Source organism: Luteibacter sp. SG786 (assembly GCF_011759605.1).
GTDB lineage: Bacteria > Pseudomonadota > Gammaproteobacteria > Xanthomonadales > Rhodanobacteraceae > Luteibacter.
The window spans coordinates 236107-688513 of sequence record NZ_JAAOYX010000003.1 but is presented as its reverse complement, the minus strand read 5'-3'; the positions used below and the strand labels follow the sequence as shown (position 1 = coordinate 688513).

Genomic DNA, 452407 nt, shown 5'->3' with positions numbered 1-452407 from the left:
CCAGCTGCTCCAGGTGCGCGACCGACTCACCGCACTCGACTGCGGCGCCCTCCGCCGCGCGGCGCCAGGCCTGTTCCGCGCACACACGCGCGACGAGGTGGAAGCACGGTTGCTCGACGTCGTGGCCAAGCAGGATGGCTGCTCCTGACGTAGCGCTTCCCGAAAACAAAAAGATGGTTCTTCACGCATTTCCGGGGCAGCCCAGGCTTCGAATGGACTGGTCTTGACAGACTGCCCGTGGCGTTCGCTTACCGGGAATCGCCGAAGCTCTTTGCACCGGAGCGTCGACGCATGGGCCCTTGGTGCCCACCCTCGCTGCTCAGACAGGTCCTCCGCGTTCGAAAAGGAAGGCCGCTGCCGCGGCTCATGTACTAATTGGCCTGCGGCCGCTCTCTTGTGCGGAACTCGCCTCGAGGGTGGACACCAAGGACCCTTCCGAGCGGTGAGATAGCGTGATGGGAGAGCAGCGGCATTCGATGGTGATGCCTGCGCAAACGATGCTTGGTATGTGAAACGATGCCCCAACAAGCAGCGTCCGAAGTCGCGACTGGCTGACCGTGCAGTGGGCGAGGCGATGCTATCCCGCCCGCAGCGGTTGCCTTCGGCTGTGCCGGCTCTCCGGACAGGCCGCCTCAAAGACGGGGAGAGTCTTCGGTGTCCATCCTCGAGGCGAGTTCCGCACAAGAGAGCGCCGTAGGCCACATAGATTGCGCATTCCGGTCAGGCTGAACATCGATTCCGGCGAACGCTGAGCACTCCGCTGGTGCTGACCGAGGGTGGCTGACAAGCTACTGTCACGCGCTCTGGCTCGTATCCGCGAAGGGGCAGCTTCCGACCCAAAGCGGACATCTGAACTTCTACCTGAGCAAGCTTGCGGTGGTCACTGATATCTGCACTGCATCTCGTTATACGCCGGCTTGCTAGCCGGACTCAGCAGCCCTAAGATCCAGCTGTGTCAAGGGGATAGCACCATACGGTGCGCTGTGGATAATTCGTATAGCCGGGCCAGGGATCCGGATATTAAGCAGTTGGATTTACGATGACAGATTGGTCGTATCTGCAATTTGCTTCACCCATCTATGCGTTACGGTTCCTCGGGCTGTTCGGCCTTTCACTGCTGCCTCTCCAGGCCTTGCTCGCATTGTGGCGTGACGCATTTCTCTGGCGCTCGTCCGTCCTCGGCAAGACTTCTCTCATCCTGGTGGGTGCTGCGGCCATTGCTTTTACAGCTATTGGCAGTCCTCAGATTGCTAGAGCATTTCGTTGCCTTACCGAGATGCATCGTGGCGCTAATTGTGCCGGCGGCTGGCTCTTCCTTGCCGTCTTTGTCGCCTGCTATCTTGCATTTGAGCTGGTGTCCGTCATTGTTCCGGCGATTGTACGGAAGGTTAACGTTGTAACCTAACAATTCATTCAAGCCGAACGCGCCTCGCGGGTAGGTTTGATTCCAGAGTCATATTTTCCAGGGGGATCACATGGCACGTCCAAGAGTTTTTGTCTCATCCACGTACTACGACTTGAAGCATTTGCGGTCATCAATCGAGAACTTCATCGAGAGTTTGGGTTACGACGCAGTTCTCTCTGAGAAGGACAGTATTGCGTACATCCCGGATGCGCCACTCGACGAGTCCTGCTACAGAGAAGCTAAGAGCTGTGATGTCTTTGTCTTGATCATCGGAGGTCGATACGGCTCAGAGAGCAGCGCCACCTCAGGCGACGGCTCTAAGACAAAGGCCTTCTTCGATCGATACGAATCAATCACAAAGCATGAATACGAAAGCGCATTGGAGCGTGGAATTCCAACGTACATCGCGATTGATGCGGCGGTCGATGCGGAATATCAAACTTACTTAAGAAACAAGGACAACCAGATAATAAATTACGCTCACGTTGACTCCGTCAACGTTTTCGGGCTTATCGAGGAAATCCGACAGAGAAAGCAGAACAACCCGATAAAGCTATTCACCCGCTACTCGGAGATAGAAGACTGGCTGCGCGATCAATGGGCTGGTTTTTTTCGCGAGCTTATCCACCGCCTGACAACTTCACAGCAAATCCAAGATATCGACCTTAAGGTTGAAGAGCTTTCGGAAACAGCTGAAACACTTAAGAGATATCTTGAAGAGGTAGTTGGTCAGGTTTCAAAGCAAAAAGTTGAAGCTGACAAAATAATTCGCCAAGAGAACGAGAGGCTAAAGGAAGCCAAGAGAGACGCTGAATTTTTAAGTATTGGATATGTTCGTCATCTGCATCGAAGTCATGACCTCGCAATTTCCCGAATCAGGAAAGCCCTTCAAGAATCTGAGACCTACCCAGCGTTCGTCAGGTCACTGTTGCCGGGACATTCAGAAGGTTGCCACGCCTCGCTTCGAGCGTTCCAAGAAACAAATGAAGCACGTGATTTCATTGGATTGCCCCCATTCGACCCAAACGAGTTCGAAGCTCACAGAATAGCGCACCGGGGCTCTCAGCTAGAGAAAAGGCGCAGAGAGAGTTCAATACCCCCAAATGAATCGCCAGAGCCAAAGAAGCGCACCACGCGTAAAACGAGAAAGACATAACGAGTTGTTCAAGCCGACGCCGCTTCGCGGCGCGGATTAACTCAGGCATTGAACGCCCACTGCTGGCCGATTTCGGCGATGACCTCTCACTGTTGATGACGGCGGCGCGCAGAACATGATCGAGTCCCGCAACTCGGTACCTTGATCAGTATCACCGCGATGGTCACCGTTACCGGAATCCGCACATAGATACACGGGCCGCGCCAGCGGCCCCTCCTTTCCGATGTCTGAGCAGCGAGGGTGGACACCGAAGGCTCTGGCCTCACCGTCAGAACCGACGGCGGCGCCAGCCGCTGGGCACATGTATTCGCCTGGCGAATGAACCTTTGCATGCAGCATGCATCCGCGGACTTCCGCGAAGAACCTAAAAAAAGGGCCGCGATTGCTCGCGGCCCTTTCTCTCACTTCCCCGCTGATTACGCCGCGCGAATCGACTTCATCGTCTCGGCGTTGCGCACGACGTTCGCACGCAGCTCCTCGCTGTCGAAATCGTCCACCGAGATGAACTCGGCCACGCCGTCGCGTACGCGCTGCAGGAGCTCGCGCTCGGCGGCCGTGATGGCACCGAGCTTCTCGGCTTCCGCCAGCTGCTCGTTGTACGTGTGCGAGCGCAGCTGGCCACCCTTGAACGCCTTGAGGAACTTGCGCTCCACCGGCTCCGCCGCGATCACGTCGGGCAGGATCTGATTCATGCGGCCCACGGTGTTGTTCGCCGTCGGCGTGAGGTAGGTCCACGAGGTGAGGCGGTCGCGGGCCTCGCTCGGTGCCGTGATGAGTGCGGCGACGCGGCGGCCGAGGCGATCCGACGGCGGAACCTCGCGGCGGCCGAACGGGAAGACCAGGGCGCGCAGCAGCCAGGCCACCGGACGCACCGGGAAGTTGCGGATGACGCCGTCCAGCGCCATCTGCATCTTCCACACGCATTCGTGGAACGCCCAGGCCAGCAACGGACGATCCGCTTCCGGACGGCCGGTATCTTCATAACGCTTCAGCATGGCGCTGGCGATGTAGAGATACGACAACGTATCGCCGAGGCGGGCCGACAGTTTCTCCTTGAACTTCAGCTTGCCGCCGAGCACACCCATCGACACGTCGGCGCAAAGCGCCAGCGCGGCAGAGTAGCGATTGAGCTTGCGGTAGTAGCGACGGGTGTACGCATCGCCCGCCGTGTCGCCGATCTTCGACGCGGTGATGCCCAGCACGAAGCTGCGCACCGCATTGGAGAAGCCGAAACCGATGTGACCGAACAGCGCGTCGTCGAAGGTCTTCAGGCGCTCGCGGTAATCCGCGATGTTCAGTGCCTGCATTTCCTTCAGGACATAAGGATGGCAACGGATCGCGCCCTGGCCGAAGATCATGAGGCTGCGCGTCATGATGTTCGCGCCCTCCACCGTGATGGCGATAGGCACGCTCTGCCAGCCACGGCCCATGTAGTTCTTCGGGCCGAGGATCACGCCCTTGCCGCCGTGGATATCCATGGCGTCGGACGCGATCTGGCGGCACCACTCGGTGGCGTGGTACTTCGCGATCGCCGACGGAACCGCGGGCTTCTCGCCGCGGTCGACCGCCGCGGCCGTCGCCCGGGACAGCGCCTGCGTGGCATAGGTGAGGCCGCCGATACGGGCCAGCGCTTCTTCCACGCCCTCGAAGCGGCCGATCGCGAGGCCGAACTGCTTGCGCATGCGTGCATACGCACCGGTGGCAGCCACCGCCATGCGCGACGCGCCCGTGGCGTTCGACGGCAGCGAGATGGCGCGGCCCACGGAGAGGCATTCGACCAGCATGCGCCAGCCCTGCCCGGCCATGTGCGGGCCGCCGATCAACACGGAGAGGGGAACGAACATGTCCTTGGCGTGGACGGGACCATTCTGGAACGGCGTGTTCAGCGGGAAGTGTCGGCGGCCGATTTCCATCCCCGGGGTTTCGCGCGGCAGCAGCGCCAGCGTGATGCCGAGGTCTTCCTTGTCGCCCAGCAACTTGTCCGGGTCGTACATGCGGAAGGCGAGGCCGACGATGGTCGCCACCGGCGCCAGGGTGATGTAACGCTTGTCGAAGGTGAGGCGGATGCCGACGGTTTCCTCGCCGTTCCACATACCCTTGGTGACGATGCCGAAATCCGGGATCGACGTGGCGTCGGAGCCGGCATAGGGACCCGTCAACGCGAAACACGGGATCTCGCGGCCGTCGGCGAGCCGCGGCAGGTAATGGTTCTTCTGTTCCTCGCTGCCGTAGTGCATCAGCAACTCGCCTGGGCCAAGCGAGTTCGGCACGGCGACGGTGGAGGCCAGCGTCTGCGACATGCTGGAGAGCTTCTGCAGCACCGCCGAATGCGCCAGCGCCGAGAAGCCGAGGCCGCCGTAGCTCTTCGGAATGATCATGCCGAAGAACTTGTTCTTCTTGATGAACTCCCAGACGTTCGGCGGCAGGTCGGCCAGCTCGTGCGTGATCTGCCAGTCGTCGATCATGCCGCAGAGTTCTTCGACGGGGCCGTCGAGGAAGGCCTGTTCCTCGATCGAGAGCTCCGGCTTCGGCTGACGAAGCAGCTGCGACCAATCGGGCTTGCCCGAGAAAAGCTGGCCTTCGAAGCCGACGGTGCCCGCTTCCAGCGCGGTCTGTTCGGTGTCGGACAGCTTCGGCGTGACCTTCGCGAACATCGAGAGCAACGGGGCGCTGATCTTCTTGCGGCGGAAGTCCACCATCAGCAGCGGTACGGCCACCAGGCCGAGCAGAACGAGCAGCACGACGGTGGTCACCGGCGCGCCGGCAAGGAGACCGACGACGAGGATCGTCGCCGCCGTCGCGACGGCCCACGTCTTCAGGGACGTGCGGTGGTAGGCACAGGCACCGGAGGCGATGAGCGCCGCCAGTACAACCAGGATCGCAGACATCGGTATCACCTCGTCACAGTCGGATTGCTAAGGGTATGCATGAAACTCGCGACTTCGCGCGTGAACGCGTCGTTCGCGTCGCCGGCCACCATGTGCGTGGCGTCGGGCAGCACCACGTGACGCGCATGCGGCACGAGGCGAAGGAATTCTTCGACGGTATGGCTGGACACCACGTCGCTACGGGCGCCGGAGAGAAGCAGCACCGGCACCGTCACCCGGGCCGCCGCCTCGAACAGGCGAGGCTGGTAGCGCTCGCTTTCCTGCACCACGCTGTCGAGCAACGCCGGGTCCCAATGCCAGCGGAGCCGCCCGTCGCCATCCTGGCGAAGCAGCGGCTTCAGCTGAGACTCCGTCTTGCGCTCACGGCGATGCGGGAGGTACGCCTCGATGGCCGAGGCGGCCTCTTCGTAGCTTGCGAAGCCTCGCGGATGGGCGCGCATGAATCCGAGGATACGTTCCACTCCCGCCGTTTCCCAGCGAGGGGTGATGTCCACCAGGACCAATGCGGAAAAAGGCGGTGCGGCGTCTTCGGCCACCTCGCCGGCGGCCACCAGGCCAAGCAGCCCGCCCATGGAGGCGCCCACGAGCACCGGAGGGCTTCCGTCGGCCGAGGCGGCTTCACGCGCCACGGCCAGGAGGTCGCCGACGAACTGCTCCATGTGGTAATCGCCACGCGGCATGCGCTCGCTTTCCCCGTGGCCACGCGCGTCGAACGTGGTGGCATCGAATCCATCCGCCGCCAGTGTCCGGGCGGCGCCCTGCCATGCATGGCGGGTCTGGCCAAAGCCATGCGCGAATACCAGCGACGGCGAGCGTTCGCCGCGCCAGCGTTCGGTAGCGATGGCGAGACCGTCGAACGAGACGAGGCTCGCACGGGCGCTGGAAACATGAATGGAGTCGACAACCATACGGCCGAGTATGTAACGGTCGAAAGGGTGCGTCAATACGCCCGCGTACGGTCAGGTAAGGGCAGCCAAGTCAAGGTCTTATGCAACATCGCCCAGCGGCGACCGATTGCAAACGCGGCCGTCTCGGCTACCATGCGTCGATGAACGATGGTGCGAAGAACGAACGAGTCCGCCTTTCCGCCGAAGATTGGGAAGACGGTGCCCTGGCTCTCATCGCCGAGCAAGGCGTCGGCGCGGTCGCGGTCGAGGCCCTGGCCAGGCGTCTCGGCGTCACCAAGGGCAGCTTTTACTGGCACTTCCGAACCCGCGAGGCGCTGCTGCAGGCCGCACTGGAACGCTGGGAGGAATACGGCGAACGCGAAGTGCTGGCGGAGATCGAACGCATTCCGGACCCGCGCAAGCGCCTGCCGGAACTGTTCCGCCGCGTGGCCCACGAGATGCAGCCCCATCGCGTATACGCCGCGCTCCTCAAGGCACTCGACCATCCGCAGGTCATTCCGGTGATGTCGCGCGTGTCCCAGCGGCGTATCGACTTCCTTACCCGCATGTACACGGAAGCCGGACTGGAACCGGTGGTGGCCCTTCATCGGGCCCGGCTCACTTATGCCGCGTACGTGGGTTTCCTGCAGCTGAACTTCACGCTCGGCCTCCCGCGGATTTCGCACGACGAGTTCGATGCCTACGTCGAGCACATGATCGCCACGCTCACGCCCGCGAAATCGAACGACTGATCCTGAACGGCCCCGGCGTTTTGCTGCGCCGTACCTTGCCAATACCAGGACTCGCAAACTACTGTCTCCGCTTGCGTTTAACTGGAGACCACCAAGGATGCGTTCGCACGGCAGTTCACTGGAAGCATTGAATAGATGGGTCGACGACGTCGCTCGGCTCACGGAACCCGCGGCCATCCACTGGTGCGACGGCTCCGACGCGGAGTACGCCGAACTCGTCACGACGATGCTGGCCAGCGGGGACCTTCTTCCGCTGAATGCCGAGAAGCATCCGCGTAGCTACCTGCATCGCTCGCATCCTTCCGACGTGGCGCGCGTCGAACACCTCACCTTCGTGTGCACGCCGGAAGAAGAGGACGCCGGTCCCAACAATCACTGGATGGCGCCCGCGGAAGCCCACGCGAAGATCGACGCGCTGTTCGCCGGCGCCATGCGCGGCCGCACGATGTATGTCATCCCCTACTGCATGGGCCCGATCGACTCACCGATCGCGCGGTGCGGCGTGGAGATCACCGACAGCCCCTATGTGGTGGCCAACATGCGCATCATGACTCGCATGGGTCAGCCGGCCCTGGCTCGCATCGAACGCGACGGCAGCTTCGTGAAGGGGCTGCATTCCACGGGCGACCTCAACCCGGAGCGCCGCTTCATCATGCATTTCCCCGAGGAACTGTCGATCAAGTCGATCGGCTCGGGCTACGGTGGCAACGCCCTCCTGGGCAAGAAGTGCCATGCGCTGCGCATCGCCAGCCACCAGGCCCGTCGCGAAGGCTGGCTCGCGGAACATATGCTCATCGTGGGCATCGAAAATCCGCAGGGCGAAAAGCACTACATCGCCGCCGCCTTCCCGTCCGCTTGCGGCAAGACCAACCTCGCCATGCTCATTCCGACCGAGGGCTATCGCAAGGCGGGATGGAAGGTCTGGACCGTCGGCGACGACATCTGCTGGATGACGCCGGGCGAAGACGGCCGCCTGTGGGCGATCAATCCGGAGGCCGGCTATTTCGGCGTCGCGCCGGGGACCAGTGCCAAGACCAATCCCTCGGCCCTCACCACGCTCGGCCAGGATGCAATCTTCACCAACGTGGCCGTGACAGCCGACAACGCCGCATGGTGGGAAGGCCTGGGCGAAGGCGAGCCGGTCACCGACTGGCAGGGCCGCCCGTACGATCCCGCCAACGGCCCGGCCGCACATCCCAACGCGCGCTTCACGGTAAGTGCGAAGCAGTGCCCCAGCTGGGCCCCGGAGTCCGAAGCGCCCACCGGCGTGCCGATCTCCGCGATCGTCTTCGGCGGCCGCCGTCCGTCGCTGGTGCCGCTGGTGTTCGAGGCAAAGGACTGGGCGCATGGTGTTCTCGTCGGCGCTGCGATGGGCTCGGAAACCACGGCCGCCGCCACGGGTGCCGTGGGCGTGCTCCGCCGCGACTCGATGGCGATGAAGCCGTTCTGCGGCTACAACTTCGCCGACTACTTCGCCCACTGGCTGTCGTTCGACAAGCCGGGCGCCAGGTTGCCCCGCATCTTCCACGTCAACTGGTTCCGCAAGGACCGCGACGGTCAGTTCATGTGGCCGGGCTATGGCGACAACCTGCGCGTTCTCGACTGGATGATCCAGCGCGTGGAAGGTTCGGCCAAGGGCGTCGACACGCCGATCGGCATCCTGCCCGCGAAGCACGAACTGAACCTCGACGGCCTGGATATCCCTCCGGGTGTCGTCGACGAGCTGCTGCGCGTGGACGTGGAAGGCTGGCAGGAAGAACTGAGCGCCATTGCCCTGTACCTGGACGGCTTCGGGGCACGCATGCCGGAGCGGCTGAAGGCCGAGCGCCTGAAGGTCAGCAAGGCCCTGGATGCCGCCGTGATCCGCCCAAAGGCCAGCGTGGCCTGATCGTCGAACTACTGTGGGAGCCGCTTCAGCGGCGATGGGTGCTCGCGGCAAGCTTGCCCGCTGCCGCGGGACCGCCGGCATAGCCGGCTCCCACAGGAGTCCTCACCAAGCACAGAGGTTTCTTCACAGGCCTGCGAGCTTTGTGTGGGAGCCGCTTCAGCGGCGATGGGGGCGCAATCGTTGCTTAAACCGTTTATCCCCCGCCGGCATCCAAGCTGGCAAGATGAACGCCCTATGCCTCACCGCCACGTCCTTCATGCAGCCTGAGCTGCCCGCCGCATCGTCGGACGACGACATCGTGCGCGCGGCCGTGGCCGGTGACCGCAAGGCCTTCGAAACGCTCTATCGCCGGCATGCCGACCGCGTTTACGGCGCCGTGCTGCGCCTCGCGGCGTTCGACCACGCCCGTGCCGAAGATCTCACCCAGGAAGCGTTCGTGCGCGCCTGGCAAAAGCTCGAGGGGTTTCGCTTCGAAAGCGCCTTCGGCACCTGGGTGTACCGGCTCGCGGTGAACGTGGCGCTCATGTCCATACGCGCCCGCAACGCCGACCCGGTCAGCATTGTGGCCGACGACCACCTTCCGGACATGATGGACACCGACAATCCCGTTCGCGCATTCGAGCGCGAGGAATTGGAACAGGCCATCGCGGCGTTACCGCCGCGGGCCCGCGCCGTCCTCGTGTTGCATGACGTGGAAGGATGGAAACACGAGGAAATCGCCGTCGAACTGTCGATGGCGGTGGGCTCCTCGAAAGCACAGTTGCATCGCGCGCGCGGCCTGCTCCGGCGCGCGCTGGGAGACAAGCCATGAACGAACTCGACTACCTGCGCCAGATGCGCTCCCTTCATCGTCCCGTCACCCCGCACCGCGACCTGTGGGCGGGGATCGAGGCACGGCTCGACGACGCCGGGGCGGCGCCTCGCCGCCAGTATCGTGCGCGGCCCTGGTTGATGGCCGCAGCCATCGCTGGCGTGGCGGTACTGGGTGGTGGACTGGGCCTGCATCTGGTCGCGCCGCCCGGCACACACGCCGTCGCCAGCACGGCGCCATGGAAACCTTCCGATCCGCGCCTCACCGGCGCGGCGGTGGAACTCGACGCCGCGCGCATGGAACTCACCCAGGCCATGCAGGACTCCCCCGATTCGGCCGCACTGCAACGCCTGTTGCTGCGCACCGAGCGCCAGCGCAATCGTCTGCGTAATCTCGACAAGCAAGCCAGCTAACGCGAACAGCCAGGACATTCCCCATGAAAACGCTCTACTTCACTCCCCTGCTGCTGGCGCTGTCGATCGGCGAGGCCTTTGCCTCGACGCCGATCAACCTCTCGAAAGACATCCGGCCCAACGCCCGCGTCAGCATCCAGAACGTCAAGGGCGAGGTCACCGTCACCGCCTGGGACAAGAACCAGGTGCAGGTGTCCGGCACCCTGGGCGACGGCGCCCGGCCGCTGGAGATCGAAGGCGACGAGCGCAACGTCGACATCCGTGTCGAAGGCGATGAGAAGAAGGGAAGTTGGTTCAGTTGGGGCAACGACTCCAGCATGCAGCCCACCATCCTCAATGTGCGGGTGCCCCGGTCTGTGGCAGTGGACATCAACGTGGTCAGCGCGCCGGTCAGCATCGACGGCCTCGACGGCGGCAAGATCGACGTGGAATCCGTCAGCGGACGCATCCGCGCCAACCTGCGCTCTCCCGAAGTCAGCATGCAGACGGTCAGCGGCACGATCGACCTCGCGGGCCGCGCCGGCCGCGTCGACCTGCAGACGGTCTCCGGTGACATCACGGCCCCCAGCGTGAGCGACAAGGTCGACGCGCAGACGGTGTCCGGCCGCATGACCATCGGCGGCGGCCCCTGGAAGGAGGCGAACTTCAGCACGGTGTCGGGCGACACGCAGATCAACGGCAGCGTGGTCGAGGGCGGCAAGATCGACGTGGATTCGATGAGCGGCGACGTGCAGATCCAGTTGCCCCCGGGCACGTCCGCCCATCTCGAAGCCTCCACCTTCAGCGGCGATCTGCGCAGCGACTGGGGCAGCCCCTCGAAAGGCGAAGACGGTCCGGGCAAGGAATTGAAGACGACGATCGGCGGCGGCGCCGGCAACATCCACGTCGAGTCGTTCAGCGGCGACGTGCGCGTGCGCAACACAGGCCGCTGAGGCCGCGCGGGCGCTTCTCTGTGGGAGCCGCTTCAGCGGCGATGGTACTCACAGCGAGCTTGCCCGCTGCCGCGGGATCGCCGGCATAGCCGGCTCCCACACCGGGGGCTACAGATCCTGGTGATACTGCACGTACGGCGTGCGCGACTGGTCGGGCTCGGGGCCTGCCGGGCTGCTGGGCGCATTGCCCGACGACCATACGTTCTGCGCACCCACCGAGAGTTCGCCCCGCCATGGCAGGCGCCAGGTGACACCGAGATCGATGGCGCTCCAACGGCGATCCGGGTTCAGGCCGTTCACGGCGGTGGCTTCGGGCTGCATGGTGCGGCCCGTGATCGAGCCGGAGAGCGGGCCGCGATCGACACCGAAGCTCAGCGCCTTCTGATCGACGGAACCGATGCCGAGGAGGTTGCCCGGCAGGAGCCGGATGCGGCCGATGCTCGCGCCGAGATCGATGCCGCTGCGTGCGCCGAGGTCGACGCGGCCGTGCGCATTGAGTTCGGTACTGGACGACAACGCCCCGAAAGGAAGGCCGGAAGCCGTGCCAAGGCCGGGCAGCACACGCGGCAATGCGGCGCCCGTACCGGTCGGCCGGCTGGAACCGACACCGACACCGACGCTGTAACCCGTGCCGCGGTAGGTGGCACCGACTTCGCTTCCGACGATGCGGGGCGGCGCGCCGGGCGAGCTGCAACGATCGGTCTTCACTGCCGAAGCGCCACACGACTCGGACGAATTGATCCAGCCCTGGCCACTGACGTTGGCATGGGCCTGCACGCGGGGGCCGAGGTCATACTGGAGGCCGCTGGAAAGGAACGGACCAGCCCCGACGGGGTTGAGCGCCAGCGGTCGGGCCTGGTCCGGCCGGTCGCTGGCCGAAAGGCTGAGCCCGCGCCCCTGCTCGTCCCGCCCCGGCAGGAGGCCGGAAGCGTCCTGCTGGCTGTCCGCGCTGGCGCCCAGAAGGGGCGGCGCCGCGTCCGAAATCACCGGCGCAGCCTGTCCTGCCGTGGCGAACGGCATCAGCAGGAGCATGGTGAGTAAGGATCTGCGCATGGATAGTCTGTCGGCAGCGGCTGATATTCCCCGAGGCCCGGCTTCAGCCAGGCCGGGACGGGATCGAGTGTATCCCATTTTACTTTTTACTAACACCCCTGGAAGCCCGCTTCAGGAAACGTATCGGCTGCCGTTGACCACGATTAAGGGACGGTCCGCCGATTAGGGGCATGGGTCGGGGGATAGAGCCACGACCGCCCCATCGCGCGGCTGCGACAACGCATATAGACTGAACGAAACACAACCGGAACCCCGTCAGGCGATGATCTTCGCTCCATCCCAAAGCCCGACTATGCAGGCGCCTGGTTCCGGCGACGTCGAGCCGTTGCAGGACGCCCTGGAGCGGCTGCTCCGTGCCGCGGATGCCGAAGCGGTGCGCACCGAATGCGAGGCCTTCGTCCACTGCCTCATTGCGGGGGCGCGGGTGGACTGGCGTGCGGACGCCGAAGCGATTCCCGCCCACCCGGGGCTGCTTGAACTGGCGGTCGATCCGCAAAACGAGCGCAGCCTGGAGATCGTGGCACCGGAAGCGGATCTGGCCGCCTGGGCCGACATGCTGTCCTGGCTCGGCCGCCTTTCGTCCGCCCGCCTGCGCCAGCTCGCCGAGACCGCGAACCTCTACGAGGCCATTTCGCGGCTCGCCCTCGCCGAGCGTCTACAGCGCGCGCTCTACGCCATCGCCGAGCAGGCGGGCGCCGAGCACAACATGAAGGACATGATGAGCGCGCTCCACGGCATCGTGGGCAGCCTCATGTATGCCGAGAATTTCTTCATCGTTCTGTACGACGCACAGAACCGCACCGTCCGTTTCCCGTATTTCGTGGACACCGAGGACCAGGACATTCCCGATCCGGAAGGCATCCGTCCCATCGAGGCCATCGAGAACACACTGACGTGGCACGTGCTGCTCAGTGGCCGCTCCATGATGGGCGCCAGCAGCGATCTGGAAAAGAACCTGCCGGGTCCGCGGGTGAACATCGGCCCGCCCAGCGACGACTGGCTCGGCGTGCCCATGAAGCGCGGCGAGGACGTCGTGGGTGCGCTCGTGGTGCAGAGCTACCGCGACGATACGCGCTACACGGAGAACGACCGCGATCTTCTCACCTATGTCGCGCAGCACGTGCAGACGGCGCTGGAACGACGCCAGGCCCATGAAGAACTGGAACGCCGGGTCACCACGCGCACGGCCGCGCTGCGCGAGGCCAACCGCGTGCTCCGCCAGCAGGTTCTGCAGCGTCAGCGCGGCGAGCGCCTGCAGGCGGCTCTCTTCCGCATCGCGGAACTGGCCAACACCTCGGACAGCATCGAGAACTTCTACGCAGCGGTGCACCGGGTCATCGGCGGTCTTCTCTACGCGCGCAATTTCTATATCGCCTTATTGTCGGAAGACCAGAACAAGCTCACCTTCCCCTATTCGGTGGACGAACTCGATGGCGTGCGCGAGCCGCGCGAACTCGGCCGCGGGCTCACCGAGTACGTGCTGCGCAATGGCAAAGCCCTGCTGGCCGACCGCGACGAGATCGACCGCCTCAACCGCGACCAGGTGCTTTCCACCAGCGGCGCGCGTTCGCTGCACTGGCTGGGCGTGCCGCTCATCTGGAACGAGAAGTCGATGGGCGTGCTGGCGGTGCAGAGTTACACGCCTGAACACACCTACAGCGCCCGCGATCAGGAACTGCTGACCTTCGTCAGTTATCACATCGCGAACGCGCTGCAGCGCAAATACACGACCGAATCCCTGAAGCAGGCATACGCCAGCCTGGAGCGCCGCGTCACGGAGCGCACGCGCGCACTCGCGCTCGCCAATCGCGACCTGCGCGAGCAGATCGCGGAGCGCGAGCGCGTCGAGCGCCGGCTCAAGTATGAAACCCTGCACGACTCACTCACCGGCCTGCCGAATCGCACCCTTCTGCTGCAGCGTCTCGAGCAGGCGCTGAACCACTACCGCGAGAATCCCGGCGAGCTCTTCGCCGTGCTCTTCATCGATCTCGACCGTTTCAAGGTGATCAACGATTCCGTGGGACATCTCGTGGGCGACGACCTGCTCTTCCAGGTTGGCGGCCGTATCCGCGCCTGCCTCAAGACGCGCGACGTGGTCGCCCGTCTGGGCGGCGACGAGTTCGCGGTCCTGGTCGAGGGCATCGTCGACCCCCAGGCCGCCACGCACATCGCGGAGCGCATCATCGCCCAGTTGCAGACACCCTTCCGCCTGGGTGCGAAGGAAATCTTCACTTCGGCATCCATCGGTATCGCGCTGCCCTCTCCCGATTACACACGGCCGGAAGAACTACTGCGCGACGCCGATTCGGCCATGTACCGCGCGAAGGACGAAGGGCGCCACCGCGCCGCCATCTTCGACGATCGCCTGCGCCGCGAAGCGCTTTCCCTCCTAGAACTGGAAGGCGACCTGCGCCGGGCGCTCACCCGCAACGAGTTCGTGCCCTTCTACCAGCCCATCGTGGAACTGGAGAGCAGCCGCGTCGTCGGTTACGAGGCACTGTTGCGCTGGCGCCATCCCGAACGCGGCCTGCTGCCCCCGGGAGACTTCCTCGCCGTGGCCGAAGACACGGGCTGCTCCGAAGCCATCGACTGGCAGATCTTCGAACAGGTGGCGCGGCAGGCGCGTGCGCTGGTGGGCGACGAGGGTTTCCTCAGCATCAACGTGTCGGGCAGCCATTTCCGTTCCCCGGACCTCGATCAACGCCTGCTCGACCTGTTGGCGGAGCACAAGGTGCCGGCCCGCTCCATCCGCGTGGAAGTCACCGAGCGCGCGCTGCTGGAGAACCCCGCCCAGGTCAAACGCATCCTGGAAAACCTGCGCGATCACGGCGTGGGCATTGCGCTGGACGACTTCGGCACGGGCTACTCCTCGCTCAGCTACCTGCACCAGTACCCGATTGAAACACTGAAGATCGACCGTTCCTTCGTGACCGAACTTCCGTCCGAAGACAACGAAGCCCACAGCACGGCTGTGGTGCGTGCCATTCAGGCGCTGGCCGATTCGCTGCGCATGCACGTGATCGCCGAGGGCATCGAAACCGAATCGCAGATGCGCGTCCTGCGCCGCATCGGCTGCCGATTCGGCCAGGGCTTCCTGTTTGCGCAGCCAGCGCCGGCCAGCAAGTGGCTCGGCTCGCCGCTGTCGCTGGACGCGTAGTAGGAGCGCGCCCTGCGCGCGACATGTTTTGAGGCCTTGACCCGGAGCTGGCGCGCCAGCTTGAAAACCGAGGCGAAAAACTGTCGTACCCGACGCGGGCATAAACGCGCAGGGCGAGCGCCTACTGCAGGGTGGAGGGCGACGGCGGCGTTTCCACCTGCGTGAGCAGCCGCTCCGCGTCCACGCGATCGAAGATGTAGCGCGTGGCGCAGAACTCGCAGATCACTTCGATCTCGCCCTGCCTGTCATGAAGCGTGGCCTCCACCTCGTCGCGGCCCAGCGCGCGCAGCATGCCCTCCACGCGCTCCTGCGAGCAGGTGCAACCGAAGGCCAGCGGCTTCGGTTCGTACAGCCGCACGGTCTCTTCGTGGTAGAGGCGATAGAGAAGCTCTTCCGGACGCGTGGCCAGCATTTCGGTGGCACTCAGCGTGGCGGTGAGGTGACCGACCCGGGCCCAGGCGTCGTCGTCCTGTTCCGCCGCCGCATAACCGCCTTCGCCCGGCACCGGCTGGAGCATGAGCCCGACCGCGTGCTTTCCGTCTGCCGCCAGCAGAATGCGGGCCGGCAACTGCTCGGAGCGTTCGAAGTAGTTTTCGAGCGCCTCGCCGATCGTACCGGTGTCGTCGAGCTGGACTACGCCCTGATACCGGCCGCGGTCCGCGTGACCGATGGTGATGGCCAGCATGGCGTCGGGCAGGCTGGCCAGTTCGACCTGCGACGGCAGTGCCTGGGCGTCATACCGTGCCAGACCGCGAACGCGGCCCTTGTCCGTGCATTCGGTGAACAGCAGGCGCAACGCGCCCTGGCTCTTGAATTCCAGCGACAGCGCGCCCTCGAACTTGATATTTCCCGTCAGCAGGGCGCTGGCGGCCACGGCCTGACCGAGGGTATCGCGCAGCGCGCTGGGATAGTCCGCGCGCGAGGCGATCTCGTGCCAGCTGGCGCCCAGTCGCACCAGCACGCCACGCACGCCCGCCTTCTCGAGCATGAAGCGGTGCAGCACGTCTTCCGAGGCAAGGTTTTCGACGATGGAATCGGTCACGGCGGTCTCCTGGTGATCCGACGGAAGATGGGGACGCTCGCGGGCACCGACAAGCCTGCGGCGGACTTGCCCCTTATACTGCGCCATCCTTCGTCACAGCGCCGCCATGAGTCCCACGCCTCGTTCGCCGATACGCCGGATTCTCCGCCTGCTGGCCCTGCTGCTGCTCGCGTGGGTGGCGCTCTCCTGTCTGGCCGTCATCGTGCTGCGCTTCGTGCCCCCCTGGACCAGCGCCATGATGATGGAACGCAGGGTGGAGGCGCTCGTGCACGGTGAGGAGGATTTCCGATTCCGCCACCGCTGGGTGCCGTGGGACCGTATCTCGCCACAAGTAGGCATTGCCATGGTGGCCGGCGAGGACCAGAAATTCCCCTACCACCACGGGTTCGACGTGGATGCGATCCAGGACGCCATCGATGCCGCCGACGAAGGCAAGCGCCTGCGTGGGGCCAGCACCATCAGCCAGCAGGTGGCCAAGAACCTGTTCCTGTGGAACGGACGCAGCTTCGTGCGCAAGGGGCTGGAAGCCTGGTTCACCGTGCTCATCGAAACCTTCTGGCCGAAGCAACGCATCCTCGAGGTGTACATGAACGTCGTGGAACTCGGCGACGGCGTTTACGGTGTGGGCGCGGCCAGCGATGCGTTCTTCCACACCACGCCCGACCGGCTCGGTATCGCCCAGGCGGCAAGGCTTGCCGCGGTGCTGCCCAATCCCCGTCGCTTCCACGCCGACGCACCCAGTGCCTACGTGCAGCGCCGCGCGGAGTGGATCGCCCGGCAGGCGGCGCAGCTCGGCGGGCCGGCTTACCTCACGCGACCGGCGCCCGTGTCCGGGCGCGTCCGCTGAGGAGAATCCCATGTCGTTTTCCCTCGCCGTCGTCGTTCCCGCTTACAACGAAGCCCAGGTCATCGGGACTTTCCACGCCCGGCTGGCTGGCGTGCTCGACGGGATCGATGCCGCGTGCCGCGTCATCTACGTGGACGACGGCAGCAGCGACGACACCTGGCCCATGATCGTGGCGCTGGCCGAAGAAGACCCGCGTGTCGAGGCGCTGCGACTCTCGCGCAATTTCGGCAAAGAGGCGGCCATGACGGCGGGCCTGGATGCTGCCGACGCCGATGCCGTCGTGGTCATCGACGCCGACCTCCAGGACCCTCCCGAGCTCATTCCCGAACTGATCGCGCGGTGGCTGGACGGATACGACGTGGTGTACGCCACGCGCGGAGAACGAGACGGCGAGACGCGCACGAAAAAAATCACGTCCGCCGCGTTCTACCGGGTCATGGAAAAGCTGTCCGACACCCCTCTTCCCCGCGACACAGGCGACTTCCGCCTGCTTTCGCGCCGCGCCGTGGAGGCCATGCGGGGGCTGCGCGAGCGGCAGCGCTTCATGAAGGGGCTGTTCGCCTGGATCGGCTATCCGCAGACGTCGGTCACCTACCATCGCGACGCCCGCCACGCAGGCAACACCAAGTGGAACTACTGGCGCCTGACCAATCTGGCGATCGAGGGCATCACCTCGTTCTCCACGGCGCCGCTGCGGATGGCCACCTGGCTGGGCGTGTCCGCCGCCGGCTTCGCCTTCGTGTACGGGCTCTGGGTGATGCTCAAGGTGCTGCTGTGGGGCGACCCTGTGCGGGGCTATCCCACGCTGATGGTGGTGATCCTCTTCCTCGGCGGAGCGCAGCTTCTCGCGCTGGGCGTGATAGGCGAATACATCGGGCGGACCTACGCGGAAGCCAAACGCCGCCCGCTCTACTACATCGAATCGCGCCGTGGCGGCCTATGGCCTTCGGCGGATCGCGGACCGCCCCCACCCCAGCGATAAAATAGGCCCATGGCGGCGCACTGCGCGCCAGCCCTTCATCTTGCCGTGACTCCGGCAAGGCGGGCCGGGAGTAAACTGCGGGAACCGCGGCGGCGGCCGCGCCCAACCCGGGAGTCGAGCATGCAGCAGGTCAAGCATCTTCTTGCAGCCAAGGGAAACGCCGTTTACGCGGTGGCACCCGATGCCTCGGTGTACGAAGCCCTCCAGCAGATGGCCGACAAGAACATCGGCGCCCTGGCGGTCATCCGCGGGGACGAGCTGGTGGGCATCGTTTCCGAGCGCGATTACGCGCGCAAGGTCGTTCTCAAGGATCGCTCGTCGCGAGAGACGCCGATTGCGGAAATCATGACACCCGGCGTGGTCACCGTCGGCCCCGATGCCTCCGTGGACGACTGCATGCGGCTGTGCACCGATAACCGGTTGCGCCACCTGCCGGTGCTGGAGGGCGGCCGTGTCGTGGGCATGGTGTCGATCGGCGACCTGGTGAAGGCGACGATCTCCGAGCAGCGGGAAACCATCAACCAGCTGGAAAGCTACATCGTCGGCTGATCCGCCTTCGTGGCCTCGCTCGATTCCGGCTCGAGATCGGGCGAGGTAGCGGCACGTCTGGCCACTTCCGTCGCCACGGCGGCAAGCCCGGCGCAAACGACGCCGATGCCCGCGATACCGATGCCGATGGCGTGCAGCCCCTGAAGACCGCCGGTGACCAACAGGTCGCCGAGGCGCCATACCGTGGTCTCGATGAAGTTCTTGCCCTTGTAGCGCAGTTCGGGCGGCACGCGCGTGTAGAGCGCGTCTGCCGCGGGTTTGGCCATCCCGTACGTCAGGCCGCGCGTTCCCACCTGCACGATGGCGATCAAGGGCACCGCGAAACCGAACAGGAGCGCATTGCCTGCCCCGTGCATGGCCAGCCAGGCGAGCAATCCGAAGTTCACGATCGACGGCAGCACCAGTGCCCACGCCGTGCCGAGGCCGCGCATGAGCAGCGGCGTGAGGGTGAGTTGAAGGAGCGCGCCAAGGCCGTTGATCCACAGATCCAGCTCGGCGTAAAACGCGGTGCGGACGGCATTGTCCGTGAAGTGGGCCTTCGTGTAGTCGGCCATCAGGGCATAGGCCATGGTGGCGATGCCGTCGCTGAGCAACATGAGCAGGGCCATGTAGCGAAGGAACGGCTGCGACACGGCGGCCTTCGCCCCCTCGATGAACGAGCCTCCGAGCGGCGTGTCGTCGCCGGCATCGTCCTCTCCGTTTCGCGTGGAGAGGGCAAGCAGTGCACCGAGAGCCGCCAGGAGTGCGACCGCCGACACCACGAGCATCGCGGGCACATTCAGGCGCATGACGAGGAGACGGGTAAGCAACGGACCGGCCAACGCACCGGCCATGCCGCCGAAGGCGATGAACGGGAACACGAGGCGTGCCTGCCGGCTCCGGTACACGTCCGCCATGAAGCTCCAGAACAACGACACCACGAAAAGGTTGAAGACGCTCAGCCAGACGAAGAACACGCGGCCCAACGCCTCGGCCCCGATGCGGTCCTGCGCCACGAAGGCCGGCACGAAGGCCACCAGACACGCGACGAAGAAAAGGTAGCTGCCCAGGAGCACCCGCCGACGCGGAAAACGCGACACCAGCCAGCCGAAGACCGGCGTCAGGGCCAGCATCACCACGAAGACGATGGCGTAGAACATGGGCAACGACGACGATCCCGCCGCGCCCACCAGTTGGTCGCGCACTGGGCGCAGGATGTAGTAGGAGGTCAGTATCAGGAAAAAGGAGATGACCGATAGCGCGAGGGACTTGGCCTCGCCGCGGGCGGCATTCGGTCTCTGGTTCACGATGGCCCATGGTCCGGTGGAAGCGGCGCCCGAAGCCTACCATGCCCACGTGGCCCGTTCAGGGTCGTCAAGAGGCTATCCGTTGTCGCGGAGCGGGAAGTAAAAGACAATGCCAGGAGCCGGGGGTATCCGGTGTTCCCCATTCCGTGGCACCGCACGTGCCTCGATCCGCGAGAAAAGCATGTCGTTTCGTTCCGCGTCCCTGCTCGCCTGCGCGCTTGCCTGCGCCGCCTCTACGTCCATCGCGTTCGCCGCGACTCCGCAGAAACCACCGGTCGTCCACGTGGATCCCGCCGCGGCGAAGCTGCCGCCGGAGAGGGTCAAGGAAACAGTGGAGAATTACAAACGGTGGCTGGATGCCCTGGAAGCGCGCGACGTGGCGCCCGCCGTCGTCACTGCCGTCATCGTCGACGACAAGGTCGTCTACGAGCGGGCCATGGGCTATGCCAACGCGAAGACGAAGGAACCGGCCACCCCGGAGACCGTGTTCCGCCTGGCCTCCCTCTCGAAGGCCTTCGCGACGGGCGTCACCGCCGTGCTGGTGCGCGCGGGGTTCCTCAGCTGGGATACCAAGCTGATCGACACGATTCCCTATTTCAAGCTCAAGGACATGCAGGCGGCCCAGCAGGCTACCGTGCGCGACATCCTGGGACAGCGCCTGGGCCTGCCGCGCAACACCTACGACGCGATGCTGGAAGCCGACGCGCCCTACGAGGAACTCGTGCGCAAGCTCGACGAGGTCGACCTCTCCTGCAAGGTGGGCGAATGTTACGGCTACCAGAACGTGGCCTTCAGCATGATCGGCGACGTGATCTTCGCCCAGACCGGCGACTATTTCTTTCGCCAGGTGGAGCGGCGCATCTTCTCGCCGCTGGGCATGACTACCGCGAGTTACGGCCGCGACGCCCTGGAGTCCAGCAAGAGCTGGGCCCGTCCGCATCGCGGCACGCCACACCACTGGACACCTTACGAACCCAACGACAGCTACTACCGGGTGGCTCCCGCCGCCGGCGTGAACGCCAGCCTGCGCGACATGGAACAGTGGTTGATGGCCCAGATGGGCGCACGGCCCGACGTCCTGCCCACACCGTTGCTCGACGTGCTGCATGCACCGGAGGTAGCCACGCCTTCGGAGGAGCGCTCGCAACCCTGGCGACGCGCCCGTGTCACCGACGCTCATTACGCGCTGGGCTGGCGCGTCTTCAAATACGCCAACGAAGATCTCGTGTACCACGCAGGTGCAGTGTCGGGCTATCGCACGATGATCGGCTTCTTCCCGAAGTACCACGCGGGCGTCATCACGATGTGGAACGCCGCCGGCCCGGTTCCGGGCGGGCTCATGCCCATGGTGTTCGACAGTCTGCTGGGTTTGCCGCATGTCGATTGGGCAGGCGTCGACGGCCCGGTACGCGACGCTCCGGTCGCCAAGGCCGCGAAGGCCACCCCTGCGAAAGCCAACGCCAAGGCGACGACTTCTCCGAAGAAGAGCGCGGCGAAAAAGAAGACGGCAAAGAAGAAGCCTTGATTCCTTTTGGCGTCAACCGGCCCTGCCTCAGGTCAAGGAAAAAAAGGTTCTTCGCGGAAGTCCGGGGACGCATGCCGCATGCATCGGTTCATTCGCCAAGGCGAATGCATGTAGCCAGCGGCTGGCGCCGCCGTTGCTCGGACGGTAGGGCCAGAGCCTTCGGTGTCCACCCTCGCTGCTCAGACAGGTCCTCCGCGTTCGTGAAGGTGGGGCCGCTGGCGCGGCCCGTTTACCTATCTGGCCTGCGGCCGCTCACTTGTGCGGAACTCGCCTCGAGGGTGGACACCGAAGACTCTCCCAATACATGAGGTAGCGTGTCCGGAGAGCCGGCACGGCAGAAGACGGCAGCCGCTATTCGCGGAACAGCAATGCATCGCCTCGCCCCGCGGGCCCCGGTCAAGCACGTCGTGACGCCGGGCTGCCCCTTGTCGGGCATCTTTCGCCTGAAGCAGCGCTTGCAGGCCACCGCCTCGAACGCCCTCCGCTCTCCCATCACGCGCCCGCGCCGCTCGGGAGGGTCCTTGGTGTCCACCCTCGAGGCGAGTTCCGCACAAGTGAGCGGCCGCAGGCCGATAAGTACATGGGCCGCGGCAGCGGCCTTCCGCTACGAACGCGGAGGACCTGTCTGAGCAGCGAGGGTGGGCACCAAGGGCCCATGCGAAACGCTACGGTGCATAGCGCTTTGGCGATACCAGGTCAATGGACGCCGGGACGAGCCCGCGGAAACTACAGGCATCGACCGAACCATCTGTTGTCCCCGGTAATCCGTGAAGAACCAAAAAAAAGCCCCCGCTTGTCGCGAGGGCTTTTTCGTCTTACCGGCCGAGGTTGAACTGCAACCGTCGCCGGAGTGTTACCGCCATCGGTTCGCCGTTGCGTGTGGCCGGCTTGTATTCCCAACGGCTGACTGCGTCGATCGCCGAGCGATCGAAAACGTGCTTGGGCTGCGAGTCCACCACCGTGACGTTGCCCACGGTACCGTCGGTGCCCACGGTCAGTTCGACGTCGACCCAGCCCTCCTGGTTCGCGCGCATCGCTGCGGTCGGGTAGCGCGGAGTGACCTGGCGCACGAGTACCGCGTCGCTGATCGCGTCGGCCTCGGGTGCCGCCGGGCGCGGCGCCGGGGTGGCGGCGGGGCGACTGGCGGGTGCGGAGGTCTGCTGCTGGGCGGTACGGGCCGCCTGTTCGCGTGCCGCCGCCAGACGCTGTGCTTCCGCGGCCTGTTCGGCCTGCTGCTTTGCTGCCGCCGCTGCGTTCTGCTGAGCAAGCTGCTGAGCCTTCTGAGCATCCAGCGCCTGCTGCTGTTCGCGGTCGAGCGTCTTGCGCTGGGCATCGAGCTTGGAACGCAGGATCGTCAGCGTGTAGTTCTCGGGGTCCGCCTTGGCGAGCAGGTCGATCTCGCGCTGCGCTTCGGCGAAATCCCGCTGGTTGATCGTCTGTTCGGTGGCGGCGGCGCCGTAGGAAAAGGTCTCGCGCAACGCATCGGCAGCCACCGGATTGCCCGGCTGCTTTTGCAGCACTTTCATATAGAACTCGAAAGCGTTGTTACCCGCCGGGGCGACGAGCCTTTGCTCGTTCATGGCGGTGCGGGCTTCGGCCAGCAGCTGATCGACGCTGAGCGCATCCACGTTGGCGGGTGGGGCTTCGCGCGCCGCCGCCGTCTTCTGCGACGCGGTGGGTCCGGGAGACAGACCGGCCGATGCGTCGCGGTACGGTTTGATGATCAGGAACCACGCTGCGATGGCGAGAGCCACGACGATGACGACGACCGCAAGCGTGACGGGATTGACGGCACCGCGTACATGGCGGCGCGAGGAAAGGCGATGACGGGTATCCATGGCGATTCGGAACGGACTCCGCTGACGCGCGCCCCTCTATGGCTTGACGCGGAAGACCCCCCGTCCTCCGCAGCGCGATGTGGCGACAAGGTAACCGTAATGGCCGCGTGAATCCAGTTCGCCCGACTAGGAGCTTTTCGGGGCCTGAAAACGAACGACCCCGGCGAGGCCGGGGTCAAGTCTTCGAAGTGACTCCCCGCGCTGGGCACCGCGGGGAGCTAATTCGCTAACGTACTTTCTTATTGGAGATGACGCTTACTTGGCCTTCGCGGCCTTGGCGGTCTTGGTCGCGCGGACCACCTTGGCGGCGGCGACCTTCTTCGAAGCAGCCTTGCGCGGCGAAGCCTTGCGCGTGGCCTTCTTGGCGGTGGCCTTACGTACGGCCTTCTTCACCGCCTTCTTGGCGGCGACCTTACGGGTGGACGTCTTGCGAGCGCCCTTCTTCGCAGCGGCCTTCTTCGCCGGCGACTTGCGGGTAGCAGCCTTACGGGTCGCGACCTTGCGGGTCGAGGCCTTCTTCGCCGGCGACTTGCGGGCGGCGGTCTTCTTCACGGTCGACTTCTTGGTCGCCTTCTTGGCGGCCGATTTCTTGGCAGTGGATTTCTTGGCAGTGGCCATGGTTCGTCTCAGCTCCTCATCAGTTGGCAGTGGTTGCCCAGTAAAAGCGTGGAGGAACGCTTCGACCAGCAGGTCGCTGTTCGTAGCGTGCCTCAAATTGTTCACCTGGCGGCGAGTACGTTCATCGGAAAGCAGGCGGAGCACATGCAGCGGAATCGAGACTGTGATCTTGCGAACCGACCCCGCTTTCGAACCATGCTCCACATACGGTCTGATGAATTTTCCTGTTTCCATTCCGGGTTCCCCGTCGATTGACGCAAAAGCTATTCCTGAACATTTCCGCTGTCAATAAATTTTGGCACTAAATTGAAGACCTTGCGGCGGGATAGCAGCGACATCGAGTGCCCTCGGAAGGCTCGTTCGGTCGCTTAGCGGATCGCTTTCGTGTTGTCGGAACGCAAAAGACTAAACACACGCTCACGCCTATTCGGTTCAGCAAACATCATAAATAAAGGCATATTTCGTTCGTCGTGAGAAACGACGCGGGTTCTCGGCAGCGGTCTGTTTCTAATATGGGCGACGCCAGAACAACTCCGAACCGGCGCCGTTCCGGGGATGAACGAAGTGCAAATCGGGGGCAAAAAAAAATTTCCCCGGCACCCCCTCCGGGACAAAAAAAATGCCGGTCGAGGACGACCGGCATCGATTCGGGGTTGCCGAAGGGGATCAATGATCGTCGCTTTCGGCGACCTCGGCGTACTCGTCCGGCGTGAGCAGATCGTCGAGTTGCGACTTATCGCTGATCTTCAGTTTGAAGATCCAACCCTCGCCGTAGGCATCTTCGTTGATCGTTTCCGGCTTGTCGCTGAGAGCCGTGTTCACCGCGATGACTTCGCCCGACACAGGCGCATAGATATCGGAGGCTGCCTTCACCGACTCGACCACGGCCGTGCCTGCGCCAGCCTCGACCGAGCTGCCTACTTCCGGGAGCTCGACGTATACCAGGTCGCCGAGCGACTCCTGCGCATGGTCGGAGATGCCGACGGTCACGCTGCCGTCGTTTTCGACGCGAACCCACTCGTGGGACTTCGCAAACTTCAGATCGCCTGGGATTTCGCTCATGGGATAGGGCCTCGTTCGTCTCGGTACGGGTGCGGGAATGGGACACTCGATTGTACCGGTAAGTGGCTCGCGAGAAAGCCGTACCCGGCATGCTCCTAGCGCATGTCCGGCCCGGGGCTTACCGGCCTGGAGGATGTTTCCTCACAGCCAGCGGCGAACGCACCGACAGAACGCCGTGGGCGCACGGGTCTACCTTGTAGCCGCGGCCCGGTTCTGACGCCGCATCCCGATCGCCTCCCCCATCTGCGGCGATCCATTCCCTACGAACCCATCGCAGCATCCACCACGGAGCTTCCCCATGAAACGGATTCTCAAGACCACCCTGATCGCCACCGCCATGGCGCTGTCTCTCTCCTCGCCGCTGATGGCGGCCGAGGTCGCCAGCGTCGGCGAAGCCCGCCAGGAGGCCGCCCGTCATCTTGCGACACTCGTCAACGACGCTGCCTTCAACCATGCCTTGCAGGGCCAGCTGCACAAGAATCAGGCGGCGCTTGCCGATGTACTGCGCGATTACGAGCCCAAGGACGTCACCCGCGGGGAAGCTGCGAAGGAAGAGCTCCGCGACCTGGACAGGCAGGCCATTCGCTATCGCGGCCTGGACGGGGCGGTTCTAGGCCTGCTCGATCTACACGTATCCGGCACGGGCGGTCAGCCGCTTGCGAACACCCGTGGCGTCTGGACCGCGACGATCGTAAAGAACCCCGTCACCCGTCAGAAGGAACTGGTCGCCTACGACGAGCGCGGCACAGAGCGCCGCTATCCGGTCGACGCAGCACCCGACGTGCCGATGCTCGTCGTCGAATCGACCAATGCGGCAGCCCTGAGCGCGGGCATGCGGATCATGAACGAGTCGCTGCGCCAGGGGGGCTTGCAATCCGAAGCGCCACGAGCGACATCGCGGATACGTAGCTCGGCCGCATCCCAGGAAGATGTTTCCGTACTCACCGACATCTACCTGACCGATGACCGGGAACCCGACACGGCCGGCGACGCCGAAGTTTTCGCCATCGTCTCGGGGGTGAATCCCGATGGCAAACCGGAAATCGTCAATGTGGACATGCCATGGCTGGACCACGACAAGCGGTGGTACAAGCCGGGTCAGGATTTCATCACCTGGCGGAATTTCGGCGCCAATTATGTGAACGTGCAGCTCTTCGAAGACGACGGCGACTTTAACTATAAGGAGTTGACCAAAGCCGTCATCTCCGCTGTCGGTGACGTATCGCTCGTGGTCTCCCCGGGGGCGCCCTATGCGCTCATTTCCGCTGGCCTGGCCAAAATCGCCAACACGATCATCGATGTGATGCCGGGCAAATGGTTCGAGAACTCGGCGGACTACATCGACTCCTTCTATATGCTGGAGCGTGGCAGTCACTACACCCGGGACAATCCGAGAGTCGGCGCACGCGGATGGGCAAAGATCGGCCTGACACCGAGAGTGATCGTTGGTCCGGGGCTGAAGGCCTACGCGGACAAGTCCACGGAGACCGAAAAGCCGGGCAAGAACAGCCTCTGATCGAAACGCGAAAGGGCGGCTAGCGCCGCCCTTTCCTTTCCGCCACCCGGCTCTTTCAACCGGCGATGCCCGGCATGGGCTGGCCGTCGCGGACGAAGGGGAACTTCACCACCCGGACCGGCACTTCGCGGCCGCGGATATCCACGCGGACCGCGCCGAGTTCGCCGACCGGCACGCGCGCGAAGGCCACCGACTTGCCCAGGGTGGGTGCGAACCCGCCGGACAGGATCTCGCCTTCGCCGGCCGCCGTAAGCACCTTCTGCCCGTGGCGCAGCACGCCCTTGTCGTCCATGACCAGCCCGACCATCGTGCGCCGCACACCGTCGGCCTTCTGCTTCTCGAGCGCGGCGCGCCCGATGAAGTCGCGGCCCTCGTCGAGGGAGATCGTCCACGCGAGCGCGGCTTCCCACGGGGTGACCGACTCGTCCATGTCCTGGCCGTAGAGATTCATGCCGGCCTCAAGGCGCAGCGTGTCGCGCGCGCCGAGACCTGCCGGAGCGACGCCTGCTTCGCGCAAAAGGTTCCACAGTTCGACCACCCGTGCATTGGGCACGACGACTTCGAAGCCGTCTTCACCCGTGTAGCCGGTGCGCGCGAGGAACAGCGGCATGCCGTTCGGCCCCTCCACCTCGATGGCGGCGAACTTGCCCAGCTTGCGCGCCTTCTCGCGCACTTCCTCCGGCAGGAGGCCGATAAGCTTCTCGCGTGCGTTTGGGCCCTGCACGGCGATCATGCCGAACTCGGGGCGCTCGCGTACCGTGACGCCGAAGGGGGCCGCCTGCTTCTCGATCCACGCCAGGTCCTTGTCCCGGGTGGCGGCGTTCACCACGAGGCGGAAGAAGTCCTCGCGGAGGAAATAGACGATCAGGTCGTCCACGACGCCGCCGTTTTCGTCGAGCATGCAGGTGTAGAGCGCCTTGCCCGTCTTCGCCAGCTTGTCGACGTTGTTCGCCACCAGTTTGCGGAGGAACTCGCGCGTACGATCGCCGCCGAGGTCGACCACGGTCATGTGCGACACGTCGAACATGCCGGCGTCCTTGCGCACGGCGTGGTGCTCCTCGATCTGCGAGCCGTAGGCGATGGGCATGTCCCAGCCGCCGAAGTCGACCATGCGGGCGCCCAGCTCGCGATGGGTGGCGTTGAGTTCGGTCTTCTGGGTCATCGGCGTACCTTGCAGGGGATGGACGGCGGGAACAGCCTCCCATTATCCGGTCGCGAGCCGTCAAAGGCCAATGGCAACCAAGACAGGGGGCCGCCGACTCCTGCTAGCCTTGCCATCCATGGCGACGGCAACCTTCCCCGGCTCAGCAGTCCTTTCCCGCGACGCGGGCGGCGCGCGGCTGTCCCTGGCAGGCGACTGGACCCTTCCCCATTACCCGGCGCTGCAGCAAAGGGCCACCGAACTGGCCGGCTCGATCGATGCGGCAGTAACACTCGATATCTCCCGCCTGGGCGCCCTGGATACCTCCGGCGCCTTCGTCATCGCCGAACTGCTGGGCAGCGCGCGAACCCAGGCACTGGCACAAGACGAGGCGCTGCCTCCGGCGCGCCGTGCGCTGCTGAAGACCGTCGGCGACGCCATCGACACCTATTGCACCGGGGTGAAGCGTCGCCGCGACGCCGGTTTCGTGGTGACGTTGGAGCGCATCGGCCGGGCCATGCACGGCTTCTGGAGACAGACCGCCAAGCTCCTGGCCTTCATTGGCATCACCCTCCAGGGTTTCGCCGCCACGGTGTGGCGTCCGCACCGCTGGCGGGTGACCTCGCTGGTTTCGCACATCGAGCAGACCGGCCTCGACGCCGTGCCGATCCTCGCACTGCTGTCGTTCATGGTGGGCTGCGTGGTGGCCTTCCTCGGGTCTACCGCCCTGGCCAGCTACGGCGCCACCGTCTTCACGGTGGACCTCATCGGTTTCGCCTTCCTGCGCGAGTTCGGGGTGCTGCTCACGGCCATTCTGCTCGCCGGCCGCACGGCCAGCGCCTTCACCGCGCAGATCGGCTCGATGAAAGCCCGGGAGGAAATCGACGCCATACGAACGCTCGGCCTCGACCCGGTGGAACTGCTGGTGCTCCCCCGGGTGCTGGCCCTGCTGATCGCCCTCCCCATGCTCACCTTCATCGCGATGATCTCCGGTGTCGTCGGCGGTGCCGTGGTCTGCATGGCGGTGTTGAAGATGTCCCCGTCGATGTTCCTCACCATGTTCCAGGCGGACATGTCGCTCACGCAGTTCCTCGTCGGCATGGCGAAGGCGCCGGTGTTCGCGTTCATGATCGCCGTGATCGGCTGCATGGAGGGTTTCAAGGTCGCCGGTAGCGCGCAGTCGGTGGGCGAGCACACCACGTCCGCCGTGGTGCAGTCGATCTTCGTGGTGATCCTCCTGGACGCGCTGGCCGCACTCTTCTATATGGAGATGGACTGGTGACCGCCGAAACCGTCATCGAGGTGCGCGGGCTGGTGAACCGCTTCGGTACCCAGACGGTGCACGAGGACCTCAACCTCGACGTCTACCGCGGCGAGATCATCGGCATCGTGGGCGGGTCGGGTACCGGCAAGTCGGTGTTGCTGCGAACCATCGTTGGACTCGTGCGCCCCGTCGCGGGCGAGGTCAGGGTGTTCGGGGAAAACCTGCTCGCCTTGCCCGAAGACCGCCGCTCGCAGGTGGAACGCCGCTTCGGCGTGCTGTTCCAGAGCGGTGCGTTGTTCTCTTCGCTGACGGTGGCGGAGAACGTGGCCCTGCCCCTGGTGGAGCACGCGGGCCTTCCACGCATGGACGCACAGCGCCTCGCCGGAGTGAAACTGGCGCTTGCGGGCCTTCCCGTGGATGCCGGACGCAAGTACCCCTCGCAGCTGTCGGGGGGCATGATCAAGCGCGCGGCCCTCGCCCGGGCGCTTGCGCTTGACCCGGAAATCCTTTTCCTGGACGAGCCTACCGCGGGGCTGGACCCGATCAGCGCCGCGGCCTTCGACAACCTCATCGTCACCTTGCGCAACGCCCTCGGGCTTACGGTTTTCCTCGTCACCCACGACCTCGACACCCTGTACTCCACCTGCGATCGCGTCGCGGTACTGTCGCAGCGACGCGTGCTCGCTGCCGCCCCCATCGACGAGGTGGCGAAAACCGACGACGCATGGGTGCAGGCGTATTTCAACGGACCGCGCGGCCGCGCGGCCACATTCGCCGCCCATCGGGGCGGGGGCTAGGGACTCATATGGAAACCCGCGCGCACCACATCCTTATCGGACTGTTCACGGTACTCGTCGTGCTCTTCGGTCTCGGCTTCGGCGTATGGCTGGCCAAGGCGCATTCCGACCAGGAATGGAATTACTACGACGTGGTCTTCAACGAGGCCGTGACCGGGCTGTCGCGGGGCGGTGCCGTGCAGTACAACGGCATCCATCTGGGCGACGTAATGCAACTGCGCCTCGACCCGGAAGACCCACGGCGCGTGCTGGCGCGCATCCGCGTTGCCGGCGATACGCCACTGCGCCGGGACACGCATGCGAAGCTGGCCCTCACGGGCGTGACCGGCGTCGCGATCATCCAGTTGTCGGGTGGCTCGCCGGGCAGTCCGCTGCTCGTGGGGCACAACGGCGAGGTGCCCAGCATCGTGGCGGATCCCTCCCCGCTCTCGCGCATTCTCGCGAACGGCGAAGACCTCATTACCAATATCAACCAGGCGGCGGCGCGGGCGAGCCAGTTGCTGTCCAACGAGAATGTGCACGCCATCGAACGCACGCTCGACCATCTCGACAAGACCACGGGGGTCATTGCCGACGAGCGGGAGGACATCCGGGCCCTGATCGGCCAGCTGGCCACGGCGACGAAAGAGGCCAATGCGACGCTGGCCGAAAGTCGCGCCCTGGTGCACAACGCCAACGGCCTCGTGGAAGGCCAGGGCAAGGCCACGCTGGAAAGTGCCCAGCGCGCCATGGCATCCCTGGAACATTCGATGGCCACGATCGACCGCCTGCTCAACGACAACAACGATGCACTCAACGGTGGCGCCTCCAGCCTGGGACAACTCGGCCCCGCCCTGCACGAACTGCGCGACACGCTGGGTTCGCTGCGTTCCATCACCCGGCGCCTCGACGAAAATCCGAGCGGCTACCTGTTCGGTCGCGAGAACACCAAGGAGTTCACCCCATGAGCCGTGCCCGTCTCGCCGTCCCGCTTCTCTTTGCATGGCTCACGGCGTGCTCCATCCTGCCCAAGGCCGAGACGCCGCGCATCTATACGTTGCCGGCGGCGCCCGGCGCCAGGCCGGCCGCCGCGCAGCCGGTGAACTGGGCGCTACGCGTCGCCTCGCCGAATGCGCCCCGCGTCCTGGAGAATTCGCGCATCGCGGTGGTGCCGGAAGCCAACACCGTGACCGTCTATGCCGGGGCACGCTGGTCGGACCCGGTACCGAAACTCTTCCGCAATCGGCTGACGGATGGATTCCGCGACACCGGAAAGGTGCCGGCGCTGAGCACCGACGACAGCGACCTCGCCGCCGATGTCGAACTCGGTGGAGCCCTGAGCGCATTCCAGACCGAGTACACGGGTGGCAAACCCGAAGTGGTCGTGCGCTTCGACGCGGTACTGGCTGACACCCGCAAGCATCGCATCGTGGGAAGTCGCCGCTTCGAGGTTCGGGAGCCGGTGGACGGCAAGGAGGTGCCACAGGTGGTGGCGGCCTTCGGGCGGGCCATGGACAAGGTGACCCATGAGGTTGTGGACTGGACCTTGCAGACCGCGCCGGCGAAGTGATCAAACCACGCCCCTGTGGGAGCCGCTTTAGCGGCGATCCCGCGGCAGCGGGCAAGCTTGCTGCAAGCACCCTTCGCCGCTGAAGCGGCTCCCACACCCGCCATCTCTCGCCTCGATCTTCAGTTCTTTATCGAACGGAAGGTCAGGTTGATACGAGGCCCCTGCGCACGCTTCCGCGCCGGCAGCTCATGCTTGTAGAGGCGCTGCGTGGCGCCGGCCATGAGAAGCAGGCTGCCATGCGTCAGCTCGATCGCGACAGGCTCGCCGCCCGACTTCGCGCGGAAACGGAAGGTTCTCTCCGTACCGAGGCTCACCGACGCGATCACGGGCGCCGGGCCGAGTTCCGGCTCGTCGTCGCTGTGCCAGCCCATGCGATCGCTACCGTCCCTGTAAAGATTGGCGAGCACACTGTTGAACGCGACACCGCAGGCTTCCGAGGCGCGGTCACGCAGCGCCTGCAACACCGGCGGCCACGGATGAGGAACGAAACGCGTGCCGGAATAACGGTAAGTGGCGTCGGCATCGCCGATCCATGCGCTCAACCGTGGCGAGTCCACCACGCGGCCGAACATCCTTATCCGGTGTACCTCCCAGGGAAGCGATTCCCGCAGCACCACCAGCAGGCGGTCGGCCTCGGCAGCAGCCAGCCAATGCGGCGCGAACGTCACGTCGGCGCCGGGCAGGTCGATGCGGCGCGCGTCGAGGTTCAGGCGGGCTCCACCGGATAAGCCGGCTCGGCGTCCAGCGACGAGGCACACACGCCGGCAAGTTCGAGCAGGCGAAGGTCGGAGCCCCGCGCGCCCACCAGTTGCAAGCCGATCGGCATGCCGTTGGGCAACGTGCCCATCGGAATACTGACCGCCGGGCACCCGGCGAGACTGGCGAATCCGCAGAGGTCCGCCTGCGACGACGGCACAGGACCGTCCAGAGGAAAGGCCCCTTGCGGCGTGGTGGGCAGCACCAGGACATCCACCTGCGCGAAGAGGCGGCGCATCTTCAGGGTCGCGGCGTCCAGCACGAGGTCGGCGGCGGCATAGTCGGCAGCGGATTTCTTCGCCGCGAACCCCACCATGTCACGGAAGCTCGCCGAGACCGGATAGGCCTCATCCGCCAGTTCGGTGGCGAAGGTGTTGAGCATCTCCGCTTCCATGAGCAGGAGGCCGGCACGGCGGGTGCGTGCGAAATCCCAGTCGGAGAAGTCGACCGTACGGCGTTCGCCCAGCTCGCCCTGCAACTTCGCCAGTGCAGCCTCGAACACGTCGATGACATCTCTCTCCACACCGACCGCCGCGAGGTCGGGCAGGAATCCCGCGCGCAGGTTGCCCGGTTCCCAATCGGGTGGCGAGAAAGCGACGCGCCGGCGGCGCGAGCGCGCGTCGTCGGCGTCATAGCCTGCCAAAGTTTGCAACAGCACCGTGAGGTCGTCGACGCCGCGCGCGAGGAGGCCCACGGCGTCGAGCCTGCGCGCCGCGGGAACGAGGCCACGCGCGGAGATCTCGCCATGCGTGGGCTTCAGCGCGTAAACGCCGCAATAGCTGGCGGGGACGCGGATCGAACCAAGGGTGTCCGACCCGATGGCCGCCACGGCCATGCCGGCGGCCACGGCCGCGGCCGCGCCGCCCGACGAACCGCCCGCGGTGTAGCCGAGACGGTGCGGATTGTGCGTCGCGCCATGGAATGGGTTGTTGGTCGTGAGACCCAGCGCGCCCTCGTCCATGTTCGTCTTGCCTAGCAGCACGGCGCCGGATGCCCGCAGGCGGGCCACCGCGTGCGCATCTTCACCCGGCACGACCGTGCGACGGCGCATGCCGGCACGCGTCGGCACACCGGCCACGTCAAAATTGTCCTTGATGGCAAGCGGCAGACCGTCCAGGCGGCCGATCACCCCGTCGCGCCGACGACGGTCCGCCGCCAGGGCCTGCTCCTGGATCAGCGACACGCTGAAATCGACATACGCATTGAGGCGGGGGTTGAGGCGCTCGATCGCGCCCTGGTACACGTCGGAAAGAGCCTGCGGCTGGACCCGTCCTATGGCAAGCCAGTGCAGTATCTGTAGCAGGGTGGCGCGGCGCATGTCGTTATCGGCGACCGGCGGCATCGTATTCATGAACTCTCCTTGCGCATGGAAGGATTATGAACGCGATATGTGAAGATCATGCAACCCCGAGCGTTTGAAACGGCTTATTTGCCCGAATACCGGCGAAACCGGACAATACCGGGTTGATTCCGCAGCCAGCCGTTGAGTGAGCCAGCCATGAGCGAACGCGAAACCATGGAATACGACCTCGTCGTCGTCGGGGCAGGCCCCGCCGGCCTCGCGTTCGCAATCCGGACCAAGCAGCTCAACCCGGACGTGTCGGTCTGCGTGATCGAGAAGGCCTCCACGATCGGCGCACAGATTCTCTCCGGCGCGGTGATCGAGCCCGGTCCGCTGGACCGTCTGCTGCCCGAATGGCGCAAGTCACCGCCCCCGGTGTGTGTGCCGGTGACGCAGGACGAATTCTGGTTCCTCTCGGGCCCCGAGGCGGGCACGAAGAGTCCCGTCACCCCGCCGCAGATGAACAACCACGGCAACTTCATCGTGAGCCTGGGTGCCCTGTGCGCCTGGCTGGCACCCCAGGCCGAGGCGCTGGGCGTGGACGTGTTCCCGGGTTACGCCGCCGCCGAGGCGCTGATCGACGACAACGGCGCGGTGGCCGGCGTGCGCATCGGCGACATGGGCATCGCTCGCGACGGTTCGCACAAGCCCGGCTACACCGAGGGCATCGACATCCGGGCAAAGGTCACCGTGCTCTCCGAAGGCTGCCGCGGCCATATCAGCAAGGCGCTCATCAAGAAATTCGACCTCGACGCGAACAGCGACCCGCAAACGTACGGCATCGGTCTCAAGGAGCTCTGGCAACTGCCGCCGGGACGCGGCACGCCAGGCAAGGTGGTGCACACCGTGGGCTGGCCACTGCCCAGCGACGTGTACGGCGGCAGTTTCCTGTACCACCTGGACAACGATCGCGTGGCGGTCGGCTTCGTTGTCGGCCTGGACTACCCGGATCCGAACTTCTCCCCATTCGAAGCCTTCCAGCAGTTCAAGCACCACCCGAACGTGAAGGGCCTGCTCGAAGGCGGCAACATCGTGTCCGCCGGCTCGCGCGCCATCATCGAAGGCGGTTACCAGTCGCTGCCGAAAGTGGAGATGCCCGGCGCCATCCTCATCGGCGACGCGGCCGGGCTGGTCAACGTGCCGAAGATCAAGGGCACGCACCAGGCCATCGCCTCGGGCATGCTTGCCGCCGAACACCTCATGGCGACGCAATTCGATCCGGCCGGCTGGGACGCCAAACTGCGCACCTCGGCGATCATGAGCGAACTGAAGAAGGTGCGGAACATCCGCCCCGGCTTCGCCAAGGGCCTGTGGCGCGGCCTTGCCAACGCCGCGTGGGAAACGCTCACCGTCGGCCGTTCGCCGTGGACGCTGAAGAACCACGCCGACTGGTCGTCGCTCGTCAAGCTCGACAAATACGAGGCGCCGAAGAAGGACTACGTCGAGCGCACACTCGCGCCGCGCGATCGCCTCGCCAGCGTGTACTTCGCCGCCACCGAACACGACGAAGACCAGCCGGTGCACCTGAAGGTGGCCGACACGAACATCTGCATCGAACGTTGCACGGTGGAGTACGGCAATCCCTGCCAGCGCTTCTGCCCGGCGGGCGTCTACGAGATCGTGCAGGACGATGCCGGGCGCCGGTTGCAGATCAACGCGGCCAACTGCGTGCATTGCAAGACGTGCGATATCAAGGATCCGTACCAGATCATTACTTGGGTGACGCCTGAGGGTGGGTCTGGGCCGAATTATCAGAATCTCTGACCATGCGCGCGCGCCTGGGATGGCTTGCCTGGTTGATGCTCGTGGCTGCCTGTATCTGGCTGCCATGGCATGCGCTTTTCGAGGGTAACGGGCCGTTCGTCCGGCAGCTCTCTCGCTCGCTGGCATGGAAGAGTATTGCCGAATGCCTGCTTTTGCTGGGCACGGTGTATGGAAGCCTCCGACTGCGCAGGGGCGCCGTCGTGTTGGCCGCGCTCTGTACTGAGGTTTATGCGCGGCGGCATGGGGTGGATGTCACGCTAGCGCTGCTGGCGGCGTATCTGGCAGGCATGCATGCGCTGGGCCGTTGCACCGCGGGCATCCTGCGGATGTCGCCGGGTTCGACCCTCGACATTCGCCTTCGCGACACCGTGTTGGGGCTGGTCACGTGGTCGGCTGTCATCTGGACCGCGTCGTTTGCCGGTGCTGGTAGCCTTGGCGCCATCCGGGCGTTGGCTGTCGCCCTCCTGGGAGGCGCCCTGGCATTCTGGTTCTGGCGATGGCGCTCTGAGATCGCCGTGCCGCCACGTCCCGTAACACGGAGTGGCGCGCTCTTGGTGGCCAGCTCCGTAACGATCGTACTCATGCTCGTCGCCAAGTCTGCCTCAGCTGTGGATAGCGATGCGCTTTGGTACGGACTCAATGCCGACCGCACGCTTTTCGGTAACGGTGGACTGTTCCACGACCAGGGACTGGTCGCTCACGTGCATTTCTATCCGAAGCTGACCGAAGCACTGCAGGCGCCCTTCCTTGGCTTGGGTAGCGCCAGCCTCGTCACGGGCTTCAGCCTCGTCTGCTGGGCGCTTCTCGTGGTCACGTCTCGGGAAGTGCTGGGCGAACTTGGCGTCGACGGTATTCGCGCCTGGTTCGGTGCGCTGTTCGCCTGCGTCGTCCCTGCGGTCGCCGCATCGGCAGCTACACCCAAGGGCGAGGTACTTGCCGCGTGGCTATGCACTATCGGATTGCTTGCCGGCCTGCGCCTTCGCCACGGCGACAATCACCGGGACTGGTTGGGCGTCGGGATCGGTGCGGTGCTGCTCGCCCCGCTCGCACGGCTGACCACCCTTCCCTATTCGGCCACCATCTTCCTTTTCATCGCTACCGTCGCCGTGGTGCGGCGGACACGGCCGGCATGGCGTATCTGCGTTCCGATCGCGCTGGCCGCGATCGTCGGCTTCCTGGTCTGCCTCCGGACGTTTCAGCAGGCGGGCGTGGCGCTCGCTTCGCCCGATGTGCTGGTGAACCTGCAAGATCTTCTCGGTTGGCACCTGCATGACGACATCGGGCGCTACGAGCCCGTGTTCCGTACACCGTTCCCCGGCGGGTTGCTGGACTCGCTGTTCGGCCCCGCGGCATACATACATCAAGCATTGTTCTGGATGGGCAACGGCTGGATTCCGCTGCTGCTTGCCGGGTTCGCCTTGCGGGGCTGGCGCTGGTTGACGGCGCCTTCGGTCGCGTTCGCGCTGCTGGTTGGGCTGTCCATGTACGTGTTGCTGTACGCGTACAGATATGGCGGCGACGGTGCCGACGGCAATTATTTCATCGTGCCGATCGTGCTTCTGCACCTCGTGGGGTGGGCGGGCGTTTTCGTAGGGGGCCACCGCGAACCCGTACCACCGCCCTTTTCGGTCGGGGCCGTCGCGGTGGCTGCCTTTTGTCTGTTCATGGTGATAACCACGGCCAACTGGCTGCCGGGGACGGGGCGGCTCGATGCGCGATTCGACCGCACGCCGTTCGACGAATTGCGCGCCCTTGCCGGGAATCGGTTTCGGACAAGTAACCTGGGCCCGCTCGCGGCAGTCCTTTCCCATTGGCCCCCGGATAGCCGCATGCTAGGTGACATGTCGGTGGACGATGGTGGGTATTTCCCGGTGCGTTACGAATCCCTGGGCACGATCGCGTGGGCTCGCCCCCCGCTCCTTCAGGACAAGGTGGCAATCCTGAACCTGTTCCGCGGGCACGGCATTCGCCTCGTGGCGCTCGGGCGCGACCCCGTGGCCGCGGTGGGCGAACGCGTGCGGCCGGTGCTGGCGGATCTCGTGGCGCGCGGAGAAGCGCAGAAGCTGAACGTGCCGGGCAGCCCAGCGGACCTCTGGCTGCTGGAACCGGCGCAGTCGAAGAGCCAGCCCGGTAACATGGGTGGCCGGATCCGGAGGTAAGTGGACGTGTCGACCCCTTTTTCATGGCGCTACAGGCGCCTGCTGAGCATGGCGCGACGCGTGCGCGCCAGCATCGCGCTACGCGGGTGGCGGGGGACGATCGGACGGATATCCCAAGACTTCGCCCGCAGACCTGAGGTGGACGATTCGCTGAGACTGCTCCCTTTGGAGGAGGTATTTGTCGCGCTGTCGCTACCTACGTCCAGCGTGCCTCGCGTCTCGATCGTGATCCCTGTTCACGGGAAGATTGAATACACGCTTGCCTGCCTCAGATCTATTGCAAACCATCCCCCGACGGATCCATTCGAGGTCATCGTGGTGGATGACGCCTCGCAGGACAACACCGCAGCCACGCTGGCGGCAATACCTGGACTCCGGCTGCTCAGCAATGAACAGAACTTGGGCTTCGTAGGCAGTTGTAATGCTGGCGCCGCCGCAGCACGCGGCGCGTTCCTGGTCTTCCTTAATAACGACACCCAAGTAACCCGCGGTTGGACCGAGGCACTGCTTCGATGTTTCGACCGTCATCCTGATGCAGGCATAGCGGGCAGCCAGTTGGTTTACCCCGACGGGCGGCTTCAGGAAGCCGGGGCGTGGGTGTTCAGCGATGCGTCGGCGTGGAACATTGGCCGCTTTGACTCACGTAGAAATCCCGCGATGCGGTATTCCCGGAAGGTCGACTATGTATCTGGCGCATCGCTTGCCATTCCACGCGACCTTTTCGAAGAATTGGGCGGATTCGACCCAAGGTACGCCCCCGGATATTACGAAGATACGGACCTCGGATTCGCGGCAAGAGCGGCGAACCGTTCCGTGTGGTACGTGCCTGATAGCGTGGTGATCCATGCCGAAGGCATAAGTTCGGCGGGCATCGTCGAAAGCGGCATGAAACGGTTTCAGGAGATCAATCGGGGAAAGTTCGCCGAGAAGTGGCGGGATGCGTTGCTTAGCCAGCCCACGCCAGGAACTGGTCTGGCTGCGGTGGACCGTGCACACCATCGGGGCAACATCCTGGTGGTCGACACCATGACCCCGGACGCATCCCGCGATTCGGGCTCGCTCCGCATCATCAGCATGATGCGATTGCTCGTCGGAGAAGGTTGGCATGTCATGTTCGCGCCTGACGACGGGCACGCGGAAGAAGGAGCCATTCGAGACCTCGGGTCGCTGGGAATCGAACTACTGGTAAAGCCTTGGATGGCTAGCCTACCGGCGTGGCTTGCCGCCCAAGGCCACGACCTGCGCGCAGCTATCCTCTGCCGCCATACCGTCGCGGATCAATACGCAGGATTTGTGCGCCGCCATGCGCCCAAGGCGAAGCTCATTTTCGATACCGTCGATCTCCATTTCCTCCGCGAGGAGCGTGCAGCGGAACGAAGCGGCAACTCGGCGCTTGCACGACAGGCGGAAACCACGCGGCGTCATGAGCTTGCCCTCATCCAACGTGCGGATACGACTTTCGTTGTCAGCGAGTATGAACGCGACATGCTCGCGCGACTGGTCCCCAGCGCGCGCGTCGATCTCCTATCCAATATCCACGAAGTTCATGGCCGGCAAGCTGGCTATGCCGGCCGCCGCGACCTTCTCTTCATTGGTGGCTTCGGACACCCGCCGAATGCCGACGCGATGCGCTGGATGGCCTCTGAAATCCTTTCCGAGCTACGTCTCCTGGATCCGAAGGTACAAATCCTCATCGCAGGCGATGTGCCCGAAGGCGAGCGGCGTGCGCTCGAGGAGTCCGGGCTCGTCGTGCTTGGTCGTGTTCCGGATCTCGCGCCCCTCATGAACCGTGTGCTGGCATCTATCGCTCCGTTGCGTTTTGGCGCAGGAGTGAAAGGCAAGGTCAACATGTCGATGAGCCACGGACTCCCTGTGATCGGGACGACGGTGGCAGTAGAGGGCATGCGCTTGACTGACGGAGTGGACGTGCTGGTGGCGGATGACGCCACGGCCATGGCGAATGCTTACTCGCGGCTCGCCAATGACGAGGCGCTCTGGACCGGCATCTCAGACCTCGCCCTCGAGAACGTCCGCAAGCACTTTTCCGCCGATGCCGCACTCGCCGCGCTTAACCGCGCGATACTGTAATCATGTCGCCGAACCATTTTTTACGCAGCTTGATCTTCCGCGGCCTTAGGCTCGGCTTTCGCTTGACGCCGCTACCCACATCGTTGCGTGACAGGTTACGCCAGCGGTTCCTCGACCGACATGGCGACCTTATCCCGACCGGTCCAAAAGGCAAGCCCGCCGTACACACCGCCATCCGTGCGTACGATCACGCAGGCCATCGCACGCTTGGATTCATGTCGCGTCACGCGGGCCCATTGCCCGTCCCGATGCCGGCGACCCTCGTGGCGTTCTATCTTCCGCAGTTTCATCCGATTCCGGAAAACGATGCATGGTGGGGCCCTGGGTTCACCGAGTGGCGCAATGTGGGGCGTGCGTTACCGCAGTTCCAGGGCCACGCCCAGCCGAGGCTCCCGGGCGACCTGGGCTATTACGACCTTCGCGTGCCCGAAGTGATGCGCGAACAGATGAAGATGGCTCGCGAGTACGGCATCGGCGCTTTTTGCATGTATTTCTACTGGTTCGCCGGCCATACGCTGCTCGAAAGCCCGCTCCGGCAATGGCTGAACGATCCGACCCTAGATCTGCCGATCTGCCTCTGCTGGGCAAACGAGAACTGGTCGCGCCGCTGGGATGGCCGCGCCGACGACGTGTTGATCGGACAAGCGCATAGTGCCAACGACGACTTGGCCTTCATCGGCTACGTATCCACCTATCTCCGTGATCCCCGGTACCTGCGCGTAAATGGCAGGCCGATGCTCCTGGTTTATCGCCCCGGTCTCCTGCCCGAACCTCGCGCAACTGCCGAACGCTGGCGTCAGTGGTGCCGATCGAACGGGCTGGGAGAAATCCACCTGGCTTATGTGCAGAGCTTCGACAACGTCGACCCGTCGACCATCGGTTTTGACTCGGCAGTGGCGTTCCCTCCCAACAATGTAAGCCTGGAGCCGGTGACGGCGGAGTACCGCCTCCTCAATAGCGAGTTCACCGGGCAGATATACGACTGGAGGGAACTAGCCTCCTCTGCCATGGCGGCGGATGATCCGCCTTATCCCCTTTTCCCTGGTGTAAATCCAGGGTGGGATAACGAGGCCCGCCGCAGTGGTCGCGGCAGGAGCTTCGTGCGCAGCACACCACGGCTCTTTGCGGAATGGACGCGCTCGGCCGTAGCTACGGCGCGGCGGCGGGCCCCCGAATCGCCACTCGTCTTCGTGAACGCATGGAATGAATGGGCTGAAGGCGCTGTCCTCGAGCCCGATACTCGCCATGGCTACGCTTGGCTCGACGCCATAAGGCGGGCGTTGCAGCCACCCACGCCGCGGCAGGCTCGCCCCTGCGCAGTCATCCACGTGTGGTACCCCGATCTCCTGGAAGAAATAGTCTCCGCCCTTCGCGCAACGGGCCTGCCGTTTCGCACGATCCTCACCGTTCCCAGCGAGCGCGAGAAGGCAGTTCGGGCGGAAGTGGACAGACTCGGCCTGGAGGCCGAGTTGGTCGTTTCGCCCAATCGAGGGCGTGACATCCTTCCCTTCCTGCGACTCGCCGGACGATTGCTCGATGAAGGCGAAGATGTTGTCCTCAAGCTGCATACCAAGCGTTCGACGCACCGGCAAGATGGGGCGGCGTGGCGTTCCGAGTTGCTGGAAAGGCTCGCGGCGCCCGACCGGGCGGCGGCGATCGCGCGGGCGTTTGCACAGGATCCGATGCTTGGGCTCGTGGCGCCGGAAGGACACATCCAGCCACTTAGCTTCTACTGGGGTGCAAACGCCGAGACCGTGAAGTACATCTGCGCGCTTATAGGAATTCCTCAGCCGGAGACTGAAGCCGATACCTTCGTGGCCGGCAGCATGTTCTGGTGCAGGCTTTCGTCCCTCGCGCCACTGCTGGATGCCCCCTGGTCCGTCGCAGACTTCGAGCCGGAAGCCGGCCAGGTCGACGGGACGATGGCGCACGCCGTGGAACGCGTGGTGGCGCTGACCGCCCGATTCGGTAGTTTCCGGATGGCGTCCGCCGCTGCCATCGTTGGTGCACCGGATCCCAAACAGCCGTACCCGTACGCTCGTCGGAGTTGACCCGACGGCTGAGCCTCCACGCTTGGTGACTGCGGATTGCCGGTCGAACCGGTCCAAAAGGCGTCGCCGGATAGGGCCGGTAGGCTTCGCGGTCGCCATTTGAGGGGGCCGAGGCTACAATCGCCAGACTAAGCGCCCGACCGCGTGTGGGCGCTGCCCGCACATTAGGAACTCGCTTAATGAAGATTCTGGTCGGCTACAAGCGCGTCGTAGATTACAACGTCCGCATTCAGGTAAAGCCGGACGGCACTGGCGTAGTAACGGACGGCGTCAAGCTCTCCGCGAACCCGTTCGACGATATCGCCCTCGAGGAGGCTCTTCGGCTCCGCGAGAGGGGAGTGGCCGAGGAAGTGGTGGTTGTGGGCATCGGCCCAGCCGATCTGACCGCCCACCTGCGCAACGGTCTGGCGATGGGTGCCAACCGCGCCATCCACGTGCAGACCGCCGATGCCGTTTCGCCGCTGACCGCCGCTCGGACCTTTCTCAAACTGGTCGAGAAGGAACAGCCCGGCCTCGTGATCCTGGGCAAACAGGCCATCGACGACGATGCCAACCAGACGGGCCAGATGCTGGCCGCGCTCTGGGACCGCCCGCAAGCCACGTTCGCCAGCAAGGTGGAGATCGCCGACGGCAAGGCGACCGTTACCCGCGAGGTAGACGCTGGTCTCGAGACGATCGAAGCCGAGCTTCCGGTTGTGATCACGACCGACCTGCGCCTCAACGAACCGCGCTTCATCAAGTTGCCGGACATCATGAAGGCAAAGTCCAAGCCTATCGACGTTATCGAGCTGGGCTCTCTCGGCGTCGACGTGGCCGACCACATCAAGACCATCCATTACGCCGCTCCGCCCAAGCGCAGCAAGGGCGTAATGGTGAAGGACGCCGCCGAACTCGTCACGGCCCTTAAGCAGAAGGGCTTGCTGTAAGGCAGCCGACCGGAGAATCAACATGACCAAGATCCTCGTTATCGCCGAACACCTGGGCGGCAAGCTCAACGGCTCCACCGCCCGCGCCGTCAGCGCCGCCGCCGCCGTGAAACCCGACGCCATCGACGTCATTGTGCTGTCCGACGCCCCGGATGCCGTGGCCGCCGAGGCGGCCAAGATCGATGGCGTGAGCAAGGTTCTGACTATTGCCCGTGCCGAGAACGCGCATAGCCTCGCTGCGGTCTATGCACCGCAGATCGTCAAGGTGGCATCCGGCTATACCCACGTTTTCGTCCCTTCGACGACCTTCGGCAAGGACCTCGCTCCTCGCGTGGCCGCCCTGCTGGGCGTATCTCAGGTCAGCGACGTCATGAGCGTGGAAGGCCCGCATACATTCAAGCGCCCGATCTATGCGGGGAACGCCATCGTGACCGTCGAGGTGGACGCGACCTCGACGGTGGTCGCAACGATCCGCACAGCCTCTTGGGCAGCCGCTGCCTCGAATGGCTCCGCACCGGTGGAGCCCCTGAACGTCGAGCCCCTCCTGCCCTCGCATACCCGATTCGTGAATCTGCAGCAAGGCAAGAGCGATCGTCCCGATCTCCAGGGTGCCCCGAAGGTGGTGTCCGGTGGCCGCGGCGTGGGCTCGAAGGAGAACTTCGAGATTGTCTACAAATTCGCCGACAAGATCGGCGCGGCAGTCGGCGCTTCTCGCGCCGCCGTGGATGCAGGTTACGTTCCGAACGAGTTGCAGGTGGGCCAGACCGGCAAGATCATTGCGCCCGAACTCTACATTGCCGTCGGTATCTCCGGCGCGATCCAGCACCTGACCGGCATCAAGGACGCGGGGACGATCGTCGCGATCAATAAGGACGGCGAGGCGCCGATTTTCGAGATCGCCGATATCGGCCTGGTAGGCGATCTGTTCAAGATTCTGCCCGAGCTCGAAGCCGCGATCGGCTGAGACAGCTTCTATGTGGCGCCGCGCACATTACGCGCGGCCGCCGCAAAGGGCAAAGCCACGAGGAATACGATCAGATCGCCGCCGAAGGTGGCCAGGCGGAAGGCCGAAACGCACGTCAACGTGGCCTGCTCACCCAAAGCCGCGCCGAACAGCGCGAGGAAGACCGCCTCCCTCACCCCCACCCCTGCGGGGGCACCGACGACGACAAACCCGGCGATCCAGCTCGCAGCTACGCCCGCAAACATCGTCAGCCACCCGGTCGTGGCGAAAATCTCGGCGCCAGCGACGACGCGGAACGTGATACCCATCATACCGAAGAACGCGAGGTGCAAGGCGAAGGCCAACGCGAACCAGCGCGGCGAAACCTCGATGCCGCCACCTAGCGTTGGCGCATACCGATGCAGCAACCAGCCTGCGAACGTGAGGCCCGCTACGACGACAATCCAGATCATAGGTGCATTGACGGGCACGTAGTTCACTGCCAGGGGAGCGGCCCATATCAAAGCCGCGCTCACCAGTAGAGCAGCCTCCAGCAGTGCGCACAGGACAAGAAGGCGATGCGATAAGGCGTGCGCTCGCAACATCGCATGGCGCCCCAGATACTGAAGCACGCTACCGGGAAGGTACTTGCCGAATTGGGATACCGAATAGATGGTGAGCGTATGGGATGCAGGAACGCCGTTCGCCCCGAGAGCACGCAGTAGCGCATACCACGCGATGGCCAACAATACGGTTGAAAGCACGTACAGCAGCGCGCCTCCTGTTATCCGGAACCACCACTGTTGCGCATCCGGCGCCGTAGTCAGCTGTGCGACCACATGCGTACTGGCCATGCGGTGCAAGACCCACCCCACGCAGACCACGCACGTGATGCCGCCAGCTATGTTGGCGATCTTCTTAGCCCGCGACACGACACAGAACCATCGTCCACGGCAGCGGCGAACGAACGGCAATGATCTCGAAGCGACGGGACAACATGTCGACGAACGCTCTGCGCGACCAATGCTTTATGTGCCCAGGTGTATTGCCGAGATCGGTCAGATACCGTAGTCGCGCGACATTGAGAACGCGCCAGATAGGCTCACGCGGTACGCTGACCAACAGATAGCCGGTGGACAGGCGCGACAGTGCATCGAGAGCCGAGGACGTATCGTCGAGATGTTCCAGCACTTCGCAACAGACGACCAAGGGTGCCGCGCCCATCCACTGGCCCGACTCTTCTATGCCGCAGTGCTCGAACTGCACGGCGACACCTGCACGCGCCGCTCGCGCGCGCGCCTCGATAATGGCTTCCTCGGCTATATCACAACCGGTCACCTCGATGCCCTTGCGCGCAAGACGAATCGACAGCTCACCTTCACCGCAACCGATTTCGATTGCTCGATCACCAACTCCGGAGAGGAGCACAAGATCGTCGAAATCGTTCATGAAGCCGCGCATCATCCAGCGAACCAGAGGATTGCGCGCAGCATACTTATCGTAGTAATTGCCGGCCGGTTGGAATACAGGAGGCGGTGTCATGAAATACATGTCACTTGGTTAGTTCGCAGAATTGTAATATACCGTCATTTGTAAACTGAATATCAGGTCATGCGTTACTAGCCAGGGGTCGTGTGCCGCGACCTGGCGGGCAGGGGAGCTAAGCTATGCATATCTACACCGGCTGTCTCGCGAGAGAATCGCAAGGGGACGACTTTCGACCACGAAAGCTCATCATCCAGATTCCATGTCTGAACGAGGCGGCGACGCTGCCGATCGCTCTGGCAGCGTTACCTAGGCAGGTAGAAGGATTCGATATCGTCGAATGGCTGGTCATCGACGATGGATCAACGGACGATACGGTGGAAGTCGCGAGCAAGGCAGGTGTCGACCACATTGTTTCACATCCCTGCAACCGTGGGCTCGCGGCCGCTTTCATGACCGGTATCGAGGCCGCCATCGCCGCAGGCGCCGACGTCATCGTCAATACCGACGCCGACAACCAGTACCACGCCGACGACATTCCCCTGCTCACCGGGCCGATTTTGCGTCATGAAGCCGATATGGTGGTTGGTGCTCGCCCCATCGCGGATACTGAACACTTTTCCCTTCTGAAAAAAAAATTGCAGGCGCTCGGCAGCTGGGCCGTGCGTATGGCCAGCCGCACCGCAATTGCCGATGCACCTAGTGGTTTTCGCGCGATAACGAGAGAGGCCGCGCTTCGCCTCAATATCTTCGGAAATTACACTTATACGTTGGAAACGCTCATCCAGGCAGGGTTGAGCGAGCTTCGCGTCATTTCCGTTCCTGTGCGGACGAATCCCGACCTGCGTCCCTCGCGCCTAGTTCGCGGCATCTGGAACTACGTCTTTCGTTCGCTTGGCACGATTCTTCGCGTCTTCATCATCTACCGCCCGTTCGTGTTGTTCGCGGGCGCCGGCGCAATCTGTCTGGCGATCGGCCTGGGATTGGGCGTGCGCTTCCTCTTCTTCCTGTCGACCGGCGACGGCCAGGGACATATCCAGTCCGTCGTGCTTTCGGCCTTGTTGCTGATCCTCGGCGCGCTCGTATTCATGATGGCGCTGATCGCCGACCTTATCGCGGTCAACCGCAAACTCTCCGAGCAGATCCTCGTCCGTGTTCGTCGACTGGAGCAATTCGGCGTGACGACGGACACGTCGCAAGCAGCAGAAATCGACTCGGACGCCGTGCGTTGAGTGCGGCGTTCAAGCGTCACCTCGGCCACCTTGCCATCGGCGCCGGCCTCATCCTGGCAATCCTCGTCTACAACGCCATCCCCGGAAGGACGGTGCCGGGGCTGGGCCAGCCTTTGTGGGTTACCACGTTCGCCCAGTCGATCGCCAACCAGAACCTGCTGGCACTGACCTCCAACAATACGGGTGCGCCACTGCCGGCCCCCATGGCGTTCGGCCTGCCGGGTGCCTATTCACTGGCGCTCCTGTTACGTGTGGGCATGGCGGCGCCAACGGCATACGCGCTCATGTGCGCGGCATGGCTGGCTCTAGCGTATGTGGGTGCCATTCGCCTCGCCGTCCGGATCGGGCTCACACCGACGCGTGGTGCCTTGCTGGCCACGGTGTGGCTGTGCCTGCCGATGATCTGGGGCCACGCCGGTTATTCAATGCTCTCCATCGGATTCGCACTGCTGCCAGCGTATCTTGTTCCAGTATTCGATGCCGGACAGCCAAACACCAGACAGGGAATCAGGCGGCGGGCATTGATCGCTCTTCGCCTCTTGATCGTTGGCACGATCGCCGCATTCATGGATGGCTATACGTTCGTCATGTACGCGTTCGCTTCGATGGCCTGGCTGGCTTCGAGCATCTTCGCCGATTGGCGTGCACGTCGGACGAAGCAGTGGTGGAGCATCCTCGCCCAAGCAGGTGCGTTGATCGTGGCGGCTTCGCTTTATCGGCTATACATCGGTGGTGCCGGCTACTGGATTGCACCGCTTTCCGCGTTCAGAGGTTGGGGCATCGACCTGGCATTCCTGGTACAGCCGACGAGCGGCACCAGCTGGCTGGGCGACCTCCTTCATGTCGGCCAGCATCGCGATATCGACCTGTGGTTCGGAGATCGTTCGGTCTGGGATACCACCTTCGCGTTGCCACTGCTGCTTGCCAGCGTTATCGCTTGGCAAACGGCGGTCTCGCGAGAGGGCTGGCGAATGGCCGCCCTCGCGATGCTCGTGTTCGGCGTATACATGTCGCTAGGGCCATCGCTGAAGGCATGGTCTCGTCGCACCGACGCCACCGTCATGGCCGATGGGAACCCACGTTTCATGCCCGAGTCCGCCGCCCGCATGCCCACCGGATCCGGCTGGGCATCGGCGCACCTCCCTGCGCTGAACAGCATGCGTGCCCCTTATCGCTGGCTCGGATTGGGCATGCTTGGCATGTGGCTTGTCCTGGCGCTGAGTCAACGACAAGGCAAGAGCAGTCGAGCTGCGCACGTCGCGACATGGATCGTGCTCCTCGTCAGTCTGCCGCCGCCATCGGTCCGCTTCGCGGATGGCCGTGGATATCACGCGATGTGGCATCAGGTCGACCATGATGTCCTTAAGCCCTTTCGCAAAGAGGTACCGCCCGGCAGTCTGGTAGTCGGCCTTCCGTACAACAACGATTTTCTGCTTGGCTATCTTGCGGCAAAAAGTCGGGTGAGGACATACAACACGGGCGGCGACAAGAATATCGCCCTGGCGGCACCCCACTGGCCTGCGCCTATGCGCGAACTCGAGCCGGGCCAGTTTCCAGTTAACCTGCTGGATACAGCGGAACGCCTGTTCATAAGCGACGCCGCGACGGCATTGATGATTCCGCTCTACCAAGAACCGATCGCATCGCACGCGTGGCCTTGCTTACCAGTCGCCGAGATGGAGGTATCAGATGAAGACGATGCTCCCACGAACCGTTGCCCTGCAGCGATCGCCCAGAATGTGGAGCACCTGCTCGGTCCGTTCAATGGAATCCCGGGTTTCCGGATTGTCCACACTCCGTCGTTCATACTGATAAGTCCCGAGCCCGACTTTCGCGACCCACGCAAGCGCGATGAGAGGTTGGCTGCCCGGCTCACAGCCCCACCTGTATATCCACTCACCCCTGCAGACATGACACAAGGAGTCGCATCCCAAGCACTACTGGCCGGGTGGTCTCCGGTGGAAAGTGATCATGTCTGGTCATCCGACCAGGCAAAACTTCGCCTTCCTCTACCGCGCGACTGCCAGACGCGGACCTGCACGATCAAGCTTGTCTTTCATACCTATGCGGCCAGTCAACTGCATCCGAAAGATGTGACGCTGCGAGCGGACAACGCGACTGTCACCGAGAGTATCCGTGACGACAGCTTCCACGACATCACCATTCCGTTGAGCGGCCCAAGCAAGCTCGCCACCGTGGGTATCGAGGTTCACGGCGCGACGTCGCCGTACGCACAAGGCGAATCCGAAGATAGACGGGTGTTGGGCATCGCGCTTTTCCGGGTGGAAGTAGGCTTCGCCGCTGCGCCTCAGTGAATAGGTTCGCTCGGCGGAGACTCGGCATGAGTCTGTTCGCACCGCCAGGCCACGGTTTCCTGCAGGAGGCAGATCTTTACCCTTGCCGTGCCGGGCGGAAGTTCGGCGGGAATGTGGACGTCGACGCCGGCGGTGCTGCCTGGTGGCACGACAGCCTGGAAGTATCCACGACCCTCAGCTGGTAAACGATGACCACTGGCATCTTCCGCGAAGGCCCCGATCATCAGCGGCAGCGAACCGTCCGACGTCAGACTCACGGTCCCGTGATTGGCCACTCTCACCCGTACCTCGCAGCCGCCGCAGGGCGTGACTGAGGCTGGCCAGATGCCTACGTTCAGACTGTCGGCATCTACGGGAGAATCAAACCCCGGGAGTCCCTTTATAACGGTAGTCAGGATGTCGGTATCGTAGGCCAGGACGACGAATCCCGCCTCGGAATAGCGGTTGATCGGCTTGCCTACCGTCGATTCGATGCGCTCCAGTACCTCCGGCGTCGCCTCGGAAGCGTCGAGCACGATGGCCTGGCGCGATCCACTCGTCCCCTGATGGAAATATCTAGGCATGTGATGCGCGAACGGGCCGAAGCGGGGAGCTATCGACACCGGATATCCCTCGACGGAACCGCCGGAAAGTACCGTAATGACGTGCGAGTACCAATAGGTCGAAGCAAACGCACCGATATGCTCACGCTCTAGCAGAGCTGCAAGCGCGAGGCGCTCGCGATAGCTTCCACCGAGCCCCGTTGCATTCATGTCGCGCTCGATGGACCACTGCGCAGAAAGCGCTACGGCGAATAGCGCTGTCACGGTCGCAAGAGTACGCCTACGGGAACCTGGGGCAGACGACGGGAGCACAATGGCCACCACGGTCACCAGTGAGTTCATCATGGCAAATGTCAGGTAGCGTAACTCGCCGGTACCGAGGAACAACGAAGGTGCGAAGACCAGCGCTGCGATGGTCACGCCATACATGGCAATGGTTGCCCATGCGAATGCCACCACGCCTGGGGCGTACCGCCACGCGCGCAAGACGATAGCGACAGGGGAAGCCGCCATGGCCACGGCCAAGATCCACAGACAGGCTTGAACCAATCGCCGCCAGGGCGACAACATCGGCCACTCGACACCAACGCGCAGATAGTCGAACCATGCGTACGGAAGCATGATGAGGTGCTTCCACATGTCCGCCGGGGTGGACAGCCCCAGGCGAGCTGCTGCGTTGAAATTGTGGATATGCGGCATGATCGCATAGCGATTCACCACCAGGCCGAGCGCCGCCCCGCCCAGCATCGCGACCATGATCGGATGCAATGTGCCGCGCAGGCGATCGCCAATATTGCCCTCACCTCGCAGCAGGCTGAAGACAATCCAACCTCCGGCGACGGGGACCACGATGCTGATGACGCCGCGCGCCGGATTGCACATGGCACCCAGGAGGCCCATCGTCGCAGCCACGGCCAGCCACTTCCACGACTGCCTGTCGGCTCTCCCCAGACTCCGCGCGGCAACCGCCGCGGCCGCGCTCAGGAGTAGGGAAAGCGCGGCCCACATCGAATAGGCACCCTGAGCCACGGTGAACTCGAACGACGCAGCGCATAGCCCTGACGCAACTAGGGTGGCACTCAACCATGCACCACGCCAATGGCCGAGCACGGCCCTGGTGGCGACGAGGGTCGCAAGAACCAGGCTGATATATGCAAGCCAGTCCGCGAGGGCGTTGTTGAGGTAGGTCAAGCCGGTCGCCGGATAGAGCAGTTCCGAAAAGATCTGCGGTCCGATGAAGAAAAGGTCGCCGTTTGCGTACACCCACTCGCGCGGGATGACATGTCCTTCGGACCAAGCCTGACGAGCGAGGATGGTTTTCAAGGCACCATCGCTGTGGAACGTGTAGCGGTAGTCGCCGAAAAGGGTCATCGACACCATGGCGACCGCCGCCAGCGCGCATGCCACGTACAGGAAGACGGCCACGCGGGACGGCGTCGATAGCGGGGATGCCACGCCGGTGGTGCGCCGTGCGCGTGAATGATCGTTGGATGCGTCCATGGAAATCCGAAGGTGGAGCTGCTTATGCCGCCTTGGTACAGACCGTTACGGCAAGCGAATAAGGGATGTAAAGCATGTCGTGGCGAACTTCGGTCACATGACCCTGGAACCGGGCCGGCACCAGAGCCTCATATGCCTCCGGAGTACGCACGTGTTGCCCACGATCGCGTTTAATCAACTCCCGCGCGATCCGTGCCTGTCCTTCGACCAGGGTGGGATCGACCGTAATCAGGCGACCGCCTGGGGCAAGGCGGTCATGGAGGTTTTCCATCAGACGTCGTGCGCTTTCATCGTTGATGTGATGAAGGACGCCGAAGACGATGGCCAGGTCGCACGGGGGCATGGCGTCCGGCGCCATCTCGTTGAGATCCGCACAAAGAAAACTGGAGTTCGGCCGCCCCGCGTGCCGCTTCTTCGCGGCATCGATATAACTCTGCGACAGGTCGAAACCGAAGTAGTGCGACGATGCCGGAAGGAAAGTCAAGATATCGGCGGTACCGCATCCGACGTCGACTACGATGTCCGACGAGCCCCGGGATACGTACTGCTCACAGACCTTCCGTTTCGACGCAACTGCGCCGACGACCGTCTGGAACGTGTCGTAAACGATTGGGAGCGAAAGAACCCTACGAATGCCGGTGGTAATCTGATCCATCTGCTGACCTCTGAAAGTACGCTTGAGATACGTTGAACAATTGCTGCTTCGCGGTTACAGACTCAACGATCGCTACGCAGGATCCAGCGGGACAAGAGAAAAACGAACGGAATAGTGCCGCCTACCGAAACCACATACGCCAGCCAAGCCGGCCAACCCGCACCATCGACAAAGATACGCAGCAATACGAGACTGGCGAAAAACTGGACCAGGTAGACGAATGGATAAGCGAGTGCGGACCGCCAGGTGAAGCGCTGGCGAAAAACGAATCGTGCGTTGACTACATATGCGAGCGCAACTCCAAACACGTACGACCCTGCATAAGCGTTCTGGTAGGTGAATATGCGCAGCAGCAGCAGGAAACATGCGTAGCTGAGGACCGCGCACAATCCACGCACGACGACGAAGCGGACGAACTCGCTACCGGTCCAGGTGGACGGATGCAGCCAGCGGCGCACGACTGAGCGCCGCGTCACATCGACAGCGGTCATGCTGCCACCATCAGGCATGCCGATGGAGCGCCCGCCATGGCTCAGTGCCTCTCCTGCGGGGCTGTCAGATCGCTGACGACAAATACGGGCTTGCGATAGGTCGCCCCCATCAGACGACCGATGTATTCACCGATCAGACCGAGAATTGTGAGCTGGACTCCGCAGGCGAACAGGATGACCGACATTACCGAGGTGTAACCGGGCTGGTCGATGATTCCGGTGAGCCGACCCCACAGGAGATAGACGATGTAGAGAAAGCTCATCGCTGCCAGGACCATACCGCCGTACGTGGCGATGCGCAGCGGCACATGCGAAAAGGTAACGAAGATATTCAGGGCGTGGGCGACAAGCTTCTTGAACGTGTAGGCACTTTCGCCGTGCCGGCGCTCTCCGTGTTTTACCTCAACTGTGGCGACGCTGCTGGTGATCCAGGACAGCATGCCATCGATGTAAGGCCTGTTCAGACCGAAGCGCGCCAGTTCGAGCGCGATGGGACGGTGGATGGCGCGAAACGACGTGTAATCCGAGTTCATGTCGGGAAAGGCGCGAGTCAGGCTCCAGCGCATCAGTTCCGAGCTCAAGTTGCGGAAACGATTATGCGTGCGCACTGGAAAAACACCGTAGATCAACGGCTGCGCCGGCTTGCCTACAGCCAGCAAGGATGGAATTGCTTCAGGCGGATGCTCCAGATCGTCGTCCATGGTGACGATCCACTCGCCTGACGCATGCGTGATGCCGCAGATCGTCGCCGCGTGCTGTCCGAAGTTTCGGCTGAGCCGGACACCGCGGACATGGTCGTCATACGAGGCGATGTCGGAGATCACTGTCCAGGCATCGTCCGGCCCATGATCGTCGACAAGGATGACCTCATAGCTGAGTCCTGCCTCACGCATGACCGTGCCCACGCGGGCGCAGAGCTCAACGAGCGCGGCAGTGCCGCCGTAGACCGGCACCACGATGGAGACATTAGTAATGCTGTTCATGGGTATCTTCGTATGCCAGGCCGTCAGCATGGAGGGAGAGCAACGCTTGCGCAATACCTTGCGATAACCCGCCCCGGATACGTCTCACCGAGGTCGAGACCTAGCCGCCGGGCCACCTCGGCTGTATGCCGTGTATCCAGTGTCATAGGTTCTCCCTTGGCGACCAGTGTGAAGTTCGCCTTCCGACCGAGGCTCCTTTCTAGCAATCGAACGATCTCCGGCATCGGCGTCGAGCGCAGACCGGCCACGTTGACCACACGCGGCTGCTCCCGCGGGTCCCGAACCATCTCCGTGACAATGGCGACGACATCGTCGATATCGATCAGGTTGCGCTCCGCCTTCGACCAGACCTCGAACGGCGTACATTCCACGATGTGTTGCCGGAGGTAATTGATAAGCGTGTACGGATTGTCCGTGTAGCCGACGACCTGCGGAAGGCGAAACACGCGGCTCCGATCCCCCTGGAGCACGATCGCTTCCATGTCGCGCTTGTGTCTCATGTACTTCGAATGGGCGCTCTCGCCACTGGCGAGACCGCAACTGCTGAAATACACGAGATTCCCATGCGATGTATCCATCCACCGGCGCAGTAAAGTGGACTCACGCTCGAACGCCGCCGCTTCCACGGTGCTCGAATTCGACACCCCGGATGCGAAAACGACAGTCCCAGGCGCGAATCCGCGAGCCGCCGAGAATGCCCGACCCAACAGGCCCCTTCCGACCACCGTCACGTCATTGTCCACCGCAACATGTTCCTTCATGCGAATGCCCCTCATGAGGTCGACTGGGCCGTGCCAATGTCGATGTAGTCGAGCAACCAGCCTTCCGGACGTACGTCGTACTTAGCCATGCCGAGGAGGAAATGCTCAAGAAATCCCGGCGTACTCCGCCAATGGCCTTCAGCCAGGAACAGATCCCGGTAGCGCTCAGGGTGCTTCTTGTACAGCAATGCGTCCTTCTCGAAGAACTTGTTGCGCTCCGCGGAGGACTCCCGGGCGATATCCCGGCGATGCGCCGGGTGATATACCCGGACATCGTTTCGATACGGAACGTTTCCCAGGCTCTGCAGGCGCCAACCGAAATCGGTGTCCTCCCGGAAATGAGGCTCGTCGAAACGCAGATCGAAACCATCGAGGCACTGGAAGGCTTCGTTCGTCGCCATGAGATTGGCGGTCATAAAGCCGAGGCCCGTAAACGCGACGTTGCTTACCGGACGCCAATCCGGGTCGCCCAGATGATCGGACTCCACGCGTCCCTCAACTCCAACAAGAGTATGGTCGGCAATGAGTGGAACCGCCGCCGAGAGCCAGTCCGGAAAAGGCTCGCAATCGTCGTCGGTGAAGGCGATCATGCTGCCGGTCGCGATATCGCCGCCCGCGTTACGCGCCTTGACAGCCCCCCTCACAGGCGTATGTATATAGATGACTGGGAATGTACGCGGGCGTTCCGCGTCGCCCCAAGGCTCGGCGGACTGGTCGATCACGACAACTTCGAAGTCTTTCTCTATCTGGGCGTCGAGACAGGCGAACAACCGGCCCAGATGCTCCGGCCGCTCGTAGCTCGGGATGACGACGCTGAACTTCGGCCTTCCCTCGCGGTGTGCGCGAAGAGCTGCCTTCAGTATCCACCCGAGCTTTGGCGAGATCCGCTCCCAGGCGTAGATGTCCTCAACCAGGCGACGGGCGTTCGTCGCCATCTCGACGCGCTCTGCCTCGTTCTTAAGCAAGTCCCGCAAGGCCGTCAGGGTATGCGCCCGCGAAGCCACGCGAAACACCGGCTTACCCGTGCTTACGATCCCCCTGGCACCGGGCACCGTCGTCAGGACGGGCACCCGCGCGGCCATGAAATCGAACATCTTGATGCTGGTGCCGGAACCCTGTGCCAGCGGATTGAGCGCAACGTCCGCGATATCCAGCCACCGCGCCTTCTCTTCTTCCTCCAGCACACCTGTCAGCGACACATTGGCGGGTAACGGAAGATTCGCAAGATGGGCACCGCAACCACCGACGATCGCGAAGCGCACATCTGGCATGGCCATGGCGAGCTCGGTGGCGATGAATCGTGCGGCGTCGTTGTTCGGGCCGTAGTTGCTGCCAACGAAGATGCACGTCCGTGCTTCCTTTACACCGAGCGCCTCGCGCGCAGCTGCCACCTCGGCAGTCGAGGGACGCTGCCGCGCGAATGCGAAAATCCCGTTGGGGACGACGCGAAGCTTCGCCATAGGCAAACCGTAAAGCCGCGCGAACGTTTCCCTGTCGTCATGCGAACAGGCCAATACGAGGTCGGCACGGCGGCAAAGCGCGTACTCGTCGGCAACGACGTTACGAAGCACGTCGTCCGCGTTTGCAAGGTCGCCGTGCAGGTCGGTTCGCAGCACCGACTCGACGTTCTGCGAGTCATAGACGACAAGCTGCCCGGGGCGCAGTTTATCGGCCAGTGGCGGGTAAGCCCAAGGGTGAGAGAAGACGACGATATCCGCCTCCTCGATATACGTGGTAGCCGTCTGCAGGTATTCGGTCGACAGGTGCACCTGGCTCGAAAACAGGCAATCGATAACGACACGCCCGCCCATGGCTTCAGCAGCCGCGTGCGCCGCCGCGTGATGGGCATTGCTCAACGGAACCACGATCTCGCGCAGGCCAGGTGTCAGCTGATGATCGCGAAACGCCTCGCCAGCCCAATCGTAGCTGCCGATGTAGGTCGCCTGGATGTCGTCGCCCAGCGCGTGATAGAGCCCCAGCAGGCGTTGGCGCCCGCCACCCACGGCGGGCGTGATCGGCTGCATGTCGATGACCACGACTTTCTTCTGCCCTGTCACGCTGCCGTTACCTCCAAGCCCTTGTCACGAAAAATATTCCTCTTCATGCCACGAGAACACCGGATCTGTCGATCAGCTTCCTGGCGATATCGCGCCAGTCAAGGCCAATCACCCATGCTCGTCCCCTCTCGCCCATTTCCGCTCGCTTGCCGGGATGTTCATACATCTGGTCGATCGCAGCGGCGACCGATTCCGGCGTGGGCTCGCATACGATGCCTGCCTGCTGTTCGCGCACGATCAGGGCGGCTTCGCCCGAATCGTCACACGTGATCACCGGCTTTCCGCTCGCGAACGCCTCGAGGGTCACGAAACCATAATCCTCGCGCTTCGGCGTGAACGGAACGGCAAAACACCGCGCGTAGTGGTCGACAAGGTCGCGGTCGGACACGCGGCCGAGCAACTCGACCCTTGCATCCCCGGCCGCGAGCCTACGAATGTCGTCTTCGGCCTCGCCTGTGCCGGCCAGAAGCAGCCGTACCGGCGATTTCACGTGGCGCATCGCACGAACCACGAGATCGGTGCGCTTCCAGCTATGCAACCGGCCAGGAAGGAACAGGAAAGGCTCCGATGGCGCGCTACGGAAGGGGTTTTCCCAAAGCGGCGGGTGAAGCACCCCGGATTCCAGCCCGTTCCAGTGCCTCAGGCGCTGCGCAACTTCGTGGCCAATGGCGTCGATCGACTTGCACCTCGCGAGCGCCCCTGAGTCGAGCAGATGGATCAGTTCCCGCTGCTCCAGCAACCCGGCCGTCGGCTGCGGGAACAAATCATCGAACATGTCATAGAACGCGCGGATCGTGTGCATGAGAAAACAGACATGCCGTTCATGACGGACCATCCACGTTGGCGCCTTGGTCGACACGACCAGGTCGAAAGACGAGAGATCGAGGTCGTGGAAGTGGAGGTAGTTTTCCAGGATGCGTTCGTACGTCGATTCATCCGTATATAGGCAGACTTCCTCCGCTTCGTGCCCCAGGTCCAGGAACGACTGCACGAGTGCATCGAAGAGGCGTTCCGCCCCCCCCTGTTCGCCGGACGAGGCCCGAACCGTGACGACAGCCACCTTCATTCAGGAGCACCACCCAACCGACGCATGTCCGCGTCAACCATCATGGCAATCAGTTCGTTCAGGGACGTGTGCGGTTTCCAACCCAGTTTGCGCTCGGCCTTGCCCGGATTGCCCAGCAACACGTCAACTTCAGCCGGCCGGAAGAACTCCGGATCGATGACGACGTGATCCTTATAGTTCAGGCCGACATGGGAGAAAGCGATCTCGCACATGTCGCGAACGGTCGTCGTCACGCCCGTGGCAATGACGTAGTCGTCTGCCTGCTCCTGCTGAAGCATGGCCCACATGGCTTCGACGTAGTCGCCAGCGAAACCCCAATCGCGCTTCGCGTCGATATTGCCGAGGCGAAGTTCCTTTTGCAGGCCGAGCTTGATGCGCGCCACCGCGAGAGCCACCTTACGGGTCACGAACTCGGGACCGCGCAACGGCGATTCATGATTGAACAGAATGCCGCTGGACGCATGCAGGCCAAAGCTCTCGCGATAGTTGACCGTAGCCCAGTGCGCCATGAGCTTGGCGACACCATACGGGCTCCGCGGATAGAACGGCGTGGACTCATCCTGCCTCTCGGCCTGGATAAGACCGAACATCTCGCTGGTGGATGCCTGGTAGAAGCGCGCTTCCGGATTCACGATGCGCACAGCCTCAAGGACGTTCACCGCGCCGACGCCGGTGACCTGGGCGGTGAGGACCGGCTGTGTCCAGGAAGTCCCCACGAAGCTCTGCGCGCCGAGGTTGTAGACTTCGGAAGCTTTGGAGGTTTCCATGGCACGAATGAGTGACGTGACGTCCATGAGGTCGCCATCGATCAGCGACACCTCGTTCTCGACGCCGAGTTCGCGCAACCGCCAGAGACCGTCCGAGCCACGGCGGGCCATCAGGCCGTAGACGGTGTATCCCTTATCCAGCAGAAGCTTGGCAAGATAGGCACCATCCTGCCCCGTGATACCGGTAATCAGCGCATTCTTGTTCACAGCGAGTCCTTGGTACTGAAAGTGTCGAGAATCTGTTGCAGCGTCCGCTCGAGCGTCCATTGAGGCGCCCAACCGGTGTCCCCGGCAAGCTTGCCCGAGCTAGCGACCATGCGGCGCTGCTCGCTCGGCCTCAGCTTCGCCGCATCTTGTCGAATGTCCGGGGCGACGCCCGCCTGACGGCAAAGGATCATGAGGATGTCCCTGATCTTTACCTCGCGCCCCGAACACACATTATATATCTCGCCAGCGCGACCGGACCTCAGCAGCGCGGCGTACGCCCCCACGACGTCGCGAACATCGCTGAAATCGCGCGTCACGTCGATATCCCCCGCCAGGATCTCCGCCGGCTCCATGCCTGCTGCAATCCGGGCGACCTGGCGTGCGAGGGATGGGACGACAAAACGCACGTCCTGCCCCGGGCCGATGTGGTTGAATGGCCGTGCCACGACGATCTCGAAGTCGACGGAGAGCTGATATTGCCGGCACAGCAGTTCGGCGGCGACCTTGCTCACTGCATACGGGCTGCGCGGCATGGGCGGCTGCGCTTCCACAACGGGCAGGTCCGCCTCAGGCACGGCGCCGTAGACGTCCCCCGAACTCACATAGAGCATGCGCCCCCTGAAACCCGTCGACTTGAGGGCTTCCAGGAGATTGAGCGTGCCGATCAGGTTGGTGTCGATCGTATCGCGCGGCCGGACGAACGATTCCGGAACGAAACTCTGTGCGGCGAGATGCACTACCGTATCGGGGCGAATGGCATCGATGTCGGCCAGCACCGCCACCGCGTCACGTAGATCAAGGCCAGCGGATGCCGATGCCACGCCCGTGTCGCCAAAGACACCGCGCTGGGCCTCCGCAAGCACATGCTTGCCGACAAAGCCGCTAGCGCCGGTCAGATAAAGCGTCGACGTTGTCGTACGCCCACTCATGCCTTCCGTCCGATGGCGGCATAGTCGGGCGCCGCGTTGAAATAGGCCAGCAGGCGATTGAATCCTTCCGCGCCGGGCACATCGTCTGACCACGGGACGATGCCACTGGTCGCCCGGTTCTTGTCGAGACGCTTCAACTCCACGGCGTCGAATCCGCGGTTGGACAAGGTCCATCCAAGCAGCGCCGGCGGAATCGGATTTCGGTGGGTCGGATCCATATAGAACCAGCACGAACCGACCGTGATATTTTCCGGATTCGGTGTCTCCAGCACCAGGATGCCACCCGGCTTCAGCACCCGATGCGCTTCGTCGATCAGGCGGATCATGACATCGTGCGGCAGATGCTCCACCAGGTGCATTGAGGTGATCGCAGAAACCGAGGCATCCTCGAGGCTGGCAAGGTAGGCAACGGCATCGCCTTCCACGACGTCGAGACCAAGCTCACGGCATTCGTCGAGCATCGACGTATTCATGTCGACGCCCGTGACCGTGAATCCCTTTTCTGACAATAATTCCAGCCATTCGCCCCGGCCACAGCCCAGGTCGAGAATGCGCCCGCTGCCCGGCTCGATGGCCGCCTCGGCAAACGTCGACAGGTACTCCGCCGCACGCTCCTTGATGTCGTCGCGCGAACCGCGGAACGCCTTTTCGAACGATACGTATTCGGCATCGAATATGCTTTCCGCGCTCGCGGAGCCGCCCCCGACCGACTCGGCCTTGGCCGACGATGACGCCTGGACACTAGCCAGGGCTTTGCGCTGGAGATCGATGACACCCCGCCGCGTGGCGACTACCGCCTCGCGCAGGGAGGCCTCGTGCTCGTCCAGCATCACCAGACGTTGCTCGATGCTGCGAGCGAACTCTCGAATCTCGGCAACCTCCTTGTCTTTCGATGCGCGGGCGGACAGCATCTGCTCGATTCTGGATTCCAGCTGATCCACACGCGATTCAAGGAAGCGGAAGCTGGCGAGCGTGGCCCTGGTCGACATTTCCTCATCGACGACTTCCAGGCGCCGCTCGACCGCTTCGTCGATCCGATTGATCAGGCGCCCCATATCCTGGGCCGCCCGTGCCGACGAGCTCTCCATCGTCTGCAGGTAACGGGATAGCCGCGGCAGATTCTTCAGCGCGAGGGAGAACGCGAGAAACTTGCCCAGGATGGGAACACGTCGCAACCCATGCAGCTTGTAGGGAATAAGGAGCCCATCGACATGCACGTCAGCCTTGCGCCCCTCTTCCGAAAAGCGGATCTCTCCGAGTATTTCCACTTTGCTCAAATGGCCGTTGCGCAGCGCGACCAGGTAGTGAGTCATCCCCGCACTGTCCGGCGGACGACGGAGGAGAACACGATAGGCCGTCGCAACGAATTCCTCGTCGGCGAACTGCAGGAGTTCATCAAGACTGTAGGCGGGCTTCGCAGGCAGATTGCCCGACGCCGGGAGCCAGCGCGGCAACCTGTCGGCAGGGCCCTTTCCGGCCTCTTCTCCATCGTGCTCCGTCGCCTGCGCAGCACGGCGCCGGGCCACTTCGGCACGAACGCGCTCCATGAGCTCATCGAGAGAAAGGGTCCGGTCGATGGGGAAAAGATTTTTCGGTTCTTGCTGCTGCATTTACATGCGCCCCAGGCATTCGTAATTCGATGACATGCTCAGCCGTGCCCCGATACGAGGCAGGCATTATCGGTGCCGTCGCCGGATCGGGCTTCCGCGAGGAGGCGGCCGTTGCACCCGACGGTGATGACAGGAGGAAGCCATGCGTGACCGACAAAGGGCGTCTTCCCCATGTTCGCCACCGTGAAGACAAGCGCGAGATCGCGCCATTCGAAGTTGTCGGCGAGATGTGTCTCGGTGCTCGTCAAGGCCACGGAAACCGAATAGGTACCCACGCCGAGATTTACATCGAACCGCGAGCGCACCTCGACAAGATCGCCCGCAGAAACATTCGCCGCCACCTGGTTCGTATACGAGGTGTTCGTGCCATACATAACCTGTCCAAGGCGATCGCGGATCATATAGCCCACGACAAGGCAGGGGATGGCCTGACGGAGCCGCGCACGGATCACCAGTTCGACGGGATCACCCACGCCGACATAATCGACGACCTTCCGGTCCAGCGTTTCCAGATGAACGCTTTCGATCGTGGCCTCGCCTGTCCCGGAAAGCGTCGCGGCCTGCCCGCCGGCATCGACCTGCTTGATCGTGCCATTTTCCATATCGGCAATAAGAGCGTTGTACAGATCGAGCACCTGCTGCGGCGTGCCATCGGCGATCAGCCGGCCTTTTTCGATCAGGATCGCACGATCGCACAGCCCCTGGATCGCTGCCTTGTCGTGGGAAACGATGAGGAGCGTCGTGCCTTCGTCGCGAAACTGACGAATGCGTTTGAAACACTTGTGCACGAAATACGCATCCCCGACGGAAAGCGCTTCGTCGACGATAAGGACATCCGGGCGCGACGCCGTGGCCAGGCTAAAGGCAACGCGCATCTGCATGCCGCTCGAGTAGGTGCGGAGCGGCTCGTCGAAGTATTCGCCCACCTCGGCAAACGCCTCGATATCGGGCATCAATGAGTCGATCTGCGCGCGCGAGAAACCCATCAGGCCCGCACTGTGCACGACGTTCTCACGCCCGGTCAGGTCCGGGTTGAAACCCATGCCCAGCTCGAGGATTGCAGCGATACGACCGGATGCGGACACCCGGCCTTCGGTAGCGCCCAGCGTACCGGTAACGATCTTTAGCAGCGTGCTCTTTCCCGCGCCGTTTTGCCCAACGATGCCCAGCGCTTCGCCAGGCATGATGTTGAAACTTACGTTACGCAGCACCCAGTGCTCCTTGATGCGCTTGGAGTGCCAGCCGACCCATGTGCCGAAGCGGCGCCATTCGCTACCGTATTCACGATACGACTTGCCAATGTTTTCCAACCCAAGGACAGGAGTGCTCACAGGACATCCACCATATCGGTTGCCGCGCGGCGGAACAGCAGAAGACCTAGGATCAGAAGGACCAGTGCGGAGACGCCGATCGGCAGGAGCGACATCGGATCCGGTGCCCGTCCGTAGACGAGCAAGGCCTGATATTCGGTAACGATCCAATACATCGGATTGAGTCGCATGACATACATCAGCTGCGGCGGCACGATCGAAACCATGTAGACGATCGGAGTCAGCCAGAACCAGAGCTGGAGGACGACGACCATGACCTGATTGATGTCGCGCACGAAGACGTTGAGCACGCCGAGCAGCAAACCGAGTCCGAGACCCAGCGCGATCGTGCTGAGCATGAGTGCGGGCACCCACAGCAAGGCCAGTGTCGGAAGATGCCCCAGCAGGGCAAACACGACGATGGTCATGAGGAATAGCATCAGATTGTTGACCAACGCCGAGCCCACGACGGTGATCGGGAGGCATACCCGCGGAAAGACGATCTTTTTCAGCAGGCCGCCATTGTCCACGAACACGGTGATCGACCGGGACACGATCTCGCTGAACAGCGACCACGCCAACATGCCAGAGAGCAGATAGAGCGAATAGGCATACCGGTTATCGATACCGGGCAACTTCGCCGACATGATGCGAGAAAGGACCAGCGAGTAGATGGCTACCTGGGCAAGGGGCTGCAGGATCATCCAGACCGCGCCAAGCTTGCTTCGCGCAAAGCGCGAGCGCAGGTCGTTGCGGATCGACGAGACGATGAAATGCCGATAGCGCCAGACAGCTAGAAACATGTCTTTCATGGGTTGGCCCCAAGGTGATTGGCTGCATGGGGGATGTCGGCCACGACGGGGAACATCTGGCGAACGGCGCTCAGGCGCTCGACCGCGATCCGGCCGGCGACACTCATCGAGTGCCGCGACTTCATCTCTTCGGCTGCGCGCCGTCCAAGTTCGGCGGCACCCTGGCGGTCTGCTGCCAGTTCGCGCATGAGCGCGGCCGCGTGGTCGACGTCCGGCTCGGCCCATGCACATCCTTCTCCGTGCATGTATTCGCCCGGCCCGACAGCCACCATCTCGAAGCGGACCAGCCGGCTATTCCCGGCATCCATGAACTCGAGGTTTCCCGAATAGCCCGTACCTATCACGGCCTTGCCCAGGGCCATGGCCTCGGCCATGCCAAGGCCAAAGCCTTCCGAACGATGAAGCGAGACGTAGGCCTCGGCGGCATCGAGCAGATCAAGCATCTGCTCGCGCGGCACGTACCCATCGACGACCCGCACCCGCGGATCGCCTGCGGCCCGCGCGAGCAACGCATACAGCTGCTCCCGGAAGGCTTCGCCGTTGTTCGACTTGATCACCAGCCGTACGTTTTCGTCACCTCGAGGGAAGGCGCGGGTAAACGCATCGATCACGGCGGCGGGATTCTTCCGCGCGATATAGGAGTGGAAGTCGAAACTGAAAAGGAAACCGAACGGGGCGTCTTCGCCCTTGCCCCTCCCAGGCAGCACAGGCGGCTCCACCGGCACGCGCACCAAGGTCACCGGTTTGCGCGTTACGGACATGAAAGCATCGCGTACGAATGGCGAAGCGACCCAGATTTCGTCCACGTCGTCCAGCGCCGGCAACCAGTCCGCCGGAATCGCTTCAAGTTCCCAGAACCAGTAGCCGATCCGGTAAGCGTCCGGCCGGCGGGCCACGCTCGTGGCTTCCATCGCCGCGCCAAGCTGGTCCGGATTGATGCAAAAAATGTCGATCGGATAGGGAGCGCTGGACGACAGGGTCAGATCTCCCGCGCGATCGCTGTTTCGCACGGCGTCGAGAACCCCCGCGTCCACCAGGGATACAGCATAACCCTCCGCGAGAAGCGCACGTGCGAGCGCCCGGAAATTCTCGGACAGGCCCAGCGCCCCGTGCGCGAACCCGATGAGATTCACACCGCGACCGTTGTCCGGGACAGGCACTCGCAGCGGAAGAGCCTTGGGTGCCGCGGATCTGTCGCCTGCCAATGCGACCGCTCCATGAGTCGTGCCACTGGCAGCCGCTATGAGGCGCGCACGCAGCGCATCCTTCCAGCGAAGCGGAACAAGAGCATAGAGACGACGGACGACTGGATGACCCCCTGCATGAGTCAGGGAACGCAAAAGAGCCACCGCCCTGCTGCGTCCCTTGGCGCCACCGCTCATCGGATGTCGCGACGTGACCATTTCGAGCCTCACGCTAAGGCAGCCGCCAATTCCCGACGCAGGTCTTCCACGTGTTCCACACCTACCGACAGCCTGATCAGACCGTCGCTTATGCCCAACCGCTTACGGTTGGCCGCCGGGATCGAGGCGTGCGTCATCATCCCGGGATGCTCGATCAGGCTTTCGACACCACCCAGCGATTCGGCGAGCGCGAACAGTTCGCAGCGCTCGAGAACGCGCCGGGCTTTCCGCAGGCCTCCTGAGACTTCCACTGAGATGATTCCGCCGAATCCGTCCATCTGTCGCTGCGCCAACGCGTGCTGGGGATGCGACTTGAGTCCTGGGTAGATCACCCGGTTGACCGCGGGATGCTTGTCCAGCCACTTGGCGAGATCCATCGCATTGGCGCAATGGGCCTTCATGCGCAGGCTGAGAGTTTTGAGGCCGCGCAGGGCAAGGAAGGCATCGAATGGCCCTGCAATGGCACCGATCGAATTCTGGAGGAACGCCATGCGCTCCGAGAGCTCGGCCGTGGCCGTCACGACGATGCCGCCCACCATGTCCGAATGGCCGTTTAGGTACTTCGTGGCCGAGTGCAGCACGAGGTCGGCACCCTGCTCGATCGGCCGCTGCAGGATGGGCGACGAGAACGTGTTGTCGACCACCAGCAGCAAGCCATGCTTGCGCGCGAATGCGGCGAGCTTGCCAATATCCGCCAGCCTGAGCATGGGGTTGGTCGGCGTCTCGAGCCAGATCATCCGGCTGGTCGGCTTGAGGGCCACCTTGAGGGCGGCCAGGTCATTGAGGTCGACGAAGGTGAAATCGAGGCCGGCGGAGCGGCGGCGAACCCGCTCGAACAGACGATACGTGCCCCCGTAGAGATCATCCATGGCTATGACATGGTCACCGCTGTCCAACAGTTCCAGGACCGTGGCCGCTGCGGCCAGGCCGGAACCAAACGCGAATCCGGCATCCCCGCCCTCCAGATCGGCGACGCAACGCTCGTAGGCACCGCGCGTCGGGTTCTGGGTACGCGAGTACTCGTAGCCCTTATGGCGGCCAGGGCTTTCCTGAACATAGGTCGAGGTGGCGTAGATTGGCTGCATGATGGCTCCCGTCGAAGGGTCGGGAGCCTGCCCCGCATGGATGACACGCGTAGCGAGGTCGAGGTCGGTCGATCGCGTTTTCTTCTTCATGGGGCATCCAGCTTGAATTACCGCCCGGAGGGCCGGGCAAAGCCTGATATCTTACCGCTACAGCCAGCCCGAGGTGACCCATGGGCGCCAAACCATTCAGATTACCTGCCGCCGGGCGCTCACCGAACAGTGGCGATCAACTTTATCCCTTAATTATCATTCACTTAGCTAGATATAGCAACTCTTCTGCGGGGATATCCTAAAGCCGCCTGCCCTGCCTCCCAACTAGCCTTAAGGCGAAGTTTCGGGAAACGAGCGTTTAGGTAATGTGCTTGGTACGGGCGCTATTCCCGTGCATCATGATGGGCTAGCGTCGGCGCGGGCAGCGACACCGACAATCGTCAAGAGGAACATGCATGGATTCAACTGCGGCTCACACGCGTCTGCTGGTTACCGGCGGTGCTGGCTTCATCGGTGGCAACTTCGTCCTCCGCGCCGTCGCTGCCTCCCGCCGCGTGCTAAACGTCGACAAGCTGACCTATGCGGGCAACCCAGATACGCTGGCCTCGATCGCAGGACAGCGCCAGTATCGATTCGTGCAAGGGGACATCGGCGATCGCGCGTTGATGCTGACGCTTCTCCGCGAGGAACAGCCTACCGCGGTCATCAATTTCGCGGCCGAGTCGCACGTCGATCGTTCCATCGATGGACCGGCGGCGTTTATCGAAACCAATGTCGTCGGCACGCTCTCCCTGCTAGAGGCTTGCAGGGATTACTGGTTGTCCCTTGCGCCCGAGGCTCGGGCGCAGTTCCGTTTCCTGCACGTGTCGACCGACGAGGTCTACGGATCGCTGGGCGACAGCGGCAAGTTCACGGAGACGACGCCCTATGCGCCCAACAGTCCTTACTCGGCCTCGAAGGCCGCTTCGGACCACCTAGTGCGCGCGTTCCACCATACGTACGGCCTCCCCGTCCTGACGACAAATTGTTCCAACAATTACGGGCCGTTCCAGTTTCCGGAGAAGCTCATTCCGCTGACAATCAACCGGGCGCTGGCTGGCGATTCGCTACCGGTCTACGGTGACGGCAGCAACGTACGCGACTGGCTGCATGTCGGAGATCACTGCGAAGCGATCGAACGCGTGCTGGAAGCGGGAACACCCGGAGAGACCTACAACGTGGGTGGCGACTCCGAGCGCCGGAACATAGATGTCGTCAGGGCCATCTGCGCCGTGCTTGACGAGCTGACACCGCGCACGGACGGAATCGCCCGGGAGTCCCAGATCGAATTCGTCCGCGACCGGCCCGGCCACGACAAGCGGTACGCCATCGATGCTTCCAAGATCCAGCACGAGCTCGGCTGGCGTCCGGCCCATACCTTCGAGCAGGGCTTGAGAGATACCGTCAAGTGGTACCTTGATAACGGCGAATGGACCAAGCGCGTCCTCGACGGCTCTTACCGTATGGAGCGACTCGGCGCATGACTCGGGGCATCGTCCTCGCCGGCGGATCCGGCACCCGCCTCTATCCGATCACGCAAGGCGTGAGCAAGCAGCTCCTGCCTGTCTACGACAAGCCGATGATCTATTACCCGCTTGCAACGCTCATGTTGGCGGGCATCCGGGACATCCTGATCATCAATACGCCCCATGAGCAATCGATGTTCCAGCGCCTCCTGGGCGATGGCTCGCAGTGGGGCGTCAACATCAGTTATGCGATACAACCGTCGCCGGATGGCCTTGCCCAGGCATTCCTGATCGGCCGGGAATTTATCGGTGGACAGCCCAGTTGCCTGGTCCTCGGCGACAATATCTTCTACGGACACGGATTGACCGATCACCTCAGGCGCGCAGCGGCTCGCACCGAGGGTGCTACCGTTTTCGGCTATTGGGTGAGCGATCCGGAGCGTTACGGTGTCGCCGAATTCGACGCCGCAGGCAAGGTGGTTGGCCTGGAGGAAAAGCCCTCCACGCCGAAGTCCAACTTCGCGGTGACGGGTCTTTACTTCTACGATGGCCGGGCATCCGATATCGCGGCCGATCTGAAGCCGTCCGCTCGCGGTGAGCTTGAGATCACCGACCTCAACATGCGCTATCTCGCGGAGGGCAAGCTCCAGCTTGAACGCCTCGGACGCGGGTTCGCTTGGCTGGATACGGGAACGCACGATTCGCTCATGGAAGCGGGGATGTATATCCAAACCATCGAGAAGCGACAGGGCCTCAAGGTCTGCTGCATCGAAGAAATCGCCTTCCACAATGGATGGATCGATGCGGAACAGGTTCTCCGCATCGCGTCGACACTGGGCAAAACGGGCTACGGCGAATACCTTCGCAGGCTGGCCAAGATCGGTAACACATGATCAAAGTAACCAAGACATCGCTCGAAGGTGTCCTTGTCATCGATCCGGTCGTCCACGGCGATGACCGGGGATTTTTCTTCGAGAGCTTTCATCAAGCCAAGTTCGCCGACATCGGGATCGACGCTTCTTTCGTACAGACGAATATTTCGCGCTCCACTCGTGGCGTGTTACGAGGCCTGCACTACCAGCAGCCGCATCCGCAAGGGAAGCTCGTCACCGTTCTCGAGGGCGAAGTGTACGACGTCGCAGTTGACATCCGCCCAGCATCCGAAACCTTCGGAAAATGGGTCGCCGCCATGCTGTCGTCGGTGAACAAGCGCCATTTCTGGATCCCGCCTGGATATGCGCACGGTTTCTGCGTCGTTTCCGATGCGGCCACATTCATGTACCAGTGCACGACGCTATACGATCCGGCCGCCGACGCCGCCATTCGCTGGGACGACCCAGCGATTGGCATCGACTGGCCCATCAGCGAGCCGTTGCTGTCGCGTAAGGACATGGACGCTCCGTTACTGGCCGATATCCCGCGGGAGCGCCTCCCGAACGTGTCGACGTGACGGTCCTCGTCACAGGTGCGAATGGGCAGCTCGCGGCTGCGTTGAGGGCAATTCTGCCCCCGGAAACCCTTTTCTCGGGGCGCGCGGGAGACATACTTCCGCACCTGGACCTGAGCCGCCCGGATGAGATAGCACCAGCGCTCGACAAGATAGTGCCCAACATCATCGTCAACACAGCCGCCTACACGGCCGTCGACGCCGCCGAAAGCGACGAAGAGACCGCGTTGGCCGTCAATGCGCATTCCGTAGGCGAGATGGGGCGGTGGGCTTTCCAGCACGGAGCTTTTGTCCTGCATGTCTCGACGGACTACGTATTCGACGGAACGGCGTCCCGGCCTTACACGGAAGACACCCCTATCGCCCCGATCAACTCGTATGGCCGGAGCAAGGCCATCGGCGAACAACGACTGAGGGAAAGCGGCGCATCCCATGCCATCCTGCGAACGTCGTGGCTATACGGTCCCGCCGGCCGCAATTTCTTCGTCACCATGCTGAGACTGGCCAGGGAACGCGACGCGCTTCGTGTCGTGGATGACCAGATGGGCTCCCCAACGACGACTGCGGTAGTGGCCGGCGCCATCCACCACATGCTCAGGCGGCGGAAGACGCAGGACAAGTCCAGCGCTCCATCGCTCGAAGGTACCTTCCACGTGACCTGTCATGGCCAGACCACGTGGCATGGCTTTGCCAGGGCGATCTTCGAGGGAGCCGTCAGTCGCGGGCTGCTTGACCGGATGCCCCGTCTGGAACCAGTGAGCACGAGCGAATTCCCCACATCTGCCCGCCGGCCAGCCTATTCTGTCCTGGACCCGTCGAAGTTCGAGCGCACGTTCGACTATCGACTCGCCGATTGGCAGTATGCGCTGGACGCTGTACTTGATTCTCTTCACCCGTGATTGCGACGGAGCGACTCATGCTTATTCCCTTGATCCTCAGCGGCGGCAGTGGTACGCGCCTATGGCCGGTGTCCCGGCGTAATCTGCCAAAGCAGTTCCTCTCCCTTACCGGGGACCAGACCCTCTTCCAGCAGACGTTGCTTCGCGCATCCCGGCTGCCCGATACCGTGGCGCCCATTGTCGTCGCTGCCGACGATCATCGGTTCCTTGCCGCTGAGCAGTTGCAAGAACTCGGCCTGAACGATGCCAGCATCCTGCTTGAACCCATGGCCAAGAACACGGCTCCTGCGATCGCGGTGGGGGCGCTTCGCGCGCTGGAGAAATCGTCCGATGCGCTGATCCTGGTGCTCCCCGCGGACCACCTGATTGGTGACGACGGCTCGTTCTCGGAGGCTGTGGCAAAAGCCCTTCCGCTTGCCGATCAAGGCTGGCTAGTGACTTTTGGAATCCGCCCGGATCGTGCCGAAACGGGATTCGGTTATATCCAGCGCGGCGACGCGTTGGAGAACCAGAGCTATCGGGTCAGTCAGTTCGTCGAAAAGCCGAAGCTCGAGGTCGCCGAGTCGTACCTGGCAAGCGGCCAGTACGATTGGAACTCGGGCATGTTCCTGTTTCGCGCGGCGATCTACCTCGAAGAACTCGCACAACATGCACCGGAAATGTTGGCGGCCGCCAAGGAAGCCTATACGAAGGCCAACACCGACCTCGACTTCGTCCGCCTCGATGCCGAGGCTTTCGCGGCGGCTCCTGGCGATTCGATAGATTACGCGGTCATGGAGAAAACCTCGCGTGCTGCGGTCGTGCCGGTGAGCTGCGGCTGGAGCGACATCGGCTCATGGGATGCGCTCTGGCTCGCGGCGACCAAGGACAGCAACGGCAACCACACCGAGGGAGACGTCATCGCCATCGATACCAGGGGCTCGCTCATCCGGTCTCACAATCGCCACCTCGTGGCAACGCTCGGTCTCGAAGACGTCGTAGTGGTCACCACCCCGGATGCCACCCTCGTGGCCCGTCGCGATGCATCCCAGGACGTGAAGAAGATCGTCGACGAACTGAAATCGGCCGGTCGCAGCGAACATGACCTTCATCGTGTCGTCCGCCGCCCATGGGGCAGCTACGATTCGCTCGAATCGGGAGATCGCTTCCAGGTTAAGCGCATCGTCGTGAAACCCGGTGCCGCGCTCAGCCTGCAGATGCATCATCATCGTGCCGAGCATTGGATCGTGGTCAAGGGTGTCGCCGAAGTCACCTGCGACGATAAAGTGTTCCTGCTCGCAGAGAACCAGAGCACCTACCTGCCGCTTGGTAGCCGTCACCGCCTGCGCAATCCCGGAAAGGTGCCCGTCGAACTCATCGAAGTCCAGTCAGGAAGCTACCTCGGCGAAGACGACATCGTGCGCTTCGACGACGTCTACGGACGCGCCTGAGCCGTCCCGACCTGGCCGCCCTCGGTGCGGCCAGGTCCAGCCAGGCCCCTCGGCATGAGTCTTCGCTTCCCCTAGAGTTCGATGAACCGGCGGGTAAGGGATGAGACAAGGCCATGAAGGCCGCGTTGACGAGGATTTCCGTCGATATGGATCATGCCGGTGCGGCAATGGCCCTCATGCCATCCAGCTCATGGAGGCGACTGGACCCCATGGCACCATCGGCCGAGACCATTCAATAGCTACCCTGCGACGACGCAGCGATCAACGCCGAAATCTCACTCGTCTTTGCCTGCATCAGTTCCGCGTCGCCACGTGATTCAACGTTCAGTCGAAGCAACGGCTCGGTATTGGACGAACGCAGGTTGAATCGCCAACCCGGGAATACCGCGCTGACCCCATCCACATAGTCGAGTTCTGGCATCTCGTTCGCGTAAAACTCGAGCACCCGAGCCACGGTCGCATTGGCGTCTTGAACGACGAAGTTGATCTCGCCACTGCACGGATACGCCGCCATGCGCTCGGCAAGCATCTGAGTGAGACTACGGCCGCTAATCGATAACCGCTCTGCCACCAGCAACCATGGAATCATCCCCGAATCGCAATAAGCGAACTCGCGGAAGTAATGGTGAGCACTCATCTCTCCACCGTAGATGGCATCTTCGGCACGCATGCGCTCCTTGATGAAGGCATGGCCCGTTTTGCTTTCGACCGGAATGCCACCAGCGGCATTCACCATGTCGATGGTGTTCCAGGTCAGACGGGGGTCATGAATGATCTTCGCTCCGGGATGCTTCTCGAGAAGCTGTGCCGCCAGCAGGCCAACAATGTAGTAACCCTCGATGAACTCTCCCGCCGCATCAAAAAGGAAGCAGCGGTCGAAATCACCGTCCCAGGCGATACCGAAATCGGCACCGTGCTCGCGAACCGCGTTCGCGGTGACGTCGCGGTTCTCCGGCAGCAATGGATTTGGGATTCCGTTTGGAAAACTGCTGTCAGGCTCGTGGTTCACCCGAACAAATTCGAACGGGAGGTGTTCCTCGAGCAGGTCGACGACGACACCCGCTCCGCCGTTGCCGGCATTGACGACGATCTTGAGAGGCTTCAGTGAAGCCACATCGATATAACTCAACAGGTGACGGATATAAGCCGACTTATCGTGCTCCCTACTGATCGAACCACGAGAGACCGCGGGCTGGCCAAAATCGCCGCCCTCCACCATCCGCTCGATATCACGCAGGCCGGTGTCGCCACTGATCGGCCGCGCACCTTCGCGCACTAGCTTCATGCCGTTGTAATCAATGGGATTGTGGCTGGCGGTGACCATGATTCCGCCAGCGACATTGCGGTGGAACGTTTGGAAGTAGACTTCTTCCGTGCCGCAGAGGCCGATATCGACCACATCCCTACCTTCGTCGTTGAGCCCTCTCGCGATTGCGGCTGCGAAGCTGGCGCTATCACGACGGATATCGAAACCTACGACCACAACGCCTTTCCCAACCGTTCGCGCAAAGGCACGCCCCAGACGGTAGGCAATATCCTCATTCAGTTCGTCAGGCACACGGCCTCGAATATCGTAAGCTTTGAAGCATTTCATGGGGGCATTCCAGCACGGGACGGGGCATTTTCGTCCAGAAACCCCGCTCACTCAAGAAACCTCAGGGCTGTCGCTCCACTACTCCACCCCGCAACCAATAAAACACCGACTGGCCTTCCCTGGAACGGAACGTCCTAGATTCCGTCGCCGATATGCCGGAGGCCAGCAACACCTGCCGATACCGGCTCTCCTCAGCCAGGTTCCAGTAAACAAGACGGAACTCCGTAATGCCGTCCTTCTTGAGCTTGCCGATCGTATCGGGCTCGATATCCACGCCGTAGCGCACGCCATTTTCGGTGAGGAAAGCGAATGAGGTGAAGAACCCCCATTCCGGAAACAGATAAGCCACGTTAACCGGCGCGCCCCGAGCTTCAAGGGCCAGCGTCGTGAGCGCGTCACTGCTGTGGCCGCGACCTCCGGTCTTTACCAGCCATTCGTGGAAGCGGGCCTGCTGGACGAGGTTTCCGCCAATCATCGCCAGCGCAAGCACCGCGACAATCGCCAGTCGGACGGGACGAGAGGGAAGACGCACCAGCTCGGCGAGTTTCGCAAGCAGGAGAACCGGCAGCAGATAGACGAATGGCAAGAGCACACTGAAGTGGTGCGCCCAAAGTCGATGACCGAACAAGGACGCCAAGGCAACGAAGGAGATCGGCATCAGCGCCGGAAGAATCGATATCACCGCCCGCGGCTGATGCTTCAGTACATGGACGATACCGATCGCGACGAGGCCTGCGATAGCCACAACCAGCCACCAGACCTTCATTGTCCCCCATGCGCTGGGCAGCCCTTGGCCGAAGATCATGCCCTCGTTGGCGGCATCGCTGGTCGCCAGTCCGACCATGTCCCACGCATATTGAAGGTTGTTTCCGGAAGCGCCACTGGCGTCGAACGGTTTGAGCTGCCCGAGCATCCCGCGCACGAACTCGAGAGTCGGCTCGACGCCATGCTTCTTCGCCAGCAGAGAGAGGAACCCGAGCAGAAAGGGTGAAACACCGACAACGGCACCGGCCAACCAGCGTGCCCAATCGCGACGGGGTATCCAGCAGGCCACCAGGATGGCCATTGCCGGCGCGAAGAAGGCCAGCACGAAGTAACCATAACTGGCGAGGCCAAAAAAAACACCAGACCAGAACACCCGGCGCCGGACGAGCCACGATCCGCTCTCGGCCGGAAGCGCGAGCAGCATCGATACGACGAGCCACGCGGCACCGCCGAGCACGATGTAGAACTGGGTACGAAACGAGGCCGTGAAGGCGAGTTCCGTCGCAAGGCCGAGGCCGGCCACCAATGCCAGTGCGCGCGTTCCTGTGAGGCGACGGACAAGGTGGTAGAGCGCCGTCAGCAGGATCAGACCGAAGACTGCCTGCTCGAGGCGCAAGGAGGTGACGCTGAATCCCGTCACGGCGAAGAAGGGCAGGCCCAGGTAAGCGTTCTGCAGCCCGTGGTAGAAGCTTCCGAGGATGGGGAAAATCTTGGACGGGATGCCTGCGCCGGGGTTGTGCCCACGATGTAACCACTGGGCCGCGAGGAAGTCCGGATTGACGGCGTCCATATAGATCCCAGGAAGATCCGAATGGACGAGAACGAGGCCAAGGAACGCGCCAAGCGGCAGCATCCACGCCAGGCGGGCGGCCCAGGCTTCCTTCCAGTACATCAAGGACGTCTCCTCTTCGGTCGCAGCCCGTGCACCGGCGCTGGTTCGCAGATTATACAATCGAGGCAGACATGCCGATCCACCAGGGGAACGAACGCCTCATGCATACAGCCACTCCGTCCCACGGTCAGGACGTCGCCGTGCTGATTCCCTGCTTCAATGAGGAACTGGCCATAGCGAGCGTGGTCCGGGATTTTCGCGCCGCCCTGCCGCATGCCCGTATCCACGTCTTCGACAATGCATCCACGGACAGGACCGCTGAGATCGCGAGGGACGCCGGGGCCATCGTGCGCACCGTCGGCCTGCGCGGCAAGGGCAACGTGGTCCGCCGCATGTTCGCCGATGTCGACGCTGACGTGTATGTGCTTGTCGATGGCGATGCCACCTACGACGCGACCAGCGCCCCGGCGATGATTATGCGGCTGCTGCACGACGGGTCGGACATGCTGGTGGGCGTACGCAAGGACGACAACCTGGCGGGGGCTTACCGCAGCGGCCATCGCCTTGGCAACCGCATGCTGACCAGTTGCGTGGCCATGATCTTCGGTGGCGCGTTCACCGACATGCTGTCCGGCTACCGCGTGTTTACCCGCCGCTACGTGAAGTCGTTTCCCGCACTCTCCGTCGGTTTCGAAACGGAAACCGAATTGACCGTGCATGCGCTCGAACTGCGCATGCCCTGGAGCGAAATGGATACGCCCTACTCCACAAGGCCCGAGGGATCGGAAAGCAAACTCTCCACTTACAAAGACGGGCTACGGATACTGCGAATGATCCTTCGTCTGTTCGTGGCCGAACGCCCCCTGCAATTCTTTGGCCTGGTAGGCGCACTGTCGCTATCGATTGGCGTGGCGATCGCCGTACCGCTATTGACGACCTATCTCGCCACCCACGAAGTGCCGCGATTGCCGACGGCCATGCTATCCACCGGCCTCGCGCTGATCGCTGCCATCTCGGTGGTATGCGGTGTCATCATGGATGCGGTAACCCGGGCCCGCAGGGAGATGAAGCGCCTGTTCTACCTAGGCATCCCGGGGCCTTCCATCGCCAGGGATCCTTAGGGATCGGCATATCCGACGATGCGTGCGGGATTGCCCACGACGATTGCCCGTTCGGGAACGTCCTGGGTCACGACGGCACCGGCACCGATCATGGCGTGTCGGCCAATCTCGATCCCGGGCAAAATCGTCGCGCCGCCGCCGATCGACGCCCCCTGACGCACGAGAGTGCGAGGAAACTCGCCCGTGTAGACGCGGGACCTGGGAAACCTGTCATTGGTGAAGGTCACATTCGGCCCGACGAAAACGTCATCCTCCAGCCGCAAGCCATCCCACAACTGCACCCCGCTCTTCACCGTCACCCGATCGCCCACGAGCACGTCGTTCTCGACAAAGCAGTGCGAGCAGATGTTGCAGTCCTCGCCAATGGTGGCGCCCGGAAGGATCACCACGAACTGCCAGACCCGCGTGCGGGCACCGATGCGCAGGGTCTGCACATCGGCGAGGGCATGAACGAACGGCTCGTCGCTCACTCGACAGTGACCGATTTCGCCAGGTTACGCGGCTGGTCGACATCCGTGCCACGCTGCACCGCCACGTGGTAAGCCAGCAGTTGCATCGGCACGGTGAACACGGCCGGGGCGATCAGGTCGCCGCCGCCGTCCACGCGGACCATGGCGACGTGCTCGGTGCCGTCTTCCATTTCCGCCCGCTCGTCGGCGAACACGATCAGCTCGCCGCCGCGCGCGCGCACTTCCTGCAGGTTGGACTTCAGCTTGTCCAGCAGCGGGCCGTTCGGCGCGACCGCCACGATGGGCATGTTCTCGTCCACGAGCGCCAGGGGGCCGTGCTTCAACTCGCCCGCCGGGTAGGCTTCGGCGTGGATGTAGGAGATCTCCTTGAGCTTCAGCGAGCCTTCCAAGGCCACCGGAAACTGCGCGCCGCGCCCGAGGAACAGGGCGTGCTGCTTGTTGATGAAGTGATCGGCGATCTTCAGCACGGCAGGTTCGGTCTGCAAGGCGTTCTCGAGGTAACGCGGTAGCGACTGCAACTCCTTGCAGTGCTCGAGGTAGCGCGCATTGTCCAGACCGCGCCGGCGGCCCAGGTCGAGCGCCAGCAACGCAAACGCCGCCAATTGGGTGGTGAAGGCCTTCGTCGAGGCCACGCCGATCTCCGGGCCGGCCCGGGTCATGAGGCGCAGATCGGACTCGCGCACGACAGAGGACTCGGGGACGTTGCAGATGGCGAACGTGGCGAGATAGCCACGGCGGCGCGATTCGCGCATGGCCGCGAGCGTGTCGGCGGTTTCGCCCGACTGCGACACCGCCACGAACAGGGTGTCCTCGGGAACCACGACATCGCGGTAGCGGTATTCGCTGGCCACCTCGACCACGACCGGAATGCGCGCCAGCTGCTCGATCCAATACTTCGCCACCATGCCGGCGTGGTAGCTGGTACCGCAGGCCACGATATGAATGCCGCGGGTCTTGTCGAGGATCGGGTCTGCATCGATACCGAAGATATTCGGCAGCACGCCGTGCGGACCGATGCGGCCTTCGAGCGTGTCGGCCACCGCGCGCGGCTGCTCGAAGATTTCCTTCTGCATGTAGTGCCGGTATTCGCCGCGCTCGACGGAATCGGCGCTGATTTCGCTCTCGTGGGCCGTGCGGTCGACGGGGCTGCCGTCGAGCCCGAAGACAGCGACGCTGTCGCGAGTGATCTCGACGACGTCGTCCTCTTCCAGGTACATCATGCGGTTGGTGACCTTGATGAGGGCCTGCGCATCGGAACCGAGGAAGTGTTCTCCGATGCCGATGCCCACCAGCAGGGGGCACCCGCGTCGGGCGCCGACGATGCGCTCGGGCTCGTCAAGGCTCATCACAGCGATGGCATAAGCCCCTTCCAGCTCGCGCACGGCAGCCGTCACCGCCTGGCGCAGGGACTTGCCGGCCTGCACGTGCTCGTCGATGACGGCGCCCATGACTTCCGTATCGGTCTCGGAAAGAAAGCTGCGCCCCTTTGCCTTGAGCGACTCGCGCAAGGTGGCATGGTTTTCGATGATGCCGTTGTGCACGATGGCGATGCGGCCCTGCACGTGCGGATGCGCGTTCTTTTCGCTAGGCACGCCGTGCGTGGCCCAACGGGTATGCGCGATGCCGGTGCCGCCGGGCACCGGGTCCGCGTCGTAGAGGGCTTCCATCTCGCGAACCTTGCCCTTGGCGCGCACACGGCGAATTTCGCCGCCATCGGCGATGGCCATGCCCGCGGAATCGTATCCGCGGTACTCGAGGGCTTTCAGACCCGCGATGAGGATGGGTGCTATATCACGCTGCGCGACAGCGGCGACGATTCCACACATGACGCTTCCCCTGTTCCTTAATTCACTTTGCGACGCAGGTAGTTCAAGAGATCGATGCGAGTGATCAACCCGAGGAACTGCTCCCCGTCGACCACGATGGCGACGTGGCCCTTCTCGAACACGGGTAACAGCGCTTCGATGGGTGCCGTGACCTGGAGCATTTCCGGCGATGCGATCATGGCGGTGGACACCGGATCGCGAAACTTCGCACTGTCGGCATGCACGTGCAGCAGCACGTCCGACTCGTCGAGGATGCCGACGAGTCGGTCGTCTTCCATGACCGGCAACTGCGATACGTCGTACAGCTTCATGCGGTTGTAGGCGGTGATCAGCAGATCCTGCGGCTTGACCACGACCGTGTCGCGCTGCGCATACGGCCGCAGGATCAGGTCGCGCAGGTCGCCATGCTGCTCGCGTTCGAGGAAGCCGTTGTCCAGCATCCAGTAATCGTTGTACATCTTCGACAGGTACTTGTTGCCGGTGTCGCAGACGAGCGTGACGACGCGCTTGGGCGTGGTCTGCTCGCGGCAATACTTCAGCGCCGCGGCCAGCAACGTTCCGGTGGAGGACCCACCGAGCACGCCTTCCTTGGCCAGGAGTTCGCGGGCCGCGAGGAAGCTTTCCTTGTCGCTGATGGCGTAGGCCTTCTTCACCATCGAGAAGTCGCTGATCGAGGGAAGGAAATCCTCGCCGATGCCCTCGACCATCCAGCTGCCCGACTTCTCCGACAGGGTGCCCTCGTTGATATATTGCGCGAGGATCGAACCGACGGGGTCGGCCAGGACGATTTCCGTGTTCGGCGAATGCTCGCGAAGATAGGCCGTAAGCCCGCTCATGGTGCCGGACGAGCCGCAGCCGACCACGATGGCATCCACCTTTCCGTCGAGCTGCTCGAGGATTTCGGGGCCGGTGGTCTGGACATGTGCCAGCGGGTTGTCGGGATTGCCGAACTGGTTGATGAAATACGCCCCGGGGGTTTCGCGCGCGATGCGCTCGGCCATGTCCTGGTAGTACTCCGGGTGCCCCTTGGCCACATCGGAGCGCGTGAGCACGACCTCCGCGCCCATGGCCTTCAGGTTGAAGATCTTCTCCCGGCTCATCTTGTCCGGCACCACGAGAACGAGACGATACCCCTTCTGCTGTGCGACAAGGGCGAGGCCCAGGCCCGTATTGCCCGCCGTGCCCTCGACCAGGGTGTCGCCCGGCTTGATCTTGCCTGCGCGCTCGGCGCCTTCGATCATCGAACGACCGATCCGATCCTTCACCGAACCGCCGGGATTGGCACTTTCCAGCTTCAGGAACAGTTCGCAACAGCCCGCATCCAGATGTTGGGCGCGCACCATCGGGGTGCGACCGATCAATTCGAGGATGCTGTCGTGAACACTCATTGGAACTCCGTGGTTGATCCGGCACGATCCGGTGACCGCGCCTGCTGGCCCACATGATAAAGGGTGCGCCACTGAACCGATGCCCGGCTTCTCGGCCGAGCCAAAACGGTGTATGGACCGCCCCGGAACGGGTCGGTTCCTTTCGCCGGCACCGTTTTTTACCGCGCCCCATAAAAAACGGGCGCCAGAAGCGCCCGTTTTCCTCATGTTCGGCCCGGCTGGGCGTCAGTGCGGCGACTGTCGCCACCGATCCCACATTCGCTCCAGTTGGACCTTGGCCTGCAGCTTCTCCCGCTTCATCTGGGTGAGGGCCTCGTCGCCCAGCGCCAGGCAGCCCCTGCCGGCGTCTTCGAGCTTGGAATCGAGTTCCTTGTGGCGGAAATAGAGACGGCGAGTCTCGGCATCGGCATGGATGAACTTCTCGACGTCGTCACGCTGCTGGTTTTCGAACATATCGATCTCCTCGCGGTGGGATCGGCCCGTAGTGGGGCCGGTCGTGAGGGGAGCCATGCGGGCACGATCCGCGCATCGGCGGTCGGGGAAAACAGCGATGCTATGTGCCTGGGTAGACGTACGCATGCTCCGGCAGGGCCGCCACGTGTTTTTTCCGTGACGGGGGATCGAAGCTACTCCGCTCGCGGAGGACCCGCAAGAGCGATTTTCCTCAAAAAACCGCTAAAAAATAGTTGCTGGCGCAACGGTTTACGCAGCAGGTGCCGCAGCGCGGCGCAGTGACATGCTGTAGGAGCGCGCCTGCGCGCGACATGTTTTCGCGGCTGCGCCCAGGCTGGCTCGCCAGCTTCGGGGCTTGGCCTCAAAACATGTCGTGCGCAGGGCGCGCTCCTACGGAGGCGGCCTTACTGGCCGCCCTTCTTCGACTTCTTGGGCGAGGTCGTGGCCGGCGTCGACGCCGGAGCCCCGCCATCGGACGAGTTCATGTCGCGCATCGCGCGAGCGGCGGCTTCGGCAAGGGCTGCCTGCTTCTTGGCGGCGTTGGCCACACGGGCCTGGGCGGCGGCGACCTGCCGGGCCTTTTCGCCCTCGGCCTTGGCCTGCTCCAGCGCCTGGGAGTACTCCACGCCCTGCTGCTGCAGGCGCGCGGCCTCTTCCTGGATCATCTGGTTCTGCAAGCGCTGCTGTTCGAGCTGGCGGCGCGCCATCTCGGCATCGAGCCGGCTGGCCTCGAGCAGGATGGCGTCGTGCTCGCGGTCCAGCTGGGCGCTCTTCACCTGGGCGTCCTGGTACTGGGCCATGGCCTTGGCGATGTCCACACGCCGCTCGGCGATGTAGAGGTAATGCCCGTGGAGCTTGTCCTTGGGCTTGTACTGGGCCATCTGGCTGATCGCCTCGCGCGCGCGGGCCTGTTCGGCCTGCGCATACCCGCCCAGGGCCGGATCGGCGGAGAGCTGGTCGAGGCTGGATGTGAGCCGACGGACGTCGAGGTCTTCGGTAGCGGCCAGCGCCGTTCCCGCGGAAACGGCAAGAACCAGGGCCGAAAGGAGGGTGGTGGAGCGCTTCATCACTGGCCTCCCTGATTGTTCAGCGGCAGGGTTTCGCCGCCGGCGGGCGGAGGCGTGTTGTCGACGGGCTCGGGCAGGACGGTTTCCGACTCCTGCACGTTGCTCGGAATAGGCACCGTGTCGTTGGCGTGGTTGTCGATCATGTCCACGCGCATTTTGGAATTTTCCTTGCTCTTGGCCGTGTTCTGGGCCCGGGCCGCGCCCAGGCGGGCCTTGGCACGGGCCAATTCGCTGTCGGCCCTGGACTCGTCTGCCAGCAGGGCGGCCTCTTCGTATTTACGGCTGGCCATGGCGGCCTGGGCCTGGCGGAACTTACCCTGGGCGTAGTCCAGGTCCACCGGCGCATAATCGGCGGCGCCCGCATCCCGAGCGGCCTGCAGCTGGGCCAGCGCCTGATTCATGGCGCCATCCGGCGGCGGCACGCTGGCGCAGCCAGCGAGGGTGGCGATAGCCAGGGCCAGGGAAGCCAGCCCGAGAAGCCGACGGCCCCTGGACAGGGCCTTCGGCGGCAAGATGTGCACCATCACTCGTTCCTCGTACAGATTTGCGAGATATTGTCGATATACAGGTCAGTGAGACCGTCTTCTCGATTGTAATGCGAACGCCCGGGGGTTTAGGTGGATATCGGTTATTTCCTGAAACTGATGGTGGACAAGGGCGCGTCGGACATGTTCCTGACGACCGGCGCCCCCGTGAACATCAAGGTGGAGGGCAAGCTCTACCCGCTCGGTAATACCGGCCTGCCCAGCGGCATGGTCAAGAAAATCGCCTATTCGCTCATGGACGAGGGCCAGGTGCCCCAGTTCGAGCGGGATCTCGAACTGAACATGGCGCTGGCGGTGAAAGAAGCCGGACGCTTCCGTATCAACGTGTTCAAGCAGCGCGGCGAGATCGGCATGGTCATCCGTGCCATCAAGAGCGAGATCCCCTCGCTCGAGGAATTGCGCCTGCCGGCCATCTTCCGCGACCTGATCATGGAGCCCCGCGGCCTCATCCTCGTGGTGGGCGCCACCGGCTCGGGCAAGTCCACGACGCTCGCGGCCATGCTCGATCACCGCAACAACAACAGCTCGGGACACATCCTCACCATCGAGGACCCGATCGAGTACCTGCACCGGCACAAGCGCTCCATCGTGAACCAGCGCGAAGTGGGCCTCGACACCCACAGCTACCACGAGGCCCTGAAGAACGCGATGCGCGAGGCTCCCGACGTGATCATGATCGGCGAGATCCGCGATACCGACACCATGGAAGCCGCCATCTCCTTCTCCGAGACCGGCCACCTTTGCCTGGCCACGCTGCACTCGAACAACGCCGACCAGACGCTGGAGCGCATCCTCAACTTCTTCCCGGAATCGGCGCACAAGAACGTCCTGATGAACCTGGCCCTCAACCTGCGCGCGGTGATCAGCCAGCGCCTGGTCATCGGCAAGGACGGGCGCCGCATGCCGGCCACGGAAGTCCTGCTCAACACCCCGCTCATCCGCGACATGATCCGCCGCGGCCAGATCCACGAGGTGAAGGACGCCATGGATCGCAGCCTCCAGGAGGGCATGCAGACGTTCGATCAGTCCCTGTATCGCCTCTACAAGGAAGGCCAGATCACCCTCGAGGAGTGCTTGAACAAGGCGGACTCGCGCGACGGCCTGGCACTCAAGATCCGCCTGTCGGAAGGCGCCTCGGGAAGCGAGTTCGCTTCGAGCGATCCGTACGGCATCGGAGTCTGACGGCGACCTTTAAGGGCCCGACAGACTGTGGGGGCCTGAAAGACTTGTGGGAGCCGCTTCAGCGGCGATCCCGCGGCAGCGGGCCAGATCGCCGCTGAAGCGGCTCCCACACAAGGCCCGCTATGGGGCGTCGGGCTGGGCGTCCGGCGCCGCCTTACGGAACGCCTCCAACGCCTGGCAGGCCTCCACCACGCGCCGGATGGTCGGGTACGGCGCCAGATCCACGCCCCAACGCAAGGCGTTGTAATGCTGCGGCACGAGGCATGCGTCGGCCAGGCTCGGTGTGTTCCCAAAGCTGAAGCGCCCGGCCGTGCCGTCGGCCATGAGTTTCTCCAGGCCATCGAAGCCGTGCCGGATCCAGCGTCTCGACCAGGCCTCCTTTGCCGCTTGGTCGGCCCCGAACTCGCTCTCGAGCGCCTTCAGCACGCGCAGGTTGCCCAGGGGATGGATGTCCGTGCCCACCGCCTGCATGAGCTCTCGGACTTTCGCCCTGCCCTTGGCGTCGCGCGGCATCAGCGCCGGCTCCGGATGCGTCTCTTCGAGGTATTCCATGATCGCCATCGACTGTCGGACCACCGTGTCGCCGTCGACGAGCGCGGGAAGCTGCGCCTGCGGCGACACGCGACGGTACTCGTCCTTCAGATGCTGTCCGCCGTCATTGACCAGGTGCACCGGCCGCGCTTCGTAGTCCAGCCCCTTGAGGTTCAGCACGATACGAACGCGGTATGCGGCGCTGGAGCGCCAATAGGTGTACAGGGCGAGGGACATGCGGGGCCTTCCTGAAGAGCGACGGGGAATTCTAGCGGCGCATGCGTGGAAAGCCTTGCCGCGCTGCCGCGCGAGACCGATTTGCGCCCATCCGGTCCTGCCACGGACAATAGCGGCCTTCCGTCCATGAGCTGGAGCCCAACGTGTCCGTCATCCGCATGCAAGACCTCGACCTGCGCGGCAAGCGCGTGCTGATCCGCGAAGACCTGAACGTTCCCGTCGAGGACGGAAAGATCACCTCCACCCAGCGACTGGACGCCTCGCTGCCCACGATCGTGGCGGCCCGCGACGCCGGTGCGAAGGTCATGGTTATCTCGCACCTCGGGCGGCCGAAGGAAGGCCAGTTCGACGAAGCGTCTTCGCTGAAGCCTGTTGCCGATTGGCTGGGCGACAAGCTCGGCAAGCCGGTGCGCCTCGTGCGCGATTATCTCGACGGCGTGGATGTCGCCGATGGCGAGGTGGTAGTGCTGGAAAATTGCCGGATGAACGTCGGCGAAGGCAAGGACGACGAAGGCCTGTCGAAGAAGTACGCGGCACTTTGCGACGTTTTCGTCATGGACGCCTTCGGCACCGCCCATCGCGCGCAGGCATCCACGCACGGCGTGATCCGCTTCGCACCCATCGCGGCGGCCGGCCCCCTGCTCGCGAAAGAACTGGACGCCCTCGGAAAGGCGCTGGAAAACCCCGACCATCCGCTGCTCGCCATCGTTGCCGGCTCCAAGGTCTCGACCAAGCTTGAATTGCTGCAGAACCTCGTCGATCGCGTGGACCAGCTCATCGTGGGCGGCGGCATCGCCAATACCTTCATCCTCGCGGCGGGCCACAAGGTGGGCAAGTCGCTGGTAGAAGCCGACCTGCTCGATACGGCGAAGAAAATCATGGCCGATGCCAAGGCGCGCGGCGCCGACGTCCCGGTGCCGACCGACGTCGTGGTCGCCACCGAATTTGCAGCCACCGCGAAGGCCACGGTGAAGCCGGTCGACCAGGTCGGCGACGACGAAATGATCCTCGACATCGGCCCGGACACGGCGAAGCGCTACGCCGAGTTGATCGCGAAGGCGGGCACCGTGGTGTGGAACGGCCCCGTGGGCGTGTTCGAGTTCGACGCCTTCGGCAAGGGCACGGAAACGCTGGCTCGCGCCATCGCATCGTCCAAGGCGTTCTCGATCGCCGGTGGTGGCGACACCCTGGCTGCGGTGGACAAGTACGGCATCGAAGACGGCGTCTCCTATATCTCCACGGGCGGCGGCGCATTCCTCGAATTCCTCGAAGGCAAGGAACTGCCGGCCGTTGCCGCGCTGAAAGCGCGGGCGGAAGCGAAGTAATGCTCATCCTGTTCGATCTCGATGGCACGCTCATCGATTCGGAACTCGGCATCGTCGCCGGCGTGCGCCATTCGTTGGCCAGCGTCGGCGCGGAAGCTCCGGACGACAGCGTGCTACGGTCGTGGATCGGCCCACCCCTGCGGGTGAGCTTCGGTGCCGTGCTGGACGGTGACAGCGAACGCGTGGAGGCCGCGGTAGAGGCCTACTCGCAGCGTTTCCGCGAGATCGGCTGGTCCGAACACACCGTTTACGAAGGCGTCGGCGACATGGTCTCCGCGCTCGCGGACGCCGGGCATCGCCTCGCGATCGTCACCAGCAAGACACGTTCGCACGCCGAACCGATCATCGCCCACCTGCCCTTCGGCCACCTCTTCGAACGCATCTACGCGCCGCCGCCGAGCACGGCGCATAGCGAGAAAGCGGAAATGATCGCCGCTGCCCTGGCGGACTTCGACCACCCCGCCGAAGACACGCTCATGGTCGGCGACCGGCTCTTCGACATGGAGGGAGCCGTCGCCAACGACGTACGCGGCCTCGGCGTGCTCTGGGGCTTCGGCGACCGGGAGGAACTGGAAAGCGCCGGCGCATGGAAGGTGGTGCAGACGCCGGCGGAGATCGTGCTGCTGGCGGGGGAAGTGATTACGGGATAGCGCTCGTCCTACGCAAGCGATTGCCTTTGGTACTGCACGGCTGACTTACGCGCTCGATCGGCGCCGGCTGATGTTCCGGCTGCGCAACGTCGCCTAACTTCGTTGACTGCGCGTCCGCGCCACTCAGTGAAACGTCATACGACAGGAGAACGCATGGTTCCGCTTCCCACTGCGACAACAGCCCTGAGATCCATTCTCGGCGCCCTCTTTGTGGTGATTTCTCTCGACGCCACTGGAACGACAAGCGAGGACTCGCACCCAAGGTGGGAATCGCCTCTCGCGCGCGATGTTTCCAAGGTTAACCGCGAACGTCACGTCACCACTTCGCCCTCTCCCATCGCTCCGAATGCACAGCAGCCAGGCCGCCTTGCACAGACACTGACCAACGTGGCGATTTTCGCGCTGGGCGCTACGGGCAAGGTTTCAGGTGTTGGGCGCGATACAACGGGCGACATTGGAAAGCCTCTTCTTGGCGCCCGGGAAGACCGCGTCCGACCAGGGGTGCAGGGCGCGATCAAATAGGCACCCTAAGCTTCACCCGTCTGGCTGGTCGAACTCGACAGGCCGGGCGAGCATCGGCAACGGAGGAGACAGGGACGGCGCCCCGTTGGACGGCACCACCGCCTGACGCATCGACGCGGTGAAGCTTGGAAGCAACACTTGGTTCCCATAAGCACTGATATGGTCACCGTCGAAAAACAGCGGTTTGCCGTCGATAAGACCTTCGCAGGTTTGACCACCCGGGCAAAGGGACTTCACAGGGTCGAAAATGCCTATCCCGTGGTCGTCGCCAGCGAGGGACTCGAGTGCAGCGAGCATGGGATCCCGAAGTGCCAGGAACTCGCTGCGATCGATTCGCGTGCCCGCAGCGCAGATTTCATTAGAGGCCGTCCACCAATCGGCACAGCGGAAGGGCGGAGCCTTCAGTACAGGTCCGGGCGCCTGCAACATGACGCTGGCGCCCGTAGCGCGGAGCTTCGCCAGTACCGCGCGAGCGTCGCGCATCGTACTCTCTGCATGCTCTGACGTCCGAGGTGCAGCGGCTAACGAATTGACCTGCTCGCCGGGATATATGACCCATTGATCGACGAATCTGGGTAACCGAAGCGATGGGAGAAACACCACGCTTCCTGGCTGCAGGTTCGGCAGGAGGTCAGTCAACGCGTTCGATGAACTCTCACGACAGCGTGGATTGTCCTCCCGCCAAGGTTGCAAGCTCAGAAACGGGCATCCACCGTTGTTGTAAACGGTGACCACTGCGCCAGTTTGCAAGGCATACGACGCAAAGGCCGGACCGTAGGCCAACGCATGTGAATCACCGACGGCGAATACGTCCGGCGCTGTCGAATTGCCCTGGCATCCGTTACGCCGATATGTCACTCGCCACCCTACCGCAAGATCTGTGCGGCTTGGAGAGACCTTGCACCCCTTTTCGTCGGTCAACCTCTGTCCCTTCGATGGGTACCAGAGCTCGGGCGACCTGGCGACCGTGCTGAACGAGAACTTCGCTTGGTGCCTATCCATGGCGTGGGCGATCCCTGAACCGATGCAAATGGCCATAAACGCCACGACCACGGTTCGACCCGGAGTAACGTTCGCGAAAACATGTTCTGACCTGAACGGCCGTTCCACGAAACGCCATGACAATCTTGCTAGAAGAAATGAAAGCGCAAGGGCAGTAGCACTTTGCCAAGGTTTCGAAAAACCGACCGTCCATTTGAAAAGAACGATTACTGGCCAGTGCCAAAGGTAGAGCGAATACGACATTTGACCCACACTTGTGAGCCATGAGTGCCAATTTCGCGCTCGGCGTACCTCGACCACGCGCCCGGCATCGAACGCGGCAATAAGGAGCGCTGCCGCCGCCACGGGAACGAGCGTCGCATATCCCGGCGATTTTCCTGGCTCGGAGCAAAGAAGCGACCAACACAGACATGCCGCCCCGACCGCCAAAAGCAATGTACGAATCCTTCGATAATCTCTCCGCGCGGAAATCGACTTATATAGCGTTGAAGACCATCCCAGGTAGAGCAACACCCCCGCCGCCATTTCCCAGAACCTGGCGATGAAGAGGTAGTAACCCTTGGAATTGCCCGCTCCTATCATGTCTACGGCAAGAAGGAAGGACATCGCGGCACCCCCCATGAACAAGGCGAGCGCAACGACGCGGCATCTTCCACCTCGCAACCACATGGCAAAAAGGAAGGGAAATACCAGATAGAACTGCTCTTCGACGCCCAGGGACCATGTGTGCGTGAAGGGATTGAACTCCGCCAGCGGTGAAAAATATTGGTTATCCGACCGCGCGAGGACGATGTTGCCCAATCCGAAGAATGCATATCTTCCTGTTCTTGGAACGTTGTCACTCAACCAGGACGGCGGAATCCACAAAGCAGACATGAACGCCGTCACCAGCAGACATACACCCAGCGCCGGCACGATCCGCCGAACGCGCCTGGCAAAGAAGTCGACCACGAATGCACGTGATGATGACGGCCCGCGCGAGGAAGCGGCCATGCTCACAACGAAGCCGGAGATAACGAAGAACACGTCGACACCGGCAAAGCCGCCGGGCAGTAGTCGTCCGTCCAGGTGATACGCAACAACGGCAAGGACTGCCAATGCGCGCAATGCGTCGATGTGCGGCAGATACCGCGCGCGCGGGATATTCATCGTCATGATGGTTGTTGCTCCTTTGGTAGCGAATGTTACCAATTACCGTTGCCAAATGGGGTAGGAAATGGCCCTACCCACCTCGGACCAGGACCACTCGACCTCCCTTGCGCCGGTGACGTCGTGGATCAGGCATCGCCGTTATCCCGCCGCCAGACGAACCCCTAACGTGTGAAACCCACCAAGACGGTGGTGATGCCAAGGGACTCGGAATTGATGACTATGAAAGGTCGCTCGATAAAGCTCGTGCTCTGTGCCGGGCTGGTGTTCGTGTCTAGCGGAGCGAGCCAGGCGCGCATCCTTCAGCCGGGAGAAGGATTGCGAACGGGTGAAACCATGCTCTCAGAAGAAGGGAAATACATCGGAGTCATGCAGCACGACGGCAACTTCGTCGTATACAGCAACGACGGCCAGCTTCGGCCGATATGGTCGACGAACACGACCGGCAGGGGCGCAGTCGTCGCGAACATGCAACGCGACGGCAATTTCGTGCTTTACGATGCCGCAGGGCGCCCAGTCTGGTGGACAGCGAGCAACGGCCGGGATCGAACGTTCGCGATCACCGAGCATGGACAGGCTATGGTTGTCGCTCCCGGGCGAGCTGGCAATCGCATGCGGGGTCCGGGTACCTCCGTCTTGCGCAGGCTCGGCGTTAAGCCGGTCTGGGCAGCGAAAGAGTATGACCGTCGGTCGATGCCGGCTCGCTCGGGACCCTATTGCGTTGGCGATCCGCATGCGTGCGGCAAGAAGCTACACGGCGTGCTTCACCACGGTCCCTGACACGAAGAGGCCCCCTTTCGGGGGCCTCTGACCATCACGTGCCGAATGTCTTACTTGATCACACTCTTCACCGCATCCACCACCGCCGTGGTCGTGATGCCGAAGTGCTCGTAAAGCTTGTCGATCGGCGCTGAGGCGCCGAAGGTGGTCATGCCCACCGCCTTGCCGTCGAGGCCGATGTACTTCGCCCAGAAGTCCTCGCTGGCCGCTTCCACGGCGACGCGCGCGCGGCACCAGGAAGGAAGCACGCCTTCACGGTATTCCAGGGGCTGCGCATCGAATTCCTCGGTGCAGGGCATGGAAACCACGCGCACGGAAATACCCTGGTCGCCCAGCGCATGTGCGGCCTCCACGGCAATGCCCACTTCCGAGCCCGTCGCGATGATGATGGCCTTGAATTTCTCGCTCGGCTCGAAGAGGACGTAGCCGCCCTTTTCGATGTCTGCCACCTGCTGTTCGGTGCGCGGGTTGTGCTTGAGGTTCTGGCGGGAGAACACGAGGCAGGAAGGGTTGCCGGCGCGTTCGATGGCCTTCTTCCACGACACTGCGGATTCCACGGCATCCGCCGGGCGCCAAACACGATTGTTCGGAATGAGGCGCAGCGAGCCCAGGTGTTCGACAGGCTGATGGGTGGGGCCGTCCTCGCCAAGGCCGATCGAATCGTGCGTGTACACGTGGATGGCGTGCGCGGGAATGAGCGCCGACATGCGCACGGCATTGCGCGCATAGTCGGAGAACACCAGGAACGTGGCGTCGTACGGAATGAATCCGCCGTGCAGGGCGAGGCCGTTGGAGATGGCGCTCATGCCGAACTCGCGCACACCGTAGTGAATGTAGTTGCCTTCGGCGCCCGCGGTAGCGACGTTCTTCGAGCCCTTCCAGATCGTGAGGTTCGACGGCGCGAGGTCGGCGGAACCGCCGATCAGCTCGGGCAGCAGCGGACCGAACGCGTCGAGCGCCATTTGCGAGGCCTTGCGCGAAGCGACCACCGGGCCTTCGGCCTGCATCTTCTTGATGTAGGCGTCGGCGCCGTCCTTCCAGCTTGCCGGCAGCTCGCCGCTGAGGCGGCGCTTCAGTTCGGCGGCAAGTTCGGGGTGTGCCTTCGCATAGGCATCGAACTTGTCGTTCCACGCCTTTTCCGCCTTCGCACCGCTTTCCTTGGCACTCCAGGAGTCGTACATCTCCTGCGGAATCTCGAACGGGCCATACTTCCAGCCCAGCTTCTCGCGCGCGGCCTTCACTTCGTCGGCGCCGAGCGGCGCGCCGTGCGACGACTCCTTGCCTTCCTTGTTGGGCGCACCGAAGCCGATCACCGTCTTGCAGATCACCAGCGAGGGCTTTTCGCTCTGCGACGTGGCCGCCGCGATCGCCTTCTTGATGGCGTCCGCGTCGTGGCCGTCGACCGGCTTGCCGTCGTCGCCCAGCACCACGTTCCAGCCGTAGGCGCGGAAGCGCGCCGGCGTGTCATCGGTGAACCAGTCGTGCACCTCGCCGTCGATCGAGATGCCGTTGTCGTCGTAGATGGCGACAAGCTTGCCGAGCTTGAGCGTGCCGGCCAGCGAGGCCACTTCGTGCGAGATGCCTTCCATCAGGCAACCGTCGCCCACGAACACATAGGTGTGGTGATCGACGATGTCGTGGCCCGGGCGGTTGAAGCGCGCCGCGAGCACCTGCTCGGCGAGAGCGAAGCCCACGGCATTCGCAAGACCCTGGCCGAGCGGACCGGTGGTGGTCTCCACGCCGGGCGTGTGGTGATACTCCGGATGGCCCGCGGTGCGGTAGCCGAGCTGACGGAAGTGCTTGAGGTCCTCGATGCCGAGGTCGTAGCCGGTGAGGTGCAACAGCGCGTACTGCAGCATCGAACCGTGACCATTCGAGAGAACGAAGCGGTCGCGGTTCGGCCAATGCGGATTCGAGGGGTTGTGATGCAGGAAGTCGCCCCAGAGAACCTCGGCGATGTCGGCCATGCCCATCGGCATGCCAGGGTGGCCTGACTTGGCGGCTTCCACACCATCCATGGCCAGGGCGCGGATCGCATTGGCGCGTTCGCGGCGTGTCGTCATCGGCGTTCTCCAATAAGGGGCGGCGGAAAAAACGCGATTGTCGCGCATTGTCTGCCTGCTTGTCGTGGACGAACCAACCGCGGCCTGGAAGTTAACCCCGCCTTAATCTTTTGACTCCGTTTTTTGAATTTCTTCAGGTTGCGGGGGCTCTAATCGAACCTGGCCACCGACCTCCCCCTCCCCTTCAACGGTAGGTGGCCGCCCCGACAAAAAGAGGAATATTCCCATGAAGAAGGCAATTCTTGCCCTTGCAGTTTCTTGCATCTCGTTTTCGGCCATTCCGGCTTTCGCACAGGACAGCAACCCCGCCGTGAGCGGCAATTACCAGCCCAGCCAGGCCGTCGGTAGCGGCAACTGGTTCATCGGCGCCAATGTCGGCCGCACCAACGGCAGCGACACCGGCGGCTTCGGCAGCGACACCAGTGGATTCAACTTCCTGCACGGCGAGAAGGGCCGCCGTACGGGTTACGGCCTGCTCGGCGGCTATCGTTGGAAGGTCGGTCCCGATCTGGGCCTCGGTGTCGAGGCCGGCTATGCGGACCTCGGCAATTACCGCGTGAAGAACGTTTTCGAGTCCGACCAGGACGTGAACCAGAAGTCCACGCGCAACGCGCTGCGCGGCTGGATGGTTGGCGTGAACGGCAAGATCAATCTCGTGCCGCAGTGGTACATCAGCGCGCACGGCGGTTACTTCCGCGCCAACGACAACAACCAGAACTACAACAACAGTGTGGGCCAGGATCTCGGCTTCTCCAGCGGCGGCCGCCCCGATCGCGGCAGCTGGTATGCCGGCCTCGGCACCGGTTGGGACGTGAACGAGCACTTCGGCGTGGGCGTGTCGTACGACTACTTCCACGCGGATGCCGGCAAGGTGCGCAACAACGCCACCGGCGAGGTGTCGCGCGGTCTGAAGCGCTCCACCGGTATCGTTTCGCTGGCGGGCGAATACCGCTTCTAAGTCGTTAAACAAAACGGTTGAGCCACGGCGCGACGCGTGCCGTGGCTTAATCGTTTCTTAATACTGAACTACTCGGTATTGAATCTTTTAGAGGCTGCCCAATCTATGCCTCACGCACGGCACCCCCGCTCGTGCGCCAGCGTGTACCGGCATCCCCCCATGGCCGGACGCGCCGCGAAGAACAATAAGCAGGAGAGATCCACCATGAAGAAGACCCTTATCGCCCTCGCCCTTGTCGCTGCCGGCGCCGTTGCTGCGCCCGCGTTCGCGCAGGACGCCAATGGCGCGGGTGGCTGGTTCGTCAATGGCAATGTCGGTCGCACCTCGGTCGACAAGGGCCGCTACGACGGGCACGACACCGGGTACGCCCTCAACGGCGGTTATCGCTGGACGGTCAGCCCCTGGGCCGCGCTCGGCGTCGAAGCCGGTTACAACGACCTGGGTAACATCAACGCGAAGAACTTCTTCAACGGCGACCGCGTGGTCGACCGCAGGAAGTCTGAACTGCACGGCTGGACCGCCGGTGTGAACGGCCACTTCAACATCGATCCGCAGTGGTACATCAGCGGTCGCGCCGGCATCTACGGCTGGAAGGGCCACGGCACCAGCAACAACGACGTCGATCGCCACGATCTCGACAAGACCAGCTGGTACGCCGGTGCGGGCGTGGGCTACGACTTCAGCAACAACTGGAGCCTGGGCATCAACTACGACCACTACGACGCGAAGAAGAACGGTCTCGACCTGTCGACCAACATGACGTCGGTCTCGGCGGAATACCGCTTCTAAGCTTCATCGGCCCCAAGAAGAAACGCCGGCTTTCGCCGGCGTTTTTTTATCAACGCTTCTTCCACTGGCCCAGCGCCGCGGCGCCGTTTTCCTGCGCACGTGCGTAAACCGCCTTCTGCGCTTCGGCCACGTTCTTCTGCTGGTCCTTCGACCAGATCTTCAGCGCCTCGGCCACCAGTGCGCGGCCGTACGAGAAGCTGACCGGCCACGGGTGCGGGCCCATCTGGTTGATGAGGTTCAGGTGCTCGGTGGCCTGCTCGTCGCTCTGGCCGCCGGAGAGGAACACGATGCCCGGCAGCGTGGCGGGCACGCACGACTTGAGCACGCGCACGGTGGCCTCGGCGACGTCTTCCGGCTCGACCTGCGCGTCCTTCGGTGCGTATTTGCCCGGCATGACCATGCTCACCTTCAGGATGGTGCCTTCGAGCATCACGTTCTGTTCGTAGAGCGCGTTGAACAGGCTGCGCAGCACCGCTTCGTGCACTTCATAGCTCACGTCGATGTCGTGCTTGCTCTCGGCATCGTCCATGAGTACTTCCGGCTCCACCATCGGTACCAGGCCGGCTTCCTGGCACAGCGCCGCGTAGCGCGCCAGGGCATGCATGTTGGCCTCGATGGCCGTCGAACTGGGGTTGTCTTCGGTGATCTTGATCACCGCGCGCCACTTGGCGAACTGGGCGCCGAGCTGGGCGTATTCCTTCAGGCGGTCGCGCAGGCCGTCGAGGCCTTCGGTGACCACGTCGCCCGGGAAGCCGGCGAGCGGCACCGGGCCCTTGTCCACCTTGATGCCCGGGATGATGCCGGCCTTCTTCATGGCCTCGACCAGCGGCACGCCGTCCTTGGTCTTCTGGCGGATCGTCTCGTCGAACAGGATGGCGCCCGAGATGTGCTCGCCGAGGTTCGGGGTGGTGAGCAGCAGTTCGCGATAGGCGCGACGGTTTTCCTCGGTGTTCTCGACGCCGGCGGCTTCGAAGCGCTTCTTGATCGTGCCGGTCGATTCGTCGACGGCGATGATGCCCTTGCCCGTGGCCACCATCGCCTGCGCGATCTGTTCGAGGTTTTCGATGCTCATGACAACTCCGTGGAAGTAGTGGTATGCCCCATAAGGCAACGTGGTGCGAATGCAAAAACCGGCGGAGTATAGGGGAATACTCCGCGAAACCCGTTGTGCGGCGCGATCAAGTGGTCTTGTAACCGGGCAGTTCGCACTGCTTCATGATGGCGGCCTTGCGCGCGGGATCTTCCGGAAGATTGAAGCCCACCACGTAGTAAGTGTTGACGGGCTCACCAGCGCGGTTGACGCCCGAAGGGGCGTAACGGAAGTCCTTGACCGCACTGACGCCGACCTGGGCGAGGTCGCCCTCGGGCACCGTCTTCGCCGCCACGACGTTCTGCGGCAGGCCGTTGGAGCCGATCATGTAGGTGACGGCAACACAGCCGGGCTGGTTGAGGTTCTTCCCCGTATTCGGGACATCGGCGCTGACGGAAGTGTTGGTCAGGGTCCAATAGTTCGGCAGGCGGGCCGGGTCGACACGGCGGACATTCTGGGCCGCGGCGCTGCCGACGGCGAGCAGGAGGATGGCGGCAACGGCGACGGAGCGGAGGCTGATGCGGATCATGACGCCCTCAGGGATGGTTGAGGGCATCGAGTTTACTCCGCCAGGGGGATGCGGCGCGTGTGAAATCCTGCGGTGGCTGTGGGAGCCGCTTCAGCGGCGATGGGCACTCGCGGCAGCTTGCCCGCTGCCGCGGGATCGCCGGCGCAGCCGGCTCCCACAGGGCATCGGTTCCGCCTCAAAGATCCCGCAAGCTCTCGGCGATGCCGTCCTCGCCGATCATCAGAAGCTTCAGCGTGTTGGTGCCACCGCCCCGGCCGATGTGATCGCCGTGCGTGAGGATCACGCGGTCGCCCTTGGTGAGCTTGCCCAGCGCGAACAGGTGCTGGAGCGCGGCGCGGGCCGTATGCGCCGGGTCGAGGTTGCTCTGCTCGAAATCCACGGGCTGCACGTCGCGCAGTACGAGCATGCGGCGGCGGGCCATGCCCGACGGCGACATCGCGTAGATGGGCACCGCGAAGCGATAGCGCGAAAGCCACTGCGCCGTGGCGCCGGATTCGGTCAGCGCGACGATGGCGCGGACGCCCACCTGGGCCGCGAGCAGCATGGCGGCCAGGGCGATCGCCTGGTCCGAGCGGTCGAGCGAATGCGTGTTGGGACGAAGGTCGTCGCGCGGCTCGAACTGGCGCTCCGCGCCCAGGCAGATGCGGCGCATGGCCGCCACCGCTTTGTCAGGGTGCGCACCTGCCGCGGTTTCCTGGGAGAGCATCACCGCGTCCGTGCCGTCGATCACGGCGTTCGCCACATCCAGCACTTCGGCTCGGGTGGGAATCGGCGCGGACACCATGGACTGGAGCATCTGCGTGGCGGTGATCACCGAGCGGTTGCGCATGACCGACTCACGGATGATCTTCTTCTGCAGGCCCGGCAGCTCGGCATCGCCGATTTCCACGCCCAGGTCGCCACGGGCGACCATCACGACGTCGGAAGCGTCGATGATCTCGCCCAGCACGGGGATCGCGTCGGCGCGCTCGATCTTGGAGACGATGGCGGCGTCGCCGCCGGCCTCGCGCAGCAGGCGCCGTGCTTCATTGAGGTCGTCGGCCGACCGCACGAACGATACGGCCAGGAAATCGGCGCCCATTTCGGCGGCCAGCTTGATGTCGTTCCGATCCTTGTCGGAGAGCGCGGACACGCTCAGGCCGCCACCCTGGCGGTTGAGTCCCTTGCGGTCGGAAAGGCGGCCGCCGATGGCGACGCGACAGCGGATCTCGCTGCCCACCACTTCCACCACGGACAGCGCCACAAGGCCGTCGTCGAGGAGAAGGATGTCGCCCGCCGACACGTCCTTGGGCAGGTCGTAATAGCTCACGCCTACGCGTGTCTGGTTGCCCGGAGGCGCGTCGGGGCGGCAGTCGAGCACGAAGCTGTCCCCGGTCATGAGGTCGACCGGACCGCCGGCGAATTTCTCGATGCGGATCTTCGGCCCCTGCAGATCGGCCAGGATGCCCACCTCGCGGCCCACGGCATCGGCAGCAGCGCGCACCGCGGCGGCGCGGGCGCGGTGATCGTCGGGCTGACCGTGCGAAAGGTTCAGGCGAACGATGTCCACCCCCTCTTCGAGGATCTTCTCGAGCATGCCCGGCGCGTCGGTGGCGGGCCCGAGGGTGGCGACGATCTTGGTGCGGCGTACCTGGATATCGGTCATCGATGTCTACCTTGTATGGAATGCGGCGAATCAGTCCAGCGTGGAATTGAGCAGATCGGCGAGGCGCTTGCCGGCCTCCCGCAGGCGCGTTTCCGCGACGGGGAGGTTCTTCGCCACATAGGCATGGTCGATGCGGTGCCCGTCCGGATAGAACCCGCGGCCGGCCACGATCTTGCAGGATTCCTCGGCCCACTGCGCGTACGGGTTGTCGAACGGGGCGATGGGACGCGGCAGTGTCACCTTCCCCTCTGCGGCCAGACGGTCGGCGTAGGCCGGCCATTTCAGGTCGCGGGTGTAGAGCATCTGCGAGTCCCACACGCGGTGAAGGTTGGTGCCCTTGCCGTCGAACTGGACCTGGTATTCGTTGCCGCCCTTGTCGTCGCGATTCCCGGCGTGCAGCGGCTGGTGCACGTCGCCCACGAAATGCACCACGAACTTCAGTGCCTCGGCGCGCTCCGCGTCGGAGTTGTGGCGGTCGCGCAGGATGGCGACATATTTCTCCAGGCCACCGATGACGCAGCGGCCATCCGCGCAGTCGCGCGGCGGCACGTAATGGCATTTGCCATCGCGGAAGTTGACGTAATGGAGCGGCCCGGTGGCCTTGCCCAGCGCCTCCTTGCCCGGCATGTCGCGCAGGTGGTCGGGCCAGCTCGCGATGTCGGGAAGGGAGTCGGAACCATCTACCCGCAGCAGCCGCGTCACCTCGGCCTTCGCCGCCGGATCGAGTTGTCGCCAGGCCAGGTCGGCCACGATCCGGTGGCCGATGTCACCCCAGGCCTGGACGGTGCTGGCAAAGGCGGGAACGGCCAGGGCGAGCAAGACGGCGATGCTGCGGCGCTTCAAAACGGATTTCATGGGACAGTAAACGTTTCCGGTCGATGGAACGCTCAAGTGTGCCACAGCCGGGCTGAGACACGGATGACACGTCGCGGCGGCGCAGCAAGCCGGGCCCCGCGAGCTTCGGCTACCATGGACGTTTGAGACACCCGTCCCCATTTCGTCAGCACATCCCTTCCGGAGGCTTTCCATGACCATCAAGGTCGCCATCAACGGTTACGGTCGCATCGGTCGCAACATCCTGCGCTCGCTCTACGAAGCGAAGAAGAACGGACAGGACATCCAGATCGTCGCGGTGAACGACCTCGGCAATGCCGAGACCAACGCCCACCTGACCCAGTACGACACGGCGCATGGCCGGTTCCCGGGCGAGGTCTCGGTGGACGGCGGCGACCTGATCGTCAACGGCGACCGCATCAAGGTGTTCGCCGAGCGCGACCCGTCGAAGCTCCCCTGGGGCGACCATGGCGTGGACGTGGTGATGGAGTCCACCGGCTTCTTCACCTCGAAGGCGAAGGCCAGCGCGCACATTGCCGGCGGTGCCAAGAAGGTCATCATTTCGGCCCCGGGCGACAAGGATGTGGACGGCACCTTCGTCATGGGCGTGAACCACGACAAGCTGACCTCGGCGCACCAGGTGATCTCGAACGCCTCGTGCACCACGAACTGCCTGGCGCCGCTGGCAAAGGTGCTGCACGAGAAGATCGGCATCGTGCACGGCCTGATGACCACCATCCACGCCTACACCAACGACCAGGTACTCACCGACGTCTACCACTCTGACCTGCGCCGCGCCCGAAGCGCCACGCACAGCCAGATTCCGACGAAGACGGGTGCCGCCGCGGCCGTGGGTCTGGTGCTGCCGGAACTCAACGGCAAGCTCGACGGCTTCGCCATGCGCGTGCCGACGATCAACGTTTCCGTGGTGGACCTGACCTTCACGGCCGCGCGCGCGACCACGAAGGAAGAGATCGACGCCGCCATCAACGAAGCCGCGAACGGCGCGCTCAAGGGCATCCTGTCGGTCAACACGCAGCCGCTGGTGTCCATCGACTTCAACCACAATCCGCATTCGTCCATCTACGACGCCACGCAGACGCGCGTCATGGAAGGCACGCTGGTGAAGGTGCTGTCCTGGTACGACAACGAGTGGGGCTTCTCCAACCGCATGCTGGACATGGCCAAGGCGCTCATGACGGCCAAGTAAGCCGTCGCGACAACCGAATAGGCACGGCCACCGGGGGGCCCGCAGCGATGCGGGCCCCTTTTTTTGCTTTCTCGGAGTGAGCGAATGCTTCGTCGAACCATCCTCGTTGCCTGCACGGTCTGGCCGGTGGCCATCGCGGCGGCGGCCCATTGCATGACATCCGGCGTGACGCAGGTCGATGTCGTCCAGCAGGGACTCCTGAATCCATCCGTGCCTGTCGAACGGCGGCAGAGGCTTGCCGACACGCTGCTGTGCACGGCGCTTGCGGGACATGCGGCGAGCCAGGAGTTGGCTGGCACGCTTTATCTGCAGGGGCGCTCTCGCCGGGGCAATGTGCTGCCGCGCGACATTCCCCGGGCGCGGCGCCTCCTGACCGCTGCTGCGGATCGCGGACGGCGTCAGGCCATGCGTGCTCTAGCGGAGTTGGAACTGGCGGACGGGCACGCCCGGGAGGCCGCGCTCTGGTCCCGCGTGGAGCAGGACCTGTTCGGGGGTGTTCGGGTGGCCTCGTCGGATGCGCATCCGGGCATCGGCAGGACGACTGGCAGAGACATCCAGTTCGACGCGGAAGTGAATCTCAAGGTTCAAGCCATTTGCGCGCGGTTGGGCGCGGACTCGCCGGCTGGGCACTGAGTGCCCGGCGAATCGATCAGGCCTTTGCGATCGTCTGCTCGATGGCGCCGAAGATCGATCGGCCATGCGCATCGGTGACGTCGATGCGCACGGTGTCGCCGAACGAAAGAAACGGCGTGGACGGCTTGCCGTCGCGCAGCGTCTCCACCGTGCGCTGCTCGGCCAGGCACGACGCGCCCTTCCCCGTGTCTTCGTTGGCGATGGTGCCGGAACCCACCAGGGTGCCGGCCGTGAGCGGACGGGTCTTCGCCACGTGGGCCACCAGCTGCGAGAAGTCGAACTGCATGTCGACCCCGCATTCCGCCTCGCCGAACCATGCCCCGTTGATCCACGTGCGCATGGGCAGGTGCAACTTCTCATCGCGCCATGCATCGCCCAGCTCGTCGGGGGTGACGAACACCGGCGACAAGGCGGAACGGGGCTTGGACTGGAGGAAGCCGAATCCCTTGGCCAGTTCGGCCGGGATCAGGGCACGCAGGGAAACGTCGTTGACCAGACCCACGAGCTGAATATGGCCGGCGGCCTGCGCGGGCGTGACACCCATCGGCACATCGTCGGTCACCACCAGCACCTCGGCCTCGAGATCGATGCCGAACTCCTCGCTGGGCACCAGCACGGGATCGCGCGGCCCGAGGAAACCTGCGCTAGTGGCCTGGTACATCAACGGGTCGGTGTAGAACGACGCCGGCACCTCGGCCCCGCGCGCCCTGCGCACTCGCTCCACATGGGGAAGGTAGGCGCTGCCGTCGACGAACTCATAGGCGCGCGGCAGGGGCGCCGCGAGTTTCGCTACGTCGAGATCGAACGCACCGACCGCGCTGCCGGCGTTCAACGCTTCCGACAACGCATTGAGGCGCGGTGCCACCGCATGCCAGTCGTCGAGCGCGGCCTGCAGCGTCGGCGCGATGCCGGTGGCCTTCGCAGCGCGGGCGAGATCGCGGCTGACGACGACGAGCGTGCCGTCGCGGCCGCCTTCCTTGAGTGACGCGAGTTTCATGCGGTTCCTTGGTCTTTCAGTGGGCCGACGGATCGAAATGCTTTTTCAATCCGCGCCAGCATTCGTAGTAGTCGCCTTGCAACGCCTTCGAATCGAGGGCCTGCCGGCTGGGGCGGATGACCTTGCGGGTTTCGAACATGAAGGCCATGGTGCCGACAATGTGGTCCGGACGCGAGGTATCCGCGCCCGACGCTTTCTCGAAGCTGGCGGCATCGGGCCCGTGGCCGCTCATGCAATTGTGCAGGCTCGAGCCGCCGGGCACGAACCCTCCCTCCTTGGCATCGTAGGCGCCGTCGATCAGCCCCATGAACTCGCTCGCCACGTTGCGATGAAAATAGGGCGGCCGGAACGTATGCTCGGCCACGAGCCAGCGTGGCGGGAAGATCACGAAATCCATGTTCGCCACCCCCGGCGTGTCGCTGGCCGAGGTAAGTACGGTGAAGATCGACGGATCGGGGTGATCGACGGCGATCGAACCGATGGTGTTGAAACGGCGCAGGTCGTACTTGTACGGCGCGTAGTTGCCGTGCCAGGCCACGACGTCGAGCGGCGAGTGATCGATGCGCGCGCTCCAGAGCGCGCCCTGGAACTTGGCCACAAGCGCGAAGTCGCCATCCACATCCTCATAGGCCGCCACCGGCGTGAGGAAGTCGCGGGGATGCGCCAGCCCGTTCGCGCCGATCGGACCGAGGTCCGGCAAGTGCAGCGGCGCGCCGAAGTTCTCGGCCACGTAACCGCGTGCCTCGCCGTCGGGCAGTTCCACCAGGAAGCGGATGCCCCGGGGAACCACCGCGATTTCCAGCGGGGCCACATCCAGCACGCCCAGTTCGGTGCGGATGCGCAGCCTGCCCTGCTGGGGAACGATCAGCAGTTCGCCGTCGGCGTCGTAGAAATAACGCCCCTCCATCGAACGGTTCGCCACATACAGGTGGATGCCCACGCCGGCCTGCTCGGCGGCGCCGCCGTTGCCACCCATGGTGAGCAGCCCGTCGAGGAAGTCGCACGGTTCAGACGGTATGGGCAGCGGATTCCAGCGAAGCTGGTTCGGCGTGGCCGGGGCCTCGTCGAAGCGGTTATGGAACGTGCCATGGTCCATGGCCGCGAAGGGCGAATGCTGGGCAGCCGGACGAATGCGGTACAACCAGCTGCGCCGGTTGCGATGGCGCGGCGCGGTGAACGCGCTGCCCGACAGCTGCTCGGCGTAAAGGCCCCTCGCCACGCGCTGCGGCGAGTTCTGCCCGACGGGCAGCACGCCTTCCACGGCTTCGGTGGCGAACTCGTTGCCGAAGCCGGTCTGGTACCCGCGGGTATCGTCGGTGTGGCTCATCATGGCGGTCCCGATATCAGAGTACGCCGCGGCGCATCTGGTCGCGCTCGATCGACTCGAACAACGCCTTGAAGTTGCCGTTGCCGAAGCCCTCGTTACCCTTGCGCTGGATGATCTCGAAGAAGATCGGGCCGATGTTGTTCTGCGTGAAGATCTGCAGCAGCAGCTTCTTCTTGGTTTCGTCGTCGGCGTCGATGAGGATCTTGCTGGCCTGCAGGCGTGGCACGTCTTCGCCATGATCGGGCACGCGCGCGTCGATCACTTCGTAATAGGTGTCCGGCGTGTCGAGGAAGGCGACGTCCTGCGCGCGCATGGCTTCCACCGATTCGTAGATGTTGTCGGTGAACAGCGCGATGTGCTGGATGCCCTCGCCGTTGTATTCGCGCAGGTATTCGTTGATCTGCGACTTCTCGTCGGACGATTCGTTGAGCGGAATGCGCACCAGGCCGTCCGGCGCGGTCATGGCCTTGGACACCAGGCCCGTCTTCGCGCCCTTGATGTCGAAGTAGCGGATCTCGCGGAAGTTGAACAGGCGCTCGTAGTAATCCGACCACTTCTCCATGTTGCCGAAGTGCAGGTTATGGGTCAGGTGGTCGATGAAGGTGAGGCCGAAACCCTTCGGATGACGATCGACGCCCGGCAGCCATTCGAACTCGGCATCGTAAACGTCGCCCTTGGCGCCGTAGGTGTCGATCAGGTAAAGCGCCGCGCCACCGATGCCTTCGATGGTCGGAACGTCGAGCGCGAGCGTCTCGGGCTTGAAGGCGACCTTCTGCGCGCCGTTCGAGAGCGCGGTGGCCTGCACGTCGGCAGCCGGACGGTTGAAGCGGATGGCAAAGCCGCAGGCACAGGGACCGTGCTTGGCGACGAAGTCGGCCGCGAACGAACCCGGCTCTTCGTTCACCAGGAAATTGCAGTCGCCCTGGCGGTAGAGCGTGATCTTCTTCGTCTTGTGCTTCGCCACCGCGGTAAAGCCCAGCCTCGGAAACAGCGTGTGGAGCATCGCCGGATCGGGCGCGGCGAACTCCACGAACTCGAAACCGTCGACTCCCTGTGGATTTTCGAAGGTGGTGACCTGCATACCGATATTGGGCTGGGCGCTCATGGGCGATACTCCTGACGACGGGGGCGGCTTCACGCCGTATAGTCCCGATTTATAGTTTCACCTGTAACCATTTGCAAGGACCAGTGCAGCATGACCTCCGACGCCGTCCCCGCCCATGCGCCCCTTGAGCTGGAAAACTTCCTCCCCTACCGACTCTCGATCCTGTCGAACACGGTAAGCCAGTCGATCGCGGAGGAATACACCGGCCGCTTCCAGCTCAGCATGACGGAATGGCGTGTCATGGCCGTGCTGGCCCGCTTCGCCGATCTTTCGGCCCGCGAAGTGGCCGAGCGCACCCGTATGGATAAAGTGGCGGTGAGCCGGGCCCTTGCCCGGCTAGTGGAGGCCGGCCGGGTGGACCGCAGCATCCACGACGGCGACAAGCGCCGGTCGGTGCTCAAGCTGTCCGAGGCCGGCTGGGCCATCCACGACGAAGTGGCCCCGTTGGCCCGCGAACACGAGCGCGAACTTCTGGCACGGCTGGACGTGGCCGAGCGGGAGCAGCTGAACCGCATTCTGGACAAGCTCATGTCCCCGTGAGGCCGCCGCGGGGAGCCACTTGTGGGAGCCCTTGTGGGAGCCCTTGTGGGAGCCCTTGTGGGAGCCCTTGTGGGAGCCCTTGTGGGAGCCCTTGTGGGAGCCCTTGTGGGAGCCGCTTCAGCGGCGATCCCGCGGCAGCGGGCAATCTTGTCGCGAGCACCCATCGCCGCTGAAGCGGCTCCCACACAAGGCAAGCGTCTGGACTGAAACTCCTACTTCACCCCGTGCATCAGCCGGTTGATCAGCGGAGCGATCAGGAACAGCACGATGCCCGCACCCACCAGCAGTTCGAAGCTGAAGGTGAACCCGGACAGCGCCGAGCCAACCGTCATGCCGGTCTCGCCGCTGATGTGGCCTGCGAGCAGACCCGACAGGTTGTTGCCGATGGCGGTCGAAAGGAACCAGCCGCCCATGGCCAGGCCTACCACGCGAATGGGCGCCAGCTTGGTGACCATCGACAGGCCGATGGGCGACAGGCACAGCTCGCCGATGGTCTGCATCACGTAGCACGCCGCCAACGGCCAGAACGGAATCAGCCCCTGCCCGTCCACGAGGCTCTTCAGCGCATACATCAGCACGAGGAAGCCCAACGCGTTGAAGATGAGGCCGAGACCGAACTTGCGCGGAATCGAGGGTTCCTTGCGGAAGCGGGCGGACCAACTCCACGCGAGCGCCACCACCGGCGCGAAGATGAGGATCGCTGCCGAATTCACCGACTGGAACCAGCCGGTGGGGAATTCCCAGCCGAACATCTGCCGATCGACGATGTTCTGCGCCAGGAAGTTGAACGAACTGCCGGCCTGCTCGAAGAACATCCAGAACAGCACGTTGAAGGCGAAGAGCACCAGCATGGCGATCACGCGATGGATCTGGATGCGGTCGTGCCGCACGGCTTCGACGACCAGCATCACCGCCACGCCGATGAACAGCACGCCCAGCAACCATGCGATGAATACTGCGCCGGCCTGAGCCATCAGCAGGTACACGAGCGGAATGGCCACGAGGACACCGACGATCACCGCGACGAGGTTCTTGCCTTCGTGTCGCTCCGGCGGCGGCACGCCCACGCCGAGCAACTGCTTCTTGCCGAGCAGGAACCAGATGAAGCAGATGGCCATGCCGATGCCGGTGGCAGCGAACACCACCTTGTAGTTCTGCTGCAGCGGCGTATCGGTGATGACCGAGGCGAGCCAGCCGGTCACCAGCGGCGCGAGGAATCCGCCTAAGTTGATGCCCATGTAGAAGATGGTGAAACCGCGGTCGCGACGGTCGTCGCCTACCGGATAGATTTGCCCCACCAGGGACGAGATGTTCGGCTTGAAGAGCCCATTGCCCACGATGACCGTGGCGAGGCCGGCGAGGAACACCTGCTGATTGGGCAGCATCACCATGAAGAGGCCGGAGCCCATGACCAGCGCGCCGAGCAGGATGGAGCGCTGGTAACCGAGGATGCGATCGGCCACCCACCCGCCGAAGATGGCCGAGGCATAGACCAGGGCGAGATAGGCGCCGTAGGTACGGCTGGCGTAACCCTGGCCCGATGCGTCGCCCTGGAAAAACTCGGCGACGATGTACAGCGTGAGGGCCCAGCGCATGCCGTAAAAGGCGAAACGCTCCCAGAATTCGGTCATGAACAGCATCCACAAGGGACGCGGGTGACCCAGGGTTTGCGGGTAGTCGGGCACGGGCCGGGATGCGGCTGGGGCGGTCGGTGTCATGGCTTCCCTTGGGAACGAATCGTCCGAGGTGTTTAGCCGGATCAGCCCCGATGCGTCAAATCTGCGGTTCTGTAAGAGCGTTCTGTGGGAGCCGCTATAGCGGCGAGAAGCCCACGAAGCGGTGTAGCCGTAAGGCGGGTTCCCTCGCCGCTATAGCGGCTCCTACAAGGCCTGGCCTACGTCCCCAGAATCGTCCTCACCTCGATCAACTCGGGGAAGAAACTCTGTTCCAGCGCCTTGCGCAGGAAGGCCACGCCGGACGATCCGCCGGTGCCCTGGCGGAAGCCGATGATGCGTTCCACCGTCTTCATGTGACGGAAGCGCCAGAGCTGGAATGCTTCCTCGATATCCACCAGTTCCTCGCTCAGGTGGTATTCCGGCCAGTACTGCGTGGTGTCTTCGTAGATCCGCTTGAACACGGGCAGCAAGGCGGCCTGGCTGACCCAGGGCTGGGTCACGTCGCGCTCCATCAGGTCTGCCGGTACGGGATGGCCGCGCCGGGCCAGGTAACGCAGGAATTCGTCGTACAGCCCGGGCGCCTCGAACGTGGCCCGCAGGCGATCGTGGGCTGCGGGGTCGTGCTCGAACACGCGGAGCATGTCGGCGTGCTTGTTGCCGAGGATGAACTCCACCATGCGGTATTGCAGCGACTGGAATCCCGACGACGGCCCCAGCACGTCGCGGAATTGCAGGTACTCGGCCGGCGTCAGCGTTTCCAGGACGCCCCATTGTTCGTAAAGCTGGCGCTGCACTTGCTTGACACGGGCAAGGATCTTCAGCGTGCCATTCACGTCGTCGGCCCGCAGGCGAACCAGCGCGGCCTCCAGCTCGTGGATCATCAGCTTCAGCCACAGCTCGGAGGTCTGGTGCTGGATGATGAACAGCATCTCGTCGTGGTGCGCGGGCTCGCTGCGCGGATGCTGCGCGGAGAGCACCTGGTCGAGCTTCAGGTACTCCCCATAGGTGAGGCGCCCGTCGAGGTCGGTGCGGATGCCGGATTCCAGGTCGCGCTGCGGATTGGCCATGGGACGCTTTCACATTGAGGGGGTTGACAAGGCCGGAAAGCCGCGCCGGAAAGCCGTTGGCGTGGCAACGAAGGCCGCGATCATGCTGCGCCGTACCTTGCCGGGTGATAATACCCCTGATATCTAGTCCGGCTCGCAAGAACATCAAGCCGTGTCGCGCCCCGCTGGATGGGCCTGGCCGCTTCCCCCGTCGTGCGTGTCGTTTCTAACCATCCCCTGGGAGCGAGTCGTGTCCATCGCCGCCAAGTTCGAAATCGAATACCTGCAATACCTTGACCAGGACGGCAAGGAAACCGGTAAGGAACTCCCCGAATTCGCCAAGGACCTCGACCACATGGTCGAGCTCTACAAGCTCATGGTGTCCACCCGCGTGTTCGACGCCAAGTCGATCGCGCTGCAGCGCACCGGCAAGCTGGGCACCTACGCCTCCTGCCTGGGCCACGAAGCCGCGCACGTCGGTATCGGCAGCGCCATGCGCCGCGAGGACTCCCTGGCCGTCTCCTATCGCGAATACGGCGCGCAGCTGTATCGCGGCGTGAAGCCGCGCGAGGTGTACACGTACTGGGGCGGCGACGAGCGCGGCAACGACTTCGCCGACGCGCCCGCGCACGACTTCGCCTGGTGCGTGCCCATCGGCACGCAATGCCTGCACGCCGCCGGTTCGGCACTCGCGTTCAAGATCCGCAACGAACCGCGCGTGGCCGTTTGCACGATCGGCGACGGCGGTTCGTCCAAGGGCGACTTCTACGGCGCCATCAACGTGGCCGGCGCGCAGCAGCTGCCGCTGGTGGCCGTGATCGTGAACAACCAGTGGGCCATTTCGGTGCCGCGCCGCATCCAGAGCGGCTCCGGCACGCTGGCCCAGAAGGGCATCGCCGCCGGCCTGTACTGCATCCAGGTGGACGGCAACGACATCATCGCCGTGCGCAAGGCGATGGAAGATGCGCTGGAGCGCGCCCGCTCCGGCAACGGCGGCAGCGTGATCGAGGCCGTCACCTATCGCCTCGGCGACCACACCACCGCCGACGACGCCCGCCGCTACCGCGGCGAGCAGGAAGTGAAGGAAGCCTGGGAGCGCGACCCGGTGCCGCGCCTGCGCAAGTGGCTCGAAGCCAAGGGCAAGTGGGACGACGCGAAGGAAGAGGCCTGGAAGGCCGAATGCGACGACTGGATGGACAACGAGGTCAACGCGTACCTGGAAACGAAGAACCAGCCGGCGACGGCCATGTTCGATTACCTGTACGCCGAACTCCCCGCCGACCTCGAAAAGCAGCGTGAACTCGTTGCTTCCCTCGATCGCAAGTAAGGATTCCTTCCCATGGCACAAATCACTCTCATCGAAGCGGTGACCCAGGCCCTCGCCTACGAGATGCGCAACGACGACAGCGTCGTGGTGCTCGGCGAAGACGTCGGCGTGAACGGCGGCGTGTTCCGCGCCACGCAGGGTCTGCAGGAACAGTTCGGCGAAATGCGCGTCATCGACACGCCGCTGGACGAAGGCACCATCGCCGGCCTCACCGTCGGCCTCGCCGCGCAGGGCATGAAGCCCGTCGCGGAAGCGCAGTTCGAAGGCTTCATCTATCCGATGATGGAGCACATCGCCTGTCACGCCGCGCGCATGCGCAACCGCACCCGCGGCCGCATCACCGTGCCGGCCGTGTGGCGCGCCCCGTGGGGCGGCGGCATCCGTGCTCCCGAGCACCACTCGGAAGCGAACGAGCACCTCTTCACCAACATTCCCGGCCTGCGCGTGGTGATGCCGTCGTCGCCTGCCCGCGCCTACGGCCTGCTGCTTGCCGCCATCCGCGATCCGGATCCGGTGATCTTCTTCGAGCCGAAGCGCATCTACCGCCAGTACAAGGAAGAAGTGCCCGACGACGGCGAGGCCCTGCCGCTCGACGTCTGCTTCGTGCTGCGCGACGGCACCGACGTGACCCTGGTAACCTGGGGCGCACAGGTGAAGGAATGCCTGGAGGCCGCCGACGAGCTGGCCGAAAAGGGCATCAGCGCCGAAGTGATCGATGTGGCCACGCTCACGCCGCTCGACTTCGACACCATCGCCGAGTCGGTGACCAAGACCGGCCGCTGCGTCATCGTGCACGAAGCCCCGAAAACCGCCGGCTTCGGTGCCGAGATCGCCGCGCGCCTGTCCGAGGAGTGCCTCTACAGCCTGCTCGCGCCGGTGGAACGCGTCACCGGTTTCGATACGCACATTCCGCTGTTCCGCCTGGAAATGAAGTATCTGCCCAGCGTCGAACGCATCGTCGAAGCCGCCGAGCGCACGCTCGCCGCCTCCTGAGGAAACCTTAAGACATGGCCGACATCAAGACCTTTTACTTGCCGGACCTCGGCGAGGGCCTTCCCGACGCGACCGTCGTCGAGTGGCACGTCAAGGAAGGCGACACCATCAAGCTCGACGCCCCGCTGGTGTCGATGGAAACCGCGAAGGCCGTCGTCGATGTGCCCTCGCCCTACTCCGGCACCGTGAAGAAGCTGCACGGCGCCACCGGCGACATCATCGAGACCGGCGCCGCGCTGGCCGACTTCGAGATCGACCCGAACGCGCGCCAGCGTGCCGAGGCCGAATCCACCGGCCATCACCATGGCCCGAAGAAAGGCGTGGGCAGCCAGGCGCCCGACGATGCCAGCAAGGTCATCGCCTCGGACGACGGCGGCGAGATCGAGTCCGGCAACGGCGGCGACCGCGAAGACGAAGGCACCGTGGTCGGCGCCATGATCAGCGGCAACGCGGTGCACACCGAACAGGTGAGCAGCGCCGGCGGCGTGAAGGCCGTGCCGGCCGTACGTGCTGCCGCCAAGAAGCTGAAGGTCGACCTCACCCGCGTGCAACCCACCGGCGCAGGTGGCGTGATCACCATGGCCGACGTGAAGAACGCCGCCGCGAACGGCAGCGCCGCCCTCGGCGCCGCTCCTGCCCGCCCGGCGTCGGCCCAACACCTCGCCCCCACCCTGCCCGAGCCGGGTCCAGCGCCGCAGCGCACCGCCGTGTCGCAGGCCGGCAAGGCCGTTCGCACTGCGCCCCCCGGCAAGGACGCGATGGGCCAGCCGGAGCAGCTCAAGGGTGTCCGCCGCAACATGGCCCGTGTCATGGCCGAGGCACACGCCAACGTCGTGCCGACCACCATCGTCGACGACGCCGACCTGCATGCATGGATCGGCAAGCAGGACATCACGGCCCGCCTGATCCGCGCCATCGTCGTGGCATGCAAGGCCGTGCCCGCGCTCAATGCCTGGTTCGACGGCAAGAACTTGAGCCGCACGCTGCATCCGCACGTGGACATCGGCATCGCGGTGGACACTGAAGACGGCCTGTTCGTGCCGGCCCTGCGCAACGCCGACGTACTCGACGGTGCCGGCATCCGCGCCGCGATCAAGCGCCTGCGCAGCTCGGTGGAAGACCGCAGCATTCCGGCATCGGAACTCTCCGGCTACACCATCAGCCTGTCGAACTTCGGCATGTTCGCCGGCCGCTACGCCACCCCGGTGGTGGTGCCGCCGACCGTCGCCATCATTGGCGCCGGCAAGCTCAGCCATGACGTCGTAGCGGTGATGGGCGGCATCGAGGTGCACCGCCGCATGCCGCTGTCGCTCACCTTCGACCACCGCGCCGCCACGGGCGGGGAAGCCGCGCGCTTCCTGAAGGCGTTGATCGACGACCTGGGCCTGCCGAACTAAGAGCATCGCCGATAAATCGGCTCCCACACAGAGCGCCACTCGCTTTGTGTGGGAGCCGCTTCAGCGGCGACGGGTGCTCGCGTGTCGCCTACCACCGCGACCCGCTTCCCGCGAAACTCGCGGTATCCTTCCCGCCATGCTCAACAACGACACCCTCCGCAGCATCCGCTACATGCTCGACCTCGGCGACGTCCATGTCGTCGAGATCATGAAGCTCGCCGGCTTTCCCGCCACGCGCGAACAGGTGGAACCCTGGCTTCGCAAGGAAGACGAGCCGGGCTTCGTCGAGATGCCCGACGCCGCCATGGCGCACTTCCTCGACGGCCTCATCGTGCATCGCCGCGGCCGCGACGAGAGCCAGCCGCCCCGCCCCGTGGAAACCCGCGTCAACAACAACGTGGTGCTGAAGAAGCTCCGCGTGGCCTTCGAACTCAAGGAAGACGACATCCTGGCCATCATGACCGAGGCCGGCTTCCGCGTGTCGCGCGGCGAGATCAACGCGCTCTTCCGCCAACCCAAGCACAGCAACTTCCGCCTGTGCGGCGACCAGTTCCTGCGCAACTTCCTGAAGGGACTCACGCAGCGCCTGCGCGGCGCGTGAACCCCGTCGCCCCTGCGAAGGCAGGGGCCCAGTGACTCCACGCCCGATCGTGCCGCAAGGCGCTGGATTCCTGCTTTCGCAGGAATGACGAGGATTCGGGAATGTTGAGGCGTGGACCGTCGTCCCTGCCAGGGCCTAACCCATCTGCACGCAGCCCTCACGCGAGCGCCCCGCGGTCGGAGCTAGCATGCGCCGACCTTCACGGGAGGCCCCGCCATGCATCACAGCAGACTGTGCGCACTCGTTCTCGACTGCCAGGACGGCGACCTTGCCACCGCCGCCGAGTTCTGGAGCCAGGCGCTGGGCAAGCCCATCAAGAGCACGGACGAAGAAGGCGACGGCAAGTACGCCACGCTGGAGACCGCGCCGGACGAACTGCAGATCCTCCTCCAACGCGTGGACCACCCAAGCCGGGTGCACCTGGACATCGAGGCCGACGATCAGGACGCCGAGGCCGACCGGCTCGAGAAGCTCGGGGCGAAGCGTATCGGCTTCATCAAACGATGGTGGGTCATGGAGGCACCGACCGGCCATCGCTTCTGCATCGTGCGCAAACAAGCCGAGGAGTTCGGGCCGCACCTCAACCGGTGGGACTGAGTCAGAGGCCTTGTGTGGGAGCCGCTTCAGCGGCGATGGGTGCTCGCCGCAAGCGATCCCGCTACCGCGGGATCGCCGCTGAAGCGGCTCCCACAGTAGGGTCGTGCCGATTTACGGTGCGCGCTTCTTCCAGACCATCTGGCGAATGATGAGCGCCAGCACGAGCACGGCGACAAACGCCCCGTAGCCGTAAAGCGCCGGCACCACCTGCTGCCAGATCGCACCGCTTTTCGGGCCGAACTGGTCGGCGGCCGGCAGTTCGACGCCATCGTATGCGAGCAAGGCCGCCTGGAACGCGGCGACGGTCGCCGCGAGCAGGGCAAGCACGTCGAAACCACGACGCGTCGCGTTCTTCGGCAGCGACTTCGGATAAGCCAATACGCCCAGCCCAGCACGATCAGCCAGGGGGCGAGCAGCAGGATCGCGAGATAACGCATGTCAGGGCCTCTGCCCCGAAGCCTGCGCGGCCTTTGCGGCAGCCTCCTCGGCTGTGGCGGAAGCGAGCGCGTCGAGTGCCGCGCGCAGGCGGCCGAGCCCTGCGTCACGGGCGGCGGCATCGGGGTACGACTCGCTGTTCGCCACCACCTCCCCATCGACCCGCAACGCAAGATGATCGCCTTCGGGCGCGATGGTCGCCTGCGCGCCACTCAGCGTGGACAGGGCCTGACGCAAGGCACCGGCCGCCTTCGGATCGGCGAAAGGCACCGACAGCAGCAGTTCCTCGCCGTCCGCGCCGAACAGTCGGAAGCGGAAGCTGCCGTCGCTGTCGCGAAAGCTCGCGAAGCGTGGCGGCTTCGCCTTCGGCGCCACCGGCGGCGTGGCGCCGGCTTGATGCGCGACCGGCTTGTGACGCGCGCTACGCAGGCCCACGGCCTCGCGGAGCGTTTCCAGCAGCGGCCCGGCGATGGCACGTGCCTTGGCGGCACCGGCGAGCAGGATGTCTTCCATCTGCCCGGGGCTTGCCATCAATGCGTCGTAGCGTTCACGCATCGGCGCCACCTCGGCGTCCACTCGCTCGAAAAGCACCTGCTTGGCTTCGCCCCAGCCCAGGCCACCATGCAGCGACTCGGCGAACGTCGCGGTTTCCTCCGGCGATGCGAAGGCCTTGTAGATGGTGAAGAGCGCGGAATCCTCGGTGTCTTTCGGCTCGCCGGGGGCGCGCGAGTCGGTGACAATCTTCATGATCGCCTCGCGCAGCGCCTTCGGGCCCCCTTCGAACAGCGGGATGGTGTTGTCGTAGCTCTTGGACATCTTGCGCCCGTCGAGGCCAGGCAGGGTGGCCACCTGTTCCTCGATCAGCGCCTCGGGCATCACGAAGAACTCGCGGCCGTAGGTATGGTTGAAACGCTGCGCGATGTCGCGCGCCATTTCAATGTGCTGGATCTGGTCGCGCCCCACCGGCACCTTGTTCGCGTTGAACGCGAGAATGTCGGCCGCCATCAGCACGGGATACATGTAGAGACCGGCCGTGACACCCGCATCGGCGTCTTCCTGGTTCTCGATGTTGCGATCCACGGCCGCCTTGTAGGCATGGGCGCGGTTGAGCAGGCCCTTCGACGTGACGCAGGTGAGCAGCCACATCAGCTCGGGCACTTCCGGCACGTCGGACTGGCGGTAGAAAGTGGTGCGTTCCGGATCGAGCCCCGCGGCGAGCCAGCTGGCCGTGATCATGAGGCGTGAGGCTTCCACGCGGTCGGCATCGTCGCTCTTGATCAGGGCGTGGTAGTCGGCCATGAAGTAGAACGCGTCGACGTTCGGGTCCCGGCTGGCCTGGATGGCCGGCCGGATGGCGCCGACGTAATTGCCGAGGTGCGGCGTGCCGGTGGTGGTGATGCCGGTGAGGACGCGGGTGTGCATAGGGAAGCCTGATACTCGAACGGGCGGAAACCGGTCGAGTGTAGCCCGCGTGGCCGCCGGGCGGCGACCCTGCCGCGTGGCAGGTTGCCGCGCCCCGCCCTCAGCGCATCAGGGTGGACTTGCCGAACAGCGATTCCACGAGGTCCACCGCCAGCTTCGCGGTCTGGTTGCGCTTGTCGAAAGCGGGGTTCAACTCCACGATGTCCAGCGAACCCACGCGGCCGGTGTCCGCGATCATTTCCATGCAAAGCTGGGCCTCGCGATAGCTGGGACCGCCGCGCACGGTGGTGCCCACGCCCGGGGCGATCGACGGATCGAGGAAATCGACGTCGAAGCTGATGTGCAGGTGGGTGTCTTCATCGACCCCGGCGAGTGCCTCTTCCATCGCGGCTTTCATGCCGATCTCGTCGATGTAGCGCATGTCGTAGATATCGAGCCCCACCTCGTGCACGAAGCGCTTTTCGCCCTCGTCCACGGAGCGAATGCCTATCTGGCGGAACACATCCGGGGTGGTCGCCGGCACCGTGCCGCCGATATGCGTGAGCGCCTCGGGGCCGTAGCCGCAAAGACAGGCCACCGGCATGCCGTGGATGTTGCCCGAGGGCGTGATCTGGCTGGTGTTGAAGTCCGCATGGGCGTCGAGCCACAGCACGCGGAGCTTCTTCCCCGTTTCCCGGCAATGGCGGGCCACGGCGGAAATGGAACCGATGGCGAGGCAATGGTCGCCGCCCAGCATCACCGGCAAGTGGCCGTCCGCCAGTGCGGCGTGGATCGCCTCGTGCACGGCGGTGTTCCATGCCACGACGGCGTCCAGGTGGCGATAGCCGTCCGTCGGCGGCTGCCACGGGTTCAGCGGCCCGGAGAGGTTGCCGCGATCCACGACATGCATGCCGCGCTTCGCCAGACGCTCCGCCAGGCGCGCGACGCGGAGGGCTTCGGGGCCCATGGAACTGCCGCGGTGACCGGCACCGATATCAGTGGGGACGCCGACGAGGGCGACCGAACGGGTGATAGGACTCATGACGGGACGACTCAGGGAGATGGATGTTCTTGGACCAGCGGGCGGGCTTCGGCACGCCAGGCGTCGGCGCTGCCGTCGAGCAGCCGCACATTGGTGTATCCCAGCGACTGCAACGTGTCGCGGGCACGTGCCGCGCGCTTGCCGGACTTGCAATAGACCACGACTTCCCGATCGTGCGGAACGCCGAGCACGCCATGGCGCGCCGCAACGTCCTCCACGGGAATGTTCAGGGCGCCCGCGAGGTGGCCCTCGCCGTATTCTTTCGGGGTGCGTACGTCGAGGAGCAAGGGAGCGGCATGCGACGCCATGCGGCGGGCCAGCGCCTCCCGGGAAACGTCCTGCGCCCATGCGGCGGGACAAAGCAGCAGGGCGGCAAGCAGAAAAGGTGCGCGGAAGCCAGTCATCCCCGGAGTTTACACCGGGCCATGCAACGGACTGGTTGCAGTGCAGCAGCCGAGCCCGACTTTCCGCCACCCGTCTCCAGCAGGCACTATGGCTGCCCCGACAGCAAGCAGCGTTCGATGATCCGACTGGACGACGTAAACGCCTTCGTACAAACGGTTGACGCCGGCAGCTTCTCCGCGGCGGCGCGGCTGGCCGGCGGCACGCCGGCCATGGTGAGCAATGCCGTCCAGCGGCTGGAACGCGAACTGGGCGTACGGCTGTTCGTGCGCTCCACCCGGAGCATGCGCCTGTCCGACGATGGCGAGCGTTACCTGCCACACGCTCGCGCCATGCTGGATTCGCTGGCCAGTGGATCGCGCGTGCTGGCGGAAGGCCGCGGCGACATCTCCGGCCCCCTGCGCCTCGCCGTGCCGTCCGACCTCGGACGGAATGTGCTCCTGCCGTGGCTCGATGTCTTCCAGGCGGCGCATCCCGACGTGACATTGCAGCTGCGGATCAGCGATCGCATCACCGACCTGCATCGCCATCCGATCGACGCCGCCGTACGCTACGGCGTGCTGCGGGATTCCACCCTGGTGGCGCAACCGTTGCTGCCCGACAACCGCCGCGTGGTCTGCGCTTCCCCCGATTACGTGGCCAGGCACGGCGCCCCTTCCCACCCGGACGAACTGCGGGAACACAACTGCCTTTGCTTCGTCTGGGGCGATCAGGTGCACGACCGCTGGTTGTTCGACCTTCCGCGCGGGCTGCACACGGTGAAGGTATCCGGCAACCGCATCAGCGACGACGGCGAGGTGACGCATCGCTGGGGCCTTGCCGGCCACGGCATCATCTACAAGTCGCGAGCCGACATCGAGGCCGATCTGCGCTCGGGGCGTTTGGTCGACCTCCTGCCGAACCTTGGCGAGCACGCGCCGCTCAATCTGGTGACAGCGCATCGCTCGCAATTGACGCCTGCCGTGCAGCGGCTCAGGGACTTCCTGCGGGAAGAGTTCGCCCGCGTCGCCGCCTAGCCGCCTTCAGAACGAACCCTCGGTGCTCGCCCCCGCGGCCGGAGTCACTTCGTTGTTGTCGCCAGGCTCCCAGGTTGCCGTCGCCTTCAACGCGTCCGGCGTGCCCGTTTCGTCGCGAATCACGCATTTCCACGCGGTCGCGAAGGCAGGCGCCATGGAAACGGTGCCCTTCCACGTGGGATACGTCGCGGGCTCGAGTTTCACGGCGTCTTCCAGTTTCCAAAGACCCAGCTCTTTGCTGCCGCCGACGACATAGACACTTCGGCCCTTCGTCGTTTCGCCCTTGTCGCAGCGAAAATTCACATCCACCGGTGTCACCGCGCCGCTTTCCCATATCCGCACCTTTCCGCCATCGTCTTCCAGCGCCGGCACGAACGATTGGTCGCTGATGACCCGAGGCTCGGTAAGCCGCGAATCAAGAGCTACGACAACCGTCTGACGAGTCCCGGTCACCCGGGCCACGAGTCCGCCTTGATCGGTGTTGAAGGACACGTCCGAACCGGCACGCACGCCGGCATCGCGCCGGATCGTTATCAAACGGCGGAGATAATCGTGCAGTGGCGTCGGTGTCGCTCCCTCGTACATGTCCGGCCAGTACACCGTTGGCGTACCGGGCGTGGTGAGGATGAAGGCATACGCCATGCGGAGACGATCCGGACGCAACGCCCAGTGGTGCTGACCGCCATAGGAACCCGGCGAATACCCGGTGTCGTGATTGTCCACGAACGTGGTCGCCACCTCTCGCCAGCTTCGTTGCGGATTTCCGTTCAATCCGTATCGCCAGTCGGGCACCGATCCGTTCTGCATCCGTTCCTTCAGGGCAAAGTCGAACACGGTGCACTTCGCCTGGTCGGACCACGCCATGAGCAGGTCCTGCCACGACTTCGACCGGTTGGGATCGCCCTCGGGAAATTCGCTTGGACCCTTCCAGAATTCGCCCACGCAGAAACCGCTGTCGTCGCTGCCCTTCATCAGGTCGTCGACATGGCGTGCGGCGTAACCCCGAACGAAGTCGAAGCGGAAACCGCCCGCGCCGTAGGTGTCGTGCAGCAATTTCAGTTCCGCCGCGAACATCGCCTCGTTCTCGGCGTTGGCAAGATTGAGGTCGGAAGAGCCATCCATGAAAGGGTCACCGTCGTCGCACGGACGACCGTCGCAGCTATCGATGCGCAAGCGTCCCTTTCCCGCGGGAATACTCAACGTCGAACCTTCGGCCTTCGCGTCGCGATGGTTCGGCACGATGTCGAACACGGGTTTCACGTGCGCGCCGTTGAGCGCCGCCACCGCCGCGCGGAGGTCCGCGTCGGTGCCATACCCGCTGTTCTTATCGAAGTCCTTCCAGAAGTAACCCTCACCACCACCGCTGGTGCCTTTCGCGTCGTCCTTCCAACTCGATGTGTCGCGCCATGGCGGCGGCATCCACACCGCGGTGAATCCGTCGGCGGCGATCTGCGCCGCGCGACCCTTCAATTCCGCGTACCACCCACCGGGCTTCACGCGTGTCGAGTTCCAATGGAAGCCTTGCAGAAGGATCTCGTCGCCGCCGTGGTAGCGAACGCCACTGGCCGTCTTCCCGGCATCGTCGGCGTGCGCGGCAACCGCGCCCGCCAATAAGGCGACAACGATGAGTACCCCATGTCTGATCTTCATGACCCGCCTCCGTTCCATGGAGAGGAGCGCCCGCGCCGGACGCGACGATGGCATCGTGGGCCGATTCCGGGGGCGCGGCTATAGGCGGCTCATGAAAAAGCCACGCGAAACCGGCACGCGATTCCGAACGCCCTGAAATGGCGTGGAATGGTGCCGATGCGAGGGATGAGCGAGAGAGATGGTGCCGGCACCCGGATTCGAACTGGGGACCTACCGCTTACAAGGCGGTTGCTCTACCAACTGAGCTATGCCGGCGAAGGCGGGGAGTTTATCAGAAGCAGCCGGTGCTTCGCGCCGTTATCCCCGGGGTGCGGATGCTTCGGCGAATGTCGGCCCCGGCCTCGTCGGGCACGACCACGTCGAGCCACCAGACCGGCGTGGTTTCCGTGCGCTCGCTCATGCGGGCCGGGAAGCCGGCGGCGATCACTTCGTCGCGGCGCTTGCGGGCGTTCGCGGGGTCGTGGAACAGGCCCAGCGCCACCGAGTTCTGCAATTCGCCCGCTGCGGTGACGACGAAGTAATCCTTGATGCCCTTCGCTTCCAAGCGCCTTGCCTGCGCCAATGCCAGTTCACGCGTGGCCTGAGCCGGCAGGAAGACGCGCCATCCGCGCGATTCGCTGGTCTGTTCCTGGCGCTGCCTGCTGCGCACGGTGCGCGATGCGATGGCGGTACGTGCGGCGCGCAGGTCCACCTGGTTCGGGAACGGTCCGAGCGCGAGGCAGCGATAGCTGCGGCGGGGACTGGTCGGGGCGGTGGCTGCCGACACGGGGGTCGCTTCCACCGGAGCTTTCGGCTGCGGTGCGACGGGCTTGGGCGAGGGTGCCACCGCGGCGGGCGCGGCAGGCGCCGTCATGGCCGGGGACGGCGGCGCCGAAGCGCTAGCCCAAGGCGTTGCCGCGGACGCGGGGGCCGATGCACCGGCAACCGGCGGTTCCGGCAACTCGGCGAGCAGCTTCAGCCTGGGCACGTCGCCCTCGTTCGGGTCCGCCGCGCGCGTTCCCGAATCGCCCAGCAGCAGCCACGCGGCCACGGCGATGTTCAGGGCGATCAAGAGAACGAAGAGCAAACGCAGAAGCATGAGGGCCTTGGGTCATCCGGTAGGGCCTGCTCGCGTTCCCCTGTAAGAACCGGCAGCGCCCGGATTCTAGGCGATATCGCTCGCGGGAGCATGCGTCCTGGCCCACACCGCGAGCCCGCGCAGCACCGCGTCGGGAACCAGTTCCACTTTGCGCCCGAGCAGGGGCGCGAGGATGTCGGCATCGCCGCCACCCAGCGTGACCGACGGTGCGCCTCCCAGCTGTAGCGCCACCCGATCCACGAAGCGGTCCACCAGCGCGGCGCACGCCTGCCAGCACCCCGAGGCGAGCCCGTCGGCGGTGTTGTCGGCAAGGTCGCGCACCGCGCCCGGGCGATCCGGGCGCACCTGCGCCGTCGCGCCGAGGACAGACTGCTGCATCAGCAGCGGGCCTGGTGCGATCCAGCCGCCGAGGTGCCGGCCCTCGGCGTCCAGTGCATCGAGCGTGAGCGCGGTGCCCACACTGGCCAGCACGGACGGCGCGCGGCCAGCGGCGAACGCGTCCACCATGGCGAGGAAGCGGTCCACGCCCAGGCGATGCGGTTCGGCATAGGCATTCGTGACCCCACAGGCCTGGGCCGGCGTGCGTACCCACGTCGTATCGAGATCGAAGGCGCTGCCCACGGCCACGGCCACCGCCGTTTCACGCGCGGCATCCACCACCGATGCCCCTACGACACGCCGCGGCGCGGGCCAGCCGCTCCATAGCGTGGCGAGTTCGTGGGCGATGTCCGCATCCCAGCCAAACGCGCCGCGACGCACGAAAGTGTCGCCGTCGAGCAGCGCGAACTTGAGCCGGGTGTTGCCGAGGTCGAGCAGAAGGATCATGGTGCCGCCTTGCGAACGGAGACTTCCGCGCTGTCGACGATGGCCACTTCGCCATTCGCCCGGCGCACGCGTAGGGCACCGCGTTCGTCCACGCCCTCGCCCGTGGCATCGTACTCGCCGCGCGGATCGATGATGCGCAGCGGTTCGCCGCGAAGCAGGTCGTTCGCCGCGTAGTCGTCCGCGAACGCGGCGAAACCGTGGCGCTCGAAGGCGACAAGTCCTTCGGCGAGTTCCGTCATCACCGCCGAGGCAATGCGATTGCGGTTCGGCGGGTCGCCGCCCATGAGCGAGGCAAGGTCGGTGATGGGCTGGCCCGCCCGCTCGTGCAGGGTGTCCGGCAGGCGGATGTTGAGCCCTACGCCGATGACCGCCGCGCAAGGCCCCGAATACTCGCCCGACAGCTCCACGAGGACGCCTGCAAGCTTCGCATTGCCGGCCAGCACGTCGTTTGGCCATTTCAGGCCCGGGGTGCGGATGCCCAATTCGGCCAGCGCGCGCAACAGCATCACGCCCACCGCCAGTGAAAGCCCCGAGAGGGACGCGAAGCCGCCGTCGAAACGCTTCAGCACGGAAAGATAGAGGTTCATGCCCGGCGGCGAGAGCCAGGTGCGGCCCCGCCGGCCGCGGCCGGCCGATTGCGCCTCGCTCAGCACGAAGGAGAGGTCGTCGAGCACGGGGACGCGTCGCGCCAGCTCGCTCGACGTGGAATCGATGTCCCAATGCACCTCGAGCATGCCGATGCGCGCCGCGGTGCCTGGCGCCAGCCCCGCCTTGATGGCCTGGGCGTCGAGCAGCTCGGTGCGCCACGGCAGGCGGTAGCCACCGCCGACGCGGGCTTCCACAGGCACGCCCTTGAGGCGCAGGGCCTCGATCTGCTTCCAGACGGCCGCGCGTGTTACCCCGGCTCGGCGGGCCAGGGCCGCGCCGGACACGGCGTCGCCGCCGGCAAGGGCTTCGAGAAGATCGCGTGCGAGCATGGCTACCGTCCGGCCGTCAGGCGGCCGTTGTCGAGGTGGGGAAGGGCCGGGACATCCGGCGATTCTAGGGCAGTGGCGGGCTTTTCGCCCGTTCCGGCCACGCCGGCCTCCCCCGGGGACGTCCAGCACTGGCAGGCCCGTGAAATTTCTGCGAGGATCGGTCGTCCCCTTTACGTCCCGAAGGGGCCCAGGGTTTACCGATGAACGCCAGACCATACATCTTCGGATGTCTGTGCCTCGTCGGTGCCGCCGGCACCGCCGCCGCTTACGACATCGACCCCTCTGCCGGCCTGCTCGCTCCGAGCGCCGCCGGTACGTCGTCGTTCGAAGGCAGCTCGCGGTCGTCCCAGGGCGGTCGCGACAACGTTGGCGGCGACCCCCTGCCCTCGCGGCGTGAAAGTACGCGTCGGGGCACGGCCCCTCCGCCGGTCACCTCGCCGGTCGATGTCGACGACGGCACGCACGGCGATTCCCTGCCGATGCGCTCGGGTGCGCCAAGCTGGCAGTCGCTTCTTCCCGGCTCGATGCTCTAAAGCGTTCGCGGCCGTACTTCGTGGGTGTCTTCCAGTCGCTGATCGCGCGCTTCCGCGCTCCCGTCCCTCCCATCGACGACACGCTGTGGCAACACGCCGTGGCCCGCGTGCCGCTGGCTCGCGCGCTCGACGCGCCACGAGCGCATTACCTGCGCCAACTGGCCGCCACGTTTCTGCACACGAAACGGTTCCAGGCGCTGGGTGGCACCGAACTCGACGATTTCTGGCGCCTTGCCATCGCGATGCAGGCCAGCCTTCCCGCCTTGCCGCGTGGGCCAAGGGCGTTCAAGGGATGGACGAACGTGCTCGTGTATCCCGGTGAGTTCAATGTTCGCCGCAGCCACTACGATGCTCCGACCGGCGTCGTCACCGACAGCGACGACACGCTGATCGGCGAGGCATGGGACCGCGGGCCCATGGTCCTTTCCCTAGCCGACGTGGCGCTCGACCTCGAAGCGCCATGGGACGGATTCAACGTGGTCGTGCACGAGATGGCGCACAAGCTCGACATGCTGGCAGGGCCGGCGAACGGCGTGCCGCCCCTCCCTCCGTCGATGAATCGCAGGCAGTGGATCGACACCATGCAACGTGGGTTCGACAGGCTGTCGAAGGCCGTCGATCGTGGCCGTCGCACGGCCATCGATCCTTACGCCGCCGAAGCGCCGGAAGAATATTTCGCGGTGACAAGCGAACTGCATTTTTCGCAGCCCGCGCTGTTGCGCGAAGCGGAACCGAACGTGGCGGCGTTGCTGGAAGCGTTTTACGGGCCATCGCCGGCGTCCCACTCGTAGGAGCGCGCCTTGCGCGCGACATGTTTTGAGGCAGTCTCCGGAGCTGGCGCGCCAGGTCGGGGACTGGCGCGATAAGCCGTCGCGCGCAAGGCGCGCTCCTACAGGGTCACGGCTTCAGGGTGGCGGCAGCTTCACGCTGAAACGTGCGCCGCCCAACTCCTCGGAGCGGTCCACGTGCAGTTCGCCCTGGTACGCCTTGATGATGTCCTGGACGATGGAGAGGCCGATGCCGTGCCCTTGCACGCGCTCGTCGCCGCGCACGCCACGCTGAAGGATCTTCTCGATCTTGTCGTCGGGAATGCCAGGGCCGTCGTCTTCCACCACCAGCTCCAGGCCGCTGCGGCCGCGCATCTTTCCGAGCGAGCGCGCCGAGAGCAGCACACGATGCGACGCCCACTTGAAGGCGTTCTCCACCAGGTTACCCATGAGTTCGAGCAGGTCGCCCTGCTCGCCGGGGAACGTGACGCCTTCCTCGATCTCGAATTCGCACAGCACGTTCTTTGCCGCGTAGACCTTCTCGAGACTTTGCACCAGGTCTTCGGCGTGCCCGGCAATCGGTTCCAGCGAAGCGATGGTGCGGCGCCCCGATGTCGCGGCGCGCGACAGCTGGTAAGCCACGATCTCGTCCATCCGGCGCACCTGGTCGAGGATGTCACCGCGCAGTTTTTCGGCGTCGCCCCCCGATTCCAGCTGCGAGCGGACCACCGCCAGCGGCGTCTTCAGGCTGTGCGCAAGATCAGCCAGCGTGTCGCGGTAGCGTGTGCGCTGCTCGCGCTCGCTGTCGATGAAGGCATTGAGTCGCCGTGTCAGCACCGTCAGTTCGACCGGGTAAGGTCCGTCGAGGTGGTCGCGGGTGCCACGCTCGATGTGTGCAAGGTCGCTGGACACGCGGCGCAGCGGCAGCAAACTCCAACGCAGCAGGAACAGCTGCAGCAGCATGAGCATCATGCCGAGCATCGCCAGCCACAGGAACTGCGTGCGCCGATAGGTGGCCACCTGCCGCTCGAACTGGTCTTCGGTTTGCGCCACCGCGAAGGTCAGCGGCACGCTGCGTTTTTCCGTGCTGTCGAGCGACACGCCGTAACTGAAGACATACAGCTTACCGCTGCGTGTCTCCACCGGCTCGAACGCCGTTTCACCCGGCGACAGCATGCGTACGAAATCGAAGTCGCGGCCAAGTGCCGAAGAGGATTCCCAGCGAAAACCGTCGTTGCCGACAATGATGGCGTACAGGCCGGAACCCGGTCGCGAGAAATCGGGATTCGGCTGGCTGTCCGGCGTGGTGACCTTGCCGGCACGCGTGATGTCGGTACCGGTGATGTAGGCGATGGCGTAGTTATGCAGCCGGTCGTGCATCGCCGACAGCTCGGACGCGTAGTTCGCCTTGTTCTGCGCGAGGCCGGTCAGACCGAGAAAGGCGGCCAGCGCGAAGCCCGTCGCGAGGGCCGCACGCGCGGCCAGCGATAGGGGCCGGCGTCGGATCGATGAAGCGTTGTCCATGCTTCGAGCTTACCTCGGAGCGGCGCGCCCGAAGGCGACGCCGCCCGCGGGAATCAGTCTTCGTCCGCTTCGTTGCGCGGGATGGCGAAACGATAGCCACGGCCGCGCACGGTTTCGATGGGCTTCAAGGTGCTTTCCGGATCGAGCTTGCGGCGCAGGCGGCCGATGAAGACCTCCAGCACGTTCGAATCGCGGTCGAAGTCCTGCTGGTAGATGTGCTCCGTGAGGTCGGCCTTCGAGACCAGCTCACCCGCATGCAGCATCAGGTATTCCAGCACCTTGTACTCGTAGCTGGTGAGGTCGACCTGGCGGCCTTCCACGGTGACCGTCTGCGCCGTGGTGTCGAGCTTGATGGGGCCGCAGGCGAGCACCGGCTTCGACCAGCCGCTGGCACGACGCACCAGCGCATTGATGCGCGCCAGCAGTTCTTCGACGTGGAAGGGCTTCACCAGGTAGTCGTCGGCACCGTATTTCAGGCCCTCGACCTTGTCCTGCCAGCTGCCGCGGGCGGTCAGGATCAGGATGGGATAACGCTGGCCGTGCTCCCGCAGGGCCTTCACCAGATCCATGCCGGACAGCTTGGGCAGGCCCAGGTCGATGATCGCGAGGTCGAACGGCACCTCGCGCCCCAGGTACAGGCCTTCTTCGCCATCCTGGGCGGCATCGACGGCGAAACCGTCGCGCTTCAGGCGCGCGGCGAGGGTCTCGCGCAGCGGGGCCTCGTCCTCTACGAGCAGGATTCGCATCAATGTTTCTCCTTGTTGTCCCCGGAACTGGCGTCCAGGGGCTTGGCGGTTTCGGTACGAAGGGGCACCACCTTGACGTGACCGTCCAGGGTGAGGACCTTGACCCGGTATTCGGTGATGCGGCCGCGCTCGACGAGCCGCGTGTCCGCCGACAGCACTTTCCCCCCGGTGTCCTTCTGCACCTTGCTCACCGCCTGCTCGAGCGACATCGACTGGTAGGCCGGAGCCACCGCGGGCAGGGCGAGACAGAGCGCGGCGAAAAATAGCGGACGAAACGTGATTTTCATGTGGGGCGCGGGGAAGCCGGGCGGGCCGTTCCGGGGATCATGCCCAGCGACGCCCCGCCCGAAGCTGAACGAAACCCGGATCGGAGCCCGGCGGACACAGCGCCGGGGCTTCGGATGGCCTCGCTGGGAGGCCGGGCGCCTTCCGCCCCCGCATGTCGGGGGTGGCCGATCAGGGCATTCGCTCGAAGAGCGTCATCGGCTTGTCCCGATATGTCATCTGTTCGAACGGGCGATAGCCGAGCCGTTCGCCCAGGCGAACCGAGGGGACGTTCTCCGGATCGATGAGGCAGACGGTCCGCCCCGCCTCCCGGTTCCCGAAAAACCATTCGTGTGCGGCCGACAAGGCCTCCATGCCGTAGCCCTTGCCGTGCGCCGTGCTCGCCAGCGCCCAGGCACCCTCCGGGTAGTCGTCGAAGCGCGCACCGAGCCCACGGCGGAAGTGCGCCAGCCCGCCTTCACCCACGAAGCGCCCGCCTTCCTTTTCCCGCACCGTGAAAAGCCCATAGCCGAACGACGTCCAATGGCCCACGTTGCGCAGCAGCCGGATCCAGGTGTCTTCCTCCGAAGCGACGCCGCCGATGAAGTGCATGACCTTCGGGTCGGACCTCATCGCATGGCAGTCATCGAAGTCCGAGACGGCGCTCGGGGTGAGGATCAGGCGCTCGGTCACGATCATGCGGTGCTTGGCTCCTTGGAACGGGGTGGTCAGGCGGCATGGCGGAACGCGGACAACGCGCTCTCGATCAGGCGCCAGTCCGCGCCCGGCAGGTGCGCGCCTTCCGAGAGCTGGCGGCGGAAGCCACGCGCTCCGGGCTCGCCCTGATAAAGGCCGAGGATATGCCGGGTGATGTGCTTCAGTTGCGTGCCGCGGGCCAGCTCCGCGTCGATGTAGATGCGCATCCGCTCCAGCACGTCGGCGCGCTCGGGCAGCGGCGTGCCGTAAAGGTCGGCCTCGATACGCGCCAGCACGTAGGGATCGTGATACGCCGCCCTGCCCAGCATTACCCCGTCCACCTGGGCCAGGTGTTCGCGCACGGCGTCCACCGTGGTGATGCCGCCATTGATGACGATGGTGAGTTCGGGAAATTCGCGCTTCAGCCGGTGCACGCGCTGGTAATCGAGCGGTGGGATTTCGCGGTTTTCCTTCGGGCTCAAGCCCTCGAGCCACGCCTTGCGCGCGTGCACCACGAGAATGCGCACGCCGGCTTCCAGCATCGTGGTGGTGAACCGCTGCAGGTCGGCGTATTCGTCCTGGTCGTCCACGCCGATGCGGCATTTCACGGTCACCGGCACATCGACGGCATCCGCCATCGCGCGGACGCACTCGCCCACCAGGTCCGGCTCGCGCATGAGGCACGCACCGAACTTGCCCGACTGGACCCGATCCGAGGGGCAACCCACATTGAGGTTGATCTCGTCGTAACCGGCCTGCGCACCCAGCACGGCGGCCTTCGCCAGCTCGACGGGATCGCTGCCCCCCAGTTGGAGGGCCACCGGGTGCTCCTCGTGGCTATGCTCCAGCAGCCGCAACTGGTTCCCGCGCACCAGCGCCGCGCTGGTCACCATCTCGGTATAGAGCCGGGCATGGGGCGAAAGCAGCCGGTGGAAATACCGGCAGTGACGGTCCGTCCAGTCCATCATGGGGGCGACGGTGAGGCGGAAGGCTGAGGGGTGGGCCGGTTGCATACGGCCATTGTAGCCGACGACCGGACACCCTTCGGCTAGGGCTCGTTTGGTACCATTTCGGATCGCATTCCGACGACTTGCCAATAATGGCTTCCAGAAACGCCTACCTTCCCTATATCGATGGCCTCCGCGCGGTCGCTGTGCTTGCCGTGGTCATCTACCACCTCCATGCCGGCTGGCTTCCCGGAGGGTTTGCGGGCGTCGACGTCTTCTTCGTCATTTCCGGATTCATCGTCAGTGCCTCGGTCGGCAATCTCGACCGAATGGGCCTGCACCGGTTCCTCGCATTTTTCTATGCCCGCCGCATTCTGCGCATCGCGCCAGCCCTGCTGGTCATGCTCCTCGTGACGACGTACGCGGCGGCCCTGCTCATCCCGGAGGCTTGGCTTAGCCAGACCAACCAGAAGACGGGGATGTACGCTTTCTTCGGCCTGAGCAACCTCGTTCTGGCCCGAACCAGCAACGACTACTTTTCTCCCCTGGCGGATTTCAATCCATATACCCACACATGGTCGCTCGGCGTCGAAGAGCAGTTCTATCTGATCTTCCCCCTGCTTTTCTTCGTCTGGACTTTTGGGTCCCGTTTCCGCAAGGTCAGCATCGGCGCATTTTCGTGTGCCTTCGTCGCCTCGCTCGTCGTGGCCATCCTGCTTGGCCAAAGCGACAAGACCTCCGCCTACTACCTCATCACGACCCGTTTCTGGCAACTGGCGGCGGGTGTCCTGCTTTACCAGTACATGGCTGTGGCGGGACGACGTTTCGACATCGCCGACCAACCGTCTTCCATGTGGAGCAGCGGGGCTGCATGGCTGGCGGCTATCGCGCTGCTCTATGGGCTGGCAACGAGCCAACCCACGCAGTTCCCCTTCCCCGGCGCTTTGCCCGTGGTGATCGGCACACTGGGCCTGCTCGGATCACTCCACGGCAAAACAGCGGACCACCCCATCGTGAGGCTACTGACCTGGCGCCCGGTTCTCTATATCGGGCGCATGTCCTACTCGCTGTACCTTTGGCATTGGCCGATCTATGTAATGTTCCGCTGGACAGTCGGCATCGAGGCACCGTGGCAAGAGGCCCTAGCTGTCGCGTTGTCGTTTGGCTTCGCGGCCTTGTCGTATCGCTACGTTGAAACGCCCGTCCGGCAATTCCGAGGATTCAAGGCCTTGCCGCGCGTGGCCGTCGTGGCCGTAGGGCTACTCGTCATCGGCGGAACAGCCTGGGCAGCCAATGCCATCAATGAAGGCCAGCCGCATATTTCCCGCACCCGTGTTGCCCGCCATGCCAACGACTGGTATCCGAATGCCCCCGATACCGATCCATCGCTTCCTGGCTGCTCGGTTGTGACCGGTGGCGGCACTCTCGATCACGGCAACTACATCACTTACTCGCGCGTTGGCTGCGCGGGCGGCGCAACCGCACCCGACGTCTTTGCGATCGGCGATTCCCACGCGGTAGCATTTATCGCCCTTTTTAAGCGCTACACCATTCAAACCGCAGCGCACGTTTCGCTTTACACCAACGGCGGTTGCCCTTTCCTCAGCCTCAAAGCTGGCGAGAGTGATACCTGCAAGGCCAATGCGAAGAGCGCAATCGAAGACATGCTTAGCAAGGTGAAACCCGGCGACGTTCTCTTCCTGCCATCCCTTCGCTTGCCTCGCTTTGCGGACCAGTACGTACGCTACCCGGATAGACTGGTAGAAGAACAACTGTTCTCTCCCGCTGCGATTGCCGCCCGCGCGGCGGGCGTATCGGTCGGCAAGGACATCGTCGACCGGTTCACGGCCAAGGGGGTTCGCGTGGTGCTCGAAGCTCCGCTACCCATTTTCAAATCACCGACCTTTCGCTGTGCCGAGCGCTACAACCGCACCAACCCGATCTGCCACGATGGCAGCACCGTGGCACGCGATGAGTTGGAGCGATTGCGCGCGCCCGTCGTGAACAGCCTGGAGGAAATCGCGAGCGAGTCACCCGCCGCCAGCATTTGGGATCCTTTCCCCATTCTATGCCCACACAAGACGTGCTCCTCACTGGACGGCAAGATTCCGCTTTTCTTCGACGGAGACCACGTGAGCGGCTATGGAAGCTCGCTTCTCGTGCCATCTTTCACGCGTTTCGTCCGTGAGTTGACGAGCCAGCCAACAGCGGTTGCGACACCGCCCGTTGGTCTACCGGGCCAAATCCCCCAGGACCAGGCGTCGTCTCATCGAGCGCTTCCTTTGAAGCGCACCGGAGAATCCCATTCAGGGACGAATCCGGCCGTCGTAGTTCAGAAATTCTTCTAACTCGTGCAGTGAGGATGCAACGCGCGAGAGGTGGGCGAGCCTAAGTTCGCACGATAGAAGAACTATCTGTCGTAGTCAGCCTAATCCATCGTGGGGGGGCGACGGTAAGGCGGAAGGCGGCGGTGGCAGCAGTTGTGTATCCAGCCACGCATGCAATTCCATGCGTGGCATCGGCTGCGCGAACAGATAACCCTGGAAGTGGTCGCAGCCGAGGCCGATCAACAGTTCGCGCTGGTCGGGAGTCTCCACGCCTTCGGCCAGGGCACTCAAGCCCATCACCTGCGATATCTCGATGATCTTGCCGAGAAGCCGCTGTGCGGCCTCTTGCCTTGTCGCCTCGATCAGGAATTGCCGATCGATCTTCAGCTTGCGAACCGGAAGCGTGCGCAGCGTCGCCAGGGAGGAGTAGCCCGTTCCGAAGTCATCGAGCGCCCAGGAAACACCGGTGGATTCCAGCGCTTCCATCCGCTCGATCACCGTCGCGGTATCGATAGCCAGTGCGGACTCCGTGAGTTCGAATTCGAGCAAGGTCGGATCGATGCCTGTCTCACGGATGATCGAAGACACCGAAGATACCGTCGAATCATCCAGCAACTGCACCGGGCTGATGTTCACCGCCAGGCGCAGTGCCTGTGTCCGTGGGTCGGACGACCAGTGATTCAGGGTCTGACAGGCTTGGCGGAGAACCTCCAGCCCGATTTCGCAGATCAGGGCACTTTCCTCTGCCAGATCGATGAAGGCATCGGGCGACAACAGCTTGCCGGACGGATGGCGCCAGCGAATGAGCGCCTCCGCACCACTGACGATGCCGTTGTAACGCACCTGTGGCTGATAGTGGACTTCGATCTCACCGTTGCGAACGGCCCGCCCCAACTCGCGCTCCATCCGCAGGCGCTTTCCGCTATCGATGCGGTAGATGGCGAAGATCCCAGCCAGGAGGAGCATCGACGTCGCCGCGTTCAACCTCACGCCCCAGGCGCGCACCTCGAGCGGCGGCGAGGCATGGGGAGCGAACGGATCCAACGCACCCACCGCGAAGGCTGTAAAAGCGCCAAGGCATACCAGCGGGAAGATCAGCGATCCATAGCGCTCGCGCGGCTCGAACGTGAAAGCCGCACCCGCGGCGAGCGGCAGCAGGAACAGATGGACCGATCGTGGCACCCAGGCGATGGGTGCGTCGATCCACGCGATGGAACAGATGACAGCAAGAATCCCGTGCGCAACGAGAAGGAGCGACGAGCCGTTGCTTCGCTTGCTGCGATGAAGGGCGAGCACGCCTACAGCCATCAGCCCGACGAAGACCACCGACAGCTCGTAGCGACCGAAGTAGAGGTAGCAGAGCGTCCACGCCAGCCCCAAGCCTATGCAGGCCACGCCGGTCAGCTTCAGCATGACCGCCACCTTCTCTCTTCGCCGTCCACCCTGCGATCTCATCCGAAGCAAATGCGAACCTGCCGGTGTACCTGCTCGTCTCATCATCCGCGAAGCCCCCTGCCACGATTCGGATAGCTTGAGCTTTGCACGAGTGCAAAGCCACTTTCCATGGGGGCGCATTGTGCGCCTTCGCGACGGGGTGCAATCTGTTCGCCATGAAAATCGCCATCGTCGGGCCTGGGGCCATCGGCAGCACCTTCGCCTTCCAGCTATCCAAAGCAGGTCACCAGGTGTCCGTTGTTGCGAGAGGCGCTCGCCTGGCCCAGATATCTCTGGATCGAGCCATCGTTCTCGAGAGCGGTGAGCGCGCCACCGTCGAAGTCGCCACTGAACTCGATGCCACGATTGAGTACGACCTCGTTCTCGTCACGGCGCTGGCACCCCAGGTCGCGGCCATTCTTCCTTCGCTCACGCGCTCTCGGGCACACAAGGTGATGTTCATGTTCAACACCTTCGAGGTGATCGATCCGCTGCGCGAGGCCGTGGGTGCCGAGCGCTTCGCTTTTGGATTCCCCGCCGGCGTATTCACGCTGATCAAGGCGGGCCGTATCGCGCCACGGATTCGTCGCGGCACAACGGTCGGCGATGCGGCCTCGGCAACCCTGTTCACGGCCGCCGGCATTCCGTCGGTACTCGAGGACGACATGCAGAGTTGGCTTCGCACGCACGCTGCGATGGTTATGCCCCTCATGTCCATAGGGGTGCGATCATTCGCGCGTGGCAAAGGCATTTCCTGGCAAGAGGCCGGAGGACATGCCGATGCATTCGAAGCAGGCATGCGCATCGTACGTGCGCTGGGAAATGACCTGCGCCCGGCTTCGATCGCCCAACTGGCGAGATTCCCGCGCGTCGTCGTGACCGGGCTGCTCTGGGCGTTGAGCCGCACCCGGATGATCCGCGAGCTGGGAGAACTCGGTGCCGCAGAACCGCGCATGCTGGCGGACATGATGAATGCGGCTGCGCCAGAGCTTGCGGGGCCGATCAGGGCCGTTCGTCCGTAAGTCCCGTCCGATTGCGCGCCTCCGGCTCACGCGAGCGCGTGTCGAATTTCGGTTTCAAGCTCGCGCAGAACCACGCGGATGCGTGGCACGTTCTTCTGCTCCCGGTGGAATGCAAGGAACACGTCCACCGGCGGCGGGATCGTCTCGGTTTCGATACGCAACAGCCCAAGCGCGGCACCCTGCGCTTCGCCAAGGATGCCGAGCCCCATCCCTGCCACCAAGGCTTCTTCTATCGCCGTGGGCGACGTCGAGCGCACGGCGAAGCGCGTCGCCCCATAGGCGCTCATCCATTGCTGCGTGGGCAGGCGGTCGAGCGTGCGATCGAGAGCAATCCAGTCGTGCTGCGCAGCGAGGGCGCTGGCCAGCCGTGCGCCCGGCAATCGGCGTTCCACGTAACTGCGGGCTGCGAACACTGCCACCCTCGCCTGGCCCATGAATTTTTCGATGACCGCCGCCGAAGTGGTGCGCGCGATTCTGACGGCGATGTCGGCTTCGCGCCGCCCAAGATCCACCAGGCGAGACTCCGAGGTGAGCTCGAACGCCAGACCCGGATGCTGATCCTGTACCCGCGCGAGCATCCGAGTGAGCTGCCGACTGAAACCCTCGGGCGCCGATACGCGTACGGTCCCGGTAACGCGTTTGATGTCCGGCGCGCGACGCGACGCTTCCAGCTCCAACTCCATGTGCTCGGCCAAGGCGATCAGGCCGAGCGCATCCGCCTCTATCGTGGCGCCCATGCTCCTCCGCTGGACGAGCGGCCGGTCCAGCGCGCGCTCAAGCGCCTGGACCCGGCGCGCGACGGTGGAGGTTGCCATTTCCAGGGCCTTGCCTGCGGCGAAGAAACTCTTGCCGCGATGAACGGCAAGCAGGACGCGCAGGTCGTCCCAGAGTGGAGGATGGGAAGGCATGGGGACATTCAATCACAGAGAGCCCCTGGTAGCAGCGAACTCGTGCCACTCACCGGGGTTCCTGGCCAGGGTGTCGAACATGAGGTGGGCCATGTTGTGCTCGCCCTCGTCGGTCAGGTACGACGACTTCGAAACCTGGCGCTGCGCGCAGGCAGACGTTCGCGCTGCTAAGTCCGAGGGAGCGTCTGCGGAACTGTCTCGGCAATGATCGCCGCCAGCCGCGCCACGGCAGGTGCGGGCGGGTGGCCGCCATCGTGCAGACACAGACGGCGGGGCGCGTCGGGGAGCGCTGGCAAGCCGGACTCGACACCCAGCACACCCAACCCGCGCGGCAGGCCGGCCGCGGTGCGCAGCGTGACGCCTAGGCCCGCCTCCACCGCAGCCCACAGGCCATGGAGGCTTGGCGAAACGAATGCGATGCGCCAGCGCACGCCCGCTCGGTCGAGTGCGGCAATGGCGCTCTGCCGGAACATGCAAGGTGCCTCGAGCACTGCGAGAGGAACGGGCTCTTCCTCCGCCCAAGTGCAACTGCCGTCGCTGGCGCCGATCCACACATCCTGAAGCTGCGCCAGCACCCGGGCGTCGGCACGCGTCTCCGCGCCGAGTGCCAGCACTAGGTCGAAAGCTTGCTCGTCGAGCCGCTCGAGGAGACGGCCATTTCGATCCACAGCCACCTCGATGCGAACGCCGGGGTGCGCCCGCTTGAACTGTCCGAGCGCCCACGGCAGCCAGCCGTCGGCGAAATCACCGGGAAGACCGAAGCGCACGCTTCCTTCTAGGGCGCACCCTCGCACGGCGGCCACGGCTTCCTCGTTGAGGCTCAGCAGGCGGATCCCGTAAGCCAGCAGAACCTCGCCCGCCTCGGTAGGCACCAGTCCCCGGCCCTGCTTCCGGAAAAGCGGCACGCCCAGCTGTGCCTCGATCCGACGAATCTGCAGGCTGACCGCCGACTGCGAGCGGCCGACGAAGTCCGCCGCGCGGGCGAAACCGCCCAGGCGCTGCGCCGCCACGAGGGTTCGCAGAACGTCTAGATCCAGGCTTGGAAGCGCCATGATTCAGTTTCGCAAAAGTGTTTCGTGAGAATTACCACATTTTCTTATGCGGATTCACGCCGTAAAAAGGCGGGGACCACTGGGAGAACCTCATGAAATCATTATGGGCACTGATAGCCGGTACGCTCGCCTGCCACGCGGCGATCGCTGGAAACGCGCAGGCGCCGGGCCATGAACTCGTCTCGTTGGCGGGCACCTGGACGCTCCAGGCCGCGGACGTGATTCATACCGACGGCCGGAAGGAGCCCGATTACGGTGCCGCGCCGAAGGGGCTGCTGATGATCGACGCACAGGGCCGCTACTCGTTGCAGATCTTCCGCGCCGACAGGCAGCGCTTCGCTTCGAGCGACCGTGCGAAGGGAACGCCGGAAGAATATGCGGCCGCTGTGCTCGGCACGAGCACCCATATTGGCACGGTGAGCATCAACCCCACCGACCACACGCTCACCTTCCACATCGATGCCGCCTCTTTCCCGAACCAGGACGGCACCGTGCAGAAGCGCGCGTACGAACTCATGGGCGACATGCTGAGCTACAAGGTGGCACCCCGTCCCAACGGCGACGTGCCCGTTTCCGTCTGGCGGCGCCTGCCGGTTCAATGATGTTGCATAGCCGCCGACGTTCCGTCCGACCGTCGCCCCGACCTTCTATTTCGCCCGCTTCACGGAGGCCTTGCGTGGAGCCGCGTTGAGGTCCGCCGCAGCCCGGACCAGCGCTTTGAATGCCTTGGCGTCGATGGCTTCCCCTTCGCCGATATCGATGGCGCGGCGTACGTTGCCGTCCAGGCTGGCGTTGAACAGCTTCGCGGGGTCCTTCAACGAGGCGCCTTTCGCGAAGGTGAGCTTCACCTTGCCCTTATAGGTTTCGCCGGTGCAGATGATCCCGCCGTGCGACCACACGGGAGTGCCTCGCCACTTCAGTTCCTCGACCACGTCCGGAACGGCCTCGTGGATGAGTTCGCGCACCCTTGCCAGGGTGTCGCCACGCCAGTCGCCGAGGGCGGCGATGCGCTGGTCGATGTCGCTCACCTTGCTCATGTCTTCCTACTCCTCCCTGCTCTGGGCGATACCGGCCGGTCGCCGGCACTCGTGATAGTCACAATACGACCGCATCAGCGGCATCTGCCGGGTCTATCGTCAGCGTTTGGTACGACGTTTCTTAGCGCCGCCAGGAGGCACTCCGGCAGCCGACGCACCGCAGGAAGCGCCATACGGCCGAAGGTTTGACGATGCCGGATCGTGTTGCAAAGATTCGCGCCCTTTCGCCCACGGAACGGCATGATGAAAACGAAAAAATCTCCGAGGAAGGCGGTCCTCGCGCAGCTCGGCGTTTCCATCGCGATGCTTTGTTCGCAGGCCTCGGCTGAAACGGCGTACTTCTCGTTCGTTTCCACCTCCGGTGTCCGCGTGGCGCCGCACGAGTTCGTCTTTGCCGTCGACGATTCGGCGACGATCGCCAAGCTTCGCGACGTCGTGGTGAACGCCGGCGACATCCTCCCGCTCAACCAGCGGATCATCGGAAGGATCGCAACCGACCGTGTGGATTACAACGCCGAATGGCCATTCCACCTGATTCCCTCGACCGTGCGGCTCACCTTGGGAAACGATACCGAGACATGCGACGCCACTCCCTTCATGATCGAAGATAACCTCCAACTCGTCGGACATGACTTCCTGCCAAACGCCATCTGGTGCCCCTGGTCGATGCGGCTCGTGCGTGAGGTGGCCGCGCCACGTTGATCCCGATTGGTGCCGCGCCCGGATCTCACAGCGCGGCGCTTCCGCAACGCTGCGGCCAGTCTTCCTTGCCGTCGCGATGCCAGACGAAGAACTCGCCGGAGCGGGGTTCCCCCGTGTCGCGCGAGAAAAGCATCGACTTTCCCGACGGTGACATCACGGCGCCGATTTCCGAACCGTTGACGTTGATATCGGGCCCGAGTCTCGCGCGGGGCGACCAGCCGCTACCCGTGCGGTGCGACTCGAAATAACCGTGATCGGTCGCGATCACCATGATCGAGCCGTCGGGCGACGGCAGCGCTTCGTATTCGTTTCCAGCCGTATTCAACGCGGGCCCGGCATTCTCGACTGTCCACTGCCCCGACGCCTCCTGTCGCGCGCGCCAGATGTCGTTCTTTCCCGTACCTCCCCCACGATGGGAGCCGAAGTACAGCCAACCGTCGGGGGCCAGACGCGGAAACCATTCCGCTTCATCCGAATTCACCGGCGCCGGCAGACGCACGGGCACCCCCCATCGCCCGTTCATGTCGCGATCGATCCGCCAGATGTCCAGGTCCTTGCTCGTCATGCCGCCGGTGGCGCGGGTAGAGATGTAATAGAGGTGCTTGCCGTCCGGCGTGAACCATGGGTCCGCTTCCAGTCCCTTTGCGGCAAACGACGGCGCCCTGGGCGTCGACCAACGATCGCCCTCGCAGTGCGACACGAGAATGCGCCATCCGGCGAACGACTTGTCGCTGCGAACGAAGTACATGTCGTCGCCACGTGGATCGAAGGCGGCGTGCGATTCGAAGAGTTCGCTGGAAACGCCTGCCGGCGTCCAAGGCACCACGGCAGCCGTTCGAGCGGCTCCGAGGCCCCCCGCGAACGCAGCGACCGGGGTGGCGACGCTCAGCGCGGCGAGCATCCATTGTCGGGCCATGGACACTCCTCACCCCTTCGCGGGTACGAATGCCGCGGCGATGGCGGCCACCGGCCTGCGCAGGATCGTCTCGTTGAAGGTCAGCGGCAAACCGCCGTCGATCACGTCGCCCGTAATGACGCCGGCCCTCGCCAGGCGGTCCTTCAGGCCCGTGGCTATGCGGTCGTCAAGCTTCAGGAACGCGATATTGGTGCCGTTCGGCACGCGACGCACCTCGATGCCCGGAATGACCGCCAGTTGGTCGAGCAGTTGCTCGCCCGCGGCGCGCGCACGAGCGAAACGTTCGCCGAATCCGTCCAATGCGTCCTCTGCAATGGCAGCCGCCATCCAGCCGTGAAAGATCGTCCCACCGAATACATGGCGGGCCAGCCGGGCCTTCGCGACGAAGTCCTTGCGTCCCGCGAGCACCGCCCCAAACGGTGCACCCAGGTATTTGTAGAGGGATACATATACCGAGTCGAACGGCGCGCAGTACCGCCTTACATCGAAGTCCCTGCCGCCAGACATGAGGAGAAGCCGGGCGCCGTCGAGATGCATTCCCGCGCCTTTGGCCCGGGCGAGCGCGGCGATCTTTTCCACGATGCCCTGCGGCACCGCCGCGCCATCCAGCCGACGTACGGGGCTTTCGACAGACACTGCACCCACGTCGACCGGATAGGGTTTTTCCCCGCTCTGGGCAAAAGCGGCCGCCATACCTCCGAACAAGGCGTCCGATGCACCACCGTCCACGGGCACCGGGTTGAGGGAACTCATGACCGCTACCGCGTCTGCTTCATCGCGGTAGACGTGGCTTTCCTTTTGCAGGAGTACCCGCGAACGGTCGCCGCTCAGCAGGCGCAGCGCGATCTGGTTCGCCATCGTGCCCGTCGGCATGAACGCCGCGTCCTCCTTACCCAGCAATGCGGCGAACTTCGATTCGAGCGACGTCACCGCACCATCGACGAGATAGGAGTCGCCCATGCCATGCCCGTCGCCGACAATACGAGCGAGCCTGGCGGGATACTCGCCCGGTTCAGTAAAGACGCTGTCGCCCCGTAGCGATACGACATACCTGGCATCTTTCGCCGCGCGAGCGGGCAAAGCGGCCACCTGGGCCAAAGGCATTCCCGCGGTGGCCAATGTCAGTGCCCCGAGTGGCAACGCCTGCAAGAAGTCGCGACGACCGACCATCCCCATTCCTCCCGCCGCGGCCTGGCAGCCGCCGTCGGCCAAGCCTCGCACGGCCGGCGAGGCGGTGCCTATGCCAGAAGCCCTGCACGGCCGGCGCGCAGGCACTAGAATGCCCGCCCCGCCGCCGTCATGCCCTCAGGGCAACCCGTAATGCACATCGTCGTCAACGAAGAACTGAAGGCCTACATCGATCCGCTCACGCCGGACGAATACGAAGCGCTGGAGCGCAGCCTGCTCGCCGAAGGATGCCGCGATGCCCTGGTGCTCTGGGGCGACACGCTGGTGGACGGCCACAACCGTTACGGCATCTGCCGCAAGCACGACATCCCCTTCAAGACGGTGCAGAACGAGCGCTTCCAGTCGCTCGACGACGTGCACCTGTGGATGATCGAGCAGCATCTGGGCCGGCGCAGCGTCTCCGACTTCCAGCGCGGGGTGCTCGCGCTCCGCAAGCGCGAGATCCTCGCCGAGCGCCGCGCCCGCGCGGCGGCGGCCGAAGGCGGCGAGGCAGCGCCGGACGTGCCGTTCGACACCACGGGTGCCCAGCCGGCGCCGTCGAAGCCCGCGCGTCCGGCCGCGACGGAAACCCGCAAGGAAATCGCCCGCGAGGCACGGATCAGCAGCAACCAGGTCGGCATGATCGAAAAGATCCGGAAGGAAGCCGCCCCCGAGGTCGTGGCCGCCGTGAAGTCCGGCACCCTGTCCATCAGCGCCGCCGCCGCGGTCGCCAGCCTGCCGGAAGAGGAACAGAAGGCCGCGGCCAGCGCCGGCGACGCGGAGCTGAAGGAAGCGGCGAAGCGGGTCCGCGAGTCGAAGCGGAAGCCCCGCGAAAAGCCCACGGACGAGGTGAAGGCGCTGCGCGAGCAGGTGGCCGAGCTGGAGGCAGAGAATCGCAATCTCCGCCGCGAGATCGACGCCCTGCGCGCCCGGCTGGGCGAAACCTCGTCCGAAGAGGTAGAAGAAGCCCTGGCAGAGTAAGGTGACAAGCGGCCGGGAACTCGGCGGCTGTCCGATGATCCAAGGCCGGTACACCAGACGCGCCCTCGAGCGTTCGAAGGCCAGAACCCGGAGCGCCCCATGAAGACCTTGCTCGCCCTCGTCGCCACCTCCCTCGTCGCCACGGCCGCCGTCGCGCAGGAAAAACCCCTCAACCTGAACCTGCCGCCGAACTACGTTCCCGCTCCGGCCAGCACGGCGGCCCCCGCCCCCGCCGCCGGGGCCTCGACGCAGCAAGCCGCGCCCGTGGTCACCAAGAGCGGCGAGAGTGTCGCCGTCACGCCCGCCCGCCCGAAGGACCCGCCCGGCACCTACTACGGCGATACCAGCGGCCGCATGGAAAACGTGGAGGTGGCCGACGACACACCCCGGTGCGACGACGCCACCTATAACAAGCCGCAGGTGCACGGCAGCCTGACCACCGGCGTGGTCAGCGCCAGCCACGGCGGCAGCGGCAGTTACCAGGGTGGCGCGGTCAGCCTGAGCCAGGCCTTCGGGAGCTGCGACCACCCCACGGGCGGCGTCAGCATCTCGGTCGGCGGCACCCAGGGGCATTTCGGTCGCGGGCGCTGGTAGCGCCGCCGGCACGCATGTCGTGAAACCGGGAATCCTCGACAGGGTCTCGGTAAGGAGGAAAGGCGAGGGCTAGCATCGGGCTGACGTCCCGGTAGAGGCACCCCTTATGCCGCAGTCCTCCGCGCTTTCCCAAAGGGGCCAGTTCCGCCAAATGTACATGGGCCTGAAAGCCCAGCACCGGCTTGAGAGCACGCCCGTCATCCTGTGCGAAGGCGACTCGTGGTTTTCGACGCCGCTGGCAATGAACCTGCTCGACTGGATCGTGTCGCCCGCGCCGGAGGACGAGGAACGCGGCGTTCCACAGTTCGGCAATGGTGGCCTGTTCTTCCGCGTGGAACGCAGCGGCGACCAGGCCGCTCCGCAGACGGAACGCCCCGGGCGCTCGATGTTCACGAAAGACAACGTGGACGACCTGCTGGGCTGGTTCACGCGCTACGCGTTCGACGCGGTGCTGCTCAGCGCCGGGGGTAACGACTTCGTGGACACATGGTTGCGTCGCGCGCTGGCCGGCAAGACGGGTCTGAACGCCCGCCAGGCTTTCGACGCGATCGTGGCCACTGGCCGCTACGACGAGGTGCGCGCGGCCTATGCCTATTTCGTGGGCGCGTTCCACAAGGCACGGCCGGGCGTGCCGATCCTGGCGCACACCTACGACTATCCCCGGCTCATCGGCACCGAGGCCTCTTTGGGCCTCGGCAATCTCGGCGTGGCCGCCTTGCTGAAGAAGTCGATGGGACCCTGGATCGGACCGAACGTCGAGCATGCGATCGACGGCGGTATGGAGGCATGGCGGGAGTTCGCGCGCCTGCTCATCGACGGATTCGTCGAGCGTGTGCTGCACCCGCTGAAACAGGACGCGCGGTTCGGCGGCATGTTCGATTATGTAGACCTGCGCGGCACCCTCACCGCGGACGCACAATGGCACGACGAGATGCATCCGACCGAAGCGGGCTTCCATGAACTGGCCGTGATCTTCCGCACCGTGCTGCTCGCGAAACTACCGCCCGGCAAGCGCGGAGCGGAAAACGACGATGCGATCGGCCGCCGTGGGCAGGGGGTCGTCACTGCGTAACCAGTCCATCCGCGCGAAGGTGCGCGAGCATGGCCCCAGGCTGACGACGCGCACGGCGCGCCGCCGCGCTTCCTGCTCGATCTTCGCCGCCACATCGCGCAGGATCGTGCCGATGAAGGGCGTGAACAGGTAGAACACGGTGGCCGCCGACAGGTCGGCATCGCGCGCGTCGCCCTGAACGATCGACACGTCACCGAGTTCCAGTGCACGCACCGCGTCCATCGCGCTGTCGACGTAGGCGGGCTCACGCTCCACGCCCATGGCTTGGGCACCGCTGAGCACGTTCACGAGAATGGGAACGTGGCCGAGACCGGCGCCGAGATCGAGCACCACGTCATCTGCCGATATGCGCGCACGCCGCACACCGTCCACGATGTGCCGCGTGGGCGTCGGCTGGTAGAAGACCATCTCGGGCGGCGGCAGCGGACGCTCGACGTGCGGTTCGCGCAGATCGAGAACACCCGCCAGCAGGTGATCCAGCACGTCGTAGTGCTGTCCCGTGGGAACGCCCACATCCAGCCACGGTGCGAGCGCCTCGCGGCCTTCACCGCGCCGGATGGCGTCACGGATCGCAGCGAAGCCGTCGCGATCGAGGGCTTCCATCGCGTCGAGCAGATCGGCGGCTCGCGCATGCAGCGCCGCGTCATGCTCACCCAGCAGGAGCAGGTCGAGGCGATCGGCCGCGTCCGCGCGCCAGAGGAACGCGGAAGGCTGGCGCCAGCCCTCCTCCTGCTCGAGGAAGGACACGATCGAGGCGAGCGATTCCATGGGCGCGGATGGTACCGTGTCGGAACACCGTCGACAGGAACCTCGGATGAAACCCGCACGCCTTCCGCATGCTCCTTGCCGCCTCGTCGCCGCCCTGGCGATGTTCGTGAGCATCCCCGCCCTTGCCACGCCGCCTCTCGCCACCCTGGTATTCCGCGACGGCGGGCGTCCCGTGCTCAGCATCACCGACCCGCACGGGCTTTCCCTCGTGGATGAAACGCTCGGGCTGCGCACGACCGACGCCGATCTCACCCACGGGCTGAAGCTGGTCGCCACCAGCCAGCGCCAGCTCACCGAGCGCTACCGCATGACGGTGGGCAAGCGGCTCGACCGCAACGCCAATCTTTCCGAAACGCGCTACGCGCTGCAGAACGCCAAGGGCCAGAAGCTCGACATCGTGGTGCGCGTGGCCAACGACGGCGTAGCGTTCCGCTACGAATTGCCCGGTGTGTCGAGCGCCACCGTCACCGGCGAGGCCACCAGCTTCACCGTGCCGGCCGCAGCGAAGGCGTGGCTGCTTCCCTACAATCCGCAGTACGAGAAGGAGCGTATCGAAACCACCGCGGGAGCCGCCGCGGCGGGCGATTTTGGCTACCCATCGCTGTTTCGCGTGGGCGACAACTACGTGCTCGTGACCGAAGCCAATGCCGACGGCCGCTACGACGGCAGCCGGCTCACGCATACCGCGAACAGTGGAACGTACACGCTCACGCTCGCCGACTCGCGCGTGGAGAGCACGGGCGTCACACCTTGGCGCATGGTAATCACGGGCGACCTGGCCACGGTCACCGAGTCCACGCTCGTCGACGACCTGGCCGATCCTGCGACGTTCGCGGACACATCCTGGGTACGACCCGGCAAGGTGGCGTGGTCGTGGCTGAGCGAACACGAAAGTCCGTCGGATGCGGAACGGCAGAAGGCGTACGTCGATTTCGCGTCGCGCAACCGCATCCCTTATGTGCTCGTGGACGAAGGCTGGAGCGACAGCTGGGTACCCGACCTCGTGCGCTACGCCAACGCGAAGCACGTCGACATCCTGCTCTGGTTCCACTGGTCGAAACTCGACACGCCGGCCAAGCGCATGGCCGAACTCACGAAGGTGAAAGCCTGGGGCGTGAAGGGCGTGAAGATCGATTTCATGGAATCGGATTCGCAAGCCCGGTACCGCTGGTACGACGCCACCCTCGCGGACACGGCGCGGCTGCACCTCATGGTGAATTTCCACGGCGCCACCATTCCGCACGGGCTGGCCCGTACATGGCCGCACCTCATGACCATGGAAGGCGTGCGTGGCTCGGAGAACGATCCGCCTGCCGTCGGCAACACCATCCAGCCCTTCACGCGGAATGTGGTCGGCTCCATGGACTACACGCCGGTGGCCTTCGATGCCGGTCGCAAGGAAGCGTCCATCGCGCACGAAGTGGCTCTGCCCATTGTCTTCGAGTCCGGATGGACCCACCTCGCCGACCGCCCGGAAGCGTACGAGAAGCGCCCGCAGGCGCTCGCCTTCATCGACCAGGTGCCCACGGTGTGGGACGAGACGAAGTTGATCGCAGGCAACCCTGGCCAGGATGCCGTGTTCGCCCGGCGCAGCGGCGACCGCTGGTTCATCGGCGCCATCGCCGCGGGGGCTGCGCGCCGCCTCACCGTTCCGCTGGCCTCGCTGGGCGTGGGCCCGTGGCATGCCGACATCGTGCGCGATGGCCCAGGCCGCGGCGACGTTCTGCGCTCGGCGCAGAACGTGACCGCCGACGGGACCCTTTCCTTCGACGTGCCGGTGAACGGCGGGTTCGCGGCCATCCTTTGCCCGCTGGCAAAGGGGCAGTTCGCAAACGGGTGTTACCGCTGACGAAAGGCGTCGACCAGCCGGCGCCACCAGCGCCCGATGTGCGTGTGTCGGCCCGGAAACGCACGCTCGACGGGCAGGCGCGCCATCACCTCGGTGCCGCCCGCGCTGCGTGCGGCGATGGTGACAGTACCGCCCATCGCCGCGGCGCGCTCCCGCATGCCGCGCAGGCCCCAATGGCCGTCTCGGCCATCGCGCAGCGAGGCGTCGTCGATACCTCGGCCGTCGTCGCGAACGGCCAGCACCAGCTCGCAGCCATCCATGCGGAGATCGATGTCGATGCGCGTGGCATCGGCGTGGGCCATGGCATTGTGCACGGCCTCTCGCGCGATGCCGAACAGCTCGTCGCGCACCAGCGCGTCGAGGTCGCGCACGTCGATGTCCACATTCACCACCACCGGCATGGCATGCTCGGCCGCAAACGCAGCGGCAAGGGCTCGCAACGCCGTATCCAGGCGGGCGGATTCTCCCACGTGCGTGCGCAGGTCCCGCACGCGGTCACGTGCTTCGACCAGTGCTTCGTCCGCGCGGTCGAGCGCACGCTCCATGGCGTCACGCAGGGGGTCGCCCGGTGGCACCTTGTTGGCGATCGCCTGGAAGCGCATCGACAGGCCCTGGATGCTTTGCAACAAGGTGTCGTGCAACTCCCTGGCAATGCGCTCGCGCTCTGCGTGGCGTTCCTGAAGGCGCGCACGCATCTGCAACGCGATCCTGCGCAGGCGAAGGAGGAAGGCGACCCAGATCAGCACGGCCACCAGCGCGAGGCACACCAGGAAGAACCACGGCATCTGATAGAAAGCGCGCGCCACGACGACCGTGATAGACGCGCCGACATCATTGGCGACACCATCCTCGTTCGTCGCGGTCACGTGGAACACATAGCGTCCTGGCGGCGGATTCGTGTAGGTCGCCTCGCGATCCTCGCCGGCGTCGCGCCATCGCGTGTCCAGGCCTTCCATGCGGTAACGGAAACGCACGCGCTCTGGCATCGTCAGGCTGGTGGACGTGAACGCGATGCGCAGGCGTTCGGTGCCCGCGGGCAGGTGCATCGTGGCGGCGGCGGGCCAGGTTCCCACGTCGGTAGACACCGTGCGTATGGACACGTGCGGCGGCAACGGGTTGCGCGGCACATTCGCAGGATCGAGCGACACGATGCCACTGGTGGTCGCGAACCATAGACGGCCGTCGTCCGCCAATACGGCCGTGGGCAGCGGCCGGAACTGCGCCGGCGTGCCGGGCAGGCCATCGAGTGAGTCGAACCATTCCACCGGCGGGCGATACGAGGCGTCTTCCAGCGCGCGAGCCACGTCCTTCGCGCGAATGTGCGCGATGCCCTGGGCGGCGTTCGCCCAGACATCGCCACCCTGGTCGCGGACGAGGCCGGACACGCCACGCAGCGGTTCGCCGAGGGTGCCGATCATCTGCACCCGCCCTCCGATCACCACGCCGAGGCCCAACTCGCCGCCCACCCACATCGCTTCTCCATCCTCGAGCAATGCCGTGACATTGCCCACGGCCAAACCCTGGGCGGCATCGAGGCGGGTGTCCACGTCCCCCTGGCGAACCAGGATGGCGTTGCGTGCGAAGCCCATCCACAAGCGCCCGTGGCGATCGCGGGCAAGCACCAGCGGCGACGGATCGTTGGGGAACGCAGGGAGCGGATCGTGCTCCCAGCCACCCTCGGTGAAGTGGAACAGCCCGGGCCGGTTGATGGAAACCCATACGCCACCTGTGCCATCGCCGACGATGGCCTGCACGCCGGAGTAGTCGGCGTACGGCAACGTCGCGAACGGTTCCGGAACCCCGTTGTGCAAGCGCCACAGTCCATTCGGCCCGGCCAGCCACGTGCCTCCGCCGTCGCGACTTGCCGCGGTGATCGGCTCGCGCAGACTCGCCGGTGTCTCGCCGATGGCTTCCAGGCGCGTGAGCGCGCGGTTCTTCGTCCCCACCCACACGCCGTGGCCGGACGCCGCCACCATCGCGAAATCGGTGGCACCGGGCGACGTCAGGGCGGGCAGGAGGCGGCTCACGCGGAAGCGGTCGAGTCCCCTGCTCCCGCCGACCCAGATGTTGCCTTCCCGGTCCTGGATCACGACGCTGACGTAGTCGGAACTCAGCCCGTCGCGTTCCAGGAAACGCTCGGCCTCGTGCCCTTCCGCGCCGATCTCCCTGCCCGCGAAGCGATCCACGCGCGGAACGCGCCGGATACCGTCGCCGAGGGTCGGCATCCACAGTGAGCCATCCCGGTCGAACAAGAGCCCGGCGGAGGAGAGGCGCAATACCGGGCCGGCCGCGCCAGGGTCGCCCCTCCCCGTCCATGCCGGACGAACGCCGCCGTCCGCCTCGGCCACCCATATCGACCCGTCCGGCGCCTCGGCGATGCGGTTCACCCTGCCGACGGACCGGGTGGCGATCTCAAAGCGTTTTCCTTGCGGCGGCAGCCATGCAAGCGCGTCTTCGGTGGCGACCCACAGCCGGCCCTCGCGATCGACGGAAAGATTGCGCGCGCGAGTGCCTGGCAAGCCCATCGGCTGTTGTACGAGACGCCAACGTCCGTGCTCGAACTGCACCAGCCCGTTGAAGGTGGCGCCCCAGATCCGCCCGTCGGGCGTGCCGCCGATGGCATACACGGTTCCCGGTGGAAGTCCCGCCGCGGCGGCGTAGTGGATGGCGCGATCGCCCTCGATGAAGCTGGCCACGCCATAGCGAAAACCCACCCACAGCCCGCCCGACGGCGGTGCGTACAGCGAGGCGACGCTGGATGCAGGGAAGTCGCCGCCTTCGCGCGGCCGGTAGCGTTCGAAGCGCACGCCGTCGAAACGGTACAGGCCCGTCTGCGTGCCCAGCCACAGGTAGCCGTCCGACGTCTGCGCCAGCGCCGTGACCTGCCCGGGGGCGCCTTCGCGCACCGTCCAGGCGGTGTGGTAGAGCTGGCCCACGTTGCGGTCGCGGCCGTCCATCGCCTGCGCCACATGCGCGAACGCAAGCCATCCGGCCGCGAGCAGCCAGACAATCGCCCATACGGTCGGCGCACGGTTCGAAGGCACGTCGCGGTCCTCAGATCGGCTGGCAAAGATAGCGCGGGACGCCGCCGAAGTCCGCGAGTCAGCCCGATGTCGTCACGCGTCGGCCGCCGCGCCGGCCTGTTCGCGCTGCACGGTCACGAAGCGATGGATGGAACGGGTCAGGCTGTCCACCTCCGCCATGGCGGAGCGCATGTCGATGCCGGCCTCGACGATCACGGCAATGTCGTCGCACACGCGATGGCCGCCGGGGACACCCAGGTTGCCCAACACATTGCGCAGCGCATGCACGGCCTCGGCGGCGGCGGCGACATCCTGGGAAAGGATCGCACCGCGCAGGTTTTCCAGCTGGTTTGCCGCGCTGCGCGCGCACAGCTCCACGAACTCGCCGAACTCCTCCCGGCTGCTGAGCACGCGCATATCGTCCAGGGGCGACGACGTGTCCGTCGGATGTCCCGTTTCCACGATCGGCTGCCAGAGGCGAGCGGCATGGTCCATGCGGCGCTCCTCCACTACGGATTCGATCACGTCGAGCAGGCGCTGCGTGGGGATCGGCTTCGTGAGGTACGCACGGGCTCCGGCCTTGAAGGCGATACGCACGGCGTCGTGGCTCGAATCGGCGCTGAGCATCACGATCGGTGGCACGCGGCCTGAGCGGCGCGCGGCCTCGATGCGACCGAGCACGTCCCATCCGGAGCTGCCAGGCATGTGCAGATCCATGAAGATGAGGTCGAACGGTTCGCTGGCGAGGCGATCCAGCGCCTCGTCGCCGTCCACGCAGAAGACGGTGCGGTGGCCGGCGCGCTCGAGAATGCGACCGAGAATCTCGCGGTTCGCAGCGTTGTCGTCGACGACGAGGCAGCGCTGCGAAGGAACGCGGTCGCGATGATCGTCCAGCAGATCGGTGAGGGGCATCTCAGAGGCGCTGCGCGCGCCCGCGGCGGCACGTGGCAACGGAAATCGCCAGCTGAAGACCGAGCCGCCGATAGGGTTGTCCGCGACGTCGAGCTGGCCGCGCATCTGTTCCGACACGTTGCGCACGATGTAGAGACCCAGCCCGACGCCTTCCTGGCGGCGATTCTCCCCGGTGCTGAGCTGGTGGAAAGGATCGAAGATGCGCGGTTTGTCGACATCGGCGATGCCGATACCGGTATCGGTCACCGTGCAGACGATGGTCGGATCGCGGCCGGCCGTGCTTTCGACCAGTTCCACGCGAACTTCCACGGACCCGCCCGGCGGCGTGAACTTCAAGGCATTCGACGCGAGGTTCGACAGCACCTGCTCGATGCGCCCGGGATCGCCGGTGAAAACCCCTTCCACGGACGCGTCGCGCGCGAGGCTGAAGACGATACGTTTCTCCGCCGCGAACGGACGGCACACCGCCCCGACCGTCGCCAGCACTTCGTCGAAGGCGAATACCTGGTGCCGCAAGGTGAAGCTGCCGCCGGCGAACGAGGCCACGTCGAGCACCGCGTTCACCCGATGCAGCAGCGCGTTGGCGTTGGTGGACAGCAGTGCGACCAGTCCACGCTGGTCGTCGTTCATCACGGAGGTATCGATAAGCGAGGCCGCATGGATCACCGTGCCCAGCGGGGTCCGCATCTCGTGGCTCATCATGGAGATGAAGCGGTGCTGGGCCTCGCGCGAGGCGATGGCTTCCGCGGACACCTCGCGCAAGGCCTCGGTCATGCGGTAGAGCGTCATCGGCAGCACGATCACCAGGCCCAGCGCGTAGAGGGCGTACGCGGGACGGGCGAGCCAATACCCATCGGGCGCAACGACTGCGAGGATGAGCACCGATGCGGCCACGCCGGCGGCGAAGGCCTTGCGGCTGTAGCGCACGCCCAAGGCCACGGAAAGGAAGGGAAGCACCGCGGTGAGCGTGATCACCAGCATGAACGCGGTTTTCAGCAGGATGGCGACCATGACGAAGTTCGCCACGCTGCCGATCGCGTCGATGGCCGTGTTCTGCCGCAGGGAACCGGCGCGCGCGCAGAGCATCCACACGGTGCTGAGCACAAACAGCGCAACGGCCACGGGAACGGCCCGCTGCGCCTCGATCGCCATTTTATCCGGGCCATGCAGCCAGGCGGCGGTCCAGATGACGATGAAACCGAGGATCACCGTGCGCATGAGGGCCACGCGATATTCGCTGAAGCTCGCCACGATGCGATCGATACGGGGATTGCGCAGCCGCGCGGCGACCTCACCGAGCATCACCGGTTCGGCGCGCCTGCCGCTCCCGTCGTCGATTCTCATACCGCCTGGTCCGGCTTCCCCAATAGCGGCCTAGTCTAGTAAACCTGCTGGCGGTGGCAAGTGCGGGCTCAGGTTCCGCTAAGGCGCTGCCTTGGCGGCTTTCCTTCCCGCGGCCTTCTTCGCGGTGGACTTTTTCGCCGCTGCTTTCTTCACCGGCGAACGCCTGCGGGTGCCCGCGTCCACCTCGACCCAGACAGGCGCATGATCGCTGGCCTTGGGGCGGTCCCGCACCCAGCGGTCAACGTTCGCGTCCTTCAGCTTTCCGGCAAGCGCCGGCGCAAGCAGCAGGTGGTCGATGCGCAGGCCACGGTCGCGCGGCCAGTGCTGCCTGAAATAATCCCAGAACGTATAGATGCGCTCGTCCGGATGCCGTTCGCGCAGCGCGTCCGTCCATCCCTGGGCGAGAAGGCGCGCATAGGCGTCCCGGCTCTCCGGCTGCAGCAGGGCGTCGCGACGCCAGTGCTTCGGGTCGTAGATGTCCTCGTCGGTGGGCACCACGTTGTAATCGCCGGCCAATACGACGGGCTGCCCCGTGTCGAGCAGCCGTTGCGCGTGGCGCAGGAAGCGTTCGAACCAGGCGAGCTTATAGTCGAACTTCGGCCCCGGCCACGGGTTCCCATTCGGCAGATAGATGCAGCCGACAAGCACGCCGTGCGCCATCGCCTCGAGATAACGGCTTTGGGTGTCCTTCGCGTCGCCGGGAAGGCCCCGGCGGCTCTCGACCGGGTCCACGCCTTTCGCGAGGATGGCCACGCCATTCCAGGAAGACTGCCCCGCCCACACCGCCCCGTAACCGGCATCGTTGATCGCGCCGATGGGGAAGCCCCGATCGGCGGACTTCAACTCTTGCAGGCACGCGATGTCCGGCGCTTCCCGTTCCAGCCACTCCAACACGTTGGGTAAGCGGGATCGGATGCCGTTGACGTTGTAGGTGGCGATTTTCATCGGGCGACTTTCCGGCAGCTCCGGTCGAGGAAGGGTGAGGAGTGCCTGAAGTCTTGGCACGAGATTTGCCTCGATCCAAATGTCGACCGCAGGAACCTTCCGGGCGGGAGAACAATAGCCTTCGGGCAACAATTTTTTACGAAGTGCTGTGCCGAGAACTTGCACGTTTTCGGCAAGGCCGAGCCCCCCTTATTTCCCTCTAAATACCTGTACTTGCACTATTTCATGCTGCACCGCAGCAGGTCACGCTCGAACCCGTTAACCCGGGTGACCCACGATTTCATCCGCTGGACAAGCTGCCCGACCTGCTGTAAATCTTCGATTCATTCCATTTGGATCGAGGCAAATGGATAGCTAGCGACGGAGCGCGGGGAGGGTCATCGAGGGCCCGCAGTTCGTCGTACCGGGCGGGGGCCCGGAGCGCACTTCCCGCGTGATCCGTCATTTCGGGGCATCACTTTTCGGGGAAAGCATGAAAAAGCAGTTTCTCTCTCGCAGGAGCGCACTGGCACTGGCGGTCTGCGCCTGGCTGGGCGGCGTTTCGAGCGTCTACGCGCAGTCCACCACGGGTGCCATCAATGGCTCCGCCCCGGTGGCGGCCAATGAAACCGTCGTGGTTGAAAGCGGCGCCGGCTTCCGTCGCGAAGCGCAGGTGGACGAGCGCGGCCGCTACTCCCTCTCGCAGCTGCCCCTGGGCACCTACACGGTGACCCTGATGCGCGACGGCGCGGCCGTCGATTCCCGCAAGGACGTCACGCTGCGCGTCGGCGCCAGCACCGACGTGTCGTTCAACGCCGCGCCTGCCACCGCGGGTGCCGCCGAGAGCCTGGAAGGCGTGACGGTTACCGGCACGGCGCTGCCGAGCATCGACGTGACGGCGGTCGACTCGCGCACCGTCATCACGTCGGAACAGCTGTCGAAGATTCCGCTCGGCCGTTCGGCCGAAGAAATCGCCCGCCTCGCGCCGGGCGTGGTCAACAACGGCGGCGGCTTCACCAGCGACACCGGCCGCTCGGTCGCCAGCTTCGGCGGTGCCGCGGCGAACGAGAACGCTTACTACGTCAACGGCTTCAACACCACCGATCCGCTCAACGCGCTCGGCGGCCTGCAGCTTCCCTACGGCGCGATCGACCAGCAGGAGGTCTACACTGGCGGTTACAGCGCGCAGTACGGTCGTTCCGACGGCGGCGTGATCAGCCAGGTGGGCAAGCGCGGCACGAACCAGTGGCACTTCGGTGCGCAGGTGCTCTGGGAGCCGGCCTTTGCCCGCGCCTCGGGCCCGAACCTGCATTACGCCAACACGCCGGAATCGGCACCGGCCGGCGACCTGTATCAGCCCAAGAGCCAGAATGACAAATGGACCACCACGGTCAGCGCCTACGCCAGCGGTCCGCTCATCAAGGACAAGCTGTTCTTCTTCCTGGGTGGCGAGTTCGAACGCCAGGGCCTGCGCGAGGTCAACAACGTAGGCAACAACACGCCTGCCGACACCAAGAGCTATCGTAACCCGCGCTGGTACGGCAAGCTCGACTGGAACATCAACGACAGCAACATCCTCGAACTGACGAGCGCCGGCGACAAGCGCGAGGGCTCGGGCACGCGCTATCGCTACGACTACGCCAACCTGACGCGCACCGCGCGCATCGGCGACCTCAACGACACCAAGACCGGTGGCGACCTGTGGGTGGCGAAGTACACCGGCTACATCACGGACAACCTGACCGTGAGTGCCATGTACGGCAAGATGTCGAGCAAGAACTACGATCAGCCGACCGAGTACGATCCGAACCTGATCCGGGTCGACAACCCGGTGCGCCAGAACCCGGCGCTCAATGGCGGCACCCCGATCCAGAACAACCAGGTTAGCGATATCAGTTCGCCCGGCCGCGGCAACAAGTCCACCAACTTCCGCTTCGACGTTGCCTACGTGCTGGGCGATCACACGATCTCGGTCGGTATCGACAACGTGCGTTCGCGCGTGGAGGACTTCGGTACGCAGAGCCCGGGTCCGGGCTATGTCTGGAGCTATGGTCATTCCGACGACCCGCTGGAAGCCATCGACAACACCCCGGGCCGCAACTTCGTGCCCGCGCCGGGCCTGTTCCCGAACGGCGAGCAGGGGTACTGGGTGAGCCGCAACGTGGTGAATAACCTGGTGAACGTGCGCTCCGACCAGAAGGCGCAATACATCGAAGACAAGTGGCAGGTCAGCGACCGCTTGCTGCTCTCGATCGGTCTGCGCAACGACCAGTTCACCGACTACAACCAGTTCGGCGAGCCGTTCATCAAGCAGACGCGTCCGCAGTGGGCACCGCGCCTCGGCGCGTCGTGGGACGTGAACGGCGACGGCACCTTCAAGGTGTATGCCAACGCCGGCCGCTACTACCTCGGCCTGCCGCTGAACCCCGCCACGGGCGCGGCTGCAGGTTATACCGCCACCCAGCAGTACTTCACCTACTCGGGTATCGATCCGGTCACCGGCAATCCGACCGGCCTCACCCAGTTCAGCAACGTGGTCTCGGGCAACAACTCCTACGGCATTCCGCCTGACCCGCGCACCGTCGCCGCGAAGGACCTCAAGTCCGAAAACCAGGATGAGTTCATCGTGGGCTTCGACAAGACCTTCAACGAGAACTGGAACTACGGCGTCAAGCTGACCCAGCGCAAGCTCAACGCCGTCATCGACGACTTCTGCGACCTCGACGTGGTCACCAACAAGGCTGCGGCGCTCGGCTACACGGTCGGCTCGACGAACAGCTGCTATCTCGTCAACGGCGGCCACTCGAACAAGTTCACCCTGATCGACACCGCGGGCAACCCGTTCGTCGTGCCGCTCAGCCGCGAAGAAATGGGCATGCCGAAGACGAAGCGCCGTTACCTCAGCGCCGAGTTCTACGCGGAGCACCAGTTCGACGGCACCTGGTACGGCAAGTTCGATTACGTGTGGTCGCACTCCTACGGCAACACCGAAGGCCAGGCGCGTACCGATACCCGCCAGTCGGGTGCGGCGGGCAGCGTGGACTGGGATAACCACTGGGTGATGGACTACGCCAATGGTCCGCTCGGCAACGACCACACGCACGTGTTCAAGGCCTACGGTTACTGGCAGTTCGCTCCGGAATGGCAGCTCTCGGGCAACTTCCAGGCGATCTCCGGTGCACCGGAAGTCTGCCTCGGCTACTGGGGGCCGAACCAGGAAGACGTCGCCCACTACGGCAGTTCGTACCACTGGTGCGACGGCCAGCCCTCGCCTCCCGGTGACAAGGGCCGCCTGCCCTGGACCTTCCAGCTCGATCTGGGCTTGACCTACCGTCCGGAGTGGGCGGGGTCGAAGCTGGCGTTCTCCGCGAACGTCTTCAATGTGCTCAACCAGCAGCGCGCAACGTTCCGCTACCCGACCCAGTACGAGTCGCGCGGCACGCCGCATCCGATCTACCGCGTCCCGCTGATCACCCAGGACCCGCGTTACGCCCGCCTGGCCGTCAGCTACGACTTCTAAGGTTGCTTAAGAACAGCAAGATCCCTGTGTGACACTTGCGCCCCTCTGCGGGAACCGGCTCCTCCCCAGCCGCTTCCCGCAGACCGGGCGCTCTTTTTTTTTGTCAGCGCGCCTCGCCCGAGGCGGCCACCACCCTCTCGATGTAGCCGAGCACGTCGGCCAGGGGGAGGTCGAAGATGCCGGCGTCCCCGTTGTCATAGGCCTGGCGCCAGACGTCGTAGCCGTCGCGCCAGTTCTCTTCGGCGTCGGCCTGGCCGTCGGGTTCGAGCAGGCTGGCGTCCAGGCTCGCCCGGGACACGACCGCATGGTGCATGGCGGGTTGGATTCCGCCCGGGAGCCGGTGGTTGCGCAGCTTCACGCCCAGGATCGAAACGTGGAACACCTCCCCATCCTCCGGCTCGATGTCGATCCGGCGGATCGCCACACGGGACGCCTCCTCTCCCGGGCGGGTGCGGTAGGTCCAGGACTGGCCCACGACATAGTCGGGCTTGCTCACCGGCGATTCTCCTCGTGCCTGCGTTCGTTCGGCCCCGCATCTTAGTCCAGTCCAGCCTAGCTTCCGGGCGGCCAGGGCCGAGATGCCTTAAACTTGCGCCCCATGAGCGCGCACCCATTGGGGTGCGACGCGACGCGCGAGGCAGCGCGGCCCGCGAGGCCGCTTCCCCAGCCAGCCCGAAGGCTTTCCGCGCATCGCGCGATGGCCCGTCTGTTTACGTTTTCGAGGTTCAGCAAACCATGGTGGCATTGGCGACCGAGCACGTGATCGACGTGCATCACTGGAACGACAGCCTGTTCAGCTTCCGGACCACGCGCGACCCGGGATTCCGGTTCGAGAGCGGGCACTTCGTGATGATCGGCCTCGAGGTCGATGGGCGGCCGCTCATGCGGGCGTATTCCATCGCCAGCGCGCATTACGAGGAACACCTGGAGTTCTTCAGCATCAAGGTGCAGGACGGCCCGCTCACCTCGCGGTTGCAGCACCTGAAGCCCGGCGATCCGATCATCGTCAGCCGCAAGCCCACCGGCACCCTGGTTCTCAACGACCTGAAGCCCGGCAAGCGCCTGTACCTGCTCGGCACCGGCACAGGGCTGGCGCCCTTCCTCTCGATCATCCGCGATCCGGACACCTATGAGCGCTTCGACACCGTGGTGCTCGCGCACGGCGTGCGGCACGTGAACGATCTTGCCTACTCCGACTACATCGAGAACGAACTGCCCAAGCATGAGTACCTCGGCGATCTCATCCGCGAAAAGCTGGTGTATTACCCGACCGTCACTCGCGAAGCGTTCCGCAACCGGGGCCGCATCACCGACGCGATCGCCGACGGCGAGCTGGCTCGCGCCACGGGCCTTCCTCCGCTGAACCCGGCCGAGGATCGCGTGATGCTCTGCGGCAGCCCCTCGATGCTGGAAGACATCTGCGTCCTGCTAGACGGCAAGGGATTCCAGGCGTCGCCGCGGACGCGTGAGCCGGGCGACTACGTGATCGAGCGAGCGTTCGTCGAGAAGTAGCGCCGGCCGGTCAGGTCAGCGCCTGATGCGCCCCTGCCCTTCATTGTCCCAGTAGCCGAAGATGCGGCGGGCGACGAGTTTGTACAGGCGCTTGCCCGTTGCGCGCCAGAGTCGCGAATGCGCCGCGGGGCGCGCCAGCATGGCGCGCTGCCGCCGCGTCAGGGCGTCGGGGACATACGTGCGCTTGTGCTTCAGCAGATGGCGCAGGTCCTCGCGTGCGAGAAGGCGGAACAGCGGCCCCCGGCGGCCACGGGTCCAGGCGATCTGGAAATCCACGAGGCCAGGCGTGCCGTCTTCGCGCACGAGCCAGTTCGGTTCCTTGGCCAGGTCGTTGTGCACGATGCCACGACGGTGCAATGCCGCCAGCAGGCGCAACGCGGCGCGGTAGTACCCGGCGTCCATGGGCTTGCCTACCTGCATGGGTTCACCCGACATGTAGCTGCGCTCCAGTACCCGCCCGTTCCACGCGAGCAGGCGCGGCACGCCGTCCAGGCCGTCCAGACGGGCGAGCGCGCGGGCCTCGCGTGCAGCGGCGCGGCGGGCGAAACCGCGCGCCCACCAGCGGGCACTGCCGATGTCGCGCCGGATCAGCGTCACGCCGTCCCGCTCCACGCGTTCGATGCGGCCGAGTTCATCGGCCTTGAGCAGGGTGATGGATTCCGTGGTCGCGCTATGCACGCTTTTCCTTCATGACATTGACGCGCCGTGCCCATGACGGCAGCTACGCTAAGATGCGAACTTCGCAGGGAGAGAACGCACGATGTTGCTGCGACACATCCTGTCGCTGGCCGTGGCCGCGGCGGGTCTGACCGCTTGCCATGACGCCGACCATGAACGCGGAGGAGCTTCGCCACCGCCCGCGAGGGCCGGTGCGGACAAGGATACCCAATCGGCGAACGAAGGCCTCTACACCATGGAACTGAAGCTGCCCGATCTGCCGCGTGGCGCGCAGCCATTGCGCGAGGCGATCGACCGCTACGTGGAGCGGCAGAAGCGCGATTTCCTCGCCAGCCTGGATACGCCCGGCGCCCGCGCGCGGGCGCGGGAACTCCCCTGGGACCTCAATCTCGACATCGCGGTAGCCGCCCACTCCGACCGCTTCATCAATGTGCAGGTCGACGGCTCCGCTTTCACCGGGGGCGCCCATCCCGCGCCGATCGTGGACAGCTTCACGTTCGACCTCGAAGAGCGGCGGGTTGTGGGCATCGACGACCTCTTCGCCGATCCCCACGCGGCCGAGAGCGCGTTCGCGACCGAAGCACGGCGCCAGTTGCTTACCGCACTCGACGACCAGGACGATCCGCTCGCCTCGGACAGCGAACAGATCGAGCGAGGCACCGCGCCCGGCAAGGGACGCTACCGCGTGTTCAGCCTGCTCACAGGGCCGGATGGCAAGGTGCATGGGCTGACATTCATCTTCCCGCCGTACCAGGTGGCGTCGTACGTGGCGGGCCAGCAGGCGGTCGACGTGCCGAGCGAGGCCTTCGCCGCTTACCTGAAACCCGAATTCCGCGAGGCCTTCCGCTGATGGATGTCGCGCTTTACCTGCTCGCGGCGGCATTGGTCGTGGGCGGCGTCGCCGGCGCGGTGCTGCCGGTGCTCCCGGGTATTCCCATGATTTTCGGCGGTATCTGGCTGGCGGCCGCCGTGGACCAGTACCGGCACCTCGGCTGGGCATGGCTGGGGGCGATCGGCATCGTCGGCGCCGTCGGCGTCGCGCTCGATTTCGTCTCCGCGTCGCTGGGCGCGAAGCGCATCGGCGCGAGCCCGCGCGCCTTGTGGGGCGCGGGCGCGGGAACAGTGGTCGGCATGTTCTTCGGCATCCCCGGGCTCATCGTGGGGCCGTTCGCCGGCGCCATGGCCGGTGAGCTCTGGTCGGGCACCAGCGTGTTGCGCTCCGCCCACGTGGGTGTGGGCACGTGGGTGGGCATGCTCCTGGGCATGCTGGCCAAGGTCGTCATCTCGTTCCTCATGATCGGCATGGCTGGGGTCGCCCTGCTCTTCAGCTGACCGCCATTGGGCACATTGGCGCGCTCCGGCCGCAACGGCTAGTCTCGGCTGACTCAAACGGGGAGACACGCATGTTCCGACGACTCACGCTCGCTGCCGCCGTCACGCTGACGGTCGGCTGCCTGCACGCAGAACCCGCCACACAGCCAGCCTGGATCGCCCGCAGCAACGCCGACGCGCAGCCGCTGCTCGACGTCACGGCCCGCTTCAGCCCCGAATCGGCCACCGATATCGGCCTGAAGGGCTACGACGAAAAGACCGTCGATCTCGGCCCGGACGTGAACAAGCGCCAGCGTGCGGCCCTCGTCGAAGTACGTGACACAGTGAAGAAGCGGCTCGCCGAAGAAAAGGACCCCAACGTCAAGCAGGACCTTCAGATCCTTCTCAAGCAGATCGACGGCAGCATCAAGGGCATCGACCTGAACGACAAGTACCTGCTGCCCTGGTTCGACGCCGGACAGATCGTCTTCAGCGGCGAGTTCTCGCTGCTGAACGCCGAAAGCAAACCCGAGCAGAACAAGGCCGCGCTGGGTCGTCTGAAGTGCTACGTGGGCATGGCGCCGGGCTGCACGCCCCTGGTGGACCAGGCGAAAGCCCGTACCACCGAAAAGCTGGGCGACAAGTCGCTGCTGGGGCCCGTGAAAGCCGACGTCGAGCAGAAGCTGGGCAACACGCAGCGCTATGTCGACGGCATCCGCAAGCTGTTCGCAGAGAAGAAAATCGCCGGCACGGAAGAGGCCATGGCGAAGCTGGACCAGCAACTCAAGGATTACAACGCCTGGGTGAAGAAGACCGTGCTGCCGCACGCGCGCACCGACTTCCGCCTTCCCGAGCCGCTGTATGCGTACAACCTCGAGCAGGTGGGCCTGGACATCTCGCCCCGCGAACTGATCGAGCGGGCGCAGCTGGAATTCATGGAAACCACCTACGCGATGCAGATGCTCGCTCCCGTCGTGGCCAAGGCGGAAGGCCTGCCCGACGGCGACTATCGCGACGTGCTCAAGGCGCTGAAGAAAAAGCAGTTGGCAAAAGACAAGGTGGAACCCACCTATCACGCGGTGATCGGCAAGATCGAGGACATCATCCGCAGCCAGCGCATCGTCGAACTGCCGAAGCGGGAAATGGCGATGCGCCTGGCTTCGGAGGCGGAGAACGCCCGCACGCCGGCGCCGCACATGGATCCGCCGCCGTTCGTCGGCAACACCGGCCAGCGCGGCACCTTCGTGCTCACCACGGGCAATCCGCCGGCCGACGGCGACAAGACGCAGATGTACGACGATTTCACCTTCGAAGCTGCGGCATGGACGCTCACCGCGCACGAAGGCCGGCCCGGCCACGAGCTGCAGTTCGCGGCGATGGTGGAACAGGGCGTGTCGCTCACGCGTAGCCTGTTCGCCTTCAACAGCGTGAACGTGGAGGGCTGGGCGCTCTACGCGGAAGCGGAAATGCTGCCCTACGAGCCGCCCGCGGGACAGTTCATCGCCCTGCAGTTCCGCCTCTTGCGTGCGGCCCGCGCGTTCCTGGACCCGATGCTCAACCTCGGCATGGTCACGCGCGAACGGGCGCACGACATCCTCGTGCACGACGTCGGTCTCTCGGAACCCATGGCCCGCCAGGAACTGGACCGTTACACCCTGAACTCGCCCGGCCAGGCCACGGCGTATTTCTACGGCTACACGCGCATCCTTCAGCTGCGCGCGGAAACCCAGACCCGGCTAGGCGACAAGTTCGATCGCAAGGCCTTCAACGACTTCCTGATCGCCCAGGGACTGCTGCCGCCGGATCTGCTCGCAGAGGCGGTGCGCACGCGATTCATTCCGTCGCAGGAGAAAAAGAAATAGCAGGTGCCGCTCCTGTAGGAGCCGCTATAGCGGCGAGGTAGATTCTCGCCGCCATGGCGGCTCCTACATCACAATTCAGTGCCCCGACGCGTTCGGAATCACATAGAGCAGCACCGCCAGGTAATGCAGCACGCTGCCGGCGAGCACGAAGAAATGCCAGATGGCGTGGTGGTAAGGCAGTTTCCGCGCCATGTAGAAGGGCACGCCCGCCGTATAGGCCACGCCGCCGCCGAACAGCAGCGCGAGGCCGCCGGCGGGCACGTTGTCGCGCAACGGTTCGATGGCAATCACGGCCACCCAGCCCATCGCCACGTACATGGCCACCGCCGCCTTGCGGTAGCGCTTGAGCAAGCCAAGCTCCGCCGCGCTGCCGAGGATCGCCAGTAGCCAGATCGTGCCGAACAGCCCCCAGCCCCACGCGCCCGGAAGGGCCAGCAGGGTGAAGGGCGTGTAGGTGCCGGCAATGAGCAGGAAGATGGCGATATGGTCGAGCGTGCGCAGGACGCGCTTCGGCATGTCGCCGGGAATCGAGTGATAAAGCGTCGAGGCGGTATAGAGCAGGATCAGCGTGGTACCGAAGACGGAACTGGCCACCACCGCACGCGCGCCGCCGTACATGGCCGAAAACGCCACGAGCACGGCCAGTCCGGCGATGCTGAGCACGAGGCCGATGCCGTGGATCACGCTGCTGGCGACTTCCTCGCCCAAGGGATAGCGCGGCGTGCTGTCGAGAACCATGGTTGTTTTCTTCCTGTGGCCTGATCGCGAAGGTTAGCCCAAGGCGGTCGCCCATGGCGGCTTCGGGGGCGCAACGCGACCATTGACCGCCCCGTGCCCGGCGTTGTTCCATGGGCCATGCTTCTCGAACTCCTCGTGCATATCGGCCGCCTCCCGCCCCAGGGCGCGGGCCTGCGCGCCGCGCTGGCCATGGCCACACGGCTGGGCGCGCGCCTCGACGCGCTGTACGTGGTGGATCTGCCCGCAGCCGCCTATACCGTTCCCGAAGCGGTGCCCATGCAGCTGGACGCCGTGCGCCAACGGGCGAGCGACGCCAAGGCGGTGGCCGCCGACTGGGCCGCCCTGCTCGCGTCGCGGCACCTGGAAGGCAAGTGGCGGGTGGGCAATGGCGACACGGTGTCGCTGCTCGCGCATGCATCGGCGGGATACGACCTCGTGGTCATGGAACGCTCCTCGACGATGCGCGGCGACGCGCCTGTCGGTTTCGGCATCGTGTCGCGCACGGTGTTCGCGTCGAGCCGCGGCGTGCTGGTGGTGCCGGAAGCCGCCCCCGTCGAAACCCTGGGGGAACACGTGCTGGTGGCCTGGAGCGGCAGCAGGGAATCCGCGCTGGCGGTGCGCTCGTCGCTGCCATTGTTGCGTAAGGCAACGCGGGTCACGGTCATCGACGGCAGCCGCGACGAAGACGTCGGTACCTGCGCCCTGCCCGACTCCGACATCTGCGGCTGGCTCGACTCCCACGGCGTGAAGGCCGACGTTCGCCGTCTCGACGAGAAAGCACTTTCCGCACCCGGTCCCGCGCTGCTCGACACCGCGCATGCCGAGGGTGCAGATCTCATCGTCATGGGCGCCTGGGGGCGCTCGCGCCTCTCCGAGATGGTCCTGGGCGGCACCACACGCTTCCTCTTCATGCAATCCGACGTGCCCATGCTCGTGGCGCACTGAGCCGGGCGTCCGTTCCCGCCACACGGCGCTTGTGCGGAACATCCGCCCTCGCCTAACCTGACTCCGGACCCGAACACGATCCCCGCCGGTCCCCACCGGCCGTGTTCCCGACCGCGCATCACCTTCCCCCCACGTTGCAGGAGGTGGCCCATGTCGTTCGTTCGTCCGCAGCCCGTCGCCGGAGTCCATCCGGATACCGCCCGAATCGTCGCCTTGAGCGCGGCGATCGCCCTCAACGCCGCCGCGCTTCTTGCCGCGCTGCGCCCTGTCGCCGCCACGCTGTCGGTCGCCACGCCCTCGCCGCAGGCGTTGCGCCTGATCGACCATCCCGCCGAACCGAAGATCGTTCCGCCGCCGCCCGTCCTGCTCAAGCCCCTGCCTCCCCGGTCCGCGCGGGCAGCACCCGTGGTCAAGCCCGTGAGCGCGCCGCCACAGGTGGCCGTGGTGCCGACGGATGAGGGAACGGTAGCCCCCACGGTGCCGGTGCCTGTCGAGGCCGCGCCGCCGGCCGAGTCCTCCGCGCCCGTGGAGGCCACCCTGGCATACGTCGCCGCGCCACCGCCTACCTACCCGCGCGTGGCCATCTTGGCGCACATGGAAGGCACGGTGATGTTGCGCGTGCTGGTGGACGAAGCGGGCAAACCGCTGGAGGTCGTCGTCGAGGGTAGTAGCGGCCACGCCGTGCTCGACAAGGCCGCGCGGGAGCAGGTGCTGGCCCGCTGGCGATTCCAGCCGGCCACGGCGGGCGGGAAGCCGGTACGCGCGTGGGCGCGCATTCCGGTGAGTTTCGACCTGAGGAAGGGCTGATCGGCCCTGCGCAAAAGCGCGCTGGCGCGCGGACAGGGCCTCAAGGGATGCCCTTCCCGCGCCAGCGTGCTTCCCGCACGCCGCCTTTCAGCGAGGCATCACTACCACGTCGGGCTTCCGGTTGGCCCGGGCCACGGCCCAGACGATGAGGGCAAGGAGGCCCACCGGCAGGAGGACGGGAAGCAGCGCCAACGCGACCACCGGCGCCAGCGCCAGCATCACCACGCCACCGATCACGGCGCCGAGAATGCTGCCGACAAGGCTGAACAAGCCGCCGATGATGCCGAATACAAGCTTCAACACCATGCCGACAAAGGCGAAGACGAGCCAGAAGCCGACGGCGAGGACGACGAGCGAGGTAAGAAAGAACATGGCAGGGCACTCCGTGGTCGGAACGACCGCCCCCGGGGTGGCGGTCGCAGCTTCGATGCGGGGCTGTGCGAAAGGGTTTAAGGACCCGTTCGAACATCTTCCGAAAGACAGGAGTTACGACGGTTTAACGATCCGCATGATCCACTCCCCGCCAGTCGTATCAGCGGGCGCCCGCCATGGGTAAGCGTTTTTCCATCATCAGAACCTTGCGGGACATCGCGTTCGACCTGTCGGACGTGCCACATCCTGACCTCGCCTCCATGGGACGCGAGTTGGGCAGCGTCCTGCATGGCCGCAGCGCGGAGTTGGCGGACACCCTGGGCCCGCTGCGGGAGCGTCGGCGCGGCTTCGAGCGCTGGCTGCTCGCCGATCGGTCGCGCCCTCCGGTAAGCGTTCTGGTCCTGGCGTGGCCACCGGGCTATGCCACTCCCGTGCACGACCACGGCGGCCTCTGGGGTCTGGAAGCCACGATCTCGGGCGCGCTGGAGGTCGAGTCGTTCGACAAGGGCGAAACCGACCATTCGCTGCGCAGCGTGGGCCGCACCTGGCTGGGACCGGGCGACGCCACCTGGTTCGAAGCCACCGACCACCATGCCCATCGCTGCCGCAATTTGTCGCGGCACGACACAGCGCTCACCCTTCACGTGTACGGTGGCGATCTGGCACAGTACCTCGCGTATGAGCAGCCCGGTCCGTCCGGACACTGGATCGCACGACCGAGGCAATCGATTATCGCGGGACGCCTGACGGCCTGACGGTCTCACGGCCCTCCACCCCACCCATCGGGCGAAGGACCAAAGCAATGTTTCAGAAGGTCGCCATCATCGGCGGTGGCGCAGCGGCGGCGACGCTGGCAAGCGAGTTGCTCGAGCGGCGCACGCGACAGCCGCTCCACCTGGACTGGTACACCGGCGGCCCCGTGGCCGGCCGGGGCGTTGCATATGGCACGCCGTCGCAACGGCACCTGCTCAACGTACGCGCCGCTTCCATGGGCATGTTCGTCAGCAAGCCTGGCGGTTTCCTCGAATACGCCCAGTCCCTCGACCCCACGGTGAAGGGTTCGGATTTCCTGCCGCGGCGCATGTACGGCGACTTCCTGCAGTCGCGGGTGCAGCAAGCGGTGAAGAACGCCGGCTCGTTCGGCCACGACGTCAACATCATGCCGTTCGCGGCGGAATCGATCATTCCCTCCGATGACGGCATCGTCATCGGCTACGGCGACGAATCCTCGCGCGCGGACGCCGCCGTGCTGGCCATCGGCTCGCTGCCGCCGCGCCCCCTGCCGGGCGTGGAAGACGCGGCGATCGCCAGCGGAAGGTACGTCACCGACCCCTGGCCGTTCCTCGCCTCGGCCGAACCGGACGAGCGCCCGCTGCGCGTGCTGGTCATCGGGTTGGGGCTGACCGCCGTCGACGTCCTGCTGGAACTGTCGACCCGCTGGCCGAACGCCCACTTCGATGCGCTGTCGCGGCACGGCAAGCTGCCGGAACCGCACCTGGCCGCCGCCTCGGCCCCGCACGACGATGGCGGGGAGTTGATCGAATCGATGCGCGACGACCCGAACCTGCGCGTGTGGATGCGCCGGCTGCGCGACGTGACGGAACTCGCCGAGGACTGGCGCACGGTGGTGGACGGCATGCGCCCGCACACGCAATCGCTGTGGCGGGATCTGCCGATGCGCGAGCGTTCCCGCTTCCTGCGCCACGCGCGTTGGGCGTGGGAACGCGCGCGCCATCGCATGCCACCGCAGGTGGCCGCACAGGTCGCCGCGCTCGAGGCCGAAGGACGCTTCACCCGCTCGCGCGGACGCATGCGTTCGGTACGCCTGTCGCTCGAAGGCTCGCTGGAGGTCGTACACGCGCAGCCCGGTGGCGGCGACTCCACCGACGCCTACGACGTCGTGATCCAGACCGTGGGCCTCAACACAGACACGCAGCGCACGGAACACCCCCTCGTCCGCCAGATGGTGATCGACGGCATCGCCACGCCGGACCCCCTGGGCATGGGCTTCGCCGCCGTGCCGGACGGTCACCTGCTCGACGGCAACGGCCGGCCGCGAACGAACCTCTTCGCCATCGGCAGCCTCTTGCGCGGAGCCTTGTGGGAATCGACGGCAATGCCCGAGATACGCAAACAGGCCCAGGGTATCGCCGACATGCTCCTGGCGGAGGAAAACCCGCGGGCTGCCGCCAGGTAGGCGGCGTGGAGGCCGGGCGCGCATGATCGCAAGCCTGGTTGCCGTTGCGGCGCTTTGCCTTCATGTGGCGGGCGTATTCGCCGCCATGCACGCGGTCATGCACACCCGCACGGCACAGGGTGCCTTCGCCTGGGTGCTCGGGCTCGTGCTGCTGCCTTACGTGACGCTGGTGCCCTACCTGTTCCTGGGCGCCAGCCATTTCGGCGGCTATGTCGACCTGCACCGGCAACGGCAGGCCCGTTTCTTCATGCTGCATGAGGAAGCCATCCGACATGGTCGCCTCCGCCTCCTGTCACGATCCATGCCTGTCGCGGACCGGCGCTACGACGCAATCGGCAGGATGTTGCAGACGGCCATGCATGCGGGGAACGCCCTCCTTCTCCACGTGGACGGCGCGGCTACGTTCGACGCGATGTTCGCCGCCATCGCTCGTGCCGAGCGTTACGTGCTCGTGCAGTTTTTCATCATCCACGACGATGCCCTGGGGCGGCGCCTGCGCGACGCGCTGCTGGAGCGCGCCGCGGCAGGCGTGAAGGTTTGCCTGCTCTACGACAGCATAGGAAGCCATGCACTGCCCGACACGTACGTGGGCACGTTGCGCGAGGGCGGCGTGGAAGTCCACCGCTTCGCCACGCGCCGCTGGCGAAATCGCTTCCAGCTCAACTTTCGCAACCACCGCAAGGTGGTGGTCGTGGACGGCGTACGCGGCTTCGTCGGCGGCTTGAACGCGGGCGACGAATACCTTGGCGACAAGCCCCCTCTCGCGCCGTGGCGCGATACGCACATGGAGATCGAAGGCCCGGCCGTGGCCGATCTGCAACGCGTGTTCGCCGAGGACTGGTATTGGGTGACCGGACAACGGCCGCCGTCCTCGCCGCCGCCGGAGCGTTGCGGCCGGGCGGCGACCATGATCGTCGCGACGGGCCCCGCCGACCGCCAGGAAAGCTGTTCGCTGTTCTTCGTCCAGGCCATCCATGCCGCGCGGAAACGCCTGTGGATCACCACGCCCTATTTCGTTCCCGACCAGGCCGTGTTCGGCGCGCTTCGGCTCGCCGTGTTCCGTGGAGTGGACGTACGCATTCTCATACCGGACCGCCCCGACCATCGCACCGTGTTCATGGCGTCCACGCTCTACGCACACGAGGCCACGCTGGCGGGCATTCGCATGTTCCGCTTCCGCGAGGGCTTTCTGCACCAGAAGGTGATGCTCATCGACGACGACACGGCGGTGGTGGGCAGCATGAACCTCGACAACCGCAGTTTCCGCCTCAATTTCGAGATCTCGGCATTGAATGTCGACGAGGCATTCGCCGCGTCTGTCGAAGCCATGCTGGAGAACGACTTCGCGAACAGCGATGAAGTCAATCCCAACGACTATCGCCGGCTTTCCTATTTCCGTCGCGTGGCGCTCCATGTCGCCCGCCTTTTCGACCCGATCCTCTGAAGGAACCATGATGCTTCGAGCCCTTGCCGCCCTCACCATCGCATTCGCAGGCGCCGCGTCCGCCGGTCCCGCCCGCTTCGTCGAGCGCAGCGTCGAACTCCACGGCAAGACGTACCGCTACCAGGTATTCGTGCCGGCGGACACGGCCAAGTCGCCGGCGGTCGTCCTGTTCCTGCATGGCAGCGGCGAACGGGGTAGCGACAACCAGAAGCAGATGACGCAGGGTCTGCCGCCCTGGCTGAAGCAGCATATGGACTTCCCGGCGGTGGTCGTCATTCCGCAAGCGCCGGACAACACGGAATGGACGGATGCGGCGGATGCGGACATGGCCATGGCCGCGCTGGAAAAAAGCATCAAGGAGTTCCACGGCGACCGCAGCCGCCTGTACCTCACCGGATTGTCGATGGGCGGCTACGGCTCATGGCAACTGGCCGTCGACCATCCGAATACCTTCGCCGCCGCCGCCATCATTTGCGGTGGCGTCACTTCCGACGACGACGACCGCGACAGGCTCTATGTCCACGGCGTTCCGAAGGGTGCCGATCCGTTCGCGCGCGTAGCGGAAGGCATCGGCAAGCTCCCCGTCTGGATCTTCCACGGCGGCGACGACAACGTGGTACCCACCGAACAGTCGCGCCGGATGAATGCCGAGCTGGTTAAACGCGGCAAGGAAGTGAAGTACACCGAGTTCCCCGGCGTGAATCACGGTTCCTGGGAGAAGGCCTACGCCACCCCGGACCTTTGGGATTGGATGTTCGCCCACAAGCGCTGATCACTTGTGGGAGCCGCTTCAGCGGCGATGGGTGCTCGCCCGCGGGATCGCCGGCGTAGCCGGCTCCCACAGACAGACATCGCATCGATGGGTACACCGTGGCAGTGCCCAGGAAGTCAGGAACGCCGGACGCTGTCGAAGAGATTCTTCATTCCGCCCGAGAATATCGCCCACCCGATGCACACGCCCACCAGGGCGCCCACGAACTCGAAGAACACGCGCAGACCGATGGCGTCGGGGTCGTGCACCGCCGCCAGCTTCGCCCGCAGAAGCGTCAACGACTGCAGCGGCGCCATGTTGAAATAGAACAGGTCCCACAGGTCCTGTCCGGCCGACAGCGCCACCGAAAAGACATAGGCAATGGCCAGCTCCTTGCCGTGACTCCAGCCGCTTCCCCTTGCGAGCAGGTGAAGCAGGCCATAAACGACGATGCCCACCAGCAAGGCGATACCGCCTGTTTCCAGGGCACCCACGATGCCGTAACCCATCCAGGTGCGATCGTATGGCATGCGATATCTCGTAAAGGGCCGGATGCGCATTATGCCCGCCGAATGACGGCTCCGGCAGATGGCCCGACCCACGGACCTCCGCGGCGCGCACCCGCCTGGCCCGGCGGCACGACAAACCCATTCAATCAACCCCGGCATAACTTGGGCAAAGTCGTCGTGCTTTTCACGAGCGAACGACACGCTCGCGCGAGAAGTTGCGATGGTTGTCACGAATATCCGCCGATACACCCCACAGACTGAACATCGACGGAAGCATGAATCGCGCACGCTCTATACATGCCTTCATTCCCGCAATAACAACACTATGATGCAGCGGTTCCTGCATGGAATGATGTACTGCATTGCAACCATAAAAAACGAAAACGACTTACTCGAAATCATAAATTGCTTCAGGGAGAAGCCCCATGCGCCTTTCATCGCCCACGCGTTCCCTCGCTGCCGCCCTGCTCGCCTGCATCGCCTTCGGCACCGCCACCGCACATGCCGACGACAGCACCGACAGCAAATATCTGTTCGGTGACTGGAATGGCGAGCGCACGCGTCTCGCCGACAAAGGCATCACGTTCGACTTCGGTTATGGCTTCGAAGCCGGGCACAACTATTCCGGCGGCGACCGCCGCATCACGCGCTATACGGATCAGTGGAAATTCGGCAGCACGTTCGATCTCGACAAGCTCTGGGGATGGCGAGGCGCCACCTTCAAGATCATGGTGACCGATCGCAACGGACGCGACCTCGGCGCCGATGCGCACATCGGCAACAACCAGCTCATCCAGGAAGTGTATGGCCGCGGCCAGACCTGGCACCTGACCAAGTTCCAGCTGGAACAGAAGTTCTTCGACGACCGGCTCACCTGGAAGATTGGCCGCATGCCCGTCGGTGAGGAAGTCGCCAGCTTCACCTGCGACTTCATGAATCTCAGCTTCTGCGGTGCGCAGCCGGGCAACATCGTCGGCGATTACTGGGTGAACTGGCCCACCAGCATGTGGGCCACCACGTTGAAGTTCGACACCACGAAAGACACCTTCGTGCAGCTCTCGGCTTATCAGGTCAACCCGAAATACGTCGACGATTCCTACGCGCGCCGCCGCGGCCTCGACCTCGACTTCCCGGGCGGCACCACCGGAGCGCTCATTCCGCTGGAATTCGGCTGGACGCCGGTGCTCGGCGGCCTGCCGGGTTCGTACCGCGCGGGCGTCTGGTATAACACCTCGAAGGGCAACGATCTCTACCTCAACGAGGATCGCCAGCCGCTTGCCACCGCCGGAGGCGAGCCGCTCCAGCGCAGCTCGCGCAAGGGCGCGTGGATCACCTTCCAGCAGCAGGTGACCGGCGAGGCCGGCGGCCGGGGCACCACGGTGTTCCTGAACGTCACCTCGGCCGACCACGCCACCTCGGCGACCAACAACCAGATCGCCCTGGGCATGGAATACAAGGGCATCTTCGGCCGACCGAACGACTTCGTCGGCGCCGCCATCGCCGGTACGCACGCCAACGGTTACGCCGCCAGGAACCAGCGCCTGTTCAATGCCACGCACCCGGGCCAGGAAGGCATCGTCAACGACGGTTATGAGAAGGTGGCGGAAGTGTTCTACAGCTGGTCGCCCATTCCGTCGATCGCCATCCGTCCGAACCTGCAGTACATCAAGGATCCGGGTGGCAGCAAGCAGAATGACGACGCGTTCGTGCTCGGCCTGAAGACGAGCATTGCGTTCTAAGGCCATGCCCTGCCTGTAGGAGCGCGCCTTGCGCGCGACCGGTTTTCGCGCCAGTCTTTGCGATTCCGCTTAATGGCATCGCGCGCAAAGACGCGCTCCTACAGGATTCCCGCATCATGATCGACCTGGTCGGCTTCGACGGCGACGACACGCTCTGGCGCAGCCAGGAGTTCTACGACAGGGCCCAGGAAGCCTTCGAGGCTATCCTCGGCCGTTATGTCGACCTCGGCCGGCAGGGGCTTCACGATGCGCTGCTAGCCACCGAGCGAGGCAACATCGCCCTCTTCGGATACGGCGCCAAGGGCATGGCGCTTTCGATGATCGAATCCGCCATCGAACTGACCGACGGGCGTATCGAATCCCGCGACATCCATCGCATCGTGCGTCTGTGCAAGGACGTGCTCACGCATCCGGTCGAACTCCTGCCAGGCATCCGCGAAGCCGTGACCGCCGTGGCGGCCACGCATCGAGTGGTGCTCATTACCAAGGGCGATCTGTTCCACCAGGAATACAAGGTGGCACGAAGCGGCCTGGCGGACATCTTCCATCGCATCGAGATCGTGTCCGAGAAGGACACCACGGCGTATGCGCGCCTCTTCGCCGAGTTCGGCGTAGCGCCGGAGCGCTTCGCCATGGTCGGCAATTCGCTGAAGTCCGACATCGCGCCGGTGGTGGGACTCGGCGGCTGGGGCGTATACATGCCCTACCACAGCACCTGGGCCCATGAACTGGTAAGCGATTTCGCGATGGGCGATCGCGTGGCCGAAGTGACGGGAGCCGAGGGCATTCCGGCGGCGATAGCGCGGATGCACGCGACCTGATTCGACATTTCTTTCGCGTCCCGCCCGCGAAGCTGGCGCCAGACCCCTTAAGAGAGGTGCATGTCGTGCATTCGAAGCTGGCAATGGGCTGGCGGGTGGTCAAGACCACGGCCAGGGGCTTCAGCGACGACGAACTGATGACCCGCGCCGCGGCGCTGGCCTTTTACTCCGCCCTGTCATTCGCTCCGTTGCTGGTCCTCCTGCTGTGGATCGTGGCCTCGTTGCGGCCGGAATGGCAGGCCCAGCTCGTGGACAGCCTGAACGGCCTCGTGGGGCCCCGCGCATCGGAAGCGGTGCGCCTGGTCATCGAAAACGCCAGGCAACGACCCAGCGTGGGCAGCATGGCCGGCGTGATCGGTCTGGGCGTCACCCTCGTGGGTGCCTCGGCGGTGTTCGCCCAGCTGCAAGGTGCGCTCAACCGCGTCTGGAGCCTGCAACCCCGACCCGGGTCCACGAAGGGCGCCATCCTGAGTTGGCTGCGCGCGCGCATGCATGCGCTCGGCCTGCTGCTGTCCCTCGCCTTCCTGCTGGTCATCTCCTTCTCCGCCAGCGCGCTCATCGCGGTGTTCGTGCGCGGTGGTACCACCGGCTGGCAGGTGCTGGAGATCGCGATCTCGCTGTGCGTCTTCGTGCTGATCTTCGGCGCCATCTACAAGGTGCTTCCCGACGCGATCATCGAGTGGCGCGACGCGATGATCGGCGCCACGCTGACCGCCCTGCTCTTCGCCGTCGGAAAGTTCGCCATCGCCGTGTACCTCGACCGCAGCAACGTGGGCGGCCCCTACGGGCCGGCCGGCGGCGTGGTGGTGCTGCTCGTGTGGGTCTATTACTCGGCGCTGATCCTGCTGCTGGGCGCGGAGCTGACCGAGGCGGTGGCCGAGGCCCGGGGCACGCCGATTAAACCGCGGCCATACGCCATGTCCACCCGGCCCGCGCAGGACGCCCGGATTGACCCCTCCATCACGAAGCCGGAGGTATCCCTGAAGGCCACCGAAAAGGAGGATGCAACATGAAGACCCCACTGCTCGCCATTGCCGCGCTTGCGTTCGCCGGCACCGTCACTCTCGGCACGCCGCCGGCTGAAGCGCAGTCCCGGCGCAGCCAGCACCAGGTCTGCGAGAACGTGCGGGTGAAGCAGATCAACTCGAAGGACGACAACCGCCTGATCGGCACCGGCGTGGGCGCCGTGGCCGGCGGCCTCCTCGGCAACCAGGTGGGCGGCGGCAAGGGAAAGACCCTGGCCACCGTGGCCGGCGCCGTGGGCGGCGGCTATGCCGGTAACCAGATCCAGAAGAACCACCAGAACAAGAACGCCACCTACCACACGGAGCGTCGCTGCCATTGGGTGGACGATTGAGTAGACGCTGAAGCAGTCGCAAGCAGGAATGCCCTCGGAGACCGCGAGGGCATTCTCTTTTGGGCCATGGTCCCGCCGAACGTCAGCGTGGATTGGATCCGAGTTGGAATTCGTTTCCGATAAAGATGACGTTCCCGTTGTCGAAGACGGTAGGTCCGTTCACGCTTGAAGACTGGATAGGTCGCAGATAAAAGCCGCTTCCACCCGTATCTGGCATCGAGTAAAGGGCGTAGTTGTGATGTGCCTGGCCCGTAGGACGCACGTTCAGATTCCTTAAATTGACCTGGACCCAGTTTCCGTAAGTGCTGGCTAGAGTCGCCCCGGATTGTCCAACGGCATGGCGCGGCAGCAGGGCTTGAAACTGCGGGGGAACCTCACTCATGAGGGTATGAGGGGGCAAGGTGGTGAGCGGAAGGCCTCGTGCGTCGGTTCCAAAAAGACGCATCTGCGCCAACCTGATGTGGCCTGCCCCCCTTAATTGCGCTTGTGTGAGCCTTGGATCAGGAAGATAGAGGTAAGCGACCTCGGGCCACCTTTGAACGGCGACACGATAGTTCGGGGATACCCACCAAGAGGATGTATAGCCTGGCACCGAGGAGCCCGTTGTCGGCACACGTGCAGGTGCGCGGGTTACCGAAGCCGTAGAGGAGCTGGAACTCGCCGCCTGAGCCGAGAGTGCGCGATCGAACCACTCGGACGCCGTCATGGGCGAAGGGGCTCTCGGCTCAGTGGCACGGGCCATGGCCATGGCCTCGTGCCAGGCATTCAGCTGAGGCTGTAATAACGCGCTCGCCCCCGGATGCGGTCTCGCATCGATCTTTATGCGTAGCGTAGGGGCAAATTCCTCGAAGGGCAGACTTTGATACAGCCTCCCGATCAAGGTGAGGCGCTGGGATTCGGTGAGGGTGGCCACTTCCGTGGTGAGGTACGTACCCTCGCGTAACATGCTTTCTGCCTCCCTCAGCAATGTGAGGTCGAATAAATGTCGCCCGCCGTAGCCGCCGAGCAATCCGACGCGGTGAAAGCGCCACTGCCCGTTAGGAAGGCGTTCGATGGCGGGCCCCCAGGTAGAGGGGCCGGCGCCGGGCCGCATGAGGCGCCAGGTGTCCATGTTCCGATCAAAGCGGACCTGGTACAGGTTGCCGCCTTGTTGGATGTAACGGCTACCCTCCATGGTGTAGACCCCTGAAGCCGATGGCTCGCCGGTGGGAGCGTTCACGTTACGAGCGATGTAGCGCTTGTCGAACAACGTATCGGGAGTTGGCAGGGAGCGTTGGCTGGGTACAAAAGCGCGCGAACCGAACGCAGCGCGTACGCGGGCTCCGGCCATGACTGGTACCTGCGTGTAGATCGGCAAGACGGCCAATGCCGAGTTGTAACCTTCTACAAAAGCGAGGAAAGCTTCCATGCCTTCACCCGCCTTGACGTGGTCATAGAAGCGCCAGCTGGCCTGCGCTGTGTGGGGAATGCCTTGCACAGCGCCCACGACAAACTCTTTGGCCAGTTGGACGGGTACGTTCCAGCCCCACGACACATCCTTGAAACTGTCCCAGTCGGCCTGGGAGGTGGAGCGAGTCATGTCGCTGGCATTGCGTTTGGCCAGATCGATGGCGGTCTTGTCACCCGCATCGAGGAAGGAGCCGGAAACCTGGCGTTCCTGAAAGCGCTCCTCCAACGCCGCGCAACGTTGGCGTGCCGGGCACTCGTCGAAGCCGAAGACCCACGACCAGGTGCGGCCACCGTTGATTTTTGAATGAGCGAAGTGCCATTTGCCCCGGTCGTCAATGACGCTCAAAGAGGCGGGCAAGCGTGCCAGCAGGTAGGCCTCGAATTCCGGGTTGAGCAGTACCTCGCGATTCAATGCCTGGCGGTCGGGAAATTCACGGAAAGCCAGGCCATCGGGCGCGTTGGGGGTGTAGAGGACGACGTGGCTGACCGCCTGGGTCTGTTGTGGTGCGATCAGGAACACGTCAGCGAGCGGGAAGCCCTTGTAGGTGAGTTGGGAAACCACGATCTCGTGACCCTCTACCGTGTCACGAGGCCCCGGATTGGGCGAGTCCAGGACCGCCTGTATCCACTTGAAGGCTCGCTCTTGATTGGCACGGAAGACGCGCAGCCCCTTAAAGTCGTAGTAACTCAAGCGGGCCTCGGCCGCTTCGAAGCGCATGCGGGCCACCTGCAAGGCATGGCGTGAGGCGCGTCGCTTCGCCCCTGCCTCACTATGACTTAGCGTCTTATCCAGGTGCTGGGCATAGGCATGAGGCAGATCCAGGTCGCGGACGATGTCGCGTAGGACCTCTGCGGACACAGCCTTGTTCGGTGAATCATCGGCGCCAATGACTTCCAGCCCCTCGATGCGCAAACCGCTGATATTCCGGTAAGCCAGCGCCAGCAGGGAGAGCTCCTCCTGGGGGAAGCCAGAGATGCCCGTGGCGATAGGACCCTTGTCGGGCGCGCGCCGGGTGAGGCGTACCCGCAGCTGGCTTGCGGAGGCAGCGATACCCTTCTCGCGCAGGGCGGTATCCAGCTTCTGTTGGGCAAACTCGGCCAAGGAAGGTATCGTGTCGCTGACCTCCTTGCCCAGTCGCTGCGACACGTCGCGGTAATCCTGAGCCATGCTCAACCAGTGCTCGCGCACGTGGGTCGGTTGCTCGGCGAGGCGCTCCTTTTCCCATTGAGCGGCCAAAGCCAGATCACGCTGGCTCACGATGGCGTGAACGTCCAGGAGGACGCTCAGGTCTATGGCAGTGAAGAGATCGTCGCGCCACCGTTCGGGATTCGCGGCGTCGATGGGCCCGTCAAAGGCGGCAACTGCCCGTTCACGCAAGCGCGCGGACAGTCGCGTGACGAGAGTGCCAAATATGTCGTTGTCGATGTCTCGTGCGGAAAGGAAATGAGTGGACAACACGGGAAGAATATCGTCCGCGCCGATGCCAGGCAGCTCATCGCGACTGACGAGTTGCTGTCGCATCATCAGCTCGACATCCCGATAGAGCACCTCCAAGGAGTCGAAGACTCGCCATCCGGCCTCAACGGTGAACAGCAGAACACGCTGCGGATCGCGATCGTTACTCAAGATCAAGGCGCCGGCATAGGGCACGCTGCCGACCATGAGCTCCTGCGCATGAAGGTGGCTGGGCAAAAAGGTGCCCGGATAGTGGGCGACGCTGGCGACACCCTCGGCCGCGGCATCTGGGAGGGTGCCATCATTGCGACGCAGCGAGGCGTCGTCGCGCATGACGTGGGCCAGACGTAACGCCATGGCTTGCCGACGTGAAATCAGCGACTTGCCCGGGGCGGCCTCGACCGTTGCGTTCCAGAAGTCATCCAAACCGGTGAGGAAGCCAGGGCGCCCGTCGAGGCTGGCAGGCAGGTCGGGTAGATCGCCCTGCTGCTGGACGAGCCATGCTTGGGTATCGCGCAAGCGTTGGAGCGTATCGATGGCGGCCTGGTTGGCGGAAGCGATGTGTGCAGGCGGCGCCTGCGGCGGGAGCATGTCCAATGTCTGTTCTTGGGCGTGGGATTCGCCTTAGGTTAGATGCGCCCAACCCTGGCGGTCTGTCGTGGGCCGCGCCGACGATCTGTGAGATTTACGAAGGGGCCAATGTAGGCGCGCCACCCGTGTAAGGTCCCCAGCCCAGGCCCGGTCTTACGGGAAAGGGGCGTCCACCCGGGCGCCTTTTCCTTTCCGGAGGCAACATGCGTATCGATCCCGAACGTCGCCGGTTCCTCGGCGTATTGACCGCCACCGTCGCCGCGTCCGCTTCACTGCCCTTCCTGCTGCGGGCCACGCGTCCTGCCGTTGCGGCCGACGCGCCTGCGCCAAAGGGCGGCAATGTCACCCTGGACTGCTTCGCCGACGACAAGAGGCCGCTGGGCACCTGCGTCAAGCCGCGCGTGGTGCTCACCGACGAGCAATGGAAAGCGAAGCTGAGCACCAGGTCGTACTACGTCACCCGCCACGACGGCACGGAGCCGGCCTATACGGGCGATGGCTGGGACCGGCACGACAACGGCCTCTATCGCTGCATCGGCTGCGACACCGCGCTGTACGACTCGGCGACCAAGTTCGACTCGGGCACGGGCTGGCCGAGCTTCTGGCAGCCGATCTCCCGACGCAACATCACCCAGAAGACCGACCGCAGCCTGATCGAGGAACGCATTGCCGTGAATTGCGCCCGCTGCGACGCGCACCTTGGCCATGTGTTCGACGATGGCCCGCAACCCACGGGTCTCCGCTACTGCATGAACGCGGCAGCCATGCGCTTCGTGCCGGCGAAGGCCTAAAAAAAAGGTTCTTCACGGATTACCGGGGGCACAGATGTTTCGGGTCGACGGCTGTGGTTTCCGCGAGCTCGCCCCGGCGCCCACGAGTTCGGAGTCGCCAAAGCGCTATGCACCGTAGCGCTTCGCATGGGCCCTTGGTGCCCGAAGGCTCTGGCCCTACCGTCCGAGCTACGGCGGCGCCAGCCGCTGGCTACATGCATTCGCCTTGGCGAATGAACCGATGCATGCGGCATGCATCCCCGGACTTCCGCGATGAACCAAAAAAAACCCCGCCACTCGGCGGGGTTTTCGTATCAATGACCCGGAGGGGTCAGAGGTGTCAGTTCGAATTCCTTGGGCGGCGTTTCGCCCTTGAGGTAGCGAACGAAGTAGTCCCAGCGGCGGCGCGTCATGTACTGCGTGGCGGCACCGTAGCCGTGGTGGGCGTTGGGGATCATGACCAGGTCGAAATCCTTGTTGGCCTTGATGAGGGCATCGACCACCAGCAGGGTCTCGTACGGCGGCACGTTATCGTCCGAGGTGCCGTGCGCCAGCATCAGGTGCCCCTTCAGGCCCGACGCCCACTTCTGGTTCGCCTGGTCGTCGTAATTGGAGTTGCCGTCCTTGTCCTTGACCAGCAGGCCCTGCCACTTCTCGGCCCAGTCGTCCTCGTAGTTGCGGTTGTCGTGGTTGCCCGACTCCGAGATACCGACCTTGAAGACGTCCGCGTAGCGGAACATCGCCGTCGCCGTGGCGTTGCCGCCGCCGGAGTGGCCCCAGATACCCACGCGATCGCCGTCCAGCCACGAATACTTCTTCACCAGCTGCTTCACCGCCGCCACCTGGTCGGGCAGCGTGTTGTCGCCGATGTTCTGGAAGTACGCGTCGTGGAAGGCCTTGGAGCGCCACGGCGTGCCCATGCCGTCCACCGCCACCACGACGAAGCCCAGTTCGGCCAGCGCCTGGTTGTCGCCGTGCGAAGGGATGAAACTGCGGGTGCGCACGGAGCCGGTCTGCGGGCCCGGGTAGATGTAGACCACGAGCGGGTACTTCTTCGAAGGATCGAAATTCGTGGGCTTGAACATCTGGCCGTAGAGGTCGGTCTTGCCATCGCGCGCCTTCACAGTGAAGGCGGTGGGCGGTACCCAGCCCTTCGCCTTCAGGCGCGAGATGTCGGCGCGGGCGATTTCCTTCACCGTGGCGCCGGTATCGGAACGGCGCACGAGCGCGACGGGCGGCGTGTCGATCGTCGAGTACGAATCGAAGAAATACGTGCCGTCCTTCGACATGGACACGCTATGGTCGGCGTTTTCCGGCGTCAGCAGGGTCAGGCCCTTGCCGTCGAAGCCCACCTTGTAGAACTGCTGGTAATACGGATCGACGCCCTTCTCGCGACCCACGCCGCGGAACCAGATCGTCTTCGTCTTCGGATCGACGTGGAGCACCTGGGTGACGTTCCAGTCGCCGGAAGTGATCGAGTGCTCGAGCTTGCCGGTCTTCAGGCTGTACATGTACAGGTGGCCCCAGTTGCTCCGCTCGGAGAACCAGATCACCTCGTCGGTTTCGGGCACGTACTGCCAGTTGGCCTTGTCGTTGCCGCCTTCGAAATAGGTTTTCGCCTTTTCGTCGAACACGGTGCGCACTTCGCCGGTTTCCGGATTGGCGATGCGGAACCACTCATGCGTATGGTCGCGCGCGGTGGACACGAAGGCGATGCTCTTGCCGTCGGCCGCCCAGCGCACGTCGTCCCACACGCCCGGGCTGCACGAGACATCGTCGCAGATGGTGGAGCGATGCTGGTCGGCCGGCATCTTGAAGCGAACCACCTTCTTCGTCGGCACGTCGATCACGACACGCTCGATCATGGTCACGTCCTTGTCGCCCGGCAGCGGGTACTTCCAGGTATCCACCTTCGGGTGACCCACGTTGACGCTCACGAGCGTCATCTCGCCGGTCTTGCGCTGGTCCTGCTGGAAGGTGGCGATCTTCTTCGAGTCCGGCGACCACACGAGGATGGCCTCGTCGGTGTGCTTCCAGCCGGCGTTGTCGGTGGCGTAACCGTAATCCTTCACACCGTCGGTGGTGAGTTGCGTTTCCGCGCCCGTCGCCACATCCCGCACCCAGAGGTTCCAGTCGCGGATGAAGGCTTCCGATTTGCCGTCCGGCGATTTCAAGCCCGGTTCGCTGCCATATTCCTTGCCCTTGGCGTCCTTCTTCACCGCGGCGAGTTCGCACTTGCCGATGGCCTTGTCGCAAACGTAGTTCTTGCCACCCGAGGTGACGTCCAGTCCGTCGTCGGGGCGCACGACGAAACCGGTGATCGGGAGCTTGCCCGCGTCGACCTTCTTCCCGGTGGCCGCGGAGAGCGCGGCAGCCATCTTGTCGCGATCGAAGGCGCGGGTGGCTTCGCCCGTGGCGGCGTCCACCTTGATGAACTGGTCGCCGTCCTTGTCGTGATCTCGATACCAGAAGTGGCCGTCGTCGATCCAGGTGACGCGCTGCACCGAATGATCCACCAGCGGCATGGTGTTGTTGGCGAGGAACGAGTCCGCGCGGCGGTAGTCGTCGGTGGTCACCGCCGCGCTCGCGGCGGAGGCCCCGATCAGGGCAAGAAGAACGGCGCCGGAAAGCGCCGCATTACGTTTGGTCGACATCGATGGTCCCCATGGACGGCTGGGGCGGCGCGGGACGCACCGCAAACCGGATGAGGCTAGCCCCCCTGTGCCGGAAAGGGCCTATGCCAAAGGTCACGGGTAACGGATCACCCCCGCCTGGGCCCGGTGCGGAAGCGGCGGCCCTGCTTCGCGACCATCCTGAGCGCCAGCGCGTCGGGCAGCAGTTTGAACAGGCCCTTGATCGCGTTATTGACGCGGCCGTTGACGTAAACCGCCTTCCCCGCCTCCACGGCCTCCAGGCCCTGGCGAGCCACGGTAGGGGCATCCATCCACATGAAGTCCGGCATCTTGGAGACCAGCTCGCGCGACCCGGTAACGTCATGGAACTCGGAACGCGTGAAACCGGGACACACGGCGGTGACGTGCACCCCAGTGCCAGCGCATTCAAGCGCAAGGGATTGCGAGAACTTGATGAGGTACGCCTTCGACGCGGCGTACAGAGTGTGGCCCGCGGAGCCGGGAACATGACCGGCCAGCGAGGCGATGTTGAGGATGCGCCCATAACCGCGGGCCTTCATGGCGGGCAGCAGGCGATACGCCAGTTCGCTGGGCGCCGTCATCAGCACCTGGATGAAGGCCGCATGGGTCGACCAGGGCTGGTCCTCAAAATACCCCGGTACCCCATACCCCGCGTTGTTCACGAGCACGTCGATCGAAAGTCCTTGCGCCTCCAGGGCGGCGACGAGGGCTTCCGGGCCGTCTGCCCTGGCCAGGTCCAGCGGTGCGACGATCGCCTCGATGGCATGGCGCTCGCGCAGCTCCTTCGCCAGCGCCTCGAGCCGGTCGGCGCGCCGGGCGGTGAGCACCAGGTCGTGACCGCGACGCGCGAGTTCGCGGGCGAAGGCTTCGCCGATACCGGCGGATGCGCCCGTGACCAGGGCGCGGCGGTTGGATGCCATGGATGTCTCCGTTGTCGCCACGTGATCCGGAAGTATGCAACGAGCTCGCATGAATGAACGAGGAGGGTTTGTGCTCGCCGTCCAGACGCGGCGTTCACGACTCTATGCATGCCCCGGCCGCGAAGCTGGCACTCCCAAGACGACTCACCCAGAGTCCAAGGAGCCCACGACGATGACCAGCAGTACCGAACATGACATCAAGGTTCTCAACAACCTGATCGAGACCACCATCGACAGCGCCGAGGGCTACGGCGAAGCGGCAAAAGACGCCGAAAACACCCGTTACGCCGCCGTATTCCAGAGCCGGGCGGCCGAACGGCGCCAGGTGACGCAGCGCCTGCAGCAGCAGGTGCGCTCGCTGGGCGGCACGCCGGAAGACGACGGCACCGTCCTCGCCAAGGCCCACCGCATGTTCGTGGAACTGCGCGCGAAGATGAGCTCGAAGGACGACACCGCCATCGTGGACGAAGTCGAGCGCGGCGAAGACCACATCAAGGCGAAGTACGAAGACGCCCTGAAGGACAACGACGTCTCCGCCGGCACCCGTTCGGCCATCAACGAGGCCTATGTGTCTGTGAAGAGTGGGCATGACCAGATGCGCGACCTGAAGCACGCGTTGCACGCCAAGTCCTGATCCCAGGCAATGGTTCCGGAAGAAGCCCGCGGGTGTCCCGCGGGCTTCTTTCGTGCCTGAGATACCATGCCGGCGATGAAGAACATTCTTTTCGACATGGACGGCGTGCTGGTCGATTACCAACCCGCTGTCCGCGTCAGTCATATTGCCACGGTGCTTCAACGGAGCGCGGCTGAGGTTCATGCCGCGATCTATGCCTCGGGCGTGGAAGCGGATGCCGATGCCGGGCGCCTCAGTCCAGACGAGTACCTTGAAGCCATCGGCAAGATGTTGGGCGTGCGTTTGCCTGTCGATGTCTGGACGGAGGCTCGCCGACTTGCAACGCGCATACGCCCTGGACTCATAAGGCACATCTCGTCCCTGGCCTCGCGGGGCATCGGCATCGCTATCCTTACCAACAACGGACGCCTTCTCGCCGCACAGTGGGAACACATCGTGCCGGCGCTGTTCCCGCTCTTTCGCGGCCGGGCCCATGTGGCGGCCGAGTTCGGCGTGGCCAAGCCGGATCCTGGCGTCTATGTCGCCGTCCTCGAAAAACTAGGGTGGCGCGCAGGGGACACGTTGTTTATCGACGACGCGCAGGCGAATGTCGACGGCGCCGTGGCTGCAGGAATGGCAGCGCGACGCTGCGATAGCGAAGCCAGTGTCGGCGACGCCATCGCCGCCTTCATCGACGACTCCAGGATCGCCGACCGGACGTAGGCACCCGATTTTGCCGCAACGCAAAATGTGGCTTGGCCGACCATTACAGCCTAATGACGCCCATATAGCCAGATGTTGACGCACCGCAACATTAGCGCTTAGCCTCGAATCGTCGCAGCCCTGGGGAGGACCTGCTGCGACGCGCAGATCCAGCCAAGGAGCCTTATCTACTGACTGCCTGACCGGGGAAACCACCGATGACAAGACGACTCAAGCGGCGCCTGCCGGCGGCCGCGCTGCTACCTTTTTGCTTGACGCATGCCCTTGCCGCCTCGACGGCCTGGGCCGACGATACGCCCGCCGCCGACACGGCGACGCCCGACAAAGCCAAGCTGCTCCAGCAAGTCGTAGTCACCGGAACGCGCAGCACCGACCGCACCGCGTCCGAATCCCTCGCGCCCATCGACGTCTTGAGCCCCGCCGATCTCAACGCGACCGGCAGCACCGACCTGGCTAGCGCCCTGAGCACCCTGCTCCCGTCGCTGGACTTCCCCCGCCCCGCCATCAACGACGGTAACGACGCGATCCGGCCAGCGAGTCTGCGCGGCATGTCGCCAGACCAGGTGCTGGTGCTGGTGGACGGCAAGCGTTACCACACTACCAGCCTGGTCAATTACAACTCGTCGGTTGGCCGCGGCTCGGCACCGGTTGACCTCAATTCGATTCCGATCGCCGCGATCGATCATATCGAAGTGCTGCGCGACGGCGCCGCGGCACAGTACGGCTCCGACGCCATCGCCGGCGTGATCAACGTGGTGCTCAAGCGAGGCGGCGCCGCAGGCGGCAACGACATCACCGCCAGCGGCGGCATCATGGACAAGGGCGACGGCGCGCAGAACGGTGTGCAGGGCAGCCTGGGCGTGCCGCTCGGTGGTCCGGAAGGCAGCGCGCCCGGCTGGATGCGCGTAGCGTGGAACTACCAGAACACCATGAACACCAATCGCGCGGAGAACCGCGACAGGTCCACCACGCTCGCGGGCGCCCCAAACCCATCCGGCATACCGTACGAGCGCTATGGCGACCCGGCGGTGAAGACGTACCAGCTGCTGCTCAACTTCGGCTACGACATTGCGCATGGCGTCGAACTGTACGGCTACCTCAACGGCAGCAGACGCGACGTCACCTCCAACGGCTATTACCGCGCCTACGATTCGGCGCGCAATGTCCCCGAAATCTACCCGAACGGTTTCCTTCCGCAGATCGTCAATCACAGCAACGACATCGCGGCGGTGCTGGGCGTGCGCGGAACCACGGATGGTGGCTGGCACTGGGATTTCTCGGCAGACCACGGCGAGAACAACCTGGCGTTCGACATCGCCAACAGCGTCAATACCAACCTGTACTACACGCAAGGCTATTCGCCGACGTATTTCAATGCCGGCACGTTCCGCAACAAGCAAAGCGTGGCCAACCTGGACCTGAGCAAGGACGTGCACGTCGGCTTCCTACCCAATCCGGTCACGGTGGCGTTCGGCGCCGAATACCGCAAGGAAACCTATGACATCGAGTCCGGCGACCCGGACTCCTACTTCTTTGACCCCAACACGCTGATTCCCGGCACCGACACGCCGTACGCGGGAGGCTCGCAGGTGTTTCCGGGTCTGACACCCGAGGTGGCCGGCAGCTTCGGACGCCACAGCCAGGCGGCGTACGTGGATCTGGAAACGGACGTGACATCCAAGCTCTCCGCAGGCCTGGCCGGTCGTTACGAACACTACAGCGACGCCGGTTCCACGCGCTCGGGCAAGTTGTCGGCACGGTATCAGTTCACCGATACGTTCGCTCTGCGCGGCACGGCTTCCAACGGCTTCCGTGCCCCGTCGCTGGCACAGCAGAACTACGAATCGGTCGTGACGCTGATCCAGAACGGCGCGCTCGCGCAGATAGGTACATACCGCACGTCGGACCCGGCGGCGATCGCGCTCGGTGCCAAGCCCCTGAAGCCGGAGAAATCGACCAACTATGGCCTGGGCGCGGTGTGGCAGCCATGGAGCAATTTCAGCGCGACCCTCGACCTGTATCAGATCCGTGTGGCCCACGCGATCCTGTATTCGGATCAGATTGCGGTAAGCATCCCGAACAGCCAGGTCACCGGTGCGCAGTTCTTCGTCAACGGCGCCACCACGCGCACGCGCGGCGCCGACCTGATCGCCGACTACCGGATGGATCTGGCCGACTGGGGCAGGCTCAACCTCACGGCGAGCGGCAACTACAACAAGACCAAGGTGCTGGAAATCTCCACGCCGGCGTTCGGCCGCGCCAGCGAAGGCCTGCTCACCTCGTCCACGCCGCGCACCAAATACGTATTCGGCGGCGACTGGGAACTGAAGGGCTTCGGTCTGCATGCGAACCTCACGCGGTACGGCTCGGTGATCCGCCGCGGCGACGCCGACGACGGCAGCCAGGACCAGAAGTTCGCCGCGCGCTGGCTGCTCGATCTTTCCGGCAGATATGCCTGGGAGGCGTGGACCTTCACCTTGGGCGTGGACAACCTCACCAACCAGTACCCGACCAAGGCTTCGCTGGCCAACGTGTACGAGGACCGCGCGGATGGCCTGCAGTACTCCTCGCTGTCGCCCTTCGGTTTCAACGGCCGCTACTGGTACGGCAAGATCGCCTATCGCTTCTGACGACACCCCCTCCGCGCTTGCGCGCGCGGAGGGGCGATGAGCTGCCTTCGCGGCATTTACGTATTCAAGGTCAGAGGTATTCGATGCACGACGAGGTTTCTTCGCGCGCGGGCGATGTCCCGCGTAGCATGAGGCGGCGCGACCTGCTGCGCATGATCGGTGCTACCGCCGGAGGCGCAGCCATGTATCAGGCCATGAGCAGCCTGGGCCTGGCCGCCGAGTCGCCGTTTCGCGGCACGCCGCAGTTGCAAGGTGCACCGCGTGGCGCGTCGGTCCTCGTGCTTGGTGCCGGCATCGCGGGCATGGTGGCCGCCTACGAACTGCGCCAGGCCGGGTATCAGGTGCAGGTACTTGAGTACAACCGCCGTCCCGGTGGCCGCAACTGGTCGTTGCGCGGCGGCGATACCTTTACCGAAATGGGCGGATTCACCCAGCACTGCCAGTTCGATGACGGGCTGTATCTCAACCCCGGGCCGTGGCGCCTGCCTTATCACCATCACGGCATCCTGTCGTATTGCAAGAAGCTCGGCGTGGCGCTTGAGCCATTCGTGCAGGTCAACTACAACGCCTATCTGCACAGCTCGGACGCGTTCGGAGGTAAGCCGCGGCGCTACCGCGAAATCAATGCCGACTACCGCGGCCACGTCGCCGAACTGCTGGCCAAGAGCACGCAGCAGGGGCAGCTGGACCAGAGCGTGAGCAAGGAGGACCAGGAACGCTTGCTGGAATCGCTGCGCGAATGGGGCGCACTGGACAAGCACTTCGCCTACGCGCGCGGCGAAGCCAGCAGCAACCGGCGCGGCTACGATCGTGACGCAGGTGGTGGCCTGTCTGCCAAACCATCACCTTCCATGCCACTGCAACTGAAGGACGTGCTCGGTTCGCGCCTGTGGCAGCACCTCGTGGACGGCGAAATCTATGAGTTCCAAACCACGTTGTTCCAGCCGGTCGGCGGCATGGGCCGGATCGGCGAAGCATTTGGCCGCGAGTTGAAGGGCGTGATCCGCTACGGCGCCAAGGTCACTGCCATCCGACAGGACGAAGGCGGCGTCACCGTGGCATATGAAGACGCCGATACACCAGGCGCCACGCAGACAGCCAACGCACAGTGGTGTGTGTGCACCATCCCGCTGTCGATCCTAGGCCAGCTGCCGCTCAACGTGTCGCCCGCGATGGCCGAAGCCATCGCCGCCGTGCCCTATGCCGCTTCGGTCAAGGTGGGCCTGCAGTTCAAGCGGCGCTTCTGGGAAGAAGACGAGCAGATCTACGGCGGCATGACCTATACCGATCTGCCGATCGGCAACATCAGCTATCCCAGCACGGGTTTCCATGGCGGCAAGGGTGTGCTGCTGGGCGCTTATATGTGGGGCAAGGACGCCTATGAATTCACGGCGATGGCGCCGGAGGAACGCGTGCGCAAGGCGGTCGAATACGGCAGCCGCATCCATCCGCAGTACCGCGAGGAGTTCGAGAACGGCATCGCGGTGGGCTGGCACCGCTCACCTTTCACCCTGGGCTGTTTCGCTGCGTGGTCCGACGACATGCGCGAGCGTCATTACGACAACCTGTGCCGTCTGGACGGCCGCATCGTGCTCGCGGGCGAGCACGCCTCCTATCTGCCGGCCTGGCAGGAAGGTGCAGTGACGTCGGCGCTCGACGCGATCGAACGCCTGCATCGACGCGCAACGGGAGGCGTGGGATGAACCGACACGCAAGACGCATCGCGCTCGCGCTGGCCTGCGTCATTCTTCTGCTCGTCGCGGGCGTTGCAGGCGCGCAGTCCTCCGATAACGCCGGTCACGTCGGTGGACGCTTCGCCGCTGCGGATGGCGAGGCGGTCTATCGTGGCATCTGCCAGGGCTGCCATATGCCCGATGCCAGGGGCGCGCAAGGCGCCGGCGCCTACCCTGCGTTGGCCGGCAATCCCCGGCTGGTGTCGCCGCAGTACATGGCGGCCGTGATCCTCCACGGTCGGCGCGACATGCCTTCGTTCAAGCCCGCTGCGGCAGACGAGGGCCGCTTCCTGCTCGACGTCAGCCTCAGCGACGCACAGATCGCCGACGTGATCAATTATATCCGCACGCACTTCGGTAACCACTACACCGACAGCATCAGCGCCGACGACGTCGCCGCGATGCATCGGTGACCACTTCTCGTCAAAGGAGGTCCCATGCACTCGCGATTCCGCCATGCCTTACTGCTCGCCCTGCTGACTGCCGCCGCGACGGCGCAGGGCCAGGAAATAAAGCGCTACAAGATTCCGGACAGCGATTTCCCCATTTCCGCAGCGGTCGAAATACCGGCCGGCAAGGCGACCGTCTACGTCAGCGGCAATGTGCCGCCCGTGGTCGATGCAAAGGCAGCGAAGGATTCCGTAGCGGCCTACGGCGACACCAGGACGCAGACGGTGGGCGTGCTCACCGCCATCGACAAGCAGCTGAAAGGCATGGGCCTGGGGCTCGGCGACGTGGTGAAGATGCAAGTCTTCCTGGTCGGCGACGAAGCCCACGGCGGACGCATGGATTTCGCCGGCTTCATGGCCGGTTATCGCCAGTTCTTCGGGACGAAGGATCAGCCGAAGCTGCCGGCGCGTTCGGCATTTCAGGTCGCGGCGCTGGGTAACCCTGGTTACCGGGTGGAGATCGAGGTGATTGCGGTGCGGCCTTGAGTTGAGTTCCGGCTGCGCGAACGCCCTGTCTTCTAAAGCCCCCTTCGCCGAGATCCGGGAACGCTACCTGGATGCAGCGGTTCATTCGCCAAGGCGAATGCATGTGGCCAGCGGCTGGCGCCGCCGTTGTTCGGACGGTAGGGCCAGAGCCTTCGGTGTCCACCCTCGCTGCTCAGACAGGTCCTCCGCGTTCGGCAAGGAGGGGCCGCTGACGCGGCCCGTTTATCTATCTGGCCTTCGGCCGCTCTCTTGTGCGGAACTCGCCTCGAGGATGGACACCGAAGACTCTCCCCCTCGTTGAGGCGGCCTGTCAGGAGAGCCGGCACAGCCGAAGGCAGCCGCTGCGAGCGGGATTGCATCGCCTCACCACACCCCGCGAACCTCGGCCAGGTCTCTCGTGACTTCGGGAGAATTCCTTGTCGCGGCGCCATGCCTCGCCTCGAGCATCGCTCGCGCAGGCCACCGCCCAGAACGGCTGCGGCTCTCCCACCACGCTACCGCACCGCCCGGAAGGGTCCTTGGTGTCCACCCTCGAGGCGAGTTCCGCACAAGTGAGCGGCCGAAGGCCGATAAGCACGTGGGCCGCGGCAGCGGCCATCCTTTTCGAACGCGGAGGACCTGTCTGAGCAGCGAGGGTGGACACCAAGGGCCCATGCGAAACGCTTCGGTGCATAGCGCTTTGGCGATACCGGGCAAGCGAACGCCACGACGAGTCTATCGAAACCAGCGGCGTCGGCTCGAAGCCCGTGCTGTCCCAGTCACGCGCACCAGTTTTTCTATGCCTAGGCCCCGGACTTCCGCGAAGAACCAAGAAAAAACCCCCGACGCATCGGGGGTTTTGGATCGAAGCCGGAGAAGGTCGTGACTTAGAACGGAATATCGTCGTCGTCGAAGCCTTCGTTGACCGGCGGGGCCGAGCGCTGCGGTGCATTGCCGCCGCGCGGCTGGCCGTAGTCGTCGCCACCGCGCGAGCCGCCGGCGTAGCCGCTGCGCTGCTGGCCGCCACCGCTGTTCCAGTTGCCGCCACCAGCGCCACCGCCCTGGCCGCCGCGCGCCTGCTGCGGACGGCTACCACCCTGGCCGCCGGCGAAGCCGCCGCCTTCACCGCCGCCCTGCCCGCCGAGCATCTGCATCTCGTTGGCGATGATGTCGGTGGAGTAGCGTTCGATGCCGTCCTTGTCGGTGTACTTGTCGGTGCGCAGCGAGCCTTCGATGTAGACCTGGCGGCCCTTCTTCAGGTATTCGCCGGCGATTTCCGCGAGCTTGCCGAACAGCTTCACGCGATGCCACTCGGTGCGCTCCTGCTTTTCGCCGCTCTGCTTGTCCGTCCAGGCTTCGGACGTGGCGATGCGCAAGGACGTGATCGCCGTGCCGCTGCCGGTGTAGCGGGTTTCCGGGTCCGCGCCGAGGTTCCCGACGATGATGACCTTGTTGATGCCGCGTGCCATGGATTTACCTCGTATGCGTGTACTTGCCCATGATACCGGTGCGCAGGGTGCGCCGGCGGGCTGGACCGGGTAGTTTCGTCGATGGTCACGCGGCTGGCAAACCGCGCCTGCGGAGCCCGTCCAACGCGGCGCGTGGGCGTGGAGCGCTCATTCCCAGCGGATCTGGACCTGGGCCGTGGCGCCCGCGGTCCCTGGCTGCAATGGGCCTACCCTGACATAGCGCGCCTGGAAGCCCAATTCGGGCGGCCCGGCGGTCCAGGAGAATTCCACCGCCGTGCTGCCGTCCGGGAGCAGGGGCTGGCCGCCGGCGGACCGCATTTCGATGGCCACGCCCGCGGCCTCGCCCACGGGGGCGATGAGGCCCGGATGTCCGGGGTAAGGCGTGGCGCGCATCGTGACGACCGCACGCGTCGCGCCGATGCAGTCCCGGCCGGTGAAAGCCGCCCCGCGCCACGGGCTGGTGGCGCCTGCTCCGGCCAATTCGCCGGCCGCCACGGCGCCGAGGTCGATCCGGATGCGGTCGGCCACCAGGTCGCAGGACGGGGCGATGGAGCCGAGCACGTGAAAGTCCAGACGGTCATCGGCCCGAATGGCCGGCGTCCCCACGAAAAGCAGACCGGCTGCCAGGCAGCCGGCGATGGTCCTGTTCATTCGCACACTCCTGTGTAACGGGGACGCGCCGCGGCTGGGGCCGGCAGATGCAAGCGCAGCGTGCACTGGCCGGCCGCGTCGCCCGCCCAGCGCAGCATCCAGCGGCCGGCGGGGTCTTCGGTGCGCAGGAAGATCCTGCCACCCTGGCCCACCAACCCGACGGAACGCGACGCCGGATCCAGTACCTCGGCGCCGAACGGGACAGGCCGCCCGTCGGCGAAGCGGGCGGTAACGAGCCAGGTCGTGGTCACCTCGGTCTCGAAAGGCACGCGCACCACGGCGCCTGCCGTGGGCGCGACGCGGCGATGCGTGGACGCGAACCCGATGTCGAGGGACGTGCCGCCAGGATCGAGGTCGATGGGATTCCACCGGTAGGGCAGGAGATGCGGTGCCACGGCATAGCCGCGCCTGCCGATTCGCGTGCCCGCACCTGTCGCGACACCCGCACCCCTCGCGCCCCGTGCATGGACGAGCGCCACCGCGTCGCCGAGACGCTGCGCCGGAGTGACGCCACCCGCATGGACCACCAGGCCGCCGGACGCGGAGATCGACGCCGCCCGCACCGACGCCGAACGGCCAACCGCACCGGCCAGATCCCCCCACGGCAGGCGCCGCGAGAGCGATGCGTCGACGCCATGGTTTCCACTCGGATGTCGGGCGAGCGCGAGCCCGTATTGTGTGGTGCCTTCCACGCCGGCGATGCCGTGCAGGCCTATCCGTGGCGCCCCGGCGCGTGCGCCGCCGGGCACGCTGGCGTACACGGTGGCGCCCGAAGGCGAAAGGCCCAGCGGCATGGACAGGCTCAGCTGACCGGTCATTTCCGATGACCTTCCCGATGCGTCGTTGCGCCGCGATCGGCGGAGCGTGAGGTCAACGCTGAGCTGCCTCCAGTGGCGGGCCCAGGAGATCGCCTCGTCGTGCGTGCTGCTGCCGCTGCCGTCGCTGGCGTGGGACACGCTCGCGCCGAGAACGCCGCGCCCGGCAAGCTCGCGCTGCATCAGCACGTCGAAGCGCCGGATGGCGTGCTGCCGCGATACGAACGCGCTTCGGGAATGCGGTTGGCTCTCGTACCCACGCGCAACGCCCACGGATACCAGGGTATTCGTGCCCCAGAGGCGGCCGTGCCGCATACGCCACAGCGTGCCTCGGCCACCCGATGGCCATCGCGAATGCGTGACCTCCGCCGAGACGGTGCCCGCGCGCGTGGGCAGCGCGCTTCCCAGCAACAGGGACGCGCTGTCGCTGGACGCGCGACCACCTGCAAAGGTGGTGACACCGCGTGCGAATCCGTGCCGCCAGCTGGCTTGCACGATGGCCGGTGCCGCCCCGCGCGCCACCACCGCGCGGCCGGCACTGAACGCATAGGAAGTATGGCCTTCGCGCAGGAGTTCGGGTGCTGGGAAATACGGCACGCGAAAGGTCCGAAGCCGCCCTTGCTCCTCGATCTCGACGTCGATGTCGCCGCCGCGAGTGGCGGCATACAGGTCGTCGATATCGAACGGCCCGGGCGGGACGAGAAGTTCGCGCAAGACGACGCCGGCCTGCATCACCCTGACCCTGGCATGGGCGAGAGCCACGCCCTTCACACGTGGCGCGTAGCCGTCGGCCCCGTCGAGCGCCATGCGCATGTCACTTGCCATGGAGAGGCCGCGCAACCTGACGGGCGAAAGCAATTCGCCCGTCAGGGGCAGGTCGCCGACGCGCACGCGCGCCCGCCACACCGCGAGCGAGCGCTCCACGTACGTATGACGATAGCCGTACCGTCCACCAGTCCAGGAGCCGGCGTGGCGAAGGCGCCACGCCCCGACATTGATGCCTGCGTCGCCCGCGGCAAGGAGCGTCGTGTCGTTCCGGCGCGGGCCCGACGTGTGGCGGGCATTCACTCGCCACGACAGGAGCCCGGCAGCGATACCGTCATCCCATTGTTCCGGGGGCACCGTGCCGTTACGACGCCGCGCCATGGCCGCCTGAGGTACCTCGATATCGAGGCGTTGCTCGCCCACGTCGAATCGGGCCGTGGCCGAATCGAGGCGGCGCTCGATCGGAAGACAGGACGTATCGCCTTCCCGAGACGGAAGCACCGCCGGATCGACGCCGAAGGCAATCAGTTCGTCCCGAGCGATGCATGCGTGTGCATCCGCACGATCGCCCGCGGACTCGAATCGAACCGGCCGTCGTGCCTGCCATTCGCCGTTCATTCGGATGTCCACGTGGTAGGTGCCGGGCAGGACAGGATTGCCGCGAGAGAAGCGCGATACGTCGAGCGCAGCCCCCCCGTTCGTCGTGAGGAACGCGCCTTCGAACTCGACCTCGCCGGCATCCTGCGCACGCGCGATGCGAGCCACCGTGATGCAGGCACCGAAGAGCTGGCTCGCGAACATGCGCAAGCCGCGCCCCCGCCGGTCGACGGGCGATGCATCCGTGCCCCGCGCCATAAGTGCATCGCCCGCGTCATCGTTCAAGTGCCGTCGAGCCGGGGATGGCCGCGCCGAAGTCGTTGATGGTCACGAAGTCGACCTTGCCGCCCTGGGCGCCACGCGCCGTGGCGGGGAGCGGGAAACGCATGGTCGCGCCGGGCGCCACCATGCCGCCACCGAGCTTCGCCTGCGCGGAGGCGCCCTTGGCAGGCACCAGTGCCACGGAGTTGAACGACACGTGGTAAGGCGATGGGTTCTCGACCTTCAGCACATCGGTGTCGCCGTCGCGCTCCAGCTTCCAGCGGAGGGCCGCCGTCGTTCGCACCGTCGGCGGGGGCGTGGTCTCAGGCCGATGGAAGAGCTTGAGGCGATGACGGAACGCGAACTGGAGGACGTTCGCGCCATGGGCCGTGGTGGGCTTGGGCGGGATCTCCAGGACATTCAACCAGTAGAGTGCTTCCTTTTCTTTCGGAGCCGCCTCGCCGACGTGCACGATACGCAGGGTGTGTGCCTGCCCCGGATCGATCCGGAAAGCGGGCGGCGTGATGGCGAACGGTGCGCGCGCCGTGGACGGCGACGATGTCTCGTCGCCGTCGTCGATCCATACCTGCACCAACGCGGGCTCGGCGCCCTTGTTCTCCACTCTCAATGAAACGTCGCGCACCTGCCCTGGAAAGACGACGCGCGTGCCGCCGATGACCACGGCGCCGCGCGCCACTTCGGCAAGGAGGAGACAGGCCAGGATGGCCAGGACGAGTCGTAGCATGACGGTTCCTTTTGTCACGATGACGATGGCCGGACGACGATGCAGCCCGGCCGATGTGCCTTCCCTGCCCTATTCGTAGGCGATCTGGAAGCCGACGCGGGAGTTCGCTGCCCCGGGCGTGATGTCGCCCGAACGGTAGTACCGTGCGATCAGATCGATCTGCGCCCTGTTGCCAGCCACGATCACGCTCTTGGAGTCTTCCGTGAACACGTTGATGGGGGTGCCGTCGCCGTTGGCGATCTGGATCTGGACGCCGGCCGCCGCCGTGCTGCCGGCGTCGACGTTGAGCCGCCCGCTGAGGCGGTCGATGGCGGGGCTGGCCGGATCGAAACGCACCTTGACTTTCGTGTCGTTGGCGCATTCCGCGTTGCCGCCGACCTGGATGCTGAACCCCCTGTCACCGTACGTCTGGCCGACCTGGGCGAGCGCACCGGCGCTGATGGTGTCCAGAGGGACACTTTTCGTGACGCCGCCCGTGCCCGGCTGCTGACCCTCGACCTGGCATGTGGCCGACGTGATCGTGCCGGTGATGTCGATGGTGCCGTCGTTCGCGGCCAGCGCGGCCGATGCCGTGGCCAGGGCGGAAGCGAGCAGGGCCACTGCGATGGATGGTTTGTGCATGGCGTTTTCCTCTAAGACTGGAACACGCCTCGGATGGGCGTGCGCGGCCAGTCTGCCTACGGACGCCGCCGCGGTTCGATACGCAAATTCTGAAAAATCCAACGAGTACAGTCACTTTCGCGGACGACACCGCGAACCGGGGTCGGCGGTTGCCCCCCGGCCGCGTGAGTGACGCGTCGTGGCCATGTCTTGCCCCCAAGGAAGCCATGCACACCGATAACGACGGCTCCACCCCTATAATGCCCGCTGCCATGTCGCTTACGATCGGATCCATGTCCTCCATCGCCGCACGCTCCTCCTCCCTAGATTTCGCCGGCGTTCGCGCCATGGCGGCAGACGACATGACGGAGGTTGACGCTCTCATTCGCCACCGTCTGTCGTCGGACGTGGTGCTGATCAACCACATTGCCGACCACATCATTGCCGGTGGCGGCAAGCGCCTGCGGCCGATGCTGCACGTGCTCGCCGCACGGGCCGCGGGTTACGGCGGGAAGGAGCACGCGAAGCTTGCCGCCATCATCGAATTCATCCACACGTCGACCTTGCTGCACGACGACGTGGTGGACGATTCGGACATGCGCCGTGGCCGGAAGACGGCGAACGCGCTGTGGGGAAACGCGGCAAGCGTACTGGTCGGCGATTTCCTCTATTCGCGCTCGTTCCAGCTGATGGTGGAACTCGACGACATGCGCATCATGCGCATCCTGGCCGACACCACGAACACCATCGCCGAAGGCGAGGTGCTGCAACTCCTGAACATCGGCAACGCCGATGTCGACGAGAGCGCCTACCTCGCGGTGATCGAACGCAAGACGGCCGTGCTGTTCGCCGCCGCGACCGAACTGGGCGGCGTGCTTGGTGGCTTGCCCGAGGCGCAGGTTGCCGCGTTGCGCCGGTACGGCATGGAACTGGGTTACGCCTTCCAGATCGCCGACGACCTGCTCGATTATGTTTCCGATTCGGAAACCCTCGGCAAGAACATCGGCGACGATCTTGCCGAAGGCAAGCCCACCCTGCCGCTCATCTACGCCATGCAGGCCGCCAACGAGGAGCAGTTGAAATCGCTCCGGCATGCCATCGAACACGGCGGACTGGATTCCCTGGATCGTATCGTTGCCGCTATCCGCGATTCGGGAGCGCTGGAGCGCACCCACGAAAAAGCGGTGGCGCATGCGTCGGCCGCACGCGACGCCCTGGCGGATCTGGCGCCCTCGCCGTTCCGCGACGCGCTGGCGGCGCTCGCCGATTACTCGGTCGAACGCCGCTTCTAAGGGAAGGTCACTTCGCCGCGGCGAAGGCTTCCTTCAACCAGGCGTGCATCGCGGCATAGGCGCGACGCGCCACCTTCGCGTCGTAGCGGCAGTTGCCCGTGGCGGTGGTCGCTTCCTTCTCGGTGAAGCAATGCACCGCGCCGCCGAAGTCTTCCATGGCCCAGTCGACCTTCGCACGACGCATCTCGTCCTCGAAGGCCGCGCGCTGCTCCATCGGCACGTTTTCGTCATCGGCGCCGTTCAGGGCAAGCACGCTGGCGTGGATGTTCGACGGCAGTTTTTCATCCGTGGCGAGAAGGCCGTGGAAGGTCACCACGGCGGCAAGGTTCGCGCCCTCGCGCGCAAGATCGAGCACGGCGGATCCGCCAAAGCAGAAGCCAATGGCGCCCAGCTTCGACACATCGATCGGGGCCTGCCGCGCTTGCGCCTTCAGCTCGTCGAACGCCCGCGACACGCGCTGGCGCATGATCTTGCGGTCGGCGTATAGCGGTTTCACCGCCGCGCCGGCCTCTTCCGTGTTGCCCGGGCGCGTGTTGCCGCCATACATGTCGGTGAGGAGAATCACGTAGTCCTTGCCCGCAATTTCCTTGGCTTTGGCGACCGCCATGTCGTTCACACCGAACCAGTTCGGCACCATCACGAGGCCCGGTCGCTTCGCGGCCACGGCGTCGTCATAAACGAGAAAGCTCTTGTAGGTCACGCCGTGATCGGTCCATTGCACAGGCTTGGCGACCATGGCCGCCGCGGCGGCCCCCACGTGACCGAAAGCGATTAACGACAGGACAAGCAAGGAACGGCGCATGGCGAGACTCCCTTAGGAACGTTCGCCAAGCATAGGAGTCCGCGAACCGGCTGTCGCGTTGTTCCGCATCCGTGGCGCAGGGTACCGGCCCGTCCGGCCGGCATCGGCGGGTGCCGAGGGTTACAGACCCGCGGCGTGCCTTGCCAGTCTTCGCTTCAAGGGAGCGAGCATGTCGATGGCCCGCACCCCGACGCTGCGTGCCGCCACCAGCGGCGGCGCCTGCCAGGCATAGATGCGCGCGAGCGCGTCGAACGACCACGCGTCGAGGCCGTCCGCGCTGCGGCGGCGGCGGGCGTAACGGCGCAGCACGTGGGCGGCGGCGATGTCGCGACCCAGGTCCCGGGCATGCACCAGGGTGTCGCGCAGTTCCACCACGTCGCGCAGCCCCAGGTTCACGCCCTGCCCGGCCAGCGGATGCACCGCGTGCGCCGCGTCGCCCAGAAGTACCAGGCGCTCGGCGTCGTACCGGTCGGCGAGCCTGAGACGTAGCGGGAACGCGGCGCGCTTCGTCACTCCCGTAATGGGACCGAGGCGGAAATCGCTTGCCACCCCCAACGCGTCGCGGAAGCCCTCGTCGTCCAGTGCCAGCACGCGCGCCGCCTCGCCATCGGGCAGCGACCAGACAATGGAACTGCGCCCATCGGCCAATGGAAGCAAGGCCAGCGGCCCCGTCGGAAGAAACCGTTGCCAGGCAGTACGTTCGTGCGGGCGAGCCGTTTCCACGTGCCCTACGATGGCGCGTTGCGCGTAGTCCCGGCCGTGCGTGCCGATGCCGACCATCGCGCGCAACGGCGACGCCGCGCCGTCGGCAGCGACCACGAGGCGCGCCGATACGCCCTGGCCGTCGGCCAGCTCGAGTTGTGCGCGATCTTCCCGCTGCGTCAGGCCCACCACTTCGGCGGGAACGATCCGGCGCACGCCGGCCTCGTCGAGCGCATGCCACAGGCAGGCCTGAACAAGGGAGTTCTCGACGATGTATCCCAGGACGTCGCGCCCTTCGTCGGCGGCGTCGAAGCGGATCGTGGCGCCGCTTTCCGCATCCCAGACCACCATCCGCTCGTACGCGGACGCACGCGCGGAAGCAATGGCCTGCCAGACGCCCAGATCGTGCAACAGGGCGACGGACGATGGCGCGAGGCCGACCACGCGCAGGTCCACCTCGTTCGCCGCGGCCCACGGCGCGGGTTCGCGCGCGTCGACGAGGGCGGTCGAGAATCCGGCGCGGGCAAGCGCCAGCGCGGTCGCCGCGCCCACCATGCCGCCGCCGACCACCGCCACGTCGAGCACATGGCCGCGCCGGCGCGGCATCGGATCGTTCCAGGTGTCGCTCATGGCGTCTTCTCCAGCACGGCCAGCGGTGCGTTCGGGCGGAATCCCATGCCACGCCGGGCCAGGGCGTGCCGCAATGGGGGCAGCCGGTCGAGGGCCAGCATGGCCACCGACCGCAAGGGCCCCAGCAGCGGTTGGTCCATGCACGCGAGGCGCACGAGGCCGTGGCTCATCGCCATGGTGCCTTCGCGGTCGGGCGTGCGCCGACGGACGTATTCCGCCAGCACGGCCGCGTCGCCGGGATCGCGGGCCGACACCGCCAACTCGGCCAGGGTGAGGGCGTCGCGCAGTCCGAGGTTGAAACCTTGCGCACCGATCGGATGAATGGTCTGCGCCGCGTTACCCACGAGCACGGCGCGGGTCGACGTCAAGGAGGTCGCCGCCACCCGGCGAATGGGATAGGGCACACGCTTGCCCGGCCGGCTCAGTCGGCCCAGGCGCCAACCGAAACGTTCCTGCACCAGCGCCGCGTACGCGCCATCGTCGAGCGCGGCGACCTCGTCCGCCCGGTCGGTCGCGACGGTGAGGACCACACCGACCCGGCGGTCGGTGAGCGGCAGGACCGCGACGGGCCCCTCGTTGGTGAAGCGTTCGAAGGCCCTGCCCTGGGGATCGCGCTCCGGGGTCATCGTGGTGACGAAGAGGGCCTGTTCGTAATCGTGTTCGTGGACGCCGATGCCAAGCTGTGCGCGAACGACCGAGCCCGTTCCGTCCGCGCCGACCAGCAGGGACGTCGCCACGTCGCGCCTTTCGTTTCCACTGGACACGCTTACCGCCCAACCGTCCGCCGTGGGAACGATGGACTCCACGCGCGCGGGCGCCATGCGAATGAGATGCCGGCAGCTGTCGATGCGCCGCAGGAGCCCTGCGCCCAGCTCGCGCGCCGGCAAGGTCCAGCCAAGAGCGTCCACGCCCTCGGCGGCGGCGTCCATGCGCACGCTGCCGAAGTCGCCGGCGCGACTGGTATGGATGTGACGGATGGGCGTGGCGCGCTGTCTGACGTGGTCCCACACGCCAATGGCGTCGAGACCGTTCACGGTTGCCCGGGAAAGCGCGAGGTTGCGCTCGTCGTAGCTTGGCTGCTCACCGATACGGGGCGCCGACGCCTCGATAAGTACTGCCGGCAGGCCCGCCGTATCGAGCGCGATGGCGAGGCTGGCGCCAACCAGGCCCCCGCCGACAATGAGGATGGGTTCGGACTGGCTCATGCGCGAATCATACGCCCCTGCCGCCACAGACACCCTGCCTCGACCACCGTGGCGTCGGCGACAATTGGTCACAGTGTCCCTAGAATCCGCAGATGGGTAATCGACTTTCGAAGATCTACACACGCACCGGCGACGACGGCAGCACGGGCCTGGGCGACGGCAGCCGCACCGGCAAGGACTCCCTCCGCGTCGCGGCGTACGGCACGGTGGACGAACTGAACAGCGCCATCGGCATGGTGGTCGCGGCGGAGGGCCTGGGCGACGACATTCGCGAGGCGCTCTTCCAGATTCAGCACGAACTGTTCGACCTTGGCGGGGAACTCTGCATCCCCGGCATGGCGATGATCCAGGCGAAGGACATCGATCGCCTCGAAGCGGTATTGGACGGCTTCAACGCCGACCTCCCGGCGTTGAAAGACTTCATCCTCCCCGGCGGAGGCATGGCTTCCGCCACCTGTCACCTCGCCCGCACGATCTGCCGCCGCGCCGAACGCGAAGTGGTTGCGCTGGGCAGGGTGGAGGACATCCGCCCCGAGGCCCGTCGCTACCTGAACCGCCTTTCAGACTTGCTCTTCGTCATCGCCCGGGTGATCGCACGCCGCAGCGGCCAGGGCGAGGTGCTCTGGGAGCACGAACGCCGCCCGCGCGGGTAACGGTGGGAGCACTGCCGGGTGCCTCGCCGGTGTAAGCTCCCCGGGCCGGTGCGGCCATGCGGACCGCACCTTTCAGGGAATCATGCTCATGGGCGACGTGCCATCGTGCGGTGGGGCTGGCGATTCTGCTAAGTTGGCGGCCTTTCGACCGGATAAGACAGCACCCGTGACGTCACGCATCAGCATCCTGCCTAAACGCCGCCTGCTGGCGACCGCCGTCGCCTTCATCGTTTCCGGCTACGCCTTCGAGGCGCCCGCCCAGAGTGCGCCGACGCAGGGGGAAACACGCGCCGTGGCTCCCGCCGCCCCTGTGGCCGCGGAAACCTGCCCATTGGGCTCGTTCATCTGTCCGCCCCGCCCGGTCAGCTATGCGCTGTGCCGCCCGAACGCGATGCTCGATTTCTACGAGCCCTCGATCACCAAGGACAGCTCGTTGCGCGACACCGCGGTAACGGACATCCATTCAGGTATCGACGACGGCAATCTGGCCGGCGTGAAGGTCGAGAGCCCCGAGCCGAACGTCTATCACATGACCGGTGGCGTCCGCCTGGAGCGCGCCGACCAGGTGCTGCGCGCGCAGGACGTTACCTACAACTCGGACTCCACCGCGTACGATGCCCGTGGTGACGTGAAATACCAGGAAGCCGGCATGCTCGTGTCGGCCGACCGCATGACCGGCACCACCACGCCCAACCAGGGCGATGCGTATAACGTCCGCTACCAGCTGCTGCAATCGCGCGGCAACGGCGTGGCCGACCATGCGAAAGTGATGGACCCGCAACATGGCAGGTTCACCCTCGCCAGCTATTCCACGTGCGATGTGGGCAGCCGCATGTGGGAGTTCCGCGCGAAAACGATGAACCTCAACAAGGAAACGGGTGTCGGCGAGGCGCGCAGTGCCACCATGCGCTTCAAGGGCGTGCCGTTCATGTACCTGCCCTACTTCACGTTCCCGCTGGACGATCGGCGCAAGAGCGGTTTCCTCTACCCGACGTTCGGTTCGAGCAGCCGCTCCGGCCTGTTCCTCAACCTGCCGTATTACTTCAACCTGGCACCGAACTACGACGCGACCATCACGCCGGGCTACTACAGCGACCGCGGTTTCATGCTGGGCGCCGAGTTCCGCTACCTGCTGCCGCGCTCGAACGGTACGTTCGACGTGAGCTACATGGCTCGCGACAGGGGGCCCGACGATGACGAGAGCGGCACCAGCGACCGCGACGGTTCCAAGCAGCGCTACTTCGTCCATATCACCAACTCGACCAACCTCGGCAACGGCTTCAATTTCGGCGCGAACATCAATCGCGCATCCGACAACCAGTATTTCCGCGACTTCAGCAACGACCTCTACCAGTCGGCGATAGGCATCCTTTCGTCCAGCGCTTATGTCACGAAAGGAGGCAAATACTGGAACGCCGCCCTGGGCGCCGACGACTACCAGAATGTCGACGCCGGCCTGCCGAACTACGTCGTGCCGTATCGCCGCTGGCCGCGCGCCACGTTCAACCTGGATGCGCCGGTGAACGACTGGCTCGACGTCGGCGTCGACAGCGAGGCTGTTGCGTTCCGCAAGGTCGACCGTGCGCCGGTATCCGGAACCTTCCCAGGCCAGGTCGACGGTAACCGCCTGGACCTCGCCCCCTATCTAGCCGCGGATTTCTCCGGGGCGTCCTGGTTCGTCCGCCCGCGCGTCGAGTATCGCTACACCGATTACCGCCTGGATTCGGATTTCCGCAGCTTCAACTACACGAAGCAGAGCCCGTCGCGTTCGGTGCCCATCGGCAGCCTCGACGCCGGGCTGATCTTCGACAAGCACGTCAATCTGTTCGGCAGCGACTACACCCAGACGCTCGAGCCGCGCATCTATTACCTCTACGTGCCGTACCGGAACCAGAACGACCTTCCGACCTTCGACACCAACGTGATGTCGTTCGACTTCTGGCAGCTGTTCACCACGAACCGCTTCTCCGGCGCCGACCGGCAGATGGACGCGAACAACCTCACGGCGGCGCTGACCACCCGCCTGCTGGACGACAGCGGTGTGGAGCGGCTTTCCGCCAGCATCGGCCAGATCAAGTACTTCAGCGACCAGAAGGTGCAGATGCCGGGCGTGGCGCCCACCGACTTCTCCAAATCGGACTACGTGGCCCAGCTCGCTATCCAGCTCAACGACAAGTGGCGCTTCAACAGTTCGTACCAGTGGAATCCGAACAAGCAGCAGAGCCCGTACCTGAACGACCAGGGGCAGGTCTTCCAGCAGGGCCGCAATACGGACCTTGCCACGGTCCAGTTGCAAAGGCGCATCAAGGGCGACGGCATCGTCAATTTCTCGTACCGGTACCGCCGCAACGTGATGGAACAATTCGACACTTCGGTGGTCTTTCCTGTCTCGGAAAGGTGGCGCGCGCTGGCTCGCTGGGTCTTCGCCCGCCGCGACGTTCTCCCCGTGACCCTGAACAATGGAGCCACCTTCAGCGCCTTCACCTTCTCCCATCGCACGCTGGAGGCCGCGGCGGGCGTGGAATACGACAGCTGCTGCGTGGCCTTCCGCGTGCTCGGCCGGCACTACGTGCACGACTACCTGCGGAAGACCGACAACGCGGTGATGTTCGAGGTTGAATTCAAGGGCTTGGGCTCGCTCAACCCGCAATCGGGCGCCTACCTGCGCCGTGCTATCCTTGGCTATCAATAAATGGGGCAGGTGCCCCGGGCTCCCTATTCGATGAAGCAGATTCTTGCGTACTCCCTGCTCGCCGCCTCCTTCCTGGCGGCCGTGCCTCCCGCCCACGCCCAGCTGATGCCGTCGGCCCAGCCCACCCAGGGCAACATGAGCGTCGGCAACGGCTCACTCGACCGCATCGTGGCGGTCGTGGAAGAAGACGTCATCCTGCAGAGCGAGCTCGACGAGGCCATCAACGCCATCGTGCGCCAGTACGCTTCCAACCCCGGCCAGTTGCCGCCGAAGGACGTGCTGGCCCGCCAGGTGCTCGACCGCCTGATCCTCATGCGCCTGCAGGTCCAGCGCGCCAACGACCAGGGCATCCGCGTGTCCGACCAGGACATCGACCAGGCCGCCGGCAATGTGGCCCAGCAGAACAAGATGAGCCTCGACCAGCTGCGCGCCGCGGTGGAACAGGACGGCTTCAGCTACGCGGCGTTTCGCCAGCAGCTGTCCGACCAGATCATCGCCCAGAAGCTGCACGAGAGCGTGGTTCGCGACCAGGTCACCGTCACCGACGCCGAAGTGAACAACCTGCTCGCCAGCCCAACCTACAAGGCCGGCGAAGTCCATCTCGCGCACATCCAGATCAGCACCCCGGCGGGGGGCGGCGCCAACGACATCGCGCAGGCCCAGGCCAAGGCCGAGGAAGCCATCAAGGCCATCAAGGGCGGCATGGATTTCAATGCCGCGGCCATTCGCTTCTCCGACGCGCCCGATGCGCTCGACGGCGGCGACCTCGGCTGGCGCCGCCTCGACGAAGTGCCGCCGGCTTTCGCCGACGCCGTTGCCACCCTCAAGCCCGGCGAGACCACCCCCGCCCTGCGCGGCCCCACCGGTTTCCACATTCTCAAGCTGGTGGACACGCGCCAGCCGGGCCGGCAGATCGTCACCGAGTACCACGCCCGCCAGATCCTCATCAAACCCTCCGAAATCGTCACGCCCGAGCAGGCCGAGAAGAAGGCGCAGGATCTCTACACCCGCATCGTCGACAAGAAAGAAGACTTCGCGAAGCTGGCCAAGGACGAGTCCAAGGACACGACCACGGCCAACAACGGCGGCGACATGGGCTGGTTCGCGAAGGACGCCTGGGGCCAGGCCATCGGCACGCAGATCGACCAGCTGAAGGACAACGAGGTGTCGCACCCCATCCAGACCGACGCCGGCTGGATCGTGCTGCAGCGCCTCGGCACGCGGCAGAGCGATCTCACCGATCAGCTCCAGCGCGACCAGGCTCGTCAGGCCATCGGCAACCGCAAGGCCGACGAAGCCTACGAGAACTACCTCCGCGAACTGCGCTCGACCTCGTTCGTCGATATCCGCGTGCCGGAATTGAAGGACCCGGACGACAAGCAGGCTTCGGCCACGCCGTAAGCCCATGGACGCGACCACCCTGCCAAGGCTCGCCGTCACCGCCGGTGAGCCTGCCGGGGTGGGGCCCGAACTGGTCGCCCGCCTCGCTGCAAGCGATTGCGCCGCCGACCTCGTCGCCATTACCGACAAAGCACTCCTGCGGCGCGCCGCGGCCGCGTGCGGAGTCGTGCTCGACATCGTCGACGACGACGGCAAGCGCATCGCCTCGCGGCCGCCGGGTCGGATCAGGGTCCGCCACGTGCCGCTCGCCGTCACGGAATCCCCGGGCCGCCCCGATCCCCGCAACGCGAGGCACGTCCTCGACATGCTTTCCCTGGCCGCCGACGGCTGTCTGGCCGGCGACTTCGACGGTGTGGTTACCGGCCCCGTCCAGAAATCCAGTATCAACGACGCCGGCATCCCGTTCAGCGGCCACACGGAGTTCTTCGCGGAACGCGCTTCGGCCGAGGTCGTGATGATGCTCGCCGGGCCTCGTCTTCGTGTCACCCTGGCCACCACCCACCTTCCGCTCTCGGCCGTACCTTCCGCCGTGACGCCTGCCCTGCTCGAACGCACGCTTCGCATCGTCCGCACGGCACTGACCTCGCTGTTCGGCATTCCGCAGCCGCGCATCGCGGTGCTGGGACTCAATCCGCACGCCGGCGAAGGCGGGCACATGGGGCACGAAGAGATCGACACCATCGTGCCCGTGCTCGAGCGCCTACGCGCGGAAGGCATGGAACTGCTGGGCCCCCTGCCCGCGGATACCGCCTTCGTTCCCGCCATGCGCGATCGCTACGACGCCGTGCTGGCCATGTATCACGACCAGGCCCTGCCGGTACTGAAGAGCGAAGCCTTCGACAGCACGGTGAACGTGACCCTCGGCCTTCCCTTCATCCGCACCTCGGTGGACCATGGCACCGCGCTGGACCGTGCCGGCACCGGCACGGCGAACCCGGCCAGCCTGTTCTCGGCCACCCATCTGGCCATGGATCTCGCCCGGCAGCGCAGGCAGTCATGAACGCACGTCCCAAGAAAAGCTTCGGTCAGCACTTCCTCCATGAGAAGCGCTACATCGACCGCATCGTCTCGTCCATCTCGCCGAAGGACGGCGACACGCTCGTCGAAATCGGCCCCGGCGAGGGAGCGATGACGATGCCGCTCCTGGCCGTGGCCAGACGCATGACGGCCATCGAACTCGACACCGACCTCATTCCCGGTCTCCAGCAGCGCGCGGCAGCGATCGGCGAGCTGCGGATCGTCCACTCCGATGTCCTGAAGGTCGACTTCAGCGCACTCGCGGCCGAACTGGGGGCCGAGCGCCTGCGCATTGCCGGCAATCTGCCCTACTACATTTCCAGCCCCATCCTGTTCCATTGCGTGGAGCACGCGGCTGCCATCCAGGACATGCACTTCATGCTCCAGAAGGAAGTGGTGGACCGCATGGCGGCCGAGCCTGGCAGCAAGGTCTACGGGCGGCTCAGCGTGATGCTCCAGCTGGCCTGCCGGGTGACCCCGCTCTTCACGGTTCCGCCGGGGGCCTTCCGGCCACCGCCGAAGGTCGACTCCGCGGTGGTGCGGCTGGTGCCCTTGCCCGCGGACCAGCGTCCCGCGGGCGATCCGGCGAAAATTCACGCCGTCGTGAAGGCGGCGTTCGCGATGCGCCGCAAGACGCTCGCGAACACGCTGAAGGGGATGATCGACGAGGCCACGATTCGCGCTGTCGGCATCGACCCCAGGGCGCGGGCGGAAACGCTGGCGCCCACGGACTTCGTGAAGCTTGCGAACGTGATGTAAGCGCGGTTTCGGGGCACACTTGCCCACCCCCTCCCCGTCCCCGACAATCCCTACATGAACTCCAAAACCCCCTACACGATCGACGTGGAGGTCGAAACCCGCTTCGTTCCCGACCAATCGCAACCGACGGACAACCGTTACGTGTTCGCCTACACGATCACGTTGCGCAACGTCGGCCAGACCGGCGCCCAGCTGCTGACACGGCACTGGGTCATCACCGATGCCAACGGCAAGGTCGAGGAAGTTCGCGGCGACGGCGTCGTCGGCGAGCAGCCGTGGATGCGTCCGGGCGATTCGTTCGAATACACCTCCGGTGCCGTGCTGGAAACGGCGGTGGGCACCATGGAAGGCAGCTATCGCATGGTCGCGGACGACGGCACGCACTTCGATGCGCCGATTCCCACATTCGTGCTTTCGATACCGCGCACGCTCCACTAGGATCGGAACATGGACTGCGAGCACGCCGGGAACGGCCACAAGAGTACACCTCCGGAGCACACGGACTGATGGCCGTCTATGCGATCGGCGACGTCCAGGGCTGCTACCCGGAACTCCAGCGCCTGCTGGAAAAGCTCCGCTTCGATCCCTCCGCGGACAAGCTCTGGTTCTGTGGCGACCTGGTGAATCGCGGTGGCGAGTCCCTCGCCACGCTGCGGCTCATCCATTCGCTGCGCGATCAGACGGTCATCACGCTCGGCAATCACGACCTGTCACTCCTCGCGATCGGCCAGCGCCGTGAAGATGCACAGGCGAGGGTGAATGCCGAACTTCGCGAAGTGCTCTTCGCCGACGACGCCCCCGTGCTGCTGGAGTGGCTGCGCATGCAGAAGCTGCTGCATCACGACGAGGAACTTGGCTGGACCATGATCCACGCGGGCCTCGCACCGATGTGGACGCTGCGCCAGGCCCAGCGCGCCGCTCTCGAAGTCGAACGCGAACTCGGCGGTCCTCGCCACCAGCGCCTGCTCAAGAACCTGTTTGGTAACCGTCCGCCGGGCTGGAACAATCGCCTGCAAGGCGTGGAGCGCCATCGCGCCACGATCAACACGCTCACGCGCATGCGCTACTGCGACGTGAACGGGCGCATCGACTTCGAGGGCAAGGGTGTGCCCGGCACGCAAAAGCCTGGCCTCTACCCGTGGTTCGAGGTGCCCGGCGTGCGCCGCCGCGAAACGAAGATCGTCTGCGGCCACTGGTCCGCGCTCGGCCGCTTCGCGGGCCTCGGCGTCTACGCCATCGACACGGGATGCGTGTGGGGTGGCCAACTTACCGCCATGCGTCTCGACTCGCCCGAGCCGGCCTACATCACGGTGGATGCCGAGCCCTACCGGCAGAAGCCCAAGGGCGGCGGCGATTGATACCTATGAAAAACCCGCCTTTCGGCGGGTTTTTCATATCAGCTGAGTTGCCCGTGGCAGTGCTTGTATTTCTTGCCCGAACCGCAGGGGCACGGGTCGTTGCGACCGACCTTCGGTCCGTCGCTGAGCACCGGCACGGCGGGGACCGCAGTGGCGTTGCCGTCGCCCTGCCCGATGGCCTGCGCGTCGGCGTGCTGGAACTGCAGTCGCTGCGCTTCCGCCATGCGCTGCTGCTCCGCTTCCATCGCGAGCACTTCCTCCTCGCTGCGGATGCGGATGCGGGCCAGCATCTGCACCACTTCGCCCTTGATGCGGTCGAGCATTTCGGCGAACAGTTCGAACGACTCGCGCTTGAACTCCTGCTTCGGCTGCTTCTGCGCGTAACCACGCAGATAGATGCCCTGGCGCAGGTAATCCATGCTGGCGAGGTGTTCCTTCCAGGCGTTGTCGACGACCGATAGCATCACGTGCTTTTCGAGCGAACGCATCGTCTCGGCACCGACCTGGGCTTCCTTCTCGGCGAACATGGCGTCGACACCCTCGCGCACGTGCTCGAGGATCGCATCGGCGTCCGCGTCCTGCCGGCCTTCCAGCCAGTGGGCCACGTCCAGGCGAAGGTTCAGCTCGCTCGCCAGTTCGCGGTCGAGACCGGCGATGTCCCACTGGTCGTCGATGCTGTCGGCGGGCACGTACTTGCGCACCAGCGCGGTCACCACGTCCTGGCGGATGTCGACGATCATGTCGGAGATGTCGTCGGTTTCCAGCAGTTCGTCGCGCTGCGCGTAGATCACCTTGCGCTGGTCGTTGGCGACGTCGTCGAACTCCAGGAGGTTCTTGCGGATGTCGAAGTTGTGCTGCTCGACCTTGCGCTGCACCTTCTCGATCTGTCGCGTGATGAGGCGGTCTTCCAGTGCCTCGTCTTCCTTCATGCCGAACATCTGCATCCAGCGGCCGATGCGCTCGCCGCCGAAGATGCGCATGAGGTTGTCCTGCAGCGACAGGTAGAAACGGGACGAACCCGGATCGCCCTGGCGCCCGGAACGGCCGCGCAACTGGTTGTCGATACGGCGGGATTCGTGACGCTCGGTACCGATGATGTGCAGGCCACCAGCGGCCAGCACTTGTTCGTGGCGCTTCTTCCAGTCGTCGCGCACCTTCTGGCGCTCCGCGTCGGACGCGCCTTCCGGAAGAGTGGCCAGGGCTGCTTCGAGGCTGCCGCCCAGCACGATGTCGGTGCCGCGGCCAGCCATGTTCGTCGCGATGGTGACGGCGCCCGGCGCACCGGCCTGGGCGACGATGTGCGCCTCGCGCTCATGCTGCTTCGCGTTCAGCACCTCGTGGGGGATGCCTTCCTTGCGAAGCAGGCCCGAGACCAGTTCGGACACGTCGATCGACGCCGTGCCCACCAGCACGGGCTGGCCGCGCTCGTGGCATGCCTTGATGTCGGCGATGACGGCCTTGTACTTGGCCTCCGGACCGAGGAAGACGGAGTCCGGGTTGTCCACGCGGACCATCGGTTTGTGGGTAGGGATGACGACCACTTCCAGACCGTAGACCGTCTGGAACTCGTAGGCTTCCGTATCGGCCGTACCGGTCATGCCGGCCAGCTTCTTGTACATGCGGAACAGGTTCTGGAAGGTGACCGTGGCGAGCGTCTGGTTCTCGCGCTGGATGGGCACGCCTTCCTTCGCTTCCACCGCCTGGTGCAGGCCATCGGACCAGCGGCGGCCGGCCAGGGTGCGGCCGGTGAACTCGTCGACGATGATGACCTCGCCGTCGCGCACGATGTAGTCGACGTCGCGCTGGTAGATGGCGTTCGCACGCAGGGCCGCGTTCATGTGGTGGACGACGGCCAGGTTCTTGGAATCGTACAGGCCGCTGTCGGGGTCGATGACGCCCGCGTCGCGCAGCAGTTGCTCGGCGTGCTCCATGCCCTCTTCGGACATGTGCACCTGCTTCTGCTTCTCGTCGACGAAGTAGTCGCCGGGGCCGTCTTCCTTTTCCTGCCGGGTGAGGTGCGGCACGACCTTGTTCACCGCGATGTAGAGCTGCGGGGAATCTTCGGCCGGGCCGGAAATGATGAGTGGCGTGCGCGCCTCGTCGATCAGGATGGAATCGACCTCGTCGACGATGGCGTAGTGCAGGCCGCGCTGGTTGCGCTGCTCCTTGCTGAGCGCCATGTTGTCGCGCAGGTAGTCGAAGCCGAATTCGTTGTTCGTGCCGTACGTGATGTCCGCCTGGTAGGCGCTGCGCTTGTCGGCGTGGTCCATGCCTGGGTACACGACACCGACGGTGAGGCCGAGGAAGTTGTACAGCTTGCCCATCTGCGCCGAGTCGCGCCGTGCCAGGTAGTCGTTCACCGTGACCACGTGCACGCCCTTGCCTTCCAGCGCATTCAGGTACACCGGCAGGGTACCCACGAGGGTCTTGCCCTCGCCCGTGCGCATTTCCGCGATGCGGCCGGAATGCAGCACCATGCCGCCGATCAGCTGCACGTCGTAGTGACGCATGCCGAGCACGCGCTTGGCGGCTTCGCGGGTGACCGCGAAAGCCTCCGGCAGCAGCTTGTCGAGCGTCTCGCCGGCGGCGAGGCGCTGGCGGAATTCTTCGGTCTTGCCGCGCAGGGCGTCGTCGGAAAGTTTCTCGACCTCCGGCTCGAGGGCGTTGATGCGCTTGACCGTCTTGGACAGGTCGCGCAGTACACGCTCGTTACGGCTGCCGAAAATACTCGTCAGGGCACGATTGAACATCGATCATCCGGATCTGAAACGAAAAGGTTGCCGAACAGCCGATGGCCGGCCGGCACGAAGGGACGATCATACTACGGGCGTCCCGGGCTTTCCTCGGGGTGGCGGCTTCCGGGCCCGGATTCAAGCCCGGCCGAACCCCGTCAGCGATGGCTCCGGACGTATGCCAGGGGGTTCACCACCCGGTCGTGGTACCAGACCTCGAAATGGACGTGGGAGCCGGTGGAACGACCGGTGGAGCCCGCCTTGGCGATGGCGTCGCCCACCCGGACCCGCTGCCCCGGTCGCGCCAGAATGGCGCTGTTGTGGGCGTAACGGGTCATGTAGCCATTGCCGTGGTCGATTTCGACGACATTGCCATAACCGCTTCGCTGGCCCACGAAGGTGACCATGCCTTCGGCCACGGCCGTCACCGGCGTACCTTTCGGCGCGGCGATGTCGATACCGGTGTGTCGGGCCGCGTGGCCGCTGAACGGGTCGGGACGCCCCCCGAAATAGGACGAGATATAGCCATTGACCGGCATGCCGGTGGGCCGGAGGCTCGACTCGATGCTGCGGTCCATCAACATGTCGCGCAGGGCCTCGAGCTGCGCCTGCTGGGAGTCGAACTGCCCGGCCAGACGGTCGATGCTTTCGCTCAGCGAGGCCGGCAGCGTGTAGGCGGACGAATCCGTGGTCAGCTCGGGGCCGCCCTGGGGGGGCTCCTCGTCGAAGTCGAACTCGCCGTCGTCGAGCTTGCCGACCTGGGTCAGCCGCTCCCCCAGCGCGTTGAGACGAATGGACTGCGCCTGCAACTGGCCCAGCTTCACGGCGAGTGCGTCGAGATCGCGCTGGGCATCGCGCTTGATTTCCGCCACACGTGCGTCCTGGTCGCCGACCTGCTGCTTCAGGTGACCGATATCGCCAAGCGCCGCCGCCTTCGGGCCCGCTACGGTCAGGGCCACCCCCGCGCCGACACCGGCAATACCGAGGAAACCCGCCAGGGCGACCGCCACGACCTTGCAGCGCAGGCGCCGGCAGGTGAGGTCGATCGTTTTCGGCCCTTTCTGGCCGCGAGACACGAGTATGATCTGCATTACGTTCCACATCGAATAGTCAAAGCCGGCCCATGCCACTGCCGCCCAGTCCGTCCCGCCGCTCCACCAACGGATTGAAGTCCGTCGCGGAGTTCGGGCCCGTCGCATCGCTGGCCCAACGGGCTCGCGAACTCGACCGCCTGGACCGCCAGCTGCGCGCGACGCTGCCATCGCCGTTATGCGATCAGGTCCGCTTCGCGGACCTGCGCGACGGCAGGCTCGTCTTCCTTGCGCCCTCGTCGGCCTGGGCCTCGCGGGTGCGCCTTTACCAGGCGCAGATCCTCGAGGCCGCCCGCGCCATTGGCGCGAAGGCCCACTCGGTTGCTGTGAAAGTGGCCCCCCTGCCGCCCGTGGAAGTCATCCCCGACCGGCACAAACCGCTTTCCGCTTCGGCGGCCCGCCACCTGCGGGGCGCCGCTGCGTCACTCTCCGACCCCACGTTGCGGGATCTGTTCCTGTACCTGGCCTCCCAGGCCGAAAATTCAGATTAATCCTATACTTGGAATCGCCTCCGAGTTCCGTAAGCACATACGGACCTGCGAAGGTGGCGAACTTTATAGCACGCATCAAGCGCGTGAACACCGAAAATGTACATAAAGTTCACGGAGCGTGATCCGGTTCACGCGTGTTGCGGAAGCTCCGGCGACAAACGCAAAAAGGCCGCGACAAGTCGCGGCCTTTCGGTTTTTTACGGGGTACGGGGAGGCTTAGACAGCCTGAGCCGGATGGGCGTAGGAGATCGGGGCCTTCGCCGGATCCTTGAAGCTGACCTCTTCCCACGCCGTGGCGTCGGCCATCAGGCTGCGGAGCAGCTTGTTGTTGAGCTCGTGACCCGACTTGTGCGCGGAGTAGGCGCCGATCAGGCTGTGGCCCAGCATGTAGATGTCGCCGATGGCGTCGAGGATCTTGTGCTTGACGAACTCGTTGTCGTAACGGAGGCCGTCTTCGTTCAGCACACGGTAGTCGTCCAGCACCACGGCGTTGTCCATCGACCCGCCGAGGGTGAGGTTACGCTCGCGGAGCATTTCGATGTCGCGCATGAAACCGAAGGTGCGCGCGCGGCTGACTTCCTTGACGAACGACGTGGTCGAGAAGTCCATCTCGGCCTGCGAATTGCGCTTGTTGAACAGCGGGTGGTCGAACTCGACCGAGAAGCCTACCTTGAAGCCGTCGAACGGCTCGAGCTTCGCCCACTTGTCACCGTCCTGGACGATGACGGGCTTCTTGATGCGGATGAAACGCTTCGCGGCGTCCTGTTCCTCGATGCCCGCGGACTGGATGAGGAACACGAACGGACCGGCGCTGCCGTCCATGATCGGCACTTCCGGCGCCGACAGATCCACGTAGGCGTTGTCGATACCCAGACCGGCCATGGCCGAGAGCAGGTGCTCGACCGTGGAGACGCGAACGTCGCCGTTGATCAGCGTGGTGGAAAGACGCGTGTCACCGACGTTCTCCGGACGCGAATGCAGTTCGACGGGCGGATTGAGGTCGGTACGGCGGAATACGATGCCCGTATTCGGCGCCGCGGGACGAAGCGTCATGTACACCTTGTCGCCGGTATGGAGACCGACGCCCGTGGCGCGAATGATGTTCTTGAGCGTGCGCTGCTTGATCATGTTGGGCAGAACCTTGTGGCAGCAGCCTTAAGTGGCGCACATGCTAACACAGTCTTAACCTCGGAATAAACAAACCGGACGGTACAGTCTACCATTGGCTTCACTGTTCCTTCAGCAACTTTCGAGAGCCATTCTCATTTAGCCTGCGACTGATCTTCCGTCCTTTCAATTACTTGCAAGTATTTGATATCACATGCAGGTTTTCCGAAAGACCGCAAAGCACCCGCCGCCCGGACGGGTGGGCGGCGGGTGGCTCCGGGCAGACCGGCTTCATGTCGGACCGCCCTCACGTTTTCCTTAACGTGTCTTGCGTGGGTGCCGGTCAGTCGGCCTGACGGCGCAGGAACGCAGGAATGTCGAGGTAGTCGATGGCCGGCTCGGCGTTCTTCTGCGGCTGTGCCGGCTCCGAACGGACCGTCGGCGCCACGTCGGCGGCGTAATCCACCACCTCGTTGCCGGTGCCCGTACGCAGCACGACGGGGCGCGGACGCTGGCGCATTTCCACGTGCTGCTGCACCGGCTGGCGCACGGGCTGCTTGGCGGCCACGCCGCGGTTGAGGCCCGTGGCCACCACGGTGACGCGAACATCGTCCTGCATTTCCGGGTCGAGCGAGGTGCCGATCACCACCGTCGCGTCTTCCGATGCGAAGTCGTGGATGACCCGGCCGATTTCGTCGAACTCGCGCATGGTGAGGTTCGGCCCGGCGGTGACGTTCACCAGGATGCCGCAGGCACCGGACAGGTTCACGTCCTCGAGCAGCGGGTTGTTGATCGCCGCTTCGGCCGCCGCCTGGGCGCGGTCGTCGCCGCGGGCGGTACCCGAACCCATCATCGCCATGCCCATTTCGCTCATGACGGTGCGGACGTCGGCGAAGTCGACGTTGATGAGGCCCGGGGCCGTGATCAGGTCGGCAATGCCCTGCACCGCGCCCTGCAGGACGTCGTTGGCGGCCTTGAAGGCGTTCAGGAGGGTGACTTCGCGGCCGAGCACCGAGAGCAGTTTCTCGTTGGGCACGGTGATCAGGGAGTCCACGTGCTGGGACAGATCCTCGATACCCTTGAGCGCCACCTGCATGCGACGGCGGCCCTCGAACGGGAACGGCTTGGTCACCACCGCCACGGTGAGGATGCCCTTCTCCTTGGCGAGCTGCGCCACCACCGGTGCGGCGCCCGTGCCGGTGCCACCGCCCATGCCGGCGGTAATGAAGACCATGTCGGCGCCTTCGAGCATTTCCTCGATGCGCTCGCGGTCTTCCAGCGCGGCCTGGCGGCCGACTTCCGGATTCGCGCCGGCACCCAGGCCCTTGGTGACGTTGCCGCCGAGTTGGAGGTGCGTGCGCGAGGCGCAGCTCTTCATGGCCTGCGCGTCGGTGTTGGCGACGACGAACTCCACGCCCTCGATGTTGGAATTCACCATGTGAGCCACGGCGTTACCGCCGCCGCCACCCACGCCGATGACCTTGATGACCGCATTCGGTGCCAGTTTTTCGATCAGTTCAAACATTTCCCGTCCTCCGCAGAACTTTTGTTTTATTGGTTTATGTCCCATGGGCGACTCCTTGTCGGCCATGGGTTGCGGGCCTTCCTCTTGCCCCGGCGCCCCCATTCCATCGGGCACCGGCTATCCGGTAAATCAGAAATTCTTGGTGAACCAGCTTCGGAACTTCTCGACGACGCTGCCGACATGGCCGACGGCGGAGCCGGTGTGACGCGCAGCGCCGCTCGACCGCGATCCGTGCAGCAGCAGGCCGACGCCGGTCGAATGCAATTCGCTCGAAACGACATCGCCCAGCCCGGACACGTGCTGCGGTACGCCGACGCGAACCATCTTGTGGAAGATCTCCTCGGCCAGCTCCAGCGCGCCTTCCATGCGCGACGCACCGCCGGTAAGCACGATGCCCGCGGCGACGAGGCTTTCGTACCCGGAGCGGCGCAGTTCGTCCTGCACCATCTCGAAGATTTCCTCGTAGCGCGCCTGCACCGACTGGGCCAGCGCCTGACGGGCGAGCCGACGAGGTGGACGATCGCCGACACTCGGCACCTGGATGGTTTCTTCCGCATGCGCGAGTTGAGCGAGCGCGCACGCATATTTGATTTTGATCTCTTCCGCGTGAGCGGTCGGTGTGTGCACGCCGTATGCGATGTCGTTCGTCACCTGATCCCCGCCGACGGGCAGCGACTTGGTGTAGCGAATGGCGCCCTGCGTGTAGATGGCGATGTCGGTAGTGCCGGCACCGATGTCGACGAGGCATACGCCGAGTTCGAGCTCGTCTTCGGTGAGCACCGCCTTCGCGCTGGCCACCGCGGCCGGCACCAGTTCGTCGACCGAGAGGCCGCAGCGCTGGATGCACTTGGAGATGTTCTGCACGGCGCTGGCGGCACCCGTCACCAGATGCACGCTGGCCTCGAGGCGCACGCCGCTCATGCCGACCGGATGGCGAATGCCGTCCTGGCCGTCGATGCGATATTCCTGCGATTCCTTGTAAAGCACCTTGCGATCGGCCGGAATGGCGACGGCGCTGGCGGCTTCGAGCACCTGCTCCAGGTCGGCGGCCATCACCTCGCGGTCGCGAATCGCCGCGGTGCCGTGCGAGTTGCGCGTTTCCAGGTGGCTGCCGGAGATCGAGGCGTACACCGAGCGGATGTCGCAACCCGCCATCAGTTCGGCTTCCTCCACGGCGCGCTGGATGGAATGCACGGTGGATTCGATGTCGACCACCGAGCCGCGTTTCATGCCGCGCGACACGTGGGTGCCGATGCCGATGACTTCGATCGGTTCGCCGGGCTCGTACTCGCCGACGATCGCGACCACCTTCGAGGTGCCGATGTCGAGGCCGACGACGAGCTGTTTGTCGTTCTTGTTTCTCATGTTGGCTCAGCTTCCGACCTTGGGTGTGGCCGTGGTTTCCGGTTCCGGCCACCGGATGGCGAATCCGTTGGTGTAACGAAGGTCGGCATAGGCGAAACCGCCATGCCGACCGGCGACGAGTTGCGGGTAGACATCGAGGAAACGCGCGAGACGACGGTCGGCCTGGTCGCGATCGCCGATCACGATCTCGGCGCCGCTGTCGGTGGTGACACTCCAGCTGCCGCGTTCGCTGAGCGACACGCCCACGATGGAGAGCTGCGCCCTGCCCTCGAAGGCCTTGCGGGCCTGCGCATAGAAGCTCACCACCTCGGCCAGGCGCGAGTCCGGTCCGTTCAACCGCGGCAGGTCGCCCATCTGGTCCGCGCCGGGCGCGTCGAACACGAGGCCCTGCCGGCTGATCAGGCGGTTCTCGTTCCAGCGCGCGAAAGGCTGGCGCTCGTAGATGCGCAGGAGCAGCGTGTCGGGCCAGCGCTTGCGCACTTCCACCGACTCCACCCAGGGCAGCGCGCCGAGCGCACGGCGAACGTCTTCGAGGTCGGTCGCGAAGAAGCCCTTGCCGAGATGCGGCATGACGGCGCTGCGGATCTGCTCGGCACTCACGTGCGCGAACTCCGCCTCGACCTTCAGCTGCGTCACGGGCCAGCGGCCCGCGGCGAACCAGCCCTGCATCACGCCGACAACGGGCAGCACCACCAGCGTGATGGCGATACCCCAGGCGACGATCCGCGTGGCGGCGGCTCCCTTCATGCCTTCGCAACCTCCCGCTGCATCGAGGTTTCAAGGATGCGCCAGCACAGGGCCTGGTAATCCAGGCCCGCCGCGGCGGCGGCTTTCGGCACCAGCGAATGCGAGGTCATGCCCGGTGCCGTATTCACTTCCAGCAGCCAGTTCTTGCCGTGCCGGTCGCGCATGATGTCCACACGGCCCCAGCCGAAGCAGTCCAGCGCGTCGAATGCCTGCAGCGCCAGCGCGCGCATCTCGTCCTCGGCATTCGAGACAAGGCCAGGAACGAGGTACTGCGTGTCCTCGGCGATGTATTTCGCGTTGTAGTCGTAGTAGGCGCCGCTGGGCACGATCTTGATCGTCGGCAGCACTTCGCGCCCGAGGATGCCCACCGTGAATTCGCCGCCTTCCCGCGCATCGCCTTCGATCAGCGTTTCCATCAGCAGGTTGCCGGGGTAGCGACGGGCCAGTTCCACGGCCGCATCGAGGTCGGCTTCGTCGAAGACGCGCGTGATGCCCACGCTGGAACCTTCCCAGGCCGGCTTCACGATGAGGGGGAAGCCGATCTCCCGCGCCGCCGCATGCACGTCGGCACCACGCGGCAGAGCCTTGAACTTCGGCGTCGGCAAGCCGAGCGCGATCCACACCTGCTTGGCGCGCACCTTGTCCAGCGACAGCGCGGAGCCGAGCACGCCCGAGCCGGTGTAGGGAATGCCAAGCGATTGCAGTGCGCCCTGAAGCTCGCCGTTCTCGCCGCCGGCACCGTGCAGGATGTTGAACACGCGTGCGAAGTGGCCCGCGCGAACCGCGTCGAGCAGCGCCGGAATGCCGTCGATCGGATGCGCGTCCACGCCGCCGGCGCGCAGCGCCTCGAGCACGCCGCGGCCCGAGTTCAGGGATACCTCGCGTTCGGCCGACTGGCCGCCCATGACGACGGCCACACGCCCGAAATCGGCTGGGTCGGTCACGGTGCGGGGGAAGCGCGTACTGCTCATCACTTATGGGTCCTCAGGTGGCCGGCGCTCGCCAGCTCGATCGCCGCCGCGCCGATATCGCCGGCGCCGAGCAGCAGGATCAGGTCGCCGTCGCGCGCCAGCGCGGGCAGCGTGTCGCGCAGGTCGCGCGGGTGGTCGACGAGTACGGGGTCGGTCTTGCCGCGCGCGCGAATGGCACGCGCGAGCGCCTTGCCGTCGGCACCGGGAATGGGCGCTTCGCCGGCGGGATAGACCTCGGTCAGCACGAGCACGTCCACCTCCGCGAGCACATTCGCGAAGTCGTCCAGGAGGTCGCGCGTGCGGCTGTAGCGATGCGGCTGGAAGGCGACCACGAGGCGGCGGTCGGGCCAGCCGCCGCGGGCGGCGGCGAACACGGCAGCCAGTTCGCGCGGATGATGGCCGTAGTCGTCCACGAGAAGCGCGCTGCCCTGGTCGAGCGCGATCTCCCCGCGGCGATGAAAGCGCCGGCCAACGCCCTCGAAGCGGGCGAGCGCGTGGGCGATGGCTTCGGCATCGACACCGAGCTGCCAGCCCACGGCGGCCGCGGCGAGCGCATTCTGCACGTTGTGACGGCCCGGCAGGTTCAGGGTGACCGGCAGCACGTCGGGCCGCCCCGGGAGGCGAAGGTCGAAGTGCATCTCGAAACCCACCTGGCGCACGTTCGTCGCGGTGACGTCGGCGCCGGGCTGGTCGATGCCGTAGGTGAGCATGCGGCGCGAGGTGTCCTGCGCCAGCTTCGCGGTTTCCTCGTCGTCGATGCACAACACGGCCATGCCGTAGAACGGCAGGCGGTGCAGGAAGTCGCCGAACGCCTTCTTCACCAGGGCGAAGTCGCCGTGGTAGTTCTCCAGGTGGTCGGCGTCGATGTTGGTCACCACCGCGATCACCGGCGAGAGCATCAGGAACGAGCCGTCGGATTCGTCGGCTTCCGCGACCAGGTACTGACCGGTGCCGAGACGCGCATTCGCGCCGGCGGCGTTCAACTGCCCGCCGATCACGAACGTGGGATCGTAATCGGCCTCCGCCAGCACGCTGGCGACGAGGCTCGTGGTGGTCGTCTTGCCGTGCGTGCCGGCGATGGCGATGCCGCGGCGGAAGCGCATCAGCTCGCCCAGCATCTCGGCGCGCGGCACCACCGGAATGCGCGACGCCCGCGCAGCCAGCAGTTCCGGGTTGTCGCCGCGGATGGCACTCGACGTCACGATGACGTCGGCGCCGTCGATGTTCGCGGCTTCGTGACCGATGTGCACATCCACGCCGAGCGCGGCGAGGCGCTCGGTGGTCGGCGACGGCGCGCGATCGGAACCCGACACGTCGTAACCGAGGTTGCAGAGCACCTCGGCGATGCCGCTCATGCCGACGCCGCCCACACCGATGAAATGGACACGGCGGAACGAGGTCATGAAATCTTCGTGGGCGCGCAAACGACCGGGCGTCATGCGGAAACCTCCATGCAATGACGGGCAATCGTTGCTGCAGCGTCGGGCTTGGCCAGCGTGCGGGACGCATTGGCCGCGGAAAGGATCCGCGCGCGGTCGCCCAACATGTCATCGAGCATCTTCGCGAGCAGATCCGCGGAATCATTCTTTGCCAGCAAGGCGTCGGCGACGATGCGCGCGCCGCCGGCATCCACCATGGCGCGCGCATTGGCCGTCTGGTGATCGTCCACCGCATGCGGGAACGGCACCAGAAGCGCCTCGAGACCGGCAGCGCAAAGTTCGGCCACCGTCAGCGCACCTGCACGGCACACGACCACATCGGCCCACTCGTAAGCGCCTGCCATGTCCTCGATGAACGGCACGACGCTCGCGGCCACGCTGGCTTCGGTATACGCGTCGAGGGCCTCCTGCAGGCCACGCTCGCCCGTCTGGTGCACCACCTCGGGCATCGTCGTGCCGGCAGCGGCCATGCGCGACAAGGCGCGGGGCACCGCGAGGTTGAGCGTACGGGCGCCGAGGCTCCCGCCGAGCACGAGGAGGCGCGGCCGGCCGTCGCGCGCAGCGAAACGCTCCGCCGGCGGCGGCAAAGCGGCGATGCGCGCGCGCACCGGATTGCCGACCCACTCCGCATTCGGCAGGACGTTCGGAAAACCGGTGAGTACTTTCTTCGCGAACGAGGCGAGCTTGCGGTTGGTGAAACCCGCCACCGCGTTCTGTTCGTGCACCACGAGCGGGATGCCGGCCATGCGTGCGGCGACGCCCGCTGGGCCGGCCACATAACCGCCCATCGAGAGGACGCAGCGCGGACGCAGGCTGCGCAGCAGCTTGAGCGAGGCGAACAGGGCACGGGCGAGCATCACGGGTGCGAGCAGGCGCGTCTTCATGCCCTTGCCGCGCAGGCCACCCACGGCCACGGTGTGCAGGTCCAGGCCATGCGCGGGAACCACGCGGGTTTCCATGCCGCCTTCGGCACCGAGCCAGGCGACGGGCACGCCGCGCGAGCGCAGCTCGTCGGCCACGGCCAGGCCAGGGAAAATGTGGCCGCCGGTGCCGCCGGCCATGATCAGCACGGGGGCGCTCATGCCATGCCTCCCGCGTGGGCGGCTGAATCGGGCACGGCGTTCGCCGGCAGACGCACGGCCGTCTGGCGCGCATCTTCAGCGCGGTTGATCTCGAACGTGGCGCGCAACAGCACGCCCACCATCGCGCAGGTCATCAGGACCGACGAGCCACCCGAGCTGATCAGCGGGAGAGTGAGCCCCTTCGTCGGCAGCACCCCGAGGTTCACGCCGATCGACACCATCGCCTGGAAGCCGATCATCAAGGAGATGCCATAGGCCACGTAGCCGGAGAAACGGTGCCCGAGTTCCACGCCCTTGAGGCCGAGGTACAGGCCGCGGCCCACGAGCACGACGTAAAGGAAAATCACCAGCACGATGCCCGCCAGTCCCAGCTCTTCGGCCAGCACCGCCAGGATGAAGTCGGTATGCGCTTCCGGCAGGTAGAACAGCTTCTGCACGCTCGATCCGAGACCCACGCCGGTCCATTCGCCACGACCCACGGCGATCAGCGCCTGGGTGAGCTGGAAGCCGTCGTTGAACGGGTCCTTCCATGGGTCGAGGAAGGAGGTGAGACGCTTGATGCGGTAATCCTCCGCGGTGGCCGCGTAGATCAGCGCGGGCACGAGCGGCGTGCCGAGCAACAGAAGGTTGCGCATGCGGGCGCCGGCCAGCCAGACCATGCCCACCGTGGTGGCAACCACCAGGGCGGCCGAACCGAAATCGGGTTGCGCGAGAAGCAGCAGCACGATGAAGCCAGCGACGCCCACGGGTTTCACCACGCCGAACAGTTCGTACTCCACGCCTTCGCGATGGCGCACGAGATAGCTCGCGAGATAGGCCACGAGGATCAGCTTCACCGCCTCTACCGGCTGGAAGCTGGTCACGAGCAGGTTCACCCAGCGCCGCGCACCGTTGATGCGCATGCCGAACACGGGCAGGAACACCATCAGCAGCATGATGATGCCGATCAGCAGCAGCAGGAAGCTGTGCTTTTCCAGCGTCTTCAATTCCGTGCGCATGGCGGCGCCGGCAAGGCACGCGCCCAGCACGAGGAAGACGAGGTGGCGCTTCAGGTAGTAGAACGCGCCCTGGTGCGACCCGTCCGCCACGGCGATCGAGCTGGAGGTGACCATCACCACCCCCAGCGCGGCGAGCGCGAGCGCGGCCACGAGCAACGGGAGGTCGAAGCTCCCCCGCGGGCCCTGACGGCGTTTCGCCTGCTTGTTGCCGATGCCGAACATGCTTTCTCAACGCACCTTCAAGGTTGCCAGACCGATGAGCACCAGCACGACGCTGATGATCCAGAAACGAACGATGACCCGGGGCTCGGGCCAGCCTTTCAGTTCGAAGTGGTGGTGGATGGGCGCCATGCGGAAAATGCGTTTGCCGCGCAGCTTGAAGCTTCCGACCTGGAGCATCACCGAGGCGGTCTCCATCACGAACACGCCGCCCATGACCAGAAGCACGATTTCCTGGCGCACGATCAGCGCCACGCAACCGAGCGCGGCACCGATGGCGAGCGCGCCCACGTCGCCCATGAAGACCTGCGCCGGGTACGTGTTGAACCAGAGGAAGCCGAGTCCGGCGCCCGCCAGCGCGCTGCAGAAGATCGCCAGTTCGCCGGCGCCGGGAATGGACGGGATGCCCAGGTACTCGGAGAACACCTTGTTGCCCGCGAGGTAGGCGAAGATGCCCAGGGCACCGGACACCAGCACGCTCGGCATGATGGCCAGCCCGTCCAGGCCGTCGGTGAGGTTCACCGCGTTGGAGAACCCGACGATGATGAAATAGCCGACAACCACGAAAAGCACGCCGAGCGGAATCGCCACCTGTTTGAACAGCGGCACGTAAAGGGCGATCTCGGCGGGAAGCTGGTGGGTCTTGTAGAGGAACACCGCCGCCCCGAGGCCGAATACCGACTGCCAGAAGTACTTCCAGCGGCTGGCGAGCCCACGGCTGTCCTTCAGCACCAGCTTGCGGTAATCGTCGTAGAAGCCGATGACGCCGAACAGCATGGTGACCAGCAGCACCACCCACACGTAGCGGCTGCCGAGGTCGGCCCAGAGCAATGTGGCGATGGCCACGGCGAACAGGATCAGCAGCCCGCCCATGGTCGGCGTACCCGCCTTCGACAGGTGCGTTTGCGGGCCGTCGCTGCGCACCACCTGCCCCGCTTTCAGCGCGGCTAGCTTGCGGATCAGCACGGGCCCCAGCAGCAGCGATACGGCCAGCGCGGTGAGCGCGGCCATGATGGCGCGGAAGGTGATGTACTGGAACAGATGCAGCGACGCGAAGTGCCGTGCCATCCATTCCGCCAGTTCAAGCAGCATCGGAGGCTCCTTCGGCATACTTCTTCATCGCTGCGACCACCCGGTCCATGCCGGACGAGCGCGACCCCTTCACGAGGCAGGTAACGCCTTCGTGGATCTGTGCGCAGGCCGCTTCGATCAGGGCTTCCTGCGTGTCGAAATGCTGGGCGCCCGGGCCGAAGGCCTCCACCGCCGCGGCGCTCTTGACGCCCGTGGCGAGAAGGCGCTCGATGCCGCGCTCGCGCGCGTAGCGGCCGATGCCGGCGTGCAGCTTCAGCGCATCGGGACCAAGTTCGGCCATGTCGCCGAGCACGAGCCAGCGTTCACCACGGGCCAGCGCGAGGGTATCGATCGCTGCGGCGGTGGAACCGGGGTTGGCGTTGTAGCTGTCGTCGACGAGGGTCCAGCCGCCCGGCATCGGTTCAAGGTCGAGCCGTCCGGCAACGTGCGGCACGTGCTCAAGCCCTTCGACGATGACGTCGACCGGCACGTCCAGCGCCGTGGCGATCGCCGCGGCGGCAAGCGCGTTCGCCACGTTGTGGCGGCCCGGCAGCGGAAGATGCACGTCGCCGTCGCCATGCGGCGTGGACAGCACGAAATGGGTGCCATCGATGCGCTCCTCGACGATATCCGCACCAATGTCCGCACGGTGGCTGAGCGCATAGCGCAGGATGCGGCGCGACCCGGCGAGGTTGGCGAAGAAGCCCGCGAAGCGCTCGTCGTCGGCATTCACGATGGCCACGCCGTCCGGGGGAAGCGACCGGTACAGTGCGCCCTTGGTTTCGGCGACGCCTTCGATCGTGCCCATCCGCTCAAGGTGCGCCGCCGCGATGGAATTGACGAGACCGATATCGGGCCGTGCGATGGCGGCCAGGTAGTCGATGTCGCCGGGCTTGCCTGCGCCCATCTCGAGAACGGCGTAGCGCGTATCCCGCGGCATGGCCAGCAAGGTCAGCGGCATGCCGATCTCGTTGTTGAAGTTGCCGGCATTGACGTGGGTGCGGCCGTGGCGCGACAGGATCGACGCGGTGAGCGTCTTCACTGTGGTCTTGCCGTTCGAGCCCGTGATGCCGATGACGCGCACGTCGCTCTGGGCGCGCACCGCGCTCGCGAGGTCGCCCAGGGCAAGCTGGGTATCGTCGACAATCACCTGCGGAATGGCCACATCCACGGGACGGGTCACCAGCGCGCCGGCAGCGCCCCGTTCGCGCGCGACGGCGACGAAATCGTGCGCGTCGACGCGCTCACCCGGCAGGGCCACGAACAGGTCGTCGGGCTTCAGCGTGCGGGTATCGATGGAAAAGCCGGTGACCTCGACGTCGGCGCCCTGGAGGCGGCCTCGGGTCCAGAGGGCGACGGCGGACAGGCGCATCATGCGCGGGCTCCCTTCTTGCTCGATGCCATCGCCTCGGCGGCGACGGCGAGATCGTCGAAGGGACGCTTGCCCTCCGGGCCTTCCTGGTAGGTTTCGTGACCCTTGCCGGCGATCAGCACGACGTCGTCGGCCTTCGCATCGGCGATGGCCAGGGCGATGGCCTGGGCCCGATCGCGCTCGATCGTCACGACGTCGGGGTGGCTGAAGCCGGCGACGATCTGCGCGACGATGGCGTCGCCGTCTTCGGTGCGCGGATTGTCGTCTGTGACGATGACCACGTCGGCCAGGCGTTCGGCGATGGCAGCCATCAACGGACGCTTGCCCTGGTCGCGGTCGCCACCGGCGCCGAACACGCAGATGAGGCGACCTTTCGTGTGCGAACGCAGCGCCAGCAGCGCTTGCTTCAGCGAATCGGGCGTATGCGAGTAGTCGACCACCACGAGCGGCTTGCGGCCATCGCCGCCCAGCCGGCTCATGCGGCCATTCACCGGTTCCAGCGATTCGAGCGCGGCATGGATGCGGTCGAACGGCTCGCCCAGCGCCCCGAGGACGGCGGCCACGGCAAGCAGGTTGTGCACGTTGAAACGGCCGAGCAGCGCACTGCGAACGGTGCGCATGCCCCACGGCGTGATCAGGTTGAACGACAGGCCTTTCGCCGACGTCACGACGATGTCGGCGCGGATCTCCGCGTCTTTCTCCGTGCTGTCGGTCGCCATGGACGTGCGCAGCTTCGCCACGTGCTCGGAAAGTCCCTTGGCCAGCTTCAAGCCGAACGGATCGTCGACGTTCACGACGGCGGCGCGCAGGCCTTCGAACGCGAAGAGCTTCGCCTTGGCCGCGCCGTACGCTTCCATCGTGCCGTGATAGTCGAGGTGGTCGCGCGTGAGGTTGGTGAACACTGCTACGTCGAAGGCGACGCCGTTCACGCGCCCCTGCTCCAGCGCGTGCGAGGAGACTTCCATGGCCACGTGCGTGGCACCGGCGTCGCGGAACTCGCCGAGCAGCGCCTGCATGCTGATGGCATCCGGCGTGGTGCGCTCGCCCTCGGCGATCGCGCCATGCATGCCCGCACCGAGCGTGCCGATCGTGGCCGGCTTGCGACCGAGGAAGGCCAGCGCCTGCGCGACGAGCTGCACGGTGGAGGTCTTGCCGTTGGTGCCGGTGACGCCGACGATGTCGAGCGCGTCCGACGGATCGCCGAAAAAGCGCGCCGCCATCGGGCCTGCCTTCTCGCGCAACCCTTCCACCGTGATGACCGGCACGCCGGCGTCGCCCTCGGCGAACGGCGGCTCGGCCAGGATCGCGGCGGCACCCTGGGCAACGGCCTTGGCGGCGAAATCGATGCCATGGCCCTTCGTGCCCCGCAGCGCGACGAACGCGTTGCCGGACGCGATGTCGCGCGAGTCGAGGCTGAGGCCCGAAACGACGATATCGCCGGCGCTGGAAGCATCGGCGAATCCGTCGAGCAGGTCGGCGAGCCGCATGGTCATGGGACCACCTCTTCCGCCGCGCTGTCGTCCGCCTGTGGCGGTGGCGCGTTGCTCGTGCCGATCAGCCCACCCTGGCTCGGTCCACCCGCGTACCAGCGGCCGACGTTGTCCGGTGGGATGTCGAGCAGGCGCACGGCGCCGGTCATGACCTGGGCAAAGGCGGGGCCCGCGACCGAGCCGCCGTAGTAGCGGCCGCCTTTCGGATCGTTGATGACCACCACCGTGACGAGGCGCGGCGCACTCGCCGGGATCATGCCGACGAAAAGCGAGATGTAGTTGTTCGAGTAGTAGCCGCCGACCGAATTCTTGTGCGAGGTGCCGGTCTTGCCGGCCACGCTGTAGTTGGCGACGGAGGCGAAGCCGTAACCGGTGCCGCCCGGCGCCACCACCGTTTCGAGCATGCGTACGAGCTCGTGCGCCACTTCAGGAGTCACGACCTGGTTGGGCGGATTGTCGGCGCCCTTGATGAAGCTCGGCGCCCGCAGGGCACCGCCGTTGGCGATCGCCGCGTAGCCGCTGGCCAGCTGCAACGGCGTCAGGTTGAGGTTGTAGCCGTAGGCGAGGCGCGATTTCTCGATCGGCTTCCAGGTGCGTCCCACCGGCAGGTAGCCGGCGGCCTCGCCCGGGAAGCCGCTGCCCGTGCTGTTGCCGAGGCCGAAGGATTTGTACACGCCGTAGAGGAAGTCGGTGTCCAGGGTCATCGCGATCTTGGCCGCGCCGACGTTCGACGACTTCGTGATGACGCCGGTCGGCGTGAGCGTGCCCCAGTTGTGCGTATCGCGCACCGGATGGCCACCGATCATCCAGGTGCCGGGCGAGGTCTCGATCAGCGGCGCCGTGGGCGTGTATTTGCCGCTCGTGAGGGCCGCAGCCATCGTGAAGGCCTTCATCGTCGAACCCGGCTCGACCACGTCGGTGACCGCGCGGTTGCGCCGCTCGGACGGCGTGCTGCCGCGCACCGCGTTTGGGTTGAACGACGGCAGGTTCGCCATCGCCAGCACTTCGCCGGTATGCACGTCCATCATGACGATGGAACCCGAATCGGCCTTGTTCTTATCCAGCGTGTCCTTCAGTGCGCTGTACGCGAGGTACTGGATGCGGCGGTCGATCGACAGGGTGATGTCGCGGCCCGGCTGCGGCTCGCGCACCAGTTCCACGTCTTCGACCACATGGCCCATGCGATCGCGGATCACGCGCTTCGCACCGGGCTTGCCGGCCAGCCACTCGTCAAACGCCAGTTCCAGGCCCTCCTGGCCGTGGTCGTCGATGTTGGTGAAGCCGAGGATATGGCTGTTCACCGCGCCCGACGGGTAGTAACGGCGATATTCGCGTTGCGCCGCGATGCCCGGAATCTTCAGGTCGACGATGGCTTGCGCGTCTTCCGGCCGCATCTGGCGCGCGATGTACATGAATTCCTTATCGGCACGCTGGGCGATCTTCTGCTTCAGATCGTCGGCGTCGACGTGCAGGGCCTTTGCGAGTTCCGGGATGCGATCCTCGTTCTCGAGCACTTCCGGCGGATTCGCCCAGATCGACGCCACCGGCGTGGATACCGCCAGCGGCTCGCCGTTGCGGTCGAAGATGGTGCCGCGCGATACCGCGATGGGCATCTCACGCAGGAAACGCGCGTCGCCCTGGTCCTGGTAGAACTGCTTGCGCACCACCTGGAGGTCGAACGCGCGCACGACCAGACCGGACGCCGCCACGCAGAGGAGCGCGACCACCACCGTCATGCGCTTGCGCGGGCTGGGGCCCTGGCCGCGGCGGCGGCTGGGCACCACGGGTTTACCGTAGCGCGCCTTCATCGACGCACCAACTGGATGTCCTGCGGCTTCGGCGTGAACATGCCGAGCTTGCCGCGGGCTTCGGCATCGATGCGCGCGGGCTCGGCGTAGGTCGCCTGTTCCAGTTCGAGGCGGCCGTATTCCACGCCCAGATCGTCCTTCTGCGTCTGCAGGCGCGAGAGTTCGACGAACAGCACGCGGCTTTCGTGGCGCGTCCACACCACACCGATCGCGCTGGCAATGACCGCCAGCAGCAGGATCGAGAGGCAGATGGCGCCGAAGACCTTCATGCGACCTTCTCCGCGATGCGCAGCACGGCCGAGCGCGCGCGGGGATTCCGCGCCACTTCCGCATCGGAAGGAAAGATCGCCTTGCCGACCGGCTTGAGACGGGCGGCCTTGGCTTCCGCCGGCGGCGCGCGCCGGCTGCCTTGCACACGGCCTTCGTGACCGCGGATGAACTGCTTGACGGTGCGGTCTTCCAGCGAGTGGAAGCTGATCACGGCGAGGCGGCCGCCCACCTTGAGCAATTCCAGGGCGGCAGCGAGGCCGCGCTCCACGGATTCCAGTTCGGCGTTCACGCGGATGCGCAGGGCCTGGAAGGTGCGGGTGGCGGGATTCTTGCCCGGTTCGCGGCGGCCCACGCAACGGGCGACCAGCTCGGCGAGTTCGCCGGTACGCAGGATGGGCGCGGTGGCACGGCGCTCCACGATGGCCTTGGCAATGCGGCGGCTGAAGCGCTCTTCACCGAAGGTCCAGAGCACGTCGGCGATGTCCGCCTCGTCGGCCTCGGCGAGAAAATCGGCGGCACTGATGCCGCGCGTGGTGTCCATGCGCATATCGAGCGGCGCATCGGCCATGAAGCTGAAACCGCGGCTAGCGTCATCCAGCTGCGGCGAGGACACGCCCAGATCGAGCAGGATGCCGTCGAGGCCACCTTCGAGGGCGGCCCATTCGCCCATGGTGGCGAAGTTGTCGTGGCGCAGCGACACGCGCGGATCGGTGGCGAGGCCCGCTTCGGCGACGGCAATGGCCGTGGGATCGCGATCCATGAGGAACAGGCGACCTTCGGCTGAAAGGCGGGCAAGGATCGCCCGCGCATGCCCGCCGCGGCCGAAAGTCCCATCGAGGTAGCGCCCGTTCTCGCGCAAGGCGAGGCCCTCCAACACTTCGTCGAGCATCACAGGGATGTGCGCATCGCGCCCCGCCATCGCCACATCCCGCTCCCGTTCCACCGAAAACCTCTGAATTAGTTCGTCGTCACAACCGCAGTTCCGCCATGTCGTCGCTGATCTCGTCCTCGCCGATCGTCTGGCGGATCTTCGCGAGGTGGGCCTGTTCGCTCCAAAGCTCGAACTTGTTGCCCATACCCAGGAGGACGGCTTTCTTTTCTATCCCGGCAGCCGCGCGCTGACTGGCCGGCAGGAGGATGCGCGCGGCCCCGTCGGGTTCGACGATGGCCGCCGCGCCCACCAGCTTCATCTGCAAGGCACGGTGGACGGCCTTGACGCTCGGAAGCGCGTTGACCTGGTCGCGAACCTGTTCCCATTCCGCGTACGGAAAGATCCAGAGGCACCCGGTTTCGAAGGGGTTGTAGGTGACCACCAAACGGTTCTTGCAGGCGTCAGCCACGGCGTCCCGATACGAAGTCGGGATCGTCAGACGACCCTTGTCGTCGACCGTGATGGCTGTCTCGCCTTGGAACATGTCTGCTGGTTGCCCCACCAAATCCCACGATTTCTCACCGGGGCCCACGATAGTCTCGCGCCCTGAGACTGTCAAGGAAATTTTTCTTGTGAATCAAAGAGAAAGGACAGCTTGATCACTATTTCCAGCCATTTCTGAGGAACTGGTGGAAGGTGATTGAATCGTGGGGAGTTTTTGCGACGGACTTCGTGTTTTCAGCGGTACGAAAACGCCTGGGACTGAATCGGCATTCATTCGCAGGCGACTGCGGGAGCCGCCATGGCGGCGAGGAGCCGACGGAACGAGGAAGCCGCGAGGCAAGCAGCTCTGGCCGCCATGGCGGCTCCTACACAAAAGCCGCGGCGCCCCGGAAACGGGACGCCGCGGTGCTTTGCAGAAGAAAAAGGAGTCGGCCTGTAAGCCGGGTTCTGTGCGTCTTGCGACGTGACAGTCATTCTTCTCGGCCTGGCGTCGCCGCCAGGCTCTAGCAACCTACCCGGGAACGACGCGGGCCGCGTCATGGTTCCCTTATTTGGTCTTGCTCCGGGTGGGGTTTACCGTGCCGTGCGACGTTAGCCCCGCACGCGGTGCGCTCTTACCGCACCCTTTCACCCTTACCTGATCCCCTTTCGGGGCCATCGGCGGTCTGCTCTCTGTTGCACTGGCCGTCAGCTCACGCTGCCCAGGCGTTACCTGGCACCCTGCCCTGTGGAGCCCGGACTTTCCTCGACGCGCACGAGGCGCGACGCGACTGTCCGGCCGACTCCATGGGGAAGTATAGCCCCATCCCCTACAATCCCCACCCCCGCCCCGAAAATCCCCGACCCCATGCCCAACACCCGTCCCGGCATCCTCCATGTCGTCGCCACCCCCATCGGGCATCGCGACGACATCGGTGCGCGCGCCGTCGAGACCTTGCGGCGGGTGAAAGTAATCGCCGCGGAAGACACCCGGCATACGCGTCCTCTCCTCCAGCACCTTGGCATCGACACGCCACTGGTGGCGCTGCACGACCACAACGAGCGCACCGCGGTCGATGGCCTCGTGGAGCGCCTGCGCGGCGGCGACGACGTCGCGCTCGTATCCGATGCGGGCACTCCGCTGATCAGCGACCCCGGCTTCCGGCTCGTCCGGGCGGCGCGCGCCGCCGGCCTCCGGGTGAGTCCCGTGCCCGGTCCCAGCGCCGTGGTCGCGGCGCTCTCCGTCGCCGGCCTGCCCAGCGACCGGTTCGTCTTCGAAGGCTTCCTACCCGCGAAGCCCGGAGCGCGCCGGGCGCGGCTGGGCGAACTGGCGGGCGAAGCGCGCACGCTCATCTTCTACGAGTCGTCGCATCGCATCCTGGAATCGCTCCAGGACATGCGCGATACCTTCGGCGCCGATCGCGAGGCCGTCGTCGCACGGGAACTCACCAAGATGTTCGAGACCGTGCTCGATGGCACCCTCGAAGCGCTGGCCGGCACGGTGGCCGACGATCCCAACCAGCAGAAGGGCGAGTTCGTGGTGATGGTCGCCGGAAGGGAAGCCGGGGAAGACGAGCGCCTCGCCGAAGGGCTGCGCGTCTTTGCCATCCTCAAGGACGAACTGCCGCCCGCCAAAGCGGCGAAGCTCGCGGCGGCGATCACCGGGGCGCCACGCAAGGCGCTCTATGGCGCCTGAGACGGCCCGACTCATGTGGGAGCCGCTTCAGCGGCGATCCCGCGGCAGCGGGCAAGCCTGAGGCGAGCACTCATCGCCGCTGAAGCGGCTCCCACACAAAGCGGGTTCCGCCTCACGCCGGCCTCGCGAATCGATGGGCTATGATCCGGACGTTTCGGTGCCGAAAGGCGCCCGTGCAGCCAAGGAACATCACCCGATGCGATCGATCCGTGCGGCCACCCTCGGCCTCCTGCTTTCCGCCGGCCTTGCCGGCTGCGTAACCCAGGGCGGCGTGCAGCATGGCGCGCCGCCGTCCGGCGCCGCCACGCAGGCGGCCCAGGCCCTCTACACGAAAGGCCAGTTCGACCAGGCTGCCCAGGCCTACCTCGCCCTGGCCGACCAGGACGGCAGCCATCGCGATTACTACAAGCTGCTGGCCGCCGAGGCATACCGCCAGGAAGGCGCCCTCGATCGCGCCGCACCGGTCGTGGCCGACATTCGCCGTTCGCGCCTGGAGGGCGAAGACGCCCTGCGCTTCGACGCGCTGCGCGCCGAGATCGCCCTGAAGAACAACGACGCGAAAACGGCGCTGTCGCTCACCGGCAAGCCTGCCGCGCGCGTGTCGCCGCAGATCGACCAGCGGCTTGCCGAACTCCGGGCGCGTGCGCAAGCGGCGGCCGGCGATCCCTGGAGTGCCGCCCAGACCCGCATCGAACTCGACCGCCAGTTGCGCGGTGTCGACCGCGAGCAGAACCGCAAGGAAATCCTCGCCCTGCTCACCGGCCTCGGTGCGCAGCCCCTTGCCGAGCGCGGCAGTTCCCTGCCGGCGAACGATCCCATGAAGCCCTGGGTCGTCGAGGCGCAGGCCCAGCTCGGCAACGTGAACCGCGCACCCGCCGTGCTCGACCAGGCCGTGGGCACGGTCACTGGCGACAAGGGCGTCCGCGAGGGTTACAAGGTGCCTGGCAAGGTCGCCCTGCTGCTCCCGTTGTCCGGCCCCCTAGCCGGTGCGGGCGCCGCGATCCGCGACGGGTTCTTCGCGAACTACCTCGAAGCGGCGCACACGGGTGCACCGCGACCGGACATCGCCGTGTACGACTCCGGCAACGATGCGCAGCACGCCGTCGCCGCCTACGACAAGGCCGTGGCCGAGGGTGCCCGCTTTGTCGTCGGCCCGCTCAATCGCGACGGCGTTTCGGCCATCTTCGCGAAGGGCGCACTTCCCGCACCGATGCTCACGCTGAACTATCCGAACGACAACAGAAACCTGCCGCCGGCGGGTGCCAACGAGTTCGGCCTGCTTCCCGAAACCGAGGGCGCGCAGGCCGCCGACCATATGGCAGACCGCGGCTTGCGGACCGCCACGCTGATCGTTTCCACCGACGATTTCGCGCGCCGCGCGGGCAACGCATTCAAGGCCGAGTGGCAGGCGCGCGGCGGTACCCTGGCAAGCCAGGTCACGCTCGACGCGAACAGCATCGATTTCGCTTCGCAGCTGTCCGAACCGGTGGGCCAGGACCCGGCCACCAGCGGCGTCTTCATCAGCATGAAGCCGCAGCAGGCCCGCCTTCTCCTTCCGCAGTTGCGCCTCGCGAAGAACACCCTTCCGGTGTTCGCCACCTCGCACGTCTATGCGGGCGGCGACGACCCGACGGCCGACCGCGACCTCGAGGGCGTGGAATTCTGCGACGCACCGTGGCTGTTCGACGCGCAGTCGGGCCTGCCCCGCCGTGCCTCGCTTACCGACGCGCTGCCGGCAACGAAGGGCGTGAGCGGGCGCCTGTTCGCCTTCGGCATGGACGCCTGGGGCCTGGTTCCGTACATCGACTGGATGCGCGGCCATCCCGGCAGCTACCTGCCCGGCGCCACGGGCCAACTGGTCGCGGACGAATTCGGACGCGTGCGCCGCGTACTCATCTGGGCGCGTTTCGCCGACGGCGTGGCCCGTCCGGTCGCGGGTAGCCTCGAACTCGAAGCGCCCGCCACGGCCCCGAACGTCGAGAGCGGCGGCGGCTGATCCCGAGGGCGCGAACAGGGAGTGTTCGCATGGCCCCACCCACGAAGAAAACCACACCGCGCCGCGCCACCGGCAACCGGTTCGAGGCGCAGGCGCGGGAGTTCCTCGAGTCGCGCGGGCTACGGCTTGTGCGGGCCAATTTCCTCTGCCGCCATGGCGAGATCGACCTGGTGATGCGCGACGGCGAAACCCTCGTCTTCGTCGAGGTCCGCTATCGCCGCGACGGAGCCTTCGGCGGGCCGCTGGCCTCGGTGACCATGGCCAAGCGGCGCAAGCTGATCAGCGCGGCGCACCTGTGGATGGCGTGGCATCCGCACGACGCGCGGCGGCCCAGCCGCTTCGACGTGCTGGCATTCGAAGGCGACGACATGGAGTGGGTCCGCGGCGCCTTCGAGGCGTGAGGGAGTGACACTCCCCCGCTTTACCGCTCCGTTGGCTTCTCGCCGCTATAGCGGCTCCCACAGAGGAAATCCTCGCGGCGCATCCGCGCCAGTTCCGCCACGGCGCCCACCGTGATGTCCGGCGGGGTTTCTTCCAGGTCCTTGCCCGCGGCGGCGGCATAGTGGCCCTGGCGAACGAACACCGTGGTCACCTTGTCGCCCAGCAGCTTCTTCATCGCGACGAGGATGCGCGGCTTGTCGTCCACCATCACGTAGTGGTCCGCCGGGTAGCGCGCCCGGATGTCGTCGAGCATGTCTTCCTTGTGCACGTAGATGAGCACGTCCTCTTCGAACACCTCCCACAGTCCCGCCCGACGGATCTTCCGGGGCTGGAACACGGTGTCGCCGTCGGACAGGATGACTGGGCGCCCCATGCTGCGCAGGTGTGCGATCGTCTCGGGCACGCCCGGGAACCGGCGCTCGTCGAACGGGTAATCGAGCAGGAAGAACGACAGACGCAGGTAGGCCGGATCGCCGCCCTTGCCGCGCAAACGCTGCAGGGCGCCGAGGTAGTCCGCATACCCCACGTCGGCGCGGATCTGCGTGTCGACCGCCGCGTATCGGGCCGGGCCCTCCAGGCCTAGCTCCAACTCAAGCTGCGCGGCGAGGTCGGTGCTGAATCGATCATTGTCGATCAGTGTGTTGTCGACGTCGAAAAGGAAAACGATAGGGTCTTTGGCCGGCACGGATCAGGCCACCTTCGCTTCGCTGGCGAACGCCGCCAGGGCGGCCGCCAGCCGCTCGAGGCCTTCCGCGGTCTCCTCGTCGGAAATGGTCAGGGGCGGCACGATGCGCAGCACATCGGGCCCCGCCTGCAGGATGAGCAAGCCGTGCGCGGCGGCGAGGTCGAGAATCTCGCCAGCGCGCCCCTTGTACAGCGTGTCCAGCACCGCGCCGATCATGAGGCCGCGGCCGCGTACCTCGGAAAACAGGTGCAGTTCGTGGTTGATCTTCGCGAGGCCCGCACGAATGTCGTTGCCCTGCCGCTCCACGTTGAGCAGCACGGCCGGCGAGGCGATCTTCTCCAGGGCCACGCGCGCCACGGCGGCGGCCATCGGATTGCCGCCGAAGGTCGTTCCGTGCGCGCCGAACTGCATCACGTCGGCCACCTTCGGCCCGACCAGCATGGCGCCGATCGGGAAACCGGCGCCCAGGGCTTTGGCGAGGGTGACGATGTCCGGCGTGACGTGGTCATGCGTGTGCGCGAACAGCGTGCCGGTGCGGCCCATGCCGCACTGGATCTCGTCGAGCACCATCAGCGCGCCATGCGCGTCGCAGAGCTCCCGCACCTTCTTGAGGAAGCCCGGCTCGGCCGGCATCACGCCGCCCTCCCCCTGCACGGGCTCCAGCATGACGGCCGCCACGCCGCCCTGCGCGAATGCCTCTTCCAGCGCCGCGGGATCGTTGAAAGGCACGTAGCGGAAGCCGCCGGGCAACGGTTCGTAGCCCTCCTGGTACTTCGGCTGCGCCGTGGCGGTGACAGCGGCCAGAGTGCGGCCGTGGAAGGAACCGGTGAAGGTGACGATCACGCGCTGCTCGGGCGATCTGCCTTGCGAGGCGGCCCACTTGCGCACGAGCTTGATGGCGGCCTCGTTGGCCTCCGTACCCGAATTGCACAGGAAAACGCGCTCTGCGAACGGCGCGTGGTCCACGAGTTCGGCGGCAAGCCGTAACGGCGGCTCGGAGTAGAACACGTTGCTGGCATGCCAGAGCTTGTGCGCCTGTGCCACCAGGGCATCGACCAGGTCGGGGTCCTGATGGCCCAGCGCGTTCACGGCGATGCCCGCGCCGAAGTCGAGGTAATCGCGGCCTTCCGTATCCCACACCCGGGCGCCCTTGCCGTGGTCGAGCACGACGTCGCGCGGCCGGTAGACGGAAAGCCAGTAACGCTTGCCCAGGGCGATGAGATCGGACGGTTCGGCAGGGTGCGACGACGACATGACTTGCGACTCCGGTTAGGAGGGGCATCGTACTAAGGCGCGGGATGTGCCGACAACGCATGCGATGTACCGCGCCTGCAACGTCCTGTTACAGATCGCTACACGGGCTGAACGGCGCCGCCGGCAGCGGCACGGGGAAAATCCTTGCGAATCAAAGAAGCGCCCCGTGGCACGGCGCTTGCTCCCCCTGGGAACAAGGCCCTGTGAAGCCGCGTGGTTCGTTCGCCCGACGACCCTGCCAAGCCGGACGACGAATGGGAACTCCCGGTCCTCCCAGAGGACCGGGAGTTTTCTTTTCCGCGCATGCGTGGGAGGCGGCGCCTTATCGAAGCTGATCGAGGGCCAGTTGATGCTTCTTGCAGAGACGGTAGACCGTGACGCGGGACACGCGCAGGCGGCGGGCGCATTCGCTGATGTTGAACGCGCTCGCGCGCAGGCAGTCCACGATGGCCTCGCGTTCGGCAGACGTGCGCGCGCTTCCCAGGCTGTCCCGGTCGCCGCTGGGGCTGTCCGCGCTCAGCTCCAGGTCGTCGGGCGTGATGAGCGCGTCGTCCGCGATCACCGCCGCGCGCTGCACCCGGTTCATCAGTTCGCGCACGTTGCCCGGCCAGGAAAAAGCGTTGAGTGCCTTGCGCGCGCTGGTGCTGAAGGCGCGAGCCCGGGTGCCGTAGCTTTCCCGGAACACGTCGAGGAAATGCTGCGCCAGCAGTTCGATATCGCCCGTGCGCTCACGCAAGGGCGGCATGCGCAACCGCAACACATTCAGGCGATAGAACAGATCTTCGCGGAAGCGGCCTTGCGCCACGGCCTTCTCCAGGTCGACGTGAGTCGCGGCGAGCACGCGCACGTCCACTTTGATCGACTGGCAGCTCCCGATCCGCTCGATCGTCCCCTCTTGCAGCACACGCAGGAGATTCGTCTGCGCGTCCAACGGCAGGTCGCCGATCTCGTCGAGGAAGACGGTGCCGCCATCCGCCGATTCGAAATGGCCGATACGCCGTGCCGTTGCACCGGTGAACGCACCGCGCTCGTGCCCGAAGAGTTCGGATTGCACGAGGTTCGCGGGCAATGCGCCGCAGTTGATCGCCGCGAACGGCTTTCCATTTCTCGGCGACAGCTGGTGCAGCGCGCGCGCCGCCATCTCCTTTCCCGTACCGGTTTCGCCGGTGATCAGCAGCGGCAGTTCCACAGGCGCGAACTTGCGGATGTTCTGCGACAGCGCACGTATGGCGGGACTGTTCCCGGTCAGCAGGCTCGGCGCATCGTCGTCGTGGGCCATGGGGGCGTCGCCAGGCACGCGGGACAGCGCCTGACGCAGCGCACCGAGCGACGACGGGCCTTCGATGATTTCGAACGCGTGGGGCAACACGTTGCGTATGGACGGATCGGTCGCCTTCGTCTGCTCTCCGGTAAGACCGATCCAGGCCATGCCGGGATGGCTCTGACGAAGATCGTCGAGGATGCGCACGGCAGCCTGCGCCTTCGTGCGCAGGTCCACCACCGCGATGGCGTCGTCGCCGCACTCGGGAAGCTCGGCACCGTTTCTCGCGGGATCGGCGACGAACGTGCGCCATCCCGCACGGATCAGTCCGAAGTGTTCTTCAACGCTCGGTCTTCCAATCCAAACGACGCAACGACCCGTCGATTCCCCGCGCGACATGCCCGCTCCTCACCCAGTCTCGTGGCCTGCTGTCAGCTTCGCGGGTTCGGCTCCGGACCCGCCGCCGGCACCCCTGCAGGCCGGCAAGCCCCACTCGCCGTTCCTTGCTAGAAGGAACGACGGCGCCGACGTTATACCCCGACACAGCACGCGGCCATACACCAAACGGGCTAGCCCCCTTCACGCCGTTCATTACTTGCCGCGATAGCTATAAAAACAGGTCGGGAAGCAGCGGGTTGCCGGGAACGACGGCATAACGGTCGAAATCGCGCATTCCGCCTTCGCGCAGCACGTCTTCGTCGATGAAGAACCGGCCCGTCGTTTCGCGTGAGGGCTTCGTGAGGATGGCATGGGCCGCGTCGGCCACGATCTCCGGCTTGCGGCAGTTTTCAGCTTTCACCGTGTCGCCCAGCATGGCGATGGCGGCCGTGGCGATGACCGTTCTTGGCCACAGGGCATTGACGGCGATACCCAGCGGCGCGAATTCGGGCGCCATGCCGAGCACGCAGTGGCTCATGCCGAACTTGGCGATGGTGTACGCCACGTGCGGCGCGTACCAGCGCGGATCGATGCTCGGCGGCGGCGAGAGCATGAGCACGTGCGGATTCGCCGCCTGTTTCAGGAACGGCAGGCAGGCCTGGGTGGTGAGGAACGTGCCGCGCGTGTTCACTTCGTGCATGAGGTCGAAGCGTTTCATCGGCGTGCCCTCGACGCCGGCGAGCCAGATCGCGCTGGCGTTGTTCACGACGATGTCGATGCCGCCGAAGCGCTCCGCCGCGGTGGCCGCCGCCATGCGTACTTCGGACTCCTCGCGGATGTCGACCTTGAGCGGCAACGCGGTACCGCCCGCGGCTTCGATGTCGGCCGCGGCGCTGTGGATCGTGCCCGGGAGACGCGGGTTGGGCACGTTGCTCTTGGCGGCGATGACGATGTTCGCCCCGTCGCGTGCGGCGCGCAGCGCGATGGCGAGGCCGATGCCGCGCGACGCGCCGGTGATGAACAGGGTTTTGCCGGCGAGCGTGCTCATGGGTGGCTTTGCCTCAGGCGCGCTGGAAGCGCGGAAGGATGTCGCGCAACTCGGCGAGGCGCTGCAGCGGATCGTCGAGTTCGAGCATGTGCTGGCACTCGTTCGCGTCGAGCGGAAGCAGTTCGGACAGGCGGAAGCCGACCCAGCTGGCGTCGTCGGACCGCACCGCAACCTCGTGCCGCCACGGCGGCATCATCTGCTCGGCGAGACGCTCGAGGATCGTCGCCAGCAAGCCGAACTCGGCCGGTAGCGGCAGCGCATCCTCTTCCGGCCAGGTAACGATGTCGCCGCGGACTTGACCGTCCGAACGCACTCGCGTGCGCGTCACACGAAAGCGCAGGCCGCCTTCGGCGACGATGCCGAGCAGGCCATCCTCGCGCGTGTGGAAATCGGTGATGGTGGCGAGCGTACCCACGGCGGCGGGGACGGCGGGCTGCCCGGCCTCGCGGCCTTCGAGGATCATGCACACGCCGAAGGCTCGCCCGGTGCGCGCGCATTCGCGCACGAGGTCGATGTAGCGGGGCTCGAAGATACGCAGTTGCAGGTGACCGCCCGGAAAGAGGACGTTCGACAAAGGGAACAGCGGAAGGTCGAGGGCGGGCGTCGTCGCGGCCATGCCCGGCAGTCTAACCCGCGCCCAGCGCCGCGAAGAAGCTGCGGGGCGCGCCTTCGAATCCGCCGTTGGACATGAAGACCACGTGGTCTCCTTCCCGGGCCTCCGCCACCAGGGCGTGCACCAGCGCATCGACGCTGCCGGCCGTGATGCCGCGGCCTCGCAGGGCTGCCGTCACCTTGCCCGCATCCCAGGCCAGTTCGGGGCGATGCAGGAACACCGTGACGTCGGCATCGGCCAGCGAGGGCGCCAGGGCGTCGGCGTGCGCGCCGAGCCGCATCGAATTGGAACGCGGTTCGAGGGCCACGAGAATGCGCGCGTCGCCCACCTTCGCCCGCAACCCGGCCAGGGTGGTGGCAATGGCCGTAGGGTGGTGGGCGAAGTCGTCGTATACGGTCACGCCGCGCGCGGTGCCGAGAACCTCCATGCGCCGCTTCACGCTGGCGAAGCCGGCGAAGGCCGGCAGCAGGGCCACCGGATCGGCACCCGCCGCCGCGGCCGCCGCCAGCGCCGCCAGCGCGTTCATCACGTTGTGCCGGCCGAGCGACCCCCAATGGACGTCGCCCAGGGTCGTTCCGTTACGGCGCACCCGGAAATGGGAACCGTCCGCGGCGAGGAGTTCGGCGCGCCAGTCGCCGGCGTCGATGCCGAAGGTTTCCGCCGGCGTCCACGCTCCCATCGCGAGCACTTCCGCAAGGCGCGCGTCCTCCGCATTCACGATCAGGCGGCCATTGCCCGGCACCGTGCGCACGAGGTGGTGGAACTGCCGCTGGATCGCGGCGATATCGGGGAAGATGTCGGCGTGGTCGTATTCGAGGTTGTTGAGGATCGCGATGCGCGGCCGGTAGTGCACGAACTTCGAGCGCTTGTCGAAGAACGCCGAGTCGTACTCGTCGGCCTCGATGACGAAAGGCCTGCCCTCGCCCCGCCGCGCGGATACGTCGAAATTGCCGGGCACGCCACCAATGAGGAAGCCAGGCGCCTGCCCCGCCGATTCAAGGAGGTGGGCAAGCAGGCTGGTGGTGGTGGTCTTGCCATGCGTGCCGGCCACGGCCAGGACCTCGCGGCCGACGAGCAGGGTCTCGCCGAGCCACTGTGGCCCGGAGATGTAGCGCATTCCCTCATCGAGCATGTACTCCACGGCCGGGTTGCCGCGGACCATGGCGTTGCCGACCACGACAAGGTCGGGTGCCGGCGTGAGGTGAGCCGCCGTGTAACCCTGCATCAGGCCGATGCCGAGCGCCTCGAGCTGTGTGCTCATGGGCGGATACACATTGGCATCGGAGCCTTCGACCTGCAGGCCGAGTTCCTGCGCAAGGGCGGCGACGCCACCCATGAAGGTGCCGCTGATACCGAGGATATGGACGCGCATGGGTAGGCTCGTGGGGCGTGGCGTCGGAAGGCCCGCCGCAACCGGCGGGCCCCGCGATCAGGCGCTGGCGGCGGACGTGCTTTCGAGCGCGGCCTTGATCCGGGCGGTTACCTCGTCGAGCTCGCCGACGCCGTCCACGACCTTCAGCTTGCCGCGTTTCGCATAGAACTCCGCGACCGGGGCCGTCTGGTCGGCATAGATGGCCAGGCGCTTCTTCACGGTGTCCGGGTTGTCGTCCGGACGGCCTTCCTTGTTGAAGCGCACCACGCAGCGATCGACGATCGCCTCGTTGGGTACCTCGAGCTTGATCACCACGTCGAGCGGCTGGCCGATACGGGCAAGCACGCCGTCGAGCGCTTCGGCCTGGGCCAGGTTGCGCGGGTAGCCGTCGAGGATGAAGCCGGGCTTGGCATCCGGCTGGCCGAGGCGCTCTTCGATGATGCCGAGCATGATGTCGTCGGACAGCAGCTGGCCGGCATCCATGATGCTCTTGGCTTTCTTGCCCAACTCGCTCTCGGCCTTGATCTCCGCGCGCAGGAGATCGCCGGTGGAGATGTGCGGAATGCCCAGGTCCTGCTTCAGGCGGGAGGCCTGGGTGCCCTTGCCGGAACCGGGGGCGCCGAATAGCACGAGTCGCATTGATGCTCCATTTCGCCGGAGAAGCGGGAAAATCCGCTACCGGACACGAGAAAAATGGGTCCCAAGGTAACGGCAGGGGCGCCGCCACGTCAAACTCCCGACACCTTGGCGGTGTAGCGCCCCCCGCCCGCGGGCGCCTTCAAGGCGCGGCGACGCGCGGCGCGCTACGCTGGGCCTTTCGACCACCAGAAGGACCCGAAGCATGGCCGCCGGTAAAATCCTCTACGCCCAGTCGGGTGGCGTTTCCGCCGTCATCAACGCGACCGCCGCGGGCGTGATCGAGACCGCCCGCGACAAGGGCATCCCGGTCTATGCCGCCCGTAACGGCATCCTCGGCGCGCTGCGCGAGGAGCTGATCGACACGACCAAGGAGGCGAAGGCCAACATCGCCGCGCTGAAGCACACGCCCGGCGGCGCGTTCGGCTCCTGCCGCTACAAGCTGAAGTCCCTGGAAGAGAACCGCGCCGAGTACGAGCGGCTGATCGAGGTGTTCAAGACCCACGACATCCGCACCTTCCTCTACAACGGCGGCAACGACTCAGCCGACACGGCCAACAAGGTGTCGAAGATCGGCCAGGCCCTGGGCTACGAGGTGAACTGCATCGGCGTGCCCAAGACGATCGACAACGACTTGGTGGTCACGGACACCTGCCCCGGCTTCGGCTCGGTGGCGAAATACACCGCCATCGCCGTGCGCGAGGCCAGTCTCGACGTGGCGTCCATGATGGACACCTCGACGAAGGTCTTCATCATCGAGGTGATGGGCCGCCATGCCGGCTGGATTGCCGCGGCGGCGGGGCTGGCGGGTGCCGGTGCGGGCGATCCGCCTCACGTGATCCTGTTCCCCGAAAACGTGTTCGATCCCGAAGCCTTCCTCGCCAAGGTGAAGGCCACCGTGGAGAAGGTCGGTTACTGCACGGTCGTGGTCTCGGAAGGCGTGAAGGACAGCGAGGGCAAGTTCCTCGCCGAATCCGGTGCGCGCGACGCCTTCGGCCATGCGCAACTCGGCGGCGCCGCGCCGGTGCTTGCCGCGCTGGTGCGCGAGAAACTCGGGTACAAGTATCACTGGGCGCTGCCCGACTACCTGCAGCGCTCGGCGCGCCACGTTGCCTCCAAGACCGACCTCGACCAGGCCTATGCGGTGGGCAAGAAGGCGGTCGAATACGCCGCCGAGGGGTTGAACGCGGTGATGCCGGTGATCGTGCGCACTTCCGACGAACCGTACAAGTGGAAGATCGAGGCGGCGCCGCTCGACAAGATCGCCAACCACGAAAAGAAGATGCCGAAGAACTTCATCTCGAAGGACGGTTTCGGAATCACGGCGGCGGCACGCCGTTACCTCGCGCCGCTGATCCAGGGCGAAGCCCCGCCGCCCTACGGTCCCGACGGCCTGCCGGTGTACGTCACGCTGAAGAACGCGCCGGTGCCGAGGAAGCTGAAGAAGTTTGCGGTGGGGTGATACGGCTTTGTGTGGGAGCCGCTTCAGCGGCGATCGGTGCTCGCGACAAGCTTGCCCGCTGCCGCGGGATCGCCGGCAGAGCCGGCTCCCACAGGTTCATCGCAAGACAGCATGCATCAGCTTCAGGTCGTGCACGAAGTCGGCGAAGCCGGCTTCGCGCGCGTCGTGGTCGGGGAGGCGCAAGAGGTACGACGGGTGCACCGTCGCCATGGCCCTGCGCCCATCCGGCGTCTCGAGCCATTGCCCACGCTGGGCCATCAGACGGAACGACGAGCCGAACACACCCTGCGCTGCCATGGCGCCCATGCAGACGATGCCGGAGGGCCGGATCCGTTCGATCTCCGCGGCGAGCCAGGGCCGGCATGCGGCCTGCTCCTCGGCGTTCGCGCGCTTGTGCAGGCGCACCTTGCCGCGCGGCTCGAACTTGAAGTGCTTCACGGCGTTGGTGACATAAAGCGCCGACCGGTCGATTCCCGCCTCTTCCAGCGCCCGGTCGAACAGCTTGCCCGCGGGGCCGACGAACGGCTTGCCGGCGAGGTCTTCCTGGTCGCCCGGCTGCTCGCCGATCACCACGATCCGCGCGTCGGACGGGCCGGCACCGAAGACGGTCTGCGTCGCGGGCTTCCACAGGTCGCACGCGCGGCAATCGCGGGCCCGCCTGCGCAACGCGGCGATGCTGCCCTCGGGCGCATCCACCGCCGCCTTCTGCAGGGGCGTCACCTTTTTCTTCGGCACTGTCGGTTGCTTCTCGACCATGGCCTGCATCCTCGGCAGCGCATCGCGCACCAGTTCGGGGATGAGTCGCGCCTCCGGCAGGTTCTTCCAGTACTTCACCGGCATCTCGCGACGCATCGCGTCCACCTTCAGGCGGGCCGGATTGAAGATGCTGGCGTAATAGGTACGCCACAGATCCTCGAGCGCATCTTCCGTCGGCGCGTCCGCGCGATCGGCGCCCGGCCCGATTGCCAGCGTAGCGCCGTCCCAGTGCGCGCTGCGTGATGGCGTCAGCAACGACCAGTGCATGCCGGTGAACCGACGAACGAAGAACGGCGCCACGGCGGGTACGATGTCATGCTCGGGTTCGAACCACGCGACATACACCGTGTCTTCGCCAAGCCGCACTTCGCGAAAGCGCACGAAGGCCTTCATCTTGTGCATGTCGCGGCTCACCTGGCGCGCGCAGGCATGCGCCCATGCCACGTCCCCGTCGGTGGCGATGCGCAGCAGTTCCCTTTCACCGTGCGCGATGCGCCAGAGCATCCGATAGAGCGTGGCGTGGCGACGCGGATCGCGATGCGCGAGCACCGTGCCGGCCAGCCCCAGGAACGCGCGCGGCACGCCCGGAACCGTCGTCCGACGCGGAGGCGGCACGGCGTCGTCGCTTCCGAACAGCCCGCCGCCGGCACCGGCTCGCCATTCGACGTCGGCCGGATCGACGTCCGCAAGCAGTAGGGACCGGGCTTTCGCCCGCCATGCGTCGAGGTCCGACGGGTCGTCCAACGTAACGGCGAGCATCGTCAGCCGAAGAGGTCCGGCTGCGCGGGTTCGCGCAGGTCGCGGCGCAGCAACGGCGTGTCGCGGTCGCCACGAGGCCGGTGATCCACCGTTTCCACGAACGGCGCCACCTTCTTCACCGGCACTCTCAGGCGCACCAGATCGTCGTAACGGACGCGCCGATGCGCGCGCATCGCGATCAGCTTGTCGACCGTCTTCACGCCGAGCCCCGGCACGCGCAGGAGCATCTCCCGCGAGGCGCGGTTCACGTCCACGGGAAACCGTTCGCGGTGGCGCAGCGCCCAGGCCAGCTTCGGATCCATGTCCAGCGACAGCATGCCGTCGTCGCCCGGCGGGGCGATCTCGTCGGCATCGAAGCCGTAGAAGCGCATGAGCCAGTCAGCCTGATAGAGGCGATGTTCGCGCACCAGCGGCGGCGGCTTGAGCGGCAGTATCTTCGAGGCGTCCGGAATCGGACTGAAGGCCGAGTAGTAGACGCGGCGAAGGTGATAGTTGGTGTAGAGATTGGTGCTGGCGGTCAGCACGTCGCGATCGCTGGCGGCATCGGCGCCCACGATCATCTGCGTACTCTGGCCGGCCGGCGCGAATCGCGGCGCCTTCTTTTCCGCCTTCGCCTCATCAATGGACAAACGCAGACGACCCATGGCGCTGCGGATGTCGCCCAGGTCCTTTTCAGGCGCCAGCGACTTGAGGCCGCCTTCCGTGGGCATCTCCACATTGATGCTGAGACGGTCGGCCCATCTGCCCGCGGCGTCGATCAGTTCCGGTGCCGCATCGGGAATGGTCTTCAGGTGGATGTAGCCCGCGAACCGGTGCTCGGTGCGAAGCGTGCGCGCGACACGGACCAGCTGCTCCATCGTGTAATCGGGCGACTGGATGATGCCGGAGGAGAGGAACAGTCCCTCGATGTAGTTGCGGCGGTAGAACGCCAGCGTTAGGTCCACCACTTCCTCGACCGTGAAACGGGCACGGGGCACGTTGCTGCTGCGCCGGTTCACGCAGTACACGCAGTCGTACACGCAGAAGTTCGTCAGCAGGATCTTCAGGAGCGAGATGCAGCGCCCATCGGGTGCATAGGCGTGACAGATGCCCATGCCTTCGGTCGAGCCGATGCCACCGCTCTTCAGGGAGTTCCGGCCCTTTCCGCCGCTCGACGAGCACGACGCGTCGTACTTCGCGGCGTCGGCGAGGATGGCAAGTTTCTCTGTCACGTTCATGGGGACGGCCATGGTGCCAAAAGAGTCCCCGCAGCGCGTGAAGGCCCCTGCCGGGCGGTCTGCGCTTGCGACGACCTCGGTATCATGAGGACCTCGCCCCTGGAACCGCCTCATGGACCTCATCATTCGTCACGCCACGCTTCCCGATGGGCGTTCCGATGTGGATATCGGCATCGACGGCGGGAAGTTCGCCGCGATCCAGCCCGCCCTCCCTGCGAAGGGCGTGGAAGAGATCGACGCGGCCGGCCGTCTCGTCAGCCCGCCGTTCGTCGACACGCACTTCCACATGGACGCCACGTTGTCGCTCGGCCTGCCGCGGCTGAACGCGTCCGGCACGCTGCTGGAAGGCATCGCGCTATGGGGCGAACTGAAACCCCATCTCACCCAGCAGGCGCTGGTGGACCGTGCCATGGCTTATTGCGACATGGCCGTGGCCCAGGGGTTGCTGGCCATCCGCAGCCATGTCGACGTTTGCGACGATCGCCTGCTCGCGACGGAGGCACTGCTCGAAGTGAAGCGCCGCGTGGCGCCTTACCTCCACCTGGAACTGGTGGCATTCCCCCAGGACGGCCTGCTCCGCTCCGCCCGCGCACGCGAAAACCTCGTGCGTGCCCTGGACATGGGCGTCGATGTGGTCGGAGGCATTCCGCACTTCGAACGCACCATGGCGGACGGCGCGGCGTCGATCCGCTGGCTGTGCGAGCTGGCTGCCGAACGCGGACTGCGCGTGGACATGCACTGCGACGAGTCCGACGATCCGATGTCGCGGCACATCGAAACCCTGGCCGCCGAAACGGTGCGCACGGGTTTGCAGGACCGCGTGGCCGGTTCGCATCTCACCTCGATGCACTCGATGGACAACTACTACGTGTCCAAGCTGCTCCCGCTCATCGCGGAAGCCCGGGTACACGCCATCGCCAATCCGCTCATCAACATCACCTTGCAGGGGCGGCACGACACGTATCCGAAGCGACGCGGCATGACCCGCGTGCCGGAACTCATGGACGCCGGTGTCAATGTGGCCTTCGGGCACGACTGCGCCATGGACCCCTGGTACGGCATGGGCAGTGCGGACATGCTCGAGGTTGCCCACATGGGCTTGCACGTGGCCCAGATGACCTCCACGAGCGGCGTCGCCCGCTGCTTCGAGGCCGTCACGACCCACGCCGCACGGGTCCTGGGGTTGGAAGGCTATGGCATCGCGCCCGGACATCGCGCCGACTTCGTGCTGCTGCAGGCGGGCGACGTGCACGAGGCAATCCGACTGAGGGCGGCCCGCCTCCTGGTGGTGCGCGAAGGCCGCGTCCTGGCCCGCTCGCCGGAGCGGCACACCCGCCTGAGCCTGCCGGAACGCCCCTCGGAACTGACGCTGGAATTCCGGCCGGGCTCCATTTCCTGAACCGGCCGGTTCAATAGCTGTCGCAACAATGAACGCTTTCGTGGAGCTTTCGTTTCGTAGGACTTCACGTTCAGCCTTCCCTTCCTAGCATCCGAACTGCCGATCGGCCGCACGAAATCGCGGCACAGCGATCGCACTGGGAGACTGGGACATGAAAACGATGCTGCGTACCGCCTTTGCCGCCATTGCGCTGGTCGCCACCACGGCGGCTTTCGCGGACGACCGCCACGGTCACGGTCATGACCGCGGCCGGTACGACCACGACTACCGCCATGACAACGGCCGCTGGCGCCACGACAACGGCTGGCATGGGCATCGTCCGCCGCCGCCTCCGCCGCGTCACTACGAGCATGGGTACTACCATCGCCCGCCCCCGCACTACTACGGCCCGCCGCCGCGTTACTACCAGCGTTGGGGCCATTGGGAGCGCGGCCACCGTTATTACGGCCGCCCTGTGGTCGTCTACGACTACGGCAGCTACCGCCTGCGCCCACCGCCGCGCGGTTACCACTGGGTCCGCGACAACAGCGACTTCCTTCTTGTCGCCATCGCCACCGGCGTGATCCTCGACATCGCCACTCGTTAAAGGCATGTGCCACGGTAGTCGGTAGCGATACCGGTACCGACTACCGAATTGGCGCAATGACTTGCGCAGCGCACAACACCAATCCGTGCCTGCCCTGCCTATACTCGGACCGGGCCCCATGTTGGGCTCCTACAATCCGGGGAGGCTTCGATGCTGCAACAGTACGGTTTATGGATCGCGCTGGCATGTGCGGTCGTCGCGATTCTGTACGGCGCGTTTTCGGTCAGCTGGGTTCTGGCGAGATCGCCGGGCAACGAACGCATGCAGGAGATTGCCGCCGCCATCCAGGAAGGCGCCCGCGCTTACCTCAACCGCCAGTACGCCACCATCGGCGTGGTCGGCATCGTACTTTTCCTGCTCATCGGTATCTTCCTCGACTGGGGCACCGCCATCGGCTTCGCGCTGGGGGCGCTGTTGTCGGGAGCCGCCGGTTACATCGGCATGAACGTTTCGGTTCGTGCCAACGTTCGTACCGCGGAGGCCGCCAGGAGCGGCCTTTCTTCTGCCCTCGCCGTGGCCTTCAGAGGCGGTGCCATCACCGGCATGCTCGTAGTGGGCCTGGGCCTGCTCGGCGTCGCCGGCTACTACGGCGTGCTGACCCACATGGGCTACGAGCAGGGGCATGTGCTGCACGCCCTCGTGGGCCTGGCGTTCGGCTCGTCGCTCATCAGCATCTTCGCCCGTCTGGGCGGCGGCATCTTCACCAAGGGAGCCGATGTGGGAGCCGACCTGGTCGGCAAGGTGGAAGCGGGCATTCCCGAAGACGACCCGCGCAACCCGGCGGTGATCGCGGACAACGTGGGCGACAACGTCGGCGACTGCGCCGGCATGGCCGCCGACCTGTTCGAAACCTACGCCGTGACCCTCATCGCCACGATGCTGCTGGGCGGCGTGATGGCCACCGTGGTCGGACCGAACGGCGTTCTCTACCCGCTGGTGCTCGGCGGTGCCTCCATCGTGGCCTCCGTCATCGGCACCTTCTTCGTGAAGACCCGCGGCGGCAAGATCATGAATGCGTTGTATGCGGGCGTGGCGGTATCCGCCGTGCTGGCCGCCATCGCGTTCTGGCCGATCACCCAGGCGTTGATGGCGGATTCGGGATTCGGGGTCGGCCGCATCTATGGCTGCGCCCTGATCGGACTGGTGCTCACCGGCGCCATGGTGGTGATCACGGAGTACTACACGGCCACCGAGTACCACCCGGTACGCCACGTGGCGCAGTCGTCCACCACCGGCCATGCGACCAACATCATCGCCGGCCTCGGCGTCTCGATGAAGTCCACCGCCCTGCCGGTGCTGGCCGTGTGCGCGGCCATCTGGGGCGCGTTCGCCCTGGCCGGCCTCTACGGCATCGCCATCGCGGCCACGGCCATGCTCAGCATGACGGGCATGGTGGTGGCGCTTGACGCTTACGGCCCCATCACCGACAACGCGGGCGGCATCGCGGAGATGGCCGAGTTGCCGGCCGAGGTGCGTGGCGTCACCGATCCGCTCGACGCGGTGGGCAACACCACCAAGGCCGTGACCAAGGGCTATGCCATCGGCTCGGCGGGACTGGCCGCGCTGGTGCTGTTCGCCGACTACACCCACAACCTGAGCCTGCATTTCGGCGGTACGCCAGTGACCTTCGACCTGTCGAACCACTACGTGATCATCGGCCTGCTCATCGGCGGACTGATTCCGTACCTCTTCGCCGCCATGGCGATGGAGGCCGTGGGCCGCGCCGCCGGAGCGGTGGTGGAAGAAGTGCGGCGCCAGTTCCGGGAAATCGCGGGCATCATGCAGGGCACCACGCGGCCCGACTATTCGCGCGCGGTGGACATGCTCACGCGTTCCGCCATCCGCGAAATGCTGGTGCCCTCGCTCCTGCCCGTCCTGGTGCCGGTGGTGGTCATCTTCGGCTTCAAGTGGCTCGGCGGCCCTCAGGCCGGTGCACAGGCGCTCGGCGGCGTGCTGATCGGCACGATCGTCACCGGCCTGTTCGTGGCCATCTCCATGACCACCGGCGGCGGTGCGTGGGACAACGCCAAGAAGTACATCGAGGACGGCCACTTCGGCGGCAAGGGCTCCGATGCACACAAAGCGGCCGTGACCGGCGATACCGTCGGCGACCCGTACAAGGACACCGCCGGCCCGGCGGTGAATCCGCTGATCAAGATCATCAACATCGTCGCGCTGTTGCTGATCCCGCTGCTGTAAACGGCTGCCTCGGACTCCGCCCCGTAGGAGCCGCTATAGCGGCGAGGGAGTGTACCCTCGCCGCTATACCGCTTCGTGGGCTTCTCGCCGCCATGGCGGCTCCCACAGTTTCGTCACGACTCCCCAAGGCACTGAAACATGCATCGACGCTGGATTGCGCTGGCCTTCGCCCTTACCTTCTGTGGCATGACCCAGGCATACGACACCCCGAAGACCCCGCCCGCCGCCCCGGCGGACACGAATGACGAAAACCTCTGGCTCGAGGACATCGACGGCACCAAGCCCCTCGATTGGGTGAAGGCGGAGAATGCCCAGACGGTGTCCAAGTACGCCGAGAGCAAGGACTTCAAGACGCTGGACGCGCGCATCCTCGAGGTGCTCGATTCCGACGCGAAGATTCCCGTGGTCAGCAAGATCGGCGACCACTTCTACAATTTCTGGCGAGACAAGGAACACCCCAAGGGCCTCTGGCGGCGCACGACACTGGCCGAGTACCGCAAGGACAAGCCCGCCTGGGAAACGGTGATCGACCTCGACGCCCTCGCCGCTTCCGAAAAGGAAAACTGGGTGTGGCACGGCGCGCAGTGCCTCAAGCCCGACTATCGCCGCTGCCTCGTTTCGCTGTCGCGCGGCGGTGCCGACGCCGACGTGGTGCGCGAATTCGACCTGTCTAACAAGACTTTCGTCAAAGATGGCTTCACCCTGCCCGAGGCGAAAACCCTCGTCTCCTGGATCGACGACGACCACCTCTTCGTGGCCACCGATTTCGGCCCGGGCTCGATGACCGACTCGAGCTACGCGCGCATCGTGAAGGAGTGGAAGCGAGGCACACCCCTCTCCTCCGCCACGACGGTGTACGAAGGCAAGAAGACCGACATGTCGATCTGGGCGTTCCGCGACAGGACCCCGGGTTACGAACGCGACTTCGTCTCACGCGCGCTGGAGTTCTACAGCACCGAGACCTTTCTTCGCGGCAAGGACGGCAAGCTCACCAAGATCGACGTGCCCAACGATGCAGAGACCGACGTCGAGCGCGAATGGCTGCTGATCGAGCCCCGCACCGCGTGGACGGTCGGTGGCAAGACCTATCCGTCCGGTTCCCTGCTGGCCGCCAACTTCGACGACTTCATGGCGGGCAAGCGCGACATCACGGTGTTGTTCACCCCGGACGCGCATACCTCGATGGCCGGGCATTCGTGGACGCGGCACCACCTGATTCTCAACCTGATGCACGACGTCGTGAGCGAGGTACGCATTCTCACTCCGGCGGCCAAGGGCGACTGGAAGAGCGAGGTGCTGTCCGGCGCGCCCGCACTCAGCACCATGCAGGCCGTGGGCGTGGATGCCGACGACAGCGACGCCTATTTCCTCACCGTGACCGGCTACCTGCAGCCCACCACGCTCTACTACGGCGTGCTCGGCCAGGGCGACAGTGAAGCGTTGAAGCACAGCCCGTCGTTCTTCGACGCCTCGAAATTCGCGGTAAGCCAACATTTCGCCACCTCGAAGGACGGCACGAAGGTGCCCTATTTCGAGATCGCGCCGAAGGCGATGAAGGCGGACGGCACGAACCCGACGCTGGTCTACGGCTACGGCGGCTTTGAGATACCGCTGCAGCCGATGTACTCCGCCGGCGTCGGCCGCGCCTGGCTGGAGAAGGGCGGTGTCTACGTGGTGGCGAACATTCGCGGCGGCGGCGAATACGGACCGGCCTGGCACCAGGCGGCGCTGAAGGCGAACCGTCCGCGAGCCTACGAGGATTTCGCAGCCGTGTCGCAGGACCTGATCGACCGCAAGATCACGAGTCCGAAGCACATGGGCATGATGGGCGGTAGTAACGGCGGCCTCCTCGCCGGCAACATGCTGACGAAGTACCCTCAGCTCTACGGCGCCGTGGTGAGCCAAGTGGCCCTCCTGGACATGAAGCGCTATCCGCACATGTCCGCCGGTGCCTCCTGGATGGCCGAATACGGCGATCCGGACAAGCCGGAAGAGTGGAAGTACATCCAGACCTTCTCGCCGTACCACAACCTCCGCAAGGGCACCAAGTACCCGCCCGTGCTATTCACCACCTCGACCCGCGACGACCGCGTGGGCCCGGTACATGCCCGCAAAATGGCGGCCCGCATGCAAGCCATGGGTTTTGATGCCAGCTTCTACGAGAACATCGAGGGCGGCCACGGGGCGGCGGCGGACAACAAGCAGTCGGCGTTCATGAATGCCCTGGCGTATACGTACCTTTGGGAGCATCTGAAGTAGCGGCGTGAGTCGGCGCGGGGCGCGCGCCGCCTGGCGCCAGTGAGTCGGCGCGTAGCGCCTGTAAGTCGCGGCCTGCGGCCGCTGGGAACTGTAAGTAAAAGCCGCATGGCCTGCTTTGCCCGGCTTTTACTTACGGTTCACGCTTTCCAAGCCGCCTTGGCGGCTGACTTACTGGGGGGTCCCCGCTATCCTTTAGGGCTGCCAAAACCCCACCAAGGACCCCCCATGGGACTGCATCTCGTTTCCGCCGGCCGCAACGTGCCGGACGAAATCAACGTCGTCATCGAAATTCCGAAGGATGCCGAGCCGGTCAAGTATGAAGTCGAGAAGGAAAGCGGTGCGATCTTCGTCGACCGCATCCTCTCCACCCCGATGCGCTATCCGTGCAACTACGGCTACGTGCCCGGCACGCTCGGCGGCGACGGCGACCCGCTCGATGCCCTGGTGATCCTGCCCCTGTCGCTGGTGCCCGGCTCGGTCATCCGCTGCCATCCGGTCGGCATGTTGAAGATGACCGACGAAGCGGGCGCCGACGAGAAGCTGGTCGTCGTGCCGGTGGAAAAGGTGTTCGCCGGCTACGCCCACATCCGCGACATCAAGCAGGTGTCCGGCCATTGGCTGGAGCGCATCGGCCACTTCTTCGAGCACTACAAGGATCTCGAGAAGGGCAAGTGGGTGAAGGTCGAGGGCTGGTTCGGCGCCGAGGAAGCCAAGGCCGAAATCACGGCCGGCATCGGCCGCTACAAGACCGATAAGTAAGGTTGGTTGCTTTGTGTGGGAGCCGCTTCAGCGGCGATCCGCTGAAGCGGGCAGGCTTGCCGCAAGCGTGCATCGCCGCTGAAGCGGCTCCCACAAAAGGCTTTTATCCGCGGCCCAGCAGGGCCCGCAGATCGATGATCGCCGCATTCGCGCGCGACACATAGTTCGCCATTACCAGCGAGTGATTGGCGAAGAAACCGAACGGCGAACCGTTCAACACCACCGGGCTGCCCAGCGACTTCTGCGACTCCTCGAGTTCGCGGATCACCTGCTGCAGGCTTGCGTCGGCATTCTTGCTACGGAGGATGGGCGCGAAGTCGTGGCGGATCGCCTTGAGCTGCTCGAGCAGCGTCCACGTATATCCACGAGCCTCGTAGAAGTTGTCGTCGATCTTCGACCAGGGCGTCTTCACGTAGATCGCCTTCGCGGGCCCGGCGTTCGCGCCCACGGCGGCATCCGGTGCCGCGTCCACTTTCAACTGGCCCACGCTGGCCGAGAGCCGCTGCGACAGCGAGCCCAGACGCGCCGAAACCGTCTGCAGGTAATCGGCAAGATTGTCCGCCCTCGCATAGAAATGGGCATTGGCGTCGGCCGCATCGCTCAGCCGGCCGAGGTAGTTCTCGAGATCGTTGACGGCCTTGCCGTACTGCGATTCGGAGCTGGGCAGCAGCCAGCGATCGTTCGGGCTGTTGAGCAGGGGGTCGGCCTCGCCCAGGTCCTTGTCTTCGGTGGACTGCGTCTGCGAGCGGCTGAAATCGTTGCGCAGGGCACGGGCCAGGTCGCGCGACGCGGTCAGCGAGCCGAATTCCCAGTTGGGTATATTGTCCATGAACACACCCGGAGGCATCCGGTCGTTGCTGAGATAGCCGCCGCGCTTGTCCATCAGCGTGTCGACGGAACGGATCAGCGTGTACGTCGTGACGGCGCCGGTACTCATGGGCCGGCCGATGTCCTTCATGTGCGCGGTGGTGACCGCGACCGGGTCGAACTGCTCCGGCTCCTTGTCCCACCACCACATGAGTGCCAGCACGAGCAGGATCAACACGGCGATCGGCACGAGGATCGCCAGACCGAGGGGATGGCGCCGGCGTCGCGGCGGCACGGATTGGGCGGTCGCATTCATGGGGACTTCCTTCTTGTCGCGAACGTGAGCGTAGGGACGCTCTGAACAAGTTCAGAGCGTCCCTAGCTTAGCTCAGCGAAGCGGGGGCGCTGTCGGCTCGCCCTTCGCGCCGAGGTTCTCGAGCAAGGTGGCCATGTCCTCGGCATGTTCCTCCTCCTGCGCCAGGATGTCCTCCATGATGCGCCGTGTCGTCGGGTCGTCGTCGCCGATGTACTGCACGATGGCGCGATAGCTGTCGATCGCGATGCGCTCGGCGACCAGGTCTTCCTTGATCATGTCCACCAGGGTGGTGCCTTCCACGTAGTCGGCATGGCTGCGCGAAAGCAGGCCGTCCGGGTTGAAGTTCGGCGTGCCGTCGAGCTGGGTGATGCGCTCGGCGATGCGGTCGGCGTGTTCCTGCTCTTCCGTGGCGTGTTCGAGGAATTCCGCCTTCACGCTCTGCGAGTGGATGCCCGGTGCCATGTAGTAGTGGTACTTGTAGCGCAGCACGCAGACGAGCTCCGTGGCGAGGGCCTCGTTGAGGAGCTTGATCACCGTTTCGCGGTCGGCGCGGTACCCGGACGTAACCGCACCGTTGTCGATGTGCTCGCGTGCGCGCTTGCGGATGTTCTCAATGTCGCTGATGAAGGGCTTGGACTGGGACATGCCTGGTCTCCTTTAGAGGGACTGGGGGATGCCAAACGGTAGGCCGCGATGCGGGAAATCCTGGTGAAGAGGCGGCTTCTCACGCCAAGTCGCTGGGCCCCTGCCTTCGCAGGGGCGACGGTTTTCGCAGCCGAGCGACGGCCCCACTCGTCGCCCCTGCGAAGGCAGGGGCCCAGTGACTTCCCGCCACCCTACTCATGCCTTCCGGTACACCTCGCCGCCCTGCTCCCGGAACTCCAGCGCCTTGCCTTCCATCCCGTCCGCGAAGTCCCGCACTTCCTGCGTGATCTTCATGGAGCAGAACTTCGGTCCGCACATGGAGCAGAAGTGCGCCGACTTGTGCGCCTCCTTCGGCATCGTCTCGTCGTGGAATTCGCGGGCCTTGTCGGGGTCCAGGGCGAGGTTGAACTGGTCGTCCCAGCGGAATTCGAAACGGGCCTTCGACAGCGCGTTGTCCCGCACCTGTGCGCCGGGGTGGCCTTTCGCCAGATCGGCGGCATGCGCGGCGATCTTGTAAGCGACGATGCCATCGCGCACATCCTGGCGGTTGGGCAGGCCGAGGTGTTCCTTGGGCGTCACGTAGCAAAGCATGGCCGTGCCGAACCAGCCGATCATGGCCGCGCCGATGGCGCTGGTGATGTGGTCGTAGCCCGGGGCGATGTCGGTCGTGAGCGGCCCCAGTGTATAGAACGGCGCTTCATGGCACTTTTCCAGCTGCCGCTCCATGTTTTCCTTGATGAGATGCATGGGCACGTGGCCGGGCCCTTCGATCATGCATTGCACGTCGTGCTTCCACGCCACCTTCGTCAACTCCCCCAGGGTGTCGAGTTCGCCGAACTGGGCTGCATCGTTCGCATCGGCCACGCATCCGGGCCGCAGGCCGTCGCCCAGGCTGAAGGACACGTCGTAGGCTTTCATGATTTCGCAGATGTCCTCGAAGTGCGTGTAGAGGAAATTCTCGCGATGATGCGCAAGGCACCACTTCGCCATGATGGACCCGCCGCGCGATACGATGCCCGTGACGCGTTTTGCCGTGAGCGGCACGAAGCGAAGGAGCACGCCGGCGTGGATCGTGAAATAGTCCACCCCCTGCTCCGCCTGCTCCACCAGCGTGTCGCGGAATATCTCCCAGGTGAGTTCCTCGGCCACGCCGCCCACCTTTTCCAGCGCCTGGTAGATCGGCACGGTGCCGATCGGCACCGGGGAATTGCGCACGATCCATTCCCGTGTCTCGTGGATGTGCTTGCCGGTGGAAAGATCCATGACGGTATCGGCACCCCAGCGGATCGCCCACACGAGCTTTTCCACTTCTTCCGCGATGCCGGAGCTCACCGCGCTGTTCCCGATGTTGGCGTTCACCTTGGTAAGGAACCGCCGGCCGATGGCCATCGGCTCCGCTTCCGGGTGATTGATGTTGGCGGGGATGATCGCGCGGCCGCGCGCGACCTCGTCGCGCACGAACTCCGGCGTGATACGCGCCGGCAGCGCAGCGCCGAACGCTTCGCCCGGATGCTGCGCGCGGAGGACGGCATCGGCCAGCGCGTCGATCCGCTGGTTCTCGCGAATGGCCACGAACTCCATCTCCGGCGTGACGATGCCACGCCGCGCGTAGTGCATCTGGGTAACGTTCGCGCCGTTGCGTGCACGCAACGGCAGCCGCGTTCCAGCAAAACGGACGGCGTCGAGGCGCGCATCGTTCGCCCGGCCCCGTCCGAAGCTCGACGACAGGGCGTCGAGCCGCTCCACGTCGCCCCGCTCGGAGATCCATGCGGCACGCAGGGCAGGAAGCCCCGCCGCGAGGTCCACGGTATGGGAGGGATCGGTATAGGGCCCGGACGTGTCATACACCACGATCGACGGATTGGCCTCGCCACCGAACAGCGTGGGGGTGGCCGATTGCGCAATCTCGCGCATCGGCACGCGCAGGTCCGGGCGGCTGCCGGCAACGTACACCTTGCGCGAACCGGAGATGGGTGCGGTAACGGACTGGGACAGCTCGCGCGCGGCGCGGGCCAGATCGGAGGGCATGGCATTCATCGGCTTCTCGTTCCTCGGAGGAAGGGAGAAGCGGACGGCGCCGTCACGCGACACGCCGTGCGCATGCGCACGGCGATCCTGGACGAAGCTTCCTACGCCGGTACGGACCGGATCAGGTTCGAAGGGACTCTCTCAGCCCGCGCATCGCTTGGGCACCCCCGCTTCGTCGCCGATTAAAGCACGAAGCGGATGCGGATGGTCAGACGCTGACGTTGCGCGGGGAATACGCGCGCATGAACATGTCGACCGCGGCCAGCGCGTTGGCATTCACCTCTTCGGCAAACTGCACCGCACAGTCTTCGCAGCCGAAAAGGCGGCGGATCAGCAGGTCGCCCTTGAGCAGGGCAAGGAACTGCGTGGTGGCGCGCGACACGTCGGGGATGTCGAGTTGGCCGCGCGCGGCCGCGCCTTCGAGCAGGCGCTGCATGAGCTTGTGCATGCGCACGGGGCCTTCTTCCCAGACCAGACGCCCGAAGCGCGGATTGCCACCGTTGTGGCAGTCGGAAAGGATGGCCCGGAAGGTACCCACCGATTCGGTATTGGTCTCCATGGACGCATGGCGGCTGGCGATGTTGGTGAGCGTGGCACGGATGTCGGCGCCCTGGCTGAAATCGAACAGGTCGTCCGGCAGGCGCTCCTGCACGTGCGCGCGGATCACCTCGCGAAAGAGGTTGTCCTTGTCGCCGAAATGGCTGTACACCGTGAGCTTCGACACACCCGCGGAGGCCGCGACGGCATCCATGCTGGTGCCGGCAAAGCCGCCCTGCGTAAAGAGCGCCTTGGCGGCATCGAGGATGGCCGCTCGCTTTTCCATGTCCTTCGGACGCCCGGGTCCCTGGGTCTTGAGTTTCGGGCTGGCGTTCATGGCTGCACCTTCACAAACAGAGATTATGACTTTATTATACGCAGCGGTTCAGTTATTTCCAGCAGGCTGCTGACCGCTCCGGCTACCTTAGAATGGTAGATGGGGATGCAGCGGCGGTTACCCCAATGGGATCGGGGGTTTGCCGCCCGGGCCGTTCAGGTACCTGAGGGCGTCCGGCAGGGGGGCATGACTTCCGTCAGTCCCGTCCGGTGACTTCCGGCACTTCGCCCCGCCGCACAGGCACCGCAGCCTTTAGCTATTGGGAAACCGGGCGCTAAGCGCTTATCCTTCCGAATCTTTTTGCAGCTTTCGTACGGAATACAACCATGGCGATGAATTTCGAGCAGGCCCGGCAGAACATGGTCGAGAACCAGGTGCGTCCCTGGGAGGTTCTCGACGCCGACGTCCTCGAGACCCTGAAGAGCGTGCGCCGCGAGGACTTCGTCGCTCCCGAGCACCGCAATGTGGCGTTCGCCGACCTCACCCTGCCCCTGGGGCACGGCGAGGTGATGATGAAGCCGGTGATCGAGGGCCGCGTGCTCCAGGCCGTCGCGCTCAACAAGGTCGACGAGGTGCTGGAAATCGGCACCGGTTCCGGTTACCTCACGGCCTGCCTCGCCCGCCTCGCCGGCAAGGTCACCAGCATCGACATGCACGCCGACTTCGTCGAGGCAGCCCGCGCACGTCTCGCGGCCGCCGGCGTGGCGAACGTGTCGCTGGAAACCGCCGAGGCCGTCAACGGCTACACGCCCGCGGGCGTTTTCGATGCCGTCGTGGTCACGGGCGCCGTGCACGCCGTTCCCGAGAAGTTCGTGCGCTGGCTGAAGCCCGGCGGACGCATGTTTGTGGTACGCGGCGATTCCCCCGCGCAGACGGCTGTCCTGCTCACCCACGAGGGCGACGGGCGCTATCGCGAGGAATCGCTGTTCGAAACGGACCTTCCGTACCTGGCGCATGCCGCGCCGGTGAAGCGGTTCGTGCTCTGATCCACCCGCTATCCCTCACTTACAAGGCGAAACCATGCGCTTGAAGCTGCTCACTGTCGCGCTGGCATTGGCTGCGATGCCTTTCGCGAGCCATGCGGAAGACCTGCTCGACGCCTACCGCCAGGCCCGAGCCAACGACCCGGTGCTGTCGCAGGCCGACTCCACCCGTCTGGCCACGGGTGAGGGCGTGGTCCAGGCACGTGCCCTGCTGCTGCCGCAGATCAACGCACAGCTCAGCCTCAACCAGAGCGATCCGAACGGTCCGTCGCGCTCGATCGTCACCGACGCCGCCGGCAATCCGGTGGTCGACGGCAACGGCAACCCGGTGCTCACCGGCGATGCCGGTCACACCCGTACCCGCGACGTAAGCGCCTCGATCAGCCAGAGCGTGCTCGACCTCAGCCGCTATGCCGACCTGAAGGCGGCGAAGTCGTCGTCGCAGGCGCAGGACGCCACCTACGAGGCCGCCCTGCAGCAGCTCGCCACGCGCGTGGCGACGGCGTACTTCCAGGTGCTGACCAACGACGACGCGCTGACCTTCGCCAAGGCCAACGAGCAGGCGCTGGCCCGTCAGCTCGAGCAGGCCCAGCAGCGTTTCGACGTCGGCCTGGCCGCCATCACCGACGTGCAGGACGCCAAGGCGCAGCACGACACGGCCGTCGCCAACGTCATCACCGCCGAGAACAACCTGGCCGACTCGCGCGAAGCGCTCACACAGATCACCGGCAAGCCGGCCGACAACCTGAAGAAGCTACGCGAAGACCTGCCGATGGACGCACCGTCGCCGAACGACCCCAAGGCATGGGTCGCCGAAGCGGTGAAGAACAATCCGACGATCGTCGCCTCGCAGTTCAATGTCGATTCGGCCGAGCACAGCATTTCCTCGGCGCGCGCCGGCCACCTGCCGACCATCGATGCCACCCTCGGTTACAGCAAGACCACGGCGTGGACGCAGAATGCCGGCACCGCCTCCACCGCGGGCACGCTCGGCTCGAGCAGCAACGGCCGCGGCGGCACCACCGTGGGCCTCACGCTGAACGTGCCGATCTTCTCCGGTGGCGCCACGCAATCGCGCGTTCGCCAGTCGATCTACCAGCGCGACGCCGCGCAGGATTCCCTGGAGGCCACCCGCCGCCAGGTCGTCCGCGACACGCTGAACTTCTACCGTTCGGTCGTGGCCGGCATCAGCAAGGTGGAGGCCACCAAGGCCGCCGTCCAATCCTCTGAGAGCGCCCGCGACGCCACGCAGGCCGGTTTCGAGGTGGGCACGCGCACCATCGTCGACGTGCTGCTGGCACAGCAGAACCTCACCCAGGCACTCAGCGATTATTCGCAGGCCCGTCACCAGTTCATCCTCGACAAGCTGCTGCTCAAGCAGACGGCCGGCACAGTGGACGTGAAAGACCTGGAAGCCGTGAACGCGCTGTTGCAGTAACGCTTCCGCTCGACACGCACAGAAAAAACGGACCCTCGCGGTCCGTTTTTTTTAGGTTCTTGACGGAAGTCCGGGGACGCATGCCGCATGCAAAGGTTCATTCGCCAAGGCGAATGCATGTGTCCTAGCGGCTGGCGCCGCCGTCAGCTTTGACGGTGAGGCCAGAGCCTTCGGTGTCCACCCTCGCTGCTCAGACAGGTCCTCCGCGTTCGGCAAGGTGGGGCCGCTGGCGCGGCCCGTTTATCTATCTGGCCTTCGGCCGCTCTCTTGTGCGGAACTCGCCTCGAGGATGGACACCGAAGACTCTCCCAATCTTTGAGGCGGCCTGTCCGGAGAGCCGGCACAGCCCAAGCAAGACCCCGGTCCTACTCCTGCAACAGCCGGTCGACGAGTTCCATCACCTTTCCGACCGAGCCGCGCTCGCTGTCGAACACGTGGCGGGCTCGGCGCCCCATCGTTTCCCGGCGCTCGCGATCGCGCAGCAGGGACAGGACCTGTTCGCCGAGTTCGTTCTCGTCCTTCACCCGCTGGCCGCCGCCTTCGTCGAGCAGGGCCTGGGTGATCTCTTCGAAGTTGAAGGTGTGCGGCCCCACCAGCACGGGTTTGCAAAGGGCTGCGGGCTCCAGCACGTTATGGCCGCCGATGGGCACGAGGCTGCCGCCGACGAAGGCCACGTCCGCCGAGGCGAAGAAGCGCAACAGCTCGCCCATGGAATCGATGACGAAACACTGCGTGGCGTGGCCCGGCGCGCCGTCCGCACTGCGCGTGGCGACATTGAAACCGAGGCTCCGCACCGAGCCTTCCACCGCCTTGAACCGCTCCGGATGGCGCGGTGCGATGAGCAGCAAGGCATCGGGCAGGCGGCGCATCACGTTGAGGTGTGCCTCGAGCACGCACATCTCCTCCCCCTCGTGCGTACTGGCGGCGATCCAGACCGGGCGGCCGGTACCCCAGGCTTCGCGCATGGCCATGCCGGCCTCCAGCGCCGCCTGGGGCACCGGCATGTCGAACTTGAGATTGCCGCAGACGGTGAGCTGGCTGGGCTCGGCGCCGAGCAGGCGATAGCGCGCGGCGTCGGTGCGGGATTGCGCCGCGATGTGGCTCACGCAGCGCAGTGCGCGCTTCACCAGGGAGCTCATGCGGGCGTAACCCCGCAGCGAGCGCTCGGACAGGCGCGCATTGGCGATCAGCAGCGGAATGCCGTGCCGGCGGCAGGCGAAGTAGAGGTTCGGCCAGATTTCCGTTTCGACGATCACGGCCAGACGCGGACGCGTGTTGCGCAGGAAGCGCTTCACGGCGAACGGCAGGTCGTAGGGAAGATAGACGCTGTGCACGCTGTCGCCGAACAGCTGGCGAACGCGCTCGGAGCCGGTGGGCGTTACCGTGGTCACCAGCATCGGCGCCTGCGGATAGGCCTCCATCAGGGCCTTCACCAACGGCTCCGCCGCGTTCACCTCGCCCACGGACACGGCGTGCACCCACAGGCAGCCGGCAAGGCGCGGCTCGCGGAACTGGCCGAACCGCTCGCGCCAGCGCACGTGGTAGTCGCCGTAGCGCATGCCCCGCGCCATGAGGCGGAGCATCACCAGGGGCGTGAACAGGTACATGGCGAGGTTGTAGAGCAGGCGCAGGAGCACGCGGATCCCAGGATTTGCCAGTAGCCCGGCAGTATAGCCGCCCCCTTTCGCTACAATGGCCGGCCATGCCCGGTATGCCCCGCCCCCACCTCACCCGCGCCCTGCTCGCCCCCCGCCACTGGCCGGCGTGGCTGGGCGTCGCGTTCATCTGGCTGATCGCGCACCTGCCGTTCCGGCTCCTGATGCGCCTGGGCCGTCTTGCCGGCCGGCTGGCCCTGCACCTGAACCCCGAACGGCGCCGCATCGCGGCGACGAACATCGCGTTGTGCTTTCCCGAACTCGACGCGACGGCGCAGAAGGCGCTGGTACGGGCGAACCTGTGCGACGTGGGCATGATGCTGGCCGAGTTCGCCCTGGGGTGGATGGGCTCGGACCGCGCCATCGCCCGTGTGCCCGTTACCGTCGATGGCCTCGAGCATCTGGAGGCGGCGCGCAAGGCGGGTCGCGGCGTGCTGCTCGTCGGCGGCCATTTCTCGCACCTGGAACTTTGCGCACGGCTGGTATCGCAACGCATCCGCATCGCCGGCATGTACCGGCGCATGGATTCGGACGTATTCGAGTTCGCGGTGCTCCGCTCGCGCCTGCATTACGCCGACGCCATGTTCGAGAAGGACGACATCCGGGGCACGGTGAGGTACCTGAAATCCGGCGGCACGCTCTGGTACGCGCCCGACCAGGACATGCGTAGCAAGGACAACGTGTTCGTGCCCTTTTTCGGCGTGCAGGCAGCCACGATCACCGCCACGCATCACCTGGCCCGACTTTCCGGGGCTCTCGTCATTCCCTTTTACCACCGCCGGCTGCCCGGCGACGCGGGTTACGCCATGCGCCTGGGCGCGCCGATGGAAGACTTCCCCAGCAAGGACCCGAGCCTGGACACGGCACGCGTGAACGCGCAGATCGAGCAGATGGTGCGTGAGGCACCGGAGCAGTACCTCTGGGTGCACAAGCGCTTCAAGACGCGCCCGCCCGGCGAGCCGAAGGTTTACTAAACGCGGCAAGACGATCCCGGCACCGTTCGTGCGCCACCGTGCTTCCCACATGGCTTGGACGATGCCTTTCGGTGTGCGCGGATGCGCCCAGCTTTCCCCTACCTTTCGCCAAGCCTAACGCCGGCAGAACTGTAGGTGGGCGGCCTGTCACCATGAAAGCCTCGGGAAAAAAGACGTGCGTAGAACGTGCGTCGTCAACACGAAACGGATCTTCCCCATGCAATCGATCTTTCGCTTCGCGCGATCGCTGAGCGGCCGCGCCGGCTGGCACAGCTCACGCACGCACGGCATCGGCGCCGCGCTTACGTACATCGGCCGCTGCCTCGCCAACTGGCGTGAGCACGATGCCTGGCTGGCCTTCCTGGAAACCGCGCCCATGGTGGGCATCACGTCCATCGACCGCGTGTTGCCCGAGCGCTACCAGCACCGCTACATCAGCCTGTCGTGGAGCAGACGGCAGCGGCTCGATGCCCTGCGCCAGCACTATGCCTTCGCGCTGGCGCGATTTCCGCGCCCGCTCTTCCACACACTGTACCGCGAACGGCAGGTATTGCTCGGCAAGGTGACGCTGCGTGACGGTGGGTACCTCTCGCTTATCCTGAAGGCGCCGTTCCGGCGCAGCCGCGAGGGCGAGATGAGCCTTTCCCTCACCGATGAAAGCGGCCTGCAGATCTCCTATACGACCCTGGCCTTCATCGACGAGGGTCGCACGATCGTCATCGGCTGCCTGCAAGGCGCCGCCAACAATGCAGGACGCGACGTCGTGCGCGAACTCACCCGGCAGTGCCACGGCTTGCGGCCGAAGAATCTCCTGCTCTCGATGGTGCGCTCGCTCGCCGAGGCGTTCGAGGTCGAACGCGTGCTCGGCATAGGCAACGAAGCCCATGTCTTCGCCGGCATTCCCAACAAGGTGAAGGCCGATTACGACAGCTTCTGGATGGAGGCCGGCGCCGTGCCGGCCGAGCACGGCTTTTACGAGCTCCCGCCGCGCGAGCCCGCACGTTGCGCGTCGGAAGTCGAAAGCAAGCGCCGGGCCGAGTTTCGGCGCCGTGAAGCGCTGCGCGCCGAAGCCTGCGAATCAGTCCTCACCGCTTTCGGTTTCGAACGGAGGCCGGTGGCGCTCGCCGCTTGAACGGCGCAACTCGTACAGCTTGGCGTACTTGAGGAACGCGTAGAACGCGTGCACACGCGCGGCGACGAATCCCGCCCACCCACCGCGCCAGTGGCCGCGCCAGAGGTAATAACGAAGGAACGCCACGGTGGGATAAACCACCATGCGTGCACGGAGGAACTGCGGCACGCGCGCGTGGCGATCGCGCACCTGCAGCGACGAATACCGATTGGCCTTCTCCACCCGCCCCTCAATGTCGCGCTCGCCGTAATGATCGATCACGGCGTCCAGGCGCTGCACCGGTCCATCGACAACCACGCTCTCATGCACCTCGTGACCGCTCATGTGGGCACGGGTCCGGTCGAACAGGCGCACGTAGTGATTGAGGCGCGCGCGGTCGGGCTGCCAGCGCCAGAAAACCCACTCCCGACGGAGCAGCACATAGCCGGCAGCCTGTGGCGCCTGCAGCACGGCGCGGATGCGTGCGGCCGCCGCCGGGGTCAGCGCCTCGTCGGAATCGAGCAGGAGCACCCAACGGTATCTGGCGAGATCGATCGCGGCCTGCTTCTGTGCGCTGTAGCCGGCGAACGGCTGCACTTCCACACGCGCGCCCAGGCGCGCCGCGATGTCCCGCGTGGCATCCCGAGAGCCGGAGTCGAGAACGACCACGTCGTCCGCGAAAGCGACCGAACCAAGGCAGGTGCCGATCGTGTCGGCGTTGTCGAAGGCGGTGACGACCACCGACAGCGGTTCACGTTCCACGGCGAACCTCGATGTCGTCGGGCAGGTCCGCGAAGAGGGCGGCCGCCCAGACGGAGAGCAGCCATGCCGCCAGCAACCCCCACCAGGCCGAATAGAAGGCCATATGGGTGTTCAGGGGGAACAGGATCGCCACCAGCGCGACCGTTGCCGGGAAGGCGCGATCGCGTGCTGTCGGCCCCGCCCGGCGCCACGTGCGTATTGCGAAGACAACAGCGGCTAGCCATGCGAGCAGGCCGATCGTGCCGGTTTCCGTGGCAACCTCCAGCACGACCTGGTGCGCATGGCAGGCACCCTCGCCTTCCCCGCACTTCTCCATCGTGAGGAAGTGGTCGCCAGGCGATGCCACCGACGGATACGCGACCCGGAAGCCGCGGACGCCCACGCCGTTGACCGGATGCGCCGCATACAGGCGCAGCGCGGTGGTCCAGATATCGAGCCGCCCGGTCAGCGCGGTGTCGATGCCGGTGGTGGTGCCGGACAGTGCCGGCACGGTATGCGCCACGCGGTCGCGGAAGCGGGGCGACACCTGCCACGCCAGCACGGCCGCAACCGCGACCAGAAGGCCGGCGCCAAGGCACGCTACGGCGAAGCGCCGGGGCGAGCCGGCTTCGCGCCAGAGGAAGGCGACGCCGACCAGCGCATAGCAGAGCCAGGAGGCCCGCGAGCCGGACAGCAGCACCGGACCGAGCGCCAGCAGGAAGGCCAGCACGAGGCCCCGGCGCCCCCAGCGTTCGCGGGCCGCCCACAGGAAGAATGGTGCGAGCGCCGAAAGCGCAGGGCCCAGCTTCAGGTTCGTGGCCCCGAAGATACCCGAGAGACGTTCCGGATCGGACGCGCCGGCGAGGCCGTAGCCCGTCATGGCTTGTACCCAGGCGTCGGCGACCCACAGGGCCACCACCACCGCGGTGGCAACGTAGAGCGCACGAACCTTGCCGGGCCTGCGCATCGCGAAACAGGTGTACACACCGAGCGGCGCGAAGCGGAGGATGCCCGCCACCGTTCCCCAGGACTTCCCTGGCGCAACGGCATCCACCGCGGAGACGAGGGCCGCCCCGGCATAGGCGGCGAAAAGCCACAGGTACAGCGTTGCGCCCGGATGATGATGCAGAGCCCGCGGCTCGCGCACGAGGAGGAGCACGGAGCCCACCAGCGCGAGGAAGACACCCAGCTCGGCGCTGCGGCCGAACGGCAGCAGGGCGGGAACCAGCCAGACGGGCAACAAGGGCGAGGCGAGGCCCGCCCGGATCGTGGCGACGAGGCCGCTGCCGCTCACGCCGCGGGTTTGCCTTGCACCACCTCGGCGTAGAGCGCCAGCGTGGCCGACTGCATGTCGGCAAGCCGATAGCTGCGAGGGGGCGGGATGGGCGGGGCGAACCGAAGGAGTTCCGCCGCGCGCTCCACCAGTTTCTCGCGGTCGCCGAGCGGCACGCGGCCTGCAGGGTAGAGCTCGGCCAGCAGTTCGCCCACGCCGCCGTGCGCATAGCCCATGACCGGGCGACACAGCGCCAGTGCCTCGACCACGGTGCGGCCGAACGATTCGGGACGTTTCGACAGCTGCAGCACGAGCGCCGACATGGCGTAGATATCGCGAACATCGCTACGTTGCGGCGAAATCACCACCTTGCCTTCGAGCCCGCGCTGGCGCACCAGCGCGCGCAGTTCCTCGATATAGGCTTCCCGGCCGGGCTCGTCCGCGCCGAGCAGGAGCAGCCGGGCGTCGATGTCGCGCTGGGCCAGGTCGGCCATGAGTTCGATGGCGTCCGCATGGCCCTTCAGGCGCGTGCCGCGGCCAGGAAGGGTGAGGAGCGGCGCACCGGCCAGCTGCGGATACTGCTCGAAGAAGGCACGCTGCCAGGCGTCGTCCGGGCGATAACCGTAAGGAAAGGCTTCCGTGTCGATGCCGCGGGGAATGACTTCGATGCGGGCTGTGTCCACGTCATCGGGGTAATGGCGCAGCACGTAGTCGCGCAGCGTCTGGGAAACCACGATGACGCGCTCGCCGCGCATGAGGATGGCGCTGTAGCGCCCCGGGGTGTTCAGGCCATGCACGGTGGTGACGAAGTGCGGGCGCGGCTTCACGCCGCGCATGGCCCACCAGCCTATCCACGCCGGCAGCCGCGACCGGGCGTGCACGATGTCCGGCTGCACCTCGCGCAGCACCTTGCGCAGTTTTCCCACCGTGAACAGGGTGCTGAGGGACTTCTTGCCGATGGGAAGCGCGATGTGGCGGCTGCCCTCGGCTTCCAGCTGCGCCACCATGGGCCCGCCCGCCGAGACAACGATCGACCGATGACCGGCCTGAACCAGCGCCCGGCCGATTTCGAGGGTCGACCGCTCGGCACCGCCCGAATTCAGGGCGGGGATCAGTTGCACGACGGTCATCGTCCGATGCTCGAAGACGGTGGCCATGGGTGGGTCCGGTAAGAGAGGGGTACACGAGGCATGCAGGAAACATGCCCCGGGGGGTCGATCAGTCTTTCAGTACGTAGGTGGCGCCGCAATAGGAACATTTGGACGTGCCGCCATCGTCCTCGATGGGGAGGTAAACGCGCGGGTGCGAGTTCCACAGGTACATGCCGGGCATCGGGCAGGACAGCGGCAGGTCGGCGCGAGTGACTTCGTAGCGGTTTTCGGCGTTCGCCGGGATCAGCGGCGCGGCCGCGGGATTGGGGCGCATGGGGAAACTCCGGGCGATGCGGTCAAACAGGGAGCAGCGATGGTAGCAAAAAAGAAAACCCGCGCCGTCGCCGGCGCGGGTTCCAGGGCCGTTCCGTAGCGAACGATTACTTCTTTTCGGCCGAAGCGTCGTGGGCCTCGGTGGTGATGCGGACCTTGATCTCGTCCGACACGTTGGGCACGTACGCGCCAACGCCGAAATCGGAACGCTTGAGGGTGGTGGTGGCGTCGAAGCCGACCGTCTGCACCTTCATCATCGGATGCGGACCCACCTTGTTCAGGGTCACGTCCAGGGTCACCGGCTTGGTCACCCCATGCACGGTGAGGTCACCTACCACCTTCAGCTTGCCCTTGCCCGCCGGGGTCACCTTGGTGCTCTTGAAGGTCACATTCGGGTACTTGGCGGCATCGAGGAAGTCCGCGGACTTCAGGTGCTCGTCGAGCTTCGGCACGAACGAGTCGAGTCCGGACAGCGGAAGGGTCGCTTCCACGGTGGCCTTGGACGGGTCCTTCTCGTCGTACACGAGTGTGCCGTCCACCTGGCCGAGGTTGGCCGTGGGGTTGGAGAAGCCGAAGTGGTTCCAGCTGAACAGCACCATCGTGTGGCCCGGATCGAGCTTATAGGTGACCGGCGCGGCAACGGCGGTACCGGCGGTGGCGACGAGGCCGGCAAGGACGAGATAGCGAAGGGCGCGCATGGTGAATCTCCTGCAGTGAGTGGTTGCGGATGGTAGCGGGACCTTCGCGGTCACCGCGGAAGAAAGGGTCAGAGGATCTGGGCGGCTTCGTCGAACGACAGGCGCGGCGAACGCTCGAACAGGTTGGTGCCTGCGTCACCGTACCCGATGTTCACCAGGAAGTTCGATTTGATCTGCGTTCCCGCGAAGAACTCCGCATCCACGCCGGCCTGGTCGAAACCGGACATCGGGCCGCAGTCGAGACCCAGCGAGCGCGCGGCCATGATCAGGTACGCCCCCTGCAGGGAACCGTTGCGGTTGGCGGTGGATTCGATCAGCGCGTTGTTGCCGACGAACCAGCTGCGCGCGTCGGCGTGCGGAAACAGCTTGGGCAGCTGCTCGTAGAAGGCGAAGTCCGTGGCGACGATGGCCGTGACAGGCGCCTGCATCGTCTTATCGCGATTGCCCTCCGAGAGGTAAGGCTCGAGCCGCTTCTTGCCGTCCTGCGACTTCACGAACACCACGCGCATCGGCGACGAGTTGGCCGCGGTGGGCCCGAACTTCGCCAGGTCGTAGATCCGGCGGATCTGCTCGTCGGTCACGTCCTTCGGCAACCAGGCGTTGTAGGTACGCGCGGTGAGGAACAGCTGGTCGAGCGAGGCATCGTTCAGGGGAGAAGTCATGGATATCCTTGTACAGTGACGGTGCGCCGAAGGGTCGGCATCGAAACAGTGTAAGCGCCACGACGCAGTTCGTGGACGGGCAACCAGGGAACGAACTGTGCCGAAATCGACAACAATCGATCCGATCGGAGAGTTGCCGCCCGACTCCTGCTGGGTGCTGACCGACGGTGCGGCGGGCAACCGCCGCCAGGCGCTCGCGCTGGCGGAGGCCCTCACGCCGTCGATCCGGGAGATCGTGGTTTGCCTGCGTCCGCCTTGGTCGTGGTTCGCCCCGCGGGCGTTGCCGGGCGCGCGGCTTGCCCTCGGACGCGACCAGGAGACCCTGCTGCCGCCCTGGCCGAAGCTGGCCATCGGGTGCGGGCGCCAGGCCGCATGGGCCACGCGGCACATTCGCCGCTGGTCGGGCGGCGCCTGCCTCGCCGTGCAGATCCTGGATCCGCGCATCGACCCGAAACACTGGGACCTCGTGGTCGCACCGAAGCACGATGACCTGCATGGCGACAATGTGCTCACCCCCCTGGGCTCGCTGAACCCCATCGACGATGCCTGGCTGGCCGACGGACGCGATGCGTTCGCCCGCTTCGCCCTGTTCCCGGAACCGCGGCTCGGCGTGCTGGTCGGCGGCGCGCGGCATGGCTCGGCGTTCGACGTCCAGGCAAGCGAGGCCTTCCTCGCCGCCGTCCGGGCCCGGCATGCGAGGGAGGGCGGCTCGGTGCTCGTCGCCGTTTCGCGGCGAACGCCCGCGGCGATCCTGCCACGCATCCGCGAGGCCTTCGCCGGCGTGCCCGGCATCGTCTGGACCGGAAGCGCCGACGGACCCAATCCCTATCCCGGCATCCTCGGCTGGGCCGACCGCCTGGTGGTCACGCCCGACTCGGTGAACATGCTGTCGGAGGCCTGCGCCACGGGGCGTCCGGTATTCACCAAGCTGACCGGCCCCCTGCCCGAGAAGCTGGCGCGTTTCCATGCGGAGTTGCGAGCCGCCGGGCTGTTGCACGACGTCGACGGGGGCACGCCGGAGGCCCAACCGCCGCTACGGGAAACCGCGACGATCGCCGCAGAAGTGCGCAAACACCTGGGTCTTCCGTAGCGTTGTGGGAGCTGGCTGTGCCGGCGATCCCGCGGCAGCGGGCAAAGTTAACTGCGAGCACCCATCGCCGCTGAAGCGGCTCCCACACAGAGCAGCTACGGGCGGCGGGTGGCTTGCCGCGATTTCCTCGTCAAGCGTCCACGTAGCGGGCGGCGTCGCCAACCCAACGGGCGATCAGGCGCTCGCAGCGGTCCGGGTGGTCTTTCATCATCGCTTCGGCCACGCGCTGCACGTCTGGCATCAGGTGGGCATCGCGCGCGAGGTCGGCGATGCGGAACTGCAATTGGCCGGTCTGACGCGTGCCCAGGACTTCACCCGGGCCACGCAATTCCAGGTCTTTCTCGGCGATGCGGAAGCCGTCGTTCGTTTCCCGCATCACCTGCAGTCGTTCCTTCGCCAGCCGGGACAGCGGCGTCTGGTAGAGCAGCACGCAGTTGGAGGCGACGGAGCCGCGACCCACGCGCCCGCGCAGCTGGTGCAACTGGGCAAGGCCGAGCCGCTCGCTGTTCTCGATCACCATGAGGCTGGCATTGGGTACGTCGACGCCCACTTCGATCACCGTGGTGGCGACCAGCACCGCGAGCTCGCCGGCCTTGAACGCATCCATGATCGCCTGCTTTTCCTTCGGCTTCATGCGCCCGTGGATCAGCCCCACGGAAAGGTCGGGCAACGCCGCGGTGAGTTCCGCATGGGCCACCTCGGCGGCCTGTGCGTCGAGTTGTTCCGATTCTTCGATGAGGGTGCATACCCAATACACCTGGCGACCCTGCATGCAGGCGGCATGGATGCGTTCCATGACGTCATAGCGGCGTTCGTTCGAGATCGCCACCGTCTGCACCGGCGTGCGGCCCGGCGGCAGTTCGTCGATGGACGATACGTCGAGGTCGGCATAGGCACTCATCGCCAGCGTGCGCGGAATGGGCGTGGCGGTGAGCACGAGCTGGTGCGGAATGAGGTCGCCCTCGGCGCCCTTGTCGCGCAGGGCGAGGCGCTGGTGCACCCCGAAGCGGTGTTGCTCGTCCACGATCACGAGGCCCAGCCGCTGGAAAGCGACCCCTTCCTGCATGAGCGCATGCGTGCCCACGACGACGTGCGCCGTGCCTTCCGACGCGTGGGCGAGCGCGTTCTTGCGCGCCCTGCCCTGCACCTTGCCCGCCAACCATTCGACCGTCAGACCCAGCGGCTCGAGCCACGCGCGGAAATTGCGCAGGTGCTGTTCCGCCAGGAGTTCAGTCGGCGCCATGAGCGCCACCTGGTAACCCGCCTCCACTGCAGCGGCCGCCGCCAACGCGGCGACCACGGTCTTGCCGCTGCCCACGTCGCCCTGTACCAGGCGAAGCATGGGATGCGGACGCGCGAGGTCGCGCGCCACTTCCTTCGACACACGCGCTTGCGCGCCGGTCAGGGGAAACGGCAGGCCCGCCAGCAGGCGCTCGCGCAATGCGCCGGCACTTTTCAGCGCGGGCGCTTTCCGTTTCTTCACGGCGGCGCGCATGCGCCGCAGCGTGAGGTGCTGGGTGAGCAGTTCTTCAAACGCCAGGCGCTTCTGCGCGGGGTGGTGCCCCTCGCCCAATTGCCGCAGATCCACGTCCGGCGGCGGGCGATGCACGTACAGCAAGGCATCGCGCAGCGACGTCATCCCTGAAGGAAGCGGAAGATCGCCCGGAATCAGTTCGAGCCGGTCGTCCGCGGGCAGGTGCGCGAGCGCGCGGGAAACCACACCGGCGAGGCGCCGGGGCCCCAGACCCTCCGTCGTCGGATAGACGGGCGTGAGCCGCTCGTCCACCACCACGGGCTCGTCGGGGTCGATGCGCTGGTATTGCGGGTGCACCATTTCCAGGCCCTGCGGGCCCTGCCGCACCTCACCGAAGCAAAGAAGGCGAGTGCCCTTGCCGAGATGGTCCACCTGCGACTTGCGGAAGTGGAAGAAACGCAGCAGCAAGACCCCGCCCGATTCGTCACCGATGATCACTTTCAACTGCGGACGAAAACGGAAACCGCGCTCCACGAAGTCGACGATGCCCTCGACCTGGGCGCGGTCTCCCGGCCGCAGGTCGGCAAGCGGCATGACGCGGGTACGGTCCTCGTAACGCAGCGGCAAGTGAAACCAGAGATCCTGCACGGTGCGCAGACCCAGCCTGCCGAGGGTTTCGGCGAGGGCCGGGCCCACGCCACCCAGGGACGTCAGCGGCGCGCGGCCCTGGTCCGCCGAAACGGCGGATGTCGGCGTGGAGCGGGCGGCGGCCACGGGAATCGCTGTCGCCTCAGGGCAGCACGAGGATGGCGTCGACCTCGACCTGCGCGCCCTTCGGAAGCCCCGATACCTCGATCGTGGAACGCGCCGGATACGGCTGCTGGAAATACTCGGCCATGACGGCGTTCACCGCGGCGAAGTTGCCGAGGTCGGTCACATAGATACCCACGCGCACGATGTCCGAGAGCTTGCCGCCCGCGGCTTCGGCCACGGCCACCAGGTTGTCGAACACGCGGCGGGTCTGCGTCGTGATGTCGCCCTCGACGAGATTGCCGGTGGCGGGATCGAGCGGAATCTGCCCCGAGAAGTACACGGTGTTGCCGGCGCGAACGGCCTGCGAATAAGGGCCGATGGCAGACGGTGCCTTGTCGGTGGCGATAGTGCTGCGGGTCATGGGCGCTCCTCGATGATGTATCCCGAGAGTCTAGCGAGGAACCGCTCATTGTAGGAGCCGCTACAGCGGCTCCTACAACGGATGGCGATAGACGCCGCTGACCACGCCGGTGCGCCGCACTCGCCGCATGACGTCGGCGAGGTGTTTGCGGCCCTTCACCTCGATGGCGAACAGCAGCGTGGCAGCCGTGCTGTCGCGCTCGATGTATTCCACGTTCTCGATGTTCGATCCGGCGTCGGCGATGGCGGCGGCGACGGTCGCGAGCACGCCCGGACGGTTGAGCACCTCGATACGCAGCTCGGCGCGGTAGTCGCCCGACACGTCGCGGTCCCATTCGATGGCGACGATGCGCTCCGGCGTCTTGCGGAACTCGGCCACGTTCGGACATTCCACGCGGTGCACCACGATGCCCTTGCCCGAAGAAAGGAAGCCGACGATCTCGTCGCCCGGCAGCGGGTGGCAGCAATTGCCGAAACTGAGCACGCCACGCTCGGCGCCGCTGATGCGGATCTTCTCCGCCGAATGCTCCACCGGGGCCGGCGTCCGTTCCTCGTGCGGCCCGAGCAGCGACACCAGCTGCGCGGCCACCTGGTCGGCGAAACGGTTGCCGAGCGCGATCTCGGAGAGCAGTTCCTCCAGCCGTTTCAGCTTGGAGTCCTCGAGGAAGCGGTCGAGGGCAGCGGCAGGAACGGCATCGAGGCTCAGGCCACGCGCATCGAGCGCGCGATCGAGCATGCGATGGCCGAAATCCACGGCGTCCTCGTGTTGCAGGTGCTTGAGGTACTGGCGAATGGCCGTACGAGCCTTGCCCGTGACGACGGCCTCGAGCCACGCGGGATTCGGCACGGCGGAAGGCGCCGTGATGATTTCCACCTGCTGCCCGGACACGAGCCGCGTGCGCAATGGCACCAGTTTCTTGTCGACGCGCGCCGCCACGGCATGGTCGCCGACGTCGGTATGCACCGCGTAAGCGAAGTCGAGCGCGGTGGCATTGCGCGGCAACGAGAAGATGTCGCCACGCGGGGTGAACAGGTAGACCTCATCGGGGAAGAGGTCGATCTTGACGTTCTCGAGGAATTCCGAGGCGGACGGCGTGTTCGCCTGGCTGTCGGCGAGCGCCGAGAGCCATTCGCGCGCGCGCGCCTGCGCGCTGTTCGCGGGGCCGGAATCGCTCTTGTAGGCCCAGTGCGCGGCGACGCCGCGCTCCGCCACCGATTCCATCTCCGCCGTGCGGATCTGGATCTCGATGGGGGCGCCGAACGGACCCAGCAGCACCGTGTGCAGCGACTGGTAGCCGTTGCCCTTGGGAATGGCGATGAAATCCTTGAAACGGCCGTCCACCGGCTTGTAGAGACCGTGCACGGCACCGAGGGCCATGTAGCAGTGCATGGCCGAATCGGTGATGACGCGGAAGCCGTAGACGTCCATCAGCTGCGCGAACGACTTGTGCTCGTTCCGCATCTTCGAATAGATGCTCCACGCCGACTTGATGCGGCTGACGGCGCGGCCGGGAATTTTCTCCGCGGCAAGACGGCCCTCCAGGGCCATCTCGATCTTCGCCATGGCCTCGCGCCGGTTGCCGAGGGCCGCACGGATGCGCTCGCCGATGATCCGGTGACGGTCGGGATAAAGGGCCTTGAAGCCGAGATCCTGCAACTCGGCCTTGAACTTGTTCATGCCCAGGCGCTGCGCGATGGGGGCGTAGATTTCCAGCGTCTCGCGCGCGATGCGCCGGCGTGACGGGGCGTCCTTCGCACCCAGCGTACGCATGTTGTGCAGGCGGTCGGAGAGCTTGATGAGGATGACGCGCAGGTCGCGCGCCATCGCCAGCAGCATCTTGCGGAAGCTCTCGGCGTCCGCCTCGGCGCGGCTGGAGAAACGCATCTTGTCCAGCTTCGTGACGCCGTCGACCAGTTCGGCCACGGTTTCGCCGAACGCGCCGGCGAGTTCCTCGCGGCTCAGCTGGGTGTCTTCGAGCGTGTCGTGCAGGATGGCCGCGATGATGGTTTCGGCGTCGAGACCGAGGTCGGCAAGCACATGGGCGACCGCCACCGGATGCGTGATGTACGGCTCACCGGACTTGCGCGTTTGCCCTTCGTGCGCCGCGGCGCCTACGAGATAGGCACGGCGGATGCGCATCACCTGATCGTGCGGCAGGTACGCGCCCACGCGTTCTTCCAGCGCCTGCACATAAGGAGGCACCGGTTGGTCATCGACCACGTCGGTCAATTTTTTCGCAGGAATGACGTTCATGGGAGAACCTTCCGTCTTCAGCCGACGGGGCCTCCCGTGCGCGGCCTCAGGAGCCGCGCGTCAGCGAGCGCAGGATGCTGATGAATGCAGGGCCGACAGCGACCCGGCGTCATCAGTCATCTCCGCCCTTCGAGAGGTCGTCGTCCACTTCCGTGGCGGCCCACTCGAGGGCTTCGCGCTCGGCACGCTCACGCGCGGCGCGGTCGATCTCGTCGATCATCTCGTCATTGACGCGACGATCGGCGATTTCGCGCAACGCGAGCACGGTCGGCTTGTCGTTGCTCGGATCGAGGGTCGGCTCGGCGCCCTTGGAGAGCTGGCGGGCGCGCTTCGTCGCCATGAGCACGAGCTCAAAGCGGTTGTCGACTACCTCGAGGCAGTCTTCGACGGTAATACGGGCCATTTCAAATCCTTGACATCAAAGACACTTCTGACTGTGCAGTGTACCGGCCCCAGCCGTTGGCTGGCAATCGGGGGAGGGGTATGATGCGCGGTTCTGACCAGGACGGACGGCAGTGGTGCAAATAATAATACCGCGCGGTACAATAAAGAACCGCCCCACCCCCAAAGCCGCTTCAATGCACCCCAGAACCCTGTCCCGGATGGTACGCAACGCCCTCGGCGTCCTGTTCGTCGCCCTCCTGGCGGCCTGCCACGTGGCGCCGCCCCGTACCGACGACCCGAACGAGAAGTTCAACCGCAAGGTCTACGCGTTCAACGACAAGCTGGACAAGGCCGTGATCCGCCCTGTGGCCGTCGGCTACCGGAAGATCACCAACCCGCCCGTCCGCACGGCCATCAGCGATTTCTACACGAACATCCGCCTGCCGATCACCGTGGCCAACGACCTGCTCCAGGCCCGGCCGAAGCAGGCCCTGCAGTCCACCAGCCGGTTCGTGGTCAACCTCACCATCGGCTTCCTAGGCTTCAAGGACCCGGCCAGCCTGCTCGGCCTGCCGCTGGAAGAGAACGATTTCGGCGTCACCCTGGCCCGTTGGGGCGTGCCCGAAGGCGACTTCCTGATGCTGCCCTTCGTCGGCCCCACCACCGTGCGCGACGTCTGGCGCCTCCCCGTCGACAGCTACTTCTTCGACCCGATCAGCTATTACTCGCGCAACCACGACTTCAAGTATGGCCAGCAGTACGTGCCGCAGGTGCTCTATCTCGTGACGCTGCGCTCGCGCGGCATCGATGCCGAGAGCTTCCTCGCGTCGGCCTACGACCCGTACGTGTTCATGCGCGACGCCTATCGCCAGCAGCGGCTTTACAAGAACTACTACGGCAACCCGCCGCCGGAAGCCATCGAACAGATGCAGGGCCTGAACGACAACCAGGATTTCGACCCCGACAAACTCCTGGAAGAACAGCACAGCTGGGAACGGAAGAACGGCGAACAGCCGGACTGAAACCAGGAAAGGCCGCGATCAAAGAAGGGCGCCCTCCGAGGAGTGGCGCCCTTTTTTTAATGCTACATGCTGCCCTGTGGGAGCCGCTTCAGCGGCGATACGTACCTGCGGGAGTGCCCGCTGCCGCGGGATCGCCGGCATAGCCCGCTTCCACAAAAGTGGGCGTCAGGCCGTGCCGAGCAGGGATTCGACGCCGGATACGCGTGCGAGGGCCAGCAGGCCGGCGGGGGCACGAGTCACCGCGATGGCCCTGCCCTTGCCGCGCGCGTGGGCAAGGAGTGCCAGCACTGTGGCGAGCCCTGCGCTGTCGGTCTGGCTCACCCCGGAAAGATCGAGGGACACCTGCGTGCCGCGGTCCAGTTCGGCGCGTGCCGTGTCGAGCACGTCGCCCGCGGTAGCGAACGTAAGGGCGCCGGATACCGCAAGGGTATCCGGCGCCGGATGGCTCAGCTGGAAGTCGGACGACTTCACTGCCCCGCGCCACCGCGCTGGCCGGCGCTGCCACCGTCCTGCTTCAGCTGATCGATGGCGGCCGAACCCTTCTGCTCCAGGTCGACGATGAGTTGATCGAGGCCTTCCTTCTTGATCTCGGCATCGACCTGGTTGCGGTAGTTCGTGATGTACGAGATGCCCTCGATGATCACGTCGTACGCCTTCCAGTCGCCGCTCTTGGACTGACGGAACGCGTAGTCCACGGAAACCGACTTGCCGTCGTCGAGCATCACCTGCGTGCGGACCACGGTGCGCTTCTTGTTGAGGTCGCCGCTGAACGGCAGCACCTTCACGCGGCCGCGCGTGTAGTTGAGCAGGCCTTCCGCATAGCGGTGGGTGATCGAGTTGTAGAACGCCTTGGCGAAGCGCTCGCGCTGCTCGGGCGAGGCCTTGGCGGCGTTCTGGCCCAGGACGAGGATCGACGCGTAGTCGATGTCGAAGTGCGGCAGGAAGGTGTCATCGATGACAGCGATGAGTTTTTCCTTGTCGTTCTTCAGCTCGGCCTGGTGCCCTTCGATGGCCTTGGCCAGATCGTCGGAAATGGTGGTGACGATCTGCTGCGGGGACTGGTTGGCGGCCGTGGCCGCCGGAGCTGCCGCGTCCTGAGCGACGGCGGGCAAGGCCGTGGTCGCGGTGACGGCGAGGGCAATGGCTAGGGAAAGCTGACGCAACATGCGGTGTCTCCTGGGCCGGCCTTACTTCTTGCCGGCGTTGTCTGTAGCGGCGCCCTGGGCGCCGGGCTTGTTCTCGCTCGGCGATCCGTTCACCAGGAACTTGCCGATCAGGTCTTCCAGCTGAAGCGCGGACTGGGTAAGCACGAAGCTGTCGCCGTCCGCCAGGTATTCCGGCGACCCGCCGGGCTGGATCGCAACATACTGGCTGCCGATCAAACCGCTTGTGAACACCGCGGCCGAGGAGTCATCAGGTATCTGGGAGTAGCGCTTGTCGATCGCAAGGGTGACCGTGGCTTCCACGGCGCCGGGCTTGACCACCACCGATTCCACGCTGCCGATGGGCACGCCGGCCATCTTGACCGCGGCACCCGGCTGGAGGCCGCCGATATTGGTGAAGCTTCCGGTCACGTGGAAGGTGCCGCCCAGGCGATCCGGCGCGCTTCCGCCGCCGAAGAACTTGCCGAGCATCTCTTCCAGCTGCTGGGCAGGACGGGTCAGGCCGATTTCGCCCCCCTCCTTCACCGGCGTCTTGGACTGCCCGAACTGGATGCCCACGTACTGGTCGCCCAGCAGGCCGCTGGTGTAGATCGTGGCCACGGAATCCTCGGGGATGTCCTTGTGGCTCTCGTCGATGGCGAGAGTGACTTTCGCCTCTTCCTTGCCCGGCACCAGGTCGATCGCCTGCACCGAGCCGACGCGCACGCCGGCGACCTTCACCGGCGCGCGAACCTTCAACTGCCCGACGTTGGCGAAGCGCGTGTCGATGGTGTACGTGTCGCCACGGCTGGTGTTAGCCACCGAGGTGGTCTGGGTGGCGAGGTACGCCAGGGCGGCGAAGCCGAGCACGATGAACAGGCCGGTGCCGACGGCATAGGAACGTCTCTGGGTCACGGCACGATCCTCGGATGGGCGATGGGGGAATGGGTGGTCATGGCGGGTCTCCGGGACCTCAGATCAGGAACGAGGTGAGGACGAAGTCCAGCGCCAGGATGGCGATGGACGAGGCCACCACCGTACGCGTCGTGGCATACGCGACGCCTTCGCTGGTGGGCGGTGTGGTGTAGCCCTGGAACACCGCGATCAGGGAGACCACGATGCCGAAGGCGAAGGATTTGAGCAGCACGCCATTGACGATGTCCTTGTGGATATCGACGGTGGCGGTCATGTTCGACCAGAAGGTGCCGTTGTCGATGCCCAGCCAGGTGACACCGACAAGATGGCCGCCGAACACACCCATGGCGCAGAACACGAGGCCGAGCAACGGCAAGGCCACGACACCCGCAAGGAATCGAGGCGCGGCCACGTAGGCGATGGGATCGACGGCCATCATTTCCATGGCGTCGAGCTGGTCGGTGGCACGCATGAGGCCGATCTCGGCGGTGACGGACGTGCCCGCGCGGCCCGCGAACAGCAGCGCCGTAACGACCGGACCGAGTTCGCGGTAGATGGCGATGGCCACGACGGTGCCGGTGGCCGAGGTGCCGCCGAAGATGGACAGCACGTCGTACAGCTGCAGGCCCAGCACCATACCCACGAACAGGCCGCAGGTCATCACGATGGTGAGGCTCATGGCGCCGACGAACCAGATCTGCCGAACCGTCTCGCGGCCGTGCCGGAAGCTGCGCGGGATGGCCGCGAGGATGGTGAGGAGGAACAGCCCGCAGGCGCCTATCTGCGCCAGGCTGCGAACGACGACGTTGTCGTTCCTGCTGCTCATGCCTTGCCTCCGGGAAAACCGAGCGCGCTGGCGTAGTCGCCGGCGGGATACTGGAAGGGTACGGGGCCGTCGGCCTCGCCCCCGAAAAACTGCGCCGTCCACGGCGAACCGTCGTTGGCCAGCGTGGCGGGATCGCCTTGTGCCACGACCTTGCCGTTCGCGATGAGGTAAACGTGGTCGGCCACCTTCTGCACGGCCGCCAGTTCGTGCGCCACCAGCACGCTGGTGATGCCGAGGGTCTCGTTCAACGTGCGGATCAGCAGCAATACCTGGTTCAGCGCGATGGGGTCGAGACCGACGAAAGGTTCGTCGTACAGGATGAGCGCAGGATCGAAGACAATGGCCCGTGCCAATGCCACGCGCCGCGCCATGCCGCCGGACAGCTCGGTGGGCATGAGGCGCGCCGCGCCGCGCAGCCCCACGGCCTGCAACTTGTTGAGCACGATATTGCGGATCAGTTCCTCCGGCAGCTTCGTATGCTGACGGAGGGGAAAGGCCACGTTCTCGAACACGTCGAAGTCGGTCAGCAGCGCGGAGTTCTGGAAGAGGTAGCCGATCCGCTCGCGCAGTTCGAACAGTTTCTCGCGCGACAGCTCCGGCACGTTCAGGCCGTCGAGTTCCACGCTGCCGGCATCGCCGCGCATCTGCCCGGTGATGTGCTTCAGCAGGGTGGTCTTGCCGGTACCGCTGGGGCCCATGATGGCCGTGACCTTGCCCCGCGGGATGTCGAGATCCAGGCTGTCGAAGATGGTCTTGCCGTTGAGGACCGTGGTGAGTCCGCGTACGCGGACGATGGCGTCGTCGGTCATGGGGCGATCAGCTCCTCGATCAGCGATTCGTGCCGGCGCGCTGCCAGTGGCGCGCGTTGGCGCACCGCGCGCACGATGGACCGGAGGTCGCCCAGGGCGTCCTCGAAGCGGTCGTTCACGATGATGTAGTCGAACTCGTGCGCGTGGGCGATTTCCTCGCGCGAATTGAACAGCCGGCGCTCGATCACCTCCGGGCTGTCGGAGGCGCGGCCGCGCAGACGGCGCTCCAACTCCACGCGCGACGGCGGCAGGATGAACACGCTGACGCAGTCGGGCTTGCCGCTGCGCACCTGGCGCGCGCCCTGCCAGTCGATTTCCAGCAGTACGTCGCGGCCCGAGGCGAGGGTGCCCTCGACGACCTTGCGCGAGGTGCCGTAGAGATTGCCGTGGACTTCGGCATGCTCCAGGAAGATGCCGTCGGCGATCTCCCGCTCGAAATCCGGCCGCTCGACGAAAAAGTAATGCCGGCCATATTCCTCGCCCACACGCGGCGGGCGGGTGGTATGGGAGATCGAGAGCGAGATATCCGGCTCGCACTCGAGCAACGCGTTGACCAACGTGGATTTCCCCGCGCCGGAAGGCGCAGCCACCACGAACAGGGTGCCTTCGATCATCCGCGGTCGACTCGCTGGGGGTACATGGCTCGCTCCGATGGCACCGGCGTACCGAACGGTCGGTATCGGCACGCATCCTGTTGTGCAAAAGGGGATTGTACCGGGTTTCCGACCTGGGTCGGCGAGAAGCCCCGTCACCTGGCGGGTTCGCCGGCCCCGCCCGGTCGCTTGTACACCACCCCGCCTTTCATTACGAAGGTCACGTGCGCCAGCGTGCCGATGTCTTTCGTCGGGTCGCCCGGGACCGCGATGATGTCGGCGTCGAGGCCGTTGCGCAGCTGGCCGATACGGTCCTGCTGCCGCAGCACCTTCGCATCTACCGCGGTGGCGGCCAGCAACGCCTGCGCCGGCCGCATACCGTCGCGCACCATCCATTCCAGTTCCTTGTAATTGCTGCCGTGGGCGAACACGCCCACGTCGCTCCCGTTACCGATGGTCACCCCAGCCTCCAGCGCGCGCTTGAACGCCTGGGCCGAGGCACGCATCGACTCGGTGGGCGGCTGGCCCGGCTTCCATCCTCCGAAATACTCCGCGTAGGCGGCGCTCGCTTCCAGCGTCGGCATGTAGGCCACGCCATGTTTCTTCATGAGCGCAAAAACTTCCGGCGTGCCACCGTAGCCATGTTCGACGGTGTCCACGCCGGCGAGCACCGAACGGCGCATGCCTTCCGCCGTGCTCGCGTGCACCGCCACCGGCAGCCCCAGCGAATGGGCCATCTCGACTCCGGCCCTCAACTCATCCTCGGTGAATGTGGGCACGGAACCCTTGCTCTTGCCGCAATGGTAGTCGGCGTAGATCTTGATCCAGTCGGCACCGTGGGCCGCCTGGTCGCGCACGGCGTCGATCATCTGCGCCGTGCCGCTGACGGGAATACCACCTTGCGGCAGGTCGAGGTCGTCGCGAAAGCCGAGTGGACCGGGTCCGTAACAGTGCGCCGCGACAGTGGCGCGCGTGGCGACGAAGAGGTGCGGGCCCGGAACCAGGCCTTTCTCTATGGCCTGCTGCACATCCACGTCCGCGTAACCCGCGCCCTCGGTGCCCAGATCGCGCAATGCCGTGAAGCCGCTCATCAACGTGTCGCGTGCATGCTTCACGGCCTCGACCGTGCGGAAGGCCAGCGTTTCCTTGAGCACCTGGTCGTTCCACAAGGTTTCGTCGTACGGGTGCAGGAAGATGTGCGAATGGGCGTCGATGAGGCCGGGCAGCAGCGTCGTGCCGGGCAGTTCTATCGTCTGCGCACCCGGAGGAACGGGTACCTTGGCCGCGGGACCGACGTCGTCGATCTTGTCGCCCCGCACGAGCACCACCCACCCGTCATGCGTCTGCTCATCGCGCGCATCGAAGACACGATCCGCCTTGAGCAGCACCGCCGTGTCAGCCGCGGGTGCGGCGGCTTCGGCGGTGGCCCATGCCAGCAGCGACAGGGCCAGCACGCCCCACAGTTTCACGCCTCGGATCATTGCCATTCTCCCTTCAAATCCTTCAAGCGATTGGAAACCTTCGGACGCGACGAATCACTCTCCGGGGTGATACGTGCGCTCGGCATGCCCTTGCAGCTCTTCCGGCCAGAAGTACACCTTCCGCAGGTTCCCTGTCGTATAGCGCTCGGCTTCGTCGTTGAAGTGTTTCGACGCCGGGTCGCCGCTCTCGCCTCCGGCCGTGACGGCGCGGGCACGAACCTTGTCGCCGAATTCCACCACCGCCACGAAGCTGTTGCCGCTGGTGCCGTAGTAACGCTTCGTACCGGGCCAGCGATGCGCCCCGAACGAGGCGAGCGAGCCCCAGCGCGAAGACGTGAACGGCACGGGGAGGCTCGGCCTGGCGTCGTCGAAGCGCTGCCGGATGGCACCGTCCACGCGCTGGAAGCGATTGACCTCGCCCCATGGCACGCCCCAGCTCCCGAAGTCCTTCTCCAGGCGGTCGGCGGCTTCGGCAAGGGCGGCAAGGCGCATGGCGGGGCCGGCCTTCTCGGCCATCAGGTCGTAGACGGAGAGACCTTCGGCCGTGTCGAGGCCGCTTGCCTTGTCCCAGAGGATGTCGCCCCAGAACACTGCCAGCGACGTAGGCATGGACGCGATGCCCCAGCGGTAATCCCAGGTGCGCAATAGCGCGACGGGACCGGCCAGCTTCCGCTTCATCGGATCGCCGGCTGGGAGCGCGTCGTAGTCCGCGACGAGGATCGGCAGCTGCCGCGCGAACGCCGGGAGGTAAGGATCGAACGCGGCGTCGATAAGCGACGCCAGTGAGAAACCGTTCCGGCCCGTGAGCACGCGCGTGGCGTGCAGGCCGCGCGGGTTTTCGCCCACGGCGTCCATGTAGCGGGGAAAGTCGGCCTGCCGCGGGCTGTCGGGGCCAGCGGCCGAATACGGCCAGTCGTTGGTGTTGAATATCCACCCCGTCGGCGGGTTGAAGACCCGCGGTGCCTTGTCGAGCGGCAGCAGCCCTTTCCAGTCGGTGTCGGGATCGCTGCCGTCCACCGGCTTCGTGTAATCGAAGCGGTCGTCGCGCTTGGGAATGAACTGCGGATGCAGATAGGCGATGTTGCCCTTGTCGTCCGCATAGATGGTGTTGTTGGACGAGTTCGCCTTGAACTCGGCGACCTTCATGTAGGCCGCGAAGTCGTTCGCCTTCGTGCGCAGCCAGCTCTGCTGCAAGGCTTCCAACGGCTTGTTCATCAACGCCTCGGCAATCCAGCGGTTGCCGTCCGCGCGGACGATCGGGCCGTGGTGCGTGGCATAGGTGGTGAAACGCCGTTCGCCGAGGGTGCCGTCGCTTTTCCGCACCGGCACGACGATCTCGCGCACGGCCACCGGTCGAAGGGCTTTTCCGTACCGATAAAAAAGCTTGCCGCCTTGCCGTTCGATCGTCTCGGCGAACTCGTCCACGACATCCGCGCCGGTGGAGGTATGCATCCAGCCCAGATGCCTGTTGAAGCCCTGGTAGATGAAGAACTGCCCCCAGGTGACGGCCCCATACGCATCCAACCCCTCGTCGCTGGACACTTGGAGTTCGGAGCGGAAGAAGAACGAGGTGTGCGGGTTGATCAGCAGCAACGCGTGGCCGTCGGCCGTGAGTTTCGGCGCGATCGCGATGCCATTGGAGCCAGTGGGCTCCGCCCAGCTGGAAGGCGGCACGAACTGCGCAAGTGCCCCCTCCGGGTCGTTGCCGTAGAACGCCTGCAGCCAGGCCGGCTTCACGCGCTCGATGTCCCCGCCGATGCTGCCCTCGCTGAAGCTCAACGCCATCCAGGGTTCGAAGCGCCGGATGACACGAGGGTGCACATCGGGATGGGTGGCGAGGAAATAATTGAGACCGTCGGCCCATGCATCCATCAGGCTCTTCAGCCACGGCGGCGCGCGGCCGTACATGGCCTTCAGCTGCTTCTCGTCGACGAACAGACGCTGGCGCAGGTCCGTCCACAGCGCGGATTCTCCTTCCGCCTGCGCGAGCCAGCCGAGCGACGTGAGGTAGTTCGTCTCGATGCGATTGAAATCGTCTTCGGCTTGCGCATAAGCCATGCCGAACACGGCATCCGCGTCGCGCTTGCCGTGCACGTGTGCTATGCCCCAGTCGTCGCGGACGATCGTCGCCGCGGCGGCCTCACGCTTCCAGCGCGGCGCATCGCCGGTTTCCGAAGCCGCGAGGACGGAGGGGCTGGCGAGGACCGACGCGAAGAACAGGATGTACCGGCGAAGCCTCATCGGGACGGGCGCCATGCATGGGATCGCCGATCCTAGCTTCCCACCGGCCGGATCGGTCAAGTGCATGCATCCCCGCCGAGCCCGGCATGGTCCAAGGCGCCGGCCCGGCGGACCGCTGGAGCACCTTTCGCCGCGCGTCGCGAAAATCGTTACGCAGGCAACCATTATGTGCCATCAGTCATACGGTAAACACCGTAAAAACAGGCCTCCGAAAGCAATTCCATTACTCATGCTTAATGCGTCGGAGAGCACTCTCGTGCCATGCGCAGGGGGCAGTGCCCTACGCACGACCGGTCCATAGATTCACGCTCGCCTTCGCAAGGCCCTGCGCCGCCGGCGAGAATGCGAGACCCGGCTCGCCCATCCCTTTCCGCACGGGTTCGTGCACCGAGGCATGGCCATGTATGTCGCCCTTTCCATGAATGCGCTGAACTTCTACCCGCACACGCTGGCATTCGAAACCGTACGGCAAGTGGACGCCGTCCGCCGGCACAACTGGTCGCCTGGCTACTACGCGGGTGGCGACGATGTCTCGGTGGGCCATTTCCTCGACGAAATCGCCGCGAGCGAGACGCCTCAGCCGACCGGGTGCGCCAGCGCGTAGGCGATGGCGCATCCTTCCAGCCAAGGCATCGCACTTCACGAGCCGACAACAGGTCATCCGTACTATCGCCCGTGCAGGGGAACGAGGCTGGAAGATCAAGGAGAACGAGATGAGCAAGGAAGCAGCATCGCCTGGGCAATACGTACTGTCGCGGGCAGCGACTATCCGAACCTGGGAACGCCGCCGACAAGCAGGGGAGCCGGAAGCCCCGATGCTGGTCGATCCGAGTCAGGCCCCCGGCAACAACATCCTATATCCGGGTGCGGCGCCGGATTCGGGCGTTGTAATCCGTGTCCCGGTCTATGAAAACATGGCTGCCGGGCAACGGTTGATTCTCAACTGGGAAGGCGTCCTGCCGTTCTCCACCTCGAAGTTCGTGAGGGTGCCGGGCAATTTCTTGGACTTCAGCGTGCCGAAGGACGTTCTCCCGGACGCTGATTCGGGGCGCCCCGAATGCTATGTCTCCTATATCGTTCAGGAGCCGGGAAAGCCTGACAGAGCTTCGGGCACAACCATCATTCACGTGACACAAGAATTCCCGGCACCTCCGCCAGTGACGGTTCCGGCAGCGCCAGACGGCGAACTCGACTTCTCGACGATCGACAGAGAAATCGGACTGCCTGTGCAGTTCCCGGATGCCGTCATCGTAGGCGCGTCGTGGCTCGTTTATGCCCGAGACGGGCACCCAAAGGACCTAGTTGGCTTCAGGGCCATGCCCGGCGAGACGGTCAACCTTTGGCGCGAACTTCTCGATCAGGTCGAATCGGGAGACGAGGCTCGAATCTGGTACATGGGCGCAACCGACTTTATCAGTCCTTCGAAGATGGTTGCCATTCGCGCGCTCTGAACCCATACGAGGCATGCGATAACCATAGGGCCAGGGGCAATCCGCCCCTGGCAATTGGCAACCCTGGCCGCGTGCCGGCCGAATCGGTCAAGCGCCTGCGATCTAACCGAGCCCGGCGTGTGTCAGGGCATACCCTATGGCGGCGCGCACCGCCGCCACCTGCGCGTCGTTGCACTGCTGTGGCGTGGCGCGAGGGCTGTCCGGGTAAACCTCGGTCGTGGTCGTGTAGCGCGCGCCGGTGATGCCGGCGCAGAGGCCCAGTTCCTTCAGCGCGTATTCGATCACCCCGGGAGCCACCATCGGCGAACCGATGATCTCGCCGTTCGCATCGGCCGGCGCGATATGCGTCACCTTCGCCACGGCGGCGATCACTGCCTGCTGGAACGCGGGCTGCGGATTTTCCGAATCGTCGACGAGGTAGAAGCCGTCGGGAATCTCGCCCGGCTCGAACGGCTTGCCGTCGCGCGCCGCGAGCGCCGGACGAAATTCGGTTTCGTCCGAATCGGTGGTTTCGTGCAGGTCGATGTGCATGAGGACGCGCCCACGCAGCGGTGCCAGCAACTCGACCAGCGCAGCGGCCTCGCCGGAAGGACTGCCTTCGCGGAAGTTCCGGTTTGGATCGATCGCGTCCGGATTCCAGCGATGGATGCGCTCGTAAGCCCAGGGACTGACGCAGGGCACCACCAGGAGATTCGCCTGCCCTGCATAGTCGTTGCCATGCTCGCGCAGGAACTGCAAAGCCCCGTGCACACCGCTGGTTTCGTAACCGTGCACGCCGCCCGTCACCAGCATCACCGGACGATCGTCGCGCCAGCCGCGACCACGCACCGCCAGCAAAGGGAACCGCTCGCCGTCGTAATCTAGCGAACCGTATTCCGACACATCGAACCGATCGCGCAGCGCGTCGATGGCACGCAGGACGTCGTCACGGAAGTCGCGCTGCTTCGTCTGGCGCGAACGCCACATGGCGATCTCGGCGGGCCCCCAGGGCGTGCCGGGGATACCGATGGGATACGACATCTGCTGGTTCAAAGCCGCGCTCCGTTTTGAATGGCGGTCATTCTAACCGGCTCTACATCCGCTCAGGCACCCGAATCCCGAGCAGGTCGAGGGCCTCGGCCAGAACACCAAGCGTCAACGAAGACAGCGCCAGGCGCGATGCGCGCTCGTCGACATGGGAAGCCGCCAGCACCGGGCACACCGCGTAGAAACGGCTGAATGCCTGGGCGAGCTCATAGGCGAAGTCGGCGATTTCGTTCGGCGCATATCGCGCTGCCGACGACGCCACGACGTCGGGGAAGCGCGCGCAGAGCAGCACGAGGTCGCGTTCGGTCGGCTCGCGCACGTCGATGGCGCCCGCGACGACACCCTCGCGCCGGGCCTTTTCCAGGATGGAGGCGATGCGCACGCAGGCGTATTGCACATAGGGGCCGGTGCGTCCCTCGAAGGACACCATGCGCTCGGCGTCGAACACGTAGCCGGAGGTGCGGTAGGTGGAGAGGTCGGCGAACTTCACGGCGGCGATGCCGATGGTGGCGGCGAGCGCGGCGGCTTCCTCTTCGGGCAACGCGTCGTCTGACTGGCGCGCACGCGCCTTGTCGAGCGCATCCGCCAGGAGATCGCGCAACTGCGCCACGCCGCCGTCGCGCGTCTTGTAGGGCTTGCCGTCGCTGCCGTTGACGGTGCCGAAGCCGACGTGAACCAGCGTGATGCCCTCGGCGAATCCCGCCGCCCCGGCTGCGCGGAACACCTGGGCGAAGTGCAGCGACTGGCGCTGGTCGACCACGTACACGATGCGCGACGGATGGTGCCGCTGGCGGCGATCGAGGATCGTTGCGAGATCGGTCGTCGCATACAGGGCGGCGCCGTCCGATTTCTCGAGGAGCAGCGGCGGCATGGGCGATTCGTCGTCGTCACGGGCCACTTCGATGACGAGCGCGCCGTCGCTCCGCACGGCCACGCCCCGCGCGACGAGGTCGGCGATCATGCCGGGGATCAAGGGCTGCACGTGGCTTTCGCCGAGCAGTTCGTCGAAGTGCGCATCCAGCGTGGCGAAGTCGCGCACCTGCGCATCCAGCGACACGCGCCGGACGACTTCCCATATGCGCATGTGGCGCTCGCTGCCCGCCTGCAATTCCGCCGTGGCCGCGCGTGCCAACGCCATGCGGGCCGGATCGGCCTTGCAGGCCGCGGCCACGCGGGGATAGAGCTCCTGCAGGGTCTGCATATCGAACGGGGGGCGGTCGCGCCAGGGTCCGTCTTCGGCCATCTCGGGCCATAGGACCAAGGCCTCGGAAATCAGCATGCCCATCTGCAGGCCCCAGTCGCCCAGGTGCACGTCGCCGATCACGCGGTGGCCTTGCGCCGTGAGGATCCGACGCAGGCTTTCACCCAGCACGAGCGAACGAAGATGGCCCACATGCAGGGGCTTGGCGACGTTCGGGCCGCCGAAGTCGATGACGATCGTCTCGGCCGGCTGCTGCTGGATGCCGGCATGCGGCGCGGATGCCTGCGCCGCGGCGAACGTGGACAGCACACGGTTGGAAAGACGCAGGTTGATGAAGCCGGGCCCGGCCACGCTCACCTCGGTGAAATCCTCCAGCGGGGCGAGTCGGGCGACTACCTCGTCGGCCAGTTGCCTTGGCGGGCGGCGCAGGCGCCCGGCCAGGGCCATGACGGCGTTGCACTGGAGATCGCCAAGATCGGGGCGCTGCGCCGGCAGCGCGCGCACGCCGTCGGTATCCAGTCCACAGGCGGAGAACGCGTCGGCCAGCAGCCGGTCGACGTGCGCGAACAAGGTCGCTTCCATGTGAGAAGGCATCACGGGGTTCCAATTCGGAAGGGAGCAGATCAACGATGCAGAACATAACCGAGTCGAAGAAAGCTAGCCGAAAATCGACTGGATTAGGCTCCGAAGGCGACCCATCCCGATGCGGAGGAACATGATGCGAAGCCGGAGCCTCCTATTTGCGCTGCTGCTGGCGCCGTCGGTCTACGCGGCGGACTCCCCGAAAGACGTGCAGGCACTGATCGCCCGGGGCGACTACCCCGGCGCGGAAACGATGCTGCGCGAAGCCATTGCCGAGCATCCGCAAAGTGCCAAGGCGCACTATGTGCTGGCGGAAGTGCTTGCCCATGAAGGCAACGTGGGCGAGGCGAAGTCCGAGGCGGCGAAGGCAGCCACGCTGGACCCTGGAACCCACTTCACCGATCCCGCGAAGTTCCAGGCCTTCCGGCGCAAGCTGGATGCTGCGCTCGCGCCCTCTTCCGATCTTCGCGCGTCGACGCCGCAGCTGGGGGTCAGCGAGCGGGCGCCGCAACGCGGGACAGCCGGCCGATCGCACCTGCTGAATCTGCTCGCCATCGGCGCCGGCATCGCGCTGCTGGTGTTTCTCTGGATGCGCCGCCGGCGCACCGATGTGCCACCGGCAGGGTACCCGCCCGTGCCGCCGCCGGAGGGCGTGCCCCCGTATGGCGCGTATCCCGGCGGCGCCCCTTACGGCGTGCCGCCGCAGCCCCACTCGGGCGTAGGCACGGCGGTGGCGGCCGGTCTCGGCGGCGTGGCCGCCGGCATGCTGCTGGACGAGGCGCTGCGCGGGCGTCACGACGACGACGGGTTACGCGACACCGGCCCCGTTATCCGCGAGGACCGCGATCCCTCCGCGCAGGCCTATGACGATCTGCGCGACGAACCGATCGACATGGGCAACAACGACGGCTCATGGGACGACGCCGGTTCCGGTGACGGTACGTTCGACGACGACTCCTGGTAGCCGCGGAGCAGCCGACAAAAGGTTGGCAAAAGACTTCCCGGCCATTCTGGCGCCTGCCCCTTCGCGAGTTCGCTCTCCCCAACGCCCATGCATATCCTTCTTCTGGAAGACGACGTCGAACTGGGCGGGGCCATCAAGCATGCGTTGGAGCAGCAGTCGTATGCGGTGACGTGGCTCACCGACGGCCGCAGCGGTGCGAGCGCACTGCCCGATGCGTCGTTCGACCTCATCCTCCTGGACCTGGGCCTGCCCGGACGGGACGGTATCGATCTGCTCCTGCAGGCGCGCCGCAGCGGCATCAAGACGCCTGTCCTCATCATGACCGCCCGCGATGCACCGGAGGCGCGCATCAAGGGCCTGGACATGGGCGCGGACGATTACCTGGTCAAACCCTTCCACCTCGGCGAGCTGGCCGCCCGCATCCGCTCGCTGACCCGGCGCGCGCAGGGCCTGGTCGACAATCGCATCGAGGTCGCCGGCCTTGTCCTCGATCTGGCGACAACCGACGTGGCCTTCCGTGGGGAACGCATCACATTGACCCGCCGCGAATTCGCGGTGCTCCGCATCCTCATGGAGCGTGCCGGGCGCATCGTCCGGCGCGAGAGCCTGGAGAGTTCGGTATACGGGTTCGATACGGTGGTCGACCGCAACGCCATCGAAGTCCACGTTCACTGGCTGCGCCGCAAGCTCAGTCCGGAACTCATCCACACGGTGCGCGGCATCGGCTACATGATGCCCCGGGAACCCAAATGCCAGCCCTCAGCCTCCGCGCCCGGTTGACCTGGCTCATCATCGCCGTGCAGGTGGCGGTGCTGATTCCGCTGGGCGCCATCAGCTACCAGCGCGAGCGGGCCGAGATGGTGAAATTGCTGGACGGGCGGCTCGCCCAGGCCGGACGCACGCTCGGCACATTGATTGCGGACAGCCAGCGCGGTTACAGCGACGAGGATGCGCAACGCGCCGTCAAACTCGTCACCGACGCCCAACGCGGCACGGTCGTGGTGGCGGTCCACGCAAAGAATTACGAACCCGAGGTGGGTTTCCAGGCCTACGACCCGCACGGCAAGCTCATCGCCGCTACGGCGAACCTGGCGGACCTGCCGCCCCCCGCGCCGGGAGAGCGCGGATTCAGCGACATCGAACACGATGGGGCCGGCTGGCGGCTGTTCACTCTGACCAACCGCTTCAATCTCACGGTGCGCATCGGCGAACGGGCGGAGAACCGGGCCGACATCACACGGGAACTCGTTCTCGAACACTCGCTTCCCCTCATCATCGGCCTGCCCTTGTTGGCGTTGCTGGCGAGCCTGGCGGTCAAGCAGGGCTTGCGGCCGCTGGACAAGCTCACCCAGGTGCTCTCCGAGCGAGCCCCGCGCAGCCGCACACCCATCGCCATCGAGCGCTCCCCGGGCGAGATCAAGCCGCTGATCGCCACGCTCAACGAACAACTGGAACGGCTGGAGGACGTGATCGAACGCGAGCACCGGTTCGCCGGCGACGTGGCGCACGAGCTTCGCACCCCGCTCGCAGCGACGACCATTCACCTGGAGAGCGCGCTGATCGCCAACGATCCGGCCGAACTGGAGTTCACCCTGCACAGCGCCCGGCGCAGCCTGGGGAGGCTGGGGCGACGCATCGAGCAGATCCTGGCCATCGCTCGCCTCGAAGCCGGTGCGGCAGCCGAGCAGCGCATTCCGCTGGACCTGATCGTGCTGGCGACCGAAGTGGTGGAGGAGCTGGCACCGCTCATTGCCGAGAAGGACATCTCGCTCAGCCTCACGCATGAGGAGCCGGCGGTTCGGGTATCCGGCCACGAGGTTGCACTGACGGCCATGTTCCGCAACCTGGTGGAGAACGCGCTTCGCTATGCACCCGAAGGCGGCCGCGTGGACATCTCGGTTCACCGTGATGCCGGCATCGTCGTCATCGAAGTCTGCGACGACGGGCCGGGTATACCGCCCTACCGCCGTGCGCTGGCGTTCAAGCGCTTCGAGCGGAGCAGCGATACCAAGGAACCGGGCTACGGCCTGGGCCTGAGCATCGTGCAACGCGCGGTCGAGCTGCATGAAGGCTCGATCGAATTACTCGACGGTCCGTCGGCACGAGGCCTCCTGGTGCGGATCCACATCGAGGCGCTCGACGGCTGACCGGCCGGCGCGCGAAGCAAGGCAAAAGATTTCCACAAGGTTCGGACCGAACAATGGGCGTGGGCGATTCTGCCCGAGTCCCATCGAGTGGCCATGAACCTCACCGCGCCTTACCGATCCGCTGCCATGTCTGGAAGCGTCCGGCCGCCGCAACTGTCCAGCGCAGGTTCCGCGGCATGCTAGGGCTGGTGCGCATCGCGCTGTCGCGCCCCTACACCTTCATCGTCCTGGCCTTGCTCATCCTCATCGCGGGCCCGCTGGCCGCCGTCAGGACGCCCACGGACATCTTCCCGAACATCGGCATTCCGGTGATCAGCGTCGTCTGGACGTACAACGGCCTGCCGCCGGACCAGATGTCCGGACGCGTGATCTATTACTACGAGCGTCAGTTGACCACGTCGGTCAACGATATCGAGCACATCGAATCGCAGTCGCTACCCGGCGTGGGCATCGTCAAGATCTTCTTCCAGCCGGGCGTGGACATCCGTACCGCCACCGCACAGGTGACATCGATCTCGCAGACGGTGGTGAAGCAGATGCCACCGGGCATTACGCCGCCGCTCATCCTCAACTACAACGCGTCCACCGTGCCGGTGCTGCAGATGGCGCTGTCCAGCCCCATCCTGTCCGAGGCGACGATCCGCGACATCGCGCAGAACTTCATGCGCCCGACGCTCATTTCGGTGCCCGGCGTAGCCATTCCGACGCCTTACGGCGGCAAGCAGAAGCAGGTGACGCTCGACCTGAATCCCCAAGCGCTGGCGGCCAAGGGCCTCTCTGCACAGGATGTCGGCAACGCGTTGGCGACACAGAACCAGATCATCCCTGTGGGTACCGCGAAGATCGGCACCTACGAGTACCACGTGCAGCTCAACAACAGCCCGACGGCCATCGACGAGCTGAACAACCTGCCCATCAAGACCGTCAATGGCGCCACCATCACCATCGGCGACGTTGCCCATGTCCGCGACGGCGCACCGCCACAGAACAATGTGGTGCGCGTGGACGGCAAGCGGGCGGTGCTCATGCCGGCGCTGAAGAACGGCAACGCCTCCACGCTGGACGTGGTGGCAGGCATCAAGAAGCTGTTGCCGCTGATTGCCGAGACCCAGCCCAAGTCGCTGAAGATGAATCTGCTCGGCGACCAGTCCATCTTCGTGAAAGCCGCAGTGACCTCGGTTGCGCGCGAGGGCATCATTGCCGCCGTGCTGACCTCGGTCATGATCCTGCTGTTCCTGGGAAGCTGGCGTTCGACCGTGATCATCGCGCTGTCGATCCCACTCGCGATCCTGTCGGCCATCGCATTGCTGGCGGTCTTCGGGCAAACCCTGAACATCATGACCCTCGGCGGTCTCGCTCTGGCGGTGGGCATCCTCGTCGACGACGCCACGGTGACCATCGAGAACATCAACTGGCACCTCGAACAGGGCAAGGGCGTTGTCACCGCCATCATGGACGGCGCCAGGCAGATCGTGACGCCGGCTTTCGTTTCGCTGCTGTGCATCTGCATCGTCTTCGTGCCGATGTTCATGCTCAACGGCATCGCGGGCTTCCTGTTCCGACCGATGGCGCTGGCCGTGATCTTCGCGATGGTGTCCTCATTCATCCTTTCGCGAACCCTCGTGCCCACGCTGGCGATGTTCCTGCTCAAGCCGCATACGGTGGAGACGGGCCTGGGCAATCACCCCGAAGACCAGGTCATCAATCATCATGAAGGCGACCGGCATGCGCAGAAACGCCGCAATGCCTTTGTTCACGGCCTGATCGCGTTCCAGTTGGGCTTCGAGCAACGCTTCACCCGGGTTCGCGACACCTACTACGGGCTGCTGGGCGTGGCGCTGGCGAACCGCAAGCGCTTCGTGCTCGGTTTCCTGGCATTCGTGCTCGCGTCCTTCGCCCTGATACCGGCACTGGGGCGGGATTTCTTTCCCGAGGTGGACTCGGATTCGCTCTCGCTGCACGTGCGCGCCCCGATGGGTACGCGCGTCGAAGAAACCGCGGCGGAATTCGACCACGTCGAGCGTGCCATCCGGTCGGTCATTCCGCCGGACGAACTCGACACCATCATCGACAACATCGGCCTGCCGCTCTCCGGCGTGAACCTTGTCTACAGCAGCAGCGGCACCATCGGCTCGCAGGACGGCGACATCCAGATCGTGCTGAAGGAGGGCCACCGTCCGGCGGCCGAATTCATGAAGAAGCTGCGCGAGATCCTGCCGCGGCAGTTCCCCGGCACGCAATTCGCTTTCCTGCCTTCGGACATGACCAGCCAGATCCTGAACTTCGGCGCGCCGGCGCCGCTGGATGTATCGGTCGCCGGCCGCGATCGCAAGGCGAACGAGGCCTATGCCGAAGCGATCCTCAAGGAGATGCGCAAGATCGACGGCATCGTGGACGTGCGCCTGCAGCAGAGTTCCAGCTACCCGCAGCTCAACGTCAAGGTCGACCGCGTTCGCGCCGATGGCCTGGGCATCACCGAGCGTGACGTGACCAACAGCATGGTGGCGTCGCTCGCGGGCAGTTCGCAGGTCGCACCTGCGTTCTGGCTGAATCCGAAGAACGGCGTGTCGTACGCGATCGTGGCATCGACGCCGCAGTACCTGATGGACTCGATGTCCGACCTGAAGGCGCTACCGGTGACGTCCGCCGTCAATGGGTCCACGCAGATCCTCGGCGGCCTGGCCAGCTTCACGCGTGGGCCGAGCGACGCCGTGGTGTCGCACTTCAACATCATGCCCGCATACGACATCTACGCCTCGATCCAGGGACGCGACCTGGGCGGCGTCTCCGCCGACGTGCAGAAGGTGCTCGACCAGTTCGCGGCGAAGCGCCCGGCCGGCACGCTGGTGAGTCTGCACGGCCAGGTGGGCACCATGAACGAGGCCTTCAACGGCCTGCTTTTCGGCCTCATCGGGGCCGTGCTCCTGATCTATCTGCTGATCGTGGTGAACTTCCAGTCCTGGCTGGACCCGTTCGTGATCGTCACCGCGCTGCCGGCTGCACTGGCGGGCATCGTGTGGATGCTGTTCCTGACCCACACCAGCCTGTCGGTACCCGCTCTGACCGGCGCCATCATGTGCATGGGCGTGGCCACCGCCAACTCGATCCTCGTGGTGAGCTTCTGCCGCGAGCGGCTGGCCGAGCATGGCGATGCCTTCAAGGCCGCGCTGGAAGCGGGCTTCACCCGCTTCCGTCCCGTCTGCATGACGGCACTGGCCATGATCATCGGCATGTTGCCCATGGCGCTGGCTCATGAGCAGAACTCGCCGCTGGGACGCGCCGTCATCGGCGGCCTGCTCTTCGCCACGTTCGCCACCCTCCTCTTCGTGCCGGTCATCTTCGCCATCGTGCATGGCCGCGCCGCGCCGGTTCCTTCTGAAGACCGCCTGATCGGAAACCCCTCCCATGTCTCATGAAGCTCCCGCCCCCGTGTCGGGGCGTCCTCCCCGTGTTCGCCTGGCACTTGCCATCGGTGCGGTTATCGCCTCGGTGGGCGTCATCGCCGGGCTATCGCTCCGCGCCGTCGAATCGCGGGAACTGGACACCTGGACACAGGCACAACTGACGCCGTCGGTCCAGACGATTTCGGCGTCGGCCCTGAGCCATACGCAAGGCCTCACGTTGCCCGGCCACCTGGACGCGTGGATCGCTACGCCGATCCACGCGCGTGTCGGCGGTTACCTCAAGCAATGGAACGTGGACATCGGTGAGAAGGTGAAGGCCGGCCAGGTGCTCGCCCTCATCGACACACCGGAACTCGACCAGCAGTTCGAGCAGGCCAAGGCCGAACTGGTACGTGCGCAAGCCAATGTGCGGCTGGCCGACACCACAGCCAGGCGCTGGCAGAACCTCCTGCAATCGCGATCGGTCTCCAAGCAGGAAGCCGACGAGAAGGCGAGCGAGGCGGAAACCGCACGCGCCAATCAATTGGCAGCGAAGGCCGACGTGGACCGTCTGGCGGCGCTGGAGTCGTTCAAGAAGATCGTCGCTCCGTTCGACGGTACCGTCACGGCGCGCAACACCGATATCGGCGACCTCATCACCGCCAACAACGACGGCGGGCAGCCGCTCTTCTCCATTGCCGACACGAGCAAGATGCGCCTCTACACGCAGGTGCCGCAGGGTTACGCATCGAGCATCGTGCCCGGAATGAAGGTGAAGCTCCTGGTACTGGGCCATGGCGGCGAAACGGTCAATGGCACGCTCATCGGCACCTCACGCTCCATCAGCCGCACGTCCGGAACCCTGCTGGCCCAGTTCAAGGTGGAGAACCCGCGCCAGGATCTTCTGCCTGGCGACTTCGCCGAGGTGCAGATGGCCACGCACGCACCGGATGGCGCGGTCACCGTGCCGGCCACCACCCTGCTCTTCCGCGCGGCCGGGCCGCAGATCGCCGTGCTGGGCAAGAACGATCATGTGGTGTTGCGCGACGTGCACATCGCCATGGACCTGGGCGACAAGCTGATCATCGACCGGGGGCTGCGCCCGGACGATCGAATCATCGACCACCCCACCGATTCGCTGGCCCAGGGCGACCTGGTGCAGATCGCCCAACCTGCGCGCGATGAGCCGAGCCATGCCAAGAATGCATGATGTCGTTCGCCGGTCGCTGACCCTTGGCGTGTTCCTGGCGCTGGCCGGCTGCTCCCTGGCGCCCAAGTACGTCAAGCCTGCGGTCGCGCCCCTGCCCGAGGCCTTCAAGGGCGCCAGCCATCCCGAAGGCTGGACGGTGGCCTCACCGAAAGACGAGGCGGCGCGTGGCCCATGGTGGACCGCGTACAGCGATCCGGTGCTCGATCGTCTGGAAGACCGGCTCAACGCCGACAATCCCGACCTCGCCATCGCACTGGCACGGGTGGATGCCTCGCAGGCGTTCCTCGATGAACTGGGCGCCGCGCAACAGCCGCAAGCTGGCGTGAGCGCCAGCCCGACCCGTGACCGCCAATCCGATCGCCGTCCCCTGCGTGGTGCGAATCAGCCCAACGAATACGACACTCGCACGTTCGCGTTCTCCACGGGTTATGAACTCGATCTGTGGGGACGCATCCGTAACGAAGTCGCAGGCGGCCGCGCACAGACCCAGGCAGCGGAAGCGGACCTGGCCTCGGCGCGGCTGAGCTTGCAGGCGGAGCTGGCCGACCTCTACATCAAGCTTCGCGGTTACGACATCCAGGCGCAGATCGTCCAGGATTCGTTGAAGGCATTCGGCGAGGGCCAGAAGATCACGCAAAACCGCTTGGACGGCGGTGTTTCCTCGGGGCTGGATGTGGCACGCGCGAATGCCCAGCTGTCAGACGCGCAGGCACAAGCCACGGAACTGCGCGTGCAGCGTGCGCTCACGGAGCACGCCATCGCCGCGCTGATCGGCGAATCGGCCTCCACGTTCTCGCTGCCGCCCCAGAAAGCGGCGGTGCCCTTGCCCAAGATTCCCCTGGGCGTGCCCTCCACGCTGCTCGAACGCCGACCAGACATCGCGGCGGCCGAGCGCCGCGCGTTCGCGGCCAATGCGGCCATCGGCGTGGCACGCGCGGCGTTCTATCCGGACATCAGCCTCAGTGCCGCCTTCGGTTTCCAGGACGTCGGTCACGGCCGGCTGCTGAGTGCGACCAACCAGTTCTGGAGCCTGGGTCCACTCGCTGCCCTCAATCTTTTCGACGGAGGACTGCGACGGGGACGCGAAGCCGAAGCCAGGGCGGAGTTCGCTTCTGCATCGGCGCAGTACAGGCACGTGGTGCTCCACGCTTTCCAGCAGGTCGAAGACAACCTCACGCTGTTGCAGGAACTCGGCCGGGAAAGCGAACAGGAAGGCGCCGCCGCCGAAGCGGCCAAACAGTCGCAGACCCTGGCGACCAATCGCTACAACGAAGGCGTCGTCAGCTATCTGGAAGTGGTCACCGCGCAGACAGCCGCCCTCCAGGCGGAGCGCACGGCCGAACGGGTCCACACCCGCCAGTTGCAGGCCAGCGTCGACCTCATCCGCGCCCTCGGCGGCGGCTGGGACGGCGAACTTCGCCTTTCTCGCACGGACAGCCCTGCAACGCAGAAACCCGCCACGCCGAACGCGCCCTGAGCGCTACGTCCCACTCATCAGGAGATTCAAACCATGCCACACCGGAAGCCATGCATCGGCATCATGCTCTTGGTTGCCGCACTTTCCACGGGTTGCGCCGCCCACCTGCAAACCAGAACCGTGCAGGACGGCGATACCTATGACCTGTGGGCCGCCCGGATGGAACACATGCCGTTCGTATTCCACGAACCGGACGGACATGTCGACGTGTACGACGTCAGAGGTAATGCATGGACGGGGCCCACGAACGGCCTGAAGGACGGTAGCGCGGACCGCGTGGAAGTGTATGAGGGCCATTTTGCCGCGGCGACGGGCACGATGTGCATGCCGTCGGCGTCCGCACTCGCGGCCGGCAATGCCGCGGGCAGTGCGAATGTCGTGGCCGCCATCTGCGACCGCGGCCGCACGGTCGTGTCCTTCAGCGACAAGGTCCGCGCACGCGTGCTCGACACGAAGACCGAATATGTCCCGCGTGTCCGGCATCTTCTCCTGGAAGGCATCTGGGAAAGCGTGGCCCAGGAACCCGCGCCGCTGCACACGTGATATTGGCCACGTCAGGAATATCAATGGCGGCCGAGAAAGCGTGACATCGCCGCGCTGACTCTGCCCCAAGGGGGGCCGAGCTTCTCGAAGACGTTGACGAAACCGATGGCATGAACAGATCGCGCATGGCTTAGCCGCCGGAACCCTTCATAACCATGATAAGCACCCATGCCGCTAGGCCCCACACCGCCAAAGGGGAGATTTTCCTGCGCGATATGGAGGAGCGTGCCATTTAGCGTGACGCCTCCGGAAGTAGCGGTATCCAGCACGCGATCACGTGTTCGAGCATCGTTTGTGAACAGGTAGAGCGCGAGTGGTTTGTCGCGATCAGCCACGAAGCCGGATGCCTGGTCGATCGTATCGTATGGGATGATTGGCAGAACAGGACCGAAAATCTCCTCACGCATCAGCATACATTCGGACGGTGGATCGATGACGACGGTCGGAGCAATCTTGGCGGACTTAGCGGGCTGTTCATCGAACGTCAACACCTCGATACCGGCGTCGCGAACCTCAGCGATCGCAGCGTTGAGGCGATCGCGATGCCTTGCGGTGATAACGGCGCTATATTGTTCGTTGTCGGAGACGGTCGGATAACCGCGCTTTGCAGCCTCGAGCACGAGGCGCGCGAACACCTGCACTTGCCCATTCGGAACAAGCGCATAATCGGGCGCGATGCAGGTCTGCCCGGCATTAAGAAATTTGCCGAACGCGACCGAGCGCGCGGCTTTCTCCAGGGAATAATCAGGTGCCACGATCGCCGGTGATTTGCCGCCAAGTTCGAGCGTCACCGGCGTCAGGTTTTCCGCTGCAGCTCGCATGACCTTCCGCCCAACCGCCGTCGATCCGGTGAATACCAGGTGGTCGAATGGAAGTGCGGTGAACGCTTCAGCCACTGTAACGTCGCCGACAATAACGGCGATCTCGGAAGGATCGAAGGCGTCGGCAATCAGTTCGTGCAGCAGCGCGGAGAATGCCGGAGTCAGTTCCGACGGCTTGATCAATGCACGATTACCTGCCGCCAGCGCGTCGCAGAGCGGGCCGACCGACAGCAACAACGGATAGTTCCAAGGCGCCACGATGCCGACGACGCCGAGCGGTTCGAGCCGCACCCATGCCTTGGCTGGTTGGAAGATCAGGTCGATCGATCGCCGCTGCGGCTTCATCCACCGCGCGACATGACGGCGGGCATGGCGAATCGCGCGCAGTGCAGGAACGAACTCCAGAAGCTCGGTCTCAGCCCCCGCCCGACCGCCGAAGTCCGCATCGATTGCCGCCACCATGCGATCGATATTGGCGAGCAGCATATGTTCAAGACGGCTGAGCGCATCCTTACGAATCCGGGCGTCGGGCGCGCCCTGCGACCGAAATGCGGCCCGCTGCAGCGTCAGGAGATTCCCGGCATCGAAACCTGTCATCTCAGCACCCCAAAATAAGGTCCGCCGCCTTCTCGCCGATCATCGCGGAGGGAGCTTCGGTGTTCCCGCTGACCAGCGTTGGCATGATCGAAGCGTCCGCGACCCTCAATCCTTCGACGCCGCGCACACGCAAGGCGACGTCGACGACCGAACGATCGTCCGGCCCCATGCGGCATGTGCCGACCGGATGGTAAATGGTATCAGCATGCGCCCGGATCATCGCCTCAAGCTCTGCGTCGTCGGCATCGAAGCGACCGTAAAGCAAGCGTGGGCCAAACCGGGCGAGCGGAGCAGCCTGCCAGACGCGATGAGCGATCCGCGCGCCCTTCATCATCAGCTCGAGATCATCGGGATGCGACAGGAATGCGGGATCGATAAGAGGATCTTCGGCAATGTCAGGCCGTGCCAGCCTCACCGAGCCCCGGCTTTTCGGGCGAAGAGCGCAAACGTGAAGCGCCGCCCCGCTCGCGAAGTGGAAATGCCGGCCATGATCGTCGACGATGGCAATCGTGAAGTGAAACTGGAGATCAGGCCGGTCTTGCGACACATCGCTGCACACGAAGCCACCCGCCTCTGCGGCGTTGCTGGTCAGCGAGCCGCGCCCCCGGAAATAGGCAGGGAGCGTAAGCACCGCGCGTGCCATGGCGAGCGGATTGTAGGCGAAAAGACCAGGCCCTCTCATCCGCACGTTCGCTGTGTAGTCCAGGTGATCCTGAAGGTTGAGGCCAACCTCAGGCGCATCGACGATCGCCTCGATACCAAGATCATGGAGTTTTGCGGCATCGCCAATACCGGACAGCATCAAGAGCTGCGGCGAGGCGATAGCACCGCTGCTCAGGATGACCTCGCGGCGCGCCCGCACCTGGTTCAGGCCGTCCGCACCCCGTGTGGAAACCCCGACCGCACGGCGTCCGTCGAACAAAACGCGCTCGACCGTCGTGTTGCCGACAATCGTGAGGTTCGATCGTGCGACACCATCGTGCAGATAGGCGCGCCCGGCATCCAGGCGGCGCCCGTGACGCTGGAAAACCTGATAGAGCCCGACGCCTTCCTGCTCGGCACCGTTGAAATCATTATTCCGCCGATAGCCGACAGCCTCCGCAGCAGCGATAAAGTCGAGCGCAACCGGGCTCGGCGACGGCAGATCGCTGACGACAAGCGGTCCGTCTGCTCCGTGCCATTCACTCGCGCCGCGTGTGTTCGCCTCTGACCGCTTGAAGAGGGGCAGAACGTCGTCCCAACTCCAGCCGGCGCACCCCGCTGCAGCCCAGCCGTCATAGTCCTCGCGCTGACCTCGAATAAAGCACATGGCATTGATGAGACTCGACCCGCCGACGCCGCGGCCGCGCGGTACGAATCCCCTGCGACCGTTGAGTCCTGGTTGCGGAACCGTGCGAAAGCCATAGTTGTAGCGGTTGCGGCGGCCTACCAGCGGCCCAAGCCCGATCGGCATCGTCGATAGGAATGATGGCTTGGGCGGCCCTGCTTCCAGCAAAACGACCGATGGCCTCGCCGGCGCGTCCGCCAGTCGGCGCGCGAGCGCGCAACCCGCTGGCCCTGCCCCGACGATGACGTAGTCAGCTTCCACGGTGCTTCTGCCTCTCCCACGCCAGATTCACAAAAATTGAGAGTGCTGTTCATCCCGCACATCAATCCCAAGCGCAGCGCCCACCCCTTCGTCAAATAGACATCACTCGATATTTTGCACCTGCTCGCGCATCTGCTCGATCAGCACCTTCAGTTCCACGGCGGCATTGGTCGTGCGCGAGTCGACGGACTTCGAGCCCAGCGTGTTCGCCTCGCGATTGAATTCCTGCATGAGGAAGTCGAGGCGGCGGCCGACCGGTTCCTTCAGTGCGAGCACGCGGCGTGCCTCGGAAATGTGGGTGGCGAGGCGATCGAGTTCCTCGTCCACGTCCATGCGGGTGATCTGCAGCACCAGTTCCTGCTCCAGGCGACCCGGATCGGCCGGCTGGCGAATATCGGCGAGGCGCGCTTCGAGGCGCGCACGCAGCGCGGTGCGAATCTCCGGAAGCCAGCCGCGCACGTCGTTGACGATCTTTTCCACGGCGTCGAGGCGTTCGCGCAGCATCTCGGCCAGCTTGCCGCCTTCACGGGCGCGGGTGTCGCCCAGCGCGGCAAGGGCCTGGTCGAGCACGCCCAACAATGCCGCCTGCAACGCATCGGCGTCCGCCTCCGGCTGCTGGAGAACACCGGGGAACCGAAGCAGTTCGGTGAATTGCACCTGCATGCGCGGGAAGCGCTGCTCCAGGTCGAGGGCGAGTTCGGACAGGCGGGACAGCACCGGGCCGTTGATGCGCAGGCCTTCGCCGGAACCGGCTTCGGCCCGCAGGCGCACGGTGACGTCCACCTTGCCGCGAGACAGACGAGTGGCGATGCGCTCGCGCAGGGCGCTCTCGAAGCCGCGCATGTCGTCGGGCAGCCGCGGGCTGATTTCGAGGTAGCGGTGGTTGACGGTGCGCAGCTCGCAGGTGAGCGTGCCGGAAGGGCCGGCGCGTTCGGCGGAAGCGTAGGCGGTCATGCTGCGGATCATCGGTTGCCTCGCGGCATGCGCGTCGGATAGGGGGGCCAATGGTAAACTGACCCACCGCCCGTGCCCAAATCAGGCCCCACATGACATCCATCCGTCCTAGCGGACGCGCCGCCGACCAGTTGCGCGCCGTCAGCATCGAACGCCATTACACCCGCCACGCCGAGGGTTCCGTGCTGGTTTCCTTCGGCGACACCAAGGTGCTTTGCACCGCGTCGGTGGAGGAACGCGTGCCGCCGTGGCTTCGCGGCAAGGGCGAGGGCTGGGTTACCGCCGAGTACGGCATGCTGCCCCGCGCCACCACCGACCGCACCCAGCGTGAAGCCGCGCGTGGCGGCCAGGGTGGCCGCACCATGGAAATCCAGCGTCTCATCGGGCGCTCGCTGCGCGCCTGCGTGGACCGCGCCGCGCTCGGCGAGCGCGTCATCACGCTGGACTGCGATGTGATCCAGGCCGACGGTGGCACGCGCACGGCAGCCATCACGGGCGCCTATGTGGCGCTCGTGGACGCGGTGACGACGCTGACGAAGCGTAACGCGATCAAGCGCAACCCCATCCTCGGCGCCGTCGCCGCGGTGTCGGTCGGCGTCTACAACGGCCTGCCCGTGCTCGACCTCGATTACGCCGAGGATTCGAACTGCGACACAGACATGAACGTGGTGATGAACGACGGCGGCGGTTTCATCGAAGTGCAAGGCACGGCCGAAGGCCACGCCTTCCGTCGCGAGGAAATGGACGCCCTGCTCGATCTCGCCGGCAAGGGCATCGCGGAACTGGTGGCCGCGCAGCGCGCCGCATTGGAGACCACCGCATGAGCGGCGTCCGTGCCGCGACACCCGCCGATCTCGACGGTATCGCGGCCGTGCATCGCGCCGCGTTCGGCCGCGACGGCGAGGCCAATCTCGTCAGGCGGCTGGTCGGCGCCGGCCGCGATGCCATTTCCCTCGTGGCCGTGGACGACGACGAGAACGTGCTCGGCCACGTGCTGTTCTCGCCCGTCACCGTGGAGGAAGGCGACGACGGCAAGGCGCTCGGTCTCGCCCCCGTCGCCGTGCTGCCCGAGCACCAGCGCCAAGGCATCGGCCGCGCGCTGATCGAGGAAGGCATCGGCGCCTGCTTCGTGCGCGATGCGCGCGCCATCTTTGTCCTGGGATCGCCTGCCTATTATTCCGGCTTCGGTTTCGGCAAGGCGTCGGCGCACGGGTTGCACGACGCGTTCGAAGGCGGCAATGCGTTCCAGGTGCTGCCGCTGACGGTCAACGGCCTGGAGGGTTATCGCGGCCGGGTCGATTACGCGCCCGAATTTTCCGAGGGGCTCTAAAGCCATGCGCATCGTCCTTGCGTCCGGCAACGCCGGCAAACTGGCCGAACTGGAACAACTGCTCGGCGACAGCGGCATCGAACTGGTGGCGCAAAGCACGCTGGGCGTGCACGACGCGGATGAAACCGGCCTCACCTTCGTCGAGAACGCGCTGATCAAGGCGCGCCATGCCGCACGCGTCACCGGCCTGCCGTCGCTCGCCGACGATTCGGGCATCTGCGTCGATGCGCTGGGCGGCGCACCCGGTCTCTACGCCGCACGCTATGCCGGCACGCATGGCGACAACGCCGCGAACCGGGCGAAGCTGCTGCGCGAACTCGAAGGTGTGCCCATGGAGCGGCGCCGGGCGCACTTCATCGCCGTGCTGGTCCTCTTGCGGCACGCCGAGGATCCGGCGCCCCTGCTCGCTGAAGCGCGCTGGCACGGCCGCATCCTGGAGTCCGAGCGCGGCACGGGCGGCTTCGGTTACGACCCGCTCTTCCTTCCCGACGGGTACGACGCCTCGGCGGCGGAACTCGATCCCGTGCTCAAGAACGGGCTCAGCCATCGTGGCCAGGCCCTGGCGCTGCTGAAGGCCCGCCTGTCCGACCTCGCATGACCCTGTTGCCGCCCCCGCTGTCGCTGTATGTGCACATGCCCTGGTGCGTGCGCAAATGCCCATACTGCGATTTCAATTCGCACGGCGTGCGCGGCACCCCGGAATATGCGGCCTACGTAGACGCGCTGCTGGCGGACCTCGACGCCGACCTGCGCGACTTCGGTGCGGCGCTGCACGGGCGCACGGTGGAAACGGTGTTCTTCGGCGGCGGCACGCCCAGCCTGTTCTCGCCCGAACTCGTGGGCCGCTTTCTTGACGGCGCGCGCCAGCGGCTGTCCTTCGCAGGCGATGCCGAGGTCACGCTGGAGACGAACCCCGGCACGGTGGAGCATGGCCGTTTCGACGGTTACCTCGCCGCGGGCGTCAACCGCATTTCGTTCGGTGTGCAGAGCTTCGACGACGACAAGCTGCGCCGCCTCGGCCGCATCCATTCCTCGAACGACGCCGCGAGCGCGGTGCGCGAAGCGCAGGACGCCGGCATCGGCAACATCAACATCGACCTGATGTATGCCCTGCCCGAACAGGATCTGGCCGGCGCGCTCGACGACGTGGCGCGAGCCGTCGCTCTCGCGCCCACCCACATTTCGCATTACCAGCTCACCCTGGAACCCAACACCGCGTTCGCCGCGAACCCTCCGCCGCTGCCCGACGACGACGCGGCCTGGGCCATCCAGGAGGCCTGCGAGGCCCGGTTGGCCGACGCGGGTTACGGGCAGTACGAAGTGTCCGCCTATGCCCGCCCGGGGCGCCGCTGCGCGCACAACCTCAACTACTGGCGCTTCGGCGACTATCTGGGCATCGGTGCCGGCGCCCACGGCAAGATCAGCGACGCACAGGGCGTGCGCCGCCGCTGGAAGACCCGCCTGCCGGCCGCGTACCTGGCCAGCGCCGGCCAGCCCGCCCGCATCGGCGGGGATTCGACGGTAGCGGCCGCCGACCTCCCCTTCGAGTACATGCTCAACGCGCTGCGCCTGATCGACGGCGTGCCGGCGGCGGATTTCCAGGGCCGTACGGGGCTGCCGCGCGAAGCGATCGCGTCCTCGCTCGCCGAATGCGTGGCCCGCGGCTGGCTGCTGGACGATCCCGCGCTACTCAAGACCACGCCCCTGGGGCAGCGCTTCCTGAACGACGTCATCGAAGCATTCATGCCCTGACGGCCGGCGCAAGGCACCCCACATGCGACGCCTATTCCAATTGCCCTAAGCCATAAGCGAGCCGCTTGTACGCTGGCGTGGCCGCTGTACGGCCGCCTAAACTCGCCTGACAGGGTCGCGGAGGACCTGATCGCATGAGTGCAGGCACGCAGCCGCCGTACGGCCGGACGGGACCGCATCCCGTCGCCCTGTCGCCGCGTGCCCAACGCGAAGCGCAACAGGGGCTGTCGCTTTGCCTCACCTGGCTGGACATGCCACTGCGCGAAGCGCTGCGCGACGTGGACCGCCGCCTGTTCGCGGCGGCGGAAGCCAGCCGCAACCACCTGGAACAGCAGGCGTGTTTCGAAAGCCGCCTCATCGTCGAGCGCGAAGGGCCCGCCTTCCGCAACCGGTTCGCGGCGCACCTGTCCGATCGCTTCCGTCGCCTGGGCGATGTGCAGGAGGCCAAGCCGGGAAGTGCGAACACGGAGCACCTCACCTTGAGCCTGGTGGACCCCGAAGAGCAGGAGCAGGCCGATGCGCTCGCGAGCATGGCCGCGCGCGCCGAGGCGCGCAGCGCCAGCAGCCTGTTCGAACTGGGCTTCCGCCTTGCCGTACTGGCGGGCACCGCGCCGCTCGAGGGCGAAGCGCTGCCGGCGGGGCCCCGGGCCCTGGCCGCCGCGCTCGAGGCCGCGGTGGCGCCGATGCCGCTGTCGAATCCGCACCGCCTGCTGCTGTTCCAGGCCGTGGACACGCACGTTCTCGGCCACGGCGATGCCTTCTACGGCGCATTGAACGAGCACTACCGTACACGCGGCATCCTGCCCGGATTCCGCGTCTATCCCAACGTGCGTATTGCCGCATCGCCTACCGCCGAACGGCGCGGCAAGGCCGCCGAGGCGTCGGGCGAACCGGCGTCGGGCACCGCGCCGGCCACGACGGAAGGACACATCGGCGTGCTGGAAGGCCTGCGCGCGCTGCTGGCCAGCCGGATCGAGGCCGGCCGGGGCGCCGGGTTCTCGCCCGGGCGGCTGGCATCCGACGACGAACTGCAGACCGCGCTGCTCGCGCTGCAAGGCCACGTAAGCGACGTGGCGGACGCGGCGCAACGGGAAATACGCAGCGCGCAGGCCCTGCGCGACGAACTCATCCACCAGCTCAATCTCGGCCGCCCCGCCGGTTCGCCGCCGGCGGAACTCACGCTGGAACAGAACGACACGGTCGAGCTGACCGCGATGCTGTTCCAGAGCCTGGGGCAGCAGATCGCGGCCACGAGCCCCGGCCACGCCGTGCTCGGCGGCCTGCAATGGCCCATGCTGCGGGCGGCGGTGAACGACCGGGGCTTCTTCGATCAGGCCGAGCATCCCGCCCGCCAGCTCCTGGACACGGTGGGAGAAGCGGCACAGCACTGGCTCGACCCTGCGGAGGGCGAACCGGACGCGGCGCTGGTCGACCGCCTGGAGCGGCTCGTGGTCGAGGCCAGCCATGCGCAGGTCATCGACCCGACGTGGCGCGCGGACATCGAACAGCAGATCGCACTGCTTTCGCGCAAGGCGCACGTGGCCGAGCGCCGGCAGATCGAAGCGATGGAGGGGCGCGACCGCCTGGAGCGCGCACGCCAGCGCGCCACGGAAATCATGAACGAGCACATGGTGCGCGGCGCCGCGCCGCGTGGCGTGCTGCGCATCCTGCTGGAACGCACATGGGCGGACGTGCTCGCGCTGCACATCCTGCGCGGTGGCGAGACCGGCGAAGCCTTTCTCTATTGCCTCGGCGTCACCGACCAGTTGCTGGGCAGGCGCCCCATCGTCGATCCCCAGAAACTCCGCCAGGACGTGGAGCGCGGCCTCGAACACCTGGGCATGCATGCCGCCGAGGCGGCGCAGGTGGCGGCGGGTGTCTTCGAGCCCCCCGGCGAGCAGCACGACGAAGGCCTCACGCCCACCGACATCGCCTTGCGGCTGAAGCAGCGACCGCGCCTCGGCGAGGGCACGGCGCACGGCGAGCCCGTCGCGCCGGTGCAGCCCACGCCCCTGGATCCTGCGGCGCAGGCGATCTACGACGGGTTCGGTAGCCTGCGTTTCGGCACGTGGTTCGAATTCGTCCGGCCGGAAGGCGGCGTGACCCTGCGCAAGCTCGCGTGGTTCTCGCCCGGCACCGGACGCTGCCTGTTCGTGAACCAGCGCGGCAGCCGCAGCGAAGACATCGACCTTACCCGCCTCGCCCGGCTCATCGCCAGCGGCGAGGCGCGCGAATGGAAGGAACAGCGCATGTCCATCGTCGACCGCGCATGGCGCGCCGTCGCGCGTAACCTGCGGCGTGAAAACGCGCGCGAGCGCATGGCGGGGCACGCATGAACCGGGACTTCGAACAGCGGCGCGCGCCGCGCAAGCGCGCCACCTCGCCCATGCCCGTCACGGACGTGATGACCGACCGCGTGCTCGGGCAGCTCGGCAACCTTTCGGCGACCGGCATGTTGCTGCTCGGCCCCCACGCGCCGCTACACGGCGGCATTCACCAGGTGGCCTTCACGCTGCACGACGCACAACATCGCGAACATCGGGTCGAGATCGGCATCCAGGAGCAATGGCACGAACCGGCGGCGTCGGCGGGCCAGTACTGGTCCGGATACCGCATCGTCGCGGCAAGCGACGACGACGTACGTGCCATCGACGAATGGATCGGACCACCCGCGGACTGAACGGAAGCCCCATACCATGCTTTACGACGCACCCGGCGGAAGCCCACCATCTCTGCTCATGAGCGACGCCACCACCATCCTCGTCGACACCCAGCTCGAGCGCGACGACGCGGCGGCGGCGGCGACGGATCTTTACCGCCACCTGGTGGGCGACGGCACCATCGCCGCCCTCCCAAGCGCGGACGAGGAGGCACGATTCCGGGTGCTGGACGAACGCTTCGTCGCTGAAACCGGCATACGCGCCATCGGCCTGCATGCCAGCGGACATCGCTGGACGGAGGACGGTCACGGCGGTGCCCACCTCGTGGACGGCGGCCGGGAAAACGGCATCTTTTGCCGCTACGACGGTGGCTTCACTATCCGTTGTCCCGACTGCCAGGCCGCCCTTTCGTTGGGCGAGGAAGGAAGCGACGCGCTGGAGGAAGCGCTGGTGGTGTGGTGCGACGCACCCGACTCGGCCTATGTGGCGTGCCCCTCCTGCGCCACCTGGACGCCGCTGCACCACTGGCGTTCGCCGTCCCACGATTTCGCCGTGGGCCATTTCGCCATCACGCTTTACGGCGCGCACCTGAAGGGCCTGCTGGGCGGCAACGAGTATGCCGCCACGCTCCTGCGCCACCGCCTGGGCGACATCGCCGGCGATTACACCGTCGTCTTCGCCAAGGCATAGCGCGCCTCCTGTGGGAGCCGCTTCAGCGGCGATCCCGCGGCAGCGGGCCAGCGTACGCCGAGCACCCCATCGCCGCTGAAGCGGCTCCCACAGGTGCCGGGCTTGGCTCAGGCAGCACGGAGGCGCACCATTGCGGTTTGCCCCACGTCCCCGGAGATACCCATGAACGACGCGCTGGCCGCGCTCTACCCCCAGCACCTCGCCACCTTGCGCGAGCGCACGGACACCGCGCTGGCCCGCGGCGGATTCGACCACCTCGTGGTGCCGGCGGGCCGGCCCATCACGAAGTTCCTCGACGATCAGGACTATCCGTTCGTCGCGAATCCGCATTTCAAGCATTGGCTGCCGCTCGTCGACGCGCCGGGAAGCTGGCTCGTCTACACCCCGGGCGAGAAACCGAAGCTGGTGTTTCTGCAGCCGCGCGACTACTGGCACGTGGTGCCCGAGGCGCCGTCGGGATACTGGGTGGAATACTTCGACATCGTCGTGGTGCGCAAACCGGCCGATGCGATCGCCGAGCTGCCGGCCGCACTGTCCCGCTGCGCCATCATCGGCGACCAGTACTGCAACCTGCAGGAAGTCTGCGCAAACAATCCGCCGGCCGTGGTCGACCACCTGCACTACCACCGCGCTTACAAGACGCCGTACGAACTGGAACTGATGCGCGAGGCCAGCCGCCGCGGCACGCGCGGGCATCGCGCCGCGGAACGCGCGTTCCGCCAGGGCGAGAGCGAGCTGGGCATCCACCTCGCCTACCTCACGGCCGTGGGCCAGATCGACGCCGAGTTACCGTACGCGAGCATCGTCGGGCTCAACGAACACGGCGCGGTGCTGCATTACACGAACTTCGATCGCCGCGCTCCGGCGGAAAGCCGTTCGTTCCTCATCGACGCCGGCGCCAGCGCTTCGGGCTACGCCAGCGACATCACCCGCACGTACGCCGGCAGCCATGCGTCCGAATTCCAGGCACTGATCGACTCGGTCGATGCCGCGGAACGCTCCTTCGTGGCGAAGGTACGCGCTGGCCAGAACTACGCCGACCTGCACGTGCATGCCCACCACGTGCTCGCCGGCGTGCTGCGCGATCACGGGTTCATCCGGATGAGCCCGGAAAGCGCGGTGGAGTCGGGCGTGTCGTCGGCCTTTTTCCCGCACGGGCTGGGCCACGGCATTGGCCTGCAGGTGCACGACGTGGCGGGCTTCCAGGCGTCCGAGACCGGCGGCACCATCGCCAAGCCGGAAGGGCATCCGTACCTGCGTCTCACCCGCCCACTCGAAGCGGGCATGGTGGTGACGATCGAACCGGGTATCTACTTCATCGACATGCTGCTGGCCGAACTGAGGAACAAGCCGTTCTCGGGCGAGATCGACTGGGCGAAGGTGGACGCGTTCCGCCAGTACGGCGGCATTCGCATCGAGGACGACGTGGTCTGCACCGCGGGCGAGCCGGAGAACCTGACGCGCGATGCATTCGCGTTGCTGTAACCAGGTATCGGAGCATTGTGGGAGCCGGCTATGCCGGCGATCCCGCGGCAGCGGGCAAACTTTCCGCGAGCACCCATCGCCGCTGAAGCGGCTCCCACAACGCGCTCCTACCGCTCCAGGGCTTCCGGGGTCTTCGGCACCATCGCCGTCATGACCTCCGGCGCCCCATTCGTCACCGCCACATCGTCCTCGATGCGGATGCCGATGCCGCGCCACCGTTCGTCCACGCGCTTGTCGCCCGGCGGCACGTAGATGCCCGGCTCCACCGTCACCACCATGCCTTCCTCGAGCACCCGCGGTTCGCCGTCGATGCGGTAGTCGCCCACGTCGTGCACGTCCAGGCCCAGCCAGTGCCCGGTCTTGCTGGGGAAATACGCCTTGTAGCTTCCCTCCGCGATGACGCGGTCGGCGCCGCCGCGGAGGATGCCGACGGCGCACAGGCCCTCGGCGATGATCCGCACGGCGGCGTCGTGGGCGTCGCCGAAGGACCGCCCGGGGCGCACCGCGTCGATGGCCGCGAGCTGCGCCTCGTGCACGATCTCGTAAAGCGCCCGCTGCTCCTTCGTGAACCGCCCTCCCACCGGGAACGTGCGGGTGATGTCGGAGGCGTAGCAATGCACTTCCGCGCCGGCATCCACCAGCAGCAGATCGCCGTCCTTCAACATGGCCCGGTTGGCCTGGTAATGCATGATGCAGGCATTGCTGCCACCGGCCACCGTGGGCGGGAAGGCCGGCACGGCGCCCTGCCCCCGAATGCTGCGGAGGATCTCGCCCTCCACTTCGTACTCCGCCACGCCGGGTCGGGCAATGGCCATGGCGGCCAGGTGCGCGGCGCCGGCCACCTCGGCGGAGCGGCGCATGAGTGCCAGTTCGTCGCGCGACTTGAACAGACGGAGGTCGTGCAACAGGTGGCCCAGTGCCACCAGGTCTTTCGGCACCACTCCACCGCCCCGCGCGGTGCGCAAGCGGCGCATCCAGGCCAGCAGGCGCGCATCGAAATCGGGTTCCTGCCCGAAATGGCAGTACACCCGCGAACGGCCTTCGATCATGCCCGGAAGGATGTCGTCGATATCGTCGATGGGAAAGGCATCGTCGAGGCGCAGTTCGCGCGCTGCGCGATCGGTGCCCATCCGCTCGCCGTCCCAGCGTTCGCGATCGGCGTCGCGCTCGCGGCAGAACAGCACGCTTTCGCCGTGCGCACGGCCCGGCAGGAGGGCCAGTACGGCGTCCGGCTCGTCGAAGCCGGTGAGGTAGTGGAAATCCGAGTCCTGGCGGTAGGGCCAGGGGGCATCGGCGTTGCGCATGCGCTCCGGCGCGGCGGCAAGAATCAGCACCGCGTCCTCGCCGGCCATGCGCATCAGCTCCCGGCGGCGCCGGGCGTACTCGGTCGCGGGGATCAATGCAGCGTGTCGCTCGGCGGGTGGTTCCTGGGGCCGGCCTCGGCGTGGAGCAACAGCGCGCCGACGCGAACGAACTCCTCGATCTCCGTGAGCGATTCCTCGTCGCCCTCCACGTCCTCGTCGAGCTCGAACTCGCTGGCGGCGATCGTCGCCATGTCGCGGAGCACTTCGCGGGCGTCCTCGCTCAGGTCTTTCGCCTTCTCGGCCGTGCCGCCGAGGCCGAAACCGCCGAGGAAGCCCCGCGTCCATTCGGTCAGGCCCTCCGCCCGCTCGGCCAGCGGCGCATCTTCTTCGGGCAGCCAGGGCCCGAAGGTGAGGTCGGTATCGGCCAGCCAGGCCTCGGTCTGGTGCCGCAGCCGGGTCAGCATCGCTTCTTCGTCGGCGGTGGGTGCCGGGTCGGGTTCGAATTTCAGGTCGTCCAGCAGCGATCCGGCGCCGAAGCGCCCGCCCGCACTGATATACCCGACCAGCGAGCCATGGAATTCGCTGACCGAGGTGGCCAGCTTGCAGCGCCCGATGAGTTCGGCGATGTCTTCGGGGTCGACGGTCTGGTTGGCCGACATGGCGGAAACTCCTTCGGGCGTGGCAGCAAAGTCTAATGCAGACGGCGCGATCGACGGACTGCCGACAAGGCCGGCCCTCCTGTTATAGTCCGCGCATGACGAACCCGGATGCCTTCAAGACCGAACTGGAAGCCTTGAGCGCCACGCTCGACCGGCTCGTCGACACCGTGCGCCGGCTCTCCGAGGAAAACCGCAGCCTGCGGCACAGCCAGGAGCAGCTGGCGAACGAACGCGCAGGACTCATGGCACGCAACGAACAGGCGCGCAGCCGTGTGGAAGCGATGATCCAGCGCCTCAAGGCGCTCGAGAACACAGGCTGATCCGTCACATGAATGCAACCGCCAGTGAACCGGTATCCCTGCGCCTGCTCGACCGCGAGTTTCACATCGCCTGCGCCCCCGAGGAACGCCCCGGCCTGATCGCCGCCGCCCAGTTCCTCGACGGCAAGATGCGCGAGCTGAAATCCAATGCGAAGGTGCCCGGCTTCGACCGCATCGCCGTTCTCGCCGCCGTCAGCATCGCTCACGAATTGCTCACGTTGCGGAAGGAGCACGACTCCCAGGAACAGGTGCTGACCGACGGTCTGGCCTCGCTGCGCAGAAAGCTTGATGGTCTGCTCGACGCGTCGGTAAAATAGCCCCGGGCGTTCCCTGCGGTGTTCGCCAGCGCACTTTACATTTGCCTTGTTCCTACATACGACCCCGGGTCGGCTTTTCGCGACTGTTGTGCATGTCCGCCTCGTACGGAAAGCCTTGAAGTTGCGTAGCCCTCCCACCTGATCCTTTGGATCAAGGTCGTTTGGTGCGCAGCGGCATCGCGGAGAACGCCTCTCCATTTACAGCCGGCCGGTTCCCAAGGGGCCGGTCAGCGTCGTACCCGCGGCACCGGGTGCGGCGGCTCGACGGCGACCTTGCCTGTGCCGTTCAGCTGAACGACCCATGTCAAAGCTTCCCGAGAGACGTGAACTGCGAGCCGACCTCGTGCAGCGCCGCCGCCAGCTGAAACCGGCCGAGCGCGTCGCGGCAGCCCAGGGGTTGCGCCAATCGCTGGAACAATTGCCGGAATTCCTCACCGACACGCACGTGGCCGGCTATTGGGCCACGGGCGGCGAGCTGCCGCTCAACCTGGCCATCGCGCCCATGGCCGAACGCGGGCAGACCTTCTACCTCCCCGTCATCACGAAGTCGGGCGGCAAGCGCAGGCTCACCTTCGCGCCGTGGACCACCGGCGAGGACGTCGAAACCAACGAAATGGGCATTCCCGAGCCGAAGGCCGCCCAGCGTATCGTCGAGGCCAGCGCACTCGACCTGGTGCTGGTGCCGCTGCTCGGTTTCGACCGCCGTGGCAATCGCCTTGGCTTCGGCGGCGGCTACTACGACCGCAGCTTCGAGTTCCTGCGCGGGCAGAAACGCCCGGCCAAGCCGCTGCTGGTCGGCGTGGCCTACGACTTCCAGGAACTCGACGCCATCGAGACCGCCGAGTGGGACATCTCCCTCGACTACGTGGCGACGGACAAGGAACTCATCGACTGCACGGGCGGCGATGCATGAAGTACTGGCTCATGAAGTCCGAGCCGGACACCTTCTCCATCGACGACCTGAAACGTAAAGGCGTCGAAGCCTGGGACGGCGTGCGCAACTACCAGGCACGCAACTTCATGCGCGACGGCATGAAGGTCGGCGACAAGATCTTCTTCTACCACTCGAACACCGAGGTGCCCGGCATCGTGGGCATCGCGTCCGTGGCGTCGCCCGCCTATCCGGACGAGAGCCAGTTCAACCCCAAATCCAAGTACTACGACGAGAAAAGCACGCGCGAGGAACCGCGCTGGGTGCTGGTCGACGTGAAATTCGAGCGCAAGCTGGCACGCACCATCTCGCTCGAAGAACTGAAAGGCATCGACGAACTCGCCGACATGCCGCTGGTGCGCAAGGGCAATCGCCTTTCCGTGATGCCGGTGGCAAAGAGCGACTGGGATTTCATCCTGAAGCTGGAAAAGCCATGAGCCAGGACAACGAGAAGCGTCTCGCCGCCGAAACCGCCGCTTTCAAGTACGTGGGCAACGGCTCGTTCAAGGACGGCATCCTGGGCGTGGGCACCGGCTCCACGGTGAATTTCTTCATCGACGAACTGGCGCTGTACCGCGACCGCATCAAGGCGGCCGTGTCCAGCTCCGAGGCATCCACCGAACGGCTGCGCAAGCTCGGCATCGACGTGATCGACCTCAACGCCGCCGGCCGCCTGGATCTCTACGTGGACGGCGCGGACGAGTGCGATCCGCACAAATGCCTGATCAAGGGCGGCGGCGCCGCCCTCACCCGCGAAAAGATCGTGGCTGCCGCGTCCGATCTCTTCGTGTGCATCATCGACGCGAGCAAGCAGGTCGACGTGCTGGGCAAGTTTCCGCTGCCCATCGAAGTCATCCCCATGGCCCGCAGCCACGTAGCCCGTGAAATCGTGGCGCGCGGCGGCCAGCCCGTGTGGCGCGATGGCGTGGTCACCGACAACGGCAACTGGATCCTCGACGTGCACGGTTGGCGCATCACCAATCCCGTGGAACTCGAAGCCGACCTCAACCAGATCGTCGGCGTCGTGGCGGTGGGCCTCTTCGCGAAGCGCCCCGCCGACGTGGTCATCGTGGGCAATCGCGAGATCTGAGACCGGTAGAAGGGATGATCGCCGACTGTGGGAGCCGGCTGCGCCGGCGGTCCCGCGGCAGCGGGCAGGCTCGCCGCGAGCACCCATCGCCGCTGAAGCGGCTCCCACAGTCGGTTAATCTCGCTCCATGACGCCCGAAACCACTCTCCTCATTGTCCTGCTGCTGGCCGTGCTGGCCTGCCTCGGGGTGCTCATCGTCCTTCTCGCCCGTGGCCGGCAGGACGATGGCAGCGCCGCCCGCTTCGAGGCCTTGCGTGACGACACCCGCCGCCTCGAAACCCTCATTCGCGAAGAACAGCGTGCAGGAAGGGGCGAACTCGGCGAAAGCTTCGCGCAGTTCCGCGGCCATGTGCAGGAGCAGTTGCAGACGGCGGCCGAACGCCAGCACGAGCGCATCGAGGGCTTCGGGCGCCGGCTCGACCAGCTCACCGAGCGCACCGACAACGGCCTGCAATCGCTGCGCCTCGGCCTGGCCGACGATTCGCGCAAGACGCGCGAGGAATCCGCGCTCACGCTGAAGCACTTCGGCGAACTCATCGACCAGCGCTTCAGCGCACTCACCGCCGAGAACGAAAAACGCCTGGCCGAGGTCCGTGCCACGCTGGAGACGCGATTGGGCGCCATCCAACAGGACAACGCGGCCAAGCTCGAACAGATGCGCGCCACCGTGGACGAAAAGCTCCAGGCCACGCTGGAAACGCGCCTCGGGCAGTCGTTTCAGCTGGTGTCCGAGCGCCTGGAAGCCGTGCAGCGCGGTCTCGGCGAAATGCAGGTACTCGCCGCCGGCGTGGGCGACCTGAAACGCGTGCTGACCAACGTGAAGACGCGCGGCACCTTCGGCGAGGTGCAGCTCGGGGCCTTGCTCGAGCAGATCCTCATCGCCGAGCAATACGCGGCCAACGTCGCCACCGTGCCGGGTTCCGCCGAGCGGGTGGAGTTCGCCATCCGGCTGCCGGGCACCGACGACGGCGGCCCCGTCTGGCTGCCCATCGACGCCAAATACCCGGTGGAAGACTACCAGCGCCTGCTCGACGCGCAGGACGCCGCCGATGCGGAGGGCGCCCAGGCGGCGGGCAAGGCATTGGAACTGCGCGTGCGCGAGGAAGCCAAACGCATCCGCGCCAAGTACATCGCGCCGCCGCATACGACCGATTTCGCCATCCTCTTCCTGCCCAGCGAAGGGCTGTACGCGGAAGTGATCCGCCGGCCGGGCCTTTCCGATCAGTTGCAGCGCGAATGCAGGGTCACGGTGGCAGGCCCCACCACGCTCACTGCCCTGCTCAACAGCCTCCAGATGGGCTTCCGCACGCTGGCCATCGAGAAGCGCTCCTCCGAGGTCTGGCACGTGCTGGCGGCAGTGAAGAACGAATTCGGAAAGTTCGCCACGGTGCTGGAAAAAACCCGGAAGCAGTTGGACACGGTGCGCAACAGCATCGACACCGCCGGCGTCCGCACCCGCGCCATCGAGCGCAAGCTGCGCGGCGTGGAATCCCTGGGGTCGGAGGAAAGCCAGGATCTGCTCGACCTGGTCCCGGGCCTGGACGATGGGGATACCGACGGCACCGAAACCTCGGACTGAGGGGCAGGTTGTGGGAGCCGGCTATGCCGGCGATCCCGCGGCAGCGGGCCGCCTGCCGCGAGCACCCATCGCCGCTGAAGCGGCTCCCACAGGAGGCGGCTCCAGCGCGATGCAACAACGGTACAATGCCCGTTTGTACCCGCGAAGGAACCACCCCCGATGAGCGACGACGCCAAGCCCCGTCCGGTCAGCCGCGAACAGGCCGAAGAGGCCGTGCGCACGTTGCTGCTGTGGGCGGGCGAGGACCCGAAGCGCGAAGGCCTGCTCGACACGCCCAAGCGGGTGGTGAAGGCCTACTCGGACTGGTTCCGCGGCTATGACGAAGACCCGGCGGAGTATCTGCGCCGCACCTTCGAGGAAGTGGAAGGCTACGACGAGATGATCGTGCTGCGCGACATCGAGTTCGAGAGCCACTGCGAGCACCACATGGCCCCGATCATCGGCCGTGCCCACGTGGGCTACGTGCCCACCGACCGCGTGGTCGGCATCAGCAAGCTGGCCCGCGTCGTCGACGGCTTCGCGCGCCGCTTCCAGGTGCAGGAAAAGCTCACCGCGCAGATCGCGCACTGCATCGAGGACACCCTGCGGCCGCGCGGCGTGGGCGTGGTGATCGACGCCAGCCACGAGTGCATGACCACGCGCGGCGTGCACAAGCGCGGCGTGTCGATGGTCACCAGCCAGATGCTCGGCAGCTTCCGCGAAGATCCCCGCACACGCAGCGAGTTCCTCCGCTTCGTCGGCGTCGACCGCCGCTAGCCTTGAGCGGACCGGCCGACACTACCGTCCACGACGAACGCCTGCAGGATCTTTTCCGCGAAGGTGTCGTCGCGGAAGACCTGCCCATGGTCTTCCCGCTCCTGCGCGGGCGCGACCTGCTGCGCACGTTCTCCGCGCTGTTCCACGGCGCCGAGGCGCAGGTGCTGCTTCGCCTGCTGGTATTGCGCACGCTCGGCGGCCGCTCGCATGCCACGGAGTGGACGCCCCAGGAGATACGCGACCACCTCGCCTTCGTCGATCCGGTGAAGCTGGAAACCGTGGTGCAGCGCCTGAGGGATCACGACCTGCTCGTGTACGACGGCGAGACGATGCGTTACCGCGTCGGCCCGCTCGGCCGGAAAGCGCTCGCCGCGCTTGCCGCCATGCTGGAATTCGAGAACGACGATGACGACGGCCTCGGCTATCTCACGGCGCAGCTCGCGGCGGGACAGGCCGTGGGCCGCGTGTCTGTCGACGAACTCGGGCACCTGCTTTCCCGCCTCACCGAACTGAAGGAAGACTTCGACCGCGCCGTACTGTCCGGTTCGGAATATCGCATCCGACGCGCTGCCGAACGACTCGATTCCGTGTGGACCTGGGTGGAGAAAGGCACCGAGGTGGTCGCCGCCATCACGGAGAACGACAACCTCGAACCCGTGGCGCACCGCCTCGCGCAAGCCGTGGGCCGTGCGCAGAGCGCCCTGCTCCGCCAGGCCGGCACCTTCCAGCGCGAACTCAACAAGATCGACCAGCACCGCGTGCACCTCGGCCGCACGGGACTCTCGTCGTCGGACCTGGTGGGGTGGCTGCGAGCGCAGGATATCGACACCCTGGCTTCCTTCGAGGACGGCCAGTTGCTGCTGCCCCTGCCCGCGCCCTTCATTCACGACCAGATCGCGCTCGACGTCGCCGAATTCGAACTGCTCGAGCGCGAACGCCTCGCCGCGGAGAGCACCGCGCTCCCGGGCGCGGAAGAACCACCCGACACCGCCGACCTGCCGATGGACGAGGAAGACCTGCGCTTCCTCGAGGCATGGCATGCGGAACTGGCGCAGGTGGTGCAGCCGTTGGAACTGGAAGCCACGCTCGTAGGCGACGATTACGCCCTTTCCGCCTACCGGCTCTCGCTGCTCGGCCTGCTCGGCGACCCCGAGTCGGCGGCGCTGGAAGGCGGCACCGCCGACCTCGCCCGCTTGCCGCTCGCCCTCGAAATCGAGCCTCGCCTGATCGAGACAGACCTTCCCCAGATCGCGCTGGTCAGCGCCGGACGCCTGCGTCCCCGCGCCGCCGCGAAGGACAACGACGATGCATGACGACACCGCCAGCCTGGTCACCCGGCTGCTTGCGCAGCGCTGGCTGCCGCGCGACGACGCACAGGCGCGCAAGGCGTTGCTGGACGAAGCATTCCGCGAAGACCTCGACCGCCGCCTCGAAGCAGTGGGCCTCGAACTGCGCGAACACCCATACGCCGCGTACATCGGCCTGGCCGTCGCGAGGAAGAGCGAGCGCGCCGTCTTCGGTGGCAGCGACAGCTGGATCTCCAACACCCTGCAACTGGACCGCGACGGCGTGGCCCTGCTGGTGGTCATCTGGGCGCTCATCGTGCTGCCGAAGCGCCAGCGCCAGGTCGAGCGCCAGGCGGTCGAGGCCGCCGCATCGCAAAGCCAGATGTTCGCCGAAGAAAAGCCGATACCGCGCGATCCCTCGCTTTCGCCCGTGATCGCCGAGCGCACGCTGCTCGCGGACTTCGGCGAGAAGCTGGGCGGCAAGACCCGCGTGGGCTTCAATCTCGGCACGCTGAACCGCCTCGGTTTCATCGTGCGTCGCAAGGGCGAAGTGGCTGAAGGTCCGCTGCTCGACCTCGCCTTCGACTACGAGCGCACCGCGCGGCGCATTCTCGACGGCGCGCTGGGCGACCTGCTGGGAACCGCCTCGGCGCGGGCATTATCTGCCGCCGATGCGGCCTCCACCGAAGGCGACGACGACGATGTTTGATTTCCGCAGCCTCGAAGTCGTGCACTGGGACTACTGGCAGCGTTTCAGCCTGCCGCTGGATACGAACATCGTCACGGTGGTGGGTCCGAACGGGTCGGGCAAGACCACGCTGCTCGACGCCCTGCGCACGCTGCTCACGATCGACTGCGCGGGAAACCGCGACTACAAGAGCTATCTCCGCCACAACGGCAAGCCATTCGCATGGCTGCGGGCCCGCGTGGGTAACACGCCGGGGCCCAGTGGCGAACGTCCGTTCTTTCCGCTGATGGACCGCGAGGTCACCCTCGCCTGCCGCATCCAGAAGAAAGGCGGTGAATGGACGCGCCAGTACGCCGTGCTCGGCGGCGACGTGGGCATCGAAGAGATCGAACAACGCGGCGAGTTTCTCGGCCTGCGTGAATATCGCGTGCGGCTGGAAGGTGCCGGGCTGTCGCAGGCAATCCGCCGGGTGCTCACGCTCGAACAGGGCGCCACGGACAAGCTCTGCCAACTCCCGCCGAAGGCGTTGCTCGACCTCGTGTTCGACGTGTTCGGCGACAAGGCCGTGCTCGACGATTACCAGCGCGCACGCAACGAGCAGATGGAAGCCGACCGTGAGCAGCACGGGCTGGAGCACCAGCTGTCGCTGATCGGCGTGAGTCTCCAGGAAGCGGAAGCGCGCGCACGCTCGTTCCAGGAATTCAATGCGCTGAAGACCGAGCGCGTGGAGCTTGTGTCGGACATCCTGCCCCGCACGGAACTGGCCGATCTCGGAGCCGGCATCCGCGGGGCACGCCCCCAGCTCACCGGCGTGAAGCGGCGCGTGGCGGAACTCGAACGACGCGACAGCGAACTCACGCGCCAACTGGGCGAATGGGATGCCAATGGCGAGACATTGCGCGCCGAGCAGCACGAGGCCGACCTCGCTCGCCAGCAGACGCAGAAGAGCCTCGACGCCGCCCGCGCGGAGCTGGCGCAGAACGACCTGCTGATCAAACAGGAAGCGCGGTTGCGCGAAATGGTGGCCGCGCAGGGCGGTGCCGACCACGAGCGCCTTGCGGACGTCGCGCGCGACGCGCGCGCCCGGGTGAACCAGTTGCAGGGCGAGGAAGCGCGCTTGCGGCAGGATCTCGCCACCCTGACCAGCCAGTTGTCCGCCTGGCGGAGCGGCCGCCGCTACACGCCCGATTTCGAGGCCTCGTTCCGCCGTGCACTCGACGATGCGGGCATCCGCCACAGCATGCTCAGCGAGATCGTGGAGATCGTGGAGCCCCGCTGGCAGCCGGCGGTGGAAGCCGTGCTGGCCGGCTACCGCCACGTGGTGCTCCTTGATGATCCGCGCGATCGCGAAAGGGCATGGAAGCTCGGCGAACAGCACCGCTACAAGCACTTCGTGGTCGCCGACCGAGCACCCGCGGAAAGCGCCACGCGGGGTTCGTTGCTGGAAGTGGTGGCGTTCTCCGCCCCTGCGCCCGACTGGCTGCTGCGCAACCTCGACCGCATCCGTCGCGTCGACGACGTGGCGGAAGGCGCGAAGTTCGGGCGCGAGCAGGACTGGATCACCCCGCAGGGCTATTTCCGCGAACGTCGCGGTGGCCGCCACCTCGGCGTCGACGACATGTACTTCGGCGCAGCCGCGCGCGAGCGTCAGCTGCGCGATGGCGAGGCGAAGCTGCGCGACGTGGAGGCTCGCCTGCGCGACATCGCGGCCGAACGCAAGGAGGCGCTTGCGCGAGCGAGCGACGCCGAAGCGGTCCTGCGCGGTGCAAGTGCCAGCAGCCAGCTGGCCGACCGCACGGACGAATTCACCGAGGCACGCGAGCAGCAGGCCAGGTTGCGCGAAGACGTGCAACGCGCGGCCGACAGCCATGTCGCCGCGGAAGCCCACTACGAGGCGGTCAGGGAAAAACGCCTCAAGACATCGAACGCCCGCGACAACGCGGCACGGGAGCAGCGTGACGTGCAACGCCAGCTCGCCGACGCCGTGCGCCAGTACCACCAGCTGCGAAGCGAGCAGGTCGAGCGGCTGAAGGCCTTCCGGGCGAAGCGCGCGCACGTGCCCCCGCATGTCCGTGGCCGTGCTGCCACTGCCGCGTTGCGCGAGCGCTATGAGTCGCCGGCGGCGGTACGCCGCGAGATCGAGCGTGTGGAACGGCGGCTGGACGAAGGGCACTGGGAGCAGGATCCCACCGTCCTGGCGCTTCGCGAAAAGCTGCTCTCGGACCACGAGGGCCTGAAGCACGACCTGGAAAAGCGCCGTGTCCACCTCGAGCGTTCATCACGCATCACCCACGAGGCACGGGGTGCGTACATCCAGGTGCTGCGCAACACCGTGCGCCGCTATGCGAAGAACCTGAAGGTGCTTGCCGAACTCGCCGGCATCGGCGTGGAGGTAGACCTGCCCGAGCTGAGCAACGACGACCTCGCGCTCGCTTCCGCCGCCTTGCACGTACGTTTCGAGTTCGACAAGAAGGGCTGGATCGGCATGGACGACGGCGAAGCCTCCGGCGGACAGCAGGTGATGAAGTCGTTGCTGCTCCTGGTGGCGCTGATGCGCGACGAGGATCGCCCCGGCGGTTTCGTCTTCATCGATGAGCCCTTCGCCCACCTCGATATCTTCAACATCGACAAGGTGGGCGCGTTCCTGAAGAGCACGCGCGCGCAGTACATCCTGACCACGCCCGCGACGCACAACGTGAACGTGTTCCAGCCCTCGGAACTCACGCTGGTAACGAGCAAACGGCGCCCGGGTGCGACCTGGGCGCAACCGCTCGCCGTATTGCGGCGACGTTCCAATGCGGCGTGAACCGCCGCCCCTCTCTGCGCACGGGGGGGCCGGCGTTTCACCGCGACATCGTCAATAGAAACCCGACTCGCCCGGCACCGGATTGTCTTCCCCAGAGCCGTCCAGCGCATCGCCGCTGCTGTTCGTGGGGCGCTGGCGCGTGGGATCGTGTTCGTCGTAGTCGTCGTGGGTGTACCGCGCGCGGCGCGCCAGCACGTACGCCGTAACAAGCGCACCGATGCCGACGCCAACAGCCACGCTGATTGCGGGGTGCCGGCGCACGCCGCGCGTGGCGCCGCCAAACGCGTCGCTCGCCATCATGCCGGCCCGTCCGGCGTATTCGCGCGCCGCCCCGAAGGCCTCGTGCGGATGGCTTCCCATCGTGGCGCCGGCGATGCGATGGGCGCGGCCGAGCAATTCTTCGCCCACGCTCTTGCTACGGAAAAATGTCATGGCAGGTGGCCTCCTTCGTTCGAGGACCCCACGCTGACGCTTGGCGCGTGACGGCAGCGCAGTGTCGGCGTGGCGTCTCGATGACGGCCGCCGACACTTTGAGCCGGGCCATGCCGGCGATCCCGCGGCAGCGGGCACGCCCACGCAAGCCCCATCACCGCTGAAGCGGCTCCCACAAAAAGCCGTCTGCTCTGTGTGGGAGCCGGCTATGCCGGCGATCCCGCGGCAGCGGGCACGTCCACGCAAGCCCCCATCGCCGCCGAAGCGGCCCCGGTCAGGACAGACTGCTTAACCACGCCTCGTCGGTGCCTTCCTCCACCCCCTCGAACAGGAACGTCGAGAGGTAGCGCTCGCCGGTATCGGGAAGCATGGCCAGGATGACGCTGCCCTTTTCGGCGCTTTTGGCATATTCGAGTGCGGCGGCCACCGTGGCGCCCGCAGACACGCCCACGAACACACCTTCTTCGGATGCCAGCCGGCGGGCCGTGTCCCGCGCCACTACCTCGTCCACCGGGATATCCACGTCGAAGATCTTCCGGTTCAGGACGTCGGGCACGAAGTCCGGCGTCCAGCCCTGGATCTTGTGCGGCGACCAGGGCTTGTCCTGGAGCATCGAGGCCACGGCCGGCTCGGCCACCACGATCTTCACCTCCGGCCGAGCCACCTTGAGCACCTCCCCCACGCCGGTAAGCGTGCCGCCCGTGCCCCAGCCCGTGACGAAGGCATCCAGGCGGCGCCCCGCGAAATCCTGCTGAATCTCGGCGGCCGTGGTGTTGCGGTGGTACGCCGGATTGGCGGGGTTCTGGAACTGGCGGGGCAGGAACCAGCCGTGCTTCGCGGCAAGCTCCTCGGCCTTGCGGACCATGCCGCTGCCGCGCTCGGCCGCAGGCGTCAGGATCACCTTGGCGCCATAGGCGCGCATCAGTTTGCGTCGCTCCACGGAGAAACTGTCGGCCATGGTCGCCACGAACTTGTAGCCCTTGGCCGCGCAGACCATCGCGAGGGCAACGCCGGTATTGCCGGAGGTGGCTTCGATCACGGTATCGCCGGGCTTCAGCAGCCCCTTCTGCTCGGCGTCGAGGATCACGGCGATGGCCAGGCGGTCCTTCACGGACCCACCGGGATTGAACGATTCCACCTTCGCGTAGAGCGTGACGTGCGCGGGGGCGACGCGGTGCAGGCGCACGACCGGCGTGCGGCCGATGGTGTCGAGGATGCTGTCATGAATCATGGAAGCTTTCCTTGGATGGGGTCTGCCAAAGGCCAAAGGTACTCCTGCCCGGCACGGGGCGACAAACGCCCTGCATTCGCGCAGACTGCCGGCCCATGAATAGACGTCCCTTTGCCCTGCTTGCCGGTTTCGTCTTCCTCGCGCCTGCCTTCGCCCAGGACTTCCCCCGCACCCCGGCGGAATACCTGCGCCGCATGGATGCGGACGGCGACGGCCGCATCGACGAGACGGAATACGTGCGGTACATGAGCCAGGGTTTCCTGCGCATGGACGTCAACGGCGACGGCGTGCTGGACGCCAATGACGGCCCGATGCGCCCCGGGGCAAGACCCGTGCACCTGGACGAATTCCAGCGCAACCTCATCCAACAGTTCCACAAGCTGGACCGCAACCACGACGGCGTGTTGAACGCGAAGGAACTCGCCCAGCCTCCCCGGTAACGGCGAGGGCAAGCCCGCGGGTTTCGGCTATTCTCGGCACTCCCTGGGGAGGGCCAATGAATACGACCGAAATGTTCCTGATCGCCATGGCGATCATCCTTGCCGTGCCGTACCTCATCTGGCGCGTGGGGCGTACCGATTACTGGGCACCGCTTGTGGTGGTGCAGATCGTCACCGGCATCGTCCTTGGACCCGGTGTGCTGGGCAAGGCGTTTCCCGATTACTACGCCACCGTGTTCGCCCCGCCGGTGATCGGCGCGTTGAACGGCATCGCGTGGTGGGCGGTGATGGTGTTCGTCTGGCTCGCCGGCATCGAGCTCGACCTGCACGAGGTTTGGCGCCGCCGGCGCGAGTGCGGCACCACGGCCGGCCTGGCCCTCGCCGGCCCCCTGGTCGCAGGCTGCCTTGTCGCGGTGGGCATGCTGGCGTGGCGCGACGGCTGGATAGGGCCTGCTGCCGCTCCGTGGCAGTTCGTGCTGGGCATCGGCATGTCGTGCGCGGTCACCGCGTTGCCCATCCTTATCCTCTTCTTGGAGAAACTCAACGTCCTGCGCGAGCCGCTCGGCATGCGGGTACTGCGCTATGCCAGCCTCGACGACGTCGCCATCTGGGGCGTGCTCGCGATCATCCTGCTCGACTGGCAACGCGTGGGCCACCAGGTGGCCTTCCTCGCCGGTTTCGCCGTTGTCGCGTGGTTGTTTCGCCGGTTGATGGCGCGGCTCGAGGAAACCGACCGCTGGTATGTGGGCCTGGTCTGGCTGGCGGTGTGTGCATACGGGGCCGACTGGTCCGGCCTGCATTACATGGTGGGTGCCTTCCTCGCCGGCGCCGTCATGGATCGCGACTGGTTCACGCTGGAGAACGTGGACAAGCTGCGCCACAACGTGCTGTTGGTGATGATGCCCATCTTTTTCCTTTCCACAGGGCTGCGCACCAACTGGGCGATGGGCGGCACCGCGGTGTTCGTCGCGGCGAGCGTACTGCTGGTGGCTTCGGTCGCAGGAAAGCTGGCGGGTGTCGGCCTGGCCGGCAAGCTCCTCGGCTGGACACGCGGCGACGCGTGGATCATTGGCTGGCTGTTGCAGACCAAGGCGCTGATCATGATCATCTTCGTCAATATCCTGCTCGACAGGCAGGTGATCACCAGCGAAACCTTCACCGCACTGCTGCTGATGGCCGTGGCAAGCACCATGCTCACGATGCCCGTGGTGAAGCCGCGCCTCAAACAACTCGTGTAGACGGACCCCATGGAAGCGCATAGCCACACCCCCGTTCGCCGCGCCGCGGTGATCTTCATCTTCGTCACCGTGCTGATCGACATCCTGGCGTTCGGCATCATCATTCCGGTGCTGCCGCACCTGATCGAACAGATGACCGGCGGCACCGTGTCGAACGCGGCGTGGTGGGTGGGCGTGTTCGGCACAGTGTTCGCCATCGTGCAGTTCATTTTCTCGCCGATCCAGGGCGCCCTCTCCGACCGCTTCGGACGGCGCCCGGTGGTGCTGCTGTCGAACCTGGGGCTGGGCCTCGACTTCATCTTCATGGCGGTCGCGCCGTCCTTGTGGCTGCTGTTCGTCGGGCGGGTCATATCCGGCATGACCGCAGCCAGCTTCACCACCGCCAATGCCTACATCGCCGATGTGACGCCGCCGGAGAAACGCGCGGCAGCCTTCGGCATGCTCGGCGGCGCGTTCGGCATCGGCTTCATCATCGGGCCGGCCTTGGGCGGCTTCCTCGGTGGCATCGATCTTCGCCTGCCGTTCTGGGTCGCCGCGGGGCTCGCACTCACGAACTTCCTCTATGGATTCTTCATCCTTCCCGAGTCGCTGCCGCCCGAAAAACGGGCGGCCCGGTTCGAACCGCACACGGCCCATCCACTTGGCGCGATGAAGCTCCTGCGGCGGAATCCGCAGGTGTTCGGACTCTCGGTGGTGATGTTCACCTTCTATCTCGCGCACTACGTGCTGCAGACCGTCTTCGTCCTCTATGCCGACTACCGGTATGGCTGGGGACCGCAGCAGGTAGGCTACGTGCTGGCCCTGGTAGGCGCGTGCGACGGTACCGTGCAAGCCTTCCTCACCGGGCGCCTCGTCACCCGCTTCGGCGAGCGGCGCGTGATGCTGGCCGGACTGTTCTTCGGGGCCGCGGCGTTCGCCGTCATGGGGCTCGCGTCCGTCGGCTGGGCCTTCCTCATCGGCATTCCCCTCATGTCGCTCTGGGGACTGGCCGGCCCGCCCATCCAGTCGATCATGACCCGGCACGTGGCCCCCGACGAACACGGCCGCCTCCAGGGCGGGGTCACCAGCCTGGGCAGCTTCGCCGGGATCTTCGGCCCTTACCTGTTCGCGCAGATCTTCGCCTACTGGATCGACCCGGCCCGGACGTTCCATGTCTCGGGCATGCCGTTCCTCCTCGCGGCCGCCCTCGTGGCGGTGGGTATCGTGGTCGCGGCGCGCGCCACCCGGGGCGAGCGGGGGCCCGCGCTGAGCCCGGAAAACGTGAGCTAATTCGCAAACTTCATCGTATGATGTGATTCGAATCGGCAACTGACGCGAACGGTCGGAGCGTGCGTTTGGACAACCAGCTCTGGGAAAGCAAATACCACGAAGCCGTAGATCGCCTGACCCGTGAAGAAGGGCAATGGCGCACCGCGGAATCGCTTCTCCGCCAGTTGGTAGGTTGCCTGGGTCGGGTGGCGCACGGTGCCCACGACCAGGTCGATCCGCACATCGAACGACTGTCCGCCGCCCTCTCGGGGCCGATGGAGCCCATGGCCCTCGAGCCGTTGGTAGCCGACTTGGCCGAGGCGATCCAGGCGCTGGGCGACCAACCCGTCGCCGGCTACCAGGAACGCTCCATCTCCATCGGACGGCCCCCTCGCACGGAACACGGCTCGTCGGTGCAATCGTCGCTCAGCAGGCTGGTGGACCGCATCGTCGTGCTACCGCGCCTGGCCGACCGGGCCAACGACCTGCGCCACCAGGTGGCCGACGCGGGCGACCTCGTGGCCCTCGCCGCCTGCGGCGACCGCCTGGCCGACCTGATCAACGAGCAGCGCATCGGCCTGCAGCGCGAGATCGACGCCTTGCAGGTGGTGCTTCGCCACGTCACCGGCCGCCTCGACGAGATGAGCCAGTACATGTCCCGTGAGCTGGCCGACCAGTCCACGGGTGAATCCAACGGGCAGGCGCTCGACGCGTCCGTGGCGCACGAGATGCGCCTGCTCGGCGAGGCGGCGCTGGAGATCGACGACGCACACGAGCTTCGCGAGCGCGTGAACCGCAGCCTCGAAACGATCGCCCTCTGCTTCCGCGATTTCCGCGAACGCGAAGGCGCACGCCTCACCGCGTACCGCGAACGTGCGGAAAAGATGCGCCAGCGGATCGAACAGTTGGAGACCGAGCGCACTACCTTGCAGCGCTCGCTCGAACGCGAACACGAACTGGCGCAGACCGACACCATGATCGGCATGCCCAACCGACTGGCGTACGAGAAACGAATTGAAGCAGCCTTCGAGGGCTGGCAGGCCACGTCGCGGCCCCTGTGCGTCGCGGCCATCGACATCGACCACTTCAAGAGCATCAACGATACCTACGGCCATACCGCCGGCGATGCCGTGCTGCGTATCATCGGCCAGGCCCTGCTGAAACATGTGCGGCCTTGCGACTTCGTGGCGCGCTATGGCGGCGAGGAATTCATCGTGATCTTCGACGGCGCGGACGAAGCCGAATCGTTGCAGGTGTGCGAACGCCTGCGCGGCAAGATCCAGCACCTGGCCTTCCACGCCAGCCGGCAGCCGGTACGCGTCACCGCGTCGATCGGACTGGCGCAGTTCCAGCCCGGCGACACGCCGCAGTCCGTATTCGACCGCGCCGACCTCGCGCTTTACACGGCAAAGAACGGCGGCAGGAATCGCTGCGTGGCCGGCTGAATCGCAGAGGCGCCCCTTTGTGGAGCCGGGCTTTGCCGGCGATCCCGCGGCAGCGGTTCAGGTTGTCGCAAGCACCCATCGCCGCTGAAGCGGCTCCCACACAAAGCGTCCGCCCCTCACCAAAGCCCCGCCTTGTGGGAGCCGGCTTTGCCGGCGATCCCGCGGCAGCGGGCCTACTTGCCGCAGCGCTACGCCGCCACGCCGAACAGGCGTCCCACGGCCGCGGTGAGCGCCATTGCCGCCGCACCCCAGAACAGCACGCGAACCACGCCGCGAACCACGGGCGATCCGGCCATCGCGGCCGAGAGGCCGCCGAGGATCGCCAGCCCCAGCAGCGAGACGATCACAGTGACCGGCGCCGCGAGGTTCCGCGTCGAGAAAATCACCGCCAGAAGAGGCAGCAGCGCGCCGCTCGCGAAACTGATGGCCGAAGCGATGGCGGCCTGCAAGGGGCGAGCGGCCGTGGTGTCCGAAAGGCCCAGCTCGTCGCGCGCATGGGCTTCGAGCGCGTTGTGCGCCATCAGCTGCGTGGCGACCTGCGCCGCCAACGCCCGGTCGAGTCCGCGCTGCACGTAGATCTCGGCCAGCTCCTTGTGCTCCCCTTGCGGATCGTCGCGCAGTTCGCGCGATTCCAGCGCCAGTTCGGCGTTTTCGCTGTCCGCCTGGGAACTCACCGAGACATACTCCCCCGCGGCCATCGACATGGCTCCCGCCACGAGACCGGCCACACCGGCGATAAGGATGTCGGAGGGACGAGCCTGGGGTGCCGAGGCCACGCCGACGACAAGGCTGGCGGTGGAAAGGATGCCGTCGTTGGCGCCGAGCACGGCGGCGCGCAGCCAACCGATGCGGGAGAGTCGATGACGTTCGCTGTGCCGCGTTCGCATGATCATGCGGTTCCCTCTTCTTCCTTCTGTTCCACGCGCTCTTCCAGCCGCGAGACCGCCCAGCCGATGACGAGGGCGCATAGCGTGCCGAGCACGACCTCGCCCAGGCGCATCAGGGGCACCTCCCAACTCGGCCCCGCGCTGGGAACCAGCAGCACGATGGCCGCGGTGATTCCCGCTATGCGCGCCGCGGCCGCCGCATTGGCCATCCAGCAGACGATCGTCACCAGCCCGAGACCCAGCGCGAAGGCCAGGATATTGCCGCTACCACCGGCCCACAATCCGAGGAAGCCCGCGATGCCGCCGAGCACGGTGCCCAGGCAGCGGTCGCGACCCGCGCCCCGGGTATCGCCGAAATGGGGTTGCGTGACGGCCACCGCACTGATCGCCGCCCAGAAGGCCTGTTCGGTGTGCAGCGCCTGGCCGACCGCGTAGGCGACGCTGGCCGACAAGGCCACCTTGAAAGCCATGAAGGCGCCGATACGCAAGCGCCTTTCCAGGGGCATGCTGCGAAACAGGCGATCGAGCAGACGCTGGGCGCGACGGAGGCGACTGGCGCGCTGGACGGTCTCGGTACGTTCGGGGTGCGCGTCCATGGGGCTCATGCCGCCATGCTAACCGGGATCGCCGTCGACGCGCCGCCAACGGGGCCGCACAATATGCCGCCGCGGCCGACCGGCCGCCCATCACCAGAAGAGCCTACGACCCCATGTCCATCACCATGTACCAAGCCTGCGTGCCGGTGCTCGTCCGCGCGCTGACTAACCTGTCCGGCGTACTGACCAAGGGCGCCGCGCACGCCGCCGAAAAGAACATCGCGCCGGAAGTGCTGCTGCATACGCGCATCACGCCCGACATGTTTCCGCTGATTCGCCAGGTGCAGATCGCCACCGACATGGCGAAGGGCGCCGCCTTCCGCCTGGCCGGCAAGGACGTGCCCAAGATGGAGGACAACGAGACCACGTTCGAGGAACTGCAGAAGCGCATCGCGTACGTCATCGATCTGCTGAAGGGCTTCAAGCCCGAAGAGATCGACGGCAGCGAAGACCGCGAAGTGGTGCTGCAGACGCGCACGAACGAACTGCGTTTCCGCGGCCAGGATTACCTGCTGGGCTTCGTGCTGCCCAACATCTACTTCCACTGCACCACGGCGTACGCGATCCTGCGCGGCGCGGGCGTGGCGCTGGGCAAGATGGATTTCATCGGCAAGCCGTAAGGGCGCGGAAGTCGCTGGGCCCCTGCCTGCGCAGGGGCGACCCCGGCCAGGTTCGTCGTTTCTGCGAAGGCAGGAACCCAGCGACTCGTTCCCCACCACTGCCGCTCGGCACCCCGACCGGAAAAACGCTACGACTTCAGCTTCCACCCGGTGCGGAAGATCCACCAGACGATACCGAGGCACACCAGCAGGAACCCGACCGTGGCCGCCGCACTGACGACCACGTTCACGTCCGCCGTGCCGTAGAAGCTCCAGCGGAATCCGTTCACGAGGTACACCACCGGGTTGAACAGCGTGATCTTCTGCCATACCGGCGGCAGCATCGAGATGGAGTAGAAGCTTCCGCCGAGGAAAGTGAGCGGCGTGATCACCATCAGCGGCACGACCTGCAGCTTCTGGAAGTCGTCCGCCCAAAGCCCGATGATGAAACCGAACAGGCTGAAGGTGACGGCGGTCAGCAGCAGGAAGGCCACCATCCAGAAGGGATGCTGGATCTCATAGGCCACGAACAGGCGCGCCGTGACCAGGATCAGCAGACCCAGGATCACCGACTTTGTCGCGGCGGCACCGACGTAGCCGAGCACCACCTCCACGTACGACACGGGGGCCGACAGCAGTTCGTAGATCGTGCCCGCCCATTTCGGCATGTAGATGCCGAACGACGCGTTCGAGATGCTCTCGTTGAGCAGCGACAGCATGATGAGGCCGGGGATGATGAAGGCGCCATAGCTCACGCCACCCACCTCGCCCATGCGCGAACCGATGGCGGCGCCGAACACCACGAAGTAGAGCGACGTGGAAAGCACAGGCGACGCGATGCTCTGCATCAGCGTGCGGAACGTGCGGGCCATTTCGAACCGATAAATGGCGCGGATCGCGTAGAGGTTCATGCGCGGCTCCTCACCAGGCTGACGAAGATGTCCTCGAGCGAACTCTCGCTCGAATGCAGATCCTTGAAGTCGATGCCCAGGGCATTCAGCTTGCGCAGAAGCTCGGCGATGCCGGTGCGTTCGCCCTGTGCGTCGAAGGTGTAGGTGAGACAGCTGCCGTCGTCCGACAACTCCAGCGGCCATTCGCCGAGACCTTCTGGCACCGACTCGAGCGGTGTCTGCAATTGCAGCGACAATTGCTTCTTTCCGAGCTTCCGCATCAACGTGTGCTTGTCTTCCACCAGCACCAGCTCGCCGCGATTGATCACGCCGATGCGGTCGGCCATCTGCTCGGCTTCCTCGATGTAATGCGTGGTGAGGATGATGGTGACGCCCGACTCGCGCAGGCGATGCACCATCTGCCACATGTCGTGGCGAAGCTCCACGTCGACGCCCGCGGTCGGTTCGTCGAGGAACAGCACGCGAGGTTCGTGCGCCAGGGCCTTCGCGATCAGCACGCGCCGCTTCATGCCGCCGGAAAGCGTCATGATCTTCGAATCCTTCTTCTCCCACAGCGACAGCTCGCGCAGGATCTTTTCCAGGTACGCCGGGTCCGGCGCCTTGCCGAACAGCCCGCGGCTGAATTTCACCGTGGCCCAGACACTTTCGAAGGCGTCGGTGGAGAGTTCCTGCGGCACCAGGCCGATGAGGCCGCGCGCGGCGCGGTAGTCGCGCACGATGTCGTGACCGTCGACGATCACCGTGCCCTCGCTACCGTTGACGATGCCACAGACGATGCTGATCAGGGTGGTCTTGCCGGCACCGTTCGGTCCAAGCAGCGCGAAGATCTCGCCGCGGCGGATTTCCAGATCCACGCGCTTGAGCGCTTGGAACCCGGTCTTGTAGGTCTTGGAGAGGCCTTGCACCGAGACGATGGCGTCGGGCATGGAGATAGTGGCATCGAGTGGCGGCATGGGGACCCGCTTGTTCGGTGGGTAAGCGGGCGATGGTAGACCCGAACGCGCATGGGTGCGAGGCTTGGCGAATGACCCCGCCCAGGACCGAAGCCCTCGTACGTTGCCCCTGGGGCGACACCGATGCACTGCTGCGCGACTACCACGACCGGGAATGGGGCGTGCCCGAACGCGACAGCCGCAAGCTCTGGGAAAAGCTGGTGCTCGACGGCTTCCAGGCGGGGTTGTCCTGGCGCACGATCCTCGCCCGGCGCGACGGCTTCCGGCGTGCCTTCGACGGCTTCGATCCGGAGCGCGTGGCGGCGTACGGCCACGGCGATGTCGCGCGCCTGCTGGCCGACGCCGGCATCATCCGCTCGCGCAGCAAGATCGAGGCAAGCATCCGCAACGCCCGGGCCTATCTGGCGATGCGGGAGGCCGGCGAGGATTTCGCCACCTTCGCCTGGCAGTTCGTCGGGGGCCGGCCCATCGACTGGGAAGGCCCCGTGCCCCCGAACAGCCCGCTGTCGGAACAGGTATCGAAGGCCCTGCGGAAGCGCGGTTTCACCTTCGTCGGCCCGACCATCGTGTTCGCCTGGATGGAGGCCACAGGGCTCATCAACAGCCACGCGCCGGAGTGCTTCCGCCGCCATGAAGTGCGCTGTAACCCATTGGACAAACAGGCTTAACGGGTTTTTTAGCCCCCCGGGCGTAGCGTGGACCTCGAGGCCGCATCCAGCGGCCTCGATCGTCTGGTTCACCTGACTTCGTGAGGGTTCCATGGCTTCGAGCTCCGCCCAACTGTTCATTCCGTACAGCGAATCGACACAGGGACCGTGGATCGTGCGCCGTGCGGCATCCCTCCTGCTCGGTCCGTACGATTCCCAGGCGGCCGCCCTTGCCGCAGCCGAGAACATCGCCCCCGGCCTGTCCGCCGAACTGGGCCGGCCCGTGGAGATCCACGTGCAGCAGGCCGACGGCACCTGGACCGAACACAATTACGTGGTGGCCGGCCTCGTCGCCGGTGTGGGCACACCGCCGCCCGGGATGAACCGTCACGCCTGAGGTTCGTGGGCTTCAGACGGCGATAGGGTAACCTTGCAAGGCTACCCTTCCCGTACCCGCGCCCATCGATGCTCACCGACGACACCAAAGCCGCGATCCGCGCCGCCTATGCGCGGCTGAAGGATGGCCTGACGGGATTCCGCGGCCGCTCCTCGCAGCTGAAGATGATTGCCGAGGTGGCCAAGGCGCTGGCCGAGCCGGCCGGCGCGGCCGTCATCGAGGCGCCGACCGGCACAGGCAAGTCGATGGCCTATCTGATCGCCGGCCTGGAAGTTGCCCGGGCGCAGAAGAAGAAGCTCGTCATCGCGACCGCCACGGTGGCGCTGCAGGAACAACTCGTGCAGCGCGACATTCCGCAGTATTTGAGCCTGTGCGGTGTCGAGGCCAAGGTGGCGCTCGCCAAGGGCCGTGCCCGCTACCTCTGCCCGCGCAACCTGCGCATGGCCGGAGCGGAGCCTTCGGCGCAGGGCGGCTTCGATTTCGATGCGGAACTCGCGCTATGGTCGCGTCCGCCCGCCGAGCGCGACACCAAGGCCATCGAGAAGCTCGGCAAGGCATTCGAGTCGCGCGAGTGGAACGGCGACATCGACACTAGCCCCGAACCGCTTTCCGATCTCGTGCGCGGCATGGTCACCACCAGCGCTGGCGGATGCACCGGACGGAAATGCGGCGCCTTTGCCGTGTGTCCGTTCTTCGTGGCACGCCGCGCGATCGGCGATGCCGACATCGTCGTGGCGAACCAGGACCTTGTGCTGGCCGACCTCACGATGCCGCGCGACGAGGACACCTTCGGCGGCGTGATCCTGCCGAAGCCGGAAGAAACCCTCTATATCTTCGACGAAGCGCACCACGTGCCCGGCAAGGCCATCGACCGCGGTGCCGCCGACGTGCACCTCGCCACCGCTGTACGCCGCATCGGCCGCCTGCAGAACCAGATCCACGCGGCGTATTCGCTCACGGACAAGGAAAGCATCGGCAACCTCACGCTCGAGCAGGGCGACGAGAAGATGCTCGAGATGTCTAACGCGCTGGAAGAGATGGAGCGGGAGATCCGCCTGTCATGGACACCCTCGTCGAGCGAAACGGAGCCCGTGTTCCGCGCCTCGCTTGGCCAGCTTCCGGAAAACTGGAAGGCGCACGCGGACTACCTGCACCTCGTCACGAAGGACATCCAGCGCTGGCTGCGCACGGTGCGCCGCACGGTCGTGGAAATGGAGGCCGGCGGCCCCACGCAGGAGGCGCTGTCCCGCGAACTCGGCGTGGCGCTGGAACGCCTCGATCGCCAGGTGCGCACCTGGTACGCATGGTCGACCGACGACCGCGAGGACGGCCCGCCCCTCGCGCGCTGGGTGAGCATGACGCCCGAGCAGCAGCTGGTGTGCCACGCGTCGGCGGTGTCGGCTGGCGGACTGCTGCGCAGCGTGCTCTGGGACAACGCGTCCGCCGTGGTCATGACCTCGGCCACGCTCAGCGCCGGCGGCAACTTCCGCGGCTTCGCCGATTCGGTCGGCCTGCCCAACGATGCCGTGACGATCAGCCTGCCCTCGCCGTTCGACCTCGAACGCCAGGCCAGGCTCACGGTGCCGGCCCTCAGCTCGCTCCCCGACGACCGCGAGGGTCACGCACGGGAGGTATCGGACTGGCTGGCGAAGCACCTCGACTGGAACGCGGGCAATCTCGTGCTGTTTACCTCGCGCGCGAAGCTCGACCGCGTGCTGCAGATCCTGCCCATCGAATTCGTGCGCAAGGTACGGGCGCAGGGCTCGTTGTCGAAAGCCCAGTTGATCGCCGAGCACCGAGAGGACATCGAAGCCGGCAAGGGCAGCACGCTGTTCGGGCTGGCCTCATTCGGCGAAGGCCTCGACCTCCCTGGCAAGCTCTGCGAAACCGTGGTGGTCACCCAGCTGCCGTTCGCGGTGCCTACCGATCCGGTCGGCGCCACGTATGCCGAATGGCTGGAATCGCGCGGCCGCAATCCTTTCATCGAGGTGAGCGTGCCCGATGCCACGCGACTGCTCACGCAGTACTGCGGCCGCCTCATCCGCACGGAAACCGATACAGGTCGCATCGTGCTGCTCGACCGTCGTGTCGTCACCAAACGCTACGGCACGGGCATGCTGCGCGCCCTGCCGCCTTTCGCCCGCGATATCGAACGCGTCGCATGAAGATCGTCCGTTTCGACGAACTGAAAGCCGTGCCGTGGAAGAACGGCCTGGGCATCACGCGCGAGATCGCCGTCGAGCCGCCCGGCGCCTCGATGGACGACTTCCTATGGCGGGTGAGCATCGCGGACGTCGACACCGCGTCGCCCTTCTCGCGATTTCCCGGCATCGACCGGACCATCGTGCTGCTCCAGGGCGACGGCTTCACGATGACGCTCGACGGCGAGTGCGAGCACGCCCTGACGACACCCTTCAAGCCATTCGCCTTCCCGGGCGAAGCGCAGGTCGAGGTCACGCTTGCCGGCGGAGCGACGCGCGATTTCAATCTGATGGTTCGTCGTGGCGCGGTGCGGGGGGCGGTCGATGTCGTGCACGGGCCGGGACATGTCGAGGCGCACGGTGCCGAGCTGCTTCATCTTGCCCGTGGCACGGCGCTCTTCGGCGATGTCGCCTGCGCGACCGGCGATAGTGTCATCGCACCGCAGTCGGTCGAACTCGACGACGGTGCGGTTGCTCTGCTCGTCAGGATCGTCAACGCTCGCGACTGAGCGCCTCCGCGCCGCGGGGAATGCGGCTGGCGGCGCGATTCAAATGAGGTTCACCCCCAATGCGCATCGTAGGGGGTCGTCCTAACGGAATCCCGCCATGCCTCCCATCGCAACGGCACCCGTCATCGCCGTCAGTCACCTGGATCTGGAGCGCTACGCCGGCACCTGGCATGAGATTGCCCGGCTGCCGATGTATTTCCAGCGCAAGTGCGAGACCGGCGTGACGGCCACCTACACACCCCGTGCCGATGGAACCATCGGTGTACACAACCAATGCGTCACTGCCGAAGGCAAGACCATTGCCAGCGACGGCGTGGCCAGACGGCCGGAGCCGTTCTCCCAAGGCAAGCTGGAAGTACGTTTCGCCCCGGCCTGGCTGTCGTGGCTGCCCATGGTGTGGGCCGAATACTGGGTGATCGCGCTCGACGAGAACTATCGCTGGGCCATGGTCGGGCAACCGAGCCGGAAATACCTGTGGATTCTTTCCCGCACGCCGGCCATGGACCGAGCCACGTTCGAGTCGCTCAAGGCAAAGGCTGTCACCATGGGTTACGACCTCACGCCCCTGATCGTATCCGGCAAGGTGGACTGAACGCATCCTGGCGTTCCCACATCAGAACGACAATGACGAAATTCACCGTTCCCTCCGTCTGCCCGTGTAACGACAAGGCCGCTTATGCCGCCTGTTGCGGTCCGTGGCATGCCGGCTCGCCCGCGCCGACGGCCGAGGCCCTGATGCGCTCGCGCTACAGCGCGTATGTACTCGGGTTGGAGCACTATCTGCTCGCCACGTGGCACCGCGATACGCGGCCACCGTCCCTCGGTCTCTCAACGCAATCGCCCGCACCGACGTGGCTCGGCCTCTCCGTGAAGCGTCACGAGAACCCCACGCCGGATACCGCCATCGTCGAGTTCGTCGCGCGCCTTCGCATCGGCGGCGGCAAGGCCGAGCGCATGCATGAGGTCAGCCGCTTCGTTCGCGAGGACGGGAGGTGGTTCTACGTGGACGGTGAACTGTCGTGAGCCGCTTCGAGGACATCATCTGCGAGGCGATCCGCTCGATGCATCTTCTGACAGTCGAATACGGCGGCGAAGAGCGACTCGTGCAGCCTTACGTGTACGGCGACGACCATGCGGGCAATCGACTGCTGAGCGCCTATCAGGTGGCGGGTGGAAGCGCTTCCGGTGCGTCGGCGGGGTGGAAGTTCTTCCGCATGGACAAGGTGACGTCGGTCGCCTCGAGCGATCGCCGCTTCCATTCGCCGCGGCCGGAATTTCAGCGGGACGACGGGGCGTTTGCGCGCATCCTTTGCCAAGTGGGCGATTGAGCGACCAACCCGCGGCGGCGAGCACGCTTGACGCGAGCACCCATCGCCGCTGCAGCGGCTCCCACACAAAGCTCGCATGCTTGTGAGGAAACCTCGTGTTTGGGGAGGTATCTGTGGGAGCCGGCTATGCCGGCGATCCCGCGGCAGCGGGCACGCTTGTCGCGAGCACCCATCGCCGCTGAAGCGGCTCCCACACAAAGCTCGCATGCTTGCGTGGGAGCCGGCGGTGCGGTGGTCAGAGAATCAGACGAGCCACGCCGCCGTCCACGCGGAACGATGCGCCGGTGGTGCCGGAGGCTTGCTCGGAAGCGAGGAACACCGAGACGTTCGCGACTTCTTCCACGCTCAGCAGGCGCTGGATGAGCGAAGTGGGACGGTGCGTCTTGATGAATTCGGCTTCCACTTCTTCCTGCGTCTTGCCGCCGTTCTTCGCGATCTTGCCGAAGAACTCGCTCACGCCTTCAGAGAGCGTCGGGCCCGGCAGCACCGCGTTCACCGTAACGCCCGTACCCGTCAACACTTCCGCGAGGCCACGCGACACCGCAAGCTGCGCGGTCTTGGTCACGCCGTAATGCACCATCTCCGGCGGCGTCTGGATGCTCGATTCGCTGGAGATGAACTGCACACGACCCCAGCCGCGCTCGGCCATGCCCTTGGCATAGTGACGGGAGAGGCGCACGCCGGAAATAACGTTGACGTCGAAGAAGCGCGTCCATTCGGCGTCGTCGATCTCGAAGAAGTCGCGCGGTTCGAAGATACCGAGGTTGTTCACCAGGATGTCGATCTGGGGAACCGCCTTGATCAGCGCGTCGGCTCCTTCTTTCGTCCCGAGGTCGGCGGCCACGCCGCTCACCTTGGCGTTCGGCACGTCCTTCTTCACCGCGGCGATGGCTTCGTCCACCCGGGCCTGGGTGCGTCCGGTAATCACGACCGAGGCCCCGGCCTTGGCAAGACCGGTGGCGATGGCGAGGCCGATGCCGGCCGTTGAACCCGTGACGATGGCGGTGCGCTTGCTGAGGTCGATCTGCATGGGAAGCTCCGTAAGGGGAAAGTGATGCCCACAGCTTCGGGGCTTGCGAGTGCCGATTCAATTGTCGAAAAAGCAAAAGTCTTTGGACTGCGGGCGGGGAATGCCGCCGCCTACCCTGCCTTCAGAGGTCGAAACGGGTCTGACCGTCGGGCACGCCGTTCGGGCCGAAGCGGCGCTCCACGATGGTGGTTCGGTCATCGTTGTCCACCAGGACGACGGTGCTGGCGCGGGTGCCGTAGTGTTCGCCGACGATGAACGCGCTGGAGAGGAAGCGCTCGCGCTCGATGCCGATGCCGGTATCGGGCAGGACATCGTCCGGCCAGCGGCCCTGATCGGAAAGCATCTCAAAAAGCACGTCCACATCGTCGTCCCCACCCGTGGCAAGCCAGCCTTCCAGGCGGTGTACCAGGGCCTGGGTCTTGGGCCATGGCGCGTTGAAGTCCGCGTTGCTCAGCCCGTGCACACCAGGCGACACAGGTTGGGCGCGCGCATGAGGATGGTTGCCGAGGTAGTACGCGTCCTCGCGATCGAAGGTGAGCAGGTTGAAGGGCCGGTATTGCACGGCACTGCCCATGAGTTCGATGGCGTGCTCGCGCGCCGGCACCGTGGAACCGAGGTAATCGGCCACCAGCAGCCCGCGGGACATGCCGCTGTGATCGGCGGTGAGGTCGCGCACGTTGGTGATGACGCTGGCGCGACCGCGTGCGCCGACGCCGGCCCAGGTACCGCCGGCTTCGAGGTCACGGCCCGCGACGATCTGTGGTGCCTCGTCCCATGCCGCGAGCGGCGCGGTCGGACGGGCGTGAAATTCATCGCGGTTGCCGACGAGCACCAGGCGCCAGCGCGGATGCGCCTGCCAGGCGAAAGCGATCAGGCACATAAGGTAGTGGCCCGGGGGAGCATGGGGGCATTGTGGGCGCGTGTGGGCCTGAAGCCAAGGGCGAAAGCCAAGTCGCTGGGCCCCTGCCTTCGCAGGGGCGACGGCCCGGGTGGCGACAGCGCTTCTTGTTTTCCTTCCTTGCCAGACCTTGGCCCCTGCCTTCGCAGGGGCGGCGGGTCAGGCAGCGACGGTGTTTCTCGTTTCCTTCGTCGCGAGAAGTCTTGCGATGGAAGCGGCGGCTTCGCGGCCGTCGTAGACGGCGCGCACCACGAGGTCGGCACCGCGCACGTTGTCGCCGCCGGCGAACACGCGCGGATTGCTCGTCTGCAACGGCAGCCTGCCTTCGCCGCCGGCAATGATACGGCCATGGCGATCGCGCTCGATGCCGAAGGCGTCGCACCAGTCCGGCGGACTGGGCTGGAAGCCAAAGGCCTGGATCACGACGTCGGCGCGAAGGTCCGTTTCGCTGCCTGCCACGTTCTGCGGATACGGGCGGCCATTGCCGTCTTCGACGAGCTGTGTTTCCACCACGCGAACGGCCTTCACGCGACCGTCGTCACTGCCCACGAGGGCGACCGGCTGCCGCTGGAAAAGGAAGCGTACGCCTTCTTCGCGGCTATAACCCACTTCGCGCCGCGAGCCCGGCATGCTCGGTTCGTCGCGCCGATACACGCACGTGACGGAAGCTGCGCCGAGACGGATCGCCGTTCGATTGCAGTCCATGCCGGTGTCGCCACCGCCCAGCACCACCACGTGCTTGCCGGCGAGGTCGTACTCGGCTGCCGGCGCTTCCTCGCGCAGCAGCCGCTCGGTGTTGGCGATGAGGAAAGGCAAGGCATCGTGCACGCCGTGCAGATCGCGCCCGTCGAGCTGTCCGTCCACGTACGTGTAAGCACCGGTACCGACGAACACGGCGTCGTAATCGGTCAGCAGTTCGTCGAAGGCGATGTCGCGGCCGATCTCCACGCCGAGATGGAAGCGGACGCCCATGCCCTCCAGCACCATGCGCCGTGTGCGCACCACGGTCTTGTCGAGCTTGAACGGAGGAATGCCGAAGGTGAGCAGGCCGCCGATCTCATGCTGCCTGTCGAAGACATCGGCGGCGATGCCGGCGCGACGCAGGCGATCGGCGCACGCGAGTCCCGCAGGGCCTGCACCGACGACGGCCACGCGCGCACCCGTTTCGCGCACGCGCGAGAGGTCGGGACGCCAGCCCTGACGAATGGCCTCGTCGGTGACCCAGCGCTCCACGCTGCCGATGGTCACCGCACCGAAGTCGCCCTGCTCCAGCGTGCACGCGCCTTCGCAAAGCCTGTCCTGCGGACACACGCGGCCGCAGATTTCCGGCAGCGGGTTGGTCTCGTGCATGAGCGTGGCCGCCTCGAACAGGCGCCCGTCCTGCACCAGCTTCAGCCAGTTCGGAATGTAGTTGTGTACCGGGCACGCGTGCTCGCAATAAGGATTGCCACAGTCGATGCAGCGACCGGATTGCGAACTGGCCTCCGAGGGTGCGAAGTCGCCCGATATCTCGCCGTAACCCAGCACCCGCACCGCGACGGGCACCGTGCGCGGTGTTTGCCGGGGTATGTCGAGGAAACGGAAATCCTTCGCGCTCATGCGGCACTCCGCAGTTCTTCCGCCAGCGCGTCCAGGCTGGCGGCCTTCGGCTTCACCAGCCAGAAGCGCTGCAACAGGCCGCGGAAGTCGCCGAGCAGGTGGGCGCCCCAGGCGCTGCCCGTGAGTTCGGCGTGGCGTGCGATGAGGCGGCGCAGGTGTTGCATGTAGTGTTCCATGCCTTCGTGCGAGATGCGCACGATGTCGACGAGTTCATGGTTGTAGCAATCGACGAAGTTGCGATCGATGTCGAGCACATAGGCGAACCCGCCGGTCATGCCCGCGCCGAAATTGAGACCGGTGCGGCCGAGCACCGCGACGACACCGCCGGTCATGTATTCGCAGCAATGGTCGCCCGCGCCTTCCACCACGGCCAGCGCGCCGGAATTGCGCACGGCGAAACGTTCGCCCGCCTGCCCCGCTGCGAAAAGTTCGCCGCCCGTGGCGCCGTAGAGGCAGGTGTTGCCGATGATGGACGCGTCCTGACTCGCGAAGGGCGAGTCGGCCGGGGGGCGGATGACCAGGCGGCCGCCGGCCATACCCTTGCCCACGCCGTCGTTGGCTTCGCCGGTGAGGTCGATGTGCACGCCCGCCGCGTTCCAGGCGCCGAGGCTTTGCCCGGCCGCGCCGGTGAGGTGCAGGTTCACCGGCCGCTCCGCCATGCCCGCGTCGCCCCAACGCCGCGCCACGTCGCCGGACAGCCGGGCACCGATGGCCCGGTCCGTGTTGACGATGGGGTAATGGAAGGTGCCGCCGGAGCCTTCCGCCACGGCGAGGCGGCTGTCCGCCGCAATGCGGTTGGCGAGGGCGGCCGGATCACGCATAGGATTGCGCGCGAACGTGCAGGCGAAATCCACCTGCGTGCCGAGCCCGTCGGCACCGATGAGGGGCGACAGGTCGAGGCGCTCCTGCACCGGCGTGACACCGTCCCGCTGTTCGAGCCTGTCGCCCTGACCGATCAGTTCGGCCAGCGAGCGCACGCCCAGCCGCGCGAGATGGCGCCGCACGTCTTCCGCGATGAAGCGGAAGTAGTTCATCACCATATCCGGAAGCCCGAGGAAGTGCTTCTCGCGCAGTACGGGATGCTGGGTGGCGACGCCGGTGGCGCAGTTGTTGAGGTGGCAGATGCGAAGGTATTTGCAGCCGAGGGCGACCATGGGGCCCGTGCCGAAGCCGAAGCTTTCCGCGCCGAGCATCGCCGCCTTGATGACGTCGAGGCCTGTCTTCAGGCCGCCGTCGGTCTGCAGGCGCACGCGACCGCGCAGATCGTTCAGGCGCAGGGTCTGCTGCGTTTCGGCGAGGCCCAGCTCCCAAGGCGTACCCGCATACTTGATGGACGTGAGTGGGCTCGCGCCGGTGCCGCCGTCATGGCCGGACACGGTGATGAGGTCGGCGCCCGCCTTGACCACGCCGGCGGCGACGGTGCCGACACCCGCATGGGATACGAGCTTGACCGAGACCAACGCCTGCGGATTCACTTCCTTGAGGTCGTGGATGAGCTGCGCGAGGTCTTCGATCGAATAGATGTCGTGGTGGGGCGGCGGCGAGATGAGGCCGATACCCGGCTTCGCGTAACGCAGACGTGCGATCGTCGCGTCCACCTTGTGCCCGGGCAGCTGGCCGCCCTCGCCCGGCTTCGCGCCCTGAGCGATCTTGATCTGCAGTACCTCGGCATTGACGAGGTAAGCCGGCGTGACGCCGAAGCGGCCCGATGCCACCTGCTTGATCTTCGACGCACGGTCGGTGCCGTAGCGCGAGGGGTCTTCACCGCCTTCGCCGGAATTGCTGCGCGCCCCCAGGCGATTCATCGCGATGGCCAGCGCTTCGTGCGCTTCCGGCGACAAGGCGCCCAGCGACATGCCCGCGGAATCGAACCGCTTCAGGATGTCCTCGACCGGCTCCACCTCGTCCAACGGAATCGGCGTGGCGGCGCGCGGCACGAGCAGATCGCGCAGCGCCGAGGGCGGCCGCGTGTCGACGTACCGGGCGTACTTCTCGTAGTCGGCCCAGTCGCCCGTTCGTACCGCCACCTGCAGGCTGGCGATGACGTCCGGGTTGTACATGTGGAACTCGCCACCATGCACGTACTTGAAAAGGCCGCCGGCACGCAGTGCCTGCGCCTCGTCCCAGGCCTCGGCGGCCAGCAGCCGTTGCTCCTGCTCGAGATCGGCGAAGCCGGAGCCGCCGATACGCGACGGCGTGCCGGGGAAGCACAGCGCCACCACCTCGGGTGCCAGGCCCACGATCTCGAAAAGCTGTGCGCCGCGATAACCGGCGACGGTGGAGATACCCATCTTCGACAGGATCTTCAACAGGCCCTTCCGGATGCCGCGGCGGTAGTTGCGGCCGATCTCGCGAGGGGCACCCTCGCCGTTGCGAATATGGCCGGTGCGGCCCATGTCGAACAGGCTCTGGTAGGCGAGCCACGGATAGATGGCCGTGGCGCCGAAACCCAGCAGACACGCGAAATGGTGTGGATCGCGCGGCGTGGCCGTCTCCACCATGATGTTGCACTGGCAACGCAGGCCGGTGTCGACGAGGCGCGCGTGCACGGCACCGGTGGCGAGCAAGGCATGGATGGGCAGGAGGTCGCGCCGCGGGTAACGGTCGCTCAGGAACACCATCTGCACGCCGCGCCGCACGGCGGCCTCCACCTCGTCGCAAATGCGCCGCAGCGCCTGCTCGAGCGTTTCGTCCGCCCCGTACATCAGGTCGAAGCGAGGCGTGTCGGCATACGCGGGATTGGCGAGGATCTGGCGCAGCTTGCGTTGCGAGAGGATCGGCGAGTTCAGGAGGATCTGCTTCGCGTTCTCCGGCCCGAGGTCGAAGATGTTCCGTTCCTGGCCGATCTGCGTGACCAGCGACATCACCAGCCGCTCGCGCAGCGGATCGATAGGCGGGTTGGTCACCTGCGCGAAGCCCTGCCGGAAGCGGTCGAAGAGCGGACGGATCTGTCGGGACAGCACCGCCATGGGCGTGTCGTCGCCCATCGAGCCCGTGGCCTCGGCCTCGGTTTCCGCGAGCACCTTCAGTACGGACTCGCACTCCTCGCGCGACAGGCCGTAGAGCTTCTGGTAACGGCGCAGCTCGTCCGCCGGCAGCGGTTCCGCGGCCAGGCTCGGATCGATGAGGTCGGATTCGAGATAGGTGACGCCCTTGCGCAACCAGTCGCGGAAAGGAGCACGGGCGCGATTGATCGCGTCGATGTCGGCGTCGCGCAGCAGGCGATGCTCCTGGAAATCCACGGCGATCATTTCGCCGGGCGCAAGACGTCCCTTGGCGACGATGCGAGCCGACGGAACGTCCCAAAGGCCCGCTTCCGACGCGACGATGAGGTGGTTGTCGTCCGAAAGCGACCAGCGCGCGGGACGCAGGCCGTTCCGGTCGAGCGTGCACGCGGCGTAGCGTCCGTCGCACATCACGAGGCCGGCGGGGCCGTCCCACGGTTCGCTGTGCAGCGCGTAGTACTCGTAGAACGCCGCGAGGTCTTCGTCGATGTCCTCGCGCGCCGCGTAGGCCGGCGGCACCAGCACGCGCATGGCAGCGAGAAGGTCCATGCCGCCCATGAGCAGCACTTCCAGCGCGTTGTCGAGGCTTTCCGAATCCGATCCGCTCTGGCGCACCAGCGGCCCGATGTCGGAAAGATCGACCCGTTCCGACCGCAGCACCGATGTGCGCGCCTGCATCCAGCGGCGGTTCGCGCGAATGGTGTTGATCTCGCCGTTGTGGGCAAGCAACCGGAACGGCTGGGCCAGACGCCACTGCGGCGACGTGTTCGTGGAGAAGCGCTGGTGGAACACCACGGCGTCGGCGACGAGGGCGGGGTGCGCAAGGTCGGGATACACGTCGCGGAGTCGGCCGGGTGCCGCCATGGCCTTGTACCCGACCACCTCGCCGGAAAGCGACACGACATAGAAGTGCGGATCGTTCGCCAATGCGAGTTCGGCACGGCGGCGGGCCCGGAAGAGCTTCGCCTCGAACTGCGCGGAGGGCAGATCGCCCGGCGCATCGACGAATACCTGCCGAACGCGCGGCATCGACGAGGCAGCCAGGGGACCGCAGGCGGAAGCGTCCACCGCGACGTCGCGCCAGCCGGCCACCGAAAGGTTCACGCGGGCAAGCTCGGCTTCCAGCACCCGCGCCGCCGCGTCGTCACCCTGCGGATCGAGGAACACGAGGCCGCTGGCGAAATGCGTCGCAAGCCTGATGCCGGACTCACCGGCGAGCGCGCGCAGCCATTCCACCGGACGTCGCAGGAGCACGCCGCAACCGTCGCCGCTGATGCCGTCGGCATTGACGCCACCGCGGTGCGAAAGCTTCGCCAGTGCCGCGAATGCCGTGTCGACCAGCGCCGCGCTGGCGTGACCGTCTATCTGCGCAACGAGACCGAAGCCGCAGCTGTCGTGTTCGAACGCCTCGTCGTAGAGGCGCGGAGTGCCTTGCTTCACCATCCGCCTCCTCGTGGCATTGGTTTCGCTGGGGAGCGCGCACGTGGCCCCGCGGCCTGGAACGGCCGACCATCACGTACACGCAGGAGCATGCGGACCCATTCTTGACACAATTGACGCGTTGCGTCAAAACAATTGGACGTCTAAACGGAATTCTTACGAGGCCAGGACGAGACCACTAGGAAGAAAAGGGAGCGGGCGAGCCTCGGCGGCCATACCAGTTCCGGCTTTGTGTGGGAGCCGCTTCAGCGGCGATGGGAGCTCGCGGCAGGCTGGCCCGCTCATAGGGCGGCGGTCCCTGCGGGGCCCCGCCGGGCGCGCGGGATGGGCGATAATCCGGACCATGCGCCCATCCTCCCCCGTTCTCGCCCTCGTTCTCGCCCTTGCCAGTGTCGCCACCTCCCCGCCGGTCCGGGCCGCGCAGGACGCCAAGGCGCGCGCGGAACAGCAGGACGCCCGCCAGAAGCTGGAAGGGGTGCGCAAGGACATCGAATCCCTCACCCGCGAGCAGCGCGAGACCGCGAACGCACGCGACAGCGCCAACGCCGCCCTCGCGAAACAGGCGGAACAGGTGTCCGCGGCGGCGAAGGCGGTGCGCGAAACGGAAGCCGAACTGGAACAGCGGCGGCACGACCTCGACCAGCTGAGCGCCCAGCGCGCAGAGATGCAGGCCGGGCTCGACAAGCAGAAGGGCGCCCTCGGCGATCTGCTCCGGGCCACCTACACCCTGGGCCGCGGGTCGGACCTGCAGTTGCTTCTCGGCGACGAGGACGTCAACCGGATCTCGCGCGCCCTCGCCTATTCGCGCTATTTCCAGGAAAACAGGGTGGAGCGTATCCGCGGCCTCCTGGCGGATCTTTCCCGCCTGCAGGAGGTCGAAGCCGCCATCACCGCCGAACAGCAGAAGCTGGAAGCCACCCGTGCCGAACGCGAGAAGCGCGCCGCCGAACTGGAAAAACAGCGCGGCACCCAGCAGAAGCTGGTGGCCGAGGCCGACGCCCGATACAAGGACCAGGCCCAGCGCATGGCCGCCCTGAAGCAGAACGAGCAGGACATGAACGCCCTCGTCTCCCGGCTGCAGAAGGTGATCGACGAGGCCGCCAAGGCGGCGGAACCGGCGCCTGCCCCGAAGGGCACTCCGGCCGCGTCGCCGCTGTCCAACCTGCGCGGCAACCTGCCCTGGCCCACCAGCGGCCCGGTGCACGCTTACGGCAACGGCGTCATCATCGTGGCGCCGCGCGGCAGCGAGGTGAAGGCGGTGGCGCGGGGCCGCGTGGTGTTCGCCAGCTTCCTGCGCGGCTACGGCATGATGATCATCGTGAACCACGGCAATGGCTTCATGAGTATGTACGGCAACAACGAAACGCTGCTGCACGGCGTGGGCGACATGGTGGAGGCCGGCGAAGCCGTCGGCACCGCCGCGGCGCCCGCGGGCGACAACGGCGCCTATTTCGAGCTGCGCCAGGGCGGCAAACCCATCGACGCGCGCGGCTGGCTGAGCAAACGGCACTAAGGACACAGGTATGCGCCAGCACCCCCTTCGCCTCGCCCTCGCGGTCGCCCTCGGCGCGCTGGCGATCCCTGCCGCCCAGGCCCAGCAGAAGCCGCTGAAGCAACCCGACGCGCCGGCCGCGTCCTCGACCAGCGCCGCAGCGGTGGTGAAGGACGCCGACAACTCGGTAAGCCTCGAGGACATCCGCAATTTCACGCGGGTGTATCACATCGTCCAGCAGGCCTACGTCGAGAAGCTCGACAACAAGACCATCATGAACGCAGCGATCAGCGGCATGCTGCAGAACCTCGACCCCCACAGCGAGTACCTCGACAAGGAAGGCCTGGACGAACTCGACGAGGACACCACCGGGCAGTACGGCGGCCTGGGCATCGAGGTGCTGCAGGTGGACGGCATGCTGAAGATCGTCGCCCCCATCGACGACACGCCGGCCTCGCGCGCCGGCATCAAGCCCGGCGACACCATCCTCAAGGTGGACGGCATGGTGGTCGACAGCCAGAACATCGACGAGGCCTTCAAGAAACTGCGCGGCGATCCGGGCAGCAAGATCACGCTCACCATCCTGCATGAGAAATCGGACAAGCCGCTGGACGTGCCGATGGTGCGCGAGCGCATCAATGTCACCAGCGTGAAGCTGCGCCAGCTGGAGCCGGGGTACGTGTATATCCGCCTGAGCCAGTTCCAGGAAGACACGGCCAGCGACCTGGACAAGAAGCTCGGCAACTACATCGCGAAGTACGGTGCGCCTCGCGGCGCCGTGCTCGACCTGCGCTCGAACCCGGGCGGCCTGCTGACCACGGCGGTGGGCGTCGCGGACACCTTCCTCGACGGCGGCACCATCGTCACCACCAAGGGGCGGCTACCCGACGCCAATCTGCATTTCGACGCGCATCCGGGTGACATGCTGCATGGCGCGCCCATCGTCATCCTGGCCGACAACGGCACGGCCTCCGCTGCGGAGATCGTGTCGGGCGCCCTGAAGGACAACCACCGCGCGCTGATCATGGGGCGCCGCACGTTCGGAAAGGGCGTGGTGCAGACCGTGCTCCCGCTCGACGAAACGCATGCGGTGAAGATCACCACCGCGCGGTACTACACGCCGAACGGCACGTCGATCCAGGCCGAAGGCATCAAGCCGGACATCGCCCTCGCCGACCTCTCGGTCAACAAGGCCGACACCCCGCCGCAGCTGATCGGATCGGAAGCAGACCTGCCCAACCACCTGGTGAACGAGAAAGCTGCCGCCGACGACAAGGCTTCAGGCGACGACGACGGCAAGCTGGCCATCGAGGATTACGCGCTGTCGCAGGCGCTGAACGTACTGAAGGGCCTGGCGCTGAATCGGCCACGCTAGCTAGTTGGCTCTCCTACCGTCGCCCCTGCGAAAGCAGGGGCCCAGGGACTCTCCGCCCGATGATGCCGCAAGGCTCTGGATTCCTGCTTTCGCAGGAATGACGCTGCACCAGGACTGACGCTGTACCAGGAAAGACGAAGCTACCAGAATTTCCACCACGGCCGGGTAGCCTTGGCCACGGCCTTGCGCACCTTGCGCGGCAGGTCCGGGTCGGCCGGCGACGGTGCCACGACTTCCGCGGGTGTCCAGCCCTCGCAGAGCGCCGCACCGAAGGCCGACGCCGGCAAGTCCGCATGGAATGTCGTGACGCTTTGCGCCAGTTCGATCGGCAGCGAATAGTAATGGTCGACGTCGTCACCCTCGGCGTCCGCCGCGTCCTGCATGGACTCCATGCGCGCGTGGATCGCATCGAAGGCGGCGGGAAGGCTGCCGCTGGTGAACAGGTTGCGCGTGTCGTCCTGCTGGCCGTCGTGCTCCGCACGCCAGTTGCGCAGGCCGTTCACGTAACAGGTGGCCGAACTCACCATCACCTGGTCGTCGTACTCGCAGGTGACCACCACGCAGCCACGCGACAGGCGCCGCATCGCCTCTTCCGCGATCAGCGGGGCAGCGAAGCGGGTAACCACCGCGTACCAGCCATTGGGTAGGGCCAGCGAGAAACCGCGCCGGGGATGGCTCGCCGTCTGCTCGTTGCGCACCAGGTCGAGTTCGGCGAGTACGTCGTCGCCGCCCTTGCCCTTGACTGCGAGCCAGCCGATCGACGTTGCCAATGCCTTACTCCGGTGCGGCGGGCTTGAGCAGGAAGCGCACCGCCAGCAGGCCCAATTCGTAAAGCAGGCACATGGGCACCGCGAGCATGATCATGGAAAGCAGATCGGGCGGAGTGATGAAGGCCGCGATGGCGAAGGCGCCCACGATGGCGTAGCCGCGCCCCTTGCTCAGCTTCTCGGCATCCACGACGCCGACGGCGGCGAGGATCACCACCGCCACGGGCACTTCGAAGCAGAGTCCGAAGGCGAAGAACATGAGCATCACGAAATCGAGGTAATGCGTGATGTCCGTCATCATCGCCACACCGTCGGGCGTGACAGCGTTGAGGAACTTGAACGCCGCCGGCAACACGACGAAATAGGCGAACGCGCATCCGGAATAGAACAGCACCAGCGAGGCCACCAGCAGGGGACGCGCCAGGCGTTTCTCGTGCCGGTACAGGCCCGGGCTTACGAATGCCCACAGCTGGTAGAGGATCATCGGCATGCTGATGAACAGCGCGACGAAGAACGCGAGCTTCAACGGCGTGACGAACGGGCTGGCCACTTCGGTGGCGATCAGGTGCGCGCCCTGCGGCATGCGCTCCACCAGCGGCTTGGCCAGCTCGGCATAGAGGTGGTTCGCCACCGGCACCAACGCCAGCAGCACCAGCAGCAGCACCACGATGGCGCGCAGCAGGCGCGAGCGCAGTTCGATCAGGTGCGAGAAAAGGCCCTCTTCGACCACGTCGTCGGGCGACGGATCGCGCTCACGTGCGGTCATGCGAGTCGTTCTTCAGCGGAAGCATGTCGAGGGCGGGGTCCGGCTGGTGGGGCTCCGTGCGCGCAGGGGCCTGCGTGTCGGTGAAGGCGTCACGCACCTGCTCCCCGGTTTCGCGAATGCCGGCGCCGGCGGCGCGGATGTCCTCACGCACGCTGTCGTGGGTGGCACGGGCATTTTCCGCGGTCTCGCGCAGGGTGCGCTTGATTTCCTCGGCCTGGATTTCCCGTTCGACCTCTGCCCGCACGCTGTCCCAGCCGTTACGCATCCGCCGCAGCAGGGCGCCCGCCGTGCGGGCGGCATGCGGCAGGCGCTCCGGTCCGAGGACGATGAGCGCCACCACCGCGAGCAGCAGCAGTTTGGTGAGGCTGATGTCGATCATGGCGCCGCCGGATCAGGGCGCGCGGTCGCGCGGCTCGCTCGTCTCGCTATGGACCGGCGGGACCTGGGTGGACGCCGGCGGGTCGGCCCGCAGCTTTTCCTCGCGCTCGCGCTGCTGGCGGGCTTCTTCGTCGCCGTCCAGGCCCTTCTTGAAGTCCCGCATGGCACCGCCCAGGTCCGAGCCGATGTTACGCAGCTTCTTCGTACCGAAGATCAGTACGACGACGAGCAGCAGGAGGACGATATGGGTAATGCTCATGGAAACCTCTCGGGCCGCCTCGGGCGGCCAGTGGGACGGGGGTCAGCGGTTAGTGTACTCCTCCAGTTTATCCCTGAAATTCACCACTTCGCTTGGAACGTTCGTCACGCCACCTTCGAAAATGCGCCGCGGGGTGATGCCAGGGCCGTAGATCTGCTCGTTCGAGTCGTCGTCGATACTGAAATGGGCGCCGTCGAGGGCGATGCCGGCGTACAGGCCCTTGGCGCGGGCGTAGGTGTAGATCTCGGCATTCATCCGCCCGTCGGTGGCGGCGGTGGCCGAGCGGCCGACCGGCCCCGCGGCCGCGCCGGCGTTGGCGCCCATGGTCCATTTGCCGTCGATGATCTCGTTGACGCCGCGGTCGGTCATGAAGACCAGGATCACGTCGGCGGACTGGATGCCCGCCTGGAAGCCGAAGCCGGCGCCGGCGAGGGAGATGAAATTGGGATTCGACCACACGCCGTCGTGCTTGATGGAGATCAGGCCCTCGCCCTTGGTTCCGGAGAACACGAAGCCCCCCTTCACCATCTTGGGAATGACCGCGATGGCGTGGGCGTTCCGGAGCATGTCCGTGGGAAGGGACTTGTCCGGCGCATCGTCGATCATGTCCCTGAGCACGCGCACGGCCTCGGTGGCCTGCTTCCGCGGCGGATCCGCCGCCTGCGCCGCCATCGAAGGCAGCAGGGTGAGCAATCCCAGGGCAAACAGGGTGACGAGACGTGGGGACATCGGTGGCTCCTTTCTGGCGCGAGTGGGCATCGGCTGCGGCCGTGTCTTTGCGAGCCCCGCTACGCCGCCGTATGGCAGACTGCAACGATCCCCGCGAGCGCCGAACGCCAATGCCAGGTCATCCAGACTATACCGGCCCTGCCGGTCAATCCCACGACACCAGCCCGAAGGCAGGGGTCCTGCTGGTTAACCTCGGTACACCTGACGCGCCCACCGCGGCCGCCGTCAGGCCCTATCTCGCCCAGTTCCTCGGCGACCGGCGCGTCATCGACTACCCCCCGCTGCTCTGGAAGGCCATCCTGTACGGCGTGATCCTGCGGGTGCGGCCGAAGCGCTCGGCGCACGCGTATGCGCGCATCTGGACCCCCGAGGGTTCGCCGCTGCGCGTGTTCAGCGAAGCGCTGGCCAAGGGGCTGCAAGCCGAGCTTTCCGCCAGGGTGGGCGGTTCCGTGCGCGTGGCGCTGGCCATGCGCTACGGGCGTCCCGACGTCGCCGGCACCATCGCGGCCATGCAGCGCGAAGGCGTGCGGCGCCTCCTGGTGCTGCCGCTGTATCCGCAGTATTCGGCCACCTCCACCGGCAGCGTGTTCGACGCCGTGGCCGATACGATCAAGGGCCTGCGCTGGCCACCGGAACTGCGCCAGGTGAACGACTACCACGACGAGCCGGCCTACATCGCCGCGCTGGCGGACAGCGTGCGCGCACATTGGGCCACCCATGGCCGTGGCGAGAAGTTGCTCATGAGTTTCCACGGCATTCCCGAACGCTATGTCCGCGAAGGCGATCCGTACTTCGAGCAGTCGCAAGCCACCGCCCGGCTGCTTCGCGAGGCCCTGGGGCTCTCGGAGGCCGAGGCGCCACTCAGTTTCCAATCCCGTGTGGGCCGCGAACGCTGGTTGCAGCCCTATACCGACGAGACGGTGAAGGCGCTGGGTGCCAAGGGCGTCAAGCGCATCGATGCCATCAGCCCCGGATTCGCGGTGGACTGCCTGGAAACGCTCGAGGAAATCGCCATGCAGAACGCGGAGTTCTTCCGCGAGGCGGGTGGCGAGACCCTGCGTTACATTCCTTGCCTCAACGCCACGGCGGCGCATGCGAGCGCGCTGGCCGGGCTCGTGCTCCGACACGGCCAGGGCTGGACCGAATTCCCGCCCCGCAAGGCGCGTGACGATGCGTGAATTGAACGTTTCCATTCCCGGCCTGGAGCTGGCGGGCCTCGCCTGGGGCGAGCCCGACGCATCGCCCTTGCTGGTGCTGCATGGCTGGCTCGACAACGCGGCGAGCTTCGCCTCGCTCGCCCCGCTGCTCGCCAGCCGGTTCCACGTGATCGCGCTCGACCTGCCCGGGCACGGGCATTCGCAACACCTGCCGGAAAGCACGGTCTACCAGCATGTGGATTACGCACGTGCCGTCCTGGCTGCGGCCGATGCCCTCGCACTGCCTCGCTTCCATCTGCTCGGGCATTCGCTGGGCGCCGGCGTCGCCACGATGGTGGCGATCGCGGCACCGGAACGGGTACGCCGCCTCGCCCTTATCGAAGGCCTCGGGCCGCTCGGCGACGACGGCTCGCGCACGCTGGACCGCTTCCGCGAAGCCATGGCGTCCAAGGCCGGAGGCCACCGGCCACTGCGCGTCTTCCCGAGCATCGACGACGCGGCGGCGGCGCGAGCGCTCGTGGGCGGCCTGGATGCCGCCCTGGCACGGCCCATCGTGGAGCGAGGCTTGCGCGCGGTGGATGGCGGCTACAGCTGGCGAAGCGACCCACGGCTTTCGCGACCAACGGCCATTCGGCTTGCCGAAACGCAGGTGATGGCGTTGCTGCTCGGCCTGGCCGCGCCCACCTCCTTACTACTCGCGCGGCCACACGCACCCTACCTGGAGCCCGACGCGCTGCAGGTGCGCATCGACTGTGTGGCAGACATCCGCGTGACGCACATGGACGGCGGCCACCATCTGCACCTGGAGCACCCCGAAGCCGTCGCTACATGGGCCGCCCACGCCCTGTAGGAGCGCGCCATGCGCGTTTGGCGCGCGGGCACGACGACGCTCACGGTGTTGTACTTGTCCGCGGCCGAGGCCTGAGCGACGCCGACGATGTTCTGGTTGGGCCGACCAGGATATGCACGGTGTCGCCGTCCTCATAGCCGTCCCAGGGCCAGCCGAACGATGCTAGCGGTTCAGTCCATTTGCTATTTCACGTAGGCTTTACGCACCAAGCCCCTGTTGGATATTGGCTGTATCCAAGGGCGCAACGGACCTTGACTTGCTCGTGGTCGAAGAATGCATAGAGATCCTGGGGACCGTCCGTGCAACCCTCTTGTGTACACAGCCAATAATGCTTCGTCGCCCGCGACAGGTCATACAGCGCAAACATAGAATCCGAAATCTCAGGCAACACTGGACTTCCACTTTGTTGAGCCATCCACGTAAGTGCTTGCGAGACATGCGCGAGCGGACCTTCATTCATCAGCAACCGATACACCCGGGAAACCTTCACGGGATATGAAACCGTACGTTGGTCGGCATCCGTGATGCTGATCGTGGCGGTTCCGTTACTCAGTCCCGTCACCTTTCCGGTCTGCGTGACGGAGGCGATCGAAGGTTGGGACGATTTGTAGTTATAGGGAGGTTTGCCGCCGGAAGGTAGGCGCGTTTTCGTGTTCCCTGGCAGATCAACGCCGGTCGTTGGCCATCCGTCAATGATCACTCTAAGTCCATTTAGCGTCATCTCAGAAGGGTCCACGGTGAACGATTGAGTCACGGTGACGACCCAAGGCGTCGATACAGGATTGGCACCGTAGTTCGCCTTTGCGGTGAATGAATGTCTGGCCACGGCAAGGCCCGAGAGGGCTTTGGACCACGCGCCACTCCCATTCACCGGGGCGTTGCCCTTCGACGTCGCGCCGTCGAGGATTTCCACCTGCTGGTTGGGTTGGGCGGTGCCGCTCAGGGTGAGAGTTGTATCCTCGGTGGAACCTCCGTTGGCCACCGCGTTGCCGCTGGAATCGCGCACGCCGGTGATGCTCGGCGCGAGCACTTGCGTCACGTCGACGACCCAGGGCGCCGATACAGGGTTGGCGCCATAGTTCGCCTTGGCGGTGAATGAATGTCTGGCCACGGCAAGTCCCGAGACGGTCAGGGACCACGCGCCGCTTCCATTCACTGTGGCGGTGCCTTTCGATGTCGAGCCGTCGAGGATTTGTACTTGCTGGTTAGGTTGGGCGGTGCCGCTCAGGGTGAGAGTGGTATCCGTGGTGGACCCGCCGTCGGCCACCGCGTTGCCGCTGGAATCGCGCACGCCGGTGATGGCCGGCACGGCCTGTTCGGCGCCGACGTGCAAGGACAGCGGATCGGAGCGGCCCTTGCCCTCGACGGTGTATTCGACCTCGACGTCGGCGTCGACGTTGCCGTCGACGAAAGGTGTCTTGGGGACGAAGAAGCTGATGCGGCTGCCGTGGGCGGTGAGGGTTTCGGTATAGGGTGTGGTGTCTTTCGTGCCGATCCAGCTCACGGTGACACGATCGTTGGCGACGACGCCGTCGACATCGACGCGCACGCCGATCAGGGGATCGACCTTGGCCGGATCGAGTTGGCCGTTCTCGGCCTCGGGCACGCTGGGCGGCGGCAGATTGGCCGAGGAGCCCAGGATGCGGTAGGTGCGTTCGGGCGACGGAAGGGCGCCGTTGCCCTCCCGGCGTCGGCGCAGCCGTCGGCCGCCGTCCATGACGAAGGTATCCACGGTATAGGCGAAGGTGGCCGTACTGCCGGCGAGCAAGGCGATCTTCCCGGCCGGGATGAGGAAGCTCAAGGGGAAGGGCGTGTTGTCGCCGATGTCGCGGTAGTCCTGATGGCCGACGGGGACGTCGCCGGTGGTGGTGCCGTACATCTCGAGGGTGACACGGGTGTCGGGAGCGATCAGCGGGTTGGCCGGCACGCTGGCGTGGGCGCCGTTGGTGACGTGGGCCGGGTCGATGGTATCGCCGACCGCCTCGTCCACCGAGGGCGGCGCCAATTGGGCCGCCTCGCCGGTGACGGAGAGACGACGCAGGGACGAAGGAGGAAGGGAGGCTCCGCCGCGCACGACGGTATAGCCGACGGCGCACGCGCCTTGGATCAGGGGTGGAAACAAGCGGTTGGGCAGGACAAAGAGTAAGGGGCGCCCTGCGACGGTCACGGTCTGCGGAGGGGGGCTGTACTCGGTGGCCGAGCCCTCGGCGGTCGTGCCGAGGAACTTCACGGTGACCACATCGCCGACCTGGAGGAGGCTGTGGACCTCGGCGGTGGCATCGCCGCCAGCCAGGGCGCGGACGTCGATGACTTCGCCCGCATCGCCGACGGTCGGGTCGACCCAGGGAGGCGGCAGGGCATCGGGCGCTTCCACGTCCACGTTGGTGGGCGGTGCGAACAGCGACCAGTTACCGACCACGTCAAAGATCTGGTAAGTGACCTCCACCTTGCGGCCGGAGCCGCCCTTGTCGATCATCGCGCGGTCGACGGTAAAGGGGGGCACGGGCGCCTTCGGATCGATCACATCGTAGGTCATCTCATTGCCGGCCAGGCCCCAGCGGAGGATCAGCCGGTCACCTTCGTCGATGTTGTCCCAGGCCGGCACGGTGACGATCGCGGTGACGGTGTCGTTGTCGATGAGCATGGGCTCGACCGTGGGCGCCGCGAGGTTCTCGTTGCGATGGGTGGTGTCGGCCACCGGATCCAGACCGCCGGGCACGCTCAGCTTCAGGCGGACCGCTTCAGGGGGCGAGGACACCGGTATGCCGAGCTGATTGACGACCTGGGCCACCACCTCGTAGGTGCCGTCGGCCAGAAACGAGAAATTGCGGGCAGGCACGACGACCGTGACGGTCCCATACTTGTCGTCGGCCGACGCGGGCGCGGTGCCGAAGATGCGCTGGTCGGGGCCGACCAGCACACGGACGGTGTCGCCGTTTTCAAACCCGTCCCAGGGGCCGACATCCACGGAGAGGTTTCTGTCCGGAATGCGCAGGATGTCGTCGTAGCCAAGGCCGCCATCGTCGGCGTCGGGGATGCGGGGCTTGGGCAGCGGGGAGGCAAACCGGGAAACAACAGGCAGAAACACGTCGCTGCGGTCGTCCATGACAGGTCCTTGTCAGTTTCGTTCCATGGGCCAACTTACACGCCCTACCGCCCCTGCTCTATCCCACCTTCGTTGTAGGGGTTCCCCGGCGTATTCGGCACTTTTCAGGCCACAGGCTCGAAACGGAAACCGGTCTGGATCACCGGATCGACCAGCCAGTGGTCGGCCAGCAGGAAGGCGAACAGCACCATCAGGTACACGATGGAGTAGTTGAACGTCTTCATCGCGAACAGTTCGTCCGGCGGATTCAGCAGGCGGATCGCATACCAGAGGAAACCGGCGCCCAGCACCACCGCGCCGAACAGGTAAATGAGCCCGCTCATGCCGGTGAAGAACGGCAGCAGCGTCACCACGAACAGCAGGATCGTATAGAACAGGATGTGCCAGCGCGTGTAGGTGACGCCGTGGGTTACCGGCAGCATCGGCACCTGGGCACGCGAGTAGTCGTCCACGCGGAAGATCGCCAGCGCCCAGAAATGCGGCGGCGTCCACACGAAGATGATCAGCAGCAACTGCAACGCGTAGGGGTGCAGCGAGCCGGTGACGGCCGTCCAGCCGAGCATCGGCGGCGCCGCGCCGGCGATGCCGCCGATCACGATGTTCTGCGGCGTCGCCCGCTTCAGGTATGCGGTGTAGATCACGGCATAACCGATCAGCGAGAAGAAGGTGAGCACCGCCGTCAGCATGTTCACCAGGAACACCAGCACGAACATGGAGACGATGCCGAGCACCATGGCAAACACGAACACCTGCATGGGCGTGAGCTGGCCGGTGGCGAGCGGACGGTGCGAAGTGCGTGCCATCAGCTTGTCGATGCGCTGGTCGATCAGGTGATTGAACGCGGCGGCCGAGGCCGAGGCCAACCAGATACCCAGCGTGCCGAAGACGACGGCGTGCCACGTCGGCAGCACGCGCTGCCCGTTCGCGTCCACGGCAAGGAACATGCCGATGACGGCGCAGAACACCAGCAGCGCGACGACGCGCGGCTTGGTCAGTTCGAGGTATTGGCCAAGGACGCTCACGGGGACTCCGACACGGGCAGGCGCTGGGTGCTCGCCAGTGCCGCGAGCAAGGTGAACAGCAGCAGGGCGGCAACGCCATTGTGCGCCGTCGCCACGGGCAGCGGCAGTCCCAGGTGCACATTGCCGATGCCCAGCAGCACCTGCGCCACGAGCACCACGGCCACCGCGATGCCCACCTTGCGCAGGCCCGCGCGGGCAAGGCGATGCGACAGCCACGCGAGATAGCAGAACGTCACCAGCGCGCCGATGCGGTGGGCGATCTGGATCGCGCTGCGCGCGGCCATGTCGAGCACGCCGCCTTCATAGTTCACGCCCACGCCGCGCCAGAGCACGAAAGCCTGTCCGAAATCGGTCTGTGGCCACCACTGGCCGAGACACTTCGGGAAGTCGGTACCGCAGGCGAGCGCCGCGTAGTTCGAACTGGTCCAGCCGCCGAGTGCGATCTGGCAGACGAGCACCGCGATACCCAGCGCCACTGGCCCACGCAGGCGTGCGAAGCGGTCGTCCGGCGTGCCGACGCGCCACCAGCGCAACGCCGCCCACGCCAGCAGCGCGAACGTGGCGAGGCCGCCGAGGAGGTGCCCCATGACGACGATGGGTTTCAGCAGCAGCGTCACCGTCCACATGCCGAGCATGGCCTGGAAGATGATCACCGCGAGAACGGCGACACCGACCTTCCACGCGCCGGGACGATCCAGCTTCGCCGCGGCCAACAGGGGCAAGGCAATCGCCAGCGCCGAGAGACACGACGAGACGACATGTTCGCCGCGCATGTACATGACCACCCCGACGGCGGCGAACACGGCGGCGAGCAGCACCGCCGCCACGGCGAAGCGGCGACGCCACGCCGCCACGACGGCGATGGCCAGCACCATCACGCCCAGGCTGCCGGCAAGGAAGCGATGCACCTGCTCGCGCCACGCCTTGTGCGTTTCGTAGGGTCGATCCGGGAACGCTTCGTTGGCACGGGCGATGTCCTGCGCGTGGCCGGGCCAGGTGGCCTTGCCGTAGCACGTGGGCCAGTCGGGGCACGAAAGGCCGGCGTTGGAAAGGCGCACGAACGCGCCGAACATCACCACGCAGAAGGCGAACAGCGCCGCCAGCAGGGCCAGGGTGCGAAGGAATTTCACGGCACGCGGCGACATCAGCGGATCACCTTCTGCAAGTCTTTACGAAGCCCGTTCGGATCGAAGCCGGCCGGGTACCAGGCCAGCGCCGTGGCATTGGATTCGACGAGCACCGCGGCGACGGTGTCGGGCTCGGTGGGGCGGAACTCGGCGAAGGCGTCGGCGGCATCGGTCCCCGTCCTGTAGTCGCGCATCACCGCTTGGGCATCGGCCGCCGCGGGCGGCGCACCGATGTAAAGCAGGCGCAGGCGGTCGGCATTGCGATTGAGCACGATGCGCGCGTTGCGCATGAGCATGAGGGTGTGCGTGCAGCGCTCGGCACACCCCGGGCCCGGCAGCGCCACGAGGGTGAGGCGGGGCTCGCTGTCACGCCACGCCCATGGCTTGCCGTCGACATCGACTCTGACGTCGGCGAGGCTGCGCTGCGGCACGATCGGCTGGCCGTTGCCCTTCCCCTCCGGCTGCCAGCCGGACAGCGTGAGCAGGCCTGCGGCAACGATCGGCGCAAGGAACACGAGCATGATCAGCACCAGCTTCAGGCGGCCGCTGCGGGTCGGCGGGGTTTTGGCGTTCGGGTCGGTCATGGTTCTCGGGCGGCAGCTAGCGTCGCTTGCGATGCAGGAGGACGAAGATCACCACCGCCGCCAGGGCGAAGGTGAACCACTGGAAGGCATAGGCACGGTGCCGGGCCGGCGGCATGACCGCCGGGGTCCAGTCGCGCGTGTAGATGCTCGCGGGATCGGCGTCCAGCAACAGCACGCGAGGATACAGGGTGTGGCCCAGGTCGGCGCCTATCTCCCTGAGGTCTACGTAGACCATGGTCTTTTCGGCGCCATGCTGGCCCGGGAGGCTGTCGCCGCCCATGCGCATGCCCACCCCCGGTGATGGCACATAGAGTCCGCGCACACGGGTTTCGCCCGCCGGCAAGGGCGGCAGTCGGGGATTCGCGCCGCGTTCCTTGGGAAGGAAACCGAGGTCCACGAGCAGGTACGGGCTGGCACCGGCCGGCGAAAAAGGCACGTAGACGTGCACTCCCACCTGGCCTGCGTGGGTCTGGTCGTCGAGCAGGTAGTAGTGGCCGGACACGAAGCGGCCGCGCACGTCGAGACGAGGATAGCGGTCCAACGGCGGCGTGTCGGCCACCTTGCCGAAATCCTCCACGCCGGCGGCCGCCCCTGCGGCGAAGCGCCGCAGCAGTTCGTCCTTTTCGCTGGCTCGATCCAACTGCCACACGCCCAGCCGCACGAACAGCGCGATGCCGGCGATGGTGAGTGCGACAGCGAACCACGTCGGATGGCGCATGAAGGTCATGCAAGACCCCGCGTGGCCGCCGCTATACTCGGATTGTCACAATGGGGCGGAACGGTCACGTGGAAACCATCTATAAGTACGCGCTGGTGATCCTGCTGCTGGTGGTGTTGTTCAACCTCGGCCAGGCACTGTTCTTCATGATGACCGACAAGGGTCAGAGCAAGCGCACGGTTTGGGCCCTCACCCGCCGCATCGGCCTGTCCCTGCTGCTCATCGCCATGGTGGCGCTGGGCATCTTCATGGGCTGGCTGCACCCCCACGGCGTCGGCCAATTCTAGCGCGCACCCGGGGCCAGCCAAGGCGCGGTGCGGCAATCGGTGCACCGCACACGAATCCTGCACATCCGTGATCCCATCCTCGGCGCCACATCGAACCGGGAGGAAGTCCATATGCGTGCAGGTCTCATCGTCGTAGGCGTCATTCTTATCGGGCTTGGCCTGTGGGTCACGCTCGGCAACGGCAGCTACCAGAAAACCGATACCGTCGCGTCCATCGGGCCGGCCAAGATCGAGGCCACCCACGACAAGGCCATTCCCCAGTGGGTGGGCATCGCCGGCATCGTGATCGGTGGCATCGTGGCGGTGGCGGGAATAGCGCGGAAGCAGTGAAACCGTAAAGAGTGAACCGTGAGCTGCCGCCGCGGGGCCGGAGACAACGGCCCCAGCGGCTCACGACCCACGGTTCACTGTTCACGGTTCACTCTTCACAGGCCGCGAAGCGGCCGACTCACGCCGCTACAATAGGCAGATGGATGTCTCCCACCTGCTCGATTCCCTCAACGACGCCCAGCGCGAAGCGGTCAGTGCCCCACCCGGGCATTACCTGATCCTCGCCGGTGCCGGCTCCGGCAAGACCCGCGTGCTGACCAACCGCATCGGCTGGCTCACGCAGGTGGAGCGCGTGCCACCGTGGGCGATCCTCGCCGTCACCTTCACCAACAAGGCGGCGGGCGAAATGCGCTCCCGGCTGGACGGCCTGATTCCCGGCGGCACCCAGGGGCTCACGGTCGGCACCTTCCACGGCATCGCCCACCGGCTTCTGCGCCGGCACTGGCGCGAGGCAGGGCTGGTGGAGGGTTTCCAGATCCTCGATTCCGACGACCAGCAGCGTCTCATCAAACGGGTCGTCGCCGGCATGGGGCTCGACGAAGCCCGCTTCCCGCCGCGGCAGGCCGCCTGGCAGATCAACAACTGGAAGGACGAAGGCAAGCGGCCGGACGGCATCGAGCACCGGGACCACCCCGTCACCCGCACGTTCATCGAGATCTACAAGGCCTACGAGCAGCAGTGCCAGCGCGCCGGCCTGGTGGATTTCGCCGAACTGCTGCTGCGCGCGCACGAGCTCTGGCTCAAGGACCCGCAGGTACTGAAGCACTACCAGGAGCGGTGGCGCTACCTGCTGATCGACGAGTTCCAGGACACGAACACCTTGCAGTACGCCTGGATCCGCGTACTGGCGGGCGATACGGGCCAGGCCTTCGTGGTCGGCGACGACGACCAGGCCATCTATGGCTGGCGTGGCGCGAAGGTGGAGAACGTGCAGCAGTTCCTGCGCGACTTCCCCGGCGCGAAGACGATCCGCCTCGAACAGAACTACCGCTCCACCTCTACGATCCTCAACGCGGCGAACGCGGTGATCGCCCGCAACGGCGGCCGCCTGGGCAAACAGCTGTGGACGGATGGCGGCGAAGGCGAGCGTATCGCCCTCTATGCGGCGTACAACGAGCAGGACGAAGCGCGCTTCGTCATCGAGCGCATTCGCGAGTACATCGCCGAACACGGCAATGCACGCGACTGCGCCATCCTTTACCGTTCGAACGCCCAATCCCGCAACTTCGAGGAACAGCTGATCCAGCGCGACCTGCCCTACCGTGTGTACGGCGGCCTGCGCTTCTTCGAGCGCGCGGAAATCAAGGACGCCCTCGCCTATCTGCGGCTTGCCGCCAACCGCCACGACGATGCCGCCTTCGAGCGCGCCGTGAACACGCCGCCGCGCGGCATCGGCGACCGCACGCTCGACGAGCTGCGCCGCCGCGCGCGCGCCGACGGCAGCTCCATGTGGGAAGCGTCGCTCACCGAAGTGTCGATCGGCTCGATGGCCGGTCGGGCGAAGAACGCGGTGAAAGCCTTCATCGGCCTCATCGACAACCTTGCGCGCACGTTCGCGGGCCATGGCGAAGGTGACGACGGCGAAAGCGCCTCGGCGCTGGACCTTGCCGAACAGATCGAACACGCCATCGTCCACACCGGGCTGCGCGACTTCTACGAGAACGACAAGCGCGGCAACGGCGAGGCACGGGTGGAAAATCTCGACGAGCTGGTGAACGTGGCCAGCCGTTTCGAGATGACGCCCGAGGACATCGATGCGGGCCTGAACGAGCTTTCCGCCTTCCTGTCGCACGCCGCGCTGGAAGCCGGCGAAGGACAAGGCGAGGCCTGGGACGACTGCGTGCAGCTCATGACGCTGCATTCGGCCAAGGGCCTGGAATTCCCGGTGGTCTTCCTCGTCGGCATGGAAGAAGGGCTGTTCCCGAGCCAGCGCTCCACCGAGGAAGAGAACCGGCTGGAAGAAGAGCGCCGCCTCGCGTATGTCGGCATCACGCGGGCACGCGAACGGCTCTACCTCACCCACGCGGAATCGCGTCGCATGCACGGTACGGAGATGCTCGCGCGGCCGTCCCGGTTCCTCGGCGAGATTCCGCCGGAACTGATCGACGAGCTGCGTCCCCGCGTGCAGGTATCGCGTCCCGCCTACGCCGACCGCTTCGCCGCGGCGCCGTCGTTCCAGGAATCCTCGCCGATCCGCCTCGGGCAGCGCGTCACGCACCCGAAGTTCGGCGAGGGCACCATCGTGAGCGCGGAGGGCGCCGGTGCGCACATGCGGGTGCAGGTGAATTTCGAGGATGCCGGAAGCAAGTGGCTGGTTTACGCTTACGCGAATCTGACCGCGCTCTGATCCGCGGTTGTAGGAGCCGCTATAGCGGCGAGGAAACCCCGCGACACCGTGGCAAGATTCCCTCGCCGCTGTAGCGGCTCCTACAGTGCCCAGGTCATTGTGAGGGTTCCGGGGGCGGATAAGGACGAAGGGGAAACATGATCGTCGGCATCGATCTGGGTACCACCAACAGCCTCGTGGCCGCATGGCTCGACGGCGGGCCCAGGCTCATTCCCAATGCGCTGGGCAGCACGATCACGCCTTCGTGCGTCAGCATCGACGCCGACGGCAGCGTGCTCGTGGGCCAGGCCGCGCGCGAACGGTTGCAGACGCACCCCGGCGACACTGCGGCCTTGTTCAAGCGCCACATGGGCAGCGCACGCACGGTGAAGCTGGGCGGCCGCGACTATCGGCCGGAGGAGCTTTCCGCCCTCGTGCTGCGCTCGCTGAAGGCGGACGCCGAGGCGTTCCTCGGACGCCCGGTCACGGAGGCCATCGTGACCGTCCCCGCATATTTCTCGGACGCACAACGCAAGGCGACCCGCGTCGCCGGCGAACTGGCGGGCCTGAAGGTCGAGCGACTGCTGAACGAACCGACCGCCGCCGCGCTGGCCTATGGCCTGCACGATGCGAAAGGCGAAAAGCAGTTCCTCGTGTTCGACCTCGGCGGCGGCACCTTCGACGTATCCATCCTGGAAATGTTCGAGGGCGTGATGGAGGTGCGGGCGAGCGCCGGCGACAACATGCTTGGCGGCGAAGACTTCACCGACCTCATTGCCGAGCTCGCTTTCGCCCAGGGCATTCCCGCCGCGGCGCGCAACGACGCCCTGTTCATGCAGCGCCTTGCCGCGAAGGCCGAAGCCGCCAAGCGCGAACTCGGCAACGGTGGCCCGGCACGGTTCGACGTGCGCTACCAGGATGCCGCGGCGAGCGTGACGATCGATCCGCAGGCGTTCGAGAAACTCGCGCAGCCGCTGCTCAACCGCCTGTGGCGCCCCATCGAGCGCGCGTTACGCGACGCACGCATCCGCGCAGCCGATCTGGACAACGTGGTACTGGCCGGCGGCGCCACGCGCATGCCGATGATCCGTGCGCTGGCGACGCGAATGTTCGGCCGCTTCCCCGCCGTGGGCCACCACCCCGACGAGGTCGTGGCGCTCGGTGCCGCCGTGCAGGCGGGCCTGAAGATGAAGGACAAGGCGCTCGACGAGATGGTGATGACGGACGTGTGCCCGTACACGCTCGGCACTGATGTGGTCCGCGTCCTCGAAGGCGGCGCGCAGACGGGCGGCTTCTACGCGCCGATCATCGAGCGCAACACGGTGGTGCCGGTGAGCAGGGTGCAGCGATTCTCGCCTGTCTCGCCGCAGCAGACGCAGATCCGAATCGGCGTCTACCAGGGGGAATCGCGCCTGGTGCGCGACAACATCCCCCTAGGCGAGGTGGTCGTCCCGATCGTACCCGGCCCCGGTCACGCGGACGGTGCGGATGTGCGTTTCACCTACGACGTGAACGGGTTGCTCGAAGTGGAAGTGACGGTCGTCGCCACCGGGGTGAAAGAACGGCTCGTGATCGAAAGCGGCGGCAACCACCTTTCCGCCGAAGAGATCGCACAGCGGCTCGCGGCCTTGTCGGCGCTGAAGATCCATCCGCGCGACACGCTCGAGAACCGCACGCTCCTCGCACGCGCGGAGCGGCTCTACGAACAGTTGCTCGGCGCCATGCGCGATCAGGTGGGCCAGTTCATCCTGCGCTTCGAACAGGCGCTGGCCACACAGGACGCACGCGTCATCGCCCGCGAGGCCGGCGCGTTCCGCGAAGCGCTGGATGCGATCGAGCGCGACAGCCGGTTCGCGCCGGACGAGGTGGACTGACCATGCACTGGCACCTCGAAGCCCTCGGCCTTCCCGCGCATGCGGACCTCGTTGCGGTGCGCCGCGCTTATGCGGCCGCATTGCGTGGCATCGACCAGGCGGCGGATCCTGCCGGCTTCGCCCGCCTGCGTGAAGCCTACGAGGCAGCGCGCGCCTGGTGCGAGCAAGCCGGTGCCGCCGAGGAAACGGCTCCGGCGGAAGTGCCCGCCTCGGTGGAGGAGGGATCGGCGGACGACGGCGCTACGCCGGAGCAGCCGGAAGCGCAGCCCCTTGTCGATCCGACGGTCACGCTCGCCTGGCGTTTCGCTGCCGACGTGGGCGCCCGCCGGATCGAAGCGGTTCCGCAACTGCTTGAGGAAGCGCTGGTCTACCTGCGCACCCAGTACATCGACGCGCCAGGCCGCTTCGAGGAATACCTCATCGACCTGCTCGGCCTGCAACGCATCGGCCACCGCGCGGCCGTATTCGCCGCCGCGGAAGAGCAGTTCCACTGGCGCGAGGTGGGCCACCTCGCCTCCCTCGGACAACGCGGCCGATGGATCGAACTCGTGCTCGCGCAGCGCGAGGAATGGCTCGCGTTACCGGAAGATCGTCGCCGCGCGTGGATCGAGATGTTCACACAGGCGGAATCGTCCCTCGACCCTTCGCTCTTGCGGCGCTGGCCGGAGATGCAGCGGCTGAACGAACGGTTCCCGGCGTGGGTGAGCCTGCACGTGTCAGCCGATACGCTGCAGGCGTGGCAGACGGCATTCGACGCGCAGCCCGCGTCGATGCAGGACACTTACAGGCGCATGGCGCCACCGGCGTCGCTCTATTGGCCGCAGCGCCCTGCGCCCGTGCGAAGACGCTGGCGCGAACGTCTCACCATGTGGCCGGTGGCCGGCTTCTTCCTCTTCCTGCTGGGCAACAGCGCGCACTATCTTCTGAACGCCGAACGCATCGCACCGACGACGGCCTGGACGCCGCACGACACTGCGGAGCAATGCGCCGCGCTCTACCTGCGGATGGATAGGCCCGATGCATTCGCCGGCCTCGACGACGAGGAAATCGCCGCGCTGAAGGCGCGCGGCGCCAACTGCGCAAGCGAAGGGCACTGGCACCCGCCCAAGCGTGGAAGCAACTAAGGGCCTGTTTACACTAGGGCGACAGCCGCGGCACGCCGTGCTGGTCGCGCTCTTCCACCGCGGTGACGCGCGTGTCGATGCGCCGGGCGCGCAGTTCCTCGGGCAGCGGCTCGGCCGCTTCGCCCCGCGCGAGCGCCAGCGCGTTGCGGTAACAGCGCTGGGCAAGTTCGGGATGCCCTTCGCCGGCGTATACATCACCCAGCGCTTCCCATGCGGAGGCACTGGGTTCGATGGCCAGGGCACGTTCGAGATACGGCCTGGCCTTGCCCCACAGGCGCACGCGCACGCACATCCTGCCCACGGCGGTAAGAAGCGCGGCATCGTTCGGGTGCGTGTCCACCCAGGCCTCGGCGCGACGCAGGCGCTGCTCGATGTCTTCGGCGCCCATGCCGCCGTAGGTGGCGACGAGAGCAGGCGACCACTCTCGCCGCAACGCGGTTTCGATCTCGTCCATGGCCGCCATGGTCTGCCCGTACCGCGCCGCCTGGCGGGCATAGGCATCCACGGCGGCGGGCAGGCGCCGCTGCGCTTTCGGCAGCTGCGACCACAGCGTGGCGAGCGTCGCGCCGTCGCCGGCACTCAGAACGTAAGCGGCGACCACGCGTGCCTCGAGCTCGGCATAGCGTCGCGCGCCAAGTTCACCACTCTTCTGCAGGGGATCGAGGGCACGCAACGCGTTGCGCGCTTCGCCTGCGGCGAGGGAGCTTTCCGCGTATTCGAGCCATCCCGCCGGGGTAAGCGTGCCTGCACCGGCCTCGGGTGCCAGCAATGCGGCGGCCTCGGCGGGCTTGCCGCTCGTACGCAGGAAACGGGCTCGCAGCACGCGCGCGGCCCGCGGTGTTTCCTGCGCCGCCTGGTCGAGCGTTTCCAGCGCGCGCGCGGATTCGCCATGACGTTCCGCGGCTTCCGCGGCCGCCAGCAACGCGGGGCCGCGCACGGAGGGATAACGCGCGGCGCGGTTGAGATCGCGCTCGGCTTCGCCGTGCCGGCCTTCGACCAGCGAGACCATGCCGTCCGCCAGACGGCGACGGCTGAGCCGGCGATGCCTGCGCGTCATGGCACCGAACGGCCAGCGGATGACGGCGACGATCAGGGCGATGGCGGCCCACGCCAGCAGGAGCAGCGCCAGTGCCGTCACCACGGTCATCTGCACGCTGGTGCCGCGCAGGCGGATGAGCACGTAGCCCGGATCCTCCGCGACCCAGTGCCATGCGAACGCGGCAACGACCGCGACGAAGATGAGAGCGACGATCCAGCGCCACGGCTTCATGGCGTACTCCCGGCCGGCGCGCCGCTGCTGCCTGCATGCGCAGGGGCAGGTGCCGAGGCCGCGGGTGCGGGATGCGCCCCATCTGCCGAACCCTGCAGCGCATGCACGGAGCGCAGGTTGCGCAGTTCCGCCAGCGCCGCACCCAGCTTCGGCTCGCTGCCGCGGGCCGGGCTGCCCATGAGTGCGGCGATGCGCGAGCGGGCCGTTTTCACGGCCGGCGCGGTGGTATCGAAATACGCGGCGAGGGCGGCGTCCGCGCGCTTCAGCGCCGCGGTGCGGCCGGTGTCGTCGTACGCGAGCAGCGCCGCTTCCGCGTGCGCCACGTCGAGCGCGGCCAGTTCGCGGGCGATGCGTTCGTCGGCCAGGGCCACCGGCGAGCCGTCGTCGCGGCTGACCCGCACGATGCTGCCCAACGCGCTGCCGGCGCGCTGCCAGAAGCCCGGCGGCGTGCCGTCCTCGGACGTGCTGTCGTCGCGCTTCAGCGGCAGGGTCGGCAGTTGGGCACGCAGGTCGGCCAGCGTGGCGAGATCGTTGCCGCGCGCGGCGGGCGCAACGGCGGCCAGTGCCTCGCGCTCGGCCGTCACGTCCTGGCGCACCGCGGCGAACGCGCTGTCGTTCACGGCGGCAAGCGTCTTGTCGGCAAGGTCGTAGGCGGACAGGGCCCCGGCGGCGTCGCCGAACAGCGCGAAGCGTTCCTTCGCCATGCGCAGCAGCGACTCCGCTTCGTCGAGCAACATGGCGTCGTGGCCGCTCAGGCTGCGCTCGGAAAGGTTGGCGACGGCGTCTTCGAGGTTACGGGTGCGTTCCGACACACCGAGCACCTCTTCGCGCGCCGAGCGGTTGACCGCATCCGCGTCGTTGAGCCTGCGGCGCAGGTTGGCGTTTTCCTCGCGCATGCCGTCCACGCCGGCCTGCAAGGTGTCGACCTGTCCGCGCAGGCCATTGGCCTCGCTGAGGTTGGCCCGCATTTCCCAGACTGTCCACGCGGTGTAGCCCGCGGCGCCCAGGGCCGCGAGGGACAGGAGGATGGCAAGGGCGAGCGCCCCGCCACCGCGTCTGGGCGCGGCCGCGACGGGCGGACGCGACGTGGCGGGCGAGGGCGCGGCGGCCGGGGCCGGCGTAGCCGGCGCGGTATCGGTCGGGGGAGTCTCGGTCGTCATGGCCGCCATGCTAGCAGGCCATACGGCAACGCACGGTGCACGCGCGGCACGACGACGCGCCGGAGCCTCAGCGGCCCGTGAACGAGACCTCGGTGGCGGCCTTCAGAAGGTCGCCGGGCAGCGCGGAGCGAGCCACGGCCACGCGTTCGAAACCGGCCTCGATGGCGATGTCCCTCATTCGGTCGCTGCTCACCACGGCGACCGCCTGAACGAGTTTGCGCCAGGCGGGTGCGATCAGCGCCCGGCGCAGGTGGTCGAGGGCCTCGGCACTGGACAGGAGCACGGCGGAGCGCCGACCCAGCTTTAGCAGGGGGTCGATATGACGCCGATCGATACGCGGCGCCACGCGGTGATATACGTGGATCTCGTCGAGCACGGCGCCGCGCCGGACGAGTTGCTCGCGCAGCAGGCCCCGCCCGCCCGGCGCGCCGACCAGCGCCACGCGACGGCCAGCCAGGTCGGCCAGTTCGGGCATGGCCAGAACGCCCTCGCTGTCCTGCGACTTCTCCGGAAAACGGGCATCGGGAACGTTGGCGGTCTTCAGGGCACGCGCAGTGCCCCGCCCCACCGCGATGACCGTGGCCTGGGTGGCCAGGGGCAGCACGTCGGAGGCGAAGCGCACGGCGGCGGGGCTGGTGAACACCAGCACGTCGCCGCCCAGCGCACGGCGCAACGCCTCATCGACGGCGGAGGCGTCCTCGGTCGCGCGCAGGGACAGGCCCGGCACGCTGATGGGTATGCCTCCGAGCTTACGAACGCGCCGCGCCAGCGGGCCGGCGGTACCTGCGGGACGGGTGATGACGACCGCGACGTTACGAAGGGGGAGGGAGCGACTCACTACGTTCAGAGTCCTGTCTGGCATCCTGCGACTTGAGGTTCAGCTTAGGAACGTTAGGGCGATGTCGCCAATGCCGAAGGTTGGGTCTTCACATACGCGTGCGAACGGTTCACTTCGCGACTTAGACTTCGCCGCTTATGACCACGCCTCCCTCCCCTCTCCAAGACCTCGAACATTTCATCCGCGACGGCATTCCCCTCGCCCGTGCCATGGACCTGCGTATCGCGGAGTTCGACGGCGAGCGGCTGGTGATGACGGCGCCCCTGGCGCCGAACATCAACGACAAGGGTTGCGCCTTCGGTGGCAGCCTCGCGAGCCTCATGACCGTGGCCTGCTGGGCGCTAGTGGAAGCACGGCTGCGGCAGCGCGGCCTGGACTGCGACGTGTTCGTGGCCGACTCCACCATCCGCTACCTCGACACCGTCTGGGACGACCTGCGGGCGGAGGCCACGCTCGCGCCCGGCGCCTCGTGGGAGCCATTCTTCGCCACGCTGGAGACCCGCGGCCGCGCGCGTGCCGACTTCACCTGCGTCGTTCCCGGCACGGGGGGCAAGCCGGCGGCCAGCCTCGACGCGCGCTTCGTCGCCAAGCGCCGGGCATAATGCCCGCCGACGCCACGATGGAAGCCACCATGCGCCCGCTCGCCCTGCCCGCTCTAGCAATCGCCCTCATGGCCCTCGCAAGCTGCGCCACCGACAAGCGCAACCAGGCACTGAACAAGACCCTGATGAACTATGCCGCGGCCATCCGCTGGGGCGATTTCCCCGGCGCGCAGAGCTTCGTGGACAAGGACTACGCCGCCGAGCATCCGGTGAGCTCCATCGAGCAGGGACGGCTGCAGCAATTGCGCGTCACGGGTTACGACGAGGGCTCCGGTCCTCGGCCGGACGGCGACGACGACGTGGTCCAGGTGGTGCAGATCAACGTGGTGAACATCAACACCCAGGCCGAGCGCACCGTCATCGACCGGCAGCGCTGGCATTACGACCGCGAAAAGAACAAGTGGACCCTGATGACCGGGCTGCCCGACTTCTCGCCGCACTGAGCCTCCGCGGGCCTTGGGATATAATCGGTCGTTTGATCCCATCCCGGGACGCGGAAAGACCCGATGAACGACGTAATGCAGAAGCTGCCGGCTTTCGTGACGAACCATGCCCTGCTGGTGGCAGCGTTCGTGGTGATCCTCATCGCGCTGGTCGCGGGCGAGGTGAGCCGTCTGTTCCGCAAGTGGAAGTCGCTGACGCCGGCGGGACTCACCCAGCTGATCAACCGCGACACGCCGCTGATCGTCGATCTCTCCGCGAGCGCGGATTTCGAGAAGGCCCACATTCCGGGCGCCAAGAACGTGGCCATGAGCCAGTTCGATCCGGAGACGCAGAAGGACCTCTCGAAGGCCCGCGAGCTGCCCGTGGTGCTCGTCGACAAGGACGGCCGCGGCGTGGGTAAGGCCGCCAACCGCCTGATAAAGGCAGGCTTCACGCGCGTCTTCGTGCTCGACGGCGGCACCTATGCCTGGCAGACCGCTCAGCTGCCGGTGGCGAAAGGCAAGAAGTAAAGCTTTCCGTCGCAGGCATAGCCGCTTCCCTCAGGAAGCTGGCTCTGTGTGGGAGCCGCTTCAGCGGCGATGGAAGCTTGCGGCAAACCTGCCCGCTGCCGCGGGATCGCCGGCATAGCCGGCTCCCACAGTAGAAGTTTTTTCGCCCTACAGGCCGTGGATGCCTGCGCGACCCCGCAGGATCTCGGTGAGCACGTCGGGCGCCACGTCGAACGAATCGAAATACAGCCGGTCTTCCGGCAGTTTCGCGTCGATGAGGTACTGGCGGCCTGCGGCGATCATCGCCGGTGGGCCGCTCATGTAGAAGTCGAAGCCCGAGAGGTCCGGGTGGTCCTGCAGCAGCGCCTCGTGGACGAGTCCCTCGCGCATGCCGGCCGCACGCGCCGCCTCGGGGTCCGACAGCACCGGCGTGAAATGCACATTGGGCACGTCTTCGGACCACCGCGTGGCGAGGTCGAGCAGATACAGATCCGCCTTGTTACGCGCACCCCAGTACACATGCATCGGCCGCCGCGTGCCCAGGGCGAGGAAATGTTCCACGATGGCCTTCACCGGCGCGAAGCCCGTGCCGCCGGCCATGAAGAGCATCGGCCGTTCGGAGTCCTCGCGGGGCACGAACGTGCCGAGCGGCACCTCGATCGTGAGGTGATCGCCCACGCGCAGTGAGTCGTACACCCAGGTAGTGAAGCCGCCGCCCGGCACATGCCGCACGTGCAACTCGATGAGGCCGTCCGGGCGGGGGCCGCCGGCGATCGAGAACGGCCGGTGTTTGCCGTCTTCCAGCACCACGTCGAGGTATTGGCCCGGCAGCCAGTTCACACGGCTGCCGTCGAGCGGACGTAACCAGACGCCCACCACGTCCGGCGCGAGTGCGCGCCGCTCCACCACTTCCGTCTCCACCCGGCGATGTGGAATGTCTTCCACCGAGGCGATCTCCCGCGCCTGGATGGCGATGTCGCCACGCGGCACCGCCTGGCACAGGAGGATGGCATGGCGCGAGGGCGGAACCCCGGCGAGGGCCACGGGGGGATTGCGCGGATAGTCGCACTCGCCTGCCACGAGCGTGGCCTTGCAACTGCCGCACACGCCGCCGCGACATGAATACGGGAGGGCGATGCCCGCGCGCTGGGCGGCTTCGAGCACGGTCTCGCCGGCGGCGGCGTCGAAGCGCTTGCCGGACGCTGTAAGGGTTACGGTGGGCACCCTTGCATTGTAGGACAATGAGGGCTTGCCCCAAAGGAATCGCTCAGGCATGGCCATCTGGAAAGAACCCATCGATCTCGCCCGCGTCAACGGTTGGAGCCGCGGCACGATGATGGAAACCCTCGACATTCGCTTCACCGCCTTCGGCGACGACTGGCTGCGGGGCACCATGCCGGTAGACCACCGCACCCAGCAGCCGTTCGGGTTGCTCCATGGCGGCGCGTCGGTCGTGCTCGCCGAGACCCTGGGCAGCTCCGCATCGCTGCTGACGCTGGACACGGAGAAGGAAGTGGCGGTGGGCCTGGACATCAACGCCAATCACATCCGCGGCGTACGCAGCGGCATCGTCACCGGTACGGCGAAGGCCGTGCACCTTGGACGCACCACGCAGGTGTGGGAAATACGGATCGAGGAAGAACAGGGGCGGCTCGTCTGCCTTTCCCGCCTCACCATGGCGGTGATCCCGTCGCCGGGCGGTGCGCCGGGGAACCTGCGCGCGTGAGCGGCGCCGCGCCGTACGCCGCGCTTTCGCCGGATCTCGTGCTCGCCGCCGTCGACGCGGCGGGCCGCTGGAGCGACGGCCGCCTGCTCACGCTGAACAGCTACGAGAATCGCGTCTTCCAGGTCGGCCTCGACGAAGGCGGCTTCGTGGTCGTCAAGTTCTATCGTCCCGGCCGCTGGTCGGATGCCGCCATCGAGGAGGAACACGCCTTCGCGCTGGAACTGGCCGACGCGGAGCTGCCGGTCGTGGCGCCGCTCGTGGTACACGAGCGTACCTTGCTTCGCCACGAAGGCTTCCGCTACGCGGTCTATCCGCGCCGGGGCGGACGCGCGCCGTCGCTGGAATCGGCGGACCAGCTGGAATGGCTCGGACGGCTGCTCGGCCGCATGCACGCCGTCGGCTCGCGCGAGCGTTTCAAGGCGAGGGGCACGCTCGACAGGGCGACGATGATCGAGGCGCCGATGCGCGCCGCGCTCGGTTCCGACCTGCTGCCGGCCCACCTGTTCGATGCGTACCGGCATGCGGCGAGTCGCGTGGACACGGCCGTGGCGAACAGGTTCGAAGCCGTCGGCCCCCTCCGCCAGATCCGCCTGCACGGCGACTGCCATCCGGGCAACGTGCTGTGGACGGACGCGGGGCCGCACTTCGTCGATCTCGACGACGCCCGCATGGGCCCTGCCGTGCAGGACCTCTGGATGCTGGCGGGCGACGACGCCATGATGGACGCGCTGCTCGAGGGCTACGGCCAGTTCCGCGATTTCGATCCGGTGGAACTCGCCCTGGTGCCCGCGCTGCGGGCTATGCGCCAGGTGCATTACGCAGGCTGGATCGCCGAGCGCTGGCACGATCCCGCCTTCCCCGCCGCCTTCCCTTTCGCGGAAGAGGCCCGCTGGTGGGAACAACACATCGCGGACCTGCACGAGATCGCCGACGATCTGTGAACGGTTCCCACAGGCCATAATCGCCGCCTGCCATTACCGGGAGACCCCATGCATTCCTTCCTCACCCGCGTCATCGCCGTCTTCGAGATCGCCGGCGGGCTCTTCGGCCTTGTTCACCAGTTCGACCGCCTGCTCGGCGGGCGCTTTGGCGGCGTGGACGCGATCGTCGCGGTCCTGGGCGTGCTGCTGTTCGCCTTCATCCTCGTGGCGGGCGTGCTGCTGGCGAGCAACGACGGACGCGGCACCAGCATGTCGATCTGGGCGCAGTTCCTGCAGGCGCCGCTGGTGGCCACGCCCTTCTTCAGCTACGCCCTCTCCAGCGGTGCGTACGCGAACCTCTCGCTGACGCTGCAGCACTCGCCGCGCCTGGGTTTCGATTGGGCCGTCGCCGAGCACGGATGGCTGCTGGCCCTCGGCGGCCCCTCCGCCGCGCACATCGGCATCAACCTCCTCGCGCTGGCGTCGTGGCTCGTCCTGCGCTTCGGTCGCTGAGGGCCGGTATCATTCACCGATGAACGCTCCCGCACTCCCCGTCATTCGCCTGAAGTCCGACCGCACGCCGGGCCATCCCTGGATCTGGTCCGCCCAGGTCGTCAAACCCGCCGATCGCCTTCCGCCGGGCAGCGTGGTGGACGTGGAAGACGCCAAGGGCCGCTTCGTCGGTCGCGGTTTCTGGAATGGCCATGCCCGCGTGGCCCTGCGCCTCCTGACCACCCGTCCCGACGAACGCATCGATGACGGCTGGATCGCGGCCCGCCTCGCGCGCGCGGTGGAACTGCGCCGCGAGCTGCTGCGCCTGGACGAAGTGAGCGACGCCTGGCGCGTGGTGCACAGCGAAGGCGACGGGCTGTCCGGGCTCGTGGTCGACCGCTACGCGAACCACCTGGTGGTGGAATATTTCGCGGCGGGCATGTGGCGCTTCCGCGAGACCATCCACGCCGAACTGCTGCGTCACTTCCCCGGGGCCTCGCTGTACTGGTTCGCCGAGCAGCACGTGCAGCGCCAGGAGTCGTTCGACGTGCGCTCCAACGAAGCGCCCGCCGCCGTGGACGTGCACGAACATGGCCTCGCATTCCATGCAGCGCCGGGCCTCGGCCACAAGACCGGCTTCTTCGCCGACCAGCGCGAGAACCGCCGCCGCTTCGCCGCGCTCGCCCGTGGGCGCCGCGTGCTCGACCTCTGCTGCAACGCCGGCGGCTTCGCCGTCCATGCCATGAAGGCCGGCGCTCTGGAAGCCACCGGCGTGGATGCCGACGCGGCCATCCTCGAGGTGGCACGCGAGAACGCCCGCATGAACGGGGTGACGGCGCGTTTCGAGCAAGGCGACGTCTTCGAATGGCTGCGCGCCGCCATCGAGCGGGGGGAAACCTGGGACGCCGTGGTGCTCGATCCCCCGAAGCTCACGCGCGACCGGAACCAGGTGATCAACGCGTTAAAGAAGTACTTCGCGATGAACCGCACCGCGCTCGATGTGCTGGCCCCCGGCGGCATCCTGCTTACCTGCTCCTGCACGGGACTGGTCGGCGAAGCCGACTTCCTGGAAATGATCCGGCGCGTGGCACTGAACGCCGGTCGGGACATCCAGGTGCTGGACGTCGCCGGCGCGGGCCCCGACCATCCGGTGGCAAGCAACGTGCCCGAGAACCGGTACCTCAAGGCCGTGTTCTGCCGGGTTGCCTGACGGGGCATTCACCGTGCCTTGATCGCACGCCGGGACATAGTTCCGGCCATGTCCCGGAATCCGCCACCCGAAGCGCTCGCGCTGGTCAGTGAGGAACAGGCCCACGCGAAAGCGGCGGGCCTGGTCTACGTGTGCGACACCGACCCGGGTATCGCGCGCCGCAAACGGGGGCGTTCCTTCCAGTACGTCGACGCCGACGGCGGCCGGATCACCGACGAGGCCGTGCTCCAGCGCATCCGTTCGCTCGCGATCCCCCCGGCGTACACCCACGTTTGGATCTGCGCGAACGAGCGCGGCCATCTGCAGGCAACCGGACGGGACGCCCGATCGCGCAAGCAGTACCGCTACCACCCCCGCTGGCGCGACGTGCGCGACCGTGGAAAGTTCGAGCGGATCCTCGAGTTCGGTGAAGCGTTGCCGCGCCTTCGCCGCCGCCTGCGCAAGGACCTGGCCCTGCCCGGGCTGACGAGGGATAAGGTGCTTGCCCTCGTGGTGAGCCTGCTGGAAGAAACGATGATCCGCGTCGGCAACGACGTCTACGCCAAGCAGAACAACTCGTACGGGCTCACTACCCTGCGCTCCCGCCATGTCGCCGTGCGGAAGGGCCGCATCAGCTTCCACTTCCGCGGCAAGAGCGGCCTGTGGCGCGACGTGCAACTGGACGACCGCCGCTTGGTAAAGGCCGTGCGCCGCGTGCAGGAACTGCCGGGGCAGCGGCTGTTCCAGTACATCGACGATAACGGGCAGCCGCAGCCGGTGGACTCGGGCATGGTGAACGACTACCTGCGCGAGATCACCGGCGGCGAGTTCACTGCGAAGGATTTCCGAACCTGGGGCGGCACCGTCCAGGCCGTCGCCACGCTGGCCGCGCTCACGCTTCCCGAAGAAGGCGGGGAGCGCGCCGTGAAATCCGTGCTCGCCGGTGCGGTGAAGGAAGTGGCGTCCGTGCTCGGCAACACGCCGGCTGTGTGCCGTGCCTCGTACATCCACCCGGAGGTCTTCTCCGGCTGGACCGACGGCCACCTGCATCGCTGGGTTCCGCAGACCTGCCTTCGGTTTCCGCGGAAATTGGAAGCAGCGACCCTGACTTTTCTACGTCGGCGGCTTCGTGCGACGAAGCGCTCCCGTTGAGACGAATGGACGGCTATAGTGCGCGACCGGGGGATTGCGTTCGAATGACGTTGGGGCCGTGGTGAAGATGTTTCGCTGGAAGGTGATCCCCGTCGCGCTGTGCCTGCTGGCCGGCACGGGCACGCATGCGCAGGTTGCCGCCGCCGAGCCGCCACTGGCGGCGCCCGGCCCCGTGGAGCATCGCGGCGTGGTGGACGACACGTGGATCGTCGCGCCCAAGCGCCTGGGCGACGCGACCCTGGCAGCGGTGAAGAACTATGCCGACGAAGGCGACATCGCCGCCGGGGTGTCGTTGCGCTACCGGATCGACAACGCCGAGTGGATCGTGGCGGACGTGTTCATCTACCCGGCCGGCGAAGGCGACAGCGCCGCCATGCTGAAGCGGGCGATGGACGATTTCCGCGAATCGGTGGCGTTCGCGGAGCGCCAGCAGATCTACCGCAACGTGTGGTGGGGCGAAGAGAGTCCCTACACCGCCATGCTGGCCGATGGGAAAAAAGTGGAGGGCCGCTTCCTGCCCATCGTGTTCGATGCCCAGCAGGACATGCTCACGTCACGCGCCTACCTTTTCTACCGGAAGCTGTACTTCGTGAAGATCCGCCTCAGCACGGTGGTGGAAGCCGTGGACTCGCTGGCCGAAGACGCCGACCCGTTCATTCGCAACCTGCTCGGCGGCCTCGACATCGTGAGCACGGGCACATGCGGCAAGAAGATGGACATCATGGTGTCGACTCCCGGGCAGCCGCCGCCGTCGGGCCTGAAGGACGGTGTGAGCCCCGACGGCTACCGCCTGTTGCTGAAGCCGGGCCGCGCCGGCACGGTGGACCACGCGGCGGAGATGGCAAGGACGGCGACGTTGGCCGCGAAGCGGCAACAGGCAAGCGGTTGCACCAGCCTGGAATACGACCCGCCCCAGGAGGACGATGCCCACGCGGTGTTGCACTTGTCGTTTGGCCCCGACGATTGGGGCACCTCGCCGCAGAAGCGGCCTTGACACAAGAACGGCCGGGGCGCGTCCCACGCCCCGGCCGTTGCCGTTCACCGGCTGGCGTGTGGCACTCAAGTCCTTGAGCGAACTCCACCAACCCGCGGCGACCCGGCAATGATGCGGCACTTCGCCGGTCTTGCCCAATGGAACTAATCTGAAAATCGCGGACTTTGTTGTCCGTCCAGGCCTCTGCGCCACGCCCTGAGGCCCATTGCCGCCAGCACAATGAATCCGGTGTACAGCATCGCCGTCACTGGCAGCGACTTGTACACGTATTCCCCCACGTAGAAGACATCGACCACGATCCACAGCCACCACGCGGCCGCGTGGCGCCGCGCCTGCCACCATTGCGCGACGAGGCTGAAGGCGGTGAGCACCGCGTCCAGCCACGGTAGCGAGGCATCGGTGTAGCGATGCATGCCGTAACCCAGCGCGAGCGCCGCCGCCGTGCCTATCGCCAGATGCAGCGCCGCGTCGCGCGCCGGCAGCGTGGCGACGCGCACGTGGCCGCTGCCGTCGAGGTTGCGCAGCCAGCGATGCCATCCGTACAGGATCAGCACGGCGAAGATGGCCTGAAGCAAGGTGTCCGAATACAGCCGCGCATCGACGAAGATCCATGCGTACGCGAGCACCGACACCAGGCCCACCGGCCAGCACCACGGGCTGCGCCGCGCGGTAAGCCATACGCCCGCCGCGCTCACCAGCGCGGCGAACACCTCGAAGGGGGACAATTCAAAAGTCATACGTCATCGACAGGCGTGCGAGGCGAGGCATCCCCGGGAAAAGATAGCTGTCGCCGCCGGACGATCCCGTGTCGCGCCAGTAGAAATGGTTGAAGACGTTGTCGACATTGAGCCGGAAGGTGAGCGCGTGGCCGCTCACGCTCGTCGCATAGCGCAGGCCCGCATCGAACACGTGGTACGCCGGCACCCGGCGCTCGCCGTCCGGCGTAGCGACGTTCGAGCCGGCGTAGCGCCACCCGCCGAGCACGGCCAGGCCAGGCGCGAACGGCAGGCTGTAGTCGGCGTAGACCGCCGTGCGCCAGCGCGGCACGTTCACGACCTGGTGGTCTTCGTAAGCCGGAACGCCGGTATTTTCGGCGCGCGCACGGATGGCGTTGGCGCTGGCGGTAAGCCGCAGGTTCTCGGTGACGCGGCCCGCGAGGTTCAGCTCCAAGCCCGTGTGCACTTCCTGCCCCTGCTGCACGAAGGTGAAGCCTTCGGCCGTATCGTCAGGCCGCGCGAACTGGTAGGCCTGCCGGATGCGGAAGATGGCGGCCTGCACGTCGAACGCGTCGTTTACTGCATACTTCACGCCGGCCTCCACCTGTCGCGAATGCAGCGGCGCGAGCGTGGTGCCGCCGTTCGACGTCCAGTAAGGCGCCTCGCGCCCCAGCGACAACCCTTCTCCGTAGCTCAGGTACGTGGTCAGGGGCGCCGTGGGCTGCCAGAGCACGGCGGCCTGAGGCAACGACTTGCTCATGCGGGTGTTGCGTTCGAGCGCGCCGTCGCTGTCGTACGAACGCTCGTCGAGACGGACGAAACGCGCGCCCGCCAGCACCTGCCATGTCTCGCCCAGGTGCACGCGGTCGATGGCGAACAGGGTGCGCTGCCAGCTCGTGAGGCGACGCACCGATGGCCCCGGCTGGTTCGGCGAGGGGTCGAACACCGGCACCGCACGGTCGTCGATATTGGCGGTACCCACGTAGTCGTACACATAGGCGCGCTGGTCGACGGTGCGGCGGAACGACGTCGCACCGACGTTCAACTCGTGATCGACAGACCCCGTGGCGAAGCTGCCTGTTAGCACGCCACGCACCTCGTCGTTCCGCCGTGTGTCGTCCGGGCTGCGGAAGTCGTACACGTCGTAGTCGCCGTTGGGTGCGAAGAAATAGCCCGGAGTGGCCCCGGAAGCGCATGCCTCGGAGTAGAAGCAGCCGTACGCGAACGCCACGTTGTCGTCGATCACGGTGTGGCTGTGTCCCGCGGAAACCTGCGCGTTCCAGTTGTCGCTGAAACGGTAGTTGAAACGAAGCGACGTGTTGCTCGAATGGATGCCCACCGGACGCTGCCACGGCTGATAGCCGAGCAGCCGTGTGCGGCTCGGGTGTCGCGGCAGATCCGTGCCGCCCAGCAGCTGGTAGCCCGACGCCGAGCGCTGGCCGCTGGTCTGGTAGTCGGTGTCCAGCAGCAGCGTGGCCTTCTCGCCGATCTTCCAGTCCGCGGCCACGGAAACGAAGCTGCGACGGCCGTCGGCGTGCTCGATGTACGAATGGGTCTTCTCGTTGGCGGCGTTCACACGCATGCCGAAGTCCGGCGTGAACCAGGTGCCTAGGTCCAGGGCTTCGTAGTTCGAGCCGTGCGAGTCGGTGCCGAGTGTGGCGGTGTGCACGTTCGCTGCGCGCTTGCTCACGTAGTTCACCAGGCCGCCCGGTTCCACTACGCCGGCTTCCAGTCCGCCCAGGCCTTTCAGCACCTCCACGCGCTCCTTCCCTTCGAGCGCCAGCAGCTGTTCCGCCGACATGATCATGCCGTTGAAGCGGAAGCCGGTGGCGAGATCGAGCGGGAAGCCGCGGATGGACACGTCCTGGTAATACCCGGCGGGGGCATAGTTGTCGTTGATCGCGGCGTCGCCGCGCACGAGTTCGCTGAGCGTGCGCGGCTGGCGATCGTCGATCTGCGCCCGGGTCAACACCGTGATGGACGCGGGGGTGTCGTGCAGCGGCGCGCTGCCGAAGCTGCCGAAGGTATCCAGCTGCGAGTCCGTCGCGCGGTAGCTGTTCGCGGTGGTCGCGTGAACATCCACCGTGGGCAGGGTGCGTGCCTGCTGAGGGGTGGCCGGTTCGTCGGCCGCATGGGCGGAGGCGGCGAACAGCAGGGCGAGGAAAAGCGGAGTGCGGGAGAGGGTCATCGTCGTCTTCGGGTCCACGGACGAAGCGACGGCGAACCACTGGCGCGATCGGCCTTCAGTGATTCTGCAAGCTCCCTACGCCGGTACTAACCGGGTCAGGTTCCAAGGGACTCTCTCAGCCCGGCTTTGCCAGGCACCCCCGCTTCTAGAACGCGTATTGAACCACGAATCGTCAAGCGGCGCTGCGAATGGCCTCAAGCAGGGCCCGGCCGTGGGCGCCTTCGAACCACGCGGCGTGGCCGCGCAGGAAGGTGTGGTAGGCCACATCCGCGTGATCCCGGCGCTTCGTGATGCCCTCGAAGTACTCGACCTCGGACAGCGCGAAATCCAGGTGCACGAGCGGAAGAAGTTCCGCGAGCAGGTCTATCGCGGCGGCGTCGAACGGCCGGACGGACCGGTACCCCGCGACGATCGCCAGGGCGAGGTCGTGCCTCGCGATGTCTCCCCGGTTCACCTCCAGCCAGGCGATGGCATTGCGCTCGATGGCGGTGGCGAGGTCGAACATCGCGAAGGTGCGCGCGGCGAGGCCGACATCGAGCACGTCGGTGATGACCGCGTCGTCCTCCGGGCCGCTCCAGCACAGGTTCGAGACGTGCCAGTCGCCGTGGGTCCAGAGCGGCGGCTGGGCACGCAACCGGGCGGCGACGCGATCGTGCCAGGGAAGGATGGCGGCGCCGATCTCGCTGCGCCAGTCGCGCGCGGCAAGGTAGCGGGCCAGCCCGGGACGCGAGGGAAGCTGCGCGGCGATGGCCGCCAGCGGATCGCTCGATGCGAGGATGTCCGCACGCGCGACGAGGATGTGCGTATTCCGCTGCGGTGCCTCGTAGTGCTCGGCGGCCACATGCAGCCTTGCCAGCATCGCTCCCGCCGCGAGCGCGTGCTCCCTGCCTCCGATGGGCGACCAGGAGAATGCGTCGCGATAGATGTCGGCGCCGCGCGCGGGCTCGTGGACCTCGTAGACCCAGTCGTGGGTACCGAAGACGGTGGCGCCCTCGGCGTCGTGGAGAACGCGCGGCATGGGAACACCGCGTTCGCGAAGGTGGGCGGCGAACCGATGTTCCTCGCTCAGTGTGGCCTCGGTACGCACGCTGCGGTGATGCCGCTTGACGAATACACGACCGTTTGCCGTGGCCACGAGCGCGGCGGCGGAAAGCGGCCGCGGGCTTCGCCATTCGATGACACGTAGCGCACCCAGGCCGGGAATGCGCTCGACGACCGACGACACCTCGTTCGCCACGAGAGGCGGCCAGTCGGGCGTGAGTTGATCGCCGGCGAGGCCATGCGCGAGATGTGCATCGTCGATCATCGACGCAAACCGCGGATCATGCCCTCGGCTGTCCACGCGCCCAGGCAACCGCCGGCGATGCGGGCAGTCTGCTCCTCGTCGTGTGTGCGGCGCAGGCCGGCGCAGATTTCGCCGAAGCTGGCTCCTGCGAGTGCGAGATCCAGGCATGTGGCTTCGTCCGCGGTCATGCTGGCGAAACGGGGCGACAGACCCTGCCGCCACACGCGCGCACCGACGCCTGCGTCCACCAGAACGATCGGCGGTGGCGACACCTCGTCGGCCAGTGCGCGCCACAGTGCCACGGCGTTGCTGCGCATGAGGCGAAAGCGCAGCGTCGGCACGAAGTCGATTTCCACGCGGTCCCAGTCGTCGGCTGTCAGGTCGCGTACTTCCATGGGTTGCACGTCGGGGCCTGCGAAAGCGCGGCGAAGGTGCCAGTCCAGCCATGCCAGCTCGCCGACCTCCGCGTCCGCCGGATAGGCATGGTCGAGCCAGTCGGCGAATTCGCTGCCGTAATCGTCCAGCGTCCATGACGACGGCGCATGGCGGTCGATATAACGGCGGGCGTTGGCGTCGAAAGCGTCGTCGCCCAGCCAGAGCACGGTCTTGGCATAGGTGTCGCGCAGGCAGGCGAGGAGCTGGGCACGATAGTTGTTCGCATACACGGCCATGCCACGCGGATCGATGCCCTCGGGCACCGTGCCCGACGCGATCGCGGCGGCGAAGGCGCGTTGTTGCTCGGTGAGGTTCATGCGGCGCGTGCCCCGGCGCGAGCGGCCAGCTCGCGAGCGTGTGCAAGCTCCGCCAGCAGTTCGCGGAGGGGCGGGATACGGTCGTCGCGCTCGATCATGACCGCCACGTCGCCGAGCCGTTCGGCAAAGCGCGCGTACAGGTCCCACACCGGATCGCACACCGGAGCATCGTGCGTGTCGATCAGCATGTCGGTGCCCTGGCTGTGCCCCGCGAGATGGACCTGAAGCACCCGGTCGAGCGGCAGATGGCGCAGCCAGTCGTCCGGGTCGTGTCCGTGGTTCGTGGCGCTCACGTAGATGTTGTTGACATCGAGCAGCAGATAACATCCCGTGCGTGCGCACAACTCGGCGAGGAACGCGGCCTCGCCCATGGCGGCCTCGGGAAAGGCGAGATACGTGGAAGGATTCTCCAGCACCAGCGGGCGCCCCAGGGCGTCCTGCGCGGCGTGCACGTTCGAGACCACGAGATCGAGCGCTTCTTCCGAGTAAGGCAACGGAAGGAGGTCGTGCGAATTGAAGCCTTCCACACCTGTCCAGCAGAGGTGGTCGGATACCCATGACGGCTGCACGCGATCCGCAAGCCGGCGCAGGCGGCGCAGGTAGACGGGGTCCACGCCGTCGCTCGAACCGATGTTCATCGACACGCCGTGCATTACCACCGGGTAGCGCTCGCGGATACGGGTGAGCACATCGAGCGGCCTGCCGCCATCCACCATGAAGTTCTCGGAGATCACTTCGAGGAAGTCGACGGGCTGCTGTGCTCCGAGGAAGTCGTCGTAATGGGGAACCCGCAGGCCCAGTCCGAACCCGGATATCGCTGTCGGTGGGGAATGGGACATCGGATGCTCCACGCAAAGGCCCGGCCGCCGCGAGGCCGGCCGGGCCACCACGATTACTTGGCGGTTTCGCTGCCGCCCTGGGCCTTGCATTCCTTCACGGAAACTTCCTTGAAGCCCTGGCCCTTGCAGCTGTTCATGCCCTTGCAGTCGTTGTGGGCGGTCTTGCAGTCCGACGTGCCCTTGCAGCTGTTGATGCCGTAGCAATGCACCGTCTTGCCGGCGGCCTGTTCCCCGGCGTGGGCGGGCGCGGAGATCGCGGCGACCGAGACGGCGAAGACGGCGGCAGCGGCGGCGATGCTGTGGGTGGCGGTATTCATGATCTTTCTCCGTGACAGGAAGGTTTGCCGAAATGGCATTGTCGAATTCGTTCGACCCGGCCCGTCGGTTACAGAAGGATACCTTTTTCCCATCGGGGAGGACCGGACGTTCATGGAACGCTTGGGGCTTCAAGGCCTCGGCAGAACGAGCCGGTACTGCCCATCGCCACCCAGGGGAGGCGCCGCCTCGTCGATGCGCGCACAGAGGCGACCGTCGCCGCACGGAGCCACGTCCGCCCCGTTCACCGCCTTGAGGTACGCAACTTCTCCGAGAAGGCGCTCGTACTCCTGGCGGTAATGCCCATACAAGGCCTGATACACGAGTACGACGCCCGCAAGGGAAAGAAGGAGCATGCCGCCCATGCCGAGGTAGAGCCGTCTGCGCAGATGCGCGAGGTTGAGCGAATGCAGCTCGAAGCTGCGGGCGGCACGATTGATTCGCCCCACCATCTCGCTCACCTCGTGCCGCACCGCCGTCATCGTCTGCTGGGCGTCGGCGGCGAACGCCTGGCCCGACCGGTCCAGCCCGGCGCGCATCGTCGTGCGAAGATCGCGCATGCCTGTGTGGAGCTCCCTGCGCAGGGCAGCGATCGCTGCGGCTCCTTCCTCGTGTGCCCTGGGATCCGCTTCCGCGTGTGCCTTGCCTGTCATACCGCTGTGCCGTCCACTATCGAATGCGCGCGCAACCGAGAGTGGCCGGGCGTCGCATCCGTTAGTTTGCCGCTGCGCCGGGCGCCGAATGCGTGCGCGGCCCGCTTTTCAGATTTGTTCTAGGTGAGTTGTCAGCGAATCCCGAAGACCCGGTCCAGGGAAAACCGACCCGCTCCGCGGCCAAGCAGGTAAAGGAGAATGGCAGCCCAAGAGAGATGCGTCGGCCAGGCATCGGGATAGACGAAGATTTCGATGATGGTCGTCATGCCGAGCAGGACGAACGCCGAGAAGCGCGTGGCCAGGCCAAGCACCAGAAGAACGGGCACGAAGGTTTCGACGCCGGCCGAGAGATGCGCTGCGATTTCCGGTGGAATCAACGGCAACCGGTACTCACTGCTGAACAGCTCGTACGTGCTGTCGGTAACGGTAAGGAAGCCTTCCACTTTCGTGCGCCCGGACTGGAAGAAGATGGCGGCGATGGAAAAACGCCCCGCCAGCGCCAGCAGGTCGTGGCCGATCCATGCCTGGAGACGATCGGCGAAGGCATTCCAGCGGTCACGCAAGGTGGGGCGGCTCGATACGAGGATGTCGGATGTCATGGTGGATTCCTTCATGGGGTGGCGAATGCACCGGACCGCAGGAGCCCGGAAAGCGTGAGGTCGATACGGGCGTCGGGGTGCGTTGTTGCGGCGGCCAGGGTCGCCTCGCCCAACGTGGCGCCGGCCGCACATGCCTCCAGCAGATCGATCTCGAGCGGCCCCGCGGACAGCACGTGCACGCCCTGCGGCGTGCGAAGCACGAGCGCCTGTTCGGGCTGCCACGAGAGGTCTGCGTGCACCGCCTCGCCACGACGGCTCGCCTCCCAGATGGTTCGCGACGGCATAGCGGAGGAGAACCAGCGCGTGGCCGGATGTGGACGGACGCATGTCCTGGCCAACGCCCCGGGGCCAAGCGCCGCCAACCGATCCGCGCACAGCGTCGGTACGTCCTCGGCATGCAGGCTTTCCATATACAGGCGGTCGAGCCGGGCCACGTCGGCAAGGTAGGGAAGACTGCCCGCCGGCTCGAAGCCCGCGAGGAAGTCGGCGAACGATTCCCCGTACATGGCCAGCCGTGCGTCGCGCGGCGGAGAGGATGCGACATGAATGGCGGCGGCGGACCGGAACCAGTCGCGGCCCACCAGGCATGCCACGGCCGGAAAGTTCGCCTCCAGCGCGTCCAGGCATGCGCGCATCACGGTGTTGCGGTAGACGGCGAACGCCGGATGGCTCACGGGAGCGAACGAGGACGTGTCGGCGAAGAGCGCGGCGGCGAAGTCGCGCTGGAATGCGGCGAACCCGTTCATGCCGCCATCCGCCGTTCGCTCAGCAACGCGGCGGCCCGCTGGCATTCCGCATGCAGTTCGTCGAAGGCCGGCACATGACCGTCGCGCTCGATCAGCGTGGGGCGCGCGCCCGCGATCGCCAGCACGTGGCGATAAAGCTCCCATACCGGATCGGCGATGGGGCTGTCGTGGGAATCGACGAGCAATCCGCCGGCGAGTCCGTCGTCGACGGCATGCCCCGCCAGGTGAATTTCGGTAACGGCACGCAGGGGGAACGCGTCCAGATACGCGCGCGCGTCGAGGGCGAGATTGTGAGCGCTCACGTACACGTTGTTGACGTCGAGCAGCAGGCCGCAACCCGTGCGGCGTACGAGCTCGGCGAGGAAATCGGTTTCGCTCCAGTCGTGCCCGTCGATCGGCAGATAGTGCGACGGGTTTTCGAGCGACAGCGCGCGGCCAAGGGCGTCCTGGCTGCGCTGCACGTTCTCCACCACGCACGCGAGGGCTTCGTGCGTGCGCGGGAACGGCAGCAGGTCGGGAAGGTATGCGCCAGCCCATGACGACCACGCCAGATGCTCGGACACAAGTACCGGTTTCACGCGGTCGACGAGCCGGCGCAAGCGGCGCAGATGGTTCGTGTCGGGCGGTGCGGCAGATGCCAGCGAAAGGGACACGCCATGCAGCGAGATCGGATGCCTGTCCGCCACGGCGTCGAGCATTGCGGGGAGCGGACCGCCGCCAAGGTAGTTTTCCGGGTGCACTTCGAGCCACAGTCCCGGCGACGTGCATCGCAGTACGTCGTCGATGTGTTGCGGCTTGAAGCCGATACCGGCGGCAAGCGGCCCGCGCATGGCGTCAGCCGACCTTCGTCAGCGAGCCGTTGCCGTGCGGCGTCTTGATCGACGTGCACGTGCCGGCGGGAACCAGCTTCCACGCATTCTTCTGGTAGTCGGCCTTGGCCGTGCCCGCGCAGGTGGTACCCGGACCGGCGGCGCAGTCGTTCTGGCCGGCCTTGGAAACGCCCCAGCATTTCTCCATGGCGGGCTTCTTCGCGCCCTGCGTGTCGTCCGCGTGGGCGACACCGCCCACCAGGGCGGCAAGGGTAAGGGCGAGCGTGGCGGCGTGACGGTTCATGTGTATCTCCTCGGAAGACGGACGGGAATGTCCGGGTACCTGACGAGTTCGCTGGCACGGCCAACCCGGTTACAACGAAAAAGCTTGCGAAACATCTGTAACCGGGCGCCTCGTTCGGACGAATCAGGTACATGGCCACCGAGGTACTCCCATGGTTATTCCTGCAGCCCGCGCGCCCGGTCCCTTGCGATGTCCTACGCAACGCGGCTAAAACGCTGTCGATGAAAAGCCGGCAGGCCAGTGCGCAACCCCTCGAACCGCGACCGGCCGGATCCTCCGCGGCCGAGGCCGAACTGCGCGTCTGTCTCGTCGCCGGCCTGGCAGGCGACGCCGCGCGGTATCGACGCTTCCTCGACGGCCTGTCGGGTCACCTTCGCGCGTACCTTCGCCGCCGCCTGCCACGGGCGCGGGACGACGTGGAGGACATCCTTCAGGAAACCCTCCTGGCGGTACACAACGCGCGGCACACTTACCGTCCGGAACAACCCCTTACCGCCTGGGTCCATGCGATCGCCCGTTACAAGCTGATGGATTTCTTCCGAGCCCATTCGCGCCGGGAGGCGTTGCACGACCCCTTCGACGACGATGGGGGACTGTTCGTCGCGTCCGATGTGGAGCCCACCGACGCCCGCCGTGACGTGGCGGTGCTGCTCCAGGCCCTGCCCGACCGCCATCGGCTGCCCATTCAGCTGGTGAAGCTGGAGGGCCTGTCCGTCGCCGAGGCGGCGCAACGCTGCGGCATGTCCGAATCGGCCGTGAAGGTAGGCGTGCACCGGGGGCTGAAAGCCCTGGCGGCACGCATTCGGGGGAACACATGAAGACCGACGACTTCATCGCCCTGCTTGCCGCCCAGACGCCGCCGGTGGACCAGCACGCCCCCGCGCGGCGGTTCGCCCTCGCCTGGATCGCCGGTTTCGTGGTGGCGCTGCTGCTGATGGTGCTGCTGCTGGGCGTGCGGCCGGATATCGAAGATGCCGTGCGGGTACCCACCTTCTGGTTCCGGCTGTGCTATGCCGGCGCCATCGCGGCCGCCGCCCTCTGGGTCACGGCCCGCCTGGCACGGCCCGGAGTGCGGGTGGGCGGCGCATGGGCGGTGCTGGCCACGCCCGTGGCGCTGGGTTGGGTGGCCATGGGCTGGGTGCTGGCCCATGCCGCCCCAGGCACGCACCTGCCGCTGATCCTGGGGCACACCTGGCGGGTCTGCCCCATCCTCATCGCCACCCTCGCCATGCCGGCGTTCGTGGCCATGCTCTGGGCTGTGCGCGGCATGGCCCCGGTCAGGCCAAGGCTGGCCGGGGCCGCGGTGGGGCTGCTCGCCGGCGCGACGGGTACCGTGGCCTATTGCCTGCACTGCCCGGAAATGGCGCCACCCTTCTGGTCCACGTGGTACCTCCTGGGCATGTTGATCCCCGCCGCCCTGGGTACGCTTGTCGGTCCACGCGCCCTGCGCTGGTGAGTCCCGGCAAATCCGGGCGCTAATTCGGCAAATCGTCGAAAACGCCGTTCAGTCGATGGCGAAGGGGCCGCTATACCTTCAAACTAAGGCAACGGTCGGAATAACCCCTGGGTGTCGCCAGGGCCTTGGACCATCAGCGGTCAGTGGATGAAGCGCCTCGTCATCGGTTGGCCATACGTGTCAGGACGAGCGTCGGAGGGGCTTCAAACGTGGGCAGAACGAACAGGGATCCGTTGGTCTGGGGACGCTATCTCGCTGTAGCGGGCGCTTATGCCGCCGGCTATGAGTTGACGCGTTACTTTTCGTTCTCCCATTGGATGTTGCCCGCCGGTCTCAGGCTGGCCTGCCTCCTCCTCGTGCCCAGGCGCTTCTGGCCGGCGCTGGCCATAGGCGAAGCCCTTCCCATCGCTGAAATGGCCTTCCTGCATGCATCCATATTCGGCGTGGCCTGGGCGTTGGCCGCATCGATTCCACCGATCGTATTTTGCATGCCCATCGTCGCGTTCATGCGTAACCGTGCGGCGCTCGTATCAGACGATGGCCAGATCAATATGAACCTGATCGTTCTTGTCACGCTCGTGTGCGCGGCGGTCACCGCGGCCGAGAATTCGCTGGTGCTGACGACCTTGGTGATGAGCGATGGGTCGCCTGGCACCGCCGTGACGGTACCGCTCTTCCTGGTCTGGTTCCTTGGCGCCTATCTTGGCGCACTCGCACTGGTTCCCACGATCCTTGGCCTCCGGGAACGTGTGGCCGCGCAGCCACGCGGCATGTTCACGTGGCATGCCGTCAGGCGGAGCCCGTTGTTTCGCGACACCCTTTTCATCGCGGTCCCGTTGCTTGCGCTCTTGACGGCTCTCACCTCGTTCACCAGCGACGGCGCGCTGCAATGCGCCCGCATCGCCATGGGCCTGCCAGTCATCGCGATGTCGTTGCGACACGGTTGGCACGGCGGGTCCGTCAGCTCGCTGCTTGCGAGCATCGCCATCGCCTCGACGGCTTTCACGTTGAGGGATCCCGCGATGATTCAGGCGCAGACCATCCTGGCCTTTATCATCACGACATCGCTGCTGTTCGGCGTTCGAGTGGCCCGGCGGCAGGCCGCCCAGCATGTCCTCGCAACCCGGGAACTCCCCATGCACGGACGCCGCCGCTGAGGAGCCTGCCGCTCCTCAACGAGCGGTGTCCTGGCAAATTACCGGCCGGTGCACTCGGCAGGATCGCTCTTGCAGTCGGCAGGGACGGCCATGAGGCGCGCGGTGCCGTCCGGTTGCGGCGCGACGAACACCGCCACCGTTCCGTCGTCGTAGACCAGTTCGACCGCGGTGCTGACGGGAGCCGGTAACCGTTCGTCCGGCGTGGCAAGCGAGTCGTTACCGACAGGAAGGCCGGTCAACTTGTAGGGCGTGCGGGCAAAGGCACCACGCACGGCGCCGCTGGCATCATTGACCTGGATGTATCGCGTGCCGCCGCGCTCGAATACGTACACGTGGTAGCGCGGACTCGTGCTCATGTCGGCGGCATTGGGCCACGATTGACCCAGGCCGGACATGGCGGTTTGCGCGTGAGCGGCACCGATACCGAGAGCGAATGCGACAAGCGAAGCAAGCAGGGTGCGGGTTGTATTACGCATGGTAGGGTTCCTCGTGGTTGGTGAACCAGTCTGCGCTCGGACGGCGTCAGATCGTGCGACCCGACCGTTATGGCCAGACGATCGGGACAGGGCCACTTTCCCGCAGGAATCCTGCCAATACGGCGGCGGATGCCGAATACGCGTATAGATCGCCACGCAAGCCCCGCGGCGCTAACCCGGGGGGCTCGCCACCCTGCCCGGACGCAGCGACGACAACGCCCACCGGCCGAGCAGGATCGAGGACCCCAGGTTCAACATGGTCTCGGGAGGCCAGGTGATCGGATGGTCGGGATGAAACTGCTCGAACGCCGACCACAGCGCGAAGACGTTCACGAATGCACCGCACATGATCAATCCGAAGCACATGCGCACGATGCGTGTCTTCGAATGATCCGTGACCAGCCAGAGCGCGCTCAGAACAATGAGGCAGCATGCGCCAAGGTTCAAGAACAAGAGCGTGTGTATCACTTTCCCACTCCCTTTGTCAGGCGGCCCAGGAGCCGCTTCGCCACGATTTCTCCGTAGTCGGCGAGGATCTTCTGCCCGAGCACGGTGAGGTTGAGGCCGAAGCATCCGACGAGGAACGATACCGCCGCCTGTACGTCGAGATCGGTGTCTGTCATGTAACGTTTCTCTATCACTGGCGCCAGGAATACCGCGATGAGCGTCCCGCAAACCACCCTGACGACCGCCCGACCCTGTGACTTATCGGTGTACATCGCCACCGGCATGATCGCTCCGGCGACGGAGGCCAATAAGAGCCACAGGTCCGCGATGGCTGCCTTGTCCATGGACATGCTCCTCACCGATCGGTGCCACGCTCCAGCACACCCCACCACGGGACGAGATGACGGCGAAAGCTCATACGCAGCGAGTCCGTCGACGAGGGAGTCACCATCAGTTCGCCCGGATACAACCGGTCGCAGAACGCTCCGCCGTTCTGCGATACGTGGAATCGATACACCGACGTGCCGTTTTCCACATCGAGAAAATTGGCGTCGATGGTGCAGTTAACCGGCTCGCCGAAACGGAGCTGTACGGTTTCCGCATTCACGAACGCCGTAACGCGCGCACGCTTGCCGTTGTCCGATTTCATCACTCCGACCCAAGAAGACGCCTGTGCCGAGGTGGAATCGAACGCCGCGGCGAGGACGCCAGCGAACACCAGGACATACTTTGCCAAAGACATGCTCATGTTATTTCTCCTTCCTTGTTTGAACTGGTTAGTCCGGCCACAGCGGTGACGGACGTTCCGTTTTTTCCATTCACGTACACATGTGGCTCCCATGCATCGGCGCGACGGCAGACGATGCGAACACTGTGCACGACCCTGCGGTCCAGCCAGGGAAAGCGTGGCCGCCCTATCTTCAGACGCATGTCCGTTCGCTTCCGGCCTTCGTTCCAATGCGGGCTCATCCTGCATTGGAACTCGACGGCGATCTCGGCGAATGCGGCGCAATGCCGGCCTTCCCTCTGCCGTAATCCCGCCTCCGCTTTCAACGCCGTGGCGCGCACCGAATCGACCACCTCGCTCATGAGGGGTTGCTCATCGGCCTCTTTACGCATCGGCGATCCATCCGGGCTTCCGCGGAAACCCGACGTGGTAGGACAGCCACTGCAACACCACCTGGTGCTCGCCGATCTGCAGGATGGTGAAGCTTTTCTCCAGGCCGATGATCTTGCCCTTGGGCGACTCGGTGAGGCATCGGTTGAGGAGCGCCCTGGCCTGCTCGACCTGGGCCTCGGTACTCATCTGGGCCGGATCGTTGCTTCCCACCACGATGCGCTTTACGTATTTCACCTCGGTAAGGTCGAACATCTCGTCTCCATTCGTGGCCGGCCGCGGCATCCATTCCGCCACGGCCGGCTCTTTGTCACGGCATGGACCTCACGTGGCGCGGAGCCCCGCCCATGCCGGTCCATTCCTTACGGCGCGACGGGTGCCGGCGGATTGATCTGCCTCACCCGTGGCTCGCAGGCGGTCTGCAGAATGTCCATGACACGTGCGAGGCCTTCGGGCATGCCCTTGTCCTCGGCCTTCAGGTTCACCGTATAGCGCGCCGAATTGTCGGAGGTTCGCGTGTTCTCCGAGTGCGACGTGACCGACCCCGACACCTTGGCGCTCATCGAGAACGGACCGATTTTCAGACCGGTATTGACCTCGTACTCCATGGAGGAGTCTTTCGATGTCTTTTCGGCGAAGGAGGACTTCACTTCCATGTCGAAGGTGATGTCCACCGTGGATACCCCAAGGTTCGGCACCTTCACGATGGCCAGAAGCGGCACCGCCATCGAGACCTCTTCCTCGCCGGCGGTTCCGTCCGGGTTGATCACCGGGCGCTTGAAGTTGAAGTCGGCGGTACGCGTCTCAGAGCCGCCACCCTCCTTCTCCACGAAGCCGACGGTCCTGATGAAATCGGCCGTGGACTGCGCAAGCTTCACCTGTGCATCGCACGCCGCGCCGAGCGGCGCGCCGATCAGGTCGCCCATGGGCAAACCCTGGAACTGCTGGGACATGTTGACCAGTCCGGTCATGGCGTAGCTCCTTTACTTGTTACTGGATACACGGGGTGCACCACGCTCCCCGCGGTTCGGCACGACGAGGGATCACTCGTCGGTCCTGAACGTACGGAACACACCTTGCGTCTGTGCCAGATGGTTCATGAGTCTTGCCGCCCCCTCGCTGGGTTCGGCGGCCTCCACCCGGAGCACCACGTGCACGGCTCCGGATTTTCCCTTGCCCGATTTCACCGAGGTGTCCACCTGCAGCACCCTCGGCTTTCCCTCGCGCCATCGGCCCCATGGAGCCGACTTCGTTGCAGCGCTGTCCTCCTGCGCCGAATCGGGGCTTTCATCCATGAGACCACTGAGGTCCGCATCGAAACTGATTTCCACATCCTTGATGCGGAGGAAGTTCGTCGACACCAAGGGAAGTAAGGGCGCGCGATAGAGATCTTCGTGCTCTTCCGTCGCGTCCGGATGCATGGACGGCATGCGTATGACAATGCTCTTCGGTCGGTTGTCTTCGTCGAAGTACTCGCCGAGGTATGCCAGCTGACGTTTCTCAACACGTTCTTGCGCATCGATGACGGCGCCTGCCATCGCCTCGATCAAACCGGGAAGGGGTGTCTGTGTAGGCATCTATCGCTTACCTGCGGGAAACGGGCGGCTCGAACGAATCGACGCGGCGAAGCCACCCTTTTAGAAACCGCGCGAGCGGCGGCCGACGCTGAACCAGGTCGCGGTAGTAGTCGCGCCGTCCGTTCTGGAAAAGCACGTGCACATTGTTGGGATCCGCCGTGCGCAGGGCGCCGAGCGTCGCCTTGCCGATGCGCCCGTCGATACGAAGCCTCGGCTCGGCACCCAGCAGGTTCAACACACGCTGCAACAGACGGGAGGAGCTAGCCCCGGCATTCACCTGAAAGTCGCAAACGATGTTTGCAATGTGCTGCGAATGCATTTCGTCGCCGCGAATGGCATCCCAATACAGGGCCTTGTAGATCGTCGCGGCCTGCATCTCGGTGAGCTGGCGCAATGCTTCCGGGGTCGGTTCGATACCGAGAAGATCCTTCGCACACGACCTGAACGTCGCCATGGTAATGCCGCGATTCGTGGCGCCACCCGGATCGACCGGGTCGTTGACGTACCCGCCTTCGTGCTTGAACAGGATGGGTGCGAACCGATGAACATCTGCCATGGATGTCCCTCTCTTTCGTGACGCTGCGATACCTCGCCTTGGCCCACACTTTGCGAAATCCGGATCAATCCCGGTATCGGTCGCCGCCCGATTCGTACATGACCTCGCGGCGGATGCCTACATCGCCTAGTCGTCGATACGGACTAGTCCCGCGCGAATCGCGTAGCGCGTGAGATGGGCGATACTGCGCGCACCGATCTTTTCCATCACGTGTTCGCGATGGGTGCCGACCGTCTTCATGCTCAGGTTGAGGCGGCTCGCTATATCGCGCGTACCCAGGCCCTCGGCGTAGAGCCTCGCCACCTCACGTTCGCGTGCGGTCAGCGCGGGGACATCGGCCGCGGAGGTATCGTGGCGCCCCCTGAATCCTTCGACGAGCACGTGTGCGATGTCTGGACTCACGTAACATCCGCTTCGGAACACCCGATCGATGGCTTCCAACAGCGCAGCGAAGCCGCTGCGCTTCGCGACGTATCCGTGGACACCGGCATCGAACGCCTCTCGCACCGATCGTGCATCGTCGCGCGAGGAAAGGCACAACAAGCGCGTTCGCGGTTTCTGTGCCCCTATCCGTCGCACCGCTTCCGCGCCGTTCAGCCCGCTCATGGCGTTGTCGAAGATGAGGAGATCGGGTTCCTCGCGCAACACGAGCCGCACGCACTCGCGGCCATCGCCGGTGCTTCCGGTAACGCGAATCGTTTCCTTCGTATGCAGCAGGGCCGCGAGGCCTTCCCTCGCGATGGCGTGCTCGTCGCCGATCGCCACCCTCAGCAGGCCACCCGGACCGGATCCCGCCGGCAGCGACGGCGATGGAATGTTGGTGGACATATGGCTCCCGGACTTCTTATCTGGCATATAGGCACTCCCTTGTGAGGGAGCCAAGCCTCGTCGAGAAGACGTGCGATTGTCCTTTCGGAAACCTTACGGTCCATGTTTTTTTTGAGAAGCCAGGAGAATGGCGCCACTGTCGAGGGTGGCGTCGCGATGGAGCAACGCAGGATGTTCACCCCCGCTTTCATGCTCGGCCATTGGTTCGTCTACCCGCGGCACGGGTTCATCGAGAACGAAGAGAAGCGCGTCTTTCTCGAGCCAAAACTTCTCGATGTATTGGTTCTCCTCGTCGAAAACGCCGATGACGTGGTGAGCATAGATCTGCTGCTGGAGCGGTGCTGGCCGCGCGGCATCTATGGCGACAACCCGGTTCACAAGGCGATCGCCATGCTTCGCAAGGCCCTCGGCGACGACGCGAAGTCGCCTCGCTACATCGCCACCGTGCGCAAGCGCGGCTATCGCCTCGTGGCCGCTGTTGCGCTCGAGGCGACCTCGCACGACGAGCCGCCGAAGTTGCAGCAACGCCCCTTCCCTGCCGCCCTGTCGACGATGCTCGATCGCCAAGCGACGGGCGCGTCCGGACACGCATCGATCGCGCTGGAAATGAGCGCCGATTGCGAACGTTCTCATCGCGCACAGCAGGAGCGTCAGCCCAGGAGCCCTTGGGGACGACAACCAATGAGATTCCTCTACAGGTCGTTCAGCGGCTCTTTCAGGTAGCGGGTACCCTTGCTGCATCGTCTCCTGTCTCGATCTTCCGTATCGCTTTCAACCCGAACAACGGCCGGAGAAACCCGACGCGCCGGATCACGAACTCGTGCAGTACGTAGCACCCGGCGATCGTCCCGCCCAGCACCAGCGCAGGCTCCAGCCAGGGGCCAAGCGCCATCGGCTTCAGCCAGAACACCAGCAGAATGATCAGGCTCTGATGCAGCATGTACCAGGGGTACACCGCTTCCGTGCAATACGGCAGCCACGAGAACGGACGGTCGAGGATCACCTTGCCCCAGCCGAGGATCGCCAGCAGCGCGGTCCAGAGGTACAGCGATTGGGCGGCCTGCGAAAGCACGGTCCAGAATGGTTCCGGCACGCGATACACCCACGAGTCGCTGGCGACCAGCTGGCCGGTGAGCCGAAGCCCGAGGTAGAGCGCGATCGATGCGAGCGCGATGCCGAGGGTGCCCTTGCGCAATGCCGCGACGCGTGACCAGAACCCGGCCTCGCGGGCCAGCAGGTAGCCACCGAGGAAGATCGAGGCGTACTTCGCATGCTGGTACCAGTCACCGGCGTAGGCATTGGTACCAGGGAATATCGGCGCGAGGTACAGGATGTAGAAGAGAAGCAGTGCCGTCGGCGCCCCGACCAGCAGCCAGGCCGGTGCCCGGCAGAAAGCGGCGACTGCGGCATGGACGCGGCCATGGCCCAGGAGCGGCATCAGCGCGACGAGGCCAAGGGTGTAGGTCCACAGGTAGGGCAGGTACCAGAGGTGGTTCCAGGTGATCCCGAACTGCCAACCGGTGAAGCTGTCCTTCGGCCATGGGTGCACGTGCCAGTAGCTCAGCAGGAAATGGAGGAAACCGGGGGTGAGGTGGCCGCTCGCGACGCCCTCGCAGTACGGCTGGATAGGTACCACGACGAACATGCCGACGATGAGCGGCAGCATCAGCCGCCAGGTCCGCTCCCGCGCGAAGCGGAGCAGGCGGCCCTCGGGGGCCGCCAGGGCGATCGCCGCACCCGAGATCAGGAACAGCAAGCACATCCGCCAGCGGTTCACGAAGATCATCGGCCACTGCAGCCAGTCGGCGGTGTAGGCACTTTTGATATGGAAGTCCCAGTCCCTGACGTAGGCCATGGCCGTGTGATAGAGGATGAGGAGGGCGAAAGCGAACACGCGGAGCGCGTCGATGTCGTGGCGGCGGGTGCGGATCATGGCGAGGCGTCCTTGTTTTGAACCTGAGCCAGAATCGGCGTCGGACAAGGCCTGGGGCCAGCGCGAGGGGGCGGTTGGGTGGGTTTTGGGGACGAATGGAGGGCGGGATGGGATGAACCCACGAGGATCGCCACCCACGACGACGCTATGATCCCGGGCATGGATCCCTCGCCCATACCCCCCGGCCGCGAACTCGACCGGGCCCACCGTCGCCGCCGCATCCTGATGATCGCCTTCTGGGTGTTCACCTTCGTCGTCGCGGCCACCGGCAATACGCTGACCACCCGGATCGACGTGCAGCGCAACGGCCTCGTCTACCCCACGTGGCAGATCGCGACCAACGAATTCACCAGCATCTTCATCTCCCTGCTGATGCTACCGTTCCTCCTCCGCGCCTGTGATCGCTGGCCGCTCCATGCCGACACCTGGCGCCGGCGCCTGCCGCTCTATGTCCTTGGCAGCGTGGCCTGGTCCGCCGTCCACATCGTCGGCATGGACCTGCTTCGCTGGTTCTTCTACGGCGTGCGGGGTTCGCATTACGAGCCGGGGTCGTGGGTCGTGCAGGCGATCTACGAGTACCTGAAAGACGTACGGACTTTCTTCCTCATCGTCGCCGTCTGCCACATGGTCGAGTGGTTCGGCCGACGCACCCGGGGTGAAGCGAGCCTCCTCGATGCGCCCGATGAAGGCCCGGCGATCGAGTCGGTGGAGCGTCCGGAGCGATTCCTCGTCCGCAAGCTCGGCCGCGATTTCCTCGTTGCGACGGCGGACATCGAGTGGGCCCAATCGGCGGGCAACTACGTGAACCTTCGGGTGCGGGGTCGCGATTATCCGCTGCGCAGCACGCTGGCGGCACTGGAGACCAAGCTCGATCCCGCGGTGTTCGTGCGCGCCCACCGCAGCTATCTGGTGCAGATCGGCCAGGTCACGTCGATCGAGCCGCTCGATGCGGGCGATGCACGCCTGCACATGGCAGACGGTACCGTCCTGCCGTGCAGCCGTCGTTACAGGGAAAGCCTTCGCGCGGCCGCGGCGGGTGTCGAACCTGCGCTGGCCCGGGCCTGACGGATCGGGCCGGGAGCCGACTTGCGCTTTCATGGGATCTCCGGGCACGGTTGGAGCCCCACCGGATTGCGCCGCCATTCCGCGCCTGCCCATAACACCGCTGTCTAGACCATCTGGCCTACGCGACCGCGGGAGAATCGTCTACCCTGTAAGCGAAACGGTACAATTCAACGCTTTGCAGCAGGGCCGGGGGACATGTAGCGGTGAAGTGGGATGACAATAAGAAGCTCACGGTGGGAGCCAGTGCCATCTTGTTATGCGTGACGCTGTTCGAGATCGTTCTGGATTTGTCCCGCGCGCGAACCCGCCAGGCAGAGACAGCGCTGGTTCCACCCATCGTGCAGCCGGCCGAACATCCGACGAGTCTTGTATCGCAGGCCTTGAGGGCCCGCATGGTCGCCATGAAGTTCACCGGCTTCTACATCGCCAACACCGAAGAATACCCTACCATCTGCCGCGACGAGGGGGTGGACATAAGCGAGTACGCCGCCCTGTTCCGCAAGGAGCACGAGAGACTGTATCGCAAGGCTTCCGTCGCGTTCCAGGCCGATGGCCTGGAACGCGACGAATTCGCCAAGTTGGAACGCAGCAAACAAATGAAGTCCCGGGCCCTCGCTCGGGAATCCCTCAGGACCTTCGCGAGCGACACCAAGGATGCGTCCGTGAAGGATGGATGCCTCGCCATTGCAGCGCACCCGCAACGCGTCGCCGAGAAGGAGTTGTTCTCCAGCACCATCCTCGATTCCGTGGACCGATGACGGCCGTTTCCTCTCCCTGAGCGCAATATCCACTCACCCCCGGCACGGACCGGTGGGCCGACCAGAGGATGAAGGTCGACCGGAACGATGAACCGGAAGGAGAGTCCGGAGGACCGGTAATAACGTGGTGTGGGAGCCGCATGAATCATCCAAAGTTGATCCAAGCTTTGATCCAAGCTTTGATCCAACCTGAGCCCCTGAAAAGACAAAAGGCCCCGATTTTCTCGGAGGCTTTTGTGGTTTTGGCTGGGAGACTAGGATTCGATCGATGTAACACCCTAGCCCACCACCGAAGCCCCTGGTGCGGTTAGACATCTCGGAGGACGTGTCCTCGATAGTTGTCCAAGTTCGCGAAGGCTATCAGGTCGACTTCCAGGTGTGGATCTATTTCTGGCGGTTGTAGGGGGACTGGTTGGTTGGCTTCAACGAAATCCCTTCGCTGCTAGCCTTGCCGGCCACTGCTGCCGGCGTCCGTCCCAGTTTCAGGGCAGCAACCCGGGTCGGCGTGTTCTGGGCGGCCAGGGTCTTGAGTTCTTTGACGTTGGCAGGCGTCCACGGCTTGCCTGAGTTCGGAGGTGTCTTCGCCACGCTGCTTCTCCCACATAGGGCATGGATTCATGGCACCGCGCCAAAGACCCGCCCAAGTCTGATTCATCACTAAAGGCTATTCGGCCTGAATGTCAGTCCCCACCCCGGCGCCGACGTGGATCAAAAGCGACCACGACGCCAGAACTCGACGGAGGCTCGATCGAAGCCGGGGCTATCCGGCGGACCGGCATCTGCAGCACCTCCGCTGGGCCTTTCAAGTAGTTCTCGGGTAGCCCGGTCAGCATCTCCACATCCTGCTCGGACAAGCCGAAATGGCGGGCCACGCCTTCTGTGGTCATCACGCCCTCGGCCAGCAGCAGTTCGATGGTCCGACGCAGCAGCCGCGGCTGCTCTGGCGCCCAGCCGGCGTCACCTGGCTCGGATTTGACACCCCAACGGGCCGACCGACGTTTGAACAGGGCGACCTTATCCCCTTCCGAGATCAACTTGAGGGCTTCCAGCCGCATGACGATCGCTCCAACGGAGACACCCCAACGCTGCTTGTGGAGCAGGAGGCTATCCAGGGTGACCGGAAGCCGGACCTCCGCTGCGAAACTTTCCGCCGGCAACAGAAACGCGCCAGCGAACCGGTGGGCCTGCCGCTCCATCTCGTTGTAGCGCAGGCGATCGGTGGCCTTGGGAATAGACCGGTGGAGCACCAGGTGGCCCAGTTCGTGAGCGGCATCAAACCGGCTTCGGAACCCGTTCGACTTGTCTGAGGCCAAATGAACCAGCGGCCGGCCAAGCACGGAACTCCACGCAGATAGCCCCTCGATCTGGCCTACCCCGGTCTCCTCGCGGATGACGATCGCGCCAGCATTCTCCAGGGCCAGCACCACGTCCTGAACCGGACCGGTGCCCAGTCCCCACATCTCTCGGCATTCCTGGGCGACCGCTTCGATATCGGCTGACGTGATCTGGTCGGGGTCGGTGAACGAAGGAACTGGGAAGGACAGTGCCGGGAAATCGACGTAGTCCTGGAGGCTGGCAGCAATGTCTTGAACCCAAGCCATGCGGGCCCCGAGCATTTCCCGCGCCGCTTGGTGCGCTGAGGCATTGCTGCGGAACAGCGGCGCGCTAGTCGGATCCAGCGTGGGCCGAGTGAACCATTCGGGGGCCACATTGACCACGGAGGCCAGGCGATCCAACTTATCCGGCTCCGGCGCCTGGGCGCCCGAGCGCCACTTGCTGATGGTGGAGGGGGAGACGCCGACCATGGCGGCCAGCGTGACCTGAGAAAGACGACGGACCGCGAGCACTTCGAGCAGGCGGTCCGTCTGGAAACTGATTCGTTTAGACATAGTCACGACCCTGGAGGGGTGGCTTCGTTCTCTTTATTGATCTTGAGTGTCGGACGGGCCTTATCTTCCTGGACCGTCTTCTTGGTATACCGACGCACGAAGAGTTCGACAGGCTCTCGGAAGAGCCAGCCCCGCATCTCCTTGTCGGGCACTGCGATCTCGATGGAGATGGGGCGCTCACCGTCTCGGACGTGCGGGCTAAAGACCGCAGCGAAGAAAACCGTGATGGTGGCCGGTTCCACATACGGTTGGGGATCGAGGAGGTCTTGGATCACCAACGGCTCAATGGCTTTGTTGGCCTGTGCCAGCACCAATCGCTGCTTGCTCCGACGCGCGTTGTTCCAAGGGCCCTGATGAGTGTTGAAGCGAGCCAACTGGATCATCCCGACCCGCCCCACAACCAGGCGATTCCCTCGAACCTGCGTCGGGGCCCCGCCGTTTCCCTCAAGGGCGGCGTAGAACCCTTCATTCATACAGAAATGCCGCATCGTCCCAACCACATGAGGCAAATGCCCGTCCGAGGCGTCGATCGCCTTCTGATAAGCCCTGGCAGCGCCTGCCTCCAGCAACTCGTCTATCGTCAGGATCAGTTCCCGGGGAAGGGTGTCGGCAATCAGGGTCGCGATCGTTTCTGAGGACATTAGCCTAGGAAGAAGTTGCGTCGATACGGATTTGACCACCGAAATATTGCGACTGTCAATGCATATACCGTCCAGCCGTGCGTAACCCCCATCTCCGCGACGCTGCTCTGGATCTCGTCCGAACGGCGACGGATGCCAGCGGACGGCGGTGGACGCCCTGGGACTCAAAACTTGGTCAAGACCAGATTTGCCCAGCGTTACCGATAACAATCTGATTTGATTAGGGTTACCTAATCCGGCCCGGGCGGAGAAAGTTCCGGCCCGGGCCAGCAATCAAAACCCCATCAAAAAGTGTCCAACTTTTGGACATTCCCAAACGGAGACTCACCAAAGACTAGGCCCAGAATGGGACATAGCCGGCCCTGGGGTGGGCAGGGTCAGCGGACCGGATCAGTCCTTGCTTCAGGGCCTGCTTGATGACACCCGAAGTCTGAGCCGCATTTTGGGGGTCGATGCCCAGCCGCTCGCTAAGCGTGGCGTTCTTCATTCGCTGGCCACTCAGGTATTTCAGCGCGGCGTGCTGGTAGCAAGCCCGGACCCGCTCCTCAGCGGTCAGGTCGGCAAACTTACGGGGGGCGAAGAGCACGGCGCGCACAGCCTCCCCAGCCACCCGGAAATCCGGGGCCGGCAACTGATGGAGTTCTACCGCGACCAGGACCTTGTCGATACCGCTTCCCTGTTCCTCACATAGCCGCATCCTTCGCATGAGGGCGGCCAGAGCCTCATTTCTAGACCGCGGCGGGTAGTCCAGGAAGCGGTCGGGCTGGACCAACGGTTGGCCTGGATTCGTAATCTCGATCCGATCGCTGAACATCTCCACCAGGGGTGCGGTGCCGGTGATGGTCATGTCCTGGTGGATCAGGGCATTGGCAATCAGTTCGCGGATGGCAATCGAGGGAAAGAGGGGGCGCTCTTCGCGGAAGGCCTTGCCGATGTATTCGTTCCGAGGCATCAGGCCATCGATGTAATCCACCAACCCGGTGAAGCCCACCGCATAGCCCCGCTTGACGTCTTGGCGATGAGTCACTGGCGACGCTCGACCGGTGCCGTCATAGGCCACGAAACGGACCGCCTTGCGTGCGATGGAGGCAGGGAAGTCGGACAGTTGCTTGGCGAAGAGGACGGCGCCCAGATTGGTGATATCCCACCTGCCCCCCACGTCCTTCTGGATCAGGCGATCGGCCTCAAGCCGGTCAAAAATCCCCTTGCGGTTGTCCGGCAGGCGCTGACTCGTCAACTCAAAATAGGCCGCATAGTCCAACTTCGACAAGACCTCATCCGCCTCCAAAAAAGGCAAGGCAACATTGGCCTCCCAGGCGAATGTCTGGAGTTTCGCCCAGAGCGCGCGCTGACGGTCCGGGTAGTCGGACAACTTCGGCGTGGCACTGCCGATCCGGATATAGGCCACCCGGTCAAACTCCACCGGATTAACCACAGCGGCCGGGATTTCCAAAAGCACAATGCGCACGCCGCGGAAGGTCAGAGGCACGAACTTCACAGCGATGTCTGGGCGCAGCCGCTTGGCCAGCCAGAACTCCAGAGGCTCGCCCTGCTCCTTGGTCGAAGACGGATCGAAGGTGGTGCCAACCGGGTGGTGGTCGTCGTCCCTGATACCCCAAACCAGATACGCAAACGCCTTGTCGCAAAGCCGGGCAGCATTCGCCATGGCTGAAATCCGCTTACCGATCATCTGGCCGTCGGCGTAGTTCTCTTTGAACTCGACCCACTCAGTCTCTGCGGGCAGTTCCAACAGTTCTTGAACCAGCACCAGGGTCCGATCGTCGCTCATGGGGGTCCGTCCAAGTCGGCTAACGGATGATTATGGATCGCACTCGATCCGCTCCGCCACTCGCAGGCATACCGTCAGACGATGAGGCGCGGACGGCCAAATGTTTCGAACGTTGGTAAAGGATCAGAGGCCTTTTGGATCTGCGTCCGCGAGGTCAGCACATTGGACGGGTAGTGCCTATAGCAAACCATGTCATCCTCGGATGCCACCCAGTGGGTTGCTTCTGGGAGCAGCGACCGGGGCAACGGGTATTGGGCAAACGGGTTGTGGAACACTTCCAACTCAGCAGACCATGGCTCATAGCCTATTGGCCACATTGCCCGATAAGCCTCACTGGAAACATCCAGACAGAACGGGATGCCGTCGACGTGCTGTCCCGATGGGTCCTCAAGAAACCCACGCCGGATATACCGGAGATTGCTTGGGAGTGCTCCGCCGGAAATCGGCACACGGTTGAACTTCCCGAGCGTTGCCGCATTGCTGAAGATGATGGCAGACACGTCCTCCGCCCCTGGGGCGCAGAAGAGGCCGAGACGTGACCCTGATGTCCTCGCAGTGGCGGACGCTCGCCGCTGGACCGTCCAGTGGCCATCCTTGAACTGAACCGGTTCGCCCGTGGCGTATAGATAAGCCATCAACGCCGGCCTGCTCCACACCATAGAGGCCCCGGCTTGGAAGTCGGCTATAGCGATCGCAAAGGGATGACCCGCAACGTGCGGTAAAAGGTCGTAGCGCCGATCGCGTTTGGTTCGGATGGTCTTGCTGAAGCGCTCGGTCGCCACGTTGTCGATCCAGTCGGTGCCGGTTGGCGCCACGGTGATCGGTGCGTTGACATGCTCGTAAGGCGCCGGAGGGTTGGCCGTGACGGCTTCGATCCACGCCTGTTCTCCCTTCCGATTTGAGATATGGAAGTCAGGCGATAGTCGCGGCTGGCATGTGAGTAGCCCCTGCTCTCGGAAACAGGTGAGCAGGAGGGCCTCCCAAATGCGAGTATGAAAGTTGGCCGTCTGACAGTCGCTAGCCCAGTTCGCATCAGGATTGGGCAACGCCAGATAGGCTTGGTTGAGCATCCAGGCAGCGATGTGATGCGTGGAATGGCGCAGCATGTTGAAAATGCGCGACGGAGTCCTGTCCCCAACGTCGTATAGGAAGGGGCGCTTAGCAGTCCCGGGAGGGATGGCCTCTTTAGCACTTCCTTCAGCCATCGCATTTTCCATTGCCCCGATGGCTGCCTGCTTCTCTCCCAGGTGCTCGTCATCGAGCACAGAAACCCAGACATCGTCCCTACGCCGTCGAAGCACCCTCGCCCCGTGGACACCAGAGTGGACGTTCTTGGTCAGCACGCCCAAGCCACATTCATCGTTTGTGAGCCATGCGCCGACAGGCGGTTGATCACCGAAACCGAGGCCGCGCGGAAACGCCAGCGCATACACATCGAACTGCGACGCTGAAAGTTCGATCACAATCGCTCTCCCTTAGCCTTCGGGTCTAACAGCACCGGACTTGTCGAGCGCTACACAAGCCGCGGACAGGCTATGACTCCCTACTGCCCTGATTTATGTGGCACTCGTCGGATGAGCGTGGCCGCGGGTCGATGGCCCTTCTCTAGCCGCCGATCAAGTTCGGCAATGAACTGCGCCCAATCTCCGCCATAAGCGTGGACCAGATCACGCACGGTGAGCAGTTCCAATCCCCGGTCACCGGTCTCGAAATCGCTGATGCCCTTTTGGGTCAACCCGATCGCCAGCCCCGCTTGAGCCTGGGTCATCCCCGCCGCCAGGCGAAGTTCACGCAACAGCCCGGTCAACACCCCGTTTTCAGGGCGATGGGTGGAAGAGGTTTTATGTCGCGGCGGGGTCATCGGACGCCCAACCTATCCGCGTGATGCAGTTATCCCACTTTCACATATAAATCCCAAATAGGGACATTCTCGTGCTGCCGATGTGAAGGACCTCGGCGTCACCATCAGGGAATCCATGGATCCGAAGCCCGCGACCCACCCGCTCAGTCGCCTTGCCATGCTGCTTTTCGCCTTGGCCAAGGTCCCTCCCGCCTCTGCCGCCACCCGCTATCTAACCGTGATCAACGACGACGCGCGCACCGTCCAAATGGTCGAGGTGACTCCCGCAGGGTCTGGAGCCTTCGAGCCACTCGGCCTGCTTTCGCCCTTGATCGGTGGACGCGTGGGCCAGGGCACCGCTGAGGTGCCGCCGGGCCCCTGCGTTCGGGACCTCAAGGTGGTCTACCGGGACACCAGCGTGCTCACGGTCACGGCATGGAACACCTGCCGAAACGCCGTCCACCCATATGTCCAACCGCACGCGGGTCCAGAAAAGAAAAAAGCCCCGCTTTCGCGAGGCCTTTTGCTTGTTTGGCTGGGAGACTAGGATTCGAACCTAGATAAACGGAGTCAGAGTCCGTTGTCCTACCGTTAGACGATCTCCCAATAAACCGGGCTTTGGCGCGCTCTGACCGTGAAGCACCAAAGTTTGAAGCACTGCCCCCGAAGGGCCGCCCCACAAAGGGGTTTAGCGCTTCGAGAACTGCGTTGCGCGGCGGGCCTTGTGGAGACCGACCTTCTTACGCTCGACTTCGCGGGCGTCGCGGGTCATGAAACCGGCCTTGCGCAGCGGCGACTTCAGCGCTTCGTCGTATTCGACGAGGGCGCGGGCGATGCCGAGGCGGATGGCGCCGGCCTGGCCCGTGATGCCGCCACCGGCAACGGTGACCATGATGTCGAACTTCTCGCTGTTGTCGGTCAGCTCGAGCGGCTGGCGGACGATCATACGCGAGGTTTCACGACCGAAGAACTGGTCGAGCGGCTTGCCGTTGACCACGATGCCACCAGTGCCCTTGCGGAGGAACACGCGGGCGGCGGAGGTCTTGCGGCGGCCGGTACCGTAATTCTGCTGGATAGCCATGTCGATTCCTTAGATTTCCAGCGCCTGCGGCTGCTGTGCGGTATGCGGGTGCTCGGCGCCGCCGTACACCTTGAGCTTGCGGTACATGGCGCGACCCAGCGGGTTCTTCGGCAGCATGCCCTTCACGGCGATCTCGATCACGCGCTCCGGGTGCGTGGCGAGGAGGTCCTTCAGACTGGTGGTCTTCAGGTTGCCGACGTAGCCGGTGAAGCGGTGGTACATCTTGTCGTCCAGCTTCGCACCGGTGACCGCCACCTTGCCGGCGTTGATCACGACGATGTAATCGCCGGTATCGACGTGCGGGGTGAACTCGGGCTTGTGCTTACCGCGGAGACGGCGCGCGACCTCGGTCGACAGACGACCCAGGGTCTTGTTCGTGGCGTCGATCACGAACCAATCGCGCTTGACGCTCTCCGGCTTGGCGCTGAACGTTTTCATTTCGAAAATACCTGGTTTGCCGCCGTGGACGGCGGAACACGGAATCGGTGAAAGCAAAGGCGCGAGAGAATAGCGAACTTTTCCCTCATCGCGCAAGCCCACGGTGGTGGCGAGCTTCGGGCCGACAATCATAGCATGACGACCGGGAATCTTCACAAGCCCGTCGCATTCGGGGCGGGGCGCGGCAACGAGCCGCAGCGCCTTCACCCGGCGGGCGACGCGGCGCATTGTAACGTGTGTCGTCCCCCAACGCAGGAGTCCACGATGTCCGTTCGCACCCTGAGCCCCCTGGATCGCCTGCTCGAAGGCCTGGAACGGGCCATGGAAGCGGTCGCAGGCTCGCCGGAAGCCCACCGCCGCTCGCCCGGCGATGCCCTCCCCGATGCCGACCTGACCGAGGCGGAACGGCGGCACGCGGCAGGACTGATGCGGATCAACCACGTGGGCGAAGTCTGCGCCCAGGCCCTCTACGTGGGTCAGGCGGCGCTGGCCCGCAATGAAGAAACGCGCCAGCACCTGATGCACGCTGCGCAGGAGGAAACCGACCACCTGGCCTGGTGCGCGGAACGCCTTAAACAACTGGACAGCCGCCCGAGCCTGCTGAATCCCTTGTGGTACGCGGGCAGCTACGCCATCGGCGTGGCCGCGGCCGCCGTCGGCGACCCGGTGAGCCTGGGTTTCGTGGTGGAAACCGAGCGTCAGGTGGAAGCGCACCTGGCCGACCACCTTGAGCGGCTGCCGGCACAGGACGCGCGCTCTCGCGCCATCCTCACCCAGATGCAGACCGATGAGATCCGGCATGCCGAAGCAGCCCAGGCACGCGGCGGCATCGACCTTCCCTGGCCCATCCCACGCCTCATGCATGCCGCTTCGGCGGTGATGAAGGCCGTGGCTTACCGGTTCTAGGGAGCTAGCGGCAGAAGCCGAAGCCGCGCCCCTGCAAGTGGAAGTGGGTGCGGTGGGCGGCGTTGTAATCGGGGCCCAGGATGGCGCCGAAGTAGCGGCATCCGTCCGCTTCCAGACCATGGAGGAAATCCGCCTCGGTCTTGGCATCCCACCCTTTCTCCACGGTGATGCGCCGCCCATCGGCGAGCCGCCACCCGGTGATGTCGATGGCGTCGGCCAGGGCATGCCGGCTGAGCGGCGCCTGGTCCCGGTGGTAGACGTTCCGGCAGGTGTAGCTTCCCACATGGTCCACGATGCTGACCGGTGCCCCAAATGCCGCCTCGGCGCGGGGCTGGAGCACATGGCGGTGGAAGAGAACCATCGACGCCGCGAGCGGACAGGTAAGCGTGGCGGGAGAAGCGAGCCGCGCGGGGCCGATGGCCGACAGTCGCACGGCGTCGGTCCAGCCGCAGCCGTTCGGCTCCTTCCGGTCCGCCACGGGCGTGAAGACGGCTCCGGCGTCCCCGATCGCGGCCCTGCACATGGCCGGGTCGTCGCCCAGCCTGCCGAGCTTGAAGCGCAGGAACATGTCCGGTTCGGCCGCGAGGTCCAGGGGCGCCCACGGGTTGTAGCGGTCGGGCGGGCGCCAGCCCCGCGACCAGACGAGCGCGGCCAGGGCCAGCAGGAGAATGAACAGCAGCACAGCACGCATGAAGCCACGCTAGCGAACCGCTCGTGAAGCCCTCTTGTGGGAGCCGCTATAGCGGCGAGAAGCCAACGAAGCGGTGTAGCCGTGCGCCGGGCCCCTCGCGCCCGCAAGAAGGAAGCCCCGCTTTCGCGGGGCTCTTCGTCACATCAGGTTGCGGCCGTGGAAGAGTTCCTCGATCTCGCGCCGGAGCAGCGACTCGATGCGCTGGCGCTCCTTGAACGAGAGGTCGTCGGCCTGGGCCTCGAACAGGTAGGTGTCGAGGTCGAAATCCTTGATGTGCATCTTCGTGTGGAAGATGTTTTCCTGGTACACGTTCACGTCGAACATTTCGTACTTCTGGCGAATGTGCTTGGCCAGGTAGTCCTGCACGGAATTGATCTTGTGGTCCATGAAGTGCTTCTTGCCCTTCACGTCGCGGGTGAAACCGCGCACGCGGTAGTCGGCGATGACGATGTCGGACTCGAAGCTGTCGATGAGGTAGTTCAGGGCCTTCAGCGGCGAGATGACGCCGCAGGTGGCCACATCGATGTCGGCGCGGAACGTGGCGATGCCGTTATGCGGGTGCGTTTCCGGATAGGTATGGACGGTGATGTGGCTCTTGTCCATGTGTGCTACGACGGCGCCCGAGATGGTATCGCGGCCGAGCTTCTCCACCACCGGCTCCTCGGAAATGAGGATGGTGACGGACGCGCCCTGCGGATCGTAGTCCTGGCGCGCGATGTTCAGGATGTTCGCACCGATGATCTCCGCCACGTCCGTGAGGATCTGGGTGAGGCGGTCGGCATCGTACTGTTCGTCGATGTACTCGATGTAGTTCTGCCGCTGCTGTTCGGAAACGGCATAGCAGATATCGTAGATGTTGAAGCTCAGCGCCTTGGTGAGGTTGTTGAAACCCTGCAGGCGAAGGCGGGGAAGCGGTTTGACCACAGCGACTCTCCGAGGCCGGGGGAGGCGGCCAGCAGCAGAAACGGGTTAGCAGCAAGGGTCCCCGCAAGATGAAAGCACCGAACGCGGCATAGCCTGCCCGGTGCTTATGTACGGCGTGAGACACGGGTCTGGGCGCCGAGGGGGTGAAATTATGGGGCAAGATGGCGAGGATTTGAACAAGTCGGCACCCCATCCCCCGAAGTGGTGGATTTTGCCGGCCGGATGTCTGCAATAATCGGGAAGGGACATGGCGAGTCGGCGACGCATGACGGAAATCCGTCAGCAGACCGCCGAAGGGGACGCCATGCCATTGAGGCTCAACGGAATCTGCTGTGGCTCAACTCAAATACATGTTGCAACAGGCGTTCGAACGGTCGCAGGCTCCCTCGAGCTTCGCACCCGACCCGGCTTCGATGGGTCGCTTCCTGGACGCCTGTCACCGCCGCCGTTATCCGGGGAAAACGGCGATCATCCGGCCGGGGGATCCGGCCAACACGCTCTATTACGTGGTGGACGGGTCGCTTGCCGTCTGCACGGAGGATGAGGAAGGACGCGAACTGATCCTGGCCTACATCAATCGGGGCCAGTTCATCGGCGAAATGGGCCTGTTCGTGGAGCAGGCGCAGCGCGAGTCGCTGGTGCGTACCCGCACGGCCGTGGAAATGGCCGAAATCAGCTACGAGCGGCTTTTCCAGCTGCTCGAAGGGCCGCTGGCCGCGGAATGCCCCAAGCTGCTCTTCGCGATCGGCTCGCAGCTGACCCAGCGTCTTCTGCGCACCTCCCGGCAGGTCAGCCGCATGGCGTTCATGGATGTGACGAACCGGGTGTCGCGCACCCTGCTCGACCTCTGCCAGGAACCGGATGCCATGACCCACCCGGACGGCACGCAGATCCGTATCTCGCGCCAGGAAGTCAGCCGCATCGTGGGCTGCTCCCGCGAAATGGTGGGCCGCGTGCTCAAGCAGCTCGAGGAAGAGCGGATGATCGACGTCTCGGGCAAGACCATCGTGGTGCGCGGCACCCGCTGAGGGCCGCGCTCCGGATCAGCCGCCCCCGTAAACCATGTAGACGTCGGCCCGGTCGTAATGGGAGCCGGGGCGGATGGCGGCTTGCCGGACGAACCCCGCCCGCTCGTACATGGCCAGGGCGCGGTCCAGCCGGCTGTTGGACTCCAGGAAAAGCTCCCGGCCACCGCGCCGGCGGTATTCGGCGATCGCCGCGTCGAGCAGCGCCCGGCCGGCGCCCAACCCGCGGAAGTTCTCATCCACGCCCATCTTGGACAATTCGTAGACGCCCTCCCCCTCGTGGATGAGCGCGCAGGTGCCCACCACCTCGCCCGCATAAAGGGCGAAGAGGATGGCGCCACCGGGGGCGATGATCAGGCCTTCGGGGTCGTCGAACAGTTTCCTGTCCACCGCCTCGACACGGAAATGACGCTCGAGCCACTGCTGGTTCAAGCGGCGGAAGTGATCGCGCAGCCCCGGCTCGAACGGAACCACCTGCAAGGTCGCGCGGCTCAACGCTTCCCGCTGCTGCAGGATGGTTTGCACCAGCGGGCGTTCGCGCAGCGCCTGCTCGCAGTTTTCGATGGCTTCCAGCATGGCCATGCCACTGGGCCCCAGCGTTTCGTTCATGCCGCGCCGAATGGCGAGCCATACCGGACCGAGGTCGCCAAGGGCGCGATCGCCGGCCTCGGTGAGGGCAAGCACGCTGCGCCGCCCGTCGTGCGGGTCGCGCCGCCGCTCGACCATGCCGGCGTCCACGAGACGGTCGGCGAGCTGGCTGACGGCAGAGTGGGTCTGGCCGATGGCCAGGGCCATGTCGGTCACCGTGGTCGGCCCGACGTCGCGGAGGTAACGCAGCACCGGGAACCATCGCGATTCGATGGCCGCGCCGCATGCGCGATAGACCTCGTCGATAGCCGTGTAGAACTGGTCGCTCAAGGCCTTGAGCCGGCTCCCGAGGGCCAACTCGCGCAAGGAAGAGAGATACATCTGTGGTCTCGCAGGACGTGAAGGGTCAGGCTAGCTGCGGCAAGACGACGCGTGCAAGCGCCAGAAGTTGGTCTTCATGCCCTCGTCTCGCCGACCTCGTATATGGTGGTTACATGATCCACCGGACAAAACCATGGACTGGAATCAATTCCTGATCTTCGTCGGCGTGGGTTTGCTGGCCCAGCTCGTCGACGGCGCGCTGGGCATGGCCTATGGCATTGTCTCGAATGCCGTATTGCTGGCGCTCGGCTTGCCGCCGGCGGTCGCCAGCGCCACCGTGCATACCGCCGAAGTGTTCACCACGGGCGTGTCCGGCGGTGCGCACGCGCTGTTCGGGAACGTGGACTGGCGCGCGTTCCGCCGCCTGGCCATCCCCGGCGTGATCGGCGGGATCATCGGCGCGTGGTTCCTTGCCAGCGTGCCGGGCGACGCGCTGAAGCCCTTTGTCTATGTCTACCTGCTGATCCTCGGCGTGGTGGTGCTCGTGCGCGCCGCGGGGCGCGTGGTGTCCCACCATCGCGTGCGGCACAAGGGCATCCTCGGTTTCTTCGCCGGCCTGCTCGATGCGATCGGCGGCGGCGGCTGGGGGCCCATTGCCACCTCCACGCTGCTCGCGCGCGGCGGCCCCGTGCGGCAGACGATCGGCACAGTGAACGCGGCCGAGTTCGTCGTGACCATCGCCATTTCGTCGACCCTGGTCGCGCACATGGGTATCCAGCATTGGCCGATCGTGCTGGGCCTGCTCGCCGGAGGCGTGCTTGCCGCGCCGGTGGCCGCCTGGCTGGTGCGGCACCTGCCTCCGCGCTACGTGATGACCGCGGTGGGCTGCCTCATCGTCGGCATCAGCCTCTACCAGCTCGGCAGGTATCTCCTGGGGTAGCCGACGCTCCCCCCCGGCACGCTCTAGTACCAGTGCACTATTTCCAGCTTGTCGCCCAGCAGGCGTCCCGCCTTCTTCGCCGTCTTCGGCACAGGGTTGACCAGGCGCGCCGCGTCGGCGGCCTTCAGCATCGGCATGTCCGACAGGGAGTCGCCGTAGGCCACGGCCCAGGGCCGCGCGATACCCGCGCGATCGAGTGTGCGCACCTTGGCGTGGTGCACGTTGTGGCTGACGAAACGCATGCCGATGAGACCCATGCGAGCCTGCGAGGCCACGAGTTCGTAGCCTCCGAGATTCACCTCGTCGAGCATGGCCTCCACCATCTTCTGCTCGTTGCCCGTCACGATCACCACGCGGTCGCCGGCAGCGATGTGCCGGCGCAGTGCCGCCACCGCGTCCCGGCAAAAAACGCCCGGGCGTCGTGCGTATGCGCGCCCGAATGCGGCCATCGAGCGCCTGCATGCGGCCTCGCTGCGGCCGAAGGTGACGACGCGCAGGAAGACACGACCCAGGAAACGGTTGCCCGCGACGCTGCCGATGAGGAACGGCACGAGCGGCAACAAGGGCAGCGCCAGCAGGAGGCGCCAGCGGCCCATGCCGGAAAGGCGATGGCGATAGAACAATTCCAACGTCTGGTGGCGAACGATCACGCCATCGAAATCGAACAACACCACGCGTCCTGCCTCGGCGGCGGGCTCGTCGAACACCGCCGTTTCCATCGCCTGTTCCATGCGCTCGTTACTGCTTGTGGGTCGCTGGGTGGGGATGCGTGCCGAACAGCTTGTGCAACTCGGCACCCGGATCTGCTGCACGCATGAACGCCTCTCCCACCAGGAAGGTGTGGATACCCGCTTCGCGCAGCTTGCGCACGTCTTCCGCCGTGTGGATGCCCGACTCGGCCACGATGGCCGTTTCCGAGCCCACACGGTCCTTCAGGCGCAGCGAGGTGCCCAGGGATGTCTCGAAGGTGCGCAGGTTGCGGTTGTTCACGCCGATCAGTGGCGCAGGCGTGCCGAGGGCAATTTCCAGTTCTTCTTCGTTGTGCACTTCCATCAACACGTCGAGATCGAGCTCCGCGGCAAGCAGCGACAGCTCGGTGAGGCGCTCCTCGTCGTAGATACGGTCGCCGTCGGGCTCCTTCTGGGCGAACGCGGAGACGATCAGCAGGATGCAGTCGGCGCCAATCGTGCGGGCCTCATACACCTGGTATTCGTCGATGATGAAATCCTTGCGCAGGATCGGCAGGCTGCACGCCGCGCGTGCCTGGCCCACGAAATCCTCGTGGCCCTGGAAAAAGTCGGCATCGGTAAGCACGGAAAGACAGGTGGCCCCGCCCCGTTCGTAACTGCGCGCGATGGCGGCCGGATCGAAGTCCTCGCGGATGAGGCCCTTGCTCGGGCTGGCCTTCTTGATCTCCGCGATGACGGCCGGCTCGCCGTCGTGCAGGCGCTTGTCGATCTCGGCGACGAAGCCCCGCGTCGGCTCGAGGTCGGCGATGCGTGCCGCCAGGTCGTCAAGGCTGCGCTTGCGGCTGCGCTCGGCGATCTCTTCGAGCTTCCGGTCGAGGATGCGATGGAGGATGTCGGGCATCGGAGGGAGTTCCTTGGGTAGAGCCGGGGACTGGGGAGCCCCGACCATATCAGGCACCGAGCCGCTGCGTCTCGGCCACGAACGCGTCCATTTTTGCACGGGCCGCGCCACTTGCAATGGTGGCCCGTGCAAGGTCGATGCCCGCCTGTATCGAGGGTGTCACATCGGCCGTATAGAGCGCCGCGCCTGCGTTCAGGCAAACGATGTCCTGCGGCACGCCAGGCACGCCGCCGATGGCGTCCAGCAGCATGGCCTTCGAACCTTCGGCGTCGTCGACGCGGAGGTTCCGGCCGGAGGCCATGGAAAGGCCGAAATCCTCCGGCTCGATCTCGTATTCGCGCACGACGCCGTCGCGGAGTTCGCCCACCATGGTGGCCGCCCCCAGGGATATCTCATCCATGCCGTCCCGGCCCCAAACGACCATGGCGTGCCGCGCGCCCAGGGCCTGCAACGCACGGATCTGGATGCCGACGAGGTCGGGATGGAACACGCCCATGAGGATGTTGGGAGCGCCCGCGGGATTGGTCAGCGGCCCGAGGATGTTGAAGATGGTGCGGACGCCCATCTCCTTGCGCACGGGCGAAACCATCTTCATGGCGGGATGATGGTTGGGCGAGAACATGAAGCCGATATCCACGTTCGCCATGCACACGGCCACCTGGGCCGGAAGGAGATCGATGCGTGCGCCGAGCGCCTCCAGCACGTCGGCGCTGCCGGATTTCGACGATACGCTGCGCCCGCCGTGCTTCGCCACGCGCGCACCCGCGGCCGCGGCGACGAACATCGACGCCGTGGAGATATTGAACGTGGAAGCCCCGTCGCCGCCCGTGCCCACGATGTCCACGAAGTGCGGGTGCGGGCCGGCGTCCACCTTCGACGAGAGATCGCGCATCACGCGCGCGGCACCGGTAATCTCGCCGACCGTTTCCTTCTTCACGCGCAGGCCGGTGAGGATCGCCGCGGTCATCAGCGGGCTGACGTCGCCGCGCATGATCTGGTGCATCAGCTCGATCATCTCGTCATGGAAGATCTCGCGGTGTTCGATCGTGCGCTGCAGCGCCTCGGACGGAGTGATGGGCATCAAGCGCGCTCCTTAGGCGGCGAGCGGCAACGGCATGCCGAGGAAATTGCGCAGCAGGTCGTGGCCATGCTGGGTGAGGATGGACTCGGGATGGAACTGCACACCTTCGATGTCCAGCGTGCGGTGGCGCAAGCCCATGATCTCGTCGATGGAGCCGTCGTCGCGCTCCGTCCAGGCCGTGATCTCGAGGCAGTCCGGCACAGAGTCCTTCTCGACCACCAGCGAGTGGTAGCGCGTGGCCTCGAACGGATTCGGCAGACCGGCGAACACGCCCCGCCCAAGATGCCGCACCGGCGATGTCTTGCCGTGCATGATTTCGCGCGCCCGCACCACCTTGCCGCCGAACACCTGGCCGATGGCCTGGTGCCCGAGGCAGACCCCGAAAATGGGCAGTTCGCCCGCCATCTCGCGAAGGATGTCCATGGACACGCCCGAATCGTCCGGCGTACCCGGCCCCGGCGAGATCATGATCCGCGACGGCGCCAGCGCGCGGATGTCCGCGACGGTGAGGGCGTCGTTGCGTACGACCTTGACCTCCTGACCCAGCTCGCCCAGGTACTGCACGAGGTTGAAGGTAAAGCTGTCGTAGTTGTCGATCATGAGGAGCATGGCATCACCAAGCCGTTGTTTTGCAACGAATGACGGAACACGGATCGCGGCCCGGCGATGAGTGGCGTCATCCGGCGTGCCGTAGGGGAGTCGGCATTATCCATTGAAAGCCCTCCCGCATCGACACGCTTGAGCGAAAGCACGCGACGCTCCATGCTGGTGGGTGCCCTCCTCCTCAAGGACTCCCCATGGAACATCGTCAACTCGGCCGCTCCGGCCTCAAAGTCCCCGTCCTCAGTCTCGGTACCGGCACCTTCGGCGGCTCGGGCGAATTCTTCGAGCGCTGGGGCTCCACCCAGGTGGCAGAGGCCCGGCGCATCGTGGACCTGTGCCTGGATCATGGCCTCAACATGTTCGACACCGCGGACATCTATTCGCGCGGCATGGCGGAAGAGGTACTCGGCGAAGCCCTCAAGGGGCGCCGCGACAAGGCACTGATCGCCACCAAGGCCACGTTCTCGATGGGCGACGGCCCCAACGACAAGGGCTCGTCGCGATACCACATCGTGCGGTCCTGCGAAGCCAGCCTGCGCCGGCTCCAGACCGACCATATCGACCTGTATTTCATGCACGGCTTCGACGCGCTCACGCCAGTGGAAGAAACCCTGCGCGCGCTCGACGACCTGATTTCCAGCGGCAAGATCGGTTACATCGGCGCCTCCAATTTCTCCGGCTGGCACCTCATGAAATCGCTGGCGGTTTCCGAGAAGTATGGCCTTGGCCGATACGTGGCCTACCAGGGCTTCTATTCACTGGTCGGCCGCGACTACGAGTGGGAACTGATGCCGCTGGCGCTCGACCAGGGCGTGGGCACGATGGTGTGGAGCGCGCTGGGCTGGGGCCGCCTTACCGGCAAGATCCGTCGCGGCAAGCCCGCGGACGCCGGTCGCATCGCCTCCGGCGGCGCGGTCGGCGGGCCGCCCGTCGACGAAGAGAAGCTCTACGACATCGTCGACGTGCTGGATGCGATCGCCAACGAGCGCGGCAAGTCGATCACCCAGGTGGCCCTCAACTGGGTGCTCAGCCGTCCTTCCGTGTCCAACATCGTGATAGGGGCCCGTGACGAAACCCAGCTGACGCAGAACCTGGGCGCGGTGGGCTGGACGCTCACGCCGGAAGAAGTCGCCCGCCTGGATGCGGTGAGCCAGGCCACGCCGCCCTACCCCTACTGGCACCAGAAGGGTTTCGACGAGCGCAACCCGAAGCCGACGACCTGGTGATGCCGTAGCGCGGGGCGGCGGGGCATCGCGCGAGTCGCGACCTCAGGCTTGCCTGAGGTCGCGACCGCGAGGATGCTACGGACCCGCCTCCATTGGACCCATCGCATGCCTTCTCTCGGTGCCGTCACTTTTCTCGTCCGCGAATACGACGAAGCGATTCGCTTCTTCGTCGATGCGCTCGGCTTTGAACTGGTGGAGGACACGCCAATGGGCGAAGCCAAGCGTTGGGTGACGGTCGCGCCGCGCGGCTCGCACGGCACCCGGCTGCTGTTGGCGCGGGCGGCAAGCGACGAGCAGAGCGCGCACATCGGACGGCAGGGCGGCGGCAGGGTTTTCCTGTTCCTTGAAACCGATGATTTCGCGGGCGACGCGGCGCGCATGCGCGCGCATGGCGTGCGCTTTCGCGAAGAACCCCGCCACGAGCCTTACGGCACGGTCGCCGTCTTCGAAGACCTCTACGGCAATGCCTGGGACCTGATCCAGCCGGCTTGAGGTGAGCGCCGCGCCATGAACGGGCGCGCACCGGGCGTGCCCGCTCCCCCCCGCACGTTCAGGACGACGCTACCTTCTTGTGTGCGCCCTCGTCGTCACCCTTGTTTTCCTTCGGTTTGATCGTCAGCAGCTCCAGCGGCTTGCCGTCGCCGAGGCGAATGCCCCAGCCGCGCTGGACCGCGGCGAGTTCGTCGATCTGCGGGCAGATCTTCTGGGTTTTCGCTTCCAGCGCATGCGAGCGCTTGTCCATCTCCCGGTCCAGCGTCTTGTCGAGGGCTTCGGCCCGCGCCTGCAAGGCAGCCACCTTGCTCGAATCGCCGGAGAGCGCCGCCGTCACCGCGCTGGAGGTGACCGAACCGACCAGTTCGCCCACCGAGTCACTGATCGAACCCGCCAATGTCTCGGTCATCCGATCCGACGACCAATGCCCGGCGCCGACGCCTTCGTCGATCTCCCGCAGTGCCTGGGCCTGCTTGCGCTTGAGCTTCTCCAGCATGCCCGCACGCTGGTCGCCATCGGCGAAGGTGAGGGTCACGGTCGTCATGGCCGAGAAGCCCAGCTGGGTCGCCTCCCTCGCGATCTCGGCAACTTGCGGCATCAGCCGGCGAACACCGTCTTCATAACGGCGCAGGGCATCGGCGTCCGCGCGCGACACGGCGATGTCCTTGCCGTCGACGCGCAGGGCGCCGTCGTGCAGGAAGACCTTTGCAGGCGTGCCGCTTGCACGATGGAACGACAGGCCGGAAGCCGTGACGTCCACGTCGTAAGGCGTGGAGTATTCGTACTTGCACGGGTCCGAGCTGAAATTGAAGCCATGCGTTTCCGCCGGCACGGTCGAGGCCGCCAGCGAGAGCGCGAGCGCCGCTGTTCCAAGAATCAATGGATGTCGCATGGTCCTTCTCCCCAGGGTTGGCGCGGGTAGGATGCGCCCTGTCGACCCAAGGTTTAAAAGGAACAGCCTGGCGGCGCATGGATGTTTGGTCACCCCGTGACTTCCGGCACAGTCAGGAGCTGAGGCCGCGTTCCCTGGCGTATTCGGACAGCCGGCTGTCATGGTCGATGCCGAGCTTGCGCATGGCGTCGCGCTTCTGCCGGCTGACGGTCTTCACGCTGCGGCTGAGGCGCTCGGCGATCTGGCCGATCGACATGCCGCTGACATACAGGCGCACCACCTCGATCTCGCGGGCCGACAGGCGCACCGCGTCGGCACGGCACAGGACCCCTGCTTCGTCGAACTGCCGGCGAATGGTCTCGCTGAGATAGGCATGGCCCGCAGCGGCCTGCCGCACAGCTACGGCCACCTCGGTAAGCGGCGCGCGCTTGTCGCACAGCCCCAGCGCCCCGCGCGTGCGCATGGTCTGCAGCACGGCCGCGTTATTGACCATCGTGAGCACCACCACGGGAAGGCGCGGGTAACGGCGGCGAATGAGATCGATGAGGGAAAGGCCGTCACCGTGACGGCCACCGGGCATGGAGAAATCGGTTACGACGACATCGCACGGACGCGACGCAAGCAGTTCGACAAGCTGGTCACCGTTGGAGGCCTCGCCGACCACGTCGATATCGCCTGCTGCTTCGAGTGCCGCGCGCGTGCCCATCAGCACCACGGGATGATCGTCGGCAATGATCGTGCGCAGAATCATGTCTTTCCTCGCCGGCGGCAAGGTGCAGCCGCCATCCGTGAGATGTGTTACTCGTCGTACGGCGCGGAGATTACAGTAAACGTTCGCACGTGTTCGAAGGAACGCCATGACCTTATTGAGATTATTGGTCATTCCTTCGCTCCCGTTTCGCACAGGCGATGTCGTGCGCCGAAAGGGATTTCCTAGGTGCGTGTTTGCGCCGCTCTGGCCTGGCAGGCCACGCGACCACGATCGGAGCAGCATGTCGTCGCGATATCGCGAGCGTTAGCCGACGAAGACGTATTCATGACGCGCACGGAGCGCATGCGCCGACTGCTGCCTACCGCTAGGCGCTGTCCCTACACGACGTTGCGGGCACCGACGAGTCGAGCCACCTCAGGAACATCTCAAGAAAACAAGTCGTATTTTTCAGACTTGTCTTATTCTCTCGGTACCCATGCGCGGTCCATCCTGTGTGCAACGCGCTGTGTACGGCGCTCTTGGGGCATCCGTCATGCTGCCGCACACCATCGAATATCACATCGCAGACGTAGGCGACGCCTGGGGCATCTTTCGTGAAGGCATGCAACTCGCTGTCCGGAAAGACCCGGCCGACGCCATCGCGTTCGCCAACTATTTCGCCGACCGCGAGACGCTCATGTCGCCCCACCCGGTGCACGTGATGGCCGACGTGCACCTGTATCGAACCCTGCAGGAAATTCGCAACGCGGCATGATGTCGGCGCGGCACCGACGCGGATTCAACGTCCGGCAGCGCTGCCGAGACTCGTCATGTCCAAGTGCAACAGGCGAAGACGGGCGATGTGTCGCCCCACCATGGCGCGATCGCCGGAAGTCGCTTCCAGACGCACGAAGGCATCCAGCAGGCGGCGTTCCATCTGTTCCAGCGTACGGATGTAGGTAACGTCAGGATCGCTGGACAGTTTCGCCGAGGCCTCGATCATCGTGCGCCGGACGCCACTCATCGCCCCCGCGGCGGTGGCGGGCCTGCCGCCCTTCGAGGAAACCTGTGCTTGCAGGTCCCGGGCAATGGCGGTGAGGGCATCGGCGGATTCTTCGAGGATCACCTTGAGGCCTGGCTCCCGCACGCCGCGCGCAGCCTGCTTGTACAGGTCGCGGTCCGCGATGACGCGCTTGATCAGGCCGTTGACGACGCGATTCGAAGTGCTTTCCATGGGCCGGACCATAGTCCTGCCCCACTTAGCCTGCCTTAAATGCGGCGGCCGGCGGTCAGCCGCGGGTCATCCTCCGCGCTCGACGAGGAGCAACGGCCTGCCTGCGGCGTCGCGGAGCCCCGACTGGAGCTCCACAAGCTGTCCGATGGAAGGACAAAGTGCCTGGATGCGCGGCTTGAGCGCCGCCTCCACCCGAGCTACCACGCGCGCCTGGCCGCCCGTGGTCACGTTCGCGACACGGTCGCGCAGCGCTGCCGCGCCCTGGAGATCGCCGTTCATGGCCAGCTCCATGGCCTGCCCTCCCACGTCCTGGGTGAGGATCGGCCCCACATCGGCCACGATTTCCTGGGCGTAGGCCCGCATGGCGTCTTCCTGCCAGTCGCGCGTGCTCTGACTGGCCGCGATGCGGCGTTTGATGTCGGCCACGCGGGCATTCAGCACCCGGTCGAGTTCGCCGTCCGACACGGCCGAGGGTGCCGCCGTCGCTGCCTCGTCGCGTACAGCTCGCGCCGCGAGGTCCACGCCGTCATTGGCGATGGCTTTCGCCTTGGGCACCAGGTTGCGTACCTGGCGCTCGAAAAGCGCCACGCGGTCCTGCTCGTCCGGCCGCAGGGACACCTGCCTGCCATCGGTGTCCAGCGCGCCATCGTGCATGCGAACGGTTCGCGGCGCGACGTCCGCGCGTTCGAAAACCAGTGCGTCCGGCCGTACGGTAAGGTCGTAGGTGCTGGCGACCTGACAGGTGGTCGCGAGGTCTTGCGCGCCGGCACCGCCGGCAACGCAGAGAAGGACGACGAAAGCGGGGAAACGTGCGCGCATGACAGGAGGCCGAAGGAAAGTCCCTTCGATACCCGCATGCGAACGAATGCCCGCTGAACCGCCGGGGCCTCTAAAGCGGAACATACCCGAACTGCTGTCGTACACGCACCGTGCCAAGTGCCCAGGAAAGCCAGCCGAGCACGGGAACCGAAACCGCCTTGAGGAGGAGCCCCACGAGAAGAATGGTTCGGTGCCTCTCGCCCGTGGCGAGCAGTTCGGCGGGAAGTCCCTGCTGGGTGAGCACCACGCCGAGTTGCCTCCACTGGTCGAACGCTCCCCAGGCCGTGTAGGCCGACCAGACAAGCAGGACGAGGGCGACGGCGCGCATGGCCCTCCTTCCCCACTCGCGCCAGCGCAGGGTGCCCAACGCGACGGCCACCACGACGAAGGCCGCCAGCGCGTATGCCAGCGACCACATCATGCCCACGCGCGGATCGCCGGCACCGGCGGCAATGGCTTCCGCGCTCACCGCGCCCACCGCCTTGGCAAGGATCACGGAGGCATAGGTGTTGATGACCAGGCCGACGGCAGCCAGCAGCATCACGAGCCACACCACGATGCGCCATGGCGCAAAAGGACGCGGGCGCTTCACGCCCCGGGCGGCACCGAACACGATCAGGCGCCCGCTTTCTTCAGCTCGGCGAGGTCCGCCAGCACCTGGCCCGAATTCTTCTCGGGGTCCACGTCCTTGTAGATCTTGACGATCTTCCCGGCCGGGTCGATGAGGAAGGTCTCGCGGCGGGCGTACTTCTGCCCCGTGGGCGTCGTGGTGAGCACGTCGTATTTCACGGCCACGGCACTGTCGGCGTCGGAAAGCAGCGGGAACGGCACGTGGTACTTCTCGGCGAATTCCTTGTGCGACTTGACGTCGTCAAGGCTCACGCCCAGGACGACCGCGCCGGCCTTGTGCAGCTTGGCGGTGTCGTCTCGGTAGGTGCACACCTCGGTGGTGCAGCCGGCCGTGAAGTCCTTGGGATAGAAATAAAGAACCAGCCACTTGCCCTTGTGGGTTTCCAGCGTGTGCCAATCGCCCTTCTGGTCCTGCAGGCGGAAATTGGGCGCCTTGTCGCCCACGACGGGCGCGGCGGCCCAGGCGGCGGCGGTGACGATGCACAACGCAAGGAAGGTGATGAGGCGGCGCATGGATGGAACCTCGGGATGGGGAATGGGATTCCGTGAGTGTACTCGCGGCGTCCCGGGGTTGCGCCAGCCCGTGAGATTCGCAAGAAGTGGGGGCGCCACAAGGGCGCCCCCAACGGGATTACTTCCCGAGCCGCTCGATTTCGAACTTGCTCACGTCCACGCCAAGGTTGATGCCACGACCCGTGCCGGTAACGGCCAGGGAGACTTCGCCCTTGGTCATGGCGGCGCTCTCGGCGCTCTTCACCACGCCCGCATTGGCACCGGCGCTTGCGTACTCGCCATAGATCTCGCTGATGCCCTTGACGTTGGTGAACTCGCCCTTGCCGCCTTCGATGCTGAACTTGCCGGCGGTGAGGCCGCCGCCGCGGACGTGGATGATCACGTCGGCGCTCTGACCGTTGTCGCAACGCACGTGGCCGCGGCCGTCCGCCTTCTTGTAGATCGCCGCCCAACCCGTGGTGCTGAAGGTCATGTGGCACTTCGTGCTGGCCTCGGCTGCCTGGGCCGGCTGGATGCCGAAGGAACCTGCCGCCGCCAGGGCCAGGGCGGCCATACCCGTGATGCGCTTGATCATGTTCGTTCTCCGTGGAAAAGGTGGCAGGAAACTGCGAGGCGGATTCTCCACTCACGATTGTGAAGAAATCCGGAGCAAGATCGGGGCCGTTCAGGCGGCGAGCGGGTTGGTGCACGGTCCGTGAACCGCTTCGCCGCATGGGACGCCAGGCCTACTATGAGGCTTCCCCCAATCCCGCCAAGGACACCCCCCATGCCAAAGTACATCCTGGTCGGCTACGACGGCTCCGAAACCGCTCGCCGGGCGTGCCTTTTCGCCCTGGAACTGGCGGCCTGCGCCGGTGCCCGCGTACATGTCGTTTCCGTGCTCCAGATCGAAAACGGCGCCGATACGTCCGCGCTGATGATGACCGACAACGGCGAGGAACGGCTGACGGCCCTGCGCGACGAGGTCGCCGGGCTGAACCCGGGTTCACGGGTGCCTGTCGAGATCGACGTGGTCCACGGCAGCCCCGGCGACGCCCTGCTCTCGTACGTGGCCCGGCACGGGGTCGACCACATCGTCATCGGCCATACCGAACGGGGCGCCCTGGCCCGCTGGCTGGTGGGCTCCACCTCCACGGATGTGCTCGCCAAGGCCCACGTTCCGGTCACCGTGGTGCGCTGAAGGCTCGCCTTTGTCACAATCCTGCCATTGCCCGTGCGGGCCACATTACAAAGAGACCGGGGAACGCCAGCAGTGAGCTATGCCGCCACCTTGCCATGGACGCTCGAAACACTGGACCTGTCGCGCATCGATGTCGCGAAGGTCAGAGACAACGAAGACCTCTTCCTGCTCCTGTGCAGCTCGTCCTTCGTCGAAAGCGGTTCCGACCTGTACACGCACAATCTCGTGGACCACTTCGCCGGCGACGACGAGTTGCAGGGCTGGCTCCGTGACCATTGGGAACACGAGGAACTGCAGCACGGCCGCGCGCTTGCCGCCTACGTTCGCCACGTGTGGCCGGAGTTCGACTGGGACACCGGGTTCAAGAATTTCTTCGCCCATTACGGCTCGGTCTGTACGTCCGAGGAACTGGAACCGAACCGCGGCCTGGAACTCGCGGCGCGCTGCGTCGTGGAAACCGGCACCGCCAGCCTCTATCGCGCATTGAACGACGTGACCGACGAGCCGGTGCTGCGCGAGCTCACGAACTACATCAAGAGCGACGAAGTGCGTCACTACAAGCACTTCTACCAGCATTTCCGTGTCTATCGCGAGCGCGACGGCATCGGCCGGATCAGCACGTTCCGCACCTTGCTGAAGCGCCTGCGCGAGATCAAGAACGAAGACAGCGACATCGCGCTGCGCCACGTGTTCAATGTGCGCTATCCGGACAAGGCACACGACGACGCGGAATTCCGTCGCGTCACCTCGCGTGCCGAGGGCCTGCTGAAGCGGCACATCCCCGCCGAGATGACGGTGAAGATGCTGCTGCGTCCGCTCGACCTGCCGCCGAAGGTGAACTCCATGCTGGAGTGGCCCCTGACGCGCATCACCGAGAAGCTGTTCCTCCACTGAGGCGCCCCGGCTCGTCGAGCCGGGCCCTCGCCGTCATTTCTTCTTCGGCAGCGGTGTCCACTTCTCCGGATCGAAACCGCCGGTTTCGAACAGGAGCGTCGTTTCCCCGCGGCTGACGGTCACCACGTCGATGGTCAGCCGCTTCGTCTTCGCAAGGTCCTTCAGGAACTGGGCGTCGTTGCGGAACAGCAGGGCCGGTTCGCCCGTGGGCGGCCGGAACGCCTTGATGATCTTCGCCTTGCCGTCGAAATTGGCCTTCAGCGAGCAATCGCCCTTGCAGACGAAGCCCTTGCCCGTGGTGGCATAGAGGAACACGCTCTGGCCCCACGCCGTGTGCCGGCGCAGGATCAGGCGAACCGTCTGCTCGCCGGTGGGCCGGCTCGACTGGATGGTGGCCGTGCTTTGCGTGCCGCCCTGCATCGGCGAGGTCTGGTAAAGCCACAGAGCCGCCAGGCGGGCTTTCTCACTCGCGGCCTTGTACGACGTTTCGAGATCGCCCAGCGTCTTCTTCACCTCCGCGGCCGCGGGCGTCTCGGGATATTTGTCGACGATCTCGTGGCCCAACTGCACCGCCGGGCCGTCATTGTGCAGCTTCAGCAGCTGCTGATAGGTCTCGAGCTTCTTCGCTGCTTCCTGGGCGCTGTTGTCCGGCGGGGGAGTCTGCGCGGCCTGCTGGTCCTGCGGCGACGAGCAGCCGGCGAAGAGTGCGGCGAAGGCGATGAGTGAGGCGATACGGCGCATGATCTTGCGGACCCCGTCTGGAAAGCGCCTAGCTTCCCCGATACCGCGGCCGCGATCAAACGGCGCCGGGGGGCGTAAAATCGGCGCAACCCCTCAAGGATCGCCGATGTCGTCCTCTCCCCGGGAAACCGTTTCGCTGCTCAGTTACCGTGCCTTCGTGCAATTCTGGTTCGCGAAGAACGCGTCCAGCTTCGGATTCCAGATGATGTCGGTGGCCGTGGGCTGGCAGGTCTACGAGATCACCCATCGCGCGCTCGACCTTGGCCTCATCGGCCTCGTGCAGTTCGTGCCGTCGGTGTTGCTCGCATTGCCCGCGGGGCACGTGGCCGACCAGTTCGACCGCCGCCGCATCGTGGCCATCTGCCAGGCGATCGAATGGATCGCCATCACGCTCCTCGCTGGCTTCAGCCTCTCCGGCCACCTGACCGAAACCGGCATCCTGGCGCTCGTCTTCGTCGTCAGCCTGGCGAAGACGTTCGAGTTTCCTGCGTTGCAATCCATGCTTCCCGCCCTGGTGCCGATGCACGTGCTGCCGCGCGCGATGGCGGCCAACGCCGCGGCAGGCCAGGCCGCCATGATCGCCGGCCCGGCGCTCGGCGGCATTCTCTATGTGGCCGGCCCGGCGACTGTATACGGTGTGTCCGCCCTGCTGTACCTCGTCGCCCTCGTGCTGATGACGCGGCTCGCGTACGACCACCTGCCACCGCGCCGGGAACCCGCCACGCTCAAGACCCTGTTCGCCGGTATCCACTTCATTCGCCACCGCCCGGCGGTGTTAGGGGTGATCTCCCTCGACCTGTTCGCCGTGCTGCTCGGCGGCGCCACCGCGCTGTTGCCGATCTTCGCGAAAGATATCCTCCATACCGGTCCGTGGGGTCTGGGCGTGCTGCGCGCCGCGCCGGCCGTGGGCGCCCTGCTGATGTCGCTGTGGCTTTCGCGGCATTCGCTCGAGCGACGCGTCGGCCCGATCATGTTCGCCTCCGTGGCGGGGTTCGGTGTGGCGACGCTGGTGTTTGCCCTGTCCAACGTGTTGTGGCTCTCCGTCGTCGCGCTGTTCGCGCTCGGTGCGTTCGACATGGTGAGCATGGTGATCCGCGGCGCCCTGGTGCAACTGGAAACGCCCGACGACATGCGAGGACGCGTAAGTGCGGTCAACGCCATCTTCATCAACACATCCAACCAGCTCGGCGAATTCGAGTCGGGCCTGCTCGCCGCGGCCATGGGTGCGGTCAACGCGACCCTGATCGGGGGCATCGGCACCCTCGTGGTGGTGGGGCTCTGGATGTGGTGGTTTCCGTCCCTGCGTCGCCGCCAGGGGCTGGTTTCGGACCCTGAGCCAGTCGAGGGCGCCAGCGGTACGGTCTGACACGAGCCCAAAAGCGTGCTATTAGGTGGACGTCTATACCTCCAAAGGGGATGAAGCCACCATGAAGCGACTGCTCGCCGCCCTGCTCTTCACCTTCGTTGCCGCGGCCCAGGCCGCGCACCCGGGTCCCGCCACGCTCGACGAAGCGCTTGCCCAGGGCAAGCGCGAGCAGAAGCCGGTGATGGTCGATTTCCAGGCGGTCTGGTGTTACTCCTGCTATTTCATGGCAAGCCACGTGCTCAACGGCAAGGAGTGGAACGACCTCAATACCAAGGTCGTGTTCTACGAAGCCGATGCGGACAAGCCTGCCGACAAGGCATGGATGCAGAAACTGAATGTCCATTTCCTTCCCACCTATGTGCTCATTGGCCCCGATGGCGAAGAACTCGGCCGCATCCTCGCGGAACGGCCGCGAGCCACCTTCTACACCGAGGTCGCGGGCATCCTGTCCGGCGATGCGCGGCTGTCGAAGCAGAAAGCCGACGCAGCCAAGGGCTCCATGGCGGCCGTGGCCGATGTGCTCGATACCTACCAGCTCCGTTACCAGGGCACGGAAGGCATGGCGTGGTTCGACTCCCTGCCGGCCATGGTCCGCAACGTATCGGACAAGGACAAGCGCGTCGCGCTTGCGAAGCAGCGGCTCCTCCTGCTGCAGGCGAAGGACAGGAAAGACGACAAGGGAATCGTCGACGCCTCGACCCGCGTGCTCGCCGGCAAGATCGGCTGCGATCGCCCTTATGTCCTCGACGACCTGATCGGCGCGAGCGAGTCGCTGCAAGCCGACGAGCGTCGCCGCCTCCTGGCGCCGCAGGAAGCGCCGTATAAGCAGTACCTCGACACACAGGTATTCACCGCATCGCCCGCCTGCGCCGACCAGCGCAGCGCCGTGCTCACGGCGGCCGATCTGGACGCCGCTCTGGGCGACCACGAAGGGGAGCAGGCGGTCTTGCGCAAGGCCATCGACCTCAGCCGCGAGAAGTTGCACGGCGACCTGCGCAGCGACCGCAACCTCGCGGATAACCTCCGCGTCTATCTGGTGCGTGCGAAGGCCGGCGAGGAACTGGACACGCTGGAGAAGCAACTGATCGCCGCCTACCCCGAAGACTACGTGTACAACTACCGCTACGGTCGCCGGCTCGTCGAGAACGGCAAGCCGGCCGAAGGGCTTCCTTATCTGGACGCAGCCGCGAAGAAGGCCTACGGGGCGAACCGCATCACCGTCGCCTCCTTCCAGGTGAAGGCGCTCCGCGCCCTGCACCGTGACGACGAGGCGCGCCAGCGCGTCGCGGAGACCGTCGCCGCGGAAGGCAAGGCCTTCCCCGAGCAGACGAAGAAGCTTCAGGAATCGCTTACTGCCGCCGCCGGCTGACCGACGCTCCCCGGCCCTTTCGTGGGCCGGGGAACTGCTACCCTTCGTGGCTCCCGCCAGTCCGAGCCCGATCCATGATCGTCGTCCATCACCTGAACAACTCCCGTTCGCAGCGCGTGCTATGGATGCTGGAGGAACTGGGCCTTCCCTACGAGATCGTCCGTTACCAGCGCGATCCGAAGACGATGCTGGCGCCGAAGAGCCTCCGCGACGTCCATCCGCTGGGGAAATCGCCCGTGCTGGTCGATGGCGACCAGGTGCTCGCCGAGTCCGCGGCTATCCTCGAATACCTCCTGGAGCGCTATGGCAACGGGCGTTTCGTGCCTCCCGCCGGCACACCCGAGGCGCTTCGCTACCGCTACTTCATGCACTACGCGGAAGGCTCCGCCATGCCGCCCCTGCTGCTGAAGCTGGTGTTCGTGCGCATGGAGTCTGCGCCGGTGCCCTTCTTCGCCAAACCCATCGCCCGCATGCTCGCGCGCGGTGCGCAGAAGGCGTTCGTCGACCCGCAGCTCAAGCTCCATCTCGACTACCTCGAAGACGAAATCGGCAAGACCGGCTGGTTCGCCGGCGACGAATTCACCGCCGCCGACGTCCAGATGAGCTTCCCCCTTGAGGCGGCGGCAAGCCGCGCCGCCCTGGATGCCTCGCGGCCGACACTGCACGCATTCCTGGAGCGCATCCACGCCCGGCCCGCGTACCGCGCGGCCCTGGAGCGTGGCGGCGACTACGACCTCGTACCGAAGCCGCCACGCTGAATCGAGGCTCAATTGCGCCACCACTGTTTACGCCTCCCTCACGACACGGCCTGCAAAGTCGGCAGCCTGTAGAACCAAGCGAGGGAGTCATCCGATGAGCAGAAATCGCGAGTTCGCGCGCCATGTCGAGAGCGCCGTCAACGGAGTCTCCGGCCGCGTCCGTCACTACGCCGACGAAGCCGCGGGAGCGGGCAGCGACCTTCTCGACCGCAGCCGCCGCATCACCGGAAAGTTGGCCCGCCGGGCGAACGATCAGCGCATCCGTTACATGGCCGAGGATCTGGCCGACGAGGCCACCTATCAGTATCGGAAACTGCGCCGCCGCGTTCAGCGCCATCCGGGCGTCACCATCGGCATCGCCGCTGCCGCCATCGGAACCTTCCTGCTGATCCGCCACGCGCTTCGCGACGACGATTGATACCTGTCTGCCTGCGCAGGGCGGTAGGGGCCGGGAGCGATCCCGGCCTTTTTTTTGTTCTTCGCGTATTTCCGGGGGCGTGGCGTGACTGCGTATATGGGGTCGGTATGGGGCTCGCTTCGTAGGGTGGGCTCGCCTTTTCGGCCTCGCATCGGCGCCTGTGTCGTTGTCTGGGAGCCAGTACCCGTTCCCCTCGCCGCGAAGGCTTACGTCGTTCCTTGCGAAAGGAGAGCCGCTGCGCGGCTCAATGTCTTATGGCTTCGTCGCGGCGGACCCGGGCGTCCGGGCGGGGGTCTTCGACTCGGCCTCCGTGCCTCGGCGAAGACGGCCGGCCGTCCAGGCCGGCCCCCTTCGGGCCTCTTCCGCCCGGCCACCCTCGACTCCAGACATCGCGGCGAGGGGAACGGGTACTGGCAGCGGACGGTGCGGGTTGGTGTTCGGAGAGCCGAAGCAGGAGCCGATGGTTGCTCCCGCATCTTGCCGACGGAGGCGCTGGGTGCCTGCCTTCGCAGGCACGACGGTAGGTGGGGCGCTGCGAGACTGTCGCATCGTGCTCTTGTGGGAACCACTTCGCTTTGTGTGGGAGCCGCTTCAGCGGCGATGGGTGCTCGCGACAAGCTTGCCCGCTGCCGCGGGATCGCCGGCATAGCCGGCTCCCACAGAGAGCATTGGGCAATTGTATTTCTTGGGAACCGAGGCCAGGGTTGTCTCGCCGCCATGGCGGCTCCTACAGAAGAGCGCGCGCCCCCGGCTTCCCCAGCCCCACACCGTCGTGCCTGCGAAAGCAGGCACCCAACGACTCCAGTGCGGACGGTCGCCGTAGACCGAACATAACGACGTCACGCCACGCGCCGCACACCACACCGCCGCACCGTCCGATGCCGGCAGCCGTCGCCCTCGCCGCGATGTCTGGAGTCGAGGGCGGCCGGGCGGAAAAGGCCTGTCAGGGGGCGGGCCAGGACGGCCCGCCGTCTTCGCCGAGGCAGGAAGCCGAGTCGAAGACCCCGCCCGGACGCCCGGGTCCGCCGCGGCGCAAGCCATAAGACACTAGCCGCGCAGCGGCTCTCCTTTCGCAAGGAACGACGTAAGTCGTCGCGGCGAGGGCAACGGCTGCCGGCTTTCAGGCAACGGAGCAGGCGCCGATGCGAGGCCGAAGGCGAGCCCACCCTACGAAGCGAAAACCAACAGCACCAAGTAGCGAAGCCGCAGCCCCCCGGAAATGCGCGAAGACCCTTTTTTTGGCCCCCTCAGGGCGCCGGCAATCCGTGCCTACTGCACCGGGTGTTGCTCGACCACCTTGTCGACGTGCCAGCTCACGCGCGAGGCGTCCTGAGGCGAGCTTCCCTTGGCGTGTACCTCGGTGATCTTCAGCAGGTACTCGTTGCCCGCCTTCCAGTCGAAACCTTCCACCGGCACGTAGGTCGGCTGCCAGGGATCGGTGGGCTGCTCCCGGTATTGCAGGCAGTCGGTCTTCAGCACGCCATGGCTGCACGGCACCTTGTCGCCGGCGATGTAGAGCAACCGCGAGCGCGAGCCGTGATCCGGCGGGTTGGTGGCGCAGGCGGCCAGGGCGGCGGCGGTGCAGGCGATGGCGATCAGGCGCATGGCAAGGTCCGGTTCGGTGATGCGTGGAGGGATAGCACCTGGCCCATCGACGACGCGTGACGCGAAAACGACGAAGGCCGGGATACCCGGCCTTCGCGATATTACAGGGGCTTGCTGTCAGACCGTCATGGGATTCGGCTTGTTCATGTCCAGCTTGTATTCCTTGATAGCCCGGCTGACATCCTTGGCGTTGACCTTGCCGTCCTTCGCCAGCGCCGCCAGCGCGGCATGAGCGATCCAGTAACGGTCCACCTCGAAGTGGCTGCGCAGGTTGGCGCGGGTATCGCTGCGGCCATAGCCGTCCGTACCCAACACCGTGTAACGCATGCCGTCCGGCATGAAGGCACGGATCTGGTCCGCGAACTCGCGCACGTAGTCCGTGGCGGCCACGGCCGGCCCCTGGCGATCCGCCAGCAGCCCGGTGACATACGGCACACGCTGTTCGGCTTCCGGATGCAGGCGGTTCCAACGCTCGGCGTCGAAACCTTCGCGGCGCACTTCCGTGAAGCTCGGCACCGACCAGATGTCGGACGTGACGCCGAAATCCTTCTCGAGCAGTTCGGCGGCGGCGATCACTTCGCGAAGGATCGTGCCCGAACCCATGAGCTGCACGCGCGGCTCGTTCTTCTTGGCCTTGCCGCCGTCCTTGAACAGGTACATGCCCTTGACGATGCCCTCTTCGCTGCCCTTCGGCAGATCGGGGTGGGCATAGTTCTCGTTCATCACCGTGATGTAGTAGTAGACGTCTTCCTGCTCCTGCATCATGCGGCGCGTGCCGTCCTGCAGGATGACCGCCAGCTCGTAGGAGAAGGTGGGGTCGTACGAGACGACGTTGGGGATCGCGCCCGACAGCAGGTGCGAATGGCCGTCCTCGTGCTGCAGGCCTTCACCGTTCAGCGTGGTGCGACCCGACGTTCCGCCGATGAGGAAGCCGCGCGCGCGCATGTCGCCCGCCGCCCAACAGAGGTCGCCGATGCGCTGGAAGCCGAACATCGAGTAGTAGATGAAGAACGGCAGCATCGGCACGTTGCTGACGCTGTAGCTGGTGCCCGCCGCGATCCACGCGCTCATGCCGCCGGCTTCGCTGATGCCTTCCTGCAGCACCTGGCCCTTCTGGTCTTCGCGGTAGTACAGCAGCTGGTCGGCGTCCTGCGGACGGTACTTCTGCCCGAACGGCGCGTAGATGCCGATCTGGCGGAACATGCCTTCCATGCCGAAGGTGCGGGCCTCATCGGCCACGATCGGCACGAGACGCGGGCCGAGCTCCTTGTCGCGGAGCATGAGGTTCATCCCGCGCACGAGGGCCATGGTGGTGGAGATCTCGCGGTCGCCCGTGCCCTTCGTGATCTGCTCGAATGCTTCGAGCGGCGGCGCCTTGAACGACTGGTCGGCCTTGCGGCGGCGCTGCGGCAGCGAACCGCCGAGCGCGCGGCGGCGCTCGAGCATGTACTGCACTTCCTCCGAGTCCTTGCCCGGGTGGTAGTACGGCACTTCGTCGAGCTTGTCGTCCGGCACCGGGATGTTGAAGCGGTCGCGGAAGGCGCGCACCGCGTCCGCGTCCATCTTCTTCTGGTTGTGCGCGGGGTTCTGCGACTCGCCCGCGGCGCCCATGCCGTAACCCTTCACCGTCTTGGCGAGGATCACGGTGGGCATGCCCTTGGTGTTAACGGCCGCGTGGTAGGCGGCGTACACCTTGTGCGGATCGTGTCCGCCACGGTTCAGGCGCCAGATGTCGTCGTCGGACATGTTGGCGACCAGCGCGGCCGTCTCGGGATACTTGCCGAAGAACTTCTCGCGCGTGTACGCGCCGCCGAAGGCCTTGCATGCCTGGTACTCGCCGTCGACGGTTTCCATCATCAGCTGGCGCAGCTTGCCGGTGGTGTCGCGGGCGAGGAGCGGGTCCCAGTAGCTGCCCCAGATGACCTTGATCGCGTTCCAGCCGGCACCGCGGAACACGCCCTCGAGTTCCTGGATGATCTTGCCGTTGCCGCGCACCGGACCGTCGAGGCGCTGCAGGTTGCAGTTGATGACGAAGATGAGGTTGTCGAGTCCCTCGCGGCCCGCCAGCGAGATGGCGCCCAGCGATTCCGGCTCGTCCGACTCGCCGTCGCCCATGAAGCACCAGATCTTGCGATCGGTCTTCGGCATCAGGCCGCGGTGCTCGAGGTACTTCCAGAACTGTGCCTGGTAGATCGCCTGGATCGGACCGAGGCCCATGGAGACCGTGGGCACCTGCCAGTAGTCCGGCATGAGGTAGGGGTGCGGATAGGACGACAGACCGCGGCCCTTGCCCGCCACTTCCATGCGGAAGAGGTCCATCTGGTCTTCGCTCAGGCGTCCTTCCAGGAACGAGCGCGCGTACACGCCCGGCGCCGAATGGCCCTGGTGGAACACCAGGTCGCCCGGGTGGTCGGCGCTTGGCGCGCGCCAGAAGTGGTTGAAGCCCACGTCGTACAAAGTGGCCGACGAGGCGAAGCTGGAGATGTGGCCGCCGAGGTCGCCGGGCTTGCGGTTGGCGCGCACGACGGTGGCCAGGGCATTCCAGCGGATGAGCGAGCGGATGCGCCATTCGATCGCGGCATCGCCAGGGCTGCGCGCTTCCATGTGCGGCTGGATGGTGTTCACGTATTCCGTGGTCGGGTCGAACGGCAGATAACCGCCGGCGCGACGGGTGGAATCCACCATGCGCTCGAGCAGGAAATGCGCGCGCTCGGTACCGTCGTGATTGATGACGGCATTGAGCGACTCCACCCATTCACGGGTTTCGGTGGGGTCGAGGTCCTGGTTCAGGATATCGTCGATCTGGTCCATGGATGCTCCGCTCGCGCGTGACGCGCGCTCATGGGGACTAAGAGAGGCCGCTGGGGTGGCGGGAAAACCTTTTCATGATAGCGCAAGGCTTCGGGATACGCGGCAGTATGTAGGTTTGGATCGTGTTAAATGCCGGCCGGACGCCTTAATGGGTAGGAGCGCGCCGTGCGCGCGACATGTTTTCGCTCCAGTTCCCAGGCTGGCGCGCCAGCTCCCGGGCTAGGCCCCAAAACATGTCGCGCGCAGGGCGCGCTCATACGGAATTTACGACCGATCAATCAGTTACGACGTTACGCGGCTTCCCAGCCCGGATCTGCGCCTCGACGCAGGCCACGGAGGTCATGTTCACCACCCGGCGCACGGTGGCCTGGGGCGTGAGGATATGGGCCGGCTTGGCCACGCCCATCAGGATGGGGCCGATGACCACCCCGTCGCAGAGCACGCGGATCATGTTGTAGGTGGTATTGGCGGCGTCCAGGTTCGGGAAGACGAACACGTTGGCCTTACCCTCCAGACGCGAGTTCGGGAAGATCCGCTCGCGCAGTTCCGAAGTCAGCGCCACGTCGGCCTGCATTTCGCCCTCGACCTCCAGGCGCGGCGCGCGCTCCCGGATCAGGCTCAGGGCCTCGCGCATCTTCTTCGCGTTGCGGGTCTCCCGGCTGCCGAAATTGGAATTCGACAGCAGTGCGATCTTCGGCTGGATACCGAACAGCTTCAGGCGGATGGCGGCCTGCAACGTGGCCTCGGCGATCTCGGCCGCGGTCGGGTCTTCCTGCACGTAGGTGTCGAGGAAGAAGAACGTGCCCTTCTCGGTGGCCACGGCCGCCATGGCCGACGCCTCGGTAACGCCTTCGTCGAGACCGATGATGTCGCGGATGTAGTCGAGCTTGCTCTGGTAGGTGCCCACCAGGCCGCAGATCATCGCGTCGGCCTCGCCGCGCTCCACCATCAGCGCGGCGATGACGGACGGACGGGAACGCACCACGGCCTTCGCAGAGGCGGGCGTGACGCCTCGGCGCTCCATGATCGAGTGGTAAAGCCGCCAGTACGCCTCGAAGCGCGGATCGGAGTGGATGTTGCACATCTCGAAGTCGATGCCGGGCTTCAGGCGCAGGCCCGCGCGTGCAATGCGCTTCTCGATGACGTCCGGCCGGCCGACGAGGATGGGCCGCGCCAGCCCTTCGTCGACCACCGTCTGCACGGCACGCAGGACGGTCTCTTCCTCGCCTTCCGCGTACACCACCCGCTTCGGATCGGCTTTCGCGCGATCGAAGACCGGCTTCATCAGCAGCCCCGTGCGGAACACGAAGCTGGTCAGCTTTTCGATGTAGGCCGGGAAATCGGTGATGGGGCGCTCGGCCACGCCGGAATCCATGGCCGCCTGGGCGATGGCCGGGGGCAGCTGGATGAGGAGGCGCGGATCGAACGGCTGCGGAATGAGGTAGTCGGCGCCGAAACTCGGCGGCTTCGTGCCATAGGCACGTGCGCTCACATCGGAGGATTCGCGGCGGGCCAGTTCGGCAATGGCCTTCACGCAGGCCACCTTCATGGCCTCGTTGATCACCGTGGCGCCGACGTCCAGCGCGCCGCGGAACAGATAAGGGAAGCAGAGCGCGTTGTTCACCTGGTTCGGATAATCCGACCGGCCCGTCGCCATGATGCAGTCCGGGCGCACCGCCTTCGCGTCTTCGGGAAGGATCTCGGGGTTCGGATTCGCCAGCGCGAAGATGATGGGACGATCCGCCATCGTCGCGACCATTTCCGGTTTCAGGATGCCGCCGGCCGACAGCCCCAGGAAGATGTCCGCGCCCTCGACGATCTCCGCCAGCGTGCGCTTGTCGGTTTCGCGTGCGTAGCGCTGCTTGTCGGGATCGAGGTCGGTGCGACCGGTGTGCAACACGCCGTCGCGGTCGAACGCGAGGATGTTTTCCTTGCGCATGCCCAGCGTTACCAGCATGTCGACGCACGAGATGCCCGCCGCGCCCATGCCGGTGGTGGCCAGCTTCACGTCTTCGATCTTCTTGCCTGTCACCAGCAGCGCATTGAGCACGGCTGCGCCGACGATGATCGCGGTACCGTGCTGGTCGTCGTGGAAGACCGGGATCTTCATCCGCTCGCGCAGCTTGCGCTCGACCACGAAACACTCGGGCGCCTTGATGTCCTCGAGGTTGATGCCGCCGAAGGTGGGCTCCAGGCTGGCGATGATGTCGACCAGCTTGTCCGGATCGGTCTCGTCGATCTCGATGTCGAACACGTCGATGCCGGCGAACTTCTGGAAGAGGACGCCCTTGCCCTCCATCACGGGCTTGCCCGCCAGCGCACCGATGTTGCCCAGGCCCAGGACGGCCGTGCCGTTCGAGATCACTGCGACGAGGTTGGAACGCGCCGTCAACTCGGCAGCCTGTTTCGGGTCCGCCACGATCGCGTCGCACGCCGCGGCGACACCTGGCGAATAGGCCAGCGACAGGTCGCGCTGCGTGAGCAGCGAGGTCGTCGGCGTGACCTTGATCTTGCCCGGGCGCGGAAGGCGGTGATATTCGAGAGCGGCTTGCCTCAGTTCCTCGGAAATGGCCATGGGATCCTGTGGGACGTAACGGGTCGGAAGGGTGCATGCGCCCATGGGGCCGCGGTGCAAGCGGGAATGGTATCACCGGCAAGCTTGGCTGCCGCTGTCGGCACTGTGTGGCAATGCGACATGCAGTGATATGGACGCCGACATGACAACGCGATGCACGCCTACCGCGTGCGCCGTGCGGGTGCGTACGTTCCCGACGCGAGGCTACGAATCCACCTACAGATTTTGCCGGTTCTGAGGGGGTTTCATGCATTTTGCCCGGCATGACGCCGGGCGCTCCCCCTCCCTCAGGAAAGGATTCGACATGCCCGCGCGTCATCCGATCATCTATGCCCTATCGGGCCTTCTCGTACTCGTGTCGTCGGCCGTCCGGGCGGACGAGCCTCTCTGGCGCGACGCGCCCAAGGTGCAGCAACGCCCTTCCGCCCGCCTCGCGCCCGACCTGCGGGCGTCCGCCCGCCGGGTGATCCTCGACCGCGGTGCCTTCGCGAAAACGATGCGGCGCATGGGAAATTCCACCTCCTCCCTGGAACTGCCGCTGCCGGGTGGCGGCAGCAGCACCTTCACGCTGCGGCCATCCGGGGTGATTCCGCCAGGCCTCGCCTCGCGTTACCCCGAACTGAAGAGCATGCGTGGCGAGGACGCCCGCGGACGCCGCGTTCGCGTGGACATGGGGCCGGACGGCATCGGCGCCGCCGTCAGCGATCCCGCCGGCGACTGGTTCGTCCGCCCGGAAGCGCCCACCGATCCTGGCGTAGCTTCCGCCGACCGGTATCACGAGATAGTGCGGCGATCGGCCGGCCGCAAGAGAGCCCATGCCGAAAACATGGAAGGTATGGCGGCCACCGGCACGAACGAGCCTTCGCGTCCACGGATGGACACAGGGGTGTATCGCACGTTCCGTATCGCCATGACCGCCACGCCGTCCTACACGAAAAGCCACGGCGGAACGCGGGCCCAGGCCCTGCAGGGCATCGTGACGGCGGTCAACCGCATCAACCGCATATACGAGCGGGACTTCGGTGTGCACCTCGTGCTGGCCGAAGACAACGACAAACTGGTGTTCACGCCGAACCACACGGATCCGTTCGTCGACTTAGATCCCAACGACGAGTCATACGACAGGGAAATGGCCCTGCGGAACGTGGAAGTCGTCGCGCGAACCCTGGGCGAGGATGCGTTCGACGTGGGCCATCTGCTGGATGCACGGCGTGACAGCGGCATCGTCGGATCGGTCGGCACCACCTGCACGCGTTGGACGGGCAAGTCGGAGGATCGTGAGCTGGCCAAGGCCGCTGGCATGACCGGCAGTGCAAAGCCCTTCGGCGACCCCTTCCATGTCGATTTCATCGCCCACGAACTCGGGCACCAGTTCGGCGCATCGCACACATTCAATGGCTGTACGCGCAATCAGTGGGCAGCGGGAACGGCGCTCGAGCCCGGAAGCGGCTCTACCGTGATGGGATACGCAGGGCTGTGTGGCGCATATGACCTGCAAAGCCAGTCGGACGACTATTTCCATGGCGTGAGCATCGAAGAGGTGGGGGCATGGCTGGCCGGCCCGGGCGGCGCATGCGCCCCCACCGAGCCCGCCCGCGTTCGTACGCCGTGGCTCGACACGGAAGGATGGCAGCGCCCGATGACGGTTCCGGCCCGCACGGCGTTCCAGTTGGCCGGCATCGCGCAATTCGCGGAACCCGACGCGCAGCTCAGCTACACGTTCGAACAGATGGATCTCGGCGATTTCCAGTTCGACACGACCCTCGCCGATCGCGGCACGGGGCCCCTCTTTCGCTCCCGCAAGCCCAATGCCGATGGCACACAGACCTTCCCCGCCATGGCGGTGCTGCTGGGCATCGAGCCGGCCGACCGAGGCGACACCCTGCCGACAAGCGATCGCCGACTGCGTTTCCGCATGACGGTTCGCGACGAGCGCCAGGGCCTGCGATCGCCCGCCGTCTATGCCGACCGCACGGTAAGGGTGGTGGATACGGGCCGGGCTTTCGCGATCACGGCGCCGGCACAGTCGGCCACCCTTCGGCGCGGCAACCGGCGGATCGTGCGCTGGGATACCGCGGATACGGTGAAGGCCCCCATCGCCTGCCCGTCGGTGCGCATCGACCTGTCGGTGGACGGAGGTTCCACCTTCCTGGAGACGCCGCTGGCGCGGCAGGTACCGAACGAAGGCCAGGCCAGGGTGCAGATACCCGCTGATGTTGCCGCATCGACCGATGCGAGAGTCCGCGTCGCCTGTGCCGATGGTCGCTTTTTCGCCCTCTCGCCGCGGATACAGGTGCGTTAGGGATGGTCAGAGGCCGAGGGAAATTTCCTCGGCCTCGACGCCCGCCATGTGGATATGGTTCACGAACAGCGAGAAGGCCAGTTTCCCGGCCAGGCCGTGCACGTGCTGCATCCACGGCGGCAGGTAGCGCGGCAACACGATGTCGCCGCTTTCGAAGTGCGGTTCGAGGCTCATCACGTCGTGCAGCGCCAGCTTTCCCGCGAACAGGTTGCGCAGCAGGTCGAGCCGGCGTTGGCGCAGCGCCCAACGGAAGAACGTGTGCACCGCCAGCAGGCCGCTCAAGTACACGTTGTCCTTGGCGAAAGCCGAGCCACCCGTGAGCGGCACGCCCCGGAACACGCGCTGCGCCGAGTGGAAGCTGTCGGCCACGTTCTGTCCGCAGTCGCGGAAATAACGGAACACGTCCACGAAATCGGCGCCGTTGAGCGCCATGTCGATGGCGAGGATGCGCAGACTGATGCGCTTCAGCCGCGAAATATCGATGGCGCCGGACATCAGTTCGGCGAACACGGCCAGGCCTTCCTGCGTTGCCGTGACGCGCGGCGACGTACGCGCCAGCGAGGCCAGGACCGGCTGCTCGCGGCCATTCAATGCCGTGAGCGAGTGCACGAACGCTTCGTGCGCCAGCAACTGGTGACGGTCGTATTCGGTGAAGCGCACGCCACCCCGCAGGCGGATGCGGGTGGCGCCGGCGGCAGCCTTCGCCGTGAGTTCGGGGTCCACCTGGACCGAAATGGTGCCGGGTGCGAAGAAAGCGTCCAGCCGCTCGCTCATGTCGCGGCGGAGTTCCTCCGCGGGAATGCTGCCGGTCGCGTCCTCCGTTTCCAGGTCCGCGCCCAGTTCGTCGGCGAGGTCGACGAAATATCGCGCCGCGTCGAGGTTGCTGCGATTGCTGCCCGGGATGGCGTCGCCGGGCTTGCCGTATAGCTGCACCGACGTCTCGGTGACCCGGTCCGTACCGGCCCCATGCAGCATGTCCGCCGCGATGCGCCACGATTCGGCCGTGCGCCTCAGGTAGTCCGCAATCGGGTGGTCTTCGTCGACCTCCGCTTCGATGGCCTCCAGCTCCGCCTTCGTCTGATCCAGCACCGGGGGGTGATAGCAGATATCGGGAATCGACACGCGGCCCGCGCCGAATTCTTCGATCAGCCGCTCTTCCACGGACGCCGGCCACGACACGGTGGGCAGGATACGGATGGTGCCGGCCGCGGCCAGGAGGCGCTGGTCGAGCGCCGCGTAGCGCCGCATCTCGGGGGAAAGGTTCAACGAAGGGGCGGTCGCATGCATGGTTGGCGATTATAGGCCCTGCCCGGCGTCTGCCTTCGCGCGGCCCTACCGCGAGGAAATGTACTTCTCGCGACGGATATGCTGCACGGCCAACCCATGTTCCTTCAGTGCCGAGAACGCAGCGTCCACCATGTTCGGATTGCCGCAGAGATAGGCGATGTCTCCCTCGGGGTTCGGCTCCAGCTCGGCGAGCATGTCCTGCACGTAGCCCAGACGGTCGTGGGGACGCGGATGGGGGCGGGCACCGCGGGACAGGCAGGGATGGAAGGTGAATCCTTCATGCGCGCGCGCGAAGGCTTCGAACTCCTCGCCGTACAGCAGCTCGCCCTCGTTCCTTGCGCCATACAGCAGCACGAAGCGGCAGCCGCGCGAGGCCATCAGCGCTTCGATCTGCGGCAGCATGGCCCGGTAGGGGGTAACGCCGGTCCCGGTGGCGATAAGGATGTACCGGCTGTTGGTATCGCCGTCCATGAGACAGAAGCGGCCGTAGGGCCCGCTGGCATCGATGGTGCCCCCATGCTCGAGGCCACCCAGGAGGGCCGTGGCCGCGCCGCCGTCCACGTAGCTCACGGCGATCTCGATCCGCTGCACCGGACTGCTGCCGTCGCCGACCGTGCCCACGGAATAGCTGCGCTTGGTGGCCTTCCCATCGTCATAATGGAAGTGCACCTGCAGGAACTGGCCCGGCACGAAGGCCAGTGCCTGGCCGTCGACCCGCTCGAAAGACAGGTGGCGAACCGTCGGGGCAAGCATGAAGCTGTCGACGAGGCGCAACTGGAACTGTTCGGCCATGGAAAGTCTCTGTTGACGCCGGGGAACGAAAGCCGCCCGGCAAAGCCCGGTATAATAGGCGGCTTGTCATTTCGGCGCAGCCCATGACCACTCCCGCTTTGCACGTCAACGATTTACGGAAGACCTACGGAAACGGCGTGGAGGCCCTGAAGGGCGTCTCCCTCACCGTCCAGCCGGGGGATTTCTTCGCCCTGCTCGGCCCCAACGGCGCCGGCAAGTCCACCCTCATCGGCATCCTTTCTTCCCTCGTGAACGCCTCGTCGGGCGACGCCGAGGTGTTCGGCGTGTCGATCCACAAGCATCGCAGCGAAGCGATGCGTCTGATCGGCCTGGTTCCCCAGGAGATCAACTTCAACCAGTTCGAAAAACCTTTCGACATCTGCGTGAACCAGGCCGGCTTCTACGGCATCGGCCGGGCCGAGGCCTCGGAGCGCGCGGAGCGGTACCTGAAGGAGCTTCGCCTCTGGGAGAAGGCGCACCACCAGGCACGCATGCTGTCCGGCGGCATGAAGCGGCGCCTGATGATCGCCCGCGCCATGATGAACGAGCCCAAGCTCCTGATCCTCGACGAACCGACCGCCGGTGTCGACATCGAGATCCGCCGGTCGATGTGGCAGTTCGTCAGCGGCATCAACGCCGCCGGCACCACGGTGATCCTCACCACGCATTACCTCGAGGAAGCCGAGCAGCTCTGCCGCAACATCGCCATCATCGACCAGGGCCGCATCGTGAAGAACACCACGATGAAGAGCCTGCTCGCCACGCTGGATGTCGAGACCTTCGTGCTCGACGTGTCGAGTGTGCCCGACGCCCTGCCCTCCCTTCCGGGCGTCACGCTGCGCAAGCTCGACGACCACACCATCGAAGCCGAAATGTCCCGGGCCCACGATCTCAACTCCCTGTTCGCCGCGCTTTCCGGGCACGGCATCACCGTCACGTCCATGCGCAACAAGGCCAACCGCCTCGAGGAACTGTTCGTCCGGCTGGTCGAGCACGGCCGGGAGAACGCGGCATGAGCGGCGCCACGAACCTTGTCGCCCTGGGCACCATCGTCCGCCGCGAGATCATGCGCATCCTGCGCATCTGGACGCAGACGCTGATCCCGCCCGCCATCACGATGACGCTGTACTTCGTGATCTTCGGAAAGCTCATCGGCAGCCGCATCGGCACGATGCACGGCTTCACCTACATGCAGTACATCGTGCCGGGCCTGGTCATGATGAGCATCATCACGAACAGCTACGGCAACATCTCCTCGTCGTTCTTCGGAGCCAAGTTCGGCCGCTTCGTCGAGGAAATGCTGGTTTCGCCCATGCCCAACTGGGTCATCCTGCTCGGCTACGTCACCGGTGCCGTGGTGCGCGGCGTGATCGTTGGCGCCCTGGTGCTCGTCATCGCGCTGTTCTTCACCGACCTGCACGTGGCGCACCCGCTCATCACGTTCCTCTCGGTGGTGCTCGGCGCCTCGGTCTTCTCCCTGGCAGGCTTCGTCAATGCGGTCTTCGCGAAGAAATTCGACGATATCGCCCTGGTGCCGACCTTCGTGCTCACCCCGCTCACCTATCTCGGCGGCGTGTTCTATTCGGTAGACCTGCTGGGCGAGCCCTGGCACACCATTTCGCTCGCCAACCCCATCCTCTACATGGTGAACGCCTTCCGCTTCGGCGTGCTCGGTGTGAGCGACGTACCCATCGTCACGGCATTCGTGGTGATGCTGGTGTTCGTGGTCGGACTGGCGGCAGTGGCCCTGCGCCTGCTCACCCGCGGCGTCGGCCTGCGTTCCTGATCCGGCGGCCGGGTTCATGCGGGTCAACAAGTACATCAGCGAAGCCGGCCTCTGTTCGCGTCGCGAGGCCGACGAACTGCTCGTCGCCGGCCGCGTGACCATCAACGACGAGGTCGTCGGCATGGGGGCCAAGGCCCTCGAAGGCGACGTCGTCAAGGTCGACGGCGAGGTCGTGGTCGCCCGCACGCTGATCGCCAGCCCCGCCAAGAGCCGCGGCGTCTATATCGCCCTCAACAAGCCGGTGGGCATCACCTGCACCACGGACACCACGGTGGACGGCAACATCGTCGACTTCGTGGACCACCCGCAGCGCATCTTTCCCATCGGCCGCCTCGACAAGGATTCCGAGGGCCTGATCCTGCTGACGAGCAACGGCGACATCGTCAACGAGATCCTCCGGGCGGAGAACCACCACGAGAAGGAATACCTCGTGGCGGTCAACAAGCCGGTCACCGAGGAATTTCTCGCCGGCATGGCACGAGGTGTCCGGGTGCATGGGCAGATGACCCGCCCCTGCAAGGTACGGCGCATCGCGAAGTACGGCTTCTCCATCATTCTTACCCAGGGCCTCAACCGGCAGATCCGCCTCATGGCGGCGGCGTTCGGTTACCGGGTCACGCAGCTGCGGCGCGTGCGCATCATCAATGTGAAGCTCGGCCATCTAAAACCCGGGCAGTGGCGCAACCTCACTGAAGCGGAGTTGCGAGGCCTGCTGCCGGAGCGCCAGATCTGGTAGGCACGCCCGCGCCACTCTGCCAATGATCCATCCGGCGTTCTGGCGAATTCGCTTACACCAATGCGATCCCATACCTCGCCGGATGACGGAGTAATCCGACAGCCGCATCGCGTGACATCCCTTCTAATGTCGCTTCGGCGCGACACCCCGGCGCGCCATGACCCAAGGAGGGAACGTGGCACAGAACGTGTGGTTGGCAGCCGTGTCCATCGCATTCCTCGCGCTCTCACCCTGTACGAATGCCAGTGATGCCGCCGACGGCGTCGACGTGGCCAAGGTGCTGCTGGCGACGCGAGCCGACACCTCGGCCGGCACGACGATCGACGGTTCGCTGGCGGCGTGGCGGGAGCAGCTTTCGCCAAGGGCGGGCGAGCCCTATGGCCCGCCCGTGGACAAGCCGGCGTTCGCGAGCGAAGAGTACTGGCTGAAGATGCTTGCATCACTGCCAACGATGAAAGCGCACGGGGCCGAACAGCAAGCGATACGCGCCCTGCAGTGGGACCTGGGCACGACCAAGGCACGCCCAGGGAAGGACATTCCGCACGAGGCAATGGAGAGGGTCGACCTTTCGCGTCTGTACCCGCAACACCAGGACCCCCTGGTAGTGGCCGGCATCGCGAAAGCGGGTGTGGATGCGGATATCTTCAGCGCAGCGCTTGCCGTCACCACCGACGATCATTCGACCGTCGCGGCAAACTACGCGGTGGCCGCCCAGATCATTCGCGACCGCGCGCGCGCGTACCCCCGTGAAGCCTGGCCGCGCATGGGCATCCGGGCCGGGATCGTCGACCGTCTCGTCGCATCGGCGATCCCGGAAGACTTCGCCGATCCCGACCGCCGCTACCTGTCGCTTCTTGTCGAGCAGGAAGCGCGGACACGTCGAGTCGGCCTGCGAAACCAGTACGGGCTGCGCGCGCTACCCACGCCCTATCGGGTCGCCCGCCTCGCCGCCGCGTACCGGGACGGCCAGGGATACGCCCTTGCCAGCACGTTCCCATGCGGACCCGATGGCTCCCATCAGCCCGGCGCCGGCACACAGGCGCCGGGCGACCATCGCCCACTGTGCTTCGCCGATGCCAGCGACAACGCGGTGTACCGCTGGTACGCCGACGAGATGTGGAACCAGGCCCACCCGGCGTGGAAGGCCAGCGGCGAGCACACATGGATCGCCCTGATGTTCTTCGCGCTCAGCGAGGTGCTGTTTGGCGTGGACATCGTTCCGTCGCCGTATTTCGTCGAGAGGGAGATCGCCGCCGAGCTCGTGGACGAAGGACTGGTCGCCGAAGTGAAGGGCGACGCCGCGGCGGAATACGAATCGTTACTTACCTGCCGCATCCCATGACCAGACATCGCAGCCAGATCGCCCACTTTGCGCGGCGTACGCTCCTTCTTCTCGCCATGGCGGGGACGTCCGCCGCCGCCCTCGCGCAGGAAGTCGAATACATCCCTGTCGACGACGCCGATAGCGCCGTCGTCGCCGAGCTGTCCGACACGTTCACCCGCTACGCCTACAGCGTCGACCGCTGGTTGAAACTGGAATCGCCGAAAGAACCGTATCTTACGCAACGCAATGTGTTTTCGAGTTTCGAAAGCGGCTTCAAACGGGCGACGGTGGCTCGTCTCGAATACACCTTCCCCATCGAAGGCGGCACGGAGACCCGCGTCTACCACGCCATGTCGGGCGTCGAACCCGACGAGGCCTTCGCGCGATTGCTCTCCGCGAAAGACGGCGTATCGCTGAAGCCGTTATCGTCCGTGGCAGACCAGTTCCGGAACACCCGATGGGACGTGCGCGCACGCAGCGTGGACGAGGCGGAATCCGAGCTGCACGCCGCCGAGACGGCGGACGGACTGGATCATTCCGCCGATGCCGAACTCAAGGCCTTCCGGACACTGGAGCGCGAACTGAAAGAGGGCAAGGTCGCCGCCGGGGGCCAGCTTCGCGTCAGGGTGTCGAAGATTCCCTGCGAATCCTGCCGAAAAGTCTTCGCCAAGTTCACCGACCGCTTCGGCATGTCCGCGGAGATCGCCTACACCGAGGAGGGAAGCGAGGCATACGCCGCCTTCGACGAGCGCCGCAAGGCGGTGTTCCGCACAGTGCGGAACAACCGCGCGGGCGTCCGGCCCTTGCGACCGCTCGAGGGAAACCTTCCACCCGAGCGCCTGCCCGTGTGCGACTAACCGGCCGGCGCCCCGCGCATTCGAACGCCAGACTGGCGACACCCCGCCCCCCAAGGAGATCCACTCGACATGATGTCAATCCTCCGGCTTGCCGTGCTGGCATGCCTGATTCCCTTCCCCGCCTTGGCGTCCGAGACCCAGGACCCGGAGATCTACGCGGCTATCGTAAGCCATCGCATCGAGCACTCCGGCGCCGCCGAGGCCTTCAACGGCTCGACCCATGCCTTCCTCGACGATCTGCTGGTCACACCCGCGTCGCCGTTCTCGGATCTGAAAGCCGAGCCATCCATCGTCAGGTCTCCATGGTGGAAGACGATGAGCGACAAGCTGTTCCCGCAGGCCGATGATCCGGAGGCAAGGGCCTTGCGTGCCCTGCAGCTACAAACGGGCGTGACGAAGGCACGGCCTGGCGTCGACTACCCGGTCGAACCACACGTCGCTGCGCTCTATCGCGGAGCCTATCCGGCAGCGCAGGCCATCAAGGCCGGGGTCGACCCGGACATCTTCTGGCAGGCACGCATGCTCAATGGCAGCCAGTTCGCCGAGGCAGCCGGAGAGGCTGTGGCACTTCAGATCCTGCGCGATCAGATGAAGAGGAACGACACATCCGCTTATACGGCGATGGCTATTCGGCCGGAGGTGCTTGCGCGCTACATGAGCGCACACAACCCCGACTACGTCAGCGATGAGGATCGCCATTACTTGGGTGGGGTGCTACGAGGCGCATTGTCATCCCGGTTGCCGGCCTATGCTTCCGGCGGCCTACCGTCCGGACTTCCCACCATCTACCGCGTGGCCCGCATTGCGGCCGCCTATTCCGACGCCGCCGGCTACGCCAATGCTCCCACCTGCACGGCGGCCGACCTGCCCATTCCGGAACCAGGCATGCCCTTCTGCTTCGCGGCCGCAACCGATCGGTCCGTTCGCTCCTGGTACCACCGGGAAATCCTCTGGCAGGAGGTGAAACACCCGCAGGCGAAGCAGGCCACCGGGTTCGAGAAGCTGGTGCAGTTGCTCTCTCCCGCGTTGTTCCTGTTCGACGGAATTGCACTGCTCGAGCTTGCCGAGGAGGCGATTGCGTCGGAACTTCTTGCCGATGAAGCCATTGTCGAAGAGGAAGCCGCGCTGACCGCCGAGCGCGCCGAAAACATTACCTGCAGGATCCGTTAATGAACCGCCATCTCCACACCCTGCGCGCGGCGTTGGCCGCCTTCCTCCTGCTGGCATGCACTTATGCCGCTGCCGGCGGAATCGAGTTCCTTCCTGGCGCCGCCAACACCAAGGGCATCCTCGAAGAGGAAGCCCGCTTCCACCTCTACGCGTTCCAGAACGCCTTGCAGCAGTCGAAACACGCCCCGTTCGTGAACGACGAAAACCTGATGAGAAAGTTGCGCGACCATTCGTTGAGGTCGACGGTCGCGCGAGTGGAATACAGGTATAACGGCGCCCGCGCACCGCGCGTTTATCACTCGCGCAGCGGTCGATCGATCGAGGGTACGCTGCGCTGGATCGCCGACTCCGGCAGCCCGACCGGAAGCGATTCCACAAGCGGTTCGGAAGGAAGCTGGGCCGTGGATATCGAGGAGGATGTGGCGGAACAGCGCTTCTATCCACGCCTTGGCGCCAACGAGGTTCGCGTTTCCGCTCGGCCGCAGGCCGGCAGCCGGTTTCGTCCTTCGGGGCGACATGGCCGTGATGCGGAATTCAAGGCTTTGCGCGAACTGGAGGCAGACCTGAACAAGGCGATCATTCCGCCCGGCGGCGAATTGGAAATCTTCGTCAGCCAGCCCCCGTGCGCCTCCTGCACCCAGGCCATCACCCAATTCGCCGATACGTACAAGCTGCGGAACACCGTGGTGCATCACCTGACGAGCACGAAGGACGTTCCGGCAGCCCGTTGGAGCCCGAGCCAAAAGGCTTACTCCGAATTCTTCACCGGCCGCAGAACGACGATCAACGGAACGCTTGTCACAGGAAAGGTGCGAGCCGCGAATCCCAGAGGGGAGAGTGAGGCACTTGGCCTGCTCGAGGAAGCGGAAGGCTTCCAGTCCGGACGACTGAAAGCTGCCAAATCCGCATGCGTACCGTGAGCAAGGGTGCCTGCATGGCCGCACTCGTGCTGGCGATGCCAGCCTCGTGCTACGCCACGCGCATCACCGGTATCGACGTGGTTTCGATCATGCAACGCGAGCGCATCGCACGGGTGGGACCGCAGTGGCCCGAGGGCTATGGCACCGCTGCGCTCATGCGCGACATCCTGGTGGACCCTGCTTCGCCGTATAGCGATACGAACCGTTCGCCGGCCTTCGCCAACGAACCCCACTGGCAGGCCACGCTCGACGCACTCGGCGACCGCGTGGCATCGGATCGCGATGCGCTGGAGGTCTTGTACTGGGACCTGGGCGTGACCAAGGCGCGCCCCGAGGGCGACTTGGCAGCCGGCACCATCAGGTATTTCAAGGACCCGTTCATCGCCGCCGGTGCGAGGAAGGCCGATGTGGACCCCGACATCTTCTGGCACATGCTCGATGTCACCGGGTACGCCCATTCCACCAAGGCGGCCTACTACGCGGTGGCCCTGCAGATTCTCCGTCGCCAGATGCAGGATATCGTTCCGGAAAGACGCGCGGCCCTGGGCGTTCACGCCGACGTTTTCGAGCGCGTCATGGCCGCGCGCCACGACGAGGAGGTTTCACCGCACGATCTTCGTTACCTGTCCGCCCTCGTGCAGCACCGCATGCTGCACTGGCGGCCGGGCAGCCGTGCCTCCACGGGCCTGCGGGAACTGCCCGTGGCCTATCGCATTGCGCGGATCGCGGCTGCCTACCGCGACGCCCGGGGATATCTCATAGGCCCACCCTGTCACGCCGACGGGTCTCCTGTGACGGGCACCGCCGGTACGGGTGTGGAAGGGGACCGACGTGACCTTTGCTTCGCAGGCGCCACGGATCGCGCCGTGCATCGATGGTATGTGGAAGAAGTTCGTTTCCAGGCGAGGCCCCGGCCGCGTCGCCCACCGGCACACGACTCCTTGTTTTCCGCTATCGCCCTGCTGGCCCTTCCACTGCTGGAGATGGCACCCGTATTGGAATTCGTGGAAGCCGTGGTGGCCGATGAACTGGTGGCTGCCGAATCCATCGAGGCCGAGGATGCCGCGGCGGCCGCCGATCGAGCCGACCTTGTTACCTGCCTCGCTCCGGAATGAACATGCATCGATTCTTCAGGTCCGTCCCGTTCTACCTGTTTGCCACGGTGTGCCAGCCGGCGAAGGCGGGGGCGGTGGTCTTCGACACCATCGGCCTCGACGAGGGCAATGCAGCGGCCTTGCTTGAAGCCACCAGCCAGCGTTACGTCGACGCCATGCAAAAGCTGCTCTTCGAAAAGTACCGTGGCGAACATCGGGCCATACGGTGGGAGTTGCTCGAAACGTCCTTGAGCGACGCGAAGCTGGCCCGGTTCGAATATCGGTACATACGCAATGGCATAAGTGCGGTCCGCGTCTACCATGCCATGAGCGGCGACCCGCTCAGTGTCCTTGCCAAATCGCTGTTCGAAGGACCGACACCGGGGAGCACGCCCACCTCGCCTCTGTCCGACATCGACGAATGGGACGCCAGGCTGGCGACAGCAGCGGATACCGGCGCCGAGGAGGCTGTGCTCCGCGACGCGGAAGATGAAGTTTATTTCGCCGGCTTCGACGCCGTGGATGTCCGGGCGCGTGTCCTCCTTCTCGACGATTCGGTGCTGACGCCCTTCTCCGTTCCCGGCGAACAGGGCGCCCTCGATGCGGAAATGAAGATCCTTCAGACCATCGAACAGGACATCGTCAGCGGTACGATTCCGGCTGGCGGCAGCCTCCAGGGATTTGTCAGCAGCATGGCCTGCTCGTCGTGCAGGTTGGGCATGCGTAGCCTCTCCGCGGCTCACGGCCTCGATATTCGTTTGAGCCAGTTCTACAGCAGCCTTCCCGTCGCCGAAGAGGAAGCCGCGGTTGCCGCCGGAAGCGCCCGACTTCGCGCGGGCGTGCTGGTAGACGCGTCGTCGGGCAAGCCGCTGGTCGCGAACGACGTGCTCACAGCGGCAAGGAAAGCCCAGATACGACAGGCCCTGTCTCCGACCAGCATGGACCGGTCGTTCCGGGGAATGTTATGGCGGCAGCGCTCGTTCAGGCTGATGCCGCCGCGCTTGCCTCCGGTATCGGAGGCGCCCGATGCCCGGCAGTCCTACCTCAAGAATCCGGATATCGGCGAACCGCCGCCGCCGCAATGTTGAGGGCGGAGTGGTCCGGCGCAGGACGTGTCATCATTGGGCATGAACGATTTCAAGCAATTGCCCCTGCTTCCCGCGCTGCTCGCCGCCATCGAAGGCCTCGGTTACCCCTCCTTGACGGCGATCCAGCGCGAGGCGCTTCCGCACATACTGGAAGGCCGTGACGTCATCGCACAGGCCCGCACGGGCAGCGGCAAGACCGCCGCGTTCGCCCTCGGGCTGCTCCAGCGTATCGACGTGTCGCAGATACGCCTTCAGGCGCTGGTACTGTGTCCCACACGCGAACTGGCCGACCAGGTCGCGAAGGCCATCCGCCGCCTTGCCGTGAACATTCCGAACGTGAAGTTGCTCACGCTGTGCGGCGGCATGCCGCTCGGTCCGCAACTCGCCTCGCTCGAACACGATCCGCATATCGTCGTGGGCACGCCCGGACGCGTACAGGAACACCTGAAGCGCGGCAGTCTGCACGGCGGCGGCATCAAGGTTTTCGTTCTCGACGAGGCCGACCGCATGCTCGACATGGGTTTCGAAGAAGCCATGGACGACATCGTGAAGCGCATTGCCAAGCATCACCAGACGTTGCTGTTCTCGGCCACCTACCCCGAGGCCATTCGTGCCGTCAGCGCGCGCATGCAGCACGATCCGGTCGAAATCTCCGTGGAAGAACTGCATGACGAAACCAGCATCGAGCAGCGGGTGGTGGAGGCGGAGCCGCCGGTGAAGCTCGATGTCCTTTCGCGCATCCTTGCCCAGGCGAAGCCCGAAGCCGTGCTGGTCTTCTGCAACATGCGCAAGGACACGGAGAGCGTGGCCGCCGAACTGGACAGGCGAGGGTTCTCGGCGCTCGCCTTGCACGGCGATCTGGAGCAACGCGACCGCGATGAAGTACTGGTGCGCTTCGCCAATCGCAGCTGCACCATCCTCGTGGCCACGGATGTCGCCGCGCGCGGGCTCGACATCGCCGACCTGCCCATGGTGGTGAGCTATGACGTGGCGCACGATCCCGACACCCACACCCACCGCGTCGGTCGCACCGGTCGCGCCGGGGCCCGCGGGCTGACCATCGTACTGGCGGGCTCGCGCGAACTGAACAAGCTCCGTGCGATCGAGGAGCGCCTCGGTGCCCCGCTTGCCCGGTATCCCACGAAGCCGGTGGCGGACGCACGGAAGGTGCTGAATCTGGCACCGATGAAAACCCTGGTGATCGATGGCGGCCGCAAGGACAAGATGCGTCCCGGCGACATCCTGGGTGCGCTGACCGGCGATGCCGGCCTCGACGGCAAGGACATCGGCAAGATCGACGTCTACGCCACACGCGCTTACGTGGCGATACGTCGCGATCTGGCGAACAAGGCGCTCGAGCGGCTGCGCGCGGGCAAGATCAAGGGCAGGAACTTCCGCGTCCGTCCTCTGGGCTGACGCGGGCAGCGGAATCCCCGCGGCGGTTCACGTGCCCCGCGGTTTGGCGCGATGGGTGGCCGTGGCCGTCCATGGATCGTCGGGCCAGGGATGCTTCGGATAGCGCCCTTTCAGCTCCTTCTTCACCTCTGGATAGGTGCGGTCCCAGAAGCCCGCCAGGTCCTGGGTGACCTGGATGGGACGGCCCGCCGGCGACAGCAGGTGCAGCATCACCGGCACCCGCCCGTCGCCCACGCGGGGCGTATCGGCCAGGCCGAACAGCTCCTGCAGTTTCACCGCCAGCACCGGCGGCGCGCCGGCATCGTCGTCGCGCGTGCCATATTCCAGCCTTCGCGTCATGCCGCTGGGTACCTTCAGTTCTTCCGGCGCATGCGCGTCCACGGCGCGCCGCTGTTCGTAGTCGAGCATCGACGACAAGGCATGGGACAGGTCGGCGGCCTGCAAGGCTTCGAGCCTTCGTTTGCCCGCCAGATGCGGCGACAACCATGCCTCCAGATCGCGCAGCAACGCGTCGTCGCTCACATCGGGAAGCCCCAGCTCGGGACGCCACGTGCGCAGGGCGCCAATACGCGAACGCAGACGCAAGGCGTGCTCGCTCCATGGCAGCGCGCGAAGCCCGCGTGAGCGGACCGCGGCGAGGAGCGCCGGCACCGTGTCCTCGTCAGTCAACGGCACCGGCCGGCGCGACATCACGAGGGAGTCGAAGCGGCGCTCCTCGAATCCCTCGGCGATCTGCCGCTGATCGTCCCAGCGCACCACGCGCTCGACCACGAAACGCTCCGCATGATCGCGTTCCAGCACGGCGGGATCGAAGGGCGCCGCGGTGGTGATCAGGCTGTCACGCGCCTCCAGGCGAAGATCGATGACGACGAGCCACGGCTCGCCATGCAGCGCACTCGCCTCGTGCAGGCGCGCACCGCGTCCGTTGGCGAGCTGGTAGCGTGTGGATTGCGCGTCGTCGCGGCGCGCCACCCGGTCGGGAAACGCGTGGACAAGCAGGTCGCCTACGGCGTGGCTGTGCGGCACGCCGCTCGCACCCGTGCGCACGCCGAGGCGACGGCGCCAGCCGGAAGCGGCTTTCTCGATCGCCGCCAGCGCGCCGACGTCCGCCGACCCGCTCCTCGCGGCGCGCGCGCCTCCATCGCGCCACACGTGCAATGCGGCCACCCGTTGCCGGAAATCGTCGGTGCGCCCCTGTTCGCCGCGCAATGGCGACCGTGCCTCGACCAAGGCGAGGATGTCTGCCACGAGTGCCCGGTGCGTCGCCGGTGCCCGCAACGCCGCGGCGCCGAGGCGGGGTGTGGCGCCGAGGGCCAGCATGTCGCGCCCAAGGGCCGTGATGGCGAGCGCATCGTCGATGCCGCCCAGCCTGCGCAGGAGATCGCGCGCCTGAGCCATCGCACCCGCGGGCGGTTTGTCCAGCCACGGCAGGTCGTCGCTGCCCCACCCCGCAAGCTCGAGCGCCAGCCCCGACAGTTCCGTGTGCTCGATTTCGGCACTGCGCGAGGCTTCGAGACGCCGGCTCTGTGGCCAGAGGCGATAGGCGATACCTTCGGCGACACGGCCCGCGCGGCCCGCACGCTGGTCCGCGGAAGCCTGCGAGATGTTCACGGTTTCCAGGCGTGCGAAGCCCGACGACGGGTCGAAGCGCGGTTCGCGCGCGAGCCCCGTGTCCACGACCGCGCGAATACCCGGCAAGGTGACGCTGGATTCGGCCACGTTGGTCGCGAGGATGACGCGGCGCGTGCCCGGTTCGGCGGGGGTCAGCGCCCACTGCTGCTCCGCCAGCGACAGTTCGCCATGCAGCGGAACCACCTCCACCTGCTCTTCGGCACGCTCGAGCATGCTCCGCGCGCGTTCGAGCTCGCGGCGGCCCGGCAGGAACGCGAGCACGTCCCCGTCGATGTCCCGCAGTGCCTGCAGCACGGTGCGTACCAGATGCTGCTCCACCGTCTCTTGCGTGCGTGCCGGCGGATACTCCACGCGTACCGGATAGCTGCGGCCGGGACTGGCCAACCGGGGCGCGTCGAGCCATTGCGCGACACGCTCGCCGTCGAGGGTGGCCGACATCACCAGCAGACGGAGATCCGGGCGCAGGCTGGCCTGCACATCCAGCGCGAGCGCCGCGCCCAGGTCCCCCGCCAGGTGACGCTCGTGGAACTCGTCGAAGAGCACCGCGCCCACGCCTTCGAGCGCCGGATCGTCCTGGATCATGCGGCCCAGGATGCCCTCGGTGACCACTTCGATCCGCGTGCGAGGACCCACGCGCGATTCGAACCGGATACGGTAGCCGACGGTCTCACCCACTTCCTCGCCGAGAAGCCGGGCCATGAACCCGGCCGCGGCGCGCGCGGCGATGCGTCTCGGCTCGAGCATGACGATGCGCTTGTCGCCAAGCCAGGACGCACGCAACAAGGCCAGCGGCACCTGCGTGGTCTTGCCTGCGCCGGGCGGCGCCTCGAGCACGAGTCGCGGATGCGCCTCGAGGGAAGCGACGATCTGCGGAAGCAGCGGGGTAATGGGAAAGACAGGATCCATGCCCCGCTATGGTACGCAAGCCGACCGGCCTGAGGATGCTCCGAACAACGTGTTCGAAGCATCCGCGTCATCAGCCTTCCACGGCCGACGCCGGTTCCGAAGCCGTGCCGGGCGAATTCTCGAACGGCCTGAGCGAACGGAACGCACGCCGGTAGTCGTCCGAAACACGCTTGGCGTCCTCGCCGTTGGTGATGACGCGTGGCGTGATGAGCACAAGCAACTCCGTGCGCACGCGTGCGTTCGAACGGTCCCGGAACAATGCGCCCAGGAACGGAATGCGCGAGAGTCCCGGTACGCCATTCTCCTCCTTCGTGCGAAGGTCGCGTATCAGGCCGCCCAGAAGCACGGTCTGCCCACTTTGCACGGCCACTTGCGTGGTCAGCTTGCGTTTGACGATCGGTCGGTTCTGTCCGGCCGGCGCCGGATCGGGGCGGCTCACTTCCTGCGCAACGTCCAGGTAGACCAGGCCGCCCGGATTCACGCGCGGACGGACGTCGAGGATGACGCCCGTGTCCTTGTATTCCACCTGGCCGACCTGATTGTTGTTGCCCTGCCCCGTGTTGACGTAAGTCTGCGTCACCGGAATCTGGTCGCCCACCTGAATGCGGGCCTTGCGGTTGTTGACGACGACGAGCGACGGCGCGGAGAGGATCTTGGTGTTCGTATCGCGCTCCATGGCGCGGATCGCCACCTGCAATTCGCTATTGACGAACGAATAGAAGAAGGTGTCCGGCTTGCCGCCGATGGCGGGCGCGGCGCCCAGGGCCCACTGTTGCTTGTTACCGGGTTGCCCCACACCGCCATTGCCGCCCGCAAGGCCCTCCAGGTACCACTGGACGCCGAAGCGGAACTCGTCGCGCAGCGACACCTCGAGGATGCGTGTCTCGATCTGCACCTGGAGGGGCACGGCGTCGAGGCGCTCGATCGCCTGGCGGATCTCGGCCCACTGCGACGGCCGTGCGCGCACGATCAGCTGATTGTTCGAGTCCACGGCGGTGATGCTGACACCCGAGCGTGCGTCGCCCCCCTTGCCGGAGGAAGCGGCCGGGGCCGGCCCCTGGAAGAACGACGACGACTCGCCGGCGTCGGCCTGCGCGTCGCTACCGAGCGTGTCCGCCGAGCCGGTGCCGAACCCTTGCTCGCCGTCCAACGTGGCCGGCGCGAGGCCGGGGGCGACGCGCGGCGACGTGTCGCCCGATACGGCACCACCGAACACGTTGCCGACGTATTTCGCCACGTCCGACGCAAGCAGGTTACGTACCTCGTACACGAAAAGACGCGGCTCGTTGCCGCCACCGCGATCGATGCGGGCCACCCAGTCGCCAACCTGGTCGATATGATCCGGCCGGGTGGCGATGACCACGAGCGCGTTCGTCCTCGCGATGGGAATGAAGCGGAACAGGCCTCCGATCGGCGTGCCGCTCTTCTCCCCGAACACCGACTCCAGGGCCGGCAGCAGTTCGTCGACGGAGGCATGCTCGAGACTGAAGACGCCCACCGACATGCCCGAGATCCAGTCGACGTCGAAGGTGTCGATGGTTTCCTGGTAATTCGACAGTTCGTCGCGCGTGCCGGCCACGACGAGCACGTTGCGCGCGGGGTCGGCCAGGAGTATCGAACCGGGAACGACGAAAGGCTCCAGCAGTTTGGCCATCGCCGGCGCGGCCACGTGTCGAAGCGGATACAGGCGTGCCTGCAGGCCCGACGCCGGCTTCGCGGCTTTCAGGGTGGGCGCTATGCGCCCGGGAACGGCGCGAGTGGTGGGCAGCACGCTGTAACGGCCCTGCTCACGCACCAACGCATTGCCTGTCCACGAGAGCAATGTCTCCAGGATCGGCAGGGCTTCCTCCCGCCGGACCGGCTTCGCGGTGGAAAAGGAAATTGAACCTTCCACGCCAGGAGCGATGGAATAGTTCACGTCAAGCAGGTCGCCGAGGATCGCCTTCACCACGGCTTCGATCGGCTGGTTTTCGAAGTTGAGCGTGACGGAGCCCGCGCCCTTCGCGTCCTGCCTGGGGTGTTCGGCCGCATGCGGCGCGATGAAACGGCCGCTACCGCGACGGATGTCGCCCTTTGCGTTAGCCGTCGCGGCGGCTTCCGCGGCTGAGATGTCAGCGTCTTGCCCCGGAATGGGAAGTGCTGAAGGCACGGGCCGGTCGAGCCCCACCAGGGCCTCCCGTTCGAGGTCGCCGTCGGATCGCAGGTTCTTCGGGGTGCAAGCCACCGTCAGCATGGCCGTGAGCACGGCCATGCCGATTTTTCCGCGTTTCATGATGTTTCCTCCTTCCCTGAGGGCGAGCGTGCCCTGCTACTTCAGATCCGTGGCCTGTTGTTGTCGCTGTTGCTGTTCCATGCGCCGCCGCTGCACGGCCTGTTTCAAGGCTTCGATGCGGGCTCGCTGAAGCGCGTCGTCGTCCTGCCGGGGCTGCGGCTCCCGCGAAGTCGACGCCGGCGCAGGCTTGGGCAGCGAGGGCCCGGTGATGCCGGATGACGCTTGTCGTTCCACGTGCACGCCATTGCCGGCCGGTTGCGGGCGCAGCGGAACGGAGGGCTGGCCAGGCATCGGCGGGGCACCGGGCCTCTGCGTGCCGTTGGTCAGCGGATCGGGCGCCGCCACCTTCAGTGTGAGTTCGCGACGCTCGCCACCGCTTTCGAAGATGGCGCTGCGGGGCGTGAGCGAGGCGAGCGTCCAGTGGCCGTCGGCAAGCGCGGTGCCTTCCTTGACGCGCACGGTGGTGTCCTTGCTCCGGTCGCGGAGCAGTGCCATGTGGAGGCCTGGCGTGACGATGATGCCCGTGAGCTCGAGGTCGCCGATGTTGCCCGTGTCGTCGCCCGCGTCCGCGACGGCGGCAGGCTTGCGGTCGGCCATGAAGAGCGGACGCTGCCAGACCTCCGCGAAGCGCGCCAGCGGCGTGGGTGTGGGCATGGCGACGGGACGGGCGGCAGGAAGCGGTTCCGGCTTGCCGGGGTCGTCCCAGCGCACGCCTTGTCCCACGCCCAGCAGAAGCGAAGCCACGAGCGCGGCCAGCACAGCGGCGACGGCCGCGAGCACGGGCGTCAGGCGACGCTGACCCGCGGCGTTCACGAAGCCGCCTTCGCCGCGCGCGCGGCATGGATGTAACCGGAAACGGTGAACTGGACTTCCATCGGTGCGGCCGCTCCCGAGCGGGCGGCGACGGGGTTGCGATAGATGCTGAAATCCTCGATGAAGAGATAAGGCGTTTCTTCCTCGATGTCGTGCAGCACGGCCGTCATGGGCTGCATCTGGCAGCGCAGGCTGATGTTGACCGTGACCTTGCGGTAGGGGTCGCCCGCCTTTTCCTGGCTGGGCACGGGCATCTTCTGCACGACGTCGCATGCGCCGTCCTCGCGATGGGCCGCAGCGACGTCGACGATGCGCTGCATGAGCCCGGCGGCCGCGGCGTTGGTGTCGTCGCCGGGCAGGAAGGCGTCGCTGCGCGTTTGCCCCTGTTCCAGCGCGGCCAGGCGCTTTTCCAGTTGCGGCCGCTCGGCAATGGCCGCGGCGAACCGGCGCTGGGTGTCGCGCAGGTCGTCCATCTGTTCCGCGATGGCAAGCTGGGGAGCCACGAACCACCAGTGCACGAGGGCGAAATAACCGGCGACGACCACGACCAGCAGCAGCAACAAGGCGGCGATGCGGGACTCAACGGGCTTCATGCGCATTGGCGGCCTCCTGCTTCGGCATCACTGCTTTCGCCTGCATGTAGAAGCGCTCCTTGCCTGACGTGGGGTCGGACTGAATGGTGCCCTGGAAGCTCGGCTCGCCGATGGTGCGCGCGCCCTTCAACGCGTCGATGAGGCGTGCCGCCTGCGGACTCTGCCCCTGGAAACCGAGCTGGCCCGTGGCGTTGAGCGTGAAACGCTCCAGCCACGTGTCGTCCGGCAGCCGATGGGTGAGTTCTTCCAGCACGGGAAGAATGGAGGGACTTTCGGTTTTCTTGCGAGCGAGGAATCCGGAAGCGCCGGCGCTCTCGGTCAGGCGCTGACGCAATGCCGACACACGCTGCGCATCGGCGCGCATCGACTCCACCGTGGCGGTCATCGTTTCCAGCGCCACATTGCGATTGTGCAACCAGGCCGCCATGGCGGCGAAGACGAGCAGCACGATGGCCGCCGCCAGCGCCGCATTGAGGCGGCGACGGCGGTCGACACGACGCGGCGCCCGCGCCGGTGGCAGCAGGTCGACTCCCGCGAGCGCGTCGCCCTGGCCCACGTCGACACGATCGGGATGGATACCGAGCGCGACGAGTTCGTCGAGCAGCGGATCGAGCGTGGCGCGCGGCGTGGCTGCCAGTTCCGCGACGAAGCGGCCCTCGCCCGCCGTCTCCTGGAGTTCGCGAACACCGTAGTGGATGTCTTCCGCGCGGAAGGGCGTCTGCCGGTCGAGGTCGAAGCCCACGACCTGACGCAGGTTGTCGCGCGCGGCGAGCGGCAATACCAGGCGTCGACGCAACACTTGCGTCGCGGGCAACACGAGCGCGATGCGACGGTCGGTCGGGTCGGCTTCCGCCAGCGCGCGCGCCAGCAGGCCCGCGCGATGCTCCGGTGGATCGACGTCGGCGATGTCGACAAGACTGCTGCCTTCGCCGGCACGGCGCAGGCGCCAGCCCTCGGCAATCCGCTCGACGACGTACCAGCGCTGGCCGCCGGCGAAGGCGGCGCGCCACCGCGCCGGCACCAGCGGCGCCAGCTCGTTGCCCCACCAGCGCAGGAAGCCGGGCAGCGCGCTGCCACGCCAAGCACGGCGCAGGCGGTCGAGCTGTAGTTGCGAGGCGTCCTGCAGGGTGCTCATTCAACGTCTCCTTCGCGCCAACGCAATACGGCGTAGGGCTGGTTACCCGATCTTATCCCACGCAATCGGACGGTCGATGTAAGGGAACTCCTGGTTCCATCGTCAAGGATCGCTTCCGCACGTATCGTGTGTGTGACGCCGTTACCGCCCGCGAGGTTGGCCCCGTCCGCCTGGCCGCGCTTGGCCAGTATCGCGTCTGCCCCCGCGCGCCCGAGCCCGGGAATCGCCGCCAGCGCCAGTGGCTGCGCATGTTCGGCATTGGGGCGCTCGCGGCCGGACCAGATGGTGAGTGCCGGCGCCACTGCCGTCCATGTGGTCGCGTCCATGCCCAGCACCATGCGTGCTTCCTCGACCGTGGCGAACGGTCCGTTGCGCGGTCCGTAGCCGAGGCCGGCGGCATCGTACTGCGGCTTCTTCGCACCGTTGGGCGAAGCGGCATCGCCCGGCCGCCGCCAGTCCTGGATGGCTGCGGAGAGCCGGTGGGCCCTGTCGTCCGCGACGCCAGCCGCCTTAAAGAGGCCGTCGAGAACGTCGCCGGAGGCCGCGTTGAGATCCACCTTGCCGTCCTCGTCCACGATCGATATCGACACCTTCGCATCGTCGAATTCGAAGGCGTAGATGCGGCCGTCCGCGATCCAGCGCGAACGGAAGTCGCGAGCCTGGAGCGCTTCGATGGCCCGCATCACACCGGCTTCGGCCGCGTAGTGCGCGCGCGTCTGCGCGTACTGGTACCGCGCCTGCAGGCCCTCGGTGCGAGCCAGTGCGGCGAAGCCGCCGAGCATGATCGCCAGCAGCGTGCAGCCCCAAAGCACGATGAGGAGGGCGACGCCCCGTTCGCGTATGGACATCATCGCCTCACCGGTCCGTGCGGAAGGCGCCCGACGTTGAAGCCGTTGCGCGATGCCGAGGCGTCGATCCGCACCGGCGCGACCAGCATCGGGAAGGCCACGTTGCCGTCCACTTCCAGCTCGACGCGAACCAGCGACGGAGTGCGGCGGCCATCGGACCACGCGTCCGACCAGTCGCCGGGGCGGTTCTGCTCGTCCATGCCACGGTAACTGAACGAACCTTTGCGGATGCCGCGCAGCAGTACCTCGGGCTCGCCGAGCGGCTGTGGATCGCTACCGTCGGGCGGCAACAGCGCGAGGCGCACTTCGAGTCGATAGCCGGATGCGCCGTCGTCGACGAGCGAGACGGTCTGCAGCTGCGGCCCAAGCCGCGACAGGTACCCCGGCAGCGGTGCCACGAAGCGCAGCGCCTTGCTGTCGCCAGAGAACACGATGGGGTCGCCGTCGTCGGTCTGGTCGAACGGCACGACCAGTGCCTGTGCGAGTTCCGCGCGGAGGAAGTTCTGCGCCGAGCGGATCTCGTCCATGCGCTGGATGGCGTTGTCGCCGCTGCGCACGATGCGAGTGGCCGTGCTGATGCCCGAGTACACCCCTAGCAATACGATCGTGAGGAGCGCGAGCGCCGCCAGCACCTCCATGAGGCTGAAACCGTGCGCACGCCTCATGGCGGGTTCCCCCCGCCCGAACCGGCAAGGCGCAGGGTGGAGAACCGGGCATGGCGCTCGTCGCCGCCCTGCCCCCACACCACGTCGAGATCCAGACGATACATGCCGCCACCGGCATCGTCGTCGGGCTGCGCATCGTTCGCAGGGGTGTCGCCCGGGCTCTGGAAGCGGGTGACGTTCATGCGCCAGCGATACGTGTCGTCGAAGCGACCTTCGGTCGCGCCCTCGCGCACGCGCTCCATGACGAACGCACTGTCGAGCAGCGTGCGTGCACGCAGGGCCGCCTGGGTGCGCTCGTTGGCGCGCGCGGTGAGGCTCAACGAACTGCCGGCGACCTGCATGAGCGCCGCGAAAGCGATGGCGAGCACGGCGATGGCCGCGATCACCTCGAGCAGGCTGAAACCGTGCTGGCGCCGCGGGAACATCATTTCGAGTCCACGACGCTGACGGCACCGGTAAGCCATGCCACGTTCACGTGCCACTCGCGTTGCCCGCGCTTGAGCGTGATGCGGCCACCCGTGGAACTGCCGTCGGGAAAGAAGCGGATGCGGCCTGTGGTGGCGTTGGCCTGGTCTTCGCGCGCGCTGGTGATCGCCACGCGCATGTCCTTGGGCAGCCGTACGTCCGGTTTGCCCGGGGCCTTATAGGTGGAAGCCGCCGTGTCCACTTCCAGTGCGAGGGCTTTCCCCCGCACGATGGATTGCGCGCGTGTCCAGCGAAGCGCGGCGGCCAGCTCGCCGCTGGCGGCGTTCACGCGCGCACTGGCAAGGCCCTGCGTGATGGGAATGGATACGGCGGCCGCGGCGATCCCGATAAGCAGGATCACGGCCAGCATTTCGAACAACGTGAATCCCCGTGAGGAGCGCGCTGGACCGTTCGTGCCCGCTGGGGTACGAACCGTCTTCCCGCGAGTTCCATTCGCGCGCCGGCGCGCTTCCCACGCACGCATTGCCAGGTGTCCTTCTTACTGCCAGTTGCCGACGTCGGCCGCATAGCCTTCGCCGCCGGCCTTGCCGTCCTGCCCGTAGAACACGAGGTCGAAGCTGCCGTGCTCGCCAGGGTAGCGGTAACCGAAGGGATGGCCCCAGGGATCCTTGAGGTCGGATTCCTTCGCATACGGACCTTGCCAGTTGCTGGCGTCGGCCGGTTTGGTGGTCAAGTCTTCCAGGGCGTGCGGAGGGGTGCCGTTGTCGAGTGCGTAGTTTTCGATCTTCTGCCCAAGCGTGGTGAGCTGGGCCTTGCCGGCGCCGTACTTGCCCTTGTCGACGTTCTTGCCGACCTGGGTGACCACGATGGCGCCGATGATGCCGATCAGCACGATCACGGCGAGCATTTCCAGCAGGGTGAAACCGCGGGCATGGCTATGGCGGAGGGGACGGAAGGCACGCATGGGGAAGCTCCTTGGAACGGATTCGGTCAGTTGATGTTGCTGGTAAGACTGAGCAGCGGCAGCAGGATCGCCGCCATGATGAAGGCGACGAGTACGGTCATGACGATGGTGAGTGTCGGCACCAGCGCGGCGAGCAGGCGATCGATGGCCCGCTTGGCTTCCACGTCGAAGGTGTCCGCCACCTTGAGCAGCATGGTGTCGAGCGCGCCGGCCTCCTCGCCCACCTGGATCATCTGCAACGCGAGCCGGGGGAAACGTTCCGTCTGGGCCAATGCGCTGCCGAGTCCGGCGCCGCCTTTCACGCGATCGGCTGCCTGCTCCAACGCCAGGTCGAGCGCGCGGTTGCCGGTGACCTGCCGTGCGATGGCGAGCGAGGAAAGCAGCGGCACGCCGTTCTTCAACAACGTGCCGAGGGTGCGCGCGATGCGTGCGGTTTCCACCTTGAGCAGCAGCGGACCGGCCACGCGCATCGTAAGCAGGCGGCCATGGAACGCCAGCTTCGTGTCGGGATCGCGCAGGCGCAGCCGGAGCACCATGCCGAGCATCACGAACAGGACGACGATCGCCCACCACCAATCGCTGATGGCGGTGCCCATGGCGAGCACCACCTGGGTGATGAGCGGAATCGGCACCTGCATGTCGGCAAAGATGGGCACGAACTGCGGCACCACATACGCCAGCAGGAGCACCAGCGAACCGAGCACGCCGACCATGAGGAAGGCGGGGTAGATCAGCGCGTTGATGATGCTGCCGCGCAGGGCCTGCGCGCGTTCGAGGTAATCGGCCAGGCGGCGCAGCGTTTCGTCCAGCGATCCGCCGGCTTCGCCGGCACGCACCAGACTGACATACAGACGCGGGAAAACGCCGTTTTCCTCGTCGAGCGCGGTCGACAACGTGGTGCCCCCGCGCACGCGGTCGCGAATGCGCTCCACCATGTTCTTCGCGCGTTCGCCCTCCGGGAGGTCGAGCAGGATGCCCAGCGCACGGTCGAGCGGTTGGCCCGCACCGAGCAGTGTCGCCAGCTGGTGTGTGAACTGGGCGAGCTGGTCGCCGGTGAAGGGGCCCTTGCGGAACATGGCGGCGATGCCGCCACCGGAGGATTCGCCGTCGGCCGGCGCGGCTTCCAGCGGGGTGTGCCCCTGGTCGTGCAGCCGCGCGACCACGTCCTCCACCGACGCGGCTTCCATCCTTCCGGAGAGGACTTCGCCGGCGGCGCTGATGGCTCGGTAACGGAACTGGCTCATGCGCGGACCTACGATTCCTGCGTGACGCGCAGGACTTCCTCGATCGTGGTGACGCCGGCCACCGCCTTCGCCAGGCCATCCTCATACATGGTGCGCATGCCTTCGGCGCGAGCCTGGCGCTCGATCTCGCCGGCGTCGGCACGTTGCATCACCAGCCGCCTCAGCGGGTCGCTCATCACCAGGAATTCCATGATGGCGCGGCGTCCGCGATAACCGGTGGGGTTGGCGGCGCTGGAACCCGGCTTCCAGAGGCGGATGGGGCGCTCGTCGGTGTACTTGTGCAGTTCGAACTGTTCGATGACCTCGGGCAGCGCCTCATAGGCAACGGCCGTTTCCGGGTCCAGGCGCCGTACCAGGCGCTGCGCCAGGATGCCGTTGACCGTCGAGCCAAGGAGGTAATCCTCCACGCCCATGTCCAGGAGGCGAGTGATGCCGCCCGAGGCGCTGTTCGTATGCAGCGTGGAAAGCACGAGGTGACCCGTGAGCGCCGACTGGATGGCGATGCGGCAGGTTTCCAGGTCGCGCATTTCGCCGATCATGATCACGTCCGGATCCTGGCGGACGATGGAGCGCAGCGCGCCCGCGAAGTCCAGGCCGATCTGCGGCTTCACCTGGATCTGGTTGATGCCCTCGATCTGGTATTCGACCGGATCTTCCACCGTGATGATCTTCACGTCGGGCGTGTTGATCTGCGACAGCGCCGTATAAAGCGTGGTGGTCTTGCCCGAGCCGGTGGGACCGGTGACCAGCAGGATGCCGTGCGGGCGGTCCAGCACCTCCACGAAGCGGTCGCGGAAGTTGTCGGTAAAACCCAGCGACGCGAAGTCGAACACCACCGATTCGCGGTCGAGGATACGCATCACCACCGACTCGCCGAAACTGGTCGGCACAGTGGACACGCGCAGGTCCAGCTCCTTGCCCTGCACACGCAACTGGATGCGGCCGTCCTGCGGCAAGCGGCGTTCGGCAATGTTGAGGCGCGCCATGATCTTCACGCGCGAGATCACGGCGGCGGTCGAACTGGACGGCGGCGCTTCCACTTCATGCAGCACACCGTCGATGCGATAGCGCACCTTAAGACGATTCTCGAACGGCTCGATGTGCACGTCGGAGGCGCGCTGTTCCACGGCGCGTTGCAGGATCAGGTTCACCAGGCGGATCACCGGCGCTTCCGAGGCGAGGTCGCGCAGGTGTTCGACGTCGTCTTCCACCGCGGCGTTACCATCCAGGCTTTCCACGATGCTGCCCATCGCCGAGCGGCCCTGGCCGTAATACCTTTCGATGAGGTCGTCGATCTCGGAACGCAGTCCGACACGAAGTTGTACCTCGCGCCCCGTGGCCAACCGCACGGCCTGCAACGGGTAAGGATCGGCCGGATCGGCCACCAGCAGCGCCAGGCCGTCTTCGCCTTCGCGCACGGGCACCACGTGGTACTGCTTCAGGAATCGGGCCGACAGTTCGACGTCGGCCGGGGGCAACTCCGGCGCGTCCTTGGCCGCCAGCAGGGGCAGGCCCAGCAGGTCGGCCCAGGCGTCGGCCAGGTCGCGTTCGGAAACCAGGCCCAGCCGGGCCATGAGACCCGTGAGGGTGCCCTCCGGCGTTTCGTCGTGCAGGCGGCGCGCCCGCGCGAGGTCGGTGTCCTTCAGGCGGCCATGCGCGACGAGGTGCGCGCAGACCTGTGCCTCGCCGGGTTCGCCGGTGAGCATGTCCCTGTGCTCGGTCATCGCAGACATGCCTTCTCCACACGGTCCGTTGAATGCCTTTTCCGCCGCGATCGTTCCTGACCGCACGGGCCGCTATTGGTAGCACATACCGTGCGTCGACGGCGACCGTGGGCCTCGTGTTCCGCGACGTGGCGCAAAAAGGAAAAGCCGGCGTCGCCGCCGGCTTTCAAGGACTTGGCGGTGCCTTGTAGGGCACCGCCCGGTTCATTACCAGCCTACGCCTACACCAACGCCACCGGAGCTTTCGCCGCCGCTGATCGCCGCGCCGAAGGTGACGGTCGCACGGGGGGTGATGCTGCGCGAGTAGCCAACCGACAGCGCCCCCTGGCCCTTGTACCCGCCGACACCCACGCCCAGCCGGTTGTCCCCGCTGACGCCCTGGGTGCTGAACGCCATCTGCGACATGGCAGCGCCCATGGCGCCCACCTTGTTCAGGCGGTCGTTGAGGTTGCTGAAGCGATGGTCCACCGTGCGCTTGTACTCGTCGAAGGCACCGCCGCTGACCACATCGCCGAACCGCTGGTCGGTGTAGGCCTTTGCGCTCTGCAACGTGGTGGCGTCGCCCTGGTCGGCATAGGACTTCGCGGTGGCGACGGCCTGGTCCACCTGACTCACGTTGGCGGCGTCCGTCGGCGCGGTACCCGCGGCGACGTTGGTGATCGGCGCACCGCCACCATCCACGGCGGCGGGCGTGATCGGCACGACCGCCGCCGCGGTGGGCGTGCCTGTCGCGACCGGTGCCGCTGCCGCGGTGACCGCGGCGGTGACCTCCGGCGTGACCGCGGGCGTCGGCGCGGAGCGGGCGGCGATCGAGGGAGCCGCCGTGCGCTGCACCGTGGAGCTGGCCTTCATGCTTCCGCCGTCGGACTGGGTCTCAAGCGCACCCACGCGATTGTCGAGCGACGAGAGTGCGCCATCCAATGCGCCCACGGCGTCGCCCACCGAGCCGTAGGAGCTGCCTTGCACCCGATAGACCGGGCCGACGAACCCGTTTGCGCCCATCGTCGCCCCGCCACCCAGGGCCATGGCGACGGCGTTGCCCGCCGTGCCCGAGGTTCCCGAGAACGCACTGGAAAGCGCGCTGTTCAACTGGCCCAGGTTCACCGCGTCGGTGGTCTGCGTACCGGCCGCCACGTTGGTGATCTGGCGATTGTTGCCGGCGCTGCCCACGGAAACCGTGTTCGCCCGCGTCGCCAGGGAGCCGCTGCCGAGCGCGACCGAATTGGCTGCCAACGCCCTCGCACTGTCGCCGATGGCCGTGGATCCAGCGCCGCTGGCCGTGGCGAACGCACCGACCGCCGTGGTCGACTCGTTGCTGGCAGTGGCAAAGGCACCTGAAGCCGTCGACAAGTCGCCCGACGCACTGCTGCCGGCACCCGTGGCCGTGGCGAGCTCGCCCGTGGCCGAGGCGTCGTCCGAGCCGTCTCCGGCCCCTGTGGCCGAGACGTAATGCGCGGCCGAGCTGACGCTGTCGGCCAGGGTATCCAACTGGGCCTTGTTCACCGCGTCGGTTCGCTCCGTGCCGGCGGCGACATTCGTGATCTGCCGTTCCGCCCCCACGTCACCCACCGATACCGTGTTCGCGCGCTCGTTGTACGAGCCGGCACCCAGCGCCACCGAGTTTGCCGCCGCGGCGATCGCCGATTCGCCGATCGCCGTGCTGCTCACGCCATCGGCCCAGCTGTTCCAGCCCAGCGACGTGGCGTAATCCGCCGTGGCCCAGGCACC

General features: G+C 65.7%; 419 protein-coding genes, 2 tRNA genes, 2 other RNA genes, 1 pseudogene and 2 riboswitches (1 of these 426 cut by a window edge). Of the genes and pseudogenes, 192 read left to right on the top strand and 232 right to left on the bottom strand.

Annotation, left to right across the window (positions count from 1 at the left end; all coding sequences use genetic code 11):
- The 3 genes from ptsP to FHS47_RS19000 all read left to right on the top strand — a co-directional run.
- Positions 1 to 148 carry the final stretch of a phosphoenolpyruvate--protein phosphotransferase gene (gene ptsP, locus FHS47_RS19010; RefSeq protein ID WP_167031977.1) on the top strand. Its footprint begins 1601 nt before the window's first position, so the window shows 148 of its 1749 coding nt (coding positions 1602-1749); its start codon lies beyond the left edge, outside the window; the stop codon is at positions 146 to 148.
- Between the two features lie 891 nt (positions 149 to 1039).
- The gene (locus FHS47_RS19005; RefSeq protein ID WP_167031974.1) at positions 1040 to 1405 is read left to right on the top strand and encodes a hypothetical protein; all 366 of its coding nucleotides are present in this window, start codon (positions 1040 to 1042) and stop codon (positions 1403 to 1405) included.
- A 70-nt stretch (positions 1406 to 1475) separates the two neighbouring features.
- On the top strand, positions 1476 to 2561 hold the full coding sequence (locus FHS47_RS19000; RefSeq protein ID WP_167031971.1) for a DUF4062 domain-containing protein: 1086 nt from the start codon (positions 1476 to 1478) through the stop codon (positions 2559 to 2561).
- 416 nt (positions 2562 to 2977) lie between these two features.
- On the opposite strand, the gene FHS47_RS18995 is transcribed toward FHS47_RS19000, so the two are convergent.
- Positions 2978 to 5449 (bottom strand): acyl-CoA dehydrogenase, encoded by a 2472-nt coding sequence (locus FHS47_RS18995; RefSeq protein WP_167031968.1) that lies wholly within the window; start codon positions 5447 to 5449, stop codon positions 2978 to 2980.
- Positions 5450 to 5454: 5 nt separating this feature from the next.
- Positions 5455 to 6357, bottom strand: a complete 903-nt coding sequence (locus FHS47_RS18990) for an alpha/beta hydrolase (RefSeq protein ID WP_167031965.1) — start codon at positions 6355 to 6357, stop codon at positions 5455 to 5457.
- A 140-nt stretch (positions 6358 to 6497) separates the two neighbouring features.
- On the opposite strand from FHS47_RS18990, the gene FHS47_RS18985 reads away from it, so the two are divergent.
- From FHS47_RS18985 to FHS47_RS18965, 5 genes are all read left to right on the top strand, one after another.
- Positions 6498 to 7088: a TetR/AcrR family transcriptional regulator gene (locus FHS47_RS18985; protein WP_167032374.1), complete on the top strand. Its 591-nt coding sequence runs from the start codon at positions 6498 to 6500 to the stop codon at positions 7086 to 7088.
- A 97-nt stretch (positions 7089 to 7185) separates the two neighbouring features.
- Positions 7186 to 8976 (top strand): phosphoenolpyruvate carboxykinase (GTP), encoded by a 1791-nt coding sequence (locus tag FHS47_RS18980; protein ID WP_167031962.1) that lies wholly within the window; start codon positions 7186 to 7188, stop codon positions 8974 to 8976.
- Positions 8977 to 9232: 256 nt separating this feature from the next.
- Entirely contained in the window at positions 9233 to 9787 is a 555-nt protein-coding gene (locus FHS47_RS18975; RefSeq protein ID WP_167032371.1) for a sigma-70 family RNA polymerase sigma factor, read from the top strand.
- Positions 9784 to 10200 carry a hypothetical protein gene (locus FHS47_RS18970; protein WP_167031959.1) on the top strand — a complete coding sequence of 139 codons (417 nt, stop codon included), beginning with the start codon at positions 9784 to 9786 and terminating at the stop codon, positions 10198 to 10200. Before FHS47_RS18975 ends, FHS47_RS18970 begins: the two co-directional genes overlap by 4 nt.
- A 23-nt stretch (positions 10201 to 10223) precedes the next feature.
- The gene (locus FHS47_RS18965; protein ID WP_167031956.1) at positions 10224 to 11132 is read left to right on the top strand and encodes a DUF4097 family beta strand repeat-containing protein; all 909 of its coding nucleotides are present in this window, start codon (positions 10224 to 10226) and stop codon (positions 11130 to 11132) included.
- 108 nt (positions 11133 to 11240) lie between these two features.
- Here the strand turns inward: FHS47_RS18965 and FHS47_RS18960 are convergent, their stop codons facing one another.
- Positions 11241 to 12185: a hypothetical protein gene (locus tag FHS47_RS18960; RefSeq protein ID WP_167031954.1), complete on the bottom strand. Its 945-nt coding sequence runs from the start codon at positions 12183 to 12185 to the stop codon at positions 11241 to 11243.
- Between the two features lie 292 nt (positions 12186 to 12477).
- Between FHS47_RS18960 and FHS47_RS18955 the strand changes: the two genes are divergently transcribed.
- Complete coding sequence (locus FHS47_RS18955) at positions 12478 to 15342, top strand: EAL domain-containing protein (protein WP_208382145.1); 2865 nt, start codon at positions 12478 to 12480, stop codon at positions 15340 to 15342.
- 121 nt (positions 15343 to 15463) lie between these two features.
- Here FHS47_RS18955 and FHS47_RS18950 read toward each other — a convergent pair whose 3' ends face one another.
- Positions 15464 to 16384, bottom strand: a complete 921-nt coding sequence (locus tag FHS47_RS18950) for an Hsp33 family molecular chaperone HslO (RefSeq protein WP_208382144.1) — start codon at positions 16382 to 16384, stop codon at positions 15464 to 15466.
- A gap of 106 nt (positions 16385 to 16490) precedes the next feature.
- Here FHS47_RS18950 and mtgA point away from each other — a divergent pair, with 106 nt between their 5' ends.
- The 3 genes from mtgA (at position 16491) to FHS47_RS18935 (ending at position 18762) form a co-directional block, all read left to right on the top strand.
- Positions 16491 to 17231 carry a monofunctional biosynthetic peptidoglycan transglycosylase gene (gene mtgA, locus FHS47_RS18945; protein ID WP_167031944.1) on the top strand — a complete coding sequence of 247 codons (741 nt, stop codon included), beginning with the start codon at positions 16491 to 16493 and terminating at the stop codon, positions 17229 to 17231.
- Between the two features lie 10 nt (positions 17232 to 17241).
- Complete coding sequence (locus FHS47_RS18940) at positions 17242 to 18213, top strand: glycosyltransferase family 2 protein (protein ID WP_167031941.1); 972 nt, start codon at positions 17242 to 17244, stop codon at positions 18211 to 18213.
- A gap of 120 nt (positions 18214 to 18333) precedes the next feature.
- A complete protein-coding gene (locus FHS47_RS18935) occupies positions 18334 to 18762 on the top strand; it encodes a CBS domain-containing protein (protein ID WP_167031938.1) in 429 nt (142 codons plus the stop codon).
- On the opposite strand, the gene FHS47_RS18930 is transcribed toward FHS47_RS18935, so the two are convergent.
- Complete coding sequence (locus FHS47_RS18930) at positions 18747 to 20048, bottom strand: translocase (RefSeq protein ID WP_167031935.1); 1302 nt, start codon at positions 20046 to 20048, stop codon at positions 18747 to 18749. The genes FHS47_RS18935 and FHS47_RS18930 overlap by 16 nt on opposite strands.
- A gap of 181 nt (positions 20049 to 20229) precedes the next feature.
- Between FHS47_RS18930 and FHS47_RS18925 the strand changes: the two genes are divergently transcribed.
- Positions 20230 to 21573: a serine hydrolase domain-containing protein gene (locus FHS47_RS18925; RefSeq protein WP_167031932.1), complete on the top strand. Its 1344-nt coding sequence runs from the start codon at positions 20230 to 20232 to the stop codon at positions 21571 to 21573.
- Between the two features lie 815 nt (positions 21574 to 22388).
- Here FHS47_RS18925 and FHS47_RS18920 read toward each other — a convergent pair.
- The 3 genes from FHS47_RS18920 to gcvH all read right to left on the bottom strand — a co-directional run bounded on the left by FHS47_RS18920 (position 22389) and on the right by gcvH (position 25091).
- Positions 22389 to 23411, bottom strand: coding sequence for an energy transducer TonB (locus FHS47_RS18920; RefSeq protein ID WP_167031929.1), 1023 nt, complete (start codon positions 23409 to 23411; stop codon positions 22389 to 22391).
- 255 nt (positions 23412 to 23666) lie between these two features.
- On the bottom strand, positions 23667 to 24263 hold the full coding sequence (metJ, locus tag FHS47_RS19970; protein WP_167031926.1) for a met regulon transcriptional regulator MetJ: 597 nt from the start codon (positions 24261 to 24263) through the stop codon (positions 23667 to 23669).
- Between the two features lie 432 nt (positions 24264 to 24695).
- A complete protein-coding gene (gene gcvH / locus FHS47_RS18910; RefSeq protein ID WP_167031923.1) occupies positions 24696 to 25091 on the bottom strand; it encodes a glycine cleavage system protein GcvH in 396 nt (131 codons plus the stop codon).
- 298 nt (positions 25092 to 25389) lie between these two features.
- Between gcvH and FHS47_RS18905 the strand changes: the two genes are divergently transcribed.
- Complete coding sequence (locus FHS47_RS18905) at positions 25390 to 26607, top strand: DUF3103 family protein (protein ID WP_167031920.1); 1218 nt, start codon at positions 25390 to 25392, stop codon at positions 26605 to 26607.
- 55 nt (positions 26608 to 26662) lie between these two features.
- Here the strand turns inward: FHS47_RS18905 and gcvT are convergent, their stop codons facing one another.
- Complete coding sequence (gene gcvT / locus FHS47_RS18900; protein ID WP_167031917.1) at positions 26663 to 27769, bottom strand: glycine cleavage system aminomethyltransferase GcvT; 1107 nt, start codon at positions 27767 to 27769, stop codon at positions 26663 to 26665.
- A 118-nt stretch (positions 27770 to 27887) separates the two neighbouring features.
- On the opposite strand from gcvT, the gene FHS47_RS18895 reads away from it, so the two are divergent.
- Genes FHS47_RS18895 through FHS47_RS18880 form a run of 4 tightly spaced genes read left to right on the top strand, consistent with a single transcriptional unit; the run spans position 27888 to position 31358 of the window.
- Positions 27888 to 29030 carry an ABC transporter permease gene (locus FHS47_RS18895; protein ID WP_167031914.1) on the top strand — a complete coding sequence of 381 codons (1143 nt, stop codon included), beginning with the start codon at positions 27888 to 27890 and terminating at the stop codon, positions 29028 to 29030.
- A complete protein-coding gene (locus FHS47_RS18890) occupies positions 29027 to 29809 on the top strand; it encodes an ABC transporter ATP-binding protein (protein ID WP_167031911.1) in 783 nt (260 codons plus the stop codon). Before FHS47_RS18895 ends, FHS47_RS18890 begins: the two co-directional genes overlap by 4 nt.
- Before the next feature lie 8 nt (positions 29810 to 29817).
- Positions 29818 to 30756, top strand: a complete 939-nt coding sequence (locus FHS47_RS18885) for an MlaD family protein (RefSeq protein ID WP_167031908.1) — start codon at positions 29818 to 29820, stop codon at positions 30754 to 30756.
- The gene (locus tag FHS47_RS18880; RefSeq protein WP_167031905.1) at positions 30753 to 31358 is read left to right on the top strand and encodes an ABC-type transport auxiliary lipoprotein family protein; all 606 of its coding nucleotides are present in this window, start codon (positions 30753 to 30755) and stop codon (positions 31356 to 31358) included. The genes FHS47_RS18885 and FHS47_RS18880 overlap by 4 nt, the downstream gene beginning before the upstream one ends.
- Before the next feature lie 119 nt (positions 31359 to 31477).
- Here the strand turns inward: FHS47_RS18880 and FHS47_RS18875 are convergent, their stop codons facing one another.
- Both FHS47_RS18875 and FHS47_RS18870 read right to left on the bottom strand, forming a co-directional pair.
- Positions 31478 to 32026, bottom strand: a complete 549-nt coding sequence (locus FHS47_RS18875; RefSeq protein WP_208382143.1) for an alpha-ketoglutarate-dependent dioxygenase AlkB — start codon at positions 32024 to 32026, stop codon at positions 31478 to 31480.
- A gap of 38 nt (positions 32027 to 32064) precedes the next feature.
- Positions 32065 to 33465 carry an amidase gene (locus FHS47_RS18870; RefSeq protein WP_167031902.1) on the bottom strand — a complete coding sequence of 467 codons (1401 nt, stop codon included), beginning with the start codon at positions 33463 to 33465 and terminating at the stop codon, positions 32065 to 32067.
- A 147-nt stretch (positions 33466 to 33612) separates the two neighbouring features.
- Between FHS47_RS18870 and FHS47_RS18865 the strand changes: the two genes are divergently transcribed.
- From FHS47_RS18865 to FHS47_RS18840, 6 genes are all read left to right on the top strand, one after another.
- Complete coding sequence (locus tag FHS47_RS18865; protein WP_167031899.1) at positions 33613 to 35220, top strand: electron transfer flavoprotein-ubiquinone oxidoreductase; 1608 nt, start codon at positions 33613 to 33615, stop codon at positions 35218 to 35220.
- 2 nt (positions 35221 to 35222) lie between these two features.
- Positions 35223 to 37379, top strand: a complete 2157-nt coding sequence (locus FHS47_RS18860; protein WP_167031896.1) for a hypothetical protein — start codon at positions 35223 to 35225, stop codon at positions 37377 to 37379.
- Positions 37380 to 39467 carry a glycosyltransferase gene (locus FHS47_RS18855; protein ID WP_208382142.1) on the top strand — a complete coding sequence of 696 codons (2088 nt, stop codon included), beginning with the start codon at positions 37380 to 37382 and terminating at the stop codon, positions 39465 to 39467.
- 2 nt (positions 39468 to 39469) lie between these two features.
- Positions 39470 to 41518: a glycoside hydrolase family 99-like domain-containing protein gene (locus tag FHS47_RS18850; protein WP_167031893.1), complete on the top strand. Its 2049-nt coding sequence runs from the start codon at positions 39470 to 39472 to the stop codon at positions 41516 to 41518.
- A 179-nt stretch (positions 41519 to 41697) separates the two neighbouring features.
- Entirely contained in the window at positions 41698 to 42444 is a 747-nt protein-coding gene (locus FHS47_RS18845) for an electron transfer flavoprotein subunit beta/FixA family protein (RefSeq protein WP_167031890.1), read from the top strand.
- Positions 42445 to 42466: 22 nt separating this feature from the next.
- On the top strand, positions 42467 to 43408 hold the full coding sequence (locus FHS47_RS18840) for an FAD-binding protein (RefSeq protein WP_167031887.1): 942 nt from the start codon (positions 42467 to 42469) through the stop codon (positions 43406 to 43408).
- 8 nt (positions 43409 to 43416) lie between these two features.
- Here the strand turns inward: FHS47_RS18840 and FHS47_RS18835 are convergent, their stop codons facing one another.
- On the bottom strand, positions 43417 to 44241 hold the full coding sequence (locus FHS47_RS18835) for a hypothetical protein (RefSeq protein ID WP_167031884.1): 825 nt from the start codon (positions 44239 to 44241) through the stop codon (positions 43417 to 43419).
- 64 nt (positions 44242 to 44305) lie between these two features.
- A complete protein-coding gene (locus tag FHS47_RS18830; protein ID WP_208382141.1) occupies positions 44306 to 44938 on the bottom strand; it encodes a methyltransferase domain-containing protein in 633 nt (210 codons plus the stop codon).
- Between the two features lie 116 nt (positions 44939 to 45054).
- Between FHS47_RS18830 and FHS47_RS18825 the strand changes: the two genes are divergently transcribed.
- Both FHS47_RS18825 and FHS47_RS18820 read left to right on the top strand, forming a co-directional pair.
- A complete protein-coding gene (locus tag FHS47_RS18825; protein ID WP_167031881.1) occupies positions 45055 to 46104 on the top strand; it encodes a glycosyltransferase family 2 protein in 1050 nt (349 codons plus the stop codon).
- Complete coding sequence (locus FHS47_RS18820) at positions 46101 to 48419, top strand: hypothetical protein (protein ID WP_167031878.1); 2319 nt, start codon at positions 46101 to 46103, stop codon at positions 48417 to 48419. Before FHS47_RS18825 ends, FHS47_RS18820 begins: the two co-directional genes overlap by 4 nt.
- On the opposite strand, the gene FHS47_RS18815 is transcribed toward FHS47_RS18820, so the two are convergent.
- From FHS47_RS18815 to FHS47_RS18750, 14 genes are all read right to left on the bottom strand, one after another.
- Positions 48413 to 50461, bottom strand: a complete 2049-nt coding sequence (locus FHS47_RS18815; protein ID WP_167031876.1) for a hypothetical protein — start codon at positions 50459 to 50461, stop codon at positions 48413 to 48415. The genes FHS47_RS18820 and FHS47_RS18815 overlap by 7 nt on opposite strands.
- 22 nt (positions 50462 to 50483) lie before the next feature.
- Complete coding sequence (locus tag FHS47_RS18810) at positions 50484 to 51116, bottom strand: class I SAM-dependent methyltransferase (protein WP_167031874.1); 633 nt, start codon at positions 51114 to 51116, stop codon at positions 50484 to 50486.
- Between the two features lie 62 nt (positions 51117 to 51178).
- Entirely contained in the window at positions 51179 to 51607 is a 429-nt protein-coding gene (locus tag FHS47_RS18805) for a GtrA family protein (RefSeq protein ID WP_167031872.1), read from the bottom strand.
- Between the two features lie 41 nt (positions 51608 to 51648).
- Positions 51649 to 52590, bottom strand: a complete 942-nt coding sequence (locus FHS47_RS18800; protein ID WP_167031870.1) for a glycosyltransferase family 2 protein — start codon at positions 52588 to 52590, stop codon at positions 51649 to 51651.
- Between the two features lie 23 nt (positions 52591 to 52613).
- On the bottom strand, positions 52614 to 53351 hold the full coding sequence (locus tag FHS47_RS18795) for an NAD-dependent epimerase/dehydratase family protein (RefSeq protein ID WP_167031868.1): 738 nt from the start codon (positions 53349 to 53351) through the stop codon (positions 52614 to 52616).
- Between the two features lie 11 nt (positions 53352 to 53362).
- On the bottom strand, positions 53363 to 55387 hold the full coding sequence (locus tag FHS47_RS18790; protein ID WP_167031866.1) for a glycosyltransferase: 2025 nt from the start codon (positions 55385 to 55387) through the stop codon (positions 53363 to 53365).
- Between the two features lie 64 nt (positions 55388 to 55451).
- A complete protein-coding gene (locus tag FHS47_RS18785) occupies positions 55452 to 56474 on the bottom strand; it encodes a glycosyltransferase family 4 protein (protein ID WP_167031864.1) in 1023 nt (340 codons plus the stop codon).
- Positions 56471 to 57448, bottom strand: a complete 978-nt coding sequence (gmd, locus tag FHS47_RS18780; RefSeq protein WP_167031862.1) for a GDP-mannose 4,6-dehydratase — start codon at positions 57446 to 57448, stop codon at positions 56471 to 56473. The genes FHS47_RS18785 and gmd overlap by 4 nt, the downstream gene beginning before the upstream one ends.
- Complete coding sequence (locus FHS47_RS18775; protein WP_167031860.1) at positions 57445 to 58377, bottom strand: GDP-mannose 4,6-dehydratase; 933 nt, start codon at positions 58375 to 58377, stop codon at positions 57445 to 57447. The genes gmd and FHS47_RS18775 overlap by 4 nt, the downstream gene beginning before the upstream one ends.
- Positions 58374 to 59987 (bottom strand): methyltransferase domain-containing protein, encoded by a 1614-nt coding sequence (locus FHS47_RS18770; protein WP_167031856.1) that lies wholly within the window; start codon positions 59985 to 59987, stop codon positions 58374 to 58376. The genes FHS47_RS18775 and FHS47_RS18770 overlap by 4 nt, the downstream gene beginning before the upstream one ends.
- A gap of 38 nt (positions 59988 to 60025) precedes the next feature.
- Positions 60026 to 61318 (bottom strand): ABC transporter ATP-binding protein, encoded by a 1293-nt coding sequence (locus tag FHS47_RS18765; RefSeq protein WP_167031853.1) that lies wholly within the window; start codon positions 61316 to 61318, stop codon positions 60026 to 60028.
- The gene (locus tag FHS47_RS18760) at positions 61315 to 62109 is read right to left on the bottom strand and encodes an ABC transporter permease (protein WP_167031850.1); all 795 of its coding nucleotides are present in this window, start codon (positions 62107 to 62109) and stop codon (positions 61315 to 61317) included. Before FHS47_RS18760 ends, FHS47_RS18765 begins: the two co-directional genes overlap by 4 nt.
- Positions 62106 to 63242, bottom strand: coding sequence for a glycosyltransferase family 4 protein (locus FHS47_RS18755; RefSeq protein ID WP_167031847.1), 1137 nt, complete (start codon positions 63240 to 63242; stop codon positions 62106 to 62108). Before FHS47_RS18755 ends, FHS47_RS18760 begins: the two co-directional genes overlap by 4 nt.
- A 278-nt stretch (positions 63243 to 63520) precedes the next feature.
- Positions 63521 to 64687, bottom strand: a complete 1167-nt coding sequence (locus FHS47_RS18750) for a PLP-dependent aspartate aminotransferase family protein (protein ID WP_167031844.1) — start codon at positions 64685 to 64687, stop codon at positions 63521 to 63523.
- Positions 64688 to 65043: 356 nt separating this feature from the next.
- Here FHS47_RS18750 and rfbB point away from each other — a divergent pair, with 356 nt between their 5' ends.
- Genes rfbB through FHS47_RS18725 form a run of 5 tightly spaced genes read left to right on the top strand, consistent with a single transcriptional unit; the run spans position 65044 to position 69869 of the window.
- Positions 65044 to 66111 carry a dTDP-glucose 4,6-dehydratase gene (rfbB, locus tag FHS47_RS18745; RefSeq protein WP_167031841.1) on the top strand — a complete coding sequence of 356 codons (1068 nt, stop codon included), beginning with the start codon at positions 65044 to 65046 and terminating at the stop codon, positions 66109 to 66111.
- A complete protein-coding gene (gene rfbA / locus FHS47_RS18740) occupies positions 66108 to 66986 on the top strand; it encodes a glucose-1-phosphate thymidylyltransferase RfbA (RefSeq protein WP_167031838.1) in 879 nt (292 codons plus the stop codon). Before rfbB ends, rfbA begins: the two co-directional genes overlap by 4 nt.
- The gene (gene rfbC / locus FHS47_RS18735; protein WP_167032358.1) at positions 66986 to 67543 is read left to right on the top strand and encodes a dTDP-4-dehydrorhamnose 3,5-epimerase; all 558 of its coding nucleotides are present in this window, start codon (positions 66986 to 66988) and stop codon (positions 67541 to 67543) included. Before rfbA ends, rfbC begins: the two co-directional genes overlap by 1 nt.
- Entirely contained in the window at positions 67540 to 68439 is a 900-nt protein-coding gene (rfbD, locus tag FHS47_RS18730; RefSeq protein WP_167031835.1) for a dTDP-4-dehydrorhamnose reductase, read from the top strand. Before rfbC ends, rfbD begins: the two co-directional genes overlap by 4 nt.
- Positions 68440 to 68456: 17 nt before the next feature.
- Entirely contained in the window at positions 68457 to 69869 is a 1413-nt protein-coding gene (locus FHS47_RS18725; RefSeq protein ID WP_167031831.1) for a mannose-1-phosphate guanylyltransferase/mannose-6-phosphate isomerase, read from the top strand.
- 232 nt (positions 69870 to 70101) lie between these two features.
- Here FHS47_RS18725 and FHS47_RS18720 read toward each other — a convergent pair whose 3' ends face one another.
- Positions 70102 to 71463 carry a phosphomannomutase gene (locus FHS47_RS18720; RefSeq protein WP_167031828.1) on the bottom strand — a complete coding sequence of 454 codons (1362 nt, stop codon included), beginning with the start codon at positions 71461 to 71463 and terminating at the stop codon, positions 70102 to 70104.
- A 61-nt stretch (positions 71464 to 71524) separates the two neighbouring features.
- Positions 71525 to 73120 carry a glycosyltransferase family 39 protein gene (locus FHS47_RS18715; protein ID WP_247741544.1) on the bottom strand — a complete coding sequence of 532 codons (1596 nt, stop codon included), beginning with the start codon at positions 73118 to 73120 and terminating at the stop codon, positions 71525 to 71527.
- Positions 73121 to 73221: 101 nt separating this feature from the next.
- On the opposite strand from FHS47_RS18715, the gene FHS47_RS18710 reads away from it, so the two are divergent.
- Positions 73222 to 74181 carry a glycosyltransferase family 2 protein gene (locus tag FHS47_RS18710; protein WP_167031822.1) on the top strand — a complete coding sequence of 320 codons (960 nt, stop codon included), beginning with the start codon at positions 73222 to 73224 and terminating at the stop codon, positions 74179 to 74181.
- Here FHS47_RS18710 and FHS47_RS19965 read toward each other — a convergent pair.
- The 6 genes from FHS47_RS19965 to FHS47_RS18680 form a co-directional block, all read right to left on the bottom strand.
- On the bottom strand, positions 74178 to 74651 hold the full coding sequence (locus FHS47_RS19965; RefSeq protein ID WP_343203534.1) for an acyltransferase: 474 nt from the start codon (positions 74649 to 74651) through the stop codon (positions 74178 to 74180). The genes FHS47_RS18710 and FHS47_RS19965 overlap by 4 nt on opposite strands.
- Positions 74648 to 76477 carry a glutamine--fructose-6-phosphate transaminase (isomerizing) gene (gene glmS, locus FHS47_RS18700; RefSeq protein ID WP_167031819.1) on the bottom strand — a complete coding sequence of 610 codons (1830 nt, stop codon included), beginning with the start codon at positions 76475 to 76477 and terminating at the stop codon, positions 74648 to 74650. The genes FHS47_RS19965 and glmS overlap by 4 nt, the downstream gene beginning before the upstream one ends.
- Before the next feature lie 17 nt (positions 76478 to 76494).
- Positions 76495 to 77865 carry a pyridoxal-phosphate dependent enzyme gene (locus tag FHS47_RS18695; RefSeq protein WP_167031816.1) on the bottom strand — a complete coding sequence of 457 codons (1371 nt, stop codon included), beginning with the start codon at positions 77863 to 77865 and terminating at the stop codon, positions 76495 to 76497.
- Positions 77866 to 78090: 225 nt separating this feature from the next.
- Positions 78091 to 78318: a YdcH family protein gene (locus FHS47_RS18690; protein ID WP_167031813.1), complete on the bottom strand. Its 228-nt coding sequence runs from the start codon at positions 78316 to 78318 to the stop codon at positions 78091 to 78093.
- Positions 78319 to 78722: 404 nt separating this feature from the next.
- Positions 78723 to 79385, bottom strand: a complete 663-nt coding sequence (locus FHS47_RS18685) for a DUF4398 domain-containing protein (RefSeq protein ID WP_167031810.1) — start codon at positions 79383 to 79385, stop codon at positions 78723 to 78725.
- Positions 79385 to 79909 carry a DUF4398 domain-containing protein gene (locus FHS47_RS18680; protein ID WP_167031807.1) on the bottom strand — a complete coding sequence of 175 codons (525 nt, stop codon included), beginning with the start codon at positions 79907 to 79909 and terminating at the stop codon, positions 79385 to 79387. Before FHS47_RS18680 ends, FHS47_RS18685 begins: the two co-directional genes overlap by 1 nt.
- 93 nt (positions 79910 to 80002) lie before the next feature.
- On the opposite strand from FHS47_RS18680, the gene FHS47_RS18675 reads away from it, so the two are divergent.
- Positions 80003 to 81112, top strand: a complete 1110-nt coding sequence (locus FHS47_RS18675; RefSeq protein ID WP_167031804.1) for a PilT/PilU family type 4a pilus ATPase — start codon at positions 80003 to 80005, stop codon at positions 81110 to 81112.
- Between the two features lie 120 nt (positions 81113 to 81232).
- On the opposite strand, the gene maiA is transcribed toward FHS47_RS18675, so the two are convergent.
- Positions 81233 to 81880 (bottom strand): maleylacetoacetate isomerase, encoded by a 648-nt coding sequence (maiA, locus tag FHS47_RS18670; RefSeq protein WP_167031801.1) that lies wholly within the window; start codon positions 81878 to 81880, stop codon positions 81233 to 81235.
- Between the two features lie 143 nt (positions 81881 to 82023).
- On the opposite strand from maiA, the gene FHS47_RS18665 reads away from it, so the two are divergent.
- The 3 genes from FHS47_RS18665 to FHS47_RS18655 all read left to right on the top strand — a co-directional run bounded on the left by FHS47_RS18665 (position 82024) and on the right by FHS47_RS18655 (position 84377).
- Complete coding sequence (locus tag FHS47_RS18665) at positions 82024 to 83205, top strand: phosphoglycerate kinase (protein ID WP_167031798.1); 1182 nt, start codon at positions 82024 to 82026, stop codon at positions 83203 to 83205.
- Positions 83205 to 83855, top strand: coding sequence for an HAD hydrolase-like protein (locus tag FHS47_RS18660; RefSeq protein WP_167031795.1), 651 nt, complete (start codon positions 83205 to 83207; stop codon positions 83853 to 83855). Before FHS47_RS18665 ends, FHS47_RS18660 begins: the two co-directional genes overlap by 1 nt.
- Positions 83856 to 84008: 153 nt before the next feature.
- Positions 84009 to 84377: a hypothetical protein gene (locus FHS47_RS18655; protein WP_167031791.1), complete on the top strand. Its 369-nt coding sequence runs from the start codon at positions 84009 to 84011 to the stop codon at positions 84375 to 84377.
- A 12-nt stretch (positions 84378 to 84389) separates the two neighbouring features.
- On the opposite strand, the gene FHS47_RS18650 is transcribed toward FHS47_RS18655, so the two are convergent.
- Positions 84390 to 86534 carry an acyltransferase family protein gene (locus FHS47_RS18650; protein WP_167031788.1) on the bottom strand — a complete coding sequence of 715 codons (2145 nt, stop codon included), beginning with the start codon at positions 86532 to 86534 and terminating at the stop codon, positions 84390 to 84392.
- A gap of 165 nt (positions 86535 to 86699) precedes the next feature.
- Between FHS47_RS18650 and FHS47_RS18645 the strand changes: the two genes are divergently transcribed.
- Positions 86700 to 87308 (top strand): hypothetical protein, encoded by a 609-nt coding sequence (locus FHS47_RS18645; RefSeq protein ID WP_167031785.1) that lies wholly within the window; start codon positions 86700 to 86702, stop codon positions 87306 to 87308.
- A gap of 50 nt (positions 87309 to 87358) precedes the next feature.
- On the opposite strand, the gene tkt is transcribed toward FHS47_RS18645, so the two are convergent.
- Positions 87359 to 89371 (bottom strand): transketolase, encoded by a 2013-nt coding sequence (gene tkt / locus FHS47_RS18640; protein ID WP_167031782.1) that lies wholly within the window; start codon positions 89369 to 89371, stop codon positions 87359 to 87361.
- Between the two features lie 226 nt (positions 89372 to 89597).
- Here tkt and FHS47_RS18635 point away from each other — a divergent pair, with 226 nt between their 5' ends.
- Positions 89598 to 90329, top strand: coding sequence for an outer membrane beta-barrel protein (locus tag FHS47_RS18635; RefSeq protein ID WP_167031779.1), 732 nt, complete (start codon positions 89598 to 89600; stop codon positions 90327 to 90329).
- Positions 90330 to 90533: 204 nt separating this feature from the next.
- Positions 90534 to 91118, top strand: a complete 585-nt coding sequence (locus FHS47_RS18630; protein WP_167031776.1) for a porin family protein — start codon at positions 90534 to 90536, stop codon at positions 91116 to 91118.
- Between the two features lie 49 nt (positions 91119 to 91167).
- Here FHS47_RS18630 and FHS47_RS18625 read toward each other — a convergent pair whose 3' ends face one another.
- The 4 genes from FHS47_RS18625 to FHS47_RS18610 form a co-directional block, all read right to left on the bottom strand.
- On the bottom strand, positions 91168 to 92190 hold the full coding sequence (locus FHS47_RS18625) for a class I fructose-bisphosphate aldolase (RefSeq protein ID WP_167031773.1): 1023 nt from the start codon (positions 92188 to 92190) through the stop codon (positions 91168 to 91170).
- A 106-nt stretch (positions 92191 to 92296) separates the two neighbouring features.
- Positions 92297 to 92737, bottom strand: a complete 441-nt coding sequence (locus FHS47_RS18620; RefSeq protein ID WP_167031770.1) for an energy transducer TonB — start codon at positions 92735 to 92737, stop codon at positions 92297 to 92299.
- 175 nt (positions 92738 to 92912) lie between these two features.
- Complete coding sequence (pyk, locus tag FHS47_RS18615; protein WP_167031768.1) at positions 92913 to 94382, bottom strand: pyruvate kinase; 1470 nt, start codon at positions 94380 to 94382, stop codon at positions 92913 to 92915.
- A gap of 30 nt (positions 94383 to 94412) precedes the next feature.
- Complete coding sequence (locus tag FHS47_RS18610) at positions 94413 to 95237, bottom strand: S1/P1 nuclease (RefSeq protein WP_167031766.1); 825 nt, start codon at positions 95235 to 95237, stop codon at positions 94413 to 94415.
- A 172-nt stretch (positions 95238 to 95409) separates the two neighbouring features.
- On the opposite strand from FHS47_RS18610, the gene gap reads away from it, so the two are divergent.
- Positions 95410 to 96426, top strand: coding sequence for a type I glyceraldehyde-3-phosphate dehydrogenase (gene gap, locus FHS47_RS18605; protein ID WP_167031764.1), 1017 nt, complete (start codon positions 95410 to 95412; stop codon positions 96424 to 96426).
- A gap of 84 nt (positions 96427 to 96510) precedes the next feature.
- Positions 96511 to 97059 (top strand): hypothetical protein, encoded by a 549-nt coding sequence (locus tag FHS47_RS18600; RefSeq protein WP_167031762.1) that lies wholly within the window; start codon positions 96511 to 96513, stop codon positions 97057 to 97059.
- A gap of 16 nt (positions 97060 to 97075) precedes the next feature.
- Here FHS47_RS18600 and FHS47_RS18595 read toward each other — a convergent pair whose 3' ends face one another.
- Genes FHS47_RS18595 through hppD form a run of 3 tightly spaced genes read right to left on the bottom strand, consistent with a single transcriptional unit; the run spans position 97076 to position 100488 of the window.
- A complete protein-coding gene (locus FHS47_RS18595; RefSeq protein ID WP_167031760.1) occupies positions 97076 to 98056 on the bottom strand; it encodes a fumarylacetoacetate hydrolase family protein in 981 nt (326 codons plus the stop codon).
- Between the two features lie 16 nt (positions 98057 to 98072).
- Positions 98073 to 99383, bottom strand: coding sequence for a homogentisate 1,2-dioxygenase (gene hmgA / locus FHS47_RS18590; RefSeq protein ID WP_208382139.1), 1311 nt, complete (start codon positions 99381 to 99383; stop codon positions 98073 to 98075).
- Between the two features lie 16 nt (positions 99384 to 99399).
- A complete protein-coding gene (gene hppD / locus FHS47_RS18585) occupies positions 99400 to 100488 on the bottom strand; it encodes a 4-hydroxyphenylpyruvate dioxygenase (RefSeq protein ID WP_167031756.1) in 1089 nt (362 codons plus the stop codon).
- A gap of 90 nt (positions 100489 to 100578) precedes the next feature.
- Between hppD and FHS47_RS18580 the strand changes: the two genes are divergently transcribed.
- Positions 100579 to 101028, top strand: coding sequence for a MarR family winged helix-turn-helix transcriptional regulator (locus FHS47_RS18580; protein ID WP_167031754.1), 450 nt, complete (start codon positions 100579 to 100581; stop codon positions 101026 to 101028).
- Between the two features lie 212 nt (positions 101029 to 101240).
- On the opposite strand, the gene FHS47_RS18570 is transcribed toward FHS47_RS18580, so the two are convergent.
- Positions 101241 to 102746, bottom strand: coding sequence for a peptide MFS transporter (locus FHS47_RS18570; RefSeq protein ID WP_167031749.1), 1506 nt, complete (start codon positions 102744 to 102746; stop codon positions 101241 to 101243).
- Positions 102747 to 102922: 176 nt separating this feature from the next.
- The gene (locus tag FHS47_RS18565) at positions 102923 to 103771 is read right to left on the bottom strand and encodes a tryptophan 2,3-dioxygenase family protein (protein ID WP_167031747.1); all 849 of its coding nucleotides are present in this window, start codon (positions 103769 to 103771) and stop codon (positions 102923 to 102925) included.
- Between the two features lie 229 nt (positions 103772 to 104000).
- Here FHS47_RS18565 and pdhA point away from each other — a divergent pair, with 229 nt between their 5' ends.
- The 5 genes from pdhA to FHS47_RS18540 all read left to right on the top strand — a co-directional run bounded on the left by pdhA (position 104001) and on the right by FHS47_RS18540 (position 108665).
- Complete coding sequence (gene pdhA / locus FHS47_RS18560; RefSeq protein ID WP_167031745.1) at positions 104001 to 105077, top strand: pyruvate dehydrogenase (acetyl-transferring) E1 component subunit alpha; 1077 nt, start codon at positions 104001 to 104003, stop codon at positions 105075 to 105077.
- A gap of 12 nt (positions 105078 to 105089) precedes the next feature.
- Positions 105090 to 106070 (top strand): alpha-ketoacid dehydrogenase subunit beta, encoded by a 981-nt coding sequence (locus FHS47_RS18555; protein ID WP_167031742.1) that lies wholly within the window; start codon positions 105090 to 105092, stop codon positions 106068 to 106070.
- A gap of 14 nt (positions 106071 to 106084) precedes the next feature.
- The gene (locus tag FHS47_RS18550; protein WP_167031740.1) at positions 106085 to 107467 is read left to right on the top strand and encodes a dihydrolipoamide acetyltransferase family protein; all 1383 of its coding nucleotides are present in this window, start codon (positions 106085 to 106087) and stop codon (positions 107465 to 107467) included.
- 136 nt (positions 107468 to 107603) lie between these two features.
- The gene (locus FHS47_RS18545; RefSeq protein ID WP_167031738.1) at positions 107604 to 108068 is read left to right on the top strand and encodes a DUF1456 family protein; all 465 of its coding nucleotides are present in this window, start codon (positions 107604 to 107606) and stop codon (positions 108066 to 108068) included.
- A 216-nt stretch (positions 108069 to 108284) separates the two neighbouring features.
- The gene (locus tag FHS47_RS18540) at positions 108285 to 108665 is read left to right on the top strand and encodes a VOC family protein (RefSeq protein WP_167031735.1); all 381 of its coding nucleotides are present in this window, start codon (positions 108285 to 108287) and stop codon (positions 108663 to 108665) included.
- 111 nt (positions 108666 to 108776) lie between these two features.
- Here FHS47_RS18540 and FHS47_RS18535 read toward each other — a convergent pair whose 3' ends face one another.
- The 4 genes from FHS47_RS18535 to FHS47_RS18520 all read right to left on the bottom strand — a co-directional run bounded on the left by FHS47_RS18535 (position 108777) and on the right by FHS47_RS18520 (position 111947).
- Positions 108777 to 109043, bottom strand: a complete 267-nt coding sequence (locus tag FHS47_RS18535) for a hypothetical protein (protein ID WP_208382138.1) — start codon at positions 109041 to 109043, stop codon at positions 108777 to 108779.
- Positions 109044 to 109103: 60 nt separating this feature from the next.
- The gene (locus FHS47_RS18530; RefSeq protein WP_167031733.1) at positions 109104 to 110522 is read right to left on the bottom strand and encodes a tryptophan--tRNA ligase; all 1419 of its coding nucleotides are present in this window, start codon (positions 110520 to 110522) and stop codon (positions 109104 to 109106) included.
- A 100-nt stretch (positions 110523 to 110622) separates the two neighbouring features.
- The gene (rocF, locus tag FHS47_RS18525; RefSeq protein WP_167031731.1) at positions 110623 to 111543 is read right to left on the bottom strand and encodes an arginase; all 921 of its coding nucleotides are present in this window, start codon (positions 111541 to 111543) and stop codon (positions 110623 to 110625) included.
- 11 nt (positions 111544 to 111554) lie between these two features.
- Positions 111555 to 111947 carry a rhodanese-like domain-containing protein gene (locus FHS47_RS18520; RefSeq protein WP_167031728.1) on the bottom strand — a complete coding sequence of 131 codons (393 nt, stop codon included), beginning with the start codon at positions 111945 to 111947 and terminating at the stop codon, positions 111555 to 111557.
- 117 nt (positions 111948 to 112064) lie between these two features.
- Here FHS47_RS18520 and FHS47_RS18515 point away from each other — a divergent pair, with 117 nt between their 5' ends.
- Complete coding sequence (locus tag FHS47_RS18515) at positions 112065 to 112961, top strand: LysR family transcriptional regulator (protein WP_167031725.1); 897 nt, start codon at positions 112065 to 112067, stop codon at positions 112959 to 112961.
- A gap of 6 nt (positions 112962 to 112967) precedes the next feature.
- On the opposite strand, the gene FHS47_RS18510 is transcribed toward FHS47_RS18515, so the two are convergent.
- From FHS47_RS18510 to FHS47_RS18490, 5 genes are all read right to left on the bottom strand, one after another.
- Positions 112968 to 114611: a glucan 1,4-alpha-maltotetraohydrolase domain-containing protein gene (locus tag FHS47_RS18510; protein WP_167031722.1), complete on the bottom strand. Its 1644-nt coding sequence runs from the start codon at positions 114609 to 114611 to the stop codon at positions 112968 to 112970.
- Positions 114612 to 114790: 179 nt separating this feature from the next.
- Positions 114791 to 114866, bottom strand: a tRNA-Thr gene (locus FHS47_RS18505).
- 16 nt (positions 114867 to 114882) lie between these two features.
- Positions 114883 to 115689: an SPOR domain-containing protein gene (locus FHS47_RS18500; protein WP_167031720.1), complete on the bottom strand. Its 807-nt coding sequence runs from the start codon at positions 115687 to 115689 to the stop codon at positions 114883 to 114885.
- 66 nt (positions 115690 to 115755) lie between these two features.
- A complete protein-coding gene (locus FHS47_RS18495) occupies positions 115756 to 116514 on the bottom strand; it encodes a type III pantothenate kinase (RefSeq protein ID WP_167031717.1) in 759 nt (252 codons plus the stop codon).
- On the bottom strand, positions 116511 to 117491 hold the full coding sequence (locus tag FHS47_RS18490) for a biotin--[acetyl-CoA-carboxylase] ligase (RefSeq protein WP_167031715.1): 981 nt from the start codon (positions 117489 to 117491) through the stop codon (positions 116511 to 116513). Before FHS47_RS18490 ends, FHS47_RS18495 begins: the two co-directional genes overlap by 4 nt.
- Before the next feature lie 200 nt (positions 117492 to 117691).
- Here FHS47_RS18490 and FHS47_RS18485 point away from each other — a divergent pair, with 200 nt between their 5' ends.
- Together FHS47_RS18485 and FHS47_RS18480 are read left to right on the top strand one after the other, a co-directional pair.
- Complete coding sequence (locus FHS47_RS18485) at positions 117692 to 118024, top strand: hypothetical protein (protein ID WP_167031712.1); 333 nt, start codon at positions 117692 to 117694, stop codon at positions 118022 to 118024.
- A 20-nt stretch (positions 118025 to 118044) separates the two neighbouring features.
- A complete protein-coding gene (locus FHS47_RS18480) occupies positions 118045 to 118815 on the top strand; it encodes a M90 family metallopeptidase (RefSeq protein WP_167031709.1) in 771 nt (256 codons plus the stop codon).
- A gap of 114 nt (positions 118816 to 118929) precedes the next feature.
- Here FHS47_RS18480 and FHS47_RS18475 read toward each other — a convergent pair whose 3' ends face one another.
- The 5 genes from FHS47_RS18475 to dusA form a co-directional block, all read right to left on the bottom strand.
- Positions 118930 to 120315, bottom strand: a complete 1386-nt coding sequence (locus FHS47_RS18475) for an ATP-binding protein (RefSeq protein ID WP_167031706.1) — start codon at positions 120313 to 120315, stop codon at positions 118930 to 118932.
- Between the two features lie 53 nt (positions 120316 to 120368).
- A complete protein-coding gene (locus tag FHS47_RS18470) occupies positions 120369 to 121061 on the bottom strand; it encodes a response regulator transcription factor (protein WP_167031704.1) in 693 nt (230 codons plus the stop codon).
- Positions 121061 to 121348 carry a PepSY domain-containing protein gene (locus FHS47_RS18465; RefSeq protein ID WP_167031702.1) on the bottom strand — a complete coding sequence of 96 codons (288 nt, stop codon included), beginning with the start codon at positions 121346 to 121348 and terminating at the stop codon, positions 121061 to 121063. The genes FHS47_RS18470 and FHS47_RS18465 overlap by 1 nt, the downstream gene beginning before the upstream one ends.
- Positions 121349 to 121517: 169 nt before the next feature.
- Positions 121518 to 122024, bottom strand: a complete 507-nt coding sequence (locus FHS47_RS18460) for a GNAT family N-acetyltransferase (protein WP_167031700.1) — start codon at positions 122022 to 122024, stop codon at positions 121518 to 121520.
- 29 nt (positions 122025 to 122053) lie between these two features.
- Positions 122054 to 123034, bottom strand: a complete 981-nt coding sequence (gene dusA, locus FHS47_RS18455) for a tRNA dihydrouridine(20/20a) synthase DusA (RefSeq protein ID WP_167031697.1) — start codon at positions 123032 to 123034, stop codon at positions 122054 to 122056.
- 86 nt (positions 123035 to 123120) lie between these two features.
- On the opposite strand from dusA, the gene FHS47_RS18450 reads away from it, so the two are divergent.
- A complete protein-coding gene (locus FHS47_RS18450; RefSeq protein WP_167031695.1) occupies positions 123121 to 125316 on the top strand; it encodes an acyltransferase family protein in 2196 nt (731 codons plus the stop codon).
- A gap of 75 nt (positions 125317 to 125391) precedes the next feature.
- Here the strand turns inward: FHS47_RS18450 and FHS47_RS18445 are convergent, their stop codons facing one another.
- Positions 125392 to 126708, bottom strand: a complete 1317-nt coding sequence (locus tag FHS47_RS18445) for an EAL domain-containing protein (RefSeq protein ID WP_208382137.1) — start codon at positions 126706 to 126708, stop codon at positions 125392 to 125394.
- 197 nt (positions 126709 to 126905) lie between these two features.
- Here FHS47_RS18445 and FHS47_RS18440 point away from each other — a divergent pair, with 197 nt between their 5' ends.
- Positions 126906 to 127751, top strand: a complete 846-nt coding sequence (locus FHS47_RS18440) for a 2-dehydropantoate 2-reductase N-terminal domain-containing protein (RefSeq protein ID WP_167031690.1) — start codon at positions 126906 to 126908, stop codon at positions 127749 to 127751.
- 26 nt (positions 127752 to 127777) lie between these two features.
- On the opposite strand, the gene FHS47_RS18435 is transcribed toward FHS47_RS18440, so the two are convergent.
- Positions 127778 to 128671, bottom strand: coding sequence for a LysR family transcriptional regulator (locus FHS47_RS18435; RefSeq protein ID WP_167031687.1), 894 nt, complete (start codon positions 128669 to 128671; stop codon positions 127778 to 127780).
- A gap of 155 nt (positions 128672 to 128826) precedes the next feature.
- Positions 128827 to 129711: a LysR substrate-binding domain-containing protein gene (locus FHS47_RS18430; protein WP_167031684.1), complete on the bottom strand. Its 885-nt coding sequence runs from the start codon at positions 129709 to 129711 to the stop codon at positions 128827 to 128829.
- A gap of 92 nt (positions 129712 to 129803) precedes the next feature.
- Here FHS47_RS18430 and FHS47_RS18425 point away from each other — a divergent pair, with 92 nt between their 5' ends.
- On the top strand, positions 129804 to 130313 hold the full coding sequence (locus tag FHS47_RS18425) for a lipocalin-like domain-containing protein (protein WP_167031681.1): 510 nt from the start codon (positions 129804 to 129806) through the stop codon (positions 130311 to 130313).
- Between the two features lie 45 nt (positions 130314 to 130358).
- Here the strand turns inward: FHS47_RS18425 and FHS47_RS18420 are convergent, their stop codons facing one another.
- The gene (locus FHS47_RS18420) at positions 130359 to 130748 is read right to left on the bottom strand and encodes a DUF1801 domain-containing protein (RefSeq protein WP_167031678.1); all 390 of its coding nucleotides are present in this window, start codon (positions 130746 to 130748) and stop codon (positions 130359 to 130361) included.
- A gap of 240 nt (positions 130749 to 130988) precedes the next feature.
- Here FHS47_RS18420 and FHS47_RS18415 point away from each other — a divergent pair, with 240 nt between their 5' ends.
- Positions 130989 to 131450 carry a calmodulin-binding protein gene (locus FHS47_RS18415; RefSeq protein WP_167031675.1) on the top strand — a complete coding sequence of 154 codons (462 nt, stop codon included), beginning with the start codon at positions 130989 to 130991 and terminating at the stop codon, positions 131448 to 131450.
- A 25-nt stretch (positions 131451 to 131475) separates the two neighbouring features.
- Here FHS47_RS18415 and FHS47_RS18410 read toward each other — a convergent pair whose 3' ends face one another.
- On the bottom strand, positions 131476 to 132366 hold the full coding sequence (locus tag FHS47_RS18410; protein ID WP_208382136.1) for a PD40 domain-containing protein: 891 nt from the start codon (positions 132364 to 132366) through the stop codon (positions 131476 to 131478).
- Positions 132367 to 132375: 9 nt separating this feature from the next.
- Complete coding sequence (locus tag FHS47_RS18405) at positions 132376 to 133536, bottom strand: low specificity L-threonine aldolase (RefSeq protein ID WP_167031672.1); 1161 nt, start codon at positions 133534 to 133536, stop codon at positions 132376 to 132378.
- Between the two features lie 150 nt (positions 133537 to 133686).
- Here FHS47_RS18405 and FHS47_RS18400 point away from each other — a divergent pair, with 150 nt between their 5' ends.
- The 3 genes from FHS47_RS18400 (at position 133687) to FHS47_RS18390 (ending at position 136180) form a co-directional block, all read left to right on the top strand.
- Positions 133687 to 134514 carry a plasmid replication/partition related protein gene (locus tag FHS47_RS18400; RefSeq protein WP_167031669.1) on the top strand — a complete coding sequence of 276 codons (828 nt, stop codon included), beginning with the start codon at positions 133687 to 133689 and terminating at the stop codon, positions 134512 to 134514.
- 99 nt (positions 134515 to 134613) lie between these two features.
- Complete coding sequence (locus FHS47_RS18395; protein WP_167031666.1) at positions 134614 to 135108, top strand: hypothetical protein; 495 nt, start codon at positions 134614 to 134616, stop codon at positions 135106 to 135108.
- 157 nt (positions 135109 to 135265) lie between these two features.
- Complete coding sequence (locus FHS47_RS18390) at positions 135266 to 136180, top strand: hypothetical protein (protein WP_167031660.1); 915 nt, start codon at positions 135266 to 135268, stop codon at positions 136178 to 136180.
- On the opposite strand, the gene FHS47_RS18385 is transcribed toward FHS47_RS18390, so the two are convergent.
- Positions 136106 to 136948 carry a hypothetical protein gene (locus FHS47_RS18385; protein ID WP_167031657.1) on the bottom strand — a complete coding sequence of 281 codons (843 nt, stop codon included), beginning with the start codon at positions 136946 to 136948 and terminating at the stop codon, positions 136106 to 136108. The genes FHS47_RS18390 and FHS47_RS18385 overlap by 75 nt on opposite strands.
- A 46-nt stretch (positions 136949 to 136994) precedes the next feature.
- Here FHS47_RS18385 and FHS47_RS18380 point away from each other — a divergent pair, with 46 nt between their 5' ends.
- Positions 136995 to 138797, top strand: coding sequence for a glycoside hydrolase family 97 protein (locus FHS47_RS18380; protein WP_167031654.1), 1803 nt, complete (start codon positions 136995 to 136997; stop codon positions 138795 to 138797).
- Here FHS47_RS18380 and FHS47_RS18375 read toward each other — a convergent pair.
- The 3 genes from FHS47_RS18375 to xth all read right to left on the bottom strand — a co-directional run bounded on the left by FHS47_RS18375 (position 138788) and on the right by xth (position 145021).
- Positions 138788 to 141841: a sensor histidine kinase gene (locus tag FHS47_RS18375; RefSeq protein ID WP_167031651.1), complete on the bottom strand. Its 3054-nt coding sequence runs from the start codon at positions 141839 to 141841 to the stop codon at positions 138788 to 138790. The two genes, FHS47_RS18380 and FHS47_RS18375, sit on opposite strands and share 10 nt — an antisense overlap.
- A 72-nt stretch (positions 141842 to 141913) precedes the next feature.
- Positions 141914 to 144076 carry an ATP-binding protein gene (locus FHS47_RS18370; RefSeq protein WP_167031648.1) on the bottom strand — a complete coding sequence of 721 codons (2163 nt, stop codon included), beginning with the start codon at positions 144074 to 144076 and terminating at the stop codon, positions 141914 to 141916.
- Positions 144077 to 144154: 78 nt separating this feature from the next.
- On the bottom strand, positions 144155 to 145021 hold the full coding sequence (gene xth, locus FHS47_RS18365; protein WP_167031645.1) for an exodeoxyribonuclease III: 867 nt from the start codon (positions 145019 to 145021) through the stop codon (positions 144155 to 144157).
- A 472-nt stretch (positions 145022 to 145493) separates the two neighbouring features.
- On the opposite strand from xth, the gene FHS47_RS18360 reads away from it, so the two are divergent.
- Complete coding sequence (locus FHS47_RS18360) at positions 145494 to 148520, top strand: TonB-dependent receptor (RefSeq protein ID WP_167031642.1); 3027 nt, start codon at positions 145494 to 145496, stop codon at positions 148518 to 148520.
- 103 nt (positions 148521 to 148623) lie between these two features.
- Here FHS47_RS18360 and FHS47_RS18355 read toward each other — a convergent pair whose 3' ends face one another.
- Positions 148624 to 149016 (bottom strand): hypothetical protein, encoded by a 393-nt coding sequence (locus tag FHS47_RS18355; protein ID WP_167031639.1) that lies wholly within the window; start codon positions 149014 to 149016, stop codon positions 148624 to 148626.
- Positions 149017 to 149255: 239 nt separating this feature from the next.
- Between FHS47_RS18355 and FHS47_RS18350 the strand changes: the two genes are divergently transcribed.
- Positions 149256 to 150032 (top strand): ferredoxin--NADP reductase, encoded by a 777-nt coding sequence (locus FHS47_RS18350; RefSeq protein WP_167031636.1) that lies wholly within the window; start codon positions 149256 to 149258, stop codon positions 150030 to 150032.
- A gap of 15 nt (positions 150033 to 150047) precedes the next feature.
- On the opposite strand, the gene FHS47_RS18345 is transcribed toward FHS47_RS18350, so the two are convergent.
- On the bottom strand, positions 150048 to 150710 hold the full coding sequence (locus FHS47_RS18345) for an RIO1 family regulatory kinase/ATPase (RefSeq protein ID WP_167031633.1): 663 nt from the start codon (positions 150708 to 150710) through the stop codon (positions 150048 to 150050).
- A gap of 82 nt (positions 150711 to 150792) precedes the next feature.
- On the opposite strand from FHS47_RS18345, the gene FHS47_RS18340 reads away from it, so the two are divergent.
- From FHS47_RS18340 to FHS47_RS18330, 3 genes are all read left to right on the top strand, one after another.
- On the top strand, positions 150793 to 151560 hold the full coding sequence (locus FHS47_RS18340; RefSeq protein WP_167031630.1) for a DUF3298 and DUF4163 domain-containing protein: 768 nt from the start codon (positions 150793 to 150795) through the stop codon (positions 151558 to 151560).
- On the top strand, positions 151560 to 152042 hold the full coding sequence (locus FHS47_RS18335; RefSeq protein WP_167031627.1) for a DUF456 domain-containing protein: 483 nt from the start codon (positions 151560 to 151562) through the stop codon (positions 152040 to 152042). Before FHS47_RS18340 ends, FHS47_RS18335 begins: the two co-directional genes overlap by 1 nt.
- Positions 152043 to 152113: 71 nt before the next feature.
- Entirely contained in the window at positions 152114 to 153883 is a 1770-nt protein-coding gene (locus tag FHS47_RS18330; RefSeq protein WP_167031624.1) for a DUF885 domain-containing protein, read from the top strand.
- Between the two features lie 75 nt (positions 153884 to 153958).
- Here FHS47_RS18330 and FHS47_RS18325 read toward each other — a convergent pair whose 3' ends face one another.
- Positions 153959 to 154621 carry a hemolysin III family protein gene (locus FHS47_RS18325; RefSeq protein ID WP_167031621.1) on the bottom strand — a complete coding sequence of 221 codons (663 nt, stop codon included), beginning with the start codon at positions 154619 to 154621 and terminating at the stop codon, positions 153959 to 153961.
- Positions 154622 to 154738: 117 nt separating this feature from the next.
- Between FHS47_RS18325 and FHS47_RS18320 the strand changes: the two genes are divergently transcribed.
- Positions 154739 to 155566 (top strand): universal stress protein, encoded by an 828-nt coding sequence (locus FHS47_RS18320; protein WP_167031618.1) that lies wholly within the window; start codon positions 154739 to 154741, stop codon positions 155564 to 155566.
- A 150-nt stretch (positions 155567 to 155716) separates the two neighbouring features.
- Positions 155717 to 156373, top strand: coding sequence for an energy transducer TonB (locus tag FHS47_RS18315; RefSeq protein WP_167031615.1), 657 nt, complete (start codon positions 155717 to 155719; stop codon positions 156371 to 156373).
- An 87-nt stretch (positions 156374 to 156460) separates the two neighbouring features.
- On the opposite strand, the gene FHS47_RS18310 is transcribed toward FHS47_RS18315, so the two are convergent.
- The gene (locus tag FHS47_RS18310) at positions 156461 to 156745 is read right to left on the bottom strand and encodes a hypothetical protein (RefSeq protein WP_167031612.1); all 285 of its coding nucleotides are present in this window, start codon (positions 156743 to 156745) and stop codon (positions 156461 to 156463) included.
- Between the two features lie 176 nt (positions 156746 to 156921).
- Between FHS47_RS18310 and FHS47_RS18305 the strand changes: the two genes are divergently transcribed.
- Genes FHS47_RS18305 through FHS47_RS18290 form a run of 4 tightly spaced genes read left to right on the top strand, consistent with a single transcriptional unit; the run spans position 156922 to position 161158 of the window.
- Positions 156922 to 157500 (top strand): cysteine dioxygenase family protein, encoded by a 579-nt coding sequence (locus FHS47_RS18305; RefSeq protein ID WP_167031610.1) that lies wholly within the window; start codon positions 156922 to 156924, stop codon positions 157498 to 157500.
- 47 nt (positions 157501 to 157547) lie between these two features.
- Positions 157548 to 158942: an FAD/NAD(P)-binding protein gene (locus FHS47_RS18300; RefSeq protein ID WP_167031607.1), complete on the top strand. Its 1395-nt coding sequence runs from the start codon at positions 157548 to 157550 to the stop codon at positions 158940 to 158942.
- A gap of 22 nt (positions 158943 to 158964) precedes the next feature.
- Positions 158965 to 160386 carry a cardiolipin synthase gene (cls, locus tag FHS47_RS18295; protein ID WP_167031604.1) on the top strand — a complete coding sequence of 474 codons (1422 nt, stop codon included), beginning with the start codon at positions 158965 to 158967 and terminating at the stop codon, positions 160384 to 160386.
- A 10-nt stretch (positions 160387 to 160396) separates the two neighbouring features.
- Complete coding sequence (locus tag FHS47_RS18290; protein WP_208382135.1) at positions 160397 to 161158, top strand: prolyl oligopeptidase family serine peptidase; 762 nt, start codon at positions 160397 to 160399, stop codon at positions 161156 to 161158.
- A gap of 116 nt (positions 161159 to 161274) precedes the next feature.
- Here the strand turns inward: FHS47_RS18290 and FHS47_RS18285 are convergent, their stop codons facing one another.
- Positions 161275 to 161667, bottom strand: a complete 393-nt coding sequence (locus tag FHS47_RS18285) for a hypothetical protein (RefSeq protein WP_167031598.1) — start codon at positions 161665 to 161667, stop codon at positions 161275 to 161277.
- A 404-nt stretch (positions 161668 to 162071) separates the two neighbouring features.
- On the opposite strand from FHS47_RS18285, the gene FHS47_RS18280 reads away from it, so the two are divergent.
- From FHS47_RS18280 to FHS47_RS18265, 4 genes are all read left to right on the top strand, one after another.
- Positions 162072 to 163385 (top strand): carbohydrate porin, encoded by a 1314-nt coding sequence (locus FHS47_RS18280; RefSeq protein ID WP_167031594.1) that lies wholly within the window; start codon positions 162072 to 162074, stop codon positions 163383 to 163385.
- 116 nt (positions 163386 to 163501) lie between these two features.
- Positions 163502 to 164206: an HAD family hydrolase gene (locus FHS47_RS18275; protein WP_167031591.1), complete on the top strand. Its 705-nt coding sequence runs from the start codon at positions 163502 to 163504 to the stop codon at positions 164204 to 164206.
- 65 nt (positions 164207 to 164271) lie between these two features.
- On the top strand, positions 164272 to 165219 hold the full coding sequence (locus tag FHS47_RS18270) for a YihY/virulence factor BrkB family protein (protein ID WP_208382134.1): 948 nt from the start codon (positions 164272 to 164274) through the stop codon (positions 165217 to 165219).
- Positions 165216 to 165563, top strand: a complete 348-nt coding sequence (locus FHS47_RS18265; RefSeq protein WP_167031588.1) for a glycine zipper 2TM domain-containing protein — start codon at positions 165216 to 165218, stop codon at positions 165561 to 165563. The genes FHS47_RS18270 and FHS47_RS18265 overlap by 4 nt, the downstream gene beginning before the upstream one ends.
- An 82-nt stretch (positions 165564 to 165645) precedes the next feature.
- Here the strand turns inward: FHS47_RS18265 and FHS47_RS18260 are convergent, their stop codons facing one another.
- Entirely contained in the window at positions 165646 to 169059 is a 3414-nt protein-coding gene (locus FHS47_RS18260) for a DUF6543 domain-containing protein (protein ID WP_167031586.1), read from the bottom strand.
- A gap of 203 nt (positions 169060 to 169262) precedes the next feature.
- Here FHS47_RS18260 and msrB point away from each other — a divergent pair, with 203 nt between their 5' ends.
- Positions 169263 to 169850 carry a peptide-methionine (R)-S-oxide reductase MsrB gene (msrB, locus tag FHS47_RS18255; RefSeq protein ID WP_167031583.1) on the top strand — a complete coding sequence of 196 codons (588 nt, stop codon included), beginning with the start codon at positions 169263 to 169265 and terminating at the stop codon, positions 169848 to 169850.
- Positions 169851 to 170143: 293 nt separating this feature from the next.
- On the opposite strand, the gene FHS47_RS18250 is transcribed toward msrB, so the two are convergent.
- On the bottom strand, positions 170144 to 172483 hold the full coding sequence (locus FHS47_RS18250) for a S9 family peptidase (RefSeq protein WP_167031580.1): 2340 nt from the start codon (positions 172481 to 172483) through the stop codon (positions 170144 to 170146).
- 107 nt (positions 172484 to 172590) lie between these two features.
- Entirely contained in the window at positions 172591 to 173403 is an 813-nt protein-coding gene (locus FHS47_RS18245; RefSeq protein WP_167031577.1) for an SDR family oxidoreductase, read from the bottom strand.
- Positions 173404 to 173575: 172 nt separating this feature from the next.
- Between FHS47_RS18245 and FHS47_RS18240 the strand changes: the two genes are divergently transcribed.
- From FHS47_RS18240 to FHS47_RS18215, 6 genes are all read left to right on the top strand, one after another.
- Positions 173576 to 174037, top strand: coding sequence for a PA2169 family four-helix-bundle protein (locus FHS47_RS18240; protein ID WP_167031574.1), 462 nt, complete (start codon positions 173576 to 173578; stop codon positions 174035 to 174037).
- 66 nt (positions 174038 to 174103) lie between these two features.
- Positions 174104 to 174739, top strand: a complete 636-nt coding sequence (locus FHS47_RS18235; RefSeq protein ID WP_343203533.1) for an HAD family phosphatase — start codon at positions 174104 to 174106, stop codon at positions 174737 to 174739.
- Positions 174740 to 174936: 197 nt separating this feature from the next.
- Positions 174937 to 177369: a TonB-dependent receptor gene (locus tag FHS47_RS18230; protein WP_167031569.1), complete on the top strand. Its 2433-nt coding sequence runs from the start codon at positions 174937 to 174939 to the stop codon at positions 177367 to 177369.
- A 128-nt stretch (positions 177370 to 177497) separates the two neighbouring features.
- Positions 177498 to 179072 (top strand): flavin monoamine oxidase family protein, encoded by a 1575-nt coding sequence (locus FHS47_RS18225; protein WP_167031566.1) that lies wholly within the window; start codon positions 177498 to 177500, stop codon positions 179070 to 179072.
- Positions 179069 to 179515, top strand: coding sequence for a cytochrome c (locus FHS47_RS18220; protein WP_167031563.1), 447 nt, complete (start codon positions 179069 to 179071; stop codon positions 179513 to 179515). The genes FHS47_RS18225 and FHS47_RS18220 overlap by 4 nt, the downstream gene beginning before the upstream one ends.
- 24 nt (positions 179516 to 179539) lie before the next feature.
- Complete coding sequence (locus FHS47_RS18215; RefSeq protein WP_167031560.1) at positions 179540 to 180037, top strand: RidA family protein; 498 nt, start codon at positions 179540 to 179542, stop codon at positions 180035 to 180037.
- A gap of 866 nt (positions 180038 to 180903) precedes the next feature.
- Here the strand turns inward: FHS47_RS18215 and ssb are convergent.
- From ssb to FHS47_RS18190, 5 genes are all read right to left on the bottom strand, one after another.
- A complete protein-coding gene (gene ssb / locus FHS47_RS18210) occupies positions 180904 to 181485 on the bottom strand; it encodes a single-stranded DNA-binding protein (protein WP_167031557.1) in 582 nt (193 codons plus the stop codon).
- 147 nt (positions 181486 to 181632) lie between these two features.
- Positions 181633 to 182136, bottom strand: a complete 504-nt coding sequence (locus FHS47_RS18205) for a fimbrial protein (protein WP_167031554.1) — start codon at positions 182134 to 182136, stop codon at positions 181633 to 181635.
- Positions 182133 to 184517: a fimbria/pilus outer membrane usher protein gene (locus tag FHS47_RS18200; protein WP_167031551.1), complete on the bottom strand. Its 2385-nt coding sequence runs from the start codon at positions 184515 to 184517 to the stop codon at positions 182133 to 182135. Before FHS47_RS18200 ends, FHS47_RS18205 begins: the two co-directional genes overlap by 4 nt.
- A gap of 70 nt (positions 184518 to 184587) precedes the next feature.
- The gene (locus FHS47_RS18195) at positions 184588 to 185319 is read right to left on the bottom strand and encodes a fimbria/pilus periplasmic chaperone (RefSeq protein WP_167031548.1); all 732 of its coding nucleotides are present in this window, start codon (positions 185317 to 185319) and stop codon (positions 184588 to 184590) included.
- Between the two features lie 69 nt (positions 185320 to 185388).
- Entirely contained in the window at positions 185389 to 185940 is a 552-nt protein-coding gene (locus FHS47_RS18190) for a fimbrial protein (protein ID WP_167031545.1), read from the bottom strand.
- Positions 185941 to 186212: 272 nt separating this feature from the next.
- On the opposite strand from FHS47_RS18190, the gene FHS47_RS18185 reads away from it, so the two are divergent.
- Positions 186213 to 187211 (top strand): polyprenyl synthetase family protein, encoded by a 999-nt coding sequence (locus FHS47_RS18185; protein ID WP_208382133.1) that lies wholly within the window; start codon positions 186213 to 186215, stop codon positions 187209 to 187211.
- A 7-nt stretch (positions 187212 to 187218) separates the two neighbouring features.
- Here FHS47_RS18185 and FHS47_RS18180 read toward each other — a convergent pair whose 3' ends face one another.
- The 3 genes from FHS47_RS18180 to ubiH form a co-directional block, all read right to left on the bottom strand.
- Positions 187219 to 188013: a dienelactone hydrolase family protein gene (locus FHS47_RS18180; protein WP_167031542.1), complete on the bottom strand. Its 795-nt coding sequence runs from the start codon at positions 188011 to 188013 to the stop codon at positions 187219 to 187221.
- Between the two features lie 120 nt (positions 188014 to 188133).
- Positions 188134 to 189345 (bottom strand): UbiH/UbiF/VisC/COQ6 family ubiquinone biosynthesis hydroxylase, encoded by a 1212-nt coding sequence (locus tag FHS47_RS18175; protein ID WP_208382132.1) that lies wholly within the window; start codon positions 189343 to 189345, stop codon positions 188134 to 188136.
- Positions 189342 to 190550 carry a 2-octaprenyl-6-methoxyphenyl hydroxylase gene (ubiH, locus tag FHS47_RS18170; protein WP_167031539.1) on the bottom strand — a complete coding sequence of 403 codons (1209 nt, stop codon included), beginning with the start codon at positions 190548 to 190550 and terminating at the stop codon, positions 189342 to 189344. The genes FHS47_RS18175 and ubiH overlap by 4 nt, the downstream gene beginning before the upstream one ends.
- 92 nt (positions 190551 to 190642) lie before the next feature.
- Here ubiH and FHS47_RS18165 point away from each other — a divergent pair, with 92 nt between their 5' ends.
- The 7 genes from FHS47_RS18165 to FHS47_RS18135 all read left to right on the top strand — a co-directional run bounded on the left by FHS47_RS18165 (position 190643) and on the right by FHS47_RS18135 (position 198430).
- Positions 190643 to 191203, top strand: coding sequence for a cob(I)yrinic acid a,c-diamide adenosyltransferase (locus FHS47_RS18165; RefSeq protein WP_167031537.1), 561 nt, complete (start codon positions 190643 to 190645; stop codon positions 191201 to 191203).
- Positions 191204 to 191369: 166 nt separating this feature from the next.
- Positions 191370 to 193895 carry an LPS assembly protein LptD gene (gene lptD / locus FHS47_RS18160; RefSeq protein ID WP_208382131.1) on the top strand — a complete coding sequence of 842 codons (2526 nt, stop codon included), beginning with the start codon at positions 191370 to 191372 and terminating at the stop codon, positions 193893 to 193895.
- Positions 193896 to 193925: 30 nt separating this feature from the next.
- Positions 193926 to 195296 carry a peptidylprolyl isomerase gene (locus FHS47_RS18155; RefSeq protein ID WP_167031531.1) on the top strand — a complete coding sequence of 457 codons (1371 nt, stop codon included), beginning with the start codon at positions 193926 to 193928 and terminating at the stop codon, positions 195294 to 195296.
- A gap of 4 nt (positions 195297 to 195300) precedes the next feature.
- Complete coding sequence (pdxA, locus tag FHS47_RS18150) at positions 195301 to 196296, top strand: 4-hydroxythreonine-4-phosphate dehydrogenase PdxA (RefSeq protein WP_167031528.1); 996 nt, start codon at positions 195301 to 195303, stop codon at positions 196294 to 196296.
- Positions 196293 to 197072 carry a 16S rRNA (adenine(1518)-N(6)/adenine(1519)-N(6))-dimethyltransferase RsmA gene (gene rsmA, locus FHS47_RS18145; protein WP_167031525.1) on the top strand — a complete coding sequence of 260 codons (780 nt, stop codon included), beginning with the start codon at positions 196293 to 196295 and terminating at the stop codon, positions 197070 to 197072. Before pdxA ends, rsmA begins: the two co-directional genes overlap by 4 nt.
- 54 nt (positions 197073 to 197126) lie before the next feature.
- Positions 197127 to 197510 (top strand): Co2+/Mg2+ efflux protein ApaG, encoded by a 384-nt coding sequence (gene apaG / locus FHS47_RS18140; protein ID WP_167031522.1) that lies wholly within the window; start codon positions 197127 to 197129, stop codon positions 197508 to 197510.
- A gap of 68 nt (positions 197511 to 197578) precedes the next feature.
- A complete protein-coding gene (locus FHS47_RS18135) occupies positions 197579 to 198430 on the top strand; it encodes a symmetrical bis(5'-nucleosyl)-tetraphosphatase (RefSeq protein ID WP_167031519.1) in 852 nt (283 codons plus the stop codon).
- 38 nt (positions 198431 to 198468) lie between these two features.
- On the opposite strand, the gene secA is transcribed toward FHS47_RS18135, so the two are convergent.
- Positions 198469 to 201180 (bottom strand): preprotein translocase subunit SecA, encoded by a 2712-nt coding sequence (gene secA, locus FHS47_RS18130; protein ID WP_167031516.1) that lies wholly within the window; start codon positions 201178 to 201180, stop codon positions 198469 to 198471.
- 140 nt (positions 201181 to 201320) lie between these two features.
- Positions 201321 to 202253: a M23 family metallopeptidase gene (locus tag FHS47_RS18125; protein ID WP_167031513.1), complete on the bottom strand. Its 933-nt coding sequence runs from the start codon at positions 202251 to 202253 to the stop codon at positions 201321 to 201323.
- Between the two features lie 32 nt (positions 202254 to 202285).
- Here FHS47_RS18125 and FHS47_RS18120 point away from each other — a divergent pair, with 32 nt between their 5' ends.
- Positions 202286 to 202744 carry a DUF721 domain-containing protein gene (locus tag FHS47_RS18120; RefSeq protein ID WP_167031510.1) on the top strand — a complete coding sequence of 153 codons (459 nt, stop codon included), beginning with the start codon at positions 202286 to 202288 and terminating at the stop codon, positions 202742 to 202744.
- Positions 202745 to 202960: 216 nt separating this feature from the next.
- Here FHS47_RS18120 and lpxC read toward each other — a convergent pair whose 3' ends face one another.
- The 16 genes from lpxC to rnpB all read right to left on the bottom strand — a co-directional run bounded on the left by lpxC (position 202961) and on the right by rnpB (position 220369).
- On the bottom strand, positions 202961 to 203872 hold the full coding sequence (gene lpxC / locus FHS47_RS18115; protein ID WP_167031507.1) for a UDP-3-O-acyl-N-acetylglucosamine deacetylase: 912 nt from the start codon (positions 203870 to 203872) through the stop codon (positions 202961 to 202963).
- 322 nt (positions 203873 to 204194) lie between these two features.
- Complete coding sequence (ftsZ, locus tag FHS47_RS18110) at positions 204195 to 205376, bottom strand: cell division protein FtsZ (protein ID WP_167031504.1); 1182 nt, start codon at positions 205374 to 205376, stop codon at positions 204195 to 204197.
- A 129-nt stretch (positions 205377 to 205505) separates the two neighbouring features.
- Positions 205506 to 206741, bottom strand: coding sequence for a cell division protein FtsA (gene ftsA / locus FHS47_RS18105; protein WP_167031501.1), 1236 nt, complete (start codon positions 206739 to 206741; stop codon positions 205506 to 205508).
- 6 nt (positions 206742 to 206747) lie between these two features.
- Positions 206748 to 207488: a cell division protein FtsQ/DivIB gene (locus FHS47_RS18100; RefSeq protein WP_167031498.1), complete on the bottom strand. Its 741-nt coding sequence runs from the start codon at positions 207486 to 207488 to the stop codon at positions 206748 to 206750.
- Positions 207485 to 208459: a D-alanine--D-alanine ligase gene (locus tag FHS47_RS18095; RefSeq protein WP_167031495.1), complete on the bottom strand. Its 975-nt coding sequence runs from the start codon at positions 208457 to 208459 to the stop codon at positions 207485 to 207487. Before FHS47_RS18095 ends, FHS47_RS18100 begins: the two co-directional genes overlap by 4 nt.
- Entirely contained in the window at positions 208459 to 209898 is a 1440-nt protein-coding gene (gene murC / locus FHS47_RS18090) for a UDP-N-acetylmuramate--L-alanine ligase (protein WP_167031492.1), read from the bottom strand. Before murC ends, FHS47_RS18095 begins: the two co-directional genes overlap by 1 nt.
- Positions 209895 to 210980: an undecaprenyldiphospho-muramoylpentapeptide beta-N-acetylglucosaminyltransferase gene (gene murG / locus FHS47_RS18085; RefSeq protein WP_167031491.1), complete on the bottom strand. Its 1086-nt coding sequence runs from the start codon at positions 210978 to 210980 to the stop codon at positions 209895 to 209897. Before murG ends, murC begins: the two co-directional genes overlap by 4 nt.
- Complete coding sequence (gene ftsW / locus FHS47_RS18080; protein WP_167031488.1) at positions 210977 to 212200, bottom strand: putative lipid II flippase FtsW; 1224 nt, start codon at positions 212198 to 212200, stop codon at positions 210977 to 210979. Before ftsW ends, murG begins: the two co-directional genes overlap by 4 nt.
- Positions 212201 to 212206: 6 nt before the next feature.
- Complete coding sequence (gene mraY / locus FHS47_RS18075; protein ID WP_167031485.1) at positions 212207 to 213289, bottom strand: phospho-N-acetylmuramoyl-pentapeptide-transferase; 1083 nt, start codon at positions 213287 to 213289, stop codon at positions 212207 to 212209.
- Positions 213279 to 214643, bottom strand: a complete 1365-nt coding sequence (gene murF, locus FHS47_RS18070) for a UDP-N-acetylmuramoyl-tripeptide--D-alanyl-D-alanine ligase (RefSeq protein WP_167031482.1) — start codon at positions 214641 to 214643, stop codon at positions 213279 to 213281. Before murF ends, mraY begins: the two co-directional genes overlap by 11 nt.
- Positions 214640 to 216133, bottom strand: a complete 1494-nt coding sequence (locus FHS47_RS18065) for a UDP-N-acetylmuramoyl-L-alanyl-D-glutamate--2,6-diaminopimelate ligase (RefSeq protein WP_167031479.1) — start codon at positions 216131 to 216133, stop codon at positions 214640 to 214642. The genes murF and FHS47_RS18065 overlap by 4 nt, the downstream gene beginning before the upstream one ends.
- Positions 216130 to 217938, bottom strand: a complete 1809-nt coding sequence (locus FHS47_RS18060; RefSeq protein WP_208382130.1) for a penicillin-binding protein 2 — start codon at positions 217936 to 217938, stop codon at positions 216130 to 216132. Before FHS47_RS18060 ends, FHS47_RS18065 begins: the two co-directional genes overlap by 4 nt.
- Entirely contained in the window at positions 217935 to 218207 is a 273-nt protein-coding gene (gene ftsL / locus FHS47_RS18055) for a cell division protein FtsL (protein WP_166699598.1), read from the bottom strand. Before ftsL ends, FHS47_RS18060 begins: the two co-directional genes overlap by 4 nt.
- On the bottom strand, positions 218204 to 219127 hold the full coding sequence (rsmH, locus tag FHS47_RS18050) for a 16S rRNA (cytosine(1402)-N(4))-methyltransferase RsmH (protein ID WP_167031476.1): 924 nt from the start codon (positions 219125 to 219127) through the stop codon (positions 218204 to 218206). The genes ftsL and rsmH overlap by 4 nt, the downstream gene beginning before the upstream one ends.
- A gap of 49 nt (positions 219128 to 219176) precedes the next feature.
- Positions 219177 to 219623 (bottom strand): division/cell wall cluster transcriptional repressor MraZ, encoded by a 447-nt coding sequence (mraZ, locus tag FHS47_RS18045; protein ID WP_167031474.1) that lies wholly within the window; start codon positions 219621 to 219623, stop codon positions 219177 to 219179.
- Between the two features lie 380 nt (positions 219624 to 220003).
- An RNA gene (rnpB, locus tag FHS47_RS18040) (RNase P RNA component class A) lies at positions 220004 to 220369 on the bottom strand.
- Between the two features lie 61 nt (positions 220370 to 220430).
- Between rnpB and rsmI the strand changes: the two genes are divergently transcribed.
- From rsmI to FHS47_RS18025, 3 genes are all read left to right on the top strand, one after another.
- Positions 220431 to 221258 carry a 16S rRNA (cytidine(1402)-2'-O)-methyltransferase gene (gene rsmI, locus FHS47_RS18035; protein ID WP_167031471.1) on the top strand — a complete coding sequence of 276 codons (828 nt, stop codon included), beginning with the start codon at positions 220431 to 220433 and terminating at the stop codon, positions 221256 to 221258.
- A gap of 196 nt (positions 221259 to 221454) precedes the next feature.
- On the top strand, positions 221455 to 223254 hold the full coding sequence (locus FHS47_RS18030) for a penicillin-binding protein activator (protein WP_167031468.1): 1800 nt from the start codon (positions 221455 to 221457) through the stop codon (positions 223252 to 223254).
- 29 nt (positions 223255 to 223283) lie between these two features.
- Positions 223284 to 223655 (top strand): YraN family protein, encoded by a 372-nt coding sequence (locus tag FHS47_RS18025; RefSeq protein ID WP_167031465.1) that lies wholly within the window; start codon positions 223284 to 223286, stop codon positions 223653 to 223655.
- 20 nt (positions 223656 to 223675) lie between these two features.
- Here the strand turns inward: FHS47_RS18025 and FHS47_RS18020 are convergent, their stop codons facing one another.
- From FHS47_RS18020 to FHS47_RS17990, 7 genes are all read right to left on the bottom strand, one after another.
- Entirely contained in the window at positions 223676 to 224380 is a 705-nt protein-coding gene (locus tag FHS47_RS18020) for an HAD family hydrolase (protein ID WP_167031463.1), read from the bottom strand.
- Between the two features lie 3 nt (positions 224381 to 224383).
- The gene (locus tag FHS47_RS18015) at positions 224384 to 225634 is read right to left on the bottom strand and encodes an acetylornithine/succinylornithine family transaminase (protein WP_167031461.1); all 1251 of its coding nucleotides are present in this window, start codon (positions 225632 to 225634) and stop codon (positions 224384 to 224386) included.
- A gap of 322 nt (positions 225635 to 225956) precedes the next feature.
- On the bottom strand, positions 225957 to 227294 hold the full coding sequence (locus FHS47_RS18010) for a sigma-54 dependent transcriptional regulator (RefSeq protein WP_167031458.1): 1338 nt from the start codon (positions 227292 to 227294) through the stop codon (positions 225957 to 225959).
- A gap of 208 nt (positions 227295 to 227502) precedes the next feature.
- Positions 227503 to 228321 (bottom strand): NAD(P)-dependent oxidoreductase, encoded by an 819-nt coding sequence (locus FHS47_RS18005; RefSeq protein WP_167031455.1) that lies wholly within the window; start codon positions 228319 to 228321, stop codon positions 227503 to 227505.
- A gap of 13 nt (positions 228322 to 228334) precedes the next feature.
- Positions 228335 to 228937, bottom strand: coding sequence for an LON peptidase substrate-binding domain-containing protein (locus tag FHS47_RS18000; RefSeq protein WP_167031452.1), 603 nt, complete (start codon positions 228935 to 228937; stop codon positions 228335 to 228337).
- A gap of 10 nt (positions 228938 to 228947) precedes the next feature.
- Positions 228948 to 230306 carry a UDP-N-acetylmuramate:L-alanyl-gamma-D-glutamyl-meso-diaminopimelate ligase gene (gene mpl, locus FHS47_RS17995; RefSeq protein WP_167031448.1) on the bottom strand — a complete coding sequence of 453 codons (1359 nt, stop codon included), beginning with the start codon at positions 230304 to 230306 and terminating at the stop codon, positions 228948 to 228950.
- A gap of 57 nt (positions 230307 to 230363) precedes the next feature.
- Positions 230364 to 230945, bottom strand: a complete 582-nt coding sequence (locus FHS47_RS17990; RefSeq protein WP_167031445.1) for an adenylate kinase — start codon at positions 230943 to 230945, stop codon at positions 230364 to 230366.
- A gap of 202 nt (positions 230946 to 231147) precedes the next feature.
- On the opposite strand from FHS47_RS17990, the gene FHS47_RS17985 reads away from it, so the two are divergent.
- On the top strand, positions 231148 to 232404 hold the full coding sequence (locus FHS47_RS17985; protein WP_167031442.1) for a 6-phosphofructokinase: 1257 nt from the start codon (positions 231148 to 231150) through the stop codon (positions 232402 to 232404).
- 96 nt (positions 232405 to 232500) lie between these two features.
- Here the strand turns inward: FHS47_RS17985 and FHS47_RS17980 are convergent, their stop codons facing one another.
- Positions 232501 to 233919, bottom strand: a complete 1419-nt coding sequence (locus FHS47_RS17980; RefSeq protein WP_167031440.1) for a UdgX family uracil-DNA binding protein — start codon at positions 233917 to 233919, stop codon at positions 232501 to 232503.
- A gap of 2 nt (positions 233920 to 233921) precedes the next feature.
- On the bottom strand, positions 233922 to 235136 hold the full coding sequence (locus FHS47_RS17975) for a putative DNA modification/repair radical SAM protein (protein ID WP_167031437.1): 1215 nt from the start codon (positions 235134 to 235136) through the stop codon (positions 233922 to 233924).
- Between the two features lie 112 nt (positions 235137 to 235248).
- Here FHS47_RS17975 and FHS47_RS17970 point away from each other — a divergent pair, with 112 nt between their 5' ends.
- The 5 genes from FHS47_RS17970 (at position 235249) to ppa (ending at position 242338) form a co-directional block, all read left to right on the top strand.
- Positions 235249 to 236535, top strand: a complete 1287-nt coding sequence (locus FHS47_RS17970) for an amidohydrolase family protein (protein ID WP_167031434.1) — start codon at positions 235249 to 235251, stop codon at positions 236533 to 236535.
- 151 nt (positions 236536 to 236686) lie between these two features.
- A complete protein-coding gene (locus FHS47_RS17965) occupies positions 236687 to 237121 on the top strand; it encodes an RcnB family protein (RefSeq protein ID WP_167031431.1) in 435 nt (144 codons plus the stop codon).
- A gap of 150 nt (positions 237122 to 237271) precedes the next feature.
- A complete protein-coding gene (locus tag FHS47_RS17960) occupies positions 237272 to 239320 on the top strand; it encodes a sodium-translocating pyrophosphatase (RefSeq protein WP_167031428.1) in 2049 nt (682 codons plus the stop codon).
- Between the two features lie 186 nt (positions 239321 to 239506).
- Positions 239507 to 241579 (top strand): prolyl oligopeptidase family serine peptidase, encoded by a 2073-nt coding sequence (locus FHS47_RS17955; RefSeq protein ID WP_247741537.1) that lies wholly within the window; start codon positions 239507 to 239509, stop codon positions 241577 to 241579.
- 225 nt (positions 241580 to 241804) lie between these two features.
- Positions 241805 to 242338, top strand: a complete 534-nt coding sequence (gene ppa, locus FHS47_RS17950) for an inorganic diphosphatase (RefSeq protein ID WP_167031422.1) — start codon at positions 241805 to 241807, stop codon at positions 242336 to 242338.
- A 103-nt stretch (positions 242339 to 242441) separates the two neighbouring features.
- Here the strand turns inward: ppa and FHS47_RS17945 are convergent, their stop codons facing one another.
- The 4 genes from FHS47_RS17945 to FHS47_RS17930 form a co-directional block, all read right to left on the bottom strand.
- Positions 242442 to 243461 (bottom strand): DUF2333 family protein, encoded by a 1020-nt coding sequence (locus FHS47_RS17945; RefSeq protein WP_167031419.1) that lies wholly within the window; start codon positions 243459 to 243461, stop codon positions 242442 to 242444.
- Between the two features lie 72 nt (positions 243462 to 243533).
- Positions 243534 to 244106 carry a DUF892 family protein gene (locus FHS47_RS17940; protein WP_167031417.1) on the bottom strand — a complete coding sequence of 191 codons (573 nt, stop codon included), beginning with the start codon at positions 244104 to 244106 and terminating at the stop codon, positions 243534 to 243536.
- A gap of 195 nt (positions 244107 to 244301) precedes the next feature.
- Complete coding sequence (gene thiC / locus FHS47_RS17935; RefSeq protein WP_167031415.1) at positions 244302 to 246143, bottom strand: phosphomethylpyrimidine synthase ThiC; 1842 nt, start codon at positions 246141 to 246143, stop codon at positions 244302 to 244304.
- A gap of 72 nt (positions 246144 to 246215) precedes the next feature.
- Positions 246216 to 246313, bottom strand: a riboswitch (TPP riboswitch).
- A 29-nt stretch (positions 246314 to 246342) separates the two neighbouring features.
- Entirely contained in the window at positions 246343 to 247008 is a 666-nt protein-coding gene (locus tag FHS47_RS17930) for a TetR/AcrR family transcriptional regulator (protein ID WP_167031413.1), read from the bottom strand.
- 326 nt (positions 247009 to 247334) lie between these two features.
- On the opposite strand from FHS47_RS17930, the gene FHS47_RS17925 reads away from it, so the two are divergent.
- Positions 247335 to 247994, top strand: a complete 660-nt coding sequence (locus tag FHS47_RS17925) for a protein-L-isoaspartate O-methyltransferase (RefSeq protein ID WP_167031411.1) — start codon at positions 247335 to 247337, stop codon at positions 247992 to 247994.
- A gap of 34 nt (positions 247995 to 248028) precedes the next feature.
- Positions 248029 to 249429, top strand: coding sequence for a TolC family outer membrane protein (locus FHS47_RS17920; protein WP_167031409.1), 1401 nt, complete (start codon positions 248029 to 248031; stop codon positions 249427 to 249429).
- A 365-nt stretch (positions 249430 to 249794) separates the two neighbouring features.
- On the opposite strand, the gene waaA is transcribed toward FHS47_RS17920, so the two are convergent.
- Positions 249795 to 251060, bottom strand: coding sequence for a lipid IV(A) 3-deoxy-D-manno-octulosonic acid transferase (gene waaA / locus FHS47_RS17915; RefSeq protein WP_167032337.1), 1266 nt, complete (start codon positions 251058 to 251060; stop codon positions 249795 to 249797).
- Positions 251061 to 251140: 80 nt separating this feature from the next.
- Here waaA and lpxL point away from each other — a divergent pair, with 80 nt between their 5' ends.
- Both lpxL and FHS47_RS17905 read left to right on the top strand, forming a co-directional pair.
- On the top strand, positions 251141 to 252058 hold the full coding sequence (lpxL, locus tag FHS47_RS17910) for an LpxL/LpxP family Kdo(2)-lipid IV(A) lauroyl/palmitoleoyl acyltransferase (RefSeq protein WP_167031407.1): 918 nt from the start codon (positions 251141 to 251143) through the stop codon (positions 252056 to 252058).
- 217 nt (positions 252059 to 252275) lie between these two features.
- On the top strand, positions 252276 to 253190 hold the full coding sequence (locus FHS47_RS17905; protein WP_167031405.1) for a DUF535 family protein: 915 nt from the start codon (positions 252276 to 252278) through the stop codon (positions 253188 to 253190).
- On the opposite strand, the gene FHS47_RS17900 is transcribed toward FHS47_RS17905, so the two are convergent.
- The 6 genes from FHS47_RS17900 to FHS47_RS17875 all read right to left on the bottom strand — a co-directional run bounded on the left by FHS47_RS17900 (position 253137) and on the right by FHS47_RS17875 (position 257967).
- Positions 253137 to 253931, bottom strand: coding sequence for a glycosyltransferase family 2 protein (locus tag FHS47_RS17900; protein WP_167031403.1), 795 nt, complete (start codon positions 253929 to 253931; stop codon positions 253137 to 253139). The genes FHS47_RS17905 and FHS47_RS17900 overlap by 54 nt on opposite strands.
- Positions 253921 to 255204 (bottom strand): O-antigen ligase family protein, encoded by a 1284-nt coding sequence (locus FHS47_RS17895; protein WP_167031401.1) that lies wholly within the window; start codon positions 255202 to 255204, stop codon positions 253921 to 253923. Before FHS47_RS17895 ends, FHS47_RS17900 begins: the two co-directional genes overlap by 11 nt.
- Entirely contained in the window at positions 255201 to 256340 is a 1140-nt protein-coding gene (locus tag FHS47_RS17890) for a glycosyltransferase (protein ID WP_167031398.1), read from the bottom strand. The genes FHS47_RS17895 and FHS47_RS17890 overlap by 4 nt, the downstream gene beginning before the upstream one ends.
- A gap of 61 nt (positions 256341 to 256401) precedes the next feature.
- Positions 256402 to 256608, bottom strand: coding sequence for a zinc-finger domain-containing protein (locus tag FHS47_RS17885; protein ID WP_167031395.1), 207 nt, complete (start codon positions 256606 to 256608; stop codon positions 256402 to 256404).
- Positions 256609 to 256714: 106 nt separating this feature from the next.
- Positions 256715 to 257305, bottom strand: a complete 591-nt coding sequence (locus FHS47_RS17880) for a YceI family protein (protein ID WP_167031392.1) — start codon at positions 257303 to 257305, stop codon at positions 256715 to 256717.
- A 68-nt stretch (positions 257306 to 257373) separates the two neighbouring features.
- Entirely contained in the window at positions 257374 to 257967 is a 594-nt protein-coding gene (locus FHS47_RS17875) for a malonic semialdehyde reductase (RefSeq protein ID WP_167031387.1), read from the bottom strand.
- Between the two features lie 97 nt (positions 257968 to 258064).
- On the opposite strand from FHS47_RS17875, the gene FHS47_RS17870 reads away from it, so the two are divergent.
- Positions 258065 to 259057, top strand: a complete 993-nt coding sequence (locus FHS47_RS17870; RefSeq protein WP_208382128.1) for a mitochondrial fission ELM1 family protein — start codon at positions 258065 to 258067, stop codon at positions 259055 to 259057.
- A 130-nt stretch (positions 259058 to 259187) separates the two neighbouring features.
- Here the strand turns inward: FHS47_RS17870 and recG are convergent, their stop codons facing one another.
- The 4 genes from recG to rpoZ all read right to left on the bottom strand — a co-directional run bounded on the left by recG (position 259188) and on the right by rpoZ (position 264361).
- Complete coding sequence (gene recG / locus FHS47_RS17865) at positions 259188 to 261311, bottom strand: ATP-dependent DNA helicase RecG (RefSeq protein ID WP_167032331.1); 2124 nt, start codon at positions 261309 to 261311, stop codon at positions 259188 to 259190.
- Between the two features lie 10 nt (positions 261312 to 261321).
- Positions 261322 to 261705, bottom strand: coding sequence for a RidA family protein (locus FHS47_RS17860; protein ID WP_167031384.1), 384 nt, complete (start codon positions 261703 to 261705; stop codon positions 261322 to 261324).
- 72 nt (positions 261706 to 261777) lie between these two features.
- Positions 261778 to 263958: a bifunctional (p)ppGpp synthetase/guanosine-3',5'-bis(diphosphate) 3'-pyrophosphohydrolase gene (locus tag FHS47_RS17855; RefSeq protein ID WP_167031381.1), complete on the bottom strand. Its 2181-nt coding sequence runs from the start codon at positions 263956 to 263958 to the stop codon at positions 261778 to 261780.
- Positions 263959 to 264070: 112 nt separating this feature from the next.
- Positions 264071 to 264361: a DNA-directed RNA polymerase subunit omega gene (rpoZ, locus tag FHS47_RS17850; RefSeq protein ID WP_072323734.1), complete on the bottom strand. Its 291-nt coding sequence runs from the start codon at positions 264359 to 264361 to the stop codon at positions 264071 to 264073.
- A gap of 199 nt (positions 264362 to 264560) precedes the next feature.
- On the opposite strand from rpoZ, the gene FHS47_RS17845 reads away from it, so the two are divergent.
- Entirely contained in the window at positions 264561 to 265364 is an 804-nt protein-coding gene (locus tag FHS47_RS17845; protein WP_167031378.1) for a VacJ family lipoprotein, read from the top strand.
- A gap of 165 nt (positions 265365 to 265529) precedes the next feature.
- Here the strand turns inward: FHS47_RS17845 and FHS47_RS17840 are convergent, their stop codons facing one another.
- The 8 genes from FHS47_RS17840 to FHS47_RS17805 all read right to left on the bottom strand — a co-directional run bounded on the left by FHS47_RS17840 (position 265530) and on the right by FHS47_RS17805 (position 273371).
- Complete coding sequence (locus FHS47_RS17840; protein WP_167031375.1) at positions 265530 to 265835, bottom strand: STAS domain-containing protein; 306 nt, start codon at positions 265833 to 265835, stop codon at positions 265530 to 265532.
- On the bottom strand, positions 265832 to 266530 hold the full coding sequence (locus FHS47_RS17835; protein WP_167031372.1) for an ABC transporter substrate-binding protein: 699 nt from the start codon (positions 266528 to 266530) through the stop codon (positions 265832 to 265834). The genes FHS47_RS17840 and FHS47_RS17835 overlap by 4 nt, the downstream gene beginning before the upstream one ends.
- 21 nt (positions 266531 to 266551) lie before the next feature.
- Positions 266552 to 267421: an outer membrane lipid asymmetry maintenance protein MlaD gene (gene mlaD, locus FHS47_RS17830; RefSeq protein WP_167031369.1), complete on the bottom strand. Its 870-nt coding sequence runs from the start codon at positions 267419 to 267421 to the stop codon at positions 266552 to 266554.
- Between the two features lie 58 nt (positions 267422 to 267479).
- Positions 267480 to 268247, bottom strand: coding sequence for a lipid asymmetry maintenance ABC transporter permease subunit MlaE (mlaE, locus tag FHS47_RS17825; protein ID WP_167031366.1), 768 nt, complete (start codon positions 268245 to 268247; stop codon positions 267480 to 267482).
- Entirely contained in the window at positions 268244 to 269056 is an 813-nt protein-coding gene (locus FHS47_RS17820; protein WP_167031365.1) for an ABC transporter ATP-binding protein, read from the bottom strand. The genes mlaE and FHS47_RS17820 overlap by 4 nt, the downstream gene beginning before the upstream one ends.
- Entirely contained in the window at positions 269053 to 269670 is a 618-nt protein-coding gene (gene gmk, locus FHS47_RS17815; protein ID WP_167031362.1) for a guanylate kinase, read from the bottom strand. The genes FHS47_RS17820 and gmk overlap by 4 nt, the downstream gene beginning before the upstream one ends.
- Before the next feature lie 134 nt (positions 269671 to 269804).
- Positions 269805 to 271136 carry an amidohydrolase family protein gene (locus tag FHS47_RS17810; RefSeq protein WP_208382126.1) on the bottom strand — a complete coding sequence of 444 codons (1332 nt, stop codon included), beginning with the start codon at positions 271134 to 271136 and terminating at the stop codon, positions 269805 to 269807.
- Between the two features lie 48 nt (positions 271137 to 271184).
- Entirely contained in the window at positions 271185 to 273371 is a 2187-nt protein-coding gene (locus FHS47_RS17805) for a penicillin acylase family protein (protein ID WP_208382125.1), read from the bottom strand.
- 400 nt (positions 273372 to 273771) lie between these two features.
- Here FHS47_RS17805 and FHS47_RS17800 point away from each other — a divergent pair, with 400 nt between their 5' ends.
- Complete coding sequence (locus FHS47_RS17800) at positions 273772 to 273975, top strand: hypothetical protein (protein ID WP_167031356.1); 204 nt, start codon at positions 273772 to 273774, stop codon at positions 273973 to 273975.
- A gap of 109 nt (positions 273976 to 274084) precedes the next feature.
- Positions 274085 to 274822: a hypothetical protein gene (locus tag FHS47_RS17795; protein WP_167031353.1), complete on the top strand. Its 738-nt coding sequence runs from the start codon at positions 274085 to 274087 to the stop codon at positions 274820 to 274822.
- 102 nt (positions 274823 to 274924) lie between these two features.
- Here FHS47_RS17795 and FHS47_RS17790 read toward each other — a convergent pair whose 3' ends face one another.
- Positions 274925 to 275842, bottom strand: a complete 918-nt coding sequence (locus tag FHS47_RS17790; protein WP_167032325.1) for a M14 family metallocarboxypeptidase — start codon at positions 275840 to 275842, stop codon at positions 274925 to 274927.
- 52 nt (positions 275843 to 275894) lie between these two features.
- On the bottom strand, positions 275895 to 277643 hold the full coding sequence (argS, locus tag FHS47_RS17785; RefSeq protein ID WP_208382123.1) for an arginine--tRNA ligase: 1749 nt from the start codon (positions 277641 to 277643) through the stop codon (positions 275895 to 275897).
- 121 nt (positions 277644 to 277764) lie between these two features.
- Here argS and FHS47_RS17780 point away from each other — a divergent pair, with 121 nt between their 5' ends.
- The 7 genes from FHS47_RS17780 (at position 277765) to FHS47_RS17750 (ending at position 287355) form a co-directional block, all read left to right on the top strand.
- A complete protein-coding gene (locus FHS47_RS17780) occupies positions 277765 to 278595 on the top strand; it encodes a tetratricopeptide repeat protein (protein ID WP_167031350.1) in 831 nt (276 codons plus the stop codon).
- Positions 278596 to 278682: 87 nt separating this feature from the next.
- Positions 278683 to 279375 carry a response regulator gene (locus FHS47_RS17775; protein WP_167031347.1) on the top strand — a complete coding sequence of 231 codons (693 nt, stop codon included), beginning with the start codon at positions 278683 to 278685 and terminating at the stop codon, positions 279373 to 279375.
- Complete coding sequence (locus FHS47_RS17770; RefSeq protein ID WP_167031344.1) at positions 279345 to 280742, top strand: ATP-binding protein; 1398 nt, start codon at positions 279345 to 279347, stop codon at positions 280740 to 280742. Before FHS47_RS17775 ends, FHS47_RS17770 begins: the two co-directional genes overlap by 31 nt.
- Positions 280743 to 280918: 176 nt before the next feature.
- On the top strand, positions 280919 to 284158 hold the full coding sequence (locus FHS47_RS17765) for an efflux RND transporter permease subunit (RefSeq protein WP_167031342.1): 3240 nt from the start codon (positions 280919 to 280921) through the stop codon (positions 284156 to 284158).
- Positions 284148 to 285335, top strand: a complete 1188-nt coding sequence (locus FHS47_RS17760) for an efflux RND transporter periplasmic adaptor subunit (protein ID WP_167031339.1) — start codon at positions 284148 to 284150, stop codon at positions 285333 to 285335. The genes FHS47_RS17765 and FHS47_RS17760 overlap by 11 nt, the downstream gene beginning before the upstream one ends.
- Positions 285319 to 286812: an efflux transporter outer membrane subunit gene (locus FHS47_RS17755; protein WP_208382122.1), complete on the top strand. Its 1494-nt coding sequence runs from the start codon at positions 285319 to 285321 to the stop codon at positions 286810 to 286812. The genes FHS47_RS17760 and FHS47_RS17755 overlap by 17 nt, the downstream gene beginning before the upstream one ends.
- Positions 286813 to 286845: 33 nt before the next feature.
- Entirely contained in the window at positions 286846 to 287355 is a 510-nt protein-coding gene (locus FHS47_RS17750; RefSeq protein ID WP_167031333.1) for a hypothetical protein, read from the top strand.
- Between the two features lie 20 nt (positions 287356 to 287375).
- Here FHS47_RS17750 and FHS47_RS17745 read toward each other — a convergent pair whose 3' ends face one another.
- The 3 genes from FHS47_RS17745 to FHS47_RS17735 all read right to left on the bottom strand — a co-directional run bounded on the left by FHS47_RS17745 (position 287376) and on the right by FHS47_RS17735 (position 291327).
- Positions 287376 to 288773, bottom strand: a complete 1398-nt coding sequence (locus FHS47_RS17745) for a coniferyl aldehyde dehydrogenase (RefSeq protein WP_167031330.1) — start codon at positions 288771 to 288773, stop codon at positions 287376 to 287378.
- A gap of 1 nt (position 288774) precedes the next feature.
- On the bottom strand, positions 288775 to 290361 hold the full coding sequence (locus tag FHS47_RS17740) for a GMC family oxidoreductase N-terminal domain-containing protein (protein ID WP_167031327.1): 1587 nt from the start codon (positions 290359 to 290361) through the stop codon (positions 288775 to 288777).
- A gap of 102 nt (positions 290362 to 290463) precedes the next feature.
- The gene (locus FHS47_RS17735; protein WP_167031324.1) at positions 290464 to 291327 is read right to left on the bottom strand and encodes a YicC/YloC family endoribonuclease; all 864 of its coding nucleotides are present in this window, start codon (positions 291325 to 291327) and stop codon (positions 290464 to 290466) included.
- Positions 291328 to 291407: 80 nt separating this feature from the next.
- Between FHS47_RS17735 and rph the strand changes: the two genes are divergently transcribed.
- The 8 genes from rph (at position 291408) to pepQ (ending at position 299232) form a co-directional block, all read left to right on the top strand.
- Complete coding sequence (rph, locus tag FHS47_RS17730) at positions 291408 to 292139, top strand: ribonuclease PH (RefSeq protein WP_167031321.1); 732 nt, start codon at positions 291408 to 291410, stop codon at positions 292137 to 292139.
- Positions 292136 to 292645 carry an N-acetyltransferase gene (locus FHS47_RS17725; protein ID WP_167031318.1) on the top strand — a complete coding sequence of 170 codons (510 nt, stop codon included), beginning with the start codon at positions 292136 to 292138 and terminating at the stop codon, positions 292643 to 292645. The genes rph and FHS47_RS17725 overlap by 4 nt, the downstream gene beginning before the upstream one ends.
- A gap of 4 nt (positions 292646 to 292649) precedes the next feature.
- Positions 292650 to 293243, top strand: coding sequence for an RdgB/HAM1 family non-canonical purine NTP pyrophosphatase (gene rdgB / locus FHS47_RS17720; protein WP_167031315.1), 594 nt, complete (start codon positions 292650 to 292652; stop codon positions 293241 to 293243).
- Complete coding sequence (hemW, locus tag FHS47_RS17715; RefSeq protein ID WP_167031312.1) at positions 293240 to 294397, top strand: radical SAM family heme chaperone HemW; 1158 nt, start codon at positions 293240 to 293242, stop codon at positions 294395 to 294397. Before rdgB ends, hemW begins: the two co-directional genes overlap by 4 nt.
- A gap of 134 nt (positions 294398 to 294531) precedes the next feature.
- Positions 294532 to 296733: a DUF1631 family protein gene (locus FHS47_RS17710; protein ID WP_167031307.1), complete on the top strand. Its 2202-nt coding sequence runs from the start codon at positions 294532 to 294534 to the stop codon at positions 296731 to 296733.
- Positions 296730 to 297077, top strand: coding sequence for a PilZ domain-containing protein (locus FHS47_RS17705; RefSeq protein WP_167031301.1), 348 nt, complete (start codon positions 296730 to 296732; stop codon positions 297075 to 297077). The genes FHS47_RS17710 and FHS47_RS17705 overlap by 4 nt, the downstream gene beginning before the upstream one ends.
- A gap of 16 nt (positions 297078 to 297093) precedes the next feature.
- Positions 297094 to 297747 carry a hypothetical protein gene (locus FHS47_RS17700; RefSeq protein WP_167031298.1) on the top strand — a complete coding sequence of 218 codons (654 nt, stop codon included), beginning with the start codon at positions 297094 to 297096 and terminating at the stop codon, positions 297745 to 297747.
- A 162-nt stretch (positions 297748 to 297909) separates the two neighbouring features.
- A complete protein-coding gene (gene pepQ, locus FHS47_RS17695; protein WP_167031294.1) occupies positions 297910 to 299232 on the top strand; it encodes a Xaa-Pro dipeptidase in 1323 nt (440 codons plus the stop codon).
- Positions 299233 to 299339: 107 nt separating this feature from the next.
- Here pepQ and FHS47_RS17690 read toward each other — a convergent pair whose 3' ends face one another.
- A complete protein-coding gene (locus FHS47_RS17690) occupies positions 299340 to 300632 on the bottom strand; it encodes an aminopeptidase P N-terminal domain-containing protein (RefSeq protein ID WP_282097591.1) in 1293 nt (430 codons plus the stop codon).
- Positions 300629 to 301195: a UPF0149 family protein gene (locus FHS47_RS19630; RefSeq protein WP_208382119.1), complete on the bottom strand. Its 567-nt coding sequence runs from the start codon at positions 301193 to 301195 to the stop codon at positions 300629 to 300631. Before FHS47_RS19630 ends, FHS47_RS17690 begins: the two co-directional genes overlap by 4 nt.
- Before the next feature lie 95 nt (positions 301196 to 301290).
- Between FHS47_RS19630 and FHS47_RS17685 the strand changes: the two genes are divergently transcribed.
- The 11 genes from FHS47_RS17685 to FHS47_RS17635 all read left to right on the top strand — a co-directional run bounded on the left by FHS47_RS17685 (position 301291) and on the right by FHS47_RS17635 (position 310968).
- On the top strand, positions 301291 to 301515 hold the full coding sequence (locus FHS47_RS17685; RefSeq protein ID WP_166701332.1) for a TIGR02449 family protein: 225 nt from the start codon (positions 301291 to 301293) through the stop codon (positions 301513 to 301515).
- Between the two features lie 8 nt (positions 301516 to 301523).
- Entirely contained in the window at positions 301524 to 301832 is a 309-nt protein-coding gene (locus FHS47_RS17680) for a cell division protein ZapA (RefSeq protein WP_167031288.1), read from the top strand.
- Positions 301833 to 301839: 7 nt separating this feature from the next.
- Positions 301840 to 302022: non-coding RNA, 6S RNA (gene ssrS, locus FHS47_RS17675), on the top strand.
- A gap of 111 nt (positions 302023 to 302133) precedes the next feature.
- Positions 302134 to 302745: a 5-formyltetrahydrofolate cyclo-ligase gene (locus FHS47_RS17670; RefSeq protein WP_167031285.1), complete on the top strand. Its 612-nt coding sequence runs from the start codon at positions 302134 to 302136 to the stop codon at positions 302743 to 302745.
- Complete coding sequence (locus tag FHS47_RS17665; protein ID WP_247741530.1) at positions 302724 to 303200, top strand: EVE domain-containing protein; 477 nt, start codon at positions 302724 to 302726, stop codon at positions 303198 to 303200. Before FHS47_RS17670 ends, FHS47_RS17665 begins: the two co-directional genes overlap by 22 nt.
- The gene (gene rpiA / locus FHS47_RS17660) at positions 303197 to 303853 is read left to right on the top strand and encodes a ribose-5-phosphate isomerase RpiA (protein WP_167031279.1); all 657 of its coding nucleotides are present in this window, start codon (positions 303197 to 303199) and stop codon (positions 303851 to 303853) included. The genes FHS47_RS17665 and rpiA overlap by 4 nt, the downstream gene beginning before the upstream one ends.
- A gap of 127 nt (positions 303854 to 303980) precedes the next feature.
- Positions 303981 to 305432 carry a DNA recombination protein RmuC gene (gene rmuC, locus FHS47_RS17655; RefSeq protein WP_167031275.1) on the top strand — a complete coding sequence of 484 codons (1452 nt, stop codon included), beginning with the start codon at positions 303981 to 303983 and terminating at the stop codon, positions 305430 to 305432.
- 159 nt (positions 305433 to 305591) lie between these two features.
- Positions 305592 to 306188, top strand: a complete 597-nt coding sequence (gene folE, locus FHS47_RS17650; RefSeq protein WP_167031273.1) for a GTP cyclohydrolase I FolE — start codon at positions 305592 to 305594, stop codon at positions 306186 to 306188.
- Between the two features lie 2 nt (positions 306189 to 306190).
- Entirely contained in the window at positions 306191 to 307501 is a 1311-nt protein-coding gene (locus tag FHS47_RS17645; RefSeq protein ID WP_167031270.1) for a hypothetical protein, read from the top strand.
- Positions 307494 to 308183, top strand: coding sequence for a hypothetical protein (locus FHS47_RS17640; protein WP_208382118.1), 690 nt, complete (start codon positions 307494 to 307496; stop codon positions 308181 to 308183). Before FHS47_RS17645 ends, FHS47_RS17640 begins: the two co-directional genes overlap by 8 nt.
- Positions 308176 to 310968, top strand: coding sequence for an AAA family ATPase (locus tag FHS47_RS17635; RefSeq protein ID WP_167031267.1), 2793 nt, complete (start codon positions 308176 to 308178; stop codon positions 310966 to 310968). The genes FHS47_RS17640 and FHS47_RS17635 overlap by 8 nt, the downstream gene beginning before the upstream one ends.
- A gap of 51 nt (positions 310969 to 311019) precedes the next feature.
- Here FHS47_RS17635 and FHS47_RS17630 read toward each other — a convergent pair whose 3' ends face one another.
- Complete coding sequence (locus FHS47_RS17630; RefSeq protein WP_167031264.1) at positions 311020 to 311400, bottom strand: hypothetical protein; 381 nt, start codon at positions 311398 to 311400, stop codon at positions 311020 to 311022.
- 274 nt (positions 311401 to 311674) lie between these two features.
- A complete protein-coding gene (gene cysK, locus FHS47_RS17625) occupies positions 311675 to 312631 on the bottom strand; it encodes a cysteine synthase A (protein ID WP_167031261.1) in 957 nt (318 codons plus the stop codon).
- Positions 312632 to 312726: 95 nt separating this feature from the next.
- On the opposite strand from cysK, the gene FHS47_RS17620 reads away from it, so the two are divergent.
- From FHS47_RS17620 to FHS47_RS17605, 4 genes are read left to right on the top strand one after another with little or no spacing between them, the layout of a single operon-like run.
- The gene (locus tag FHS47_RS17620) at positions 312727 to 313071 is read left to right on the top strand and encodes an EF-hand domain-containing protein (RefSeq protein ID WP_167031258.1); all 345 of its coding nucleotides are present in this window, start codon (positions 312727 to 312729) and stop codon (positions 313069 to 313071) included.
- 56 nt (positions 313072 to 313127) lie between these two features.
- Complete coding sequence (locus FHS47_RS17615; RefSeq protein WP_167031255.1) at positions 313128 to 314309, top strand: cation:proton antiporter; 1182 nt, start codon at positions 313128 to 313130, stop codon at positions 314307 to 314309.
- A gap of 9 nt (positions 314310 to 314318) precedes the next feature.
- A complete protein-coding gene (locus FHS47_RS17610; protein ID WP_167031253.1) occupies positions 314319 to 315578 on the top strand; it encodes a TCR/Tet family MFS transporter in 1260 nt (419 codons plus the stop codon).
- Positions 315579 to 315637: 59 nt separating this feature from the next.
- Positions 315638 to 317002 (top strand): GGDEF domain-containing protein, encoded by a 1365-nt coding sequence (locus FHS47_RS17605; protein ID WP_167031250.1) that lies wholly within the window; start codon positions 315638 to 315640, stop codon positions 317000 to 317002.
- Positions 317003 to 317190: 188 nt separating this feature from the next.
- Here FHS47_RS17605 and FHS47_RS17600 read toward each other — a convergent pair whose 3' ends face one another.
- Together FHS47_RS17600 and FHS47_RS17595 are read right to left on the bottom strand one after the other, a co-directional pair.
- Positions 317191 to 317889, bottom strand: coding sequence for a VIT family protein (locus tag FHS47_RS17600; protein ID WP_167032319.1), 699 nt, complete (start codon positions 317887 to 317889; stop codon positions 317191 to 317193).
- Between the two features lie 2 nt (positions 317890 to 317891).
- Positions 317892 to 318494 carry an FUSC family protein gene (locus tag FHS47_RS17595; protein WP_208382117.1) on the bottom strand — a complete coding sequence of 201 codons (603 nt, stop codon included), beginning with the start codon at positions 318492 to 318494 and terminating at the stop codon, positions 317892 to 317894.
- A gap of 104 nt (positions 318495 to 318598) precedes the next feature.
- Between FHS47_RS17595 and FHS47_RS17590 the strand changes: the two genes are divergently transcribed.
- The gene (locus FHS47_RS17590; protein WP_167031247.1) at positions 318599 to 319105 is read left to right on the top strand and encodes a DUF1993 domain-containing protein; all 507 of its coding nucleotides are present in this window, start codon (positions 318599 to 318601) and stop codon (positions 319103 to 319105) included.
- A 128-nt stretch (positions 319106 to 319233) separates the two neighbouring features.
- Here FHS47_RS17590 and FHS47_RS17585 read toward each other — a convergent pair whose 3' ends face one another.
- Both FHS47_RS17585 and FHS47_RS17580 read right to left on the bottom strand, forming a co-directional pair.
- Positions 319234 to 319995: an ABC transporter permease gene (locus FHS47_RS17585; protein WP_167031244.1), complete on the bottom strand. Its 762-nt coding sequence runs from the start codon at positions 319993 to 319995 to the stop codon at positions 319234 to 319236.
- A complete protein-coding gene (locus FHS47_RS17580) occupies positions 319992 to 320921 on the bottom strand; it encodes an ABC transporter ATP-binding protein (protein WP_167032313.1) in 930 nt (309 codons plus the stop codon). The genes FHS47_RS17585 and FHS47_RS17580 overlap by 4 nt, the downstream gene beginning before the upstream one ends.
- 98 nt (positions 320922 to 321019) lie before the next feature.
- Between FHS47_RS17580 and FHS47_RS17575 the strand changes: the two genes are divergently transcribed.
- The 7 genes from FHS47_RS17575 to FHS47_RS17545 all read left to right on the top strand — a co-directional run bounded on the left by FHS47_RS17575 (position 321020) and on the right by FHS47_RS17545 (position 326030).
- Positions 321020 to 321616 carry a DNA-3-methyladenine glycosylase I gene (locus FHS47_RS17575; protein ID WP_208382115.1) on the top strand — a complete coding sequence of 199 codons (597 nt, stop codon included), beginning with the start codon at positions 321020 to 321022 and terminating at the stop codon, positions 321614 to 321616.
- Between the two features lie 91 nt (positions 321617 to 321707).
- Positions 321708 to 321992 (top strand): DUF2188 domain-containing protein, encoded by a 285-nt coding sequence (locus FHS47_RS17570; RefSeq protein WP_167031239.1) that lies wholly within the window; start codon positions 321708 to 321710, stop codon positions 321990 to 321992.
- Between the two features lie 68 nt (positions 321993 to 322060).
- On the top strand, positions 322061 to 324157 hold the full coding sequence (gene dinG, locus FHS47_RS17565; protein ID WP_167031236.1) for an ATP-dependent DNA helicase DinG: 2097 nt from the start codon (positions 322061 to 322063) through the stop codon (positions 324155 to 324157).
- A complete protein-coding gene (locus FHS47_RS17560) occupies positions 324154 to 324702 on the top strand; it encodes a HutD family protein (protein WP_167031233.1) in 549 nt (182 codons plus the stop codon). The genes dinG and FHS47_RS17560 overlap by 4 nt, the downstream gene beginning before the upstream one ends.
- A 97-nt stretch (positions 324703 to 324799) precedes the next feature.
- Positions 324800 to 325294, top strand: coding sequence for a lipocalin family protein (locus FHS47_RS17555; protein WP_167031230.1), 495 nt, complete (start codon positions 324800 to 324802; stop codon positions 325292 to 325294).
- A 32-nt stretch (positions 325295 to 325326) separates the two neighbouring features.
- A complete protein-coding gene (locus tag FHS47_RS17550) occupies positions 325327 to 325725 on the top strand; it encodes a YchJ family metal-binding protein (protein ID WP_167031227.1) in 399 nt (132 codons plus the stop codon).
- Positions 325722 to 326030, top strand: coding sequence for a hypothetical protein (locus FHS47_RS17545; protein ID WP_167031224.1), 309 nt, complete (start codon positions 325722 to 325724; stop codon positions 326028 to 326030). The genes FHS47_RS17550 and FHS47_RS17545 overlap by 4 nt, the downstream gene beginning before the upstream one ends.
- Before the next feature lie 235 nt (positions 326031 to 326265).
- Here FHS47_RS17545 and FHS47_RS17540 read toward each other — a convergent pair whose 3' ends face one another.
- The 4 genes from FHS47_RS17540 to gltB form a co-directional block, all read right to left on the bottom strand.
- Positions 326266 to 327060, bottom strand: a complete 795-nt coding sequence (locus FHS47_RS17540) for an SDR family oxidoreductase (RefSeq protein ID WP_167031221.1) — start codon at positions 327058 to 327060, stop codon at positions 326266 to 326268.
- 121 nt (positions 327061 to 327181) lie between these two features.
- Entirely contained in the window at positions 327182 to 327940 is a 759-nt protein-coding gene (locus FHS47_RS17535) for an NRDE family protein (protein ID WP_167031218.1), read from the bottom strand.
- Positions 327941 to 328117: 177 nt separating this feature from the next.
- On the bottom strand, positions 328118 to 329557 hold the full coding sequence (locus tag FHS47_RS17530; protein WP_167031215.1) for an FAD-dependent oxidoreductase: 1440 nt from the start codon (positions 329555 to 329557) through the stop codon (positions 328118 to 328120).
- Positions 329554 to 334005 carry a glutamate synthase large subunit gene (gltB, locus tag FHS47_RS17525; RefSeq protein WP_167031212.1) on the bottom strand — a complete coding sequence of 1484 codons (4452 nt, stop codon included), beginning with the start codon at positions 334003 to 334005 and terminating at the stop codon, positions 329554 to 329556. The genes FHS47_RS17530 and gltB overlap by 4 nt, the downstream gene beginning before the upstream one ends.
- A gap of 340 nt (positions 334006 to 334345) precedes the next feature.
- On the opposite strand from gltB, the gene FHS47_RS17520 reads away from it, so the two are divergent.
- Both FHS47_RS17520 and FHS47_RS17515 read left to right on the top strand, forming a co-directional pair.
- On the top strand, positions 334346 to 335515 hold the full coding sequence (locus FHS47_RS17520; RefSeq protein ID WP_208382114.1) for a peptidoglycan DD-metalloendopeptidase family protein: 1170 nt from the start codon (positions 334346 to 334348) through the stop codon (positions 335513 to 335515).
- 10 nt (positions 335516 to 335525) lie between these two features.
- Complete coding sequence (locus tag FHS47_RS17515) at positions 335526 to 336869, top strand: S41 family peptidase (protein ID WP_167031208.1); 1344 nt, start codon at positions 335526 to 335528, stop codon at positions 336867 to 336869.
- A 140-nt stretch (positions 336870 to 337009) separates the two neighbouring features.
- On the opposite strand, the gene FHS47_RS17510 is transcribed toward FHS47_RS17515, so the two are convergent.
- The 5 genes from FHS47_RS17510 to FHS47_RS17490 are packed head-to-tail and all read right to left on the bottom strand — an operon-like array spanning position 337010 to position 339768.
- Positions 337010 to 337639 (bottom strand): hypothetical protein, encoded by a 630-nt coding sequence (locus tag FHS47_RS17510; protein WP_167031205.1) that lies wholly within the window; start codon positions 337637 to 337639, stop codon positions 337010 to 337012.
- Positions 337640 to 337643: 4 nt separating this feature from the next.
- Positions 337644 to 338402: a twin-arginine translocase subunit TatC gene (tatC, locus tag FHS47_RS17505; RefSeq protein ID WP_167031202.1), complete on the bottom strand. Its 759-nt coding sequence runs from the start codon at positions 338400 to 338402 to the stop codon at positions 337644 to 337646.
- Positions 338389 to 338781, bottom strand: coding sequence for a Sec-independent protein translocase protein TatB (gene tatB / locus FHS47_RS17500; RefSeq protein ID WP_167031199.1), 393 nt, complete (start codon positions 338779 to 338781; stop codon positions 338389 to 338391). The genes tatC and tatB overlap by 14 nt, the downstream gene beginning before the upstream one ends.
- 12 nt (positions 338782 to 338793) lie before the next feature.
- Complete coding sequence (gene tatA, locus FHS47_RS17495; protein ID WP_167031196.1) at positions 338794 to 339039, bottom strand: twin-arginine translocase TatA/TatE family subunit; 246 nt, start codon at positions 339037 to 339039, stop codon at positions 338794 to 338796.
- A gap of 42 nt (positions 339040 to 339081) precedes the next feature.
- Positions 339082 to 339768, bottom strand: coding sequence for a lipid-binding SYLF domain-containing protein (locus tag FHS47_RS17490; RefSeq protein WP_167031193.1), 687 nt, complete (start codon positions 339766 to 339768; stop codon positions 339082 to 339084).
- Positions 339769 to 339878: 110 nt separating this feature from the next.
- Here FHS47_RS17490 and hemH point away from each other — a divergent pair, with 110 nt between their 5' ends.
- Positions 339879 to 340946, top strand: a complete 1068-nt coding sequence (hemH, locus tag FHS47_RS17485; protein ID WP_167031190.1) for a ferrochelatase — start codon at positions 339879 to 339881, stop codon at positions 340944 to 340946.
- A complete protein-coding gene (locus FHS47_RS17480; protein WP_167031188.1) occupies positions 340939 to 341775 on the top strand; it encodes an alpha/beta hydrolase in 837 nt (278 codons plus the stop codon). The genes hemH and FHS47_RS17480 overlap by 8 nt, the downstream gene beginning before the upstream one ends.
- 187 nt (positions 341776 to 341962) lie before the next feature.
- On the opposite strand, the gene FHS47_RS17475 is transcribed toward FHS47_RS17480, so the two are convergent.
- The 5 genes from FHS47_RS17475 to FHS47_RS17455 form a co-directional block, all read right to left on the bottom strand.
- Positions 341963 to 344881: an Ig-like domain-containing protein gene (locus tag FHS47_RS17475; protein ID WP_167031185.1), complete on the bottom strand. Its 2919-nt coding sequence runs from the start codon at positions 344879 to 344881 to the stop codon at positions 341963 to 341965.
- 104 nt (positions 344882 to 344985) lie between these two features.
- Positions 344986 to 345903 carry a heme o synthase gene (cyoE, locus tag FHS47_RS17470; RefSeq protein WP_167031182.1) on the bottom strand — a complete coding sequence of 306 codons (918 nt, stop codon included), beginning with the start codon at positions 345901 to 345903 and terminating at the stop codon, positions 344986 to 344988.
- Entirely contained in the window at positions 345900 to 347048 is a 1149-nt protein-coding gene (locus FHS47_RS17465) for a COX15/CtaA family protein (RefSeq protein ID WP_167031179.1), read from the bottom strand. Before FHS47_RS17465 ends, cyoE begins: the two co-directional genes overlap by 4 nt.
- Positions 347048 to 347614 (bottom strand): hypothetical protein, encoded by a 567-nt coding sequence (locus FHS47_RS17460; protein WP_167031176.1) that lies wholly within the window; start codon positions 347612 to 347614, stop codon positions 347048 to 347050. The genes FHS47_RS17465 and FHS47_RS17460 overlap by 1 nt, the downstream gene beginning before the upstream one ends.
- A gap of 16 nt (positions 347615 to 347630) precedes the next feature.
- On the bottom strand, positions 347631 to 348341 hold the full coding sequence (locus FHS47_RS17455; RefSeq protein WP_167031173.1) for an SURF1 family protein: 711 nt from the start codon (positions 348339 to 348341) through the stop codon (positions 347631 to 347633).
- 41 nt (positions 348342 to 348382) lie between these two features.
- On the opposite strand from FHS47_RS17455, the gene FHS47_RS17450 reads away from it, so the two are divergent.
- The 5 genes from FHS47_RS17450 to FHS47_RS17430 all read left to right on the top strand — a co-directional run bounded on the left by FHS47_RS17450 (position 348383) and on the right by FHS47_RS17430 (position 354273).
- A complete protein-coding gene (locus tag FHS47_RS17450) occupies positions 348383 to 348619 on the top strand; it encodes a twin transmembrane helix small protein (RefSeq protein WP_072322441.1) in 237 nt (78 codons plus the stop codon).
- Between the two features lie 111 nt (positions 348620 to 348730).
- On the top strand, positions 348731 to 348949 hold the full coding sequence (locus tag FHS47_RS17445) for a hypothetical protein (RefSeq protein ID WP_167031170.1): 219 nt from the start codon (positions 348731 to 348733) through the stop codon (positions 348947 to 348949).
- A gap of 139 nt (positions 348950 to 349088) precedes the next feature.
- On the top strand, positions 349089 to 351296 hold the full coding sequence (gene uvrD / locus FHS47_RS17440) for a DNA helicase II (RefSeq protein ID WP_167031167.1): 2208 nt from the start codon (positions 349089 to 349091) through the stop codon (positions 351294 to 351296).
- A gap of 137 nt (positions 351297 to 351433) precedes the next feature.
- Positions 351434 to 353149, top strand: coding sequence for a molecular chaperone HscC (locus FHS47_RS17435; RefSeq protein WP_167031162.1), 1716 nt, complete (start codon positions 351434 to 351436; stop codon positions 353147 to 353149).
- Between the two features lie 2 nt (positions 353150 to 353151).
- Complete coding sequence (locus FHS47_RS17430; RefSeq protein WP_167031159.1) at positions 353152 to 354273, top strand: hypothetical protein; 1122 nt, start codon at positions 353152 to 353154, stop codon at positions 354271 to 354273.
- Positions 354274 to 354286: 13 nt separating this feature from the next.
- Here FHS47_RS17430 and FHS47_RS17425 read toward each other — a convergent pair whose 3' ends face one another.
- The 3 genes from FHS47_RS17425 to FHS47_RS17415 all read right to left on the bottom strand — a co-directional run bounded on the left by FHS47_RS17425 (position 354287) and on the right by FHS47_RS17415 (position 357541).
- Positions 354287 to 355543: a heme biosynthesis HemY N-terminal domain-containing protein gene (locus FHS47_RS17425; RefSeq protein WP_167031156.1), complete on the bottom strand. Its 1257-nt coding sequence runs from the start codon at positions 355541 to 355543 to the stop codon at positions 354287 to 354289.
- A complete protein-coding gene (locus tag FHS47_RS17420) occupies positions 355540 to 356703 on the bottom strand; it encodes a uroporphyrinogen-III C-methyltransferase (RefSeq protein WP_167031153.1) in 1164 nt (387 codons plus the stop codon). Before FHS47_RS17420 ends, FHS47_RS17425 begins: the two co-directional genes overlap by 4 nt.
- A gap of 67 nt (positions 356704 to 356770) precedes the next feature.
- Positions 356771 to 357541, bottom strand: coding sequence for a uroporphyrinogen-III synthase (locus FHS47_RS17415; RefSeq protein WP_208382113.1), 771 nt, complete (start codon positions 357539 to 357541; stop codon positions 356771 to 356773).
- 137 nt (positions 357542 to 357678) lie between these two features.
- Between FHS47_RS17415 and FHS47_RS17410 the strand changes: the two genes are divergently transcribed.
- The 3 genes from FHS47_RS17410 (at position 357679) to FHS47_RS17400 (ending at position 359096) form a co-directional block, all read left to right on the top strand.
- Positions 357679 to 358143, top strand: a complete 465-nt coding sequence (locus FHS47_RS17410) for a YiiD C-terminal domain-containing protein (RefSeq protein WP_167031146.1) — start codon at positions 357679 to 357681, stop codon at positions 358141 to 358143.
- Positions 358144 to 358172: 29 nt separating this feature from the next.
- On the top strand, positions 358173 to 358586 hold the full coding sequence (locus tag FHS47_RS17405; RefSeq protein WP_167031143.1) for a hypothetical protein: 414 nt from the start codon (positions 358173 to 358175) through the stop codon (positions 358584 to 358586).
- A 63-nt stretch (positions 358587 to 358649) separates the two neighbouring features.
- A complete protein-coding gene (locus tag FHS47_RS17400; RefSeq protein WP_167031140.1) occupies positions 358650 to 359096 on the top strand; it encodes a rhodanese-like domain-containing protein in 447 nt (148 codons plus the stop codon).
- A gap of 147 nt (positions 359097 to 359243) precedes the next feature.
- Here FHS47_RS17400 and FHS47_RS17395 read toward each other — a convergent pair whose 3' ends face one another.
- Positions 359244 to 360299, bottom strand: a complete 1056-nt coding sequence (locus FHS47_RS17395) for a 2Fe-2S iron-sulfur cluster-binding protein (RefSeq protein WP_208382112.1) — start codon at positions 360297 to 360299, stop codon at positions 359244 to 359246.
- Positions 360300 to 360348: 49 nt separating this feature from the next.
- On the opposite strand from FHS47_RS17395, the gene FHS47_RS17390 reads away from it, so the two are divergent.
- From FHS47_RS17390 to FHS47_RS17365, 6 genes are read left to right on the top strand one after another with little or no spacing between them, the layout of a single operon-like run.
- Positions 360349 to 360801, top strand: coding sequence for a hotdog fold thioesterase (locus FHS47_RS17390; RefSeq protein ID WP_167031134.1), 453 nt, complete (start codon positions 360349 to 360351; stop codon positions 360799 to 360801).
- Entirely contained in the window at positions 360798 to 361742 is a 945-nt protein-coding gene (locus tag FHS47_RS17385) for a serine/threonine protein kinase (RefSeq protein WP_167031131.1), read from the top strand. The genes FHS47_RS17390 and FHS47_RS17385 overlap by 4 nt, the downstream gene beginning before the upstream one ends.
- A gap of 48 nt (positions 361743 to 361790) precedes the next feature.
- Entirely contained in the window at positions 361791 to 362234 is a 444-nt protein-coding gene (locus FHS47_RS17380; protein WP_167031128.1) for a hypothetical protein, read from the top strand.
- A gap of 19 nt (positions 362235 to 362253) precedes the next feature.
- Positions 362254 to 363423, top strand: a complete 1170-nt coding sequence (locus FHS47_RS17375; protein WP_167031125.1) for a class I SAM-dependent rRNA methyltransferase — start codon at positions 362254 to 362256, stop codon at positions 363421 to 363423.
- Between the two features lie 48 nt (positions 363424 to 363471).
- Positions 363472 to 364554 carry a DNA topoisomerase IB gene (locus FHS47_RS17370; RefSeq protein WP_167031122.1) on the top strand — a complete coding sequence of 361 codons (1083 nt, stop codon included), beginning with the start codon at positions 363472 to 363474 and terminating at the stop codon, positions 364552 to 364554.
- Positions 364555 to 364612: 58 nt separating this feature from the next.
- Positions 364613 to 365548: a hypothetical protein gene (locus tag FHS47_RS17365; RefSeq protein WP_167031119.1), complete on the top strand. Its 936-nt coding sequence runs from the start codon at positions 364613 to 364615 to the stop codon at positions 365546 to 365548.
- Between the two features lie 143 nt (positions 365549 to 365691).
- On the opposite strand, the gene pnuC is transcribed toward FHS47_RS17365, so the two are convergent.
- From pnuC to FHS47_RS17310, 11 genes are all read right to left on the bottom strand, one after another.
- Entirely contained in the window at positions 365692 to 366273 is a 582-nt protein-coding gene (gene pnuC, locus FHS47_RS17360) for a nicotinamide riboside transporter PnuC (RefSeq protein WP_167032308.1), read from the bottom strand.
- Position 366274: 1 nt separating this feature from the next.
- Complete coding sequence (locus tag FHS47_RS17355; protein ID WP_167031118.1) at positions 366275 to 368452, bottom strand: TonB-dependent siderophore receptor; 2178 nt, start codon at positions 368450 to 368452, stop codon at positions 366275 to 366277.
- A 55-nt stretch (positions 368453 to 368507) separates the two neighbouring features.
- Positions 368508 to 368603, bottom strand: a riboswitch (TPP riboswitch).
- Between the two features lie 21 nt (positions 368604 to 368624).
- Positions 368625 to 369758 carry a phosphotransferase gene (locus FHS47_RS17350; RefSeq protein WP_167031115.1) on the bottom strand — a complete coding sequence of 378 codons (1134 nt, stop codon included), beginning with the start codon at positions 369756 to 369758 and terminating at the stop codon, positions 368625 to 368627.
- Positions 369755 to 370489 carry a putative DNA-binding domain-containing protein gene (locus FHS47_RS17345; protein WP_167031112.1) on the bottom strand — a complete coding sequence of 245 codons (735 nt, stop codon included), beginning with the start codon at positions 370487 to 370489 and terminating at the stop codon, positions 369755 to 369757. The genes FHS47_RS17350 and FHS47_RS17345 overlap by 4 nt, the downstream gene beginning before the upstream one ends.
- Complete coding sequence (locus FHS47_RS17340; protein ID WP_167031109.1) at positions 370486 to 371328, bottom strand: DUF692 domain-containing protein; 843 nt, start codon at positions 371326 to 371328, stop codon at positions 370486 to 370488. Before FHS47_RS17340 ends, FHS47_RS17345 begins: the two co-directional genes overlap by 4 nt.
- A gap of 53 nt (positions 371329 to 371381) precedes the next feature.
- Complete coding sequence (locus tag FHS47_RS17335) at positions 371382 to 371645, bottom strand: hypothetical protein (RefSeq protein ID WP_167031106.1); 264 nt, start codon at positions 371643 to 371645, stop codon at positions 371382 to 371384.
- 129 nt (positions 371646 to 371774) lie between these two features.
- Positions 371775 to 372203: a hypothetical protein gene (locus FHS47_RS17330; RefSeq protein WP_167031103.1), complete on the bottom strand. Its 429-nt coding sequence runs from the start codon at positions 372201 to 372203 to the stop codon at positions 371775 to 371777.
- Between the two features lie 224 nt (positions 372204 to 372427).
- On the bottom strand, positions 372428 to 372895 hold the full coding sequence (locus FHS47_RS17325; protein ID WP_208382110.1) for a DoxX family protein: 468 nt from the start codon (positions 372893 to 372895) through the stop codon (positions 372428 to 372430).
- A gap of 11 nt (positions 372896 to 372906) precedes the next feature.
- A complete protein-coding gene (locus FHS47_RS17320) occupies positions 372907 to 373641 on the bottom strand; it encodes a DNA-binding domain-containing protein (protein ID WP_167031097.1) in 735 nt (244 codons plus the stop codon).
- Positions 373638 to 374471 (bottom strand): DUF692 domain-containing protein, encoded by an 834-nt coding sequence (locus FHS47_RS17315; RefSeq protein ID WP_167031094.1) that lies wholly within the window; start codon positions 374469 to 374471, stop codon positions 373638 to 373640. The genes FHS47_RS17320 and FHS47_RS17315 overlap by 4 nt, the downstream gene beginning before the upstream one ends.
- Positions 374472 to 374475: 4 nt before the next feature.
- Positions 374476 to 374754, bottom strand: a complete 279-nt coding sequence (locus tag FHS47_RS17310; protein WP_167031091.1) for a DUF2282 domain-containing protein — start codon at positions 374752 to 374754, stop codon at positions 374476 to 374478.
- A gap of 221 nt (positions 374755 to 374975) precedes the next feature.
- On the opposite strand from FHS47_RS17310, the gene FHS47_RS17305 reads away from it, so the two are divergent.
- The 3 genes from FHS47_RS17305 to FHS47_RS17295 all read left to right on the top strand — a co-directional run bounded on the left by FHS47_RS17305 (position 374976) and on the right by FHS47_RS17295 (position 377367).
- The gene (locus FHS47_RS17305) at positions 374976 to 375572 is read left to right on the top strand and encodes a sigma-70 family RNA polymerase sigma factor (protein ID WP_167031088.1); all 597 of its coding nucleotides are present in this window, start codon (positions 374976 to 374978) and stop codon (positions 375570 to 375572) included.
- On the top strand, positions 375569 to 376210 hold the full coding sequence (locus tag FHS47_RS17300; RefSeq protein WP_167031085.1) for a DUF1109 domain-containing protein: 642 nt from the start codon (positions 375569 to 375571) through the stop codon (positions 376208 to 376210). The genes FHS47_RS17305 and FHS47_RS17300 overlap by 4 nt, the downstream gene beginning before the upstream one ends.
- A 233-nt stretch (positions 376211 to 376443) precedes the next feature.
- On the top strand, positions 376444 to 377367 hold the full coding sequence (locus FHS47_RS17295) for an MASE1 domain-containing protein (RefSeq protein WP_167031082.1): 924 nt from the start codon (positions 376444 to 376446) through the stop codon (positions 377365 to 377367).
- A gap of 38 nt (positions 377368 to 377405) precedes the next feature.
- Here the strand turns inward: FHS47_RS17295 and FHS47_RS17290 are convergent, their stop codons facing one another.
- From FHS47_RS17290 to FHS47_RS17245, 10 genes are all read right to left on the bottom strand, one after another.
- Positions 377406 to 377843 carry a hypothetical protein gene (locus tag FHS47_RS17290; RefSeq protein WP_167031079.1) on the bottom strand — a complete coding sequence of 146 codons (438 nt, stop codon included), beginning with the start codon at positions 377841 to 377843 and terminating at the stop codon, positions 377406 to 377408.
- A 171-nt stretch (positions 377844 to 378014) separates the two neighbouring features.
- Positions 378015 to 378311, bottom strand: a complete 297-nt coding sequence (locus tag FHS47_RS17285) for a hypothetical protein (RefSeq protein WP_167031076.1) — start codon at positions 378309 to 378311, stop codon at positions 378015 to 378017.
- Positions 378308 to 378634: a hypothetical protein gene (locus tag FHS47_RS17280; protein WP_167031073.1), complete on the bottom strand. Its 327-nt coding sequence runs from the start codon at positions 378632 to 378634 to the stop codon at positions 378308 to 378310. The genes FHS47_RS17285 and FHS47_RS17280 overlap by 4 nt, the downstream gene beginning before the upstream one ends.
- A gap of 11 nt (positions 378635 to 378645) precedes the next feature.
- Entirely contained in the window at positions 378646 to 379038 is a 393-nt protein-coding gene (locus FHS47_RS17275) for a hypothetical protein (RefSeq protein WP_167031070.1), read from the bottom strand.
- Positions 379035 to 379409 carry a hypothetical protein gene (locus FHS47_RS17270; protein WP_167031067.1) on the bottom strand — a complete coding sequence of 125 codons (375 nt, stop codon included), beginning with the start codon at positions 379407 to 379409 and terminating at the stop codon, positions 379035 to 379037. Before FHS47_RS17270 ends, FHS47_RS17275 begins: the two co-directional genes overlap by 4 nt.
- Positions 379402 to 379662 (bottom strand): hypothetical protein, encoded by a 261-nt coding sequence (locus tag FHS47_RS17265; RefSeq protein ID WP_167031064.1) that lies wholly within the window; start codon positions 379660 to 379662, stop codon positions 379402 to 379404. Before FHS47_RS17265 ends, FHS47_RS17270 begins: the two co-directional genes overlap by 8 nt.
- A gap of 107 nt (positions 379663 to 379769) precedes the next feature.
- Complete coding sequence (locus FHS47_RS17260) at positions 379770 to 380378, bottom strand: DUF2589 domain-containing protein (protein WP_167031061.1); 609 nt, start codon at positions 380376 to 380378, stop codon at positions 379770 to 379772.
- A 72-nt stretch (positions 380379 to 380450) separates the two neighbouring features.
- Positions 380451 to 380984: a DUF2589 domain-containing protein gene (locus FHS47_RS17255; RefSeq protein ID WP_167031058.1), complete on the bottom strand. Its 534-nt coding sequence runs from the start codon at positions 380982 to 380984 to the stop codon at positions 380451 to 380453.
- A 7-nt stretch (positions 380985 to 380991) separates the two neighbouring features.
- Complete coding sequence (locus FHS47_RS17250) at positions 380992 to 381540, bottom strand: glycosyl hydrolase 108 family protein (protein ID WP_167031055.1); 549 nt, start codon at positions 381538 to 381540, stop codon at positions 380992 to 380994.
- Positions 381541 to 381666: 126 nt separating this feature from the next.
- Positions 381667 to 382368: a response regulator transcription factor gene (locus FHS47_RS17245; protein ID WP_167031052.1), complete on the bottom strand. Its 702-nt coding sequence runs from the start codon at positions 382366 to 382368 to the stop codon at positions 381667 to 381669.
- A gap of 102 nt (positions 382369 to 382470) precedes the next feature.
- Here FHS47_RS17245 and FHS47_RS17240 point away from each other — a divergent pair, with 102 nt between their 5' ends.
- A complete protein-coding gene (locus tag FHS47_RS17240) occupies positions 382471 to 383091 on the top strand; it encodes a winged helix-turn-helix domain-containing protein (RefSeq protein ID WP_167031049.1) in 621 nt (206 codons plus the stop codon).
- On the opposite strand, the gene FHS47_RS17235 is transcribed toward FHS47_RS17240, so the two are convergent.
- Positions 383084 to 384301: an acyltransferase family protein gene (locus FHS47_RS17235; RefSeq protein WP_167031046.1), complete on the bottom strand. Its 1218-nt coding sequence runs from the start codon at positions 384299 to 384301 to the stop codon at positions 383084 to 383086. The two genes, FHS47_RS17240 and FHS47_RS17235, sit on opposite strands and share 8 nt — an antisense overlap.
- 159 nt (positions 384302 to 384460) lie before the next feature.
- On the opposite strand from FHS47_RS17235, the gene FHS47_RS17230 reads away from it, so the two are divergent.
- Both FHS47_RS17230 and FHS47_RS17225 read left to right on the top strand, forming a co-directional pair.
- Entirely contained in the window at positions 384461 to 385366 is a 906-nt protein-coding gene (locus FHS47_RS17230) for a LytTR family DNA-binding domain-containing protein (RefSeq protein ID WP_208382108.1), read from the top strand.
- A 203-nt stretch (positions 385367 to 385569) separates the two neighbouring features.
- Positions 385570 to 386124 carry a hypothetical protein gene (locus tag FHS47_RS17225; protein WP_167031043.1) on the top strand — a complete coding sequence of 185 codons (555 nt, stop codon included), beginning with the start codon at positions 385570 to 385572 and terminating at the stop codon, positions 386122 to 386124.
- Positions 386125 to 386508: 384 nt separating this feature from the next.
- Here FHS47_RS17225 and FHS47_RS17220 read toward each other — a convergent pair whose 3' ends face one another.
- The 6 genes from FHS47_RS17220 to FHS47_RS17195 all read right to left on the bottom strand — a co-directional run bounded on the left by FHS47_RS17220 (position 386509) and on the right by FHS47_RS17195 (position 392304).
- A complete protein-coding gene (locus FHS47_RS17220; protein ID WP_167031040.1) occupies positions 386509 to 386712 on the bottom strand; it encodes a hypothetical protein in 204 nt (67 codons plus the stop codon).
- 92 nt (positions 386713 to 386804) lie between these two features.
- Positions 386805 to 388013 carry an XRE family transcriptional regulator gene (locus tag FHS47_RS17215; protein WP_167031037.1) on the bottom strand — a complete coding sequence of 403 codons (1209 nt, stop codon included), beginning with the start codon at positions 388011 to 388013 and terminating at the stop codon, positions 386805 to 386807.
- A gap of 2 nt (positions 388014 to 388015) precedes the next feature.
- Positions 388016 to 388654, bottom strand: coding sequence for an alpha/beta hydrolase (locus FHS47_RS17210; RefSeq protein WP_167031034.1), 639 nt, complete (start codon positions 388652 to 388654; stop codon positions 388016 to 388018).
- 334 nt (positions 388655 to 388988) lie between these two features.
- On the bottom strand, positions 388989 to 390443 hold the full coding sequence (locus FHS47_RS17205) for an ATP-binding protein (RefSeq protein ID WP_167031031.1): 1455 nt from the start codon (positions 390441 to 390443) through the stop codon (positions 388989 to 388991).
- Positions 390444 to 390517: 74 nt separating this feature from the next.
- Positions 390518 to 391906: a hypothetical protein gene (locus FHS47_RS17200; RefSeq protein WP_167031028.1), complete on the bottom strand. Its 1389-nt coding sequence runs from the start codon at positions 391904 to 391906 to the stop codon at positions 390518 to 390520.
- A gap of 80 nt (positions 391907 to 391986) precedes the next feature.
- Positions 391987 to 392304: a helix-turn-helix transcriptional regulator gene (locus FHS47_RS17195; RefSeq protein ID WP_167031025.1), complete on the bottom strand. Its 318-nt coding sequence runs from the start codon at positions 392302 to 392304 to the stop codon at positions 391987 to 391989.
- Between the two features lie 115 nt (positions 392305 to 392419).
- Here FHS47_RS17195 and FHS47_RS17190 point away from each other — a divergent pair, with 115 nt between their 5' ends.
- Positions 392420 to 392830, top strand: a complete 411-nt coding sequence (locus FHS47_RS17190; RefSeq protein ID WP_167031021.1) for a hypothetical protein — start codon at positions 392420 to 392422, stop codon at positions 392828 to 392830.
- Here FHS47_RS17190 and FHS47_RS17185 read toward each other — a convergent pair.
- The 3 genes from FHS47_RS17185 to rplM all read right to left on the bottom strand — a co-directional run bounded on the left by FHS47_RS17185 (position 392816) and on the right by rplM (position 393802).
- Positions 392816 to 392889: transfer RNA gene (locus FHS47_RS17185), tRNA-Gln, on the bottom strand. The genes FHS47_RS17190 and FHS47_RS17185 overlap by 15 nt on opposite strands.
- An 82-nt stretch (positions 392890 to 392971) precedes the next feature.
- Positions 392972 to 393364: a 30S ribosomal protein S9 gene (rpsI, locus tag FHS47_RS17180; protein WP_167031018.1), complete on the bottom strand. Its 393-nt coding sequence runs from the start codon at positions 393362 to 393364 to the stop codon at positions 392972 to 392974.
- A gap of 9 nt (positions 393365 to 393373) precedes the next feature.
- Positions 393374 to 393802, bottom strand: a complete 429-nt coding sequence (gene rplM / locus FHS47_RS17175; protein ID WP_166699779.1) for a 50S ribosomal protein L13 — start codon at positions 393800 to 393802, stop codon at positions 393374 to 393376.
- A gap of 264 nt (positions 393803 to 394066) precedes the next feature.
- Here rplM and coq7 point away from each other — a divergent pair, with 264 nt between their 5' ends.
- A complete protein-coding gene (gene coq7 / locus FHS47_RS17170) occupies positions 394067 to 394708 on the top strand; it encodes a 2-polyprenyl-3-methyl-6-methoxy-1,4-benzoquinone monooxygenase (protein WP_167031015.1) in 642 nt (213 codons plus the stop codon).
- A 4-nt stretch (positions 394709 to 394712) separates the two neighbouring features.
- Here coq7 and FHS47_RS17165 read toward each other — a convergent pair whose 3' ends face one another.
- Complete coding sequence (locus FHS47_RS17165) at positions 394713 to 395399, bottom strand: extensin family protein (RefSeq protein ID WP_167031012.1); 687 nt, start codon at positions 395397 to 395399, stop codon at positions 394713 to 394715.
- A 138-nt stretch (positions 395400 to 395537) separates the two neighbouring features.
- Positions 395538 to 396323, bottom strand: a complete 786-nt coding sequence (gene speD / locus FHS47_RS17160; RefSeq protein ID WP_089981013.1) for an adenosylmethionine decarboxylase — start codon at positions 396321 to 396323, stop codon at positions 395538 to 395540.
- 350 nt (positions 396324 to 396673) lie between these two features.
- Between speD and crp the strand changes: the two genes are divergently transcribed.
- A complete protein-coding gene (gene crp / locus FHS47_RS17155) occupies positions 396674 to 397351 on the top strand; it encodes a cAMP-activated global transcriptional regulator CRP (protein WP_193569815.1) in 678 nt (225 codons plus the stop codon).
- Positions 397352 to 397366: 15 nt separating this feature from the next.
- Here crp and FHS47_RS17150 read toward each other — a convergent pair whose 3' ends face one another.
- Complete coding sequence (locus FHS47_RS17150; RefSeq protein ID WP_167031007.1) at positions 397367 to 398317, bottom strand: helix-turn-helix domain-containing GNAT family N-acetyltransferase; 951 nt, start codon at positions 398315 to 398317, stop codon at positions 397367 to 397369.
- A 133-nt stretch (positions 398318 to 398450) separates the two neighbouring features.
- Here FHS47_RS17150 and FHS47_RS17145 point away from each other — a divergent pair, with 133 nt between their 5' ends.
- Positions 398451 to 399197: a sulfite exporter TauE/SafE family protein gene (locus FHS47_RS17145; protein ID WP_167031004.1), complete on the top strand. Its 747-nt coding sequence runs from the start codon at positions 398451 to 398453 to the stop codon at positions 399195 to 399197.
- A gap of 23 nt (positions 399198 to 399220) precedes the next feature.
- On the opposite strand, the gene FHS47_RS17140 is transcribed toward FHS47_RS17145, so the two are convergent.
- Genes FHS47_RS17140 through FHS47_RS17125 form a run of 4 tightly spaced genes read right to left on the bottom strand, consistent with a single transcriptional unit; the run spans position 399221 to position 402477 of the window.
- On the bottom strand, positions 399221 to 399928 hold the full coding sequence (locus FHS47_RS17140; RefSeq protein WP_167031001.1) for a haloacid dehalogenase-like hydrolase: 708 nt from the start codon (positions 399926 to 399928) through the stop codon (positions 399221 to 399223).
- Between the two features lie 7 nt (positions 399929 to 399935).
- The gene (trpC, locus tag FHS47_RS17135; protein WP_167030998.1) at positions 399936 to 400787 is read right to left on the bottom strand and encodes an indole-3-glycerol phosphate synthase TrpC; all 852 of its coding nucleotides are present in this window, start codon (positions 400785 to 400787) and stop codon (positions 399936 to 399938) included.
- A gap of 49 nt (positions 400788 to 400836) precedes the next feature.
- Positions 400837 to 401868 (bottom strand): anthranilate phosphoribosyltransferase, encoded by a 1032-nt coding sequence (gene trpD / locus FHS47_RS17130; protein WP_167030995.1) that lies wholly within the window; start codon positions 401866 to 401868, stop codon positions 400837 to 400839.
- A 12-nt stretch (positions 401869 to 401880) separates the two neighbouring features.
- Entirely contained in the window at positions 401881 to 402477 is a 597-nt protein-coding gene (locus FHS47_RS17125) for an aminodeoxychorismate/anthranilate synthase component II (RefSeq protein ID WP_167030992.1), read from the bottom strand.
- A 188-nt stretch (positions 402478 to 402665) separates the two neighbouring features.
- Here FHS47_RS17125 and FHS47_RS17120 point away from each other — a divergent pair, with 188 nt between their 5' ends.
- Positions 402666 to 403697: an aldo/keto reductase gene (locus FHS47_RS17120; protein ID WP_167030989.1), complete on the top strand. Its 1032-nt coding sequence runs from the start codon at positions 402666 to 402668 to the stop codon at positions 403695 to 403697.
- Positions 403698 to 403802: 105 nt separating this feature from the next.
- The gene (locus FHS47_RS17115; RefSeq protein ID WP_167030986.1) at positions 403803 to 404189 is read left to right on the top strand and encodes a VOC family protein; all 387 of its coding nucleotides are present in this window, start codon (positions 403803 to 403805) and stop codon (positions 404187 to 404189) included.
- Between the two features lie 58 nt (positions 404190 to 404247).
- Here the strand turns inward: FHS47_RS17115 and FHS47_RS17110 are convergent, their stop codons facing one another.
- Positions 404248 to 405081: a DUF2884 family protein gene (locus FHS47_RS17110; RefSeq protein WP_167030983.1), complete on the bottom strand. Its 834-nt coding sequence runs from the start codon at positions 405079 to 405081 to the stop codon at positions 404248 to 404250.
- A 112-nt stretch (positions 405082 to 405193) separates the two neighbouring features.
- A complete protein-coding gene (locus FHS47_RS17105) occupies positions 405194 to 405832 on the bottom strand; it encodes a response regulator (RefSeq protein ID WP_193569783.1) in 639 nt (212 codons plus the stop codon).
- Between the two features lie 493 nt (positions 405833 to 406325).
- Between FHS47_RS17105 and FHS47_RS17100 the strand changes: the two genes are divergently transcribed.
- The gene (locus FHS47_RS17100) at positions 406326 to 406547 is read left to right on the top strand and encodes a hypothetical protein (RefSeq protein ID WP_167030980.1); all 222 of its coding nucleotides are present in this window, start codon (positions 406326 to 406328) and stop codon (positions 406545 to 406547) included.
- Between the two features lie 24 nt (positions 406548 to 406571).
- Here the strand turns inward: FHS47_RS17100 and FHS47_RS17095 are convergent, their stop codons facing one another.
- The 5 genes from FHS47_RS17095 to FHS47_RS17075 form a co-directional block, all read right to left on the bottom strand.
- Positions 406572 to 407006 carry a PA2169 family four-helix-bundle protein gene (locus FHS47_RS17095; protein WP_167030977.1) on the bottom strand — a complete coding sequence of 145 codons (435 nt, stop codon included), beginning with the start codon at positions 407004 to 407006 and terminating at the stop codon, positions 406572 to 406574.
- 66 nt (positions 407007 to 407072) lie between these two features.
- The gene (locus FHS47_RS17090) at positions 407073 to 407825 is read right to left on the bottom strand and encodes a DUF2884 family protein (RefSeq protein ID WP_167030974.1); all 753 of its coding nucleotides are present in this window, start codon (positions 407823 to 407825) and stop codon (positions 407073 to 407075) included.
- Between the two features lie 70 nt (positions 407826 to 407895).
- Complete coding sequence (locus tag FHS47_RS17085) at positions 407896 to 408438, bottom strand: hypothetical protein (protein ID WP_167030971.1); 543 nt, start codon at positions 408436 to 408438, stop codon at positions 407896 to 407898.
- 2 nt (positions 408439 to 408440) lie between these two features.
- A complete protein-coding gene (locus FHS47_RS17080; protein WP_167030968.1) occupies positions 408441 to 408968 on the bottom strand; it encodes a peroxiredoxin in 528 nt (175 codons plus the stop codon).
- Positions 408969 to 409086: 118 nt separating this feature from the next.
- A complete protein-coding gene (locus FHS47_RS17075; protein WP_167030965.1) occupies positions 409087 to 409542 on the bottom strand; it encodes a hypothetical protein in 456 nt (151 codons plus the stop codon).
- A 192-nt stretch (positions 409543 to 409734) separates the two neighbouring features.
- On the opposite strand from FHS47_RS17075, the gene FHS47_RS17070 reads away from it, so the two are divergent.
- Together FHS47_RS17070 and FHS47_RS17065 are read left to right on the top strand one after the other, a co-directional pair.
- Positions 409735 to 410148, top strand: a complete 414-nt coding sequence (locus FHS47_RS17070) for a universal stress protein (RefSeq protein ID WP_167030962.1) — start codon at positions 409735 to 409737, stop codon at positions 410146 to 410148.
- Positions 410149 to 410220: 72 nt separating this feature from the next.
- The gene (locus tag FHS47_RS17065) at positions 410221 to 411042 is read left to right on the top strand and encodes a ferritin-like domain-containing protein (protein WP_167030959.1); all 822 of its coding nucleotides are present in this window, start codon (positions 410221 to 410223) and stop codon (positions 411040 to 411042) included.
- 33 nt (positions 411043 to 411075) lie between these two features.
- On the opposite strand, the gene FHS47_RS17060 is transcribed toward FHS47_RS17065, so the two are convergent.
- Positions 411076 to 411783 (bottom strand): hypothetical protein, encoded by a 708-nt coding sequence (locus tag FHS47_RS17060; RefSeq protein WP_167030956.1) that lies wholly within the window; start codon positions 411781 to 411783, stop codon positions 411076 to 411078.
- Between the two features lie 106 nt (positions 411784 to 411889).
- On the opposite strand from FHS47_RS17060, the gene FHS47_RS17055 reads away from it, so the two are divergent.
- From FHS47_RS17055 to FHS47_RS17040, 4 genes are all read left to right on the top strand, one after another.
- Positions 411890 to 413149: an MFS transporter gene (locus tag FHS47_RS17055; RefSeq protein WP_167030953.1), complete on the top strand. Its 1260-nt coding sequence runs from the start codon at positions 411890 to 411892 to the stop codon at positions 413147 to 413149.
- Positions 413150 to 413210: 61 nt separating this feature from the next.
- The gene (locus FHS47_RS17050; RefSeq protein WP_167030951.1) at positions 413211 to 414518 is read left to right on the top strand and encodes a thioredoxin family protein; all 1308 of its coding nucleotides are present in this window, start codon (positions 413211 to 413213) and stop codon (positions 414516 to 414518) included.
- A 74-nt stretch (positions 414519 to 414592) separates the two neighbouring features.
- The gene (locus FHS47_RS17045) at positions 414593 to 415276 is read left to right on the top strand and encodes a glutathione S-transferase (RefSeq protein ID WP_167030948.1); all 684 of its coding nucleotides are present in this window, start codon (positions 414593 to 414595) and stop codon (positions 415274 to 415276) included.
- A gap of 94 nt (positions 415277 to 415370) precedes the next feature.
- On the top strand, positions 415371 to 415694 hold the full coding sequence (locus FHS47_RS17040; protein WP_167030945.1) for a hypothetical protein: 324 nt from the start codon (positions 415371 to 415373) through the stop codon (positions 415692 to 415694).
- A gap of 1269 nt (positions 415695 to 416963) precedes the next feature.
- Here FHS47_RS17040 and FHS47_RS17035 read toward each other — a convergent pair.
- From FHS47_RS17035 to FHS47_RS17025, 3 genes are all read right to left on the bottom strand, one after another.
- The gene (locus tag FHS47_RS17035; RefSeq protein WP_167030943.1) at positions 416964 to 417299 is read right to left on the bottom strand and encodes a DUF4377 domain-containing protein; all 336 of its coding nucleotides are present in this window, start codon (positions 417297 to 417299) and stop codon (positions 416964 to 416966) included.
- Positions 417300 to 417416: 117 nt separating this feature from the next.
- Positions 417417 to 420110: a pyruvate dehydrogenase (acetyl-transferring), homodimeric type gene (aceE, locus tag FHS47_RS17030; RefSeq protein ID WP_167030940.1), complete on the bottom strand. Its 2694-nt coding sequence runs from the start codon at positions 420108 to 420110 to the stop codon at positions 417417 to 417419.
- 274 nt (positions 420111 to 420384) lie between these two features.
- Complete coding sequence (locus FHS47_RS17025) at positions 420385 to 422685, bottom strand: NADP-dependent malic enzyme (RefSeq protein ID WP_167030937.1); 2301 nt, start codon at positions 422683 to 422685, stop codon at positions 420385 to 420387.
- A gap of 304 nt (positions 422686 to 422989) precedes the next feature.
- Here FHS47_RS17025 and FHS47_RS17020 point away from each other — a divergent pair, with 304 nt between their 5' ends.
- Entirely contained in the window at positions 422990 to 424987 is a 1998-nt protein-coding gene (locus tag FHS47_RS17020; protein ID WP_167030934.1) for a reprolysin-like metallopeptidase, read from the top strand.
- 6 nt (positions 424988 to 424993) lie between these two features.
- Here the strand turns inward: FHS47_RS17020 and FHS47_RS17015 are convergent, their stop codons facing one another.
- Both FHS47_RS17015 and FHS47_RS17010 read right to left on the bottom strand, forming a co-directional pair.
- Entirely contained in the window at positions 424994 to 426274 is a 1281-nt protein-coding gene (locus FHS47_RS17015; RefSeq protein WP_167030931.1) for a flavohemoglobin expression-modulating QEGLA motif protein, read from the bottom strand.
- Positions 426275 to 426319: 45 nt separating this feature from the next.
- On the bottom strand, positions 426320 to 427066 hold the full coding sequence (locus FHS47_RS17010; protein ID WP_167030928.1) for an FAD-binding oxidoreductase: 747 nt from the start codon (positions 427064 to 427066) through the stop codon (positions 426320 to 426322).
- 83 nt (positions 427067 to 427149) lie between these two features.
- On the opposite strand from FHS47_RS17010, the gene FHS47_RS17005 reads away from it, so the two are divergent.
- The 10 genes from FHS47_RS17005 to dbpA all read left to right on the top strand — a co-directional run bounded on the left by FHS47_RS17005 (position 427150) and on the right by dbpA (position 437457).
- On the top strand, positions 427150 to 428082 hold the full coding sequence (locus FHS47_RS17005; RefSeq protein ID WP_167030925.1) for an ABC transporter ATP-binding protein: 933 nt from the start codon (positions 427150 to 427152) through the stop codon (positions 428080 to 428082).
- On the top strand, positions 428079 to 428852 hold the full coding sequence (locus FHS47_RS17000; RefSeq protein ID WP_167030922.1) for an ABC transporter permease: 774 nt from the start codon (positions 428079 to 428081) through the stop codon (positions 428850 to 428852). The genes FHS47_RS17005 and FHS47_RS17000 overlap by 4 nt, the downstream gene beginning before the upstream one ends.
- A 16-nt stretch (positions 428853 to 428868) precedes the next feature.
- Complete coding sequence (locus tag FHS47_RS16995; RefSeq protein WP_167030919.1) at positions 428869 to 429588, top strand: pseudouridine synthase; 720 nt, start codon at positions 428869 to 428871, stop codon at positions 429586 to 429588.
- A gap of 175 nt (positions 429589 to 429763) precedes the next feature.
- On the top strand, positions 429764 to 430930 hold the full coding sequence (locus tag FHS47_RS16990; RefSeq protein ID WP_167030916.1) for a hypothetical protein: 1167 nt from the start codon (positions 429764 to 429766) through the stop codon (positions 430928 to 430930).
- On the top strand, positions 430927 to 431769 hold the full coding sequence (locus tag FHS47_RS16985) for a hypothetical protein (RefSeq protein ID WP_167030912.1): 843 nt from the start codon (positions 430927 to 430929) through the stop codon (positions 431767 to 431769). The genes FHS47_RS16990 and FHS47_RS16985 overlap by 4 nt, the downstream gene beginning before the upstream one ends.
- Before the next feature lie 69 nt (positions 431770 to 431838).
- Positions 431839 to 432939, top strand: coding sequence for a hypothetical protein (locus FHS47_RS16980; RefSeq protein ID WP_167030909.1), 1101 nt, complete (start codon positions 431839 to 431841; stop codon positions 432937 to 432939).
- A complete protein-coding gene (locus tag FHS47_RS16975) occupies positions 432939 to 433859 on the top strand; it encodes a hypothetical protein (RefSeq protein ID WP_167030906.1) in 921 nt (306 codons plus the stop codon). The genes FHS47_RS16980 and FHS47_RS16975 overlap by 1 nt, the downstream gene beginning before the upstream one ends.
- Positions 433847 to 434974, top strand: coding sequence for a hypothetical protein (locus FHS47_RS16970; protein WP_167030903.1), 1128 nt, complete (start codon positions 433847 to 433849; stop codon positions 434972 to 434974). Before FHS47_RS16975 ends, FHS47_RS16970 begins: the two co-directional genes overlap by 13 nt.
- 2 nt (positions 434975 to 434976) lie before the next feature.
- A complete protein-coding gene (locus FHS47_RS16965) occupies positions 434977 to 436041 on the top strand; it encodes a hypothetical protein (protein ID WP_167030900.1) in 1065 nt (354 codons plus the stop codon).
- A gap of 39 nt (positions 436042 to 436080) precedes the next feature.
- A complete protein-coding gene (gene dbpA, locus FHS47_RS16960; RefSeq protein ID WP_167030897.1) occupies positions 436081 to 437457 on the top strand; it encodes an ATP-dependent RNA helicase DbpA in 1377 nt (458 codons plus the stop codon).
- Between the two features lie 27 nt (positions 437458 to 437484).
- On the opposite strand, the gene hrpB is transcribed toward dbpA, so the two are convergent.
- From hrpB to FHS47_RS19625, 13 genes and pseudogenes are all read right to left on the bottom strand, one after another.
- Positions 437485 to 439995, bottom strand: coding sequence for an ATP-dependent helicase HrpB (gene hrpB, locus FHS47_RS16955; protein WP_167030894.1), 2511 nt, complete (start codon positions 439993 to 439995; stop codon positions 437485 to 437487).
- 70 nt (positions 439996 to 440065) lie between these two features.
- Positions 440066 to 442267, bottom strand: coding sequence for a type II secretion system secretin GspD (gspD, locus tag FHS47_RS16950; RefSeq protein ID WP_167030891.1), 2202 nt, complete (start codon positions 442265 to 442267; stop codon positions 440066 to 440068).
- A 36-nt stretch (positions 442268 to 442303) separates the two neighbouring features.
- The gene (locus FHS47_RS16945; protein WP_167030874.1) at positions 442304 to 443080 is read right to left on the bottom strand and encodes a general secretion pathway protein GspN; all 777 of its coding nucleotides are present in this window, start codon (positions 443078 to 443080) and stop codon (positions 442304 to 442306) included.
- Positions 443077 to 443673, bottom strand: a complete 597-nt coding sequence (gspM, locus tag FHS47_RS16940; protein WP_208382107.1) for a type II secretion system protein GspM — start codon at positions 443671 to 443673, stop codon at positions 443077 to 443079. Before gspM ends, FHS47_RS16945 begins: the two co-directional genes overlap by 4 nt.
- Complete coding sequence (locus tag FHS47_RS16935; RefSeq protein ID WP_167030868.1) at positions 443660 to 444808, bottom strand: PilN domain-containing protein; 1149 nt, start codon at positions 444806 to 444808, stop codon at positions 443660 to 443662. The genes gspM and FHS47_RS16935 overlap by 14 nt, the downstream gene beginning before the upstream one ends.
- Positions 444805 to 445659, bottom strand: a complete 855-nt coding sequence (locus FHS47_RS16930) for a type II secretion system protein GspK (RefSeq protein ID WP_208382106.1) — start codon at positions 445657 to 445659, stop codon at positions 444805 to 444807. The genes FHS47_RS16935 and FHS47_RS16930 overlap by 4 nt, the downstream gene beginning before the upstream one ends.
- On the bottom strand, positions 445656 to 446321 hold the full coding sequence (locus FHS47_RS16925; protein WP_167030864.1) for a prepilin-type N-terminal cleavage/methylation domain-containing protein: 666 nt from the start codon (positions 446319 to 446321) through the stop codon (positions 445656 to 445658). Before FHS47_RS16925 ends, FHS47_RS16930 begins: the two co-directional genes overlap by 4 nt.
- Positions 446318 to 446749, bottom strand: a complete 432-nt coding sequence (locus FHS47_RS16920; protein ID WP_167030861.1) for a prepilin-type N-terminal cleavage/methylation domain-containing protein — start codon at positions 446747 to 446749, stop codon at positions 446318 to 446320. The genes FHS47_RS16925 and FHS47_RS16920 overlap by 4 nt, the downstream gene beginning before the upstream one ends.
- Positions 446746 to 447180: pseudogene (locus FHS47_RS16915) on the bottom strand (GspH/FimT family pseudopilin); the annotation flags it as partial. The gene FHS47_RS16920 and the pseudogene FHS47_RS16915, both read right to left, overlap by 4 nt.
- Before the next feature lie 105 nt (positions 447181 to 447285).
- Positions 447286 to 447711 carry a type II secretion system major pseudopilin GspG gene (gspG, locus tag FHS47_RS16910; RefSeq protein ID WP_167030855.1) on the bottom strand — a complete coding sequence of 142 codons (426 nt, stop codon included), beginning with the start codon at positions 447709 to 447711 and terminating at the stop codon, positions 447286 to 447288.
- 26 nt (positions 447712 to 447737) lie between these two features.
- Positions 447738 to 448955, bottom strand: coding sequence for a type II secretion system inner membrane protein GspF (gene gspF, locus FHS47_RS16905; protein WP_167030851.1), 1218 nt, complete (start codon positions 448953 to 448955; stop codon positions 447738 to 447740).
- 8 nt (positions 448956 to 448963) lie between these two features.
- Positions 448964 to 450679, bottom strand: coding sequence for a type II secretion system ATPase GspE (gene gspE / locus FHS47_RS16900; RefSeq protein WP_167032297.1), 1716 nt, complete (start codon positions 450677 to 450679; stop codon positions 448964 to 448966).
- 207 nt (positions 450680 to 450886) lie between these two features.
- The coding region (locus tag FHS47_RS19625; RefSeq protein WP_208382103.1) for a YadA-like family protein at positions 450887 to 452407 on the bottom strand (1521 nt) is incomplete at its 5' end.

What these genes read in the sequence shown, in the direction of transcription:
- FHS47_RS18025 (WP_167031465.1), top strand. Translation starts at nt 223,284, where the DNA reads ATGGCCCCACCCACGAAGAAAACCACACCGCGCCGCGCCACCGGCAAC.
- mraZ (WP_167031474.1), bottom strand. Translation starts at nt 219,623, where the DNA reads ATGTTCCAAGGCGAGACAGCCATCACGGTCGACGACAAGGGTCGTCTG.
- FHS47_RS17375 (WP_167031125.1), top strand. Translation starts at nt 362,254, where the DNA reads ATGAACGCTCCCGCACTCCCCGTCATTCGCCTGAAGTCCGACCGCACG.
- FHS47_RS17240 (WP_167031049.1), top strand. Translation starts at nt 382,471, where the DNA reads ATGTTTTTTTTGAGAAGCCAGGAGAATGGCGCCACTGTCGAGGGTGGC.
- FHS47_RS16995 (WP_167030919.1), top strand. Translation starts at nt 428,869, where the DNA reads ATGCGGGTCAACAAGTACATCAGCGAAGCCGGCCTCTGTTCGCGTCGC.
- FHS47_RS17040 (WP_167030945.1), top strand. Translation starts at nt 415,371, where the DNA reads ATGAGCAGAAATCGCGAGTTCGCGCGCCATGTCGAGAGCGCCGTCAAC.
- FHS47_RS18190 (WP_167031545.1), bottom strand. Translation starts at nt 185,940, where the DNA reads ATGCACAAACCATCCATCGCAGTGGCCCTGCTCGCTTCCGCCCTGGCC.
- FHS47_RS18995 (WP_167031968.1), bottom strand. Translation starts at nt 5,449, where the DNA reads ATGTCTGCGATCCTGGTTGTACTGGCGGCGCTCATCGCCTCCGGTGCC.
- FHS47_RS17035 (WP_167030943.1), bottom strand. Translation starts at nt 417,299, where the DNA reads ATGCGCCTGATCGCCATCGCCTGCACCGCCGCCGCCCTGGCCGCCTGC.
- FHS47_RS18940 (WP_167031941.1), top strand. Translation starts at nt 17,242, where the DNA reads ATGTCGTTTTCCCTCGCCGTCGTCGTTCCCGCTTACAACGAAGCCCAG.
- FHS47_RS17855 (WP_167031381.1), bottom strand. Translation starts at nt 263,958, where the DNA reads ATGAACGTCATTCCTGCGAAAAAATTGACCGACGTGGTCGATGACCAA.
- gltB (WP_167031212.1), bottom strand. Translation starts at nt 334,005, where the DNA reads ATGGTGAAGCAAGGCACTCCGCGCCTCTACGACGAGGCGTTCGAACAC.
- FHS47_RS18490 (WP_167031715.1), bottom strand. Translation starts at nt 117,491, where the DNA reads ATGCTCGCACGCGATCTTCTCGAAGCCCTTGCCGGCGGCGACGCCGTG.
- FHS47_RS17940 (WP_167031417.1), bottom strand. Translation starts at nt 244,106, where the DNA reads ATGTCCCAGTCCAAGCCCTTCATCAGCGACATTGAGAACATCCGCAAG.
- FHS47_RS17140 (WP_167031001.1), bottom strand. Translation starts at nt 399,928, where the DNA reads ATGGAACAGGCGATGGAAACGGCGGTGTTCGACGAGCCCGCCGCCGAG.
- FHS47_RS18685 (WP_167031810.1), bottom strand. Translation starts at nt 79,385, where the DNA reads ATGAAGCGCTCCACCACCCTCCTTTCGGCCCTGGTTCTTGCCGTTTCC.
- thiC (WP_167031415.1), bottom strand. Translation starts at nt 246,143, where the DNA reads ATGAATGCCATGCCCTCCGATCTGGCCCGCGCCGCGCGCGAGCTGTCC.
- FHS47_RS16925 (WP_167030864.1), bottom strand. Translation starts at nt 446,321, where the DNA reads ATGAGGCGTGCGCACGGTTTCAGCCTCATGGAGGTGCTGGCGGCGCTC.
- lpxL (WP_167031407.1), top strand. Translation starts at nt 251,141, where the DNA reads ATGCCCCGCCCCCACCTCACCCGCGCCCTGCTCGCCCCCCGCCACTGG.
- FHS47_RS18830 (WP_208382141.1), bottom strand. Translation starts at nt 44,938, where the DNA reads ATGTATTTCATGACACCGCCTCCTGTATTCCAACCGGCCGGCAATTAC.
- FHS47_RS17350 (WP_167031115.1), bottom strand. Translation starts at nt 369,758, where the DNA reads ATGATCGACGATGCACATCTCGCGCATGGCCTCGCCGGCGATCAACTC.
- FHS47_RS18625 (WP_167031773.1), bottom strand. Translation starts at nt 92,190, where the DNA reads ATGAGCATCGAAAACCTCGAACAGATCGCGCAGGCGATGGTGGCCACG.
- FHS47_RS18580 (WP_167031754.1), top strand. Translation starts at nt 100,579, where the DNA reads ATGACCTCCGACGCCGTCCCCGCCCATGCGCCCCTTGAGCTGGAAAAC.
- gcvT (WP_167031917.1), bottom strand. Translation starts at nt 27,769, where the DNA reads ATGACCCAGAAGACCGAACTCAACGCCACCCATCGCGAGCTGGGCGCC.
- FHS47_RS17550 (WP_167031227.1), top strand. Translation starts at nt 325,327, where the DNA reads ATGACGAAATTCACCGTTCCCTCCGTCTGCCCGTGTAACGACAAGGCC.
- murG (WP_167031491.1), bottom strand. Translation starts at nt 210,980, where the DNA reads ATGAGCGCCCCCGTGCTGATCATGGCCGGCGGCACCGGCGGCCACATT.
- FHS47_RS18185 (WP_208382133.1), top strand. Translation starts at nt 186,213, where the DNA reads ATGTCCTCCATCGCCGCACGCTCCTCCTCCCTAGATTTCGCCGGCGTT.
- FHS47_RS17345 (WP_167031112.1), bottom strand. Translation starts at nt 370,489, where the DNA reads ATGAACCTCACCGAGCAACAACGCGCCTTCGCCGCCGCGATCGCGTCG.
- FHS47_RS17685 (WP_166701332.1), top strand. Translation starts at nt 301,291, where the DNA reads ATGACGAACCCGGATGCCTTCAAGACCGAACTGGAAGCCTTGAGCGCC.
- FHS47_RS18135 (WP_167031519.1), top strand. Translation starts at nt 197,579, where the DNA reads ATGGCCGTCTATGCGATCGGCGACGTCCAGGGCTGCTACCCGGAACTC.
- rph (WP_167031321.1), top strand. Translation starts at nt 291,408, where the DNA reads ATGACATCCATCCGTCCTAGCGGACGCGCCGCCGACCAGTTGCGCGCC.
- FHS47_RS18195 (WP_167031548.1), bottom strand. Translation starts at nt 185,319, where the DNA reads ATGCTACGACTCGTCCTGGCCATCCTGGCCTGTCTCCTCCTTGCCGAA.
- FHS47_RS18005 (WP_167031455.1), bottom strand. Translation starts at nt 228,321, where the DNA reads ATGAGCACGCTCGCCGGCAAAACCCTGTTCATCACCGGCGCGTCGCGC.
- xth (WP_167031645.1), bottom strand. Translation starts at nt 145,021, where the DNA reads ATGAAAATCGCCACCTACAACGTCAACGGCATCCGATCCCGCTTACCC.
- FHS47_RS18955 (WP_208382145.1), top strand. Translation starts at nt 12,478, where the DNA reads ATGCAGGCGCCTGGTTCCGGCGACGTCGAGCCGTTGCAGGACGCCCTG.
- FHS47_RS17445 (WP_167031170.1), top strand. Translation starts at nt 348,731, where the DNA reads ATGCGTGCAGGTCTCATCGTCGTAGGCGTCATTCTTATCGGGCTTGGC.
- FHS47_RS17845 (WP_167031378.1), top strand. Translation starts at nt 264,561, where the DNA reads ATGGTACGCAACGCCCTCGGCGTCCTGTTCGTCGCCCTCCTGGCGGCC.
- FHS47_RS18475 (WP_167031706.1), bottom strand. Translation starts at nt 120,315, where the DNA reads ATGGACAACGCTTCATCGATCCGACGCCGGCCCCTATCGCTGGCCGCG.
- FHS47_RS18010 (WP_167031458.1), bottom strand. Translation starts at nt 227,294, where the DNA reads ATGTCGCGCGGGGAATCGACGGGTCGTTGCGTCGTTTGGATTGGAAGA.
- FHS47_RS17750 (WP_167031333.1), top strand. Translation starts at nt 286,846, where the DNA reads ATGCCACACCGGAAGCCATGCATCGGCATCATGCTCTTGGTTGCCGCA.
- FHS47_RS18390 (WP_167031660.1), top strand. Translation starts at nt 135,266, where the DNA reads ATGGGCCTGAAAGCCCAGCACCGGCTTGAGAGCACGCCCGTCATCCTG.
- FHS47_RS18845 (WP_167031890.1), top strand. Translation starts at nt 41,698, where the DNA reads ATGAAGATTCTGGTCGGCTACAAGCGCGTCGTAGATTACAACGTCCGC.
- FHS47_RS18215 (WP_167031560.1), top strand. Translation starts at nt 179,540, where the DNA reads ATGCACTCGCGATTCCGCCATGCCTTACTGCTCGCCCTGCTGACTGCC.
- FHS47_RS18595 (WP_167031760.1), bottom strand. Translation starts at nt 98,056, where the DNA reads ATGAAACTCGCGTCACTCAAGGAAGGCGGCCGCGACGGCACGCTCGTC.
- FHS47_RS18985 (WP_167032374.1), top strand. Translation starts at nt 6,498, where the DNA reads ATGAACGATGGTGCGAAGAACGAACGAGTCCGCCTTTCCGCCGAAGAT.
- FHS47_RS17325 (WP_208382110.1), bottom strand. Translation starts at nt 372,895, where the DNA reads ATGACATCCGACATCCTCGTATCGAGCCGCCCCACCTTGCGTGACCGC.
- FHS47_RS17735 (WP_167031324.1), bottom strand. Translation starts at nt 291,327, where the DNA reads ATGATCCGCAGCATGACCGCCTACGCTTCCGCCGAACGCGCCGGCCCT.
- FHS47_RS17355 (WP_167031118.1), bottom strand. Translation starts at nt 368,452, where the DNA reads ATGACCCTCTCCCGCACTCCGCTTTTCCTCGCCCTGCTGTTCGCCGCC.
- FHS47_RS16965 (WP_167030900.1), top strand. Translation starts at nt 434,977, where the DNA reads ATGCATCGATTCTTCAGGTCCGTCCCGTTCTACCTGTTTGCCACGGTG.
- FHS47_RS18545 (WP_167031738.1), top strand. Translation starts at nt 107,604, where the DNA reads ATGCTCAACAACGACACCCTCCGCAGCATCCGCTACATGCTCGACCTC.
- FHS47_RS17930 (WP_167031413.1), bottom strand. Translation starts at nt 247,008, where the DNA reads ATGAACGCCAGCCCGAAACTCAAGACCCAGGGACCCGGGCGTCCGAAG.
- FHS47_RS18240 (WP_167031574.1), top strand. Translation starts at nt 173,576, where the DNA reads ATGACCAGCAGTACCGAACATGACATCAAGGTTCTCAACAACCTGATC.
- cysK (WP_167031261.1), bottom strand. Translation starts at nt 312,631, where the DNA reads ATGATTCATGACAGCATCCTCGACACCATCGGCCGCACGCCGGTCGTG.
- FHS47_RS17235 (WP_167031046.1), bottom strand. Translation starts at nt 384,301, where the DNA reads ATGATCCGCACCCGCCGCCACGACATCGACGCGCTCCGCGTGTTCGCT.
- FHS47_RS18065 (WP_167031479.1), bottom strand. Translation starts at nt 216,133, where the DNA reads ATGACCATGCGGCTCGCCGACCTGCTCGACGGATTCGCCGATGCTTCC.
- ssb (WP_167031557.1), bottom strand. Translation starts at nt 181,485, where the DNA reads ATGGCACGCGGCATCAACAAGGTCATCATCGTCGGGAACCTCGGCGCG.
- FHS47_RS17640 (WP_208382118.1), top strand. Translation starts at nt 307,494, where the DNA reads ATGCATGACGACACCGCCAGCCTGGTCACCCGGCTGCTTGCGCAGCGC.
- rpoZ (WP_072323734.1), bottom strand. Translation starts at nt 264,361, where the DNA reads ATGGCCCGTATTACCGTCGAAGACTGCCTCGAGGTAGTCGACAACCGC.
- FHS47_RS18495 (WP_167031717.1), bottom strand. Translation starts at nt 116,514, where the DNA reads ATGATCCTTCTGCTCGACCTCGGCAACACCCGGCTCAAGTTCGCGCTG.
- FHS47_RS18785 (WP_167031864.1), bottom strand. Translation starts at nt 56,474, where the DNA reads ATGAAGGTGGCTGTCGTCACGGTTCGGGCCTCGTCCGGCGAACAGGGG.
- FHS47_RS17080 (WP_167030968.1), bottom strand. Translation starts at nt 408,968, where the DNA reads ATGCGCCGCCTCATCACCTTCCTTGCGTTGTGCATCGTCACCGCCGCC.
- FHS47_RS16970 (WP_167030903.1), top strand. Translation starts at nt 433,847, where the DNA reads ATGCGTACCGTGAGCAAGGGTGCCTGCATGGCCGCACTCGTGCTGGCG.
- FHS47_RS17905 (WP_167031405.1), top strand. Translation starts at nt 252,276, where the DNA reads ATGCAATCGATCTTTCGCTTCGCGCGATCGCTGAGCGGCCGCGCCGGC.
- FHS47_RS17945 (WP_167031419.1), bottom strand. Translation starts at nt 243,461, where the DNA reads ATGAATGCGACCGCCCAATCCGTGCCGCCGCGACGCCGGCGCCATCCC.
- FHS47_RS17410 (WP_167031146.1), top strand. Translation starts at nt 357,679, where the DNA reads ATGACCACGCCTCCCTCCCCTCTCCAAGACCTCGAACATTTCATCCGC.
- FHS47_RS17475 (WP_167031185.1), bottom strand. Translation starts at nt 344,881, where the DNA reads ATGGACGACCGCAGCGACGTGTTTCTGCCTGTTGTTTCCCGGTTTGCC.
- FHS47_RS17985 (WP_167031442.1), top strand. Translation starts at nt 231,148, where the DNA reads ATGGCCGCCGGTAAAATCCTCTACGCCCAGTCGGGTGGCGTTTCCGCC.
- FHS47_RS17805 (WP_208382125.1), bottom strand. Translation starts at nt 273,371, where the DNA reads ATGAGGCTTCGCCGGTACATCCTGTTCTTCGCGTCGGTCCTCGCCAGC.
- FHS47_RS17885 (WP_167031395.1), bottom strand. Translation starts at nt 256,608, where the DNA reads ATGCGCCCCAATCCCGCGGCCGCGCCGCTGATCCCGGCGAACGCCGAA.
- FHS47_RS18775 (WP_167031860.1), bottom strand. Translation starts at nt 58,377, where the DNA reads ATGAGTGGGCGTACGACAACGTCGACGCTTTATCTGACCGGCGCTAGC.
- FHS47_RS17305 (WP_167031088.1), top strand. Translation starts at nt 374,976, where the DNA reads ATGAAAAGCCGGCAGGCCAGTGCGCAACCCCTCGAACCGCGACCGGCC.
- FHS47_RS17490 (WP_167031193.1), bottom strand. Translation starts at nt 339,768, where the DNA reads ATGTCCCCACGTCTCGTCACCCTGTTTGCCCTGGGATTGCTCACCCTG.
- FHS47_RS17340 (WP_167031109.1), bottom strand. Translation starts at nt 371,328, where the DNA reads ATGTCCCATTCCCCACCGACAGCGATATCCGGGTTCGGACTGGGCCTG.
- FHS47_RS18650 (WP_167031788.1), bottom strand. Translation starts at nt 86,534, where the DNA reads ATGACGATGAATATCCCGCGCGCGCGGTATCTGCCGCACATCGACGCA.
- FHS47_RS18975 (WP_167032371.1), top strand. Translation starts at nt 9,233, where the DNA reads ATGCAGCCTGAGCTGCCCGCCGCATCGTCGGACGACGACATCGTGCGC.
- FHS47_RS17370 (WP_167031122.1), top strand. Translation starts at nt 363,472, where the DNA reads ATGTCCCGGAATCCGCCACCCGAAGCGCTCGCGCTGGTCAGTGAGGAA.
- FHS47_RS17590 (WP_167031247.1), top strand. Translation starts at nt 318,599, where the DNA reads ATGTCCATCACCATGTACCAAGCCTGCGTGCCGGTGCTCGTCCGCGCG.
- FHS47_RS17965 (WP_167031431.1), top strand. Translation starts at nt 236,687, where the DNA reads ATGAAAACGATGCTGCGTACCGCCTTTGCCGCCATTGCGCTGGTCGCC.
- FHS47_RS18445 (WP_208382137.1), bottom strand. Translation starts at nt 126,708, where the DNA reads ATGCTGAAGCTGACCGGCGTGGCCTGCATAGGCTTGGGGCTGGCGTGG.
- FHS47_RS17095 (WP_167030977.1), bottom strand. Translation starts at nt 407,006, where the DNA reads ATGGAAAGCACTTCGAATCGCGTCGTCAACGGCCTGATCAAGCGCGTC.
- FHS47_RS17300 (WP_167031085.1), top strand. Translation starts at nt 375,569, where the DNA reads ATGAAGACCGACGACTTCATCGCCCTGCTTGCCGCCCAGACGCCGCCG.
- FHS47_RS17540 (WP_167031221.1), bottom strand. Translation starts at nt 327,060, where the DNA reads ATGCAGATCGACCTCAGCAAGCGCACCGCCATCGTCACGGGTTCAACG.
- FHS47_RS17330 (WP_167031103.1), bottom strand. Translation starts at nt 372,203, where the DNA reads ATGCGCGATCTTCGCACGACGATGCGCGCCGGGCTGGACCGGTCGGGC.
- FHS47_RS17530 (WP_167031215.1), bottom strand. Translation starts at nt 329,557, where the DNA reads ATGAGCGCGAAGGATTTCCGTTTCCTCGACATACCCCGGCAAACACCG.
- trpC (WP_167030998.1), bottom strand. Translation starts at nt 400,787, where the DNA reads ATGCCCGACATCCTCCATCGCATCCTCGACCGGAAGCTCGAAGAGATC.
- FHS47_RS17925 (WP_167031411.1), top strand. Translation starts at nt 247,335, where the DNA reads ATGGCGATGAATTTCGAGCAGGCCCGGCAGAACATGGTCGAGAACCAG.
- FHS47_RS18520 (WP_167031728.1), bottom strand. Translation starts at nt 111,947, where the DNA reads ATGACTGGCTTCCGCGCACCTTTTCTGCTTGCCGCCCTGCTGCTTTGT.
- FHS47_RS17060 (WP_167030956.1), bottom strand. Translation starts at nt 411,783, where the DNA reads ATGCGCCGTATCGCCTCACTCATCGCCTTCGCCGCACTCTTCGCCGGC.
- FHS47_RS17635 (WP_167031267.1), top strand. Translation starts at nt 308,176, where the DNA reads ATGTTTGATTTCCGCAGCCTCGAAGTCGTGCACTGGGACTACTGGCAG.
- ftsA (WP_167031501.1), bottom strand. Translation starts at nt 206,741, where the DNA reads ATGAGAAACAAGAACGACAAACAGCTCGTCGTCGGCCTCGACATCGGC.
- FHS47_RS18420 (WP_167031678.1), bottom strand. Translation starts at nt 130,748, where the DNA reads ATGAGCAAGGTGAGCGACATCGACCAGCGCATCGCCGCCCTCGGCGAC.
- FHS47_RS18460 (WP_167031700.1), bottom strand. Translation starts at nt 122,024, where the DNA reads ATGATCGTGACCGAGCGCCTGATCCTCACCCCGAGCGCCGTCTCGGAC.
- FHS47_RS18120 (WP_167031510.1), top strand. Translation starts at nt 202,286, where the DNA reads ATGCCACTGCCGCCCAGTCCGTCCCGCCGCTCCACCAACGGATTGAAG.
- FHS47_RS18280 (WP_167031594.1), top strand. Translation starts at nt 162,072, where the DNA reads ATGCGCCTTTCATCGCCCACGCGTTCCCTCGCTGCCGCCCTGCTCGCC.
- FHS47_RS18275 (WP_167031591.1), top strand. Translation starts at nt 163,502, where the DNA reads ATGATCGACCTGGTCGGCTTCGACGGCGACGACACGCTCTGGCGCAGC.
- FHS47_RS18230 (WP_167031569.1), top strand. Translation starts at nt 174,937, where the DNA reads ATGACAAGACGACTCAAGCGGCGCCTGCCGGCGGCCGCGCTGCTACCT.
- FHS47_RS17005 (WP_167030925.1), top strand. Translation starts at nt 427,150, where the DNA reads ATGACCACTCCCGCTTTGCACGTCAACGATTTACGGAAGACCTACGGA.
- FHS47_RS18450 (WP_167031695.1), top strand. Translation starts at nt 123,121, where the DNA reads ATGGCTTCCAGAAACGCCTACCTTCCCTATATCGATGGCCTCCGCGCG.
- dinG (WP_167031236.1), top strand. Translation starts at nt 322,061, where the DNA reads ATGCTCACCGACGACACCAAAGCCGCGATCCGCGCCGCCTATGCGCGG.
- FHS47_RS17425 (WP_167031156.1), bottom strand. Translation starts at nt 355,543, where the DNA reads ATGAAGCCGTGGCGCTGGATCGTCGCTCTCATCTTCGTCGCGGTCGTT.
- FHS47_RS17275 (WP_167031070.1), bottom strand. Translation starts at nt 379,038, where the DNA reads ATGAGCATGTCTTTGGCAAAGTATGTCCTGGTGTTCGCTGGCGTCCTC.
- FHS47_RS17460 (WP_167031176.1), bottom strand. Translation starts at nt 347,614, where the DNA reads ATGACCGACCCGAACGCCAAAACCCCGCCGACCCGCAGCGGCCGCCTG.
- rpiA (WP_167031279.1), top strand. Translation starts at nt 303,197, where the DNA reads ATGAGCCAGGACAACGAGAAGCGTCTCGCCGCCGAAACCGCCGCTTTC.
- FHS47_RS17575 (WP_208382115.1), top strand. Translation starts at nt 321,020, where the DNA reads ATGACCCCGCCCAGGACCGAAGCCCTCGTACGTTGCCCCTGGGGCGAC.
- FHS47_RS18285 (WP_167031598.1), bottom strand. Translation starts at nt 161,667, where the DNA reads ATGCCATACGATCGCACCTGGATGGGTTACGGCATCGTGGGTGCCCTG.
- FHS47_RS17710 (WP_167031307.1), top strand. Translation starts at nt 294,532, where the DNA reads ATGAGTGCAGGCACGCAGCCGCCGTACGGCCGGACGGGACCGCATCCC.
- FHS47_RS18690 (WP_167031813.1), bottom strand. Translation starts at nt 78,318, where the DNA reads ATGTTCGAAAACCAGCAGCGTGACGACGTCGAGAAGTTCATCCATGCC.
- FHS47_RS17010 (WP_167030928.1), bottom strand. Translation starts at nt 427,066, where the DNA reads ATGGCCGAACAGTTCCAGTTGCGCCTCGTCGACAGCTTCATGCTTGCC.
- FHS47_RS17595 (WP_208382117.1), bottom strand. Translation starts at nt 318,494, where the DNA reads ATGAGCCCCATGGACGCGCACCCCGAACGTACCGAGACCGTCCAGCGC.
- mraY (WP_167031485.1), bottom strand. Translation starts at nt 213,289, where the DNA reads ATGCTGCTTGAACTGGCGGAATGGATGGCACGGCACTTCGCGTCGCTG.
- FHS47_RS17420 (WP_167031153.1), bottom strand. Translation starts at nt 356,703, where the DNA reads ATGACGACCGAGACTCCCCCGACCGATACCGCGCCGGCTACGCCGGCC.
- rmuC (WP_167031275.1), top strand. Translation starts at nt 303,981, where the DNA reads ATGACGCCCGAAACCACTCTCCTCATTGTCCTGCTGCTGGCCGTGCTG.
- FHS47_RS18265 (WP_167031588.1), top strand. Translation starts at nt 165,216, where the DNA reads ATGAAGACCCCACTGCTCGCCATTGCCGCGCTTGCGTTCGCCGGCACC.
- FHS47_RS17450 (WP_072322441.1), top strand. Translation starts at nt 348,383, where the DNA reads ATGGGGCGGAACGGTCACGTGGAAACCATCTATAAGTACGCGCTGGTG.
- FHS47_RS18805 (WP_167031872.1), bottom strand. Translation starts at nt 51,607, where the DNA reads ATGACCGCTGTCGATGTGACGCGGCGCTCAGTCGTGCGCCGCTGGCTG.
- FHS47_RS18540 (WP_167031735.1), top strand. Translation starts at nt 108,285, where the DNA reads ATGCATCACAGCAGACTGTGCGCACTCGTTCTCGACTGCCAGGACGGC.
- FHS47_RS18485 (WP_167031712.1), top strand. Translation starts at nt 117,692, where the DNA reads ATGAACGCCAGACCATACATCTTCGGATGTCTGTGCCTCGTCGGTGCC.
- rfbB (WP_167031841.1), top strand. Translation starts at nt 65,044, where the DNA reads ATGGATTCAACTGCGGCTCACACGCGTCTGCTGGTTACCGGCGGTGCT.
- hppD (WP_167031756.1), bottom strand. Translation starts at nt 100,488, where the DNA reads ATGAGCGCCCAGCCCAATATCGGTATGCAGGTCACCACCTTCGAAAAT.
- rfbA (WP_167031838.1), top strand. Translation starts at nt 66,108, where the DNA reads ATGACTCGGGGCATCGTCCTCGCCGGCGGATCCGGCACCCGCCTCTAT.
- FHS47_RS17070 (WP_167030962.1), top strand. Translation starts at nt 409,735, where the DNA reads ATGCCAAAGTACATCCTGGTCGGCTACGACGGCTCCGAAACCGCTCGC.
- FHS47_RS17455 (WP_167031173.1), bottom strand. Translation starts at nt 348,341, where the DNA reads ATGACCTTCATGCGCCATCCGACGTGGTTCGCTGTCGCACTCACCATC.
- FHS47_RS18235 (WP_343203533.1), top strand. Translation starts at nt 174,104, where the DNA reads ATGCCGGCGATGAAGAACATTCTTTTCGACATGGACGGCGTGCTGGTC.
- FHS47_RS17705 (WP_167031301.1), top strand. Translation starts at nt 296,730, where the DNA reads ATGAACCGGGACTTCGAACAGCGGCGCGCGCCGCGCAAGCGCGCCACC.
- FHS47_RS18600 (WP_167031762.1), top strand. Translation starts at nt 96,511, where the DNA reads ATGCTTCGTCGAACCATCCTCGTTGCCTGCACGGTCTGGCCGGTGGCC.
- FHS47_RS18885 (WP_167031908.1), top strand. Translation starts at nt 29,818, where the DNA reads ATGGAAACCCGCGCGCACCACATCCTTATCGGACTGTTCACGGTACTC.
- FHS47_RS17780 (WP_167031350.1), top strand. Translation starts at nt 277,765, where the DNA reads ATGATGCGAAGCCGGAGCCTCCTATTTGCGCTGCTGCTGGCGCCGTCG.
- FHS47_RS18555 (WP_167031742.1), top strand. Translation starts at nt 105,090, where the DNA reads ATGGCACAAATCACTCTCATCGAAGCGGTGACCCAGGCCCTCGCCTAC.
- FHS47_RS17195 (WP_167031025.1), bottom strand. Translation starts at nt 392,304, where the DNA reads ATGACCCCGCCGCGACATAAAACCTCTTCCACCCATCGCCCTGAAAAC.
- FHS47_RS16980 (WP_167030909.1), top strand. Translation starts at nt 431,839, where the DNA reads ATGATGTCAATCCTCCGGCTTGCCGTGCTGGCATGCCTGATTCCCTTC.
- FHS47_RS18335 (WP_167031627.1), top strand. Translation starts at nt 151,560, where the DNA reads ATGGATGTCGCGCTTTACCTGCTCGCGGCGGCATTGGTCGTGGGCGGC.
- FHS47_RS18920 (WP_167031929.1), bottom strand. Translation starts at nt 23,411, where the DNA reads ATGGATACCCGTCATCGCCTTTCCTCGCGCCGCCATGTACGCGGTGCC.
- FHS47_RS17045 (WP_167030948.1), top strand. Translation starts at nt 414,593, where the DNA reads ATGATCGTCGTCCATCACCTGAACAACTCCCGTTCGCAGCGCGTGCTA.
- FHS47_RS17770 (WP_167031344.1), top strand. Translation starts at nt 279,345, where the DNA reads ATGCCAGCCCTCAGCCTCCGCGCCCGGTTGACCTGGCTCATCATCGCC.
- FHS47_RS18620 (WP_167031770.1), bottom strand. Translation starts at nt 92,737, where the DNA reads ATGATCCGCATCAGCCTCCGCTCCGTCGCCGTTGCCGCCATCCTCCTG.
- FHS47_RS18515 (WP_167031725.1), top strand. Translation starts at nt 112,065, where the DNA reads ATGATCCGACTGGACGACGTAAACGCCTTCGTACAAACGGTTGACGCC.
- lpxC (WP_167031507.1), bottom strand. Translation starts at nt 203,872, where the DNA reads ATGATCAAGCAGCGCACGCTCAAGAACATCATTCGCGCCACGGGCGTC.
- FHS47_RS18990 (WP_167031965.1), bottom strand. Translation starts at nt 6,357, where the DNA reads ATGGTTGTCGACTCCATTCATGTTTCCAGCGCCCGTGCGAGCCTCGTC.
- FHS47_RS17760 (WP_167031339.1), top strand. Translation starts at nt 284,148, where the DNA reads ATGTCTCATGAAGCTCCCGCCCCCGTGTCGGGGCGTCCTCCCCGTGTT.
- FHS47_RS17920 (WP_167031409.1), top strand. Translation starts at nt 248,029, where the DNA reads ATGCGCTTGAAGCTGCTCACTGTCGCGCTGGCATTGGCTGCGATGCCT.
- FHS47_RS18180 (WP_167031542.1), bottom strand. Translation starts at nt 188,013, where the DNA reads ATGCGCCGTTCCTTGCTTGTCCTGTCGTTAATCGCTTTCGGTCACGTG.
- FHS47_RS18695 (WP_167031816.1), bottom strand. Translation starts at nt 77,865, where the DNA reads ATGAGTGTTCACGACAGCATCCTCGAATTGATCGGTCGCACCCCGATG.
- gspM (WP_208382107.1), bottom strand. Translation starts at nt 443,673, where the DNA reads ATGAAGCCCGTTGAGTCCCGCATCGCCGCCTTGTTGCTGCTGCTGGTC.
- FHS47_RS18715 (WP_247741544.1), bottom strand. Translation starts at nt 73,120, where the DNA reads ATGTACTGGAAGGAAGCCTGGGCCGCCCGCCTGGCGTGGATGCTGCCG.
- FHS47_RS18550 (WP_167031740.1), top strand. Translation starts at nt 106,085, where the DNA reads ATGGCCGACATCAAGACCTTTTACTTGCCGGACCTCGGCGAGGGCCTT.
- FHS47_RS18720 (WP_167031828.1), bottom strand. Translation starts at nt 71,463, where the DNA reads ATGAAATGCTTCAAAGCTTACGATATTCGAGGCCGTGTGCCTGACGAA.
- FHS47_RS17890 (WP_167031398.1), bottom strand. Translation starts at nt 256,340, where the DNA reads ATGGCCACCGTCTTCGAGCATCGGACGATGACCGTCGTGCAACTGATC.
- FHS47_RS17765 (WP_167031342.1), top strand. Translation starts at nt 280,919, where the DNA reads ATGCTAGGGCTGGTGCGCATCGCGCTGTCGCGCCCCTACACCTTCATC.
- secA (WP_167031516.1), bottom strand. Translation starts at nt 201,180, where the DNA reads ATGTTCAATCGTGCCCTGACGAGTATTTTCGGCAGCCGTAACGAGCGT.
- ppa (WP_167031422.1), top strand. Translation starts at nt 241,805, where the DNA reads ATGGGACTGCATCTCGTTTCCGCCGGCCGCAACGTGCCGGACGAAATC.
- FHS47_RS18340 (WP_167031630.1), top strand. Translation starts at nt 150,793, where the DNA reads ATGTTGCTGCGACACATCCTGTCGCTGGCCGTGGCCGCGGCGGGTCTG.
- FHS47_RS17515 (WP_167031208.1), top strand. Translation starts at nt 335,526, where the DNA reads ATGCGCCAGCACCCCCTTCGCCTCGCCCTCGCGGTCGCCCTCGGCGCG.
- FHS47_RS18400 (WP_167031669.1), top strand. Translation starts at nt 133,687, where the DNA reads ATGCACATCGTCGTCAACGAAGAACTGAAGGCCTACATCGATCCGCTC.
- folE (WP_167031273.1), top strand. Translation starts at nt 305,592, where the DNA reads ATGAGCGACGACGCCAAGCCCCGTCCGGTCAGCCGCGAACAGGCCGAA.
- FHS47_RS18225 (WP_167031566.1), top strand. Translation starts at nt 177,498, where the DNA reads ATGAGGCGGCGCGACCTGCTGCGCATGATCGGTGCTACCGCCGGAGGC.
- FHS47_RS17955 (WP_247741537.1), top strand. Translation starts at nt 239,507, where the DNA reads ATGACCCAGGCATACGACACCCCGAAGACCCCGCCCGCCGCCCCGGCG.
- murF (WP_167031482.1), bottom strand. Translation starts at nt 214,643, where the DNA reads ATGATGCGCCTGTCCGCCGTCGCCCTCTGGACCCGAGGCCGCCTCCAG.
- FHS47_RS18000 (WP_167031452.1), bottom strand. Translation starts at nt 228,937, where the DNA reads ATGGCCGCGACGACGCCCGCCCTCGACCTTCCGCTGTTCCCTTTGTCG.
- FHS47_RS17620 (WP_167031258.1), top strand. Translation starts at nt 312,727, where the DNA reads ATGAATAGACGTCCCTTTGCCCTGCTTGCCGGTTTCGTCTTCCTCGCG.
- FHS47_RS18325 (WP_167031621.1), bottom strand. Translation starts at nt 154,621, where the DNA reads ATGGTTCTCGACAGCACGCCGCGCTATCCCTTGGGCGAGGAAGTCGCC.
- FHS47_RS18305 (WP_167031610.1), top strand. Translation starts at nt 156,922, where the DNA reads ATGGGTAAGCGTTTTTCCATCATCAGAACCTTGCGGGACATCGCGTTC.
- FHS47_RS18610 (WP_167031766.1), bottom strand. Translation starts at nt 95,237, where the DNA reads ATGAAATCCGTTTTGAAGCGCCGCAGCATCGCCGTCTTGCTCGCCCTG.
- FHS47_RS17230 (WP_208382108.1), top strand. Translation starts at nt 384,461, where the DNA reads ATGGATCCCTCGCCCATACCCCCCGGCCGCGAACTCGACCGGGCCCAC.
- FHS47_RS17435 (WP_167031162.1), top strand. Translation starts at nt 351,434, where the DNA reads ATGATCGTCGGCATCGATCTGGGTACCACCAACAGCCTCGTGGCCGCA.
- pepQ (WP_167031294.1), top strand. Translation starts at nt 297,910, where the DNA reads ATGAACGACGCGCTGGCCGCGCTCTACCCCCAGCACCTCGCCACCTTG.
- FHS47_RS18465 (WP_167031702.1), bottom strand. Translation starts at nt 121,348, where the DNA reads ATGAAAATCACGTTTCGTCCGCTATTTTTCGCCGCGCTCTGTCTCGCC.
- FHS47_RS18405 (WP_167031672.1), bottom strand. Translation starts at nt 133,536, where the DNA reads ATGGTCGGTCGTCGCGACTTCTTGCAGGCGTTGCCACTCGGGGCACTG.
- FHS47_RS17290 (WP_167031079.1), bottom strand. Translation starts at nt 377,843, where the DNA reads ATGCGTAATACAACCCGCACCCTGCTTGCTTCGCTTGTCGCATTCGCT.
- FHS47_RS18030 (WP_167031468.1), top strand. Translation starts at nt 221,455, where the DNA reads ATGCGATCGATCCGTGCGGCCACCCTCGGCCTCCTGCTTTCCGCCGGC.
- gspF (WP_167030851.1), bottom strand. Translation starts at nt 448,955, where the DNA reads ATGAGCCAGTTCCGTTACCGAGCCATCAGCGCCGCCGGCGAAGTCCTC.
- FHS47_RS17075 (WP_167030965.1), bottom strand. Translation starts at nt 409,542, where the DNA reads ATGATCAAGCGCATCACGGGTATGGCCGCCCTGGCCCTGGCGGCGGCA.
- FHS47_RS17610 (WP_167031253.1), top strand. Translation starts at nt 314,319, where the DNA reads ATGGAAGCGCATAGCCACACCCCCGTTCGCCGCGCCGCGGTGATCTTC.
- FHS47_RS18205 (WP_167031554.1), bottom strand. Translation starts at nt 182,136, where the DNA reads ATGAACAGGACCATCGCCGGCTGCCTGGCAGCCGGTCTGCTTTTCGTG.
- FHS47_RS17100 (WP_167030980.1), top strand. Translation starts at nt 406,326, where the DNA reads ATGCTGCCGCACACCATCGAATATCACATCGCAGACGTAGGCGACGCC.
- ftsL (WP_166699598.1), bottom strand. Translation starts at nt 218,207, where the DNA reads ATGAAGGTCTTCGGCGCCATCTGCCTCTCGATCCTGCTGCTGGCGGTC.
- FHS47_RS17990 (WP_167031445.1), bottom strand. Translation starts at nt 230,945, where the DNA reads ATGCGACTCGTGCTATTCGGCGCCCCCGGTTCCGGCAAGGGCACCCAG.
- FHS47_RS18565 (WP_167031747.1), bottom strand. Translation starts at nt 103,771, where the DNA reads ATGGCCAATCCGCAGCGCGACCTGGAATCCGGCATCCGCACCGACCTC.
- FHS47_RS17405 (WP_167031143.1), top strand. Translation starts at nt 358,173, where the DNA reads ATGCGCCCGCTCGCCCTGCCCGCTCTAGCAATCGCCCTCATGGCCCTC.
- FHS47_RS17205 (WP_167031031.1), bottom strand. Translation starts at nt 390,443, where the DNA reads ATGAGCGACGATCGGACCCTGGTGCTGGTTCAAGAACTGTTGGAACTG.
- FHS47_RS18380 (WP_167031654.1), top strand. Translation starts at nt 136,995, where the DNA reads ATGAAACCCGCACGCCTTCCGCATGCTCCTTGCCGCCTCGTCGCCGCC.
- FHS47_RS18320 (WP_167031618.1), top strand. Translation starts at nt 154,739, where the DNA reads ATGCTTCTCGAACTCCTCGTGCATATCGGCCGCCTCCCGCCCCAGGGC.
- FHS47_RS18935 (WP_167031938.1), top strand. Translation starts at nt 18,334, where the DNA reads ATGCAGCAGGTCAAGCATCTTCTTGCAGCCAAGGGAAACGCCGTTTAC.
- FHS47_RS19630 (WP_208382119.1), bottom strand. Translation starts at nt 301,195, where the DNA reads ATGTCGGCCAACCAGACCGTCGACCCCGAAGACATCGCCGAACTCATC.
- FHS47_RS17465 (WP_167031179.1), bottom strand. Translation starts at nt 347,048, where the DNA reads ATGTCGCCGCGTGCCGTGAAATTCCTTCGCACCCTGGCCCTGCTGGCG.
- FHS47_RS18510 (WP_167031722.1), bottom strand. Translation starts at nt 114,611, where the DNA reads ATGAAGATCAGACATGGGGTACTCATCGTTGTCGCCTTATTGGCGGGC.
- FHS47_RS18965 (WP_167031956.1), top strand. Translation starts at nt 10,224, where the DNA reads ATGAAAACGCTCTACTTCACTCCCCTGCTGCTGGCGCTGTCGATCGGC.
- argS (WP_208382123.1), bottom strand. Translation starts at nt 277,643, where the DNA reads ATGCCTTCTCACATGGAAGCGACCTTGTTCGCGCACGTCGACCGGCTG.
- FHS47_RS18245 (WP_167031577.1), bottom strand. Translation starts at nt 173,403, where the DNA reads ATGGCATCCAACCGCCGCGCCCTGGTCACGGGCGCATCCGCCGGTATC.
- FHS47_RS17145 (WP_167031004.1), top strand. Translation starts at nt 398,451, where the DNA reads ATGGACTGGAATCAATTCCTGATCTTCGTCGGCGTGGGTTTGCTGGCC.
- FHS47_RS17980 (WP_167031440.1), bottom strand. Translation starts at nt 233,919, where the DNA reads ATGCTCGCCGTTACGTTGGACGACCCGTCGGACCTCGACGCATGGCGG.
- FHS47_RS18430 (WP_167031684.1), bottom strand. Translation starts at nt 129,711, where the DNA reads ATGGCGCTTCCAAGCCTGGATCTAGACGTTCTGCGAACCCTCGTGGCG.
- FHS47_RS19005 (WP_167031974.1), top strand. Translation starts at nt 1,040, where the DNA reads ATGACAGATTGGTCGTATCTGCAATTTGCTTCACCCATCTATGCGTTA.
- FHS47_RS18410 (WP_208382136.1), bottom strand. Translation starts at nt 132,366, where the DNA reads ATGGCCCGACAATGGATGCTCGCCGCGCTGAGCGTCGCCACCCCGGTC.
- FHS47_RS17115 (WP_167030986.1), top strand. Translation starts at nt 403,803, where the DNA reads ATGCCTTCTCTCGGTGCCGTCACTTTTCTCGTCCGCGAATACGACGAA.
- FHS47_RS18440 (WP_167031690.1), top strand. Translation starts at nt 126,906, where the DNA reads ATGAAAATCGCCATCGTCGGGCCTGGGGCCATCGGCAGCACCTTCGCC.
- FHS47_RS17745 (WP_167031330.1), bottom strand. Translation starts at nt 288,773, where the DNA reads ATGACAGGTTTCGATGCCGGGAATCTCCTGACGCTGCAGCGGGCCGCA.
- FHS47_RS16930 (WP_208382106.1), bottom strand. Translation starts at nt 445,659, where the DNA reads ATGATGTCCATACGCGAACGGGGCGTCGCCCTCCTCATCGTGCTTTGG.
- FHS47_RS17190 (WP_167031021.1), top strand. Translation starts at nt 392,420, where the DNA reads ATGGATCCGAAGCCCGCGACCCACCCGCTCAGTCGCCTTGCCATGCTG.
- FHS47_RS17795 (WP_167031353.1), top strand. Translation starts at nt 274,085, where the DNA reads ATGAGCAAGGAAGCAGCATCGCCTGGGCAATACGTACTGTCGCGGGCA.
- FHS47_RS18835 (WP_167031884.1), bottom strand. Translation starts at nt 44,241, where the DNA reads ATGGCCAGTACGCATGTGGTCGCACAGCTGACTACGGCGCCGGATGCG.
- FHS47_RS18100 (WP_167031498.1), bottom strand. Translation starts at nt 207,488, where the DNA reads ATGAAGGGAGCCGCCGCCACGCGGATCGTCGCCTGGGGTATCGCCATC.
- FHS47_RS17050 (WP_167030951.1), top strand. Translation starts at nt 413,211, where the DNA reads ATGAAGCGACTGCTCGCCGCCCTGCTCTTCACCTTCGTTGCCGCGGCC.
- FHS47_RS17600 (WP_167032319.1), bottom strand. Translation starts at nt 317,889, where the DNA reads ATGCGAACGCGGCACAGCGAACGTCATCGACTCTCCCGCATCGGTTGG.
- FHS47_RS17245 (WP_167031052.1), bottom strand. Translation starts at nt 382,368, where the DNA reads ATGTCCACCAACATTCCATCGCCGTCGCTGCCGGCGGGATCCGGTCCG.
- gcvH (WP_167031923.1), bottom strand. Translation starts at nt 25,091, where the DNA reads ATGAGCGAAATCCCAGGCGATCTGAAGTTTGCGAAGTCCCACGAGTGG.
- FHS47_RS17270 (WP_167031067.1), bottom strand. Translation starts at nt 379,409, where the DNA reads ATGCGTAAAGAGGCCGATGAGCAACCCCTCATGAGCGAGGTGGTCGAT.
- crp (WP_193569815.1), top strand. Translation starts at nt 396,674, where the DNA reads ATGTTGCAACAGGCGTTCGAACGGTCGCAGGCTCCCTCGAGCTTCGCA.
- apaG (WP_167031522.1), top strand. Translation starts at nt 197,127, where the DNA reads ATGAACTCCAAAACCCCCTACACGATCGACGTGGAGGTCGAAACCCGC.
- FHS47_RS17790 (WP_167032325.1), bottom strand. Translation starts at nt 275,842, where the DNA reads ATGTCGTATCCCATCGGTATCCCCGGCACGCCCTGGGGGCCCGCCGAG.
- gmk (WP_167031362.1), bottom strand. Translation starts at nt 269,670, where the DNA reads ATGATCGAAGGCACCCTGTTCGTGGTGGCTGCGCCTTCCGGCGCGGGG.
- FHS47_RS17560 (WP_167031233.1), top strand. Translation starts at nt 324,154, where the DNA reads ATGAAGATCGTCCGTTTCGACGAACTGAAAGCCGTGCCGTGGAAGAAC.
- gap (WP_167031764.1), top strand. Translation starts at nt 95,410, where the DNA reads ATGACCATCAAGGTCGCCATCAACGGTTACGGTCGCATCGGTCGCAAC.
- FHS47_RS18750 (WP_167031844.1), bottom strand. Translation starts at nt 64,687, where the DNA reads ATGAAGAAGAAAACGCGATCGACCGACCTCGACCTCGCTACGCGTGTC.
- FHS47_RS18165 (WP_167031537.1), top strand. Translation starts at nt 190,643, where the DNA reads ATGGGTAATCGACTTTCGAAGATCTACACACGCACCGGCGACGACGGC.
- rocF (WP_167031731.1), bottom strand. Translation starts at nt 111,543, where the DNA reads ATGAGTCCTATCACCCGTTCGGTCGCCCTCGTCGGCGTCCCCACTGAT.
- FHS47_RS17380 (WP_167031128.1), top strand. Translation starts at nt 361,791, where the DNA reads ATGCATTCCTTCCTCACCCGCGTCATCGCCGTCTTCGAGATCGCCGGC.
- FHS47_RS17820 (WP_167031365.1), bottom strand. Translation starts at nt 269,056, where the DNA reads ATGACCGACGACGCCATCGTCCGCGTACGCGGACTCACCACGGTCCTC.
- tatA (WP_167031196.1), bottom strand. Translation starts at nt 339,039, where the DNA reads ATGAGCATTACCCATATCGTCCTCCTGCTGCTCGTCGTCGTACTGATC.
- FHS47_RS18980 (WP_167031962.1), top strand. Translation starts at nt 7,186, where the DNA reads ATGCGTTCGCACGGCAGTTCACTGGAAGCATTGAATAGATGGGTCGAC.
- FHS47_RS18570 (WP_167031749.1), bottom strand. Translation starts at nt 102,746, where the DNA reads ATGACACCGACCGCCCCAGCCGCATCCCGGCCCGTGCCCGACTACCCG.
- FHS47_RS17580 (WP_167032313.1), bottom strand. Translation starts at nt 320,921, where the DNA reads ATGCCCGACGCCATCGTCTCGGTGCAAGGCCTCTCCAAGACCTACAAG.
- FHS47_RS18800 (WP_167031870.1), bottom strand. Translation starts at nt 52,590, where the DNA reads ATGAACAGCATTACTAATGTCTCCATCGTGGTGCCGGTCTACGGCGGC.
- FHS47_RS18470 (WP_167031704.1), bottom strand. Translation starts at nt 121,061, where the DNA reads ATGCGAATCCTGCTCGTAGAGGACGAGGCCCCGCTGCGCGAGACCCTC.
- FHS47_RS17570 (WP_167031239.1), top strand. Translation starts at nt 321,708, where the DNA reads ATGGCTTCGAGCTCCGCCCAACTGTTCATTCCGTACAGCGAATCGACA.
- FHS47_RS17875 (WP_167031387.1), bottom strand. Translation starts at nt 257,967, where the DNA reads ATGACTTCTCCCCTGAACGATGCCTCGCTCGACCAGCTGTTCCTCACC.
- FHS47_RS17680 (WP_167031288.1), top strand. Translation starts at nt 301,524, where the DNA reads ATGAATGCAACCGCCAGTGAACCGGTATCCCTGCGCCTGCTCGACCGC.
- trpD (WP_167030995.1), bottom strand. Translation starts at nt 401,868, where the DNA reads ATGCCCATCACTCCGTCCGAGGCGCTGCAGCGCACGATCGAACACCGC.
- msrB (WP_167031583.1), top strand. Translation starts at nt 169,263, where the DNA reads ATGCGTATCGATCCCGAACGTCGCCGGTTCCTCGGCGTATTGACCGCC.
- rplM (WP_166699779.1), bottom strand. Translation starts at nt 393,802, where the DNA reads ATGAAAACGTTCAGCGCCAAGCCGGAGAGCGTCAAGCGCGATTGGTTC.
- ftsW (WP_167031488.1), bottom strand. Translation starts at nt 212,200, where the DNA reads ATGTTCGGCATCGGCAACAAGCAGGCGAAACGCCGTCAGGGCCCGCGG.
- FHS47_RS16975 (WP_167030906.1), top strand. Translation starts at nt 432,939, where the DNA reads ATGAACCGCCATCTCCACACCCTGCGCGCGGCGTTGGCCGCCTTCCTC.
- rsmA (WP_167031525.1), top strand. Translation starts at nt 196,293, where the DNA reads ATGAACGCACGTCCCAAGAAAAGCTTCGGTCAGCACTTCCTCCATGAG.
- FHS47_RS18155 (WP_167031531.1), top strand. Translation starts at nt 193,926, where the DNA reads ATGAAGCAGATTCTTGCGTACTCCCTGCTCGCCGCCTCCTTCCTGGCG.
- FHS47_RS17585 (WP_167031244.1), bottom strand. Translation starts at nt 319,995, where the DNA reads ATGAACCTCTACGCGATCCGCGCCATTTATCGGTTCGAAATGGCCCGC.
- FHS47_RS17630 (WP_167031264.1), bottom strand. Translation starts at nt 311,400, where the DNA reads ATGACATTTTTCCGTAGCAAGAGCGTGGGCGAAGAATTGCTCGGCCGC.
- FHS47_RS17090 (WP_167030974.1), bottom strand. Translation starts at nt 407,825, where the DNA reads ATGCGCGCACGTTTCCCCGCTTTCGTCGTCCTTCTCTGCGTTGCCGGC.
- FHS47_RS18220 (WP_167031563.1), top strand. Translation starts at nt 179,069, where the DNA reads ATGAACCGACACGCAAGACGCATCGCGCTCGCGCTGGCCTGCGTCATT.
- metJ (WP_167031926.1), bottom strand. Translation starts at nt 24,263, where the DNA reads ATGGAAACAGGAAAATTCATCAGACCGTATGTGGAGCATGGTTCGAAA.
- FHS47_RS18530 (WP_167031733.1), bottom strand. Translation starts at nt 110,522, where the DNA reads ATGCACACCCGCGTCCTCACCGGCATCACCACCACCGGCACGCCGCAC.
- FHS47_RS17055 (WP_167030953.1), top strand. Translation starts at nt 411,890, where the DNA reads ATGTCGTCCTCTCCCCGGGAAACCGTTTCGCTGCTCAGTTACCGTGCC.
- FHS47_RS17615 (WP_167031255.1), top strand. Translation starts at nt 313,128, where the DNA reads ATGAATACGACCGAAATGTTCCTGATCGCCATGGCGATCATCCTTGCC.
- FHS47_RS17725 (WP_167031318.1), top strand. Translation starts at nt 292,136, where the DNA reads ATGAGCGGCGTCCGTGCCGCGACACCCGCCGATCTCGACGGTATCGCG.
- FHS47_RS17280 (WP_167031073.1), bottom strand. Translation starts at nt 378,634, where the DNA reads ATGGACAAGGCAGCCATCGCGGACCTGTGGCTCTTATTGGCCTCCGTC.
- glmS (WP_167031819.1), bottom strand. Translation starts at nt 76,477, where the DNA reads ATGTGTGGAATCGTCGCCGCTGTCGCGCAGCGTGATATAGCACCCATC.
- hrpB (WP_167030894.1), bottom strand. Translation starts at nt 439,995, where the DNA reads ATGGATCCTGTCTTTCCCATTACCCCGCTGCTTCCGCAGATCGTCGCT.
- FHS47_RS18960 (WP_167031954.1), bottom strand. Translation starts at nt 12,185, where the DNA reads ATGCGCAGATCCTTACTCACCATGCTCCTGCTGATGCCGTTCGCCACG.
- FHS47_RS17250 (WP_167031055.1), bottom strand. Translation starts at nt 381,540, where the DNA reads ATGGCAGATGTTCATCGGTTCGCACCCATCCTGTTCAAGCACGAAGGC.
- FHS47_RS17430 (WP_167031159.1), top strand. Translation starts at nt 353,152, where the DNA reads ATGCACTGGCACCTCGAAGCCCTCGGCCTTCCCGCGCATGCGGACCTC.
- FHS47_RS18660 (WP_167031795.1), top strand. Translation starts at nt 83,205, where the DNA reads ATGCTCATCCTGTTCGATCTCGATGGCACGCTCATCGATTCGGAACTC.
- FHS47_RS18310 (WP_167031612.1), bottom strand. Translation starts at nt 156,745, where the DNA reads ATGTTCTTTCTTACCTCGCTCGTCGTCCTCGCCGTCGGCTTCTGGCTC.
- FHS47_RS17110 (WP_167030983.1), bottom strand. Translation starts at nt 405,081, where the DNA reads ATGCGACATCCATTGATTCTTGGAACAGCGGCGCTCGCGCTCTCGCTG.
- ubiH (WP_167031539.1), bottom strand. Translation starts at nt 190,550, where the DNA reads ATGAGCCAGTCCGAACCCATCCTCATTGTCGGCGGGGGCCTGGTTGGC.
- FHS47_RS18260 (WP_167031586.1), bottom strand. Translation starts at nt 169,059, where the DNA reads ATGCTCCCGCCGCAGGCGCCGCCTGCACACATCGCTTCCGCCAACCAG.
- FHS47_RS17125 (WP_167030992.1), bottom strand. Translation starts at nt 402,477, where the DNA reads ATGCTCCTCATGATCGACAACTACGACAGCTTTACCTTCAACCTCGTG.
- FHS47_RS18385 (WP_167031657.1), bottom strand. Translation starts at nt 136,948, where the DNA reads ATGGAATCGCTCGCCTCGATCGTGTCCTTCCTCGAGCAGGAGGAGGGC.
- FHS47_RS17015 (WP_167030931.1), bottom strand. Translation starts at nt 426,274, where the DNA reads ATGCATGCGACCGCCCCTTCGTTGAACCTTTCCCCCGAGATGCGGCGC.
- dbpA (WP_167030897.1), top strand. Translation starts at nt 436,081, where the DNA reads ATGAACGATTTCAAGCAATTGCCCCTGCTTCCCGCGCTGCTCGCCGCC.
- FHS47_RS17265 (WP_167031064.1), bottom strand. Translation starts at nt 379,662, where the DNA reads ATGTTCGACCTTACCGAGGTGAAATACGTAAAGCGCATCGTGGTGGGA.
- tatC (WP_167031202.1), bottom strand. Translation starts at nt 338,402, where the DNA reads ATGACCGCACGTGAGCGCGATCCGTCGCCCGACGACGTGGTCGAAGAG.
- FHS47_RS17390 (WP_167031134.1), top strand. Translation starts at nt 360,349, where the DNA reads ATGGCCATCTGGAAAGAACCCATCGATCTCGCCCGCGTCAACGGTTGG.
- FHS47_RS18725 (WP_167031831.1), top strand. Translation starts at nt 68,457, where the DNA reads ATGCTTATTCCCTTGATCCTCAGCGGCGGCAGTGGTACGCGCCTATGG.
- rsmI (WP_167031471.1), top strand. Translation starts at nt 220,431, where the DNA reads ATGCCCAACACCCGTCCCGGCATCCTCCATGTCGTCGCCACCCCCATC.
- FHS47_RS18825 (WP_167031881.1), top strand. Translation starts at nt 45,055, where the DNA reads ATGCATATCTACACCGGCTGTCTCGCGAGAGAATCGCAAGGGGACGAC.
- FHS47_RS18500 (WP_167031720.1), bottom strand. Translation starts at nt 115,689, where the DNA reads ATGCTTCTGCGTTTGCTCTTCGTTCTCTTGATCGCCCTGAACATCGCC.
- mlaE (WP_167031366.1), bottom strand. Translation starts at nt 268,247, where the DNA reads ATGAGCAGCAGGAACGACAACGTCGTCGTTCGCAGCCTGGCGCAGATA.
- gspD (WP_167030891.1), bottom strand. Translation starts at nt 442,267, where the DNA reads ATGAAACGCGGAAAAATCGGCATGGCCGTGCTCACGGCCATGCTGACG.
- FHS47_RS17975 (WP_167031437.1), bottom strand. Translation starts at nt 235,136, where the DNA reads ATGAACGTGACAGAGAAACTTGCCATCCTCGCCGACGCCGCGAAGTAC.
- FHS47_RS17880 (WP_167031392.1), bottom strand. Translation starts at nt 257,305, where the DNA reads ATGCGCGCCCTTCGCTATCTCGTCCTTGCCGGCCTCGTCGCCACCGCC.
- gspG (WP_167030855.1), bottom strand. Translation starts at nt 447,711, where the DNA reads ATGCGTGCCTTCCGTCCCCTCCGCCATAGCCATGCCCGCGGTTTCACC.
- coq7 (WP_167031015.1), top strand. Translation starts at nt 394,067, where the DNA reads ATGTCCGTTCGCACCCTGAGCCCCCTGGATCGCCTGCTCGAAGGCCTG.
- gspE (WP_167032297.1), bottom strand. Translation starts at nt 450,679, where the DNA reads ATGACCGAGCACAGGGACATGCTCACCGGCGAACCCGGCGAGGCACAG.
- FHS47_RS17480 (WP_167031188.1), top strand. Translation starts at nt 340,939, where the DNA reads ATGCGTGAATTGAACGTTTCCATTCCCGGCCTGGAGCTGGCGGGCCTC.
- hemW (WP_167031312.1), top strand. Translation starts at nt 293,240, where the DNA reads ATGACCCTGTTGCCGCCCCCGCTGTCGCTGTATGTGCACATGCCCTGG.
- FHS47_RS18860 (WP_167031896.1), top strand. Translation starts at nt 35,223, where the DNA reads ATGCGCGCGCGCCTGGGATGGCTTGCCTGGTTGATGCTCGTGGCTGCC.
- FHS47_RS18425 (WP_167031681.1), top strand. Translation starts at nt 129,804, where the DNA reads ATGAAATCATTATGGGCACTGATAGCCGGTACGCTCGCCTGCCACGCG.
- FHS47_RS18925 (WP_167031932.1), top strand. Translation starts at nt 20,230, where the DNA reads ATGTCGTTTCGTTCCGCGTCCCTGCTCGCCTGCGCGCTTGCCTGCGCC.
- FHS47_RS18060 (WP_208382130.1), bottom strand. Translation starts at nt 217,938, where the DNA reads ATGAAGGCGCGCTACGGTAAACCCGTGGTGCCCAGCCGCCGCCGCGGC.
- FHS47_RS17970 (WP_167031434.1), top strand. Translation starts at nt 235,249, where the DNA reads ATGGACCTCATCATTCGTCACGCCACGCTTCCCGATGGGCGTTCCGAT.
- FHS47_RS17800 (WP_167031356.1), top strand. Translation starts at nt 273,772, where the DNA reads ATGTATGTCGCCCTTTCCATGAATGCGCTGAACTTCTACCCGCACACG.
- murC (WP_167031492.1), bottom strand. Translation starts at nt 209,898, where the DNA reads ATGACGCCCGGTCGTTTGCGCGCCCACGAAGATTTCATGACCTCGTTC.
- FHS47_RS17755 (WP_208382122.1), top strand. Translation starts at nt 285,319, where the DNA reads ATGCCAAGAATGCATGATGTCGTTCGCCGGTCGCTGACCCTTGGCGTG.
- ftsZ (WP_167031504.1), bottom strand. Translation starts at nt 205,376, where the DNA reads ATGTTTGAACTGATCGAAAAACTGGCACCGAATGCGGTCATCAAGGTC.
- FHS47_RS17315 (WP_167031094.1), bottom strand. Translation starts at nt 374,471, where the DNA reads ATGCGCGGGCCGCTTGCCGCCGGTATCGGCTTCAAGCCGCAACACATC.
- FHS47_RS17210 (WP_167031034.1), bottom strand. Translation starts at nt 388,654, where the DNA reads ATGTCCTCAGAAACGATCGCGACCCTGATTGCCGACACCCTTCCCCGG.
- hemH (WP_167031190.1), top strand. Translation starts at nt 339,879, where the DNA reads ATGCCAGGTCATCCAGACTATACCGGCCCTGCCGGTCAATCCCACGAC.
- FHS47_RS17670 (WP_167031285.1), top strand. Translation starts at nt 302,134, where the DNA reads ATGTCAAAGCTTCCCGAGAGACGTGAACTGCGAGCCGACCTCGTGCAG.
- FHS47_RS17320 (WP_167031097.1), bottom strand. Translation starts at nt 373,641, where the DNA reads ATGAACGGGTTCGCCGCATTCCAGCGCGACTTCGCCGCCGCGCTCTTC.
- mtgA (WP_167031944.1), top strand. Translation starts at nt 16,491, where the DNA reads ATGAGTCCCACGCCTCGTTCGCCGATACGCCGGATTCTCCGCCTGCTG.
- FHS47_RS17810 (WP_208382126.1), bottom strand. Translation starts at nt 271,136, where the DNA reads ATGGCAATGATCCGAGGCGTGAAACTGTGGGGCGTGCTGGCCCTGTCG.
- FHS47_RS18710 (WP_167031822.1), top strand. Translation starts at nt 73,222, where the DNA reads ATGCATACAGCCACTCCGTCCCACGGTCAGGACGTCGCCGTGCTGATT.
- FHS47_RS18330 (WP_167031624.1), top strand. Translation starts at nt 152,114, where the DNA reads ATGTTCCGACGACTCACGCTCGCTGCCGCCGTCACGCTGACGGTCGGC.
- tkt (WP_167031782.1), bottom strand. Translation starts at nt 89,371, where the DNA reads ATGACGACACGCCGCGAACGCGCCAATGCGATCCGCGCCCTGGCCATG.
- FHS47_RS17835 (WP_167031372.1), bottom strand. Translation starts at nt 266,530, where the DNA reads ATGTTGCGTCAGCTTTCCCTAGCCATTGCCCTCGCCGTCACCGCGACC.
- FHS47_RS18810 (WP_167031874.1), bottom strand. Translation starts at nt 51,116, where the DNA reads ATGGATCAGATTACCACCGGCATTCGTAGGGTTCTTTCGCTCCCAATC.
- rpsI (WP_167031018.1), bottom strand. Translation starts at nt 393,364, where the DNA reads ATGGCTATCCAGCAGAATTACGGTACCGGCCGCCGCAAGACCTCCGCC.
- FHS47_RS17120 (WP_167030989.1), top strand. Translation starts at nt 402,666, where the DNA reads ATGGAACATCGTCAACTCGGCCGCTCCGGCCTCAAAGTCCCCGTCCTC.
- FHS47_RS18905 (WP_167031920.1), top strand. Translation starts at nt 25,390, where the DNA reads ATGAAACGGATTCTCAAGACCACCCTGATCGCCACCGCCATGGCGCTG.
- FHS47_RS17335 (WP_167031106.1), bottom strand. Translation starts at nt 371,645, where the DNA reads ATGAATACCGCCACCCACAGCATCGCCGCCGCTGCCGCCGTCTTCGCC.
- FHS47_RS18370 (WP_167031648.1), bottom strand. Translation starts at nt 144,076, where the DNA reads ATGAGAATCGACGACGGGAGCGGCAGGCGCGCCGAACCGGTGATGCTC.
- FHS47_RS18630 (WP_167031776.1), top strand. Translation starts at nt 90,534, where the DNA reads ATGAAGAAGACCCTTATCGCCCTCGCCCTTGTCGCTGCCGGCGCCGTT.
- FHS47_RS16920 (WP_167030861.1), bottom strand. Translation starts at nt 446,749, where the DNA reads ATGATGTTCCCGCGGCGCCAGCACGGTTTCAGCCTGCTCGAGGTGATC.
- FHS47_RS17165 (WP_167031012.1), bottom strand. Translation starts at nt 395,399, where the DNA reads ATGCGTGCTGTGCTGCTGTTCATTCTCCTGCTGGCCCTGGCCGCGCTC.
- FHS47_RS18680 (WP_167031807.1), bottom strand. Translation starts at nt 79,909, where the DNA reads ATGGTGCACATCTTGCCGCCGAAGGCCCTGTCCAGGGGCCGTCGGCTT.
- FHS47_RS18770 (WP_167031856.1), bottom strand. Translation starts at nt 59,987, where the DNA reads ATGCAGCAGCAAGAACCGAAAAATCTTTTCCCCATCGACCGGACCCTT.
- FHS47_RS17215 (WP_167031037.1), bottom strand. Translation starts at nt 388,013, where the DNA reads ATGTCTAAACGAATCAGTTTCCAGACGGACCGCCTGCTCGAAGTGCTC.
- uvrD (WP_167031167.1), top strand. Translation starts at nt 349,089, where the DNA reads ATGGATGTCTCCCACCTGCTCGATTCCCTCAACGACGCCCAGCGCGAA.
- rsmH (WP_167031476.1), bottom strand. Translation starts at nt 219,127, where the DNA reads ATGGCGGGGCGCGATGCGCACATCCCTGTGATGCTCGACGAAGTGTTG.
- aceE (WP_167030940.1), bottom strand. Translation starts at nt 420,110, where the DNA reads ATGGACCAGATCGACGATATCCTGAACCAGGACCTCGACCCCACCGAA.
- maiA (WP_167031801.1), bottom strand. Translation starts at nt 81,880, where the DNA reads ATGTCCCTCGCCCTGTACACCTATTGGCGCTCCAGCGCCGCATACCGC.
- FHS47_RS18880 (WP_167031905.1), top strand. Translation starts at nt 30,753, where the DNA reads ATGAGCCGTGCCCGTCTCGCCGTCCCGCTTCTCTTTGCATGGCTCACG.
- FHS47_RS18300 (WP_167031607.1), top strand. Translation starts at nt 157,548, where the DNA reads ATGTTTCAGAAGGTCGCCATCATCGGCGGTGGCGCAGCGGCGGCGACG.
- FHS47_RS18865 (WP_167031899.1), top strand. Translation starts at nt 33,613, where the DNA reads ATGAGCGAACGCGAAACCATGGAATACGACCTCGTCGTCGTCGGGGCA.
- FHS47_RS17535 (WP_167031218.1), bottom strand. Translation starts at nt 327,940, where the DNA reads ATGTGCCTGATCGCTTTCGCCTGGCAGGCGCATCCGCGCTGGCGCCTG.
- pdxA (WP_167031528.1), top strand. Translation starts at nt 195,301, where the DNA reads ATGGACGCGACCACCCTGCCAAGGCTCGCCGTCACCGCCGGTGAGCCT.
- FHS47_RS18290 (WP_208382135.1), top strand. Translation starts at nt 160,397, where the DNA reads ATGCTTCGAGCCCTTGCCGCCCTCACCATCGCATTCGCAGGCGCCGCG.
- FHS47_RS18250 (WP_167031580.1), bottom strand. Translation starts at nt 172,483, where the DNA reads ATGTCGACCAAACGTAATGCGGCGCTTTCCGGCGCCGTTCTTCTTGCC.
- FHS47_RS17400 (WP_167031140.1), top strand. Translation starts at nt 358,650, where the DNA reads ATGAACGACGTAATGCAGAAGCTGCCGGCTTTCGTGACGAACCATGCC.
- mpl (WP_167031448.1), bottom strand. Translation starts at nt 230,306, where the DNA reads ATGCGCGTCCATATCCTCGGTATCAGCGGCACCTTCATGGGTGGCGTC.
- FHS47_RS18095 (WP_167031495.1), bottom strand. Translation starts at nt 208,459, where the DNA reads ATGAGCAGTACGCGCTTCCCCCGCACCGTGACCGACCCAGCCGATTTC.
- cls (WP_167031604.1), top strand. Translation starts at nt 158,965, where the DNA reads ATGATCGCAAGCCTGGTTGCCGTTGCGGCGCTTTGCCTTCATGTGGCG.
- FHS47_RS18970 (WP_167031959.1), top strand. Translation starts at nt 9,784, where the DNA reads ATGAACGAACTCGACTACCTGCGCCAGATGCGCTCCCTTCATCGTCCC.
- FHS47_RS17555 (WP_167031230.1), top strand. Translation starts at nt 324,800, where the DNA reads ATGCCTCCCATCGCAACGGCACCCGTCATCGCCGTCAGTCACCTGGAT.
- FHS47_RS18415 (WP_167031675.1), top strand. Translation starts at nt 130,989, where the DNA reads ATGATGAAAACGAAAAAATCTCCGAGGAAGGCGGTCCTCGCGCAGCTC.
- FHS47_RS18395 (WP_167031666.1), top strand. Translation starts at nt 134,614, where the DNA reads ATGAAGACCTTGCTCGCCCTCGTCGCCACCTCCCTCGTCGCCACGGCC.
- pyk (WP_167031768.1), bottom strand. Translation starts at nt 94,382, where the DNA reads ATGACCGATATCCAGGTACGCCGCACCAAGATCGTCGCCACCCTCGGG.
- FHS47_RS18350 (WP_167031636.1), top strand. Translation starts at nt 149,256, where the DNA reads ATGGTGGCATTGGCGACCGAGCACGTGATCGACGTGCATCACTGGAAC.
- FHS47_RS18635 (WP_167031779.1), top strand. Translation starts at nt 89,598, where the DNA reads ATGAAGAAGGCAATTCTTGCCCTTGCAGTTTCTTGCATCTCGTTTTCG.
- FHS47_RS17000 (WP_167030922.1), top strand. Translation starts at nt 428,079, where the DNA reads ATGAGCGGCGCCACGAACCTTGTCGCCCTGGGCACCATCGTCCGCCGC.
- FHS47_RS17960 (WP_167031428.1), top strand. Translation starts at nt 237,272, where the DNA reads ATGCTGCAACAGTACGGTTTATGGATCGCGCTGGCATGTGCGGTCGTC.
- FHS47_RS17025 (WP_167030937.1), bottom strand. Translation starts at nt 422,685, where the DNA reads ATGGCCATTTCCGAGGAACTGAGGCAAGCCGCTCTCGAATATCACCGC.
- hmgA (WP_208382139.1), bottom strand. Translation starts at nt 99,383, where the DNA reads ATGAGCCACACCGACGATACCCGCGGGTACCAGACCGGCTTCGGCAAC.
- FHS47_RS17260 (WP_167031061.1), bottom strand. Translation starts at nt 380,378, where the DNA reads ATGACCGGACTGGTCAACATGTCCCAGCAGTTCCAGGGTTTGCCCATG.
- FHS47_RS17860 (WP_167031384.1), bottom strand. Translation starts at nt 261,705, where the DNA reads ATGACCCGCAGCACTATCGCCACCGACAAGGCACCGTCTGCCATCGGC.
- FHS47_RS17520 (WP_208382114.1), top strand. Translation starts at nt 334,346, where the DNA reads ATGCGCCCATCCTCCCCCGTTCTCGCCCTCGTTCTCGCCCTTGCCAGT.
- FHS47_RS16985 (WP_167030912.1), top strand. Translation starts at nt 430,927, where the DNA reads ATGACCAGACATCGCAGCCAGATCGCCCACTTTGCGCGGCGTACGCTC.
- FHS47_RS16935 (WP_167030868.1), bottom strand. Translation starts at nt 444,808, where the DNA reads ATGAGCACCCTGCAGGACGCCTCGCAACTACAGCTCGACCGCCTGCGC.
- FHS47_RS18870 (WP_167031902.1), bottom strand. Translation starts at nt 33,465, where the DNA reads ATGAATACGATGCCGCCGGTCGCCGATAACGACATGCGCCGCGCCACC.
- FHS47_RS18360 (WP_167031642.1), top strand. Translation starts at nt 145,494, where the DNA reads ATGAAAAAGCAGTTTCTCTCTCGCAGGAGCGCACTGGCACTGGCGGTC.
- FHS47_RS18175 (WP_208382132.1), bottom strand. Translation starts at nt 189,345, where the DNA reads ATGAGCGACACCTGGAACGATCCGATGCCGCGCCGGCGCGGCCATGTG.
- FHS47_RS19000 (WP_167031971.1), top strand. Translation starts at nt 1,476, where the DNA reads ATGGCACGTCCAAGAGTTTTTGTCTCATCCACGTACTACGACTTGAAG.
- FHS47_RS18655 (WP_167031791.1), top strand. Translation starts at nt 84,009, where the DNA reads ATGGTTCCGCTTCCCACTGCGACAACAGCCCTGAGATCCATTCTCGGC.
- FHS47_RS18815 (WP_167031876.1), bottom strand. Translation starts at nt 50,461, where the DNA reads ATGGACGCATCCAACGATCATTCACGCGCACGGCGCACCACCGGCGTG.
- FHS47_RS18840 (WP_167031887.1), top strand. Translation starts at nt 42,467, where the DNA reads ATGACCAAGATCCTCGTTATCGCCGAACACCTGGGCGGCAAGCTCAAC.
- FHS47_RS18850 (WP_167031893.1), top strand. Translation starts at nt 39,470, where the DNA reads ATGTCGCCGAACCATTTTTTACGCAGCTTGATCTTCCGCGGCCTTAGG.
- FHS47_RS17150 (WP_167031007.1), bottom strand. Translation starts at nt 398,317, where the DNA reads ATGTATCTCTCTTCCTTGCGCGAGTTGGCCCTCGGGAGCCGGCTCAAG.
- FHS47_RS18315 (WP_167031615.1), top strand. Translation starts at nt 155,717, where the DNA reads ATGTCGTTCGTTCGTCCGCAGCCCGTCGCCGGAGTCCATCCGGATACC.
- dusA (WP_167031697.1), bottom strand. Translation starts at nt 123,034, where the DNA reads ATGCAACCGGCCCACCCCTCAGCCTTCCGCCTCACCGTCGCCCCCATG.
- rdgB (WP_167031315.1), top strand. Translation starts at nt 292,650, where the DNA reads ATGCGCATCGTCCTTGCGTCCGGCAACGCCGGCAAACTGGCCGAACTG.
- FHS47_RS17310 (WP_167031091.1), bottom strand. Translation starts at nt 374,754, where the DNA reads ATGAACCGTCACGCCGCCACGCTCGCCCTTACCCTTGCCGCCCTGGTG.
- FHS47_RS18895 (WP_167031914.1), top strand. Translation starts at nt 27,888, where the DNA reads ATGGCGACGGCAACCTTCCCCGGCTCAGCAGTCCTTTCCCGCGACGCG.
- tatB (WP_167031199.1), bottom strand. Translation starts at nt 338,781, where the DNA reads ATGATCGACATCAGCCTCACCAAACTGCTGCTGCTCGCGGTGGTGGCG.
- FHS47_RS17020 (WP_167030934.1), top strand. Translation starts at nt 422,990, where the DNA reads ATGCCCGCGCGTCATCCGATCATCTATGCCCTATCGGGCCTTCTCGTA.
- FHS47_RS17700 (WP_167031298.1), top strand. Translation starts at nt 297,094, where the DNA reads ATGCTTTACGACGCACCCGGCGGAAGCCCACCATCTCTGCTCATGAGC.
- FHS47_RS17775 (WP_167031347.1), top strand. Translation starts at nt 278,683, where the DNA reads ATGCATATCCTTCTTCTGGAAGACGACGTCGAACTGGGCGGGGCCATC.
- FHS47_RS18200 (WP_167031551.1), bottom strand. Translation starts at nt 184,517, where the DNA reads ATGTTCGCGAGCCAGCTCTTCGGTGCCTGCATCACGGTGGCTCGCATC.
- FHS47_RS17255 (WP_167031058.1), bottom strand. Translation starts at nt 380,984, where the DNA reads ATGCCTACACAGACACCCCTTCCCGGTTTGATCGAGGCGATGGCAGGC.
- FHS47_RS18015 (WP_167031461.1), bottom strand. Translation starts at nt 225,634, where the DNA reads ATGTCGTCGTCGCACCCTGCCGAACCGTCCGATCTCATCGCCCTGGGC.
- FHS47_RS17105 (WP_193569783.1), bottom strand. Translation starts at nt 405,832, where the DNA reads ATGATTCTGCGCACGATCATTGCCGACGATCATCCCGTGGTGCTGATG.
- FHS47_RS18795 (WP_167031868.1), bottom strand. Translation starts at nt 53,351, where the DNA reads ATGAAGGAACATGTTGCGGTGGACAATGACGTGACGGTGGTCGGAAGG.
- FHS47_RS18760 (WP_167031850.1), bottom strand. Translation starts at nt 62,109, where the DNA reads ATGAAAGACATGTTTCTAGCTGTCTGGCGCTATCGGCATTTCATCGTC.
- FHS47_RS18125 (WP_167031513.1), bottom strand. Translation starts at nt 202,253, where the DNA reads ATGCAGATCATACTCGTGTCTCGCGGCCAGAAAGGGCCGAAAACGATC.